The sequence below is a fragment of the Blastococcus sp. HT6-30 genome (genome assembly GCF_039729015.1).
Lineage (GTDB): Bacteria > Actinomycetota > Actinomycetes > Mycobacteriales > Geodermatophilaceae > Blastococcus.
Genome location: NZ_CP155792.1, coordinates 2,333,799 through 2,790,233 on the forward strand (window position 1 = coordinate 2,333,799; position 456,435 = coordinate 2,790,233).

A 456,435-nucleotide genomic window follows, 5' to 3' on the forward strand; every position below is an offset into this window, starting at 1 on the left:
GAGCCGGGTCAGTACAGCCGCTGTAACCGTTGATGGTGACGTCGTCGGCACGATCGGCCACGGACTGCTGTCACTGGTCGGAGTGGGGCGGCAGGACGACGCCGACCGAGCGGTGGCGCTGGCGCGCAAGATCCACGAGCTGCGCATCTTTCCCGGAGACTCGGGAGCGGTCTCCGCGGCCGACCTGGGCCTGCCGGTGCTGGTCGTGAGCCAGTTCACCCTCTACGCCGACACGCGCAAGGGCCGCCGTCCGTCGTGGCAGGACGCCGCCAACGGCGAGCTGGCCGAGCCGCTGGTCGAGGAGGTGGTGGCGGAACTGCGCCGACGCGGCGCCAGCGTGGCGACGGGGGTCTTCGGCGCGAGCATGCGGGTCGCGTCGGTCAACGAGGGCCCGATGACCCTCCTGCTGGAGACCTGACTGGCGGGCGCCCGTCGCGCAAACGACATGACTGGGAGTTCGGGCCCCGGGTATCCCGGGGTGACCGAAAGCACTACCTGCCGGTTTGCTGTGAACGGTGGCTTCGCGGAACACCGGACCCCTCAGCGGCCGTTGTGCAGGACGTACCACACCGGACAGAGAAGAGCGGGACCGGCCGGTGACCCCGTAGCCGTGGCCCCGCTCCACGCCTGGATGACCCCGCCGCACACCGACGCCCGGCGAGCGCATCCGAATCGAAGGCAAGGACGAAGACCCATCGTGACGCTGCTGCACTCCTCCCCCACCGACACCTTGGACGTGCGCGCCCCCCGACGGGAGCCCGACACGAGCGGCCTGGTCTCCACCGACCTCGTGCGCGTCTACCTCAACACCATCGGCAAGACCGCTCTGCTGACCGCGGAGCAGGAGGTGGAGCTGGCCAAGCGGATCGAGGCCGGTCTCTACGCCGAGCGACTGCTCGCCGAGCAGGACGGCCTCACGCCGGCCCGCAAGCGCGACTACAAGATCCTGGCGACCGACGGCAAGGCCGCCAAGGCGCACCTGCTGGAGGCCAACCTCCGGCTCGTCGTCTCCGTGGCCAAGCGCTACACCGGCCACGGCATGACGTTCCTGGACCTGATCCAGGAGGGCAACGTCGGCCTGATCCGTGCGGTCGAGAAGTTCGACTACACCAAGGGCTTCAAGTTCTCGACCTACGCCACCTGGTGGATCCGGCAGGCCATCACCCGGGCCATGGCCGACTCCGGGCGCACCATCCGGCTGCCCGTCCACCTGGCCGAGCAGGTCAACAAGGTGGTGCGCACCCGCCGGCGGATGCACCAGGAGCTCGAGCGGGAGCCGACCGCCGAGGAGCTGGGTCTGGAGCTGGACCTGTCCGAGGAGCGGATCACCGAGCTGCTCGAGTACAGCCGCGACCTGGTCAGCCTGGACCAGACCGTGGGCACCGACGAGGAGTCCCGGCTCGGTGACTTCATCGAGGACGCCGACGCCGCGGTCGCCGAGGACGCCGTCGCCTTCCAGATGATGAAGGGCGACGTCCGCACCGTCCTCTCCACGCTGGAGGACCGGGAGCGCGACGTGGTCGTGCTGCGGTTCGGCCTCGACGGCGGCCAGCCCCGCACCCTGGAGCAGATCGGCAAGCAGTTCGGTCTCTCCCGCGAGCGGGTTCGGCAGATCGAGCGCGAGACGATGGCCAAGCTGCGTGATCCGCAGCGCGCCGACGCCCTGCGCGACTACCTCGCCTGAGGCCGACAGCAGTACCGGGGGCCGGTCACCTGCGGGTGACCGGCCCTCGGCTGTTGAGCTAGACCGGGGAGCGCATGCGCCGCGGGCCGGGGTCGACGCGGGCCGTCGGCGGCCCGACCAGCGCGGCCCCGCCGGCGACGACCAGCGAGCGGCCGCCGTGCCACGGGTTGGCCGGGCCGACGATGACCGGCTCCAGCGTCAGCCGCAGCACCTCGGGCAGGTCGTCGGCCAGACGGGCCACGCGCAGCAGCAGGTCCTCCAGCGCGGCGAGGTCGACCGGCTCGGATCCCCGGTAGCCGTTCAGCAGCGGAAAGGCGCGCGGTGCTCGCACCAGCTCGGCGGCGTCCAGATCGGTCAGCGGCAGCGTGCGGAAGGCCCGGTCGCCGAGCAGGTCGGTGGCCACTCCCCCGAGGCCGAAGCTGACCAGCGCGCCGAACGACGGATCGTCGACGATCTCCACGACGGTGGCCACGCCCGGCGCCGCCATCTCCTGCACGATGACCGGGTCGCCGGACGGGATGGCCGCGAAGGCGATGCGCACCGCCTCGGCGTCGGCCAGGTCCAGCCGCACGCCGCCCAGGTCCGACCGGTGCCGCAGCCACGGAGCGGTCGACTTCAGCACCACCGGGTAGCCGATCGCCTCGGCCGCAGCGACCGCCGACTCGGCGTCGGTGACCCTGCGGGTGCCCAGCAGCGGCACGCCGTAGGCGGCGAGCAGGCCCATCAGCTCGTCGTCACTGAGCTCGCGGCCGCCCGGCGCCTCGGCGAGCGCCTCGTGCACGATCCGCCCGGCGGCGGCCTCGTCCACGTCGGGCAGCTCCGGCAGCTCACCGACCGGGCGACGGCGCCAGCGCGCGTACTCACTCGCCTTGGCCAGAGCGATCACCGCCCGCTCGGGCGTGCTGTAGGAGGGCACCGACCCGCGCAGCGGCATCCCGTGCTCGTCGCAGACGGCGAGCTCGGGCGGGATGCCCTCGGTGGAGAGGAAGCTGGCGACGATCGGCTTGTCCGAACCCGTCGACACCTCGCGCAGCGCGGGCCCGTACTCGTGGGAACCGGCCATCAGCGGGGGGAGGAAGACCGCGACGACGGCGTCGACGCCGTCGTCGTCCACCGCCGCCTGCAGCGCCGCCCGGAACTCCTCGGGCGTGCCCTGGACCCCGATGTCGACCGGCGCCTCGTGCGCGAGCTGCATGCCCTCCTCGAGGACGGCGTCGGCGACGAGCACCCCGATGGCAGTGGAGTTGCCCACGACCGCCACCCGGTCGCCGGCCGGCAGGGGCTGGTGGGCCAGCAGGGAGCCGACGTCGAAGAGCTGGGCGACGGTCTCGACCCGGATGACGCCGGCCGAGGCGAACAGCGCCGCCACCGACTGCTCGGGGACGGCCACCGAGGTGCCGGCCAGGCCCGGGGTCACCCCGACGTGCCGGCCGCTCTTGACCGCGACCACCGGCTTCGTGCGCCCGACGGTGCGCGCCAGCCGGGCGAACTTGCGCGGGTTGCCGAAGCTCTCCAGGTGCAGCAGCACCACCTCGGTGCCGGGATCGGTGGCCCAGTACTGCAGGAGGTCGTTGCCGCTGACGTCGGCGCGGTTGCCGGCGGAGACGAACGTCGACAGCCCGATGCCCCGGCTGCGCGCCCGCTCCAGCAGCGCGACGCCGAGCGCCCCCGACTGGGCGAAGAACCCCACCCGCCCGCGACCGGGCACCATCGGCGCCAGGCTGGCGTTCAACCGCACCTCCGGGGCGGTGTTGACCACGCCCAGGCAGTTGGGGCCGACGACCCGCATGCCCGAGGCCCGGGCCGCGGCGACCAGCTGCCGCTCGGCGGCGCGCCCCTCCGGACCCGCCTCGCCGAACCCCCCGGAGATGACGACCAGTCCGCGTACCCGCTTGCGGCGGCAGGCCTCCACCACCCCGGCGACCTCGTCGGCGGGGACGGCGAGGACCGCCAGGTCCACGTCGTCGGGGATGGACTCGATGTCGGCGTAGGCGGGGACGGCGCGCACGTGGCGTGCTCCGGGGTTCACCGGGTAGACCGGGCCCGCGAAGCCGTAGTCGAGCAGGTGCCGCAGCACCGCGTTGCCGATCTTGCCGTCGTCGTTGCTCGCGCCGACCACCGCCACGGACGACGGCGTGAGCAACCGGCCGATCGACCGGGACTCGCTGCGCTGCTCCCGCTCGTAGGCGACGGCGAGGGCGTCCTCGGTCTGCTCGATGGGAAACGTCAGGTGGACGACGCCGTCCTCGTAGCTGCGCTCGGCCTTGTAGCCCGCGTCGCGGAAGACGCGGACCATCTTGCTGTTCTGGGCGAGGACCTCGGCGACGAACCGCTTGATCCCCCGCTCCCGGCCGGCGGCGGCCAGGTGCTCGAGCAGCACCGACCCGAGGCCCCGGCCCTGGTGGGCGTCTTCGACGAGGAAGGCGACCTCGGCGTCGTCGGTGCCGGGATACCGGTCGTAGCGGCCCACGGCGATGATCTGGTCGCCCAGCAGCACCACGAAGGCCACGCGGTGGTCGTGGTCGACGTGGGTGAACCGGTGCAGGTCGCGGTCGGAGAGCCGCCTCATCGGCCCGAAGAACCGGTAGTAGCGCGTCTGGTCGCTGCTGCGGTCCATCAGGCCGTTGAGGCCCTCCGCGTCGTCCGGGCAGATCGGCCGCAGGTGCACCGTGCCGCCGTCGGCGGCGACGATGTCGGCCTCCCAGCCCGGCGGCGGGGCCGGGTTCTCCTGCGACTCGGTGCCGGTCGGCTCAGTCACGCGGGTCGTCCGGGTCCAGGCCGAAGTAGGGGAAGCTGGCCCGCCGGGTACGCATGATGGCCCGGTCGACGCGGGACTCGGTGAAGCTGTCCCAACGGGAGAAGCCGGTGTAGCCACCCTCGGTCATGTGGGTGGGCGGCCGGGCCCGCAGCCCGCGGCGGACGACGTCGTCGCGCCACGACTGGGGGATCTCGGTCGCCGGGTCCAGCGTGGCGCCGCTGACCTCGGCGATCAGGTGGGTCCACGCGCGCGGCACGCAGCGCACCAGGCCGTAGCCACCGCCGCCCAGGGCGATCCAGCGGCCGTCGCAGATCTGGTGGGCCAGCTCGTGCATGGCCTTGTAGCTGGCGCGCTGCCCGTCGACGGTGAGCGCGAGGTCGGCGAGGGGGTCCTCGTGGTGGGCGTCGCAGCCGCACTGGGTCACGATGATCTGCGGCTGGAAGGCCCTGAGGACGCTGGGCACGACGGCGGTGAAAGCCCGCAGCCAGGAGGAGTCGTCCGTGCCGTTGGGCAGGGCGAGGTTCACCGCGCTGCCCAGGGCCTTGTCGGGGTCACCGGTCTCCTCCGGGTAGCCGGTTCCCGGGAACAGGGTCAGCGGCGTCTGGTGGATGCTGACGGTGAGCACCCGGGGGTCGTCGTAGAAGGCGGCCTGCACGCCGTCGCCGTGGTGGACGTCGAGGTCGACGTAGGCGATCCGCTCGTACCCCTGCCCGAGCAGCCATGCGATCGCGACCGCGGCGTCGTTGAACACGCAGAAGCCCGAGGCGTTCCCGCGCATCGCGTGGTGCAGTCCGCCGGAGATGTTGACCGCGTGCTGCGCGGCGCCGCTGTGCACCTGCTGGGCCGCGAGCACGCTGCCGCCGGTGATGAGCGCCGCGGCGTCGTACATCCCGGGGAAGATCGGGTTGTCCGCCGTGCCCAGTCCGTGGCCCACGTCCGGGTTCCCCGGCGCCTGGCGCACCGCCTCCAGGTACAGCGGGTCGTGGACGAGGGTGAGCAGCTCCTCGTCGGCCGGTACGGGTTTCAGGACCTGCAGCTGGTCGGTGCCCAGCAGGCCGAGGCCGTCGGCCAGGCGCATGGTCAGGTCGAGCCGGACCGGGTGCAGCGGGTGATCACCGCCCATCGTGTAGCCGAGCAGCGCGTCGTCCCAGACGACGGCGACCGAGTCGCTCACGGACCCCTCCCCTCGCCGCGCCCGGCCCTGCCGGGCGCGCCTGCCTGCGCCGGACGCTACCGGGTCCGGCGCAGGCCGGTGCGTCGCCGAGACCACCCCGCAGGTGAGCCGGTCGCGGCCCTCCGTCCCCGTAGACTGGCCGCCGACACGGAGGAGTACCTGTGAACGACCTCATCGACACCACCGAGATGTACCTCCGGACGATCTTCGAGTTGGAGGAAGAGGGCATCGTCCCGCTCCGGGCCCGCATCGCCGAGCGCCTCCACCAGAGCGGCCCGACGGTCAGCCAGACGGTCGCCCGGATGGAGCGCGACGGCCTGCTCAGCGTCGAGGGCGACCGGCACCTGCAGCTGTCCGAGGAGGGCCGCCAGCTGGCCACCGCGGTGATGCGCAAGCACCGGCTGGCCGAGTGCCTGCTCGTCGACGTCATCGGCCTGGACTACGCCGACGTCCACGAGGAGGCGTGCCGCTGGGAGCACGTGATGAGCGAGGCGGTCGAGCGCCGCCTGCTGTCGCTGCTGGGCAATCCGACGGTGTCCCCGTTCGGCAACCCCATCCCGGGCCTGGAGGCGCTGCGCGGCGACGAGCCGCTCGGGGGCGGGACCGCCGCGGTGCTGGACGCGCTCACCCTGCTGTCCACGACGGCCACCGCCGAGGGGCGGCCGATCGTCGTCCGCCGGATCAGCGAGCAGCTGCAGGAGAACGCCGAACTGCTGCGCGCGCTGGCCGAGCACGGTGTGCGCCCGGGCGTGACGATGACCGCGCAGCTGGTGGAGGGCTCGGTCAGCCTGGACGGCTACGTGCTGCCGGTCGGCGTTGCCCAGCACATGTTCGTGAGCGCGGTCGACGAGGAGCTCACGCCCCTCGAGGCGGCCCCGCTCCTCTAGCGCGTCGCCGGACGGGCGCGCACCGTGTCCCCGGCAGGCCCCCGCGCGGCCGACGTCTTCGCCGCGGAGCTGCTGCCCCGGCCAGGCGGGGTCCTGCTGCACCGTCCCCGGGTCGGTCCGGGGTCTGCTCCCGGCGCCGTCGGTGCACCGGCCTCATTACGGTGGGGCCGGTCCCCGCTCCCCCGCGAGAGAAGGTCCCGGTGAGCTCGTCCGCTGCTGCCCCGTCCGACTCCTGCGACGAGGTCGCGCCCACGCCCTTCCACCGCCTGGCGGACTTCGTGGCGCTGCCCCGGATCGGCGGCCTGGCGCTGTCGCCCGACGGGACGCGGCTGGCCGTCTCGCTGCACACGCTCGACCCCGAGCGGAAGAAGTGGCAGTCGGCGCTCTGGGAGCTCGACCCGCAGGGCCGGCGACCCGCCCACCGGCTGACCCGGAGCGCGCCCGGGGAGTCCTCCCCCGCCTGGGCGCCCGACGGCTCGCTGCTGTTCACCTCGGCCCGGCCGGACCCCGGCGCGGCCCCGGGGGCGGAGCCGACGCCGGCGTTGTGGAGCCTGCCCGCCGGTGGCGGGGAGGCCCGGCCGGTGCTCGGGCGCCCCGGCGGCGTCAGCTCCTTCCTCGTGGCGGCCGACAGCGGGGACGTGGTGGTCGTCGCCGGCACGATGCCGGGCGGCTCGGACGCCGCGGCCGAGGAGGAGTTGCGCAAGCAGCGGGCCGACGCCGGGGTGTCGGCGATCCTGCACGAGGCCTATCCGGTGCGGTACTGGGACCACGACCTGGGACCGGCGGCCCCGCACGTGTTCTGGGCCGGCCGGCTGCCCGCCGAGGAGGAGCCGGCCGGCGGGGCGCCGGTCGAGCTGCGCGACCTGACCCCTGACGCTCTGCCGCCGAACGGCGCCGGCGACGAGATCGCCCTCTCCCCCGACGGTTCGGTGCTGGCCCGCGCCGAGGAGGTGCCCGACGGCCCGGCCGGCCGGCGCACCCGCCTGGTGCTCACCGACACCGGCTCCGGCGGGACGCGGGTGCTCGTCGACGACCCGCTGGCCGATATCCACTCCGCGGCGTTCTCCCCGGACGGTGCCCGCCTGGTCTGCGTGCGCGAGGCGATGTCGTCCTACGCCGAGCCGCCGGACTACACCCTGCTGCTGGTCGAGGTCGCCGACGGCACGGCCCGCGAGCTGACCCCGGACTTCGACCGCTGGCCCAGCGCACCGCAGTTCTCCGCCGACGGCGCCGCGGTGTACTTCCTCGCCGACGAGGACGGCCGGCACGCGTTGTTCCGGGTGCCGCTGGACGGCGGGGAGCCCGTCCGGCTGACCGGGGACGGCGCCTACAGCGACCTGCGAGTGGCCCGCGACGGCAGCGCCCTCTACGCGCTCCGCTCGTCCTACGGCTCCCCATCCGTGCCGGTCCGGCTGGACCCTGCGGCACCGGGGCAGGACCCGGAGCCGCTGCCCAATCCGGCGACCGTCGACCGGTTGCCCGGTTCCCTCCACGAGGTCGAGGCGACCGCGGCCGACGGCGCCCGCGTGCAGTCGTGGCTGGTGCTGCCCGATGGCGCGTCCGCAGACGCCCCGGCGCCGCTGGTGCTGTGGATCCACGGCGGCCCCCTGATGAGCTGGAACTCCTGGTCCTGGCGCTGGTGCCCGTGGGTGCTGGCCGCGCAGGGCTACGCGGTGCTCCTGCCCAACCCGGCGCTGTCCCAGGGGTTCGGCCTGGACTTCGTGCGCCGAGGCTGGGGCCAGTGGGGCGGCACGCCCTACACCGACCTCATGGCCGCGGTGGACGCTGCGGAGCAGCGCCCGGACATCGACGCCACCCGCACCGCGGCGATGGGCGGTTCGTTCGGCGGCTACATGGCCAACTGGGTGGCCACCCAGACCGACCGGTTCAAGGCGATCGTCACCCACGCCAGCCTGTGGAACCTCGAGGCGTTCACCGGCACCACCGACGCGGCCTACTACTGGGAGAAGGAGTGGGGCGACCCCGTCACCGAGCCGCGGCGGTACGAGCAGAACTCGCCGCACCGGTACGTGGACGCGATCCGCACGCCGATGCTGGTGATCCACGGGGACAAGGACTACCGGGTGCCGATCGGGGAGGCGCTCGCGCTCTGGTACGGGTTGCAGAAGCGGGGGGTGCCCTCGAAGTTCCTGTACTTCCCGGACGAGAACCACTGGGTGCTGACGCCGGGGAACAGCAGGATCTGGTACGAGACCGTGCTGGCGTTCCTCGCCGAGCACGTGCTGGACCAGGAGTGGCGGCGCCCCGAGCTGCTGTGACCCGTGCCCTCGTGACCGGCCGCCGCGACCGGTCACGCCGGGCGGGCCCGCGGCAGGCCGGGTGCGCCCGCCCGGACGATGAGCGTGCGCAGCTCTGCCGGGGGGAGGCAGGCGGCCAGCGCCTGGCTCAGCAGCCGGGCCAGGGAGTAGCCGGGGTCGCTGCGGAGCGCCCGGTCCAGGGCGACGTTGGCCAGGGCGCCGTCGCCGCGCAGCCAGGCGCTCACCGCCAGCAGGGTGGCCGGCGCTGCGTCGAGCGGGGCCGGCGCCCGCCGCGTGCAGTCGGTCCACAGCAGCTCGGCCGCCACGGCATCCTCCCCCAGCGCCAGCTGGAGGGCGCGGTCCCGCGCACCGACGTCCTGCAGGATCCGCAGGAGCCTGGCCAGCTCGTCGTCGTCCAGCGGACCGGCGCCCGCCGGTGCCCCCGGCCGGGACCGGGCCACCGCCCGCCGCACGACGGCGTCCGACGCGGCGGCCGGCGCCGCCTCCACCACCTGCTGGGAGCCGGCCGCGACGCGGGCGCAGGCGCGACGCACGCCGGCGACGGCTCCGGGCGGCGCGGTGAGACGCGCCGCCAGGGCCCGCCGGTCGGCGGCCACCACCTGCCCGGTGCTCACCGAGGCCACCGCCAGGACGCTCACCCCGCCCGGCAGTGGCGTGCCTGCCGAGGGGGCGCAGCACGGATGCGGGCAGTCGTAGGACCACCAGCGGCCACGGCGCACCAGCAGCACGTCCCGCACCGGGACGTCGACGGCGGCCAGCGCGAGGACCAGTTCGTGCACCAGCGACCGGTGCGGCAGGCCGCAACCCCGGGCCGGCCCCTCGTCCAGCTCGTCGGCGACCTCGGAGACCACGACGACCAGGGCGGCGGCCGGGTCGTCGGTGCGCAGGCCGCGGGCCAGGAGCCGCGCCGTCGCGGCGCCGTCCCCGGCCGTGGGGATGTCCCCCCGGACGGTGAGCCCGACCCGCCCCCCGGACGGCCCGCCCAGCCCGATCAGGACCAGCGACTCGCTGGGGTGGAAACCGAGCAGGTGCGGCAGCGCGGCGGCCACCTCGCCGGGGTCGGAGATGCGGACCTCGGGGCGGTCGGAGCGGCCGTGCGCGGAAGGGTCCATGCCCGGGAGCCTGGCGACGCGCACTCCCCCGGGGAACGGCTCGGCGCGACCTGTGGACGCGTGCACGGGCTGTGGACGCCGCCGGCAGGTCGGGCTCCTCCGTCTCCTCGGCCGAGGACGACGCGGCCGCCGACGAGGACGCGGCGGTCACCCGGTCGGAGGCGTCGTCGCCCCCCGCAGCCGACGACCAGGACGGTGGCCGGACCGGCCAGGAGCACGCCGCGGAGACGCTGCCGGCCGGCGACGCGGTACGCGGAGGACACGCCGACGAACCCAGTCGCCCGGCGCACGGGCGCGGAGCCCGCGCCGACACCTCAGACCCGGAACTGGACGGCGCTGCGGGCGGCCAGGATCGGCCGCACGTGCTCGGCGATGACCGCCAGGTGCACCGGGTCCTGCGCGTAGCGGTAGAAGGCCTCGACGTCCGGGAAGTCGGCGACGAGGACGGTGTCGGCGTTCCCGTCGACCAGACCGGCGTCGTCCGCGACGGTCAGCGAGGTCATGCCCCCGACCTCCCGGCGCAGACCGCGCAGCGCCTCGACGGTGGCGGCCCGCCGCTCCGGGTCGGCGCCCGGGGACCAGGTGAGAAGCACGACGTGACGGATCATGGGGGAACTGTCCCAGCTGCACCGCCCGGACGGCCGGGTGGCACCGCTACCGGCTGGTAGCCGGGAGCCCGAACCGGGTCGTTAGAGTCCGTTCCATGGGACGGTCGCTGCGCATCGCACTGCTGTCCTACCGGAGCAAGCCGCACAGCGGCGGCCAGGGCGTCTACGTCCGGGCGCTCTCCCGGGAGCTGACCGAACTCGGGCACCGCGTCGAGGTGCTCAGCGGGCAGCCCTACCCGGAGCTCGACGACGGCGTGCCGCTCACCCGGCTGCCCAGCCTCGACCTGTACCGGGAGCCCGATCCGTTCCGCACCCCGCGGCCCTCGGAGATCCGGGACTGGGTGGACGCCGCCGAGTGGGCGACCATGTGCACCGCCGGTTTCCCCGAGCCGCTGACCTTCACGCTGCGGGCCGCGCGCCACCTGCTCCCGCGCCGCGACGAGTTCGACGTGGTGCACGACAACCAGTCGCTGGGTTACGGGCTGCTGCGGCTGGTGCGCGCCGGGGTGCCGACCGTGGCGACGGTCCACCACCCGGTCGCCATCGACCGGGACCTGGAGCTGGCCGCCGCCCCGACCCTGCGCCGGCGGCTGACGCTGCGGCGCTGGTACGCCTTCACCGGCATGCAGGCCCGGGTCGTGCGGCAGCTCGACGGGGTCACCACCGTCTCGGAGAGCTCCCGGCGCGACATCGCCGCGCACATGGGCCTGGCACCCGACCGCATGGCGGTCATCCCGGTCGGCATCGACCCCCACCGCTTCGCCCCACCGCCGGCCGGGCGGGCACGCGACGCCGACTCGATCCTCGCCATCACCAGCGCCGACGTCCCGCTCAAGGGGCTGGTGCACCTGCTCGAGGCGGTGGCGAAGCTCCGCACCGAGCGGCCGGTCCGGCTCACCGTCGTCGGCGCCGCCCGGGCCGGCGGCCCCGCGGAGGCCGCGCTGGACAGGCTCGCCCTGCACGACGCCGTGCGGTTCACCGGCTCCGTGCCCGAGGCAGAGCTGATCCGTCTCCTGCAGACGGCGACGGTCGTGGCCATCCCCTCGCTCTACGAAGGGTTCTCGCTGCCCGCCGTCGAGGCGATGGCCTGCGCGACGCCCCTGGTCACCACCGACGCCGGCGCCCTGCCCGAGGTGGTCGGCACCGAGGCGGGGCTGCGGGTCCGCGCCGGGGACGTCGGAGAGCTCACCGCGGCGCTGCTGCTGGTCCTCGACTCGCCGTCGCTGGCCGAGCAGCTGGGCCGCGCCGGCCGTCGGCGGGTGCTCGACACCTACACCTGGCGGGCCACCGCCGAGCGCACCGCCGACTGGTACGCCGAGACCCTGGACCGCCGGACCACCGACCGCAAGGGGAGCGCGCAGTGCTGACCGTCGACTACGACCGTCTCGACCTGCGGCCGGGGATGACCGTCCTGGACCTGGGGTGCGGCGAGGGCCGGCACGCCTTCGAGGCCTACCGCCGCGGCGCGGAGGTCGTCGCCGTCGACTGGGGCGTGTCCGAGGTCGAGACGACGAAGCGCTGGCTCGGCGCGATCGCCGAGGCCGGCGAGGCCGGGCGGGCGGGCGACGGCGGGGGTGCCCGCTACGAGGTGGTGCGCGGCGACCTGCTGCACCTGCCCTTCCCCGACTCGAGCGTGGACCGGGTGATGGCCTCGGAGGTGCTCGAGCACATCCCCGACGACGCCACGGCGATGGCGGAGATCTTCCGTGTGCTCAAGCCCGGCGGCCGGGTCGCCGTCACCGTTCCCCGCTACGGGCCGGAGCGGGTCTGCTGGGCGCTGTCGGACGAATACCACGCCAACGAAGGCGGCCACATCCGGATCTACCGCGGCGACGTGCTCCGCGCCCGGCTGGCCACCGCCGGGCTGGTGCCCGGTGCCAGCCACCACGCCCACGCCCTGCACGCGCCCTACTGGTGGCTCAAGTGCGCCGTCGGCGTGGCGAAGGACTCCCGGCTGGTCCGGACCTACCACCGGCTGCTGGTCTGGGACCTCACCCGGCGTCCGTGGCTGACCCGCGCGGCCGAGCGGGTGCTCGACCCGCTGATCGGCAAGAGCCTCGTCGTCTACGCCGACAAGCCCGCCGAGCCGGGTGCCCCGGCCACGCGCACGTGGTGGACGGGGGCCGGGCGGTCCGACCGGGAGCGGTCCGCTGCCGCCGGCTGAGCGGCGCGGCGCGTGGCTGCCGGAGCTGCCCGGGGTGCTCCGCGCCGACCAGGTGCGGCAGACGGTGGCCTGGATCGCCGGGGAGCAGAGCCGCGACGGCGCGCTGCCCTGGTTCCGCGCCGGCCAGCTCGACCCGTGGGACTCGGTCGAGGCGGCGATGGCGCTGGACGTGGGCGGCGAGCACGCCCGGGCGACCGCGGCCTACCGATGGCTGGCCGCCCGGCAGCGCCGCGACGGCAGCTGGGCCGCCGAGTACCGGTCGGGCGCCGAGTCGGCCCCGGCCGCGGAGAGCAACCACGCCGGCTACCTCGCCGTCGGCGTGTGGCACTCCTGGCTGACCACCGGGGACGGCGCGCTCGTCGAGGAGCTGTGGCCGACCGTGCGCGCGGCGCTGGACCTGGTCACCCGCATGCAGCTGCCCGGCGGGGCGATCGGCTGGGCGCTGCGCCCGGACGGCACGCCCGACGACCTGGCCCTGCTCACCGGCAACGCGAGCCTGTTCCAGGCGCTGCGCTGCGGGCTGGCGCTGGCCGACCTGGTGGGCGAGGCCCAGCCGGACTGGGAGCTGGCCGTCGCCGACCTGGGCACCGCGCTGCGCCGCCGGCCGGACGCCTTCGCCGACCGGTCCAGGTACTCGATGGACTGGTACTACCCGGTCCTGGGCGGAGCGGTGATCGGCGAGGACGCCCGCGACCGGCTGGCCGGCGACTGGCCCCGGTTCGTCGTGCCGGGGCTGGGCATCCGCTGCGTGGCCGACCGGCCCTGGGTCACCGGCGCGGAGACGTGCGAACTGGCGCTGGCCCTGGTCGCCGCCGGGCAGCGCGACGCCGCGCTGGAACAGGTCGCGGCGATGCAGCACCTGCGGGACGTCGACGGCTCCTACTGGACCGGCTTCGTCTACCCCGACGACGCCCGGTGGCCGGTCGAGCGCACCACCTGGACGGCGGCCGCGGTGCTGCTGGCCGCCGACGCGCTCTCCGGGGCGTCACCGGCGAGCGAGCTGTTCGCCGATCCGGGTGCGCTCCCCGCCGCCGGAACGGTGGATTCCACTCCGGCGACCGATTGGCTGGCCGGAGGCGCGGGCACGGTGATCCCGTGACCGTTCCGCGCAGCGCCGGCCAGCCCCGCTCCCCCGCGCCCGACGTCACCGTGGTCGTCGCCAGCCGCAACCGCCGCGACGACCTGCTCGCCACTCTGCCCCGCCACGAGGCGCCGGTGCTGCTGGTCGACAACGCCTCCACCGACGACACCGTCGCGGCCGTGCGCGCGGCCCATCCCGAGGTGACCGTGCTGCCGCTGGACGCCAACGAGGGCGCGCACGGACGCACGCTCGGCGCCGCCCGGGCCGGCACCCCGTTCCTGGCCTTCGCCGACGACGACTCCTGGTGGGCGCCGGGCGACCTCGCCCGGGCCGTCGAGATCATGCGGGCCCACCCGCGGCTGGCGCTGATCAACGCCCGGATCCTCGTCGGGCCCGAGGAGCGGCTGGATCCGGTCTGCGCGGAGATGGCCGACAGCCCCCTGGGCACCCCGGCAGACCTGCCCGGGCCCGCGCTGCTGGGCTTCGTCGCCTGTGCCGCACTGGTGCGGACCGAGGCGTTCGAGGCGGTCGGCGGCTTCGACCCGGTGGTGCGGTTCCCCGGCGAGGAGGAGCGGGTGGCCCTGGACCTGGCCGCGGCCGGCTGGGGGCTGGCCTACGTTGACCAGGTGACCATCCACCACCACCCGTCGACGCGGCGGGAGGCCCCGGGACGGCGGCAGGCGGGCATCTGGCGCAGCCGGCTGCTGACCGCGCTCATGCGACTGCCGGCCGGTGACGTCGCCCGCACGGTGGGGCGCGCCGTGCGGGCCGGCCGGCCCGGCGTGGAAGGCGTCCTCCGCGCCCTGCCCGACATCCCCGCGGCGCTGCGCCGACGGCGGCCCCTGCCGGACCGGGTGCGCAGCGGGCTGCGGCTGCTGGCCGGTGAGCGGGCATGAGGAACGACACTTCTGCCCCCGACGGCGCATCGGTCGCCGGCGGGTCCCCGCACCAGGGTTCCGACCCCCGGGTCGCCGTCGTCGTCATCACCCACCAGCGCCGGGACGAGCTGCTGCTCGCCCTGGAGCGGCTCGTGGCGCTGCCCGAGCGGCCGCACGTGGTTGTCGTGGACAACGGGTCCACCGACGGGACAGCCGACGCCGTGCGCGAGCGGTTCCCGCAGGTCGAGCTGATCGCCAGCCCCGAGAACCTGGGCGCGGTGGGCCGCAACGTCGGCGTCGCCCGGCTCGGGACCCCGTACGTGGCGTTCTGCGACGACGACACGTGGTGGGACCCGGGGTCCTTGCGCACCGCCGCCGACACCCTCGACGAGCACCCCCGCCTGGCGGTGGTCACCGCCCGGATCCTCGTGGAACCGGGCGGCACCGAGGACCCGATCGTCGCCGAGTTGCGCGACTCCCCCGTCCGCGGCGCCGACTGGCTGCCCGGTCCGGCCCTCGGGTCGTTCCTGGCCGGCGCGTCCGTGCTCCGCCGCGAGGCCTTCGAGGAGGTCGGCGGCTTCTCCGAGCGGCTGTGGCTGGGCGGCGAGGAGGAGCTGATGGCCGGCGACCTGGCCGCCCGCGGGTGGGAGCTCTGCTATCTGCCGACCCTGACCGTCCACCACCAGGCGAGCACCGCCCGCGACCCGCACAAGCGGCGCGCCGACGGCATCCGGAACACCTTGTGGACGACGTGGCTGCGCCGCCCGTTCCGCCCGGCGCTGCGGCGCACCGTGCACCTGCTGCGCACCGTGCCGCGGGACCGGGTGACCGCCCGGGGCCTGGCCCAGGCGGTGCGCGGGCTTCCCTGGGTGCTGCGCGAGCGGCGGGTGCTCCCTCCGCACGCCGAGGCCCGGTTCGCCGCCCTGGAGGACGCGCAGAGGACGTCCAGCGCCCGCCAGTACGTCAGCTGATCGCCCGACCGGAGCCGCGGAGGCAGGTCACCGACGCGAATCGGCCGAAGGCTCCCTGCTTTCAACCCGCGCCCGGCTCGTAATTCTCTTCCGGGACAGGAAATGGGCGCCGAGAAGAACGATTGCGACGACGCTCACGACGATGGCCACAGTCGTCACCGACCACCCCTCGGCGGCGGCGTCGGCGTTGGCATCGGCGTCCGACAATGCCCCGCTTTCCTGCTCGTCCACGAGGAACTGCTCGTCCTGCAGAGCCTCCGCGAGTGCGACCAGCGCCTCCGTCCAGCTGCCGTCCACCACCTGCGGTTCCACCTGGCCGGTCACGACGTCGTCGACGTCGGCCACCGGCAGCGGGGAAGCGGGATCCACCCACCACTCGTACTCGGCGTCCTCCACCCCGATGGCGAACAGCATGTCCTCGGCCCCCAGTCCGGTGAGCGCCGCGGTCTCGTCGACCCAGGCGGCGCTGGTCGTGCCCTCGAAGTCGGAGACGAGCACGACGTACAGCTCGGGACCGCCCGCGTCGAGCAGCTCGGCCAGCGCCTGCTCGACCTGCGCTTCCTCGTCCTCCACCAGGACGTCCACCGCATCGTCGAGCTGGCCGCTGACTTCGGCGGGCGGCTCGGCCGATGCCGGTCCCGCGCCCACCAGGAACCCCAGCGCGGCGCCCAGGACGACGATGAAGCGGTACACACGCACCTCCTGCCGGCGGCCGGGCATGTCCCGGGCGTCGCGACAGCACTCTAGGCAGGCCCGCTAGGGCGACCACCGGACGACCGCTTCGCACCCCGGTGGCGAGCATCCGACCCGCCATTCACGTGCGCGGCAGGCACCGTGGCGACCCATTCGCGGATAGCTACCACGGACATTTCGCACCAGCCGGAGATGAATGCAGCAGTCCGCCCGATGTGGCCCATCCGCAGGTGTCTCATCGAATCGACGGGCGATGTCACGGATGTCCATGCGGCTGTGCTGATCGGATTCATTTCTGCACCGGCCGAAATGGGCGCACCGCAGGGCGTACAGCCGCTGCGACGGCAACCATCACGTCCAGTGACGGGTCGATCCAGTCCACCATGTGCAGGCCCCTGTACCGGCCGCGCGCCCGGCCGTCCGGCCCGACCTCCTCCTCCACCTCCGCCAGATCCACCTGCCGCAGGTCATCCAGGGTGGTCGCACCGATCTTGACCAGGCACTCCTTGCGCACCCAGTGCCGGAGGAAGGCCACCCGGCGATCCGGCGCCGCGAGCACCTGCCTCCGCTCGGCGACCGAGAGGGCCACCGGCATCGCCGCCAGGACGTCGCCGGACACGCTCTCGACGTCCACCGCGACGGCATCCCACCCGGCAGCGGCGGCGACCCCGTGCCGCGTGCGGGAAAGGCTCACGTGCACGCCGGGCAGCTCCCGCAGCCCCGGCCTGCCGTGCTCCCCGGAGCCGCAGTCGGGGCACCGTTGCTCCACCTGGAGCCTCTCCATCGGCCGCCCCGTCAGCTCGGCCGCACACCAGCGGATCAGCAGGTGAGCGGCCACGTAGGCATCCCGGTCAGCGGGATGGCGGAGCGCCGCGAGCCGCCGGTCCTCCGCCGCGGTGAGGAGTCCGCGGTCGAGCGCGGCCAGCACCCGGTCCGGGCCGACGGCGCAGGCGAGCGCGCGCGGGACGCCGTCCGCGAGCGGCGTCACGTCCTCCCCCACCACACCAGCCCCCACAGTCGTCAAGCACTCACCGTAATGACTATTGCACGCAATGCAGTGATATGAATGGCCCGATCAACGATCCGGCACGGCGACGATTATGGGGCATGTGCCATTACGCAGGGGAGTAGTTCAATCACGCTCTGCCGCACTTTACCTGCAACCCAGGTTAACAGGATTCCACCCGCCCATTGCCCTGCGATCCAGCTGCTACTTTCGCAGTTACTACCTGTGAATTCCGGGTGCGCGCCCTGAGAACGCCCGTGACCACGACGGAAAGCGAGATATGACTACACCGCGCCGAGAGTGGGACCTCCTGTCCACGATCCCCGGGTTCATGGACGAGCAGTCCACGGCGACGGCCGCGAGGTACCGCCTCGAGGACAACGTCATCGCACACCCGGGAGACCTCGGCGCCCAGTGCGCCCGGCTGAGCCAGTACTTCGAGCGCTCCTGCGACACCTCCCCCTCGGCGACGGCGCTGGAGTGCGACGGCGAGCGGCTCTCCTACGCGGACCTCGACCAGCGGGCGAACCGGCTGGCGAACTACCTGATCAGCATCGGCATCGGCGTCGGCTCCCGGGTGGGGATCCTCCTGGACCGCTCGGTGAACACCTACGCCACGCTGCTGGCCGTGACGAAGACGGAGGCCACCTTCGTCCCCGTCGACCCGGCGGCGCCGGCCGACCGGCTGGTTTTCATCGCCGAGGACGCCGACCTGGCGCTGATGGTCACGACCACGTCCTTCGGTGCCACCTCCGCGGGGCTGCCGTGCCCGGCGGTCTACCTCGACGAGCTGGGCGGTGAGCTCGCCGCCCAGTCGAGCCGCCGCCCCGACCGCCGCTCCGCCGGCGATCCGGTCTGCTATGTCATCTACACCTCGGGGTCCAGCGGGCGGCCCAAGGGCGTGGAGATCACCCAGTCCAGCATCTGCAACTTCATCGGGATCGTGCCGACGTTGTACGGCGTCGAACCCTCCGATCGCGTCTACCAGGGCATGACGATCGCCTTCGACTTCTCCATCGAGGAGATCTGGCCCACGTGGGCGGTCGGGGCGACGCTGGTGGCCGGGCCTACCGACGGCCGCCGGGTGGGGTCGGGTCTTGCCGACTTCCTGGAGGAGCAGGAGATCACGATGATCTACTGCGTCCCCACGGTCCTGGCGACGCTGGACCGTCTGCTGCCGCTGATCCGCACGGTGAACGTCGGCGGCGAGGCCTGCCCCCGCGAGCTGGTCGACCGATGGGGTCCCGGACGGCGCATCCTGAACACCTACGGCCCGACGGAGACCACGGTCACCTGCACCATGGCCGAGCTGCGGCCGGGCAAGCCGGTCACCATCGGGCGGCCGCTGCCCACCTACCGGATCAGCCTGCTGGACGAGCAGCGCGCCCCCGTCGCACCGGGCGAGGTGGGTGAGATCTGCGTCGGCGGCCCTGGTGTCGCCCGCGGGTACGTCAACCGCCCCGACCTCACCGCCGACCGGTTCATCCCCGACCCGCGGACCCCCGGTGAGCGCATCTACCGGACCGGAGACCTGGGCAGGTTCCTCCCCGACGGGGAGCTGGAGTACCTGGGTCGGGCCGACAGCGAGGTCAAGGTCCGCGGGCACCGCGTCGACCTCCAGGAGATCGAGAGCGTGCTGCAAGGGCACGACCGGGTCATCGCGGCCGTGGTCACGCTGCTGGAGTCCTCGGGGAACGGTGGCGAGCTCGCCGGATACGTCGTCCTCCGGCCGGACGCCACCGATACCGGTCTCGTCGACGAGCTGCACGACCAGCTGGAGCAGCGGCTGCCCGACTACATGGTCCCGGCCTACCTCGACGTGGTCGCCACGATCCCGATGCTACCCAGCGGCAAGGCCGATCGGAAGAGCCTGCCCAGCCCGCGTGGCCCGCGCCTCATGCGCACCAGCGGGGCATACGTCCCGCCGGCCGACGCCGTCGAGGCCTGGATCGCCGGCCTGTGGGAGGAGACCCTCCAGCTGCCGCCGGGATCGGTCTCCGTCGAGGCCGACTTCTTCGAGGCGCTGGGCGGGCACTCCCTCCTCGCGGCGACCATCGTCTCGAAGATGCGGGAGAGCGACCTGGCCTCCGGGCTGTCGATCCTGGAGCTGTACCGGCATCCGACCGTCCGGGCTCTCGCGGGGTTCCTGGAGGACGGCGTCGACGGCGGGGCCGCCGCCGAGCGGGCGATCCGGCCGGCCGCTCCCTCTCGGCGACGGGTCGCCGCGTTCGGCTCGGCACAGCTGAGCTGGCTGTACGCGATCGTCACCCTCCTCCTCCTGCCGGTGACCGCGCTGTACGTGCTGAACGACGGGGTTCCCTCGTTCGCGCTCGTCGTCCAGCTCGCCCTGCTGCTGCCGACGGCATACCTGGTCATCCGCTGGGGCCTGCCCCTGGCCGGCAGCCGGCTGCTGTCCCGCGGACTCGAGCCGGGCGACCACCCCCTGTGGGGGCAGGTCCATCTGCGCGTGTGGACGGTCCAGAAGCTGATGCAGATGTCCCCGCTGAACGTCCTGGCCGGGTCCCCCTGGGCGACGACCTACCTGCGCCTCGCAGGTGCCCGCGTGGAGGACGAGAGCCACATCAACACCGCGGACATCGGCCTGCCCGCCCACCTGAGCATCGGGCGGGGCGCGACCGTGGGATACGGCACCCAGCTGCACCCCTACCGCATCACCGACGGGGTGCTCACGATCCGTCCCATCGCGATCGGCGAGAACGCACTCATCGGCGCCCAGTGCCTGCTCGAGTGCGGCTCGACCGTCGGCGAGCAGGCCATCCTGCGGGACCAGTCATTCCTCGAGTCCGGCGCGTCCATCCCCGCCGGGGAGACCTGGTCGGGATCGGCGGCCCGGCCGATGCCGGACGCCATCGACCCGGTCGTCGAGGTCATGGCCGAGTGCGACGCCGCGCCGCGCACCTGGCCCCGCGAGCTGCTGGCCGGCTTCGCGGCAGGAATCCTGCTGCTCGAGCTGATGCCCTTCCTGATCATGCTCCCCGTCGTGGCGCTCGTCTGGTGGGCGCTGCTCACCTTCGGCCTCGGTGCCGGCCTGCTCGCCACCGCGCTGTCGGGACCGCTCTTCGTGGTCACCTCCTGCGGGCTCATCCTCGGGTTCCGGCGCCTGGCCCTGCCCGCGACCCCGCCGGGGATCCACCACCTGCGCTCGCAGCTGGGGCTGGAGAAGTGGCTCGGCGACAAGATGCAGGAACTCAGCCTCCTGCTGAACAACACCATGTACGCGACGCTCTACACCCCGATCTGGCTGCGGGCGCTCGGGGCGAAGGTCGGCGACGGAGCCGAGGTCGCCACCATCGCCAACATCGACCCGGACCTGCTCACGCTGGAGGACGGCAGCTTCGTCGCCGACATGGCCAGCGTCGGAAGCACCACCTACGCCAACGGGCACGTCGCGTTCCGGCCGACCGTCATCGGTTCCCGGGCCTTCGTGGGCAACGCCGCCTTCATCCCGTCCGGCACGCACCTGGGTGACGGATCGCTGATCGGCGTCCGTACCGTGCCGCCGTCGACAGAGGTCGAGGCGGGGAGCTCGTGGTTGGGCTCCCCGGCCTTCTTCCTCCCGCGACGGGAGATCTTCGACGAGTTCACCGAGGAGCAGACCTTCCGGCCCAGCCGGGCACGGGTCCGGGCGCGGTACGCGATCGAGTTCCTCCGGATCGTGCTGCCGAGCTCGCTGCTCGCCGTGGCGATGTTCGCGACGCTGTACGGCACGGCCCTGCTGGCCACGAACTACGGTGCCCTGGTCACCGTCTTCGGCGCGCCGCTGATCGCCCTGGCCTCCAGCGTCGGCGTCGTCGTGCTGGTGGCCGCGCTCAAGTGGCTCCTCGTCGGCCGGTACAAGCCGCGGGTGCGCCCGCTGTGGAGCGGCTTCGTGCGGCGCACCGAGTTCGTCACCGGCATCTACGAAGCGGCCGCGGTGCCGGCGCTGCTCACCTGGCTGACCGGCACTCCGCTGCTCGGCCCGGCGCTGCGTCTCTACGGGACCCAGGTCGGTCGTCGCTCGCTGATCGACACCACCTACCTCACCGAGTTCGACCTCGTCCGCCTCGGCGACGACGTGGCGGTCGGCGCCGGCGCGTCGTTGCAGACCCACCTGTTCGAGGACCGCGTCATGAAGATGGGCTACGTCACCCTCCGCGACCGGGCCAGCGTCGGCGCCAAGTCCGTGGTCCTCTACGACTCCGCCGTCGAGGAGGAGGCGACCCTCGAGCCGCTGTCCCTGGTCATGAAGGGCGAGTCGCTCCCGCCCGGCACCACCTGGTCGGGCATCCCGGCCCAGAAGGTCAGCCAGCCGATCGCCTGGCTGCCGGACGCGCAGCCGGTGCCCGCCGGTGCCACGACGTCCGGGGAGGCGCACCGATGACCGGTCCGCAGGGATGGCCGGACGAACGGTCCGGCCCCGCCGTGCCGGCCGGCGGCTCCACGGCGACCGGGATGGTGGAGCACGCCTGCGAGCCGGTGCCCTCCGGCGACGTGTCCGGCACGCCGGCCAGCTCCGGGGACGGGGCGCGGGGCACGTCCCGCCCTCGCCTGGTCGGGATCGACGCAGCCCGGGGCCTGGCGCTGCTCGGCATGATGGCGGTCCACACCATCGACGCCTACGACGACGACGGCACCCTGTCGTTGGCGTGGACCCTGTCCTCCGGGAAGTCCGCCGCGCTGTTCGCGCTCCTGGCCGGTGTCGGGGTGGCGTTCGCGAGCGGGGGCCGACGGCGGCCCACTGGGCGCAGGTGGACCGCGGATGCCGCGTCACTCGCCGTGCGCGCGCTCCTCATCGGCGCGGTCGGACTGGCGCTGGGCTTCGTGGTCCCCTCCGACTACGCCGCCGTGATCCTGGCCTACTACGCCCTGCTGTTCCTGTTCGCGATCCCGCTGCTGTCGCTGTCCATCCGGACCCTGGTCGTCCTGGCCGGGACCATCGCCGTGGTCATGCCGGTGCTCAGCCATCTCCTGCGGGCGCAGACGGGGTTGTCGAGCGACGGCGCGAACCCGACCTTCGCCGATCTGCTCGCTGACCCGCTGTCCCTGCTCGGGGAGCTCGCGCTCACCGGCGTCTACCCCGCGCTGCCGTGGCTGGCCTACCTCTGCGCCGGACTGGCCGTCGGCCGGTCGATGCTGTCCTCCCGGCGGACCGTCCTCGCCATCACGCTCGTCGGCGCCGGCCTCGTCGTGGGCGCCCGGACGGTCTCGTGGCTGTTGCTGGACGTGTTCGGCGGCCGGGCACAGCTGGAGACAGCGGCACGGGGATCGATGACCGCCGACGACATCGAGCGGGTTCTCTGGAGCGGCACAACGCCGGCCGACACCGGCTGGTGGCTGGCGACGATGGCACCGCACTCCAGCACGCCGCTGGACATCCTGAACACGATCGGCATCGGCCTGGTCGTGCTGGGCATCTGCATCCTCATCGGGCGCACCACCACCGCCCTGCTGCGGCCGCTCGCCGCCGCGGGGAGCATGACCCTGACGATCTACAGCCTGCACCTGCTCATGCTGAGCGCGCCCGGCTTCCCCGGGGGCGACCTGGACGGGCTGCTCCTGCAGCTCGCGGTTGTCGTGGCCTTCGCGCTGGTCTGGAGCCGGTTCCACGCCCGGGGACCGCTCGAGGAGCTGGTCGCGGAGGCGACCGGTGCCGTGCGCCGGACGGTGCTGTCGACGGGGAGGTCGAAGGACGCTGATGCCCGCGAGCGGGCCTGACGGACTGGCCCTGGTCTACCGCGGGCCTGCGTCCGTGCCCGGCTGTCCGGAGGCGGTCGCCGCCGCCCTGGCCCGGAGCCGGTGGGACCTCGACGTCCGGTTCGTGGGGCCGAAGGAGCAGCTGCCGCTCGAGCCGGACGTGCTCGCCCGGGCCCGGCTCTACGCCCAGCCCGGCGGCGGCGAGCTTCGCCGCGCATACCGGAAGCTGCGCCGATCCGCCGACGCCGTCCGGGACTTCGTCCGCTCCGGCGGGAGCTACCTCGGGTTCTGCCTCGGCGGATACCTCGCCGGCGAGACCCCTGGCTTCGGACTGCTGCCAGGGGACGCCGACCGCTTCATCTCCTCGCCGGGCGCACGTCCGGCGCACACCGGGGACAGCGTGCTCACCGTCACCTGGGGTGGCCGGCGGAGACGGGTCTTCTTCGAGGACGGCCCCTGGTTCGACCTCGACCCCGCCCGGGGACCGGCCGAGGTGCTCGCCACCTACGACAACGGGCTGGCCGCCGCGGTGGTCGCCCCCTTCGGACGGGGCACGGTGGGGGTCGTGGGCCCGCACCCGGAGGCTCCACCGGACTGGTACACCGACGCCGGACTGCCCGTGCCCGAGGACGTCAGGGCGGACCTGACCCAGGACCTCGTCGATCGGGTCCTGCAGCAGCGCCGCCCGGTCCGCCGGGCGGGCTGAACCCGGACAGCCGCGACGGGCGCCCCCTCCGTACCGGAGGGAACGCCCGTCGCCGGTCCAGCCGATCAGCGCGCGCTGCCTCAGCCGGCGTCGAGCATCCTCCCGACGGTCGGCCCCAGCCGGCCGTCCAGGGCGTGCCCCACGCCGGACGGGAACTCCGAGGAGGCGGTCACACCGCGGCCGGCGTACCAGTCGCGACCGGCCCGCGCACCCCAGGACGCGGTCAGCGGCACGGCGGTGTCGGCGGTGCCGGTGAACCAGTGGCCGCGGACGCCGGCCATGGAGGCCGCGGTGAGAGCGGTGCCACCGGCCGGCGGCCCGCCACCGCCGAACACGACCCAGCCGCCGCCGAGCCGCATCAGCTCGGGGTGCCGGGGCACCAGGAAACGGGTGATCTCCTGGGCGCCGGAGGAGAATCCGGCGAGCCACACCTCGCTGATCGGGTATTTACCGATCCCCTCCTCCTCGATCAGCTCGGCGAGGAAGTCCGCGTAGGCCGCGGTGTCGCCGGTGTGCCAGCACTCGCAGGACTGGTTCGGGCTCTCCACGGCCAGCGTGACCATGTTGCGCGCCTTGCCGTGGGCGACCAGTCCGGAGGACCCACCCAGCGCGTACGACGCGTTCGGGTTGTCGATCCCGTACTCCCCCGTGCCGTCGACGTACATCACCAGGCCCACCGGCTTGCCGGCGTCGATCCCGCCGGCGTAGCGCAGGTAGCGGCCGGTCTGGCCGTTGCCGGCCGTGAACGATGCACGCGGCTGGTCGCTGTAGGACCCCCCGGAGCCGCCGGTGCTGCCGCCGGACACCGCCGGAGCCGCCGCCGGGGACGCCGCCGCGACGGGGGCCGACTCCCCGACCGAGCTGCTCCGAGCGCCGCGGCCCGCGGTTCCGTGGCCCCGCCTGCCGGTCGCCGTCTCGGCCGCTGCCAGTGGCTGGCCGGTCGCGGCCACGGCCCGATCCGTGTCGGCCGGATGGGTGTCGGCGGGGTCCGTTCCGTCCTGCTCGGTCGCGGCCGGCTCGGTCGCAGCCGGCTCGGTCGCAGCCGGATCGGTCCTGTCCCCGGCCGGATCCGCCCCGGGCGCATCGGGTGCCACCGGGACGGGCGGCGTCTCGACGACGGTCTGCTCGCCGGCTTCGGTGGTCGGAACGGAGCCGGGGGCCTGAGCCGTCACTCCGGACCCCGAGTGGCCGGCGACGCCCTCGGTCGTCCCGGTCGCGGTGTCGGGGGCCGACGCGGACCGACCCAGCTCCTCCGGCACGCAGGCGGTGGTGAGGAGAGCCAGGGCGGTGGCCACGGCCAGCACGCCGGCGCGACGGCCGGCCGTGGTGAGAGATGTGCGCAAGGGAGTTCCTCCGGGGTGCCCGACGCGACGGCGACGGAGCGTTGCGGTGTGACCACTCGATGCAAACACACACTCCTCGCAACGGGAAGGTCACCCTCGGCTCACGCTTGTCCCTTCAGCCCCATCCGCCACACCCACCCCGGGAACCCTGCCGATGACGGATGGCCCGGTTTGGCGAGAGCTGTGCAGCCCGGTCGGTGAGAATGGGACGACGGATCGCGCCCACCGGGGCCGGCGGGGCTTCGAGAGCAGGATCGGCGAGATGCGCACGGTGCGGCGTTGGGGGATGCCACTCGGCGTCGGGCTGACCCTTCTCGTAGCGGGCTGCACGAACCCGCAACCGGCGCCCGCCCCGCCGCCGACTCCGACCGCGAGCCCGACCCCGGCCGAGCCCGAGCCCGAGCCGTGGGCTGACCGGCCGGTCGTCGACCTGCGCTTCGACGTCGCCGAGGACCTCGACACGGTGGCCGGCTGGGAACGCGTCCTGTTCATCCCCGACCTGCCGACCTGCGAGCTCGTCTTCCGGGCGTGGCCGAACAAGCCGGCCACCTCGGCGGCGGGCAACTCCCTGGTGGTCACCGAGGTCCGCCTCGAGGACCGAGCGGTCGGCTTCCGGGAGGTCGCCGCCGGGGCGCCCGCCGACGCACCGGCGGGCACGCTGGTCGAGATCCCGCTCGAGGAGTGCGTCGAGGCCGGCGAGGCGATCTCGGTGGAGCTCGAGTTCGAGCTGGAGCTGGGCGCGGACACGAATGAGCGGGTCGGCACGTCGAGCACCGAGGAGGCCGCCTGGTTCGCCACTGCCTTCCCGCTGCTGGCCTGGGAGCGGGGCCGGGGATGGGACCGCGGGCCCGCGGTCCCCGTGACCGGGGAGATGGCGGTGAGCGAGGACTTCGTTCTCTCGCTCGCGGTGGCCGCTCCCTCGGGCCTCGAGGTGCTGGCGACCGGCACGGCGATCGGCACGTCCGACGGCCCCGACGGGACGACGATCCATCGATTCGGGTCCCCGGCCGTTCGCGACGTCGCGGTGTCCGTCGGTCAGTTCGACGTCGCCGAGCGGGTGATGGCCGGGGTGCGCGTGCAGGTGGCCGCCGACGAGGGGGTCGAGGCCGCGGATCCGTCGGACTGGCTGGACCAGATCGAGGAGTCGATGAGGGACCTGATCGACCTGCTGGGTCCTTTTCCCTACCCCGACCTGTCGGTCACGGTCCTGTCGGCCCAGACCAGCGGCATCGAGTTCCCCGCGGCGATCCAGTTCGGCGACGTGGATCCGCAGGAACGGCGCGGGCTGGTCGCCCACGAGCTGGCACACATGTGGTTCTACGGCCGGGTCGGCAACGACCAGGGTGAACACCCCTGGCTCGACGAGTCGTTCGCGACGTTCGCCCAGATGGTGTCCGGGGGCGATGACCTCCCCGAGGCACCCGTCGCGCGGGACAGCGCTCCGCCGGTGGGTGGGCCGATGTCCTACTGGACGGAGTTCCGCCGGCCGAGCAGCGTCTACTACGAGACCGTCTACATCCGCGGCGGCGCCGCCCTGGTCGCCGCCCGTGAGCGGGTTGGCCGGGAAGACTTCGACGCCGCACTCGCCGACTACCTGCGCGAGAATGCCTACTCGATCGCGACTCCCCAGGACGTCGTGGACGCGTTCGCCGAGGTGCCCGAGGCCCTGGCTGTCCTGCGCGAGGTGGGCGCGCTCCCCTGACCCCTCACGGCAGGCAGGCGATGCCCGTCGCCGCGCGGCCGGATCCGTATGCACAGCCTCACCGCGCCTCGGGTCAGCGGGCGCAGGTCATGCAGGTGCGGGCGGTCGGCCGGGCGGCGAGGCGCTCGGGCGCGATGGGCCGCCCGCAGCTCTCGCACCGGCCGTAGGTGCCGGCTTCCACGGCCGTCACGGCGGCGTCGACGTCGGCCAGTCGCCGTCGCGCCTGCGCCAGCAGCGCGGCGAGCTGCTGGCGCTCGAACGCGATCGTCGCGCCCTCCGGGTCGTGCTCGTCGTCGGCGTTGGACGCCTGCGACGCCGCCACGATCGCATCGAACTCGCGGGTCAAAGCCTCGATCTGGGTCAGCGCCGCCGCGCGCTCGGCACCCAGCGGATCAGCGGTCACGGCGCAGCAGCCGCAGCGAGCCGGTGCCCGGGAGCTCGGTGAAGTCCCCGGACTCCAGCACCCGCGTGTAGACGCCGTAGGGGGCCTGCCCGCCGTCGGCCGGGTCGGGGAAGACGTCGTGGATCGCCAGCGTGCCGTGGACAGCGAGCTTCGTGACCCACGCGTCCTGGTCGCGGCGCGCGGACTCCTCGGTGTGGCTGCCGTCGAGGAAGAGCAGGGCGAGCGGGCTCGTCCACAGCGGCGCGAGCGTCTCGGAGCGGGTGACCACGGCGATCACGACGTCCTCGGCGCCGGCCTCGGCGATGGTGCGGCGGAACCGCGGCAGCGTGTCGATCCGGCCGACGGCGGGGTCGACCAGCGACGGGTCGTGGTACTCCCAGCCCGGCTGGTGCTCCTCCGATCCGCGGTGGTGGTCGACGGTGACCACCTGCCGGCCGGTCTCGCGCCCGGCGGCGGCCAGGTAGAGCGCGGACTTCCCCATCCAGCTGCCCACCTCGAGCAACGGCCCGGGGACGGCGACGGCGCGCGCGGCCTCGTACAGGGCGCGGCCCTCGTCGTCGGGCATGAAGCCCGGGGCGGCCGAGGCGGCGGCGAGCAGTGGCAGGACCCCGTCCTCCTTCCGCCTCGCACGCTCGGCGCGAGCCTCGGGACGGGGTCGGTCGATCGTCATCCGGAGAACCTAGCCCGCAGCGCGGTCAGCCTCCGCTCGGTGCCGGTGCCGCCCTGCGCGTCGGCGGCCTTCGCGAAGAAGGCGCCGGCGGCAGTCGTCACCGGCACGGCGAGGACCAGGGCGATGGCGCCGACGAACGTGCGGATGACCTCCTCGGCCAGCGCCACGGAGGTGATCGTCGTCCAGATCGGCTGCGCGTAGACCTCGATCAGCAGCAGGAGCGGCAGCGCGGCACCCGCGTAGGCGAAGACGATGGTGTAGACGGTCGAGGCGATGTGGTCGCGGCCCACCGCCATGCCCCGCCGGTACAGCTCCCGCCAGCTCATCGAGGGGTCGACCTCGTGCAGCTGCCAGATCGCCGACGCCTGGGTGATGGTCACGTCGTTGAGCACGCCGAGCCCCGCGACGACGATCCCCGCGAGCACCAGGCCCGAGAAGTCCAGCGTCGGGTCGTAGCCCTGCAGCGTCACCGTCTCCTCGCTGGTCACGCCGGTCAGCCGGGCCGTGGCGACGGCGAGGGAGCCCATCACCGCGACCAGCGTCAGGCCGAACAGCGTGCCGACCAGCGCCGTCGTCGTCCGGGCCGAGAAGCCGTGCGCCAGGTAGAGGACGACGAACATGATCGCGGCCGACCCGACCAGGGTGACCAGCACCGGTGACCCCTCACCGAGCAGCCCCGGCAGCACGAACCGGAGCAGCACGAAGAAGGCGAACGCGAGCCCCAGCAGCGCAGCCAGCCCCCGCAGTCGCGCGACGAGCCCGACGACCAGCGCGAACGCCAGGGCCAGGACGACGATGGGCGTGTCCCGCGCGAAGTCGTAGAAGGCGTACGCCGCCCCGCCCTCGGCGCCGGCGTCCCGGGTGAGGACCAGCACGTCGCCCTGCTCGACCCCGTTGGCCATGACCACGGGGTCCAGCTGGATCTGGACGAAGTCGCCGTCGCCCTCGCCGCCGAGGACCTCGACCACGGCGTCGCCGCAGGTGGCGGGCAGGTCCGGCGTGCCGCAGTCGACCGGCTCCAGGGAGGCGACCCGGCCATCGGGATAGGTGGTCCCCGGGGGCAGGGCCTGCTCGGCCGCCTGCTCCGCCCGCGTCGGCTCCCCTCCGGGCCAGAGGACGAGCAGGCCGATCACCGTGGCCAGGCCGACGGGCACCAGCAGCAGCAGCATGAGCCACACGGCCCGCCGCCGGCGCCCGAGCGCCTCCGCCGTGGGCGGCGGCGCGTCCGGGTCGTGGGCGTGGCTGTGGGAGTGGGGCGACGACACCCGGTCAGGCTAGGAGCCCGGACCTGTGCGGGCAGCACCCGACACCGGTCAGGAGTGCTCGGTCCCCCGCGACCGGGGCCCGCCGTCCGGAGTCGCCTCGGCCGACACCCGCCCGCCGGCGTCGACGATGGTGAACCGGTGCCAGAGCCCGGTGAGCTGCAGCGGGCGGGCCACCGACGCCGGCGGGTCGACCAGCACCGTCTCGATGGCCCGCGGCACCCCGAGCTTCTGCAGTTGCACGAGCACCGCCAGCCCGGCGGAGTTCATGAACGGGACCTCGCGGAGGTCCAGCTCGACCCGGCGCAGCGAGTGCTCGGTGAGCAGCAGGTCGGTCACGCAACGCACGAGCGGGCGGCGGGCGGCCTCGGTCAGCTCGCCGCCGACGGTCAGCCGGGCCGTCTCCCCCGCCACCGTGTGCGAGACGGAGGGCTCGGCGGCCGGGGCATCCTGGTGGGCGGGCTGCGGCGTGGCGCTGGTCGTCTCCTCCACGGGTCCGTCCTGCCCCGCGCGGCCCCGGTTCACGCACGGGACGGCGGAACTGCCGGCAGGACCCGCCGGGAACATTGTGCGGCCCGAGACGTTTATCAGTGTGCAAGGCCGAGGTAATCTCTGGTCGCCACTAGAGGTTCTACCTCGGGCAGCGAACACACGATCCACCGTCAAGGAGGTTCCAGCCATGATGCTGACCGCTTACGACCCGTTCGCCGCCACGTCCGCCGCCTTCCGGGCGCTGGACCAGCTCACCGGCCGCCCCGGCGCCGCCACCGCGCGGCCGCTCTCGGGCATGCCGATGGACGCCTACCGGGTCGGCGACAACTTCGTCGCCCACTTCGACCTGCCGGGCGTCGACCCGGGCTCGATCGACCTGTCGATCGAGGGCAACACCCTCACCGTCACCGCCGAGCGCTCGGTCCCCCAGTTGGAGAACGCGGAGTGGACGATCGCCGAGCGGCCGTTCGGCAGCTACACCCGCCAGCTGGTGCTCGGCCGCAGCCTCGACACCGACCGGCTGGAGGCCAGCTACCACGACGGCGTGCTGTCCATCAGCATCCCCGTCGCCGAGAAGGCCAAGGCCCGCAAGATCAACGTGACGCGGGCCGACACCCCGGCAGCCGTCGAGGGGCGCACCATCGAGGGCGAGCACCAGGCGGTCGAGAGCTGACCGCCGCCGAACCGGCAGCACGCAGGGGCCGGGCCCGCCCAGGGCCCGGCCCCTGCGCCGTCCGGCGCCTGCGACGGCGCCACGACAGGAAGGTCAGCGATGACGCCCGACCCCGCGGACCCGCTGAGCCGGCTCGATGATCCGGAGTACCCGGCGCTGACGATGAGCCAGGCCGCGGAGCTGCTCGGTGTCCAGGCCGCCTTCCTCCGCAGCCTCGACAGCTCCGGCGTCCTCCGGCCACACCGGTCCCCCGGCGGCCACCGCCGGTACTCGCGGCAGCAACTGGTGCTGGCCGCGCGGATGCGGGAGCTCCTCGACGACGGCCATCCGGTCGCGTCGGCCGAGGTCATCGTCGGACTGCAGGACGAGCTCGCGTCCGCGCGCGCGGACGTCGCCCGGCTCCGCGACCACGCCGGCGGACTTGACCACAAACCCTAGGGGGGTATGGTCGGCTGTCGACGCCGCACCCGCGGCGCCGACAGGAGGGACGACGTGGACACCACCGACAGCGGTTGCGACGCCCACGACCACGCGCACGGCTACATCCACCGCAAGGACGACTACCTCAAGCGCCTCCGGCGGATCGAGGGGCAGGCCCGCGGCCTGCAGCGCATGGTGGAGGACGAGAAGTACTGCATCGACATCCTCACCCAGGTCTCGGCCATGACGAAGGCGCTGCAGGCGGTCTCCCTCGGGCTGCTCGAGGAGCACCTGAGGCACTGCGTCGTCGACGCCGCCCGGGCCGGTGGCCGCGAGGCCGAGGAGAAGGTCCGCGAGGCCACCGACGCCATCGCCCGGCTCGTCCGCTCCTGACCGTCCGCACAGCCGAGAGGAATCTCCCGTGAGCACCACCGCCAGCTACACCGTCGTCGGCATGACCTGCGGCCACTGCGTCAACGCGGTGACCGAGGAGGTCTCCCAGGTGCCGGGCGTGACCGGCGTCGACGTCGACCTGCCCACCGGCGGCCTGACCGTCACCAGCGAGCAGCCGGTCGACGAGACCGCCGTCCGCGCCGCCGTCGAGGAAGCCGGATACGAGGTGAGCGGTCGCTGACGCGGCCGGCGCCATGAACACTCCCACGAAGATCGCCGCGTTCACCGTCGGCCTGATCGCCGTCTTCGGCGCCGCGGTCGGCGTGGGATCCGCGGTCGGCCCCGTCGGCCCGGCAGAGAACTCCTCCGGGACCGAGCACACCCCGGCCGGCGCCGGCCACGGGAGCGGCGGCCACGACGCCGCCGCCCCCGCACCGGCGGACCGGCCGGGCGGGCTCCAGGTGACCGAGGACGGCTACACCCTCGCCCTGGCCGACGACACCGTTCCGGCCGGATCCGCCACCCCGGTCGCGTTCACCGTCCAGGGACCCGACGGCTCCCCGGTGACCGCGTACGACACCGACCACGACGTCGACCTGCACCTCATCGCGGTCCGCCGAGACCTGCGCGGCTACCAGCACGTGCACCCCGATCTCGGGGACGACGGCGTCTGGCGCGCCCCGCTGACGCTGGAACCGGGCAGCTGGCGGCTGTTCGCCGACTTCACCGCCACGGCCGACGGCGAGAACCGCGTCCTCGGCGCGGACCTCGCGGTCCCCGGCGCCCACGACCCCGAGCCGCTGCCCGAACCGTCGGCCGTCGCCCAGGTGGCCGGCTACACCGTCGTCCTGACCGGCTCGCTGACCCCGGGCGAGGAGTCGGAGCTGACGCTGAGCGTGAGCCGCGACGGCGTCCCCGTCACCGACCTGCAGCCCTACCTCGGCGCCTACGGGCACCTGGTGGCGCTGCGCGACGGCGACCTCGCCTACCTCCACGTGCACCCCGCCGAGCACGACGGCACCCAGGCCGCCGCGGGGCCGCACGTCCCGTTCGTCACCACCGCCCCGTCGGCGGGCACCTACCGGCTTTTCCTGGACTTCCGGCACGGCGACGCCGTGCACACGGCCGCGTTCACGGTGGCCGCCGAGCACTCCCAGGAGCACTCCTCATGACCACCGCCTCCGGCAGCGCCACCAGCGACGTCGAGCTGCTCATCGGCGGCATGACCTGCGCGTCGTGCGCCGCCCGCGTCGAGAAGAAGCTGAACAAGCTCGAGGGCGTCACCGCCACGGTCAACTACGCCACCGAGAAGGCGAAGGTGAGCTACGCCGACGGCGTCAGCACCGACGACCTGATCGCCACGGTGGAGCGGACCGGCTACAGCGCCCGCCTGCCCGAGCCCCCGCGGCCCGAGCTCGCCGAGGAGGCCGAGGCGGACCCGGCCGATGCACCGGTGCGCGCGCTGCGGACCCGGCTGATCGTCTCGACCCTGCTCAGCGTGCCGGTGATCGCGCTGGCCATGGTGCCGGCGCTGCAGTTCGAGTACTGGCAGTGGCTGTCGCTGACCCTGGCCGCGCCGGTCGTCGTGTGGGGCGGCCTGCCGTTCCACCGGGCCGCCTGGACGAACCTGCGGCACGGCGCGGCGACGATGGACACGCTGGTCTCCCTCGGCACGCTGGCCGCCTTCGGCTGGTCGCTGTACGCGCTGTTCTGGGGCACCGCGGGGGTCCCCGGCATGACGCACCCGTTCGAGCTCACCATCGCCCGCACCGACGGCAGCGCGAACATCTACCTCGAGGCTGCGGCCGGGGTGACGACGTTCATCCTCGCCGGCCGCTGGTTCGAGGCCCGCTCCAAGCGGCGGGCGGGCGCGGCGCTGCGCGCACTGCTCGAGCTCGGCGCCAAGGACGTCACGGTCCTGCGCGGTGGCACGGAGCGGCGGATCCCCGTCGCCGAGCTGGCCGCCGGGGACCTCTTCGTCGTCCGGCCCGGGGAGAAGATCGCCGCGGACGGCGAGGTGACCGACGGCACCTCGGCGGTGGACGCCTCCATGCTGACCGGCGAGTCCGTGCCCGTGGAGGTGCGGCCCGGGGACGTGGTCACGGGAGGCACCGTCAACGCCGGCGGCCGGCTGGTCGTCCGCGCCACCCGGGTCGGGAGCGAGACCCAGCTGGCCCAGATGGCCCGGCTGGTCGAGGAGGCCCAGAACGGCAAGGCGGAGGTGCAGCGGCTCGCCGACCGGATCTCCGGCGTCTTCGTGCCCGTCGTCCTGGCCCTCACCGTGGCCACGCTCGGCTTCTGGATCGGGGCCGGCGCGGGGCTGCCGGCCGCGTTCACCGCGGCGGTCGCGGTGCTGATCATCGCCTGCCCCTGCGCGCTGGGCCTGGCCACGCCGACGGCGCTCATGGTCGGCACCGGCCGCGGCGCGCAGCTCGGCATCCTCATCAAGGGGCCCGAGGTGCTGGAGTCCACCCGCCGGGTGGACACCGTCGTCCTGGACAAGACCGGAACGGTCACGACCGGCCGCATGACGCTGCTCGATGTCGTCCCCGCCGAGGGCGAGGACGCCGACGCGGTGCTGCGGCTGGCCGGCGCGCTGGAGTCGGCGTCGGAGCACCCGATCGCGCAGGCCGTGGCCCGGGGCGCGACCGAGCGCACCGGCGCCCTGCCCGCCGTGGGCGACTTCGCCAACGTCGAGGGCCTCGGGGTCCAGGGCGTGGTCGAGGGCTCCGCCGTGGTCGTCGGCCGGCGACGGCTGCTGGCCGACTGGGCCATGCCGCTGCCCGCCGACCTGGACCGGGCCGTCACCGAGGCCGAGGGCGCGGGGCGCACCGCGATCGCGGTCGGCTGGGACGGCGCGGCCCGCGGGGTGCTCGTGGTCGCCGACGCGGTCAAGGACACCTCCGCCCGCGCGGTCGCCCAGCTGCGTGCCCTCGGGCTCACCCCGATCCTGCTGACCGGCGACAACGAGCAGGCCGCCCGGGCCGTCGCGGCGCAGGTGGGCATCGACGAGGTCATCGCCGAGGTGCTCCCCCAGGACAAGGTCGACGTCGTCCGGCGGCTGCAGGACGAGGGCCGGACGGTGGCCATGGTCGGCGACGGCGTGAACGACGCACCGGCGCTCGCCCAGGCCGACCTCGGGCTGGCGATGGGCACCGGCACCGACGTCGCGATCCAGGCCAGCGACCTCACCCTGGTGCGCGGCGACCTCCGGGTGGCCGCCGACGCGATCCGGCTGTCCCGCCGGACGCTGGGCACCATCAAGGGCAACCTGTTCTGGGCCTTCGCCTACAACGTGGCCGCGCTGCCGCTGGCCGCCGCCGGACTGCTCAACCCGATGATCGCGGGTGCGGCGATGGCGTTCAGCTCGGTGTTCGTGGTGTCCAACAGCCTGCGGCTGCGCGGGTTCGCCCCGCTTCCGGAGAACCGGGACGCGACCACGGCGGTGCCGTCCGATCCGGCGCCGCTCGAGGTGTCCGCCCGGGCCTGACCACTTCGCTCCGGACGGTCGGTCTCTGCTTCCCCTGGTAAGCAGAGACCGACCGTTCGCAGATGCACGGTGGTCCTCCGGAGGCGTCACGGTGAGTACTGAGCTCGACAACGGCAGGGGGCGCGTGGCCCGGCTCCTCTCGGCGGCCGGACTCGCCGCGGGCCTCCTCCTGCTGACCCGCCCGGAGGTCGTCGCCGCCGCGGTCGCGCCGGCGTTCCCGCGGGAACGCCTGTGGCTCGCGCGCGTCCTCGGTGCCCGGCTGGTCGCCCAGCACGCGCTCGTGCTCGCGGCCCCCACCGCGTCCGCCGTCCGGCTGGCGGCAGCCGTCGACGGCCTGCACGCGGCCAGCATGCTGCCGGTGCTGGGGCTCCCCCGCTATCGCCGGGCGGCGCTGATCAGCGGTGGGCTGGCCGCGGCGTCCGCACTCGCCGGCTGGTCTGCCGTCGGGTCACTGCGCCGTTAGCAGCAGCGCCTCGCCCACGTGGCTGCTGACTGCCAGGAACGGGTGCGCGTCCGCCGGCGGGGTCAGCCGTGCTGCTCGCGCAGCAGGTTCTTCTGCACCTTGCCGGTGGAGGTCTTCGGCAGATCTCCGCGGACGAAGCGCTTGGGCGTCTTGAAGGCGGCCAGCCGGGACCGGACGAACTCGGCCAGCTCCTGGTCGCTGACCTCGCCGCCCGCGCGCAGCGTTACGTACGCCACCGGCACCTCGCCCCACTTCTCGTGCGGCTCGGCGACCACGGCGGACTCGACGACGGCGGGGTGGGCGTCCAGGGCGCGCTCGATCTCCACCGAGGAGATGTTCTCGCCCCCGGAGATGATGATGTCCTTGCTGCGGTCCCGGATCTCCACGTAGCCGTCCGGGTGGACGACCGCGAGGTCACCGGTGCGGAACCACCCCCGCCCCCCGTCCGCGTCGGCGAGCGTGACCGCGGCGGTGGCCTCGTCGTCGCGGTAGTAGCCGAGCATCACGTCGTTGCCGCGGGCGACGATCTCCCCGACCGTCGTCGCGTCCCGCGGCACGTCGGCACCGCTGTCGTCCACGACCCGCAGCGGATCGGCGACCACGTTCCCCACACCCTGCCGGGCCTTGAGCTCCGCCTGCTGGTCGGCGCCCAGGTCGTCCCACTCCGGATGCCACTCGTTCAGCGCCAGCGGACCGTAGGTCTCGGTGAGCCCGTACAGGTGGGTGACGTTCATGTTCAGCGCCGACATGCGTGCCAGCAGGGTCGGTGTGGGCGGCGCTCCGCCGGTCTGGACCTCCACCCGGGGGTCCACCGGCCCCTCGGCCGCCTCGTCGGCGTTGAGGATCATCGTCAGCACGGTGGGCGCCGCGCTGAAGTGGGTGATGCCTTCGGTGCGCAGCAGCCGCCAGATGCGGGACGGCTCCACACGTGGCAGGCAGACGTGGGTGGCGCCGGCGGCCGAGACGGCCCACGGGAAGCACCAGCCGTTGCAGTGGAACATCGGCAGGGTCCAGAGGTACTGGCTGGTGGACCCGAGTCCGGTGTGCATGGCCATCGCCAGGGCCTGCAGGTAGGCCCCGCGGTGCGCGTACATCACCCCCTTCGGCCGTCCCGTGGTGCCGGACGTGTAGTTCAGGGCGAGCAACCCGGTCTCGTCCGCGCAGGGCAGCGCCAGCGCCTCACCGCCGGCCAGCAGCTGCTCGTACTCGCTGTCCGGGTTCCCGGCCAGCACCAGCGGGACGCCGGCCGCCGCGGCCACCTCGGTCGCGGTCGCGGCGAACTGCGGGTCGGCGACCAGGAGCGATGCCCCGGAGTGCTCCAGCACGTACCCGAGCTCAGCGGAGGAGAGCCGGGTGTTCAGCGGCACGATCACCGCGCCGGCCCACGGGATGCCGTTGTGCAGCTCCAGCATCGTGGCGCTGTTGGCGCAGAGGGCCGCCACCCGGTCGCCGGGCGCGATGCCGCGCGCGGCCAGCCCGCCGGCCAGCCGGCGGGACCGGTCGGCGAACTCGCGGTAGGTGAAGCGACGGTCCCCATCGATGATCGCGGTGCGATCGGGGAACACCCGCGCCGACCTCTCGAGGTACGCCGTGGGGCTGAGCTGACTGAACGTGAACGAGGCCATCCGGAACTCCTGGAGGTCGGCGCGAGCGGATCGTGCGGTGCTCTGGGTCCACCCTGCCCGGATCCGGCCCGACCGGCCCGGTGGGGAGCGGAACTCGCATCAGGGCGTCGCTCAACCCACCGCGGGCACCAGCAGCAGGGCGGTCGGCAGCAGGAGCAGCAGGACCGCGGCAGCGAGTGCAGCCCCGCGGGCGGCCGGTGGCAGCGGGTGGGCGGGCTCCAGCAGCCGCACGACGCGCGCCCGGACCCCGGCACCGGAGACCGCGAGGGCGCCGGTGGGCACTCCCTGGGCGCCCGGACCACCGGCCGCGGCGACGATCGCCTCGGCCAGGGTGCGCCTCGGATCGGCCCCGTGCAGCGAGGTCAGCGCGACGTCGTCGGCGCGCATCTCGACCAGCTCGCGGACCGCGCCGTACGCGCGCTCGGCCGCCGGCAGCACGGGCAACGCGGCCTTCCAGGCGACGAAGGGCAGCAGCAGCAGGTGGTGGCGCTCCCCCAGGTGCGCCCGCTCGTGCGCGACGACGGCGGCGAGCTGCTCGTCGTCCAGCTCGGCGACCATCCCGGAGGAGAGCACCAGCAGTGGCCGGGCACCCGGGATGCAGAAGGCCACCGGCGCCGGGTGCTCGAGCAGCCGGGCGTCCGGCTGCGGCGCCGGCTGCACCACCAGCTCGAGCAGCTCCCGGTGCCGCCGGCGGGTGCGGGTGATCCGGATCCAGGACAGCACCAGGACGCCGACCAGCTCCGAGGCCAGCACCACGGCGAGGGTGAGGGTGACCCAGTGGTCGCCGCGCACCGGCCCGTCGGCGGAGTGGCCGGCCAGGAGCGACCACGCCGCTTCCGGGAGCGAGTGACCCCACGGCGCCAGGCCGTGCACCAGCAGGGCGCCGATGATCGACAGCCCGCCGGCCAACCCGATCGCCTGCCAGCAGAGCAGCGCCACCAGCGGGTCCCGCCCCGGCCAGCGGGAGCGGGCGAGCAGCGCCGGCACCGGCCACGCGAGCAGCGCGGCCAGCACGGCGAGGGTGACGGCGGTGGCGGGGAGCACCGGTGGGTCAGCCGCGCGCGGCGTCGTCCGGGCCGGCTCCCGCGAGCAGTTCCCGGAGGATGCGCGCCTCGTCGGCGTCGACGCCCCCGACGAACCGCGCGAGCACCGCCTGGCGGTCGGCGGCCTGACCGAGCACCTCGCGCATCACCTGGGCGGCGTGCTCCTCGCGGCTGGACCGCGGGGAGAACCGGCGGGGCCGGCCCTCGTCGTGGACGACGAACCCCTTCTGCTCCAGCCGGGTCAGCACGGTGTGCACGGTGGTCAGCGCGAGCCCGCGGTCGGTCAGTTCGTCGCGCAGCCGGGTCGCGGCGACCGGGCCGTCGGCGGCCCACAGCCGCTCCATGACCGCGCGCTCCAGGTCTCCCAGCGACGCCATCGGCCCTCCTGTTCCACGGATCACACGACACTCTTCTACGCCTTGTAGAACTCGTCTTCTACCAGGCGTAGAAAGAATGTGCCGATCGTACGACGGTCGCCGCCGAGGACGAAGGAGCAGGCTCCGTGGACGTGCTGGACATCGCACGGTGGCAGTTCGGGATCACCACCGTCTACCACTTCCTGATGGTGCCGCTGACCATCGGCCTGGGGGTCCTGGTCGCGGTCATGCACACGATGTGGGTGCGGACGGACAAGCCCGAGTGGCTGCGCATGACCCGCTTCTGGGGCCGCATCTACCTGATCAACTTCGTGCTCGGCGTGGCCACCGGCCTGGTGCAGGAGTTCCAGTTCGGGCTGGCCTGGAGCGAGTACTCCCGCTTCGTCGGTGACGTCTTCGGCTCGCTGCTGGCGCTGGAGGCCCTGCTGGCCTTCTTCCTGGAGTCCACGTTCCTCGGGCTGTGGATCTTCGGCTGGGGCCGGATCCCCAAGAAGGTGCACCTGGCCGCGCTCTGGGCCGCTGTCATCGGCTCCGTCGTCAGCGCGTACTTCATCATCGCCGCGAACTCGTGGATGCAGCACCCGGTCGGCGTCGTCACCGACGACGCCACGGGCCGGCCCCTCCAGGTGGACTTCCTCGCCGTGCTGACCAACAACACCGCGCTCGCCGCGTTCAGCCACGCGATCGTCGCCGCGCTCATGGTCGCCGGCGCCCTGCTGGTCGGCATCGGGCTGTGGCACCTGCGGAAGCGGCACCTGGAGGGGCGCCCCGAGGACGTCGACTCCCGGGTCTGGCGCCGGTCGGTGCGGCTCGGCGGCGGGGTGTCGCTGGCCGCGTTCGTCCTCGTCGGCCTCACCGGCGACTGGCAGGGCAAGCTGATGTACGAGCAGCAGCCGCTGAAGATGAGCTCGGCGGAGGCGCTCTGCGAGACCGAGGCGCCGGCCTCCTTCTCGATTTTCGCCTGGGGCAAGCTCGGCTCCAACGAGTGCGACGACGTGCACTCGATCACCGTGCCCTACCTGCTCTCCTACCTGGCCCACGGCGACTTCTCCACCGCCGTCCCCGGGGTGAACGACCTGCAGGAGGCCTACTCCGAGGTCTACGGCGCCACCTACCCCGACGACCCGTCGTTCGGGAACAAGGCCGGTGAGCCGATCGACTACACCCCGGTGCTCTCGGTCACCTACTGGAGCTTCCGGTTGATGATCGGCATGGGCGCGGTGTCGGCCGGCGTCGCGGGCTACGCGCTGTGGGCCACCCGCCGCGGCCGGACGCCGACCTCGCGGATCGGCGTGCACGGCTCGCTGCTGGCGGTCGCCGCCCCGTTCGTCGCCAACGCGACCGGCTGGATCTTCACCGAGATGGGCCGCCAGCCCTTCGTCGTCCACCCGAACCCCGACGTCCCGGTCGACGAGCAGGTGTACTTCTTCACCGCCCAGGGGGTCTCCCCCGGCGTCACCGCCGCCGAGGTCTGGACCTCGCTCATCGGGCTGACGCTGGTCTACGGCGCGCTCGCCGTGGTGGAGCTGTGGCTGATCGGCCGCTTCGTCCGCCGGGGGGTCACCACCGGCGATCACACCCCCGCCCAGCCAGCCCCCGTCCCCGGCGAGACCGCCGAGGGCGGTTCCGACGACGTTCCCGGTGGCGCCGACGCCCCCCGCCGCAGCGACGACGACGTCCTCTCCTTCGCCTACTGAGATTCGGAGAAGCCATGGACCTGCAGACCGTCTGGTTCGCCGCCGTCGCCGTCCTCTGGACCGGCTTCCTGCTCCTCGAGGGCTTCGACTTCGGCGTCGCCGCCCTGCTGCCCGTGCTGGGCCGGCGCGCGCGCGACCGGCACCTGATGCTGCGCAGCATCGGCCCGCTGTGGGACGGCAACGAGGTGTGGCTGATCACCGCCGCCGGCGCGGTGTTCGCCGCCTTCCCCGGCTGGTACGCCTCCTGGCTGCCGGCCCTCTACCTGCCGTTCGTGCTGGTGCTCTTCGGACTGATCATCCGGGCCGTCGCCTTCGAGTGGCGGCACTCGCACCACACCGCCCAGTGGGACACCACCTGGACGCACGTGATCACCGCCGGGTCGCTGATCGCCGCCCTCGGTATCGGCGCCGCCCTCGGGGCCACCACGCTGGGGCTGCCCATCGACGGCGACGGCAACCGGGTCGGCGGCGCGTTCGCCGGAGTGGGCTGGCCGGCCCTTCTCGGGGCCGTGGCGGTGCTGGCGTTCGCCCTCGTCCACGGGGCGCTGTTCCTGGCGCTCAAGGTCGACGGCGACGTGCGGGACCGGGCACGGGCCTTCGCCGCCCGCTGGGCGCCGGTCGCGGCGCTGCCCCTGCTGGCGTGGGCCGGCCTGGTCCACCTGCGGTACGGCACTCCGGTCACCGGTGTGCTGTGGGCGGTCGCGGCGCTGGCCGTGCTCGTCGCCTGGGTGCGGATCCGGCTCGGTCGCGAGGGCCAGGCCTTCGCCGCCTGGGGTGCGATGCTCGTGGCCGCGGCCGCCACCGTCTTCGGCGCGGCCTATCCGGTCGTCGTCCCCTCGACGGTCGACCGCGCCTTCGACCTGACCATCGCCGACGCCTCGGTCAGCGACTACACCCTCACGGTGATGACCTGGGCCGCCGCGGTGGGCCTGCCGGTGGTGCTGGGCTACCAGGCGTGGACCTACTGGGTGTTCCGCAAGCGGCTGACCGCCGAGCCGGTGCACGAGGAGCCCAGCGACAGCGCTCCGGCCACGGTCTGACGGACAGGGGGACGACGATGTCCGCCGAGCCCGGGCGGGGTCCGCTGGGCGCGCTCGCCGGAGTGCCGGGGCTGACCGGCGCCCTGGTGCGTGCAGCCCTGGCCGCGCTGGTCCAGACCGCCGGGCTGGTGCTGCTCGCCGGCGGACTGGCCTCCGCGGTGGCCCGCGCGAGCGGGCTGGCCGACGGCGCGGCGACGGTCCCGCTGGTGCTCGCCGCGGCGGGCGTGGCGCTGCGCGCCGGGGCGGGCAGCACCGGCGAGGCCCTCGCGGCCCGCGACGCCCGCCGGGCCGAGGACCGGCTCCGCCGTGACCTGCTCGACCGGCTCGCGTCCTCCCCCGCCGCCGTGACCGCGGCCGGCGGCCCCGCCCCGGCCGCCGTGCTCGCCACCACCCGGCTGCACGACCTCGGGCCGGCGCTGGCCACCTACCTCCCGGCGCTCGCGCAGACGATCGTCGTCCCGCCGGCCCTGTTGCTGGTGCTGGCCTGGACCGACCTGCTCTCGGCGGTGCTGGTCGGCGTCACCCTGCCGCTGGTGCCGCTGTTCATGGTGCTGGTCGGCCGGCACACGCAGTCGGCGACGGCGGACTCCGCGCGGGCGCTGGACCGCATCGCCGCGCACGTCGCCGAGCTGGTGCGGGGCCTGCCCGTGCTCGTCGGGCTCGGCCGGGCCGCCGAGCAGACCGCGGCGCTGGCCGCGCTCGGCGAGGCGCACCGCGCCCGCACGCTGGCCACCCTGCGGATCGCCTTCCTCTCGGCGTTGGTCCTCGAGCTCATCGCCACCCTGTCGGTCGCCCTGGTGGCGGTCACCGTGGGCCTGCGGCTGATCGAGGGGCACCTCACCCTGGGCCTCGGGCTGACCGCGTTGCTGCTCGCCCCTGAGGCGTTCGCCCCGCTGCGCGCCCTTGGCGTGGCCCACCACGCGTCCGAGGACGCCGCGCTCGCCGCCGCCGAGGCGCGGGCCGTGCTCGCCGCGCCCCCCGGCTCCCCGCCGGCCACGGCCCCGGTCGACGACGACCCGCGTGGCGCCGACGTCGCCGTCACCGGGCTGACCGTCTCGTACCCGGGACGATCCACCGCCGCGCTGCCGCCGACCGACCTCGTCGTCCGCCCCGGGGAGCTGGTCGTGCTGCGCGGCCCCAGCGGCTCGGGCAAGTCGACGCTGCTGACGGCGCTCGCGGGCCTGACCGACCCGGGAGCCGTCGTCGGCGGCTCGGTGACCGGGGTGGGTGCCGTCGCGGTCGTGCCGCAGTTCCCGCGCACCACCGGGGCCACCGTCGCGGACGAGCTGCGCCGGCACGCGGCCCCGGAGCCCGGCCTCGACGAGATCACCGCCGAGGCCGTCGTCATCGAGGCGCTGGACCGGGTCGAGGCCGGGAGTCTCGCCGGGCGGGCCCCGGAGTCGCTGTCCCCGGGCGAGCTGCAGCGGGTGGCGCTCGCCCGGGCCCTGGTCCGGGTGCGTCGCGGCGCCCGCCTGCTGCTGCTCGACGAGCCCACCGCGCACCTGGACGGCGCCGCGCGCGGGCTGGTCGCCGGGGTCCTGGCGACCCTGCGGGGCACGGTCACCGTCCTGCTGGTCACCCACGATCCGGTACTCGCGGAGCTCGCCGCCCGCACCGTCGACCTCCCCGCCGCGCACCCGGCCGCCCCGGAGGCAGCCGTTCGTGCACGGACGGCGGTGTCCGGTGCTCCGGAGGCAACCGTCCGTGCACGAAGCGCGACCGGCGAGCGGCCGACGGACGACGACCGTGCGATCCGGCGTGCGCTGCGCCGGGCCGTGGCCGCCGGATCGCTGTCGTCGGCCGCGGGGGTCGCGCTCACCGCGGTCTCGGGCTGGCTCATCGTGCGCGCGGCGGAGATGCCGCCGGTGCTCACCCTGATGGTCGCCATCGTGGGCGTGCGCTTCTTCGGCCTGGGCCGGGCGCTGCTGCGCTGGCTGGAGCGCATGACCGCGCACGACGCCGCGCTGCGGCAGGCCGCCGCGCTGCGGGTGCGGGTCTGGCGGGCACTGGCCGCGCAGGGCGTGGCCGCCGACCGGACACCGGGCTCGGCGCTGGCCCGGATCGTCGGCGACGTGGGCGTGGTGCAGGACCTCACCGTCCGGGTGCGCCCGCCGCTGCTGGTGGCCGCCACCGTGCCCACGGCCACCGTCGCGGTGCTCGCGCTCGTCGATCCCGCTGCCGCCGGCGTGGTGGCCGCGGTGCTGGCCCTCACCGTCGGCGCCGTCCTCCTCGCGCACCGCGGGGTGGACGCCGGGGCGACCCGAGCGGAGAGCACGCTGCGGATCGCGGCGCTCCGGGAGACCAGCACCACCCTCGAGGGGCTGCCCGACCTGCGGGCGCACGGCCTGGCCGGCCGGGCCGCCACCCATCTCGCCGCGCTCGCCGCCCGGCAGGCCGCCACCGCCGGCACCCGCGACCGCGCCGCCGCCCTGGGCGACGGCCTGGTCGTCCTGGGCACCGGCCTCGCCGCCGTCCTCGGCACCGCCGCGGCCGCCGCCGGCGACCTCGCCGGCCCGGTGCTCGCCGTCGTCGCGCTGGCGCCGCTGGCCCTGGGAGAGCCGCTGACCGGGCTCGTCGCCGCCCTGCAGCGGCGGGGTGCGCTCGCCGACGCGCAGGCCCGCCTCAATGCCGTGCTCACCGCCCCGGTCGCCGCCGACCCCGCCGAGCCGCTGACCGCACCGGCCGGCATCTCCGCGCTGCGCACGGAGGGGCTCACCGCCGGCTGGCCCGGCGGTCCCGACGTGCTGCGCGGGGTGGACGCGCAGGCCCGGGCCGGCGACGGCTGGCTGGTCGTGCGCGGGCCCTCGGGCACGGGCAAGTCCACGTTCCTGGCGGTGCTCATGGCCGCGCTGCGGCCCCGCGGCGGGCGCTGCACCGTCGACGGCGTCCCCACCGACCGGCTGACCGGCGACGACCTGCGCGCCCGCACGGCCTGGCTGCCGCAGGAGGCGCACGTGTTCGCCTCCTCCATCCGGGCCAACCTGGCGGTGGCCGCCCCGCGGGGCGAGCTCGCCGGCCCGGCCGGGGAGGCGCGCATGCGCGCAGCCCTGACCGCGACCGGCCTCGCCGGGCTGCTCGCCACGCTGCCCGATGGGCTGGACACCCCCGTCGGCGCCGGTGGCACGGCGCTGTCCGGCGGCGAGCGACGGCGCCTCGCCGCCGCACGGGCGCTGCTGGCCGACCGGGACGTCGTCCTGCTCGACGAGCCGACCGCCCACCTCGACGCCCCGACCGCCGCCGGGCTGGTGCGCGACCTCCGCGCGGCGCTGGCCGGGCGCGTGGTCGTCTGCGTCACCCACGAGCAGCTCGAGCGCCCCGGCGACACGGTCCTGCACCTGGGCGAGCCGGCCGCCCGCGCGACCGCCTGAGGAGTGCCGCGGCCGGTCGTCGCTGCCCGCCGTGATAGCGGCGGCAGACCGTCCAGGGCCGGCGTCGGCACGGCGCTACGGTACGGAGATGCGCCCCTGGAAGCTGCTCGGCCTGGCCGGTCTCGCCGGAGTCGCGGCGGGGGGCGCCGTCCGGCTGCGCGACGAGCGGCAGCGCCGGGCGCACTCCCCCGACGACGTCCGCGCCCGGCTGCACGAGCGGCAGGCGGCGGCAGCGCAGCCGCCGGAGCCGGTCGTCCGCGCCACGCCCGCCGAGCTCACCGCCGGCCGCCGGCACCGGCTGGCCGGGCTGCTGCGGAACCGCTGACGACGCCGCGTCGCGCACGACCGGCATGACCCCGCAGGCCCGGGGTAGGGAGGTCGGACCACCGCCTCCCGAGGAGATCCCATGGCTCGCAACACCCTGTCCCGTTCACTGCACGACCTCGGCCTGTCCGCCTGGTTCGGAGGCACGCTGGCCAACGCGGTCGCCCTGAACGCCGCCGCCGGCGAGGCCGGGTCCGACTCCGCCACCGGCAGGGTCGCCAACGCCGGCTGGGACCGCTGGACGCCGGTCAACGCCGCCGCGATCGGCGTCCACCTGATCGGCAGCATCGGCCAGCTGCGCGCCAACAAGCAGCGGGTCGCGGCGCAGCAGGGCGTCGGCGGGATGTCGGCCCTCAAGACGCTGGTGACCGCGGCCGCCCTCGGCGCGACGGCCTACAGCCGGGTCCTCGGCCAGCGGGTCTCGGCCGCGGGCTCCGTGCCGTCGAAGTCGGGCACCCGGCCGAGCAAGCGGACCAAGGTGGCGCGGGCCGAGGTCGCCGCCGCCCAGCAGCAGCTGGACACCCTGCAGTGGGTCATCCCCGCCCTGACCGGCACGCTGGTCGCGATCAGCTCCTACGCCGGCGAGCAGCAGCGCCCGAGCGAGGTGGCCGCGGGCATCTCCGCCGGCTGACCCTCCGTGTGCTCCCCCGGCCGGCGCGGCACCCTGCCCGGCGCCGGCCGGGGTCGGCCCGCCGCTCAGCCGGCGCCGGACGGCAGCGCGGGGCCCTCGTCCTTGAGCGCCACGCCCGAGGCGCCGAGCACCCGCGCCGCCTCCAGCAGCCGCGCCACGAGATCGGCGGCCTGCGCGTAACCCAGCCCGTGCGGGGGCCGGACGTTGGAGACGCAGTTGCGCTCGGGGTCGACCCGGCCCGGTCGCGGGTCCCAGGTGAGGTAGACGCCGAGCGAGTCCGCCGAGGAGAGCCCCGGCCGTTCGCCGATCAGCACGAGCGCCACCCGTGCGCCGAGCGCCGCACCGATCTCGTCGCCGAGCGCCACCCGCGCCTGCGCGGCGAGGACCACCGGGGCCACCGACCAGTCGGCCAGCCGGTCCAGCAGCGCTGTCGTCAGGACGGCCCCGTGCTCGTGCACCGCCCGCGGCGAGAGGCCGTCGGCCAGCACGATGGCGACGTCGGCCTGTCGGCCTCCGGTCGCGGCAGCGACCAGCCCGGTGCCAGCCGCCGGCCGAGGTCGGGCCGCTGCAGGTACTGGGCCCGGTCGGCGGCCGCCGAGTGGGCCTCGAGAACCGGCAGCCCGTCGAGGGCCGCGCGCACGATGCCGGGGTCGAGGGCCGTGTGCACCGCATCGCGCGCCACCGCCTGCGCCCGCCGGAACTCCAGCTCCCGCGCGGTCGGCAACCCGTCTCCCGCCCGGCCGAGAGCCACCCGCGCCCGGGTCGCCGCCCGCAGCACCGCCCAGGGATCCGTGCCCGTCGGCCTCCCGCTGGGCCCCCGCACGGTCGGGCGGGCCCAGCCTGGCCCGGGCGCGGCCTCCGGGGAGTGTCCTGCGAGGGGACGGAACACGCTGTTCACACGCCCGCTTCAGATGCCGCGCCACCGCCCCTCGGTGGCGTTGCCGGCCGGCCGGGACCGGAACACGTTGCCCTCGGTGGGCTCCACCCGGTCGCCGGAGAGCGCGAGCCGCTGCAGCAGCGGCTCGACCAGCACGTCGTAGACACCGGGCAGCAGCCGGAAGCCGGCCGTGACGACGTGGTTGAGCACCCCGGCCTGCACGACCCGGCGCGGCCGGTCGAGGGTCGAGAGGATCCGGCGGGCCACCCGCTGCGGCGAGTACACCGGCGGCGGGGGCCGGCCGGTGCTGCCGGCCCACGACGCGCCCTGGTAGTAGATGGGCGTGTTCACCCCGCCGGGTTGGACGATCGAGACGGAGATCCCCGGCTCGTCCCGGGTCTCCTGCTGCAGCACCCGGGCCAGCGCCAGCTGGCCCCACTTGGCGACGGCGTAGGGACCCATGAGCGGTGTGGTCACGTTCCCGAGCAGCGAGTTGACGACGACGAGGTGCCCACCGCCCTGGCGCCGGAACACGGGCAGGACGTGGCGGGCCACCGTGGCGGTGCCGTGCAGCGCGGTGTCGACGACCCGCTCGTAGACCTGCTTGGGCACCTCCTCCATCCGGCCGTAGGCCATGACCTGGGCGGAGTGCACCACGACGTCGAGCCGGCCGAACTCGGCGACCGCGGCGGAGACGACCGCGGCGAAGGCGTCCTCGTCCAGGACGTCGGCCGGGCAGACGGTGACCGTCGCGGCGCCGGCCGCGCGCACCTCGGCGGCGGCGGCCTCCAGCGACTCCCGCCCGCGGGCGACGAGCGCCAGCCGGGCGCCCCGGCCGGCCAGCTGCACCGCCGTCGCCCGGCCGATGCCGCTGGATGCGCCGGTGATCAGCGCGGTGAGCGGGGACCCGTCGGAGTCGGGGATCGGCACGGGGACTCCTCGCCTGGAGCTACGGCCGGTGTCGGGACACCGGTTGTCCACGACCGACTACCCGTGCCCCCCGGCGGTCATGCGGTCGAGCTCCGCGAGCAGCCAGCCGGGCCCGGCGACGGCGACGCCGTCGGGCAGCCGGGCGCGCAGTCCCCGGTCGGCGGTGACGACGAGGACACCGACCCCACCGCCGGCCAGGCCGGTGACCGTCTCGGTGAGGGCGTCGTCGCCGCTACCGCCGGCCCGCACGACCGCCACGGCACCGGGCGCCGGAACGTCCCGGGCCGCTCCCTCGACGACGGCGATCACCCCGGTGCAGGCCAGCGGCCCACCGTCCGGGCCGGTCGTGTCGGCCTCGGGCAAAGCGGTCAGGCGGGCCAGCAGCCGGCTCGCCGCGCCGGCGCGGTCGCGCCACCACCCGTCGGGCCGGGAGCCGACCACGTTGGCGACGTCCACGACCAGCACCGTCACCTCGTCGCCTCCCGCTCCCCGCCCTCGACCGCGCGGTCTGCGACGCCGTCCGAACCGGGCCGCCGGCTCCTACCCTGCCGGCATGTGCCGCAACATCCGCCCGCTGGCGAACTTCGAGCCGCCCGCGGCCACCGACGAGATCCGGGCCGCCGCGCTGCAGTACGTGGCAAGACCAGCGGAACGGCGAAGCCGTCCCGGGCCAACACCGAGGTCTTCGACCGCGCCGTCGCGGAGATCGCCGCCGCCTCGGCCCGCCTCCTCGAGTCGCTGGTGACCACCGCGCCCCCACGCGACCGGGAGGTCGAGGCGGCCAGGGCCCGCGAGCGGGCAGCCCTGCGCCACCGCTCCTGACCGTGCCGGCCGGGGACCGCCGGTCTCCGCCTCTCCCGGCGAACGGCGCACGGCGCTGGTCGGCGAGGCCACGGCCGCGCTGGGCGTCCGACCGCGGTCAGTCCTCCGTCGCCGGGCCGACGTCGTGCGGGTCCGGCGTGCGGAAGGGCGGGTCGTCCGGCGGGTCGGCGTGCGCACCGCCGGCATCGGCCGGCGGGCGGTCGGTCTCCGCGGCGCGGTCGGGCTCCTCGCCCCCGACGCCGAACCCGTCGGCGGGCGCGGGTGCCCCCGCGCCTGGATCGGCCGCGGGGATGCCGTCGTCCGGACGGCCGAGGTTGGGTTCCAGGGGGCTCGACATCGACATGCCCCGCTCCCTACCCCGCCGGCGCGCCGTACTCCCCTGCCGCAGCCGGTCGTTCGCCGGGTCGACTCCCGGGCGCCGGACGGTGATCACCCCTCGGCTACAACTGCGGCATGACTCCCCCCGGCCCGACCCGTGCCGAGCCGCTGCTCCATCGCGCCCGGTTCGCCGACCTCACCCCCTTCGAGGTCTACGGGCTGTGCCGGCTGCGCGTCGACGTCTTCGTGGTCGAGCAGGAGTGCCCCTATCCGGAGCTCGACGGCCGGGACGTGGAGCCGGCGACCGAGCACCTGTGGCTGGAGGCCACCGACGGCGCCGTGCTGGCGACCATCCGGGTGCTCGACGACGGCGCGACGCGCGCCATCGGCCGGGTGGCCACCGCGGCCGGCGCCCGCGGCCGCGGGCTGGCCGCGCGGTTGATGGCGGAGGCGCTGGCGAGCTACGGCGACGGGCCGCTCACCCTCGGCGCCCAGGCGCACCTGCAGCACTGGTACGAGCGCTTCGGCTTCCGCCTCAGCGGACCGGGCTACGTCGAGGACGGCATTCCGCACGTGCCGATGCGGCGCGAACCGACCGGAGCCGGACCGCGCCCGGCGTGACCGGGTGCGGCCGGGTCGCGGGAACCCGATCAGGGTCGCCTAACCTGCACGGGTGGCGACGGTGACGGAGCGGCCGGCCGCGCCCAAGGTGGTCGCGCCGGTGCCCCGCTGGTCGCCCGCGGAGCTGCTGCCCGCAGTGCTGGTCACGGTTCTCGGCGGGTGGCTGCTGAGCGCCGGCCACGGGCTGTGGTTCGACGAGCTGTTCACCGCGGAGGTGGCCCGGCTGCCGTTGCGCGAGATCCTCACCGCGATCGCCAGCGGCGAGGGCACCGCCAGCTACCTGGCCGGCGTCCCGCCGTCGTACAACGCCCCCTACTACCTCGTCGTGCACGTGTGGATGTCCCTCCCGGGCCTCGGCGGGGACACCTCGCTGCGCGTGCTCTCGCTGCTGGCGACCGCGGGCGGGCTGACCCTGATCACCCGCGCCGTCACCCGCCTCTCCGGTCGGCCCACCGGAGTGCTGGCCGGGCTGGTGCTCGCGACCGCCCCGCTGGTGCTCGAGCAGTCGGTGGAGGCCCGCAGCTACGGGCTGGCCGTCCTGGCCACCGGCGCCGCGGCGCTCGGGCTGGTCCGCTGGCTCCAGGAGGCGCCACGGGGCCTGCTGCTGTTCGGCCTGGCGGGGGCGGGCATGGGTCTGGCCCATTGGTACGCCGTCACCGTGCTGGCCGCCTTCGTCGTGGCGGCGGTGCTGCTGCGACCGCGCCGCGCCCTCCCCGTCGTGGTCACCGGGGCGCTGGCCGCCCTGCCGGCCGCGGGCTTCGTGGCGCTGGCCGTGCTCAACGGAACGGGTGCACGCAACGCCGAGCACCTGCGCGACACCGACGGCCGGCTGGTCGCCCTCGCCGCGGAGGCCTGGGCCGGTGGGCGCACGCCGCTGCTCTGGCTCGGGATCGGGCTGGCGGTGGTCGGAGCCGTCCGCGCGACCGGCGTCCGGGTCGTCGGCGCCTGCTGGGTGCTGGTGCCGCTGGCGCTGCTCGTCCTGACCGAGCTGGTGCGCCCGGTGTTCCTGCCCCGGTACCTGCTGGCCGGCCTGCTGGGCCTGGGCGTGCTCGCAGCGGCCGGGGCCATGTCGCTGCCGCGGCCGGCGCGCGTCCCGGCGGCGGCGGTGCTGCTCGGCTGCTCGTTGCTCGCGTCCGCGCCGCTGGCCGACCGGGGCCCCCGCGAGCGGGCCGACGAGGTGGTGGCGTTGCTGGCCGACCTGCACCAGCGGGGGGAGCCGATCGTCGCCGCGGACCAGCGGTCGGCCACCGGTCTGGACCACTACGTGCGCACGCTCGCCGCCCAGCTGCGCCCCGACGTCGTCCTGCCGCCCGACGACGCCCCGGCCGGGGAGGACCGGGTGTGGCTGGTCCGGCGGCTCATCGACGGCCGCCCGGAGCCCACCGACGACGACGCGGTGCTGCAGGAGGCGGGCATGCGGATGAGCCGGCAGTACGACTTCCCGGCCGGCAAGACCGATCTCGTCGTCCAGCTCTGGGTCCGCTGAACGGTCCCGGTCAGCGGCGGGTGCGCACCGCCCAGGCCAGCGACCGGGCCGACTGCCGCACCCGGGCGCCGGCCGTCCACGCCGACCGGCCCACCGGACGCCGGGCGCGGGTCACCGGCACGCTGGTCACCGGCCGGCCGGATCGGCCGACGGCGAGCACCACGCTGGGCGCCCCGCGGTCGCGCACGCCGCTGAGGACGGCGGCGCGCACGACCGGTCCCAGGGCGAGGAACGCGCCGGCGTCGGGAGGGAGCCCGGTCAGGGTTCCGGCCACCCGCCGGTGCAGCGTGCCGGTGAGCCGGCGCAGCGGCGACTCGTAACGACCGCGCCGCCCGGCGAACACCGCCTCGACGTCGCCGCACGCCAGCCGGTCCAGCAGCAGCGGCACCGCCTCGGGCGGGTCCTGCAGGTCGGCGTCCAGGCACACCCAGACGTCGGCGTCCGCCTCGTCGGCCAACCCGCGGGCCAGGGCCGCGTGCTGCCCCCCGTTGACGGTCAGCACGGTGACCCCGATGCGGGGGTCGTCGTCGGCGAGGGCCGCCGCCACCGCCGCGCTGCCGTCCGGAGAGGCGTCGACCACCAGCCGCAGCCGCCACGAGCGGCCCACGAGCGCCGCGCCCAGCCGGCCGGCGAGCTCGGCGAGGGTCGCCTCGTTGCCGTACACCGGGACGACGACCGCGACCCGGGGCTCCCCCGCCGCGGGGACGCTCATCCCGCCGCCCAGGTGCGCGCCAGCCCCTCGGCGAGGTCGACCGTGGGCGCCCAGCCGAGCAGCTGCCGCGCCCGCGCGGGGTCGCACACCCAGTCGGCGGTGTCCCACCCCCGGCCGGGATGGGCGCCCGGAGCCGTCGCGATCGGCCGGCCCGTGGCCCGCTCGGCGGTCGCCACCAGCTCCTCCGTGCTCGTCTGCACACCGGTGCCGATGTTGAGGACCACCCCCGGCGGCAGCCGGTCGTCCACCGCGGCGCGCACGCAGGCGTCGACGACGTCGCCGACCCACACCCAGTCCCGCCTGCTCAGCCGTGCCGGCAGGGCGACGGTGCCGCCCTCGCGGGCCGCGGCCATCACCACCGGCACCAGCCGGGTGGGGTGGTCGCCGGGTCCGTACACCTGGAAGGCGCGCAGGACCGCGGCGCGCACACCGCGCTCGGCCGCGGCCGCCTGCAGCAGCAGCGAGCCCGCCGCCTTCGTCGCGCCGAAGAAGCCCCGCGGCTCCAGGGCCGCGTCCTCGGTCAGCGGCCGGGGTGCCGCCGCGTACTCGGTGGACGATCCCAGCCGCACCACGGCACGGCAGCGGTCGGGCAGTGCGTCCACCAGCCACGGCGTGGTGTTGACCGCCGTGGTCGCGGCCCGGTCCGCGGAGGTCGCCTTGGCGCGGCCCGCGGCGAGGGCGAACACGACGTCGGGGTCGGCGGCACGCACGGCGGCGGCCCCCGCACCGGGATCGGCCAGGTCCACGTCCCGGCGGGTGAGGCCGACGACGTGCCAGCCATCCCGCTCCAGCCGGTCCACCAGGTGCCGGCCGACGAAACCGCCGGCCCCGGTCACGAGCGCCCTCACGCCGGCTGCGGTACCGGTCCGGTCACGCCCGCGCGCGACCCCTCGACGGCCGCGGCGAAGGCCCGGCGCAGCTCGGCCGCCCGGGCCGGACCGGCCGCGCGCACGTCCGCCAGGGCCGCGAGCAGCCGGGGCACCTCCACGAACGGGTCGCGGCCGGCCATGTCGGCGGTGAAGGAGCGCCGCAGGAACGTGAACTCGGCGCCGGTACGGACCAGCTCGGCGGCGAGCAGGTCGCCCGGCACCGGGAACCCCCGCCCCGGAAGGGTCAGACCGCCGACCCCGAACGAGGTCCGCACCTGCGCGCGGACCGCGTCGACGGTGCCGTCCAGCAGGGGACGGAACAGCTCGGTGGACCCACGGTCGATGCGCAGGTCGTTGAGCCCGACGTAGATGCGGGACAGCGGCCGCTGCGCCAGCTCGGCCGCCCGGTCCACGGCGTCCTGGGTCTCCACCAGGATGCCCAGCCCGCAGCGGCCCGCGACCAGCTCCAGCGTCCGGTCGACCTCCTCGACCGTCCGCACCATGGGGAGCAGGATCTCGTCGGCGCCGCGCCCGACGGCCTCGGCGACCTCACCTGCGGTCCACGGCCCGTACCCGTTGATCCGGCAGACCAGCCACCCGGGGGTGGCGGCCCGCATCACGCTCAGGTCCTCGGGGGTGTCGGCGTTGATCTGGGTCCCCTCACCCGCCTGCCGCCGGTGCTTGCCGCGGCACTCCCAGTCGACGACGATCCCGGCCGCGCCGGCGGCGACCACGTCGCCGCCCCACTGCGGCTCGGTGGTGAAGAGGAAGAGGTCCATGCGGGTCAGCTTAGGCTCTCCTAACCCGATCTCCGCGCGCGGTCCGCGGTGCGCCGCGTCAGGCCGCCGGATCGGGGACGGCGGTGCGCGGAGCCGCCCCGGGAGCCGGGTAGGTCAGCGCGGCACCGGCCACCTCGATGGCGACCTCCTGCCCGACCGAGGGGAGGTCGGCGCCCTCCAGCCGGGCGGTCACGGTTCCGCCGTCGGGGAGGGTCAACCACACCCGGGAGTCGTGCCCGTAGAAGTCCACGTTGCGCACCCGCGCCCGCACGCCCGACGATGCGAAGGGCGCGCCGAGCCGGAGCTGCTCGGGCCGCAGCAGCACGCGGACGGGTCCGTCCACCGCCGGCTGCCCGACCGGGAGGACGCCGAGCGCGCAGTGCGCCCGGCCGTCGCGCAGCTCGCCGTCGAGGACGACCGACTCCCCGACGAACGCCGCCACGTCCAGGTCGGCGGGGCGCCGGTAGAGGGTGCGCGGGTCGGTGAGCTGGACCAGCCGCCCGCGGCGCAGCACGGCCACCTGGTCGGCCATCGACAGCGCCTCCGCCTGGTCGTGGGTCACCAGCACCGCGGTGGCCCCCGCCGCGGTCAGCGCCGCGGCGACGGCCTGCCGGGTGTCCTCGCGCAGGCCGGCGTCGAGGGAGGAGAACGGCTCGTCCAGCAGGACGAGGGAGGGGGCGGGCGCCAGTGCCCGCGCCAGCGCGACGCGCTGTTGCTGGCCCCCGGAGAGCTGGTGCGGCGACCGATCGGCCAGCTCGGCGTCCAGCCCCACGAGGCCGAGCAGCTCGCGCACCCGCCCGGTGTCCCGCCGGAGCCGTCGGGGCAGCCCGAACACGACGTTGCCGGCCACGGACAGGTGCGGGAACAGCCCGCCCTCCTGCGGCACGAACCCGATGCCGCGCCTGCGGGCGGGCACCCCGCGCCCCGCGCCGGTCACGATGCGGTCCCCCACCGCCACGGTGCCCGCGTCAGGGGTGTCGAAGCCGGCCACCAGCCGCAGCAGGGTCGTCTTGCCGCAGCCCGACGGGCCGAGCAGGGCGGTGAGGCTGCCGGCCGGCACGTGCAGGTCGACGCCGGTGAGGACGGGTGCGGGACCGAACGCCTTGCTCAGGCCGGTCACGGTCAGGGAGCTCATGGGATCAGACCTCGTCGGGTGTCGCGGGACAGCAGCACGGTGGCCGGCGCGGACAGCAGCACCATGACCAGCGCGTACGGAGCGGCGGCCCCGTACCGGAGGGCGCTGCTGGCCGACCAGAACGCCGTCGCCAGCGTCGTCGTCCCGGTGGGGGCCAGCAGCAGGGTGGCCGTCAGCTCGGTGACCACCGCGAGGAACACCAGCGCCGCGCCCGCGCCCAGACCCGGCGCGAGCAGGGGCAGGGTGACCCGGCGCAGCCGGTCGGCGCCGGAGGACCCCAGCGACGCGGCCACGTCGTCGTAGAGCGGCGGGGACTGCTCGACCGCCGCCCGCACCGTCACGATCGCCCGGGGCAGGAAGAGGATCGCGTAGCCGGCCAGGAGGACCGGCACGGTCTGGTACAGCCACGGCGCGCCCCGGATGCTGAGGGTGACCAGCGCCAGCGCGACGACGATGCCGGGGACCGCGCTGCCCAGGTAGGTGGCCCGCTCCAGCAGCGTCGCCACCCGGCTCCGGGCGCGGACGGCCAGCCAACCGGTGGGCAGCGCCATCGCGGTGGTGACCAGGGCCGCGACCGCCGCCAGGGCCAGGGTGCTGCCGGTGGTGGCGGCCAGGTCGCCCCAGGGGACACCGTCGGAGACGCCCGCCAGCATCCAGTACGTCACCCCGCCGAGCGGGACGAGCAGCGCGGCGCCCACCAGCGCAGCGAGGCCCAGCAGGGCCGGCACGGCGAGCCGGCCCAGCCGCACCGGGCGCACCGGCCGCGCGGCGCCACGACCGCTGCCCGCGTACCCGCGTGCACCGCGCAGCCGCAGCTCACCCAGCAGCAGCAGGAGGCAGAGCAGCACCAGGACGCCGGCGAGCGTCGTGGCGCCGGGCCCGTTGAACGTGGACCGGTACTGGTCGTAGATGGCGGTGGTGAAGGTCGGGTAGCGCAGCATCTGCAGGGCGCCGAACTCGGCGAGCAGGTGCAGCGCCACGAGCAGGCCGCCGCCCAGGAGCGCCACCCGCAACTGGGGCAGCTGCACCCGCCTGAACACCGCCCAGTCGGACAGGCCGAGCCCGCGGGCGGTGTCCTCCAGCGCCGGGTCCAGCCCCCGGAAGGCGGCGACCACCGGCAGGTAGACGAACGGGAAGTAGGACAGCGAGACCACCAGCAACGCGCCGGCGTAGGTGTCCAGCCCGGGCAGCAGCGAGACCCACGCGAAGCTGTTCACGAACGCCGGCACCGCCAGCGGCGCCACCAGCAGCACGTGCCAGAGCCGACGGCCGGGCACCGTCGAACGCTCGACCAGCCAGGCCGCGCCGACGCCGAGGACGGCGCAGACGGCGACGGTGCCCATCGCCAGCCGGCCGGTGTTCCAGAGCAGCTCGGCGACCCTCGGCCGCAGCACCAGGTCGCGGATGCCCGACCAGCCGAGCTCGGCGGTGTAGCCGGCGATGTAGGCCAGCGGTAGCAGCGCCAGCGCCGCGACGCAGACGGCCAGCGCCAGGGTGACCGGGGAGCGCCGCAGCCGTCCGCCGTCGCGCGCGGACGCGCGGGAACCCCGGGACGCCGGCCGGGCCGGCGTCCCGGGGCCCGGGTCCTGCAGAGCGGCAGCAGTCAGAGCAGGCCCACTTCCTGCATCAGGTCGGTGACCGCCGGGGCGTCGAGGCTGCCGGGGTCCAGCTCCGGTGCCTGGAGGTCTGCCAGCGGTGGCAGCGCGTCGGCCGACGCGACGCCGGTGCCGACGGCGTACTCGAGGGCGGTGCTCTCGGCCAGCCGCTCCTGCGCCGCGCGGGCGGTGAGGAAGGCGACCAGCTGCTGCGCCTGCTCGCGCTGGTCGGAGGAGGCGAGCACCCCGGCGCCGGAGACGCTGAGGAAGGCGCCCGGGTCCTGGTTGCCGAAGTAGTGCAGCGACGCGTCGTCGCCGATGAGCCCGCCCTCGGCCTGGTCGCGGTACCAGTAGTAGTGGTACATCACCCCGAGGTCGACCTCGCCCTCGTCGACGGCCTTCATCACCGCGGTGTTGCTGGCGTAGATCTCGGCGTTGCGCTCCAGGCCGGTCAGCCAGGCGCGGGTGGCCTCCTCCCCCTCCAGCGCGAGCACGGCGCTGACGATCGCCTGGAAGTCCGCTCCACCGGCGGCGATCCCGACCCGGCCCTCGTACTCCGGCTCGGCCAGCTCGAGGATCGAGGCGGGCAGCTGCTCCGCGGGCACCGCGTCCGGGTCGTAGGCCAGCACGGTGGAACGGGCGGCGAAACCGGTCCAGTTGCCCGACGACGGCCGGAACTGCTCGTCGACCTGGGCGAGGGTGTCCTCGTCCAGCGGCGCCAGCAGCCCCGCCCGGTCGACGACGTCGATCGCGGGGCTGTTCTCGGTGAGGAACACGTCGGCCGGTGAGGCCTCGCCCTCCTCGATGATCTGGTTGGCCAGCTCGGAGTCGTTGGCGTCTCGGAACTCCAGCTCGATGCCCGTCTCCTCCGTGAAGTCGGCCAGCATCGTGCGCACGAGGCTCTCGTGCTGCGCGCTGTACACGGTGAGCGTGTCGGAGTCGGAACCGCAGGCGGCCAGCGAGGCCGCGAGGGTGAGGGTGGAGACGACGCCGACGGTCGCACGCCCGAGCCTGGTCATGCATGTCCTCCTACGGATAGGCGAGGCATACCTAAGCATGCTCGATCTCGCCCCGGCCAGCCGCCTCCCGGCGGAGCCGGCTACGACGGAGGTCGTGACCGGTCCCGCCCCCGCGACGCAGCGGGACCACCGACGACGCCGCGATCTCCCCGCCCTCGCCCCTCCGCTGGCCGCCTGGCTGCGCGCGGCCGCCGACGGACCGGTGCCCCCGCCGCCCGTCGCGGTCGCCCGCCGGCTGGCCGACCGCCTGCCCTGACGCCGGCCCCCTGCACCAGCCGCTTGCCGACTCCGGCCGAGGGATCCTCCGGCCGGACTGGGTAGGCGTGGTGGATGCAGCGGCAACCCACGCCCGGCTCCGCGCCCGGCGATCGCCCCGAGGAGCTTCCGGAGGCCCCGGACGCACCCGAGAAGGAAGGGCTCGCCCGGCGGCTGGACAAGCCGATGGGGGCGCTCGGCCTGGTGTTCGTCCTCGTCGTCCTCGGGCAGTCGCTGGCCCGGGACCCGTGGCTGGTGACCACGCTGAGCGTCACGGGCTGGGTGCTCTGGGCCGTCTTCGTCGCCGAGTTCGCCCACCGGGCCATCACCGCCCGCGACAAGCGGCGGTTCTGGACCCGCAACTGGTGGCAGCTGGTCTTCCTCGCCATACCGTTCCTGCGGTTCGCCCGTGCGCTGACCCTGCTGCGGGCGGCCCGTGTCGGCGGGGTCGTCTCGGCCGCCGTCCGCGGGTCACGGTCGGCCGGCCGGCTGCTCAGCGGGCGGATCGGCTGGCTGGGCGCGGTGACCGTCGTGGTGGTGCTGGGGGTGAGCCAGCTGCTCTACGTGCTCGGCGCCTACGACTCCTACGTCACGGCTCTCTACGAGGCCGCGCTGGCCACCGTCAGCGGGCAGCCGCTGACGGCCGACGGCGGGCTCGCGCGGGTCCTCGACATCGTCCTCGCCGTCTACTCCGTGGTGGTGTTCGCCACGGTCGCCGGCGCGCTCGGCGCCTACTACCTCGACCGCCGCGAGGGCGAGCGCAGTGGCGCCGGGGATCGCGCCCCGGCCGGTGCGCCGGGCGCCTGAGCGCTCCGGACCGCCGCGCCGACCCCAGGTTCTCCGGCCGCCGGGCGTGCTCACCTCCCGGCAGGGGTAGGGGCGGGCGATGAGCGAGGATGTGCGCACGGGTGGGTTCGCCGAGCGACTGGGGGCCCGCCCCGAGTCGGCGCAGGACGGTTCGGCGCGGATGAGCTTCGAGGTGACCGAGGAGCACCTCAATCCGGCCGGCACGCTGCACGGCGGGGTGCTGGCCACGCTGGTCGACACGGCGATGGGGCTGGCGGTGCGCACCACCACCGGGGAGGGCGAGGTGCCCGCGACCAGCCAGCTCACGGTCACCTACCTGCGGCCGGGGAGGCCCGGCCCGCTGCAGGTGACGGCCCGGCAGCGCACCCGCGGGGAGCACCTGACGGTGTGCGAGGCCGACGTGGAGCAGGAGGGCAGGGCGCTCGCCCACGCCGTCGCGACGTTCGCGCTGCTGGCCCGCTGACGTCCGCCCTCCGGCCCCGCCGTCAGACCAGGGCCGGGGCCCGCTCCGCCAGGAGAGGGATGACGGCGCTGCTGGTGTCGTTGACGTTGTTGTCCTCGTCCCCGGTCTGGGCGACGACGAGGATGTAGGTGAAGATCGCCGCGAGGACCAGCAGGATCGCGAGCGGGATCAGGACGCGGCCGAGCCGGCGGCCCTTGGATGTGCCGTGCCCGTCGGCCGGGTCCTGCCTGCCGTCGTCGTGGGGGTGCGCCATCTGTGCGGCCTCCTGGGTCCTGAGCGGGAGGCGGCCGGATGACCGCCTTTCCGCTCCATGCCCCGGGGAGCCGCGGACCACGCCCCGATCCGGCGTCTGCGGGCGGCGCGGCAGGCCGACGGCCGGCTGGACCGGGACGCGGCCTGGCACCACCCCGAGCCGACGGACGCCGTCCGGGAGGTCACCCGGGCGGGTCGCCTCCTGGAGGGGCGTCGAGGTCCGCTGACCGCCGGCGGTCAGCGGCCCGGGCGGGTGCCGGCGAGCTCGCGGGCCGAGGCGGCGGCGTCGGCGTCGAGCTGGCGGGCGACGGACTCGGTGAACGCGTCCCAGGCCTGCTCCGGGCTGACGCCCAGGGCGGCGGCGATCTGCTCCCAGTCGGCGCCGCCGCGCAGCGCGGCACGGATGCCGACCAGCTGGCTGTCGTGCGCCTTCCGCGAGACGACCTCGCCGAGGGCCAGCAGCTCGAGCGACTCGTAGACGTCGAGCTGGGTACCGGTGTCGCGGAGGGAGGCCGCCCACGACTCGGCGTCGTCGTCGCGGACGATGTTGAGCGCAGTGTCGCCGTTGTCGCGGCGACTGAGGAAGTCCAGCCGGGTCGCGGCCGTCGTCAGCGAGAACTCCGTCTCGAGGGCCTCGGGTGTGATGCTCATGGGTACAAGCTTCCCCTTCGCCGTCGGCGTGCGAAACCCGCGGTCAGCGCGGTCTCGCGCACGCGGAGGGCCCGCACCCCCCGTGGGGATGCGGGCCCTCCGACTGCAGCGTGCTCCTGCGAGGCGGGTCCTGCGTCAGCTGTCGACGCCGACCGCTTCCTTGGCCAGGGCGGCCAGCTGGGTCTGCGCGGCGCTGGCCACGTTGGCCCGGGCCTTGTGCGTCTCCTCGTAGCGGATGATCACGTTGATGTCGTGCGGCGTCTTCAGCTGCTTGATCGCCTTGACGGCATCCTGGACCGACAGCGAGTCGTACCCCTTGATCGGCAGCTCGTCGGCGGTCACGTCCCCGAGCTCCTCACGGGCCTCGCGGGCGACGTGGGCGGCGTCCTTGTCGCCCTCGCGCTCGGCGATCCGCTCGGCGCGGCGCAGCGAAGCGGCGCGGCCGACCGTGAGGGTCTCGCGGACGGCGCCGGTGAGGGCGGAGGCGCGGTCACCCACGGCGGAGAACCGCTCGGAGGTCTCCTCGCCGGCGTGACGCACCGTGTCGACGGCGTTGTTCACCGTGTTGGCCCAGAACCGGACCGGCGCGTTGACCGCGCGGGCGACGCCACCGGCCACCTTCTGCACCGGGGTGGGCTGCAGGGCGGCGGGGCCGCCGAGGGCCTCCTCGGCGAGCACCACGGTGAGCCACTCGACGGTGGCCTTGTGGGCGCCGATCAGCTTCTCGGCCAGCTGCTGGGTCTTCGTCTGGCCGGCGGCCTCCGCGAGCACCTTGAGGTACGTGGCGCGGTCGAGCAGCTGGTGCTCGAGCTGCAGGTCGGTGAGGAGCGCCTCCTCGAGCGGGGCAGCCTGCTCGAAGGTCGCCTTGAGCACCGCCGAGAGCCGGCCGATGGCCGGGGTGACGACGTCCGGCACGCCACCGAGCGCACGCAGCTGCTCGGTGATCTCGATGGTGCGGGCGGCGGCGTTGTCGGCGTTCTCGGTGAGCTCCCGGCGCACGGCGTCGGTGCGGGCCTGGGAGATGCGGGTCCGTGCGACCTGCTCCTCGGTCTGCGTGAGCAGGACGAGGGCGCGCAACTGGTTGATCAGCTTGGTGTTGTCGGTCATGAGGGTTGCAGCTCCAGAGATCGAGGATGACCTGACGCTCTGGTACATGCCCCGCATCCCGGGGTGCTAACAACTGCAAGCAGATTGCTAGCAGTGAGCCTGGTCACCCCATCGGGTGACCAGGCCTGGGGGCGCGGCTCAGCCGGCCTCGGCCGGCACCCGCTCCGCCGCGTCCGCCCGCCGGGGGCGGACGTCGAAGCGCAGCACCGGCTGGGTCACGTCGTCGGTGACCTCGTACGGCGGGCGCGGGGCGAGCCGGACCGGGCGGGGCGGCAGCGGTGACGGCGGCATGGTCTTGCCGCAGCCGACGCAGTAACGGCCTCGCTGGTGCACGGCGCCGCAGTGCGCACAGTTCATGAGGACTCCTCGGGCTCGACCGACAGGGACGGTCGGACCCTGACAGCCGCGACCGGCGGTGCGCGCCCCCGTCGGACTGGAGTGACGAGCCGTTACGCGAACGTCATGAACCACACGGTTCCGTATCCGTCAGCGCCCGGTCCAGCGCGGCGCCCGCTTCTCCAGGCGGGCGGCGATCCCCTCCTTGCGGTCCTCGCTGAGGTAGGGGTTGGGGCCGACGTCGAGCCGCAGGCCCTGCCAGAGCGGCAGCTCCAGGGCCTTGACGGCGGTCTCCTTCATCCGGCGGACGGAGACGGGGGCGTTGGCGGCGATCCGGTCGGCCAGGCCGAGCGCCGTCGGCAGCACGTCCTCCGGGTCCACCAGCCGGTTGAGCAGCCCCCAGCGCTGGGCCTCGGCCGCGTCGATCGGATCGCCGGTGAAGAGCATCTCCAGGGCGATGCCCACCGGGATGCGCTTGGGCAGGACGACGGAGCCGAAGTTGGCCCCCATGCCGATCGCGGCCTCGGGCAGCGCGAAGTGGACCGCGGGCGAGGCGATCCGCAGGTCGCAGGCGAGCGCCAGCTCGAAGCCCCCCGCCACGGCCGGCCCGTTGAGCGCGGCGATCACCGGCACCGGCGTCTCGGTGACCACCTCGAACACCGCCCGGGCGGGCCGGTTCATCGGCGGGCGGAACCGCTCGCCGCGCTCGTCCGCCGCGCGGATCTCCTTGAGGTCGAACCCGGCGCAGAACGCCGGGCCGTTGCCCGTGAGCACCACGGCGCGGACGCCGTCCTCGACCACGCGCAGGAACTGCTCGACCAGGTCGGCCTGCACCTCGGTGGACAGGGCGTTGCGCCGCTCGGGCCGGTCGAGGGTGAGAAGCCGGACGTGCCCGCGGTCCTCGACGACCAGGCCGGACTCGTGCCGCTGCGCATCGCTCATGCCCGCACCTTGACCCGGCCGCCGTCCACGGGGCAAGCCGGCCGCGGAACCCGCGCGCGGAGCCGGGGCACGGCCCGCAGGGCCCGGTGCGGAGGCAGCCGGTGGATGCCCGCCCGCGGGGATCACGGCGGTGCCGTCGCCGGCTCCGGAGACGTCGGTCTCCGCTTCCTCCGCGAAGCAGAGACCGACTGTGCACAGGGACCGACCGCCCGGGGCGCGCCCATCGGCAGGACCCCAGCGTGCCGGCACCGGGATCGGCCGCCGGTTCTGCGCTCCCTGGCAACGATCGGCCGCACCCGTCACATCCGCCCCACCCGTCGGCGACCATGGGCGGACCAGTCCGTCCGACCCGGTAGACAGGTGGCATGGAGAGCACCGCCGACATCGAGCTCGGTGATGTCGTCGCGCCGTCGGCGGTCGTCTCCATCGACCTCACCTCCACCCCCGTGCTCAGCTACGCGCTGGCGCACAACCGGCTGCCGGTGGTCTCCCGGCTGGCGCTGACCGCCGACCGGACCCTGCGCGGGCTGACCGTCCGCCTGTCGGTGCGCGACGCCGAGGGCCCGATCGCCCAGGCCGTCGAGCTGCTGGCCGACGTCGACGAGGGCCGCACCACGGTGCTCACCGGCATCGGCCTGGTCATGGACCCCGCCGCGATGCTGCACGTCGAGGAGCAGCGGCCCGGTGTGGTCGACGTCGAGGTCGAACTCGACGGCGTGCTGCTCGGCGAGACCACCGCCCCGGTGCAGGTGCTCGCGGCCAACCAGTGGCTGGCCGCTCCGCTGCCGCTGGCGCTGGAGATGCTCGCCGCGCACGTCATGCCCAACCACCCGGCGATCACCGGGCTGGTCGCCGAGGCCGCCGAGCTGCTGGAGCAGCAGACCGGCAGCGGTGCGATGGTCGGCTACGCGGCCACCGCCGAGCGGGTGGACGAGGTCGTGCAGGCGCTCGCCGAGGCGCTCCGGCGCCGGGGGGTCCGGTACTCCGAGCCGCCGGCCAGCTGGTCCGACCTCGGCCAGCAGGTGCGCTCGCCCGGCGACGTCCTCACCTGGCGCGTGGCCACCCCGCTGGACACCGTCGTCGTCCTGGCCGCCGCGCTGGAGCAGGCCGGCATCCGCCCGCTGCTGTGGCTGGCCGACGGCCATGCATTCCTCGGGTACTGGCGGGAGGAGCGCAGCTCGGAGAGCGCCGCGACCACCGACGCCGCGCCGCTGGTCGACCTGGTCGACCTCGGCCTCGTCGGCCTGGTCGAGACGACGCTGCTCACCGCCTCCGGGCGCCCGGGCGAGGACCTCCACCGCGCCGCCTCCGCCGACTGGCTGGCCGGCGAGCTCGAGCGCATCCTCGGCGTCACCGACGTCCACCGCGCCCGGTGCGACGGCATCCTCCCGCTGCCCGCCCGCGCCCGGACGCCGGACGGGCTGCTGCAGATCGTGGAGTACCGGCCGGCTGAGCACAGCGCCCCGGCGTTCCCGGCCGGTCCGGCGCCGGCGCCGCAGTCGAACCGCCCCGAGGCGCCGCCGCGGGTGCAGCAGTGGAAGAACGCGCTGCTGGACCTGACCCTGCGGAACCGGCTGATCAACTACAGCCACCGCGCCGGGCTGCCCCTGACCGTGCCGGACACCGCGCTGCCGATCCTGGACAACTTCGTCCACGACGGAACCCCGCTGACCCTGCTGCCCGGTGACCAGCTGGCCGCCGTCCAGAAGGAGCGCGGGCTCACCACTGCCCGGGAGCTGCCCGCCGAGCAGCTGACCGAGCTGCTGGTGGAACGGCGGGAGGTGCACGCCGACGTCACCTCCGACGGCTACCTCTCCCGGCTGCGCAACCTCGCCTACCGCGCCAAGACGGTGCAGGAGGAGACCGGCGCCAACAACCTCTACCTGGCCCTGGGCTCGCTGGTGTGGGAGCTCGACGGACGGCCGCTGCGCTCGCCGTTGCTGCTGGTACCCGTCGTCCTCAGCCCGGTCGGGCGCACCGGCTCCTACCGGCTGGCGCTGGACGAGTCGGGGTCGAGCACCCCGAACTACTGCCTGCTGGAGAAGCTGCGCCAGGTGCACGGCCTGGTCGTCCCGGCGCTGAGCGACACCGCGGAGAGCACGCCGGAGCTGGAGCGGGCGCTGGAGGCCATGCGGGTCGGCCTCGTCGGCCACGGCCTGCCCTACCGGGTCGAGGCGACCGCGGACCTGGCGCTCCTGCAGTTCGCCAAGTACCGGCTGTGGAAGGACCTCGACGAGCACTGGGGCGACTTCGCGCGGAACCCGCTGGTGCACCACCTCGTGCACGAGCCGACCGAGCCCTTCCGGGACCCGGCCCGCGACTCCGGCGGGCACGTCGACCTCGACGAGCTGGCCGGCCGCCTGCCCGTGGCGGCCGACACCTCGCAGCTGCGGGCGATCGCGGAGGCGGGTGCCGGGCGCACCTTCGTGCTCGAGGGCCCGCCCGGCACCGGCAAGTCCCAGACGATCACCAACCTGCTCACCCGGGCGGTCGCCGACGGCAAGCGGGTGCTGTTCGTCGCCGAGAAGCGCGCGGCGCTGGACGTGGTCGCTCGGCGGCTGGACGCGGTCGGCATGGGCATGTTCGCCCTCGACCTGCACGACAAGGGGTCGCGCGCCCCCATGGTGCGGGCGCAGATCCGGCTCGCGCTGGAGCACGCGATCGCCGTCGACGCGGAGGGCCTGGCCGCCGACTCCGAGACGCTGCGCTCGGCCCGCCGCCAGCTGGCCCGCTACGCCGACCGCCTGCACGCCGAGAACGCCGCCGGCCTGTCGCTGTACAGCGCGCGCACCGCCGAGCTGACGGCCGGCACCGACGTCGAGCCGCTCCCGGTGCCGCTGCCGTTCGTCGCCAACGCCCCCGCCGAGGTGCTGACGGCCGTGCGGCGGGCGCTGGCCCTGCTGCCCGACATCGCCGACCTCACCCGCCCGTCGCCGCGGCACCCGTGGGCGTTCGTCGACTCGCCGGAGGTCGACCTGCCCGCGGCCCGCGAGGCGGCCTCCGCCGTCGACGCGGCGGTGCGCGAGCTGGCCTGCCTCCCCGAGCTGGGCGGGGTGCTCCGGCACGCGCGGACCCCGGAGGACCTCGACTCGCTCGTGCACCTGCTGTCCGGCCCCCCGGTGGGCCTCGACGTGCTGGACGAGACGTTCAGCGGCCGGTGGACGACGGCGACCGGCGCGGTCCTCGGCGAGGTCGCGGCGTTCACCGCCTTCCGGCACCCGGGGCTCGACGTCGCCACCCCCGACGTCGTCGGCCTGCCGCTGGCCGGGATCTACGTGTCCGCGCAGACGGCGGCCGCCTCGGGCTGGTGGGGGCGGCGCCGCCGGCTGACCGCCGTCCGGGACCAGCTGGCCGGCTGCCTGCGGCCGGGCGCGAAGGTCCGGCCCCGGGACGTCCCGCTGCTGGTGGAGAACCTGTGGCGGGTGCAGACGGCGGTCTCCGCCATCGCCGGCCGGGTGAACTCCGTGCCCGGCCTCTCCGCGCCCGAGAGCTGGAACCCGTTCACCGACCCCGGCCTGCTCGAGCGCGAGGTCGAGTGGCTGCGCCGCGCCGGCGCCGCCGTCGACGGGTCCTCGGCCTTCCACGTCGCGCTGCGCAAGCTGATCGTGGCCGGGATGCCGACGTCGGCCGGGACCGCTGCCGCCGTCGCCCGGCTGCGCGACGCGGTGACCTCGCTGCTGCAGGTCTGCCGCAGCTCCTCCGACCAGCTGTCGGCCTGGGCCGGGGACGACGGCTTCGTGCTCCGCTGGTCGATGACCCGCCCGGAGCGCGGGGTCGAGAACTCGGTGCTGATGTCGCTGCGCCGCTGGGTGTCCTTCCTCGACACGCTGGAGCCGCTGCGCTACGCGGGCCTGTTCGACGCCCGCACGCTGCTCATCACCGGTGCCGTCGCCGCCGACGACGCGGTGCGCGCGCTCGACCGCGGGCTGGCGTCGGCGTCGGTCGCCGAGCGGCTGGACGCCACCGGGCTGGACGGCTTCGACGAGCAGGCGCACGAGTCGGCGATCGCCCGGTTCACCGCCGCCTCCCGCGCGGTGCGCGAGCACCTGACGCAGGCGCTGCCGGCGGCGGTGCTGGGCTCGCGGCCGTTCGACGCGGCGATGGGCACCGGCCAGGTCGGCGCGCTGCAGCGGGAGCTGGCCAAGCAGCGCCGCGGGCTCGGCGTGCGGCAGCTCCTGGCGCAGTACGGGGACCTGATCACCGCGGTCATGCCGTGCGTGCTCGTGTCCCCCGACTCGGTGGCCCGGTTCTTCCCCGCGACGGCGGGCCAGTTCGACCTGGTGGTCTTCGACGAGGCGTCGCAGATCCGGGTGGCCGACGCCGTCGGTGCGCTGGGCCGGGCCCGCGCCGCCGTCGTCGTCGGTGACTCCAGGCAGATGCCGCCCACGTCGTTCCTGGAGCCGACCACGGCGAGCTGCGACGACTCGGTCGAGGTCGTCGAGACCGCCGTCGAGGACGAGGAGTCGATCCTCAGCGAGTGCGTGCAGGCGGGGGTGCCGCGGCACTGGCTGTCGTGGCACTACCGCAGCCAGGACGAGTCCCTCATCGCCTTCTCCAACGCCCAGTACTACGAGAACCGCCTCTCGTCGTTCCCGGCGCCGACGCACGGCCGGGCATCCGCGGAGCCGGACGGCCGCGGGGTGTCGCTGGTGCGGGTGCCCGGCACCTTCCACCGCTCCGGCGCCGGCCGGCTGCTGCGCACCAACCCGGTCGAGGCCAGCGCGATCGTCGCCGAGATCCGCCGGCGGTTCGACGCGGTCTCCAGGTGGGACGGCATGGGCGTCGTGCCCTCGATCGGCGTGGTCACCTTCAACGCCCAGCAGCGGTCCTACATCGAGGCGCTGCTGCGCGACGCCGACGACGACCGGCTCTCCGCGGCGCTGGACCGCACCGACGGCGAGGGCCTGTTCGTCAAGAACCTGGAGAACGTGCAGGGCGACGAGCGCGACGTCATCTTCTTCTCCACGGGCTTCTCCCCCGCCGCCGACGGCACGCTGCCGCTCAACTTCGGCCCGCTCAACCGCCAGGGCGGCGAGCGGCGGCTCAATGTCGCGATCACCCGCGCGCGGCGCCAGGTCGTCGTCTTCTCCTCGTTCGACCCGGCGCAGCTGCGGGCCGAGGAGACCTCCTCGGTCGGCATCAAGCACCTGCGCGCCTACCTCGACATGGCCGAGCAGGGCACCGACGTGCTCCCCCGCTCGCCGCGGTCGGCCGCCGTGGTCGACCGGCACCGGGAGGAGATCGCGGCGGCACTGCGCGAGCGCGGGCTGGTCGTACGCACCGAGGTCGGCCTCTCCGAGTTCCGGGTCGACCTGTCGGTGAGTCGACCCGGCGACCCGGAGACACCGCTGGTCGCCGTGCTGCTCGACGGACCGGCGTGGGCCCGCCGTGGCACGGTCGGCGACCGCGACGCGGTGCCGGTCGAGGCGCTCGGCGACATGCTGCGCTGGCCGGTCGTGGCGCGCGTCTGGCTGCCGACGTGGCTGGCCGGGCCGGCCGCCGTCGTCGACCGGCTGGTGGCCGCGGTGGACGCTGCTCCCGTGTCGTCGGCCCCGGTGCCCGAGCCGCTGCAGCTGCCGACGGCGGCCGTCGAGTCGTTCAAGGGCGTCGCGGCGCTGCGCTCGTCGGTGACGTCGATGGCCGTGCCCGCGCCCCCTGCCCGCCCGGCGCCGAAGGCCGCAACCGCGAAGAAGCCGGCCGGCTCGGTAGCGCTGGAGGGCGAGACGCCGTTCGTGCCGTGGATCCCGAAGACCGCCGGTGAGAAGTCGGTGCTCGACGGGCTGCCGGCGTCGAAGGCCGCGCGCGTGGTGCGCCGGGTGATGACCGCCGGGGTGAAGGCGGAGGGGCCGATCCACGTGGACCGGCTGGCCAAGCTGACCGTCGGCGCGTTCGGGCTCAACCGGGCGACCGAGGCGCGCAAGCAGGTGCTGCTGTCGCTGCTGCCGCCCTCGGCCGTCGACGGCGACCACCTGTGGCCCGAGGGCGTCGACCGCGCCACCTGGACCGGGTTCCGCCGGCAGGTGTCGAGCACCGACCGGCCGATCGAGCACGTGGCGCCGGAGGAGATCGCCAACGCGATGGCCGCGCTGTGCCGGGCCGCCGCGGGGATGCACCGCGACGAGCTGCTCACCGCCACCGCCACGGTGTTCGGCTACAAGCGCCGGGCCGCCTCGTCGATCCCGGTGCTGGAGAAGGCGCTGGCGTCCGCGCTCGACGCCGGCCGGCTCACCGAGAAATCGGGCGTGATCACCGGCTGAGCCCGCCGCCCGCTCGGCCGTCGCTGCTGCTCCGGCCGCGAGTGCGGAGTTGCTGTCGCCCACCGCGGCGGGTCCGCGCGTGTCGGCGGCAACGACTCCGCACTCGGGGAAGCTGCCCACCCGCACCCGCTCAGCCGACGGTGACCGACCCCGTCCGGTTGGGCACCAGCTCCACCCACGTCGTGCCGGGCGCGAGAGGAACCGGGCTGCCGTCGGGCGCGGTGAGGGCGACCGGCGCGTCGACCTGGCGCCCAGCGTCTTCCCACCGGTGGCGACCAGGGCCTCTCCCCCGCCGACCATCAGCGTCTCGGGCACCGGGTTGCCCGCCGCGTCCAGCGCGCTGGTGTTCACGACGTCGACCCGCAGGACGACGACGTTGGTCCCGCATCGGCGTGCCGTCGGCCTCCACCGCGGGCGTGCCGGCTCCGGCGCGCTGCCCACCGGAGAAGGCGAAGAGCCCGTGCAGCGGCGCGGCGATCGCCGGGTCCATGGGCCGCACCGAGCGCACCGGCCCGATCTCGCCGGGCACCGTGGAGTGGTAGACGGCGACGTAGCGGGTGATGCCGCCCTCGACGACCTCCTCCCAGACCATGTCGCGGCGCCGAGGCCGGTCTGGGGCCGGGCGGCGATGGAGTTCTCGATCTTCACCGCCAGCGCCGGCCGCCCGATGTCGGCGCCGGCGCTGTCCACGCCGGTCAGCGGCACGTGCTCGCTCTCGCGTCGGGGCCGGTGCGGGCTCCGGGCGGGGCCGCTTCCCCACGCTCGGGGAGCCGGAGAGTGCTGCCGCGCCGCCGCACCGGCGGGCTCTGCGTTCGTGCCCAGGCCGTTCCCCGGCGCTCAGGTGCGGGCGACCCCGACCAGGGTGACGTCGTCGGTGCGCGGCGGGTCGAGGATCCGCAGGACGGCGTCGAGCAGCGCCTGCGGCTCCACCGGCCCGCAGGCGACGGCGTTCCGCAGGTCCTCCAGCCCGGTGGCCAGGCCACCGGCGCCGCGCTCGACGACCCCGTCGCTGAACAGCAGCAGGCGGTCGTCGCCGGCGAGGGTCAGCCGCGTCTCGCGGTAGCCGGCGACATCGAGCAGGCCCAGCGCCGGCCCGCGCCCCTCGTGCAGGAAGCGGACGCCGTCGGCCGTGGCGTGCAGCACCGGCGGATGACCGGCGTTGGCGACGGCGACCTCGCCGGTCGCCGGGTCCAGCTCGACGACGACGGCGGTCGCGAGCTCACCGGGCAGCAGCGCCCCGATGACCTGGTTGAGGCCGTCGAGCGCGGCCGCCGGACCGCTCGCGCGCAGCAGGTGGGCGCGGAGCGCGTGCCGAAGCTGCGCGGTGATCGCGGCGGCAGCGAGGCCGTGGCCGGCGACGTCGCCGAGCACGAGCGACACCCGGCCACCGGGCAGCGGCACCAGGTCGTACCAGTCGCCGCCGACGACGTCGTGCTCGCTGGGCAGGTAGCGGGCGGCGAGGTCCACCCCCGGCACCTCCGGCAGCTCCTCGAGCAGCAGGGTGCGCTGGAGCGCGGTGACGAGGCGGTTGTCCTCGGTGGCGCGGCTGATGACCGTCTCGGTGAGCAGGGCGGCCAGGCCGCGGGCGGCGGCGACCTCGTGCTGGCGCCAGGGCTGCGAGGTCTCCCTGACCGTCTCGCTCCAGGCGGCGAAGGACCGGCGGGGGCTCAACCGCGGCCCGGCCTCGGTCTGCGCCGTCTTCGACGTGTACGGGTTGCCGCCCCAGGTGATCTCGCGCAGCGTCTCCGGCCGGAACCAGGCGACGAAGTCCTCGCTCCCGCCGGCCACCTCGGCGACGAGCACCCCGCTGGCGGTGGACGCGAGGTCGGCGCCCTCCGGCACGACCCGGCTGACCGCGTCGGTGACGGGAACGCCGGCGTCCAGCAGCGCACGGACGAGCGGAACGACGCGGTCGGCCGGCGGGGTGGTGCCCAGCAGGTGCAGCCGGCCGCCCAGCCGGACGGCGGCGCCGGCGGCGGGCAGCAGGTCCAGAGCGGTGGTCGCGCCCTCGGTGAGCGCAGCGGGCAGTGCCCGCGGGCTGCGGCCGACGGCGGCGGCGAGGTCGGCCTGCCGCTGGGCGACCGCCACGACCCCGCTCTGCTCGCCGGCGGACACCAGCGTGGGCAGCAGCAGCGAGGCGGTGCGGCCGAGGAACTCCGCGGCGGTGCGGTCGGGATGGGAGGGCCGGTGCGAGCCGGCGTAGTGGTGGCAGGCGACGAGTCCCCAGAGCCGCCCCCGGTCGATCAGCGAGATCGACATCGAGGCGACCACGCCCATGTTCGCCAGGTACTCCAGGTGCACCGGGGAGACGCTGCGCAGCATCGCGCCGGAGAGGTCCAGCGGGCGGCCGGTCGCCGGCGTCACCGGCGGCTCCAGGGGCACGCGCTGGTACCCGGCGTCGGGGATCAGCCGCATCCAGTTGGTGGTGTAGAGCGCCCGGGCCTGGGCCGGGATGTCGCTGGCCGGGTACCAGAGGCCGAGGAAGGGCTCCAGGTCCGAGCGCCGGTCCTCGGCGACGACCTCGCCGTTCCAGTCGGCGTCGAAGCGGTAGACCATCACCCGGTCGAAGCCGGTGAGCACCCGGACGTCGCGGGCCAGCACGCCGGTCAGCTGGTCGAGCGTGGCGGCGGTCGACATCCGCTGGAGCACCGCCGGCAGGCGGCGGTGCCACGCGGCCCCGGCCTCCCCGGCGCCGGGCACCGGCTCCCACTCGGTGATCAGCAGCCCGTCCGCCCGGTGCAGCGCGACGTCGACGTCGACGCCCGCCACCCGCATGCGCAGCGGGTTCACCTCGGCGAGGTCGCCGCCCAGACCCGCCCGGAGCCGTTCGGCGCCGCCCGGGTCGAGCAGGTCGTCCAGGGACGCGCCGGCCACCGGCCGGCCGAAGAGTGCCGCGGCGTTCGCCGACGCGACGACGACGGCGAGGTCGGGCTCGGAGACCGCCAGCAGCACGCCGTGCGGCTGGACCGCGCCCGGAACCGCGATCGGCTCGTCGGCGCACCGGCCGAGCGCCGCGTCGTCGACGGCGCTCGGCGGACCGGCCGGTCGGCTGGTCATCGCCGCGAGGTCACGTGGCGTCGCGGTCGGCGGTGACGCCGGGGATCTCGCCCGCGGAGTTCACGATGGAGACCACGGACTCGAGCTGCATCAGGTCGATCGGCAGCCGCACGGGCCGGTTGGTGCGCGGTGCGACGACGTGCAGCGTGGCGCCTGCCGCGACGGCCCAGCGGGCGACGGCGACGAGCGTGCGGGCGCCCGACGAGTCGAGGAACACGGTGGGCGTGAGGTCGACGACGACGGCCTCGGGCGAGGAGGCCAGCAGCGCCTCGGCGGCGTCGGTGAGCTGCGGCGCCGTGACGATGTCCAGCTCCCCTCGCACGGTGAGGGTCGGACGCCCGGCGACCGTCGAGAGCTCCACGTCGAAGAACACCGTCCACCTCCCTCGCTGCGTCGTCCCGGCGTCCGAGGGTAGGCCACCGGGAACCGCGAGAAGCGGCTGGTCACCCAGCCGCACCTGCAGCTGGGTGACCAGCGCTGCAAGCGCCTCAGCCCCGCACCGGGATCGGGTGCGGCGCCACCAGCTCGGCCAGCGCCTGCCCCCAGCGGCGGGCCCGGTCCTCCTCCCCCTCGGCCAGCGGACCGGCGACGTCGGTGACCAGGAAGTGCTCGGCCGGCGCGGCCAGCGTCGCCCCCAGCCGGCGCAGCAGCGTCTCCTCGGTCCGGGCGGCGGGGTCCAGCGCCGTTCCCAGCGCCGGGGAGTCCAGCCGGGTGTCGAAGGCGGCGGCGTCGATGCCACGGGGCAGCGTCACCGAGTCCAGCCACTCGTGCAGCCCGAACCCCAGGTCCGGGACGACGGCGAGGTGCCGCCGGACGGCGTCCCCGCGGATGGCCGGCCGGGCCATGCCGAGGGTGTGCGTGGGCCCGCCCACCACGAGCAGCCGCACGTCCGCCGACACCTGCGTGGGCGCCTCGCGCGCGCAGGCGACGTCGACGGGCATCCGGGTGCACAGCCCGTGCGCCACCGCCATCGCGATCCGCTTCGCGTCGCCGAGCACCGACTCGTAGACGACCAGGGCTCGGGCCATGGACCGCTCACCGCCTCGCGCTGTTCCGGGCCGAGCACGCTAGGGCTCGGCGAGCCGTCGTGGGGCAGATCACGGCGCGATCGACCACCTCCTCGTCCCCGGGCCGGCGGTGTCGTCGACGATGGGCAGCGTGAGCACCACGCGGCGCGACGACGCACTGACCGATGACGCCTTCACCGCGCAGGTGCGCGACGCCGTCCGCCGGCTCGACGGCGTCGCCGAGCGGACGCCGCTGCAGCGCAACGCCCGGCTCTCCGGGCTGACCGGCGCCGACGTGTGGCTCAAGCGGGAAGACCTCCAGGTCGGCCGCTCCTACAAGATCCGCGGCGCGTACACGACGATCAGCCGGCTGGACGACGACGCGCGCGCCGCCGGGGTGGTCTGCGCCAGCGCCGGAAACCACGGCCAGGGGGTCGCCTACGCCTGCCGCGCCCTGCAGGTGCACGGCCGGGTGTTCGTGCCGGGCACCACCCCGCGGCAGAAGCGCGAGCGGATCGCGGCCCTCGGCGGTGACATGGTCGAGCTCGTCGTCGTCGGTGACTCCTACGACGAGGCGGCCGCCGCGGCCGCGGAGTCGGCCCGCGTGACCGGCGCGACGCTCGTGCCGGCCTTCGACGCGCCGTCGACGGTGGCCGGGCAGGCGACGGTCGCCGTGGAGATCCTCGAGCAGCTCGGCTGCGCGCCCGACGTCGTCGTCCTGCCGGTGGGCGGCGGCGGCCTGCTGGCCGGCGCTGGGACCTGGCTGCGGATCCACTCCCCCACCACCCGGCTCGTCGGCGTCGAGCCGGCGGGTGCGGCGAACATGGCGGCCGCGCTGGCGGCCGGGGAGCCGGTGGAGCTGCCCGAGATCGACACGTTCGTCGACGGCGCGGCCGTGCGCCGGGCGGGCGCGGTCACCTATCCCCTGGTGCGCGACTCCGGCGCCGAGCTGGTCGCCGTGCCGGAGGGGCAGATCTGCACCGAGATGCTGGACCTCTACCAGGCCGACGGCGTCATCGCCGAGCCCGCGGGGGCGCTCGCGACGGCCGCGCTCAGCGGGGGGCTGGTGACCGTGCAGCCCGGGGAGACGGTGGTCTGCCTGCTCTCGGGTGGCAACAACGACGTCAGCCGGTACGCCGAGGTGGTCGAGCGCTCGCTGGTGCACCGCGGGCTCAAGCACTACTTCCTCGTGGAGTTCCCCCAGGAGCCCGGTGCACTGCGCCGGTTCCTCGACGAGGTGCTCGGCCCCGACGACGACATCGTGCTGTTCGAGTACGTCAAACGGGACAACCGCGAGACCGGCGCCGCGCTGACCGGGATCGAGCTCGGCCGCGCCGAGGGGCTGGCGGAGCTGCTGGCCCGGATCGAGGCCAGCCCGCTGCGCATCCAGCTGGTCGCCCCGGGGTCGACGGCCTACCGCTTCCTCGTCTAGCAGGCCGGCGCCCTGAGCTCCCTCCCGTACTGCGCTGCCGCCCGCCCGACCACCGGTTCGGCGTCAGCACCCGGGCCGGGCACCACTCCTACAGCCAGGCAGGCGGCGCCGGGACGTCACCGGCCAGCCCCGAGGCGTCGGAGCGGGTCAGCCACGCGGCCACCGCCGTCACCCGTCCCTCGATCCGCGGGCCGCCGCGCCCCCACGTCCGGTCGACATCGGTGGCGACGACGGTGACCTCCAACGCCTGGTCGCGGGCGGCGAACAGGCCGACGACGTCGTCGACGAGGGCGGTGCAGAAGTCGGCATCGAGGTCGGCGAACGAGAGCCCGGCGTCCAGGTCGATGCCGTGCACCCAGACCTCCTTGGCGCGCATCCACGGCACGGTGGACGCCGGAACCGTCACGCCCTGACCGTTGCGCACCTCCGCGGTCCAGGCCTCGACGGGCGTGGTCTCGACCGCCTGCGCCAGCCGGCCGCACGCGTCGACGTAGTCCGCACGCAGCTCCGCGGCCGGACGGGCGGCGGTGGCCTCGATGCTCGCGTCACGGACCGCACGCGACGGGTACATCGGCGTCTCGACGCCGGTGCGCGCCCAGGTCAGCAGGTTCACCAGTGCGTCGGCGTTGCGGGCCAGGTGGGCGATGACGTGGGCGCGGGACCAGCCGGGCAGCGCGGAGTCGCCGGCCAGCTCCTCGTCGGTCAGCCGGGCGACGAGGCCGGCGACGGCGAGCTCGCCGTCGGCCCACCACCGCTGGGAGGTCTCGAAGAAGGGGGTCGTCCGCTCGTCGGTCACGAGCGCCGAACCTAGCGAGGCGACGAGGCGAACAGGAACGGAGGCCGGCTGTTCACCGGAGCGACGTCCAACGCGCGACCACCCGGATCGCGTCGCCGAGCTCGTCGGGGTGGACCGTCGAGCGCGGAGGCGGCCGCCCCGGGGCCGGCGCCCGGACCCCCGCGGCGGAGCGGGGATCCGGGAACCGGCCCCGGCGGGCTCAGCCCGTGGGGCCGGTGGCGTCCGGCGTCCCGGCCGGCTTGTCGTCCGCGCCGCTGTCGGGCACCTGGGTCACGTCGTCGGACATGCCCCCGCCCTGCGCCGCCCGGGGCGACTGCGCGGGCGCTGCGGTCACCTGCCCGTCGTCCGGCCGCTCACCGGGGAGGTTCTCCTGGTCGTCGGGCCGCTCGTTCGCACCGCCGTAGGGACGGCCGGACATCGATCCCTCGGTCATCGCACTGCTCCCTCGCCGTCGGGTGTGGACGCCTGCACAGCTACCCCGGCGCCGCCGCCGTCCAACCGTCGGCGGGGTGCCTCAGGACGGGGTGATCACCCGGACCGGGGCGCCGGCCAGGAAGGCGGCGACGTCCTCGACGGCCTCGCGGTAGAAGAGCTCGTAGGTGCCGCGGGTGACGTAGCCCAGGTGCGGGGTGAGGACGGCGCGGCGCAGTTCGCGGAGCGGGGAGTCGCGCGGCAGCGGCTCGCTGTCGTAGACGTCGAGGCCCGCGCCGGCGATGGCGCCCCGGCGCAGCACGTCGACCAGGGCCACCTCGTCGACGATCGGGCCGCGGCTGGTGTTGACCAGCACGGCGGTGTGCTTCATCAGCGCGAGGTCGTCGGCGCCGATGAGCCCGCGGGTCCGCTTGGAGAGCAGGAGGTGGATCGTGGCGACGTCGGCGGTGGCGAACAGCTCGTCCTTGTCGACCCGGCGGGCACCGACCTCGGCGGCCCGCTCGTCGGTGAGGTTCTGGCTCCACGCGATCACGTCCATGCCGAAGGCCGCGCCGATGCGGGCCACCTGCGAGCCGATCCGGCCGAGTCCGATGACGCCGAGGGTCGCGCCGGCGAGGTCGCCGCCGATCGTGGTCTGCCAGCCGCCGGCACGCATCGCGGCGTCCTCCTGCGGCAGATGCCGCACGGTGGCGAGGATCAGTGCCCAGGTCAGCTCGACGGTGGCCGTGCCCGAGGCACCGGTGCCGCAGACGGTGACGCCGAGCTCGGCGGCCGCCTCGACGTCGATGGACTTGTTGCGCATGCCGGTGGTGACGAGCAGCCGCAGGTTCGGGAGCCGCTCGAGCACCTCCCGGCTGAACCGGGTCCGCTCGCGCATGGCGACGACGACCTCGAAGGGCGCCAACCGGGCGGCGATCGCGTCGGGGTCGGCGACGCTGTCGTGGAACTCGACGACCTCCGCCGGCTCCGGCAGCTGCGACCAGTCGGTGAACTCGGCCGCGACCGACTGGTAGTCGTCGAGGACGGCGATGCGAGGCATGCGTCCGGTCTACTACAGACCGGTCCCCGGCCGCTCGGGCCGGGGACGCGACGTCACGGGCGCTTGGTCCCGCTGCTGTTGCCCTTGTTGGTGAACTTGGAGACGGCGTCCTTGATCTTCCGCTGGTTCTGCGGCTTCCGGGCCTCGTCCATGACCTTCTTGGCCATGCCACCCTTGGCGATCTTGCTCATGATTCCCATGAGTGCTGAGTGCCCGTTCCGGGCCCGTCCACGCATGGGACGCCGCGGGTGTCCGCGAGCTTCATGCTGCGCGGTGCCCGCCGTCGTCCTCCGCGCCGTCGTGCTCCGCGTCGGGGCCGGCACCGGGGTCGCGGGCGAGCAGGTAGGTGGCCACGCCGAGCACGATCCCGGCGACCGCGGACAGCCCCACGATCAGCGGCGTGCTGATCTCGCCGAGCACGGCGGTGATCAGATCGCGGGAGCGGGACGTCGGGTCGGCGAGGACCACCCCGACGAAGACGGCGACCAGGACCCCGGCGCCGGCGGCGGCCACGTGGGCGAGCCGGCCGGTGAAGCCCATGCGGTCGCTGACGCTGCGGGCAGCCTTGACGATGCGCCCGGCGCGCAGGATGCGCAGCGCGCCGACGGTGCGCACCAGCCGCAGGATCTGCACGGGGCCCAGCGCGAAGACGACGGCGACGACCACCGCGACGGTCAGGGCGACCAGCCCCAGGTGCCCACGCAGCCAGGCGCGCTTGTTCTCGGCGACGACCAGCAGGATGACCGTCTCGGCGACCAGCACCAGCCCGCTGACGACGTCGATGACGTGCCCGGCGGTGCCCAGCGTGCCCTCGGCGACGGTCAGGAACATCGCCGGGATGGAGGCCAGCGCCGCGATCAGGACCGGGAGCGCCAGCCGCTCCTGCCAGTGTTCCTCGCGCGTCCTCACCGGCGCCCCCGCGGGCTCGGCTCCCGACGGCCGGGGAGCGGCCCCCGCCCGGGAGGCGGATGCCTCCTGCGCGGGGGCCGCTCCCCGGTTCTGCACGCTGCCGGCGGGGTCAGCGGACGGCGCCGCGGCCCTTGCCTGCGCCGCCGCCACCGCCCTTGTTCTGGAAGTCCGAGATGAACTTCTTGATCTTCGCCTGGTTCTCCGGCTTCTTGGCCTCCTGGAAGACCTTCGCCGCCACACCGGACGCGATGAGCTTGCGCATCATTCCCATGTTCGCCTCCTCGTCGTCGCCGACTCGAGCCGGCTCCTGATCAGGTTCCTCCGTGCCCCGCCGGGCGCCGCGCCAACCACGGCGCCGCCCTTCTCACCTCGTCGCGCGACTCACCAGGTGTCCACGTGCGGCCGGACGCGGCCGGGCGGGCGCGGCGTGACCGCCGCCTCGCGGGTCAGGGTGGTGATCCACCGGCGGGTGTCGGCGGGATCGATGACGTCGTCGATCTCCCAGTGGGCGGCGACGTTGAGGCCCCGGCCGTTCTCGTAGGCGGCGGCGACGGCGGCGTCGAAGGCGGCGGTCCGCGCGGCGTCGTCCTCGATGGCGGCCAGCTCCCGGCGCATGCCCAGACGCACCGCGCCCTCCAGGCCCATCGGACCGAACTCGCTGGTCGGCCAGCCTACGGCGAACCGCGGCACCTTGAGGCTCCCCCCGGCCATGGCCTGCGCGCCGAGGCCGTAGGCCTTGCGGACCACCACCGTGCCGATGGGCACCGAGAGGTTCGCGCCGATGACGAACAGCCGGGAGAAGTGCCGGACGGTGGCCGTCTTCTCCGACTCCGGGCCGACCATGAACCCCGGGGTGTCGCAGAGGAACACGACCGGCAGGCCGTGGGCGTCGCACAGCTGCAGGAACCGGGCGGCCTTGTCGGCGGCGTCGGAGTCGATGGCCCCGCCGAGGTGGGTGGGGACGTTGGCGACGACGCCGAGCGGCGCGCCCTCCACCCGCGCGAGCGCGGTGATCATGCCGGCGCCCCAGCCGTCGCGGAGCTCGAGCACCGAGGACTCGTCGGCCAGCGCGTGCAGCACGGCGTGCATGTCGTAGACCCGCTTGCGGTTCTCCGGCACCAGGTGGCGGAGGGCACGCTGGTCGGGCGCGGTCCAGTCGGCGACCGGCCCCTGGAAGTAGGAGAGGTACTGCCGCGCCGCGGCGACGGCGGCGGCGTCGTCGGCGACCCGGACGTCGACCACCCCGTTGGCGTGCTGGACGTCGATCGGGCCGATCTCCTCCGGCGTGACGACGCCGAGCCCACCGCCCTCGATCATCGCCGGGCCGCCCATGCCGATGTTCGCGTCCTCGGTGGCGATGACGACGTCGCAGGTGCCGAGCAGCGCCGCGTTGCCGGCGAAGCAGCGGCCGCTGGCGATGCCCACGGTCGGCACCAGCCCCGAGAGCTTGCCGAACAGGGTGAAGGCCATCGTGTCGAGCGCGGAGACGTGCGTGGAGTCGACGTCGCCGGGCCGCCCTCCCCCGCCCTCGGCGAAGAGCACGACGGGCAGCCGGCGCTTCTCGGCGAGCTCGAACAGCCGGTCCTTCTTGAGGTGCCCGCGCATGCCCTGGGTGCCGGCGAGCACGGTGTAGTCGTACGAGACGACGACCGCCGCACTTCTCTCCCGGCCCACCAGGTCGCCGTTGACGTCGGCCAGCCCGCCGACGACGCCGTCGGCGGGGGTGCGCTCCTGCAGCTCCGCCCGGCTGCGGCGGCGCTCCTGGGCGGCGAAGACCAGCGGTCCGTACTCGAGAAAGCTGCCCGGGTCGACGAGGTCGGCGAGGTTCTCCCGCGCGGTGCGCCGGCCCTGGGCGTGCCGCTTGGCCACGGCCTCCGCCCGGTGCGCGTCGAGGCCGGCCTCGTGGCGGCGGCGGACCTCGGCGAGGTCGGGGCGGTCGGCGTCGAGGTCCATCTCCTCGCGCTGCGCGTCCCCGCCGGACGCGGCGTGCTCGACCTCGGCGAGCAGCTCACCCTGGCGGACGGTCTCGCCGATCCGCACCGCGATCCGCCGGACGGTGCCACCGGCCGGCGGCGCGACGACGTGTTCCATCTTCATCGCCTCGAGGACGACGACCGCTCCTCCGGGCTCGACGGTCGTGCCCGGCCCGGCCTCGATCGCGACGACGGTGCCGGGCACGGGCGCCCGGAGCCCGTCGCCGGTCTCCCCGGCTTCCGCCGCGACGGCCGGCGCGAGGTCGGCGAGGTGGTCGTCGACGAAGGTGGTGGTCGCCTCGGTGATCTCCGGATGCGCCAGCAGGGCCCGGAGGACGCCGGTGTTCGTGGCGACGCCGCGGACGTCGACCTCGGCCAGCGCCCGGTGCAGGTGCGCCAGCGCCTCGGGGAGACCGCCCTGCCGCTCGTGCACCACCACCTTGGCGAGCAGGGAGTCGTAGCGGGGGCTGACCTCGGTGCCCGGCCGGGCCGCGGTGTCGACGCGCACGCCGGGGCCACCGGGCAGGGCCAGCGACGCGATCGCGCCCGCGGAGGGGACGACGACGCCGTCGGCGGTGAGCGTCTCGGCGTTGACCCGGGCCTGGACGGCGCACCCGACGGCGCGGGGCGGGCCGTCGGCCAGCCCGAGGTCGGCGAGCGTGGCGCCGGCGGCGACGCGCAGCTGCAGCCGCACGAGGTCCAGGCCGAGGGTCTCGTCGGTGACCGGGTGCTCGACCTGCAGCCGTGGGTTGCACTCGAGGAAGACGAACCGCTCGGGGTCGCCGGCCGGCACGAGGAACTCGACGGTGGCCAGCCCCCGGAGGCCGACCTGCCGGGCGAGCGCCGCCGCGGCGTCGTGCAGCCGCCTCCGGACCGCACCCGGCAGGTTCGGCGCGGGCGCGATCTCGACGACCTTCTGCCGGCGGCGCTGCAGGGAGCAGTCGCGGTCGCCCAGGACGACGACGTCGGCGACGGCGTCCCCGAGCACCTGCACCTCGACGTGCCGGGCGTCCTCGACCAGCTCCTCGGCCAGGAGCGCGTCGCTGCCGAAGGCGACCCGGGCCTCGCCGGAGACCGAGGCGACGGCGGCGGCGACGTCGTCGCCCCGGCGGAGGACGCGGGTGGCCCGTCCGCCGCCGCCGAACCGCGCCTTCAGCATCACCGCGCCGCTGGCCGCCACCAGCTCGGCCACCTGCTCCGCCGTGACGGCGTCGGCGGTGCCGCGCGGAACGGGAGCGCCGGCGGCCGTGGCGGCCGCCCGGGCGCGCACCTTGTCGCCGAGGACCTCCAGCACCGCGGCGCCCGGGCCGACGACGGTCAGCGGTCCGCCGCCGTCCTCGCAGGCCCGCGGCAGCGCCGGGTCCTCGGACAGGAAGCCGTAGCCGGGGTGGATGAGGTCGCAGCCGGTGGCGCGCGCGGCCCGGACGACCGCCGCGGCGTCGAGGTGCGCGGCCGGGCCGCTGCCGGGGAGGAGGTGCGCCTCGTCGGCCGCGGTGAGGTGCGCGGCGTCGGGTTCGTCGGCGGGCGCGACGGCGACCGACGTCATCCCCTCGGCCGCCGCCGCACGGGCGATCCGGACGGCGATCTCACCACGGTTGGCGATCAGCAGGCGGGCCACCCGGCGATGCTCGCACGGACCTCCGACGCGCTGTGGCGCCGGTCACCGCCCCGCCCGGGACGCTGCGCACGCGATCGTGGACGGCCAGTCGGGGCATGCTGACCATCGAAAAGTAAGCGCGCGATCGCTCTCCGTGCTGTCGGATGGACACGAGTCGCGACCGCCGTCGGGATCGGCGGAGGTCCGCTCGGCGAGTCGCGCTCCCGGCGGGGCCGGATGGCCCGCCACGGGAGGGCCCGGAGAGCCGCGTCCGGCCGCTTTGTGACCTTTCCGTGACCGACCTAGCGTCGTCGCGGTCCGCCCGGGGCCCCGTCGTCACCACACCCGGTGACACCCGCGCGGACACCGCCGAACCGGACGTCGGATCGCACCGCCGCCCGGACCGGGGACCCACCGCAGCACTGGGGTGAAGCGCGACCGGCCACGACCGGGAGCGCCGGGCGAGTTCCCCGCCCGAACCCGTCAGCTAACCCGGTAGGCGGTTGTCGGAGAACAGGAGAACCCGTCGTCCATGACGACCACCCGCACGTCCTCGACCACCCGCCGCTCCCTCCGCGGGGCGGCGCTCGCTCTCGTCACCGGCGCGGGGATCGCCCTCACCCCGCTGACCGCCTCGGCCTCAGCTCCCGCTCCCGCTCCCGCTCCGGTCGCGGCGACTCCGGTGGCCCTCGCCTCCGCCCCGGTGGCGGCGCCGGACCATGCCGCCCAGGTCGCGGTCGACACCGCGCTCGCCCAGGTGGGCAAGCCCTACGTCTGGGGCGGCACGGGCCCCGGCGGCTACGACTGCTCCGGCCTGACCTGGTCGGCCTACCAGGCCGCCGGCGTCGAGATCCCGCGGACCTCGCGGGCGCAGTCGACCGCGGGCGTTCCCGTGAGCCGCGCCGCCCTGCAGCCCGGTGACCTGATCTTCTTCTACGACCCGGTGGGCCACGTCGGCATGTACATCGGCGACGGGCTGATGGTGCACTCCTCGACCTTCGGCCAGCCGGTCGCGGTCGTGCCGGTCGACTCGATGTGGGGCTACAACACCGCCCGCCGGGTCGCCTGATCGGGACGCGCTCCGCGTCGATGCCCCCGGCTGCTCCCGCGGCCGGGGGCATCGCCGTCCGGGCGTCCTGACACCCCTCCGGGTTACCGTCCGTGCCCGACGACCGCCTGTGCAGGGAGAGCCGTGACCGACCACCTCCAGTCCCCTCCTCCGCACGGGTTCCTGCGGCCGGGCCTGTGGCTGGACCGGTTCGACTTCGCCAGCGGAATGCTGGTGCAGGCGCAGTGGGACGGCGGCATGCCCTACCAGCGGAGCGGCGAGGTGACCGGCGCCGTGGCGGACCCGCTGCCGCTGCTCCCCGACGGCGCGGTGCTGCGCCTGGACCGCAAGGACGGCAGCTCCCGCACGGTCGTCGCCGCCCTGCCGGGGCTGCTGGCGCGGCTGGAGGTGGCGAACCGGATGACGACGGTCGACGTCGTCGGTGCCGACCTGGCCGCCGTCGAGGCGCTGGTGGCGCAGGTCGTCACCGGCGCCGAGCAGGTCACGGCCGCACCGGAGGGCGAGGTGCAGATGGCTTTCTGGTCGGGCGGCTCGAACGGCGGGCTGGAGTCCTCGCGCCGGGTGACCGCACCCAGCTGGGCCGAGGCTGCGGTCAACTACCCGGAGCGGACGCGGCGGTCGCTGGCAGCCCTCATGACGGCCACCGACATGTCGGGGCGGGCCGGGCGCCTGGTGCTGTGGCACGGCGTCCCCGGAACGGGGAAGACGACGGCCGTGCGGGCCCTCGGCCGGGAGTGGTCGGACTGGTGCCGGGTGCACTACGTGATGGACCCCGAGCGGCTCTTCGCCGAGCCGCAGTACCTGCTGCAGGTGGCGGGGGTCGACGAGGACGAGGACGACGACGGCCGGTGGCGGCTGGTGGTGGCGGAGGACTGCGACGAGTACCTGCGCTCGGACGCCAAGGTGCGGGCCGGCGCATCGCTGGGCCGGCTGCTGAACCTCTGCGACGGCATCCTCGGCCACGGACTCCGGGTGCTGGTCCTGCTGACCACCAACGAGGACGTCGGCCGCCTGCACCCGGCGATCACCCGCCCCGGCCGGTGCCTGAGCCAGGTGGAGTTCGAGCTGCTGTCGCCGGACGAGGCGCAGGCGTGGCTGGGCGACGGCGCTCCCGCTCCCGAGCGCCCGATGACGCTGGCGGAGCTGTACGCCCGGCGCGAGGAGCGCGTGCACCCGACCGAGGCGCGGGCGGCGGAACCCGGCGGCTATCTCTGAGGGCGGCCGTCACACGGAGCGGAGGGTGGCCCGCTTGAGCCGCACGATCAGCCGCATCCCGCCCGACCGGGCCAGCTCCTGCTGCCGTGCGCGCAACTGATCGCCGAGCTCCTCGAGGCGCTCCTCTCCCAGGGCGTGCGACTGGGGGAACATCCGCTGCTCCTCCTCCATCGTGTGATGGCGCACCGTCTTCTCCAGCATGCGCACCTCGCCGGCGAACTCCGGATCGGTGACGTCCGTGCGCATGACGGTCGCGACCTGGTCGTCGATCTGCCGGTGCTCGGCGTGCGCGAGCGCCAGCAGCGGGGAGACGTCGGGTACGGCGGGGTAGAACAGCTCGTCCTCGATCTGGGCGTGGATCTCGATCTCGCGGAGGAACCGGTTCCGGAGCTCCTCCCGCCGGTCGGCCTGCGCCTCGGTGGTCTCCGCCAGCTCGCGGAGCAGCCCGCGCAGCACGTCGTGGTGTGCGATCAGCACCTCGTCGGCCTTCATCGGGACGCCTCCTCCTCCGTGGTGATCGCCGTCGGGCTGCGCCACCGGGCCCGCCGCCGCACCTCCACCGCGCCGTCGCTGATGCGGGTGTCGTAGCAGGGCAGCGGGGCCGTGGCCGGCCCCTGCGCCGGCTCCCCGGTGTCGAGGTCGAAGCGCGACCCGTGCCACGGGCAGACCAGCTCGTCGCGGTGCAGCCAGCCCTCCCCCATCGGACCGCCCATGTGCGGGCAGCGCCCGCTGACCGCCCGGACCGCGCCGTCGGTGCGGACGAGCACCACCGGAACGCCGTCGACGTCGGCGCCGAACGGCTCGCCGTCGGGGAGGTCGGCCAGGCGCGCGACCGGGGTGAAGGTGCGGGGCGACCGGCCGGCCGCGGAGTGGTCGACGCCGAGCCGGTGGCGGTAGGACAGGACGCCGCCCAGGTAACCGCTGGTGAGGACGACGGCGTAGCCGGCGGCGGCCGTCACCCGCGCCCGCACCGTGCGGCCGCGGCCCCGGTCGGCGAACGACCACGCGTAGAGGGCGAGCGCGGTGCTGTTGAGGGCCGCGTGCACGAGGCCGACCCGGCGGGCCTCGTCGTGGGCGTGCTGCCAGTCGGTCATCCCGCTCGCGGCGGCGCCCACCGCACCCGCGATCCCGAGGCCGACGACGGTGCGCGCCGCCTGCCCGGCGCCCGGACCGCCGCGGCCGGTGGCGTCGAGGCCGTCGAGCAGGGCGGCGGCGCTCCAGGACCCGATCGGCACGGTGACGAGGAAGGGGTGCAGGGGGTGCCCGAGCCAGACGCCGTGCAGGAGGTCCTGGAGCGGGCGGGCGTACCGACCCGCCAGCAGGAAGGTCAGCGAGATCCCGTGCTCGACCTGGTAGCCGGGCGCATCGAGCAGCTGCCACCGCTCGACCGTGCCGACCGCCCGCTCGAGCAGGGCCCGGACGCTCACCGGTGCACGTCTTCCGCCGCCATGCCCGAGGCCCTGCCCACCCCGGCACGGCGGAAAACAGGAGGTGGCGACGTCCTCGTGCCCGGGGCCGGGTGGTCGTAACGTCCGACGGCATGGCTGATCGAGAGTTCCGGACGGTGCTGGAGGGTGGCTCCTACTTCGAGGGGCCGCGGTGGCGCGACGGGCAGTGGTGGGTGTCGGACTTCTACCGGCACACCGTGAGCCGGGTGGCGGCCGAGGGTGGCGCGGAGACCGTCGTCCTCGAGGTGGAGAACCAGCCGTCGGGGCTGGGCTGGCTGCCCGACGGCTCGCTGCTGGTGGTGTCGATGAAGGACCACCGGCTGCTGCGGGTCGCCGACGGCGAGGTGTCGACGCACGCCGACCTCTCCGACGTCTGCACCGGCCTGCTCAACGACATGGTGGTCGACGCCTCGGGTCGCGCGTTCGTGGGCGACTTCGGCTTCGACCTGATGGGCGGCGGGGCGCCGGCGCCGGCCTCGCTCAAGCGGGTCGACCCCGACGGCACGGTGAGCGTGGTGGCCGAGGGGCTGCGCTTTCCGAACGGCTCGGTGATCACCCCGGACGGCGCGACGCTGATCGTCGGCGAGACGTGGGGCAACCGCCTCTCCGCCTTCGCCATCGGCTCCGACGGCTCGCTGGGCGAGCGGCGGGTGTGGGCGTCGCTGGGCGCCGAGCCGGTGGGCGGCTCGGTCGAGGAGCTGCTGGGGCAGGTCGTCGTCGCGCCGGACGGCTGCACGCTGGACGCCGACGGGCACGTCTGGGTCGCCGACGGCTTCGGCTCGCGGGTGCTCCGCCTCGCGCCCGGCGGGACGATCGTCGATGAGATCACCGCACCCGGCGGGATGGGCGTCTACGCCTGCGCGCTGGGCGGCGAGGACGGCCGCACGCTGCTGATGTGCTGCGCCCCGGACTTCCACGAGCACACGCGGGCGCCGGTGCGCGAGGCGGTGCTGGTGTCGACGCAGGTCGCCGTCCCGCACGCGGGCCTGCCGTGAGCGGCGAGAGGGCCGTCCGGGGGGGCTGACGGTGGGACGGCAGCCCAAGCCGGGCACCTACCCGCACGACTACACGGAGGGCGACGACCGCCGGTTCGGCGACAGCGGGGTGGGCGCGACCTTGCGCGTACTGCACGGCCCTGGGCGGGGCATGGGGAGCACGGAGGGCGTTCCCTGCGTCGTCGAGGTCCTGGCCGCGGACGGCGACGTGATCGACGAGGCGCGCGCCGGCGACGCGACCACGTCCTCGGAACGAAGCCCCGGGCCGTCGCGGAGCTCCGCGCGGCCGCGACCGAGGAGCTTGGCGTCGTAGAGGGCGCGGTCGGCGCTGCGCATCAGCTGGGAGGCGCTCTCCCCGTCGCCGTACTGCGCGACCCCGCAGGACAGCGAGATGTCGGGATGCAGTGCGCAGATCCTCCGTACGAGCGCGAGCGCGTCGGGGCCACGCATCCCCGGCAGGAGGAGGGAGAACTCGTCGCCGCCGTGCCGGGCGAGCACCGCGCCGGCCGGCAGCTGGGCGCGCCAGACGTCGGCGACCCGGCGCAGCACGCGGTCGCCGATCTCATGGCCGTGGGCGTCGTTGACCGACTTGAAGTGGTCGACGTCGATGAGGACGGCGGAGAGCGGCTCCCGCGTGCGGACGGACTCACTCATCAGCTCGAGCATCGCCGCGTCGAAGCCCCGGCGGTTGCGCAGGCCGGTCAGCGGATCACGGCTCGCGCCCGACGCCAGGACGACCAGGCGCCGGATGACGACGCCGAGCCCGACGAGCACGAGATCGAGCGCCAGTGCGGCGGTCAGCGCCACCCCTCCGGCGAGCAGGAGGGAGACGGTGATGCCGGTGACGGCGACCACCAGGTGCCCCAGCGCCTGACGTGCGGTGAAGAACAGGTGGGCGTCGACGACGACGAACGCGGTGAGGGCCGCGGCGGCCAGCGCGGTCACGGCGTCGGGGCTGACCAGCACCGTGGCGCAGATGAGCGCGGTGGCCGCGTCGACGAGGAGGTGGAAGACGTTCCTGGGCCACCGCGAACCCCACCGGCCGGCGACGACGGCCGCGGTCAGCGCGACGACCGCGAGGAGGAGCGGAGCCCACCGGTCGGCACGGGAGCCATGCCCGACGGTCATGACCAGCCCGGCCGCCCCGCCGAAGGCGTAGAAGGTAGCGAGCGTCTGCGCCATCACGCGCACCGTCGCCACCTCGGGCGCTCCGGACCGGCTCACCTCCTGGACCTCGGCCCGCCACCTCCCCTTCTTGACCTGTTCCGGCACCGCGCGGTCCGGGTCCACCCTGCCGGGTGAGGTCGTCCGCCGGCGCGGGGGTTTGATCGGAGGGGCGGTCGGAGCGGGTAGGGCTGCACCATGACCCCTCCCCCACCCGTCCTGCTGCTGGACGTCGACGGCGTGCTCAACGCCCTCCGCCGCGACCTGCCGGAGGGCTGGCGGCGCGGCACCTTCGCCGGCTACGTGCTGTCCTGGGACCCGACCGTCGTCGCCCGGCTCCGCGCGTGGCACGAGTCCGGGCAGGTGGAGCTCCAGTGGCTGACGACGTGGACCGAGCGGGCCGACCGGCTGCTCGCCGAGCCGATGGGCCTGCCGCGGGGACTGCGGACGCACAGCCGGGACGCGCTCCCCACCGGCTTCGGCGGCCGGCTCGGGGGGCTGTCCGGATGGTGGAAGCTGGCCGCCGCCCGGGCGGTCGCCGAGGCCGAACCCGGCCGGCGCATCGTGTGGATCGACGACGACCTCGCCGACCAGGCCGAGGACACCGGCGAGTGGCTGGCCGCGAGGGCGAACGTGCTGGTCGTCGCGCCGGACCTGATGGCCGGACTGACCCATGCCGAGCTCGACCGGGTCGAGGCCTGGCTCGGCGAGCCGGACCTTCCCGGCCGCGAGGACACCGGTGAGCACAGCCCGCCGCCGTACGATGAGCCGCCGACGCCGACCTGAGGGAGCACCGCCTCGTGGCCTCCGTCCCGCCGGACTCCCGCACGACCCGCTGGCTCCGCCGCCGGCCGACCGAGCCGCTGCCCCAGCAGGAGCCCGTGCGGCGTCCCCGGTTCGACCGTCCGCCGCCGGCGGGCAACGACTGGTACGGCGCCCCGCCGCCCGCCGGAGGGCCGTACGGACCTCCGGCGTACGGCCCTCCCCCGTACGGACCTCCGCCGTACGGGCCTCCGCCTCGGTGGCCCGGCGAGGAGTCCCGGCGTCCGTACCCGACGGCCCCGCCCGGGGGCCCGTTCCCGCCGGCGCCCCCCGAGCGCCCGCTTCCGCCGGAGCGTGGTCGCCGGGGCCGTCGTGGCCTCCGTGCCCGCGCGCCGCGGCGCCGCCGCCGGCTGCTGGGCCGCGTCGTCCGCGTGCTGGCGGTGCTCGGCATCGTCCAGGCCCTGGTGGTGCTGTCGCTGCGCTGGGTGGACCCGCCGACGACGGCCTTCATGCTGGCCAACCCCGACGGTGCCGTGCAGCAGTCGGTGCCGGTCGAGCACGTCTCGCGGAACGTCCTGGCCGCCGTCATCGCGCACGAGGACGCCGCGCTCCCCTACCGCGACGGAGCGTTCGAGTGGGATGCGCTGTGGAGCCGGGCGACGGCTCATCTCTCCGGCGACGAGGACCCGTCGGGGTCGACGATTCCGCAGCAGGTGGCCAAGAACCTGTTCCTCAACCAGGAGCTGAGCGCCTGGCGCAAGGCGGTCGAGGCCGCCCTGTCCGTGGAGCTCGCCGCCTTCGTCGACGACCGCCGGATGCTGGAGCTCTACGTCAACTACGCGCAGTTCGGGCCCACGATCTACGGCGTCTGCGCGGCCGGCTGGTACTACTTCGACTCGCCGCCGGCGGAGCTGTCGGCCGAGCAGGCCGTGATGCTGGTCGGCCTGCTGCCGTCCCCCGGGCACGTCCGCCGCGCGCCCGGCGGGGGCATGGACTTCCAGGTGGAGGACGGGCTGGGCTGGCTGTCCCGCTCGCACGTGCTCAACGCCCAGGCGCGGGTGCCCGCCCACCTCGACCGGCTGGGCTTCACCCCGGTCGAGGACGCCGGCGTCACGGGGCTGGCGTCGGAGCAGGAGCCCTCCGGCGACGACTGCTCCACGCCTCCGCAGGAGGTCACCGACCTGATCGCCGCGGAGGGCACCGCCTGACCCGGCACCGCTGACGGCGCCGCGAACCGGCCTTCCCATCTGCGGGCGCGGGGCGTCGGTCCGTCTGGCGGCGACTGCCCGGGCGTGGTGCCATCAGAACCGCCGAGCGGGGTCCACCACGCGAAGGCGTAGCCGGGGAACGGGGACCGCCATGATCATCCTGCACGCGAGCATCGCCATCCTGGGTGTTCTGCTGCTGATCATCGCGCTCAAGGTCGAGCCCGTCATCGCCCTGGTGCTGGGCTCGCTCTACCTCGGGATCGCGGGGGGCATCGGGCTGGCCGAGACGGTCGAGGTCATCGCCGTCGGGTTCGGCGAGATCATGGCCGAGGTCGGGCTGCTGATCGGCTTCGGCGTGCTGCTCGGGGCGCTGCTGTACGCGCTCGGCGCCCTGCAGAAGTTCGTCGCCCTCCTGCTCCGGCTGCTCGGGGCGAAGCGGCTGCCCTACGCGATGAGCGCCGCGCTGACCACGCTGTTCCCCTCCATCTACGTCGACGTCCAGCTGGTGCTGGCCTCGCCACTGGCCCGCTCGGCGGCCCCGCACATCGGCCGGGGCGGCCTCCCCCTGCTCGCCGGATCGCTCAGCGCGGGCATCCTCGTCGGCTACGTCTTCGTCGTCCCCGGGCTGGGAACCCTGTCGATCGCCGGCCTGCTCGACATCCCGCTCGGCACCATGCTGATCTTCGGCCTGATCGTCGGGCCGGTGACCGCGGTGGTCACCACGTTCCTGTTCAGCCTGGTCCTGCGGCGGGGCTTCTGGACGCCCGCGAACGACGAGCACGAGACGCAGGCGCTGCGCGACGCGGAGCAGGCGGCCGAGGAGCAGGACGAGGAGCACGCGGCCGCGATGCCGCCGCTGGGCATCTCACTGCTGCCGGTCATCGTGCCGCTGCTGCTCATCGCCAGCGGTGCGATCGCCTCGGCGGTCGAGGTGGACAACTCCGTCATCGCGTTCGTCAGCAACCCGGTGTTCGCGCTGTTCCTGGGCATGGTGGGCGCCTACGTGCTGGCCCGCCGGACCCTCGGCCGCGACCGCACCGACGACGCCGTGACCACCGGGCTGAGCACCACCGGCCAGATCCTGCTGATCACCGGCATCGGTGGATCGCTGGGCGCGGTCATCGGCGAGACGACGCTCGACCAGGTGCTCGGTGACCTGTTCTCCGCCTCGACCGGCACCTCGGTGATCCTCACCCTGCTGCTGGCCTGGCTGATCGCCGCGCTGCTGCACTTCGCGATCGGGTCGATCTCGGTCGCGGCGATCGCGGCCGCCGGCATCCTCGCGCCGGTGCTCGGCTCGCTGGACGTCGCGCCCGTCGTCGTCGGCCTCGCCATCGGCGCCGGCGCGCTGTTCGCGCTGCAGGTGAACAGCAACTTCTTCTGGATGTTCCAGAGCCTGCTGGGCATCTCGACCCAGGGCGCGCTGAAGGCGCTGACGTTCGTGACGGCGCTGGCCTCGGTCGTGGCGATGCCGATCATCGTCGCGCTCGGCTTCCTGGTACCCGCATGAGCGCGCCGTCCCCGCTGCTGGACGGGGTCCGCGTGCTGGACCTCTCCACGATGATCGCCGCCCCCACGGCGGCCACCATCCTGGGCGACTACGGCGCCGACGTCGTCAAGGTGGAGATGCCGGGCACCGGGGACTTCGTCCGCCGCTTCGGCCGGCAGGTGGATGGCCAGGGCCTGTACTGGAAGGCGCTGTCGCGGGGGAAGCGGTCGGTGGCGCTGGACCTGCGCCGGCCCGAGGGCCGCGAGCTGGTGCTGCGGTGGATCCGGTCGTTCGACGTCCTGGTGGAGAACTTCCGCCCGGGCACGCTGGAGCGCTGGGGGCTGGACCCGGAGGACCTGCGTGCGGCCAACCCGCGGCTGGTCGTGCTGCGGGTGACGGCGTACGGGCAGGACGGGCCGTACCGCGACCGGCCGGGCTTCGGCACGCTCGCCGAGGCGCTGGCCGGGCTGGCCTCGGTGTCCGGGTACGAGGACCGGCCGCCACTGCTGCCGGCCTATCCGCTGGCCGACATCATGGCCGGCAACCTCGGGGCGACCGCCGTCCTCGCCGCCCTCATGCGCCGGCAGGCGACCGGTACCGGCGACACCATCGACCTGGCGATCTACGAGGCGGCGCTGAAGCTGGTCGAGATCAACGTGCTGGAGTACCAGCAGACCGGTTCGGAGCACGGCCGCACCGGCAACCGGTACGGGCCGGCCGCGCCGCGCGGCAGCTACCAGTGCCGGGACGGGCTGTGGATCGCCCTGTCGGGCAGCACCCAGCCGATGGCGCAGCACGTGCTGCGGACCATCGGCGGCGACGCGCTGGCCGCGGACCCGCGGTTCGCCACCAACGCCGACCGCGTGCAGCACGTGCAGGAGCTCGACGACCTGATCGCCGCGTGGTGCCGGACCCGCGACCGCGACGACGCGATCGCCGACCTCACCGCGGGCGGCTGCGCGGTCGGGCCGCTGGAGAGCGTCGCGACGATGCTCGACAACCCGCAGGTGCGGCACCGGGGATCGATCGTCACCGTCGACGACCCGGACCTCGGACCGCTGGCGATGACCGGCGTCTACCCCTCGTTCCAGGACGGCGGCACGCGGATCGGCCGCCCCGGTCCGGCGGAGGTCGGCGCGGACACCGACGCGGTGCTCGCCGCCGACCTGGGGCTGGGCCCAGCGGAGCTCGCGGCGTTGCGCACCGCCGGGGTGACCGCCGGACCTGCCGCCGCGCCTCCGCCGGACCCGCAGGACGCGCTGTAAGTCTCGGGTGCGCCGGGGCTCAGCGGGCTCCGGCGTCCCCGGTCCGGGGCGGGGCGGGCATCGGACGCGGCTGCTGGAACCCGGCATCGAACCGCTGGGTCACCGCCAGCTCGCCGGTGTCGGGAGCGGCGTGCCGGCCGATCCGGGGCATCTTGAACTCGGCCGTCTCGTCGAGGAGGTGCTTGCTCACGGGACCGATCCTGCGTGGTGCCGCGCCCGGATCGCGGATCTCGACCGGCCTGTCGCCGGGTTCGCGTCGAAAGCCCAGGTCGGCTGTGACCAACGGGACGGCTGTGACGACGCCGCTCAGCCGGCGAGGTGCGCGACCAGCCGCTCGAGGAAGGGCAGCTGCGCCTTCACCAGCTTCGCGCGGGCGGTGTCGAGGTCGTACCAGGCGGCGCGGTCGATCTCGGGGAACTCCTGCACCCGCCCCGACCGCGGCGGCCACTCGAGGGCGAAGGTGTTGCTGGTGATGGTGCCGGCGTCCAGATCGCCCTCGGCCGCCCAGACGGCGAGCAGCTTGCGGCCCCTCACCTCACCCAGCGGGTGCAGGTGCGTCGCCGGCACGGGGTGGCCGAGCTCCTCGGCGAACTCCCGGCGCGCGGCGGCTTCGGCGTCCTCGTCCGCGTCGTGCTCCCCCTTGGGGATCGACCAGGCGCCGTCGTCCTTCCTCGCCCAGAACGGCCCACCCATATGGCCGAGCAGCACCTCGACCCGCCCGCCCGTGTGGCGGTACAGCAGGACGCCGGAGCTGCGGACGGGCGGCACCCGGCCAGCGTCGCAGGCGCTATCGCGATTCGGACGGGCGGGCGCCCGGGTCGACGCCGGGTGCGGCGAGTGGCTCGACGAGCTCGGACAGGGGAACCGGTCCGTCGTCCCCGTCGTACAGGTACTCCAGCCGGCCGTCGGTGAGCACCGGATGGCCGAGGATCAGCCGGATGCGGCGGGACGCGGCCATCGCGGAGGCCACGTCGGGATGGGCGGTGAGGTCGCGCAGGGTGGAGGCGGTGGCGTTCATCATGGTCAGTGAGCGGTCGCGGAACCCGCGGTACGCCTCGGCGACCGGCAGCCAGGCCACCCGGTCGGCCTCGCCGCCGACGTCCCGGGTTCGCTGACCGGCCGGGAGCGCGGCCAGGAAGAACCGGGTGTCGAACCGGCGGCTCTGCCACTCGGGCGTGATCCAGTGCGCCCAGGGGCGCAGCAGGTCGGCCCGCAGCAGGAGGTCGCGTGCGCGCAGGAAGTCGCTCAAGGCCAGCTCGCCCTCGATGAGCGCCAGCCGGTCGCGCTCCCACTCCTCCCCCGTCGTGTCGGCGACCAGCGTCCCGTTCCGGTACGCGGCGAGCAGCACGCCAGATTCTTCGAACGTCTCGCGGACGGCGGCCGCGACGAGCGCGGCGGCCAACTCGGGGTCGCAGGAGAAGGCCTCGGCCCACTCGGCGGGCGGCGGGCCGGCCCAGTGCTGGGCGGCCTCGCGGTCGCGGAGGTCAACCGAACCGCCCGGGAAGACGTGCATGCCGGCGGCGAAGGCCATGGCCGGACGGCGCCGGAGCAGGTAGACCTCCGGGCCGGCTGCACCGTCGCGGAGCAGGACGACGCTGGCGGCGTCCCGGGGCTCGACGACGTCGGTCTCCCCGCGCAGGTACCGCTCGACGAGCTCCATCCGATCGGCAGGCATGGCCGTCATGCTCGTTCAGCCCAGCAGCAGCCGCCAGGTGGCGTAGCCGTCGTCGGCAGCGTCGCCGAGCCGGCGCCACTCGGGAGCGTCCGGCTCCCGAGTGCCTCGTCGAGCCTCTGCAGCCGCTTGCGGTCGCTGCCGGCGAATCGGTCGCGCTCGGCGAGCGGATCGGGGATCAGGCCGGTCAGGAACGCGGCGTCGCCGCTGTGCCGCTCGCGGTCGCGGGTGTCGGTCGCCCAGGCTGCGGCCTTGAGCACCAGGGCGCCGAGCGGGTCCGGCACCGGGACGGCTGCCGTCCGCCTCCCCTTCGTCACGTGCACCGGCATCGCCCGGCGCAGAGCCTGGGTGCCGCCCTCGATGCGGATCGTGTCGCCACCGACCGTGCGCAGCCGCCGGCGCGGAGGGGTGTGGTCCGGAGCGAGGACGTCGGCGCGGGCCTGGTCCCGGGCCCGGACGAAGCGGTAGACCTTGCCGGCGGCGTCCGGCTGCGGTTCGAGGTCCAGCCCCCGCACCGCGCGCACGCACCGGGCCAGCCCGGCCGCGTCGGTGAGCAGGTCGGCGAGGACGTCGACGTCCTGGCTGGCCCGCGTCGTCACCCGCCCGGCGAGCAGGCCGTGCAGCATAACCATCTGCCCGCCGACGAGCACCCAGCCGGTGGGCGGCAGCTGCTCGGCGAGGTCGAGGACGAGATCCCAGAGGATGTCCAGCGGGCCGGCCAGCGGCGGCAGCTCGACCCGCGGCTCCGGTAGCCCTGCGGCGGTCACCGGGGAAGGTCGCCCAGCGCGGCGGCGAGCAGGTCGAGGCCGGCCCGCCGGGTGCGCACGTCGGGTGACTCGGCGAGGTCGACGGCGACGACCGCGCTCGGCATGTGAGTGCGGCCGGCCAGCTGCAGCTGCTCGTACCGAGGCACGCGCACGACCAGGTTCGCCTCCCCTCGCTCGGACAGCCCGAACTCCCGGCGCAGGTCGGCGAACGTGCCGGCGGTGCAGTACACCTCGGCCGCCGCCTCGGGGGCGACGATGTCGGCGCCGACGACGGCCGCCGCGGTCAGGCCGGAGGGGACGACGCCCTCTGCGGCGAGCAGCCGCTGCCGGTAGGCCGGCAGGACCCGCAGCTCGTGGCGCTCCGCCCGGTCGCGGGATGCGGCGACCAGCTGCTCGGCGTCATAGCCGCGCACCCGCGACAGCAGCCTCGAGCGGTCAGCGGGCGGCAGCCAGTCGGCGTGCTCCCCGGAGAGCTGCCACAGCGCGGCCCACGCCGTCCGCGGGGCCAGCGCCCGTCCGGCCGTGATCGGCAGGCGAGCGCGGCTCTCCACGGTGTCCTCGTCGAGCACGAGGGTGCGGCCGACCCGGCGAGCGGCCAGCTTCCCGGCCCGGATCAGCCTGCGGACCTGCTCCGGCTCGACGTCGAGACGCTCGGCGGCCTGGTCGACGGTGAGCATGCCGATCCCCTCGTTGGCACAAACGTGTATGTGACGCTCCCTATTGTGCCAACAGGCCGGGTCGACGCTGCCCGCGGCGCGCCGCTCAACTGGTGGCGACCGTCCCGGAGTTGGGGACCAACTCGACCCAGGTGGTCCCGGGCGCCAGCATCACGGATTCGCCGTCCGCGTCGGTCAGCACCACCCGCTCACCGACGGCCGGCTTGGACCAGGTCACCTCGATCGTGTGCCCGCCGGAGGCGACGAGGGCGAGCCCGCTGCCGGTCAGGATCGTCTCCGGAACGGGGTTGCCTGCCGGATCGCGGGCTTCCGTCTGGACGACGTCGACGCGGAGCACAACGACGTTGGTGGCGCCGATCCGCGCGCCGTCCGCCTCGACCGCCGGGGTGCTCCCCTCGGCGCGCAGCCAGCGACCGTCCGCGGCGCTCCAGGTCCACCGGGGACTGCTGATCCCCGACAGCGTGAGGTCCAGCGTGGTCGTCGGCTGCCCGGCGGCGACGGCGGTGGGCTGCTCCCCCGCTGCTGCGTGGTCGAACTGGGTGCCGGGTGAGGTGCGGTGGTCGGCGTCGGCCTGGTCGAGGAGCGTCTGCGGCACCGCGTGGACGTTGTGCGGGGCCGAGCGGGCCGTCGTCCGGAAGAAGCCGTCGGCCCCGGAGTCCTGACGGAGCACCTGCAGGCCAGCGTCCTGGGCGGCGGCGACGTAGGCCGGCACGCCGCCGGAGAACGCGAGCAGCCCGCCGAGCGGCGCGGCGATCGCGGGGTCCATCGGCCGGATCGACCGCACGGGGCCGATCTCGGGCGGAAGGGTGGAGTGGTAGACGGCGACGAAACGGGTGATGCCGCCCTCGACGACCTGCTCCCACACCATGTCCGCGGCGTTCAGCCCGGTCTGCGGGCGGGCGGCGACGGAGTTCTCGATCTTCACGGCGAGCGCCGGGCGGTCGGGGATCGTGTCGGCCGGCACGCCGGTCAGCGGCCAGGTGGGCGCGGACGGCGACGTGCCGGCGAGCACCGAGTCGAGGAGCGGCAGGGCCGACACGTGCGGCTTGACCGCCGGCCACACGACGACGCCGGCGACCGCCAGCACCGCAAGCAGGAGAAGCCGGCCGGCGCGCCGAGGCCCGGAACGCCGGCGACCTCTCGCGGTCTTCCGCTTCGCCGGCCCCGCTCGCCCACCGGAGCCCTTCCTGGGCCGGGAGCGCTTGGGAGACCCGCGGCCGGCCGTCGACCGGGAGCGCGGCCGCGGTGCGGTCGACGTGGGCACGGGGGCTCCCTGACTCGGTGACGTCTTGCCCCTGCTGTATCGGCACGGTCGGCCGGACGCAGGACCTAGTGAGAGCCGAGCCGCATACAGCAACTGGACCGGCTGCTTGTGGATCGGCCTCGCCGAGTCAGCTGCCGCCGCTCAGGTCGGCGTCGGGTTCTCGAACGGCTCGACCAGCCCGGAGAGCGGAGTCGGGCCGTCGGCCCCGTCGTACACGTACTCCAGCCGGCCGTCGGTGAGCACCGGACGTCCCAGGATCGGCCGGATGCGGCGCGGCTCCGCCATCGCGGACGCCACGTCCCGATGGGCGGTGAGGTCGCGCAGGGTCGACGCGGTGGCGTTCATCATGACCAGCGACCCGTCGCGGAACCCCCGGTACGCCTCGGCTACCGGCGTCCAGGCCACCCGGTCGGCCTCGCCGCCGACGTCCCGGGTGCGCTGGCCGGCCGGGAGCGCGGCGAGGAAGAACCGCGTGTCGAACCGGCGGGTCTGCCACTCGGGGGTGACCCAGTGCGCCCAGGGACGGAGCAGGTCGGCGCGCAGCAGCAGGGAGCGTGCTCTCAGGAAGTCGCTGAGCACCAGCGTCCCCTCGATGAGTGCCAGCCGGTCGCGCTCCCAGTCCTCCCCCGTCGTGTCGGTGACCAGGGTGCCGTCCCGGTGCGCGGCGAGCAGGACGCCGGACTCCTCGAACGTCTCGCGGACGGCCGCGGAGACGAGCGCGACCGCGAGCTCGGGATCGCAGGAGAACGCCGCGGCCCACTAGGCGGGTGGCGGGCCGGCCCAGTGCTCCGCGGCCTCCCGGTCGCGGGGGTCGACCGAGCCGCCCGGGAAGACGTGCATGCTGGCGGCGAAGGCCATGGCCGGACGGCGCCGGAGCAGGTAGACCTCCGGGCCGGCCGCACCGTCGCGGAGGAGGACCACGCTGGCGGCGTCGCGGGGCTCGACGACGTCGGTCTCCCCGCGCAGGTACCGCTCGGCGAGTTCGGTGCGATCGGCTGGCATGGCCTCATGCTCGCACCGGGGCGCGGCGTTGGCGCCGTGCCCCTGACCGCGGGCGCGCCGCAGGGCTCGCCGCCCGCCGCGGCGAGGCCCTAACGTCCCGAGGAGACCTCGTCCCGGTCAACGGAGGAGCAGGCATGCGCGCGGTGCAGTACCGGACCATCGGCGGCGAGCCCGAGGTGGTCGACGTCCCGACGCCGGAACCGGGACCGGGGCAGGTCCGGCTGCGGGTGACCGCCGCGGGGCTGTGCCACTCCGACGCGTTCGTCATGAGCCTGCCGGCGGAGCAGTACGCCTACGGCCTGCCGCTGACGCTCGGGCACGAGGGGGCCGGCGTCGTGGACGCGCTGGGTTCCGGCGTGACCGGCGTCGAGGTCGGCGAGCCGGTGGCGGTGTACGGGCCGTGGGGCTGCGGGCTGTGCCACGCGTGCGCGCGCGGCGCGGAGAACTACTGCCCGCGGGCGGCGGAGCTGGGCATCGCGCCGCCGGGGCTGGGCTCCCCCGGCGCGCTGGCCGAGTACCTGGTCGTGGACGACGTCCGGCACCTGGTGCCCCTCGGCGACCTGGACCCGGTGGCCACCGTGTCGCTCACCGACGCCGGGCTGACGCCGTACCACGCGATCGCCGCCAGCCTCGGTGCGCTGCCGGCCGGGAGCACCGCCGTGGTGATCGGCGCCGGCGGGCTCGGGCACGTGGGCATCCAGATCCTGCGGGCGATCACCGGGGCCACCGTCGTCGCGCTGGACATCAGCGAGCAGAAGCTCGAACTGGCCCGCGAGGTGGGCGCGCACCACGTGCTGCTGTCGGACGCGTCCGCCGTCGGGGAGATCCGGGCGCTCACCCGCGGGGTGGGCGCGCAGGTGGTGTTCGACATGGTCGGGGCCCCGCCGACCCTGGAGATCGCCCGGAAGTCGGTCGCGCTGGACGGCGTCATCCAGATCGTCGGGATCGGCGGCGGGCTGCTCCCCACCGGCTTCTTCTCGACGCCGATGGGTGCGTCGGTGCGGGCGCCGTACTGGGGCACGCGGTCGGAGCTGATGGAGGTGCTCGACCTGGCGCGGGCCGGCGCGGTCCACGTGGAGGTGGAGCGGTACACGCTGAACCAGGCGCCGGAGGCGTACCGGAAGCTGCACGAGGGCACGATCCGCGGCCGCGCCGTCGTCGTCCCCGGAGACTGACCTCCCGGCCGCCGGAGCCCCCGGTACGGCTACGCCGACGCCGCAGTGGCCTCGCGGTGACGCACGACCGCGGTCGGCGTGCCGGGCGGGAAGTACGCCTGACGGCGTCGCGCCAGACGGTCGAGTTCCCAGGTCCACGGGATGCGGTTCGCCTTGCGCGCGTTGTGCCGGCCGCACAGGACCTGGCCGTTGGCGAGGCTCGTCGCCCCGCCGCGGCAGTGCGGGTGCACGTGATCGGCCTGCAGTCTCGCTCCGTGGTCGGGCAGCGGCCGGACAGCCAGGAGTGGTGCTCACAGCGGCGACCGGCACGCGCCAGGAGGGTCGCCCGATCGGCGCCGACGAACAGCCGCTGCGGATCCCGTCCGCGCCGTCCGTGAAGTGCCGCCCGCGCCGCCTCGACCAGGCGCAGCAGGAGCAGGAAGGTGACGAACGCAGCCGCCCACGGATGCGCTACCGCCGTATCCAGGAGGGACGACAGCAGGTCACCCTGGACGTCGGGCAGATCCGTTTCCGCCGGATCGCCCTGCCCGGTCCCGAATGTTTCCTCCACGACCTGTTCATCGAAGTCCGCGCCGGCGACCTTGAGCCAGGAGAGGCCGATTCGCCCCAGCGGTGTACGCCGCTCCCCCGATTCGTCGGGGCCGAGGCGGACAGTTCCCATGGACGTGTGTGGCGATGACTGCAGGAGCGCGGAGACTTCGCGGACTGCACGGCGTCCGACGAACTCGGGCTCCCCACCGTGACCGGTGGGGAGCCCGAGCGCGGCTGAGCTCAGCTCACTGCAGGTCGACGGTCACTCCGCCGGAGAACGCCGAGTCGTGCAGCTCGATGGCGGTCGGCGTGGTGCCGGCCGGGACATCGAAGACGACCTTGCTGTTCAGCGTGTTGCCCGGGTTGATCTCCTCGTAGAGCGACGACGAGTCCTCGAGGTAGATGGCGGCCTCGCTGTCAGCCGAGAACTGCTGCCCCTCCGCGTTGAAGAGCTTGGCGTTGTCGCCGAAGAAGGACTGCGCCTCATTCCCGATGTTCGTGATGGTGACGTCGACGATGCAGAACTGACCCTGCGCCGTCGTGTTCATGTACTCGCTGCCGATCTCCGTAGCGCTGCAGTCCACGCCGTTCACGACGAAGTTGAACTTGCCGTCCGCAGCAGCCTCGCCGATGCCGGGGTTCCCCGCGTCTGCTTCGACGGCGTCTTCGGCGACCTCGCCGTTTGCCGGCGCGGCGGCGTCGCTTCCCGAGGCCTGACCAGCCGTGCCCGCTTCGTCCCCGCCGCCGAGGTTGGAGGCGATGGCGATCACCACGATGACAGCGAGGATGATGAACCAGACCCGCTTGTAGATCGGCTTCTTGGCCGCGGGCTGGGGCTGCTGGGGCATCTGCTCCGGCGCCGGTGCGTACGTCATGTTTTCCCCCGTAGTTCGGAAGTTGCTCTCGTTCCGAAACCTAAGCGAGGAGATACCGGCCGGGGCGCCTTGCAGTAGCCGAACAGCGCCTCGACTTCTGTCAGGTGACGACAGTTCCTGCCGCACCTGACTCGGCCGCCACAGTAGTGACGGACACGGACTCACAACTCTGCGAATTCGCCCGACGCCCCGGAGCGGAACTTGATGGGCCGTGGCTGCCGTGGTGCTGTCACGCACCACCAGAAGGCCGTCATGACGTTCCAGCTTCCCCGTTGCCTGCGCGAGGGCGACGACGCACTCGCCCTCGGGTACCTGCGGACCTACTACGGGCAGCCGTACACCGGCGCCTACTTCGACAGCTGGGCGGGTGACCGCAACGAGCCGGGCCGAATCACGGCCGATGACCTGATCGCGGTGAGCTTCCTGTCTGTGGTCGTCCCTCCGCTGGCGGCTCGGGCGCTGCTCGACACCCGCGCCGCCGAGTTCACCGCGCTGCTCGAGGCGATCGGGCCGGACAGGGACCTGGCGGACGAGACCGAGCCGATCGGCGACGACCACCCGGTTTCGGAGCTCTACCGGGCGGTCCGCGGGCTCCCCGGCGTGGGCCCGACCATCACCACCAAGCTGCTGGCGCGCAAGCGACCGCGGTTCCTCCCCATCTACGACTCCGTCGTCGCCCGGGTCAGCAGGATCGGCAACTTCCACTGGGAACCGCTCCGGCGCACGCTGCGCGAGGACGACCGCCAGGTCCACCTGCAGCTGCTGGACCTCCGCGACCGGGCCTCGGTGAACACGCCGATCTCGGCCCTCCGCGTCCTCGACGTGGTGACGTGGATGGAGGGCAAGGCAGCCGGCATCGAGCCGACCGCGCCCGAGGATGTGCTGGGTGCAGCGCTCACCGACCCCGGCGACGTCTGACCTGGCGGCAGACCGACGACGGGCGCAGCGGATACGCCGGTCGAGGGCCCACAGCGGCGCGTCGAGCACCTCGGCCGGCGCGACGTGGGCAGCGTCGTACGGGCCGACCCCGTGTGCACTTCCCACCCCCGGTCGGCCAGTGGCCCGAAGGAGGGAGCTCCTCAGCGGCAGCTCGACGAGGTCACGGTGGCCGGCGCGCCGACTCCGCGGTCACCCGCTGTCGGTGTCGCGCAGCTCGACGATCTCGTCACCGGACAGCCGGCTGCCGGTGGTGAGCACGCGGTGCTGCACGCGGTTCCACAGGGCCTCGGGACTGGGGCGCCGCGCGAGCGCCACCAGTTCTGCACGCAGGTACTCCTGCAGCGACTGACCGGCTCGGGCCGCACGCGTCACCAACTCGTCCGCGACGTCATCGGGAACGTCAGAGATCGTCATGGACACCGGCATGCAGGCAAGGTGAGGGCCGTCGCAGCAGCAATGCAGCTGATACGACGGAAGACGGTCCTCCTGACGATGGAAGACGCGCGCCGTGCCACGCCGCGGGGCGGCACAGCTCAGCGCCGCCCCGCGATGGTCCTCCTAGAACGGGGGGGGCGCGATCAAGCAGCCTCCGCCGGGAAGACGACGAGCGATCCGTCGCTGCTTCGCTCGATCTCGATCGCGACGTCAGCCTGGTGGGTCCCTATCCCGAGGCCGTCACCTAGAGCGCGAAGGCGATACGCGGTCGTGAGGAGACTGTCCACCTCCCCCTGGGTGTAGACGACGCTCAGGAACCCGCCGGAACGCTTCACTTCGCGAGTCGACAGCTGGTGAAGCACCGAGGTGATCCCGGACTCCAGTTCGTCGACGCGACGCTCATCGTCCTTCAAAGTGCGGACGAAGGTCTTGAAGGGGTGGTTGCCGCCTTCGAGTTGGGCATGCTCGACGGCCTGGAGGACCAGCACCCGGCGCTTTAGAGCAATCACCAGCCTCGCGAATTCGAGGTGCGCACGGAACGTGCCGCCGTCCTGGTCGATGCCGGGGAACGCCTTTGTGAGCGCGCTGACTTCGACCGGGCCATCCGGTAAGTCCGCCAACGCCTTCTGCCACTTCTCGAGCCGTCTGCGGGTCTGCTCCATCGACTTGCCAATCGCATGCACGGCGGAATCAAGGCCCAGAGACATGCCGAGGCGCCCCTGGTCCAGGAGGATCGAGGTGGCCTTGTCGATGGCGTCACGGCAGCCGTCGAGCTCGCTGCGCTCGGATTCGAGCTTGTCCTCGTGCAGCTGCTCGAGCAGGTCGGTGATCCGCTCGATCGACTCCTGACGCTGCTGGTCGGCATGCGCGCTGACGCCGACCGCGACGGCCATGAGGACGAGCGGCGCGGCCACTGTCAGTGCCCCGGCGCTCGCGGCCGCCACACCAGCGGTCGCAGCCGAGCCGCCCGCCGCTCCGGCAACTGCTGCCTTGCCCGCAACGGGGACGAAGGCGGCGTGCGTGGTGACTCCGGCGGAGTTGACGAGAGCGCTGCGAATGCCTCCCGAAACTCCCTTGGCTGCCATGGGCCGCACGAGCCCCTTGCCGACCTCTGCGGCGACCTTCGCCGGCACCACCATGCGGTAGAGCACCTCACCGCTCGAGGCCGCAGTCAGCGTCGGCGACGCTGACTTCCCCGTCTGCGTCACGAGCTGCGACAACTGCTTTGCGAGCGGACTCGCTGCGTGGAGCGCGATGCCGCCATTCCGCTCCCGTCGGGCCGAGATCGGATGCGCTTCCAGCGTCGCGATCGGAGCCGCGGCAAGAGTCGCCAGGGCCGTCCTCAGCTCCGTGAGACGCGCCGGCGTCATGGCCTCGTCGCCCAGCACATCGGGAACGCGCACGTCCTCGGTGGCGAGCGTCCACACCGGCACGGGGGCATTGCTCTCGACAGTCACGTACTCGTTCTCCCCAGGTTGGTCTTCCCAGCGCCGGCGACATCAGCGACAGCTGATGGCGACGTCCGTGCGCCCGATGGTCGTTCCGGTTGTCGGGTCTCTCCGTATATCGGCGGTTGTGCGAGATTCACCGCCCGCGCCCGTCTCTCTCTGCTCGACAGGCGCTGCGCCACGGCCTCGCCGCCGACGCGTCGGATCAGGTCCAGGTCCCCGCAGACGACGAGCAGGTCGCGGGCGCGGGACAGCGCGACGTAGAGCATCTCCCTGGCGCGGGCCTCGTCCCGGAAACCGTTGACGGCCAGCACGACAGCCGGCCGCTCCAGCCCCTTGAAGCCGAGAACGTGCCCGTAGAAGACGTCGTCGCCCTGCCAGTAGGTGGCCCAGTAGGCGTCCTGGCCCTCGGCCTGCCGTTCCACCTGCACCGGGTGGCGCCGGTGCGTGGTCAGCAGCGCCACCGACTCGGGCGGCCATCCCTCGTCCAGCAGCGCGTCGGCGATGTCGTCGGCCGCGCCGACGGCGTCCCCGGTCGGGCACTGGACGTACCGCACCGGCACACCGGAGGAACCACGGACCTTCATCTGCTCGGGCGCGAGGCTGGAGAAGGTGCCGGCGATCTGCTTGGTGTTGCGCAGGTTCTCGTTGAGCGGGATCGGCACCAGGTCGACGGTCGGCCGGCCCTGCCTGGCGAAGATGCGCTGCCCCTCGTCGGAGAAGACGTACAGCGAGCCCGTGTCGGGGTCGCGCAGCGCCGCCAGGACGGCGTCCCACCAGCTCTGGGCGAAGTCCTGCCCCTCGTCGATGACGATCGCGTCGAAGCGCTCACCTACTGGGAGCTCCGCCGCGAGCGACACCATCGCCGCAGGCAGGAACTCCTCCCAGTAGCCGCTGTCGTCGTCCGAGCCCGGCTCGACGCCCCAGCCGATGCCGAGGTTGTGGAAGGTGCCGACGTAGGCCGGCCGTTGCCGCTTCGGCAGCGTCTCGACGCGGCGCTTGAGGAACTCGGCCAGGCCCCGGGAGTAGCACATGACCGCGACCCGCTGCCCGTCAGCGGCGAGGCGGCGGGCCTTCTCGACGGCCAGCCAGGTCTTGCCGGAGCCGGCGCCGCCCCGGATCTCCACCCGGGAGAACGACGCCAGCAGGTCGAGGACCTTGGCCTGGTCCCGGGTGAGCAGGTCGCAAGCGGCCTCGCGCTCGGCGAGCTGCGCGAGCAGGTGCTGCTGCGGGATGAGCGTGCCGGCCAGGCAGTCGACGAGGGCCTCGACGTCCTCGGCGGTCGGCGGGTCGGGCTCGTCGCGGACCTTCTCCAGCGCGGCCCTGATTCGGGCGGCGGCGTGCGGGACGTCGGTCGCGTCGATCGCCATCCAGCGGGCGAGGCCGGGGGCCATGAAGTCCGGTGCCAGCGTGGTGGCCGGCAGCGCGACGAGGTGCGCGGACCTGGGCCGGCCGGCGGACCAGCGCGGGTGATCGGCGAGGTAACCGCACAGCAGGTACTTGCAGGCGACGGCCTGGTCGACCGGGTGGATGACGTGGTCGGTGCCGTCCCCGCCCTGCCGCCACTCCCCCCGCTGCAGCGTGACGTGGCCGCCCTTGACCTCGACGACGGCGACGCCTACGCCCGGCCAGGCGACGATGACGTCGGCCTCGCGGTCCTGCTGCCCGTCGCTCAGCCGGACGTTGCAGAAGACGGCGGCGTCGTCGGGCAGCTGGTCGCGCAGCGTCCGGACGAACAGCTCTTCGGAGGCGTGGGCGAACTGCGGGTCGTCGGGGAACAGGCGGGCGGTCACGTGCGCGCCCCGGTCACCGAGAGCGCCTCCCAGAACACCGCCTCGCTGATCACCCGGACGCCGAGCGCCCGCGCCTTGCTGGCCTTGCCCGACTGGGAGTGCGGGTCGGCGCACACGAGGACTCCGGTCTGTTTCGACACCGAGGACATCGGCCGCAGGCCGGCGTCCCGGGCGGCCTGCTCGAGTTCGTCGCGGGTGCGGCTCATGGCGCCGGTGAAGACGACCCGGTCGCCGGGCGAGAAGACTTCGGCCCGCCGGGGCAGCGAGACCTGCGCGCCGCTGCGGACGACCGACAGCGCCAGGTCGACGTCCTTGCTGCGCATGCCGAGAAGCGCCGCGACGCGCGCGAGGTCGGTCCGCTCCTCGTCGGTGACCACGCCGTCGGCGTACGCGGCGGTGGCCAGTGCCTCCAGGTAGACGCGGTGGGCGGCCGTCACGTGGTCCGGTCCGCAGCCGAGCTCGCCGGCCAGCGTGATCAGCTGGTCGGCCTCGGCGATGCTGACCAGCCGGTCCTCCAGCGCCTGGTCGAGCACGCTCAGGTACGGCGCCATGCTGGGCGGCGCGTCGTCCAGCGCGGGGAGGGCGGCGACGAGGCCGGCGAGGTAGCCGTCCCGTTCGCGGACGGCGGCGGTCGCGGCATCGCGGGGCAGCGTGCGGCAGGGCGGGCACGGGGTGTCGTCGGCGTGCGCGGTCGCGGCGGCGACCAGGTCGGTCCAGCCGCCGGCGAGGGCCTCGAAGCCGCGGTAGCTGCCGTCGTCGGCGAAGTCGACCCGGACCCCGGCCCCGGCCAGCGACCCGCCGCCGAGGTCGGAGGCGAGCATGGCGAGCATGAGCTCCGCGGTGGAGCGGGCGTCGTGGAGGGCTGCGTGGCCGTGCACGAGCGGGATGTCGAGGAAGCCGCAGAGCGCCTGGAGCGACCGGGTGCCCGAGCCGAAGAACAGCGGCGCCAGGCGCATCGTGCACAGCGTCGGCGGCAGGGCGGTCGGCAGTCCGGCGCGGGCGAACTCGCGGGCGAGGAAGCGCAGGTCGAACAGGGCGTTGTGCGCGACGAGCACCCGCCCGGCGAGCAGCGAGCGCAGGTGGGCCGCGACGTCGGCGAAGGCCGGTGCGTCGACGACGTCGCCGGCGCTGATGCCGTGCAGCCCGGTCGGGCCGACGTCGCGGCCCGGGTTGACCAGGGTCTCGAACTCGGCCTCGACCTCACCGCGGTCGTCGAGCAGGACGACGCCGATCTCCACGACCCGGTCGGTCCGTGGGGACAGACCGGTGGTCTCCACGTCGACGACGGCAACGGTCACGACGGCTCCTTCGCGCTCGCGGCCGGACGTCGACCGAGGGGTACGGGCACGGCGGACCATGGCACAGCGGAACGACGGATTCGGGAGTTTCGGGTGGAGCCGGTCCACTCGTGCCCCACCCACCCCAGGGCACCCGCGCGCGCCCCGGCTCGCTGAACGAGGCGATGTCGCAGGACATGCAGGTATCACGCGCGGTATCATCGGCCGCATGGCCATGACACTCCGCCTCGACGACCAGGAGACGGACGCCCTGCGCCGGCGGGCTGAACTGGAGGGGCGGTCGATGCAGGAGGTCGCGCGGCAGGCGGTGCGCGACTACATCGAGCGCACCAGCAAGCGTGAAGCCCTGGACCGGGTGCTCGACGCGGAGCTACCTCGCTACGCCGAAGCCCTGGAACGCCTCGGCCAGTGATCTACCTGGACCTCGACGACCTGCTGCACGTGGCGGCCCGCACCCTGGGTGAGGTGCAGGTGCGGGATGCCGGGCTGCTGGAATCCGCACTGGCGCGGCCGCGCGCCACCGCGTTCGGTGAGGACGCCTACCCTTCCCTGCACGAGAAGGTGGCGGCGCTGCTGCACTCGCTGGCCCGCTACCGGGGTCTCGGGGACGGCAACAAGCGCCTGGCGTTGGCGGGGACGATCGCCTTCTACGGTCTCAACGGCCTCCGGCTGACCCTGTCGAACGACGAGGCCTACGACCTGGTGATCGCGGTATCTGCGGGAGACCTCGACGAGGTTCAGCCGATCGCCGAGCCCCTGGCCGCAGGCACCGAGCGCTGGGCCTGACGCGCGGCGTCCCCGTGCACGGACGGCCCCCAGATCAGCCGGCCGACTGGTGGAATCGACGGAGGAGGTCGGCCGGTATCCGGCCGCGGTCACTGACGTCGATGCCCTGTGTCCGGGCCCAGGCACGGATCTCCGCCGGTGAGGCGGGCCGGGCGGGCACCGGCCGGCCCGGGGCGAAGGAGCTCTCGACGGCCTCGGTCGCACGCACCGCGCCCAGTTCGGCGAGGCAGGCACCGAGCCAGCGGTAGGTCCATTCCTGCGCCAGCGGCCGGGTCTCGCAGAAGACGACCGGCACCGAGGGGAAGCGCGCCTGGGCCTCGGCCAGCGCCTCGGCGACCCGGGCGCCGGGGGTGTGCGGCAGCTTGAACAGCCGGCTGTAGCGGTCCTCCACCACCACGGCGGCGCGCGGCAGCGCCGTCAGCTCGGCGAGGGCGTAGGTGAGCTTTCCCGACAGCAGACTGCCGGCGAGGTCCTCGAGGGTCTTCCTCTCGACGGCGGCGACCACGTTCCCGTCGAGCTCGACGGCGTAGTCCCCGGCGGCCAGCCGCCGCCGCCGGGTGGTGGCTTGCTGAGCACCGAACGCGTACGGGTACTTCTCGCCACTGTCGACCAGGATGTCGAGCACCTGGCCGTGGGCGCGGGCGGTGGGCAGGTGGACACCGGGGCGGGCCTGCTTCGTCGTCCGCGGCGACTGCCAGAAGATCATCTCGCGGCCGCGCCCCTGGGTGATGACCAGTTGCGAGCGGTTCTCGCGCGCGCGGGCGAGCACCAGGTCGATCGCGGGACCACGGCGGGAGCACGACCGGACGGCGTGCCGTTCCACGATCTCCGCGTCGTCCGGCCACGCCTCGGCCCGGTGGCAGTAGACCTTGGCCGTCCGCGGCCACGGCTCCTTGGCTTTGACGACGACGCCGGCCGGGCCGAGCGGGATGCGCACCAGGTACGGCAGCGTGGAGTCCGGGTCGGGGTTGCGCGCCACGAGCAGGTCGTCGACCACGGCTCCAGCCTGGCACGGCAGGTCGGTTCCTGGGCATCTCGACCGGTGAGCAGCGCGGTGCAGTGCGACATCGGCGGACGGCGGGGATCGGCCACACGTCCCCGATGCCGTCCCAGCAGGCCTCCCGCTGCCCCGACGCTGATCACCCGTGGGCGGGGCCCCAGCCGAGCGCGGGCCCGAGGCGGGTGGCGATGTCGGTGAGGATCTGCACGTAGTCGTCGTGCTCGAAGCTGAACGGCAGCGCGAAGACCACTTCTCGCACCTCGCGGAAGCCGGCGTGCGCGTAGAGCGCCTCGGCGATCTGCTCGGAGGTGCCGAGCAGATCGGGGCGAACAGCAGCCGACCGGGGCCCTGCGGGACGCCGACGCGCGACGAGCGGGCCTCGACGTAGGCGGCGTACCTGGCCCGCTGGTCGTCGGTGGCCGAGTCGGTGGGGATGACGACGAGGCCCTGCGAGGCGCGGGCGGCCTCCCCCGCCGGCGAGGCGGCGCGGAAGGCGCGGATCTGCCCGGCTTGGATCTCGGCGAAGTCGACGGAGCCCTCCTCCGCCTTCACCACGCTGCTGGTCAGGAAGTTCATGCCGTGCGCGCCCGCCCACTGCGCCGACCGCGTGCTGGCGCCGCCGTACCAGAGGCGGTGCTGCAGCCCGGGCGAGTGGGGCTCCACGCGGTCGGACCACTCCTCGATGCCCTCGCGGCCGCGGACGGTGCCGGCCTGCTCGCCGCGGATGAACCGGAGCAGCCGCTCGACGCGCTCGTAGCTGAGGTCCTCAGCGTCGGCGGTGTCCGGGTACAGCGACTCCTTGACGTCGTCCCAGCGCATCGGCGGGCCGACGCTGACGCCGGGGTTGAGCCGGCCGCCGGAGAGGATGTCGACGGTGGCGAGGTCCTCGGCCAGCCGCAGCGGGTTCTCCCAGCCGAGCGGGATGACGGCGGTGCCGAGCTCGATGCGGCTGGTGCGCTGCGTGGCGGCGGCGAGGACGGCGATCGGCGAGGAGATGCCGTACTGCAGGTGGCGGTGCCGGACGAAGGCGCTGTCGAAGCCCAGCTGCTCGCCGAGTGCGATGACCTCGAGGGTGGTCTCGTGACCGCGGCGGGGGTCGGCGGGGTCGAAGAGGCCGATCGTGAGGAAGCCGAGCTTCTCCAGCGGGGTTCCGGGGGCGGGCATGCTCGGCTCCTCAGGTCGACGTCGTCGTCCCATGATCACAGGGGAGCGCTGCCGGGCGGCTCGGGCGGGCGCCAGGCAGCGGGCTGGCGCGGGCGTCGTGCTTGATCCGAGGGGCTCGGCGTCACTCGCCCGCGTCGGCGAAGGCGGACACGCACCCCTCGCACGAGCCTTCGGAGGCGACGAACGACTCAGGTGCGGTAGCCCGGCGGCAGGTGCGGCACCAGCGGAAGGACCGGCGCCGGTGCGAGGCGATGGCCTCGGCCACCTCGGCGACGAGATGCGGCTGGTGCAGGACGTCGTCCCGGGTCAGGCGCGGCCCGTCACCCATCAGCGGGCCGGGGCGGTGCTCGCCCCATGACATGAGCGGCCGGGCGAGCACGAACCACGGGCCCTGCACGCCGACCGCGAGCTGCGCCGGCTCGCCGCTGACGAACCACCGCACGCCGTCCTGCCCGTCCGCCACGCCCTCCCGCCGCCATCCGGCGCCCAGCGCACGGACGAGCTCGGCGTGCCCCACATCCAGCAGCCCGGCCAGCGTCGCCTCGTCGGCGGTCGGGTCGGACTCGTTACCCCACGCCAGGTCGCAGCTGCGGCACACGAAGGCGGCCGTCTCCTCCGGCATGAGGCAGCCGCCGAGGGCAACCCGTCCGCTCTCCGCCTGCTCGAAGAGGTCGGCCCCTGGCGTCCCGTAGACCAGCGGAATCGAGTCTTCCCGCCCGCACCCGGGGCACACCCGACCTGCCTGCACACCGACCGATCCGCCCATGCCACTCCCTGCTCCGCGCCGTCCCCGTGACGGCAGGGGCGGACGATGGCAGGCGCCACCGACAGCGAGCGGCCACCCGGGCAGGCTTCCGCCGCAGCGCCACCCGTTCGGGCGACGGCACGTCCGCCCGATCCCCGGGTGACCGCCTCGGCCAGACTGCCGGTCATGGAGTTCGAGGCCTTCTACCTGCCGCTGGGCGACAACCGGTTCGCGCCCACCCGGGCAACCGAGAGCCCGTGGGACCACAGCGCCCAGCACGGCGGACCGCCGTCTGCGCTGCTGGCCCACCTCGCCGCCGACGCCGCTGGAGCAACCGGGGCGGGTTCCCGACCGGCGCGGATCAGCGTCGACTTTTTCGGCGCCATCCCCCGCCGAGAGCTCACCGTCGAGGTGTCCCCCGTCCGCCCGGGACGGCGGATCGACCTGACCGAGGCGGTGATGACCGTGGAGGGCCGCACCGTCGCCGTCGCGCGCGTGTGGTCGCTCGCCGTCGGGCCCACGCCGCCGGTGGTCACCGAGCTCAGCCCACCACCCGCCGTCCCCGACTCCTCGCCGCAGGAACTCTTCGGCCTGCCCGACTGGGGCTTCGGACAGGCCATCGACTGGCGCTACACCGCCGGGTCGCCGGAGGAGCCCGGGCCGGCCGACGTCTGGACTCGAGTGCGCCTCCCCCTGGTCGCCGGCCTGCCACTCACGGGTCTCGACCGCGCGCTCATCGCCGCCGACGCCGCCAACGGCATCTCCGTCGAGCTGCCCATCGACAGCTGGTGGTCCATCCCGCCGGGGATGACCACCCACCTGACCCGCGATCCGGACGGCGAGTGGGTGCACCTGGCCTGCCGCACGCAGATCGCCGCCGACGGCATCGGGCTGTGCCACGGCGAGCTGTCCGACGAGCGCGGCTCGATCGGCGAGGTCGCCCAGCCGCTGCTCGTGCAGGCCCGCTGACGGAGCCACGAGCCCCATCCGCGTCGCACGCCCGCGCGGCACCGCCGTCAGCGAGGATGCCTGGGTGACCCAGCGCATGCACCGCTCCCACCGCGTGGCCGGCGCGCTCGTCGGCTCCGCCGTCGGCGACGCCCTCGGCGCCCCGTTCGAGTTCGGCCCGCCCGGGCAGTTCTCCACCCGCTTCCCGGTGCCGGCGCGTGGCTCGAAGACGGAGATGTGCGGAGGCGGCTCGCTGAACTGGGAGCCGGGCGAGTTCACCGACGACACCCAGATGGCGCTGCTCGTGGCCACCTCGCTGGTGGAGCGCGGCGCACTCGACGAGGCCGACCTCTTCGACCGGTTCCGGACGTGGGCGGCGGCCGGGCCGCCGGACATCGGCAACCAGACCCGCGCCGTCCTCGGCTCCGGCCGGCCGTGGGACGTCGCCGCGGCCGAGCACTTCACCCGCTCCGGGCACGCGGCCGGCAACGGCTCATTGATGCGGACGACGCCGGCCGCCATCCGGTTCTCGCGTGACGGTCGTGAGGCGGCCATGGACGCCGCCCGCCGCATCTCGGCGCTGACCCACGGCGACCCGTCGGCCGGCGAGGGCTGCGCGATCTTCCACGAGCTGATGCGCGTGGCACTGGACGGCGGCGATCCGCTGGCGGCGATCCCGACGGCGCTTCAGGCGGTGCTGTCCGAGCACCGTGAGCGGTGGGCTGCGGTGCTGACCTCGGACTGGACGCCTGACCAGGCCACCGAGTCGAACGGCGCGGTGTGGCCGACGCTCGGCCAGGCGGTGTGGGCCCTCCGGCACGGGCGGGACTTCGCCGAGGTGCTGCGCCTGGTCATCGACCTCGGCGGGGACACCGACACGGTCGCGTGCGTCGCCGGCGGGCTGGCCGGGGCGGTCTTCGGGATGGGCGGCATCCCGAGCCGGTGGGCGTCGGTGGTACACGGCCAGGTGCCCGGCCACGGCGACAAGGTATGGCGCCTGCCCGACCTGCAGCAGCTCGCCGCCTCGCTCGACGGCGGCGTGCAGCAGAACTACGACCCAGGCGTCATCCCGCGGATCGGCCCGACCGAGGTCCTGCCCGGCATCTGGGCCGGCAACCTCGACGGCGCCCGGTACAGCGACGACGACTTCGCCGTCATCTCGCTGTGCCGGCTCGGCGAGCCGTTCCCGCACCCGGTGCACCGGATGGCCTACATCGCCGACAACGACCACAACGCCGACCTCGACGTCATGCTCGCCGACGTCCTGGACGACATGAAGGCACTGCGCCACGAGGGGCACCGACTGCTCGTGCACTGCCACGGCGGCGCCTCCCGGACGGGGCTGGTGCTGCGCGGCTGGCTCGTGCGCGAGAAGAGGATGTCGGTCGAGGAGGCGACGGCGCACGTCGCCGAACGCTGGCCACACCTCGGCCTGTGGAACGCCAGCTTCACTGCAGCGCTCGAACGCATAAGGCCCGGAGCTACCTGACCGCCGCAGAGCGGTCAGCACGTCGCCAGGCACCGAAGGGGCTCACGGCCGCCAGTCACGGCGCCGTGGCGAAGGCCCCGTCGCCAGCAGCGCGATTCTCTGCCGGGTCCAGGTCCAACGCCACGTTGTCCTCGAAGGTGCGAAGTTGCAGGTCGTCGAGGACATCGCCAGGCACCGGCTGCGCCGGGACGGGACTCCGCGAGGACGGCTCCGTGTGGACGCCTGCCGCGTCCACGTCCCGGGCCGTGACATCTCCAGCAAGCTGTTCGTCTCGCCACCGACGCATGCCTTCGGCGGTGACTTCCAGCTGGGCGTCGAGGACCAGACCAGTGGCCTTCGACTCGGCTTCCAGCGTCCGCGCCGCGCGGGCCTCCGCGGCAGCCAGGGCGGAGCGGGCCAGGGTTTCGGCCTCCTCGTACTCGGTCTGCATGCGCAGTCGCACACGTGACTCGGCCTTCTGCTCGTGCAGCACCAGCAGCCGGTCGTAGAGCGACGGCGGCGCGAGCGCGAGCATCGTCTTGAAGATGATCGGCAAGCACTCGATGGCCGTCATGAACAGGAAGAGCAGCAGGTGGGCGGTGGCCAGCATCGGGTCGTCGTCCTGGATGCGCTCCAACGCGCTGAGCCGGGCGAGGATGCCGTCGCTGTTGTCGACAGCGGCGTCGTGCGCCGTGATCTCGTCGCGCCGCGCATCCTCCGCGTCACGGACCTCCTGCTGCAGCGTCTCCAGCCGCTGGCTTTGGTCGATCGAGGTCTGCGCCTCCTGCGCCTCCAACTGCGCCCGCACCTGGGCTTGGGTGTCCCCGAGCTGCTGGGTCAGCGACTCCCGCTCGGCACCCAGCCGGTCCCGATCCGCCATCCTGGCCGCGGTGGCCGGGCCCATGCCTGCGTCGCCAGTACCGCAGGTGCCGTCGGCCTCGCACAGCAGCGCGGTGACGGCCGCGTTGTACTGGGTAGTGATGTCGTCCAGGCGAGCCTGCACGTCGGCGACGACGGGGTGCTGTGCGATGTCGTCCTCGGAGACGCCGTCCGCCAGATCAGCCTGGAGCTGCTCGATCTCCTGCTCCTTGGCCGGTATCTCGGAGTATCGGCTGTCCGCCTCCAGCTTCCGGTTGAACTCGTCCTCGTTCTCAGCCGCCATCACCCGGATCTCAGCGCTGATCTCCGAGCCGAACACGGCCAGCGTCAACGGCGTCGACACCACCGCGCCGATGAGGACCGCGAGGAGGACGCGAGGCAGCGCCATCCCGATGGTTCCCCACTTGGTCTCCAATCGCGGGGTCGAGACGACGAGCCAACGGTCCAGATTGAGGATCACGAGCCCCCAGGCCAGACCGCCGATGGCGGCAAGGTCGACAGGGACGTGCAGCGCCAGGTAGAGGGCGTACGTGGCCGACACCGCCGCGATGGCAGCGACGGAGACCAGTACGGCCCCCATGGCGACCTGCTTGGTGCGCTCCTTCGGCGCCTCCCGCAGGATGTCGCGGTTGGCGCCGGAGACCGTGAGCAGGCCCTCGCTGACAAATCGCCGGTTGACCCGGCGCGCTCCCCGACCGAGCCATGATCGCGCTCGCGCGAGCGCCGTCCGGATGGTCACTTGCCCTCCTCCCCCGTCGAGGGACGAGCCCGCCGGATGCCGTCGACCACCGAGGCCGGCATGGTGGCGAGGCGCGGAGGCGCGCCGATCAGCCGCGGCGGTGCGGCGAGGCTCGGGCGCACGCTGTCCTGCGTCTGCCAGAAGTCGTCGAGACGACGGGTCACCTGTGGCGCTGCCCCGACGTGGGCCGCGACATCCGCCCGCAGGGACACGATGGGCGGCGAGTCGACGGTGGGCAGGTCCAGCTGCGGCATCGACATCGCCACGACGGACGCGGTGGCCACCGGCGTCGACCCGTGGCGGTTGCTGCCGACGACCGGGATCCGGCGAGTGGTGTCGACCCGGACGAGCGCCTCACCGCAGGACGGGTTCCCGGGGCGACCGTCGATCTCAACGACCCGGGCGCCCTCGAAGCACCACGTCACGCTGACGTCCGAGCCGGGGCGCACGAGCGTGTGGCTGGTCGACAAGGCCCGCAGGACGGGCGCCCGCACGCCGTCCGGGTCGACGTCCAGGGGAACGCCGTGGCGGCACGTGATGGTCTTCGGCTCGTCCGCCAGCTCCGGCGCCTGCTCCCGCATGCCCTGCTGGGCGTCCGCCTCGCGCCAGTCGCGGAGCCACCGGTCCGTCCAGGGCAGGTCCAGCGAGCCGCCGGACGAGCCTCCGCCCGAGTTGGGCTTCCGGGCGGCGGGGACACGGTTTCGCCAGCCCTTGGCACGCAACCAGGCGAGGAGCAGGAGGACGACGAAGGACCACAGGAATGCCTCGGCCACGTCCTCGAGGAAGCCGATGACGCGATCGGCCTCGAGACTGCCACTCCACTCGGTGTTGTTGCTCAGCGCGACGACGCCTGCGAAGAGCATGACCAGCGCCCAGCCGATCACCAACGGATCACGGCGCAGTGGTTCCCGGAACATGTATCCCCCCGTATGCGGTCTTGCCGCACGTACATGCCGACCCGGCCCAAAGGGACGAATGCGGATATCAGCTCCGGATCTTGTTACCGTGCGTGGCCGCCGAGGTCACTAGTCGTCACTCGATGGTGCGATGGGGCCGTTCCTCCGGCCGAGGCAGCCGCACAGTCGATAATTGTCGGCGGGGGGGGGGCGCCGTCCGCCGTCGCGCCGAGACGCTGGAGCTGTGGCTGGGCGGCGAATATTCGGCCGCAGTAACCCGAGAGCCGGGCACGGACACGTTCGGGGTCGCCCGCCTCCGGGCGTTGGCACTGGGCTGCTACGCGAAGTGCGACGATCCGTACGCGGGGCGCGCAGTCATCCAGACGGCCTCCGCCCGAATGACCGTGCCAGCAGACGTGGCGTCGATTGTCACCCATTCGGGTCATCGCCGAGGTCGTGCAGCCCCCCTGTCGCACCGCTGTGGTGCCCTTCGAGTTCCGCGCACGGAGGAGGTCAGGTGGCCAGGTCGATCGGCGATTGGTATGCGGAGCACGCGCGCGACTTGCCCGATGACTCACCGGACGACGAGCTCGTCGAACGCCAAGCCCCGTGGGATCTCCAGTCTTCGCGGCTGTCGACGCCCCGATCAACTCGCCGCAACGCCGGGCTGACCGAAAGGTCGGCCTGGACGTCGAGGTCCCGCACCAGAAGCGGCCGAAACTCAGCCGCTGGCACCCTAACTGGGCGTGCGGACGCGGCGTCGGCTCGTGGTGCCGGGAGCCCGGTTTCGAAGGGTTTGCGCAAGAGGATCCTGGCCGCCGCACGTCTCAACGCCACAGCCGATGCCAAGAGCCTCGCAGCCTCGCTCACGAGGGCAGGCACCCCGGTCAGCCCGGCTCAGGTGAAAGCTGTCATCGGGAGGCCACTCCCCGCGGCCGGCAACCATGCCCACGCGCCGCAAGCGCGGCCGGTCACTCGAACGGTCGCTTCAGAGGTCCGGCGTGCCGCGCATGCGAAGCCGAGGATCGGCCACAAGAAGCTGGCCGCTCTGCTGCGGGCCCGAGGGATCGACGTCACCGAGGCTCAGGTGGCCCAGGTCCTCCGACGGCGTGAGACGCCCGCCGCAGGGGGCCGACCAGCAACGAGGCTCAGCCAGCCCGCCCTGGTAATCAAGGTAACCGCGGGCGCACAGACGAGCCGGACAGTGCACGAGACACCGCTGTGCCAGTCCTGTGGGGTGCGCCTGAGCATCTACGGCACCTGCCGCTGCTCGTGACAGCCCCCCGACGCCCGTTGGGCCATCGCGGGCGGTGATGCCCGGGTTTGCATATCCCCCTCCGTTTTCCGGGGCTCACCAGGCCGGCCGCGGCACCTGTACTAGGCACCCCGGGCGGGTGATGTCGACGGTGCAGATCTGGTCAGGACGTGGTCGAGTCGACGGGTCAATACACCGTCGAGTTCGGTCGAACCAGAAGCGTCAGAGGCGCCGTTCGATGAGTGATCGGCCAAGCGCACGAAGCGTCCTCTCCTGTCCTCACAGCCACGGTTCATGCGGCTACCCCCGAGCGTCCGGCCCAGCTCGGCGACCCTGGCAGCAAAGCGCACTGCTGGGCTCCCTCAAGAGGGACGGGCGACGAGCAAGGTCATCGACGCGAAGCCCAGGCCGACGAAGTGGGCGCCAAAGCGGTCGTCCAGATGCGAACGACCGCGGGCAGCTGGGCACCGTTCCGCACGTTGATGGCGCCGAGCCACCCGATGATCGCGAGCGCCTCAGCCTGGCTCCGACAGCTCACCGGGCGATCCGCGCGACAGGTCCGGTCGGCAGCTGGACTTGGCCTTTCTCCGACGCGGGCCGCGACGGCGTCAGGCCAAAGATCACCGGACCACAGGGCGCCAGTGGGCCGGATCCGGGGCTCCACGAATAATCGATCAGCACGAGGTTGCCGTGCCACCCGCCGACGAGAACGCTGTGCGGGTCGCGAGCGTCAATTGGGCCTCGGTACGCGGGTACTGCTCGACGAGACGCCACCGGCGAGGGCACCGGCTCGTCGCTCAACCAGAGAACGGGCGGCGCACCGCTCTGCGCCCACCGGTCAGCGATCCAGCGACCGGGACTCAGACGTGAGCCGGGTGGAACTGGACGATGCGGTCGGTGCTGTTGACGGACCGCCCATTCATGGCTCGCATCCGGGCCCCCGCATGCCTCGGCTGCTGCTAGCTCCATCCTGCCGCTGCCGCCGACGAAGCTACCGCACGCCCGCTCATTCGGTGGCCCTAAGAAGCCGGTCGTCATTACGCCCGGGCAACCAGCCAAACCGGCCCGCCTCACCCAGCCAGTTCCTTAACATCAACTCGACTGGCGATGCGTCTTGCTGGAGGAAGGGAAGGCCCCACTCAAGATCCTCGGGAAAGAGCTCCAATCGCGCGCTTTCCCAGCGAGTCGCCGCGTGTTGGTCCAGGGGCATCCTTACTGCCAGGACGTCCGCCCGCACTGTCGCTACGGCGGACAGTTTCTCCTCGTCGCCGAGGCCAGCAACGACAAGGCGCCAGGCGGGGTCAACCAGGCTCACCTCGTACTCGTTACGGCTGAGATAGACGACCAGGCGGCCGCGTCTGGTGGTGGCTTTCACTTCCAGGTGCCACGACCGCGGCCCATCTGAGACAACTATGTCGTAACCAAGACCGTCGTCCTCGAGAGACACATGGCTGGTGCAACCGGGCCACTGCCTCTCGAGCAGCTCAACGAGCAGCCGCTCCCCCGCGGCGCCGATGGTTGCCCGCCGCTCAAGGTCAACCTTTCGCTGCGCCTGCGACACAGCCAGGAACGCGTCATCCGCTGCGAGATCGAGACTGACGACCAAGGCTTGCGCGTCCTGCGGAAGCTCAGTTGCGTCGGCGATGAGGACGTCAGCGTCAGGAAGCCACGCCGGTCGCGCCCGCTCAAGACTCCGCTGAAACAAGAGCCGCATCACTTGACTGTGTGGCAGCCGCCGCATTCGAGGATTGAGAGCGAGGTTAGACCCATCCCGAACGACGCCACCGATGAGCTGTAGCCAGTCGAGTGCAGCGGCGTACTGAGTTGGGGTCAGATCCGCGTACGCTGCATCCGCCCTGATAATCGCCCAGGCCTGCGACAGCGAGGAGCGACCAAGCAACTGCCACCATCTGACAGCGGCACGGACGACGCCGTCAGGTGGAAGCGCGGACATTGAGGTGTTCGAGCAGCGCGCGGATATCCGCGACATCCATGCCGGCCGAAGCGCTGGGCGCTTCATCCAGGTCGGCGAGCGCGAGGACTGCGTCATCGTCCAGCACCGTGCCCAAGAAATGTACCTTGGCTGCGAGTCGCTGCTCGACCAGCTCGTCGATCGTTTCGTTGGCGACAAGCACGGTGATTGTCGTCATCACGTCCGGGGACAAGCCAAGACGGTGGATGCGGTCCAAGCTTTGAAGGAAGCGCCCCGCCGCAAAGTCCCGATCGACATAGACGGCGTCATGGCAGACGTGGTGAAGACTGATTCCCTCGCCGAGGGTGGCCGGATTCGAGAGCAGGACCATGCAGTCCGAATCCTCACGAAAACGCTGCAGCTGTTCCGGCCGATCATCGGAGCCGCCGTGCACTATCGACGGCTGAAATCTGTCCAGCAACCGCTCCAGGGACTTGAGGTTGCGAACAAAGGTCGACCAGACAAGCGTCTTGCGCCCGGCAGCTGCGTTCTCTGCCACGATGGCGAGTACCTCGCGGTACTTCGGCGACATCTCGTAGTGAGGAAGGTCCCGCATCAGCTCTCCGAGGGTGGAGTTCGCCGGCGGCTGCAGCGGTGGCACCCGATAAGGCAAGGGCTCGTGCGGGCTCGCCCCGGCGGCTAGCAGGGCCGGAGTCGTCGCGGCCATCATGAGGTACATGAGAACGCGGCCCAGCGCCTCGACGTCTGAGGGATCGCCACTCCAGCGGCCCGACATCTCGCCTCGCAGAGCGTCGTAAAGGTCCCGGTGCAGCGGGGGGAGTTTGAGCCTTCGGACGGTGGTCGTGACGGGCGGAAGCTGCAGCTCGCTCTTCGTGGTGCGCACGAACAGAGGTCTCAGCATTTTGCTGGCGGTTCGCAAGTCGTTGCCGGCGATCGCACGCGTAACAGCCGCCCGCCCTTGACCGGGCCAGACAAAGGAGAAGAGGTTCTCGAGGTCCTTCGATCCGTTCGGGGCAGGGGTCCCGCTGAGTATTAGCCGGGCGGTGGCATGGGGCCCAAGGGCAAGGCACGCGGCGCCCCAGGCCCCGGCGGGGCCCAGCTTCATGCGGTGCGCCTCGTCGAGGATCAGCATTGCTGGCCGCGCCTGAAGCCACTGAATCAAAGCTGGCCGCGCGTCAGGCAACCGCTCATAGTTCACCAGCAGGACATCCGCCCCTAAGACGCCTTCTTCGCCGTGCCGAGCGACGACTAGTGGCGCGTCGGGGAAGCACTCCACCGCCTCGAATTGCCAACTCTCGAAAGCAGACTTGGGGCACACCACGAGCAAGCGATCGACCTCCCCCCGTCGTCGGCGAGCGACGAATGCGGCAAGGCTTACGCGAGTCTTACCAGCGCCGGGAACGCTGAAATTGGCGCCGTGGCTAAGCTGAAGCAGGTTGGCCAGGTCTCGCTGCTGGAAATTAGTGAGCGATGCGCCCCAGGCAGTACCTAGATCGACCGGCTCCGCATGTTCACCGACGCGTTGGCGGTTTTTGAGCCGATCGTTGATGACCTCTGCGTCGACGACGTTCCCCTCGACCAGGGCAAGCAGCTCCGGCTGCCATTGGACATCGTCATCAGGCCACCGTGCCAGCTCCTGCAGATTGACCAGAAGATCATCCAGGTCCACGTCAAAGGCTTGGCTATGATCGCTGTGACTGCTGACGAAGCAGCTCCGCAACGCGCGCAGCGAGGCGACACTCTTCGAATCAGCCGAAACCTCGACACGGCCAGCCTGCGAGGAAAACCGCAGATTCAGCACCGGGTCAGTCAGTCATCCGCGGTAGCGACGCTTGCGCCCTCAGCCAGGCAACGCCCTCGCCCTGTCCCTCTGCCGCCGGGCCAATCATTCGCGCCAGCTGAGTCAGGTGCTTTCGCAGCTCGACCAGGCTGTCGTCAAGGTCCTCGGCCCTAAAGTCGCTGGTCGCTTTGGCTTGCGCCACGGCCTGCAGGAGCTGCCCGAGGTCTTCATTCGCGTCCGAAAGGCGATCCGCAGCTGCGAAGCGCCGCTTGATAACACGGCTCTGCTTGCCCGCCTTGTCCAGGGCCGGTTCCAGCGCCGCCGTGATTTCTTGCAGCTTTGCGTCGGCGCTCGCAACAGCCTGGGGAGAAGCGGACTGTGCCGAAACTTCGACGGCCTTCGCACGGAGGACTTCCGTGGTCAGCTCGCGGAGCTGCTCGACTCGCTGACTAGGCCCTGCGACCGAGATCTTAGTGCCGGGGATCTTCACTGCTGCAGCCGCGACCGTCTTCGCCGGCGGAAGCGCGTCCTTCATGAAGCGTTCCGCGAAGTCGGGCTCGATGAGCCTGAGGTCGGTCTTCGACTTCCCCAGCGCAAGAGCAAGGAGGCGCTGCTCTCGGAGAGCCTCTGCCTCCTCAGGTGACTTGGACTTCAGCGCAGAATACGCCCTGTGCAGCTCCTCAAGCTTTCCCTGATGCGTCTCAAAATCGACGAGCCGCATGGACAGCTTAGTGCCCGCCGCATCCTCGGACTGGCTCCGCTCGATGGCCTCCTGGATGAACTGGAGAATCCAGCGCGACCGCTCGAACGTTGACGCTTTGATACGGAAGTCGCGCTGGATCTCGGCGGGCGGCCGCGCCGCATTGACACGCTCATCGATCGCCAGCAGGAAGTTGACGAAAGAGTAGTCGCGCTTGTGATCTCTCCGTAGCTGAAGAGAAAGCTCTATCGACTCAAGGTCGTCAAGCCCTGCATCCGCGGGGAGAACCCCGACACGGATGTGCTCCTGGCCGAGCTCACGCAACGCTGCGCAACGAGTGTTGGCGTTGATAAGTACGCCCTCGCGCGTGATGATTCCCGGGTCATTCTGGCCGTGCTGACGAATGTCTTCCTTCAACGCTTCGAAAGATGGATCGGTCTTCTGGGGGTCAGTGGGATCCCCTTTGAGGAGATGACCGAGATAGTCCTGAGCGACCGGGCCGAAAGGATTTTCGTCCAGCTCCCGGTCTCTCTTTGGGTCGAGCGATCGCTGGGCGCGGATGCGATGAGTGGCCGGGTTATAGCTCAGAACGTTGACCGGCATAGTAATCACGGGAATCGAGCGCGGCTGCCCGCGCCATTCGATCGTCACCGACTCCTGCACGCCCTGCAGCTCTTCCAGGGCGCCGAGGCGCTTCTCGACGATCGCACGCACGTCGGCGGCGTTGGGCGGAACCAGCACGGTCATCTGCTCTCCATCGGTCAGGGCCTTGAGGCCTTCCTACACGGCAGGACAGCGGCGTCTAAGTAGGCGCACGGAGGTTCCCTCTTCGGGACTAGATCCGGCCAACCTTCGAGTGGCATCCCCGAACTTCTTCAGGTCGCAGCGCATGATCAGCCCCATGGAGCTGCCTGACTGGAGAACGTCGACCAAGGGGACGCGTGTGCGCGCAGCCCTGTGGCTTTGCACTGAGGTGAGGGAAGGAGGCACCTTCACTAAGGCGCAGCTGCGCGAGGCCTTCCCCGGTGTCGAGCAGATCGATCGCCGAATGCGCGACCTACGCGCCGAGGGGTGGGTCCTGGCGACCTACCGGGAAGATCGGTCTCTCAGCCAGGACGAGCTGCGGCTTGTCCAGGTTGGCGGTGCCGTATGGGATCCGAGCTACCGATCGAAGGTCCAGAACTCGGTCAGCGACAAGGAGCGGCAGCAGATCTTCGCTGCCGACGACTATATGTGCGTCTACTGTGGCGTTAGCGGTGGCGAGAGTTTCGTGGACGACCCGCTGCGCGCAGCCAAGTTGACGCTGTCGCGAGTCTCGTCCACGGACGGACAGACGACCCGGCTCGCCACCTGCTGCGACCGTTGCCATGTCGCTACCCGCGACGACGCTCCGGCCACCGACCTCAGTGCGGCGATTGAGGAGTTGTCCGATGAGCAGCGCACGCGCCTGCTGCACTGGATCCGCACAGGCAGTCGACCAGTTGCCCTGGAGGAACAGCTGTGGGCTAGGTACCGGCGCCTGCCCCATGCCGTGCGACTGGATGTCCGGCAGCAGCTCGAGTCCATGGGGTGAGGGTCTCGGACTGGCCAGTCACCCACCCGAAGTGGCGTCGGCCTTGCGCCTCCGGGGAATGACCGGCGCCGGGACTACGGGGTCGCTGGGTTCAGCGAGTCGCCAATAGCCGCCCGCGATCTCGGCTGCGTCGAAGTCATTGGACGGTTCGCACGGAACCACGCGCGCGGACACGAACTCGCCCTTCTGCGGTGTCGGCAGACCTAGGTCGCGGGCGACCACCGGGTCGTCCCCCTGATGTCCGAGGACCAAGATGCCTTCGGGTTGTAGATGCGTACGGGCGCCGCCGTTGCCGCGTGCCCGCTTCATGAAGTCGTCCTGCTGAGCGACGGTGGCGAGTTCGGCCCGTCGGATCACCCGTCGCTGGACGGAGCGGAAGAGCTCGTTAACTTTAGCCTGGCCATGCTGAGCACCGGACGAGGCCCGCGCGTGGAAAATGCGGTCCCGGGTGGAGTGGTCAAGCTCGAGAAAGAGGTTCGGCGCAAGGTATCCATGCTCCGACCACAGCCAGCGAACGCAGAGCCGGCCTGCCGCGGACAGCACGCCCTTCGCATCCCTGTTCCGACCGGGATTCATCAGGGCCTCATGAACGCGGACGAGCCCGGCCATCCAGCGACTGCTCGCGTCGTCGGCCGACACCACGAGCGCGAGGTGCCCGATGACCTCCGGGGGCAGCGTCCAGCCGCCCTCTCTCATGGAGTACTTGCAGTCGACCTGCACTCCTGCGATGCGGTAATCCGTGACGTCGCCGCCTCCGAACCGGAAGCGACGCTGCAGGTTGATCTCGACCAGCGTCCCCATGTGGGTCTTTTCGGTCTTGAAGAGCTGCTCGAAGCTCCAGCGACCAGTGTGCTGTCCGTCGTAGAGCTGGTCGAATGTATCCCTCAGAACCTCGGCCACCACGTCGCCGGTGGGGTCGAGGCGGAGCAGCTCGTCCTCGACGGCATCCAGCTCTCTGTCCTCACCGCGGCCCATTGCGTAGATCTGTTCATCCGGCACGACGACGGAACGTAGCCGGCCGCTAACCAGCCATCGGGACGATCACCCGTGAACTAGCAGCGCCGCCCGCGGGGTCCAGATGGGGGTCCTCGGTGAACACGACATGTCCCCCGTGAGGGCAGCTGGGCTCAGCTGATTCGCGACCGGCCCGCCCGATTGGCGAACACATCGTGCCGCTCATGGTCCGGCTGGCCGATGAACGCCTTGAACTCCCCGAGGCGGTACGCGGGTCCTGACTTCGTTTCCTTCATCTCGATGTCGAAATCCCGGCTCAAGTGTGCGATTCGCCGCTCAAGCTTGATGGCGTCGTAGGGCACCGTCAGTCGGCCAAGGATGGCGGACGGGGTGAGGAACTCTTCCGCCTCCTTGAGCACGCGATACACCGGATCGTGCAGGGTTGGGCTCGCGAGCTCTGGCATGTCATGGGGCTCGTCGGCGTGCTCTAGTGCCCGCATGATCGAGCGCCCGACCGCCTCTGCCAGCGGGGGCGGGAAAGCGTTCCCCACCTGGCGGTACTGAGCCGTTTTCCGCCCGGCCAGTCTCCAACCCCATGCGTCATCCCAGCCCTGCAGCCGGGCGACCATCTGAACCGTTAGCTTAGGAAGCTTGATGTCCGGATGCGGGTGGTCTGGCCCGGGAGCCTCATTCGCCACACCGAGTCCGTCCACGCCTAGCTCGCGCCAGGCCCGCTTAGCTCGCGTGGGCCCAAGGTCAGCGCCGCCGTGCTTCTTACTACCACCGACCAAGGTAGGAGCAATGTCGTTCGCCAGCTGCACCCAGGCATCGACGTGCGGCCATCCGTTCGCCCCCATCAGATCACGCAAGGTCTCGCCAACGGTCCGCTGAAGTGACGACTGCTCGGGCCACCTGAAGTAGCTGGCGTCCTCCTCCTTCAGGGCGACTAGGACGAAGCGCGGGCGCAGCTGAGCCACACCGAAGCTCGAGGCGTGGAGCAGGCGCCAATCGCCTACGTAGCCGGCCGAGGCCAAGCGGTCCAGGACGTGCTGCCGGTAGGCGGCGAACCGGGGCATGGACAGCCCCCGAACGTTCTCGAGCAGCAACGCACGCGGCTTCACCTCATTGATGCAAAGCTCGACGGCCCAGGCGAAGAGGTCGCGCTCATCGCTGGCCCCCAGCTGCTTGCCGGCGATGGAGAAGGGCGGGCAGGGGACTCCGCCCGCGAGCAACGCCACGCCCTCGTAGTCGGCGGGTGTCCATAGGTTGCGGTCCGCCACGTCTCCCTGGACGACCTTCCAGTCGGGTCGGTTCTGACGGAGGGTCTCGCAGGCGAAGCCATCCAGCTCGACCGCAAGGGCGTGTTCGAAGCCCGCGCGCTCGAGCCCGATCGCCTGCCCTCCGGCGCCAGCGCAGATCTCCACGACCTCGAACATCACGAACGCCCCCCCTGTACGTACACACACGATCGAAGGGAACGCGTGGGACATGAGGACCATCCTCCCCCACGAGCCCACGCCCTCCCAGTACCGACGTCATACCGTGTGCCAGTGACATCTCCAGACTCTGGAGCCACAGGTGGCAGGCGGCAGCCGGCACCCATCACTGCGGGACGCGCCCGGAACCTAGCAGCCATCCGTCGGACCAACACGAAGCCCGAGGTCGCACTGCGTTCCCTCCTGCACCGCCGCGGGCGACGGTTTCGCAAGGACTATCGACTGGACCTGCCGGACGCCCGGGTACGCCCCGACGTCGTCTTCACGAAGTCGCGCCTGGCCGTGTTCGTCGATGGTTGCTTCTGGCACGTCTGTCCGGAACACGGACGCCAGCCGACGCATAATGAGTGGTACTGGACACCCAAGCTGCGCCGCAATGTTGAGCGGGATCGACAGGCAGATGCGGCCCTAGCGGCGGCCGGTTGGCGCGTTGTCCGCCTATGGGAGCACGTCACGCCGGAAGCGGGCGCCGCCATCGTAGAGGCTGCTTTGGACCACGATCATGAACCGCCCCCTGAGGCAGCGGCGCCCACGGCAACCAGAAGCCAGTAGTCTGACCGCCGCCGATGTGGCACGGTGACTTGAGTCTCTTCTGGCGCGATCGCGGCTACAGGCGCCAGGGGCATCAAGGGCCGCCGTTCAGGCGGAGATCAACGCTGTTCATCGACGAATGTCCGGCCCCACTGTGAATGAGCAAGGTCTCGGCGTGTCAGGCGACGCATCAACGTTCTCCCAGGGGGCGGTGATTAAGCTGCTCGACTAGCGGCAGCCAGCGTTGCCGGGAGCTAGGGCGCCTCAGGCCTGATTGCTCACCATTGATCCGGGCAGCCGGCGTTAGGGGTGGTTATGCAGCCTGTCTTCGACGAGTTGCCGATCGACGACTTGCGGTTCGATGCCGACAATCCTCGAATGCCGACCCACCTGGACGGGAAGGACGTAACCGCCGTCTTGAGCTTCATGCTTGAGGACGCCGGCCTCCTCGATCTCATGCGTTCCATTTCCAGTCAAGGATTCTTTCCGGGGGAACCTCTACTAGTCAGTTCGGCCACTGAAGACACCTACACGGTTGTCGAGGGAAATCGGCGGCTCGCGGCGAGCATCCTCCTCAACAACCCTGATCTCGCACCTACGCGCAAGACCGCCGTCAAAGCAGTCGCCGAGTCAGGACAAGTCCCCGGAACCCTACCGGTTCTGATTTTTCCAGAGCGAGCCGACATCTTGAAGCATCTCGGGTATCGCCACGTTACCGGAATCAAGGAGTGGGACCCGCTGGCGAAGGCGCGGTTCCTACGCCAACGTTACGAGGGAGAGACCGGCTCGCCACAGGACAGGTTTAAGGCCCTGGCGAGGAGCATCGGAAGCCGTAGCGATTATGTTGCCCGCTTGCTCACAGCACTAGCGCTCTACAACAGAACTCAGGACAACGAATACTACGGTATCCGTGAATTAGGAGAAGACGACGTCGACTTTTCACTCTTCCCTTCGGCGCTCGCCTACAGCAACATCGTTGAGTTCCTTGGCTTAAGCTCTTCACGAGACATCGAGCTTAATGGGCTAGTGGACGACAGCTTGCGATCATTGGCCCGTTGGATATTTGAAGAGGGGCCGTCTGGCAGGACTATCCTCGGCGAGTCTAGGAACATCCGGATTCTGTCAGAGGTCGTGGCTTCACCCCGAGCGCTCGCAGCTTTAAAAGGCGGAGCGACCTTGGACGAGGCTTCGCGGATGGGCGGCGCAGCCTCGGAGGCATTCCGTGCGGCGGTGGGAATCAGTCGGGAGAACCTAGAACTCGCGGCCGAATACCTTCGCGACGCGGACGACTTGACTGAGGCCGACGTCGAGTCTGTGGACAGGGTGCGGCGCTTGAGCCTTGAGGTACGGAACGCCGTCCGAACCGTCGTCGAGGGCGACGAATAGTGGCGATCATTGGCGACCTCTCGAAAGATCCGGGATCACCACAGTTGCATCGATGGGCGGATTGGGCCGAACTGCTATGCCTTACGTCAGCCGAAGGACGCCTAAGCAGAAGCGATTTCTTGGGATACATGCGACGGGCACGCGACACGAAAACGGCAGCCGGCGCCGACGACGCGGAAATGCTCGAGGAAGCCGACAACATCGACACTGCCGACGGAGCCACCGAGTCGGACAATTATCACCGCAGAGCTGGCGACGTCTTCACCTATCTCAGTGCGCGAGCCGACGCTTTCGGATCTGCCTACCCGTACACGTTGGAAGGGACAACAGTCCTCACACTGAGGGATCCAAGCCCACATCGATCGCTCTACGTGTTCCTACTCGCGTGCGCGTCATTTCGGTATGTAACAGGCAAGCATTGGCAAAATGGCCTCGCTGCGCGCTTTGAAGGAATCTCCGTAGTCGCCCTTCGGAGAGCCCTTCCAGTGGAAGCGAGTGTCCATCTGTTCGGCATGAACTCTGAGCTGCGAAACGGTCGCTATTCAGGAAAGCTCGTCGACAAGTTGAAGTTGCTCGCATCCGATCTGGGCGAGAAGCATCAGATCGACGACGAGGACTTCGAGGACGAAGACCGGGGCGACCATGGCCTTGATGTCGTTGCCTGGCTCGAGCTCGGCGATAAGCTTGGAGGGCGGCCCATCTGGCTCGGACAGTGCGCATGCACACCGCGGTGGACGGTTAAGCAGTACTCCTCAAGCGTCGCAGCGATGCGCGGCGTTATGACTTTTGTCGCCCCCCCAATGAATATTTGTTTCATTCCGTTTGACTTTCGCCGCCCAGACGGATACTGGTTCAAGCGAGCAATCATCGGGGAGTCGATCGTCGTCGATAGGCGCCGCATGATGCACATGCTGGGGGCCGTAGGCGTTGGGGTGAGAGATGACTTATCGGACCTCGACTATCTCGTGCGCCCGGATCAGCTGGCAGAACTGCGAGGACTTGCGTTGTCGGACCTATAGAGCGCACGTCGCCAGAGCCTCGGATCGTCGGCGCAAAACGCCAGCGCACTACCAAGGACGTAACCAGACAAGCGACAGTGGACGTTAGTGCGCCGAACGGCGCATAGACCACATCTGCGCCGGGCGCTCGGACTGCATCGCGACGTCCCACGGGATCGCGCCGGTGACGGCCTCCTTGCGGAAGTTGCCGATCGCCAGCCGCGCCAGCTCGGGGTCGGCCGCCACGCGGCTGGCGAGCTCGATCGCCCGGTCCTCCACCGCGGCGTCGTCCGGCGCCTCCCAGGCGAGCCCGAGCTCCACGGCCTTCGCCGTTGATCTCCTCGCCGAATTGCGCCATCACCGCCGCCTCACGGCCGATCACCAGCGACAGAATGGCGAAGTGCCCACCGCCCGGGTGCACCCCGCGCTTGAGGAAGCGGCCAGCAGCCGCGGTCGCGAGCAATGATCTGCAGGTCCGTCGCCAGCAGCATGTCCATGCCGGCGCCCACCGCCGACCCCCGCACGGCCGCCACGGTGGGCACCTTGCATTGAGCCAGCCGGTAGAGCGAGTCGCAGATCGCGCCCATGCCCTCGTGAGCGTCCGGGGCCGCCGGGTCCTTGCCCACCGAGGTGAGCGTCGCGATCTCGCCGCCGGCGCAGAACGACTTGCCCCCCGCCCGGATGACGAGGGCCCCGATCTCCGGCTTGGCGTCCACCTCGTCGAGCGCCGCGATCAGCTCGTCGGCCATCCCGGCGTCAGCGCATTGCGCCGATCAGGGGCGTTGAGCGTCACGATCGGGACGCCGCTCGTCTACCTCGAGCTGAACCTCACCGGTACCGGCCACGAGCCCACCAATCTGGGCGAGCGGACCGGCCCCAGCGCCGAGCCGGACATCACCTGACCGGCATCACATCACGCGCCGGTACCAGCCCGCGCACCGCGGTCGGGATCAGACGACGGTCGCCGACTCCACCAGCCGGCACAGCGCGTTCACCCGCCGCAGTTGCTCCGGCGTCCGCACCGGCGCATCCAGCAGCAGCGGGCTCAGCACCACGACCGCCAGCGCTTGCGCCCGCGACACCGCCACGTTCAGCCGGTTCAGGTCGTACAGGAACGACACCCCGCGCGGCGCCTCGTCGGCACTGGTGCTCGTCATCGAGTACAGGACCACCGGCGCCTCCTGGCCCTGGAACTTGTCCACGGTGCCGACCCGCGCCCCATCCGGCAGCGCCGCCTTGATCAGCGCCACCTGGGCGTTGTAGGGCGCGACGACCAGCACGTCCGCCGGCCCGATCGGCGCCTCCTCCCCCAGGTGGTTCCGCCAAGTCGAGCCCTGTACCGACCGCCACAGCTCCGCGACGGCGGCGGCCTCCTGCTGGCACTTGTCCGCCGCCGTCAGCGCGTGCTCGACCGGGTGCACCCGCAACCCGCTGCCGGACAGCGCCCCCTCCCCCAGCACCGCCACCCGCTCCCGGCCGTCCGCCGCCTCCAGCCGGCCCTCGTAGGCCAGGTCGGAGACGAACGCCGTCAGCGACGGGTGCATCCGGTACGAGCGGTCGAGGAACACCCCGCGATCGGCAGGGATGGTCGCGTGCCCATCGAGCAGGTGCTCTAGCGCCGAGGCGCCCGACTCCCCCGGGTGCACCGCCTGCGTGGGCTGGGCCAGCTGCTGCGGGTCGCCCAGCAGCACCATCGACCGCGCACCCCGTGCCACGGCGACGGCGTTGGCCAGCGAGAACTGCCCGGCCTCGTCGACCACCAGCACGTCGACCGCCTCCGCCACATCGGCCCGGGTCCAAAACCACGCCGTCCCGCCGACCAGGTTCACGTCGCCGGCGAGCAGCTTTCGCGCCACCACCGCGTTGTCGTTCGACCAGGCCACGTCGCCGGAGCCGCAGTGCTGGCTCTCCTCGCACTTCTGCAGCGCCGGCCGCCCGACCGCCTTGAACAGGTTGCCGATGACCGCGTGGGACGTCGCCGTGACGCCGACCTTCTTCCCGGCGTCCAGCAGCTCCCGGATCAGCGCAGCGGCGGCCGTCGTCTTGCCGCTGCCCGGCGGTCCCTGGATCGCCAGCACCTCGCCGTCCAGCGCCAGGCCGAGCCGCACGATGGCGTCCGTCGTCGTCTCGCCCTCGCGCAGCCGCGTTCCCGCGGGAACGCGACGCTCGACCAGTGCCTGGCCGAGGCAGTCCCGCCCGGCGAGCACGTCCTCGCCGGTGTCGGCGATCGCCGCGCGTAGGCCGGCGGTGTTGAGCGGCCCACCGGGGCCGAGCCCGCGCGGCCGCGGCGGCTCGGCAGCCGTCGTCTTCAGCACCAGCCGCCCGGCCGCGGCGTCCACCCCGAACACCGTCCCGACCTTCTTGGCCGTGCCGACGTCCAGCGCGTCGTCGCCGGCGGAGAGCTTCGTGTCCTGCACCGGGAACGAGTACTCGTACAGCGAGCTCTTCTTCTCCGGGCCCAGGTATCCGACGAAGGCCGGCCCGCCCAGCGCCGTCCCGTCCCCCACCAGCTCCTCGGCGTCGAGGTCCTGCAGCCGGTAGACCTCCCACCACGCCGGCCGGTCCTCGCGGCGGTGCCAGCCGACGAGGTCGCCCAGCAGCTCGTGCCCGGCCGCGTGCAGCCGGTCGGTCAGCTCCTGCTCGGCGGCCTGCGCCTCGGTCACCCTCGCGTCCGGCGCCACCACCGCGACCTCCGGCCGCGGCAACGGCTTGTGCAGCGCCTCCAGCTCGGCGCGCTGCTGCTCCAGCCAGTCGTGCAGCTCACGGGTCGAGTCGACGTCGTCCTTGTTGTAGGCCTCGATGCCGTCCAGCCGCGCCTGGTCGCCGTCCTCCAGCCAGGCCTCGTACTCCAGGACGCTGCCCAGTGCGCTGGCCACCGCGCCGCCGTGCGAGCGCCCGTAGAAGGCCTCGACCTTCTTGATCGAGTACGACTCCTTGCTGATCCGCATCGACTGCCGGACGACGGGATAGAGGTCGATGAACCGCTCCTCGCGCAGCAGCTGGTCCAGCTCCGCCTCGCGGACGCCGTAGCCGCCGGTCAGCTTCTTGAGCGCGGTCACCTCGTAGGGCGCGTAGTGGTAGACGTGCATCGCCGGATCGGCCTGCACCGCCGAGACGATCCGGTCGACGAGGTCGGCGACCAGCTGCTTCTCCGCCGGGCGGTCGTGCGCCCACAGCGCGGTGAACCCGCCGGACCGGTCGCCGATGCCGGCGAGGTACTCGATGCCGGCGCCGTCCTCGAACCAGGGGTCGCCCTCGAAGTCGAGGTACAGATCGCCGGCGCTCGGCGGCGGCAGCCGGAGCAACCCCAGTCCGTCGACCGGGTCGAGCAGCGTCCGCGACGACTCCCCCGTCGTCCGCTCCTTAAGCTGCTCGGCCGCCTGCTGCTGCAGCCGGGAGCGCGCGTCGGCACCGATGCCCGACGCCGCGAGCTGCCCCGGTAACGCGGTGGCAAGCGCCGCCAACGTCGGAATCCCCACCGCGCGGAGGGCGTCGCGGTGGTCGCCGCGCATGAAGGCGACCAGTCCGAGGTCGTCGGCCTCCCGCAGCTCGGTCGTGCACTTCTCCGCCCAACGGCACTGGTCGCAGTAGCCGATCGGTGCCGGAGCGGTCGACGGCGGAGCGGCGGTGAAGGCCTCCAACCGGGCCCGCGCGCGGCGGGCGTACGCCGCGACGTCGATCAGTCGCCACGGGCGCGAGACGCCGTCGCCGGTGACGACGTGGATGCCGCCCGGGGCCACCCCCTGCAGCACGGTGAGCCGCTCGGCGTAGGTCGCCATCTGCAGCAGCGCGGCGACCTTCAGCTTGCGGGCGAGCTTGGTGTCGGCGATCTCGTAGGACCAGCCGCCGAAGGACGATGGCACCTCGACCCGCAGCAGGAAGTCGGCCTGGCCGCCCCAGGCACCGTCGAAGAAGGTCCCCTGGTAGACGACGTCGACGCCGCTGCGCATCGCCTCGACCGTCTCGGCCTCCGCCCGGCGGCGCCCGGCCGCGTCGAAGACGGTGTCGATTTCGGCGACCGTCTTCCCGGCGGCCCGCAGCGACTCCAGGTACTTCTGCTCGTGGGCCACGCCGCGGTCGAAGACCAGCTGCAGCTCGTCAGTCGTCTCGGCCTCCGGCGCTGCCCACTCCCCTGCGGCCACGCCGAGGTCCAGCCGGGTCAGGTGCCGGCACTCCTGGTGGTGTGTCAGATCAGTCGGGCTCAGCACCAACCGCCCGTCGAGTCGCTGCATCGCCCCAAGTCTCCAACCGCCGTTGTCGTCGGCAGACTGCCCCTGCCTCAGCGACAGGGATAACGGACGCCTACGACACGGATCCGAACCTGACGGCTTTGGCGCCCGCGACGTCACCCGTTCGAACAAGCGACGGCGCGATTCCCCCGCCGGGGCGGCTCCGCCCCGCGCCGGTCTTTTTGGCCAGGCCGCCTGCCTACAGGCTTTCGAAAAACTCGGGCAGCACCGTCACGTCATAGACCGTTCTCGGGACGCTTGAAACGCCGAGCCCGTACTTCTGCAGGAGGTCACACAGTCGGAGGCCGTCCACAAGGTCGACTGAAGGGGCGCCGTCCCGTGTGGCCTCGTCCTTGGCGCTGGCCGTGAAGGTGCCGGTGGTGATGAGCAGGCCCTTCTCGCCACGGCCGCTCATGGCACCGCGGAAGTCGCGGACGGCCGACGATCCGACGGAGCTCTGGTACCGCTTGCACTGGAAGTAGACGGTCCATGAGACCAACGACTGCCGATAGGTGCCAACGCCATCGATGCCGCCGTCGCCGCTCTTTCCGAGCACGTTGACGTTGGTGAAGCCCGCCTCTCTCATCAGCCGCTGCGCGAGACGTTCGAAGGCATCCGGCTCCATATTCTTCAGCACCTGGAGGAGCTGGTCGCGCCAGTTGCCGACGTCGTCGGCTTGGTCTTCATCGAACTCAGGATTGTCTAGGTCGGCATCGACGTCGCCGGTCCCGGAACCGGCTCCAGCCGCCTTCTTCGCGGCCCGATACGCCTTGAACAGCCGAGCGACCTCGTCGGCCGTTGCCACTCGCTGGCCGCGATCGGTTACCGACCAGACGCCGGTCCTGCTGTTGTCGAGCAGGCCGAGGAGCTTCAGTCGGGTACGGGCCCACGCGAGTCGGTACTCCAACTCCGTCCGCCCTTGTCCATGAGGGATGGACTGCTGCTCTTCGGATAGTTCCATCGACTTGACGACGGCCTCCGTGATCTCGGGGATCGTGGCGGAGCCACCAAGTCCCTTGACCGCCTCAAGCACAGGCCAGGTCAGTACACGCGTCGACGGAACGCTCGAGACCATCACGAGCAGCACCCTAGGAGCCAGCTAGAGGACTCACTCGCGGCTGGGGCCCCGACCATGGTGCTCGGCGACCGAGAAGCGGGCGATGTTGGCCTGCAACTTCGTGGCCGTAGCCTCGGAAAAGTCGACGCCTGCCACATCAGCCAGTCGCAAGAGGTACAGCAGCACGTCAGCCATCTCCTCCCCCAGCCGAGCATTCAGAGTCGGTTCCCGTGTGCGAGCGTCAAGGTCAGCCGCCGGGAGCCACTGCAGCAGTTCGGCCAGCTCACCCACCTCGCCCATCAGAGCAAGCGTTAAGGACTTCGGATCGTGGAAGCGTGCCCAGTCTCGCTCCTCGCTGAACTGGCGCATCGCCTCGGTGAGTCTGTGGATGTCCGACACGGCGCCAGTATCGATGCCCGCCGTCCTGGAACCGGCCCGTTACTGTCTCGGGAGCGGCTCGACAGGCTTCCGCACCCAGGACATGCCTCCACCCGCACGAATCGATTCGTGCTGCCTGGGGACTGTCCTTGCCACTGCTGCGCACCTCCGCCCGAGGTCTGGCCGACCTGTCGTCGGCCGGCCGCCTGAGCACCGTCCTCGCCGAGCAGATGTCCTTCCAGATGAAGCGTCGCGCCTCCGTTTCCGAGATGCGGTCCTGGAATTCCAGCCTCCGGGTGCTCGCCACCGACCTGCTCCAGGCGGGTCTGGAGAACGTCGAGGTGCTGCTGGAGTACCAGCTGCCCTTGAGCAGCAAGCGCATCGACGCCATCCTGGCCGGGCGCCATCCGCGGCGGGACGCCCCGTCGTACGTCGTGCTCGAGCTGAAGCAGTGGACGGACGCCGAGCTCTTCGAGGACGATGCCGAACTCGTCGTCCAGCCAACCTACGGACGCCGGCCGATCCTCCACCCGGTCGCGCAGGTGCGCGCGTACGGCGAGTACCTGCTGGACTTCGTCGCCTCCCTCCACGGGACGACGGACGTGCTGGCCGGCGCTGCGTACCTGCACAACGCGACGCACAACCAGGTCGGCGAGCTCTACAACTATCCGCAGGACGAGCTCGGCCGCCTGTTCACCCAGCAGAGCCGCGGGGAGTTCCTCGACTTCCTCCGCAGCCGGCTCGCGCCCAGCGACGGCAGCCACTACGCCGACCGCCTGCTGCACTCGACAATCGCCCCGAGCAAGCAGCTCATGCAGGTGGCGGCCGACGAGATCCAGCGCCGCGAGCAGTTCGTGCTGCTCGACGAGCAACGTGTGGCCTTCGACCTGGTCCTCCACGAGGTCGAGAAGGCCAGGCGAGGCGACCACAAGAGCGTCGTCGTCGTCAGCGGTGGTCCGGGCAGCGGGAAGAGCGTCATCGCCCTCTCGCTGCTCGGCGAGCTGAACCGGCGTGGCCGGACGGCCATCCATGCGACGGGATCACGCTCGTTCACCCAGACCTTGCGCAAGGTGGCCGGCAAGGGCTCCCGCCAGACCCAGTCGCTGTTCAAGTACTTCAACAGCTTCGTGGACGCCGACAAGAACGGCTTCGACGTCCTCATCGCCGACGAGGCTCACCGTCTCCGCGAAACCTCGGCGAACCGGTGGACGAAGGCGGAATTCCGCACCGGCAAGCGGCAGGTCGACGAGCTCATTGACGCGGCGCGCGTGCCTGTGCTCCTGCTCGACCAGAACCAGGTCGTGCGCCCCGGTGAGCTCGGCACCGTGCAGGACATCGAGAAGGCCGCCCGCGAGCGCGGGCTCGACGTGCACCACGTCGACCTGAGCGCCCAGTACCGGTGCGGCGGCTCGGAGGCCTACATCGACTGGGTCGAACGGCTCCTCGGATTGAGGCCGGGCGGGCCGGTCCCCTGGACCGGGGACGAGAACTTCGAGGTCCGCGTCGCGGCTTCCCCCTCGGCGATGGAGACGGAACTGCGGCGGTACCTGGACGAGAAGTACGGCGCGCGCATGGCCGCCGGCTACTGCTGGCCATGGAGTGACCCTCAGAAGGACGGGTCGCTCGTACCGGACGTGCGCATCGGGGACTGGCAGCGCCCGTGGAACCTCAAAGGCGAGCGATCAGTCGGCGGCGCGCCGCCGTCGGCTCTGTGGGCGAGCGATCCGGCCGGCTTTGGCCAGGTCGGCTGCGTCTACACCGCGCAGGGCTTCGAGTACGACTGGAACGGTGTCCTAATCGGTCCGGACCTCGTCTGGCGCACCGACCGCTGGGTCGCCGTCCGCTCGCACAACAAGGACCCCGACTTCCGCAACCGTTCGAAGGTGAGCGACCAGGAGTTCGACGTCCTAGTCCGCAACGTTTACAAGGTCCTCCTCAGCCGCGGGATGCGCGGCACGCTGCTCTTCTCCACCGACCCCGGGACCCAGGCGCTCCTCCAGCGACTGGTCCCGGCAACGGCCTGATCCGGCGGGTCGATCCGCGGCGAGCGACTGTCCGGCAGGGAGAGTGCTCGCATGCCATCGGCGAACCCGGCGCTGGACGAGGTCATGGGGCGGCTGGCGTCGCTCCGTCAGCACGAGCGGGACGGTCGTCGCTCTCCGCACAAGCCGCTACTGGTCCTGCTGGCTCTTGGTCGACTCGCGAACGAAGGATCCAGCATCGTCCCGTGGTCGGTCGCCGAGGAACGGCTCGCGGATCTGATCGCCGAGTTCGGGCCGCCGTCCGGGACAGGTCGCGCGCAGAGCGCCGCCTATCCGTTCACCCGCCTCCGCAGGGACGGCGTCTGGACCTTGGACAAGGACGTCCCGGACGACCGCGTGAGCCCGCTGCGCACCGGCGTCACCGGGCATTTGGAGGGCAGCCTCGAACGCCTGCTGCGTGAGCATCCCGCGCTGGTGTCGAGCGCCGCACGGAGCCTGGTGGACGCCCACTTCCCGTCCACGATCGCACCGGACGTGCTGCTCGCCGTCGGGCTGGATCCCGAGCTCGTCGACGACGACGCCGGCGGAGCGCCGCTACCGAAGAGCGAACGACGGCGCAGCCACACCTGGCCGGCAGCCGTCCTGGAGGCCTGGGACCGGCAATGCGCGTTCTGCGGCTTCGACGGCCAGGCGGGGGGCGTGCCGGTCGGGTTGGAGGCCGCCCACATCCGCTGGTTCAAGCTGGACGGCCCCGACTCGCTCGACAACGGGTTGGCCCTCTGCTCGCTGCACCACAAGCTGTTCGACCGCGGCATGCTGGGGCTGGACGACGACCTGGCGATCGTGGTGTCCCAGCGCTTCTCCGCTCGGACGGCGCACGGACGCGCGATCTACGACCTCCACGGCCAGCGGCTGTCCCCACGTCCCGGGACAACCTTGCCTGCTGAGAAGCACGTGGTGTGGCACCGGGAGCAGGTCTTCCACGGATCACCCCTGGTGGTCTGACCGCCGCGGTACCCACGCCGCTTGCACGGCTTCTGCCAGGCCGTCGTGCGACACCGCCTCGCCGGCCAGGGCCTCCACCCGAGACAGCGCCAGGCTCTTCTGGCCCGTCTCCTCAACGGTTCGGCGCGGCAGGACCCAGAACGTCCACTGCTCAAGGTCCAGCGGGTCGTACGAGGCGTGCTCCCGAGCGGTCACGAGGGCGAAGACGTAGACGTCGGCGTTGTACGTCGCGGAGTCCGCGTAACCCGCCGTCTCGTCCCAGGTGCGCCCGTTCAGCCCGCCGAACCGGATGGACGACGGCCGGGATTGCGCCCACGCCTGCACGTAGGCGCTCGACTTGACCTCCACCCGGATGCCGTTCGGCGTGACGACGTCGTAGGCATCCCACTCGATGCGTGGACTGCTTTCGGCGCCCAGTGCCTGCGCGACCAGGAACTCGGCGAGCATCGGACGGACCGTGTTGCCGCGCAGGTCCGACAGCGCCCAGGCCCAGAAGTCCCGCACCGTCCCCGTCGATCCCTGGATCGGTTCGTCGCCCCGCAGCAGCCGGGTGGGCGGTGGCTGGAGTCGGGGAACCTCGGACGTCACGGAGCCGGTACCTCGACGTCGACGACGTAGCCGTCGTGATCGCTCAGTCCCGTCGCGTCCAGGCGTCTGGCATCGCGGACCGTCCAGGACGTGGGCACGGCGATGTGGTCGATGCTGAGCAGCCCATCTAGCCGATGGGGCAGCTCAGCCGTGGGCACCTGCAGGCCCAGCAGATTGACAGCCGCACGGACGTGGGCGCGTCCGCCCTTCGATCCCGCGTATTCGTCGCCCGAGAGAGCGTGATTCCAGTCCCCGCCCCAGACCAGATCCTGATGAGGCAGCGCGCAGACGAGCTGTCTCACGGCATATCGAGTCCGCCCGGAGTGCAGGTTGCGCGGCGGTTCCGCACCGGGCCAGGTGGGTTCACCGCCGGAGTCTCTCCACGGCAAGATCGACGAGCAGTACGTGATGCCATCGATGACCGCAGCAGCACTGGCGACATGCGGGTCCGGTAGGGGCGTAAGCGGCGCTCGGCTGAAGACAGCCGCCCAGCTTCGGCGCGCAGCCATCCGCGCGTTTCCGCGGTGCATGCAGTAGTCGGGCAACTGGACCGTCTCGTTGACCTCCGTCAACAGCCAGACGTCGCAGTCAGCCGCCAGCAGGAACTCCTTCCACCCCGGCTTCAGCCAGCCCGCCATGTTCCAGGTTCCGATCCGCACGCTTCGACACTCACACGGAACACGCGCGGACCGCGGCAGGCCACGGCACGTCGGTGCGATTTTGCGTGTGGCGCTGCCCCGGTTCGCGACTTTGCCCCCTCCACCTTCACGCCATGACGGGCGAGGCAACTGGCACCAGCGCGCTGGTCGACCACATCGATACGACCCTCCTGCGGCACTGGACGCCTTGGCCGGGGGGCCGGCCCCATCCGTCAGAGGCCGCGCTGATCGACGCTGCCCTATCCATCCGGGCGGCGTACGGACGAGCGGCGGATGAGGGCCGAGCGGCGACCGGAGTCCATCGAAGTGTCGAGCGTTATCGGGCCGAGAACGCATCTCCGCTCGATGAACTCGAGCGGCTCACTCGCGCCGACGCCGGGCGCCTGGCAGAGCTGCTGGGGTATCAGTGAGAGGCGGCGCAACCCACGAAGGCGTCGGTCAGGTCCGCCTCGGCCGGCGCCGGGTCGTCATACGCTCACCCGGCCCGCTCGTCGCGCTGGTCGTCGTCCCCGCGCCGACGGAACGTCCGCCCGGCGATCCCGCTGGACAGCCGGCCCGTCACCGACTTGGCCCGATCGAACGTCTCGCCGCCCAGGCGCCGGGACACGTCGACGCCCTCCGCGCCGGTCTCGAGCATCCTGTCCCGGAACTCCGTGACCGCGGCCGTCCATGCCTTCGCCTCCACCGTCTGTCCACCGAACTCGATCCCAAGGCTTCCGCGGAAGTCGGCGACGGCGACGGCGACGTGTTCCCGGGACCGCACGATGGCCGGGGACTGGATCGGGTTCAGCAGCACCTTCGCGTTGGCCGTGCCAGCAGCCGCATCCATCCGGGCCACCAGTTCCTCGGTGCACTCCGAGATGGTCTCGAGGCGCTTGTGACGGACGGCCTTCAGTCCGAGGCGGTGCCCGTCCAGATCGTCCGGAGCCACCTCCAGGACGCGGTCGAGCTCGAGCACGGCGATGGCGTCCTGCAGCTGGAAGCATCGAGCGAGGACGGCGAGCCACTCCTGAGCCTTGGACTCGGCCTCCTTGGCCGACTTGGCCAGATCGGCGACGCTCGTCCCGCGCTCCAGCTTCTCCGCGAGCGCATCGAGCTGGCGCAGCGCGTAGGCCTGGGTCCGCGCGATCGTCGCCGACGAGGCCTGCACCTTCGACCACGTGACCTCGTTGACCCGGCCCCCGTGATCGCGGAGCGTCATGGCCTCGTCGATGTCGAAGCCCACCCCGATCATGTCCGCGATGACGGCGTCCTCGTGGGCGCGGAGCACGTCATCGAGCTTCCGGTCGATCGTGGCGAGGTACTCGGTGATCTCGTCCATGGTCTGCTTCATCGCGAGCTGCGCCATCATCCCCGCAGCACCGGTCAGCAGGGCCGGGTTCGGCGCGGCGGATCCGGCCCCCTTCACGGACTGGACGAACTTTCCGGCCTGGCCCACGGACTTGCCCTGCGTCACCGCACCAGTGCTGAGGCCCGATGTCGCACTCTTCTTCAGCCCCTGGACCAGGTGCGCCGACTCCTTGGTCAGTTGCACCCAGCGACCCGCCATGGCCTGGATCTCGGGAACCGCCTGTGCGACCTCTGCGCCGGTCCTGAAGACCGCTGCGAGACGAGGCAGGTCCAAGTCCTTCGACGCCAGTCGCTCGGCGGCGAGGAAGAGATCGACGGCAGTCGGACTGCCGATGACCGCCACGCCGTCGCCATCGCTGATCAGCTGAATGTCGGTGTCCATCGTCGACTCCTCGGGCGTAGGCAGGCCGCAGCAGCGGTTGCTACGTGGCAGGAAGGGCACCGCGCGGCGCCGTCACTCAGCCGCACAGGTTTCGTGTTGGACGGTAACCAGCCGGACCGGTTCCTCCGGGACGCGCGACGGTGTCCCGTACCGATGAGGCCATCACGCCACTCGCGTCCCGCCGTGCCCTGACGTCACGCGTCGGGCCTGCACCGGCGTCGCGTACCCGTCGGGCGGCCGCTCGCGCGTCGCGTCCATCTTCTCGCGGGCGATCCGACGCGTCCCTCGCCGCCGCTCGTCCGGTACCGATGCCGTCGATCCGTCGTCGGAATGAAGCAGGCCCGCGCGCGAACCCGTTGACAGCGGTCGGCACCCGAGCACGATGACCTGCGGCGACGCCGCCGGGGCGCCGCGCGCCTGTCCCCGGAAGGGAGGGCGTCATGCACGCCCGCAGCACCACGATCAATGCCGACCCGAACCGCCTGGACGCCGGCATCGCCGACGTCCGCGACGACGTCATGCCCGCCGTGAGCGACATGGACGGCTACGTCGGGCTCTCCATGCTCTGCGACCGGGGAACCGGCCGCTGCATCGTCACCACCGCCTGGCGAAGCGAGGAGGCGATGGCCGCCACCCGCGACGCGGTCCTCCGGATGCGCGAGCAGGCGGCAGAGCAGTTCGGCGCTCCCCCGCCCGAGGTGCGGGAGTGGAAGATCGCGGCGATGCACCGACTGCACCCCGCAGGCGACGAATCCCGCGCCCGGGTCACCTGGTCGCGCGTCGACCCGGCCAGCACCGACCGCGTGCTCGACGTCTTCCGCACCGACCTCGTCCCGCGGATGGACGAGATGCCCGGCTTCTGCAGCCTCAGCCTGCTGCTCGACCGGCAGACCGGCGACAACTCCCTCACCGCCGTCTACGCCGACCGCCGCTCCATGGAGGCCTCCCGCCAGCGGGCCACGTACATCCGCGACGAGTTCCGCCGCGGGCTGCACATGTCGGCCACCGACGTCGCCGAGTTCGACCTCGTCCTGCACCACCTGCGCGTCCCCGAACTGGTCTGAGAGCCCCGGCCGCCCGGAAGCGCGGCTCCTTCGGACATCCCGCTGCGCCGGCGACCAGGCTCCCCGCCCCGTCGGCGCGGCAGGTGGTGACCGCAGCACCGACGGGGTGCGACGCCCCTACGGTGGGGCATGACCTCGCCGGATCCCCTGCCGGCCGACCTGGTGCTCGAGGGCGGCGGCATCAAGGGCATCGCGCTCACCGGCGCCGCCGTCGAGCTGCTGGGCCGGTACCGGTTCGAGCGGGTGGCCGGCTCCTCGGCGGGCGCCGTCCTGGCTGCGTTCCTCGCCGCGGGCCTCTCCGCCGACGGGATCCGGGCCGCGGCGGCCCGGCTGGAGTACGACCGCATCCCGGACTCCTGGGCACCGGTGCCCCTGCTGGCGCCGGCGGCGGGGCTGCTGCTCCGGTCGGGACTGCACCCGGGCCGCTACATCACCGAGTGGGTGCGCCGGGAGCTGGCCGACCTCGGCATCGTCACCTTCGGGGACCTGCGGCGCGAGGACCCCGGCGACGACCCCGCGTTGGAACCGTGGCAGCGCTACCGCCTGGTGGTGACCGCGACCGACGTCACCCGGGGCCGGCTGCTACGGCTGCCGTGGGACTACCGCGAGTACGGCCTGGACCCCGACCGCCAGCCGGTTGCCGACGCCGTCCGTGCGTCTCTGGCGATCCCCTACTTCTTCGCACCCCGCAGCGTGCGGGACCCGCGCACCGGGCGGAGATCGACCCTGGTGGACGGCGGGGTGCTGTCCAACTTCCCGATCGAGATCTTCGACCGCACCGACGCGGCCACGCCGCGCTGGCCGACCTTCGGCGTGGGGGTGGGCGACACGCTCGCCGACGAGGACGTCTCGGTGTTCGGCGGCCGGCACCTGCTGCCGCCGCTGCGGCTGCTGGACTCCCTGGTCGCCACCGCGGTCACCGGGCGGGACCGCGCCTACCTGGCCGACCCCTGCGTGCGCCGCCGGGCCTTCGCGATCGGCACCACCGGCACCGGGCTCACCGAGTTCGACGTCGACGCGGCCGAGCGGGCCCGGCTGGTCGCGGCCGGCGAGCGGGCCGCTCGCGAGTTCCTGGTCGGCTGGGACTGGGGCGCCTACCTGCGCGACTGCCGCGGCGTCGCCCTCCCCCCGGCGCCGTCCGGTCCGCGGCCGGCGTAGCGGTCCCGCGAGGACGACCCGGCGGGCCATGGACGGGAGCACGGGGCGACGTCGGAGACGCCGGGTGGTCGATCGCGCAGGCGGCCGCGGCCGACCGGGATCAGGCCGCGTCGAGCCGGTAGAGGGCGGTGTGGTGCACCTGCAGCACCGGCTCGTCGCCGGCCAGCACCAGCGCGTCGTACCGGACCTCGTCGTGACGGCCGCGGCGGCCCACGCCGGTGACCCGCCCGTGCGCGGTCAGCTCCGCCGGCAGCCGGGCGGCGCTGAGGAAGCGGCAGTCGCTGGAGGTGTGGATCCACGGCCCCAGGGCGACGTTCTGCATGAGCAGCTCGTTGACCAGCCGCAGCAACAGCCCGGGATGGACCAGCGCCTCCTGCCGGTACAGGTCCAGGGGCTCGCCGATCGCATCCAGGTACCAGTCGTTGCGCTCCACGGTGCCCGCCTCCGAAACGCTGCCCAGCGGGCCGACGACCGGGTCGGCCACCGGCTCGGGTGGTGCGGCCACCTGCCGGTAGCCGGTGAGGTCAGGACGGTCCGCGCCGAGCCCGGCCGAGCCGACGCACCGCACCTCCCCGGACGGGTCGCTGACGGTGAGCCGGCCGTCCGCCGCCTCGACCAGCAGCTCGTCGCCGTCGTAGGTGGGCCGCCGGAAGCGCAGGTCGATCCGGCCCCGGGAGAGCCACTCGGCTCCCCAGACCGCCACCAGCGGCGTCGTCGTGCGGGCGAACAACTCGACGCCGGGCACCAGTGCGCCGGAGAAGCCGTACCGCCGCGCCACGTCGTCCTCGTGAATCTTGTTGGTCGACTCCTCGACGACGTGGGCCACGAAGCGGTGAGGTGCGGGAGCGGTCACGTCAGCGGATGCTGCCGTGCCGGTCCCCCGGTGTCGACACGGAGGCCGGCGACCGGGCGTGCCCGGCCACCGGGAAGGTCGACCCCACCCTCGTGCCCGTGTCCGTCGCCGACCCATTTGCAGGCTGCGTGCCGACTCCGACGGCGCCTGCGCACGCGCTCCGTCGAGGACACGCCGGCCTCGACCCGCTGGGTCGGCGCGGAACGGCGGTGGCGGGCTACGCCTGAGCCGACCGCCGCATCGACCACATCTGGGCCGGGCGCTCGGACTGCATGGCGACGTCCCACGGGATCGCGCCGGTGACGGCCTCCTTGCGGAAGTTGCTCACCGCGATCCGCGCCAGTTCGGGGTCGGCGGCGACGCGGGCCGCCAGTTCCCGGGCCCGGTCCTCGACCGCGGCGTCGTCCGGCGCGTCCCAGGCCAGTCCGAGCTCGACGGCCTTCGCCCCGTTGATCTCCTCGCCGAACAGCGCCATCGCCGCCGCTGCCTCGCGGCCGATCAGCCGGGACAGGATGACGAAGTGCCCGCCGCCCGGGTGCATCCCCCGCTTGAGGAAGCCGGCCAGCAGCCGGGCATCGCGCGCGATGATCCGCAGGTCGGTCGCCAGCAGCATGTTCATGCCGGCGCCCACCGCCGAGCCGCGCACCGCCGCCACCGTGGGCACCTTCACCTGGCCCAGCCGGTAGAAGGAGTCGTAGATCTTCCCCATGCCCTCGTAGGCGTCGGGCGCCGCCGGGTCCTTGCCGGCCGAGGTGAGCGTCGCGACGTCGCCGCCCGCGCAGAACGACTTGCCGACGCCACGGAGAACCAGCGCGCCGACCTCCGGCTTGGCGTCCACCTCGTCGAACGTGGCGATCAGCTCGTCGGCCATTCCGGGCGTCAGCGCGTTGCGCCGGTCGGGGGCGTTCAGCGTCACGATCGCGACGCCGCCGTCCACCTCGAGCTGAACCTCACCGGTACCGGCCACGAGCCCACCTTCCTGCCGAGCGGACCGGCCCCAGCGCCGACCCGGACATTCCCTGACAGGCATCACACCACGGGCCCGCACCGGCCCGCGCAGAGGCTCTTGGTGTCGATCGGCCCGCCGGGGCCGGGTCCGTGCGGCTGGGGCGGCTCGGTCGCCGTCGTCCTCAGCCAGCAGACGCCGGTGACACGACTCCGTGACGTGCGGGCCCGCACGCGCGGGCTCCACCCCGACGAGCGTCCTCGCGCCCGCTCCGGCCGTCCGCACGACACACCGGGGCGTCAGCCGCTCCGCGCGCGTCCCACCCCGAGCCCGGGTTACGTTGACGTGACGTAGATCGCACACCGCGCCGAGACAGAACTGGCAGGGCCCATGCTGTACACCGCGTACGAAGTGAACCGGCGGGCGGGAGCGCCCGTGGTGGCCGCGTCGCAGCTGACCGCCCGGGCGCTGGAGGCGCTGCCCGCCCCGCTGGGGCGGATGCCCGCGCTGCGCCACGTGCACGCGGCCTGCGACATCCTCGGCCACGCCCGGCCGACGCACGACCGCCCGGAGTTCGGCATCGACTCCGTCCTGGTCGACGGCGAGACGGTCGCCGTGCGCGAGCGCCCGACGCTGCGGACGCCCTTCGGCACCCTGCTGCACTTCGAGAAGCCCGCGGTTCCGGGCCAGCCACGGGTGCTCGTCGTCGGCCCCATGTCGGGGCACTTCACCACGCTGATCCGCCCGACGATCCGGACCCTGCTCTCCGACCACGACGTGCACGTCATCGACTGGCACAACGCCCGCGACATCCCGGTCGAGCACGGGGCGTTCGGGCTGGACGAGTACATCGAGCACGTCGTGGACGCCATCCGGTACCTCGGTCCGGACACCCACGTCGTCGCCGTCTGCCAGCCCGCGGTGCCCGTGCTGGCCGCGGTCGCGCTGCTCGCCGCCGCGGACGACCCCGCCCAGCCCCCGAGCATCACGCTCATGGCGGGCCCGGTCGACACCCGGGTGAACCCGAACCGGGTCAACACCGCGGCGACGACCAAGCCGCTGTCCTGGTTCGAGCGCCGCGTCGTCGACACGGTGCCGCGGGGGCACGCGGGCGCCGGGCGGCGGGTGTACCCGGGCGTCGTCCAGCTGACGGCGTTCATGTCGATGAACCCGAAGCGGCACCTGTCGGCCCACGCGCAGCTGTACCGCGACCTGGTCGCCGGCAACACGGAGCGGGCGGCCACCACGCGCGCCTTCTACGACGAGTACGGCGCGGTCATGGACGTGCCCGCGGAGTTCTACCTGGAGACGGTCGCCCGCATCTTCCAGGAACACCACCTCGCGACCGGCCGCCTCACCTGGCGGGGGCAGCGGGTCGATCCGGGCGCGATCCGCCGGACCGCCCTGCTCACCGTGGAGGGCGAGAACGACGACATCTGCTCCCCCGGGCAGACGCGCGCCGCCCACGACCTGTGCACCGGGATCCCGCGGGAGCGCAAGCAGCACCACCTGCAGCCCGGGGTCGGTCACTACGGCGTCTTCAGCGGCTCCCGCTGGGAGGGGGAGATATACCCCGTCGTCCGCGGCTTCATCGACCGCGCCTCGGAGCGGCTGTCCGCTCCGGCCTGAGCGCGTCGGGCGACGGCGGCTGACTCGCCGGACAGCCTGACCGTCGACAGCCCCGGCGGCGGCGAGGACACCTGGGTCGTGCCGGCGGCGGGCCGGCCGATGCGCGGATCCGCCGGTGAGCTGCGGTCCGCCGGCCCGACGGGCCCTCCCCTGAAACTCGTGCGCGAGGTCCTCACCGACCCGCCGGACAGCGGCGTGGGACCATCCGCCCGAGCACCGTGGGCGCCATGCTGCACGGGCCCGCCGCGCCCCGGACCATCCCGGACTCGAACGCTGTGGGCGCTTGCTCTCCGGGAGAGGTGTCGGCGGAACATGGAGGACTCGGCGCGGTGACTGCAGACCTCGCGACGGACGTGATGCCCGGCACGGAACCGGCCGACGGCTCGGCAGCCGGTGCCCGGATGTCGACGGGCACCGTCGAGGAGGCGGTGGCGCTCGCCGAGGGGCTCGTCGACGCCTGGGGCAGCTGGGGCCCCAACATGACGCCGGACGCCCGGCAGGTGGCCTTCATCAGCGACCGCTCGGGCAGTCCGCAGCTGTGGATCCAGGACGTCGTCCTCGACGGCGCGCAGCCGCCGGCCCGGCACGTGCCCCTGTCCGACGACCCGGTGGTCTCCGTGCGGTGGGCGGCCGACAGCCGCTGGCTGGCCTGCGAGGTCGCGACCGACGGTGGCGTCCGGACGGCGGTCTGGGTGGTCCGGCCCGACGGCTCCGACGCGCGCCGGATCGCCGGCGGCCCCGACGAGCACGCCGAGCTGGGCCCGTGGACCCGCAGCGGCCACCGCTTCGTGGTCACCTTCCCCGGCACGGCGGCCGGCACCCCCACCCGCGCCTACCTCGCCGACCCCTCCACCGGCCGGCTCGACCCGCTCGCAGACGGCGACCTCATCCACGTGCTGGACATCTCGCTGGAGGAGCGGTTCATCGTCCTCCGCGACGGAGAGCGGGGACAGGAGTACGTCAGCGTCGTCGACCGCCTCATGGACGAGGACTTCAGCGCGCTGCCGCAGGGCGCCACCGGGTCCACCGAGGTGGCGCTGATCCGGCCGGCCCCCGACGACCACGCCGGGCCGGTGTACGTCTACCTCGCCTCCGACGTGGGCCTGCCCCGCCGGCAGCTCATCGGGCTCCCGTTCGGCCCCAACGGCTGGCGCGGCGAGGCGCGGACGCTCGCGGCCCGGGAGGACGCCGAGCTGGAGTGCATCGACGCCGACGACGCCGGCCGGCTGCTGCTGCTGGTGTGGAACGTCGCCGGGCGCAGCGAGCTCGAGCTCCTGGACACCGCCACCGGGGGGCGCACCGCCATCTCGGGGCTCCCCGGGCTGGTCGCCGCCGACCCGGTCCTCAGCCGCGACGGCGCCAGCGTCGTGCTCGGCGTGCAGGGGCCCACCCGCCCGCGGGAGCTGTGGCACCTGGACACCACCACCCACGCCTGGACGCGGGTCACCTCCGCCCCGCCGCTGCCCCGGCGCCGGCTGGTCGTGCCGACCCTGGAGACGTTCCCCGGGCGCGACGGCCTGCCGCTGAGCGGCTGGCTCTACCGCGCTCCCGGCCGGCTCAACGGCCCCGGCCCGGTCGTGCTCTACCTCCACGGCGGGCCCGAGGACCAGGAGCGGCCCACCTTCGCACCGCAGCACCAGGCGCTGGCGGCCGCCGGCCTGAGCGTCTTCGCGCTCAACATCCGTGGCTCGTCGGGCTTCGGCCGGGAGTTCGTGCACGCCGACGACCTGCACGGCCGGTACGACGCGTTCGCCGACGTCCTGGCCGCCGCCGAGCACCTCGTGGAGGCCGGCATCGCCGAGCCCGGCCGGCTCGCGGTCACCGGCCGCTCCTACGGCGGCTACCTGACGCTCGCCTGCCTGGCCTTCTCCCCGGGGGTGTTCGCCGCCGGGGTGGACGTCTGCGGCATGTCCGACCTGGTCACCTTCTACCGCGACAGCGAGCCGTGGATCGCCGCGGCCGCGGTGACCAAGTACGGGCACCCGGAGCGTGACCGGGCGCTGCTCGAGGACATCTCTCCGCTCGCCTCGGCGGAGAGCATCGACGTCCCCCTGCTGGTCGTGCACGGCGAGCACGACACCAACGTGCCGATCGGTGAGGCCCACCAGATCGTCTCGGCGCTCCGGGAGCTGGGCCGGCCGGTGGAGTACCTGGAGCTGCCCGGCGAGGGGCACGTCTTCCGCCGCGCGTCCTCCCGGAAGGCGCTGGCCGCCGCGATCACCCGCTTCCTGCACGACCGGTTGCGGCTGGGCTGACCCCGTCCGCCGGGCCCGTCCGGCAGGACCACCGCCCGTCGCCCTCGCCTCACGCGCGGGCGCGGCGCGGCGCGCTGCCTACCACCGGCGCCGAGTTGATGAGGGAGTGCTCGAAGGCTGCGGCCGCATCAGCCGGTCGAGCCCGCGGTCGGAACGGTCCGGACGTTGAGCAGCAGTGTCGTCCCCGGGGAATCCCCGCCCACCACGGTGCCGAGCGCCTGGCCGCCGATCCAGCTCGCCACGGTGCACGGGCTCGCAGCCGGGTGCGTCTCCAGGTACAGCGCCGCTGCGCCGGCGACGTGCGGGGCGGCCATTGACGTCCCGTCGAGGCTGTGCACGCCACCGTCGAGCCAGGTCGAGGTGATGTCGACACCTGGCGCCACGACGTCCACGCACTCCCCGCGGTTGCTGAAGGTCGCCAGACCGTCCTCGACGTCACTGGCGGCGACGGTGACCGCGGTAGCCACCGAGCTCGGTGACGACCCACACGCATCCGCTTCGCTGTTGCCCGCCGCCACCGCGACGAACATGCCGGCGTCGACGAGCGCCGTGACGGCTTCGTCCAGTGCCGTGGACTTCGGGCCGCCGAGGCTGAGGTTGACCACCGACGGGCTGGAGGCGTTCTTCAGCACGTAGTCAAGGCCGGCGATCACGCCGCTGTAGGAGCCGGAGCCGTTGCAGTCCAGCACCCGGACGCTGCGCAGCTCCACCTGCTTGGCGACCCCGTGGACGGCCCCACCGATCGTCCCGGCCACGTGCGTGCCGTGGCCGTTGCAGTCCCCGCCCCTGGCCGGCTTGCCGCCGGCGTTGTCGTAGGCGAGCTGCGCTCGGCCACCGAAGTCCGGGTGAGCGATGGAGATCCCACTGTCGACCACGTACGCGGTGACCCCGATCCCGAGCCCGGGGTAGTCGAAGTGACCATCCAGCGCGGTGACGTCGTCCGCGTCGATCCGATCCAGGCCCCACAGGGTGCCGTCGAGCGGCAGCACCTGCACCCCGCTCGAGGGTTCCGGCTCTGTGGTGGGCTCGGGGTCGGGTGTCGGCTCGGGCTCGGGTGTCGGCTCGGGCTCGGGCGTCGGCTCCGTCGGCTTGCCGCCGCCGGGCTTGTCCGGCTTCGCCATCGGGCCCACGGTGGCGACCCGGTCGGGCTCCACCCCGCGCACCCACCCGTGACGCCGGAGTACGTTGACCTGCCCCGCGGTCAGGTCGGCCGCGAACCCGTCGAAGACCTCGTCGTAGACGAAACGGGGGGAGATCGACAGTCCGCGCGCGAGGCCACGCGCATCCGCACCGGGCTCGAGGCGGACGAGGTAGCTCTGCTGACTCGGCTGATCGTCCGGCGGCGCCGCCTGCGCGACTCCCGCGATCGCGCCGGTCAGCAACCCGGCGCTGAGCACGCCGGCAACCGCGGTCCTGGTACGTGGTCTCACGTCTCCCCCACTCCGGTCGATCGCAGCAGGGACCACCGCGAGTGACGGGAGCGTAACGGTGGGGCGCCATGCGGGCCGGTTGCGACACTTGCCGTTCCGCCCGCCGGTCACGAATCCTGGAACGCCTGCCGATGAGGGACGGCATGACCAACGAACCAGCCGTCACCGTCGAGGCCGCGCACGCTGCCGCGGCGGCCGCCATCGAGAAGCTGTACGGCGAGGCCATGAGCCACATCGACGCGGTGGTCCGCTCCATCGGCCTCCCGGCCGAGGAGTCGCCGGTCACGGCCGAGGAGCAGCCGGTCGAGCCGCAGGAGGACGACGCGACCGCCGAGCCGGCGACCGCGGAGCTCCCCCACCCGACGGAGTCGCCGGTGGCGGCTGCGGCCTGACCGGTGGTCCTCCGACCACCGTTCGACCCCCACTCCGGCCGAGCCATCCCGAGCGCGTCCGACCGCCGCCGGCTCGCCTCACCGGAGGACCTTCAGACGCCGAGGTGCGCCAGCGCCTGCAGCACCAGCGTCGCCTGCCCGTTCATCAGCTCGGCGAGCACGGCCGGGTGCCGGGCCTCCAGCGGCGAGAACCAGGTGAGCTCCAGCGCGTCCTGCTGCGGCGCGCAGTCCCCCTCCACCGGTACGACGTAGGCCAGCGAGACCGCGTGCTGCCGCGGGTCGTGGAACGGCGTCACGCCCGGCGTCGGGAAGTACTCGGCGACGGTGAACGGCTGCGGCGCCGGCGGCACCCGCGGCAGCGCCAGCGGGCCGAGATCCTTCTCCATGTGTCGCAGCAGCGCCGCCCGGATCCGCTCGTGGTACAGCACCCGCCCCGAGACCAGCGCTCGCTTGATCTGCCCGTCCTCGCCGGCCCGCAACAGCAGGCCGACGGCGATCACCGTGCCGTGGTCGTCCACCCGCACCGGCACCACGTCGACGTACACGATGGGCAGCCGCTCACGCGCGGCGTCCATCTCCTCGCGGGAGAGCATGCCGCCACCGGTCGCCGTCGTCACCTCGGTCATGGGAACTGTCTAGCCGATGCCGCCAGTCCCACGGCACCGGATCGGCCGAAAGACGGGGGTGGTCCCGGTCACGCCGGCAGCGGGGCGAGCGCCCCCTGCCTTCGCCGCCGGTGGACGGGCCGGGCGGGCACCGCTGCTGAGCGCGGCCGCCCCCCGCGGCAAACACCGGGTGACGACAGCGCGACCTGCCGCCGAACGGGAGACGACGTACCGTTCGGGGCGACCGTCGTCACACCGGGGGGACCATGCCACTGCTCAGCCCGATCACGTGGGCCGGCAGGGCGGCCCGGGGAGCCACGAGCGCCGCCGCGCTCGCCGCCGTTCCCGTGGTGTTCGGCGCCGGCCTGCTGGGCGGGACCGCCGCGGTCACCGCCCAGGCCGCGCGGGCAGGGATCCGGGGTTCGGTGCACCTCGCGCACGACGCCGCCGTCACCGGCACCCGCGCCGTCGGCACGCTGGTCACCGGCGCCGATCCGCTCCCCGGCGGCCACCTGCACGACGTCGTCGACGCCGCCCGCGGCATGCTCGAGCCGCCGCTGGCCCGCCGCACCCGGCGGGTGTGGGGCGACCGCGACCGCCTCCAGGTCGAGGTCGAGCAGCCCGCCGACGACGATCCGCCGGAGACCCGGCGGGCGCTGCTCAGCCACCTGGAGCGGCTCGAGGGCGTCGAGTGGGCGACGGTGAACGACGTCGTCGGCCGGGTGCTGGTCGCCGTCGACGAGCGCCGGGTCACCGTCGAGGACGTCGTCGGCGTGGTCACCGAGATCGAGCAGGCGCGCGGCGGAACGGGTGTCTTCCCGCAGCGCCCCGACCACCCGGCCGACCTCGAGCCGCTGCTGGCCGCCGTCCTCGCCGCCGCCGTCGACACCGCGGCGCTCGGCGTGGCCACCGCCGCGAAGTACCTGCCGATCCCCCCGGTGCACCGGCACGCCACCCTGCTCATGTCGCTGCTGGACACCCAGCAGTGGCTCAAGCGGGCACTGTCCGACCGCATCGGCCCGGTCGGCACCGACCTGGTCTTCGAGGGCACCGGCGCCCTGCTGCACTCCCTCACCCAGAGCCCCACCGTTCCGGCGCTCAACGCCGCGGCCGCGGCCCAGCGGGCGCTGGAGATGCGGGCCCGCCGCCAGGTCTGGCGCCGCCGCGAACGGGAGCTGTGCCGCCCCGAGCCGGACGACGACCGCGCGCCCGAGCCACCGCCCGGCCCGCGCCCCGGCACGGTGCCGCGCGGGCCGGTCGAGATCTACCGCGACCGCCTGGCCCCCACCGAGCTCGGCGCGGCCCTCGGCCTCCTGGCGCTCACCCGCCGCCCGGGCCGCTCGGCCGACCTGCTCAAGGCGCTCACCCCCAAGGCCGCCGTGCTCGGCCGCGAGTCCTTCGCCGCCACCCTCGACCTGCTGCTCTGCCGCCGCGGCATCCTCCCGATGGACGGCTCCGCCTACCGCCGCCTGGACCGGATCGACACCGTCGTCGTCGACGGCGCCGCCCTGTGCACCGGCCCGTCGGTGGTCGTCGAGGCGACCGCGGAGGCCGACGGGTGGGACGACGCCGCCGTCTGGTCCGCCGCCACCCGCCTGCTCACCGGCGACGCCGACGGGCTCCGGCTCGGCCCGCCCCGCAGTACCGGCCACGCCCCCGGCGGCGAGCTGCGCAGCCTCCTCCAGGGCCGCCGCCGGGTCGGCACCGTCACCGTCGCGCCGGAGCTGGACCCGCACGCCGAGGCGTTGCTCACCACGGCCGGCGAGGCCGGGCTGCGGCTGGTGCTCACCCCGCACGTCGGCGCCCGCGAGCTCGCCGGCCTCGCCGACGAGGTCGCCCCGGCCGGCGCGACGCTCGTCGACACCGTCCGGCAGCAGCAGACCGAGGAGCACTGCGTGCTCCTGGTCTCGGCCACCGACGGCCCGGCGCTGCTGGCCGCCGACGTCGCCGTCGCCCCGGTGCTCGACGGCCGGGCTCCGGCGTGGGGCGCCGACCTGGTCACCTCCCCCGGCCTGGCCGACGCCTGCCGGGTGGTCGCCGCCGTTCCCGCCGCAGCCGCGGTCAGCCGCCGCGCCGCCGGCGCCGCGCTCACCGGCAACGTGCTCGGCGCCCTGCTCGCCGCCGTCGGCAGCCCCCGCTACGGCCAGCGCCGCGCGACGACGCCGGGCAAGTGGGCGACCGTGTCCACGATGGTGACCGGGACGGTGGCCGCCGTCCGGGCCGCCCGCCGCCCCGTGCCGGCGGCCACCGCGCACACCCCGTGGCACGCGCTGGACCCCGACGACGTGCTGCGCCGGCTGGCCGACCTGCCGGGCGAGCCCGCGGCCCCACCCCGGCGGACGACGGCGCGCCGCATCGCCGCGCTGCCCGCCGTCCGGGGCCCGGCGCGGTTCGCCCGCACGGTCGCCGCCGAGCTCGCCGATCCGCTCACCCCGGTGCTGGCCACCGGGGCGGCGGCCACCGCGGTGCTCGGCGACGTCACCGACGCGGTGCTGGTCGGCAGCGTCACCGGCATCAACGCCGTCGTGAGCGGGCTGCAGCGGCTGCGCGCCGAGACCGCCCTGGAGACGCTGCTGCTCGAGCAGAGCCGCTGCGCGCGCCGCGAGACCGGCGGCGGTCAGGAGGAGGTGCCGGCCACCGCCCTGCGCGTCGGGGACGTCCTCCTGGTCGGGCCCGGCGACGTCGTCGCCGCCGACGCCCGGCTGCTGGAGGCCGAGGACCTCGAGGTCGACGAGTCCGACCTCACCGGCGAGTCGCTCTCGGTCGCGAAGTCGGTGGCGGCGACGCCGGGAGCCGAGGTCGGCGACCGCACCTGCATGCTCTTCGACGGCACCACGGTGCTGGCCGGCCGCGGCCGCGCCGTCGTCGTCGCCGTCGGGGAGGCGACGCAGGCCGGGCGGGCCGCGCGCGCCGCCGGGGGTGCCGCCCCGCCGGCCGGCGTCCAGGCCCGGCTGGCCGAGCTGACCCGCGCCGTCCTGCCGCTCACCCTCGCCGGCGGCGCGGCCGTCACCGCGCTGGGCGTGCTGTGGGGCCGTCCGCTGCGCGAGTCGGTGGCCGCGGGGGTGGCGATCGCGGTCGCCGCGGTGCCCGAGGGCCTGCCGCTGGTGGCGACGGTGGCCCAGCAGGCGGCGGCTCGGCGGCTGTCGCGGCGGGGCGCGGTGGTGCGCAGCGCGCGGGTGCTGGAGGCGCTCGGCCGGGTGGACACGGTGTGCTTCGACAAGACCGGCACGCTCACGGAGAACCGGCTGCGGGTGGCCCGGCTGCACCCGCTGGAGGGCACCGACGACGAGCTGCTCCGGCTGGCCGCCGCCGGCATGGGCAACGGCGACGACGGCGCGCACGAGACCGACCGGGCCGTGCTGGAGGCGGCCGGGCAGGCGTGGGACGCACCCCCCGACGCCGGGCTGCCCTTCGCCGCCGGTCGCGGGTTCTCCGCCGCCGTCCGGGAGGGCCGCCTGATCGTCAAGGGCGCCCCCGAGGTGGTGCTCCGCCGCTGCGCCGGCCCCCCTGACGTCCGCGACCGGATCCGGCAGCTGGCCGGCGAGGGGCTGCGGGTGCTCGCCGTCGCCGACCGCGCGGTCGACGGCACACCCGACGACCTCGACGAGGCCGCCGCGGACCTCACCCTGCGCGGCCTGGTCGGGCTGGCCGACACCCTGCGGAACTCCTCGGTACGCGCGGTCGAGCAGCTGCGGGCCGCCGGTGTCCGGGTGGTGGTCGCGACCGGGGACCACCCGCAGACCGCGAGCGCGATCGCCGCCGAGGCCGGGATCCCCGACGCCGACCGGGTGGTCACCGGCGCGCAGCTGGCCCGGGCGTCGGACACCGAGCGCGCCCGCATGGTCGCCGACACCGCGGTGTTCGCGCGGCTCTCCCCCGAGCAGAAGGTCACCCTGGTCTCGGCGTTGCGCCGGGCCGGGGCGACCCTGGCGATGACCGGCGACGGCGTGAACGACGCCGCGGCGATCCGGCTGGCCGACGTCGGCGTCGGCGTCGAGGGCGCCGAGTCACCGGCCGCCCGCACCGCCGCCGACCTGGTGCTCACCGACCTCGACCTCACCCGGCTGGTCGACGCCATCGCCGAGGGCCGCGCCATGTGGTCCCGGGTGCGCGACGCCGTGTCAGTCCTCGTCGGCGGCAACGCCGGCGAGGTGGCGTTCACCGTGCTCGGCACCGCCGTCGGCGGCCGGGCGCCGCTGGGCACCCGGCAGCTGCTGCTGGTCAACCTGCTCACCGACATGTTCCCCGCGCTGGCCGTCGCGGTCGCCGCACCCCGGCAGGTGCAGCCCGGGAACGACGACGGGCCGCTGGCCGGTCATCCGCTGGCGGCCGTGCTGCGGGCCGGCCCGCACCGCGGCTTCGCCCGGGAGGTCCGCCGCATGGTGCTCGTCCGGGGCGCGGCGACGACGGCCGGCGCCACCGGCGCCTGGGTAGCCGGCCGGCTGACCGGGCCGCTGCCCGGCCGCGCCAGCACCATGGGCCTGGCCGCGCTCATCGCCACCCAGCTCGCCCAGACCGCGTGGTCGGGACGCCGCAGTCCGCTGGTGCTGGTCACCGTGGCCGGCTCCCTCGCCGTCCTCGTGGCGATCGTGCAGACGCCGGGGGTGAGCCGGTTCTTCGGCTGCACGCCGCTGGACCCGGGTTCGTGGGCGATGGTGCTCGGCTCGGCCGCCGTCGGTGCCGCGGGCGCCGAGGTCGTCCCCGCGCTGATCGCCCGTCGGGCGCCGGCCGGTCGCTAGACCGGGACGCCGGCCGGGGCGAACCGGGCCACCAGCTCCGCGACCGGCTGCGGCCGGCCGTACAGGTAGCCCTGCGCGAACGGGCAGCCCAGCGTGGTCAGCACCCTCGCCTGCTCCTCGGTCTCCACGCCCTCGGCGATCAGCACCAGGTCCAGGGCGTCGGCCAGCGCCATGACGCTGCGCAGCAGCCGCGCCCGCCGGGTCGAGGTGGTGATCGAGGAGACGAAGGAGCCGTCGAGCTTGAGGTAGTCGGTGGGCAGCGTGTCCAGCCGGGCCAGCGCCGAGTAGCCGGTGCCGAAGTCGTCGATCGCCACCCGCAGCCCGTGCCCGCGCAGCGCGTGCAGGGCCGTCACGGAACGGGCCGACTCCGCCTCCACCAGGCTCTCGGTCACCTCCACCACCGTCTGCCCGGCCGGCCAGCCGGTCGCCGCCAGCGTGGCCAGCACCCGGTCGGGGAAGTGGGGGTCGTCCAGCTCCCGCCCCGACACGTTGACCGTGAGGAACAGCCTCCGCCCGGTCGTCTCGGACAGCGTGCGCGCGTCCCGGCACGCCGCCGTCCACACGAAGGCGCCGAGCGGCCCGACCAGGCCCTCCGCCTCGGCGACGGGTACGAACTCCGCCGGCGACACCGGCACCCGCTCGGGGTGGTGCCAGCCCACCAGGGCCTCGACGCCGGCGACGGCGCCGTCGGCCGGGGTGACGATCGGCTGGAGGTGCACCGACAGCCCGCCGACGCACCCGCCGGCGAGCGCGGCCGCGAGATCACGCGCCATCCGGGCTGGGCCCGCCGACGTCGAGCTCGCTGCGCCCGCGACCGAAGCTCTTCACCCGGTACAGCGCGGCGTCGGCCCGCCGCATCAGGTCGGCCGGTGAGCCGCTCGGCTCGAACTGGGCCACGCCCACCGACGTGCCGATCTCCGGCAGCGCCGCCCGCAGGCCCTCGGCGCAGGCCCGGCCGCGCTGGCCACCCGCCGCGCGAGGACACCGACCGCTCCGGCCGAACCGACGACGAGCAGCCCCAGGACGAGCGCCGGCCCGACGGCGACGTCGCCGCGCGGAACGACGACGACCGCCCCGATGACCAGCAGCTCGGTGAGGAACCCGAGCGCCCACAGCAGCGGGAAGAACAGGAACGCCTCCATCGACGCGCACGTCATCAGCGCCAGCACCGCCACCGCGCCGTGCGCGCTGGGCGAGGCCAACGCGACCAGGCCGATGCCGACGGCGCCGACGACCAGCAGCACCTGGAAGAAGATCCGCGGCACCCGGGAGCCCCACAGCATCACGGCCAGACCGACCAGCGCGGTGACCGGCCCCATGCCGACGACCGCCGGGTGCATGTCCCGGAGGCCGCCCGGCGTGCCGAGCACCAGGGCGACGGCAGCTAGACCCCCGGTGGCGGTGAGCAGCCCGGCGGTCCGGGCGACCATCCGCGGGGTGGCCACCTCGGGGGCCATCCGGCTGATCCGCATGGGGAAGACGTCGACCTCCGGTAGGCGGAACTTCAGCGGCCCCAGGCAGCAGGAAGCCGGGCGGCCAGAGCCGCCCGGCTTCCTCCTTCGATCTTCCCACCGCCGAGCCGTCCGGCAGCGCTGCGGCACCGGAGTTCGAGCAGATCCCAGCCGGGATCAGACCGTCGTCGGCGTCCGGTCGGCGGGGCGCCGGCGGACCGAGCGCACCGTGCGGACGGCGGCGCTGCGGGCCAGCTCGCGGATCGGGCCGGTGTCCCACATCTGCCGCGGCTCCTCGACGACGGCCGGCTCGGCCGGGGACTGCTCGACCTGCCGCTCGCGTTCCGCCCGGGCCGCGACCTCGGCCAGCGCCGCCCGGCGCCGCGTGAGGATCGCCTCCTTCTGCCGGTCGACGCGCTCCTTCTCGGCGAGCACCAGCAGCTCCTCCTTCGCCTGCGCCACCGTCCGCCGCGACTCCTGCGCCATCTCCTCGAGGTCGACGTCGCCGGAGTCGCGCAGCGCGGCCAGCCGGTCGTAGGCGGTGGGCGGGCTGAAGTTCAGCAGCAGCTTCATCAGCACCGGCAGCACCTCGACGCACATGAACAGCAGCGAGAGCATGAACTGCGCGGCGGCGAGGGTGCCGTTGCTGTCGCCCAACCGGTCCAGCGCCTCCAGCCGCAGCAGGATGCCGCCCGAGCCCTCGTTCTGGGCGTCGAAGGCGGCCTGCAGCCGGTCGAGCTCCGCAGTCAGCCGGGTGAGCTCCTCGCGGTCGCGGTCCAGGGAGCCCTCGGCCAGCGCGGCGCTGCGCCCCTCGGCCGCGGTCACTGCGGCGACGGCGGCATCCAGCTCCCCACGCGTCGCGTCGACCACCGCCTCCTGCGCGTCGGCCGCGGCGCGGGCCTGCAGGTAGGCCTGCCCCGTGCCGGCGTCACCGGTGCCGCAGGTGCCGTCGAGCTCGCACTGGGCCTTCGCGTCGAGCTCCCGCGACAGCGCCGTCGCCGCGTCGAGCGCCGTCTGCTTCTCGGCCGCCGTGCCGCGCACCACGGCGAGGCCGGCGTCGGCCGCTCCCCCGCTGGCGACGATCGCCTCCTGCGCGGCGATCCGCTCCTCCAGCGCGGGAAGCCCGGCGAACCGGGTGTCGGCCTCCAGGCTCTGCCGGTGCGCGTCGGCGGCCTCGGCCTGCATCGACACGATCTCCGCGTCGATCTCCTTGTGGAACACCTGCAGGGTCAGCGGCGTCGCGACGACGACGCCGAGCACCAGCGCGAGACCGACGCGGGGCACGGCCATCGCCAGGTTCCGCTTCAGCGACGCGTCGTGCGCCATCCCGACCAGCAGCATCCGGTCGAGGTTGACCACGACCGCGCCCCAGCCCAGGCCGACGAGCAGGGCCAGCGGCCACCACACGCCCAGCGCCATCGCGACGGCGAACGCGGCCGACACCGCGGCCAGCGCACCGGTGCTCAGCAGCACGCCACCCAGCGCCACGAACCGGGGACGTGCCCCGGGCGCGGCCGCCAGCACGTCCGGACGTGCGCCGGCCAGGACGGCCAGTCCGTCGCCGATCCAGCCGCGTCGTCGCTCGCTCATGCAGTGCCCCCCGGGCGGCGGGGATCTGGAGGACCGCCACCCACCACCCCTTATCGGCAGGCCCGGGAGGGCACCGGCACCGTGACCGATCTCGCTACCGGCGCCCGGGGTGTCGGGGGTCAGCCGACGTCGCCGGTGCCGTCGCCGCCGGAGCCACCGTCCACGCTGCCGGCGCCCCGGTCCTCGGTGTTGTCCTCCAGGCGGGTGTTCTCGTCCTCGTCGCTGCCGCCGGCGCCCTGGTCCTCCGTTCCGTCGTCGAGGACTGTGTTGTCGTCCTGGTCGATGCCGCCGGTGCCGCGGTCGACGCCGTCGGCGTCCTCCTCGCCGCCGTCGACGGGGTCGGGGCTGCCGACCTCCTCGTCCTCGAAGACGGCGGGGACGCCGCCCTCGTTGACGTCGACCTCGTCGTCGCCGCCGCAGCCGCTGAGCCCCAGGCCTGCGGCCAGCACGGCGCCGGCGACGATCCGTGTGCTCCTGCGCATGTCTCCTCCTCGACGGGTGTGTGCTAGCCCCATCGATGCCCGCACGGCGGGGAGGGCCGGGCCGACGGCGGCAGATGACACGGCTTCGACATGTACGCGGCCGCGGCCCGGCTCAGCGAGCGGCGCCACTCCTGGCCGCCGCCGTCCACCCCGGCTCCCGCCCGGTCCGGCCGAGCAACCGGTCGAACACCGGGGCGCCGGCGACGACCGGCGCCGGCTCCGCGGTCGTCGGGCCCAGGGCCACGGTCGTCGTCTCCATGCCACTCGGACCGCCCCGCCGTGTGGAAGTCATCGACCGGGGCAAGGAGCGGGGGTGAGCGATCCCTTCGACCTGCGCCGGTTCGTCGACGCGCAGGCCCACACCTACGACCAGGCGCTGGCCGAGCTGCGCGCCGGCGAGAAGCGCACGCACTGGATGTGGTTCGTCTTCCCGCAGATCGCCGGGCTCGGCCGCAGCGGCATGGCGCAGCGGTTCGCGCTCTCCGGGCTCGCGGAGGCCCGGGCCTACCTGGCGCACCCGGTACTGGGCCGCCGGCTGGTCGAGTGCGCCCGGGCGCTCACCGCGCTCGACACCGAGGACCCGGTACGGGTCATGGGGTCGGTCGACGCCCAGAAACTGCGCTCGTCGATGACGCTCTTCGCGCACGCCGCGCCCGACCAGCCGGTGTTCCGCGAGGTCCTCGACCACTACTTCGGGGGCGCCGAGGACGAGGCGACCACCAGCCGCCTCTGACGCGGGCGTGTGAGCCGGTGCCGCACCGGGCAGGCACCACCGGTGACCGAGACCAAGAGCGGCTCCGGCTACGTCGAGGCGGAGTACTCGCGCGACTCCCAGTACATCTCCGACCGCATCACCAGCGACGGCTCCGGCCGCTGGCCCGTGGAGCCCGGGCGCTACCGGCTGGTCGTCGCCCGGGCCTGCCCGTGGGCCAACCGCGCAGTCATCGTGCGGCGGCTGCTCGGGCTGGAGCCGGTCATCTCGATGGGCATGTGCGGCCCCACCCACGACGAGCGCAGCTGGACCTTCGACCTCGATCCGGGCGGCCGGGACCCGGTGCTGGGCTACGAGCGGCTGCAGGAGGCCTTTCTCGCCCGCGACCCGGAGTACCCGCGCGGCATCACGGTGCCCGCGATGGTCGACGTGCCGAGCGGCGCCGTCGTCACCAACGACTTCCCGCAGATGACGCTGGACTTCTCCACCCAGTGGACCGCCCACCACCGCGAGGGCGCCCCCGACCTCTACCCCGAGCCACTGCGGGACGAGATGGACGAGGTCATGGAGCGGATCTACACCGAAATCAACAACGGCGTGTACCGCTGCGGGTTCTCCGGCTCGCAGCGGGCCTACGACAAGGCCTACGACCGGCTGTTCACCGCGCTGGACTGGCTCAGCGAGCGCCTGGAGAACCGGCGCTTCCTGATGGGCGGGCAGATCACCGAGGCCGACGTCCGGCTGTTCACGACGCTGGCGCGGTTCGACACCGTCTACCACGGCCACTTCAAGTGCAACCGGCAGAAGCTGAGCGAGATGCCGGTGCTGTGGGCCTACGCGCGTGACCTGTTCCAGACCCCGGGGTTCGGCGACACGATCGACTTCCCGCAGATCAAGGAGCACTACTACGTCGTGCACGCCGACATCAACCCGACGCAGATCATCCCGCAGGGCCCCGACACCTCTGGCTGGCTGATGCCGCACAATCGCGAGCAGCTCGGCGACCGGCCGTTCGGCGACGGCACCCCGCCCGGGCCGGTCGCCCCCGGCGAGGAGGTCCCCGCCGACCACGGCCCCGGCGGCATCGGCCACCGCTGACCTGTGGACAACCCGGATCCGCGGCCCGGGACCTGACACGGTGACGGGCATGACGACGCCCCCGCTCGCCGACGCCCGTGTCCGCTCCGCCGACGACCTCACCGACTGCTGGTCCGCCGTGCTCGGCTCCGCCGAGTTCGGCACCCGCAGTCTGTGGCTGACCTGGTTCGCCACCGACGGCCGTCAGCTGCCGGTGGTGGTCCCCGTCGACGACCTGCCGCTCGCACCCGACCCCGCGCTGCTGGTCGGGCTGCGTGAGGTGCACAGGTCGGTCCTCGGCGACCAGCTCGGCGGAGCCGGTCACCTGGCCCTGGCGCTGTGCCGGCCCGGCGCGCCGCAGGTCACCGCGGACGACGACGCCTGGGCCGAGGCGCTGCGGTCGGTGCTGGACGACGACCCGGTGGCCGGCACCTGGAGCCTGCACGTCGCGGCGTCGGGAACCGTGGTGCCCCTGGTCGGGGCACCACCGGTCCGCAGCCGCTGAGCGCGCGGATCAGATGCGGTGGCGGGCGATCCACTGGGCGGCGATGACGTTGCGCTGGATCTCGTTCGTCCCCTCGCCGAGGATCATCAGCGGCGCGTCGCGGAAGTACCGCTCGACGTCGAACTCCTTCGAGTAGCCGTATCCGCCGTGCACCCGCATCGCGTCCAGCGCCACCTGCATCGCGGTCTCGGAGGCGAACAGCTTCGCCATCCCGGCCTCCAGGTCGGCCCGCACGCCGCCATCGAGCTTCTCGGCTGCGTCCGCGGTGAGCAGCCGGGCGGCCTGGACCTTCGTGGCCATGTCGGCGAGCAGGTTGCCCACCGACTGGTGCTTCCAGATCGGCGTGCCGAAGGACTCCCGCTCCTGGGCGTAGCGGGTCGCCGCGGCGAGCGCCGCCTGGGCGACCCCGACCGCCCGCGCGGCGACCTGGATCCGGCCGACCTCCAGGCCGCGCATCATCTGCGCCCAGCCCCGGCCGGGCTCGCCGCCGAGGACATTCGCGGCCGGAACCCGCATGGCGTCGAAGGTGAGCTCGCAGGCCTCGATGCCGCGGTAGCCCAGCTTGGGGATCTTCTCCGAGACCGTCAGCCCCGGACCGGGCTCGACGAGCAGCACGCTCATCCCGCTGTGCGCCGGCACGGCGTCGCGGTCGGTGCGGCACAGCAGCCCGAACAGGTGCGCGTGCTGGGCGTTGGAGATCCACGTCTTGCTGCCGGAGATCTCGTACTCGTCGCCCACCCGGTCGGCGTGCGTGCGCATCGCCTGCAGGTCGCTGCCGCCGCCGGGCTCGGTCAGCGCCATGGTGGCGCGCAGCCCGCCGTCGGCCATCCGGGGCAGGTAGCGCTGGCGCTGCTCCGGGGTGCCGACGGTGGCCAGCAGGTAGGCGATCACCGAGTGGCCGCCGATCGCCCCGGCGAGGCTCATCCACCCGCGGGCGAGCTCCTCGGTCACCCGCGCGAAGCAGGCGGTGCTGACCGCGCTGCCGCCGTGCTCCTCGGGCACCAGCAGGCCGAAGAAGCCCAGCCGCTTCATCTCCTCGATGAAGTCCTCGGGATAGTGGTCGGCCTCCTCGAACTCGGCGACGCGCGGACGCACCCGCCGGTCGACGAAGTCCGCGGTGAGCGCGACCATCTCCCGCTCGTGCTCCGGCAGCGCGGTCACGCCATCGCCTTTAGCTGCTCGATCGAGCGCAGCCGCTGCGCGTGGTCGGCGGCCAGCGGGGAGGCGTTGAGCGTGGTGACGCCGGCGTCGGCGAAGGCGGCGACCCGCTCGGCGACGTACCCGCGCGGGCCGACCAGCGAGATGCCCCGCACGAACTCCTCCGGCAGCGCGGCGGCGGCCTCGTCTTTGCGGCCGGCCAGGTAGAGGTCCTGCACCGTGGCGGCCTGCTCGGCGTACCCGTAGCGGCCGGCGAGGTCGTTGTAGAAGTTCCTGCCGCGGGCGCCCATGCCACCGACGTAGAGCGCCAGCTGCGCCCGCACCCGCTGCAGCGCGACGGCCTGCTCGTCGGCGTCCTCGCTGATCAGCAGCTGGGTGTCGGCGACGATCTGCAGCGGTCCGAGGTCGGCGTCCCGTCGCGCTCTTCCCTCGGCCAGGGCGGAGCCGAACGCTGTCGCACTGCCCTCGGGCAGGAAGAAGGCCGGCTGCCAGCCCTCGAAGAGCTCGGCGGCCAGCGCCACGTTCTTCGGGCCGATCGCGGCGAGCACCATGGGGATCCGGGGCCGCACTGGCTGGTTGATGAGCTTGAGCGGCTTGCCCAGCCCGCTGCCGCCGCGCTCGGGGGTGAGCGGCACGTCGACGTACCTGCCGTGGTGGTCCAGCCGCTCGCGCCGCCAGACGGCGCGGCACACGTCGACGACCTCCCGGGTCATCGCCAGCGGAGCGGTGTACGGAACGCCGTGGAAGCCCTCCACCACCTGCGGGCCCGACGCCCCGATGCCGAGGGTGAAGCGGCCGCCGGAGACGAAGTCGAGACCGGCGGCGGTCATCGCCAACAGTGCGGGGGTGCGCGAGTAGATGTTGAGGATGCCGGAGGCGATCTCCAGTGCGCTCGTGCGCGCGGCCAGGTAGCCGAGCTGGCTGACGGAGTCGAACGAGTAGGCCTCCGCCACGTAGACGACGTCGAGGCCCACGGCCTCGTACTCGGCGATGACGGCGGTGGTCCGGTCGAACCCCCCGCTGTAGGAGATGGGCATGCCGATGCGCACGGGTGCTCCTGTCGCCGGGAAAGCGGGTCACCCGCAAGGTAGGCGAGGCAGCGCTACCGCGGGACGGCGGCCCAGCCCTCGGACTCGCGCAGCGGCGTCTTCAGCACCTTGCCGCCTGCGTTGCGCGGCAGCGGACCGTCGAGGACCCGCACGAACTGCGGGCACTTGAAGTCGGCCAACCGCTCGCGGGCGAAGGAGGACAGGTCCGCGACCAGCTGACCGGCGTCCGTGCCCGGCCTCGGCAGGACGACGGCGCCGACCTTCTCCCCCATCACCGGGTCGGGAACGCCGACGACGGCGACCTCCAGGACGTCGGGGTGCTCGGCGAGGGCGTTCTCCACCTCGACGCTGTACACGTTCTCGCCGCCGCGGTTGATCATGTCCTTGGCGCGGTCGACGATCCGCACGATGCCGTCGGTGATCGTCGCGAGGTCACCGGTGTGCAGCCAGCCGTCGACGAAGGTCTCCGCCGTCCGCACCGGGTCGCCCCAGTACCCGGCGACGACGTTGGGGCCGCGCACCAGCAGCTCCCCCACTCCCGTTTCCGGGTCCGGCCCGTCGAGGCGGACCTCGTTCACCGGCGTCGGGAACCCGACGGCGTCGGCGTGGGTCTCGGCGTACTCGTGCGGGAGGAAGGTGGCCAGGGCCGAGGTCTCGCTGAGGCCGAAGCCGTTGCCGAGCCGGGCGTTCGGGAACGCCGTCCGCAGCCGGTGCACCAGCTCCGGGGCGATCGGCGCGCCGCCGTAGCTGAGGGTGCGCACGGTGGAGACGTCGGTGGTGGGCAGCGCCGGGTGGCGCAGCACCAGCTCGTAGATGGTCGGGACGCTGGTGAGCAGCGTGATGCCGTGCTCCGGGATGGCGGCCAGGAACGCGGTGGCGTCGAAGCGGGGCATGAGCACCGAGGTGCCGCCGAGGGCGATCTGGGTGAGGAACTGCGAGTTGCAGCCGGTGACGTGGAAGAGCGGCACCGAGATCAGCGTGGCGTGGGACACCTCCGGGTCGCGGCTGAGCTCGCGGCAGCGGAGAACCGACTCGATGTTGCTGAGGAAGTTCTCGTGCGTGGTCATGGCGCCCTTGGGGCGGCCGGTCGTGCCGCTCGTATAGAAGAGCGCGGCGACGTCGGTGTGCGCCGGGTCGGGGAGCTCCCCGGGCTCGCCGTCGGGCAGCGGCTCACCGGGGCGGACGACGTGGGCGGCGCCGCAGTCGGCGAGGATGAAGTCCGCCTCGGCCGGGGCCAGGCGGGTGTTCATGGGCACGACGACGGCGCCGGCGAGCTGGGCGCCCCAGAAGGCGAGCACCCAGTCGAGGCCGTTGGGCAGCTGGACGGCGACCCGGTCGCCGGTGGCGATGCCGGCGGCCCGGAGACCGCCGGCGACGCGCCGCGCCCGCTCCCACAACTGGCCGTAGGTGAGCTCGCCGCCGCCGAGCTCGACGATGGCGGTGCGGTCTGCGCGCGCCGCCGCCTGGGCCTGCAGGACACGGACGAGGTTGACGGGGAGGCCGGTGTAGCGGCGGATGCCGTCCGCGCCGACCTCGATGCCGCTGCTGTCGAAGGGGTGCTCCCCCACCGCCGCGTTGCCCGTGCTCATGCGTCCCCCCGTCCGGTCGTCCGACGCTCGGATTGTGCGCCGGTGAGCCAGGTCTCCTCCGAGGGGGCCGTCACCCGATCCGGCGGCACATGGCCGGTTGTCCACAGTTACGGAACCGGATTCGCCCGCACCCTGCGTAGTCTCCCGCTGTGCGTGATCTCCGCGGGAGCCTGGTCCGGACGACGGTCGCGGTGCTTCTCGGTTCTGCGGTGCTGACCGGGTGCGCGGAGAAGCAGGAGGCCAGCACCACCCTGCCGACCACCGAGGCCGCTCCGACCTCGGGCCCGCCCGCACTCGGGCCGGCCGACTTCCCGGTTCCCGACGAGGCCCGCACCAAGGACGCCGCCGGCGCAGAAGCCTTCTTGCACTACTGGATCGAACTGCTCAACCGCCAGCGAGCCATTCCGTCCGGAGACGCCCTCCGCGACCTGGGGCCAGAGTGTCAGGAATGCCTTCGTATCGCCCACGTCTACGACGAGGCCGCGGGTTCCGGTCGCCGCTTTCAAGGCGGCGACTTCAGCGTTGAGTCACTAGGCACGCCTGTCATCGAGGACGACGAAGCGGTCATCAACTTCTTCGCCGGACAGGAGGCGATTGCCCTTGTTGATTCGGCCGGCGCCACGGTCGAGAACCTGCCAACCGGTTCCCATCTGGGATCAGGCATGAGGCTTGCGTGGTCCCCGGACCAGCAGGGCTGGCTCGTAACCGGATTCGCTATCGGATGAAGCCTCCCTTCGTTCGGCTGATCGCCGCCCTTGCCCTCGCACTGGCGCTCATGCTGGCCAATCCAGCGGTGTCAGCCGGCTGCGGCCTTGATAGGTGCCCCACGACGGGACTCAATGACGGCGCTGCAGCCGTCGGCTGGCAGGAGGGAGCCGCCGTGGGCGCATTGGTGAGCGGCGGCGGCGACCGTCAAGTGAGGTACGCATGGCGGATCCGCACTCTCTGCATGATTTCGGACGAGACGCGAGGCGCCTGCACAGCGGCCGACTTCCGCGAGTGCCCCCAACAACCGGGTCGGGTCATCGGGTACTACGTCATTCAAGCTCGACCCGTTGTGTACGAGGACGCAGACGGCAATCTCGCGGTCGCGGAGGGTTCGCTGCCTACCGACGCACGCATTGGCGACCTCGTCGGCGACTGGAACACCGACCGGCAGGGCTGCATCGACATCACTCCGCTGAACCCGCCGCCGTCGCCGGGCGAGGTGTTCAGCTACTTCCAGCGCCTGCCGCTCCCGGAGCTCACCACCCGGCACCAGCCACCCGGCGACGGTCTGACCGGTCTCCCCGTCATCTTCTACACCGACTCGCCCACCACCCAGACCTTCACCGTCGGCATCCGCGGCTTCACCGTCGTCATCGAAGCCACCGCTGAGCAGTTCACCTGGCACACCGGCGACGCCGCCGGCTCGATCACCACCACCGACCCCGGCGCGCCCTATCCCGACCAGACCATCGAGCACTCCTACCGGTCCGGCACCTACACCGCTTCCCTCACCGTCACCTGGGGCGCCACGTTCAGCGTCGACGGCAGTGCGGAAGCCGACGTCCCCGGCACCACCACCACCAGCGGCCCACCCGTCACCTTCGACGTCCTCCAGGCCCGCACGGTCCTCACCAACCCCTACGACTGACCTGCGAAACTGTCGGTGGTCGGCTCTACGGTGCAGGTGTGTTCGTCGGCGAGCCACCCCGTGTGCCGGAGGACGGCGTGCCGATCCCGGAGCTGCCGGACGCCGTCGCACCCGGCCTGAGCGACCTCGAGCTGGTCGCCGACATCTGGGCCGCTGACGCACGCGAGGCCCGCCACGCCGCCGAGCGCGCCCAGGCGATCGCGGCCCTCGCCCGGCGCCGCTCCATCGAGCGTGACCGCGACTTCGGCCCGCTCGGCGGCCCGGGGCTCGACAGCCGGCTGCGGCGATCGCCGGTGCTCGCGCAGGTCAGCGAAACGTTCGTGTCCGAGCTGGCCCTGATCCGGGGCTGCACGGAGGCAGAGGCCGAGTCCCTCGCGGTTGAGTCGATCCTGCTGACCACCCTTCTCGTCGGCACGTGGAGCGCGCTCTACGCCGGCGAGATCGACGTGCGCAAGATGCGCGCCCTCGTCGACCTCCTCGGCACCGCCAAGCCCGCAGTCGTCGCGGAAGTGGAGCAACGGGTCCTGCCCCACACCGGCCGGCTCACCGTTCCGCAGCTGCGCCACCGGGTGCGTCGGGCTCTGGCCCGTCTCGATGCCGAAGCTCTGGACAGGCGCCGGGAGAAGGCGGCCCGGCGTGCCGACGTCACCACACGTCCCACCGGCGACGGCATGAGCCAGCTCCTCATCGACCTGCCGATCCACCAGGCCGCCGCCTGCGCCGACGCGGTCGACCAGTACGCGCAGATGCTTCGGGCCGACGGCGACCGACGACCCATCGGCGTCATCCGAGCGTCCGTCGCGGCTGACCTCATCCTCCGGCCCTGGGACACCTCACGCCCCGCAGTAACCGCCCAGCTCGTGGTGCATGCACCGTTGCGGTCGCTCCACGAGCCCGATCGGACGGGCGCGACGTCCCAGCCGGCCGCGGAGGTGGCCGGTGAGATCGTCACGGCCGCGCAGTGCCGGGAGCTGCTCCGCGAATTGGAGCTGCTCGGGGTCGGTGCCTCGCCCGCCGGTGGTTCCGTGCAGGTGGCCATCGGCGACCCGGTCCGGGGCCGGCTCCTCGCAGTCGCGACCCGCAACGAGCTGCGCCGCGCCGCCGGCAACCGTCGTCGGCGGACCCGGCGCCGCGGCTCGGTCCGGACGAGATCCCAAGCCACCACGAGCGACGACTCCGGCGGAGGCACCACTCCCGGGACGGGCACGGGCACGGGCACCGGCACGGACACCGGCACCGGCACCGGGCTCGACACCGGTGCCGGCCTCGGCCCACCGACTGCCACGGCCGCCTACCGACCGACTCCGTCTCAAAACCGCTTCGTCCGGGTCCGCGATCGGCACTGCCGCATGCCCGGCTGTCGTCGGCGCGCGGCGCGGTGCGACATCGACCACGGAGTCGCGCACGCCGACGGCGGACCGACCGCGTGCTGGAACCTCTGCTGTCTCTGCCGGCGCCACCACCGGATCAAGACCTTCGCCCGCGGGTGGCGCTTCGATCTGCTGGACGACAGCCGGCTCGTCGTCCGCACGCCGAGCGGTGTCTCGCGGGCGACCCGGCCCCCGGGCTGGTGCTACGACCCGGAGCCCGATCCGCCGTGGCTGGACGAGGAGCACCCACCGGACCAGCTGCGCTGCTGAACCTCGAACTCGGCGGAACCGGCGCGTCCGGAACCATTCCCAACCGCGACCGTCGCGAGGACAGTACGGAGAGCGGCGACGCCGTCCAGGGCTCGCCTGCTCGCGAGAGGAACCGTCGCATGTACGCGCGTTCGACCACGACCTCCGGCATTCCGGCCAACATCGACAAGGGCGTCGTCTACGTCCGCGACCGCGTCCTCCCCGCCGTCATGGGGATGGACGGCTTCATCGGTCTCTCCATGCTGGCCGACCGGCACTCCGGCCGCGGCATCGTCACCACCGCGTGGGAGGACAGCACCGCTCTGCACAACAGCGCCGACCAGGTGAAGGCGATGCGGGCCCGAGCCGCCGACATCCTCGGCGGCCCGGCCGTCGTGGAGGACTGGTCGATCGCCGTGCTGCACCGCTCGCACCACGCCCCCGAGGGCGCCTGCGCACGGGTCACCTGGACCCGTGGCCGACCCGAACGGCTGGAGCGGATGACGGATGCGTTCCGCATGAGCATCGTCCCGCGGCTGGAGGACATCCCCGGCTTCTGCTCGGTCAGCATGCTCGTCGACCCCGCCGAGGGCCGCGCGACGACCACCGTGACCTACGACAGCCGCGAGGCGATGCGCCAGGCGCTGGACCGCGCCACCGAGCTGCGCCAGGAGTTCACCCGGCACATGTCCGCCCAGGTGGTCGAGGTCGCCACCTTCGAGCTGGTCGTCGCCCGGCTCCAGGTGCCGGAGACGGTCTGACATGCGCCGGCACGCACCGGGGCGTCCGCCCCAGCCACCGCGCCGATTTCCCCTCCGCCACGCCCGGGCAGCCCGTCACCATGGCTGAACACGACGCCGTCGTCATCGGCAGCGGCATCAACGGCCTGGTCGCCGCCGCGCTGCTGGCCAAGGACGGCCGGGACGTCGGCGTCTACGAGCGCAACCCCCGGCTCGGTGGCGCCATCCGCACCGAGACCGACACCCCCGCCCCCGGGTGGACGACCGACCTGCTCTCCTGCTGGCACCCGCTCTTCGTGGGCGGCCCCGCCTACCCGCTGCTGCAGGACGACCTGGCCGCCCGGGGCCTCGTCTACCGCAACACCGACCTGCCGGCCGCGGCCGTGCTGGGCGACGGCTCCACCGCCGTACTGTCCACCGACGCCGACGCGACCGCCGCCGACTTCGACCGGCTCTCCCCTGGTGACGGCGACGCCTGGCGGGCCTTCCTGGAGGACTTCGGCAGCCGAGCCGGCATCGCCTTCGGTGCGCTGGGCACCGAGCTGCTCTCCCTCGACGGCCTCAAGCTCGCCGCCCGCGCCGCCTGGCAGCTCGGGCCCAGGGGGCTGCAGCAGTTCGGCGCCGAGGGGCTGGAGTCCGCACGGTCCTGGCTGAGCGGCACCTTCCGGTCGCCCGCCGTGCACGGCCTGCTCTCCCCGTGGGTCGGCCACGAGGGGCTCGGTCCCGACGACACCTTCAGCGGCTTCATCAACAAGGTGATCGCGCTGGCCCTCGTCCAGGGCGGCTGCCCCGTTCCCGAGGGTGGCGGGATCCGCCTGGTCGACGCGCTGTCCTCGATCATCACCGACGCCGGCGGCACCGTCCGCACCGGCGCCGAGGTCGTCGCCGTCCAGGTGACCGGTGGGCGGGCCCGGGGCGTCCGGCTGGCCGACGGCGAACGGATCGGTGCCCGGGAGGCCGTGTTCGCGAGCGTCACCCCGCAATCGCTCTACCTGGACCTGCTCGACGGCGTCGGCAGCGTCCCGGACCAGGTGCGCGACGCCGCCCGCAGCTACCGGTACGGCCGCGGCGACATGCAGATCCACCTGGCGCTGTCGGAGCCGGCGCGGTGGGCCGACGACGGCGACCGGCTCTCCCGCGCCGCCATCGTGCACGTCTCCGACGGCATGGACGCCGTCAGCCGCTCGGTCAACGAGGCCCAGCGCCACCTGCTGCCCGCCCGGCCCACGATCGTCGCCGGGCAGCCGGCCGCCCTCGACCCGACCCGGGTGCCGGACGGCGCCGGCGTGCTGTGGCTGCAGCTGCAGGAAACCCCCGGCCGCCCGCAGGGCGACGCCGCCGGGTCGATCGACGTCGGCGACGGCACCTGGACCGATGACCTGCGCGAGCGCTACGCCGACCGGGTCGTCGAGCAGCTCGGCCGGCACGTGACCAACCTCGACTCCGCGCTCGTGGCCCGCCGGGTGCTCTCCCCCGCCGACCTCGAGTCGTGGAACCGGAACCTGGTCGGCGGCGACCCCTACTCCGGCGCCTGCACCCTCGACCAGTTCCTCGTCTGGCGGCCCACGGCACGCACCAGCGGCCACCGCACCCCCGTGCCGGGTCTGTGGCACATCGGCGCCTCCACCCACCCAGGCCCGGGGCTGGGCGGGGGCAGCGGGTACCTCGCCGTGCAGCAGCTCGGCAAGCGGTCCCGCCGGCTCCTCAGCCGTCGCTGAGGACCACCGCCGCACGGCCGGGCGACCGACCGTGCGGCGGTAACTCGGTCAGCCGACCCGGGTCAGCGCCGGCCAGAGCCCGTCCGGCCCGTCGGCCAGCAGCCCCGACGCCAGCACCCGCGACCACACCAGCTCGCTGCCGGCCTCGTCCCGCCACGACCACAGCCGCCGGGTGAGGTGGTGCAGCTTGTGCTCCTGGGTGAAGCCGATCGCGCCGTGCACCTGGTGGGCCAGGCGCGCGACGACCTCGACCGCGGCACCGGCACGGACCTTCGCCGCCGCCGCGGCCAGGACGACGTTCTCCGCGCGGTCGAGCGCCTGGGTCGCGGCGTCGGTCAGCGCCGTCACCGCGGTCACCTCACCGGCCATCTCGGCCAGCTCCATCTGGATCGCCTGGAACTTGCCCAGCGGCCGGCCGAACTGGTGGCGCTCGCCGGCGTACTGCACGGTCCAGGCGAGCACCTGCTCCAGCGCGGCGGCCAGCTGCACCGCCCGCGCCAGCGCGTAGCGTGCCCGCACCTCGTCCGCCTGCGCCGGCGTGAGCAGCGCGCCGATGGCACCGACCTGGTCCAGCACCAGCGTCCCGCGCGGCTCGCCGGCCAGGTTGAAGGCGTCGGTCGCCGGCAGCGACGAGACGTCGACCAGCGCCAGCACCGATCCCTCCAGACCCGCCGGTGCCGGCGCCAGGACGACGACGGACGACGCCGCCCCCGCCCAGGGGACGTCGGGAACCGTGCCGGAGAGGGTGAACCGGCCGGGGCCGTCGCCGTCGTCGACCGGGTGCACGGTCACCGAGTCGGCGATCGCAAAGGTGGTCGCCTGCTCGGGCGAGGGCAGCTCGAGGTCCGCGGCCACCAGCGCCGGCCCGGCGACCAGCAGCTGCTCGGCCACCGGCACCGCCGCGGCACCGGCGGCCAGCGTCCGGACGATCGCCACCGCGTCGGCCAGCTCCCCGCCCGAGCCACCGGCCTCCTCGGGCAGCCCGACGCCGGTCAGCCCGGCCTCGGCGAGCGCCGTCCACAGCCCCTCGTCCCAGCGCCGGTCCGCGGTCAGCACGAACGGCTCGTGCGAGCCGAGGATGTCCCGGACGGTCTCGACCACCAGGTCCTGATCGGTCGCCATCAGCGCAGCCCCAGCCCTCGTGCCACGATCCCGCGCAGGATCTCGTTGGTACCGCCCCGCAGCGTGAAGCCCGGCTGGTGCAGCTGCGCCTCGGCCAGCGCCCGGGCCAGCGGATCGGGCGAGTCCAGCGACGGCGTCACGTCGACGACCTTCCGGATCTCCTCGATCACGTCGGCCTCGAACGTCGTCCCGACGTCCTTGACCAGCGCGGCCGGGATGTTGGGCAGCTCGCCCCGGTCCAGCGCCGCCGCGATGCGCAGCGACATCTGGCGCAGCGCCAGCACCCGCGCCGACAACCGCCCGAGGACGGCGAGCTGGGCGGGGTCACCCGTCTCGGCGACCCGGCGGCCGAACTCGGCGACCAGCGGGTACGTCGAGAGGAACCGCTCCGGGCCCGACCGCTCGAACGCGAGCTCGGCGGTCACCTGGTGCCAGCCGTTGCCCTCCTCGCCCAGCAGCATGTCGCCGGGGACGACGACGTCGTCGAACACGACCTCGTTGAAGTGGTGCCCGCCGTCGAGGATGCGGATCGGGTTGATCGTGATGCCGGGCAGCGACAGGTCGATCAGCAGCTGCGACATGCCGGCGTGCCGGTTCGCCGAGTCCGACGGGGAGGTCCGCACGAGCACGATCCCGTAGTGGGAGTGGTGCGCGTTCGACGTCCACACCTTCGCGCCGTTGACCACCCAGTCGCCGTCGCCGTTGCGGGTCGCCTTCGTGCGGATCGAGGCGAGGTCCGAACCCGAGTCCGGCTCGCTCATCCCGATGACGAAGTAGCACTCCCCCGCGACGATGCGCGGCAGGATCTCCTGCCGCTGCTTCTCCGTGCCGTAGGTGAGCAGGTTCGGCCCGGACTGCCGGTCGGCGATCCAGTGCGCGGCCACCGGGGCGCCCGCGGCGAGCAGCTCCTCGGTGACGGCGTAGCGCTCCATCGCCGAGCGCTCGTGGCCGCCGTACTTCTTCGGCCAGGTCATCCCGAGCCAGCCGCGCTCACCCAGCTTCTTCGAGAACTCCGGGTCGACACCGGACAGCCAGGTGTCCACGTGCGTGCGGAACGTGCCGGCGGCCAGCTCGGCGGCGAGGAACTCGCGCACCTCCGCCCGCACCTGCTCCGCCGCCTCGGACCGCGGAGCAGGTGCCAGTGTCAACGAGTTGCTCATGCGACTCCCCAGGTGTGGTCGTGCCCACTGCGGTTGTACAGGGCCGGGGAACCGCACCGCCCGCCGGGTGCCGGCGGACCAGGGACCGCGACGTGCTCGCGGCCGCCGTCGAGGTCTGGGCCGGCTGCGGCCACGGCCACACCCCGTGGACGTCGACCGCGGGCTCCTGCGGCCGGCTGGGGCTCAGCCCTCGCGCTCGTCTTCCGCGTCAGGTCCGCGGGTCAGCTGGCGCAGCTCGGTGACCACCTCGGTGGCCACCGTGCCCAGCGACGTCAGGGCGTCCGACACCAGCCGGCGCACCCCCGGCACGTCCAGGCCCATCGCCGCACCGATCCCGGAGCCGGTCTCCAGCCCGCCGAGCTCCCCGGTGGCCGGGGCCCGCTCGGCGAGCTCGGGCGACCAGCGCATCGCGTCGCCGGACAACGACCAGTCACCGGTCGCGCCGTCGATCGCGTCGGTGACCGGGTTCGTACGAGCCGACGAGTCCATGACCGCCTCCTGCCGGGGTCGGCTCCATGGTGACCCGAAACGGCAGCGGCCGGAAGCGGTCGCTGCGTCAGACGCGCGTCAGCGCCAGCATCGCGATGTCGTCGGCCCGGTGCACCCCGGTCAACTCGGCGAGCAGCCGGTCGCACAGCCCCTCCGGATCCGCCGTGCAGGCCCGCGCCGCCACGTCCCTCAGCCGTTCCAGCCCCGCGTCGATGTCGGCGCCGCGGCTCTCCACCAGCCCGTCGGTGAACAGCAGCAGCGTCGCGCCCACGGGCAGCACGCCGCTCCACTCCTGCGCCGGTGCGGGCGGCGCGCCCAGCATGCGGGTCGGCCGCACCGGCAGGTACTCCGCGGTGCCCGCCGTGCACAGCAGCGGCGGGAGGTGCCCGGCCGAGGCGATCCGCAGCTCACCGGTGGCCGGGTCCAGCGTCGCGAACAGCGTCGTCGCCATCCGCTGCAGCTCGAACAGCTCCCAGTTGTGCTGCAGCCGGTCGATCAGCACGGCGGGCGAGGGGCGGTCGGCCGACATCGCCCGGATCACGCTGCGCAGCTGCCCCATCGTCGCGGCGGCGGTGATGTCGTGGCCGACGACGTCGCCCACGACCAGACCGACCCGGTCGCCGGGCAGCCGGAGGACGTCGTAGAAGTCACCGCCGACGTCGACGCCCTGGGTCGCCGCGACGTAGCGCACCGCCGTCGACAGCGACGGCAGCCGCGGCGGCGACGGCGGCAGCAGGCTGGCCTGCAGCGTGTGGGACGTCCGCTCCTCGAACTCGAACCGCTGGGCCTTGTCGACCACCTGGGCGAGCTGCAGCGCGAGCTGCTCGGCGACGTCCACGTCCGCGGCGGTGAACGGCTTCCGGTGCCGGTCACCGGCGAACGTCACCACGCCCAGCCGGCGCCCCTCGACGACCATCGGCACGCTGACCAACCCGATGATCTCCAGCTGCCGCGCGACGTCCCGGTCCCTGCCGTCGGCGGGCACCGCCTCGAACAGGTCCCGGGCCTCCGCGACGTCGCGCACCCACTGCGTCCGGCCCTCGCGCAGCGCCCGGGCCGCCGGGTGCATCGGGGAGCGCGCCGGGACCTGGCCCTCCCGCACCCGGTCGAGCAGCGGCTGGCGGGAAGGGTCGCGGTGCCGCGCGACGGGGCGGGCCATGCCGTGCTCGGTCACCAGGTCGATCACGCAGACGTCGGCCAGCCCGGACACCACCAGCCCGGCCAGCCGTTCGACGGTCTCGGTGACGTCCGCCGCGTCGGCCATGAGCCGGGACGCCTCGAGCAGGAACGCCGACCGTTCCCCCTGCGAACGGGTCTGCTCGTACAGCCTCACCCGCTCCAGCGCCTGGCCGGCCTGCCGGCCCAGCGTCCACAGCAGGTCGACCTCGGCCGGGGTCAGCGGCTGGTGCTGCCCGGGCTCCTCCAGGCTGATCAGGTCGCCGCGGCCCGGCACGCCCCGCGCCAGCACCAGCACACCCAGCCGCTTGGAGTCCGCCGACACCGGCACGACCACCAGGTCGGTCAGCCCGTCGGCCGCCATCGCCGCCGCCAGCTCCGGTTGGTCGGCCCGCAGCCGGGGGTCGAGCACGATCGAGCGCAGCCCCTGGGCCAGCTCCAGCGCCAGCCGGCTGCCGGCCGCCTCGCGCAGCCGCCGCAGCAGCTCCAGCGACAGGCCCTCGGCCCGCACCGGACGCAGCGCGGGCAGCTCCCGCGGGTCGTCGGCCTCGCCGTCGACCATGACCAGCGCCGCACCGGCGGCCCGCATCGCCGCCCGGCCGCGCTGCACGATCACCGTCGCGACGTCCTCGGGGGTCATCGCGGCCGCCAGGTCGAACACCACCTTCTGCACCACCCGGGACCGGGTCTCCGACTCCTCGGCCAGCCGCTGCGCCGCCAGCAGCTCGCGCTCGTACCGGCGCCGCGCGGTCGCCTCGAACAGCGTCGCCCGCACCAGCAGCGGTGCCCCGTCGTCGTCCCGCACCTCGACGGCGTTGAGCAGGCACGGCAGCAGGGACCCGTCGATCCGGGTGATGTCCATCGCGATCTCGCGCACCGCGCCCTGCATGCGCAGCAGCGGAACCAGGTGCGTCTCGTAGAACACCCGCCCGCCGACGGTGAGCAGGTCGTGGATCCGGCTGCCGAGCAGGTCTTGCGGCAGCCGCCCGGTCCAGGCGCAGAACGTCCGGTTGGCCTTCACGATGCGGCCGTCGGGCAGCGTGGACAGGTAGCCCATCGGCGCGTTCTCGTAGAGGTCGGCCGGGTCCTCGTCGAGCAGGCGGTTCAGCCGGCTCGCCGGGTCGCGCGCGTCCTCGGGGCCGGTCATGCCCCACCGTCCCCGGCGGTCACGGCGTCAGGAACGCACGGATGGCGGCCGTCGTCTCCTCCGGCGCGGACAGCTGGGGCACGTGGCCGGTGGCCCGCAGGCGCACCAGCACGCTGCCGGCGATCGCGCGGTGCACGAACTCGCCGACCACGTCGGGCGCGATCGCGTCGGCGCTGCACTGGAGCACCAGCGTGGGGACGTCGATGCCGCAGAGGTCGGCGCGGTTGTCCGACAGGAAGGTGACCCGCGCGAACTGCCGCGCGATGTGCGGCGCGGTCCGGCAGAAGCTGTTCGTCAGCTCCTCGGCCAGCTCCGGTCGCTCCGGGTTGCCCATGATCACCGGCGCCATCTGCGTCGACCAGCCCAGGTGGTTGCTGTCCAGCGCTTCCAGCAGGCCCACGATGTCGCTGCGGCTGAACCCGCCGACGTAGTCCCCCTCGTCGATGTACCGCGGGCTCGGGCCCACCATCACCAGTGCGCCGAACAGCTCGGGCGCCCGGTGGTAGGCCAGCACCCCGATCATCGCGCTGACCGAGTGCCCCACGAAGACGACGTCGGAGAGTTCGAGCTCGCGGCAGATCTCGACGACGTCGGCCGCGTACCCCTCCAACGAGTTGTACTTCTCGGGGTCGTAGGCGGACAGGTCCGACTGCCCGGAACCGACGTGGTCGAACAGCACCACCCGGTGGTCGACGGCGAAGTCCGGGGCGACCAGGCGCCACATCGTCTGGTCGCAGCCGAAACCGTGGGCGAAGACGATCGGCCGCCCTGCCGGCGGCCCACTGAGGCTTACCCGGTTGCGTGCCACAACGCTGCCCACCCAGCCGACCGTAGCCGAACGAGCGCCCGGTGTCGCCGGCCCCCGCGCCGTGCGGAACCGCTTGGCGCAGAAAACGGTCCGGCGCGCGTCCCCGTCGGCGTTCCCCGCCGCGGCCGCCGTCCGTTCCCCGTTGTCCCCGTCCCGTCGCGCCGGCTCCCGGCCGGGGGCTCCGTCGCCGTCACGGCGCCCCGGCCGGGCGGCCACCTACCAGCGCGTGCTGCACCCACTGGCGCGCTGGGAGCTGCGCACCCTCGCCGACGTCGTCACGTGGGCGCCCGACGGCGAGTGCGCCCTGATCGGAGCGCCGCCCGAAGCCGACCGTCCCGCCGTCGCCGCCTGGACGACCGCCCCCGGGCTGCTCCTCCGGCGGCTCGGCGGCCGACGGTCAGTAGCGGGACGTGCCGCACTCGCGGCAGCGCTTGCGCGGGGTGACCGCCTGCCCGTGGCAGTTGTCGCAGACCCAGGTGGTCTGCTCCTTCGTCGTGGTCCGGTCCTTCGTCGCCGTGCTCATGGCCGCCCCCTCCGGAGTGTGTGTCCCCGACGGTAGGCAGCCGGAATGTCCGCGAGATGACGGCGGCGTTGACTTTGGGCGGAGGCTCACAGCCCGCCTGCCGTGCCCCCGGAAGCCGCGCGGACGATAGTTGTCCGCCGGAACTCACGACGGAAGCGATGGGCATTGACGACAGCTCGACAGGCGCCGACGCAGGACGCCGAACTCGCGGCGGAGCAGATCTACGTCACCGGCCTGCACCAGCGGCTCGACGAGGTGCGGGCGCGCACGGTCACCCGCCTCGAGGAGGCGCTGGCCACGGTGCCGCACAACCCGCAGGCGATCGGTGAGCGGGAGGCGGCGGTCGAGCTGCACTCCCAGCGGATCGTCGCCCTCGACGCCGCCGACAGCGGGCTGTGCTTCGGCCGGCTCGACCGGCACGACAGCGAGGTGGCGCGCTACATCGGCCGGATCGGGCTGAACGCCGACGACGGCCGCGAGGAGCCGCTGCTGGTCGACTGGCGCGCCCCGGCGGCCCAACCGTTCTACACCGCGACGCCGCTGCACGACCTCGGCGTCCGGCGCCGCCGGCACATCCGCACCCGCGGCCGCACGGTCGTGAGCCTGACCGACGAGACCCTCGACCTCACCGATCCCGACCTCGTCCAGCGCTCCGGGCTGGCCGGTGAGTCGGTGCTGCTGGCGGCGCTCAACGCCACCCGCACCGGCCGGATGAACGACATCGTCCGCACCATCCAGGCCGAGCAGGACCGGATCATCCGCGCCGACCACCGCGGGGTCCTCGTCGTGCAGGGCGGTCCCGGCACCGGCAAGACGGCCGTCGCCCTGCACCGCGCCGCGTACCTGCTCTACACCCACCGGGAGCGGCTGGCCCGCAGCGGCCTGCTGATCGTCGGCCCCTCCCCCACCTTCCTCACCTACATCGCCGACGTGCTGCCCTCCCTCGGCGAGACAGGCGTGGTGCTCACCGACCTCGGCGGGCTGCGGCCCGGACTGCAGGCGCACGCCGCCGAGCGCCCGGAGGTGGCCGTGGTCAAGGGCCGGCTGGCGATGGTGCAGGTCGTCACCGCCGCGGTGCGCGACCGGCAGGCCGTGCTCGACAGGCCGGCGGCACTGACGATCGACGGGACGCCGCTGCGCTTCACCAAGGCCGACGCCGCCCGCGCCCGCAGCCGCGCCCGGGCCGCCTCCCGGCTGCACAACGAGGCCCGGCCGGCGTTCGCGCACGCGGTGATCGACCTGATCGCCCGCAAGTACGCCGACAAGCTCGGCGAGAACGTGCTGGGCGGCGGCAACCTGCTCGAGGAGGGCGACGTCGCCGCGCTCCGCCGGGAGGTGGCCGCCGAGCCCGCCGTCCACTCGCTGATCGACCGGCTGTGGCCCCGGCTCACCGCCGAGCGGCTGCTGCGCGACCTGTTCTCCTCGCGCCAGCGGCTGGAGACGGCCACCCGAGGGTGGTCCGACGCCGACCGGGCGCTGCTGCTCCGGCCGCCGTCGGCCCCGTGGACCCCGGCCGACGTCCCGCTGCTGGAGGAGGCCGACGAGCTGCTCGGCGTCGACGACAGCGCCGACCGCACCGCCGCCCGCCGGGAGCGGCAGCGCCGGCTGCGGGACGCGCAGGAGACCCTCGACCTGCTGCACGGCTCCCGCTCCACCGACTGGGAGACCGAGGACGAGTCCGAGGAGCTCTCCGCCGGCGACCTGCTCGACGCGGAGGGTTTGGCGGAACGGCAGGAGGAGCGGGACAGCCGGTCGACGGCCCAGCGGGCCGCGGCCGACCGCACCTGGACCTACGGGCACGTGATCGTCGACGAGGCGCAGGAGCTCTCCGCCATGGCCTGGCGGGTGCTGCTGCGCCGCTGCCCCACCCGGTCGATGACGCTGGTCGGCGACGTGGCGCAGACCGGCTCGGCCGCCGGCGCCTCCAGCTGGGCGGAGGTGCTCGAGCCGGCGCCCGGCCCACGGGACATGCGCGGCTGGCGCATGGCGGAGCTGACCGTCAACTACCGCACGCCCGCGGAGATCATGGACGTCGCCGCGGAGGTCCTCGCCGCGGGCGGGGCGGCTGCGTCGGCGGCCCGGTCGGTGCGCACGACCGGCGAGCGGCCCTGGGCCCGCCAGGTGGCCGAGGAGAAGCTGGTCGCCGCGGTCGCCGGCGCGGCCGCCGAGCTCGACGCCGCGGAGGGCACCCTCGCCGTCGTCGTCCCCCGCAGCCGGCTCGACGCGGTCACCGAAGCCGTGCGGGCTGCCGTCCCCTCGGCCTCGGCCGACGGCGACCTGACCGCCGGGCCCGTGGTGCTCACCCCGGAAGGCAGCAAGGGCCTGGAGTTCGACTCGGTGCTCGTCGCCGACCCCGCCGGGATCCTCGCCGAGGGGGTCCGCGGGCACAACGACCTGTACGTGGCCCTCACCCGGGCCACCCAGCGGCTCGGGGTCGTCCACCCCGGCGAGCTGCCCCGGGAGCTCAAGGGGCTCGACCCGCGCTGACCCGGCCGGTCAGGTGGTTGTTCTCCGGGACGTCGGACTCTGCTTACAGGAGTGAGCAGAGTCCGACTGCGCTCGGAACGGGGTCAGGACCCGCCGCGGACGGTCAGCACGACGCCGCTGGCCGGCCGGGCCGGGATGCGATGCAGCGCGATGGTGAGGTCCTGCTCGGGCACCTCGTAGTCGAGCCGGGCCAGCTTTCCCGCGAGCGCCGCCAGCAGCGCGACGGTGATCTGCTCCCCCGGGCAGCGGTGTCCGGTGCGCGGGTCGCCACCGCCCTGGGGCACCAGCTCGAAGGCGCCGATGTCCCGGCCGAGGAACCGCTCCGGGCGGAAGGCGTACGGGTCGCCCCACAGCTCGGGGTCGTGGTTCTGCCCGTAGAGGTCGAGCAGCACCATGGCGTTCGCCGGGATCGTCAGCCCGTCGAACTCCACCTCGTGCGGTGCCCGGCCGCCGATGAACGGCGCGAACGGGTAGAACCGGCGCACCTCGTGCGCCCACGCCTCCGCGAAAGCCGGGTCCCCGCTCGCCAGCCGCTCGCGGTGCTCCGGCCAGCGCACGAGCGCGTGCCCGGAGAAGGCCAGGAACCAGGCGACCGCCGTCGTCGGCCGGATGACGTTCAGCAGCTCCACGGCGGCCACGTGCGGCGGCAGCTGCGTGCCGTCGGCGTCCCGGTGCCGCGACACGACGTCGACCGCCGAGCCCTCCGCGACGACGGCCTGGCCGCTGCGCACGTCGCAGACCAGCTGGGCCAGCCACTTCTCCCGGCGGCCGCGTGCCCGGCGGGCGCGGACGTGCCGCGGCCCGCCGGTGGCGAACCCGTCGACCATCGCGACGAGGTCGCGGGCCAGGCCGGCCACCTCGTCGTCGCGCACCGGGATCCCCGCCCACCGGGTCACCGAGCCGGCGATCACCCGGCTCGCCTCGTCGAGGACGACGATCCGCGGCCGGTGCGACCACGCGCGGGCCGCGTCCTCCCAGGCCGCGGTCGCCTGCTTCACCAGGGAGGCGATGCCGTCCTCCCGCATGAGCAGCGCGACGAACATCGCCTTGCGGACCCGGTGCATCTCGCCGTCCAGGTTGTGCACCGCCCCCTTGCCGAACAACGTGCCCTGCACCGGCTCGGGGATGGCGTGCGACCGGCGCACGTGGTCCTCGTCGTAGAGGAACCGCGCGGCGTCGGGACCCTGGATGCCGTAGGCCGGCATCCCGCCGAGCCGGGTGGCGACCGTGCGATTCCCCGCGCGCCGCCGCTCGTCGGGGAGCCACGCGTAACCCTTCGCGAGCAGCTTCAGGCCGTTCTCGAGTCGAGGCATGCGCGTCTGCCTGCCCAGCGGGCGCCCCGGGCAACCGTGCTCAGCCCGGCCGCTGCTCCTGCACCCGTTCGTCGCGGGGTCGGGTGGCGATGTCCGGCGGCGGGGCCTCGCCGTCGGCCGCGGAGCTGCCGTGGCCCAGCCGGCGCAGCAGGCCGGCGACCTCGAGCGCGGCCGTGGACGACGCGTCCTCCGGGAGCGCCTCCGCGACGCACCGCAGCGTGCCGGCGAGCGCCTGCTCCTCGTCGTTGAGCAGACCCCGGTAGGCCGGGTCCAACAGGTAGCCGGTGGGCGGCGTGGACAGGCAGCCGATGAGGTCCAGCAGCACCTCCAGCCGCCGCGCGGCCTCCGCCGGCTCGCCGTCGGCGGGGCACATCGCCACCGTCTCGACGTCCTGCTCCCACAGCCGGGCGCGGGCCACGTCCTCCCGCAGCGCCAGCACCGTGCCGGTGCGCCGGGCGGTGCCCGATCCCTGGGTCTTCAGCGCGGTGCGCACCTGGTGGGCGATCCGGATGAGGTCGTCGTCGAGCATCGAGGTGCCCACGAAGAGCACGTGCCGGGTGAGCAGCAGCGAGTGCAGCACCCCGGCCAGCGCCGCGCCCTGGTTGCCGAACTGCAGGTACTCCTCGCGGGTCAGCACGACGCTCTCCGGGTGCGCGGCGTCGCCGTGCAGCTTCAGCAGCCAGGGCGCTCCGGGGCGGGCCTCCTCGTACGGCAGCACCGTCACCTCCCGGCCGATGTCCGTGGCGGCCAGCTCGACCAGCGGGTCGTAGTTGGTGGTCACGAACTCCTGCACCGGAAGGCCGGCGATCAGCGCGTGCGCCAGCGCGTACGAGCCCGGCCCGAAGCGCTCGGCGACGAACGCCGCCATCTCCTCCGGCCCCAGCTCGCGGGACAGCAGCGCGGCGGAGTCCTGCGGCGGCAGCCGGGCCAGCCCCTCGCGCAGGCCGTCGTCCAGCCCCGAGCGGGTGGCCAGCTCGTCGACCAGCTGCGGCCAGGTCGGCAGCCCCGCCGCCGCGCCCACGCCGGCGCCGATGAACAGCGCCAGCTGGCCACGCCGCGCCCGCTCCCCCAGGTCCTCGGCCAGCTCCCGCAGGTTCCCGGGCAGGTTCCAGCCGCCCTCCTCCCCGCGGCGCACCCGCTGGGCGGCGGCCAGGTCGCTCGGCCCGCGCAGCACCAGCGCGACGTCGAACCCGTGCTCCTCGGCGGCCTCCCGCAACACCGGCAGGAGCTGCTGCAGCAGCGCCCCGCGCTGACCGGCGGCACCGCCCCAGCCGGTGCCCAGGGCCGGCAGCCCGACCAGCCGCCGCGCCCGCCCGTGCGCGGGCTCGGGCACCTCGCGCCGGGCCACGGCCGCCAGGGCCTCCCGGGCGCCGTCGAGCAGCCAGGGCAGCCCGCGCCCACCGTCGTCGACGGTGTCGACCAGCCAGGCCCGGCGGGAATCGCTCCCGGGAACCTCCAGCACCCGCTCGTCGCCGGACCACGACATGCCGATGCAGTCGCCCTCGGCCTGCCGGTCGGTGATCAGCTCGTCGGGGAAGAGCGGGGCCCAGCTGCGGGCCACCCGCAGGGAACGGTCGGTGGGCACCAGGACGTCGTCGCAGGACATCCGCGTGAGGTCGGCGCCGACGACGAAGACGTGTCCGCTCACGCGCTGCCCCTTACCCAGGGCTCCGCGGACATGCGCGATGCGCCGACCGGCGGGCGGTTCGCCGGCGGCGGGGTCAGGAACCGCAGCCGCCGGCGCCGCAGGCGCAGCCGCCACAGCCCGAGCGCACCGGCGCCGGGGCGGGAGCGGTGGCGACCGCGCGCAGGTTCACCGCGCCGATGAGCAGCGGGACGCCGAGGACGGCGACGGCCAGGGCGGCCACCACCGTCGCCACGCCGGCGGCACGGGCCCAGTCCTGCGCGAGGCCGGTGACCACCAGCAGCCCGGTGACCAGCACCGACCAGAGGAGCAGCGCCAGGCCGCCGCGCCGGGCGGTGCCCCCGCGGACCAGCAGCCCCGCCGCGGTGGCCAGCAGCAGCACCGGAACGCCCACGAGCAGCACCGTCGCCGCCAGCGACGCCGAGGCGGCCGCCACTCCCAGCCCGGCGGCACCCACCGCGACGGCTCCCGTGCCCAGCGACCGGGCCCGGCCGGCGAGCTCGCCGTCCACCGCCCCCGAACGCGCACCGCGCAGCAGAACGGCTCCGCGCACGGCGAGGAAGAGCCCGAGCGCACCGAGCAGCAGGCGGGCACCGGCCGCCTCCCACGCCACCGCGAGGACCGCGACGGCGACCATCCCGATGCCCAGGGCCAGCCACCGCGGCCACGTCCGCCGCGCCACCTCGGGGGTCGCCATGCCCACCGTGCCGGCCGAGAGGATTCCGGTTCCGTTCGCCACGGAGCCAGTGTCCCTCACCCGCGCCACCGCTCGGGGAGGCACCGGACCGGAGGTCGTGCCACGCTGATCATCTCCGCGCCCCACGCGGCCAGGACCGAGCTCAGGAAGGCACCGGAGATGAGCGTGCAGGGCAGCGCCCGGTCGGCCGCGGGTGCGGCAGGACGGGCCGGGAACAGCGACGGGCTCGAGCAGCTGGCCCGGGTCGGGTTGATCGCCTACGGGCTGGTGCACCTGCTCATCGCCTGGCTGGCGCTGCAGCTCGCGTGGGGCAGCGGCCAGGGCCAGGCCGACCAGTCGGGGGCCCTGGCGACGCTGGCCGGGCAGCCGCTGGGCACCCCGCTGCTGTGGGTGCTCGCCGTCGGGTTGCTCGCCCTGGCCGTCTGGCAGGCGGCCGAGGTCCTGCGGTGGCGACACGGCTGGTCGGCGTCCGGGAAGACCCGGACCAAGGCCCTGGAGAAGACGGCCAAGTCGGTGGCCAAGGCGGTCGTCTACATCGCGCTGGCGGTGCTGGCGATCCGGTACGCCACCGGGGGCGGGCAGTCCGGCGGCGGTTCCCAGCAGCAGGCCGCCGCCGGCGTCTTCGGCTGGCCCGCCGGCCGCTGGCTGGTCGGAGCCGCCGGGCTGGTCGTCGTCGGCGTCGGCGCCTACCACGTCTGGAAGGGCGTCACGAAGCGCTTCCTCAGGGAGATCGACCTCAGCGGCTGCTCCGCCACGGCCACCCGCCTGGTCACCCGGCTGGGGCAGGCGGGCTTCCCCGGCAAGGGCGTCGCCCTGGGTCTCGTCGGCGGTCTGCTGGTCTGGGCGGCGGTGACCTTCGACCCCGCCAAGGCCTCCGGTCTGGACGGCGCCCTGCACACCGTCCTCACCGCGCCCGCCGGGCCGGTGCTGCTGACGCTCATCGCCGTGGGCATCGCCGCCTTCGGTGCCTACTGCTTCGTCCGCGCCCGGTACCCCGAGCGCACGTGAGCCCGCCGGCACCCTCGGCCCGGTCCCTGGCACACCGGCTGCACGACCTCGTCGACCGCATCCGCCGGGTCACCGACTCCCCGGTGCTCACCCACCTCGCCCGCGCCGGCCTTCTCGCCTACGGGGTGATGCACCTGCTCATCGGCGTGCTGGCGCTGCGCATGGCGATGGGCCTGCGGGGAGCCGACGCCGACCAGACCGGCGCGCTGCTCACCGTCGCCGGGGGCCCCGGCGGGCGGCTGCTACTGGTCGCGATCGGCCTCGGCATGCTCTCGCTGGCCGTCTGGCAGGCCGCGGAGGTGCTGCTGTGGTGGCACGGGCTGCTGGACCCCGCCCACCGGGTGCACACCGCCGTCGTCTGCGCCAAGTGCCTGGCCAAGGGCGCCGTGTACGGGTTCCTGGGGCTCACCGCGCTGCTGTTCGCACTCGGCCTGGAGTACGAGGCCGACGAGCGGCTGCGCGACCTCACCGAGGAGACGCTGCTGATCCCCGGCGGGGCGCTGCTCGTCGGCGCCGTCGCCGCCGGGGTGGTCGCCGTCGGGATCTACACGTTCGTGCGGGGCTGCACCGGCGGCTTCATGCGCGACATCGACCTGCCCGCGGCCCCCGACCGCTGGGAGCCGGTGATCGAGGTGCTCGGACGGATCGGCTACCTGGCGAAGGGCATCGCCTTCGGGCTCGTCGGCGTCCTGCTGTGGCGCGCGGCCACCTCCTCCGACGTCTCCACCGCCACCGGCCTGAACGGCGCGATGACCGCGATCGCCGGGGTGGGCGCCGGGCCGTGGCTGCTGACCGGGGTCGCGGCCGGTTTCGGCGCGTTCGGGGTCTACGCCCTCGCCCGCGCGCGGTATCCCGACCGCGACCCGTCCAGCTAGGCCTTCGGGCCGCCGGCGACGTAGATGACCTGGCCGGAGACGAACCCGGCGCCCTCGCTGACGAAGAACGACACGGTGTGCGCGATGTCCTCCGGCTGGCCGGCACGCGCGACCGGGATCGCCGCCGCGCGCTTGGCCACGTAGGGCTCCCACTCCTCGCCGATCCGCTCGGCGGTCGCCTTCGTCATGTCGGTGGCGATGAACCCGGGTGCGATGCAGTTGGCCGTGACGCCGAACTTGCCCAGCTCGATGGCGAGGGTCTTGGTGAAGCCCTGCAGACCGGCCTTCGCGGTGGCGTAGTTGGCCTGCCCCCGGTTGCCCAGCGCCGAGGTGCTGGACAGGTTGACGATCCGGCCCCACTTCTGGTCGATCATGTGCTTCTGGGCGGCGCGGGTCATGAGGAACGAGCCGCGCAGGTGCACGTGCATGACGATGTCCCAGTCGGCGTCGCTCATCTTGAACAGCATGTTGTCGCGGGTGACCCCGGCGTTGTTCACCAGCACCACCGGCGGGCCCAGCTCCGCGGCGATCCGGTCGACGGCCGCCTGCACCTGCTCGGCGTCGCCGACGTCGGCCCCGACGGCCAGTGCGTGGCCGCCGGCGGACTCGATCGCCTCGACGGTGCCGCGGGCGTCGTCCTCCTTGAGATCGAGGACGGCGACGGCGAAGCCGTCGGCGGCCAGCCGCTGGGCGGTGGCGGCACCGATGCCGCGGGCGGCCCCGGTGACGATCGCGACGCGTGCAGTGGGCTCGGACATGCAGAACTCCTCGGATGGAAGGGGACGGGTGACCCCGTCCGGAGGCTCACCGCGAGCCTGCGAGCGGTGAGTGGGACGGGGTCCTTCTTCAGACCCGCTCGAACAGCGCGGCGAGGCCCTGGCCGCCGCCGATGCACATGGTCTCCAGCCCGTAACGGGCTCCGCGGCGGTCCATCTCGCGCAGCAGCGTGGCGAGGATGCGGCCACCGGTCGCGCCGACGGGGTGGCCCAGCGAGATGCCCGAGCCGTTCACGTTGGTCCGCTCCCAGTCGGAGTCGGTGAAGCCCCACTCCTTGGCGACGGCGAGCACCTGGCTGGCGAAGGCCTCGTTGAGCTCGATCAGGTCGACGTCGGCGAGCTTGACGTCGGCGAGCGCGAGCGCCTTCGCCGTCGCCGGGACGGGGCCGATGCCCATGGTCTTCGGCGGCACGCCGCCCACGCCGAAGGACACCAGGCGGGCCAGCGGGCGCAGACCCAGCTCGGCGGCCTTCTCCGGGTGGGTGACGATCGCGACGGCGGCGCCGTCGTTCTGGCCGGAGGCGTTGCCGGCGGTGACCGTGGCGTCGGGATCGTTCTTGCCCAGGATCGGGCGCAGCTTGGCGAGCGTCTCGACGTTCGAGTCGGGCCGGATGTGCTCGTCGCGGTCGACGACCGTCTCGCCCTTCCGGTGCTTGACCGTCACCGGCACGATCTCGTCGGCGAACCGGCCCTCGGCCGTGGCGGCGGCGGCGCGCTGGTGGCTGCGGACGGCGTACTCGTCCTGCTCCTGGCGGCCGATCGCGTACTCGCGACGAACGTTCTCCGCCGTCTCCAGCATGCCGCCGGGCACCGGGTGGTTCTGCCCGCCGGCGGTGACCCGGCCGCGGGCCAGCCCGTCCTCCAGCAGCACGCCGGGCCCGGGCTTCACGCCCCAGCGCATGGCGGTCGAGTAGAAGGGCGCGTTGCTCATGGACTCCGCGCCACCGGCCAGGACGACGTCGGAGGCACCGGACTGCACCTGCATGGCCGCGTAGATGACCGCCTGGAGCCCCGAACCGCACCGCCGGTCGACCTGCAGCCCGGACGCGGTCACCGGCAGGCCCGCGTCGAGGGCGGCGACCCGGCCGAGGGCCGGGGCGTCCATGGTCGGGTAGCAGTGGCCGAGCAGCACGTCGTCCACCGACTCCGGCGGCAGACCGGTGCGCTCCATCAGCGCCCGGATCACCGTGGCCGCGAGCTCCTGGACGGGGACGTCGCGCAGCGAGCCCCCGAACCCGCCGACCGGCGTCCGCAGGGGCTCGCAGATGACCGCATCTCGCACGTGGTCCTCCTCGTTCGTCCGCTCCAGGCGCACGGCCGGCGCCGGCGCAGCACCCCGAGTCTGCCCGCCGGACGCGCGTCCCGCGCCTCCGGCCCCCCGAGGGACGCCGGCGCGCCTGGGCGCGGAGAGCTCAGGAGGCGGTCGCGCCGACCTGCTCGCCGCCGAGCAGGTTCCACAGCCCGGTGATCTGCAGCGGCCGGATCACCGCGCGGGTGGCGGCCAGGACGCGGAGGCGGCCACCGGCGGCCAGCGCTCGCCGGTGCGCGGCAGCCAGGGCGCACAGCCCGGCGGAGTCGAGGAAGGTCACGGCGGTGAGGTCGACGACGACCTCCCGCGGCGCGGCGTCGACCAGCTGGTCGAGGACGGCGCGGACCTGCGGTGCGGAGGTGCAGTCGATCTCCCCGGCCGCGGTCAGCCGCGGCAGGGACGCGGTGCCGGAGATCTCCAGGGAGACCGGCGCGGTCGTGGGGACCTCGAAGCCGGCCGTCGCCGGGGCGGACGGGGTGGTCGATGGGTCGAGCGAGGATGCGGTCACGGGGTGCCTCTCGGGGCGGGTGCCGGACCAGTGGGCCTGCGCACGCGAACGACACGACGACCAGCACTGGCAGAACACGGCTGTGGTTGAACCGCTCGCCCGACCGTAGGGATCCGCGGCTCCGTACGCAAGGGTCACGGGCAGGCCCCCTCTCCGCCGCCACCTGCGACGGAGGACGGGTGGGGGATGTGACGAGCCTCCTCCGTCGCCCCCTCGACCCCGGCGGATACTGGCGGGCGTGACCGAGTCGCGCCCGTCGTCCCGACGTCCGTCCCCGCTGGTGCTGGTCGCCGTCGTCGTCGGCACGGCCGTCGCGGTCGGCGCATTCCTGCTGCTGGACCCGATCGTCGCCGCGGCCGTCGCCATCACGGCGGTCACGGCGGTGGGCGTGGTCGCCGCGGCCAGCAACTGGGACTCGCACGCGACCTTCGAGGAGCGCGAGCTGGCCCGGGCCCGGCGCCGCAAGGAGAAGTGGGAGCGCAACGCCGGCGCCCGCGCCAAGGACCGGGCCCGCTGGGAGGCCCACCAGGCCCGCAAGGCCCGGAAGGCCGCCGGCGCGACGGGCACTGACCGCTCCGGCCGCTGATCCGGCGGCCGCCCTTCCCGCACGGCTACGCCCCGGCCGCCATGTCCGCACCGCGCCGGCACCGACCGCGGCTCCTCAGCCCCCGACCGCGTCCTCGGCCGCCAGGTCGTCGGCGCGGTCGGGGTGCGCGAAGGCCTCGGCGAGCGCCTGGCGCACCGACCAGGCGCCCGCGCGCCAGGCCAGCGCACGGCCGAGGGCACCAGGTGTGCCGTCGACGTGGTCGGCGTCCTCCCCCGGCCACCACGCCACCGGTCGGCCGGCCACGGTCAGCGGCTCGTGCACGGCCACCTCGCCGTCGAGGCCGCTCCGGCCGAGCCGGGCGGCGGCCGTCGCGGCGCCGGGCACGTCCGCCCAGCGGAGCCGCCGCACCGGTTCGCTCGTGACCTCCGCCCGCACGAGCTCGGAGGCCAGCGGGAGGTCCAGCAGGTCGGCGACCGGCCCCGGCGCGCCGCCGGCCGGCACCACCGGCAGGTCCAGCAGCGGGATCAGGTGCGGCGCGTCCAGCACCACCCCCCGCGCGACCACCCGTCCCGGCGCGACCCGGACGCGCGCCGGGGGCTCCACGTCCAGCCCGTCCAGGACGGCCGCGAGCCGCGCGTAGACGGTGGCGAGCACGCCGGGTCGCACGGTGCGCGCCGGGTCGCCGAGCCGGGACAGCAGGTCGACGGCGGCGTCGGGGTCGGCGAGGACGTCGTCCAGCGACGCCGGCGGGCGCAGCAGCCCGAGCAGCGGCTCGGCCAGCGGCGCCGGCTCGTAGAGCCCGGCCAGCTCCGCGCTGCCCGGGTGCGCCAGCCGACCGGGGCGCCGACCCGCCACCACCGGATGGGTCAGCAGCCACCACCGCAGGTAGCCCGGCGCCGGCACCCCGCCGACGACGACGTCGGCCCACGCCTCGGCCGGCGCGGCGGCCAGCAGGGCCAGCGCTCCCGGCCAGTCGGCCACCAGCTCGAGATCCCGCACGGCCACCAGCGGCGGCCAGACCGGCGGAGGTCCGGATGGGAGCCGGTCCAGGACGGCGTCGGCCCACTCGTCGGCGCCGTCGACGTCGAGGTCGTCGGGGTCCTCGCCGCGCACCAGCGCGAAGCCGTCCAGCACGCCCACGGCGCGCAGCGCGTCGACGTCGGCGCCGGCCGCGAACCCCGGGTCGAGCAGGCCCAGCGCGCCCTCCTCGAGGACGGCGGCCAGCGGTGACCCCGGCAGCACCAGCTCACCCGCCGCGGCGAACCCGCCGTCGGCGTCGGGCAGGGCGAGCTCTGCCAGCCACGGCAGCTCCCGGGCGGCCCCGGGCGCGGCGGCGGCCAGCGCGAGCACCGCGTCGGCCAACTCCTCGGGGGCCGCAGCGAAGGCGTCCCGGTCCTCGGCGGCGTCCAGCGACTCCTCCACCGCGGCCCGCACCGCCGGGTCGCCCAGCACCGCCTCCGCCGTCGCCGGACGCGCGCCGAGCCGCTCCAGCAGCCGGCGCGCCGCGGGTGGCGCCACGGCCGCGGGAGCGGCCAGCCGCAGCGGCAGGGCACCCAGGCGCTGCACCGGGAGCCCGGGGTCGGGCAGCAGGACCCCGGCCGGACCGTGCGCGGTCCGCCCGTCGGCCAGCGGCACCGGCAGGGCGGCGAGCGCCTCGCGGTCGGCGTCGGCGAACGCGGCGTACAGCTCCGCCCACCAGCCCGGCGGGCGGTCCAGCCCGCGCACCGCTTCGACCACCTCGGCCGGCCCCGCCCGGCCGACCCCGAGCGCGACGAGCGCGGCGCGGCCGTCGCGGCGCGACCAGTCGGCCGGCAGCAGCCCCGGCAGCGCCCCGGTCAGCGCGGCCACCCGGGCCTCGTCGGCGTCGTCGAGGACGACCGCCCGGGCCGGGACCTGCCGCAGCTCCGGCTGCCCGGCGACCGGCAGCCACGCCCTCGTCCGCAGCCGGCCGAGCACCGCCGTCGCCAGGGCGGCGTCGAGCTCGGCGCCGGCCGACCCGATCCGCGGGACGAACGCCAGGAGCGCCGGATCGGCGGGGAGCAGACCGACGAGGTCGACGAGGGTCTCCGCGGCGGCCGCGACCAGGACGTCGGTGACCGGACCGGGTAGCACGTGCCGGCGGTCGGGGCCGAGCGGGAACGGCGCGATGAGGCGCAGCGGCAGCGCGAGGGGCTCGTCGCTGGGCGTCGGGGCGTGCACCACCTGGCGGCCGGGCAGCGGCAGCGGGCGGCCGGGGCACCCGTCCGCGGCGTCGTCCACGGGCACCGCGCAGGTGACCGTCCAGGCCCGGCGGTCGCGCTCCTCGACGGGACGGCCGGCCAGCAGGTGCTCCGGCAGCGTCCCCGACCGTTCCGCCACCGCCCAGCAGGTGACGGCGCCGTCCTCGGTCAGCCGCACCTCCGGCGGGGCTCCGCTGCGCGTGACCTCCCGGCGGACCCCGTCGACGAGCACCTCCAGCGCGCCCAGCCCGGGCAGGGCGAGCAGCAGCTCGGCCGAGAGGTCGCGCAGCGCGGCGGCGACCTCGTCGCACACCCCCGGGCGCAGCGGCAGCACCACCTCGGTGTCGAACCCCTCGGGCGGCTCGCCCCCCGCCGGCCAGGGCAGGCGCAGCACGGGCACCGCGCCGTCCCGGCGGGCCAGCTCACCGGCCAGGGGGCGCAGCGCGTCCACCTCGGTGCGGGTGCCCGCGGCGCTGAAGCGCACACCGCCGGTCCGGGACACCACCACCGGCTCGTCGCTCACCGCCAGCACGGCGGCGAACCCGACCCCGAAGCGGCCGACCGTGCCCGCCTCGTCCCGCTTCGCCGAGGCCCGCAGCGTGGCCAGGCCCAGCACCCCGGCGGCGTCCAGGGGTGCACCGGTGTTGGCCGCGCGCAGGGTGCCGGCGGCCAGCTCCAGCCGCAGCCGCCCCGGCCGGCCGGCCCGCACGGCGGCATCCGCGGCGTTCTGCGCCAGCTCCACGAGCACCCGATCGCGATAGCCGCCGCGGACCAGGTCCTCCTCGGCGTTGGCGTCCTCCCGGAAGCGCGCCGGCGACGCGGCCCACGCGTCGAGCACCCGGCGGCGGAGGTCGGCCGTGCCGAAGGGATCGCCGCCGGCGGTGCTGTCGGCCATGTGCCGGACCTTAGGGCCCGTCCCCGGGGCCGGCGCTCCTTCCGGGTGAGGCGAGGGTTCGAGCCGCCGGAGAACGGGCACGGTGCCGCCCAGGGACGGACCGGCGAGCGGTGCCGGCAGGGAGAGGCGGTCGTGGTGGCGCTCTGGCAGTCCGCGCGACCGCCGCACGCCTTCACCGAGGTCTGGTGCCAGCAGCTGAGCTCCCTCGGTGAGCTGGCCGGCCTGCGCGCCCGGCTGCGCGCCTCCATGACCGGCCGGCCCGCGGTGCTGCACCCCGAGCGCGACCACTGGTCCGAGCGCCTGGTGCTGATCGCCGACGAGCTCACCTCCAACGCGCTCCGCCACGGCGGCGCCCCGGTGGCGGCGGTCCTCGGCCGCGCCGGCGACGAGTGGCTGATCGCCGTCCGGGACTCGAAGGCCGACGTCGCGCCGACGCCGGCGCAGGGCCGCGACCCGGGGTTGGGTGGGTTCGGGCTCTACCTCGTCGCCGATCTCTCCGTGGCGCACGGCTGGTTCGCCGATCCGGGCACGAAGACGGCCTGGGCCGTCGTCGACGGCCGGGCCGGCACCGCCTGAACCCGTCCGGGCGACCCCCGGCCCGGTGTCTGTGACTCCCCGGTAACGTGCGTTCCCATGTCGCTCGCCGAGCAGATGGACACGGTCACCGACGCCGCGGTGGACCGGCATCCCACCGCCGAGACCTTCGAGTCGACGGCGCCGGCCACCGGTACGGTCGTCGGCGTCTTCCCCGTGCACGACGAGGCCGCCGTCGGCGAGACCGTCGCGCGGGCCCGGACCGCCGCCGCGCAGTGGGCCGCGCTCGGCTTCGGCGGCCGGAGGGAGCGGCTGACGGCCTACCGAGGCTATCTGGCCCGGCGCATGCACGAGCTCGCCGACCTGGTCCACCGGGAGAACGGCAAGCCGCACGCCGACGCCATCCTCGAGATCTCGCTGTCGGTGGACCACCTCGCCTGGGCGGCGAAGCACGCCCGCACGACCCTCGGGCCGCGCAAGGTCCCCTCCGGCATGCTCGCCGCCGACCACGCCTCGTACCTCGAGTACCAGCCGCTGGGCGTGGTCGGGGTCATCGGCCCGTGGAACTACCCGGTGTTCACGCCGATGGGCTCGATCGCCTACGCGCTGGCCGCCGGCAACGCCGTCGTCTTCAAGCCCTCGGAGTTCACCCCGGCCGTCGGCGCCTGGCTGGCCGTCGCCTGGCGGGCCGCCGTTCCCGACGTCGCCGACGCCTTCCAGGTCGTCACCGGCCTCGGCGCCACCGGCGCGGCGCTGTGCCGCGTGCCCGTGGACAAGATCGCCTTCACCGGGTCGGCGGCGACCGGCCGGAAGGTGATGGCCGCCTGCGCCGAGACCCTGACCCCGGTCCTCCTGGAGCTCGGGGGCAAGGACGCGATGATCGTCGACGACGACGCCGACGTGGCCGCCGCAGCCGACGCCGCGGTCTGGGGCGCGATGAGCAACGGCGGGCAGACCTGCATCGGCATCGAGCGGGTCTACGCCACGTCGGCGGTCTACGACCGGTTCGTCGCCGAGGTCACCGCCCAGGTGCAGAAGCTGCGCCCCGGCTCCGACGACGAGGCCACCTACGGCCCGATGACCATGCCGTCGCAGATCGACGTCGTCCGGCGGCACGTGGCCGATGCGACCGCGGCGGGCGCCCGGGTGGTCACCGGCGGCACCGACGACGACGCCTCTCCCGGCGAGGGCTACGTCGCCCCCACCGTGCTGCTCGACGTCCCCGAGACGTCGGCGGCGGTGCGCGAGGAGACCTTCGGGCCGACGCTGACCATCACGGAGGTGGCCGACGCCGAGGAGGCGCTCGAGCGGGCCAACGCGACCAGCTACGGGCTGGCCGGCGCCGTCTTCTCGACGTCCAGAGGCCGCGCCATGGACCTCGCCCGCCGCATGCGCAGCGGCATGACGTCGATCAACTCGGTGCTCACCTTCGCCTCGGTGCCCGCGCTGCCCTTCGGCGGCGTCGGCGAGTCCGGCTTCGGCCGCATCCACGGCGAGGACGGGCTCAAGGAGTTCACCCGCGCCAAGGCGATCACCCGCCGGCGCGTACCGCTGCCGGTCAACCTGATGAGCTTCGGCCGGCCGGCCAACGCCGCCGACGCCCTGGCCCGGGTCATGGGCATGGTCCACGGACGGCACCGGTGAGCGGAGGCACGGGCGTGCGCGAGCTGCGCGACGAGTACGACGTCGTCGTCGTGGGAGCGGGCTCGGCCGGGTGCGCGCTGGCCGGCCGGCTCAGCGAGGACCCGTCACTGCGGGTGCTGTTGCTGGAGGCCGGGGGCTCGGACAAGCTGCTCGAGGTGCAGATCCCGGCCGGGATGTACAAGATCTGGCGCACCCGCCGCGACTGGAACTACACGACCGACGAGCAGCCGGGCCTCGGCGGCCGGAAGCTGTTCTGGCCGCGCGGCAAGCTGCTCGGCGGCTCGTCGTCCATCAACGCGATGATCTACATCCGCGGGGCGGCCGCCGACTACGACGAGTGGGCCCGGCTGACCGGCGATCCGTCGTGGTCCTACGAGCAGGTGCTCCCGCTGTTCAGGCGCATGGAGGACAACTCCCGCGGCGCGGACGAGTGGCACGGGACCGGCGGTCCGCTGCGGGTCGAGGACCTCCGCTCCCCGCACGAGTGGACGACGGCCGTCGTCGAGTCCGCCGTGGCCACCGGCTACCCGCGCAACGACGACTTCAACGGCGCCGCCCAGGAGGGCGTCGGCCGGTACCAGGTGACCCAGAAGCGCGGCCGCCGCTGGTCCTCGGCCGACGCGTACCTGCACCCGGCGATGAAGCGGCCGAACCTCACCGTCCGCACCGGCGCGCTGACCACCCGGGTGCTGGTCCAGGGCGGCCGGGCCACCGGGGTGGAGTTCCGCTGCGCCGGGAAGCTGCACACCGTCCGGGCCGCGCGCGAGGTCGTCCTCTCCGGCGGTGCGGTGAACTCCCCGCAGCTGCTGCTGCTCTCCGGCATCGGCCCGGCCGACCACCTGCGCGAGGTCGGCGTCGACGTCGTCCACGACCTGCCGGGCGTCGGTGGCGGGCTGCAGGACCACCCCCTCGTCCCGGTCGTCTGGAACGTGCGGTCGGGGAGGTCGCTGACCCACGGGGACTCGCCGTCGGGCTACGCGCGCTGGTTCGGCGCCCGCCGGGGGCCGCTGACCTCCAACCTGGCCGAGGCCGGGCTGTTCACCCGGTCGGCCCCCGGCCTGCCCGAGCCCGACCTGCAGATGCACTTCCTGCCGGTGAAGTTCTGGAAGCAGGCGGAGGTCGACCCCGACGTCGACGCCTTCACCGCCGCCGTCGTGCTGGTGCACGTGCACTCGCGCGGCTCGGTGCGGCTGCGCTCGGCCGACCCCACGTGGGCGCCGGCCATCGACGCCGGCTACCTCACCGACGACCGCGACCTCGACGCGCTGGTCTCCGGCGTCGAGAAGGCCCGGGAGATCGCCGGCGCCGCGCCGCTGGCCGACGTGCTCGCCGACGAGTGGTCGCCGGGGGGCACCGTGCACGGCCGCGAGGCGCTGCGCCGGTCGGTCAGGGCAACCCTCGAGTCGCTGTACCACCCGGTGTCCTCCTGCCGGATGGGCACCGACGAGGAGGCCGTGGTCGACCCGCAGCTGCGGTTGCACGGCGTCGCGGGCCTGCGCGTCGTCGACGCCTCGGTCATGCCGACGCTCGTGCGGGGCAACACGAACGCGCCGACGATCATGATCGCCGAGCGCGCGGCCGACCTGATCCTGGACCGCACCCCCGCCGCGCAGCTGACCGCCGCCCGCTGACGCTCACGCGGTGCTGCGACCGACCTCGTAGAGGAACCGGCCGGCGCGCTCCTGCGCGTCGAGGTGGTCGGCGACGGCCCGGGCGACGTCCGGCTCCGCCGAGACCGCGACGAGGTGGGGCGAGTAGACGTCGAACCAGCAGCCGAACCGCTGGAGCTCGTCCTGCAGCTCCTGCACGCGCTCGTCCTGCGCCAGATCGGGCCAGTCGGGAAACCACACCCGGTAGGTGTGCCGGCCGGCGTCGCGCAGCGGGCGGACCGCGACCAGCGGGCCCTCGGCGGTCGCCACCACCTCCACCTCGTCGCCGAGGTTCAGGTCGTAGGCGAACACCGGCACCGCGGCGACGACGGCACGGCCCTCCCCCGACGGGTGCGCGCGCAGGCCCTCCCAGGCCGCCTCGCCCTCCCCGCCGGGATAGACGGCCACCCACACCGTCTGCGGAGCGGTCGCGGCCTCCGGGTGCACCTCGACGGCGCCGTTCCGCCGGCGCGTGACCCTGGCGGGGTGCTCCAGGTAGCTCGTGGACACCGGCCCAGCCTAGGGACGCACCACCCTCAGCCGTGGGCGGCGTCGGCCGCGGCTGCCTCCGGAGCGGTGGGCAGGCTGGTCCCCGGTCGCGGCGAGGGGTTCCGGCGGATCGAGATCGACGCCGCCGCCGCCAGCAGGCACAGCCCCCCGGCGAGGAACCACGCGAGGTCGTAGGAGCCGGTGACGTCGCGGATCACCCCGCCGCCGAACGCGGCGACCGCCGAACCGATCTGGTGGGAGGCGAACACCCAGCCGAAGACGACCGGGGCACGGGCCCCGAAGTGCTCTCGGCACAGCGCCAGCGTCGGCGGCACGGTGGCCACCCAGTCCAGCCCGTAGAAGACGACGAACGCGACCATGCTGACGTGGAGCTCGGGCCCGAACAGCGGCGGCAGCAGGAACAGCGAGAACCCGCGCAGCCCGTAGTAGGCCAGCAGCAGCACCCGCGGGTCGACCCGGTCGGTGAGCCAGCCGGAGAAGACGGTCCCGGCGATGTCGAAGACCCCGACGACCGCGAGCAGCCCGGCCGCCGTCGTCACCGGCATGCCGTGGTCGTGGGCCGCGGGGATGAAGTGCGGCTGCACCAGCCCGTTGGTCGACATGCCGCAGATGAAGAAGCCCAGCGCCAGCAGCCAGAACGGCCGGGCGCGCGCCGCCTCGCCGAGGCCCCGCAGCGCGACGCGCGCCGCTCCGGCCCGCACCGGCTCGGGGTCGTCGGCCGCCGTTCCGCCGTAGGGGGCGACGTCGAGGTCGCGGGGCCGGTCGCGCAGCAGCCAGGCCACCAGCGGGAGGACCGCCAGCGCGGCCGCCGTCGTCCCGAGGGAGGCCGCCCGCCAGCCCCAGGAGGAGTCGATCCAGGCCACCAGCGGGAGGAAGACCAGCTGCCCGGCCGCCCCGCCGGCGGTCAGCACGCCGGAGACGAGACCGCGCCGGGCCACGAACCACCGGCCGGTCACGGTGGCGACCAGCGACAGCGCCATCGAGCCGCTGCCCAGCCCGACGAGGACGCCCCACAGCAGGACCAACTGCCAGCTCGTCGTCATGAAGACGGACAGGCCGCTGCCGAGCGCGACCACCAGCAGCGCGCCCATCACGACGCGGCGGATGCCGAAGCGCTCCATCAGGGCCGCCGCGAAGGGCGCGGTCAGCCCGTACAGCGCCATGTTGACCGCGACCGCGGCCGAGATGGTGGAGACCGACCACCCGAACTCCGCCCGCAGGGGATCGACGAGCACGCCCGGCACCGCACGGAAGGCGGCGGCCCCGACCAGCGCCAGGAACGTCACGGCGGCCACCCACCACGCCGGGTGGACGCGGCGCACACGCGGCGCGGCGGAGACGATCACGGCGGACAGCATGGCTGACCGGCCGTCGACCGGACGAGCGGCCCGACGGCCGATCCGCCCACGCGCAGACGAGCGGCACCACGGCCTCGACGCGCCAGCACCTGCACGCGCCGTCGGGGCGCGCCGCTCGCCTTCCGCCGCACCGACCGAGAGCCGGTCGCTCACCCGATGTGACCTGACACTCCCTCCCGGTGGGACCACACGGCGGCCGGGTCTGGTTGAGTGGGGTGTACCGGCGCCGCCCTCGCTCATCCGGAGCGGCAGGAATCGACGTCGGGCTGAGGCTGCGCCACCTTGGTGCGCCCGGCTGACCGACGTCTCGCCGACGATGCGAGCCCGCCCTGCCTCCGTGCAGGTGCGCCGGCGCTCGCGCTCGCCGAGGTGGTGGTGCGGCCACTCGATCGTCGAAGGACTCCATTGACCTCCACCCAGAACACCCCCGCCGCCTCCGAGGGCGGCGCCCGCCGCCGTCGTGGTGGCCGTGGCCGCGGCACCCGCCCGGCCGGCGAGCAGAACCAGAACCGCCCGGCGGCCGCCGCCGTGCCCGCGCCCGTCGTCGTCCCCGTCGGGGCAGACGCCACCGTGCTGCCGACCGACTCCACCTTCGCCGACCTGGGCGTCCCCGCCCCGATGGTCGAGGTGCTCTCCGCCAGCGGCATCACCGCGCCGTTCCCCATCCAGGTCGCGACCCTGCCCGACAGCCTCGCCGGCCGGGACGTCCTCGGCCGGGGCCGCACGGGCTCGGGCAAGACCCTCGCCTTCTCCATCCCGCTGGTCGCCCGGCTCGCCGCCTCCGGCACCCGCCGGCAGGCCCGCAGGCCGCGCGCGCTGGTGCTGGTCCCGACCCGCGAGCTGGCCAACCAGGTCTTCGCCGTCGTCGACCCGCTCGCCCGGGCGCTCGGCATGTCGGCGACGACGATCTTCGGCGGCGTCGGCCAGAACCCGCAGGTGCAGGCGCTGGCCAAGGGCGTCGACATCGTCATCGCCTGCCCCGGCCGGCTCGAGGACCTGATCGGCCAGGGCCACGCCGACCTCGGCTCGATCGAGGTCACCATCCTCGACGAGGCCGACCACATGGCCGACCTGGGCTTCCTGCCCGGCGTCAAGCGGATCATGGACCGCACCCCGGAGGTCGGGCAGCGGATGCTGTTCTCCGCCACCCTCGACAACGGCGTCGACGTGCTGGTCAAGCGCTACCTGACGAACCCGACCACCCACTCGGTGGACCCGGCCGTCGCCCCGGTCAGCACCATGACCCACCACGTCTTCCGCGTGGACGCCGCGGACAAGGGCAGGGTCGTCCAGGAGCTGGCCTCGGGCCTGGGCCGCAGCGTGCTGTTCACCCGGACCAAGCACCAGGCCAAGAAGCTGGCCAAGCAGCTCACAGCAGCCGGTGTGCCGGCCGTGGACCTGCACGGCAACCTGAGCCAGAATGCCCGCGAGCGCAACCTCGAGGCGTTCAGCAGCGGTGCGTCCCGGGTCCTCTGCGCCACCGACATCGCCGCCCGCGGCATCCACGTCGACGACGTGGCGATCGTCGTGCACGTCGACCCGCCGACCGAGCACAAGGCCTACCTGCACCGCTCGGGCCGCACCGCCCGCGCCGGCGCCGAGGGTGCTGTCGTCACCATCGCCACGCCCGACCAGGCCGGCGAGGTCCGCACCCTGGCGCGGCAGGCCGGGATCACCCCCGAGGTGTCGGCCATCAAGCCCGGCGCCCGGGAGATCACCGCGCTGACCGGTCCGGCCGCTCCCTACGTCGAGCCGGCGCCGGTGGCGGAGCCCCAGCAGCAGGGCGGTGGCGGCGGTCGCCGTCGCAGCGGCGGTGGCTCGGGTCGCGACTCCTCCGGCGGCGCGGCGTCCTCGGGCGGCCGTAGCAGCTCGGGCAGCGGCGGCAAGTCCGGGGGCTCGGGTCGCGCGTCCGGCCCGGCGCGCACCCGCGCCGAGCTCGCGGCGCGCGCCGGCTCGTCGTCGGCCGCGTCGTTCAGCTCCCGGTCGCGCCGGGGCCGCTGACCCTTCCCGGGTCGACGGTTGGCCGGCGGGTCGATGGGCACAGCACTGCCCATCGGGTCCGTCGTCCCGCCCGCGCGGGCGAGGGAGAGCGCCCGCGCCGCCGCACCACACCCGGAGGAGGCCCCGTGTCCCGACCGCCCCGCCCCACGTCCCGCCGGCGCCGAGTCGCGACGGCCACCTGCGCCGTCGGGCTGGTCCTGCTGGCCGGCTGCGGGGGGAACGGCTCGTCGGAGGACGCCGTGGTGACCGACGCGGCGCAGACGCTGCCGACCCAGCCCGGCGACTCCGGGGGTGGCGGATCGGCCCCGGCGACCCCGACCGGGGTCGAGGGCGACGTCCTGACCGAGACGGTGACGCTCGAGGACGGGGGCATCATCATGCCCAGCCGGCTGGCGGCCGGCCCCTACGAGATCGAGGTGGTCAACGAGGGCGGGTTGGCGCACGACCTGACCGTCGAACGCGACGGGGAGCAGGTGGCGAGCACCGACCCGATCCAGGCGGGGCTGACCGGCACCCTCACCGTCACCCTGGAGCAGGGCCAGTACGTCTTCTACTCCGCCCAGCGCGACGACCGGGGGCAGGGCATCGAGGTCACCGTCCAGGTGGAGTGACCACGGGCCACCCCGGTCCGGCCCCGCGGGCCACCCGCCGAGCACACGGGTGGGGTGGCGGAACGTCTTCCGCCACCCCACCCGGCTCCCTGCACCCCACCGGCGGCCGAGGCCGCCGGAGTTCCTAGTTGCCGCTGGCGAACGCGGCGTCGAAGGCGGCCGACGGCGGGTCGAAGGCCAGCCGGCGGACGAACTCCAGGGCCTCCGGCGCACCGACCAGGCGGTCCATGCCGGCGTCCTCCCACTCCACCGAGATCGGCCCGGCGTAGCCGATGGTGTTGAGCATCCGGAAGCAGGCCTCCCACGGGACGTCGCCGTGCCCGGTGGAGACGAAGTCCCAGCCGCGCCGCGGATCCGCCCACGGCAGGTGCGAGCCCATCCGGCCGTTGCGCCCGTTGCCGACCTGCTTCTTCGCGTCCTTGCAGTCGACGTGGTAGATCCGGTCCTTGAAGTCCCAGAGGAAGCCCACCGGGTCGAGGTCCTGCCAGACGAAGTGCGACGGGTCCCAGTTCAGACCGAACGCCTCCCGGTGCCCGATCGCCTCCAGGGTGCGCACCGTCGTCCAGTAGTCGTAGGCGATCTCCGACGGGTGCACCTCGTGCGCGAACTTCACGCCGACCTCGTCGAAGACGTCGAGGATCGGGTTCCAGCGGTCGGCGAAGTCGCGGTAGCCGTCCTCGATCATCGACTCGGGGACCGGCGGGAACATCGCCACGGTCTTCCAGATCTTGCTGCCGGTGAAGCCGACGACGACGTCGACGCCGAGCTTCGCGGCCGCCCGGGCGGTCAGCTTCATCTCCTCCGCCGCGCGCTGCCGGACGCCCTCGGGGTCGCCGTCGCCCCAGACGCGGGGGTGCACCATGCCGCGGTGCCGCTCGTCGATCGGGTCGTCGCAGACCGCCTGGCCGTTGAGGTGGTTGGAGATCGCGAAGACCTTCAGGCCGTGCTTCTCCAGCAGCGCGAGGCGGTCGGCGACGTAGGAGTCGTCGTTCGCGGCGCGCTCGACGTCGAGGTGGTCGCCCCAGCAGGCGATCTCCAGGCCGTCGTAGCCCCATTCGGAGGCCAGCCGGCACATCTCCTCGAAGGGCAGATCGGCCCACTGGCCGGTGAAGAGGGTGACGGGACGGGGCATAAGGCGTCTCCTAGGTGAGGGTGCGTGGGCGGCCTCGTCCCGGGCACCGCCGCGCGCGTGCGAGCGGTGGGGAGGACGAGGTCCTCTCTCATGAGGGGATGTCGGTCCAGGCGGACGTGTTGGCGGCGCTGCGCTCGACGGCGTCGAGGACCCGCTGCACCTGCAGCCCGTCGGCGAACGACGGGGCCGGATCCTGCCCAGCCGCGATCGCGGTGACCAGGTCGACGACCTGGTGGGTGAACCCGTGCTCGTAGCCCAGCCCGTGCCCGGCCGGCCACCAGGCACCGACGTAGGGGTGCTCGGGCTCGGTGACGATGATCCGGCGGAAGCCCGCCGTCTCCGCCGGCTCGCTGCCGTCGAAGAACTGCAGGACGTTCATGTCCTCGAAGTCGAAGGCCAGGCTGCCGGCCGAGCCGTTGATCTCGATCCGGATGCCGTTCTTGCGGCCCAGGGCGAACCGGGTCGCCTCGAAGACGCCCAGGGCACCGCCGGTGAACCGCCCGAGGAAGACCGCGGCGTCGTCCACGGTCACCTGCCCGGTCCCCTCCCCGCCCACGCCGGACAGCGATCCGGACGCCGCGGGCAGCGGGCGCTCCTTCACGAAGGTCTCCAGCGTCGCGCTCACCCCGGTCAGCGCCTGGCCGGTGATGTACTGCGTCAGGTCGACGACGTGCGCGCCGATGTCGCCGAGCGCGCCGGAGCCGGCCTTGTCCTTCTCCAGCCGCCAGGACATGGGGGCGGACGGGTCGGCGATCCAGTCCTGCAGGTACTGCGCCCGGACGTGCCGGATCTCGCCGAGCCGGCCCTCGGCGACGAGCTTCCGCGCCAGGCCGATCGCGGGCACCCGCCGGTAGGTGAAGCCGACCATCGCCCGGACGCCGCGGGTGGCGGCCTTCGCCGCCGCCTCGGCCATCGCCTCGGCCTCCGCGACGGTGTTGGCCAGCGGCTTCTCGCAGAGGACGTGCTTGCCGGCCTCGAGCGCGGCGATAGCGATCTCGGCGTGGGTGTTCCCGGGCGTGCAGACGTCGACCAGGTCGACGTCCTCGCGCGCGATCACCGCGCGCCAGTCGGTCTCGGTGCTCGACCAGCCCAGCTTGCCGGCGGCCTCGCCGACCTTGGCGGCGTCCCGCCCGGCCAGCACGGTCAGCTCAGGCCGCAGCGGCAGGTCGAAGAAGTGGGGGGCGGTGCGCCACGCGTGCGAGTGCGCCGCGCCCATGAAGGCGTAGCCGATCAGGCCGACGCCGAGGGTGGGGGTCATCTGCTTCTCCCAGCGGGGGTGGGGCAGCGGGGGAACGCGCTCGCTCCCCCGCTGCTCCGGCGGATCAGGACTCGAACGCGCGGCCGATGTAGTCCTCGACGTTCTCGGCCGTGACGACCGGGGCGTTGAGCACGATCTCCCGCGGCACGTCGGGCGAGACCAGGTCCGACATCGACTTGTCCTGGGCGATCAGGCGGGCCAGGCGGATGCCGTCGGCGGCCTGGGTGTGCGGGTAGATGACGGTCGCCTGCAGCACCGAGTCACCGGACTGGATCTCCCGCATGGCGTTCGCCGAACCGGCGCCGCCGATCATGATGAACTCGTCGCGGCCGGCGTTCTGGATGGCGGCCAGCACGCCGACACCCTGGTCGTCGTCGTGGTTCCACAGGGCGTCGATCTGCGGTGCGGCCTGGAGCAGGTTGGCCGCGGCCTCCTCGCCGCCCTCCACCGTGAAGTCCGCTGCCACGCGGTTGTCGACGTCGAGCCCGCACTCGGCCAGCGCGTCGGCGAAGCCCTGGCTGCGGTCCTGGGTCAGCGGCAGGGAGTCGATGCCGGCGATCTCGGCGACGACCGCGTCGGGGTTGTCGCCCACCTGCTCGCAGATGTAGGTGCCGGCGGAGACACCCATGCCGTAGTTGTCGCCCAGGACGGTGGCGCGGGCGGCGAACGGGCTGTTGAACTCGCGGTCGACGTTGATGACCGGGATGCCGGCCTCCATGGCCTGCAGCGCTACCGGCGTCATCGCGGCGCCGTCGAAGGGCAGCAGCACGATCGCGTCGACGCCCTCGTTGATGAAGGTCTCCACCTGGCTGATCTGCGTGCTGACGTCGTTGGTGCCCTCGGCCATGATCAGGTCGATGTCCTCGAACTCGCCGGCCGCGTTCTGCGCCGCCTCCGAGATGCCGGCCATCCAGCCGTGGTCGGCGGCCGGCGCCGAGAAGCCGATGCGGACGGTCTCACCGGCCTCGTCGTTGGAGCTGGCCACGGTGCCGCCAGCGCCGCCACCGCCGCCGGAGCCGGTGCTCGCCGGCTCGTTGCTGGTGCAGCCGGCCACGAGGGCGCCGGCGCCGGCCAGGGCGACCGCGGTGGACATCAGGCGACGGTAGGGGCGCTGCCTCGCTGCAGACATGTATCTCTCCTCGGTGTGCCCGTCCGGCGGGTCGCCGGCGGTTGCTTGTGGGATGGGACGTCGGGTGGTCGGGATCAGGGGGTGGGGCCGGCACCGGGGCGGTCGCCGCCCGGCGCACCGGGGACGCTGGAGCCGCCCGACACCGCGCCGGCCGGGGTGCCGCCGGCGACCGGGCCGCCGGACGACGATTCGCCTCGGCCGGGGCGGAAGCGGGACAGCCAGCCGGGCCCGTCCCCGCGCCCCTCGGCCAGCCGCGTCTGCAGCAGGACGGCGAGCACGATGATCACGCCGCGCGCGACGGCCTGGACGGAGCTGGACAGGTTGTTGAGCGTGAAGACGTTGCCCAGCGTGGTGAAGATCAGCACGCCCAGGACGGTGCCGACGATCGTGCCGCGACCACCGGTGAGCAGAGTTCCGCCGATGACGACGGCGGCGATCACTTCGAGCTCGAGGAGCGTGCCGTGGGTCGAGCTGCCGGTCGTCGTCCGCGCCATGAGCATCACCGCGGCGATGCCGCAGGTGATCCCCGACAGCACGTACAGCTTGAGGGTGTGCCACTGCACGCGGATGCCGGCCAGCCGCGCGGCCTCGGCGTTGCCGCCGACGGCGAAGGTGTGCCGGCCGAACGTCGTCCGGTTGAGCAGCACCCAGCCGCCGATCGAGACCAGCGCCCAGATGACCACCAGGGTCGGCACGCCGAGGACGTCGCCGGTGAAGAAGTCGAGGAAGCCCTGGTTCTGCACGATCTGGGTCCGCCGATTGGCGATGATCTCGGCCAGGCCCCGGGCCGCAGCGAGCATGGCGAGGGTGGCGATGAAGGCGACGATCCGCCCGTAGGCGATGACGATGCCGTTGACCAACCCCGCCCCGGCGCCCACCGCGATCGCGGTGAGCACCATGACGATCCAGTGGAAATTTCCGGCCATCTGCTGGGTGGCCAGCGTCGTGGCCCACACCGAGCTGAGAGCGACCAGCGCGCCCACCGAGAGGTCGATGCCACCGCCGATGATCACGAACGTCATGCCGATGCTGACCACGCCGATGACGGCGGCCAGCCGCAGGATGGTCAGGACGTTGTCGATGTCCACGAACCGTTCCGGCGCGGTGACCGCGCCCACGATGCACAGCAGGGCCAGGGCCACGACGAGGCCGAGCTGGCGCCCCGCCGGCCCGGCCATGAGACCGGGACCCTTCCCGTTCGCGCCCGCGGGTGAGCGGTCCTTCGGCGGCGCGGGTGCGTCTGCGCCCCCGGTCGTCGCGGTGCTGCCGGTCATGCCACGTCCCCTTCGTGCGGCTGTGCGGTGGCCTGCTGCCGGTCACCGCGCTGGAGCGGGCCGACCGTTCCCTCCATGACGAGGTCGAGCACGGTGTGCTCGTCGAGCGCCTCGGCCGGTTGCTCGGCGACGACCGAGCCGTCGGAGATCACCAGCACCCGGTCGGCGAGGCCGAGGACCTCCGGGATCTCGCTGGAGACCACGACGACGGCGACCCCGCGGTCGGCCAGGTCGCGGATCAGCGCGTAGATCTCCGAGCGGGCACCGACGTCCACCCCGCGGGTCGGCTCGTCGAGGAGCAGCACCCGGCAGTCGCGCAGCAGCCAGCGGGCGAGCACGACCTTCTGCTGGTTGCCGCCGGACAGCGTCCGCACCTCGCGGGTGACGTCGGCGGGTCGGACGTCGAGGGCGCGGACCTGCTCGTCGGCGGCGTCCTTCTCGGCGCTGCCGGAGAGGAAGCCGCCGCGGGCGAAGCGGGCCAGGCTGGCGATGCTGATGTTGCGGTAGACGGCGTCGCCCAGCAGCAGCGCCTGGCTCTTGCGCTCCTCGGGGGCCAGCCCCACCCCGGCGGACACCGCGGCGGCGACGCTGCCCGGGCGCAGTCGCTGTCCGGCCACGGAGACGGTGCCGCCGGTGGCCCGGCGCGCGCCGTAGACGGTCTCGAGGATCTCCGACCGCCCGGATCCGACGAGGCCGGCCAGGCCGACCACCTCACCCGGCCGCACGTCGAACGACACGTTCCGGAACGTGCCGCGCAGGCTCAGGTCGCGCACCGAGAGCAGCGGCTCCGCCGCCGGAACCGTCCGGCGCTCGGGGAAGACGTACTCGATGTCGCGGCCGGTCATGAGCTCGATCACCTGGCGGGTGGAGGTGTCCCGCACGGGCAGCCCGGTGGCCACGGTGCGCCCGTCCTTGAGGACGGTGATCCGGTCGCCCACCTCGCGGATCTCCTCGAGGCGGTGGGAGATGTAGACGACCGCGACGCCGTCGCGGGTCAGGTCGCGGATGACCTCGAACAGGTGCTGGACCTCTTCGTTGTCGAGCACCGCCGAGGGCTCGTCCATGACGATCAGCTGGGCGTCCTGCGACAGCGCCCGGGCCATGCTGACCATCTGCTGCGCGGCCGCGGACAGCGAGCCGACCTCGGCGGTGGGAGGGATCTCCGGGTGGCCCAGCCGGGTCAGCAGCTGCGCGGCGGCCTCGTTGGCCGGGGCCGGACGGGTGAGGCCGAACCGCGAACGCTCACGGCCGAGGAAGATGTTGTCGGCCACGGTGAGGCCGGCCACCAGGTCGAGCTCCTGGTAGATGGTGGCGATGCCGTGCGACATCGCCGCCTGGGGGTTGGTCAGGGCGACGGGCTCGCCGCGCCACTCGATCCGGCCGCCGTCGGGCTGGTGCGCTCCCGCGAGCACCTTGATCAAGGTCGACTTCCCGGCGCCGTTCTGACCGAGCAGGCAGTGCACCTCGCCCGCCCGCACGTCGAGGTCGACGCCGTCGAGCGCGCGCACCCCCGGGAAGGTCTTGACGATCCCGTGCATCGCCAGCAGCGGCGCACCTACCGCGCCGACCTGCCCCACCGGTGCACCGGCCACTGCGCTCACCTCCGGCACTTTTGCTCACCGTTGACCATTAGTTGGTTGAGGCAGCAACATATGTGCCGCGTCACAAGGGGTCAAGGAGCCGGGCAGGGGTTACCGAACCGAGACCGAATCGGGTGACGCCCACCCGCGGTCACCTCGCGAGGGCCTGGACCGACTTCTCGTCGAGGAACTCCTCGATGGCCATGAGGGCCGCACCGACGCGCCCGGAGAGGTCGGGGGCCTCGCTCACCGTGATTTCCAAAGCGCGGGCGGCCAGCGGCATCGAGCGCTGGTAGACGGCCTCCCGGATGCCCGCGAGCAGCGGAACCCCGGCCTGGGCCACGCCACCGGTCATGACGATCCGGTGCGGGTTGAAGAAGTTGACCAGTGCGGCGAGCACCGTGCCGATCGTGCGCCCGGCGCCGCGGACCAGCTCGAGCGCCACCCCGTCCCCCTGGGCGGCCAGGCGCACGACCTCGCGGACCGTCTGCACCGGGAGCCCCGCGGCGACGGCGTCGCGCAGCAGCGCGCCACCACCGGCGATCGCCTCCAGGCAGTTCTCCTGGCCACACCGGCAGACGACGGTCCGCCCGTCCGGCTGGGCGACGTGGATGTGCCCGATGTCGCCGGCGCTGCCCTGCGCGCCCCGGTACACCCGCCCGTCGACGATCACGCCGCAGCCGATGCCGGTGCCGACCTTGACGACCAGCACGTCCTGCACCGAGCCGGCGACGCCGATCTCCCCCAGGGCCATGACGTTCACGTCGTTGTCGACGTAGACCGGGCACTCGTAGCGGCCGAAGGCACTGGGGATCGGGTGGTCGTGCCAGCCCGGCATGATCGGCGGGTGGGAGGGCCGCCCGGTCGAGAACTCGACCGGCCCCGGCACACCGACGCCCACGGCACACACGTCGGCCGCCGTGAAACCCACCTCGGCGAGCACCTGCTGGGCCAGCCGGTCGACCTCCGCCAGCACCCGCGCGGGTCCCTCGGCGATGTCGATGGGGTGACCGACGGTGCCCAGGATCTGGGCGGAGAGATCGGTGACCGCGACGTCGACGCTGGTCACCCCCAGGTCGACGGCGAGCACGCACCCGGCGCCGCTGTTGAACCGCAGCAGCGTCGGGGGGCGTCCGCCGGTGCTCCAGCCGCGCCCGCCCTCCTCGAGGAGGTTGGCCGCGATCAGCTGGTCGACGCGCGCGCTCACCGTGTTGCGGGAGGCGCCCGTCAGCGCGACCAGGTCCGCCCGACTGCGGGCCCGCCCGGTTCGCACATGACGCAGCAGGACGCCGGCAGACGCTGAGGTGGACGCCACGCCGCCATAGTGACACGCCGCACCCGCCACTCCCGTGGACGTGAGGTGGTCGGAACCGGTCGGCCACGGTTGGGCACCGATCGGCCAGGGCACTGGCCGGGCCATGCTGGTTGAGCACTTCACCAGCTCCGTCGACCAGAGAGGTGCCCCATGAGCCTGCCCATCACCCTGTCCGAGATCGCCCCCCGGATCTCCGCCGGCGCCTTCATCCTCAACAGCGGCCTCGGCAAGCGCGCCGCCGACGAGGAAGCCGCGGCCGGCATGCACGGTTTCGCCGCCGGCACCTACCCGTTCCTCGCGCAGCTGCAGCCGCAGCAGTTCGCGAAGGCGCTGTCCACCGCCGAGATCGCCATCGGTGCGGCGCTGCTGACGCCGTTCGTGCCCACCGCCGTCGCCGGCGCCGCGCTCACCGCCTTCTCCGGCGGGCTGCTCGGGCTCTACCTGAAGACGCCCGGCATGCGCAAGGAGGGCAGCCTCGCCCCCACCGAGCAGGGGCTGTCCATCGCCAAGGACAGCTGGCTGCTCGGCATCGGCATCGGCCTGCTGGTCCGCGGCACGGTCGACCGCGAGCCCCGCCGGGTCCGCAAGGCGGCGAAGACCCTGGACAAGGCGAACAAGCGGGCCGCCAAGGCCCGCAAGCGGCTCAGCGACTGACGACCTCCGGGGACTACTCCCCCGACAGGTGGACCAGGCCGACCAGCCGGCGCCGGCGCCCCTCGCCGGGCCGGTTGGCCAGCCGGGGGCCTGCGGGACCGCCCGCAGGTCAGCTCCCAGCTCTGCGCCGGCAGCCGGGGCGCGCCTCGCTGAACGCCGACGAGCGGGAGCTGCGGCACCCGGTGGATGCGCAGGTCCTCGACACGGTGGTCACATGGTGTGACCGGATGACTGCGACGATCGACGGCGCGACGGCGCACTGACCGCCGCATCGAAAGCCCTTCCGCCCGAGGTCGCCGGGCCCCGGGATCGCGATCCCACGAAGGCCGCCGGCCCGGCGGCCTGCCCGGAGGAGGTCGCCGTGCGCTCCTAGAACGACCGTTAAAGCGGTTCTGCGCCTGGCCGCCGCGATCACGGGGCTGGCCCTCGTCGTGACCGGTTGCGGCTCGGACGACGACGCCGCCGACACCGATGCCGCCGTCGCGACCGGGGCCGAGTCCGAGACGGGGACCGGGTCGTCGTCGCCCAGCTCCGCCGCCCCCTCGGCCTCATCCTTCGCGCCGGCCGGTGAGCAGGAGGCGGAGACCGTAGAAGCGCAGCTCGTCGACTTCGCCATCGAGCTCGACGAGGACACCTTCGCGGCCGGCACCTACGAGTTCGCGGTGGCGAACGAGGGCGACGCCAGCCACGACTTCGTGGTCGAGCGCGACGGCGAGGACGTCGCCGCCACGCAGGTGCTCCAGTCGGGTCAGTCGGTGACCCTCGAGCCCGGCATCTACGTCTTCTACTGCTCGGTCGGCAACCACCGGTCGATGGGCATGGAGGTCAGCGTGGAGGTCGCCTGATGACGACCACGACCGCCCGCGACCGGCGCTCCGACCTGCTGACCTGGATCCTGCACGTGGCCGGCGCGGCCCTGCTCGCCGCGATGGCCTGGATCCACCTGGACCTGTGGTTCGACGGCTACCGGACCATCGAGGTCATCGGACCGGGCTTCATGCTCAACGCCATTGCGGGCTTCGCGCTCGCGGTGGCGCTCCTGGTCGTGCCCCGGCGGCTGCTGTGGCCGGTCGCCGCCCTCGGGGCCCCGACCGTGTCCGGGTCCCTCGCCGCCCTGCTCCTGTCGACCACCGTGGGCCTGTTCGGCTTCGTCGAGAGCACGGCGGCGCCGCTGTGGTGGGAGACCTTCTGGATCGAGGCTGCGGCGGCCGTCGCCCTCGCGGTCCTCGCCCTCGTCGCCCGGCGACGCCCCGCCTGACCGGAGCGGGCGGGCAGGGGCACGCCCCGCCCGCCCGCTCCGGGCACTGTCAGCGGACGCCGAGCAGGTGCTCCATGGCCAGCTGGTCGAGCCGCTCGAACTGCAGACCGCGCTCGCCGAGCGCGACCGGGTCGTGCGCCTCGTTCCGCAGCGCGTCGAGGCTCTCGCCCTGACCCAGGGTCGGGACGGCGAGCTCCCCCACGCGCGCGGCCTCCAGCGCCTCGGCGACCTCCGGGTCGGCCCGGAACGCCTGCACCTTCTCCCGCAGGATCAGGTAGTTGCGCATGCAGGCGCGGGCGGTCTCCCAGACGCCGTCCATGTCCTCGGTCCGCGGCGGCTTGTAGTCGAAGTGCAGGTAGCCGTCGTACGCCTTGCCGGAGCCGGCACCCAGCAGGGTGTCGACGGTCCAGAAGGCGCCGCGCAGGTTGCCCGCACCGAAGCGCAGGTCCTGGTCGAAGCGCGGGCCGTGCTGGCCGTTGAGGTCGACGTGGAACAGCTTGTCGTGCCACAGCGCCTGGCCGATGCCGTGGGCGAAGTTCAGCCCGGCCATCTCCTCGTGCCCGACCTCGGGGTTGAGGCCGACGCGGTCGGGCTCCTCCAGCTCGTTGATGAAGGCGATCGCGTGCCCGATGGTCGGCAGCAGGATGTCGCCGCGCGGCTCGTTGGGCTTGGGCTCCAGCGCGAACCGGATGTCGTAGCCCTTCTCGCGCACGTAGGCGCAGAGGACGTCGAGCCCCTCCTTGTAGCGGTCGAGCGCGGCGGCGACGTCCTTGGTGCCCCCGGACTCCGCGCCCTCGCGGCCACCCCACAGCACGTAGGTCCTCGCGCCGAGCTCGGCGGCGAGGTCGATGTTGCGCAGCACCTTGGCGATCGCGTACCGGCGGACGGCGCGGTCGTTGGCGGTGAAGCCGCCGTCCTTGAAGACCGGGGCACCGAAGAGGTTGGTGGTCGCCATCTCGACGCCCACGCCGGTCTCGGCCAGCGCCTTCTTGAACCGCTCGAGGGTGGTGTCGCGGGTGGCGTCGTCGGGGACCAGGTCGTCGTCGTGGAACGTCACGGCGGCCGCGCCGAGCTCGGCGAGCCGGTGGACTGCCTCGACCGGGTCCAGCGGCGGGCGCACGGCGCCGCCGAAGACGTCGACGCCCTGCCAGCCCACGGTCCAGAGACCGAAGCTGAACTTGTCGTCCTTGGTGGGGGTGAATCGGTCGGTCATGCGGGGTTCTCCGTCCAGGTGGATCGATCGCGTGCACTGTTCTCGACGGCGCCGGGAACCCGCCGGTGGGCGGGCCCGTCGGCGGACGACGGGGTCTGCTGGCCGCCGGTCGCGACGGCGTTCACCCGGTCACCCGGCGCCCGCACCCGACGGTGCGAGCTCGGGCACGGGGACGAGCGTGGGGTCGTCGAGGACCGACTCGAGGGCGACGTGGGCGCCCCCGCGGACCGCGGCGGTGAAGCCGAGGGTGGAGAGCACGACCCGGGCCCCGGCTGTGCCGGGCGCCAGGACCCGGGCCTCGAGCTCGGCCAGGAGCGGCTCCATCAGGAACCGCCCGAGGACGGCGAAGTAACCGCCGAGGATGACCACCCCCGGGTTGAAGAGGTTGATGAGCACGGCCGCGCCCGTCCCGAGCGACCGGCCGACCTGCTCGAGCGCGGCGAGCGTCCGGGCGTCGCCGGCCTCGGCGCGGGCGGCCACCTCCGCCAGACGGGTCTCCAGGTCGCGCGCCGGGTCGCCGACCGGGTCGCCCGGGTCGGCGGCGGCACGCAGCAGCGCGGCCATCCCGACCACGGTCTCCCAGCAGCCCCGCCGCCCGCATCCGCAGACGACGTCGGGGTCGCCGAGCGAGGTGTGCCCCACCTCGCCGGAGAGCCCGCCGGCGCCGCGCAGCAGCCGGCCGGCGACGATCACGCCGCCGCCGACGCCGACCTCACCGGTCAGGTACACCAGATCAGGGCTGCGCGCCTCCGAGCCCAGGGCCCACTCGGCGATCGCGCAGAGGTTGGCGTCGTTCTCCACCCTGATCGGGAAGTCGACGTCCAGCCGGGCCCGCAGACCGTCGAGGACGGCCACGTCGTGCCAGCCGATGTTGGGCGCCAGCGTCACCACGCCGTCGGAGCTGCGGACCAGTCCGGCGACCGCCACGGTCAACCCGGCCGGCCGGGCACCCGCGGCGGCGGCCGCGACGACGGCGTCGGTCACCACGCCGGCCACCGCGTCGAGGGTGGCCTCGACACCCAGCGCGGGGATGTCCAGGGCGAGCCGCTGCTCCACCAGGACCTCGCCGCGCAGGTTCGGCACGACCACGGCCACGTAGTCGACGTTCAGCTCCACGCCGATGCCGCAGACGCAGCTGCCGTCCAGGTGCACGGTGAGCCCGGGCCGGCCCACCGAGCCCGCCCGGTCGACGTCGCCGGTGGTGACCAGCCGCCGCTCGGCGAGCTCGGCCACGAGGCTGGAGACCGTCGCCTTGTTCAGGCCGGTCTCCTGGGCGATCCGCGCACGGGACCGGGGCCCGTGGTCGCTCAGGTGGCGCAGGACCAGGCCGAGGTTGGTGCGCCGCACAGTGGCCTGGTCGGCCGGGGCGCGCCGCTCGGGGAACCCGTCGTACAGCGACGGCACCTCGCCCATGCGCACCTCCTCGGGGAGCACCTTCCCGGTATTCGTCGGATCAACAAACAAATTAGGGCTTCGGAGTCGGGCGGTCAAGACGGGCCGTGGCGCGCGTCACGGACGGGCGACCGGGGCGCCCTCCGCACCCTCCGCCGGGCCCGCCCGGGCGGAGCCGCCTAAGGTGCCTTTCCCATGACCTCCGTGTCCTCGCTCCGGCCCGCCGCGGCCCGTTCCCTCCCTGCTCCCGCCACGCCGGGCCGGGGGCCGGTCCGATGACCCTCGTCGCGGGCGTCGACACCTCGACGCAGGCCTGCAAGGTCGTCATCCGGAACGCCGCCACCGGAGAGCTCGTCCGGTCCGGCCGGGCGCCGCACCCACCGGGCACCGAGGTCGCCCCGCAGGCGTGGGAGGACGCGTTGCGCGCCGCCGCCGCCGAGGCGGGCGGGTTCGACGACGTGGCAGCACTGGCGGTCGGCGGCCAGCAGCACGGGATGGTCTGCCTGGACGAACAGGGCGAGGTGGTCCGCGACGCGCTGCTGTGGAACGACGTGCGGTCGGCCCCCGCGGCCGCGGACCTCGTGCGCGAGCTCGGCGGCGGCGACGAGGCCGCCGGCCGCCGGGCATGGGCCGACGCCGTGGGGCTGGTGCCGGTCGCCTCGTTCACCGCCACCAAGCTGCGCTGGCTGGCCGACGCCGAACCGGGCAACGCCGACCGCACCGCCGCCGTCTGCCTCCCGCACGACTGGCTCACCTGGCGGCTGTCGGCCGACCGCGACCTCGGCGCCCTGGTCACCGACCGCGGGGACGCCAGCGGGACCGCCTACTGGTCGGCGCGCACCGGCCAGTACCGCATGGACCTGCTCGAGCACGCCATGCGCGGCCGTCGCCCCGCCGTCCCGCGCGTGGCGGGCCCGGCCGAGCGGGTGGGCGCGCTGGCCGGCTCGGGCGCGGTCCTCGGCCCGGGCACCGGCGACAACGCGGCCGCCGCCCTCGGCCTGGCCGCCCGCCCCGGCGACGTCGTCGTCTCCGTCGGCACCTCGGGGGTGGTCTCGGCGGTGACCCCGACCGCGGTCGCCGACGTGACCGGCACGGTCGCCGGCTTCGCCGACGCCACCGGCAACCACCTGCCGCTGGTCGCGACGATGAACGCCGCCCGGGTGCTGGACGCCGCGGCGGCGCTGCTCGGCGTCGACCACGCCACCCTCTCGGAGCTCGCCCTGTCGGCCCCCTCGGGCGCCGACGGCCTGGTGCTCGTCCCCTACCTCGAGGGCGAGCGGACGCCGAACCTGCCCGACGCCACCGGCTCGGTGCACGGGCTCACCCTGCGCACCTCGACGCCGGCGCACTGGGCCCGGGCCGCGGTGGAAGGCCTGCTCTGCGGGCTGGCCGACGGCATCGAGGCCGTGGTCGCCCAGGGCGTGACGGTCGAGCGGGTGCTGCTGGTCGGGGGCGCCGCCCGCTCGGCCGCCGTCCAGCAGCTGGCGCCGGGGATCTTCGGCCGGCCCGTCCTCGTGCCGCCGCCCGGCGAGTACGTCGCCGACGGCGCGGCCCGTCAGGCCGCCTGGGTGCTCTCCGGCGCCGCCGCGGCGCCGGAGTGGCCGCAGCCCGGGCTGGCCGAGTTCGACGCACCGGCGGCCACGCACGTCCGCGAGCGCTACGCCGAGGTGCGCGGCCGCACCGACGGCCAGTAAGAGGGCCCCTCCGCAGGGGCCGCTCCGACCTCAGAACGAGCGAAGCAGGGCGGCGATCTCGGACGGGTGCGTCTGCACGGTCATGTGCGCCGCGCCCGGCAGCACGACGAGCCGGCCGCGCGGCGCGTCGGCGACCACCTGTGCCGCCCAGTCGGCCGGGCAGAGCGCGTCCCGGGCGCCCCGCACGACGACGACCGGCGCCCGCACCCGGGACAGCCGCGCACCGATCCGGTCGGGTGAGGCCCTCCGCCACAGCGCGGCCATCGCGCGGGGGCCGGTGTGCAGCCACTGGCGCAGGATCAGCGGCACCTGCCACCACGGCTCGGCCAGGGCCGTGCGCACCCATCGCCAGGCGAGCACCCGGAACCGGCGCATCCGCGGATCGGTCGTCGGGCCGCACAGCACGACCCCGACCACCCGGGGATCGGTGGCGGCGGCCGCCACCACCTGGCAGCCCTGCGAGTGCCCGACCAGGACGACCGGGCCGGCGGGCAGCGCCTCGACCAGGCGGGCGGCCAGGTCGTCGACGGAGGGGACCGACGCGGCCTCCCCCATCCCCGGCAGGACGACGACGGCCCCCGGAAGTTCCTGCCGCAACCTGCGCGAAGAACGTTCATCCAGCCCCAGACCGGGCACGTGCACGACGGAGACCGGAGACCGCACCCCGTCGGGTCTACCGGCCGCGCACCGGGTCTGCGAGCCGGCGCGCAGCCGTTGCGCCGGGTGTCATCCGCATCTCTCGGGGGCGCGCACGTTCGGCACCGACCCAAGTGGGAGGATGAATCATCATGACGACATCACCAGCGCAGGCGCCTGCCCCGACCGACTCCCCCGGCGGCCGGCCGCGCGTCGTCATCGTCGGCTCCGGCTTCGGCGGCCTGTTCGCCGCGCGGGCGCTGGGCAAGGCGCCGGTGGACATCACGCTCATCGGCAAGACCGCCCAGCACCTGTTCCAGCCGCTGCTCTACCAGGTGGCCACCGGAATCCTGTCCGAGGGCGAGATCGCGCCGGCCACCCGCGAGGTGCTGCGCCGGCAGAAGAACACCCGCGTGGTGCTCGGCGAGGTCACCGAGATCGACGTCGCCGCCCGCACCGTCTCCTCCGAGATCCTCGGCCGGAAGACGGTGTACCCCTACGACGAGCTCATCGTCGCCGCGGGCGCGGGGCAGTCGTACTTCGGCAACGACCAGTTCGCCGAGTTCGCGCCCGGCATGAAGAGCATCGACGACGCCCTCGAGCTGCGCGGCCGGATCTTCGGCGCCTTCGAGCTGGCCGAGATCGCCACGGACCCGGCCGAGGTCGACCGCCTGCTCACCTTCGTCGTCGTCGGGGCGGGCCCCACCGGCGTGGAGATGGCCGGCCAGATCGCCGAGCTGGCCCGCCGCACCCTGCGCCGTGACTTCCGCAACATCAACCCGACCGGCGCGCGCGTGATCCTGCTGGACGCCGCCCCCGCCGTCCTGCCGTCCTTCGGCAAGAAGCTCGGCGACCGCGCCCGGCGCCAGCTCAACGCCATCGGCGTCGACGTGCAGCTGGGCGCCATGGTCACCGGCGTGGACGCCGACGGCCTCGAGGTCAAGGACACCGACGGCCAGGTCCGCCGGATCCAGGCGGCCACCAAGATCTGGGCCGCCGGCGTGCAGGCCAGCGAACTGGGCCGGATGCTCGGCGAGCAGACCGGGGCGGAGGTCGATCGCGCGGGCCGCATCTCGGTGGAGCCCGACCTCACCCTCCCCGGGCACCCCGAGATCCACGTGGTCGGCGACATGATGGCGCTGGACAAGCTCCCCGGCGTCGCGCAGGTGGCCATCCAGGGCGGGCGCTACGCCGCCGAGGCCATCGAGCGGCGGATCGCCGGCAAGGCGCCGCAGCAGCCCTTCCGGTACTTCGACAAGGGCTCGATGGCGACCATCTCGCGGTTCTCCGCGGTGGCCGACATCGGGAAGTTCAAGTTCAGCGGGTTCATCGCCTGGGTGCTCTGGCTGGTCGTCCACCTGATGTACATCGTCGGGTTCAAGAGCCGCGTCACCACGGTGCTGCACTGGATGGTCAGCTTCCTCGGCCGGGGCCGATCCGAGCGGGTGGCCACCCAGCAGCAGGTCTACGGCCGCCTGGCGCTGGAGCAGCTCGGCCCCGGCTGGGAGGTCTCCAAGACCGGCGGGCCGAAGAACACCGACCCGGAGAACGAGGACGTCACCCAGCGCGAATCGGCCTGAGCGACGTCCACCGGCCGGGGGAACTTTCCCCCGGCCGGTGCATGTCCGGCCCGGGCCGGGTAGCTGCCCGCCGTGGCAGGACAACGAGGACAAGCCAGTGCAGCGCGGTCGCAGACGCCCCTGTGGTTGAGTCCGGCGATAGCCGCCGTGACCGCGGGCGCGGCAGGTTGGCTTCTCGGCATGGTGGAACCCCGCGGCGGGTTCCTCGCGGCCCTGTGGCCGGCCGACACCAGCGCCGCCGCGACGCTCCTGCAGCTGGTGGCCACGGCTGCGGTCACCATCACGACGCTGACCTTCAGCATCACCATCGTGGCGCTGCAACTGGCCTCCCAGCAGTTCTCGCCCCGGCTGCTGCGCGACTTCACCCGGGACGGCGTCACCAAGTCCGTCCTGTCCGTACTGACCGCGACCTTCGTCCTCGCGGTCGCCGGTCTGCGGGGCATCAACCAGGACGAGCCGGTGCCCACGCTGGTGTGCCTGGTCGCGGCGCTGCTCGGCCTCGCCTCCGTCGGCGCCCTGCTCGCCTTCATCAGCCACATGGTCCGCATGCTGCGGGTCGACACCATGATGACCCGGGTCCACGACGACGCCCGGCGGGCGATCGAGACCTTCTACGGTCCCTACACCGGTCACGGGCAGCGGTCCCCCGACGAGCTGGACCTCGAGACGAGCGCCGGGCGGCTGGTGAACGCGCCCCGCAGCGGTTTCGTCGAGGTGACCGACCCCGGCGCGCTGGTCGACGCGGCGCGCAGCCAGGACGCCGTCGTCCGGGTCGAGGTCCGCCCCGGCGACATGGTGACCGTCGGCACCCCTATCGCCACCGTCTGGGGCGGGAACGAGGACCTCGACGAGACCGTCCGCGCGGCGGTGGTGTTGAACAACGAGCGCACCATCGACCAGGACGCCGGCTTCGGCTTCCGCCAGCTCGAGGACATCGCGGTGAAGGCGATGTCCCCGAGCGTCAACGACCCGGTCACCGCCGCGACGGCGATCGGCCACATGGGCGACCTGCTCGTCCGGCTGAACGGCCGGCACCTCGGGCCCACGCTGCACGAGGACGAGGACGGCGTCGGCCGGGCGATCGTGCCCGACCGGGACATGCGCTACTACCTGGACCTCGCCTGCCACCAGGTGGCCCGGTTCGGCGGGAGCGAGCCCACGCTGGTCACCGCCCTGCTCCGGATGCTCCGGGATGTGGCGGTCTCCTGCCGGGACGACCAGCAGCGGGCCGAGGTCGCGCGCGCCGCCGACCTGGTCGCCGGGGAGCTGTCCCCGGAATGGGGCCCCACGGACACCGCCACCGTCCGTTCGCACCGCGACCAGGTGACCGCCGCCCTCGAGGGCCGGACCGTCGACGCCTTCGCCGACCGCGTCGGCGAGACCCGCTCCATCTGAGCGGGCGGGGTCACTCCGGGCCCAGCCACCACTCCAGGGCCGTGACCACGCCCTCGGGTCGGACGACGTGCCCACCGTCGAACTCGTCGTAGGCGACCTCGTAGCCTGCCGTTCCGAACGCGGCAGCCAGCCGCCGGCCGCAGCGTTCCACCGGCAGCACCCGGTCGCCGGTGCCGTGGGTGAGCCAGATCCGCGGGTGCCCGGTCCGGGCCGGCGGGGCGGCGAACCCGGGCGAGAAGCCGAGGAGCGCGTCGAACAGGTCGCCGTTGGCCGGCCCGAGGGACAGCGCGTAGGAGGCGCCGTCGGAGAAGCCGCCCACCGCGCAGCGGGAGACGCCGAGGTGTTCGGCTACCTGCGCCAGGGCGGCGTCGAGCACGGCGACGTCGCGGCCCGGGCGACCGGTGATCAGGTCCCACGTCGCCGCCCCCGAGCGGGGTGCCAGTACCGCCACTCCCCTCTCCGCCGCGGCCCGGCCCACCGCCGCGAGGCTCTGCTGCGGGTTCCCGCCGGCGCCGTGGAAGAACACGAGGAGCGGGCGCGGCCCGGGGTGACCCGGGGGTACGGCGAGCAGCACCTCCGCGCTCCCACCGAGGTCCAGGGCGTGCGTCCCGGCCGGCCAGGGCGGCCCCGGGGGCGCCGGCGACGGCCGGCTGGTGAGCCGCCCGTCGGCGGCCTGACCGGCGCTCATGCGCCGAACGCCGCAACGGGCAAGTGCTCGTCGGCGGGCTCCAGGTGCAGCGGCTGCAGGGGCGTGGTGTCCTCCAGGTGGAGGAACGCGTCGTACCGCTCCCCCAGGACCGTCGGCACGTAGTTGCCCCACGTCTCCCGCGACGTCCGGTAGACCACGCCGATCGCACGGTGGTCCAGCCGCCGGCGCAGCCACTCCGGTCGGTCCTCCCGTGGGAAGACGAACAGCGCGTCGGCGCCCACGGCCTCGTGGATGCGCGCCTCGACGCTGCCCGCCCTGGCCTCCGGCACGGCCATCCGCTCCATCTGCGCACCCCACTCCCGGCCGGCGATCACCCCGCCCCGGTAGCCCCCGAAGCCGACGAGGACGACGTCCTCGGTGCCGTGCCGCTCGCGCAGCAGCTGACCGACGTTGGTCATCCCGGCGCCGGCCATGTCGGTGGCCCGGGCGTCGCCGATGTGCGTGTTGTGCGCCCAGACGACGGCCTTGGGCCCCGCGTGGTCCAGCAGCCGGTCCAGGGTGTCCACCATGTGCTCGTCGCGGACGTTCCACGACTCCGCCGAGCCGCGGATCATCGCCCGGTAGTAGCGCTCTGCGTCGACCACGACGGCGGCGTTCTGCTCGGCGGAGAAGCGCGCGTCGGCGTCGATCGCGGCCTCCGCGCGGCCCCGCTGCTCGCAGAGCGAGCGGAGCAGGTCCACGGCCGCCTGCTCGCACGACGCGGGGGCGAACCGGCTGGCGAACGCGTACTCGGCCCCGTCCTCCCCGAACGGTTCGAAGCAGGCCAGGGCGCGCCTGGCCTGGTCGACGTGTCCGGGCTCGTGCTCGGCCATCCAGTCGAGCAACGCGTGCATCGAGTCCCAGAGGCTGTACACGTCGAACCCGTAGAAGCCGACCCGGCGCTCCTCGGGCAGCGCGGCGTTGTGCCCGCGCAGCCACCGGCAGAAGTCGACGACGTCGTCGTTGGCCCACATCCACGTCGGCCAGCGGGTGAACGCGTCGAGGGCGTCGCGCGGGTCCTCGTCGGCGCCCGGGCGCAGCCGCACGCTCCGGTCGATGCGGTAGCAGTCGGGCCAGTCGCCCTCGACCGCGACGAGGCCGAACCCCTTCTCCTCGATCAGCCGCCGGGTGAGTGCGGCCCGCCAGGCGTAGTACTCGTGCGTGCCGTGGCTGGCCTCGCCGATCGCCACGACGCGGGCGGCGCCGACGCGCTCGACGAGCGGGTCGAGGTCGGCCGGCGTTCGCAGCGGCCGGGCCAGCTCACGGATCTCCTCCACGGTCGGGTCAGCCATCGGTACTCCCCTCCCGCACGACCGCGGCCGCGACCTCCCGCAGGTCGCCGGTGCGCCGCCAGGTCGTGCGCTGACGCGTCGCCGACGTACCCCGGGCGACGAGCCGGTGCACCAGGTCGCGCACCTCGTCCTCCTCCCCGCGGTCGGCGAGGTCGTCGGCGAGCTCGGCCAGCAGTCCGTCGACGGCGTCCCGGGCCGGCACCAGAGTTCCGGCCACGGGGTCGAACAGCTGCCCGTCGAGCCCGTCCCTGGCCGCCCGCCAGCGCGCGGCCCGCAGCAGCTCCGTGCGCACGGGTGGCACCGGCTCGCCCCGCTGCGCCCGGCCGGCCAGCACCCGGACCAGCGAGGCCACCAGGGCGGCGTGCAGGACGGCGTCGTCCAGGTCGGTGCACACGTCGGCCAGCCGGAACTCCACCGTGGGCAGGTGCGACGACGGCCGGACGTCCCAGTACAGGTGCGACGCGTCGCCGATGACGCCGGCGTCCACCAGCCCGGTCACGACCTCCTGGAACCGCTCCGCCGAGCCCTGCGCCTCGGGGATCCCGGTGTGCGGCCACCGGCCCCACAGCAACGTCCGGTAGCTCTCGTAGCCGGTGTCGGCGCCGTCGTGCAACGGTGAGCTGCCGGTCATGGCCAGCAGCACCGGCAGGTAGGGTCGGACCCGGTCCAGCACGGCCACGGCAGTCTCGAGGTCGGGGACGCCCACGTGCACGTGGCAGCCGCAGATGTCCTGCCGGACCGCCAGCCCGGCCCACCGGCGCACCATCGCCTCGTAGCGGGGATCCGGGGTGACCACCTGCTCGCGCCACGAGGCGAACGGGTGGGTCGAGGCGGCGAGCAGGACCGCCCCGGCGCCGGCCGCCGCCGCCCGGGCCTCGGCACGGGTCCCCCTCAGCGCGGCCCGCACCTCGCCGAGCGTGCGGCAGACGCCCGTCGCCGTCTCCAGCTGGGTGGTGGTGATCTCGGGGTGCACCCGTTCGCCCAGCTCGTGGCGGACCGCTGCCGCGACGAGCTCGGGGCTGGGGGCGAGCGCGAGGGTCTCCGGATCGACGAGGTGGAACTCCTCCTCCACCCCGACCGTGGTGCCCACGGCGGCCGACAGGCGACCGGTGGACTCCACGCGCCCTCCTGTACGGGTCGCGGCGCGGGACGTCCGGCGCCGCCGCCGACCCGGGCCTGCCATCGGCTGCTTCCCCAGCCGCACCGCCACCGTACGGCCGCGACTCCCCGTCCGCAGCCGAGGGCGCGCCGCTCCCGCCGGGGGCCACCCGGAGTGGTGGGACCGGCCTCGCCGGGACTCCCGGCCGGCGCAGTGACCAGCGAGGATGTCCGGCAACGGGGGGAGGGCGCGGTGCAGAGCGGACGACGGACGCCCGCGGCGCTCCTGGCGGTGGTGTACGCCGTCAGCGGTGCGCTGTGCTGGGTGGGCGCTGCCGCGCCGATGGACGACGCCACGCCCGTCGGGCTGCTCCAGGTGCTGGGCGCCGTCGGGCTGGCCGCCGGTACGGGGCTGGCGGTGGCCGGCGCCCGGGCGCGCCCGTGGGTGCTGCACGTCGCGGTGACCCTGCTGTCGGTGCTCGTCGGCCTGCTGGCGTGGCGGTCGGCCACGGCCGTCGGCGTGGTCGGGCTGGGCCCGGCGATGATCGCCGTGGGCCTGTACGCCGCGCACTTCCTGTCACCTCCGGCCGCCCGGTGGCACGCCGCCCTGGTCGTCGTGGCCGGCAGCGCCGGCGCCTGGGCCGCGGCGCCGTCGGGCTTCCTGGCCGCCTGGCTGGCCGTCGCGGTGTCGGTCGCCGTGCTGACCGAGGCGCAGGTCCGGCTGGCCGAGAGGCTCCGGACGGCCGCCGGGACCGACCCGCTGACCGGAGTGGCGAACCGGCGGGCGTGGGAGGAGCACGCTGCCCAGCACCTGTCCCGTGCCGCCCGCAGCGGGGAGTTCCTGAGCTTCGCGATCCTGGACCTCGACGACTTCAAGGGCGTCAACGACCGGAACGGCCACCGCGCCGGTGACGACCTCCTGCGCAGCCTGACGGCGAGCTGGAGCCGCCGCTTGCGCCGAGCGGACCTGCTCGGCCGGTACGGGGGGGACGAGTTCGTGCTCTGCCTCCCGGCGACCGACGAGGCGGCGGCCCACGAGCTGCTGGGACAGCTGGACCACGCGGACTCCGCCACGTGGACGGCCGGGGTCGCCGTGGCCCGGCCGGGCGACGACCTGACCGCCGTGCTCGCCCGCGCCGACGAGCAGCTCTACCGGAGGAAGCGCAGCGGTCGCACCGGATGAGCGCCGCTCAGCCGCGGCGCCAGTCGTCGGTGTCGAGGTGCGAGCCGGCCATCGGCCCCATCTGGAGCATCCCGCCGTCGACGGCCCACGACGCCCCGGTGACGTAACCGGCCCCTGGAGAGGCGAGGAACGCGACCACGGCGGCGACCTCGCGGGCGTCGCCCGGGCGGCGCAGCGGGACGCCGGGCCGCTCGTGGCCGGGGGCGGTCGGGTCCTCGTCCTCCTGCCCGGTCATGGGTGTGGCGATCTCCCCGGGGGCGACGGCGTTGACGGTGATCCCGTGCTCCGCCAGCTCCAGCGCGGCCACCTTGGTGAGCAGGCCGAGACCACCCTTGGCCGCGCAGTAGCCGGCGGCCCCCACCCGCGGCGCGTGCTCGTGCACGCTGGTGATGTTCACGATCCGGCCGCCGTTCCCGGCGGCGACCATCCGCCGGGCAGCGCGCTGCAGGCACAGGAAGGCCCCGTCGAGGTCGGTGGCGAGCACCTCGCGCCAGGTGTCGAAGTCGAGCTCGAGCAGCGGGGTCCTGTGCCCGGTGCCGGCGTCGTTGACCAGGACGTCGACCCCGCCGAGGGCGTCGGCCAGCTCGTCCACGACGTCCGCGGCGGCGGGCAGCCGGGTCAGGTCGAGGTGCCGGACCTCGGCCCGCCGGCCCAGCGACCGCACCTCCGCCGCCGTCGCCCCGGCGGCCCGCTCGTCGCGGTACCAGGTGATGCCCAGGTCGCAGCCCTGCTCGGCGAGCGCGACGGCGACCGCCCGCCCGATGCCGGACTCCGACCCGGTGACGATCGCGACCCGCGAGGTGCTGCCGTCCATGACGGCACGCTAACGATCGTGCGACGGGCGCGCAGGTCCGGGCATCCCGGGCCGCAACCGGGTACGGGAGGCACATGGACCCAGCCCGCCGCCTCCTCGTCCGGCTCGTCCTCGCGCTGGCCGCCGTCCTGCTCGGCGCGACCGGGTGCGTCGTCGTCGACACCTCGCCCACGCGGACCGGCACGGCGCCCGAGCCGGACGAGCCGCCCTCGGCCGGCGACGCCGCGGACCCGGAGGAGCGGATCGCCCGGGAGATCTTCGACCGGGTGAACGACGAGCGCCGCGCCCGGGACCTGGAGCCGGTCGCGTGGAACGAGGAGCTGGCCGAGGTGGCCCGCGACTGGAGCGCCGCCATGGCCGAGCGCGGGGTGCTGGAGCACCAGGACGTGCGGGAGGTCCTCTCGCGGGAGGCGCTCTCCGGCTTCAGCGGGCTGGGCGAGAACATCTTCACCGCCTCGGGGCCGGTGCCGGCGGGCGTCGCCCACGTGGGCTGGATGCGGTCGGACGGCCACCGGGTGAACGTGCTCAACCCCGGGTGGAACCGCCTGGGGGTCGGGGTGTTCTGCGCGCCGGACGGGTCGGTCTGGGCGACCCAGGAGTTCGGGCGCACGGTGGACGCCGACCGGCCGCCGGTGGCCGAGGCGACGCCGTCGGTGGACCCGATCGCCCGGCCCGAGGAGGACGGCCCGTCCTGCTCGTGACGGCGGTCGCCCGCACGGACGACCTGGCTCAGCCCGAGGCGTCGCCCGCGAGCTGGGCCACCCGCCTCAGCGCGTGCTCGCGGGCGTCGGCCGCCTCCGCCGCGTCACGCTCTGCAGCGGACCGGCGTCGCTCCTCCCGCTTCAGCGCGGAGGTGGCGTCGGCGGCCGCGCGCTCGGCGTCGGCCAGCTGGTCGGCCAGCTCCTCCACCCGCGTCGCCAGCTCCGTGCGCCGGTCGGTGAGGTCCTCGACCAGCCGCCGGTGCTCCGCCAGCGCGCTCTCCGCCTCGTCCGCCGCCGCGGTCGCCTGCTCCGCGGCCGCCTGCGCCTCCGCGAGCTCCCGCTGCCGCCTCTCCTCGGCGGCGCGCAGCCGCTCCTCCTGCTCGCGGCGCCGGCGGTCGGCCGCCGACTCCTCGTCGGGCTTCTTCCGTGCCGTGCGCTTCCCGGGCGCCCGCTCGGGCTCGGCAGCCGGCTGGGGCGGCGGAACGAGGCGGAGCTCCGGGCGGCCGGCCAGCTGCCCCATGCCGTTGTAGGACATGGGAGCGGTCAGTCGCCCGGACAGCAGCGCCTTCCCCGCCTCGGGGTCGGACATCGCCGCCCGCAGCGTCTCCTCGACCTGGGTGGCGACCGCGGTGCTGACCGGGTGACCGCCTTCGTACGCCACCGCCCGCGCCTGCCGGGTGAGCGCGGTCAGCAGCCGGCGCCGCTGCACGTCGAGCGCCTTGAGGTCGTCCCCGGCCAGGTCGTCCTGCGCCTCGCGCAGCAGGTTGCCCAGGTCGACGAGGCCCTCGATCTCGGCGCGGTGCGCGCGCACCAGCAGGTTGCACACCCACGCCGGGGTGGAGGGCTTGGCCAGCGCCCCGATCTCCTTGGCCAGCGCCTTGTCGCCGTCGGCCCTGGCCTCGTCCTGGCGCTGCTTGCGCAGGGCGACGAACTCCTCGGGCGCGACCTCGTAGAGCTCGTCCGCCACCTGGTCGAGATCCACGCGCGAACACGATGCCAGAGGGTTCGACGATGTGTGCGCCGATGCGCAGCTCCGCACTCCCGAACTGGGCATCGGCGCACCCCGTCGGCGCTCAGCAGCAGGCGGCGAGGCGGGCGTCGGCGGAACCCTCGGGCGTGCAGCACGTGCCGTCACCGGCGACCGCCGAGAGCTCGGCGGCCGTCTGCCCCTCCAGGTCGGGGCGGGCGTCGGCCTTGACCGTGTAGACCTCCCACGGCTCGCCACCCGGCCCGGTCACCCAGACCTTGTCCTGGACGGCGTAGCAGCAGGTGGTGTTCTGCTCGGGGCGGGTCGCCAGCCCCGCCTCGGCCAGGCGGTCCGTCGCCGCGCCGACCTCGTCGGTCGAGCCGACCTCGACCCCCATGTGGTCCATGCGGGTCGCCTCGCCGGCCGCTCCCTCCAGCAGTACGAGCTTCAGCGGCGGCTCGGCGATGGCGAAGTTGGCGTAGCCCGGCCGGCGCTTGGCCGGAACGGCGTCGAAGAGCCGGGAGTAGAAGGCGATCGCCGCATCGAGGTCGGCGACGCGGAGGGCGAGCTGCACGCGGGACACGGGATCCTCCTGGAGGTCAAGGCATCGACGGGCGTCGATGCCTGAACGCAGAATGAACACCGGGCATCGACGGTTGTCAATACGATTCTCATCGTTACGATGGCGGTCGACGTCCGATGCGAGGGAGAACCGATGAGCGAGCCCGGCCTGGCGTGCTGCACGCCGCTGTCCGGAACGGCCATGTCCGCCGAGCAGGCCGAGCAGGTGGCCCCCCTGCTCAAGGCGCTGGCCGACCCCGTCCGCCTGCGGCTGGTCAGCCTCATCGCCTCCAGCGCGAGCGGCGAGGCCTGCGTCTGCGATCTCAACGACGCCTTCGAGCTCACCCAGGCGACCATCAGCCACCACCTCAAGGTGCTGCACTCCGCCGGGCTGCTGGACCGGGAGAAGCGGGGGGTCTGGGTGTACTACGCGGTCCGGCCGACCGCGTTCAGCGCCGTCGCCAGCCTGTTCGAGACCGGGCGGGTGCCCGCATGAGCGACGCCGTCCGCGAGACCGCGCGCACCGACGTCCCCGCCGACGCCCCGGTCCTGCAGAAACTGTCGCCCCTGGACCGGTTCCTCCCGGTCTGGATCATCGCCGCGATGGCGCTGGGGCTGGCCCTGGGCCGCTGGGTACCGGGGCTGGACGACGCCCTGTCGGCCGTGGAGGTGGGCGACGTCAGCCTGCCGATCGCGATCGGGCTGCTGCTGATGATGTACCCGGTGCTGGCCAAGGTCCGGTACTCCGAACTGGACCGGGTGACCGGCGATCGGAGGCTGCTGGGCGCGAGCCTGGCGCTCAACTGGCTGATCGGCCCGGCGCTGATGTTCGCCCTGGCCTGGCTGCTGCTGCCCGACCTGCCCGAGTACCGCACCGGCCTGATCATCGTCGGCCTGGCCCGCTGCATCGCCATGGTGCTCATCTGGAACGACCTGTCCTGCGGCGACCGCGAGGCCGGCGCGGTGCTGGTCGCGATCAACTCGGTGTTCCAGATCCTCGCGTTCGCCGTCCTGGGCTGGTTCTACCTGCAGGTGCTGCCCGGCTGGCTCGGGCTGACCACCACCTCCGCGGAGTTCAGCTTCTGGGCGATCGTCGTCTCGGTGCTGGTGTTCCTCGGCATCCCGCTGCTCGCCGGCTTCCTCACCCGCACGCTGGGCGAGCGACGCCGTGGCCGCGCCTGGTACGAGGCGCGGTTCCTGCCGCGGATCGGCCCGGTCGCCCTCTACGGGCTGCTGTTCACGATCGTCATGCTCTTCGCGCTTCAGGGTGATGCGATCACCTCCCAGCCCTGGGACGTCGCCCGGATCGCGCTGCCGCTGCTGGCCTACTTCGTGGTGATGTTCGGCGGCTCGTTCCTGCTCGGCATGCGGCTGCGGCTGGGCTACGCCAAGACCGCCACGCTCGCCTTCACCGCGGCCGGCAACAACTTCGAGCTCGCCATCGCCGTCGCCATCGGCACCTTCGGCGTCACCAGCGGCCAGGCGCTCGCCGGTGTCGTCGGCCCGCTGATCGAGGTGCCGGTCCTGGTGGCACTGGTCTACGTGTCCCTCTGGGCTGCACGCCGCTGGTTCCCCGGCGACCCCACCGTCCCGACCACGATCCGGAGCACCCGATGACCCCCAGCGTCCTGTTCGTCTGCGTGCACAACGCCGGCCGCTCCCAGATGGCCGCCGGCTGGCTGCGGCACCTGGCCGGTGACCGCGTCGAGGTGCGCTCCGCCGGGTCGCTGCCCGGCGACCAGGTCAACCCCGCCGCGGTCGAGGCCATGGCCGAGGTCGGCATCGACATCTCCGACCAGCGGCCGAAGGTGCTCACCACCGACGCCGTCGAGGCCTCCGACGTGGTCATCACCATGGGGTGCGGCGACGCCTGCCCGATCTTCCCCGGCAAGCGCTACCTCGACTGGCATCTGGAGGACCCGGCCGGCAAGGGCGTGGACTCCGTGCGCCCGATCCGCGACGACATCGAGGGCCGGATCCGCGGCCTGCTCGCCGAGCTCGGGGTCAGCTCTCCCGCCTGAGCGAGAAGAAGAACGGGTCGGGCAGGCCGCGCAGATCCATCAGGCCGAGCACCGTGCGGCTGTCCACCCGCCGGAAGACGTCGATGATCGGCAGCGCGTCGTAGACCATCGCGGCGGTGACCACCCCACGGTGCTCGACCGCCCGCAGCCGCGCCCTCGGCCGCGACGTGGTCAGCAGGGGGCGGACGGCGCGGAAGGCGACCTGCGCCGCCCGGGAGTGCGCGAGGCCGGGTCGGTCGCGCAGCACGGCGACCGGCACCAGTGCCGGGTCGACCGCGCGCGGGCCGGAGCGGGTGGTGAACAGCAGCGGGTGCACCGTCTCGGCGTCCACGAACTCCTTGCCGTACCAGCCGTAGCTCTCCAGCAGGCCGTCGAGCGGTGAGCCGGTGGGCAGGCCGCTCCCCCGCCACCGCCCGAGCATCTCCTCGGCGGGGACGGGGGGCAGGACGTCGAACCAGGCCAGCGCCTCGTCCCGGGGGACCCCGCCCGCGGCGCGCTCCAGCCACTGGTCGCTGCTCACGAACTCCAGGGTCACGCGACCGGGCGCTCGAAGGTCACCAGGATCCCGTCCACACCACCCGGGCCGATGCGCCCCTTCACCTCGACCGCGGTGATGGCCTTGAGCTGCCACCCCTGCCGGGCGTGCTCGTTGAGCACCTTCTCCAGCTTCCCGCCGGACATCTTGCCCCCGACCAGCCCCTCGCGGATCTCCTCGACCTTGTACTCGTAGCGCGCCGCAGCCATGTGCCGTCCGTCCTCCCCGGAAGTGGTCAGGCGCCCAGCCTGCCCGCTTCCCCCACCGGCCGTCGACCGGGACGGCGATCAGCTCTCCACGGCGGTCAGGGTGCGTTCCAGCTCGGGTGTGCTCCGCGGGACGTGCTGCGTGTTCCCGCCGCCGGTCCGCCGACCGGCGGCGACGAAGGGGCTGCGCATCGCCGCCGCGACGGCCTCGGGGTGGGCGCGGGCAGCGAGGATCCTCGCCCCGGTCACCGTCGGCTCGGGGGCGGTGAGCGGGGTGACCAGGGTGGCCGTCCAGCGGGCCGCACCGGCCCGGAAGGCGGTCGCCGACAGCGCGGCCAGCTCGGCCCACTGCCGCCCCACGAACTGCAGCGGTGCACGTCGTCGGCCCGGGAGCGCACGGTGGCGCGGAAGACGACGTGCCCGGCGCGGTCGGGCACCCGGACGGCCAGCTCCACCTCGTCGCCGACCGACGCGCCGGTCCCGTGGACGCGCACCTGCGCGCCACCCAGGGATACGTCGACCAGCCGGGCCGGCGCGCCGTCCACCACGGCGGGCAGTGCCGCGGGGAACCGGTGACCGTCGCGGCGTTCAGCCGCGAAGCGGGGGTCGCGGATCCGGCGGATCCCGGCCACGACGAACCCGAGGGTGGTCGCCACCCAGAACACCGGCACGAGGGTGGCGCCGCCCAGCCGGTGGGCGGTCGGCGTCCACCCGGCGACGCTCGCGAGCGTGTACAGCAGGCTGCCGGCCAGCACGCCGGCCAGCACCCAGAGCAGCGCGGGCACCCGGGCGCGGGTCCGGTCCTCGCCGGTCCGCCCCTTGGCGGTCACCGTGAACCGTCCGGCGCCCCGCAGCACCAGCGACAGGGTCGCGGCCAGGTTGGAGGGCAGGCGGACCACCTCGAACAGCGGCGCGAACCGCGCCGGGGCGAACCCGCGGGCCAGCAGCGCGAGCGCCACCTGCTGGAGCAGGAACGGCACACCCGCCATGACCGCGAACTGCAGCGGCGGCCCCTCGACCGGGAACAGCCCGGTGACCAGGGCCGTCACCGGGACCAGGGCCAGCCCCAGGGTGCGCCACGAGTCGAACCACGCCAGCAGCGAGTACAGGTAGGCCAGCCGCTGACGCAGGGTCAGCCCCGTGGCGGTGAGCGGGTTGTCGTGCCGCAGTACCTGCATCGCACCCCGGCCCACCGGCGACGCTGGGCGTAGAACGCGTCCGGACTGCCGGCCGCGAGACCGCGGGCGAGCACCTCGTTGTGGTAGGTGCTGCGCCAGCCGGCGCGGTGCAGCTTCATCGTGGTGTGCAGGTCCTCGGTGAGCGACTCCGTCGCCACCCCGCCGACCTCCCGCAGCGCACCGACGCGCAGGACCGCGTTGGTACCGCACCAGAAGGCGGCGCCGGCGTGGTGCTTGCCGGCCTGGATCACCCGGTAGAACAGCGACTCCTCGTGCAGGTCCACGCCCGGGCGCAGGTGCTCGAAGGAACTGGTGTTGTAGAAGTGCTGCGGCGTCTGCACCAGCGCCAGCCGCTCGTCGGCGAAGTAGGGCACCGTGCGGCTGAGGAAATCCGGATCCGGCACGTGGTCGGCGTCGAGGACGGCCACCAGATCGGTGCGCACCAGGGCCAGCGCGTGGTTGAGGTTGCCGGCCTTGGCGTGGTCGTGCTCGGGCCGGCTGACGTAGCGACGGCTGCCGGGCCGGGCCGGGGCGGGGGCACGGTCGCCGGCGCGACGTTCCAGGTCGTCATCACGAACAGCACCAGGGCGACGCCGCCGTAGAGCTCCAGCGCCAGGAAGGGCACGCCGATCCACAGCGCCGGGCCCTCGGGCGCAGTCGCGACCAGCCGCCAGGTCAGTACCCGGCGGTGGCCAGGACGGCGGCGACGGCGACGGTCCGGACGACGGCCAGCCGCAGCGCGCTCTCCGGCGCGGGGACGGCGTCCCGCGTTCCTGTGGGGCGGCCGAGGCCGGCCCGCTCGATGCTCATCCCGGATGCATCGACATCGCGGGCCGCCCCACACACCCCCCGGAGGGGTGAGACGCGATTCCCGGCCCCGCCCTGGTCAGGCGCCGGTGCGCGGGCCTTCCCACAGGTCGATGTCGCTGTCGACGGCGTGCTGGTCGATGGCGGCCAGCTCGTCGTCGGCGAACTCCAGCGTGGCCAGCGCCCCCACGTTCTGCTCCAGCTGACCGACGCTGCTGGCCCCCACCAGCACCGTGGTCACCCGCTCGTCCCGCAGCGCCCAGGCGAGCGCCATCTGGGCGAGGCTCTGACCGCGGCCCCGCGCGATCTCGTCCAGCGCGCGGACGTGGCCGAGCGCGTCCTCGGTCAGGAGGTCCGGGGACAGCGACTTGCCCTGGCTGGCCCGCGAGCCCTCCGGGACGCCGCCGAGGTACTTGTCGGTGAGCATCCCCTGCGCCAGCGGGGAGAACGCGATGCAGCCCGCGCCCACGTCGGCGAGGGTGTCCAGCAGCCCGTCGCGCTCGATCCAGCGGTTGAGCATGGAGTACGAGGGCTGGTGGATCAGCAGCGGCGTCCCCAGGTCGGCCAGGATCGCGGCCGCCCTCGCGGTGTCCTCGGGCGAGTAGGACGAGATGCCGGCGTACAGCGCCTTGCCCGAGCGGACCGCGGTGTCCAGCGCCCCCATCGTCTCCTCGAGCGGCGTGGCGGGGTCGGGCCGGTGGGAGTAGAAGATGTCGACGTACTCCAGGCCCATCCGGGTGAGCGACTGGTCCAGGCTCGACAGCAGGTACTTGCGCGAGCCACCGCCCTGGCCGTACGGGCCGGGCCACATGTCGTAGCCGGCCTTCGTGCTGATGACGAGCTCGTCGCGGTAGGGCCGGAGGTCGTCGGCCAGGTGCCGGCCGAAGTTGGTCTCCGCGCTGCCGTAGGGCGGCCCGTAGTTGTTCGCCAGGTCGATGTGCGTGATGCCGAGGTCGAAGGCCCGGCGGAGGATGTCCCGCTGCCGGTCGAGGGGGACGTCGTCCCCGAAGTTGTGCCAGAGGCCCAGGCTGATCACCGGCAGGTCCAGGCCGCTGCGCCCGGTGCGGCGGTAGGTCATGGAGTCGTAGCGGTCGTCGGCTGCGGAGTAGGGCATTGCCGCATCCTTTCCGACGACCGCGCCGTCCGCGACGGCCGGACCGGCGTTCCCGGGCCGAGCACCGCTCACGACCCGGCCGCGCCACCGGGTTCTAGGGTGGGAGCGCCCGCCCCGTCTCCCCCGGAGTTCGCCGTGCTGCTGCGCCTGATCGGACTCCTCCTGGTCGTGTGGCTCGTGCTCTCGATCATCGGCGCGGTGATCGAGGGGCTGTTCGAGCTGCTCCTCGTCGGCGTGGCCCTGTTCCTGGCCACCGCCGCCTACGGCTGGCTGAAGAAGGACGACCGGGGCTGACCCGCCTCGGGGCGCCGCTGCCGTTCCCGGTCACTCGCCGTCGGCGTCGCCGCCCGCTCCGTCGGCGAACGGCTGCCGGTCGGTGCTCCACCCGGTGCCCGGCGGCGGGCCGGGCGCCGGGTGCTCGGCGACCTGGTCGGCGCGCTCGACCCGGACGCCGGCCTCCAACTCGTCGAGGTCCACGGCGAAGCGGTTCTCGGTCATGGGTCGAGCCTGCTCCCCCGGCGCCGCGCCGTCCAGCCCCGGCGCCGCGTCCGGTCGCCCGCCGGCTCGCCCGTGGCGGACCCTGGCCCGAACTGGGCAGCCCACCGGGCTGTGGACTGCCCGCGGGCGCTCCCCGGCCGATGGAGAACGGGTGCGACGACTGCTGGCCCTGACCGTCACCGCCCTGCTCGGGGCCTCTGCCTGCGGCACCGCCGGGGGGAGCACCGGCAGCGCGGCCGACCCGGCGTGCGCGACGGCCGAGCTCGGCCGGCCGGGCGCCGGCGACGGGATCTACCTGGGGGTGAACCCCGACTGGGGCGCGCAGTCGCTGGCTGAGTACGCCGCGGCGCTGGGCTCGCGGCCCGCGGTCACCGTCTCGTTCACCGGCTTCCCCCTATCCCCCACCGACGCGCGCCACCTGGATGCCGCGGTCGAGCAGGTGCGGGCCGACGGCGGCCTGCTGCTGCTCACCCTGGAGCCGCACGAGGGCCTGGCCGCCGTCACCGACGACGTGGCCGCGGACCTGGCCGAGCGGCTGGCCGGCTACAACGGCCGCGGAGTGCCCGTCGTCGTCCGGTTCTCGGCGCCGCCGACGTGCCGCGCTGCGGAGCCTGACCCGACGTCGGGGGCCTCTGGCTCGGGTAGCCGGAGCGGATCAGGACGACGTCTCTGCGCGGACGGCCACGGCCCTGGTGCTCGGCCACGGCCGTCAGCTCGTCGGCGCCCACGGGCTCGTGCGCCCGGAGCCCCTCGATCCTGCGGCGCCGCGTAGGCCGCCGGGCGTGCGTTCTATGCTCAGCGGGTCGACGGGGGTGGTGTGGTCGGCCTCGTGGGTCATGTCGTCGGAGTCCCCTCCGATCGGTCGCGCAGCCATCCGGCTGCGATCCGTTCGGCGGTCGTCTCGAGCAGGTCGGTCGCGTGCCGCATGCTCCGCTCGAGATCGGGTTCGAGCTGGGCCAAGGTGTGGACGTCGTCGATCCCGAGGTGGCGCAACCGGTCGAGCGCGACGGTGCTGCGACCGGCCACGGCGACGACGCGGGCCCCGGCCCGTCCTGCAGCGGCGGCCACGCCGATCGGGCCCTTGCCGTGCAGGCTCTGCTCGTCCAGCGAGCCCTCGCCCACGATCACCAGATCGGCGCCGGCGAGAGTGCCGGAGAAACCGCTCAGGTCCAGTAGCGTGTCGATACCCGAACGCACCTCGGCCCCCAGGAGTGACGCGGCACCGAAGCCAAGACCGCCGGCAGCGCCCGCCCCCGGGAGGTCGCGCAGGTCGCGTCCGGTCGCGGCGGCCACCGCGTCCGCCCAGTGCCCCAGTGCCCGGTCGAGCAGCGCGACGGTCTCCGCGGTCGCGCCCTTCTGCGGGCCGTACACGGCCGCCGCCCCGGACGGTCCGGTCAGCGGGTTGTCGACGTCACAGGCCACCGTGACGGTCGCGCCGGCCAGGCGCGGGTCCAGGCCGTCGAGGTCGAGCCGAACGACGTCCGGCAGGTCGGCCCCGCCCCGGGGCCACAGCTGTCCGGACGCCGTCCACGTGCGAGCGCCCAGCGCGACCACCATGCCCGCCCCGCCGTCGGTCGTGGCGCTGCCTCCGACGGCGAGCACGATCCGGCGGGCTCCCCGGTCCAACGCGTCGCGGACGAGTTCCCCGACGCCGTAGGTGGAGGCCGTGCGCGCGGTGCGGTCGTCCGGCCCCCCCTCGGGCAGCCGGCCGAGGCCCGCGGCCGCGGCCATCTCCACCAGTGCGGTGTCTCCTCGCAGCGCATACGTCGCCGTGAGGGGCTTCCCCGTCGGGCCGCTCACCTCGCGCGACACGCGCCGGAACCCGTGCGCCAGGACCATCTCCACCGACCCCTCGCCGCCGTCGGCGATCGGGTGCTCCACCACCCGGACACCGGGCAGCCGGCGCCGGAGTCCGCGGGCCAGCGCGGCAGCGGCGCCGACGGCGTCGACGGATCCCTTGAACTTGTCAGGAGCCACCACGATCAGCGGGGAGATGGGGGGCCCGGAGCCGCTCGCCGACATCTTCGCCTCCCCGTGCGGGCTCCCGATTGACGCGGGATCGATTCCGGAGCACTCCCCCAACGTGACCGGATGTGCGCTGGTGATCGAGCTGGTGTTCCGCGATGCCGGCCTGCCCGGGGACGTCTTCCGCAGCATCGTGGTCGCGGAGGCCGACGTGCCGGAGGTGAGCCGGGCACTCATCGAGGACGACCGGCTCTGCGCGGTCAGCTTAACCGGTAGCGAACGGGCCGGCGCAGCGGTGGCCGCCACGGCCGGACGGGCGATCAAGAGAACCCTGCTGGGACTCGGAGGCTCGGACCCCTTCGTCGTCCTGGCCGACGCCGACCTCGACCTGGCCGTGGCCGGGGCCGTGCGGAGCCGCTTCATCAACACGGGGAGAGCTACCTCGCCGCGAAGCGCTGCCTGGTGCACCGGGACGTGGCCGACAAGTTCAGTCGGCCCTTCGCAGGAGCAGTGGCCGACCTCCGGCTCGGCGACCCGCGCGACGCACTGGATCAGCAGGTCCGCGCGTCGGCGCCAGCGTCTGGAGCAGCGACCTGGAGCACGCCCTGGCTGTGGGCCGGCGGATCACCTCCGGCGCGCTGTTCGTGAACACCGTGGTCGCCTCCGACCCCCGGCTGCCCTTCGGCGGGACGAAGCGCAGCGGCTACGGCCGGGAACTCGGCGAAGCGGGTGCCACCGAGTTCACCAACGCACGGACCTACGTCGTCGGTGCAGGGGTGCCGGACGGGCCCGCGACCGAGCGACTTCCCGGTCCCCCCGGTGCGTCCGGCCAGGAGAGGCCGGCTGGGCGATCGAGTCAGCCCGGTCTCGCGCCAGCCCGACCCGCACTCCGGCCCAGGCGACAGCCGCATCGCCGCGCACCGCACCCGGTCGCCGAGCAGGCATACCGCCAGCCCCCGACGAGCAACGACGAGCGCGCCGCCGCCTGGCACCACGACCTCATGGTCGAGGGCACCCGGATCCGCGGTAGCGGCAGCTCCGACCGCCTACGTCAGCTGCGGCCGGACCGCGAACGGGCCCCTGCCTCGTTCCCGACCTCGCCGATCAGCCGTGCGGTGATCGTGTGCGGTAGGGCGGCGATCCGCTGGATCAGTTCTTCGGAAGGCCGGCTGTCGAAGTCGGTGAGCACGTAGCCGAGCTGTCCGGTCGTCGAGAGAGCCTGCGCCTCGATGTTCAAACCCACCGCGCTGACGACGCTGTTCAGCTCCGCGAGGACCCCGGGCACGTTGTGGTGCAGGTAGCTCAGCCGCTGAGCGCTGGTCTGAGCCGGAAGCTGTACGCGCGGAAAGTTGACCGACAGGCTGGTGTCACCGGACCTGACGTAGTTGAGCAGCTTGCCCGCGACGAACCACCCGATCTCTTCCTGCGCTTCCTTGGTCGAGGCAGCGATGTGCGGCGTGAGGATGACGTTCTCGAGGCCGCGGAGCACTGACTCGAAGGAGTCGCCTTGAGCCTTCGGCTCGACGGGGAACACGTCCAGGGCCGCGCCGCCGAGGTGGCCGGCGAGGAGGTGGTCACGCAGTGCGGAGTCGTCGACGACCATGCCGCGTGAGGCGTTGATGAAGATCGCGCCGGGCTTCATCTTGGCCAGTTGCTGGTCGCCGAACATCCCGGCGTTGCCAGGGCGCCCGTCGACGTGAAGGCTGACCACGTCGGCTGTCTCGAGAAGCTGGTCGAGGCTCGACATGCGCCGAGCGTTGCCGTGGATGGGCCGATCAGCGATGTCGAAGAAGACGACTCGCATGCCGAGCGCCTCCGCCACGTTGGCGAGTTGAGTGCCGATGTTGCCGTAACCGACGATGCCGAGCGTCCTGCCTCGGACCTCGTAGCTCCCGCCGGCAGACTTGTCCCACACGCCGTTGTGCATCGCTTGGTTCTTCACCGTGAGTCGGCGTGACAGGGCGATGATCTCGCCGATGACGAGCTCCACCACGCTCCGGGAGTTGCTGTACGGCGCGTTGAACACTGGGACCGCGGTATCTGTGGCGGCCGCCAGGTCCACCTGGTTCGTCCCGATGCAGAAGCAACCGATGGCCGCGAGGTCGCCAGCCTTGGCGATGACCTCAGCGGTCACCGTCGTGTTGGACCGGATGCCGAGGAGGGTGACGCCTTGCAGCGCGTCGGCCAGGTCGTCCGGGGCCAGTGAGCCCGGTCGTTGCTCGACCTCGAAGCCGGCTCCCCGTAGCACCTCTACGGCGCTCGGGTGGATGTTCTCGAGCAGCAGCGCGCGGCCCAGCGTGCCGGTCATCGACCGACCACCGAGCACGTCGGCGCGATGGTGCTTTCCCTGCCCGTTGCTGGTCTGCGCGAACGGTGCTCGGCGACGCCATCTCGGTAGAGCGCGACGGCCTCGAGGGGGCGGATCGGCGTGTTGTGCGGTTCTACTCGGTGCACGTGGTTTCTCCTTCGCGCTGCCGGCGGGGCGGATGAATCAGGTCTGTGGAGTACGCGCTCGGCCGTTGGGCACCCGGTGCCGAAGTGGGACCGCTGGCCGTCGTCGGCGATCGCCATCTCTTCCAACCAGGCCTCCTACCGTTGCACGCGGTGACCATCGGTCCGGTCGCGGCTGCCGTCGGAGCACTCGCAGCCGGATCGTTCTCGCCCGACGCGGCGCGCCTTCCATGCATCGGTCGAAGGAACTGGTTGCAGCGGCCGAGACGCCACGCAGCGACACAACGAGTGGGACCACGCTGGACATTCCATTGAACGCTAGGGATCACGCCGGGTGAGGCCCGGCCCCGACTCGCAAGTGCGGGCCATGCCTCGGGCGGGAGTCGTGACGGGACCGAGCAAGCACCCCGTGATCAGGTGCCCGGCACGTCGACCACCACCCCGGCGTCGCTGGCCCTCTACACCTGCAGTGCCGGATGCGCATGTCCGCGCTGCGGTCACCGAGCCCGGCCCAGGGGCTGCGGACCACCGTGCCCGGGGTGGGCCGGACACGCACGCCCCGGTCGCCCCTCCTCGCACCCAGCCGGAGAGGAGTCGACGACCTACCCCCTTCATGCCGTGCCGCCCATGAGGTCAGCGAAGTCGGTGCAGCACGCCCGACGCAAGGAGCCTTGCCGCAACCTCTGCCGCTACAGCCGCAGCCTCCGCGCCTCGGCGAGTCGGACGCCCGGCACTGCTTCAGCCACGTAGGTCACGGCCGCCGCCACGGGGGATTCCGTGGCGGCGGCCGTGGCCACCTCCAGGTGTTGCAGCGATGCAGGTGTCACTCAGCGAGTGCGATCCTCGTCACCGCCGCGCGACACCGTCAGGTGTCACGTCCAGACTTTCTCCGGTGTCATCGGGAAGACGCCCGTCACTGTCCGACGACAGTCAGCTGCAGCCGCTGGTGGAGCCACAGCCCTCGCAGACGTAGCAGCTACCGGCCGGGCGCATCTTCGTGCCGCAGGTCATGCACAGCGGCGCGTCGGTGGCGGTCCCGGTGACCAACTCGAGGAGCTCGGCCGAGGAGTGGGCCTCCTTGACCGACTTCGGCCCCGCGGGGGTGACCTTCTCATCCACCTTGGACGTCTCGATCGGCGCGGAGCCACGCAGCTGCTCCAGGTCGACCTCCTCCTCCTGCACGGTGGCCGTCGACGCGGAGGTTCCGTAACCGGAGACCTGTGCGGCCCGCTCCTCGGCGGTGAAGATGCCCAGGCCGGCACGCTTGTCCACCGGCAGGTGGTCCAGCGCCAGACGACGGAAGATGTAGTCCATCACGGACTGGGCGATCCGGATGTCCGGGTCGTCGGTCATGCCGGCCGGCTCGAAGCGCATGTTGGTGAACTTGGAGATGTAGGTCTCCAGCGGGACACCGTGCTGCAGGGCCAGCGAGATGCCGATCGAGAAGGCGTCCATCACACCGGCGAGGGTCGAGCCCTGCTTGCCGAGCTTCAGGAACACCTCACCGAGGCTGCCGTCCTCGTACATGCCGGCGGTCATGTAGCCCTCGGCGCCGGCGACGCTGAACGAGGTGGTGACGCTCGTCCGCTTCTTCGGCAGCCGCTTGCGCACCGGGTGCGACAGCGCGCTGGGGGCCGACGCCTCGACCTTGGCCTCGGCCTTGGTGCCGTCGTTCTTGCCCTTGCCCCCGGACAGCGGCTGGCCGACCTTGCAGTTGTCGCGGTAGATGGCCAGTGCCTTGAGGCCCATCTTCCAGCCCTGGAAGTAGATCGTCTCGACGTCCTCGACGGTCGCCGTCTCGGGCATGTTGACCGTCTTGCTGATGGCGCCGGAGATGAACGGCTGGACGGCGGCCATCATGCGGACGTGGCCCATCGGGCTGATGGCCCGCTCCCCCATGGCGCAGTCGAACACCTCGTAGTGCTCCGGGCGCAGGCTCGGGGCGTCGACGACGTGGCCGTGCTCGGCGATGTACTCGACGATCGCCTCGATCTGCTCCTCCTGGTAGCCCAGGCTGCGCAGCGCCCGCGGCACCGTCTGGTTGACGATCTGCATGGAGCCGCCGCCGACCAGCTTCTTGAACTTGACCAGCGAGAAGTCCGGCTCGATGCCGGTCGTGTCGCAGTCCATCATGAAGCCGATGGTGCCGGTGGGGGCCAGCACCGAGGCCTGCGCGTTGCGCCAGCCGTTGTCGGCGCCGATCTCCAGGCACTCCTGCCACTGCTGGGTGGCGACCTTGAGCACGTCGGCGTCGTCGGCACCGACCGGGCGGATGGCGTCGTTGGCCGCGGCGTGCTTCCGCATGACCCGGGCATGGGCGTCGGCGTTGCGCGCGAAGCCCTCGTAGGCACCCACGATGCCGGCGAGCTCGGCCGAGCGCCGGTAGGCGGTGCCGGTCATCAGCGAGGTGATCGCCGCTGCCAGCGTCTGGCCACCGCGCGAGTCGTAGGCGTGGCCGGTCGCCATGAGCAAGGCGCCCAGGTTGGCGTAGCCGATGCCCAGCTGGCGGTAGGCGCGGGTCGTCTCACCGATCGGCTCGGTCGGGAAGTCCGCGAAGCAGATCGAGATGTCCATCGCGGTGATGACCAGCTCGACGGCCTTCACGAAGTTCTTGGCGTCGAACGTGCCGTCGTCCTTGAGGAACTTCATGAGGTTCAGCGACGCCAGGTTGCACGAGCTGTTGTCCAGGCTCATGTACTCCGAGCAGGGGTTGGACGCGTTGATGCGGCCGGTCTCGGGGTTGGTGTGCCAGTCGTTGATCGTGTCGTCGTACTGGATGCCCGGGTCGGCGCACTCCCAGGCGGCCTGGGTGACCTTGCGGAACAGCGACTTGGCGTCGACCGTCTCGATGACCGATCCGTCCAGGCGGGCGCGCAGACCGAACTCGTCGCCCTCCTCCACCGCGCGCATGAACTCGTCGGAGACACGGACGGAGTTGTTGGCGTTCTGGTACTGGACGCTGGTGATGTCCTTGCCGCCGAGATCCATGTCGTACCCGGCGTCGCGCAGCGCGCGGATCTTGTCCTCCTCGCGCGCCTTGGTCTCGATGAACTCCTCGATGTCGGGGTGGTCGATGTCGAGGACGACCATCTTGGCCGCGCGCCGGGTGGCGCCACCGGACTTGATGGTCCCGGCCGAGGCGTCGGCGCCGCGCATGAAGCTGACCGGGCCCGAGGCGGTGCCGCCGGAGGAGAGCAGCTCCTTGGAGGAGCGGATGCGGGAGAGGTTCAGGCCGGCACCGGAGCCGCCCTTGAAGATCAGGCCCTCCTCGCGGTACCAGTTCAGGATCGAGTCCATCTCGTCGTCGACGGCGAGGATGAAGCAGGCGCTGACCTGCTGCGGGGCGCTCGTGCCGACGTTGAACCAGACGGGCGAGTTGAAGCTGAAGTACTGGTGCAGCAGCATCCAGGTCAGCTCGTGCTCGAAGATCTCGGCGTCGCCCTCGGTGGCGAAGTAGCCGTGCTCGCGGCCGACCTCGGTGTAGGTGAGCACCACGCGGTCGATCAGCTGGCGCAGGCTGGCCTCCCGCTGGGAGGTGCCGACCGCGCCGCGGAAGTACTTCGTGGTGACGATGTTGGTGGCGTTGATGCTCCACTCGGCCGGGAACTCGACACCGCGCTGCTCGAAGTTGATCGAGCCGTCCCGCCAGTTGGTCATGACGACGTCGCGGCGCTCCCAGGTCACCTCGTCGTACGGGTGCACACCGGCGGTGGTGAAGACGCGCTTGATCTTGAGGCCCTTGCCCCGGCTGGGCGCCTTGGCGCCGCGGCGGGTGCGGGGACCGGCCACGCGGTCGTCGGTATCGGTCATGGTGTGTAGCTCTCCCTGGTCGTGTGTCGCGTGGTGCTTCGCGGGGCTGCGCGGTGGTGCTGCGCGGTGGCGGATCGGGGGCTGGGGAAGAGCCGCGATCGGTAACTGCTCGAACTGCTGTCTATCGGGTGGCACTGACGGGTTTCTCAGGTGCCGGCAGGGCTGCCGGAGGCGACCGGCTGCCCCCGGCCCCCACCCCGCCGGCGGACCGGCGGGTCCCCCTGCATGCCCGGCAGCGGCGGGGTACCCGCCGCCAGGTGCCGGGCACGCAGCTCGGTGATCTCCTTCTCGAAGTCCTCGAGCGAGGTGAAGGCCCGGTACACGCTGGCGAAGCGCAGGTAGGCGACCTCGTCGAGCTCGCGCAGCGGTCGCAGGATCGCCAGCCCGACCTCGTGGCTGGGCACCTCCGCCGCGCCGCTGGCGCGGATGGCGTCCTCCACCTGCTGGGCGAGCAGCTTGAGCTGGTCCTCGTCGACCGGACGGCCCTGGCAGGCCCGCCGGACGCCGGCGACCACCTTGCTGCGGTTGAAGGGCTCGCTCACGCCGTTGCGCTTGACGACGGCGAGCACCGCCTCCTCGACGGTGGTGAACCTCCGCCCGCACGCGGGGCAGGACCGGCGACGCCGGGTGGTGGCGCCCTCATCGGCCTCGCGCGAGTCGATCACCCGGCTGTCGGCGTTGTGGCAGAACGGGCATCGCACGGTGGTTCACCTCCTTCTTCCTGCACCCCCACCGGCCGGCTGTGGACCCTCTTGGGGACATCCGGTGGATGCGCCGGGGAGAACCTGAGGACCAGCCTGTGGACGGGCTTACAGCTCTGTAACTACTAGATGTAGGGGAACCCTAGGACGCGCCGCACAAGATGTGCAAGTGATCGTTTCCTCGGCGTGTTCCGCCCCGGCACTGCCGTGCGCACGCGGAACACCGGATCCCAGCAGTCACAGGACATGCCCGGCGTCTCGGACCAGCGGAAGGCTCGCGGTGGCGTCGGCACCGGCGGAGCGCCCGCCGCGAACTGCGGACACCGCCCGCGCCACGGCCACGCGCTGCGTCGCGCGAGATGCCGCGACGACGGCCGCAGCGGGTGCGGCGACAGGCGGCTCGGGCAGCCGCACGGTCGACAGCTCGCTCCACGCCGTCGCCTCGGCGCCGCCCACGACGACCCGCACGCACACCTGGCAGGTGCCCGAATCGTCATGCCGACAGCCCGGCAGCCCCTGCACACCAGGCACCGACCTGGTGGGCCTCGACGGCCTGGGGTCGGCAGGGCGGACACCGCGGCGCGGTTCTCCATGACGCTGGACTGCGACAGGCGGCGAGGGTGATGGCCAACACAGACGGCCGACGCTTCAACACGCACGGTCGAGGAGCTCGTCGGGCCGGGCTGGGCACCTCTTGCCGCGGCCGGCGGAGTCCACCGGGCTCGGGGGAGCTGACTCAGGGCAGCCGCAGGACCTGCCCCGGCAGGATCGCCGAGCCGTCGAGGCCGTTCAACAGCTGGATGCCGTCGACGACCTCCCGCACGTCCCGCCCACCCGCCGCTGCGCTCGCGATCGACCACAGCGTGTCCCCCGGCTCGACGATGACCCTCGTCGTCCCCATCAGCTCCAGGCCGGCACCGTCCCCGCCGAGCACCGCGGTCCCGAGCGCGACCACGCAGAGGACCAGCAGCAGCGCGAGGGCGGCCACGAGCCGGCGACCGCGAGCGGTCAGCCGGAGAGGTGGCAGCGCCGGCTTCCCCGGCCACCCTGCGGCATGCCCCAGGGCTACGGCGGGACGGGCGCCGCGCGCCGACCGGCCCGCGGCCCCACCTCCGGCCGCCGGTGCGACCGCGTAGGCGCGCGGGACCGGCGGCAGCACGCGCAGGTGCCGCTCCGGCCGCCGCTCGAGCCGCTCCCGCACCGCGCCGGGCATCTCTCCGCGCACCGTCGCTGCCGCACTGCCGGCCATGGCTTCCCGCTCCTCACCTGGCCGGATCCCCCCGGCCCGAACGCCTGTTCGATTCAAACGCTTGCCCGATGTCTACCGCACGGGTCCGACAGGAGCGACGCGACACGGCAACTTTCGAACACGTGTTTGAACTGACCGGCGATCGGCGCTACGGTCGCTACGACGACCAGGCTGATCAGCTGCGCGGGCAGCCGGCGAGGAGGAGACGTGACGAACTCGAGCGGGACGTCCGGCGGCCGACGCGGGAGCCGGAGCGCCGCCCCGGGGACGGCCGACGCCTCGGCGTCGGTGCGCGCCTTTCCGGACCGGACGGCCGACGGTGACGGACTCACCCAGCGGCAGCGCCGGGTGCTGGAGGTCATCCGCGACTCGATCGACCGTCGCGGCTACCCGCCCTCGGTGCGCGAGATCGGCGAGGCGGTCGGGTTGTCGTCGGCCTCCTCGGTCGCGCACCAGCTGTCGGTCCTCCAGAAGAAGGGCTGGCTGCGCCGCGACCCCAACCGGCCGCGCGCCCTCGACGTCCGGCTGCCCGGCGACGCAGGACGCGCCGCCGCCGTCGAGCCGCTCGTGGTCGGCGACGGCGAGCAGGCCTCTGCCCCGACGTACGTACCCCTGGTCGGGCGGATCGCCGCCGGTGGTCCCGTGCTCGCCGAGCAGGCGGTGGAGGACGTCTTCCCGCTCCCCCGCGAACTCGTCGGCGAGGGAACGGTGTTCATGCTCAAGGTGGTCGGTGACTCGATGGTCGAGGCGGCGATCTGCGACGGCGACTGGGTCGTCGTCCGCCAGCAGCCGACGGCCGAGAACGGGGAGATCGTGGCCGCCATGATCGACGGTGAAGCAACGGTGAAGACCTACAAGCGCCGCGACGGTCACGTGTGGCTCCTGCCGCAGAACCCCGCCTACGAGCCCATCCCCGGCGACGAGGCCACGATCCTCGGCCGGGTCGTGTCGGTCCTGCGCAGGGTCTGACCGTCAGGGACGACGACGCAGGCGGCTGCCCAGCCAGACCACGAGGGTGGCGACGGCGGCGGCGATCAACGCGGCCGCGACCGGTGAGCGGTCCGAGCGCACCAGCTCCTCGAAGCCCGGCAGCGGGTCCGCAACCGGTGCCGCCGTCGCCGCGGGCGGTGCGCCGGCCGGGAGGGGTACCACGGTGACCGCGCTGGGCAGCCCCTCGCTGGCGACCACCAGCGCGCGCGAGTCGGCGGTGAAGCTGACCGCCTCGCCCTGCGGTGACTCCGGCAGGGCCACCCGCACGGGCTCACCGGCCAGCGCGCCCGGGACGTCGGAGGCGGTCAGCGGCCACACGTAGGCGTCGGTGTAGGTGCGCAGCGCGACGGCGCTGCCGTCCGACGCGACCGCCCCACCGGTGATCATCAGCTGACCGGCCCGGCCGACCGGTCCGCCGGGGGTGCCGGTCAGCGTCACGTTCACGGTGGCGACCCGTTCCATGGGCGCCGTTCCGCCGTCGGCGAGGGCACCGGCCGGCCGGTACACACCGCTGGAGCCCAGGACCTCCTTGGTCACCACGTACGGGGTTCCGTCCGGGGTCACCAGCAGCGCTTCGGCGTCGTGCGCGCCGTCGGGATAGGTCAGCCGGTGCAGCGCGGTGCTGCCGTCGGGGCGGAGGACGTGCAGCGCGACGGTCGCGCGGTCGACGTTGTTGTCCCCGGTGTCGGCGATCCAGACGCCGCCGTCCGGTCCGACCGCCAGGTCCTCGGGGTCGTACGGGTCCACGGGGGCGGACTGGACGTCGATCACCGCGCACGCGTCGTCGAGCCCGTAGACGGCGACCTGGTCGCCGCCGTCGTTGAGCGCGAGCACCTGCTCGCCCACGGCGACGAGTCCCGAGACCTCGGCGAGGCGCGGATCGGTGATCGAGCACCGCACTGTGGGTGCTGCGCCCCCGGCCCCGGCGATCCCGGGGACACCGAGCAGGACGCCGGTCAGCGCGGTCGCCAGGACGAGCCGCCTCACGGCGCCGCTATCCGGTCCGGCCTGCTCGGGCACGGACGAAGCGTGACAGCACGAGCGCGTCCAGTGCATGAACCACGCCCAGCAGCACGATGCCCACAGCCGCTCCCACGACGGCGTCGGTGACCCAGTGGAAGTCCAGCGACACCATCGCCACACCGGTGGCGACCGGTCCGGCCACGCTCAGCCACCAGAACGTGCGCTGCACCGCCGACGGCAGTCCGTACTCGACCGCCTGCCACCGGGCGACGCCCCACATGAGCACGGCGTTGGCCACGTGCCCGGAGGGGAAGGAAGCGCCGTCGGGGTGGAAGTAGTACGACCCCGGAAAGGCCGGGGCGGTGCGACCGATGCCGTGCTTGATGGCGTAGACGCCGGCGGTGAGCACAGCGAGGGCGAGCGCGACCCGGGCGATCGGCAACCACGTCCGCCGCCGCCAGAAGAGGTAGCCGAGCAGACCGGCGAGCACCGCGAGGATGGTGACCCGCCCGCCGAGCTGGGTGACCAGCCAGACCACGGGGTAGCCCGCGGTGCCCCGCAGTCCCCAGTCACTGACGACCTCCGAGACCAGCAGGTCCAGCCGCTCCAGCGAGCCGTGGGTGAGCAGGTCGGCGGTCACGAGGACCGGGACGAGGACCGCCACGCCGACCAGCCACCACGGCGGCCGACCGGCCGAGACGACGGGCGCGGAACCGGGAAGACCGGTCTCCCGCACCGCGCCCCTCGCCACGCCGCAACCGTACCGGGCCGTGACCGGATCGTGATCGATGCGGCCGGAGGTCAGGCGACCGGAGCCCCGAACTCCTCGAGTGCGGCCGCGAGCGCTCCGTCCACCCGGGCGGTGAGCCGGGTGCCGCCGCCCTCGTGCTGCTCGCTGAGGACCTCGCCGTCCCGGTGCACGCGGGCCACCAGGTCACCCCGCTCGTAGGGCACCAGCACGTCGACGTCGACGTCCGGGTGCGGCAGACGCTCGGCGACGAGCCGGCGCAGGGTGTCCATGCCGGCCCCGGTCCGGGCGGAGACCCAGACGGCGCCCGGCAGGGCCTGGCGAAGGGCGAGGATGTCCTCCTCGCTCATCGCGTCGACCTTGTTGACGACGATGACCTCCGGGACCGCCGACGCGTCGATCTCGTTCAGCACGACGTGGACGGCGTCGATCTGGCCGAGCGGGTCGGGGTCGGAGCCGTCGACCACGTGCAGCAGCAGGTCGGCCGCGGCCACCTCTTCCAGGGTGGAGCGGAAGGCGTCCACCAGCTGGTGCGGCAGGTGGCGCACGAAGCCGACGGTGTCGGTGAGCGTGTACTCCCGGCCGTCCGGCGACTGCGCACGGCGGACCGTCGGGTCCAGGGTCGCGAACAGCGCGTTCTCGACGAGCACGCCGGCGCCGGTGAGCTGGTTGAGCAGGCTCGACTTACCGGCGTTGGTGTACCCGGCGATGGCCACGCTCGGAACGGCGTTGCGGCCGCGGCTGGACCGCTGGGTGGCCCGCGCGGTTGCCATGCCGGCGATCTCGCGGCGCAGCTTGCTCACCCGGGCGCGGATGCGCCGCCGGTCGGTCTCGATCTTCGTCTCGCCGGGACCACGGGTACCGATGCCGCCACCGCCGGCGACGCGACCACCGGCCTGACGGGAGAGCGACTCACCCCAGCCGCGCAGCCGCGGCAGCATGTACTGCATCTGCGCCAGCTCGACCTGGGCCTTGCCCTCCCGGCTGGTGGCGTGCTGGGCGAAGATGTCGAGGATCAGCGCCGTCCGGTCGACGACCTTGACCTTGAGGACCTTCTCCAGCTGGTTGAGCTGGCCGGGGGTGAGCTCACCGTCGCAGATCACGGTGTCGGCGCCGGTCGCGGCGACGATGTCGCGGATCTCGTTGGCCTTGCCCGAGCCGACGTAGGTGGCGGCGTCGGGCTTGTCGCGCCGCTGGCTGACCGCCTCGAGCACCTCGGAGCCCGCCGTCTCCGCCAGGGCGGCCAGCTCTGCCAGCGAGCGGTCGGCGTCGGCCTGCGTGCCCTCGGTCCAGACCCCGACGAGCACGACGCGCTCGAGTCGCAGCTGCCGGTACTCGACCTCGGTGACGTCGGCGAGCTCGGTGGAGAGCCCCGCGACACGGCGCAGCGCACCGCGCGCCTCCAGCGCGTAGGAGCCGGTGGTGTCGTCGGCCTCGTCCCGACGCCCGGCGGGCGCGGGGCGGGTGGTCCGGTCGGTCTGCTCGTCGACGGGCAGGGCATCGGGGGCGGTCGTCATCGTGTCCAGCGTGGCACGGTCCTGCGTGGAAAGCACCTGAGTTGTCATCGCCCGGTACAACGCATCGCCGCCCCCGATGCATCCCGACCGACGGCAGGGGTAGGGCCTGCCCGACGAACGTGACGCACGGAGGAGGAACCGATGAGCGAGAGCGGATCGAGCCGGCTGGGTTCGAACAGCGAGCTGGACGACCCGGGCCGGGACCCCAAGGGCATCGGCGGCCCTCCGCGCAACCCGATGGGCGCGGGAGCGGACCAGGACAGCGGCCGGGGCGAGCCACCCACCCCTCCGGCCACCGACGACGACGACGCGATGGTCCCCGTGCCACCCGACGACGACCGCCGCTGACGGGTCAGGCCCGGAGCCACTCCGGGCACAGCGCGCCGGCCGACACCAGGACCGCCGGCCCGCTGAGGACCGTCGTCCCGGGGGTCACCTGCACCGTCAGGCGCCCCCCGGGCACGTCGACGACGACGGTGCCCTCGGTCGCCCCCTCGGCCCGCAGCGCCGCGTACGCCGCGGCGCAGGCCCCGGTGCCGCAGGACCGGGTCTCCCCGACACCGCGCTCGGACACCCGCAGCCGGACGTGCGCGCCCGGCTCGACGACGTTGACCAGCTCCACGTTCACGCCGTCGGGGAAGATCCCGGCGTCGACCACCGGCGTGCCGGTGAGGTCGAGGGTGTCCACGGGGACATCGGTCAGGCAGGCCAGGTGGGGATTGCCCATGGAGACCGCCACCCCCGGGAAGACGCGACCGTCCAGCCGGGCCTCCCCCTCGCCGAACGGGCGCGCCGGCCCCATGTCCACCCAGTAGCCGCCGTCGGCGGCGGCGCCGACCCGGCGGGGCCCGCCGCGGGTACCGACCAGCAGCCCGTCGGCGCAGGCCATCCGGTCCACGAGCCCCTCGCCGGCCAGCGCGTGCAGGAACAGCCGGATGCCGTTGCCGCACATTTCCGCGTACGAGCCGTCGGCGTTGCGGTGATCCATGAACCACTCACACCGGCCGAGGTCGTCGCCCAGCACCGCCGCGGCGTCGGGTACGTGAGCGCTGCGCACCAGCCGCAGGACGCCGTCACCGCCGAGGCCGGCCCGCCGCTCGCAGAGGCGCTGCACCATGGCGGCGTCCAGCCGGTCCTCCGGCCACACCGTGCCGTCGGGGTCGGGCAGCAGCACGAAGTCGTTCTCGGTGCCGTGCCCGATCAGCACGCGGGGCGAGGAGGTCACGCGCCGATCGTAGGCGCGGTGATCACCGCGGTGGCGGCGTCGGCCAGGTCCGGGCGCGCGGCGTCCAACCACGTGGTCGTGGCGTCGCGGCGGAACCACGAGCGCTGCCGGCGGACGAACCGGCGGGTGGTGGTGACGGTGCGCTCGCGCGCCTCGTCGGCGGATAGCACGCCGTCGAACTGCGCCAGCACCTGGGCGTAGCCGAGGGCGCGGGAGGCCGTCGGCCCCTCGCGGAGCCCGTCGGCGGCCAGGGCCGCCACCTCCTCGACGAAGCCGGCGGCCCACATCCGGTCCACGCGGACCGCGACCCGCTCGTCCAGCTCAGCCGGCTCCCGGTCCAGGCCCAGGACGACCGCCGGGTAGTGCGGTCGCGGCTCGGGCAGCTCCGCCCGGAACGGGGCGCCGGTCAGCTCGATCACCTCCAGCGCGCGCACGATCCGGCGTCCGTTGCTGGGCAGCACGGCCGTCGCGGCCGCCGGGTCCAGCCCGGCCAGCCGGGCGTGCAGCGCCGCCGGGCCGACGGCGGCCAGCTCGGCCTCGAGCCGCGACCGGACCGCCGGGTCGGTACCGGGGAAGTCGAGCTCGTCCAGGACGGCGCGCACGTACAGCCCGGAGCCGCCGACGAGGAACGGCACGCTCCCCGTGGCGCGCAGCCGGTCGATCTCGGCCCGGGCGCGCTGCCGGTACTCGGCCACCGAGGCCGGCTCGCGCACGTGCCACAGGTCCAGCAGGTGGTGCGGCACTCCCCCGCGCTCGGCGACGTCGGGCTTCGCGGTGCCGATGTCCATGCCGCGGTAGAGCTGCATGGAGTCGGCGTTGACCACCTCTCCGCCCAGCCGCCGGGCCAGCGCCACGGCCAGCGCCGTCTTGCCGGTCGCGGTGGGCCCGACGACCGCCACCACGGGCGGCCCGCTCAGGGCCACTGGCTCGCTGGCGCGGGGCGCCCCGCTCCTCGCTCGGAAGTCCAGGCCGTCTCTGCGGTCGGTCCGCGCCCCGCCCGTTCCTCGCTGCGATGCTCGCTCCCCGCCGGCGGCCGCCTCGCTGCGATGCGCACGCCCCGGTCCGCTCACGCCACCACCCAGTCGGCGACGAGGTAGCCCACGCCGAACGGGGCCGCGTCGTGATGCAGCCGCGCCGTGACGTGCCGACCGGTGAAGGCCGCGCCGACCGCGCGCCAGGTCGGCACCCCGGCGGCCAGCAGCCGCTCGCCCTCCGCCGGGTCCAGCGCCGCCAGCGCCGCAGCGTCCCCGGCGCCCAGGGCGGCGGCGACGGCACCGTCGAACGGCTCCGCCGCCGGGTCCAGGTACCCCGGCGCCTTGACGGTGCGCCGGGCGGAGCCGTCGCCCATCGCCAGCACGCCCACCGGCGCCGGCAGGTCCTGCAGCAGCCGGCCGAGATCGGCCGGCCGCACGCCCACCCGGGTACCGGCGAACGCGACCTCGTCGAGCAGCCAGGCGCCCACCGTGTGCGCCAGCGGCAGCCGGCGGCCGCCGGGCCGCACCCGGCCGTCGAACGGCAGCCCGGCGTCGACGCCGTACCCGTGGAGGTCCCCGCCGTCCCCTGGGCCGAACCGCTCGCCCGGCGCCGGCCCGGCACCCACGACGACCACCACGTCGGGGGCGGTCGTGAGGAGCGCGGTCACCGCATCCACGCAGGCCGAGCGCAGGGCGCGGGTCACCGCCGCCGGGCGTCCCTCCACCGACGGCAGCAGCAGCGGGGGACACGGGCAGAAGGCGACGGCGGCCGACGCACGGGACGTCCGGGCGGGAAGGCCGCCGGGAGTGATGGTCACGGCAGCAGTGTCGCCGATGGGACGTGGAAGACTGCCGGACGTGTCGAGCACGGACGACCCCGGCAACGGGGTGCAGCAGGCCGCTCCGCCGATTGCGGAGACCCCAGAGACCACCGCCCCCGAGGCGGCGCAGGAGACCGGCAGCCCCGACGCGGGAACTCCCGCGGACGGCACGCCGGCCGCGCCCACCCCTGCGGACGCGGCGCTCCCCGAACCCACCGGCGAGCCGGAACCGGCAGCTGCTGCGCCGCCGGCCCCCGCGCCGGGACCGCCGGCGGCACCGGTGGAGATCGTGGTGAGCGACCCCGCGCAGTGGGGCCGCGTCGACGAGCAGGGCACCGTCTTCGTGCGCACCGCCGACGGCGAGCGCGAGGTCGGGTCGTGGCAGGCCGGCGAGGCAGAGGCGGGGCTGACCCACTACGGGCGGCGGTACGACGACCTCGCCACCGAGGTCTCCCTGCTCGAGGCCCGGCTCAAGGCCCACACCGGCAACCCCGCCGAGATCAGGGCCAAGGCACAGTCGCTGGCCGAGTCCATCCCGACCGCGGCCGCCGTCGGCGACCTCGAGGGGCTGGCCGCCCGCGCCCGCGCCATGGTGGAGACCGCCGAGTCCGCGGTCGCCGCGTACCGCGCCGAGAAGGCCGCCGCCCGCGCCGTCCAGGTGGCGCGCAAGGAGGCGCTCGCCGCCGAGGCCGAGCAGATCGCCGCCGAGTCGACGTCCTGGAAGGCCGCCGGTGACCGCCTCAAGGCGATCGTCGAGGAGTGGAAGACCATCCGCGGCATCGACCGCAAGACCGACGAGGCGCTGTGGTCGCGATTCGCGGCTGCCCGGGACGCGTTCGGCCGCCGGCGCGGCGCCCACTTCGCCCAGCTGGACGCCCAGCGCGGCGAGGCCCGCGCCGCCAAGCAGGAGCTGATCGCCGAGGCACAGCGGCTGTCGACGTCGACCGAGTGGGGGCCCACCAGTGCGGCCATGCGCTCGCTGATGGACCGCTGGAAGGCGGTGCCCCGCACCGGCCGCGATGGTGACGACGACCTGTGGAAGCAGTTCCGCGCCGCGCAGGACGTCTTCTTCAACGCCCGCGCCGAGCAGGACAAGGCGCGCGACGCCGAGCAGGTCGCCAACCAGCGCGCCAAGGAGGAGCTGCTGGCCGAGGCGGAGAAGCTCGACCCGTCCAGCGACCTGCGGGGCGCGCAGAACGCGCTGCGCAAGATCCAGGAGCGCTACGACGCGATCGGGCACGTGCCCCGGGCCGTGATGCGCTCGCTCGAGGACCGGATGCAGGCCGTCGAGCAGCGGGTCCGGGGAGCCGCCGACGCGGGCCGCGTCCGGACCGCCCCGGAGAACCCGATGATCACCTCGATGCGGGCCGCGGTCACCAAGGCCGAGGAGCAGCTGGCCAAGGCCGAGGCCGCGGGCGACCAGCGGCGGATCGCGGACGCGAAGGCCAACCTGGCCACCCGCCAGGAGTGGCTGGCCGAGGCGGAGAAGTCCGCCCGCCGGTAACAACCCCGGGCACAGGAGGCCGAGCGCACGGTCCGCCGGGCGATCCCGTGTGCACCGCCTCCTGTGCCCCGGCTCAGCAGCCGGTGGTCAGCGCCGGCAGCGGGTCCGGAACACCGACCCGGGGCATGCCCAGCGAGACCCCCGGCGTCGTCGGCCGGGTGCCGGCCTCCGCGGCGTCCCCGGCGCGCGTGCGCCGGTGCGAGAGCAGCGCGCCGTCGGCGACCAGGTGGTGCGGCGCGGCCTCGGTGACCACCGTCTCGACCACGTCGCCGGGACGGACGCCGTCCGCGGCCGTGAAGTGCACCAGCCGGCCGTCGCGAGCCCGGCCGGACAGCCGGCCGCGCTGGGCGTCCTTGCTCCCCTCCCCCGCCGCCACGAGCAGCTCGACCGTCCGACCGATCAGCTTCCGGTTCTCGTCCCAGCTGATCTGGTCCTGCAGCGCGGTGAGCCGCAGGTACCGCTCCTGGACGACGTCCTTGGGCAGCTGGCCGTCCATCTCCGCCGCCGGCGTTCCCGGCCGCTTGGAGTACTGGAAGGTGAAGGCGCTGGCGAAGCGGGCCTGCCGGACGACCTCCAGCGTCTGCTGGAACTCCTCCTCCGTCTCGCCGGGGAAGCCGACGATGATGTCGGTGGTGATCGCGGCGTCGGGCATCGCCGCCCGGACGCGGTCGATGATGCCGAGGTAGCGGTCCTGCCGGTAGCCGCGGCGCATCCGGCGGAGGACGCCGTCCGACCCGCTCTGCAGCGGCATGTGCAGCTGGTGGCAGACCGCCGGTGTCCCGGCCATCGCGTCGATGACGTCGTCGGTGAACTCGCGCGGATGCGGGCTGGTGAACCGGATCCGCTCGAGGCCGTCGATGCGGCCGGCCGCGCGGAGCAGGTCGGCGAAGGCGCCGCGGTCGCGGAACTCCACGCCGTAGGCGTTGACGTTCTGCCCGAGGAGGGTCACCTCGAGCACGCCCTGGTCGACCAGCGCCTGCACCTCGGCGAGGATCTCCCCGGGCCGGCGGTCCTTCTCCTTGCCGCGCAGCGCCGGCACGATGCAGAACGTGCAGGTGTTGTTGCACCCGACGCTGATCGACACCCAGCCCGAGTAGGCGGAGTCCCGCTTGGCCGGCAGCGTCGACGGGAAGACCTCGAGGGACTCGACGATCTCGACCTGCGCCTCGGCGTTGTGCCGCGCCCGGTCGAGCAGCGCCGGCAGCGACCCGACGTTGTGCGTGCCGAAGACGACGTCGACCCACGGGGCGCGCCGGACGATCTCGCCGCGGTCCTTCTGCGCCAGGCAGCCGCCGACGGCGATCTGCATGCCCGGGTGCGCGTCCTTCACCGGCCGCAGGTGCCCGAGGTTGCCGTACAGCCGGTTGTCCGCGTTCTCCCGGACCGCGCAGGTGTTCAGGACGACGACATCGGCGTCGTCGCCCTCGGCCGCGGCGGTGTAGCCGGCCTCCTCGAGCAGGCCGGAGAGGCGCTCGGAGTCGTGCACGTTCATCTGGCACCCGTACGTGCGCACGCGGTAGGTGCGCGCAGGTGCCTCCAGCTCGGTTCTCATGTCGACAGCGAGGGTACGGCGCAGCCTCGGCCGGCCCGCCCGTCCGGCCTGCCGGGCCGGTGACCGGCGCATGAGCGCCCCCGCTTCGTTACCCCTTCGTGATCGTCCCGATCACTCCGCGTGCACTTCGGGCCCTTAGGGTCCCCAAGATGACCAGCCGTTCGAACGGAGAGCCTCTCGTTCGCCTGTCCGGCGTCAACAAGTGGTTCGGCGAGCTGCACGTCCTGCAGGACATCGACCTGGACATCGCCCGGGGCGAGGTCGTCGTCGTCATCGGCCCGTCGGGCTCGGGGAAGTCGACGCTGTGCCGCGCGATCAACCGGCTCGAGCCCATCGAGAAGGGCGAGATCACGATCGACGGGGAGCGCTTGCCCGAGGAGGGCAAGGAGCTCGCCCGCCTGCGCGCCGACGTGGGCATGGTCTTCCAGAGCTTCAACCTCTTCGCGCACAAGACCGTGCTCGAGAACGTCACGCTCGGGCCGGTGAAGGTCCGCAAGCAACCCAAGGCCGACGTCGAGAAGCGGGCCCGGGAACTGCTCGACCGGGTGGGGGTCGGCACCCAGGCCGACAAGTACCCGGCGCAGCTCTCCGGTGGCCAGCAGCAACGCGTGGCGATCGCCCGGGCGCTGGCCATGGAGCCCAAGGTCATGCTCTTCGACGAGCCGACGTCGGCCCTGGACCCCGAGATGATCAACGAGGTCCTCGACGTCATGGTCGGTCTGGCGCGGGACGGCATGACGATGGTCGTCGTCACCCACGAGATGGGCTTCGCCCGCAAGGCGGCCAACCGGGTGGTGTTCATGGACGGCGGCCGGATCGTCGAGTCGGCCGAGCCGGAGACCTTCTTCACCGACCCGCGGTCCGACCGCGCCAAGGACTTCCTGTCCAAGATCCTCACCCACTGACCGCACGAGACCCCAAACGAGAGGACTCCAGCCATGACCTTTCGGCGCACCGCCCTGGTAGCCACCCTGTCCGTCGTCGCCCTCACTGCCGCCGCCTGCGGTGGCGGCTCCGAGGACGCCGCCACCGACGTGCCCGTCGCGGACGCCCCCGAGTTCCAGGAGGGCACGACGATGGCCGAGATCGCCGAGGGGGGCACGATCCGCGTCGGCACGAAGTTCGACCAGCCCGGCTTCGGGCTGGAGAACCTCAGCGGCGAGGTCGAGGGCTTCGACGTCGAGGTGGCCAAGATCATCGCCGGCGGGCTGGGGCTCACCCCCGAGGACATCGAGTGGGTGGAGACCCCGTCCGCGGTGCGGGAGGAGGTCCTCGAGGGCGACGAGGTCGACATGGTCGTCGCGACGTACACCATCAACGACCAGCGCAAGGAGCGCATCTCCTTCGCCGGGCCGTACTACGAGGCCGGGCAGCAGATCATGGTCGCCGCGGACAACGACACCATCACCGGGCCGGAGTCGTTCACCGAGAACCCGGACGCGACCGTCTGCTCGGTGACCGGCTCGACGCCGTCGGAGCAGATCCGCCCGTACCTCGCCAACGACTCCCAGCTGGTGCTGTTCGACGAGTACTCGCAGTGCGCGGACGCCCTGAGCAACGGCCAGGTGGACGCCGTGACGACCGACAACGTGATCCTGCTGGGCTTCGTCTCGGAGTCCGACGGCGAGTTCAAGCTGGTCGGCGAGCAGTTCACCGAGGAGCCGTACGGCATCGGCATCCAGAAGGGTGACGTGGCGTTCTGCGAGTTCATCCACGAGACGCTGCGCGAGAACGAGGACGCCTACGTCGAGGCCTGGGAGTCCACCGCGGGCCAGGTCGAGGGCACCGAGACCCCCGAGCTCCCCGAGTTCGACGAGTGCGCCTGACCGGCTGAGCACCTGATCGATCCGCGACCGGCCGGCCCCAGCGCCGGCCGGTCGCGGCCGATGCCGTCCGACCCGACCACCGCCGCAGCGAGGGAGAGCACGTGGGCCCGGTTCTCGAGAACCTCGACCTCTTCGTCCAGGGCTTCCTGACCTCGTTGAGCATCATCCTCTGGGCGCTCGTCGGCTCGTTGCTCCTGGGCGTCCTCATCGCCGCCTGCAGGGTGTCCCCCGTTCCGCCGCTGCGGGCGTTCGGCTCGTTCTGGGTGACGACCTTCCGCAACACACCGCTGTCGGTGGTCCTCTTCGCCTGCGCGTTCGGGCTGCCCGAGATCGGGATCAACCGCTCGTTCTTCTTCTTCGGCGTGCTGGGGCTGGTGCTCTACACGTCCGCGTTCGTCTGCGAGGCGGTGCGCTCGGGCATCAACTCCGTGCCCGCGGGCCAGGCGGAGGCCGCCCGATCGATCGGCTTGAACTTCGGCCAGGCGCTGCGGTACGTGGTCCTCCCCCAGGCCCTCCGCACCGTGATCCCGCCCCTCGGGAGCGTGGTCATCGCGATGTTCAAGAACTCCGCCGTGGTCGGGGCCTTCGGCGTCGGCGGCGACCTGTGGAGCACCGGTCAGACCCTGGTGAGCGCGCGCGGGTTCGAGACCCTGCCGATCTTCACCGGCGTCGCCATCGGGTTCCTCCTCATCACCCTGCCGGCGGGCGCCCTCCTGCAGGTCATCGAGCGGAAGGCGGCGATCGCCCGATGAGCCGGGAAGAAGCCGTCCTCTTCGACGCGCAGGGTCCGCGGGCACGACGCCGGACCACCATCGGCACCGCGGTCGCGGTGGTCGCCCTCCTGGGGCTGGCTTACGTGGTCGCGCGGCGGCTGGCGGACCGGGACCAGTTCTCGATGGAGAAGTGGGGCCCCCTGATCAACCCGGGCAACGAGAACTTCGGGGCCGTCTGGGGACTGTTCGGCGAGGGCATACGCAACACCATCATCGCGGCGGTGATCGCCATGACGCTGTCCATCGTCCTGGGCACGCTGATCGCCGTCGCCCGGCTGTCCCTGGGCCGGGCAGGGCGCATCCCGCTGGTCGGGCTCGTCGAGCTGTTCCGCGGCCTGCCCGTGGTGGTGCTCGTCTACTTCGGCGTCCGTGTGCTGCCCGACGTGGGCCTGGACCTGCGCGACTGGCCCGGCGGCCAGGTGCTCTGGGGTCTGATCATCGGCCTGACGGCCTACAACATGGTCATCTTCGCCGAAGTGGTCCGGGCGGGGGTGGCCTCGCTGCCCCGGGGGCAGCGCGAGGCGGCCCTGGCGACCGGGCTGACCAACGGGCAGACCATGCGGATCGTCCTGCTCCCCCAGGCGTTCCGGGTGATGCTGCCGGCGATCATCAGCCAGCTGGTCGTCGTCCTCAAGGACACGTCGCTCGTCACGTTCGTCGCCAACTACGACGAGCTGCTCAGCCAGGGCGAGAGCATCCGACGCAACCTCGACAACCCCATCCAGACCTTCGTGGTGGTCGCCCTGCTCTACATCGCGATCAACTACGCGCTGAGCCGGCTGGCCCAGTGGATCCAGGCCCGCCAGGCCCGCGGCTCCACAGCGAAGGCGACCGGCGGCGGCGACCTGGTGCCCGTGCGGGACGGCGCCTGAGGCGCGCGTGCCCATCCCGTGCGAACCACTCGTCCCACCCGGGCGCGCCGACTCCGAGTCGAGCGCAACCGTGGCGAGACTGGTGATCACGATGGAGACGATGCACGCGGTGGGGCCCCGCAACCTGCCCCCGGTCCCCCGGGCCGCCGGCGAGCGGATCCTCACCGCCCCGGTCGCCTCCCCGCCCGCGGCCGGGTCGGTTCCGCCGCTGGACGGCGGGCAGCAGTTCGTCGCGCGCCTGCGCTCCGCGGCCCCGGCCTTCGCCGAGGCCGCCGGTGCGGAGAGCGCCGTCGTCCGCGAGGTGGTTCCCCCGGCGCGGCACCGGCGCTCGCGCTGCCGGGTGGTCTTCCGCTACGCCGACGGCACCGAGGTGGACCTGACCTTCCTCGGCGAGCGGCGCCGCCCCGGTGCCGACGCGGAGGAGGGGCTCGACACCGAGATCGGCCGCTGGCTCTCCGACGGCCAGCTCCGGGAACCGGAGTGGCTGGTGCCCGATGCGGAGGCGCCGGACGGCACGGCGGTCGACGTGACCGCCTGGCTCGCGACGGGCTGACGCGGTGGAGGCGCCGCGGCGCCTTCAGGGCAGCGCGCTCTCCTCGTCGAACTCCGGGACGTCGTCGACGTCGCCATCGAGGTCCGCCTCGTCCAGCGCCTCCCGGACAACCGCCGCGGCGAGACCGCCGTTGTAGCCCTTGCGGGCGAGCATGCCGATCAGGCGGCGGGCGGCCGTGGCCCGGTCGAGCCGGCGCATGGCGGTCACCCGCCGCGCCACCAGCCGGCGGGCCGCCTCCCGCTCGTCGTCGTCGTCCACCGCCTCGACGGCCTCGGCGGCCGTCTCCGGATCGACGCCCTTGGCGCGCAGCTCCGCGGTCAGCGCCCGACGGGCCAGCCCCCGGCCGGCCTGCCGGTTGCTGACCCAGGCCCGGGCGAAGGACGCGTCGTCGATCAGGCCCACCTCGGTGAACCTGTCCAGCACGGCCTCGGCCGCGTCGTCCGGCACCCCGCGCTTGGCGAGCAGATCGGCGAGCTGCTGCCGCGTCTTCGGCGCACCGGTCAGCGCGCGGAGGCAGATGGCACGGGCGACCTGCTCAGGGTCGCCCGCGTCGTCCTCCGAGGAACCGGGGGCGACGTCCGGGGTCAGGGGATCGTCGCCGCCGGGAGCGCGGGACCACCGGCCGGCCCGGGAGCCCCCGGAGCCGCGCCGTCGGGTGGATGGCCTGTCGTCCACCGCCGGATCAGAAGCCCGGGGCGTCGACCGGCGCCGGAGCGTCCAGCGTCGGGCCGATGCCCAGCTTCTCCTTGACCCGCTTCTCGATCTCGTCGGCCAGGTCGGGGTTGTCCTTCAAGAAGTTGCGGACGTTCTCCTTGCCTTGACCCAGCTGGTCGCCCTCGTAGGTGTACCAAGCGCCGGACTTCTTCACGATGCCCTGCTCGACACCGGCGTCGACGATGCCGCCCTCGCGGCTGAAACCCTGACCCCAGAGGATGTCGAGCTCGGCCTGCTTGAACGGTGCGGCGACCTTGTTCTTGACGACCTTGATGCGGGTGCGGCTGCCGATCGCGTCGGTGCCCTGCTTGAGGGTCTCGATGCGGCGGACGTCGAGCCGGACCGACGAGTAGAACTTCAGCGCGCGACCACCGGTGGTGACCTCGGGCGAGCCGTAGACCACACCGACCTTCTCGCGCAGCTGGTTGATGAAGATCGCCGTCGTGCCCGAGTTGCTCAGCGCGCCGGTGATCTTCCGCAGCGCCTGGCTCATCAGGCGGGCCTGCAGACCCACGTGGCTGTCACCCATCTCGCCCTCGATCTCGGCGCGGGGCACGAGGGCCGCCACCGAGTCGATGACGATGATGTCCAGCGCGCCGGAGCGGATCAGCATGTCGGCGATCTCGAGCGCCTGCTCACCGGTGTCGGGCTGGCTGACCAGGAGCGCGTCGGTGTCCACGCCGATGGCGCGGGCATACTCCGGGTCGAGCGCGTGCTCGGCGTCGATGAAGGCGGCGATGCCGCCGTTGGCCTGGGCGTTGGCCACCGCGTGCAGGGCGACCGTGGTCTTACCGGAGGACTCCGGCCCGTAGACCTCGATGACCCGGCCGCGCGGGAGCCCGCCGATGCCCAGGGCGATGTCGAGGGCGATCGAGCCGGTCGGGATGACCTTGATCGCCACCTCGGGGCTGTCGCCCAGGCGCATGACCGAGCCCTTGCCGAACTGCTTGTCGATCTGGGCGAGGGCCATGTCGAGGGCCTTGTCGCGGTCGAGCGTTGCTGCCATGGTGCGTCACCTTCGGTTCGCGAGAAGCGGGTCGGGACCGACGCTAGGGCGAGGCACCGACAGTTTTCGGATTCCGGGCCGGCTGTGGAGGACCAGCCGCCCTGTGGACGACACAGTAGGCCGAACACCTGTTCGATCGCCAGGCCGACACGCCGGCCCGGTGTCGCGCCCGGGTCAGCGTTCCTTGACCGGCACGTCGAAGGCCTCGCAGACCGCGAGCCACACCTTCCGCACCGGGACGCCGGCCTCGATGGCGTCGGCCGCCGTGCGGCCGCCGAGGTCGGCGAAGACGTGGTCGCGCACGACGCTCTGGGCGCGCATGGCCCCGAACTGGTCATCGAGGCGGGACCAGAACTCCTGCAGGCGCACGCCCCGACGCTAACCCGCCGGCGCCCAGCGCCGCCGCATCCGCCCTAGGCTCGGGACCATGATTCCAGGCACGGGTTCGCAGACCCTCGACACCGTCGTCGAGATCGGCATCGTGCTGGCGATGGTCGTGCTGATCGTGTTGCTGATCAGGAGCTACCGCGGGCGCTGACCCTCGTGGTCAGCCACACGTGGGCCAGCGGGAGCACCAGCGCCGCCGAGACCCCCGACACCAGGCCGAAGCCGCCCCACGCGAGCAACGGACCGCCGACCACCCCGGCCAGCGCGGCGCCGAGCCCCATCAGCAGGTCGGTTCCGCCCTGCGCGGTCGGCCGCACGTCCGGGCCGACCGACGCGGTCACGAGGGCGGAGCCCGCGATGAGGCCGCAGGACCAGCCCAGGCCCAGCAGGAGGAGCCCGGCGCCCAGCTGCACCGAGTCGTCCGGCGCCGCCGTGCCCGCCACCGCCGCTGCGGCCAGGAGCAGCCCACCGCCGAGGGCCACGACCGCCGGGGCGCCGGCCCGGTCGGCGAGCATGCCGACCAGCGGGGAGAACAGGTACATGCCGGCCACGTGCACGCTGATCACCAGGCCGACGAGCCGGAGCACGGTTCCCTCGGCGCCACCGGCGTGCCCCATGTGCACCGGTGTCATCACCATGACGCCGACCATCACCGAGTGGGCGACCACGACGGAGGTGAGGCCCAGCCTCCCGGCCGGTGTCGCCCACACCGCCCGCAGCGCCGCGCCGGTGGCGCGCCGCGGGCGAGGGCCGCCACCGCCGCCGCCGAGCGTCCGTGAGAGCAGCAGCGGGTCGGGCCGCAGGAACAGCGGGATGGCCACCGCCACGAGCCCGAAGACGACCGCCGACACGACGAACACACCGCCGAGCGCCGGCAGCCCCAGGGCCGCCCCCAGCTCGGCGCCCGGTGCGGCGAGGTTGGGGCCGACGACGGAGCCGATGGTGGTCGCCCACACGACCAGGGACAGGGCACGCCCGCGGCGCTCGGGCGTGGCGAGGTCGGCGGCGGCGTAGCGCGACTGCAGACCGCACGCCGTGGCCGCCCCGAACAGGAACAGCCCCACGAGCAGCAGCCCCAGCGAGGAGGCCGCCGCGGCCAGCACGGTGACCACCGCGCCGACGACGCCGAGGGCGTAGCCGACGGCCAGCCCGGCCCGCCGGCCCGCGGTGTCGCTGATCCTGGCCAGGGGAACCGCCAGGACCGCGGCGCCGAGGACGCCGGCGGTCTGGCCGAGCCCTGCGGCGCTGTCGGTGCCCGCGACGTCACGGGCGAGCAGCCCGCCGGCGGTGATGCCGACGGTGACGCCCAGCCCGGCCAGGGCGACCCCACCGCTGAGCACACCGAGGGTGCGGCGCTGGACGCGTGCGACGCCGACCGCGACGTCCGGCGGCAGCGGTGTCACGTGCGCTCCTGTCTCCGGGGCAGATGGCTCCGCGGCCGACTGCCCTCGCCGGCCAGCGAAGTGTCGTACACGCCGGGGAGACTGAGCGCGTGCCCGCCCGTCCGATCCCCGAGCCCGGCGCCCTGGCCCGGTTCTCCGAGCCCACCAGGGCTTGGTTCACCGGCGCCTTCGAGCGGCCCACCGCCGCCCAGGACGGCGCCTGGCAGGCGATCAGCAGCGGCGAGCACGCGCTGGTGGTGGCTCCGACCGGCTCGGGCAAGACCCTCGCGGCGTTCCTCTGGTCGCTCGACCGGCTGGCCGCCACCCCGCCCACCGACGAGCGGACCCGGTGCCGGGTCCTCTACGTCTCGCCGCTCAAGGCACTGGCGGTCGACGTCGAGCGCAACCTACGCGCTCCGCTGGCCGGCATCGGCCAGGCGGCCGCGCGGCTGAGGCTGCCGCGGCCGGAGATCAAGGTCGGCATCCGTTCCGGCGACACCCCGGCCGACGAGCGGCGCGCGTTCGCCCGCCGTCCGCCGGACATCCTCATCACCACTCCCGAGTCGCTGTTCCTCCTGCTCACCAGCGCCGCCCGCGAGGCGCTGCGCGGGGTCGAGACGGTGATCGTCGACGAGGTGCACGCGGTCACCGACTCCAAGCGCGGCGCCCACCTCGCCGTCAGCCTCGACCGGCTCGACGAACTGCTCGAGCGGCCGGCGCAGCGCATCGGCCTGTCGGCCACCGTGCGCCCGATCGAGGAGGTCGCCACCTTCCTGGCCGGCGGCCGGCCGGTGCAGGTGGTGTCCCCCGGCTCGACCAAGCAGTGGGACCTCTCGGTCGTCGTGCCGATCGAGGACATGAGCGAGCTGGGCCAGCCGACCGGCGAGCTCGAGGGGTCGGCGGCCGGCCACCAGCCGCGCAACTCCATCTGGCCGGCGGTCGAGGAGCGGGTGCTCGACCTCGTGCAGGCCCACCGCAGCACGATCGTGTTCGCCAACTCGCGGCGCCTGGCCGAACGGCTGACCAGCCGGCTCAACGAGCTGGCCTACGAGCGCGCCACCGGTGAGACCGTGCCGCCGGGCACGAACGCGGCGGCGCTCATGGCGCAGGCCGGCTCCGGCGGTGGCGTGCCGGAGGGCGTGCAGCCGGTCGCGGCGGCCCACCACGGGTCGGTGTCCCGGGAGCAGCGGGCCGTCGTCGAGGAGGCGCTGAAGTCCGGCCGGCTCCCCGCCGTCGTCGCCACCTCGAGCCTGGAGCTGGGCATCGACATGGGCGCGGTCGACCTCGTCGTCCAGGTGGAGGCCCCGCCCACGGTCGCCAGCGGCCTGCAGCGGGTCGGCCGGGCCGGGCACCAGGTGGGCGCGGTCAGCCGCGGCGTGCTCTTCCCCAAGTTCCGCGGCGACCTCGTGCAGTGCGCGCTGGTCGCCGAGCGGATGAAGGCCGGCGCCATCGAGTCGATCCGCTACCTGCGCAACCCGCTCGACGTGCTCGCCCAGCAGATCGTCGCGGTCGTCTCCGAGCGGCCGCGCACCGTCGACGAAGTGGGGGCGCTGGTCCGCCGTTCGGCGGCCTTCGCCTCGCTGCCCGAGTCGGCGCTGCACGCCGTCCTCGACATGCTGGCCGGGCGCTACCCCTCCGACGCTTTCGCCGAGCTGCGCCCGCGCCTCACCTGGGACCGCGTCACCGACACCCTCACCGCGCGCGCCGGTGCCCAGCGGCTGGCGGTCACCAGCGGCGGCACGATCCCCGACCGCGGCCTGTTCGGCGTCTTCCTCGTCGGCGGGGAGGGCACCGGCGGGCGCCGGGTCGGAGAGCTGGACGAAGAGATGGTCTACGAGTCCCGGGTGGGCGACGTCTTCCTGCTCGGCTCGTCGTCGTGGCGGATCGAGGACATCACCCACGACCGGGTGCTGGTCACCCCGGCACCGGGGCAGGCCGGGAAGATGCCGTTCTGGCACGGCGACGCGCCCGGCCGCCCCCTGGAGCTCGGCCGGGCGCTGGGCGCCTTCCTCCGCGAGGTGGGCTCCGCGACGCCGGAGGCCGGCCTGGAGCGGGCCCGCGCGGCCGGGCTCGACGAGTTCGGGGCGGCCAACCTCGCCGCGTACCTGGCCGAGCAGAAGGCCGCGACCGGGCACCTGCCCGATGACCGCACCCTGCTGGTCGAGCGGTTCCGCGACGAGCTGGGCGACTGGCGGCTGGTCGTGCACTCCCCCTTCGGTGCGCAGGTGAACGCACCCTGGGCGCTGGTCCTCGCGGCCCGGCTGCGCGAGCGCTACGGCGTCGACGTGTCGGCCATGCACTCCGACGACGGCATCGTGCTGCGGCTGCCCGAGACCACCGGCGAGCCGCCCGAGGCCGACCTCGCCGTCCTCGATCCCGACGACGTCGAGCGCGAGGTGACCACGGAGGTGGGCAGCTCGGCGCTGTTCGCCAGCCGCTTCCGCGAGTGCGCCGCCCGTGCGCTGCTCCTGCCCCGGCGCGACCCGCGCCGCCGCACGCCGCTCTGGCAGCAGCGTCAGCGGGCGGCCCAGCTGCTCTCGGTGGCCAGCGAGTTCTCCTCCTTCCCGATCACCCTCGAAGCGGCCCGCGAGGTGCTCCAGGACGTCTACGACGTGCCGGGGCTGGTCGAGCTGATGCGTGACGTCCGTGCCCGGCGGGTGCGCGTGGTCGACGTCCAGACCGAGACGGCGTCGCCGTTCGCCCAGTCGCTGCTGTTCGGCTACGTCGGCCAGTTCCTCTACGAGGGCGACGCCCCGCTGGCCGAGCGCCGGGCGCAGGCGCTCGCGCTCGACACCGGCCTGCTCGCCGAGCTGCTCGGCCGCTCGGAGCTGCGCGAGTTGCTCGACGCCGAGGCGATGGCCGAGATCGAGGCGGAGCTGCAGCGGCTCCCCCAGCAGCGGCACCCGCGGGACGTCGACAGCGGCGGCGACCTGCTGCGCGTCGTCGGCGACCTCACCGCCGCCGAGGCCGGGCGGCGGGGTGTGCCGCAGGAGTGGCTGGACGAGCTCGTCGCGGGCCGCCGCGCGCTGCTGGTGCGCATCGCCGGTGAGGAGCGGTACGTCGCCATCGAGGACGCCGGCCGGCTTCGCGATGCCCTCGGCACCGCGCTGCCGGTCGGGGTCCCGGAGGTCTTCACCGAACCCGTCGCCGACCCCCTGGGCGACCTGATCGGCCGCTACGCCCGCACCCACGGGCCGTTCCAGCCCGGCGAGGTGGCCGCCCGGCTCGGGCTGGGCGTCGCCGTGGTGACGGCGACGGTCCAGCGGCTCACCGGCACCGGCCGGCTGGTCCCGGGTGAGTTCCGCCCCGGCGGGACCGGCCAGGAGTGGTGCGACGCCGACGTGCTCCGCTCGATCCGGCGGCGCAGCCTCGCCCGGCTGCGCCAGGAGGTGGAGCCGGTGCCGATCGGCACGCTGGCCCGGTTCACCCCGTCCTGGCAGTCGGTGGGCAGCCGGCTGCGCGGCGCCGACGGCGTCCTCGCCGTCGTGGAGCAGCTGGCCGGTGCCCTGGTGCCGGCCAGCGCCCTGGAGTCGCTGGTGCTGCCGGCCCGGGTGCGCGACTACTCCCCCGCCATGCTCGACGAGCTGACCAGCGCCGGTGAGGTGCTGTGGGCCGGTGCCGGCGGTCTCCCCGGCGGCGACGGGTGGATCAGCCTGGTCCCGGCCGATCTGGCGCCGCTGCTGCTGCCCGAGCAGCTGGAGGCCGCAGCCGAGGGGCAGCCGCTGCTGGACCTGCTCGCCGGCGGTCAGGCGATGTTCTTCCGTGGGCTCTCCGACGCCGTCGGCGCCTCCGACGACGGCGCGCTGGCCGACCTGGTCTGGGACCTGGTCTGGGCCGGGGCGCTCACCAACGACACGCTCGCGCCGCTGCGCACCCGGCTGGCCGGGGGCGGCACGCACCGCAAGCCGGCGGCGCCCCCGCGGGTGCGCCTGGACCGGGCCCGCGCCGGCCGCACCCGGCTGGGTCGCCCGGCCATGCCCAGCCGCACCGGCCCGCCCACCGTCGCCGGCCGGTGGTCCCGGCTGCCCGAGCGGGAGCCCAACGCCACCCGGAGGGGAACCGCGCGGGCCGAGGCCCTCCTGGAGCGGCACGGGGTCCTCACCCGCGGCGCGGTGATGGCCGAGCAGGTGACCGGGGGTTTCTCCGCCGTCTACCCGGTGCTGCGGGCGTTCGAGGACAACGGCCGGGCCCGGCGGGGCTACTTCGTGGAGACGCTGGGTGCAGCGCAGTTCGGCACGCCCGGCTCGGTCGACCGGTTGCGCAGCTTCGCCTCCCCCGACCGCGTGCCGGCGGGGGCCGTCGTCCTCGCGGCCACCGACCCGGCGAACGTCTATGGCGCGGCCCTGCCCTGGCCCGACCGCCCGGTCGCCGCCGACGGTGCGGCGGTGGACCTCGGTGAGGGCACCGGCCCGACGCGGAAGGCGGGGCACCGGGCCGGCCGGAAGGCGGGCGCGCTGGTCGTCCTCGTGGACGGCGAGCTGGTGCTCTACGTCGAGCGGGGTGGGAAGACGCTGCTGTCCTGGACCGAGGACGAGCAGGTGCTCAAGGAGGCGGCGACGGCGCTGTCGGGCGCGGTGTCCGCGGGAGCACTGGGCCGGATGGTGGTGCAGAAGGCCGACGGCGCCTCGGTGCACGAGTCCACGCCGCTGTCCCAGGCCCTCCAGGCCGCCGGCTTCGCCGCCACTCCCCGGGGGCTCCGGATCCGCGGCTGACGCCGGCCTGCGTCGGTCAGCGGCGGGAGCCCTGCAGCCAGCGACCGAGCCACCGACTCAGCCGCGGCATGAGCAGCCGCAGCGCCGTCACGACGTAGGCCGCCGACAGCAGCAACCGCAGGGGCCAGGGCCAGCCGTCCACCAGCGGAAGGGCGAGCACCTGGAAGCTCGAGGTGAACAGCAGGACGACGGCGACGGTCAGCAGCCAGCTGCGCCAGGCCGGCCCCGGTCTCGCAGGCACCGCGAAGAAGGTCTCCAGGCCGACGGCCCGGGAGATCCGCTCGTCCTCGACGAGCTGCTGGACCCGGTCCAGCGCTTCGCGCCGCTCGCCCGAGCGCTCCCAGCCGGCCAGTGACTCACCATCGCGGAACCGGTAGACCAGGTGGTACTCGTCGCTGGCCGGACCGGGCCGGAGCAGCGTCGAGCCGAGGTGCCCGGGGAACGAGGCGGCGAGCCGCTGGACGTCGGCGGCCCACCGCTCGAAGGCGTCTTGCCGCTCGGGCCGCACCACGCGCGCGACCGTGACCGTCACGGGCTCGGGGGCCGGGGCGGCGGGCGCGGCGCCACCGACGAGTCGGGTCCGGAAGCGTTCGGTGACCTGCACGCCGGGTGCAGCGCGCCCCGACGGCCACCGCTTCCCGCATGTCAGTGGCCTCACACCGTGGGAGCAGGGCCGCCCGCGAACAGGGATCATGGGACGCGTGCCCGAGGGAGACACCGTCTGGCTGGCGGCCGAGCGCATGCGCACGGCGCTGGCCGGAGCGACGCTGCGCCGCGGTGAGTTCCGGCTCCCCCAGCTGGCCGCCCTGGATCTCACCGGCGCAACCGTCACCGAGGTCGTGCCCCGCGGCAAGCACCTGCTGCTCCGGCTGGCCGACGGCCGCACGCTGCGCACCCACTTCCGGATGGACGGGAGCTGGCACATCTACCGTCCCGGGACCCGGTGGCGCGGAGGCCCCGCCCACGACGTCCGGATCGTCCTGGCCACCGACGAGTGGGAGTGCGTCGGCTACCGGTTGCACGACGTCGAGTTCGTGCCGACGTCGGAGGAGGACCGGCTCGTCGGGCACCTCGGCCCGGACATCCTCGGCCCGGACTGGGACCTGGAGGAGGCGTTGCGCCGGCTGCGGGGCCACCCCGACGAGCAGGTGGGCGTGGCGATCCTTGACCAGCGCAACCTCGCGGGGATCGGCAACCTCTACAAGGTGGAGTCGCTGTTCCTCGCCGGGGTGCACCCGTGGGCGCGCGTGGCCGACGTCGACGAGCGCCTGGCACCTTTGGTGGAGCGGGCGCAGCGGCTGATGCGCGCCAACCTCGGGCACCCGGAGCAGAGCACCACGGGCGATCTGCGCCGCGGTTCCGACCACTGGGTGTACGGGCGCACGGGCAAGCCGTGCCGGCGATGCCGGACACCGATCCTCATGGGTGACCAGGGGCCGCACCTGCAGGAGCGGGTGACCTGCTGGTGCCCGCGCTGCCAGGCGGCCCGGTCCCCCGTCGACCCGCAGGCGCGGACCGGGGAGCCCGGCCGGCCGCGCCCCGTCGCCACACCCCGCTGAGAACGGTCCTGCCCCCACCGTGCGCGCACGGTGGGGGCAGGACCGCCCTCGCTCAGCGGCTCGGCGGGAGCCTGCGGGGGACGGGCCTCCTGCTACTGCGCCTGGGGCCGGTCGGCCGACTGGGCCTGGCGCTGCTCGGCCGAGTCGGGAAGAGACGTGCCCTGCTCGATCGCGCCGGCGGCGGACGTGCCCTCGACGGCCGGTGCGTTCCCGCCCAAGGAGGCGCGGATCTGGTCCAGGCGGGAGGCGCCGGCGACGTCGAGCGTCGCCTTCTGCACCTCGAGCATCCGGCCCTCCACGGAGGTCTGCGCCAGCTCGGCCTGGCCGAGCGCGTTGGCGTACCGGGCCTCGATCTTGTCGCGGACCTCCGACAACGACGGCGTGTTGCCCGGCGCGGAGAGCTCGTTGACCTGGCGCAGGGAGTCGGCGACGTGCTCCTGCATCTTGGCCTGCTCGAGCTGGCTCATCAGCTTGGTCCGCTCGGCCAGCGTCGTCTGCAGCCGCATGCGGGACTGCTCCACGGCGCCACGGGCCTGCTCGGCGGCCTGCAGTGCCTCGTCGTGGCTGCGCTTGAGGTCCTCCATCGACTGCTCGGCGGCCACCAGCTGGGTGGCGAACGCCTGGGCGGCCTGCTCGTACTCGGCGGCCTTGGCCGCGTCCCCCTTGCCCCGCGTCTGGTCGGCGAGGACCAGTGCCTGACGGGCGGAGGCCTGCAGCTTCTCCACCTCGGACAGCTGCCGGTTGAGCCGCATCTCCAGCTGCCGCTGGTTGCCCAGGACGGCGGCGGCCTGGTTGGCCAGCGACTGGTGGCGCTGCTGCTCGGCCTCGATGGCCTGCGCGATCTGGATCTTCGGATCCGCCCGCTGGTCGATCTGGGCGTTGGCCGACGCGGTGAGGTACTTCCACAGCTTCACGAACGGATTGGGCATGGGGTCCTCCTGCTCCGGCGTGGAAGCCGGCCCGGCGATGCTCGTCACCCAGCATCGTCCCAGGTGATCACCGTCGGGAGCCAACGCGGGCGCGGCACCGGGCCGCGCGGCTAGGGTTTCCGACGTGCAGCCCGCCGGTCCGATCCTCTGCGTCCTCGGTGAGCTGGTCGTCGACCTGCTGCCCGTTCCCGAAACCGGCGCGGGCCCGGAGGGGACCGCGCCGCACTACGTCGCCCGGCCCGGCGGCAACGCCCTCAACGTCGCCGTCGCCGCCGGCCGGCTCGGCGCCCCCGTCCGGCTGCTGGCCCGGCTGGGCACCGGGCCGCTGGCCGGGCACCTGCGCCGGCACGCCGAGCTGTCCGGCGTGGACACCGCGGCCTTCGTCGAGGCCGCGGAGCCGGTCAGCGTGGCGGTCGTCGGCCTGGGTGGCGACGGCTCCCCCGACTACGGCTTCCACGTGCTGGGCGCCGCGGACTGGCAGTGGACCGACGACGAGCTGGCGCGGGCCCTCCCCGGTTCCGTGGGCGCCCTGCACGTGGGCTCGATCTCCAGTTGGACCGAGCCCGGCAGCGGCGCCATCGCCCGGTTGGTCGAGCGGCTCTCGGGGGAGGCGCTGATCAGCGTCGACCCGAACATCCGCCCGATGCTGGCCGAGGGCCCGGTCGGCGGCAGCCTCGGCAACGACCGGCCGTCGGTCACCCGGCGGTTGGACGAGCTGGTGTCCCGTGCGGACCTGGTGAAGGTCAGCGCCGAGGACCTCGCCTGGCTGGAGCCGGAGACCACGGACCTCGACGACGCGGCACACCGCTGGGCGCAGCGGGGCCCGGCCCTCGTCGTCCTGACCGACGGCGGCGCACCGCTGCGGATCGCGCGCCCCGGCCGGCCCGTGCTCCACCGGGAGAGCCCGCGCGTCGACGTCGTCGACACCGTCGGCGCCGGCGACTCGCTGGCGGCCGGCCTGCTCACCGGACTGCTGGCCACCGGCACCACCACCCGGCGTTCGCTGGCGGAGCTGCCCGACGAGGAGCTGCTGGCCCTGGTCGACGACGCGGCGCTGGTCGCGGCGCTGAACTGCACCCGCGTGGGCGCCGATCCCCCGACGCGCGACGAGCTGGCCGCCGCCCGGGACCGCCGGTGACCGGCGACGGTCTCCGTGTGGTCGGCTTCGAGGAGCTCTCCGCCGGGGCGCTGCGCGGCCGGCTGCTGGCCCGCCGCGCCGAGTTCTGGGCCGGGTCCCCGCTGGCCGACGACGCGGTGGTGGCCCTGCACGACCCGGTCTTCTTCCACCAGCTCGGCGGCTTCGGCGCCGCCGCGCTCACGCCTGAGGACGAGGACGCCGGCTACCTGCTGGGCGTGGTGAGCGCCGACCGGCTCGCCGTCGTCCAGGCCGTCGCCGTGCACCCCGGACGGCGGGGCAGCGGCGTCGCGACCCGGCTGCTCCAGCGGTTCACCGACCTCGCCGTCGGCGTCGGGGCGCGGGCCGTGCAGGCCGTGGCCCTTCCCGGTGACGCGGGCGCCGCTGCGCTGGCCGCGCGTCTCGGAGCCGCCGGAGCTCCGTCCCCGGGGCACGGCGGGCCCGGCGACGACCGGGTGGTCTTCACCCGCGGCCTTCCCGTGCGCTGAGCGGTTCAGCCCGCGGGCTGCAGGAGCTGCGCCACGAGCACGGCGTGCCGCCGCCGCTGCGTCGTCGGCCCGGGCTGGAGCACCACGCCCAGCAGCCACCGGGCAGCCAGTTCCGCGCCGTCGCCACCGACGTGCAGCGCAGCGGCCAGCCGCCCGGTGAGCTCCGCCCAGCCGCTGGCGTCGGGGGTCAGCAGCGCGATCAGGCCCTCCGGCTCGGTGGTCGCCATCCTGCGCAGCACCGGGTGGGTGGCGAGTTCGTCGGCGAGTGCGGCGAGGGCCACGGGAACGGGGAGGGCTTCGGCCAGGTCGGTGAGCCGCTGCAGCTCGGGGCCCAGCAGGGCACGCGCCACCTCGTCCTTGCTCCGGAAGTGGTTGTAGAGCGTGGCCTTGGCGACCCCCGCGGCGGCGGCCACCGACTGCATGGTGCTGCGGCGGGGACCGTGGTCGGCGAAGGCGCGGGCGGCACCGTCGAGCAGCCCCGCCCGGGTGCGGTTGACGACGCCCCGGGTGCGCCCGCCGGTGGTCAGGCGGCCAGCGAGACGGTGTCGCGCCGCCGGGCGGTGCGGCCCTGCTGCGCGGCGCCGACGAGCGCCAGCGCGGGCTCGGCGGCGGCATCGCCCCCCGCGGGGACGGCGGCGACCTCGCCGGAGGCGGCGATCGGGTGGACCCCACCGCCGGCGGCCGCGCCGCGCAGCTCGAGGCTCACCTCGGCGAGCAGGTCGGCCAGCTCCACCTCGAGGGCCTCGCAGATGGAGGCGAGCAGCTCGGAGGAGGCCTCCTTCTGCCCGCGCTCCACCTCGGAGAGGTAGCCCAGGCTGACCCGGGCGGCACCGGAGACGTCGCGCAACGTGCGGTGCTGACGCAGCCGGTGGCCGCGCAGCGTGTTCCCGAGCTGGGTGCGCAGCAGCATCATGGCCGTCTCCTGTCCTGCGAGCGGGGAAGCGGCGGTGCCGTCAGGCACCGTGCGCTCACGGTACGCGGCGCGTGCGCCGTCAGCCCACCGACGGGGCCGAGTCCGCTCATGGCGTAACGCCCGCTGCCGGGGTGTCGTTCCCGCTGGTGGGGTCGCGCAGCCGGTCCAGCAGGGCGGCGAACGCGCTGGCGACCGCGGCGCCGCGCACGGCCGCGCGGTCCCCGGGCAGGTCGAGCTCGGCCACGTCGGTGCGCTCGCCGTCGCTGAGCCCCAGGTAGACCCGCCCCGGGCGGTGCCCGTCCACCGGGTCGGGGCCGGCGACGCCGGTGAGGCCGACGCCCCAGCCGGCCGCGCACCGCTCGCGGATCCCCTCGGCGAGCGCGGCGGCCGTCTGCCGGCTGACCGGCCCGTGCGCGGCCAGCAGGTCGGCCGACACCCCGGCGAGGGCGGTCTTGAGGTCGGTGGCGTAGACGACGGCTCCCCCGCGCAGCGTGGCGCTCGCGCCCGGGACCGAGGCGAGGGTGGCGCAGAACAGGCCGGCGGTGAGCGACTCCGCCGCGGCGACGGTCACCCCGCGCGTCAGCAGCGCCCGGTGCACCTCGGCCGCGAGCGATTCGAGCGCGGTCCGGTCGGCCGGCGTGCTCATCGGTTCAGGCGGCGGTGTCGGTGCGGGTGCCGGTGCTCGGCCCCGCCGCCCGTCGCGCGGTGGCGGCCCGCATGGCGCGGGCGCTGGTCTGGCGGAGGGTGACCGCCCGGTAGACGTAGTCCAGCCCGGTGAGCACGGTCAGCACCACGGCGGCGGCCATCACCCACCAGCGGGTGGTGGCCAGGGCCCCGGTCAGCGGCAGGATGTACAGCGCGATCGCCAGCGACTGGAGCACGGTCTTGGCCTTGCCGCCCCGGCTGGCCGCGATGACGCCGTGCCGGATGACCCACAGCCGCAGCAGGGTCACCCCCACCTCGCGCACCAGGATCACCGCCGTCACCCACCACGGCAGCAGCGCCAGCACCGACAGCCCGATGAGCGCCGTGCCGGTGAGCGCCTTGTCGGCGATGGGGTCGGCGAGCGTGCCGAACTCGGTGACCTGACCGGTCCGCCGGGCGATCATCCCGTCGTAGCGGTCGGTGAGGATCGCCAGACCGAAGACCAGCGTCGCCCAGTAGCGGCTGGTGTCGTCGAGGCTGTCGTCCCGCAGCAGCAGGACGGCGAAGACGGGGACGACCGCCAGCCGCAGCACCGTGAGGGCATTGGGCAGGTTGACCAGCCGCACCGACCGCGGAGGCGTGGCTGCCGGGTCGGGGGCGGCGTCGGTCACCTGGGTCACCGCCCGGCCGCGGGGACGGCGGCCGCGGGGACGGCGGCGACCAGGTCGACGCCCTCGGTGCCGACCACCTGGGCGGTCACCAGCTGCCCGGCGACCGCACCGTCCGGGACGCCGGTCACCGTGGTGGTGCCGTCGGCGTCCGGGTCCTGGTGGCCGGCGTGCCCGCGCCAGGTGCCGGGGCCGTCGGTGGCGGAGAGGTCCTCGGTGAGCAGCACCTCGACCTGCTCGCCGATCCGGTCCTCGGCGCGCTGGGCCGTCAGCTCCTCGACCAGGTCGGTGATCCGCCGGACGCGTGCGTCGATCTCGGCCTGGTCCAGCTTTCCGTCCAGCCGCATCGCCTCGGTGCCCTCCTCGTCGGAGTAGCCGAACACACCGACCGCGTCGAGGCGGCCCTCGGTGAGGAAGCGCTCGAGCTCCGCGACGTCCTCCTCGGTCTCCCCCGGGAAGCCGAGGATGACGTTGGTGCGGAAACCGGCGCCGGGCGCCAGGCTACGGGCCCGCTCGATGGTGCGCAGGAAGTCGTCGGTGCCACCGAACCGGCGCATGCGCCTCAGCAGGGTCGGCGAGGAGTGCTGGAACGACAGGTCGAAGTACGGCGCGACGCCGCCGGTGCCGGCGATCACCTCCAGCAGACCCGGGCGCAGCTCGGCCGGCTGCAGGTAGGCCACCCGCACCCGGACGATGCCCTCGACCGCCGCCAGCTGGGGCAGCAGCTTCTCCAGGGACCGCAGGTCGCCGAGGTCCTTGCCGTAGGACGTCGAGTTCTCGCTGACCAGCACCAGCTCGGTGACGCCCTGGGAGGCCAGCCAGTGCGCCTCGGAGAGCACCTCGGCGGGCGGACGCGAGACGAACGCGCCGCGGAAGGTCGGGATGGCGCAGAACGCGCAGCGCCGGTCGCAGCCCGATGCGAGCTTCAGCGCCGCGGACGGACCCGAGGCGAGCCGGCGGCGGCGCAGCCAGTCGTGCCCGGGGAGAGCCGGCGCGGCGTCGTCCACCCGGCCGCCTGCGCCGGCGAGGACCGCCGACCGCTCGACCGGGCTGATCGGCAGCAGCGTGCGGCGGTCGCGCGGGGTGTGCGGCGCGAGGGGACGGCCGGCGAGGACGTCGTCGAGACGGTCCCCGATCGCCGAGTAGTCGTCGAAGCCCAGCACGGTGGCCTCCGGCAGCGCACCGGCGAGCTCGGAGCCGTAGCGCTCGGCCATGCAGCCGACGGCGACCACGGAGGCACCGGAGTCGGTCGCGGCGAGGATCGCGTCGACGGAGTCCTTCTTGGCGGTCTCGATGAACCCGCAGGTGTTGACCAGGACCGCGTCGGCACCTTCGGCGTCCTCGACGAGCTGGTAGCCCTCCGCGGCCAGCCGGCCGGCCAGCTCTTCCGAGTCGACCTCGTTGCGTGCGCAGCCGAGCGTCACCACGGCCACGGTCCGGGCAGAGCTGGGCGCGGCTGTCACCCGGCCATCGTAGGCGAAGGACCCTCGTGCCCCCCGACCCTCGCACGCTCGGGCCGGGACCCTGCACGAGGGCCGTTCCAGATCGTCACGTTCCGCCACGCAGGGTGAACAGCGTGGCCTCGAGCTCGTCGGGCTTGACCAGGACGTCGCGGGCCTTGGAGCCCTCGGAGGGGCCGACGATGCCTCGGCTCTCCATGAGATCCATGAGCCGCCCGGCCTTCGCGAACCCGACCCGTAGCTTGCGCTGCAGCATCGACGTCGACCCGAACTGGCTGGTGACGATCAGCTCGACCGCCTGCACCAGCAGGTCCAGGTCACCGCCGATGTCCTCGTCGATCTCCTTCTTCTCACCGGCGCTGCCCGCGGAGAAGACCTCCTCGCGGTACTCCGGCTCGGCCTGCCGCTTGGTGAACTCGACGACGGCCTCGATCTCGGCGTCGGTGACGAAGGCGCCCTGGACGCGCATCGGCTTGCCGGCGCCGATGGGCATGAACAGGGCGTCACCCATGCCGATGAGCTTCTCCGCGCCCGGCTGGTCGAGGATGACCCGGCTGTCGGTGAGGCTGGAGGTCGAGAAGGCCAGCCGCGACGGCACGTTCGCCTTGATCAGGCCGGTGACGACGTCGACCGAGGGGCGCTGCGTGGCCAGGATCAGGTGGATGCCGGCGGCACGGGCCTTCTGGGTGATCCGGACGATGTGCTCCTCGACGTCCCGCGGCGCGACCATCATCAGATCGGCGAGCTCGTCGACGATCGCCAGGATGTACGGGTAGGGCCGGTAGACCCGCTCGCTGCCGGGCGGCGCGGTGATCTCACCCTTCTCGACCTTGCGGTTGAAGTCGTCGATGTGCCGGACGCCGGTGGACTTCATGTCCTGGTAGCGCTGCTCCATCTCCTCGACCAGCCAGGCCAGCGCGGTGGCGGCCTTCTTGGGGTCGGTGATGATCGGCGTGATCAGGTGCGGGATGCCGTCGTAGGGCGTCAGCTCGACCATCTTCGGGTCGACCAGGATCATCCGGAGCTGGTCCGGCGTCGCCCGCAGCAGCAGCGAGGTCAGGATCGAGTTGACGCAGCTGGACTTGCCGGCACCGGTGGCACCGGCGACCAGCAGGTGCGGCATCTTCGCCAGGTTGGCGCAGACGAACCCGCCCTCGATGTCCTTGCCGAGGCCGACCAGCATCGGGTGCGGGTCCTGCTTGGCCGCCTGCGAGCGCAGCACGTCGCCGAGGCTGACCTTCTCGCGGTCGGTGTTGGGCACCTCGATGCCGACGGCGGACTTGCCGGGGATCGGCGCCAGGATGCGGATGTTGTCGTTGGCCACCGCGTAGGCCATGTTGCGGGTCAGCGCGGTGATCTTCTCGACCTTCACGCCCTGGCCGAGCTCGACCTCGTAGCGGGTGACCGTCGGGCCACGGGTGAAGCCGGTGACGGCGGCGTCGATGCTGAACTGCTCCAGGACACCGCTGATCGCGGCGATCGCGACGTCGTTGGCCTTCGAGCGGGCGCGCGGCGGGTCGCCGGGGCGCAGGGTCGACAGCGCCGGCAGCACGTAGTCGCCCTCGACCGGCTGGATCGACAGCTGCTCCGGCTCGGTGATCGGCGGGAGCTCCTCCGGCGGGGAGGTGCGGTCGACGACCGACGGCCGCGCGGCCGGCACCGGCGGCGGGGGCGCCAGCACGGTGTGCTCCGGGTCGGTGGTGCGGGTGGCCTCGGGGGCGTCGGCGTACGCGGCGTGGTCGATCGGGCCGGTGGTGAGCAGGTCCTCGGACACGGAACGTCGGCGCGACCGGCGGCTGACCGGCGCCTCCTCGGGCTCCTCGTCGTCGTGGTCGCCGTACCCGTCCTCGTCGTACTCGTCCCGGCCTAGCAGCCGGTCGGTGAACTCCCGCAGCCGCTCGGGGATCTGGTGCACCGGCGTGGCGGTGATGACCAGCAGCCCGAAGAAGGCCAGCAGCACGAGGAGGACGACGGTGACCACCGCGCCCACCCCGGCGGTCAGCGGCGTGCCGACGGCCCAGCCGACGAGTCCCCCGGAGCCGGGCCGGCCGGCCTGTGGATCGGCCGGCGTGCCGACGATGTGCGCGATGGCGAGCACGGAGGCGACCGTGCACAACCAGCCGATGACCAGGCGGCCACGCGCTTCGGGGCGGGGCCCGCGGCGCAGCAGTCGCAGGGCCGCGAAGAACAGGACGACGGGCAGCGCCATGACCAGGGAGCCGATGACCCAGCGCACCGCGTCGGTCAGCCCGGCACCGACCGGTCCGATGCCGTTGCCCCAGGCGGCGGCCCCCAGCACGATCGCGAGGCCGAGCACCGCCAGCCCGACCCCGTCGCGCCGGTGCTCCGGCGCGAGCGGCTCGGCCTCCTCGGGCCGGGCGACCGAGCGGGCGAGCCCGCCGGCGCCGCGGGCCAGCAGGTTCCAGCCGCCGCTGGCGATCCGCCACAGCGACGGACCCGACGACGGCTTCTTCTTGGCCGGCGGGCGCCGGCTGGGGGCCCGCTTGGCGGCGGGCCCCTTCTTGCTCGCCGCCGTCGAACCCGATCGGCTGCGGGTCGCGGCCGGCCGACGGTTCGACGTGGTGCGGGCAGGCATGCGTCAGACCGTAATCCCGAGGACGGTCCCGGCCGGGCAGGCCGGGCGTCGTGTCCCGCGCCCGCGGCCCATCTCATAACGTCACAGGCATGAGCACCCCGCTCCCCTCCGGCAGCTGGCCCACCCCCATCACCTCCGAGCTGGTGGTCCGCACCGCGGCAGCCCTGGGCGAGGTCCTCGTCGACGGCGACGACGTCTGGTGGTCCGAGGCGCGGCCCGACGAGGGCGGCCGGTCGGCGATCGTGCGGCGGTCCGGCGACGGCACGGTGGCCGACGCGCTGCCCGCCCCCTGGAACGCGCGGACCCGGGTGCACGAGTACGGCGGGGGCGCCTGGACCGTCTCGGGCGGCACGCTGTGGTTCACCCACTTCTCGGACCAGCGGCTGTACCGGCTGGACGCAGGGGCGGACGCCCCCGTCGCCGTCACCCCGGAGCCGGCGCTGCCCGCCGGGGTCCGGTACGCAGACCTGGAGGCCGGACCCGCGGGGCTGCTCGCGGTCCGGGAGACGCATGCCGCGTCGGGCGCCGCGGCCGACGTCGTCAACGAGATCGTCCGGATCGCGGCGGACGGCGACACCGAGGTGCTGGTCTCCGGGCCGGACTTCGTCTCCGACCCGCGCCGCTCCCCCGACGGGTCCGCGCTGGCCTGGCTGCAGTGGGACCACCCCGCCATGCCGTGGGACGCCGCGCAACTGGTGGTCCGCGACGCCACCGGCGCCGAGACGGTCGTCGCCGGCGGCCCGGGAGAGTCCGTGGTCCAGCCGGTGTGGGCGCCCGACGGCACCTTGTGGTTCCTCTGCGACCGCACCGACGTCTGGTCGCTGTACCGATGGCGTCCGAGGGGCGACACCGAGCTGGTCCTCGACGTGGGCACCGACATCGCGGGCCCGCAGTGGCGGTTCGGCGCCAGCCGGTTCGCCCTGCTCGACGACGGGCGGATCGTCCTGGCCTACGGCCGGGACGGGGTGGACCGGCTCGCCGTCCTCGCCGCCGACGGCGCGCCGCGCGAGCTGGACGTCCCCTACGCCTCGTTCGCGTACCTCCGCGCGCAGGGCACGTCGGTCGTGTGCGCGGCCGGCGGACCGGCGGCCGAGCCGGTGGTGCTGCGCGCCCCCACCGACGGCGGCGACGCCGAGGTGCTGCGCCCCGCGCGTGACCTCGGGCTGGACCCGGCGTGGTTCCCCCGGCCCGAGTTCCGCGCCTTCGCGACGCCCGACGACGGCACCGGCATCCCGGTGGCGCACGCCGTCGTCTACCCGCCGACGAACCCCGAGACGACCGCCCCCGACGGGGACCTGCCACCGCTGGTGGTCATGGTCCACGGCGGGCCGACGTCCAGCCACAGCCGCGTGCTGAACCTGGAGATCCAGTACTTGACCTCCCGCGGGTTCTGCGTGGCGCACGTCGACTACCGCGGCTCCACCGGCTACGGCCGCCGCTACCGCGACGCCCTGCAGGGGCGGTGGGGCGTGGTCGACCTCGACGACGTGGTCGCCTGCGCCCGCTCCCTCGCCGACGCCGGCCGGGTCGACCCGGCCCGCATGGCGATCCGCGGCGGCTCGGCCGGCGGGTACACCACCCTCGCCGCCCTGGCCATGCGCCCCGGCGTCTTCACCGCCGGCGCCAGCCACTTCGGAGTCGCCGACCTCGCCGCGCTCGCGGCCGAGACGCACAAGTTCGAGTCCCGCTACCTCGACGGACTGATCGCACCCTGGCCCGAGGGCGCCGCCGTCTACGCCGAGCGGTCGCCGGTCAACCACGTCGACACCCTCGACACCCCGCTGGCGGTCTTCCAGGGCGATGAGGACGCCGTCGTACCGCCGTCGCAGGCGGAGGCCATCGTGGCGGCCCTGCGGGCGAACGGCGTGCCGCACGCCTACCTGCTCTTCGCGGGTGAGCAGCACGGCTTCCGCAAGGCGGAGAACATCAGGGCGGCCCTGGACGGCGAGCTGTCCTTCTACGCCCAGGTGTGGGGCTTCGACCTGCCGGAGGACGAAGGGATCACGCCGATCGAGCTCATCCGGTAGGGGGCACTGTGCCTCGAGGGTGCGTTCCGGTGTTCAGAACGCGCCCTCGAGGCACATGCCCCGTGCTCGGCGAGCCGCTCGGAGCCGTCAGACCTCGAGCACCGTCGGGATGATCATCGGGCGGCGGCGGTGCTTGTCCGACACCCACTTGCCGACGGTGCGCCGGATGATCTGGGACAGCCGGTGTGCGTCGACGCCGTCGTCGGCCAGCGCCCGCTTGAGGTTGTCCTCGACCAGCGCCAGCACCTCGTCGAAGGCCGACGGGTCGTCGGAGAAGCCCTTGGTGGACAGGTGGACCGGCCGCACGATCGTCCTGGTGGACGGCTCGATCACCACGGTCAGCGACACGAAGCCCTCGTCGCCGAGGATGCGGCGGGCCTGCAGCGACTCCTCGCCGACGTCGCCGACGTTGAGCCCGTCGACGTAGACGTCACCGATCGGCACCGACCCGACGATCGAGGCCTTGCCGTCGACGAGGTCCACGACCACGCCGTCCTCGGCCAGGAGGATGCGGTCGGTGCTCATGCCCGTCTCCTGGGCGAGCTTGGCGTGCGCCCGCAGGTGCCGCCACTCGCCGTGCACCGGCATCAGGTAGTGCGGCTTGGCGACGTTGAGCAGCGTGCGCAGCTCGCCGGCCGGGGCGTGCCCGGAGACGTGCACGCGGGCGGTCTCCTTGTGCACGACCGTGGCGCCGAGCCGCGCCAGGCCGTTGATGACCTTGTAGACGGCGGTCTCGTTGCCCGGCACCAGCGAGGAGGCGAGGACGACGGTGTCACCGGCCTCGATGGTCACCTGGTGGTGGTCGCCGCGGGCCATGCGACCCAGCGCGGAGAGCGGCTCGCCCTGCGAGCCGGTGCTGACCAGGACGACCTGCTCGGGCGGCATCTTCGCCGCGTCGTCCAGGGAGACCATGAGGCCGGGTGCCACCCGCAGCAGTCCCAGGTCGCGGGCCACGCCCATGTTGCGGACCATCGAGCGGCCCACCAGCGCCACCTTGCGGCCGTGCTTGTCCGCGCAGTCGAGCACCTGCTGGATCCGGTGCACGTGGCTGGCGAAGCTGGAGACGATCAGCCGCTGCGAGGCGCGGGCGAAGACGTCGTCGAGCACCGGACCGATGCTGCGCTCGGGCGTGACGAAGCCGGGCACCTCGGCGTTGGTGGAGTCGGCCAGCAGCAGGTCGATGCCCTCGACGCCCAGCCGGGCGAACGCCCCCAGATCGGTGAGCACACCGTCCAGGGGCAGCTGGTCCATCTTGAAGTCGCCGGTGTGCACCAGCAGGCCCGCCGGGGTGTTCACGGCGACGGCGAGCGCGTCGGGGATCGAGTGGTTCACCGAGATGAACTCGCAGTGGAACGGCCCCGCCAGGTGGTCGTCGCCGGCGGCGACCTCGACCAGGGTCGCGTCCAGCCGGTGCTCGCGGAGCTTGGCCGCGACCAGCGCGAGGGTGAACCGCGAGCCGACCAGCGGGATGTCCTCGCGCAGCCGCAGCAGGTAGGGGATGGCCCCGATGTGGTCCTCGTGCCCGTGGGTGAGGACGACGGCGACGATGTCGTCGAGCCGGTGCTCGATGACGCCGAAATCGGGCAGGATGAGATCGACCCCCGGCTGCTCGGCCTCCGGGAAGAGGACGCCGCAGTCGATGACCAGCAGCTTTCCGTCGAACTCGAGCACGGCCATGTTGCGGCCGATCTCGCCGAGCCCGCCGAGGGCCATCACGCGCAGCCCGCCCTCGGGCAGCGCCGGGGGGGCCTTGAGATCGAGGTGCGGTTGGGTGACCTGACCACTCACAGGGTTACGCCTCCAGCGGCGAGGTCGTCGCGCAGCTGCGCGAACTGTTCGGGGGTGGCGTCGACCAGCGGTGGCCGGACCGGTCCGGCCGGCAGGCCGAGCGCGTTGAGCGCGGCCTTCACCGTGATGACGCCCTGGGTGCGGAAGATACCGGTGTAGACCGGCAGCAGGCTGTCGTTGATCTCGCGGGCCTTCACCAGGTCCCCGCCCTCGACAGCGGCGATCAGCTCGACCAGGCGGGGGCCGACGACGTGGCTGACGACGCTCACCATGCCGACGCCGCCCAGCGCGAGGATCGGCAGGTTCAGCATGTCCTCGCCGCTGTAGTAGGCGAGGTCGGTACGGGCCATCGTCCAGGCCATGGCGCCGAGGTCGGCCTTGGCGTCCTTCACCGCGACGATCCGCGGGTGCTCCGCCGCGCGCACCAGGGTCTCCACCTCGATGGGCGTGCCGGTGCGCACCGGGATGTCGTAGAGCATCACCGGGAGGTCGGTGCTGTCGGCCACCGAGGTGAAGTGGCGGAGCACGCCCGCCTGCGGAGGCCGGCTGTAGTACGGCGTCACGACCAGGAGGCCGTGGACGCCGAGCTCGGCCGCCGCCCGGGCCTTGTCGATCGAGTGGGCGGTGTCGTAGGTCCCGACGCCGGCGACGACCGTGGCGCGGTCGCCGACGGCGTCCAGCACCACCTCGAGGACGGCGCGCTGCTCGGCGTCGCTGATCGTCGGCGACTCACCCGTCGTACCGAACACGACCAGCCCGTCGTTGCCACCCCGGTCGACCAGGTGCGCGGCCAGCTCCTGGGCTCCGGCCAGGTCGATCGACCCGTCCTCGGCCAGCGGGGTGACCATCGCCGTGAGGAGGCGCCCGAACGGCCGGGCGGGGTCGGTGGTCATGAGGAGAATCTACCCAGCGGAGGGAACTGATTCCCTCACGTACTCCGACACCGCGAACCGCAGCCCGGACGACGACGTCGTCCACCCCTCGACCGGCGCCCGCGACACGCGGCGCCACCCGGGGCCGGGCGCCGGCGCCCAGGTGTCGCCCGCGACGTGGACGTCGACGTCGGTGATCACCAGCCGGTCGGCGTGCGGCAGGAAGGCGGCGTAGACCTCTCCCCCGCCGATCACCCAGCACGGGTGGTGTTCGGCGAGGACCGCCTCCACCGACGCGGCACGGTGCGCCCCGTCGGCCGACCACGCCGGGTCCGACGTCAGGACGACGTTGCGCCGGCCCGGCAGCGGGCGGAAGCGCTCGGGCAGCGACTCCCAGGTGCGCCGGCCCATCACGACGGTCGAGCCCGTCGTCAGCTGCCGGAACAGCGCGAGGTCCTCGGGCAGGTGCCACGGCAGGCCGCCGTCGGCCCCGATCACCCCGTCGCGGGCCTGCGCCCAGATGAGCGAGACGCTCACACCGCCACGGCTGCCCGGATCGCGGGGTGGTGTCGGTAGTCGCGCACGGAGAAGTGCTCGTAGGTGTAGTCGAACAGCGAGGGGGCCGCGGCCAGGTCCAGCGCCGGGAAGGGCAGCACCTCGCGGGAGAGCTGCTCGGTCACCTGCGCGACGTGGTTGTTGTAGATGTGGCAGTCGCCGCCCACCCAGACGAAGTCGCCGGGCGCCAGACCCACCTGGGCGGCGATCATCCGGGTGAGGAGGGCGTAGCTGGCGATGTTGAACGGCACGCCGAGGAACATGTCGGCGCTGCGCTGGTAGAGCTGGCAGGAGAGCTTGCCGTCGGCCACGTAGAACTGGAAGAAGGCGTGGCAGGGCGCCAGCGCCATGTCGGGCAGGGCGGCGACGTTCCAGGCCGAGACGATCATGCGGCGGCTGTCGGGGTCGGTGCGCAGCGTGTCCAGCAGCTGCGCGATCTGGTCGACGTGCCCGCCGTCGGGCGTCGGCCAGGACCGCCACTGCACGCCGTACACCGGGCCGAGCTCGCCCTCCGGGGACGCCCACTCGTTCCAGATCGTGACGCCGTTCTCCCGCAGCCAGCCGACGTTGCTGTCCCCGCGCAGGAACCACAGCAGCTCGACGGCGATCGACTTGAAGTGGACCTTCTTCGTCGTCACCAGGGGGAAGGTCTCCGACAGGTCGTACCGGAGCCGCTCGCCGAAGAGGCTGACGGTGCCGGTGCCCGTCCGGTCGTCCTTCGGCGTCCCCTGCTCCAGGATGCGCCGGAGGAGGTCCTCGTACTGGGTGTCGATCGGAGCTGCCACGGACCCGAGGGTACGGCGGACCGGGGACCGTTCCGGAAGCCCCGCGACGGCCGGTGCCAGAGGTGCGGCCGAGGCGCTCAGCCCTCGGTGACGAACGGGCTGGCGGCGACCTCGGTGCCGTCGGCCAGCGTGCTGATCCGGAAGTCGCCGAACACGTTGGGCGCGATCCGGTGCAGCTCGCGCAGGCAGGCGACCGCGAGCTCGCGGAGCTCGACGTCGGCGTGCTCGCTGGCCCGCATGGCGACGAAGTGGCGCCACGCGCGGTAGTTCCCGGTGACCACGATCCGCGTCTCGGTCGCGTTGGGCAGCACCGAGCGCGCGGCCTGGAGCGCCTGCCTGCGACGCAGGGTCGTGTGGGGGACGTCGGCGAGGCGCTCCGCCAGGCCCTGCAGCAGGTCGTCGTAGGCGGCGCGGGCGGCGTCGGTCGCCGAGACGAACCGGGCGTGCAGCTCCGGGTCCTCGGCGATGACGGCCGGCTCGACGACGGCGGCGTCGCGCTCCGGCACGTGGCGCTGGGACAGCTGGCTGTAGGAGAAGTGCCGGTGGCGGACCAGCTCGTGGGTGAGCGACCGGGAGACGCCGGACAGGTACATGCTCACCGTGCCGTGCTCGAGCACCGCCAGGTGCCCGACCTCGAGGATGTGCCGCAGGTAGCCGGCGTTGGTCGCCGTCGCCGGGTTGGGCTTTCCCCACGACTCGTAGCAGGCCCGGCCGGCGAACTCGGCGAGCGCCTGGCCACCGTCGGCGTCGGTCTCCCACGGCACGTCCGCCGGCGGGGTGAACTGCGTCTGCGCGATGACCTGGACTCGGAGCGGCACGACCGGGGGCACGCCTGGGAGCGTACGGCGGCCTCCGGGCGTCTCCCCGCCGCCGGACCGGCCGCCCGGCAGACTGGGCCGCGTGGACTGGCTGCGCGTGCTGCTCGCCGTCGCCGGTGGTCTCCTGCTGCTCTGGCTGCTGGCGCTGGCCCTGCTGTGGCGCGACCGCCCGGACGGGCTGACCGTGCGTGACTCGCTGCGCCTGCTGCCCGACCTCCTGCGGCTGGTGCGCCGCCTCGCGGCCGACCGGTCGCTCCCCCGCGCGGTGCGCGTGCGCCTGTGGCTGCTGCTCGCCTACCTGCTGTCGCCGGTGGACCTGGTGCCCGACGTCGTCCCGGTGCTCGGCTACGCCGACGACGTGGTCGTGACGGCGTGGGCGCTGCGCTCGGTGGTCCGCCGGGCCGGCGACGACGCGCTGGTGCGGCACTGGCCCGGGGAGGCGGCGGGGCTCGCCGTCGTCCGCCGGCTGGCCGGCCTCACCCCTCCGCCCTCACCGCCCGGGTGAGGTGCGGCGCGAGGTCGCCCCGGTCGGCGACGACGACGTCGCCGAGGCCCATCCAGTCCGCCATGAGGCGCAGCTCGGCGGCGAGCGCCTCCGCCACGATCCCGGGGTCGGCGTGCTCCTCGGCGTGCGCGGCCTGGACGCGCAGCACCCCGGTTCGCCGGTCCGCCTTCAGGTCCACCCGCGCCACCAGCCGGTCACCGAGCAGGAACGGCAGCACGTAGTAGCCGTGCACCCGCTTCGCCGCGGGCGTGTAGATCTCCAGCCGGTAGCGGAACCGGAAGATCCGCTCCACCCTCGGGCGCTCCCACACCAAGGAGTCGAACGGGCTCAGCAGGGCACGCGCCCGGATCCACCGGGGACGCCGGGCCGCCGGGTGCAGCCACGCGGGGCGCCCCCAGCCGGCCACCTCGACCGGCAGCAGCTCCCCGGCGTCGGCCAGCTCGATGATCGCGGCCCGGGCGTCGGCGGGGGTCAGCCGGAAGTAGTCGCGCAGATCGGTCTCGGTCGCCACCCCCAGCGCCCGGGCAGCGGTGCGGACCAGCTCGCGGACCGCGTCGGCGCGCGCCGGGGTGGGGGCGTGCAACACCTCGGCGGGCAGTACGCGCTCGGGCAGGTCGTAGACGCGTTCGAAGCCGGCGGTCCGCGCGGTGGCGGTGAGCGCGCCGGTGAAGAAGAGGTACTCCAGCGCGGCCTTGCCGGCGTGCCAGTTCCACATGCTGCCCGGGCGGTTCGGCCGCTCCCCCTGCAGGTGGCTTGCCTTGAGCGGGCCGTCGGTGCGGACCCGCTCCAGCAGCGAGGCCACGTACTCCGGCCGCTCGCGCTGGACCCGGATCATCGACCCCCACGCCTCCTGCTCGGCGGCGGCCATGCGCCAGCGCAGGAAGGGGTGCAGGTGGACCGGCAGGAAGGAGGCCTCGTGCGCCCAGTACTCGAACAGGTCGTGGCGCCGGTTGGACAGCGCGTCCAGAGCGGCCCGCGGATAGGGGCCCAGCCGGCTGAAGGCGGGCAGGTAGTGCGACCGGGACAGCACGTTCACCGAGTCGATCTGGACGACGCCGAGCCGATCGGTGAGCCGGCGCAGCTGCCGGATGCCCGCCGGTGCGGCCGGTCGGGGCACGGCGAACCCCTGGGCGGCCAGCGCGATGCGCCGGGCCAGCGCGGCCGGCAGCCGTTCGACGGGGCTCACGTCCGCCGATCCTCCCCGTCCGGTACGAAGCCCGCCGAGCCGGCCCGCGCGGCCTACGCTGCCCGGGTGACCTCGGATCTCCCCTTCCCACGACGCACGGGGTCCGCGGACGTCTCGGTGCGGGCGGCCCGGCCCGGCGACGCCGCCGCCATCGCGCGGGTCCAGGGCATCACCTGGCGCACGGCCTACCGCGCCGTGCTGCCCGCCGAGATCCTCGACGCCTGGGACGAGCCGGCCGTCGCCGCCTCGTGGCAGGCCGCGGTCACGTCGCCACCTTCCACGTCCCACCGGGTGCTGGTGGCCGTCGAGAAGGACGTCGTCGTGGGGTTCGCCGCGGTCGCCGTCGGCGCCGGCGTGGGTGAGGTGACCACCCTGCTCGTGGAGCCCCGTTGGGGCAGGCGCGGGCACGGCAGCCGGCTGCTCGCCGCCGCCACCGACCTGGCGGCCGCCGACGGCGCCCGACGCCTCGAGGTGTGGCTGGCGGAGTCCGACCGGGCGTCGGCGGACTTCTACGAGTCGGCCGGCTGGGCTCCCGACGGGTGGGCGCGGACGCTGGACACCGGAGACGCACCGCTGCGGGAACTGCGCTGGTACACCGTCCTGGACGACGAGGAGGGAAGCAGACCGTGAGCTTCGCCGGCTTCCCCGACGAGGGACTGGTCTTCTACGAGGGCCTCGAGGCGGACAACTCCAAGGTCTACTGGACGACGCACAAGGCCGACTACGACGCCTGCATCCGCATCCCGATGCAGGCGCTCGTCGACGAGCTCGCGCCCCAGTTCGGCGCGGGAAAGCTGTTCCGGCCGCACCGCGACGTGCGGTTCAGCCGCGACAAGACCCCCTACAAGACCCACCAGGGTGCGGTGGTGAACCCGGCGGGTCGGGGAGCGGGCGCCTGGTACGTGCAGGTCGACGCCGACGGGCTGATGGTCGCGGGCGGGTGCTGGCGGCTGGAGTCCGACCAGATCGCCCGCTACCGGCGGGCCGTCGCCGACCCCGTGCAGGGCCCCATGCTGGCGGCGGAGGTCGACCGTCTCGCGGCGTCGGGCTGGGAGATCGCCGGCGATCGGCTCGTCCGCGTGCCCGCCGGCTACTCCTCCGACGACGAGCGCATCGACCTGCTCAAGCACAAGGCGCTGCATGCCACCCGCCGGCGGACACCCGGGGACTGGCTGCACACCCGCGAGGCGCTGCAGCGCGTACAGCAGTCCTGGCGGGAGCTGGAGACGCTCAACGCCTGGCTGGCCCACAACGTCGGCGCCACCACGAAAGACCCGCGTCCCCACCGCTGACCGCGCGCCCCCGCCTGAGGCCGGGCGCGGCCGCGACGAGGCAGCGGGCAACGCACGAAGGGGCCCCAGCACGGATGCTGGGGCCCCTTCGGGAATGGTTGTCCGGCGGCGTCCTACTCTCCCACCCCGTCTCCAGGGCAGTACCATCGGCGCTGAAAGGCTTAGCTTCCGGGTTCGGAATGTGACCGGGCGTTTCCCTCTCGCCATGGCCGCCGTAACTCTGTGAACCTGTCGAACCAACTGGTTCGTGCGTTCAGAACCGCACAGTGGACGCGTAGCAAAATTTGTGACCCTGACCTGTCACAGACCCCGATGGATGCGGGTGTGTGTGGTCAAGCCCTCGGCCTGTTAGTACCGGTCAGCTCCACACCTTGCGGTGCTTCCACTTCCGGCCTATCAACCCGCTGGTCTGGGGGGGCCTTACCCGGTTGACCCGGTGAGAGACCTCATCTTGAAGCGAGCTTCCCGCTTAGATGCTTTCAGCGGTTATCCCTGCCGAACGTAGCTAACCAGCAGTGCACCTGGCGGTACAACTGGCACACCAGAGGTTCGTCCGTCCCGGTCCTCTCGTACTAGGGACAGCTCTTCTCAAGTCTCTTACGCGCGCGGCGGATAGGGACCGAACTGTCTCACGACGTTCTAAACCCAGCTCGCGTACCGCTTTAATGGGCGAACAGCCCAACCCTTGGGACCTACTCCAGCCCCAGGATGCGACGAGCCGACATCGAGGTGCCAAACCATCCCGTCGATATGGACTCTTGGGGAAGATCAGCCTGTTATCCCCGGGGTACCTTTTATCCGTTGAGCGACACCGCTTCCACATGCCGGTGCCGGGTCACTAGTCCCAGCTTTCGCTCCTGCTCGACCCGTCGGTCTCGCAGTCAAGCTCCCTTGTGCACTTGCACTCGACACCTGATTGCCAACCAGGCTGAGGGAACCTTTGGGCGCCTCCGTTACATTTTGGGAGGCAACCGCCCCAGTTAAACTACCCACCTGACACTGTTCCTGATCCGGATCACGGACCGAGGTTAGACATCCAATTCGACCAGAGTGGTATTTCAACGGCGACTCCACGAACACTGGCGTGCCCGCTTCGCAGTCTCCCACCTATCCTACACAAGCCGAACCGAACACCAATATCAAGCTATAGTAAAGGTCCCGGGGTCTTTCCGTCCTGCCGCGCGTAACGAGCATCTTTACTCGTAGTGCAATTTCGCCGAGCCTGTGGTTGAGACAGCTGAGAAGTCGTTACGCCATTCGTGCAGGTCGGAACTTACCCGACAAGGAATTTCGCTACCTTAGGATGGTTATAGTTACCACCGCCGTTTACTGGCGCTTGAGTTCTGAGCTTCGCACACCGAAGTGCACTAACCCGTCCCCTTAACGTTCCAGCACCGGGCAGGCGTCAGTCCGTATACATCGTCTTACGACTTCGCACGGACCTGTGTTTTTAGTAAACAGTCGCTTCTCACTGGTCTCTGCGGCCACCCACCGCTGCCCACCGCAAGGATGTTGACAGTAGATGGCCCCCTTCTCCCGAAGTTACGGGGGCATTTTGCCGAGTTCCTTAACCACAGTTCGCTCGATCGCCTCGGTATTCTCTACCTGACCACCTGAGTTGGTTTGGGGTACGGGCCGCTCGGAACTCGCTAGAGGCTTTTCTCGGCAGCATAGGATCATCCAATTCGCCTCATTCGGCTATGCGTCGGGCCTCACCCTGTGTGCGACGCGGATTTACCTACGTCACGGGCCACACCCTTGCACCGGTACTACCACTCACCGGTAGGACTACCTTCCTGCGTCACCCCATCGCTTGCCTACTACCAGTCCGGGTCCCCAGCTCCACCGGATTACCCACAAGTGGGCGCACCGGCTTCGGTGGGTTAGCATCGCTGGGTTCAGCATGGGCGTTCCTTCGCGGGTACGGGAATATCAACCCGTTGTCCATCGACTACGCCTGTCGGCCTCGCCTTAGGTCCCGACTCACCCTGGGCGGATTAGCCTGGCCCAGGAACCCTTGGTCTTCCGGCGGGGAGGTTCTCACTCCCCTCTCGCTACTCATGCCTGCATTCTCACTCGTGTGGCGTCCACGGCTGGATCACTCCGCCGCTTCCACCGCCACACGACGCTCCCCTACCCATCCACACACCTGGCTTTAAGCACCCCGAAAGGCACCAGCGGGCGAACGTGTGAATGCCACGGCTTCGGCGGTGTGCTTGAGCCCCGCTACATTGTCGGCGCGGAACCACTTGACCAGTGAGCTATTACGCACTCTTTCAAGGGTGGCTGCTTCTAAGCCAACCTCCTGGTTGTCTCTGCGATCCCACATCCTTTTCCACTTAGCACACGCTTAGGGGCCTTAGCCGATGATCTGGGCTGTTTCCCTCTCGACTACGAACCTTATCGCCCGCAGTCTCACTGCCACGCTCTCACTTACCGGCATTCGGAGTTTGGTTGACGTCAGTAACCTTGTGGGGCCCATCGGCCATCCAGTGCTCTACCTCCGGCAAGAAACACGTGACGCTGCACCTAAATGCATTTCGGGGAGAACCAGCTATCACCGAGTTTGATTGGCCTTTCACCCCTACCCACAGCTCATCCCCCAGGTTTTCAACCCTGGTGGGTTCGGTCCTCCACGCGGTCTTACCCGCGCTTCAACCTGGCCATGGGTAGATCACTCGGCTTCGGGTCTAGAGCACGCGACTCAAACCGCCCTGTTCGGACTCGCTTTCGCTACGGCTTCCCCACACGGGTTAACCTCGCCACGTACCGCTAACTCGCAGGCTCATTCTTCAAAAGGCACGCAATCACCCCAGCCCCGAAAGGCTTGAAGCTCTCACGGCTTGTAGGCACACGGTTTCAGGTACTATTTCACTCCCCTCCCGGGGTACTTTTCACCTTTCCCTCACGGTACTTGTCCGCTATCGGTCACCAGGGAGTATTCAGGCTTAGCGGGTGGTCCCGCCAGATTCACACCGAATTTCACGGGCTCGGTGCTACTTGGGAAACAAGCTCGGGAGAGACTGAGTTTTCGTGTACGGGGCTATCACCCTCTACGGCGACCCCTTCCAGAGGCCTTCCACTAACACAAGTCCTTTATGACTCCCTGCACCCCCGGCAGAGGATGCTGAACTGTCCCACGACCCCGACCACACAACGCCCTACTATCACATGCGATCGGTTTAGCCTCTTCCGCTTTCGCTCGCCACTACTCACGGAATCACTGTTGTTTTCTCTTCCTGTGGGTACTGAGATGTTTCACTTCCCCACGTTCCTCCACACGCCCTATGTGTTCAGGCGCGGGTCACACCACATGACTGGTGCGGGGTTCCCCCATTCGGAAATCCTCGGATCAACGCTCGGTTGACAGCTCCCCGAGGCTTATCGCAGCCTCCTACGTCCTTCATCGGCTCCTGGTGCCCAGGCATCCACCGTGTGCCCTTAACAACTTGGCCACACAAAAATCCCGCCCCACACCCCCGGAAGGAAATGATGAGACGGGCCTACAAACTCGAAACTCTGCTAATCAGAGTCAGAAGATGCTCGCGTCCACTGTGCAGTTCTCAACGTACGACCAGCCACCCCCACACCATCCCCGCCAGACCCACCCACCCCACACAAGGGACACGGTGACGGTACGAGAACCAGGAGGCCCTGACACGAAGAAACGGACCAACCCGCTCCCTCAGGACCCAACAGCGTGCCTACGACCAACCCACCCCTCCCACCCCGTTCCCCACACCCACCCCATCCCGAAGGACAGAGCAGACGCCGTACTAGGAGCAGCAGCAGCTGCCTACCGAACTGGTCAGCGTTCCCCTCGAGCACCACCCCAGGAACTGTGCAGCCCACCGGTAGTGGCGGACCGTCATGCCCTGAGCGCGGCTCTGGACCACCCCACAGGGACGCGGCCAGTGCTCCTTAGAAAGGAGGTGATCCAGCCGCACCTTCCGGTACGGCTACCTTGTTACGACTTCGTCCCAATCGCCGATCCCGCCTTCGACGGCTCCCTCCACAAGGGTTGGGCCACCGGCTTCGGGCGTTACCGACTTTCGTGACGTGACGGGCGGTGTGTACAAGGCCCGGGAACGTATTCACCGCAGCGTTGCTGATCTGCGATTACTAGCGACTCCAACTTCATGAGGTCGAGTTGCAGACCCCAATCCGAACTGAGACCGGCTTTTTGGGATTCGCTCCACCTTACGGTATCGCAGCCCTTTGTACCGGCCATTGTAGCATGTTTGCAGCCCTAGACATAAGGGGGGGGGCATGATGATTTGACGTCATCCCCACCTTCCTCCGAGTTGACCCCGGCAGTCTCCTATGAGTCCCCACCATCACGTGCTGGCAACATAGAACGAGGGTTGCGCTCGTTGCGGGACTTAACCCAACATCTCACGACACGAGCTGACGACAACCATGCACCACCTGTGCACGGCCCTTACGGACCCACCATCTCTGGAGGATTTCCGTGCATGTCAAGCCTAGGTAAGGTTCTTCGCGTTGCATCGAATTAAGCAACATGCTCCGCCGCTTGTGCGGGCCCCCGTCAATTCCTTTGAGTTTTAGCCTTGCGGCCGTACTCCCCAGGCGGGGCGCTTAATGCGTTAGCTGCGGCACGGAGACCGTGGAATGGCCCCCACACCTAGCGCCCAACGTTTACGGCGTGGACTACCAGGGTATCTAATCCTGTTCGCTCCCCACGCTTTCGCTCCTCAGCGTCAGTTTCGGCCCAGAGACCCGCCTTCGCCACCGGTGTTCCTCCTGATATCTGCGCATTTCACCGCTACACCAGGAATTCCAGTCTCCCCTGCCGAACTCAAGTCCGCCCGTATCGACTGCAGGCCTGAGGTTGAGCCTCAGGTTTTCACAGCCGACGCGACGAACCGCCTACGAGCTCTTTACGCCCAATAATTCCGGACAACGCTTGCACCCTACGTATTACCGCGGCTGCTGGCACGTAGTTGGCCGGTGCTTCTTCTGCAGGTACCGTCACTCTCGCTTCGTCCCTGCTGAAAGAGGTTTACAACCCGAAGGCCGTCATCCCCCACGCGGCGTCGCTGCGTCAGGCTTCCGCCCATTGCGCAATATTCCCCACTGCTGCCTCCCGTAGGAGTCTGGGCCGTGTCTCAGTCCCAGTGTGGCCGGTCACCCTCTCAGGCTGGCTACCCGTCGTCGCCTTGGTAGGCCACTACCCCACCAACAAGCTGATAGGCCGCGGGCCCATCCCCAGCCGATAAATCTTTCCACCACCAGACCATGCGGCCAGCGGTCATATCCGGTATTAGCCCCAATTTCTTGGAGTTATCCCAGAGCCAGGGGCAGGTTGCCCACGTGTTACTCACCCGTTCGCCACTGATCCCCGCAAGCGGAGTTCACCGTTCGACTTGCATGTGTTAAGCACGCCGCCAGCGTTCGTCCTGAGCCAGGATCAAACTCTCCGTAGATGATCTGATCGCAGCTGAGAACCGAGAGCTGACACTCTCGATATCAATCAACCAAAGGAATCCCAGCCGGCCCGAAGACCGGCACGGGGTATTACTTGGCACTGACTTTCGGCACGCTGTTGAGTTCTCAAGGAGCGGACGCGCAGACACTCGACCCTTCCGGGCCTCGTCCCTGGCTGGATGTCCAACTCTACGCCGGTTTCCAGCAGCCCGTCGAGCGGGGGCTGGTCCGGCGGCCCTTCCGGCCGCGCGGCGCAAAAAGAAAGTTACACGCCCCCACCAGCCCCGTGCAACCCGACCCCCGGTGACGCCCGACACGTCCCCGCCGCCCGCCCGACACCCGTCGTTCACACAGCCGGGAGCGGGTGGTCAGAGGCCCAGGAAGCTGTCGATGCCGACGGTCAGACCCGGGCGTAAGCCGATCTCCCGGACCGCCAGGAGGACACCGGGCATGAACGAGGCCCGGTCGTAGGAGTCGTGCCGCAGGGTCAGCGTCTCCCCGCGGCGCCCAGCAGCACCTCCTGGTGGGCGACCAGGCCGGTGAGCCGGACGGCGTGCACGGGAACGCCCTCGACGTCGGCCCCCGGGCACCCGGGAGCTCGTCGGAGGTCGCGTCGGGCGCGGGCGGCAGGCCTGCCGCCCGCCGGGCGGCCGCCACCAGGCGGGCCGTGCGCACCGCGGTCCCCGACGGTGCGTCCACCTTGTCCGGGTGGTGCAGCTCCACCACCTCCACCGAGGGGAAGAAGCGGGCCGCCTCCTGGGCGAAGCGCATCAACAGGATGGCGCCGATGCCGAAGTTGGGGGCGATGACCACCCCGAGGTCGGGCTTGGGCTCGAGCCACTCGGCCACGGTGGCCAGCCGGGCCTCGTCGAACCCGGTGGTGCCGACCACGCAGTGGATGTTGTTGTCGATGCAGAACCGGATGTTGTCCATGACGACGTCCGGGCGGGTGAAGTCGACGACCACCTGAGCGCCGGCTGTCGGCCACGTTGAACAGCCAGTCGCCGTCGTCGACCATGGCCACGAGCTCCAGGTCGTCGGCGTCGCTCACCGCCTTGACCACCTCGGTCCCCATCCGTCCGCGGGCACCGAGCACGCCCACGGGGATCAGCGAGGACTCGGGGTCGGTGGAGCCGGGCTGCAGGTGGGGGCGCTGGTGGTCACGCGGTCAGGTTTCCCGGCCGACGGCCACGATGCAAGACAGCCCCACGGATCAACGTGCCCGGCGGGCGCCCCAGGCCCAGAGCACCAGGCCGACCGCGACGCCGGCGAGGTCGGCGGCGCCGTCGGCCACCGACGCCGAGCGCGCGAGCGGCGTCAGCCCCTGGACCAGCTCGCTGCCCACCGCGTAGAGCGCGAGCGCCACGGCGAGCAGCGTCCGGGCGACGCCACCACCGACCCGTGAGCGCCAGACCGGCGAAGACCAGCAGGTGGACGACCTTGTCGACGCCCGGTGGCGCCGAGGGCACGCCCGACCCGGGGGCGAACAGCACCACGAGTGACACCGCGAGGGCGACGGCGAACACGGCCCGGGCCAACGCCCCGCCCACCGTGTGCCCCCGCCCCTCAGAGCCGGTCGAGGTCGGACTCACGATAGGGGCCGACGACGGCCAGGCAGGTCTCCTGGCCGAACAGCTCCGCCGCGACCGACCGGACCTGCCCCTCGTCCACACCGTCGATGCGCGCCAGCACGTCGCGCACCGGCACGTACTCGCCGTAGGACAGCTCGCTCTTCCCGAGGCGGCTCATGCGGGAGCCGGTGTCCTCCAGCCCGAGCACCAGCCCACCCCGCAGCTGGCCCCGCGCCCGGGCGACCTCCTCGGCGGTGAGCCCGTCGGCCGCCACCCGGCCCAGCTCCTCCCGGACCAGCCGCAGCACCTCGGGCACCCGCTTCTTGGAGCAACCGGCGTAGACGGAGAAGGCCCCAATACCGGCGTAGTGGGTGAGCGCCGAGCCGACGCTGTACACGAGCCCCGCTTTTCGCGGATCTCCTGGAACAGCCGCGAGCTCATGCCGCCACCGACGGCCGCGTCGAGGACGGCGGCCGCGTAACGGCGCTCGTCCTGCCGCCCCATCGCCGGCGTGCCGAGCAGCAGGTGCGTCTGCTCGGTCCGGCGGGGGATGAGCCCGACGGGCCGCGCGGGGCGCACGAGGTCGACGTCCCCGTGCGCAGCGGCGCGCGCCGCGCCGGGCTTAGCCAGCCGCTCGCCGAATGCGGCGGTGACCAGTTCGAGCACCCGCTGGTGGTCCACCCGGTAAGCGGCGGTGACGACGATCGAGGGCATCGCGTACCGGGAGCGGTACCAGCCGTCGACGTCGTCGCGCGTGAGCCCCTCGATGGACTCGATAGTGCCGAGGACCGAGCGGCCGAGCGAGGTGTCGCCGTACAGGGTCTCGGCGAACAGGTCGTGCACGGCGTCGGAGGGCTCGTCGTCGCGCATGGCGATCTCCTCGAGCACCACCGTGCGCTCCGCCTCCAGGTCCGCCGCGGTGTTGGTCGCGTCGGTGACCAGGTCGGCCAGGAGGGTCACCGCGAGGGGCAGGTCGCTGGCGAGCACGTTCGCGTAGTAGCAGGTGTGCTCCTTGGCGGTGAAGGCGTTCATCTCACCGCCGACGGCGTCCATGGCCGTCGCGATATCGAGCGCGCCGCGCGACGTCGTCCCCTTGAACAGCAGGTGCTCGAGGAAGTGCGACGAGTTACCACGGCCGGCGTCTCGTCCCGCGAGCCCACGCCCACCCAGATGCCGAGGGTTGCCGACAGCACACCCGGCATCGTCTCGGTGAGCACCCGCAGGCCCCCGGGGAGCTCGGTGCGTTCCACCCGGCCCCGACCTCGTCGAGGTCGAGCAGCGCGGTCGTCCCTACGGGAACCGGGGCGGGTGCGTCAGCACCCGCCCCGGCCCGGATCAGATCAGTCGTGGTCACTCACCCGCAGGAGCGGCCTCGGCCGGAGCCTCGGCGGGCGTGTCGGCACCCTCGGCGGCGACCGGCGCGAGGCTGATCTTTCCGCGGGCGTCGATGTCGGTGATCTCCACCTGCAGCTTGTCGCCGACGTTGGCCACGTCCTCGACCTTGCCGATGCGCTTTCCGCCACCGAGCTTGCTGATGTGCACCAGCCCGTCCTTGCCCGGCAGCAGGGAGACGAAGGCGCCGAACGGCGTGGTCTTGACGACCGTGCCGAGGAAGCGCTCGCCGACCTTCGGCATCTGCGGGTTGGCGATGGCGTTGATCCGGTCGACCGCGGCCTGGGCCGAGGGGCCGTCGGAGGCACCGACGTAGATCGTGCCGTCGTCCTCGATGGTGATGTCCGCGCCGGTCTCGTCCTGGATCGCGTTGATCATCTGACCCTTGGGGCCGATGACCGCGCCGATCTTGTCGACCGGGATGCGCACCGTGGTCACCCGCGGGGCGTAGGGGCTCATCTCGTCCGGGCCGTCGATGGCCTCGCCCATGACGTCGAGGATGTGCAGCCGGGCCGCGCGGGCCTGGGTCAGCGCACCGGCGAGGACGTCGGAGGGGATGCCGTCGAGCTTCGTGTCCAGCTGGAGGGCCGTGACGAAGTCCTTGGTGCCGGCGACCTTGAAGTCCATGTCACCGAAGGCGTCCTCGGCACCGAGGATGTCGGTCAGCGCGACGTACTCGGTCTTGCCGTCGACCTCGTCGGAGACCAGGCCCATGGCGATGCCGGCGACCGGCGCCCTCAGGGGCACACCTGCGTTGAGCAGGGCCAGCGTCGAGGCGCAGACCGAACCCATCGAGGTGGAGCCGTTGGAGCCCAGCGCCTCGGACACCTGCCGGATCGCGTAGGGGAACTCCTCGCGGTCGGGCAGCACCGGGAGCAGCGCCCGCTCGGCGAGCGCGCCGTGGCCGATCTCGCGTCGCTTGGGCGAGCCCACGCGACCGGTCTCGCCCGTGGAGTACGGCGGGAAGTTGTAGTTGTGCATGTAGCGCTTGCGGCTGACCGGCGAGAGGGTGTCGAGCTGCTGCTCCATGCGGAGCATGTTGAGCGTGGTGACACCGAGGATCTGGGTCTCGCCACGCTCGAACAGCGCCGAGCCGTGCACCCGCGGGATGACCTCGACTTCGGCCGAGAGCGGCCGGATGTCGGTGAGGCCACGGCCGTCGATGCGGACCTTGTCGCGCAGGATCCGCTGGCGGACGACCTTCTTGGTCAGTGCGCGGAAGGCGCCGGAGATCTCCTTCTCGCGGCCCTCGAACTGACCGGCGAGCGCGGCCTTGACCTCGTCCTTGAGCGCGTCGGTGGCCTCCTCGCGCTCCTGCTTGCCGGCGATCTGCTGGACCTGGGCGAGCTTGTCGCCGGCCTGCGCCTCGACGGCGGCGTAGACGTCGTCCTGGTAGTCGAGGAAGCGCGGGAACTCGGCGACCGGCTTGGCGGCCTTCTCGGCAACGGCGGCCTGCGCCTCGCACAGCGCCTTGATGAAGGGCTTGGCCGCCTCGAGGCCCTGGGCCACGATCTCCTCGGTCGGGGCGGGTGCGCCGCCGGCGACCAGCGAGATGGTCTTCTCGGTGGCCTCGGCCTCGACCATCATGATCGCGACATCGCCGTCGGGCAGGACCCGGCCGGCCACGACCATGTCGAAGACGGCGTCCTCGAGCTCGGTCTGCGTCGGGAAACCGACCCACTGGCCGTTGATCAGCGCCACCCGGGTGCCGCCGACGGGGCCGGAGAACGGCAGGCCGGACAGCTGGGTGGACGCGGAGGCGCCGTTGATGGCGAGCACGTCGTAGAGGTGCTCGGGGTCCAGCGACAGGACGGTGATGACGACCTGGACCTCGTTGCGCAGGCCCTTGGCGAAGGTCGGGCGCAGCGGGCGGTCGATCAGGCGGCAGGTGAGGATCGCGTCCTCGGACGGCCGGCCCTCGCGGCGGAAGAACGAGCCGGGGATGCGCCCGGCGGCGTACATCCGCTCCTCGACGTCGACCGTCAGGGGGAAGAAGTCGAACTGCTCCTTGGGCTGGCGGCCGGCCGTGGTGGCCGACAACAGCATGGTGTCGCCCATGGTGACGACGACGGAGCCGGCGGCCTGGCGGGCGAGCCGGCCGGTCTCGAAGGTGATCGAACGGCTGCCGAAGCTGCCGTTGTCGATCACCGCGGTGGCGGTGGTGACCCCGTCCTCGGGGTCGAACTCGGCAGCGATGCTGCCCTGCGTGGTGGGTGCGGACATCAGTCCTTCTCTCTTCGTCGCATACCGCGACGTTCCTCTTGCGGCCCTTCGCGCCGACCTGCGTCCGGGGGCGACCGGTCTTCGATCGAAGCCCTCGGGCGGTGCTGTTCCCCCGCGGGGAGGAAGCGATGCGTCCCGGGGGCCACTACCGAGGACCGGCCCTTCGCGGGGGCGGTCGGCCGGGGCCTGGAGACTCGGACGGCGGGTGCCGTACGAGAGAGGGGACCGTCCCGGATCGATCCGGGAGCGGTCCCCTCGACGTGCTAGCGGCGCAGGCCGAGCCGCTCGATCAGCGAGCGGTACCGGTTGATGTCGGTCTTCGCCAGGTAGTTCAGCAGCCGGCGACGCCGGCCGACCAGCAGGAGCAGGCCCCGCCGGCTGTGGTGGTCGTGCTTGTGCGCCTTCAGGTGCTCGGTGAGGCCGCTGATCCGGCGGGTCAGCATGGCGACCTGCACCTCGGGCGAACCGGTGTCCTTCTCGACCGTCGCGTACTCGGTCATGATCTGCTGCTTCGTCGCGCTGTCGAGCGCCATGGTTCGCCTCCTGGGCGGGTTCCGTGTGGCCCCCGGTCTGACTCACGAGGGCAGGCTTCACACAGCCGTGCACGCACGGCCCCCACGAGACTACCAGCGGCGGTCAGATCCCCAGCACGGTGCGGGTGTCGGCGACGTCCTGGGCCATCGCGGCGAGCAGCCCCTCGACGTCGGCGAACGCGGCCATCGGCCGCAGCCGCTGGGCGAACTCCACGCCCACGTGCTCGCCGTAGAGATCGCCGTCGTAGTCGAGGACGAAGGCCTCCACCGTGCGCCGGCTGCCCTGGAAGGTGGGGTTGGTCCCCACCGAGACGGCGGCCGGGAAACGGTCCCGGCTGGCGCCGCTGCGCGGATCACGGGTGACCAGGTGCCCGGCGTAGACGCCGTCGGCCGGGATGGCCGTGTACGCGGGGGTCTCCACGTTGGCCGTCGGGTAGCCGAGGTCCCGGCCCCGGCGGTCGCCGCGCACGACGACGCCGTCGACCCGGTGCGGCCGGCCGAGGGCGCGGGCCGCGGGCACCATGTCCCCCGCTGCGACGCAGGCACGGATATAGGTCGAGGAGATGGTCACCTCGCCGTCCTCGGAGGAGTCGTTCGCCAGCGGCACGCCCTCGACGGCGAACCCGAACCGGCGCCCCTCCGCGGTGAGGCTCTGCACCGTGCCCGAGGCGCGGTGGCCGTAGGTGAAGTTCTCCCCCACCACCACCTGCGCCGCGTGCAGCCGCTCGACGAGCACCGTGTGGGTGAAGGTCTCCGGCGGCAGCCTCATGAAGTCGGTGGTGAACGGCAGCACGCACATGGCGTCCACCCCGAGCTCGGCGACCAGCTCGGCCTTGCGGTCGAGCGAGGTGAGGATCGCCGGGTGCGAGCCCGGGCGCACCACCTCGGCCGGGTGCGGGTCGAAGGTCAGCAGCAGGCACGGGCGGCGCATCGCCCGGGCCCGCGCCACCGCGGCGCCGATCAGCTTCTGGTGCCCGCGGTGCACGCCGTCGTACATGCCGACGGTGACCACGGTGCGGCCGAGGTCTCCCGGGGTGGCCTCCAGCCCCCGCCAGCGCAGCACGCGACCCGCTCCCGGCCCGGTCAGGAGACCCGGTGCAGCCAGCCGTGGGTGTCGGCCACCCGCCCGTGCTGGATGTCGAGCAGCGTCTCGCGCAACCGCATGGTGAGCGGGCCGGGGGCGCCGTCGCCGATGGTGAAGTCGCCGGTGCGGGCCTTGACCTCGCCGACGGGCGTGATGACCGCGGCGGTGCCGCAGGCGAAGGTCTCGGTGATCGAGCCGTCGGCGACGCCGCTGCGCCACTCCTCGAGGCTGACCTTCCGCTCGGTCACCCGGTGCCCGGCGTCGCGGGCGAGGGTGATGAGGGAGTCGCGGGTGATGCCCGGCAGCAGGGTGCCGGACAGCTCCGGGGTGACCAGCTCGGCGTCGTCGCCGGAGCCGCGGACGAAGAACAGGTTCATCCCGCCGAGCTCCTCGATGTACTTCTTCTCCACGGCGTCGAGGTAGACGACCTGGTCGCAGCCGAGGGCGCTGGCCTGCTGCTGCGGCAGCAGGCTCGCGGCGTAGTTGCCGGCGCACTTGACGTCGCCGGTACCGCCCGGCGCCGCCCGGACGTAGTCCTCGGAGACGTAGACCGACACGGGCTGGACACCGCGCGGGAAGTACGCCCCGGCCGGGCTGGCGATGATCAGGAACAGGTACTCGTGCGCCGGGCGGACACCGAGGAAGGACTCCACTGCGAGCTGGTAGGGCCGCAGGTACAACGTCTGGTCCGGGCCGGTCGGGACCCAGTCGCGGTCGGCGGAGACCAGCGCGTCGACGCCGGCGAGGAAGGCTCCCTCCGGCACGGGCGGCATGGCCAGCCGCTCGGCGCTGCGGACGAAGCGTGCGGCGTTGGCCTCGGGGCGGAAGGTGGCGACGCTGCCGTCGGGCTGGGCGTAGGCCTTGAGCCCCTCGAAGATCGACTGCGCGTAGTGCAGCGCGGCGGCGCCCGGGTCCAGCTGGAGCGGGGCGTACCGGGTGAGCCGGGCGTCGTACCAGCCCCGACCGGCCTCGTAGCGGGCCACGAACATCGAGTCGGTGAAGTAGCGGCCGAACCCGGGGTCGGCCAGCAGACCCTCCCGCTCGGCGGAGGGGCGGCGCATCACGTCCTCCACGACCACCGGCACACCCTCGACGAACATCCGGGACGTGGTTCGGCTGTCGGAGAGCGTGTCGGTCATGGCTCCTACCTGGGCGTGCTGTGACGAGGCGCCGGTCCAGCGGCACGCTGGGTCGGCACCGGCCCCACGGTGTGCGGGACCGGCGCCGTCACAGTAACCCCGGTCAGACCTGGTTCCCCTGGTTGGCCTTCGGCCCGGCGTACTCGAGCACCTCGTAGGTCCACACGTGGGCCGAGTGCGGGGCGGCCGAGGCGAGGGTGTCGCCGCCCCCGTCGTGGGCGCGGTCGAACTCCTGGCTGGACTGCCAGGACTCGTAGGCCTCCTGGCTGCTCCACCGGGTGTAGACCAGGTACTGGTCGGTGCCCTCCACCGGGCGGAGGAGCTCGAACCACTCGAAGCCGGGGGTGCTCTCGACGGCCCCGGCGCGCCCGCGGAAGCGCTCCTCGAACCGCTCCTGCTTGTCCTTCGGCACGGTGATCGCGTTGATCTTCACGACGCTCATGGCCCTCACCTTCCCGGGCCGCCCGGCGGTCAACCGCCGGTGCGCTCGCCGGTCGCGGTCACCTGGGTGGGAAGCCGACCACCACGCGCGCGGTGCGACCGGCGTCGGCGACCAGCGCGGCGAGCCGGCCGTCGGGGCCGACGGCGGCGTGCAGCCCCGCGGCCCCGGTCGCCGCGATGCGCTGGCCGTAGCGCAGCGCCCGCGCCTCCTCGGCCGTGAGCTCCCGGGCGGGGAAGACGAGCAGGGCGGCCTCGGTCAGCCCCAGGGACCCCGCTCCCCCACCGGCGAGCAGCGAGGCCGCGCTGTCCTCCACGCTGCCCGCCTGCGCCACCGCGAACGGGCCGGAGGCGGTGCGGCGGAGGGCGGTGAGGTGCCCGCCCACGCCGAGGACGGCGCCGGCGTCGCGGGCGATGGCCCGGATGTAGGTGCCGGCGGTGCAGTCGACGGTGACCTCGACGTCGACCAGCTCCGGGGCCGGCCGGGTGATGCGGTGCACCTCCAGCCGGTGCACGGTCACCGAGCGCGGCGCGAGCTCCACCGTCTCCCCCGCCCGCACCCGGTCGTAGGAGCGGCGGCCGTCCACCTTCACCGCGCTGACCGCCGAGGGCACCTGCTGCAGCGGGCCGGTCTGCCCGGCCAGCGCGGTACGCACCGCGTCGTCGTCCAGGTGGGCGGCCGAGGTGGTGGTCAGGACCTCCCCCTCCCGGTCGTCGGTGACCGTGGCCTGACCGAGGCGGATCGTGGCCGCGTAGGTCTTGTCGTGCCCGCCGACGTGACCGAGCAGGCGGGTGGCCGCGCCGACGCCGAGGACCAGCAGGCCGGTCGCCATCGGGTCGAGCGTGCCCGCGTGCCCCACCTTGCGCACCGACAACGCCCGCCGCGCCCGGGCGACCAGGTCGTGGGAGGTCATGCCGCCGGGCTTGTCGACCAGCAGGAGGCCGGGAGGCACGTCGGCATCGGGTCGGCGGGGGCTCACGCCCTCACACTCTCAGGCGCCCCCAGCCAGCGGTCACCCGCCATCCGGACGAGGACCGCGACCAGCCGCAGCCCGATGAACAGGGTGAGCCCCGTCCAGATCCCGGCCAGCCCGAGGTCCAGCGGGCCGGCCAGCAGGGACAGCGGCAGGAACCCCGCGAGCGCGGCGGCAATGGTGGTCGTCCGCAGGTAGCCGACGTCGCCGGCGCCCATCAGCACGCCGTCCAGGGCGAAGACCAGCCCGGCCAGCGGCTGGAAGCCGGCCAGGAACCACCAGACGACGGCGGCCTGCGCGAGCACCTCCGGGTCGTCGGTGAACAGCGGCGGCAGCACCTCGCGCAGCGCCAGCAGGACGACGGCCACGAGGCAGCCGGTGGCCAGCCCCCACCCCGCGACCCGCCGGGCGGTCGCGCGGGCCTCGTCGGGACGCCCGCCCCCGAGCGCGTGGCCGACGAGGGTCTGGGCGGCGATGGCGTACGCGTCGAGGACCAGCGCCAGGAAGAAGAAGAACTGCAGGGCGATCTGGTGGGCGCCGAGCGCGGCGGTGCCGGTCCGCGCGGCGGCACCCGCGGCGACGAGGAAGGACAGCTGCAGGACCGACGCGCGGAGCAGCAGATCGCGGCCGATGACCAGCTGCCGCGCGATGGCGCGGGGCCGGGCCCGCCAGGCGGCGCCCTCCCGGAGCAGCGCCCGGACGAACAGGACCGCGGTCAGCGCCTGCCCGGTCACGTTCGCCACGGCGGAGCCGGCCAGCCCGAGCCCGGCCGGGTGCACCAGCAGCGGGCACAGGACGAGGCTGAGGAGGCTGCCGGCGACGACGTAGCGCACCGGCCGGCGGAGCTCCTGCACGCCGCGCAGCCAACCGTTCCCGGCGAGGGACACCAGCAGCAGCGGAGCGCCCAGCGAGGCGATCCGCAGCCAGCCCTCACCCGCCTCGGCGACGGGCCCCGCGCCCCCGGCCAGGGCGCGGGTGAGCGGGCCGGCCAGCAGCTGGAACAGCAGGAGCACCAGCACCCCCAGGACGACGGCGAGCCACGTCGCCTGCACGCCCTCCTCGACCGCACCGGCGCGGTCGCCGGCGCCGGCCCGGCGGGCGGCCCGCGCGGTGGTGCCGTAGGCCAGGAAGTTCAGCAGCGCCGCCGCCCAGGCCAGCAGCCCGCCACCGACGGCGAGACCACCGAGCGCCACGGTGCCGAGGTTCCCGACGACCGCGGTGTCGACCAGCAGGTACATCGGCTCGGCCGCCAGCACGACCAGGGCCGGAAGGGCCAACCCGACGATCGACGGCCCGCGGAGCGGGGGCCGGGGGCCATCCGATCCGGATGCCGGATCCGGCTCAGCGGCGATCGGGGACGACTCCTGGCCGCGGTGCGGTCCGGAGGACCGCGGGGTCATGGTCGGCCGGGGGCGGACATCTCACGGAGCGCGGCGCGCAGGGTGGAGATGGTGGTCTCACGGTCGGCGACGGAGGTGTAGCCGGCGGCCGCGCGGTGCCCACCCCCGCCGAGGGCCATGGCCACCCGGGCCACGTCGGTGGCCCCGCGCGACCGCAGGGAGACCGACCACGAGCCGTCGTCCTGGCCCTTCAGCACGCACGCCACGTCGGCCTCCTGCGCCGAGCGGACGACGTCGACGAGCGCCTCCAGCTGCTCCCCGGGCAGGCCGTGCTCGGCCGCCTCGGCGGTGCTGGACCAGGTCCAGACGAGCCCGGCGCCGACCTGGGTCTCCAGGACGGCGCGGCCGGTGACGACCGACAGGAGCCCCAGCCAGCCGAAGGGCGCGGTGTCGAACAGGCGGCGGCTGATGGCCGCGTGGTCGATCCCGGTCCTCAGCAGGCGGGCCGCCAGCTCGTGCGTCTCGGGTCGGGTGCTGCCGAAGCGGAAGGACCCGGTGTCGGCGGCGAGGCCCGCGTAGAGGCAGGTGGCCAGCTGGGCGTCCAGGGCCACGCCGACGCCGTCGAGGAGGTCGGTCACCAGCGTCACCGTCGCCGGCGCCGTGGGGTCGACCAGCCGGACCCGGCCGAAGCCGGGGTTGCTGGCGTGGTGGTCGACGACGACGGACGTGCCGGCCCGGTCCAGCAGGGGAGCGAGCTCACCGAGCCGCCCCGGGGAGGCCGCGTCGAGGCTGACGAAGACGTCCGGCGACGACGGCACCGAGCCCGAGGGCACCAGGCCCTCCGCCCCCGGGATCCAGCCGAGCGAGGCCGGAAGGGTGAACGGGCCGGGGAAGGTGGCCAGCACGCGGGCGCCACGGCGTCGCATCCCTTCGGCGAGCGCCAGGGTGCTGCCGAGCGCGTCGGCGTCGGGCTGGACGTGGCCGGAGAGGACCACGGTGGCCCGCGCCTGCGCGGCCTCGGCCAGTACCGCGGCAGCCGTGCGGGCGGCGCCCGCCAGGTCGCCGGCCGTGCTGCTGCCCGACGGGATCGCGCGCGTCACGCGCCGGGGTCGGGGTCGGCCATGCGGCCGCCCTGCTGCTCGGTGATGTCCCCGCCGCCCACCGGGTAGCCGGGACCGCCGTCGTCGGGCTCGTCCTCGGCGATGCTCGGCACCTCACCGATCTCACCGTGCTTGCCACCATCGGTGGGGTCACCGGCGTCGGGCACGGGTACGCCACCGAGGACGGATCTGCCCTGGCCCTCGTCGGGCTCGTACGGATCCGGGTCGTTCTCGGTCACAGCGCGCTCCTCGTCTCGACGGCGGCGTCCTCGCCCTCGTCATCTGCAGTTCCGGAGCCGGCCGGATCGCCGGTGGCGTCCTCGTCGAGGTCGTGGTCCTCGTCGTCCTCCGCGGGCTTCCGGTAGGGGTCGGGCTCGCCGGCGTAGCTGGCGCCCTCCCGGGCACGGGCGAGTTCGGCGTCGGCGTGCCGGGCGCGCTCGAGGGCCTCCTCGAGCTCCCGGGCCGTGTCGGGGACGATGTCGGCCACGAAGGTCAGCGACGGGACGAACTTGATGCCCGTCTGCCGGCCGACCGTGGACCGCAGCACCCCGGTGGCGCTGGTGAGCGCCTTGGCCGAGTCGGCGATCTGCGTCTCGTCGCCGTAGACGGTGTAGAACACCGTGGCCTCGCGGAGGTCACTGGTGACCCGGGTGTCGGTGACGGTCACCATGCCCAGGCGGGGGTCCTTGATCTGGGACTCGATCGCGGCGGACACGATCTGTCGGATGCGCACGGCCAGCTTGCGTGCGCGGGCCGGGTCGGCCATCGGACCTCCAGGGATCAGGGCGTCGACGACGCCAGGTGGACAACGGTTCCGCCCCGGGTACCGCACCGAGCTCGCGAGGGTGGGGAGGACGGGGCCCTCTTACGAGCCGTGAGGGCGACGGGGTCATTGGTCGGTGTCGCTGAACAGCTGCCGGTGCGTCGACAGCAGCGTCACCTCCGGCCGCTCGGCCAGCAACCGCTCGCAGGCGTCCAGGACGTCGGTGACCTGGTGGGCCTCCCCCGCCACGGTGGCGACGGCGACCTGCGCACGGCGGTGCAGGTCCTGGTCGCCCACCTCCGCGGCGGCCACGGCGAAGCGGCGCCGCAGCTCGGCCACGATCGGCCGGACCACGGCGCGCTTCCCCTTGAGCGAGTGGACGTCGCCCAGCAGGAGGTCGGCGGTGAGCGTGCCAGTGAACACGCTCACCGCCTCCCTCGTCACCTGCTGGATGGCCCCGTCCAGAGGCTCACGCCGAGCTCGCGAGGCGTGAGGAGGACGGGGTCCTGTTTCAGTCGCGCGGCTTCTCGCGCATCTCGAAGGTCTCGATCACGTCGTCGACCTTGATGTCGTTGAACGACCCCAGGCCGATACCGCACTCGTAGCCCTCGCGGACCTCGGTCGCGTCGTCCTTGAACCGGCGGAGGGACTCCACCGACAGGTTGTCGGCGACCACGGCACCGTCGCGGACCAAACGGGCCTTCGAGTTGCGGACGATCGTGCCGCTGCGGACCAGCGAACCGGCGACGTTGCCGATCTTCGGCACCCGGAAGACCTCGCGGACCTCCGCCGTGCCGAGCTGGACCTCCTCGTAGACCGGCTTGAGCATCCCCTTGAGCGCGGCCTCGATCTCGTCGATCGCCTGGTAGATGACCGTGTAGTACCGGACGTCCACCCCTTCGCGGTTGGCGAGCTCGGTGGCCTGGCCCTCGGCCCGGACGTTGAAGCCCAGGACGATGACGTCGTCGGCCAGCGCGAGGTCGATGTCGCTCTTGGTGATCCCACCGACGCCGCGGTGGATGACCCGCAGCGAGATCTCGTCGTCGACCTCGATCTTCATCAGCGCCTCTTCGAGAGCCTCGACGGTGCCCGAGTTGTCGCCCTTGATGATCAGGTTGAGCTGACGGTTCTCCTTGAGCGCCGCGTCGAGGTCCTCCAGGCTGATCCGCTTGCGCATGGAGGCGTTCTGCGCGTTGCGGATGCGGGCCTGACGGCGGTCGGCGATCTGCCGGGCGACGCGGTCCTCGTCGACGACGAGGAACGTGTCACCGGCGCGGGGCACCGAGGTGAGACCCACGACCTGCACGGGGCGGGCCGGCAGGGCCTCCTTGAGCTTGTTGCCGTGCTCGTCGAGCAGCGACCGGACGCGACCGTAGGCGTCGCCGGCCACGATCGAGTCGCCCTGGCGCAGCGTGCCGCGCTGGACGAGCACCGTGGCGACGGGGCCGCGGCCCTTGTCCAGCTTGCCCTCGATGACCACACCCTGCGGGTCCTGCTCGGTGTTCGCGCGCAGGTCCAGCGAGGCGTCGGCGGTCAGCAGGATCGCCGCGAGCAGGTCGTCGAGACCCTGCCGGGTGATCGCCGAGACGTCGACGAACATGGTCTCGCCGCCGTACTCCTCGGCGACCAGGCCGTACTCGGTGAGCTGCTGGCGGATCTTGGCGGGGTTGGCCCCCTCCTTGTCCACCTTGTTGACCGCGACCACGATCGGCACCTCGGCGGCCTGGGCGTGGTTGAGCGCCTCCACCGTCTGCGGCATGACGCCGTCGTCGGCCGCGACCACCAGGACGACGATGTCGGTGACCTTCGCCCCACGGGCACGCATCGCGGTGAACGACTCGTGACCCGGGGTGTCGATGAAGGTGACCGGCCGCTCGTTGCCGTCGAGCTCGGTGACGATCTGGTAGGCGCCGATGTGCTGGGTGATGCCGCCGGCCTCGCGGGCCACCACGTTGGCGTGGCGCAGGGCGTCGAGCAGCTTGGTCTTCCCGTGGTCGACGTGACCCATGACGGTCACCACCGGCGGACGGGCGGACCAGTCCTCCTCGTCACCCTCCTCGTCACCGAAGGTGAGGTCGAAGGTCTCGAGCAGCTCGCGGTCCTCGTCCTCGGGGCTGACGACCTGGATGTTCCAGCCGATCTCGGCACCGAGCAGCTGCAGCGTCTCCTCGTTGACCGACTGTGTCGCGGTGACCATCTCGCCCAGGTGGAACAGGGCGGTGACGAGCGCGGCCGGCTGGGCGTTGATGCGCTCGGCCAGGTCGGTCAGGGAGGCGCCGCGGGGCAGCCGGACGGTCTGCCCGTTGCCGCGCGGCAGGCTGACGCCGCCCATGCTGGGCGCCGCCATGGAGTCGAACTCCTGGCGCCGCTGCTTCTTGCTCTTGCGGCCGCGGACCGGACCCCGGCCACCGGGACGCCCGAAGGCACCGGCCGTACCGGCACCCGAGCCGCCACGACCGCGGCCACGGCCACCGCCGCCGCCACGGAAGCCACCACCGGCGGGCGCGCCGGCACCGGGGGCACCGCCGCCGCCACCGGGACGGAAGCCACCGCCACCGCCGGGACCGCCCGGACGGCCACGGCCACCGGGCGCGCCGGGACGACCGCCACCGGCCGGCCGCGGCGGCATCATGCCGGGCGACGGGCGCTGCGGCATCATGCCCGGGTTCGGGCGCGGACCGCCGGGACCGGCCGCGGGACGCGGGCCGCCGGCACCAGGGCCGGGACGCGGGCCACCGGGCCCCGGACGGGGACCACCGGCACCGGGCGCCGGACGCGGACCGCCGGCACCGGGCGCCGGACGCGGACCGCCGGCCGCGGGGCCGGGACGCGGGCCACCGGCCGCGGGGGCCGGACGCGGGCCACCGGCCGCAGGGGCCGGACGGGGAGCGCTGCTGAAGGGGTTGTTACCCGGTCGCGGGGCGGGCCGGGGGCCGGGACGCGGACCACCGGGTGCGGAACCGCCGGCCGGGCCCGGGCGGGGAGCTCCCGGACGCGGAGCCGACGGCTGCTGCGGCGGAGCCGCCGGAGCCGGGGCCTGCGCCGCCGGGGCCTGGGGAGCCGGGGCCTGGGGAGCCGGGGCCTGGGCCGGCGGCTGCGGAGCGGGCGCCGCGGGACGCGGACCCGGGCGCGGGCCGGGGGTGGCCGGGCGTGCCGGTGCGGACGCGGCCGGCGCCTGCGCAGCGGGAGCCTGCGGACCAGGCGCCGCGGCGGGAGCGGCGGGAGCGGCGGGAGCCGCAGGCGTGACCGGCCTGGCAGCCGGTGCACTCGGGCGCGGGGCTGCCGCGCCGTTGCCGCCACCGGTGGCGGCGCCGAGCGCCTCGCGGAGCCGCCGGGCCACGGGGGCCTCGACGGTCGAGGACGCGGACTTCACGAACTCGCCCTGCTCCTTGAGCTTGGCGAGCACGGTCTTGCTGTCGACACCGAACTCCTTGGCGAGTTCGTGTACGCGGGCTTTGCCTGGCACGGGTCTCCTCTTGGTGAGGCCGGCGGCTTGCCCGCTCGACCTCGTCGTTAGTGGCGCATGGTCATCGTGAGAACTTCACGGCTGAGTCATCCGACGGTGTCCTGTCGACGTGCGGACCGGCCTGGTGCCGGCCCGACTGGGTACTTCTGTCGCCCTCTCCCGGCCCGGTCCCGGTGGCCTCCGAGGAGACACCCAGGACGTGGGCCCGGAGCGGACCGACCTCCACGGGGGCGCTGGTGCGCAGCGCCCGCGGGAAGGCCCGGCGTCGCTCCGCCGCGCGCAAGCACTCCGCCGTCGGGTGCAGCGATGCACCTCGACCGGGGAGACGCCGCCGCGGATCGGGGACGAGGTCCCCGGCCACGACGACGACGCGCAGCAGGTCGTCGACCGGCGCCCGCTTCCGGCACCCCACACAGGTGCGGACCGGATTCGGCGTTTCGGCCACCTCCAACTCTAGCGCGTGGCCGGTCCGCGTTGTTCCGCGCGGCGCGGGGCCGAGCGGGAATCCCCTGCCGGGGGCTGCGACCGGGCCCCGGGTGCTCCGCCGCGTCCCCCGCCCGGGTGAGGCGGCAGGCCCGAGCGCAGCGGCGGGCGGCCCACTCCCGGGGAGGGGGTGGCGTCGGCGTCGTCCGCCTGGGCGTCGCTGCGGATGTCGATCCGGCAACCGGTCAGCCGGGCGGCGAGGCGGGCGTTCTGGCCCTCCTTGCCGATGGCGAGCGACAGCTGGTAGTCGGGGACGACGACCCGCACGGCCTTCGCCTGCGGGTCGACGAGCCGGGCGCTGCTCACCCGGGCCGGGCTCAGCGCGGAGGCGACGAACGACGCCGGGTCCTCCGACCAGTCGACGATGTCGATCTTCTCGCCGTGCAGCTCGCTCATCACGTTCCGGACCCGCTGCCCCATCGGGCCGATGCAGGATCCCTTGGCGTTGAGCCCCGGCACCGACGTGCGGACGGCGATCTTCGATCGGTGCCCCGCCTCGCGGGCGACGGCGACGATCTCGACGCTGCCGTCGGCGATCTCCGGCACCTCGAGCGCGAAGAGCTTGCGGACCAGGTTCGGGTGGGTGCGCGACACAGTCACCTGCGGGCCACGGAAGGTGCGGGACACCGCCACCACGTACGCCTTGATCCGGCTGCCGTGGGTGTAGGTCTCCCCCGGCACCTGCTCGGCGGACGGCAGCACGGCCTCGACCTTGCCGATGTCGATCATCACGATGCCGCTGGCGTTGCGCCGCTGGTCGGCCTGCACGATGCCGCTGACGATGTCGCCTTCCTTGCCGGCGTACTCGCCGAACGTCTGCTCGTGCTCGGCGTCGCGCAGCCGCTGCACGATGACCTGCTTGGCGGTGCTGGCCGCGATGCGGCCGAAGTCCGAGGGGGTGTCGTCCCACTCGCGGACGACCTCGCCGTCGGGCCCGAGCTCCTGGGCGAGGACGGCGACCTCGCCGCTCTTGCGGTCCACGTGCACGCGCACGTGCTTGGCCGCGCCCTCGGCGTGCCGGTAGGCGGTCACCAGGGCCGTCTCCAGGGCCTCGATCACCGTGTCGACCGGGATGCCCTTCTCCCGCTCCACCGCCTTGAGCGCGGTGACGTCGATGTTCACTCGTCTCCTCCGTCGTCGTCCGCGAGCTCGGCCCCGTCCAGGCCCTCGAGCTCGTCGGCGTCGTCCTGCGCGATGTCGTCCGCGGTGTCGTCGTGCGCGCCGTCGTCGACGGCGTCGGGGCGGGCGAACTCCACCTGCACGCGCCCCGCGCCGAGCTCCGCCCACGGCACCTGCCGCGGCTGCGGCGGGCGCTTCTTCGCCCCGGGCTTCCCCTTCGCCTCGACGGCCAGCGTCACGCCGTCGCCGTCGACCGAGGTGATCCGGCCGGTCAGCTGCTCGGCCGCCCCGGCCGGCCCCACCGCGACGGCCACGAGCCGCCCGGTGTTCCGGCGCCAGTGGCGGTGCTCGGTCAGCGGCCGGTCGATCCCCGGGCTGGTGACCTCGAGCACGTAGGGCGTGCGCCCCATCCCGTCGTCGTTGGTGTCGAGGACCTCGGAGACGGCGCGGCTGACCTCGGCGATGTCGTCCAGCGTGACGCCCTCGTCGCGGTCGACGACCACGCGGACGACGCTCCGCCGGCCGGCGGGGGTGACCAGGAGATCCTCGAGGTCGTACCCGGCCGCGGTGACGACGGGCCGGATCCAGCCGGTCAGCCGCTCGGTGGCGGGGTCGCTCCGGGTTCCGCGAGAGGCGGACACGCTTGCCTCCTCAGGCTCGGTCGGCCGCACGTTGCCGTGCGCACACCCCTGCGCCCGGCGCGGTGGACCTGCGTCGCTGGCCGGGCCGGTGTCCGGGGGAAGTGCCCAGGCTACCGCTCGCCGGGCACCTCCGGCCCGGCGCGGGGCCACCGGTGCACCGGCCGCGGCCGCTGGCACGGACGGGACCGGGCAGGGGTGCGGTGACCGCCCGGGGTTCCCGGCACGCCCGGCCGGCCGCACGACCGGCTGCCGACGTCCCCGGCTGAGAGGATGGCAGCGATGCCTCCCACCCCTTTCCCCGTGTCGCGAGCGTTCAGCCGCAGGACGCTGCTGGGGGTCTGCACAGCGGGTCTCGCCGTCGCGGCCGCCGGGTGCACCTGGTCGCCCGCGGTGGACGAGCGGGACACCGTGACCAGCGCGCAGGCCGAGGAGCTCACCGCCCAGGTCGCGGTGCAGGAGACCCTCGTCCGGGCCTACGAGCTGGCGTTCGCCGCCGACCCGGCGCTGGCCGCGGCCGTCGCGGACATGGCGGCCCAGGCCGACGAGCAGCTCGAGCGGCTCCGCGGCGCCGCGCCCGGCAGCACCCCGTCGGCCACCGCGCCGCCTGGCCTCCCGCCGGCGGGCCAGGGGCAGGCCTGGCTGCGGACGCAGGTCGCCGTCGCCGCGGCCTCCCACGCCGCCGCCGCGCTGGGGCAGTCCGGTGGGCGCGCTGCCCTCCTGGGCTCCATCGCCGCGGGCCTGCGCGGCCACGACGCACGACTGGCATGACGGAGAGCGGCCATGGCTGACGACGAGACGACCGACACCGCGGGCGAGATCGCGGCCCTCGACACCGCGCTGGCCGCCGAGCACGCGGCGGTGTGGGGGTACGGCGTGGTCGGAGCCGCACTGCCGGCCGGCCAGCGGGCGGCCGCGGTCGCCGCCGAGAACGCCCACCGCGACGTCCGTGACCAGCTGATCGCGCTGCTGGGCCAGCGCGGTGCGGAGCCGGCGCAGCCCGAGGCGGGCTACGCGCTGCCGTTCCCGATCCTGTCGGCGGTCGACGCCGCGGCCCTGGCCGCCGTCCTGGAGGACGGCGTCGCAGCGGCGTGGGTGCGGGTGCTCCACCGGGCCGTGGAGCGCCCCACCCGTGCGCTGGCCATGGACGTGCTCGGCGCCGCGGAGGTGCGGGCGGTCGGCTGGCGCGCAGCGGCTGGGCTGCCCCAGGTCACCCGGGCGTTCCCCGGTCTCCCGCTGAGCTGAGCGAGGACCTCGTCCAGGGCCCCGCTCAGCCGCCGAGCGACCCCAGGAAGGCGTCGGTCACCGCGACCGCGGCGCTGCTGGACTGCCCGCCCTCGACCAGCACGGCGAAGGCGACGTCGCCCACCGGCCCGCCGAGCTGGTAGCCCATGAACCAGCCGTGCGAGTCCGGCGGCGTGTTCGTGCCGTACTCCGCGGTCCCCGTCTTCCCGTAGACCTCACCGCGGTCGGCGAGCGCCTGGGCGGTGCCCGACAGCACGACCTGGCGCATCATCGGCCGCAGCGCGTCCAGCACCCCGGCCGCCGGCCCCGCCGGCATGGATCCCGCCGCCTCGGCACCCACCACCTCCACCGGGGCCGCCGGCGTCCCGCCGGCGATGCCCGCGGCGACGAGCGCCAGCTGGGCCGGGCTCATGAGCACCTGCCCCTGCCCGATGGCGTTGGCCGCCTTCGTCGTCCCGGTGCTGTCGCGCGGGACGCTGCCGCCGAAGACGTCCACCGGCAGGTCCCAGTCGGTGCCGACGCCGTAGGCCGCCGCCGCCTCGGCCAGCGCCGCGTCCGGCAGGTCCATCCCCTGCTGGATGAAGGTGGTGTTGCACGACTGCGCGAAGGCCTCGGTGAACGGAACGGTGCCGAGGTCGAACTGGTCCTGGTTCTCGAACTCGCGGCCCTCGACGGTCGTCGTGCCCGGGCAGGCCACCGGGGTCGACGGGGTGAGGGCGCCGGCGGACAGCAGCGCGGTCGCCGTCACCGTCTTCATGCTCGAGCCGGGTGGGTACTGGCCGCGCAGGGCGTTGCCCGGGTCCGCGACCTCGTTCGAGGCCACCGCGAGGATCTCGCCGGTGCCGGGGCGGACGGCCACCAGGTGGGCGGGCCGGGACTCCCCCGCCACGGCGGTGTCCGCGGCCCCCTGGATCGCCGGCACCACCGGCGTCTGCACCGGCTGCCCGGCGACGGGGGCCACCGACGCGAGCTCCCGGCCGGCGTCGCCGGTCGCCTCGTCGGTGCTGGCCACCGAGACGGTGTACCCGGCGGTGCCGGCGAGCTGCTCCTGGTAGGCGCGCTGCAGGCCGGACAGGCCCAGCTGGTCACCGGCGGCGTACCGCGGCTCGCCGTCCTCGGCGGACTCCGCGATGATCTCTGCGGTCGCCGTCCCGACCCGCCCCAGCAGTGCCTCCGCGAAGCGGGCGCTCGGCGCCAGCAGCCGGGTGTCGGTGGGGAAGACCGCGCCGGGCAGGTCGAACACCTGCGCGCGGATCTCCTCGAAGTCGGGCCGGCGCAAGGTGATCACCGGGACGAACTGGCCGGCCGGGGCGGCCTGCACGTCGGCGGCGATCTCCTGCGGATCGATCCCGGTGGCCGCGCCGAGAGCTGACGCCAGCGCCGTCAGGTCGGTGACCCGGGCGGGGTCGACGCCCACGTTCACCACCTCGGTCGGGGTGAACAACGGGGCGCCCGAGGCGTCGGTGATCGGGGCGCGATCGGGCAGGGCGCGCTCGAGCTCGAGGTGCTGCCCCTCCCCCAGCTCCGGGTGGACCATCGCCGGCTCGGCGAGGACCTCCCAGGTGTCGTCGCCCTCCTGCAGCCGCAGGGTGCCGCCGTAGCTCCACTCGGGCGCCGCCTCCAGGTCCCAGGTCGCGGTCCAGCCGACCGTGGCGGCGCCGTCGTCGACGGTGACCTCGCCGACCTCGGCGGTCAGCTGGGCGCCGGGCAGGTCACCGGCCGTCTGCTCGAGCAGGGCGGTGGCGGCCGCGGGGTCGGTGGTCGCACCGGCCGCCGCGGCGGTGTCGCCGGCGACCCAGTCGTCGAGGAACGCCTCCGCGGCCGCACGCACGTCGTCCTCGCTGCTGCCCGAGCAGCCGGCCAGCACCGGGGCGGCCAGCAGGAACGTGATCAGCAGGGGTGGGGTGGGGCAGCTTCGCACCGGACCAGCCTGTCATGCGACGGCCCACTGCAGGTTTCCGCGCCCAGCCTGCGAGGCGGGGGCAGAGGGGCCCTCCGTCAGAACAGCACGCTGGCGTACTCGCCCACCTCGGAGAAACCCACGCGCCGGTACGCGGCCCGGGCGCGGGTGTTGTAGTCGTTGACGTACAGGCTCACCACCGGGGCGATGACCGCGCGGGCGTACTCGACGACAGCGGCGGTGCAGGCGGTGCCGACGCCCTGCCCGCGCAGCGGAGGTGCGACCCAGACACCCTGGACCTGGCACGCGGCACGGCACACCGCACCGATCTCGGCCTTGAACAGGACCCTGCCGTCCTCGATCCACGCCAGCGACTGACCGGCCCGCACGAGCTCGTCCACCCGGGCCCGGTAGCCGGCGCCCCCGTCGGTCCGGAGGGGGCTGACCCCGACCTCCTCGGTGAACATCGCGACGGCGGCCGGCAGCAGGACGTCCAACTGGTCCGGGCGCACCGGCCGCACCCGCGGTTCGGGGGCGACGGCGGGCGGACCGTCGATCGCCATCAACGGCTGCCGGGGCCGGTGGTCGCGGGCGGGCCCCCACACCGGGGCGAGGAGCTCCCACATCGGCCCCACGGCGGCCGACGGGCCCACGATCGTGGAGCAGCGGCGACCGGCCCGGCGGGCCCGCTCGGCGAAGGCGACCGCGGCGGCGCGCTCGGTCCCCGGCCGGGCGAACGGGATGAGGTTGGCGCCGGCCAGGCACACCGCGTCGAGCTCCCGGCCGGTGCCGATGCCCCAGAGCGGGGCCCCCAGGGCGAGCGGCGCCGTCCCCGCGACCTCGACCCGGCCGGCGATGACGCAGGCGGCGACGGGATCGGTTGCCAGCAGCCGCTGCACGGCCGGCTCGTCGGCCCCGTCGAGGACGCGGGCGGCAGGCGTACGGAGCATGGGTCAGCTGACGGTGACGACCGGCGGCCCGGAGGGCTCGCCGGCGTCGACGTGCTCACCGGCGATGCGCATGGCCTCCTCGATGAGGGTCTCGACGATCTGCGACTCGGGGACGGTCTTGACGACCTCGCCCTTGACGAAGATCTGGCCTTTGCCGTTGCCGGAGGCGACCCCGAGGTCGGCCTCGCGCGCCTCGCCGGGGCCGTTGACGACACAGCCCATGACGGCGACCCGCAGCGGCACCTCCATGCCCTCCAGGCCGGCGGTGACCTCGTTCGCCAGTTTGTAGACGTCGACCTGGGCGCGACCGCAGGACGGGCAGCTGACGATCTCCAGCCCGCGCTGCTTGAGGTTCAGCGACTCCAGGATCTGGTTGCCGACCTTGACCTCCTCGGCCGGCGGCGCGGAGAGCGAGACGCGGATCGTGTCGCCGATCCCCTGGCTCAGCAGCGCACCGAAGGCGACGGCGGACTTGATCGTGCCCTGGAATGCCGGCCCCGCCTCGGTGACGCCCAGGTGCAGCGGGTAGTCGCACTGCGCGGCCAGCAACTCGTAGGCGCGGACCATGACCACCGGGTCGTTGTGCTTGACCGAGATCTTGATGTCGCGGAAGTCGTGCTCCTCGAACAGCGAGCACTCCCACAGGGCCGACTCGACCAGCGCCTCGGGCGTGGCCTTGCCGTACTTGGCGAGCAGCCGCTTGTCGAGTGACCCCGCGTTGACGCCGATCCGGATCGGGGTGCCGGCGTCCTTGGCCGCCTTGGCGATCTCGCCGACCTTGTCGTCGAACTTCTTGATGTTGCCCGGGTTCACCCGGACCGCGGCGCAGCCGGCGTCGATCGCGGCGAAGACGTAGCGCGGCTGGAAGTGGATGTCGGCGATCACCGGGATCTGCGACTTCTTCGCGATGATCGGCAGCGCCTCGGCGTCGTCGGTGTCGGGCACGGCGACGCGCACGACCTGGCAGCCCGACGCCGTCAGCTCGGCGATCTGCTGGAGCGTGGCGTTGATGTCGGCGGTCTTGGTGGTGCACATCGACTGCACGCTGACCGGGAAGTCGCTGCCGACGCCGACACCGCCCACGTCCAGCTGTCGGGTCTTGCGCCGGGGCGCGAGGACGGGCGGGGGCGCAGCGGGCATGCCGAGGCCGACGGGGATCGCCATGCCGCCCAGTATCCCCCGCTGCCGCGTCCGCGCCGGTGAACCGGTTGTGACGTGCACGTCCGGGGACGCCGGTCCGGTCCAGGAGCTCACCGCGAGGTTGCGCGCGGGAAGGAGGACGGGGTCCTTGCTCAGCCCAGGCGGACGGGGTTGACGACGTCGGCGATGAGCAGCAGCAGCGACAGCCCCAGGAACAACCCGGCGACGGCGTAGGCGACGGGCATGAGCCGGGCGATGTCGAAGGGGCCGGGGTCGGGCCGCCCGCGCAGTCGCGCCACCGTGGACCGCACCTTCTCGTAGAGGGCCCCGGCGACGTGCCCACCGTCCAGCGGGTAGATCGGCAGCAGGTTGAACAGGAAGAGCACCAGGTTCATACCGGCCAGCAGCTGGATGAAGTAGCCGATCTTCTGGCCGGCCGAGAAATCCTCGAAGGCGAAGACCTCGCCGGAGATCCGGCTGACCCCCACCACACCGATGGGGCCGAGCGGATCCCGCTCCTCGCCGAGGAAGGCGGCGCGGAAGAGCTGGGGCACCCGCTCGGGGATCTCCAGCAGCCGGTCCACCGACCGCACCAGGATGTCGCCGAAGTGCCCCGGGACCTCGGTCAGCGACTGGCGCACCTCGCGCGTGGCCGGGCTGATGCCGACGAAACCGACGGTCTGCGTCGCCTCGCCGTCCGCGTCGGTGTAGACGGTGTTCTCGATCGGGGTGACCGTCAGGTCCCGTCGCTCCCCGTCGCGCTCGACGGTGAAGACGATGGGCTCGCCGGCGCTGGCCTGGATCGTCTCCTGCACCTGCTCCCAGCCCACGTCGGTCTCCCGGGGAACCGGCTCGCCGTCGAGGGCGACCACCGTGTCGCCCGGCTGCAGGCCGGCCCGGACGGCAGGGCTGCGCGGCGGCAGGGCGCAGCCGGCGGCACCGGCCTCGCACCGCTCGCCCTCGGGCGTGATCGGGATCGAGCACGGCTCCTCGGCCCGGGCGGTCGCCGCGCCGGCGGGAAGCACGCACTCGGGGACCTCGGCGATGCGGGTGGTGATCTCCGGAATGCCGAAGCCGGTCAGCACGATCGTGAAGAAGACGACCGCCAGGACCAGGTTGTGGAAGGGCCCGGCGAACATCACGATGACGCGCTGCCACCAGGGCTTCTTGTAGAAGACCCGGTCCCGGTCGCTGGGCAGCACGTCGTTGAGCGCCTGCCCGCGCACCTCGGCGATGAAGCTGCGCATGCGGGTGGCGCGCTTGCTCTCGCCCTCCTCGGCCGGCGGGATCATGCCGACGATGCGGATGTAGCCGCCGAGCGGGATGGCCTTGACGCCGTACTCGGTCTCGCCGCGACGGCGGGAGAACACGGTGGGGCCGAAGCCGACCATGAACTGCGGCACGCGCATGCCGAACTTCCGCGCCCACCAGAAGTGGCCCGCCTCGTGGAAGGCGATGGAGAACATCAGGCCCAGGGCGAAGAGGACGATGCCCAGGACCGTCAGCAGGATCCCGCTCAGCTCAGCCTCCGGCGATGACGCCCCGGGCGTGCTCCCGGGCCCACTTCTCCGCCGCCAGCACGTCCTCGACGCAGGTGGGGGCGCCGAGGTCCGGCGCGTCGTCGAGCGTACGCGCGACGAGCTGGACGATTCCTGGGAACGAGAGGCGACCCGCCGTGAAGGCGGCGACCGCCTCCTCGTTGGCGGCGTTGTACATGGCCGGCACCATCCCACCGGCTTCCCCGGCCGCGCGGGCCAGCCGCACGGCGGGGAACGCGTCGGAGTCCAGCGGCAGGAACTCCCAGGTGCTCGCCGTCGACCAGTCCAGGGCCGGCTGCACGTACGGGAGCCGGTCGGGCCACGCCAGGCCGAGGGCGATCGGCAGCCGCATGTCCGGCGGGCTGGCCTGCGCGATCGTCGCGCCGTCGGCGAAGGTGACCATGGAGTGCACGATCGACTGCGGGTGCACCACGACGTCGATGTCGGCGTAGGGAACGCCGAACAGCAGGTGCGCCTCGATCAGCTCCAGCCCCTTGTTGACCAGGGTGGCGGAGTTGATGGTCACGACCGGGCCCATCGCCCAGGTCGGATGGGCCAGCGCCTGGTCGACCGTGACCTCCGCCAGCTCCGCCGCCGTCCGGCCCCGGAACGGCCCCCCGCTCGCGGTGAGCACGAGCCGGGCGACCTCGTCGCGGGCTCCGCCGCGCAGGCACTGGGCCAGCGCGGAGTGCTCGGAGTCCACGGGCACCAGCTGGCCCGGCCGGGCCGCGGCGAGCACGAGCTCCCCGCCGGCGACCAGCGACTCCTTGTTGGCCAGCGCCACCGTGCGGCCGGCCCGCAGCGCCGAGAGGGTCGGGCCCAGGCCGATCGAGCCGGTGATCCCGTTGAGGACGACGTCGGCGGGGCGTGCGGCCAGCTCCTCGGCCGCGCGCGGGCCGGCCAGGATCTCCGGCAGCGAGTACTCCCCCTTCGCCCAGCCGCGCTGGGAGGCCGCGGCGTAGAAGGCCAGCTGCAGGTCCTGGGCAGCGGTGGCCCGGGCGACGGCGACGGTGCGCACGCCGAGCGCCAGCGCCTGCTCGGCGAGCAGGGCGACGTTCCCGCCGCCGGCGGCCAGGCCGGTGATGCGCAGCCGGCCGGGGTTCTGCGCCGCGACCGCGAGCGCCTGCCGGCCGATGGAACCGGTCGAGCCGAGGACGGTGACCTGACGCGGGGTGCTCACCCCGGCATCCTCCCCGACCCGCCGGGCCGGACCACCTCGGGCGGTGTCATCGGCCGGCTGCTGCCAGAATGGCGGCGTGACCGAGGCATTCCACTCCCCGTCGACCCAGCGGGTCAACCAGCCCGGACGAGAAGAGGGCGTCGTCCGCGCCGGTGAGCACCCCGTCGAGCACGAGCAGCCCGAGGACTGGGGCTGGCACGGGGAGACCGGCTCGTGGGGCCAGATCGGCGGCTGGATCGCCGTGGCGATCCTGCTGCTCTTCATGGTCGGCACCCACGAGGGCCGGGTCGAGGACCTCTGGGTCCTGGGCATCGCCGGGACCATGGCGCTGATCCTCATCTGGGACCTCCGCCGGAAGAAGACCGCCTGGCGCCGCTGAGCACCGCATGCACCGAGGCCCCGCGTCCCCGTTCCCGGGAATGCGGGGCCTCGTCGTTCCCGGGATCGCGGCTCAGCTGACCGAGACGCCGATCGCCGCGCCGATCAGGTAGGTGATCCCGGCCGCGGCCGCGCCGAGGAGCAGCTGCCGCAGGCCCGAGTACCACCAGGGGCGCGGGGTGAAGCGGGAGGACAGCGCTCCGGCCACCAGCAGCCCGAGTCCACCGCAGAGCAGCGCGACCCACAGCAGGGGGACGCCGAAGAAGTAGGGCAGCAGCGGGAGCACCGCGCCGGTGGCGAAGGTCAGGAAGGACGACACCGCCGCCACCCGCGGCGACGGCCGGTCGTCGGTGCTCACGCCCAGCTCGGCGAGCACGTGCAGCCGCAGCGCCGTCTCCGGGTCGGCCGAGAGCTGGACGGCGACCTGCCGGGCGAGCCGGGCGTCGACGCCGCGGTCCTGCAGCATCGCGGTGAGCTCGGCCAGCTCGCCCACCGGGTTGCGCTCGAGCTCGCGGCGCTCCTTCTCGATCTCGAGGTCCAGCTGCTCGTTCTGGGTCCTCACCGAGGTGTACTCACCCAGCGCCATCGACACCGCACCGGCGACCAGGCTGGCCACCCCGGCCAGCACGATGGCGCGCGGCGCGGCGCCACCGCCGCCCACGCCGGCGACCAGCGCGGTGTTGGTGACCAGGCCGTCCATGGCGCCGAAGACGGCGGCCCGCAGCCAGCCGCCGCTGACGTCGGCGTGGCTGTGCTCGTGGGCCTCGCCCCCCGGCGGGGCCGCGGGGCTCACTCCCCGTCCGCCTCGGAACCCCGGGAGACGGGCGCCTCGACGCTGGGGGTGGGCAGCGCCACCGCCGGCACGCCGTCGACCTGATCGGCGGCGGCGAGCTGGCCGCAGGCGCCGTCGATGTCCTGACCGCGGGTGTCGCGCACCGTCGTCGCCACGCCCGCGGCCCGCAGGCGGGCGACGAACTCGCGCTGCGCGGGGAGCGGGCTGGCGTCCCAGGGGCTCCCCGGGGTCGGGTTCAGCGGGATGAGGTTCACGTGCGCGAGCTTTCCGGCCAGCAGCTTGCCGAGCAGGTCGGCCCGGAACGGCTGGTCGTTGACGTCGCGGATGAGGGCGTACTCCACCGAGTACCGCCGCCCGGTCCGCTGGGCGTAGGCGTCCGCGGCGTCGATGACCTCACCCACCTTCCAGCGGGTGTTGATCGGCACCAGGGTGTCGCGCAGCTCGTCGTCGGGCGCGTGCAGGCTGACGGCGAGGGTGACGTTGCGCCCCTCCTCGGTCAGCCGGCGGATGGCCGGCACCAGGCCGACGGTGGAGACCGTCACCGACCGCTGCGACAGCCCCAGCCCGTAGGGGGAGGTGCCGAGGAGGGCCTCGAGGGTCTTGCGGACTCGGGCGTAGTTGGCCAACGGCTCCCCCATGCCCATGAAGACGACGTTGGACAGCCGGCCCGGTCCCCCGGCGACCTCGCCGTTCGCCATCGCCGCGGCGGCGGCCACCGCCTGGCCGATGATCTCGGCGGCGGACAGGTTGCGGGTCAGCCCGGCCTGGCCGGTGGCGCAGAAGGGGCAGGCCATGCCACACCCGGCCTGGCTGGAGATGCAGACGGTGGCCCGGTCGGGGTAGCGCATGAGCACGCTCTCCACGAGCGCGCCGTCGTGCAGGCGCCACAGCGTCTTGCGGGTGCGCCCGTCGTCGGCCGTCTGGTGCCGCACGGGGGTGAGCAGCGCGGGCAGCAGCGCCTCGCGGAGCGGTTCGCGGGCGGCGGCCGGGATGTCGGTCATGAGCGCGGGATCGGTGACCCCGCGGTAGTAGTGCCGGGCCAGCTGGTCGGCGCGGAAGGCCGGCTGGCCCAGCTCGGCGACCGCCGCGCGGGCCTCGTCGCGGGTGAGGTCGGCGAGGTGGCGGGGCGGCTTGCCGCGGCGGGGGGCGTCGAAGACCAGGGGCAGGGCAGTCATGGCGTCCTCCATGGTCCCACCTCTGCGCGCCCGGTCGCGGTCCGGAGACCGAACTCACGCGGGCGGGGCCGATCCCTGGCAGTGTCTGGGGCATGAGCCGACTGGACGACGTCGACCTGAGCCTCCGCCTGGACAAGAAGGAGGCCAAGAAGCAGCTGGCCGCCGCGCAGGAGCGGCTGGTCCACCTGCGGCTGCTGCTGGGCGGGCAGATCGGCCCGGGCGAGCTCGGCCCGCCGCTGCTGGTCGTTTTCGAGGGCTGGGACGCGTCGGGCAAGGGTGGCGCGATCCAGCGGCTGGTCGGCGAGCTGGACCCCCGCCACGTCCGGGTCGCCCAGTTCGCCGCCCCCACCAGCGACGAGAAGCGGCACCACTTCCTGTGGCGCTTCTGGCCGGTGCTCCCCGGCTGGGGCGGCATGGCCGTGCTCGACCGGTCCTGGTACGGCCGGGTACTGGTCGAGCGGGTGGAGGGCTTCGCCCCCGAGGAGGCCTGGCGGCGCGCGTACCAGGAGATCGTCGACCTGGAGACCTCGCTGGCCGCCGAGGGAACGGTGCTGGTGAAGTTCTGGATGCACGTCTCCCCCGAGGAGCAGCTGCACCGCTTCGAGTCCCGTCGGGCGAACCCGTACAAGGCGTGGAAGCTCACCGACGAGGACTGGCGCAACCGGGAGAAGCGCGGGGAGTACGAGGCGGCGGTCGAGGAGATGCTCGAGCGCACCTCCACCCCGGTCGCCCCCTGGCACGTGATCCCCGCCGAGGACAAGCGGTGGGCGCGGGTGGCCGTCGTCCGCACGGTGTGCGAGGCGGTCGAGGCGGCGCTGCACGCGCGGGGCATCGACCCCGACCCGCCGCTGGCCGGCGACTGACGGGGGCGGACCGGCCCGACCGCTCACGCCCCGGCCGTCGTCGACGCGCTCGCCCGCTACCCGGCCGGACCACCCGGTGGCGGCCGCGTCGGAGAGCTGCTCAGAGGGCTTGACCAGGGCCTCCCCGGCCGGCCCTGACCTCCCCGTCGGAGGGCACCGGGGCCGCGTGCTGCCGGATCCAGGCGTGCATGGCGATGCCGGCGGCGACGCCGGCGTTGATCGAGCGGGTCGAGCCGAACTGGGCGATCGACACGGTCGTCTCCGCTCCGGCGCGGGCCTCCGGCGTCAGCCCGGGCCCCTCCTGGCCGAAGAGGAGCACGCAGCGCTCCGGCAGGGCGGCCGTCTCGATGGGCACCGCGCCGGGCCCGTTGTCGACGGCGACGACGGCGAGGCCCTCCCCGGCCGCGTGCGCGAGCAGGCCGCCGACGTCGGCGTGGTGGCGCAGGTGCTGGTAGCGGTCGGTGACCATCGCCCCCCGCCGGTTCCACCGCCGCCGGCCGACGACGTGCACCTCGGCGGCGAGGAAGGCGTTGGCGGTGCGCACCACCGTGCCGATGTTGAGGTCGTGCCCGAAGTTCTCGATGGCGACGTGGAACGGGTGCCGACGCCGGTCCAGGTCGGCGACGATCGCCTCGACGGTCCAGTAGCGGTACCGGTCGACGACGTTGCGCCGGTCGCCCTCGGCCAGCAGCTGCCGGTCGAGGCGCGGGTCGTCCGGCCACGGCCCCTCCCAGGGCCCGACGCCGACCGTCGTCCCCCAGTCGCTCGGGCCCGCCGGGACGTCGTCGCTCACGCCGGGAATGGTTCCAGCCCGTCGCCGAGCCACTCCAGCCGGCCGCGTGGCGGGCCGCCCTGCGGGACGGGGGCATCCGACCGGACGCGGACGGCATGGTGCACCTGTCGACGCCGGAGCAGGTCCACCTGCCCGCGGGCCGGCTCTTCCCCGGCCGCCGCGACCTCGCGCTGCTCGTCGTCGACCCGGCCCGGCTCCCCGACCCGGTGCGGTTCGAGCCCGGGCGCCCCGACGACCCGGAGGGCGCGCTGTTCCCGCACCTGTACGGCCCGCTACCGGCGAGCGCGGTCGTCGCCGTCGTGCCCTACCGCCCGCCGGCGCCGCTCCGGCTGCCGGCCCCCGGCGACGCGCTCGCCCGGGCGCTGGCGTTGTGCACCTCCGTCCCCGTCCGCCGGGCGGTCGGCGTGGGCGACGTGCCCGGCGGCGTGGCGGTGCTCGACCCCGGCGTCCCGCACTCCCGGGACAACAACCGGCTCGTGCTCACCGAGCCGGTGGACGCCGCGGCCGTCGAGGCGGCGGCCGCGGAGGTGGGCGGCATCGCCGGGTGGCCGTACCTGGCGGCGCTGCTGGCGTGGCCCGGCGCGGCGACGGTCGCCGCCACGCTGGCCGGCAGCGGCTGGGCCGTCGAGGAGCTGGTGCTCATGGCCCGCAGCACCGACGTGCCGGTGCCGGGTTCCGGTGCGCGCGCCGAGGTGGTCGACCAGCGTGAGCTGCACGACCTGTGGGAGCGCTCCTGGCGGGGCGGGCTCGCCTCGCCCGGCGACCGGCTGGAGGCGGCGGTGGCCCAGTTGATCGGCCGCGAGGAGCTCAACGACCGCGTGGTCACCGTCACCGACGTCGTCGTGCGGGAGGAGGGCCGCGTCGTGGCCGCCGGCCAGCTGCGGGTCGACGGCGCCACCGCCGCGGTGGAGTCGGTGCTGACCGATCCGGCCGCCCGCGGGCGCGGGTACGCCGATGCGGTGCTGGCCAGGATCCTGGAGCTGGCCACCGACGCCGGCTGCGACCTGGTGGTGCTCGAGGCCGCGGGAGGCGACTGGCCCCGGCACTGGTACGCCCGGCACGGGTTCGAGGAGATCGGCAGCACCTGGACGGTGGACCGCCCCGCGTGACCTATGCCGGCGCGAGCGCCGTCAGCAGCAGGTAGGCCGCGGCCGCCGACGGCAGCAGCGAGTCGAGCCGGTCCATGATCCCGCCGTGACCCGGCAGCAGGTCGCCCATGTCCTTGATGCCGAGGTCGCGCTTGATCAGCGACTCGGCGAGGTCGCCCACCGTCGCGGACACGGCGAGCACCGCACCGAAGACCAGCCCGGCCCACCACGGGGCGTCGAGGCCGAGGAGGAGGATCGGGGTGGCGACGAGCATGCAGGTGACGATCGAGCCGGCCATGCCCTCCCACGACTTCTTCGGGCTGATCGAGGGCGCCATCGAGTGCTTGCCGAACAGGACCCCCGCGGCGTAGCCGCCGACGTCGCTGGCCACGACGGTGGCGATGAACGCCAGCACCCGCGTCGCACCGTCGTCGGGCACGAGCAGCAGAACCGCGAAGCCGGCCAGCAGCGGGACGTAGAGCGCGACCAGGACCCCGGCGGCGGCGTCCCTGCGGTAGCCGACCGGCCCTCCGGCCAGCCGCCAGAGCAGCACGGCGACCGCGGTGAGGAGGAATCCGGTGAGCAGCCCCGTGGGGCCGCGGGTCCAGGCGAGGACCTCCATCGCGAAGGCACCGACCAGCGAGGGCACCAGCGGGGCGGAGAACCCGCCCTTCCGCAGCGCCCGCGTCAGCTCCACGACGGCCACGAGGATGGCTGCGACGAGCACGCCGAGGAACGCGGGGCGCCAGACGAACAGCGACGCCAGGACGATGCCGACCAGCCCGAGGCCGACGCCGATCGCCGCCTGCAGGTTCCGCCCCGCGCGGCTCACCGGCTGTTCCGTGGTGGGCAGGTGCGCGAGCTCCTCGGGCAGCGGCATGGCCGTCGCCGTGGGGACGTCGTCGGCCGAGGGTGGAGGCGCCGGGTCCTGGGGAACCGGGACCGGAGGGCGCGGGGGCAGCGGCGGGAGCGGTCGCGACGCCGCACGCGGCACCGGACCGGTGTCGTCGCTCCGCCGGTCCGCACCCGGCGCCCGGGTGCCGAACCGCGGAGACGGTTCGGCACCCCGGTGCAGGGAGTGCGGGCGGTCGGCGGAGGGAGGCGTCATGGGCGTGTGGCCGCGACGAGGTCAGACCTCGAGCAGCTCGCTCTCCTTGTTCTTGACCGCGTCGTCGATGCCCTGGGTGTGCTTGGCGGTGAGGTCGTCGAGCTCCTTCTCCGCGCGGCGCACCTCGTCCTCGCCCGCCTCGCCGTCCTTGACGATGCGGTCGAGCTCCTCCTTGGCACGCCGGCGGATGTTGCGGATCGCGACCTTGGCGTCCTCGCCCTTGCTGCGGGCCTGCTTCACCAGGTCGCGGCGGCGCTCCTCGGTGAGCTGCGGGAACACCACGCGCAGGATCTGGCCGTCGTTGGTCGGGTTGACGCCGAGGTCGCTGTCGCGGACGGCCTTCTCGATGGCCGTCAGCTGAGACATGTCGTAGGGCTTGATGACCGCCATGCGCGCCTCGGGCACGGTGATCGACGCCATCTGCGGCACCGGGGTGTACGCCCCGTAGTAGTCGACCATGATCTTGCTGAACATCGAGGGAGCGGCCCGGCCGGTGCGCACCGAGCCCAGGTCCTCGCGCGCCACCGAGAGGGCCTTGTCCATCCGTTCCTCGGCGTCGAGCAGGGTGTCGTCGATCACGGGTAGTCCCTCCTGCGGCCTGCCCCCCACGGTGGGGAGCTCGTCGGGCCGTCGTCCTCGTGGTTGCGCCGGCGGCCGGCCGGTCAGGCCGGCTGACTGATCAGCGTGCCGATCCTCTCACCTGCGGTGGCGCGGGCGATGTTGCCGTCGCGCAGCAGGTCGAACACGACGATCGGCATCTGGTTGTCCATGCAGAGGCTGATCGCCGTCGCGTCGGCCACCTTCAGCTGCTTGGACAGCACGGTGCCGTAGTCGAGGCCGTCGTACATGACGGCGTCGGGGTTGGTGCGCGGGTCGTCGTCGTAGACGCCGTCGACGCCGTTCTTGCCCATGAGGAGCACCTGGCACTCGATCTCCAGGGCACGCTGCGCGGCGACGGTGTCGGTGGAGAAGTAGGGCATCCCGGCGCCGGCGCCGAAGATGACCAGCCGCCCCTTCTCCAGGTGCCGGATGGCCTTGCGCGGGATGTAGGGCTCGGCGACCTGCCCCATGGTGATGGCCGACTGGACCCGGGTCTGCAGACCGGCCTTCTCGCAGAAGTCCTGCAGCGCCAGGCAGTTCATGACCGTGCCCAGCATGCCCATGTAGTCGGCCTTCGTGCGGTCCATGCCCGCCTGGGAGAGCTCCGCGCCGCGGAAGAAGTTGCCCCCGCCCATGACGACGGCGATCTGCGTGCCCCGCGACACGACCTCGGCGAGCTGCTCCGCGATGCCCTTGACGATGTCGGCGTCGACACCGACCTTGCCTCCGCCGAAGGACTCACCGGAGAGCTTGAGCAGCACGCGCTGGTACCCGCTCCCGTCGGCCGGCTGGAAGGCGGTGGGGGCGGACAGCGGCGTGGTGGTGTCGGTCAACGATTCATCCCTGGAGTGGTGTCGATGGGTGCTGTCGGTGGAGTGATCCTGCCGCATCCCGGTGCCCGGCTCCTGCCGAGCGCGGCCCGCGGACGGAGCCGGACAGACGACCGGCCCCGTCCCACGAGGGGAACGGGGCCGGTCATCGGTACCGGATGCGGCTCAGGCCTGGCCGACCTCGAAGCGCGCGAAGCGCTCGACGGTCATGCCCGCCTCGTCGACGATCTGCTTGACCGTGCGCTTGGGCTCGGTGATCGACGGCTGCTCGAGCAGGACGAAGTCCTTGTAGTAGGCGTTCACCCGGCCTTCGACGATCTTGGTGATCGCCTGCTCGGGCTTGCCCTCCTCCTTGGCGGTCTGCTCGGCCACGCGGCGCTCGGTCTCGACCGCCTCGGCCGGGACCTCGTCACGGGTGAGGTAGCGCGGCCGCGCGGCGGCGATGTGCATCGCCAGGCTGCGGGCGGCGTCCTCGCTGCCACCGGAGTACTGCACGGCGACGCCGATGGCCGGGGGCAGGTCGGTGGCCCGCTTGTGCAGGTAGGTGGCGGTGGTGCCCTCGAAGGCGGCGAAGCGGGACAGCACCAGCTTCTCGCCGATGCGGGCCGACTCCGCCTCGATCAGGGCGGCGACGGTCTGACCGTCGACCTCGGTGCCCAGCAGGCCCTCGGCGTCGGCCGGCTTGTTGTCCAGGCCGATCTCGAGCAGCCGCTCGGCGAGCTGCACGAAGTCGGCGTTCTTGGCGACGAAGTCGGTCTCGCAGTCCAGCTCGAGCAGCGCGCCGTCCTTGCTCACGACCACGCCGTTGGTCGTCGAGCGCTCCAGGCGCTTGCCGACGTCCTTCGCGCCCTTGACCCGCAGCAGCTCGACGGCCTTGTCGTAGTCGCCGTCGGCCTCGGTCAGGGCCTTCTTGCAGTCCATCATGCCGGCGCCGGTGGCGTCGCGGAGACGCTTGACGTCGGCTGCGGTGAAGGCAGGCATGTCTTTTCCTCTTGGTCTGTCGGTGGTGCGATCAGCGAAGGTCTGGCGGTGGCGCCGTCCCGCCCGCCACCGGGCGGGACGGCGCTCGACCGTCAGGACTCGAGGGTCTCCTTGCCACCAGTGGTGGCGGGCACGCCCTCGACCGGGGCGACCTCGTTCGCGGTGACCGCCGGCGGCTCGGCCGGGGTCTCGGGCAGCGGCGTGGCAGCGGCCTGCTCGTCGGCGGTGCCGCCGGTCAGCAGCTCGCGCTCCCAGTCGGCCAGGGGCTCGCCCGCGGCCACGGCCGGCTCGCCGCCGTCCTCCCGACCGGCGTTCGCCTGTGCGGCCGACCGGGCCATGAGCCCCTCGGCGACGGCGTCCGCGACGACCCGGGTCAGCACGGTGATGCTGCGGATCGCGTCGTCGTTGCCCGGGATCTTGTAGTCGACCTCGTCGGGGTCGCAGTTGGTGTCGAGGATCGCGACGACCGGGATGTTGAGCTTCCGGGCCTCACCGACGGCGATGTGCTCCTTCTTGGTGTCCACGATCCAGATGGCGCTGGGCACCTTCTGCATGTCGCGGATACCGCCGAGGCTGCGGTCGAGCTTGGCCTTCTCGCGGCTGAGGACCAGCTGCTCCTTCTTGGACAGGCTGACCAGCACGCCGGTCTGCTCCATGTCCTCGATCTCCTTGAGCCGCTGGAGACGCTTGTGCACGGTCTGGAAGTTGGTGAGCATGCCGCCGAGCCAGCGCTGGTTGACGTAGGGCATGCCCACGCGCTGCGCCTGCTCGGCGACGACCTCCTGCGCCTGGCGCTTGGTGCCGACGAACAGGATCGAACCGCCGTGCGCGACCGTCTGCTTGACGAACTCGTAGGCGTTGTCGATGTACCCGAGCGTCTGCTGCAGGTCGATGATGTAGATGCCGTTGCGCTCGGTGAAGATGAAGCGCTTCATCTTCGGGTTCCAGCGACGGGTCTGGTGCCCGAAGTGCACGCCGCTGTCGAGCAGCTGCTTCATGCTGACGACTGCCATATCGCAGCCTCTCTGCGTCTGCGCGCGGCCGCAGGGCCGCGCTGATTCCGGTTGTCGCGGGCTCCGGTTGGCGCCCGCCCTGGCGTCCAGCGGCACCACTCCCCCGGCTGGGCCGGGACCGAGGTGGCGACTGCCCCGCCGATCGGCGGGAAGAGGACGCGCGAAGTCGACCCGTCGGAACGGGCCGCACCGGACAGCATACGCGACGCCCGCCGGGGCTTTTCCCCAGTCACCGGGCCTGTCCACCGACCCGGTCCACCCCTCCCGTGACGGGTCCGGCCCCCGCAGGGTCGTCGCATGAGGTCCGGGGTCGCGGTCGTGCTCGCGCTGGTCGCCGTCACCGTGCTGGCCCCGGCCGGGGCGACGGCCGGACCGGCACCGCCGGCCGCCTCCGCGGGCGGCACCGCCGCCTGGGTCGCGCCGCTGCCCGGTGAGCCGGTGGTGGGCCGGCCGTTCGAGCAGCCACCGCGCCGCTACGGGCCCGGGCACCGGGGCGTCGACCTCGTCGGGGCACCCGGCTCCCCCGTCCTCGCGGCCGGCGACGGGGTCGTCGTCTTCGCCGGGATGGTGGCCGGCCGGCCGGTGGTGAGCGTCGGCCACGCGGGCGGCCTGCGGACGACGTACGAGCCGGTGGAGCGCACGGTCGGCGCGGGGGCGCGGGTGACCCGCGGCTCGGCGATCGGAACGCTGGCGCCCGGGCACGACCGGTGCCCGGCAGCCGCCTGCCTGCACTGGGGGCTGCGCCGGGGGGCGGACTACCTCGATCCGCTGGCGCTGCTGCGCCCGCCGCGGCTCCGCCTGCTGCCACTGGGCCGGATCAGGCCAGGTGCTCGATGAAGTGCACGTCGCCCGCAGTCATCACGCGATGTCGGCGAGCTTGGTGCGCAGGTGCAGGACGGCCTTGGTGTGCAGCTGGCAGATCCGGCTCTCCGTGACGCCGAGGACGCGGCCGATGTCGGCGAGCGTGAGCCCCTCGAAGTAGTAGAGGGAGACGACGACCTTCTCCCGCTCGGGCAGCTGTTCGACGGCGCGGGCCAGCAGCTGCCGGGCCTCGCCGTGCTCTGCCATCGCCTGCGGGTCCAGCGCGCTGGGGTCCCGCAGCGTGTCGCCCAGGCGGGGTGAGCCGCCGTCGTCGTCGGTGAGCAGCTCGTCGAGGGCGACGACGTTGACCAGGGAGAGCTGGCCGAGGAACTTCCGGATGTCCTCGACGTCCATGTCCATGGCGTCGGCGACCTCCTCGTCCGACGGCGTCCGGTGGAGCTTGCTCTCCAGCTCGGCGACGGTGCGCTCGAACTGGCGGGCCTTGACCCGCACCGACCGCGGGATCCAGTCGGTGTTGCGGAGCTCGTCGATGATGGCGCCGCGGATCCGCGACATCGCGTAGCTCTCGAACTTGACCTCGCGGGTCGGCTCGAAGCGCGTGATCGCGTCGATGAGCCCGAACGTGCCGTAGGAGATGAGGTCGGCCTGCTCGACGTGGGCGGGCAGACCGCTGCCGACCCGGCCGGCGACGTACTTGACCAGGGGCGCGTAGTGGAGGATCAGCCGGTCCCGCAGGGCGGGGTCCCGGTCCTCCGCGTAGCGCGCCCACAGGTCTGTCAGCAGGGCGTCGGCGTCCTCGCCGGGCTCGTCGATGCGGCGGATGGTTGCCTCAGACACGGTCGCGCTCCTCGGTCGTGCTGCGCGGGCACCGTCCGTGGTCCCGCGTGGTCATGACTGCCGCCGTCCGCTCCGCGATCCGGCCGCCGGCCTCAGGCACGGGGATGCGCCTGGGCATGGACAGCACGGAGCCGTTCGACCGTCACGTGCGTGTAGATCTGCGTCGTGGCGAGGCTAGCGTGGCCGAGCAGCTCCTGGACGGAACGCAGGTCCGCGCCGCCCTCGAGCACATGCGTGGCGGCGGAGTGCCGCAAGCCGTGCGGACCGATGTCCGGCGCCCCCGGGACGCCGGCGGTCGCGGCGTGCACGGTGCGGCGGGCCTCCCGGGCGTCCAGCCGGCGGCCGCGCAGCCCGAGCAGGAGCGCCGGCCCGGAGTCCGGCGTGGCCAGGGCAGGTCGGCCGCGGGTGAGCCAGGCGTCCAGCGCGCGCTCGGCCGGCAGGCCGTAGGGCACGCTGCGCTCCTTGCGCCCCTTGCCGAGCACCCGCAGCAGCCGGCGGCCGCGGTCGACGTCGTCGACGTCCAGCCCGACGAGCTCGCTCACCCGGATGCCGCTGGCGTAGAGCAGCTCCAGGACGACGGCGTCGCGCAGCCGGACCGGCGACTCCTCGCCGGCGGCGGTCTCGACCAGTGCGCGTGCCTGCTCGGGCGCCAGCACGTCGGGAAGGGTCCGGTGGGCCTTGGGGCTCACCAGTCGCTGTCCCACGTCCTCGGGGGTGAGTGCGGCGCGGCGCAGCCAGGCGGTGAACGACCGTGCCGCCGAGGCGTGCCGTGCGGTGGTCGAGCGGCCGTGCCCCCGGGTGCGGCCCTGCGCGAGCCAGCTCCGGAGAGTGGCGAGGTCGAGGTCGTGCGGCTGCGTCCCGCTGCGCCGGGCGAGGTGGTCCAGCAGCCGGGCGACGTCCCCGACGTAGCTGCGGACCGTGTTGGCCGACAGGTCGCGCTGCGCGCTGAGGTGCTCCTCGTAGCCGGCCAGCGCCTCGGCCAGCGCCGGTGGCAGCCCGGCGCGGATCTCTGCGGTGCTGGGCGTCGCCACGGGGGCACGGTCCGTCGGCGCCCCGCGCCGGTCAAGCCGCCGCGCCGGGGCGCTCCGGCGGTGGGGACAACCGCCAGCCGGTGCCCGTCCACTGGACCAGGTCGGCCAGTTCCAGCGACGGCAGCACCTTGAGCACCTCCAGGACGTCGCACCCGGCGACGCTCGCCAACCGCTCGGGGCTGGCCCCGATGCGCACCGGGCAGGCGTCCAGCACCCGGGCAGCGATGTCGGAGAGGCCGTCCCGCGGGGATGTCGGCCGTTCCACGGCCGGCGCCAGGTCGGTGCCGATGCCCCCGACCGCCTCGATGACCTGCGCCGCCGAGGTGACCAGGACCGCCCCCGCCTCCTGGTCGCGCAACAGCTCGTGGCAGCCCACCGAGAGGGCCGAGGTGACCGGACCCGGAACCACCATCAGGGGCCGGTCGAGCCGCCGCGCACGCTGGGCGGTCGCGTGCGCGCCGGATCGGGCCGCCGCCTCGACGACCACCGTGCCCCGGGTGAGCCCGGCGATCAGGCGGTTCCGCACGAGGAACCGGTGCCGCAGCGGCGCGCAGCCGGGCGGCCACTCGCTCACCAGCAGCCCGGACTCGGCGATCCTGGCGAAGAGCGCGCCGTGCGCGGCGGGGTAGACCCGGTCGACGCCACAGGCCAGCACCGCGATGGTCGGCGCCTCGGCGGCGAGGGCGCCGCGGTGGGCGGCGGCGTCGATGCCGTAGGCCCCGCCCGAGACCACCGTCCAGCCCCGTTCGCCCAGCTGGTGACCGAGCTCGGCGGCGACGTGCTCGCCGTAGGCCGAGGAGGCCCGGGAGCCGACGACCGCCACCGAGCGGTCGGTCACCGCGTCCAGCCGGGCCGGGCCGCGGACCCACAGCGCCAGCGGCGGAACCGGCGCCCGGGTGCGGTCGGACTGGTCCCGGTGGTGGAGCGGCTCCCCCGCCACCGCGACGGTCAGCGCGTGCAGCGGCCAGGCCGGCCACTCGTCGTCCTCGGGGACCACGAGCCGCGCCTGGCACCGTCCGGCGCGCCGCAGATCGGCCAGGGTGGCGTCCTCGTGCGCCCGTGCGCCGACCAGCGACCGGATCCGCTCCGGGGCGGCGCCGGCCCTCAGCCGCCGCACGGCGTCCACCGGACCCACGTCCTCGACGTAGCGCCAGAGGTCGATCGTGCCCGGCTCGACCGCCCGGCTCAGCCAGGCCCGCGCACGGCGCACGCCCGGGTGCACCTCCCCGGGCAGGGCTGCTGAGCCGGCCGCCTCCTCGAGGTCCTCGTCCAGGTTCACGCCGCGCTCCGCTGCAGCCGCATGCCCAGGGCCTCGGCCACCTCGTCGGGTCCCGGCACCGTCCGCCCGGCCAGGTCGGCCAGCGTCCAGGCGACACGGACGACCCGGTCGAACCCCCGGACCGACAGCGACCCGCGCTCCAGGGCCCGCTCGGCCAGCCGCAGCGACGCCCGCGGGACCGCGAACCGCTCGCGCAGCATCCGCCCGGGCACCTGGCTGTTCAGCCCGAGGCCCGTGCCGGCCAGCCGCTCCTCCGCCGCCAGCCGCGCCCGGCGGACCCGCTCGGCGACGACCGCCGTCGACTCCGGTGCACCCAGCCCGTCGAGCCAGGCGGCCCGGGTGACCGGCGGCAGCTCCACCCGCAGGTCGACGCGATCCAGCAGCGGACCGGACAGCCGCGACTGGTAGCGCCGCCGCTCCAGCGGGCTGCAGGTGCAGGCGGTGTCGCCGGCGGCGCTCGCACACGGGCACGGGTTGGCCGCCAGGACCAGTTGCGCCCGGCAGGGGAAGGTGGCCGAGCCGGCGGCCCGGTGGATGGTCACCTGCCCGCGCTCCAGCGGCTGGCGCAGCGTGTCGAGGACCGCCCGCGGGAACTCCGGCGCCTCGTCCACGAACAGCACGCCGCGGTGTGCCCGGCACAGGGCGCCCGGCCGGATCTGCCCCGAGCCGCCGCCGATCAGCGCGGCCATCGTCGCCGAGTGGTGCGGGGCCTCGAAGGTGGGCCGGGTGACCAGCGGGGCGTCCGGCGGGAGGGTGCCGGCGATCGAGTGGATGGCCGTCACCTCGAGCGCCGCCTGCTCGTCGAGCTCGGGCAGCAGGCCGGGCAGCCGTTCGGCGAGCATCGTCTTCCCGGCACCCGGCGGCCCGCCGAGGAAGAGGTGGTGTCCACCGGCGGCGGCGACCTCCACCGCGCGCCGGCCCGCGGCCTGGCCGACGACGTCGCCGAGGTCGGGCACGGGCGGCTGGACGGGCGACGGGCCGCGCTCGTGCGGCCGCAGGACCGTCTCCCCGCGCAGGTGCCCGACCAGCTGCGCGAGGCCCTCGACCGCCAGCACCTCGATCCGCTCGACCAGGGCCGCCTCGGCTGCGTTCGCGGCCGGTACGACCACCTGGCGGTGCCCAGCCTGCGCGGCGGCGAGCACGGCGGGCAGCACGCCGCGGATCGCCCGCACCGACCCGTCGAGCCCGAGCTCGCCCAGCAGCACCAGCCGGTCGACCGCGCGGCGGCGCACCGCGCCGGCGGCCGCGAGGACCGCCGCGGCCAGGGCCAGGTCGAAGCCGCTGCCCTGCTTCGGCATCGACGCCGGGGAGAGCCCGATGGTGATCCGCCGGGCCGGGAACTCCCCGCCGGCGTTGACCACCGCAGCCCGCACCCGGTCCACCGACTGCCGCACCACGGCGTCGGGCAGGCCGACCAGGACCACCCCGGGCAGCCCCGCCGCGATGTCGACCTCCACCTCGACCATCGCCCCCTGCACCCCGGCGAGGCCGACCGACCAGGTGCGCGCCAGCGTCACGGGAACGCCGCCCGCAGGTGCGTCACCAGGGCCGGACGCTGCGGGTGCACGAGGACGCCCACGACGTCGAACCGGATCTCGGGCGCGTGCTCGTCGTGCGCGGCAAGCCACCGCCGGGCCAGCACGCGCAGCCGCCGCTGCTTGGCCGGCGTCACCGCCTCGACGGGATGGCCGTAGCCGGTGCCTCTCCGGGTCTTCACCTCGCAGAAGACCAGGGCGTCCCGGTCACGGGCGACGACGTCGAGCTCGCCTTCCCGGCAGCGCCAGTTGCGGTCGAGGACGCACAGCCCGGCGTCGGTCAGGTAGGCGACGGCGATCTCCTCGCCGCGGGCACCGAGATCAAGAGGAGGCACTCCCCGACCGTGCCGCGCTGCCGCGACCGGGCCCAGCGCCGGCGCTCATCTGTGGACGGCGCCGGGGCCTGTGGACGAGCTACGGCAGGCGCGGGCCGTCCGGCAGCTCGAGGTCGGGCTTGTCGAGCTCCTCCACGTTGACGTCCTTGAACGTCAGCACCCGCACGTTCCGCACGAAGCGGGCGGGCCGGTACATGTCCCACACCCAGGCGTCGGAGAGCTTGAGCTCGAAGTAGATCTCCCCGCCGGCCTCCCGGACCTGCAGGTCGACGGAGTTGGCCAGGTAGAACCGGCGCTCGGTCTCCACCACGTAGGTGAACTGGCGGACGATGTCCCGGTACTCGCGATAGAGCTGAAGCTCCATCTCGGTCTCGTACTTCTCGAGATCTTCGGTGCTCATGGACGCTGCTCCGCAGAGGAACCGGACGCCTGTGGCGACCCTCGAAGGTCCTCGGTGCTCGGAAGGGCTCGGGACGCAGGACGCATGGCCCCATCATCGACCATGACCCCGGAACCGGTGCGGTGGGCCGTCCGGGCGGCGTGCGCGTCGCGCGCCCGGGCCACGTTCACGTACCGCATACGGTGCTCCGGGCAGGGGCCGTGCCGCTCCAGCGCCGCGGTGTGCACGTCGGTTATGTAGCCCTTGTGGCCGGCGAAGTCGTACTCCGGCCAGCGCGCGTGCAGGTCCAGCATGATCCGGTCCCGGGTCACCTTCGCCAGCACGGAGGCGGCGGCGACGCAGGCGGCCACCCGGTCGCCCTTCCAGACGGCCAGCCCGGGCCGGGCGAGCCCGGGGACCGGGAAGCCGTCGGTGAGCACGTAGTCGGGGCCGGGTTCGAGCATCGAGACGGCGCGGCGCAGCGCCTCGATGTTGGTGACGTGCATGCCCCGCTCGTCGAGGTCCTCGACCGGCAGGACGACGACCGACCACGCCACCGCGCGGTCGACGACCTCCTCGTAGACCCGCTCGCGGGTGGCGGAGCTGAGCAGCTTGGAGTCGGCCAGGCCGGGCACCCGCCCGCGTCGTCCGGACGGCAGGACGCACGCGGCGGCGACCAGCGGCCCCGCACAGGCGCCCCGGCCGGCCTCGTCGGCGCCGGCGATCGCCTCGAAGCCGCGTCGGCGCAGCACGCGCTCCATGTCCCAGAGCGCGTCGGGCCGGTCGTCGGCGACCGTGCGCCGGGCACGGACGGCCGGCGCCGAGCTGGAGTGGGTGGGACGAGCAGCCATCGCGGCACGACAGTACGACCACGCCGCGACACCGCGACCGACCCCCGGACACACCGCGGGCCGGCCCCCACGAGGGGCCGGCCCGCAGGCGCCGCGGAGCAGCGGTGGATCAGATGTCGGCGGTCACGTCCGGCCCGGTGGCCTGCAGCGCGTGCGCGCCGCAGGTGCAGCCCGGAGTGCGCGACGAGAGCACGAGGGAGACGGCGTGCGCCCGATCGCGGGCACCGAGCTTGCGCAGGATGGCCTTGATGTGCGACTTCACGGTGTCCTCGCTGATGAACAGGTTCCGACCGATCTGCCGGTTCGACTGCCCCTGCAGGAGCTCGTCGAGCACGTCCTGCTCGCGCCGGGTCAGCGGCACCTCGGGGGTGAACGGCTTGGCCGCGGGCACGGCCGACGGCTCGACGCGGCGGATCTGCGGGTCGACGACGACGCGGCCGGCGCGGGCGGCCAGGATCGCCCAACCGAGCAGCGTCGGCGACGTGTTGACCATCAGGTAGCCGCGGATGCCGGCGGCCAGGGCCTCGTTGACCACAGCGGGGTCCTCGGAGGTCGCCAGAGCGATGATCGCCACGCGGGGGAACCGCCGCCGCAGGTCGCGGCAGGCCGCCAGGGTCGCGGCGCGGCCGGGGCCGAGCTCCACCACGACGGCGTCGGGGCGGGCGGTCTCGGCCAGCGCGAGCGCGCGGCGCAGTTCGCCGGGGGTGCCCACCGACTGCATGCCGGCGGTCTCGTTGATCATGCTCACCAGCCCCCGGCGCAGGACGGGCGCGTCGGCGAGGAGGAGCACGCGGGTGACTCCGCGGGCCGTGCTCGCCAAGGGTGCAGACACAAGGAACTCCGTTTCACTTTCCGGGAACGTGCAATGTCCCCATCGGAAGGGTGAAACGGTTGCTTGAATGCTTCTCCGACATTTGCTGCGGCGATTACCCGCACTCATCGTCCGTTCCCGATGAGTCACACGGGTAACAGCACGACCATCACGGCTCGGCGCGCGCACCCCTGGTCCGGCGTCGCCGCCACGCCGTCACCGGCGCCGCTCCCGCCAGGCCGACCGCGTACGGCAGGACGGCGACGGCGCCCACCGGGCTCGCCCCGTCGCCGGCCGGCACCGCGGGAACCGCCGCGGCCGCCTCGGTGCCCTGGATGTCGGGTGAGTCCAGCAGGCCGAACCGGCTCAGCGGCCAGACGATGACCGCCGCCTTGCCGATGACGTCGTCGACGGCGATGGTGCCCGCGTACTTGTCCCCCACGTGCGACCGCGAGTCCGCCGACGCCGATCGGTGGTCGCCCATGACCCACAGCCGCCCGTCGGGCACGGTCACCGGGCCGAACACGCGGCTCTCGATCGGGCTGTCCTCGAAGATGTAGGGCTCCTCGAGCGGTTCGCCGTCCACGGTGACGCGACCCTCGGTATCGCAGCACTGCACCGTCTGGCCCCCGGTGGCGACCACTCGCTTGACGAAGTCGTCCTCGCTCGGCGGGGCGACCCCGATCGCGCGCCCCAGCCACAGCAGCGCCCCGGTGAACCAGTTGTCCGGCTCGTCGACCGAGATCTCCGGTGTCCAGGTGTCCGGCCCCCGGAAGACCACGATGTCGCCGGGCTCGGGCTCGCCGAACCAGTAGGGGATCTTGTTGACCAGCACCCGGTCACCGGTGCAGCCGGTACAGCCGTGCAGCGTCTGCTCCATCGACCCGGACGGGATGAAGAAGGCCTGCACGAAGAAGCTCTTGACGACCAGCGCCAGCACGAAGGCGATCAGCAGCAGGACGGGCAGCTCGCGCAGCAGGGAGCCCTTCTTCGCCTCCTCGTGGCGGCTGCGCCGGCTGTGGCGGGCGGCCGGCGGCCGGCCGGTTCCGCCGGCGGGCGTCTCGTCGGGGCCGTCCGGTTCCCACGGAACGACATCGGCGGGCCCCCCGGGCCGGTCGCTGCTCATCGGAGCCAGCGTACGGCGCGGGGGACCCGCCGAGATCCAGCCGGTCGGGCCGGCTGTCAGGCGTGTCCGCGTGGGGAGGTCAGCGCGAGACGGTTTCGCGCTTCTCCTTGATCTTGGCGGCCTTGCCGCGCAGCTCGCGGAGGTAGTACAGCTTGGCGCGGCGCACGTCACCGCGGGTGATGACCTCGATCTTCTCGACGACCGGGGTGTGCACCGGGAAGGTGCGCTCCACGCCGACGCCGAAGCTCACCTTGCGCACGGTGAAGGTCTCGCGGATGCCACCACCCTGACGGCGGATGACGACGCCCTGGAAGACCTGGATGCGGGAGCGGTTGCCCTCGATGACGCGGACGTGCACCTTGACGGTGTCACCCGGGCGGAACGAGGGGATGTCGTCGCGCAGCGAGTCGGCGTCGAGTGCGTCCAGGGTGTTCATCTCGGCAGTCCTCAGTCTCAGATGGCTCGTTCTCGGTTCGGACAGCGGAACGCCCCGGCTGTCCGTTCCGGGGTGCTGCGGCTCCGGTGCGGAGCTCCCGACAGCCCGGCCGTCGGTCAGCAGCGACTCTCTACTGTGCCACATCCTCAGACGACGACGCGCGGGGACCCCGTCCACGGGCCGCCGGACAGCTCGGCGAGCAGGGCCGGCAGGTCGGCCGGCACGAGGTCCACGGCGCCCGCGGCGAGCTCCTCCGGTGACCACCACCGGTGCGGCTCGTCGGCCAGCAGCTCCAGCTCGGTGAGCGCCCCGGGCACCACGTCGTGGACGACGTCCCGGAGCACGAAGTAGGTCTCGCGGGTGTCGTAGACCCGGCCACCGAACGGGCCGACGTGGCGGCGCAGCCAGACCGGCCCCTCCAGCGCGGCCGGGTCGACGTGCAACCCGATCTCCTCGGCGAGCTCCCGCACGGCGGCCTCGCGCAGCGTCTCGCCGGCCTCCACACCCCCGCCGGGCGTGTACCAGAACAGCACCTCGCCGGGCGGCATGGCGGGATCGGGGAGACGGGCGCCCATCAACAGCACCCGGCCGGCAGGCTGGAGGACGATGACGCGCGCCGTCGTCCGGACGATCGCTCGCCCACCCACCCGACGCTCACTCACCGGCCAGCGCCGCCCGTTCGGCGCCGGTGAGCGCGTCGTCCGGCAGCGCGGCCAGCAGGTCGGGACGGCGGTCCGCGGTGCGGCGCAGCGACTCCGCCCGCCGCCAGCGGGCGATGCCCGCGTGGTCGCCGGACAGCAGGACGTCGGGCACCTCGTGCCCCCGCCAGCTCGCCGGCCGGGTGTAGGACGGGCCCTCCAGCAGGCCGTCGGCGTGCGAGTCGAACTCGGCGGACTCCCGGTTGCCCAGCACGCCGGGGATGAGCCGGGTGACCGCCTCGGTCATCACCAGCACCGCGGACTCCCCGCCGGCGAGCACGTAGTCACCGATCGACACCTCGGAGACCGGGCCGGCGTCGGCCGCCCAGTCGGCGACCCGCTGGTCGATGCCCTCGTAGCGTCCGCAGGCGAAGACCAGCCCGGGTTCGGTGGCCCACTCCGCGGCCGTGGCGTGGGTGAAGGGCCGGCCGGCGGGGGTCGGCACGACGAGCCGGGTGCCGGGCGGGCGGACGGCGTCCAGCGCCCTCCCCCACGGCTCGGGCTTCATGACCATGCCGGGGCCGCCCCCGTAGGGCGCGTCGTCCACGGTGCGGTGCACGTCGTCGGTCCACTGCCGCAGGTCGTGCACGCCGACGCTCACCAGGCCGCGCTCGATGGCCTTGCCGAGCAGCGACTGGCGCAGCGGCGCGAGGTACTCGGGGAAGATCGTGACCACGTCGATGCGGAACGCCGGACTCACAGGTCGAGCAGCCCCTCGGGCGGGTCCACCACCAGGAAGCCGCCGGCGACGTCCACGGTGGGCACGATCGCCGAGACGAAGGGGATCAGCGCCTCCCCGCCCTCGGCGCGCCGCAGGACGAGCAGGTCCTGCGCCTCGTGCCGGACCGCCGCGACCTCGCCGAGGACCGACTCGTCGGGCAGCCGGGCGGTCAGTCCGACCAGCTGGTGGTCGTAGTACGAGTCGGGCTCCTCGATCTCCGGCAGGTCCGCGATCGGGACGAGCAGGAGCGTGTTGCGCAGCTCGTCCACGGCTTCGCGGACGTCGTAGACCGCGCCCGCGGCGTCGGCGAGCTGCAGCAGCAGGGTGCCGCTGTGCCACCGCTTGTCGACGACGGTCAGCGGCCCGCGCTCCGGCGGGTCGGTGGCGAGCACCGCGCCGGGGGCGAAGCGGAGGTCGGGGTCGTCGGTGCGGACCTCGACGGTGACCAGACCACGGACACCGTGGGGCCGGCCGATGCGGCCGACCACCACGGTGTCGGTGGGTTCGTTCGGTGTGCTCAAAGAGCTCGTGCTCAGCGCCCGTCGGTGTCGACGACGTCGACCCGCAGGCCCCGTCCGCCGACCCCGGTCATGACCTGGCGCAGCGCCTTGGCCGTGCGCCCGCCCCGGCCGATGACCTTGCCGAGGTCGTCGGGGTGGACCCGGATCTCGAGGGTCTTGCCGCGACGGTTGGTGAGCAGGTCGACGGTGACGTCGTCGGGGTTGTCGACGATGCCCTTGACCAGGTGCTCGAGCGCTTCTTCGAGCACGACTTACTCGGCCGGCGTCTCGGCCGGAGCAGCGTCGGCCGCGGGGGCCTCGGCGGCGTCGGCCTTGGGAGCGGCCTTCTTCTTCGGGGTGGTGGCGCCGGCGGCCGGCTCGTCCATGCCCGAGCGGACAGCGGCCTCGTAGAGAGCCTTCTTGTCCGGCTTGGGCTCGGCGACCTTCATGGGGGCCGGGGCCGGCTCGCCCTTGAACTTCTGCCAGTCGCCGGTGACCCGGAAGATGGCGGCGACGGCCTCGGTCGGCTGCGCGCCGACGCCCAGCCAGTACTGCGCGCGCTCGCTGTCGACCTCGATGAAGGAGGGGTCCTCCTTCGGGTGGTACTTGCCGATCGTCTCGATCGAGCGCCCGTCGCGCTTCGTGCGGGCGTCGGCGACGACGATGCGGTAGTACGGCGCGCGCATCTTGCCCAGGCGCATGAGCTTGATCTTGGTGGCCACGGTGGGTGGTGTTCTCCTCGAACGCGTTTCGGTGCTCGCCGGAACGACGTGTGGGGTTACGCCGGGGCGGAGCCAGGGACACGGGCGGGAACGGTGAGAGGGCCGCTACCGCCGTGTTCGACCGTTCATTGTGCCAGAAGGTGCGCCGGCGCCGCCCAGCCCCGTCCGGAGGCTCGCGCCGAGCGTGCGAGGCGGCAGGAGGACGGGTCCCCCTGCTACTTCCCGACGGCCGCGAGGATGCAGGCTGCAGCCCCGTCGACCGGGATCTCCTCGCGCTCACCGGTCCTGCGGTCGCGCAGCTCCAGGACGCCCTCGGCCAGGCCGCGGCCGACGGTGACGATCGTCGGCATGCCGAGCAGCTCCGCGTCCTTGAACTTCACGCCCGGGGAGACCTTCGGGCGGTCGTCGTAGAGCACGGTGAGCCCGGCGGCTACCAGCTCCTGCGCCAGCGTCCCGGCGGCCTCGAAGATCCCGGGGTCCTTGCCGGTGGCGACGACGTGCACGTCGGCCGGGGCGACCTCGCGGGGCCAGACCAGGCCCAGCTCGTCGTGGGTGGACTCGGCGATCGCGGCGACCGCGCGGGAGACGCCGATCCCGTAGGAGCCCATCGTGACGGTGACCAGCTTGCCGTTCTCGTCGAGCACCTGGAGGCCGAGGGCGGCGGCGTACTTGCGGCCCAGCTGGAAGATGTGACCCATCTCCACGCCGCGGGCGAGCTCCAGCGGCCCGGAGCCGTCGGGCGCCGGGTCGCCGGCAAGCACCTCGGCGGCCTCGATGACGCCGTCCCAGGTGAAGTCCCGGCCGGCGACGAGGTCGAACACGTGCTTGCCCGGCTGGTTGGCGCCGGTGATCCAGCGGGTTCCGGACACCACGCGCGGGTCGACCAGGTACCGGATCCCCGACTCGCTGTCCGCGCCGAGCACCTGCGGGCCGATGTAGCCCTTGACCAGTGCGGGGTGCTCGTCGAACTCGGCGAACGGCTCGACCTCGGCGGGGGCGACCTGCGCCTCCAGGCGCTTGGCGTCGACCTCGCGGTTGCCGGGGAGGCCGACGGCCAGCGGCTCGCGGGTGCCGTCGGGGTGGACCAGCGTGACGACGACGTTCTTCAGCGTCGACGCGGCGGTGTAGCCGGCGTCGGGGAACATCTGCTGCGCGACGGCGACGAGCGTCTCGATGGTCGGCGTGTCGGGGGTGTCCTCGACGTGCGCCTCGGGCAGACCGTCGAGCGGAACCTCGTCGGGAACGACGGTGGTGACCGCCTCGACGTTGGCCGCGTAGCCGCCGGGTGAGCGGACGAAGGTGTCCTCGCCGATCGCCGTGGGGTGCAGGAACTCCTCGCTCTTCGAGCCGCCCATGGCCCCCGACATCGCCGAGACGATGGCGTACTCGAGGCCCAGCCGGTCGAAGATGCGGATGTAGGCATCGCGGTGCGCGGCGTAGCTCTTGTCCAGCCCGGCGTCGTCGACGTCGAAGGAGTAGCTGTCCTTCATCGTGAACTCGCGGCCGCGCAGCAGACCGGCGCGGGGGCGTGCCTCGTCCCGGAACTTGGTCTGGATCTGGTACAGCGACAGCGGCAGGTCCTTGTACGACGAGTACAGGTCCTTCACCAGGAGCGTGAACATCTCCTCGTGCGTGGGGCCGAGCAGGTGGTCGATGCCGCGGCGGTCCTTGAGCCGGAACAGGTTGTCGCCGTACTCGGTCCAGCGGCCGGTGGCCTCGTAGGGCTCCTTGGGCAGCAGCGAGGGGAAGTGCACCTCCTGCGCGCCCATCGCGTCCATCTCCTCGCGGACGATGCACTCGACGTTGCGGAACACGCGGAAGCCCAGCGGCAGCCAGCTGAACCCACCGGGTGCGGCCCGCCGGATGTAGCCGGCACGCACGAGCAGGCGGTGGCTCGGTACCTCGGCGTCGGCCGGGTCGTCCCGAAGGGTCCGCAGGAACAGGGAGGACATCCGCAACAGCACAGGAGAAGTCTCCCAGGCCCGGCGAGGTGATCTCACCGCCGGGCCCGAGAGCCGTGCCGCGGGACGGCGGCGGTGCACTGGTCACGGTCGCCGACGAGGGGCCGGGCCTGGACGCGACGGCGCTCGAGCCGGGGCGTCGGGCATGAGCTCGCCCGGATCGATCACCCGCAGCGGCCGCGCCGTGGCTACGATCGGCCAGGTCAGAGGCGCGTCCACGACCCCGTCGCGGGGCCGACCCCGGAAGCGAGGCATCCGTGGGCCGAGACGGCAGCCGGCAGGGCGGCGCCGACCGACCGCTGCCCGCACGCCTCGACCCGCGCGCCGGCGGGCGGCCGCCTTCCCGTGCGCGTGCGGACTCCGCCGGGCCGCCACCGCTGGGCCGCCGCCGTCGCCTCGTGGTCGCGAGCCGAATCGTCGCCGGGCTCCTCTCGGTGCTGCTGCTCGCCGGCTCGGGCTGGGGCTGGTACCTCGGCCAGGTCGCCGACGCGACGGTGAACCGGACCGACGCCATCCCCGCCGACGGCAACGAGGACAGCGGGGACGTCGGCGAGGCGATGAACCTGCTGCTGGTCGGCAACGACAGCCGCAGCAACCTGACCGACGAGCAGCTGGCGGAGTTCAACGCCGGCACCGACTCCGGGGTCAACACCGACACGATGATCCTGGCGCACGTGCCCGCCGACGGGTCCCGGGCATCGTTCGTCTCCTTCCCGCGCGACTCGTGGGTCGAGATCCCCGGCTACGGCTGGGACAAGCTCAACGCCGCGTACGCCTACGGCTACGCCGATGCCGGGAGCGCCGACCAGAGCGGGCGCCAGGCCGCCGGGGCCCGGCTGCTGGTCCGGACCATCAACCGGCTCACCGGGCTGCAGATCGACCACTACGCCGAGGTGGATCTGCTCGGCTTCTTCGAGCTCAGCTCGGTCGTGGGCGGCGTCGAGGTGAACCTGTGCACCGCGGTGGACGACCGCGAGTGGTCCGGGGCCTTCTTCCCGGCCGGACCGCAGACCATCAGCGGCGCGGACGCGCTGAGGTTCGTCCGCCAGCGGCACGGGCTGCCCGGGGGCGACTTCGACCGCATCGTCCGCCAGCAGGTCTTCATCGCCGGCGTCCTGCGCAAGATGCTCTCCGAGGACGTGCTGCTCGATCTCGGCAAGCAGCGGGAGCTGGTCCAGGCCGCCGCGGAGTCGCTCACCGTGGACGAGGACCTGGACCTGCTCCAGCTCGCCGAGCAGATGCAGTCGGTGACCACGGGCAGCATCGAGTTCCAGACCGTGCCGAACCTCGGGGTCGATCGGGAAGGTGACAAGTCGATCGTCCGGCTCGAGGAGGAGGAGACGCTGCGCCGGTTCTTCGCGGAGCTGTCGGCCGAACCCGAGGAGCCCGCATCCGAGGACGCCGCCCCGCCGGAGACCGTCGACCCCTCGGAGGTCTCCGTGGCCGTCTTCAACGGCTCCGGGGCCAGTGGGCTGGCCGCCCAGGCGGAGACCGAGCTCGACGCCGAGGGGTTCACCGTGGTCTCCACCGGCAACGCGGACTCCTCCGACTACCTGCAGACGGTGGTCCGGCACGCCGCGGGCGACGAGACCCTCGCCGCCACGGTCGCCGCCGCCGTCCCCGGCGCCGTCACCGAGGTCGTCGACGGCGCCACGCCGGGCACCGTGCAGCTCGTCCTGGGCACGGACTTCAACGGCGTCGGGGAGGCCACCGACGTCCAGCCGCCGGCGGAAGCTGGTGCGGGCGAGGACGCCCGCACCGCCGCCGACACCGGCTGCATCAACTGACGCCTGCCGCTCTCGGCCGGCGGACGATCAGCTGACGAGGCGGCCGCCGAGGATCGTTCGCTGCGGTCGCTGCAACGAGTCGAGGTCGGCGCGCGGGTCGGTCTCGTAGACCACGACGTCGGCCCTCGCCCCCTCCTCGATGCCGCGCAGCCCGAGCCACTCGCGCGCCTGCCACGAGCCCGCCGCCAGCGCCGCCTCGGCCGGGATGCCGGCGCCGCGCAGTGCGCGGATCTCGTCGGCGATGACCCCGTGGTCGATGCCGCCGCCCGCGTCGGTGCCGGCGAACACCGGAACGCCCGCCTCGTAGGCGGCCCGCACCACCGCACCGGAGTTCGCGTACAGCCGCCGCATCGTGCTGGCGTAGCTGGGGAACTTCTTCTCCCCCGCCGCCGCGAACCCGGGGAAGTTCTCCACGTTCACCAGCGTCGGGACGACGGCGGTGCCGCGCCGGGCCATCTCGCCGATGAGCTCCTCGGTCAGCCCGGTGCCGTGCTCGATGCAGTCGATCCCGGCCTCGATCAGCGCCGGCAGCGCATCGGTGCCGAAGGTGTGCGCGGTGACCCGGGCGCCCTCCTCGTGCGCGGCCATGATCGCCGCGGCGAGGACGTCGGCCGGCCACTCCGGCGCCAGGTCGCCGACGGACCGGTCGATCCAGTCGCCGACCAGCTTCACCCAGCCGTCGCCACGGCGGGCCTGGATACGCGTCTGCGCCACCAGGTCGTCGGGCTCGATCTCGATGCCGAGCCCGGGGATGTACCGGCGGGTCCGGGCGATGTGCCGCCCGGCCCGGATGATCGTCGGCAGCTCCGGGTCCCCGTCCAGCTCCCGGGTGTCCACCGGTGAGCCGCAGTCGCGCAGCGCCAGCACCCCGGCGTCCCGCTCCACGAGCGCCTGGGTGCGCGCGGCGGCGAGGTCCTCGACGTGGCCGCCGCCGCGGGCGATGCCGACGTGGCAGTGCGCGTCGACCAGGCCGGGCAGCAGCCAGCCACCCCGGCTGACCGTCTCCGCGCCCGGGACCGGCTCGAAGGTGAACCGCCCGTCGCGCACCCAGACGTCGCGGTGCTCCCCCTCGGGCAGCACCACACCGGACAGGTGCAGCGCTGCCCCCACCGATGCGGGGGCGGTCACCGGCCCGGCCGCTCGTCCTTGAACTGGTCGAAGTTGAGCTTGGTGAGGTCGGGCATGCCCTGGCCGGGGGGCAGCCCCGGCATCCCGCCCCCACCGAAGGGGTTCGCCCCGCCGGGGAAGCCCGCACCGGGCGGCAGCCCGGGGGCGCCCACGGGACGGCGGGCCGGGCCACCCTTCCCCTTGCCCTTCTTCCCCTTGCCCTTCTTCGACTGCGCCTGCATCTGCCGGCCGCGCGCCTTCTTCGACATCGGGCCCATGCCGGGCAGCCCCATGCTGCCGGCCATCTGGCCCATCATCTTCTGGGCCTGGGCGAACCGCTCCAGCAGGCCGTTGACCTCGGTGACCGTCACGCCCGAGCCGTTGGCGATGCGCACCCGGCGGGACGAGTTGATGATCTTCGAGTTGACCCGCTCCTCGGGCGTCATCGACTGGATGATCGCCGCCGTGCGGTCGAGGTCCCGGTCGTCGACCTGCTTGAGCTGTTCCTTCATCTGGCCCGCGCCCGGGAGCATGCCGAGCAGGTTGGCGATCGGCCCCATCTTGCGGATCGCCATCATCTGCTCGAGGAAGTCCTCGAGGGTGAAGCCCTCGCGGGAGGCGAGCTTGCCCGCCATCCGCTCGGCCTGCTCGGCGTCGAACGTCCGCTCGGCCTGCTCGATCAGCGTCAGCATGTCGCCCATGCCGAGGATGCGCGAGGCCATCCGCTCGGGGTGGAAGACGTCGAAGTCGCTGAGCTTCTCGCCGGTGGAGGCGAACATGATCGGCTGGCCGGTCACGTACCGCACCGACAGCGCGGCACCACCGCGGGCGTCACCGTCGAGCTTGGTCAGGACGACCCCGCTGAACCCGACGCCCTCCTGGAAGGCCTGCGCGGTGGTGACGGCGTCCTGGCCGATCATCGCGTCGACGACGAAGAGGGTCTCGTCGGGCGTGACGGCGTCGCGGATGTCGGCGGCCTGCTGCATCAGCTCGGCATCGATGCCCAGCCGGCCGGCGGTGTCGACGACGACGACGTCGTGCATGGTGCGGCGGGCGTGCTCGATCGAGTCGCGGGCCACCTGCACCGGGTCGCCGACGCCGTTGCCCGGCTCCGGCGCGAAGACGTCGACCCCGGCCTGACCGGCCACGATCGACAGCTGGTTCACCGCGTTCGGGCGCTGCAGGTCGGCGGCCACCAGCAGCGGCGTGTGCCCCTGCGACTTCAGCCAGCGCCCCAGCTTGCCGGCGAGGGTGGTCTTACCGGCACCCTGCAGACCGGCCAGCATGATCACCGTCGGCGACTGCTTGGCCAGCCGGATGCGGCGGGTCTCGCCGCCGAGGATCTGGATGAGCTCCTCGTTGACGATCTTGACGACCTGCTGCGCCGGGTTCAGCGCCTGCGAGACCTCCGCGCCCCGGGCGCGCTCCTTGACGGCGGCGATGAAGGCTCGCACCGCCGGCAGCGCGACGTCGGCCTCCAGCAGCGCGATGCGGATCTCGCGCGCGGTCGCGTCGATGTCGGCGTCGGAGAGCCGACCCTTGCCCCGGAGGCCGGTGAAGACCTTGTCGAGGCGGTCGGAAAGGGTCTCGAACACAGCACGTCCTCAGGAGTCACGGGCGCGGGCTCGCCGCACCACCTGATCCCCAGCGTATCGAGTGGCGAGGAAGGGGCGGTTCTCCCGGAGGGTCCCGCCGCGAGCCTGCGAGCGATGCAGGGTGGGAGTGCCCTTCCTCAGGCTGCGCGGCCGAGCCGGGCAGCCGCGGGCACCACGGCGGCGTCCCCGGCGACCAGCGCGGCGCCGCAGTCGGCACAGGCCCACTCGGGGCACTCGCCGCCGTCCTCGGTGTGCCCGTCGACGCAGGGCGGCTGCACGAAGTCCCGGTCCTCCCCGCAGGCGGGGCAGGGCCACTGGCGGCTGTCCACGACGAACTCCTCTCGGTAGGTGGGACCGGTCCGTCCCGGTCCGCCTCGCGACGGTCGCACGCACCACTGACAGGACCGAGGACCTCAGGACGGCGTGTCGGGGCCCACCGCCACCGCGGGCCCGCGCGTCGCCGCCACCAGCGCCGCATCCACCCGCTCCCGCTGTTGCGGGTCGACCGGCAAGCCGGACGGGTTGCACACGTAGAAGCAGTCGACCGCGTCACCGCCGAGCGTCTCGATGCGGGCGGAGGTCACGTCCAGCCCCTCGCTCGCGATCGCCGCCGTGAGCCGGTAGAGCAGCCCGGCCCGGTCCCCGGCCCGCACCTCGACGATCCCGGTCGCTCGGCCGCTGACCTCGTGGTTGTGCCAGGAGATGCGCGGTGGCGCGGACCGCGCCTCCTCGCGGTAGTCGACCTCCCGCTGCCGCAGCCGCTCGGGGAGCGACAGCGTCCCCTCCAGCGCCGCCCGCACCCCGTCGGCGAGGATCTCCGGCACCGGCGCGCGGCCGAACCGCGGCCGCACCGCGAACACCCCGGTGCCGTAGCCGTCGGCCACCGTCATCTTCGCCGCTCGCACGTCGAGCTGGTTGAGCGCCAGCACGCCGGCGCAGGTGCTGAGCAACCCCGGCTGGTCGGGGGCGCCGATGGTCACCTGCTGGCCGTCGGCCACCTCCTCGATCCCGACGGTCACCGACCGGGTGACACCGGTGATGTCGGGGGCGGACGTGGTCACCTGTGCCGAGGTGGGGTGGAGCACGGGGTCGGGTTCGGCCAGCTGCGGGCCGCCCAGGGCGGCCTGCACCCGGGCGACCAGCGCCGCGACCAGGTGCGCCTTCCACGGCGACCACGCCGAGGCGCTGGTGGCGGCGCCGTCGGCCTGCGCCAGGGCGTGCAGCAGCTGCAGCACCGTGGCGTCGTGCCCGATGGTGGCCGCGACCCGCTCGATGGTCGCGGGATCGTCGATGTCGCGCCGGGTCGCCGTCGCGGGCAGCAGCAGGTGGTGGCGCACCAGCGTGCCGAGCACGGCGACGTCGGGCTCGGAGAAGCCCATGCGGGCGCCGATCTCCGCGGCGATCGGTTCCCCGACCACGCTGTGGTCCCCCTGCCACCCCTTCCCGATGTCGTGCAGCAGGGCCGCGACCAGCAGGAGGTCGGGCCGGTCGACGTCACGGGTCAGCTCGCTGGCCGCGGCCGCGGCCTCGATCAGGTGGCGGTCGACCGTGTAACGGTGCCACGGGTGGCGCTGCGGCAGCGACCGGATCCGGTCCCACTCGGGCAGCAGCCGGGAGAGCAGGCCCTCCTGGTCCAGCTGCTCCAGCACCGGGACCGCCGACCGTCCGCTGGCCAGGATCCGCAGGAACGACCAGCGCGCCTCCGGCGGCCACGGCTCGGGCAACGACGGGCTGTGCACCGCGAGCACCTTGAGGGTGTACGGGGAGAGCAGCAGGTCCGCGCGGGCCGCCGCGGCGGCGGCCCGCAGCACCAGCCCGGGGTCGGTGGCGGGGTGGGCGTCGCGGGCGAGCACCACCTCGTCGCCCTGCCGGACGACGCCCTCGGCCAGCGGCTCGCGGCGCACCCGGCGGTACCGCCCGCGCGGTCGGCGGACCAGCGCGGCCTCCACCCGGCGCCAGGTCTCGTCGGCGACGAAGCTCAGCCGCCGTCCGGCCAGGCTCACCTCACGCAGCAGGACGTCCTCGTCGGCCAGCCCCAGGGTCGCGGCGATCGCGCGCTGCTCCTGGCGCACGAGGACGTCCGACGCCCGCCCGGACCGGCGGCGCAGCTCGTCGCGCACGTCGAGCAGGAAGGCGTAGGCCTGCTCGACCTCGGCGGTGGGTTCGTCGGCGAGCTGCGCCGCGGCCGCTGCCCGGAGCACCTGGCCCTCGCGCAGCCCGCCGTATGCCTCCTTGAGGTCGGGCTCGAGCAGGAACGCCAGCTCCCCCAGCCGGCGGGCCCGCTCCCGGCGCAGGTCGCGCAGCTGCGGCATCAGCCGCGAGGCGTGCTGCCGCCAGCTGGCGAGCGCCGCCGTCCGCAGCCGGGCGGCCAGCTCCGCGTCCCCGGCCACCAGCCGGGCGTCGAGCAGACCGAGCCCGGCCTTGACGTCGGTGGAGGAGACGGTGACCGCCTCGGCCACCGACCGGACCGAGTGGTCCAGGCGCAGGCCGGCGTCCCAGACCGGGTACCAGAGGGCATCGGCGACGGCGGCGATCTCCGGCCGGTCCTCGTGCACCAGGACCAGGTCCAGGTCACCGTGCGGCGGGAGCTCCCGGCGGCCGAGGCTGCCGACGGCGACCAGCGCGAGGCCGTCGGTGCCCGTCCGGGGCGGCGGCCCACCACGCCGGGACCGGGGCGGCGGCGTTCCGGCGACGGCGTCGCCGAGCAGCCCGGTGAGCCACCCGTCCAGGGCCTCGACCCGCTCCGCGCGGCCGAGCCCCGGCAACGCCTCGGTGTCCAGCACGACTCCCCCTCGGTACGGCCCGGATGAAAGGCGTCGGCCGGGGTGGCGGGCGATCCCACCACCCCGGCCGACGGGTGCGCTACGCGCGAGTTGCCACATCGCTCCGGTCAGAGCGCGTCGTCGCCGCGCTCGCCGGTGCGGACCCGGACGATCTCGTCGACCGAGGTCACCCAGACCTTGCCGTCGCCGATCTGGCCGGTGGAGGCGGACTCCACGACGGCGTCCACGACCCGGGCGGCGTCGAGCTCGCTGACGACCACCTCGATGCGGACCTTCGGCACGAAGTCCACCTGGTACTCCGCCCCGCGGTAGACCTCGGTGTGACCCCGCTGACGGCCGAAGCCCTGGACCTCGCTGACGGTGAGCCCGGCGATGCCGATCAGCTCGAGCGCGTTCTTGACGTCGTCGAGCTTGAACGGCTTGACGATCGCGGTGACCAGCTTCATGCCAGCGTCCTCTCGGTGTTGCGGGCCTCGGCACGCGCCTGGCCGGCCAGTGGGGCGGTGGAACCGCTGCCGCCGAGGGAAGCGAAGTCGTAGCCCGACTCGGCGTGCACGACGTTGTCGATGCCGGTGACCTCGTCGTCCTCGGTGAGGCGGAAGCCCATCGTCTTCTGGATGACGAGCCCGATGACCAGCGTAAGGACGAAGGAGAAGGCGAGGACGGCCACCGCCCCCACGACCTGGCGCCAGAGCTGGTCGACGCTGCCGCCGTAGAAGAGGCTCTCGACACCAGCGGGGGCGTCGGGGTCGGCGAAGAAGCCGATGGCGATGGTGCCCCACAGGCCGCCGACCAGGTGGACGCCGACGACGTCGAGCGAGTCGTCGTAGCCCAGCTTGTACTTCAGGCCCACGGCCAGGGCGCAGAGCGCACCGGCGATCGCGCCGATGATGATGGCGCCGATCGGGGAGACCGCGGAGCAGGCCGGCGTGATCGCGACCAGGCCGGCGACGACACCGGAGGCGGCGCCCAGCGAGGTCGAGTGACCGTCGCGGATCTTCTCCACCACGAGCCAGCCGAGCGTCGCCGCGCCGGTGGCCACCAGCGTGTTCACCCACACCACCGAGGCGGTGTTGTCGGCGGCCAGCGCGGAGCCGGCGTTGAAGCCGAACCAGCCGAACCACAGCAGCCCGGCGCCGATCATGACCAGCGGCAGGTTGTGCGGGCGCATCGCCTCACGGCCGAAGCCGCGCCGCTTGCCCAGCACCAGGGCGAGCGCCAGGCCCGCCGCACCGGCGTTGATGTGCACGGCGGTGCCGCCGGCGAAGTCGATCGCGGCCAGGTCGTTGGCGATCCAGCCGCCGACCACGTCGTCGCCGTCGAAGGCGAAGACCCAGTGCGCCACCGGGAAGTAGACGACGGTCGCCCAGATGCCGGCGAAGACCATCCAGGCACCGAACTTCGCGCGATCGGCGATGGCACCGGAGATCAGCGCCACGGTGAGGATGGCGAAGGCGGACTGGAAGCCGACGAAGGCCATGGTCGGGAGCGCCGCGTCGGTGTCCTCCATGAGGCCGTTCAGCCCGAAGAACTCGAAGGGGCTGCCCAGGAGGCCGCCGCCGATGTCGTCCCCGAAGGCGATCGAGTAGCCCCAGAGCACCCACAGCACGCTGATCAGCGCCAGCGCCCCGAAGCTCATCATCATCATGTTCAGGACGCTCTTGGCGCGGACCATGCCGCCGTAGAACAGCGCGAGGCCTGGGGTCATCAGCAGCACGAGCGACGCACTGGTGAGGATCCAGGCGGTATTGCCGGTGTCGAGCACGGCAACCTCCTGTGTCGGGTCGTCGGCCGGGCGGCCGTATCGGTGGGGCCCCGCCCTGGGTGCGGGAGGGGCGATGCGGCGTTCACCGTGCCCGGCCGTTGTTTCCGGCGACGTCGGCATCGCGTTTCCGGGTCGTGAACTCCGCACCGCGTGTCCGACCTTTTCGTTGCAGGCGTGTTGCGGCGGCTCGGGACGGGGCGCCGATGACTCCGTCCGGACGTCGGCGGGTCGCTAATTGCAAACTCTGTGCAATAAGGTCGACCCCGTGCACGTCCCCGATGGCTTCCTCGACGTCCCCACCTCCGTGGCCACCGGCGCGCTCGCCGCCGGGACGGTCGCGCTGGCCCTCCGCAGGACCCGCGCCGAGCTCGACGACCGCACCGCCCCGCTCGCCGGGCTCACCGCGGCTTTCGTCTTCGCGGGCCAGATGATCAACTTCCCCGTCGCCGCCGGCACCAGCGGCCACCTCATCGGCGCCGTGCTCACCGCTGTCCTGGTCGGCCCGTGGACGGCCGTGCTCTGCATGACGGCGGTGCTGCTCGTGCAGGCCGTGTTGTTCGCCGACGGCGGGCTGACCGCCCTGGGCACCAACGTCACGCTGATGGGCCTGCTCGCCGTGGTGGTCGGCTACGGGGTGTTCCGGGGGCTGGCGGCGGTGCTCCCCCGCACCCGCACCGGCGTGCTGGCCGCGTCCGGCGCGGCCGCCTTCCTCTCGGTGCCCGCAGCCGCCCTGACGTTCGTCGGGCTGTTCGCCCTGGGCGGCACGGTCGACCTGCCGCTCGGCACCGTCGCATCGGCGATGACCGGCGTGCACCTGCTCATCGGCATCGGCGAGGCCGCCATCACGGTGGCGGTGGTCGGTGCGGTGCTCGCCGTCCGGCCCGACCTGGTGCACGGGGCGCGCGGCCTGCGCACCGCCACCGTGCTCGAGGATCGCCGTCCGGCGGGCGCGGAGGTGGCCCGGTGAACCGCCGGGGTCGCAGCCTCTGGATCGCCGGGCTGGTCGCCGCCCTGGTCGTCGCGGGGATCGGAAGCTGGTACGCCAGCGCCTCCCCCGACGGCCTCGAGTGGGCCGCCGAGCAGTCCGGCTTCGCGCACACCGCCGAGGAGAGCGCCACGGCGGGCTCCCCGTTCGCCGACTACCTGGTCGACGGCGAGGAGAACCGGCTCTCGGCCGGCACCGCCGGGGTCGTGGGTGTCCTGCTCACCCTTGGCCTCGCCGGCGGCGTGACCTGGCTGCTCCGCCGCCGTGGCGCCGCCTCCGGCCGGAACTGACGTGGGAGCGGGCCACGGCGGCACCCTGACCGCCCGCTACCTGCCGGGCAGCACCGTCGTCCACCGCCTCCAGCCGCACGTCAAGCTCGTCGCGGTGCTGGCGTTCGCCGTCGTCGTCGTCGCCACCCCGGTCCACGCCCCGTGGGCCCCGGCCGCCTACGCCGGGTACCTGCTCGCCGTCCTGGGCACCGCCGCGCTGGCGGGGGTGGGTCCCGGCCGGCTGCTGCGGGGGCTGGTCGTCGAGGTGCCGTTCGTGGCGTTCGCCCTCCTGATGCCGTTCGTCGCCCGCGGGCCCCGCGTCGAGGTGCTCGGGCTCTCCCTCTCCGGGACCGGCCTGGCGGCCGGTGGCGGGCTGCTGGCCAAGGCGACGCTGTCGGTCCTGGCCGCCACCGTCCTCGCCGCGACGACGGAACCCCGGGCGCTGCTCCGCGGGCTGGAGCGGCTGCGGCTGCCGCAGGTGCTCGTGCAGATCCTGATGTTCATGATCCGCTACGCCGACGTCGTGGGCGGCGAACTGCACCGCATGCGGGTGGCCCGGGAGTCCCGTGGCTTCACCGGCGGCGGGCTCCGCGGGCTGCGGGTGCTCGGCGCCACCGCCGGCGCCCTGTTCGTCCGGTCCTACGAGCGGGGCGAGCGGGTGCACCTGGCGATGCTCAGCCGCGGCTACCGCGGCACCGTGCCGGCCGGACCGTCGGCCGCGGTCGCGCCGCGGGAGTGGGCGCTCGGGCTCGGCCTGCCCCTGGTGGCGGCCGCGGTGCTGCTCGCGGGGATGCTGCTGGGGTGAGCGCACCTCCGCCGTCCCTGCTGGTCGAGGACCTCGCCTTCGCCTACCCCGACGGGCACCAGGCGTTGTTCGGCGTGGACCTGCGGGTGGAGCGCGGCGAGCGGGTCGCTCTGCTGGGCCCCAACGGTGCGGGCAAGACGACGCTGGTGCAGCACCTCAACGGCATCCTGCGGGCCGGCCGCGGGCAGGTGACCGTCGCCGGCCTGCCCGTGCAGAAGAAGACCCTCCAGGAGATCCGCCGCCGGGTCGGCGTGGTGTTCCAGGACCCCGACGACCAGCTCTTCATGCCGACCGTCGGCGAGGACGTGGCGTTCGGCCCGCGCAACCTCGGCCTGCCCGAGGAGGAGGTGGCCGCCCGCGTGGCCGCCGCGCTGGAGACGGTGCGCATGGGCGACACCACCGACCGCCCCCCGCACCACCTGTCCTTCGGGCAGCGCCGCCGGGTCGCCGTCGCCACGGTGCTGGCGATGCAGCCGGAGATCGTCGTCCTCGACGAGCCGTCCTCGAACCTGGACCCGGCCGGCCGCCGCGAGCTGGCCGAGGTGCTCGCCGACCTCCCGGTCACCCTGCTGATGGTCACCCACGACCTGCCCTACGCCGCCCAGCTGTGCGCCCGGTCGGTGATCCTCGACGGCGGCACCGTGGTGGCCGACGGCCCGACGGGCGAGCTGCTCACCGACGCCCCGCTCCTGGCCGCGCACCGGCTCGAGCTCCCGTACGGCTTCACGCCGGCCGGCTGAGCCGGCGGACGCGCCGCCTGCTCAGACCTCGCCGACGAGCCCCTCGGCGAACGCCCGCGGCTCGAAGGGCGCGAGGTCGTCGGGGCCCTCGCCGAGACCGATGAGCTTGACCGGGATCCCGAGCTCCTGCTGCACGCGGACGACGATGCCGCCCTTCGCGGTGCCGTCCAGCTTGGTCAGCACCACGCCGGTGACGGTCACGGCCTCGGTGAACACCCGCGCCTGGACGACGCCGTTCTGCCCGGTGGTGGCGTCGAGGACCAGCAGCACCTCGGTGACCGGCGCCTGCTTCTCCACGACCCGCTTGACCTTGCCCAGCTCGTCCATCAGCCCCGACTTGGTGTGCAGCCGCCCCGCGGTGTCCACCACGACGGTGTCCACCTCCGCTTCGACGCCGGTACGGACCGCCTCGAAGGCGACGGCTGCGGGGTCGCCGCCCTCCCGGCCGCGGACGGTGAGCACGCCCACGCGCTCGCCCCAGGTCTCCAGCTGGTCGGCGGCCGCGGCGCGGAAGGTGTCCGCGGCGCCGAGGAGGACGCTCCTGCCGTCACCGACGAGCACGCGGGCGAGCTTGCCGACGGTGGTGGTCTTGCCGGCGCCGTTCACCCCGACGACCAGCACCACACCCGGCCGCCCCTCGTGGCGGGCGGTGCCGAGGGATCGGTCGAGGTCGGGACCCAGCACGGCCGTCAGCTCGCGCACCAGCAGCTCGCGCAGGTCCGCCCCCGAGGCGGTCGCCAGCACCATCGACTGGGTGCGCAGCCGTTCCACGATCTGGGTGGTGGCCGCCACGCCGACGTCGGCGGCGAGCAGGGTCTCCTCGATCTCCTCCCAGTCGTCCTCGGTCAGCTTCTCCCGGGCCAGGACGGTGAGCAGGCCGCGGCCCAGCGAGGACTGCGAGCGGGCGAGCCGGGAGCGCAGCCGCACCAGCCGGCCGGCCGAGGGCAGCGGTGTGTCGAAGACCAGGCCCGGCTCGGGCTCGGCCGGGGGCAGCTCGACGGCCGGCGGCGCATCCGGGGAGACCGCGTCGGGCTGTGCGACGTCGGGCAGGCCGAGGCCGGAGGCGGTGGCACCGGTCGGCCGCCGCTCGTCGGCCGGCGGCGCGGGCGGCCGTGGCCGGGTCAGCGTCGTGCCGCTGACGGCGTCGTCGTCGAGGCGCGTGGTCCGCCGGCCACGGCCGACGAGGAGGCTGACCCCGGTGATCAGGGCGACCAGCAGGATCGCGATGGCGATCAGCACGAATTCCATGCCCGCGAGTCTTCCAGCCGCGTCCCGGTCGTGGCGGCGGGGACACCGGCTGACGAGCGCGGCGGCCGTGGGCCAGGCTGTGCCCATGCCACCCGCTGCCGACAGCGCTCCTACCCTCGTGCTGGGGCCGCTCCTGCGGCACGTCGACCCCGTGTCGGCCACCGTCTGGGTCGAGACCGACCGCCCCTGCGAGGTCGCCGTCCTCGGCCGGAGCGCGCGCACCTTCTGCGTCGGCGTCCACCACTACGCGCTGGTCGTCGTGGAGGACCTCGAGCCCGGAAGCACCACGCCGTACGAGGTCCGCCTGGACGACGTCCGGGTGTGGCCGCCCGAGGACTCGGCGTTCCCGGCCAGCCGGATCCGGACGCCGGGCGGTCCGGGTGCGTTCCGGCTGGCCTTCGGCTCCTGCCGCTACGCCAGCCCCGGCACCGTCGCGGCCTCGGAGGGCATCCCGCCGGACGCCCTGGACCTCTACGCCGACCAGGTGGCGGCCCTGCCGGAGGACCGCTGGCCCGACGCGCTGGTCCTGCTGGGCGACCAGGTGTACGCCGACGAGCTGAGCGAGCACACCAGGTCGCTGCTGCACCGCCGGCATGACGGGCGCACCGGGCACCGGTCCCCGGACGACGAGATCGTGGACTTCGAGGAGTACACCCGGCTGTACTACGAGTCCTGGCAGGACCCCCGGGTGCGGTGGCTGCTGTCGACCATCCCGTCGTCCATGATCTTCGACGACCACGAGATGATCGACGACTGGAACACCTCGGCGGCCTGGCGGGCCACGGCCTCCCAGCAGCCCTGGTGGCACGGGCGGATCACCGGCGGCCTGGTCAGCTACTGGGTGTACCAGCACCTGGGCAACCTCAGCCCGCGGGAGCTGGCCGAGAGCAAGGCCTGGCAGGCGATCCAGGGGCTGGGCGCGGACGACCCCGCGCGGGACGCCGAGCCGGTGCTGCGCGAGATGGCCGAGCTGGCCGACGCCGAACCGGCGACGATCCGGTGGAGCTTCGTGCGGCACTGGGGCGACGTGCGGCTGATCATGGTCGACAGCCGGGCGGGCCGGGTCCTGGAGGAGCAGCACCGCCGGATGCTCGACGAGGACGAGTTCGCCTGGGTCGAGGCCGCGATGCGCCGCGCCGTGGACGAGGGCGTGGAGCACCTCATCGTCGGCACCTCGCTGCCCTGGCTGCTGCCGCACGCGATCCACAACCTGGAGCGGTGGAACGAGACGCTCAACGTGCGGCACCACGGCCGCTGGCGTGGCCGGATCGCCGAGGCGATCCGGCAGGCGGCCGACCTGGAGCACTGGTCGGCCTTCAGCCACTCCTTCGAGCGGCTGGGCGCGGCGCTGACCGCCGTCGCCCGCGGGGACCACGGCCGGGCTCCCGCCACGGCGCTGGTCCTCTCCGGCGACGTCCACCACGCCTACGCCGCCGAGCTGGTGCGTCCCGGCGGGCTCCGGGCCCGGGTGCACCAGCTGACCGTCTCCCCGCTGCACAACCAGGCGCCGCACCCGATCCGCGTCGGCTTCCGGGTCGGCTGGAGCCGGGCGGCGCGCCGGTGGACCGAGCGCCTGGCGCGGCTGGTCCGGGCCGAGCCCACCAGCCTGGACTGGGACAAGAACGCCGGACCCTTCTTCGGCAACCAGATCGGCGAGCTCGTGCTGGACGGCCGGGAGGCCCGGTTCCTGCTGTCGGTGTCGGAGCGGGGCGACGAGCACCTGCGGCAGGTGCTCGACGAGCCGCTGTCCGGCGGGTGACAGGCTGGACGCATGACTGGTGTGCACGGGGTGCGGCCCGCCCCGGGTCCCGACCAGCCCCCGATCCCGGTACGGCTGGCCACCTTCAACACCCACCACGGCGTGGGCGACGACGCGCGGCACGACCTGCCGCGGCTGGCCAAGCTGCTGGCCTCGGTGGACGCCGACGTCATCTGCCTGCAGGAGGTGGACCGCCACTTCGGCGAGCGCAGCGAGGACGTCGACCAGGCGTTGCTGCTCTCCCGGGCGCTGGACATGCAACTGGCCTGGGGTCCGGCGATCGACGAGGGCCGCCCCGGCGACCGGCCGCCCCGCCAGTACGGCAACGCGCTCCTCTCGCGGTTGCCCATCCTGATCAGCGACGTCCACCGGCTGCCCGGTTCCGGTGAGCCGCGCAGCGCGCTGCGGACGATGGTCGAGCTCGACGGCGGCGCGCTGTGGATCACCGCCACGCACCTGACCACCCGGTCGGCCGGGGAACGGGCCACGCAGGTCGCCTCTCTGGCCGGCCTGCACACCGAGTCGATGGAGACCGGCGTCCTGGTCGGTGACTTCAACGCCGAGCCCGACGCTCCGGAGCTCGACGTGCTACGGCAGCGCTTCACCGACGCCTGGCGGCTGGCCCGGGCCCGCGACGACCAGGCGGGCTGGAGGATCTGGCAGAAGGACGCCGGCAGGACCCACCCGGCCCGGTCGCCGCACCGGCGCATCGACCAGGTGTGGGTGTCCTCCGGGGTGGCCGTGGCCGGGGCCTACGTGCTCGACGCCGAGGGCGCCTCGGACCACCTCCCGGTCGTCGTCGACCTGGAGATCCGCAGCGGGGTCTAGGCGGACTCGGCCTCGCGGAGCCGCTGGCTGATGACGCCGGTGATGCCGTCGCCGCGCATGCTGACGCCGTAGAGGGCGTCGGCGATCTCCATCGTCCGCTTCTGGTGGGTGATGATGATCAGCTGCGAGGTGGCGCGGAGCTGCTCCACGAGCACCAGCAGCCGGCCGAGGTTGACGTCGTCCAGCGCCGCCTCCACCTCGTCGAGCACGTAGAACGGCGAGGGGCGGGCGCGGAAGATCGCCACCAGCAGCGCGACCGCCGTCAGCGACCGCTCCCCGCCGGAGAGCAGCGACAGCCGTTTCACCTTCTTGCCGGGCGGGCGCGCCTCCACCTCCACGCCGGTGGTCAGCATGTTCTCCGGGTCGGTGAGCACCAGGCGGCCCGAGCCCCCGGGGAAGAGGGTGGCGAAGACCTGCTCGAACTCGCGGGCGACGTCGGCGAAGGCCGCGGCGAAGACGTCGTGGATGCGCCCGTCGACCTCCCGGACGACGGTCAGCAAGTCCTTGCGGGTGTTCTTGAGGTCCTCCAGCTGGGTGGCGAGGAAGGTGTGCCGCTCCTCCAGGGCGGCGAACTCCTCCAGGGCCAGCGGGTTGACCTTGCCGAGGGTGGTGAGGTCCCGCTCGGCGCGGGCGACCCGCCGCTCCTGCACCGCCCGGTCGTAGGGCTGCGGCTCGGGCACCGGCTGCCCGGCGGCCTCCGCCTCGGCGACCAGCTGGGGCGCCGGGGGCACCGGCGTCGCGGGGCCGTACTCCCCCACCAGCGTCGGCAGGTCGACGCCGAACTCCTCGGCGGCACGGCTCTCCAGCGACTCGATGCGGTACCGCTGCTCGGTGCGGGCCACCTCGTCGCGGTGCACCTCTTCGGTGAGCCGGTCGAGCTCCGCGGTGGCCGCACGCACCCGGCCGCGCACCTCCAGCAGCTCCGCCTCCGCCGAGCTCCGGGCCGCGGCGAGGGCGTCCCGCTCGGCCGCGGCGCGGGACAGCGATGCCCCGAGGGCGGCCAGCGCGGCCTCGGCGTCCCGTCGCACGCGGGCGGCCACGGCCGCGCCGCGCTCCCGCGCGATCCGCGCCGCGGCGGCCCGCTCCCGGGCCGCCCGCTCCTGCCGGGCCTGGCGGCGCAGCGACTCCGCACGCCCCTGCAGCGCCCGCGCCCGCTCCTCGGCGGTGCGCACGGCCAGCCGGGCCTCGGTCTCGGCCTGCCGGGCGGCGGCCACCTCGGCTCGCAGCCGGTCGCGGTCCTCGGTGGGCGGCTCGTCCTCGACCGGAGCGGCCTGGGCTTCGGCGAGCCGGCCCTCCAGCGTCGACAGCGCGGTCGCGGCCCGCTCCAGCGACTCCTCGGCCCGCACCCGGGCGGCCGCGTGCCGCTCGGCCTCGGCGGCGGCCGAGCGCGCCGCGGCGCCCAGCTCGGCCAGGGCGGCGGCCTCGGCGGAGCGGCTGCGGTCGGCGGCCTGCCGGGCGGCCAGGGCGGTGTCGACGTCGGCGGAGCGCTCCTGCGCCGTGCGCCGGGCCTCGGCCAGCTCGTCGGCGAGCTGCGCGGCGTGCGCGGTGGCGGCGGCCAGCTCGGCGGCGGCCTCGTCGACCCGCGCGCGCAGCTCCAGGTTCGAGGGCGCGTCGGCCTGCCCACCGAGCGCCCAGTCGGCGCCGAGGAGGTCGCCGATCGCGGTGACGGCGCGCACCCGGGGGTGCGTGCGGACCAGCCGGACGGCGGCGTCCAGGTCGGCGACGAGGGCGACCCGCTCCAGAGCCCGCGCGAGGGCCGGCCGCAGCGGCCCGGGTGCCCGCACCACGTCCAGGGCCCAGCGGGCGCCGTCGGGGAGCTCGGGCCAGCCGTCCCGCGGGACCGGCGGCAGCCCACCGGTGACCAGCAGGCCGGCGCGGCCCCCGCCGCTGCCGCTCAGGTGCGCCAGCGCCGCGGCGGCCTCGGCCACGCCCGACACGACGACGGCGTCGGCCATGCCCCCGAGCGCGGCGGCCAGGGCGACCTCGTCGCCGGGCGTGACGGTCAGCTGTTCGGGCAGCGGGCCGACCACGCCGGCCAGCCCGGCGCCGAGCACCGCGGCCGCACCGTCGGCCGGGGTCAGCCCGAGAGCGAGGGCGTCCCGGCGGGCCTGCCACGAGGCGCGGTCGCGCTCCGCGGCCCGCTCGGCCTCGGCCAGCTCGGTCACCCGGCGGGCGGCCGCGGCGTGGGCGGCCACGGCGTCCTCGTGCGCCGCGACGAGCGCGACGTCGGTGTCCTCCTGCTCGGCGACCTGACCCCGGCGGTCGGCCAGCCGCTCGGCGGCGACCTCCGCACGGCCGGCGGCCTCGGCCGCGGCGGAGGCGAGCCGGTCGATCTCGGCCTGCCCGGCGCCCACCCGCGAGCGCGCCGCGGCGACCTCACCGGACAGGCGGGCCAGGCTCTCCCGGCGGTCGGCCAGCGCGCGGGCCGCCGCGACCCAGGCCTTCTCCGCCTCGGCCAGCGATCGCTCGAGGTCGGTGCGGCCGGCCACCACCCGGGCCAGCCGTTCGCGTTCCGCAGCCAACCCGGCGGCGAGCTCGGCCTCGGTCGTCGCGACGCGCTCGGCCTCGGCGTCGAGCTGCTCGGGATCGCGGCCGCTCGCCGCCGCCGGCGCGGCCGCGGAGAGGTGGCGGTGCCGCTCGGCGGCCAGCTGGGAGGCGCTGCGGAAGCGCTCCCCGAGGGCGGAGAGCCGGTACCAGGTGTCCGACGCCGCCTGGAGCCGCGGGGCGCCGGCGGCGAGCCCGCTCTCCAGCTCGGACTCCCGGCGGGAGACGACGGCGAGGTCGCGCTCCACCACGGCGCGGCGCTCGCGGGCCGCCGTCTCGTCGGCGACGTCCCGGTCCAGCGCGTCGCGGAGCTGCACGAGGTCGTCGGCGAGCAGCCGGAGGCGGGCGTCGCGGAGGTCGGCCTGGACCCCGGCCGCGCGGCGGGCCACCTCGGCCTGCCGGCCCAGTGGCTTGAGCTGACGGCGGAGCTCCGCGGTGAGGTCGGCCAGCCGGTCGAGGTTGGCCTGCATCCCGTCGAGCTTGCGGAGCGCCTTCTCCTTGCGCTTGCGGTGCTTGAGGACGCCGGCGGCCTCCTCGACGAAGGCGCGCCGGTCCTCCGGGCGGCCGGAGAGGACGGCGTCGAGCTGGCCCTGGCCGACGATGACGTGCATCTCCCGGCCGATGCCGGAGTCGCTCAGCAGCTCCTGGACGTCGAGCAGGCGCACCTTGTCGCCGTTGATCTCGTACTCGCTCTCCCCGGAGCGGTACATGCGGCGGGTGATCGACACCTCGGTGTACTCGATCGGCAGCGCGCCGTCGGAGTTGTCGATGGTCAGGGTGACCTCGGCCCGGCCGAGGGCGGGGCGGCCGGCGGTGCCGGCGAAGATGACGTCCTCCATCTTGCCGCCGCGCAGGCTCTTCGCCCCCTGCTCGCCGAGGACCCAGGAGATGGCGTCGACGACGTTGGACTTGCCCGACCCGTTGGGGCCGACGACGGCGGTGATCCCGGGCTCGAGCCGTAGCGTGGTGGCGGACGCGAAGGACTTGAAGCCCTTCAGCGTGAGGCTCGACAGGTGCACGGGAAGAGGACTCTAGCGCCGGAACGGCGCGGTCAGGTGTCCCGCGGGGCGGCTGGTACGCGAGTGACGGTCAGCAGGACACCACCGCCGGCCCGTCCAGGGCGCCGCCGCCCCGAGCGTGCGGGGAGCGAAGGATGCGGTCCGTTCTCAGGCGAGCGCGGGCTCGGCGTTGTCGCCGGCCATGGAGAGCAGCTCGTGGGCGATGGCGGCGTCCCGCTGGGCGCGCAGCTCGGCCAGCTCGAGCTCCAGCCGGCGGACCTTGGCGCGGAGGACCGCGTTCTCCTCGACTACCCGGAGCTCCGCGGGGGTGACGATCGAACCGAACAGGGCCTTGGCCATGGCTGTGACGGCCTTTCGAAGCGAGAGGGGTGACCGGCGCCCCGGAGACCGGTCGGCGCGGGTCGGGTCATCCCAGGGTGACACCCGCCGATCCCCAGGTCAACGGCGGCCACGCGGGGCTCAGGTGTCCGGGTGGTGTCGTCTTCGTCACGTCCGGGTGACGGCTCAGGCCTTCCGTCGCGCCCGGGGGCGGGGCTGGCAGACCGGGCAGCTGTAGCTGGAGCGGTTCATGAACTGCTCCCGGACGACGGCCGTGCCGCACCGCGGGCAGGGCCGGTCCTCCTGCCCGTAGACGGCCAGGTGACGCGAGAAATAGCCGCTCTGCCCGTTCACGTCGACGTAGAGGGAGTCGAACGACGTCCCGCCCTGCGCCAGCGACTCCCCGAGGACGTCCCGGACACCCTCCAGCAGCGCGGCGACCTGCGGGCGGGTGAGCCTGTCGGTGGGCCGGGCGCCGTGCAGCCGGGCGCGCCAGAGCGCCTCGTCGGCGTAGATGTTGCCGACCCCGCCGATGAGGGTCTGGTCCAGCAGCGCGCGCTTGACCTCCGTGCGGCGCCGGCGGAGCGCCGCGGTGAAGCCGTCGACGTCGAACGCCGGGTCCAGGGGGTCGATGGCGATGTGGGCGAGCCGGCCCGGCAGGTCGTCCCCTGCCGGCCCACCCGCCCCACCGCCCCGCGCGCACTCCTCCACCGCGAGTCCGCCGAAGGTCCGCTGGTCCACGAAGCGCAGCTCGCGGCCGCCGTCGGTGAAGGTGAACCGGGCCCGCAGGTGCGGCTCGTCGGGGGCGGAGCGCTTCTCGACCAGGAGCTGCCCGCTCATGCCCAGGTGCCCGACCATGGCACGGCCCGACGGCGTGCCGTCGGGCTCGGCGAGCGGCAGCCAGAGGTACTTCCCCCGCCGGTGCGCAGCGGTGAAGGTGCGCCCGGTGACCGCCTGCACGAAGTGGTCGGCGCCCTCGAGGTGCCGCCGCACCGCTCGGGGGTGGTGCACCTCGACGGTCTCCACCGTCCGGCCGGCGGCCCACTGCTCCAGGCCCCGGCGCACCACCTCGACCTCGGGCAGCTCCGGCACGGGACTACTCCTCCGACAGGGCGCGCCAGGCGACCTCGGCGGCCTCCTGCTCGGCGGCCTTCTTGGTGCGGCCGGTCCCGGTGCCCCGGACGATGCCGGCGAGCAGCACGGCCGCGCTGAAGGTCTTGGCGTGGTCGGGGCCCTCGTCGTCGACCCGGTAGAGCGGCGCACCGAGCCCCCGGGCGGCGCCGAGCTCCTGCAGGCTGGTCTTCCAGTCCAGGCCGGCGCCGCGGGTGGCCGACTCGACCAGCAGCGGGTCGAACAGCCGGTGCACGACCGCAGAGGCGGTGTCCAGGCCACAGCCCAGGTGGATCGCGCCGATGAGCGCCTCCAGGGCGTCGGCGAGGATCGAGTCCTTCTCCCGGCCGCCGGTGGTCTCCTCACCGCGGCCCAGCAACAGGTGCGGGCCGAGCCCGCCGTCGCCCAGCCGCCGGGCGACCTGGGCCAGCGACGTCATGTTGACCACCGAGGCACGCAGCTTGGCCAGCTGACCCTCGGGCAGGTCGGGCTGGCTGCGGTAGAGCTCGTCGGTGACGACCAGGCCGAGCACCGAGTCGCCCAGGAACTCCAGGCGCTCGTTGGTCGGCAGGCCGCCGTTCTCGTACGCGAAGGATCGGTGGGTGAGCACCAGGGGCAGCAGCCCGTCGGGCAGTTCGACGCCCAGGGCGTCTTTCAGCCAGGCGGCGGCCCGCTCGGCATGCTCCTCTCCACCGGGAGAGGCCGGGGGACGGCCGTCGGCGGCACCCTCGGGAGGGTGCTCGGCGGCCGTCGTCCCCACGGCGGTCACGTCCGGTCGGTCAGACCGAGAGGACCTGGCGACCGTCGTACTGGCCGCAGGTCGGGCAGGCCTGGTGCGGGGGCTTGAGCTCGCCGCAGGCACGGTTCGGGCACGGCGACAGGGTCGGCGCGGTGGCCTTCCACTGCGACCGGCGCATGCGGGTGTTGGCGCGCGACATCTTCCGCTTCGGAACGGCCACGATCAGTTCTCCTCTGGGGTGGTGGATTCGCCGGGGGTGCCCGGCGAGGAAGCGAAACGCTCCGCGAGGGCGGCCCACCGGGGGTCGGTCACCTCGTGGGTGTGGTCCTCCGGCAGGTCGTCGATGCGCCGGCCGCAGTCGACGCACAGGCCGCCGCAGTCCGGCGAGCAGACCGGCGACAACGGGAGGCTCAGCACGATGGTGTCCCGTGCCAGGGGCTCGAGGTCGAGGAAGTCGCCCTCGACCCGGCGCACCTCGTCCTCCTCGCTGGTGGCCTCGGTGGTGCTGCCCGCGTAGGCGTAGAGCTCCTGGACGTCGAGGGTCAGGGTGTCCTCGATCGGCTCGAGGCAGCGGGCGCAGGAACCGACGACGGGGACCTCGAGGTCCCCGCTGACCAGCACGCCCTCCATGACCGACTCCAGCCGCAGCCGCAGGTGGACGTCGGCGTTCCCGGGGACGCGGATCAGCTCCAGGCCCCAGCCCTCGGGAGCGGGCGCGGTGCGGTCCAGTTCGTGCATGGAGCCCGCGCGACGACCCAGTTCCCGGAGGTCGAACTTCCAGGGGTTGGCCGAGGGACGCCGGTCCTCGGGGGACGCGGCGCCGGAGCTGTTCGGGGAAGCGGCAGGCATGTCAGTACTCGCGGTCGGGAGCGGGAGGGGTGGCCGGCCGGGGCGGGAAGCCACCGGCGGTCGGACCAGGGGCCGAGACTACCCGATCCTCCGCCGGCACCCACCGTGCGGAAGGTCTCAGGGCTCCCGCAGGGTGCTGCGGGCCTTGCCCACCGAGCGCAGCATGCGCTCCAGCGTCGCGCCGAACTCGGCCAGCCGGGTGTCGACGTACTCGTCGACCTCCGCCCGCATCCGGGCGACCTCGGCGTGGGACTGCTCACCGAGCTCGTCGGCACGGGCGACGGCGGTGCGGTAGACCTCGGTCTCGGTGATCAGCCGCTCGTGCTCGGCCTGCGCCTCGTCGATCAGCGCGGCCCGGTGCTGCCGGCCTTCGTCGATCAGCGCCTCCGCCTCGGCCTCGGCCTCGAGCAGGATCTGCTCGGCGTCCGCCTGCGCGGCGGCGAGCAGCTCGTCGCGCTGCCGCCGGGCGGTGCCGATGATCTCGTCGCGCTGGCGGCGGGCCTGGCCGAGCAGCTGCTCGCTGTCCGCCCGGGTGCGGCCGGTGAGGCGCTCGGCCTCGGCCTGCGCCTGCTGCAGGATCTCGGTGCGCTGCTCGACGATCGCGCCGGCGGCCTGCACGTCCTCGGGCAGGGACTCCCGCAGGTCGTCGAGCAGGTCGAGCACGTGGTCGCGCGGCACCATGCAGGAGTTCGACATCGGCACGCTGCGAGCGTTCTCGATGACCGTCGTCAGCTCGTCGACGGTCTCGTACAGGCGGTAGACGACCTCGGTCGTGGCCCCGCGGGGCGGCCCGCCGCGGGGCGGCCGGGTCACGCCTCCCCCCGCCGGGCGTGCCCGGCCAGCCGGTCGTGGACCGCCTTGGGCACCAGCCGGGAGACGTCCCCGCCGAAGGTGGCGATCTGCTTGACCAGGCTGGAGGACAGGTGGCCGACCTGCGGGGCCGTGGGCACGAACAGGGTCTCGATGGCGGCCAGCTCGCGGTTCATCTGCGCCATCTGCAGCTCGTACTCGAAGTCGCTGACCGCGCGGAGCCCCTTGACGATCACCGGGATCCCGTGGGTGCGGCAGTAGTCGACCAGCAGTCCCTGGAAGCTGTCGACGGTGACGTTGGGGAGATCGGCCACGGCCTCCCGGAGGAGCTCCATGCGCTCCTCGACGGGAAACAGCCCCGCCTTCCCCGGGTTGACGAGCACGGCCACGACCAGCTCGTCGTAGAGCCCGGCGGCCCGGGTGATGACGTCGACGTGCCCGTTGGTGACCGGGTCGAAGGAACCAGGACAGACGGCACGCCTCACGGACGCCGACCGTACCGGAGCACGGCCTCGCCGTAGCGCCGCTCGCGCAGACCTTCCAGGGGTGTCGGCCACTCCCACCCCTGCTCGCGGCTCGACCGCTCCACCACGACGACACCTCCAGGGGCCAGCCAGTCCCGCGCCACCAGCGCCCGCAGCACGTCGCGCACCTCGTCGGTGGGGACGGCGTAGGGCGGGTCGGCGAGCACGACGTCGAAGGCCTGCGGTGCCGGACCGGCCACGACGGCGGGCACCGAACCGGCGACGACGCGCCCCCCGGGCAGGCCGACGGTGGCGAGGTTGGCCCGCAGGACGGGCAGCACCGCCCGGCCGGACTCCACGAAGACCACGGTGCCCGCCCCCCGGGACAGGGCCTCCAGGCCGAGCGCCCCGGACCCGGCGTACAGGTCGAGCACCGCCGCGCCGTCGAGGTCGACCAGTGGACCGAGGGAGTTGAACAGCGCGCCGCGGGCCTTGTCCCCGGTCGGGCGGACACCGGCCGGGGGCACCGTGAGCCGCCGCCCCTTGGCCACGCCGGCGATCACCCTGGTCACGTCAGCGGCTCCGTCCCGAGGCTCGCCCCGAGCGCGCGAGGGGTGCGGAGGACGGGGTCCTTCCTCACGCCTTCTCGAGCCACTCGGCGCGCTCGTCGCTGGCGAGCGCGGCCACCTCCGCCGCGAGCCCCGGGTGGTCGGCGAGCCCGCGCTCGGTGGCCAGCAGTGCGGTGGCCTCGCCGCGGGCCTCGGCGATGAGCTCCTCGTCCTCCAGGAGGGACAGCAGCTTGATGCCCGAGCGCCGACCGGACTGCGCCGCGCCCAGGACGTCGCCCTCGCGCCGGGTCTCGAGGTCGAGCCGGGCGAGCTCGAAGCCGTCGGACGTGGCGGCGACGGCGGCCAGCCGCTGACCCGTCGGGGACGACGACGGAGCGTCGGTGACCAGCAGGCAGAGACCCGGGTGCTTGCCGCGGGCCACCCGGCCGCGCAGCTGGTGCAGCTGGCTGACGCCGAACCGGTCGGCGTCCATGACCACCATCACGGTGGCGTTGGGCACGTCGACGCCCACCTCGACGACCGTGGTGGCGACCAGCACGTCGGTCGCACCCGTGGCGAAGGCGCGCATCACGCCGTCCTTCTCCTCGGGCGTCATCCGGCCGTGCAGGACGTCGAGCCGCAGCCCCGCCAGCGGGCCGCTGCGCAGCGCCTCGGCGACGTCCAGCACGGCCAGCGGGGGCCGGCGGTCGCCGCGGCCCTCGTCGTCGGGGGGTGCGCCGTCGGCGTCCTCCGGCTCGTCGTCGGCGCCGGCGACGTCGCCGATGCGCGGGCAGACCACGTAGGCCTGCCGGCCGGCGGCGATCTCCTCGCGCAGCCGGGCCCAGGCGCGGTCGATCCAGCCGGGTTTCTCCACGACCGGGACCACGGAGCTGGACACGCCCCCGCGGCCGCTGGGCAGCTGCCGGAGGGTGGAGATCTCCAGGTCGCCGTAGACGGTCATGGCCACGGTGCGCGGAATCGGGGTGGCGGTCATGACCAGCACGTGCGGTGGACGGCTGCCCTTGGCCCGCAGCGCGTCCCGCTGCTCCACGCCGAAGCGGTGCTGCTCGTCGACGACGACGAGGCCCAGGTCGGCGAAGTCGACCCCCTCCTGCAGCAGCGCGTGGGTGCCGATGACGATGCCCGCGCGTCCCTCGGCCACCTCGGCGCGGGCCTGGCGGCGGGGGGCGGCCTTGAGCGAGCCCGTGAGCAGGGTGACCCGGGTGCCGGCGGGGTCGCCGTCGAGCTCGCCGGCGCGGCCGAGCGGGCCGAGCAGCGCACGGATGCCACGGGCGTGCTGGGCGGCGAGCACCTCGGTCGGCGCGAGGAGCGCGGCCTGTCCCCCGGCGTCGACCACCTGGGCCATGGCCCGCAGCGCGACGACGGTCTTCCCCGAGCCCACCTCCCCCTGGAGGAGCCGGTGCATCGGCTTGTCCCGGTCGAGTTCGGCGGCCAGCTCCTCGCCGACGGCGCGCTGGCCGTCGGTCAGGGCGAACGGCAGGGCGGCGTCGACGGCGTCGAGCAGGCCGCCGGGCCTCCGGGGACGGGCGGTGCCCGGCTCCAGGGCCGCGGCCCGGCGGCGGGCGGCCAGCGTGAGCTGGAGGGTGAGCGCCTCGTCCCACTTCAGCCGGCGCTCGGCCCGCTCGACGTCCTGGCTGGTGGTGGGCCGGTGGATGTCGAGCAGGGCAGCAGGCAGGGAGAGCAGGCCGTGCCGGGTCCGGATCTCCTCGGGCAGCGGATCGGTGACCAGGTCCGCGAGGTTGCCGGCGCCGCCCAGCAGCAGTTTCACCGACTTCTGGATGACCCAGCTCGAGACGTCCTTGCTGGCCGGGTAGATGGGCACCAGCTCGCGCGCCCAGTCATCGTCGTCATCATCGCCGCTGAGCAGGTGCATGTCGGGGTGGGTGAACTGCAGCTTGCCCTGGTAGGTGCCGACGGTGCCGGCGAACATGCCCCAGACCCCGGGGGCCAGCCGCGCGTGCCGATGGCTGAAGAACACCAGCTTCATCGTGCCGGCGCCGTCGCCGACGGTGACCTCGGTGATCATGCCGCGGCGCTGCCGCATCGGCCGGGTGCTCACGGTCCTGACCTGGGCGAGCACCGTGACCCGGTCCCCGGGCTGGAGGTCGTCCAGCCGGGCCATCTCCCCCCGGCGCGCGTAGCGGCGGGGGTAGTGCCGCAGCAGGTGGCGGACCGTGTGCAGGCCGAGCTGGTCGGCCATGCCGGTGGCCGTCTTCGGGCCGAGCACCCGCGCCAGGGGCGTCTCCAGCGTCACGGCCACGGTCACTCCACCCCGATCTGCAACGGGAGCGAGCTCGGGCCGCCGCCGTAGCGGACGACCTCGATGGTCGGGTGGGCCGACGACAGGTGGCCGCACACGGCGTCGCCGAGCGCCTCGTCCGAGCCGACGACGAGCGTGGCCATCTCCCCACCGGCGGAGAGCAGCCGGTCCAGGAGGTCGCAGGCGACGGCGGCGAGCTCCGCGCCGATGACGACGACGTCGCCCTCCGCGGAGCCGAGCACGTCGCCGGGATGGCAGCGGCCAGCGGAGGTGAGCGCCTCCTGGTCGGCGACGGTCACCTCGGCCCAGCGGGTCGCGGCGGCCGCCTCGGCCATGGCGATGACGTCGTCGCCGAAACGCCGCTCCGGGTCGGCGACGGCCACGGCGGCCAACCCCTGGACCGGGGAGCGGGTCGGCACGACGCCGACCTCGCGACCGGCCTGGCGCGCCCGGGTGGCGGCCCGGGAGGCCGCCGGCAGCAGCCCCGCGTCGTTCGGCAGGACGGCCACCTCCTGCCCGCCGGAGGCGACGATCTCGCCGAACAGGTCGTCCTCGGTCACGCCGTCGGCGCCGCAGACGACGACCCGGACACCCTCCGTGTGGAAGAGCTCGGCGAGCCCGTCGCTGTGCACGGCGGCGACCACCGAACGGCGGCCGGGCACCGGTGCGGCCGGGCGCACCGGCGCGAGCGGGGTGACCGAGATGCGGTGCGGGCGACCTGCCTCGATGCCCGCCTCGATCGCCGCGCCGACGTCGGAGACGTGCACGTGGACGTTCCACTCGCGGCCGGTCGGGGTGTCCACGCCGACGACGACGAGGCTGTCCCCCAGCGCGGCCAGCCGCTCGTGCAGGCGGGCGACGGAGCTCTCGTCGGCGTCGGCCAGCAGGTACTGGACCTCGCTGCCGGGGCCGGGCGGCGGCTGGTGCGGCGCGTGCTCGGAACCGTGCCGCCGGCGGTGCCGGTCGGGACCGTCCAGGGCGGGCCGGGCCGGGTGGACGCCGGTGACGGTGCGGACGAGGGCGTCGAGGACCAGGGAGAGCCCGGCGCCACCGGCGTCGACGACGCCGGCCTCGCGGAGGGCGGCCAGCTGACCGGGCGTGCGCTCCAGGGCGGCGCGGGCGCCGTCGGCGGCGGCGAGCACGACGTCGGCGAGGCCGGTACGGCCCTCGTCGACCGCGGCGACGGCCGCCTCCCCGCTCGCCCGGGCGACGGTGAGGAATGTGCCCTCCTCCGGGTCGGCGACGGCGGTGTAGGCGCTCTCGGCGGCCTTGCGCAGCGCGGCGGCGAAGGCGGGCCCGTCGGCCGGGGGCTGGTGGGCCAGCTGGTCGGCCAGGCCGCGCAGGAGCTGGGCCAGGATCGTGCCGGAGTTGCCGCGCGCGGCGAGGACCGCACCGCGGGCCAGGACGGCCCACGGGGGCTCACCGCTCCCGGCCGAGTCGAGCGCGGCGAGGGCGCCCTCAGCGGTGTGCAGCAGGTTGGTGCCGGTGTCCCCGTCGGGCACCGGGAAGACGTTCAGGTCGTCGAGCCGGCCCCGGAAGTCGGACAGCGTCTCGACCGCGGCCCGGCACCACTGACCGACCGCGGCGTCGTCCAGCGCCGGCAGCACGGGGAGGAGGCTACCCATCCCTCCCGACGGAGCCCGCCGTCGCGAGCCCCGCCGGTCCTCGCGGAGGCCTCTCCGGAGGGCACCGCGACGTCCGGCGCGAAGAGCGGTTAGACTGCTGGACGGTCTTGATGCGGGTGCTGCCTTGCCCCGCCGTCTGTGAACGATTCTTTCTGGGAGTGATCCACCGTGGCTGCCGTGTGCGATGTGTGTGGCAAGGGCCCCGGTTTCGGTATGTCGGTGTCGCACTCGCACCGCCGCACGCCGCGCCGTTGGAACCCGAACATCCAGTCCGTGCGGGCGCTGATCGCCCCCGGCAACCGTCGCCGGATCAACGCGTGCACCTCGTGCATCCGCGCCGGCAAGGTCGCCCGCGCCTGAACCAGGGGGCCGTAGCCCCTCAGCTGGACACCCGGAGAACCCCGGAGGTCACCGACCTCCGGGGTTCTTCGCGCGCCCGGACGCCGGCGTCACCGCCCGAGGCCGCGTCCCCTCGCCGCCGTCACCACGATGTCGACGACCGTGTCCAGCGGCAGCGCGGTGGTGTCCACCACCACGTGGTAGTGGCCGGCCGCGGCCGGGTCGCACCGGTAGAAGTGCCGCACGTACGCCTCTCGAGCCCGGTCGTTCGCCGCCATCTCGCGCGCGATCTCGTGCCGGGGCCGCCCCGACCGCGCCACCGCGGCCGCCAGCCGCCGGTCGGCAGGACCGTCGAGCCGGACGTGCAGTGCGTCGGTCCGGTTCCGCAGCACCATCGCCCCCGCCCGGCCGAGCACCACCCCGCCGTCCCCCGCCGCGATCTCGCCCAGGATGCGCTCGGTCTGCTCCCGGTAGGCCCGGGCGTCGGGCAGCGTCGTCCCCGGCACCACGGCGCCCACGGGATCGGGCATGGTCCCCAGCGACGCCACCAGCCGCCAGAGCCCGCGGACGACGGTCTCGTCGTTGGCCTCGGCCTCCTCCACCGGAACGCCGAGCCGGCCGGCCACCTGCGCCGGGATCGCCCGGTCGTGGAACGGCAGGCCCAGCCGCGCGGCCACCGCCGGCCCCACCTCCGCGCCCGCGGCGCCGTAGGGTGCCGAGATCGTCACGACGCCCACGTCGATTCCTCCTCGCTCCCGAGCGGAGCCAGATCCTTGCCGAGGAACACCGCATCCGGCGAGCAGGCGTACACCCCGTACCCCTGGACGGGGACGTAGCCGAGCTCCCGGTACAGGGCGACCGCCTCCGGCTGCTTCCGGCCGGTGTTCAGCACCGCCGACCGGTGGCCGGCCAGCGCGGCGGTGGACTCCAGCTCCGCCATGAGCACCTGCGCCAGCCCCCGCCGGCGGAAGGCCGGCGCCACGTACACGCGCTTGATCTCGACACCTCCGGGCGGGTAGGCCCGCCACGCACCGCACCCCGCCGCCTCCCCGGCCACCTCCGCGACCAGGAACAGCCCGGCCGGCGGCAGGAACTCCGCCGGGTCGACGACGGCCGCGTCCCGGCCGCCGTACCGCGCCACGTACTCCTGCTGGACCGCCTCGACCATCTGCTGCGCCAACGGGTCGTCGTAGGGCAGGGGGCGCAGGCGCGCCACCGACCCGTCCCGCAGCACCCGCTCAGCCGAAGTGGACATGCCCCGCCATCTCCGCTCCCGCCGTCCGCAGCGCCTCCGCTGCGGCCTCACCGTCGACCCGGACCCCGGGGCCCGGCTTCCCCTGGCGCACCACCCCGATCGCCGTCCACCCCTCCGGCAGCGCCGCCTTCCGCGGGAACGTGGCCAGCAGGGCGTGGTCCTCGCCGCCGCTGAGCACCCACGCCATCGGGTCCACGCCCAGCGCCGAGCCCACCTGCTGCAGCGGGCCGACCGGCTCCAGGCACGCCCGCACCAGGGCGGCGCGGTCGAGGTCGAGCACCACGCCGCTGGCGGTCGCGATGTGCCCGGCGTCGGCCACCAGCCCGTCGCTCACGTCGCACATCGCGGTCGCCCCGGCGTCGGCCGCCGCCGGCCCCGCCGCGTAGGGCGGGGTGGGCCGCCGGTGCGCGTTCACCACGGCCAGCGGGCTGGTGAAGCCCCGGCGGAGCACCGCCAACCCCGCCGCCGACCAGCCCAGCCGGCCGGCGAGCGCCACGACGTGCCCGGGCCGGGCCCCGGAGCGCAGCACCGGCGCCCGGCCGCCCAGGTCACCGAGGGCGGTGACCGACAGGACGACCCCGGCGCTGTCGGGCGCGGCGGCCACGGTGTCGCCTCCGACCACCGCGGCCCCCTGCGGAGCGCACTCGTCGGCCAGCCCCGTCGCGACGCCCTCCAGCCAGCTCGTGGGCGTGTCCGCCGGGCAGGCCAGCCCCACGACCAGCGCCGTCGTGCGGCCACCCATCGCGGCGACGTCGGCCAGGTTCGCGGCGGCGGCCTTGTGCCCGACGTCCTCGGCCGAGGACCAGTTCCGCCGGAAGTGCCGGCCCTCGACGAGGACGTCGGTGGTCACGACGACGCGCTGGTCGGGCGTGCGCACCACGGCGGCGTCGTCCCCGGGCCCGACGACGGCGGCCGCCGCGGTGCCCGACCGGGCGAGCACGCGGCTGATCACCCCGAACTCGCCGACCACCCGCACGGTGTCGGCCGGATCGCCGCGCGGGACCAGCGGGCGGGGTCGGCTCATCGGTGCTCTCCAGTCGCTGCGGTAGGTTGCCGACGAGTCCGCCACCCGGCGGGGACGACGTCTCGGCACTGTTGCCGGAGGAAGGATCTCCCGTGGTCCACGCCTACATCCTCATCCAGACCGAGGTCGGCAAGGCCGCCCAGGTCGCCTCGACCATCAGCGAGATCAGCGGAGTCACCAAGGCCGAGGACGTCACCGGCCCGTACGACGTCATCGTCCGCGCCGAGGCCGACACCGTCGACGAGCTGGGCCGGCTCGTGGTCGCCCGCGTGCAGTCGGTCGACGGGATCACCCGGACGCTGACCTGCCCCGTCGTCAACATCTGAGCGGTCGCCCCGTGGACCCGCTGCGCCGGGCCGCGATCCTGATCACGGCGATCACGCTCCCGGTGGTGATCGCGCTGGTCGTCCTCGTCAACGTGCGCGGCGCCGACGACCCGACCGCCGGTCAGGACCTCCCGGCCGACATCGAGGGCGCGGCCCCGGTGCGTCCGGAGGACCTCCCGGTCCTGGAGCTGGCGACCCCGCCGGTCACGCCGGAGGCCGAGGCGTCCTGCCCCGACCTCATGGGCAACCTGCCGCTGGAGCTCGCCGGCGAGCCGTCCCGCCGCGTGCGGTCGGAGACCCCGTTCGTCTATGCCTGGGGCGAGCCGCCCGTCGTCCTCACGTGCGGGGTGGAGCGCCCCGCCGGCTGGACCGTGGGCGCCTCGGCCATCCAGATCAACGGCGTGCAGTGGCACGTCGACACCAGCGACCCCGACAGCACGGTGTGGACGGCGGTCGACCGGCCGGTCTACGTCGAGATGCGCCTGCCCGCCGGGGTCGACAGCGCCCCCGTCACCGCCCTCACCGTGCCGCTGGCCGAGGCGCTCCCCTACCAGGAACCCACGCCCGGCCCCTGAGGCCGCAGGAGCGCTCACGCGGGCGGCAGCAGCGCCAGCTGCTCCTCCAGCACGGCGCCGACCTCCCGGACCGCGTCCTCGGCCGTCGCGGCCACCGCGGTCACGGACACGCTGAAGACGCCGTGCCAGCACCACGCGAAGGCGGCCGGGTCCGCCAGCCCGGCCTCCGGCACGGGCGTGTCCACGGTGAGCAGCCGGCAGTTGGCGGGCAGCTCGGGCGGGTCCACGCTCAGCACCCCGCCGTAGAGCTCGGCGTCGTTGCGCGCCAGGTCCTCGGCGTAGGCGCCGGCGCCGGCGCGCTGGTGGAACTGGTCCACGAACACCCCGGTGATGGGCCCGGACTCGTGCCCCCAGAAGCGTTCCCAGCCGAACCGGTAGCCATAGCTGTCCAGCACCGCCAGCTCCCGCTCCGGGTCGGGCGCGTAGGCGGCGACGTCCTCCAGCTGCTTGGCCCCGGCCGGCGGCTCCACCTCGTCGTCGGGCAGCCGGGGCAGCCCGGAGGGCACCTCGCCGACGACCAGCTGCTCCAGCTCCGCCGCCGAGCCGGGCCGGTCCGAGGGCGGCACGGGCGTCGGGACGCCGTCGACCGCCCGCCCGCACCCGGTCAGCAGCGACAGGGCGACGAGCAGCCCGGGGGCGAGCCGGGCACGGGCGGCGGCCGCGCCGCCGGGGGCCGGCCGCCCCGCGGTCACCGGCCCGGCCGCGTGCCGTCGACCAGCGCCCCGCTCACCAGGCGGTCCACCAACTCGGCGAAGTCCACGCCGGTGGCGGCCCACATGCGGGCGAACATGGAGATCGGCGTGAAGCCGGGCATCGTGTTGACCTCGTTGATCACCAGCCGGTCCTCGCCGTCGGGCCCGGTGCCCAGGAAGAAGTCGACGCGGGCCAGCCCCCGGCAGTCCAGCGCCAGGTAGGCCCGGCGGGCGGCGTCCTGCACGGCGGCGATCCGCTCGGGGGTCAGGTCGGCCGGGATGTCGAACTCGGCGGCGTCGTCGAGGTACTTCGCCGCGAAGTCGTACCAGTCGACGCCGGGCCGCAGCCGGATCTCGGCCGGGAGGCTCGCCTCGGGCAGGCCGGAGCCGCGGGCGGCGAGCACGCCGCACTCGATCTCCCGGCCGGGCACGGCGGCCTCCACGATGACCTTCGGGTCGACCGCGGCGGCCGCGGCGACGGCGGCCGGGAACTGCGCCCAGTCGGTCACCCTGGTGATGCCGATGCTCGACCCGGCGCGGGCCGGCTTCACGAAGACCGGCAGGCCCAGGCGCTCGCGCGCCGCCTCGTCGAGGACCGCGGGGTCGGCGCACACGGCACCGTGCTCGTCGCGCAGCACGACGTGGTCGCCCTGCGGCAACCCCGCGGCCGCCAGCAGCTTCTTGGTGAACTCCTTGTCCATGGAGGCGGCGCTGGCGAACACCCCCGAGCCGACGTAGGGCAGCCCGGTCATCTCCAGCAGGCCCTGGACGGTGCCGTCCTCCCCGAAGGTCCCGTGCAGGACGGGGAAGACGACGTCGACCTCGGTGAGCGCCCGCCCGGTGCCGTCGCCGGGCTCGAGCACGGCCAGGCCCCGCGCCTCCGGGTCGCCGACCAGCGAGACCGCCCTGCCGCCGGTGACCTCGGGCAGCGCGCCCTCGGTGATCTCGAGCCGCTGGTCGGGGTCCGGCAGCACCCAGCGGCCGTCCCGGGCGATGCCGACGGGCACGACCTCGTACCGGCCAGGGTCGAGGGCGGCCATCACGCTGCCGGCCGAGACGCAGGAGATCGCGTGCTCCTCGCTGCGCCCCCCGAAGACGACCGCCACACGCACCCTGCCCGCCTGTCCGCTCATTGCGGGGACCCTAACCGAGGCCGGTCGGCGAGCCCCGCCGCGACGTCGGTGCAGGCGTCGGTCCGCCGGGGCGAGCGGGGTGTGGCAGCCTCGTCGCCGTGCACGACGACCCAGCCCACCAGACCGCACCCGGGGCGGTGCGCACCGCCGACGGGCCCGGGTACTCCCGAGGACTGCGCCTGGCCGGCGCCGCGGTGCACCTGTACACCGCCAGCGGTTCGGTGCTCGGCCTGCTCATCGTCCTGGCCGCCTTCGACGGCGCCGTGGAGACCGCCCTCTGGCTGATCCTCGCGACGCTGTTCATCGACGGCACGGACGGGATGCTGGCCCGCCGCGCACGGGTCAAGCAGACGATCCCCTGGTTCGACGGCGCCCGGATGGACGACGTCGTCGACTACCTGACCTACGTCTTCGCCCCCGTCGTGCTGCTCTGGACGACCGACCGGTTGCCGGGCGGCGCCCCCGGCTGGGTCCTGGCCGCGCTGCCCCTGCTCGCCTCCTGCTACCAGTTCTGCCGGGTGGACGCGAAGACCGAGGACCACTACTTCCTCGGTTTCCCCAGCTACTGGAACGTGGTGGCCTTCTACGCGATCATCCTCGACGTCGGCACCACCGGGGTCGGCCTCGCGCTCGCTGTCCTGACGGTGCTGGTCTTCGTGCCGGTGAAGTACGTCTACCCGTCGCGCACCAAGCTGCTGCGGGGCGTGAACGTGGGGCTGGCGACGGTCTGGCTGGTGGCCTTCGCGGTGCTGATCGTCCAGTACCCCGACCCGCACCCGCTGGTGGTCGCGCTGAGCCTGGCCTATCTCGCCTACTACTTCGGCGTGAGCATCTGGCTCACCGTGGCCGGTAGCCGCCGCCGGCCGGCGTCAGCCGAGGGCGTCGAGCGCGCGGGATAGGTCGGCGACCAGGTCGGCGGTGTCCTCGATGCCGCAGGACAGCCGCACGAAGCCTCCGGGGACGGCGTCCCCGCCCCACTGCGCCCGCCGGTCGATCGTGCTGTGCACACCGCCGAAGCTGGTCGCCGCCGCCCACAGCCGACTCGCGCCCAGCAGCCGGGCGACGGCGGCCTCGTCGGGCAGCTCCGCGGACACCACGCCGTTGGGTCGCAGCATCTGGCGCGCGGCCAGCGCGAAGGACGGGTCGCCCGCGCGCCACGGCCAGCGCACGTCCCTGACGGCGGGGTGCCCTGCCAGCAGGTCCGCCACCGCCGCCGCGTTCGTCGCCTGACGGGCCAGCCGCAGGTCCAGCGTGCTCATCGAGCGGTGGCCCAGCCACGCCTCGAACGGCCCCGGCGTGCTGCCCGTCCGGTCCCGGAAGCCCTTCACCGCCGCGTAGAGGTCGTCGTCGGTGACCGTCACGTGCCCGAGCAGCACGTCGCTGTGCCCGGTGAGCGCCTTGGTGTCGCTGCCGACGGTGAGGTCCGCGCCGAGCGCGAGGGGGCGCTGGCCGAGCGGGGTGGCGGTGGTGTTGTCGACGGCGACCAGCGCGCCGGTGGCGTGCGCGGCCTCCGCCACCGCGGCGATGTCGCAGACGTCGAGCTGTGGGTTGCTCGGCGTCTCCAGGAGCACCATGCGAGCGCCGGCGAGCCCGCCGTCGGCTGCGAACCGGCCGATCTCCGGCGTCGGCACGTACTGCACCTCGATGCCGAAGCGGGCCAGCTCCTCGGCCGCGAGCAGCCGGGTCGTGTAGTAGCCGTCCGAGGGCAGCACGATCCGGTTCCCGCTGCGGGCGCACGCCAGGACGGCCGCCGTCAGCGCCGCCATCCCGGTGGCGAAGGACAGGCAGCGGCCGCCGTCGAGCTCGCCGACGGCGTCCTCGAACACGCGCAGCGTCGGCTGCTCGGTGCGCGCGTAGGCGTCGGCGCCCCCGGCCCGGGGTGGCTGGTCGCCGAGCTGGAAGGGCGCCGCGAACACCGGGGAGGGCCGCAGCGGGGCACCCGGCACCGCGGCGCCCTCCCCCGCGCGCACCGACCGGGTGCCGTCGCCGTAGCCGCTGGGGCCATCCGGTCCCCTCACTCCGGCTTCGCCTCCCGCGACATGATCTCCCGCACCATCTGCTCCGGCGCCTCGCCCTCGTGGCACACCCGCACGACCGCCTCCGTGATCGGCACGTCGATGCCGTGCGCCCGGGCCAGGTCGAGCACCGACCGGCAGCTCTTCACGCCCTCGGCGGTCTGCCGGGTGCTCCGCTGCACCTCCTCGACGCTCATGCCGCGGCCGAGCTTCTCGCCGAAGGTGCGGTTGCGCGACAGCGGGGAGCTGCAGGTGGCCACCAGGTCGCCGAGCCCCGCCAGCCCCGCGAACGTGGTCAGCTCGGCGCCCAGCACCAGGCCCAGTCGGGCGGTCTCGGCCAGGCCCCGGGTGATCAGCGAGGCCCGGGTGTTGTCCCCGAATCCCAGCCCCTCGGTGATGCCGCAGGCGAGGGCGATGACGTTCTTCACCGCCCCGCCGAGCTCGCAGCCCACGACGTCGGGGTTGGTGTACGGCCGGAAGTACCGGGTGTGGCACGCCGCCTGCAGCACCGCTGCGCGATCGGCGTTCGAGCACGCGATCACCGTGGCGGCGGGCTGCTCCTCGGCGATCTCGCGCGCCAGGTTGGGGCCGGAGAGGGCGGCCACCCGCGACGGGCCGGCACCGGTGACCTCGCAGATGACCTCGCTCATGCGCTTGGTGCTGCCGAGCTCGATGCCCTTCATCAGCGACAACAGGGTCGCGTCGGGCGGCAGCAGCTCCCGCCAGTCCCCGAGGTTGCCGCGCAGCGACTGCGACGGCACGGCCAGCACGACGACGTCGGCGTCCAGCAGCGCCTCGGCGGGGTCCGCGGTCGCCCGCAGCCGCTCGGGCAGCCGCACGCCCGGCAGGTAGTCGGCGTTCTCGCGCTCGTCGGTGATGGCCTTGGCCAGCTCCGGGCGCCGTGCGTGCAGCACGACGTCGCACCCGGCATCGGCGAGCACCTTGGCGAACGTCGTCCCCCAGGAGCCGGCGCCGAGCACCGCGGCGCGGGTCACGCCGCGCTCCCCGCGATGCCGTCCGGGCGCGAGCGGCCCGGGCCCGGGTGGAAGGTGAGCGGGGGTTGTTCGTTCCGCAGCTCGCCGAGCTGGTCGCGCACCCTCGACATCATCAGATCGGTCGTCTCCCGCAGCAGGTCGGCGTTCAGCGGACGGCCCGCCCGCACCTCGGCCCGCACGGCCGAGAGGTCGATCGGCTCGCCGACGAGGTAGTCGGCGGGCGTGCGCAGCCGCAGGTGCAGCTTCTTGGCGTGGTAGTCGTGCACCCGCTGCGGCCCCCACTGCGCCACCGGGACGACGACGGCCTCGGTGGTCAGCGCCAGCTGCGCCGCGCCCGTACGGGCCTGCATCGGCCACCACCCCGGGTCGCGGGTGACCGAGCCCTCCGGGTAGATCACGACGATGCTGCCCGCCGCGAGGTCGGCCCGCGCCGCGTCCAGCGATCCGCGCGCCGCAGTCGAGTACCGGGCCACCGGGATCTGACCGGCCGCCCGCAGGATCGTCCCGGCCAGCCCCTTGAACACCGCCTCCTTGGCTAGGAAGTGCGGAATGCGGCCCTGGTCGAAGACCAGGCGGGCGCAGGCCAGCGGGTCGAGCACCGAGACGTGGTTGGCGACCAGCAGCACCGGCCCCCGGACCGGGATGCGGTCGGCGTGCCGGTAGCGCAGCCGGAAGATCAGCGACGACACCGGGTAGATCACCACGATGCACAGCCACAGGGCGAACGAGATGCGGCCCCGGGTGCGCCACCTGCTGGGCCGACCGGCCCGGTGGGCCTCGACCGCGGCCGACCCGCCCGCGTGCGCTCCGCGCGAGGACGTCTCCTCCGTCACCGCCCCCCCCTCCCTCCGCTGTGAGCCAGCCCATGATCGACCCGGGCCGCCCATCGCGGTCCACCGGGTCCCGGCCTCCGGCCGCCGCGGCCACCGTGTGCTCACATTGTGGCCGTGTCCAGCTGGTCGGTCGTGGTCCCGGCGAAGCGGCTCGCCGTGGCCAAGACCCGGCTGCGGCCGCTCACCGGCGAGCCCGGCGGCGACCACGGGGCGCTGGTCCTGGCACTGCTCGCCGACACGGTCGCGGCGGCCCTGGCCTGCCCGCGGGTGGGGTCGGTGGTCGTCGTCACCGACGATCCGGCCGCCGCGCAGCTGGTGCGCGCCCTGGGGGCCGGCACCGTGGCCGACGAACCGGATCGGGGGCTGAACCCCGCGCTCGAGCACGGGGCGCGGCACGCCGGCGGGGACCGCGTGGCCGCGCTCTCCTCCGACCTGCCCGCCCTGCGGTCCGGGGAGCTGGCCGCGGCGCTCACCGCGGCGGAGATGGCCCCGCGCTGCTTCGTCGCCGACGCCCAGGGCACCGGCACCACCCTGCTGACCGCCGCCGGGGTGCCCCTGCACCCCCGGTTCGGGCGCGGGTCGGCGCAGGCGCACCGGAAGGACGGCGCGGCACCGCTCAGCGGCGCCTGGCCGGGCCTGCTGCGCGACGTCGACACGCCCGACGACCTCCGCACGGCCCTCGCTCTCGGGGCGGGCGCCCGCACGACCGAGCTGGTGCGGAGGTCGTCCCGTCTCGCCGACCGGCTGGGTACGGCACGATGAGGCCGTGCCTTCCCAGAGCGCGTCCCGGACCAGTGCCCTGCCCGCCGACCGGTACCTGAACCGAGAGCTGTCCTGGCTGGACTTCAACTCCCGCGTCCTGGAGCTGGCGGAGGACGACTCGCTCCCGCTGCTGGAGCGGGTCAAGTTCCTCGCCATCTTCGCCAGCAACCTCGACGAGTTCTACATGGTGCGCATCGCCGGGCTGAAGCGCCGGCGGAGCACCGGCCTCACGGTCCGCTCGCCCGACGGGCTGACCATCCGCGAGCAGCTGGAGCGGGTGACCACCCGCACCCAGGAGCTGGTGCAGCGGCACTCCGACGTCTTCAACAAGGACGTGCTGCCCCGCCTCGAGGAGACCGGCATCCGGATCGTCCACTGGGAGGACCTGGAGGAGGACGCGATGCGCCGGCTCCGGGACTACTTCCGCGACCAGGTCTTCCCGGTGCTCACCCCGCTCGCCGTCGACCCGGCTCACCCGTTCCCCTACATCAGCGGCCTGTCGCTGAACCTCGCGGTGTCGGTGCAGGACCCCGACTCCAACACCCCCCGCTTTGCGCGGCTGAAGGTGCCCAACAACGTGCCGCGGTTCGTGCCGGTCGCCTCGCAGGACGACACGGTGATCTTCCTGCCGCTCGAGGACCTCATCGCCGCGCACCTCCCCCAGCTCTTCCCGGGGCTCGACGTGCTCGACCACCACTTCTTCCGCGTCACCCGCAACGCCGACGTCGAGGTCGAGGAGGACCGCGACGAGGACCTGCTGCAGGCTCTGGAGCGCGAGCTGGCCCGGCGCCGGTTCGGGCCCGCGGTGCGCCTGGAGGTCGCCGAGCCGATGGACCCGCGGATCCTCGAGGTCCTCATCTCCGAGCTCGAGGTCTCCCCCGCGGACGTCGTCCACGTGCCCGGGCTGCTCGACCTCGCCTCGCTCATGGCGCTCTACGACCTCGACCGGCCGGAGCTCAAGGACGAGCCGTTCGTCCCCGCCACGCACCCGCGCCTGTCCGAGGGCGAGACGCCCAAGAGCGTCTTCGCGACCCTCCGCGAGGGCGACGTGCTGGTCCACCACCCGTACCACTCGTTCGCCACCAGCGTGCAGCGGTTCATCGAGCAGGCCGCCGCCGACCCGAACGTGCTCGCCATCAAGCAGACGCTGTACCGCACGTCCGGGGACTCCCCGATCGTCAACGCGCTGATCGAGGCCGCCGAGGCCGGCAAGCAGGTCGTGGTCCTCGTCGAGATCAAGGCCCGGTTCGACGAGGAGGCCAACATCAGCTGGGCCCGCTCGCTGGAGCGGGCCGGGTGCCACGTCGTCTACGGGCTGGTGGGGCTGAAGACGCACTGCAAGACGGCGCTGGTGGTCCGCCGGGAGCAGGGCATGATCCGGCGGTACTGCCACATCGGTACGGGCAACTACAACCCGAAGACCGCCCGGATCTACGAGGACTTCGGCATCCTCACCGCCGACCCCCGGGTGGGCGCCGACCTGACCGACCTGTTCAACGTGCTCACCGGCTACTCGCGGCAGACCAACTACCGCACGCTCATGGTGGCCCCGCACGGCATCCGCAACGGCCTGGTCGAGAAGATCCGCCGCGAGGCCCGGCACGCCGGCGACGGGCGCCCCTCGGGCATCCGCATCAAGGCGAACTCGGTCGTCGACGAGCGCCTCATCGACGCCCTCTACGAGGCCTCGCGGGCCGGTGTGCCGGTGGAGCTCTTCGTCCGCGGCATCTGCGCCCTGCGCCCGGGCGTCCCCGGGCTGTCGGAGACCATCCGGGTGCGCTCGATCGTCGGGCGGTTCCTCGAGCACTCCCGGGTGATCTCGTTCCTCAACGGCGGCGAGCCGGAGTGGTGGATCGGCAGCGCCGACCTCATGCACCGCAACCTCGATCGCCGGGTCGAGGTGCTGCTCCGGGTCTGCGACGAGGCGGCCCGCAGGCAGCTGGAGGAGACGCTCAGCCCGGCCATGGAGCCGGGCGTGCGGTCCTGGGAGCTGCGCAGCGACGGGCAGTGGGACCGGCTGGAGGGGCGGGACTACCAGGCAGAGCTGATGCACCGGATCCATGAGCTCGCCGGCTGAGCCGCGGCCCGTCGCGGCCGCCGGCGGGGTCGTGTGGCGGCCGGCCGGCGACGACGGCGTCGAGATCGCCGTCGTCCACCGTCCCCGCTACGACGACTGGTCGCTGCCCAAGGGCAAGCTCGACGCCGGTGAGCACGCACTGGCCGCGGCGTGCCGCGAGGTGGTCGAGGAGACCGGCCTGCGCATCCTCGCCGGACGCCGCGGGCCGACGACGCAGTACGCCGCCGGCGGCGTGCCCAAGCACGTGGACTACTGGCTCATGCGCTGCGCGGGCGGCTCCTTCCGCGCCAACGACGAGGTGGACGAGCTGCGCTGGCTCGCCCCCGCCGACGCCGCCGAGCTGGTCACCCACGACCACGACCGGCTGGTGATCGCCGACGCCGCCCGCACCGACGTGCCGCGCGAGGTGAGCCTGCTCCTGGTCCGCCACGGCCGCGCCGGGAGCAAGCAGGATTTCGACGGCCCGGACGAGCTGCGCCCGCTGGACGACCGGGGGCGGCGGCAGGCGCAGCAGCTGGCCGAGGCGCTGCCCCTCTTCGGCCCCGCGGCGATCGCCTCGGCGCCGCCGCTGCGCTGCCGCTCGACCGTGGATCCCCTCGCGCAGCTGTTGGGCCTGGACGTGCCCGTCCGGCCCGAGTTGGGCGAGGAGGGCTTCGCGGACGACCCGCAGGCCGCGCTCGCCGCGGTGGAGCAGCTGCTCGTCCCCCGGGCCGACGGCGGTGTCACCGTGCTGTGCAGCCAGGGCGGGGTGATCCCGTCGGTGCTCCAGGCGCTCGGGGTGCACGGCCACGGCGTCCGCGGTCTGCTCCCGCCGGCCGCCAAGGGCAGCGTGTGGGCCCTCGGCGGCCGGCCGGGAGCGCTGGTCGCGGACTACTACCGCAACTTCGAGCCCGACCCGGACGCCCCGCTGCCTCAGCGGGCGGGCAGCGCCGTCGGGAGCCAGGCCGGGCGCGCCGCCTCGTAGCTCTCGATGTCGTCGAGGTGCCGCTCGGTGAGGCCGACGTCGTCGAGCCCCTCCAGCAGCCGCCACCGGGTGTAGTCGTCGATCTCGAACGGGACCGCCCGCTCCGCACCCGCTCGCGCCGACCCCCAGGTGACCTGCTTGGCCTGCAGATCGACCGTCACCGGCGTGGCCGGGTCGGCCTCGATCGCCGTCCACAGCGCCTCGACGTCGGCCTGCGGCAGCACCACCGTCAGCAGCCCGGACTTGGTCGAGTTGTTGCGGAAGATGTCGGCGAACCGGGAGCTGATGACGACGCGGAAGCCGCCGTCGAGCAGCGCCCAGTTGGCGTGCTCGCGGGAGGAGCCGGTGCCGAAGTCGGGGCCAGCCACCAGGATCGAAGCGTCGGCGTACTCCGGCTGGTTGAGCACGAAGTCCGGCTCGTTGGTGCGCCAGGCGATGAAGAGCCCGTCCTCGAAGCCGGTGCGGGTGATCCGCTTGAGGTACTCGGCCGGGATGATCTGGTCGGTGTCGACGGCGCTGCGGCGCAGGGGCGCGGCGGTCCCGGTGTGGGTGGTGAAGGCGTCCACGGCTCAGGCTCCGATCAGGTCGGCGGGGGCGGTGAGGCGGCCGGTCAGCGCGGTGGCGGCGGCCACGGACGGCGACACCAGGTGGGTGCGACCGCCCTTGCCCTGGCGGCCCTGGAAGTTGCGGTTGCTGGTCGACGCCGACCGCTCGCCGGGCTTGAGCTGGTCGGGGTTCATGCCCAGGCACATCGAGCACCCCGCACCCCGCCACTCGGCGCCGGCCTCGGTGAAGACCTTGTCCAGGCCCTCCGCCTCGGCCTGCAGCTTCACGCCCACCGAGCCGGGGACCACGAGCATGCGCGTGCCCGGGTCGATCTTCTTGCCCTGCAGGAACGCCGCGGCGGTGCGCAGGTCCTCGATCCGGCCGTTGGTGCAGGAGCCCAGGAAGACGGTGTCGACTTCGATCTCGCGCAGCGGGGTGCCGGGGGTCAGGCCCATGTAGGCCAGCGCCTGCTCGGCGGCCCGCCGCTCGCCGTCGTCGTCGAACTGGCCCGGGTCGGGCACCACGCCGTCGATCGGCAGGCCCTGGCCCGGGTTGGTGCCCCAGGTGACGAACGGGGTCAGCGTCGAGGCGTCGAGGGTCACCTCGCGGTCGAACACCGCGCCGTCGTCGGTGCGCAACGTGCGCCAGTGCTCGACGGCGGCGTCCCAGTCCGCGCCCCGGGGGGCGTGCGGGCGCCTCTGCAGGAAGTCGACGGTGGTCTGGTCGGGAGCGATGAGCCCCGCCTTCGCGCCGGCCTCGATCGACATGTTGCAGATGGTCATCCGGGCCTCCATCGACAGACCCTCGATGGCGCTGCCGCAGTACTCGATGACGTGCCCGGCCGCACCGTTGGTACCGATCTGGGCGATGACGGCGAGGATGATGTCCTTCGCCGAGACGCCGGGAGCCAGCTCGCCCTCGACGGTGACCGACATCTGCTTCGGGCGGTACTGCGGAAGGGTCTGGGTGGCCAGCACGTGCTCGACCTCGCTGGTGCCGATGCCGAACGCCAGTGCCCCGAAGGCCCCGTGGGTGGAGGTGTGGCTGTCGCCGCAGACGATGGTCATGCCCGGCTGGGTCAGTCCCAGCTGCGGGCCGATCACGTGGACGATGCCCTGGTCGCGGTCGCCCATCGGGGCCAGCCGGATGCCGAACTCGGCGGCGTTGCGCCGCAGCGCGTCGACCTGCGCCCGGCTCACCGGGTCGGCGATGGGGCTGAGGATGTCCAGCGTCGGGACGTTGTGGTCCTCGGTCGCCATGGTGAGGTCGGGGCGGCGGACCGTGCGCCCAGCGGCCCGGAGGCCGTCGAAGGCCTGCGGGCTGGTGACCTCGTGGACGAGGTGCAGGTCGATGTAGAGCAGGTCGGGCTCGCCCGCGGTGCTGCGCACGACGTGGGCGTCGTAGACCTTCTCGGCCAGGGTCTTCGGCACGGTCTCGTCCCCTTCGGGTGACTGGTCGATCCCGGAGTGACTGTCTCACTCTGCGGGATGCGAGTATTGCTGTGTGGGACAGCCTAACCCGGTCGCGGTGCTGGACAAAGCAGTGTCGATCCTGCACGCCGTGGCGCAGGAGCCGGCGACCCTCGCCGAGCTGGTGACGCGCACCGGCCTGCCCCGGGCCACCGCCCACCGGCTCGCCGTCGCCCTGGAGGGTCACCGCCTCGTGCGGCGCACCGATGCCGGCAGCTGGGCCCCCGGCCCGGCGCTGGCAGAGCTGGGCCGCGGCACGGCCGACGTCGGGGAGATCGCGTCCCGCCACCTGGCCACCCTCCGCGACGCCACCGGCGAGAGCGCGCAATTCTACGTGCGCGACGGCGCCACCCGCGTGTGCGTCGCCGCGGCGGAGCGCACCAGCGGCCTGCGCGACACCGTCCCGGTCGGCGCGCGGCTGCCGATGACCGCGGGTTCCGCCGCACACGCCCTGCTGGCGTTCATGCCCGCCGACGAGGTGACCCGGCTGCTGCCCTCGGCGAGCTTCACCGCCCGCACGCTGCTGGACGTCCGCAGGCGCGGCTGGGCGCACAGCGTCGCCGAGCGGGAGGCCGGCGTGGCGTCGCTGTCGGCGCCGGTGCGCGACGGCACCGGCAGCGTCCTGGGCGCCGTCTCGATCTCCGGTCCGGTGGAGCGGCTGGGGAGGCGCCCCAGCCCGGAGATCATCGGCGCCGTGCTCGACGCCGCGGCAGCGATTTCCCGCGCCGCCCGCTGAGGCGGGGTACGCCCCGCTCGTCGTCGGGCGCCGGGGCCTCCACCACCGCCGGGCGCAACCGCGTCCAGACGGCGAAGGCCACCGCGACGGCGACCATGGCCAGGCCCGCCCAGAGGTCGGCGTTCGACCCGTCGGGCTCTGCCGGCGCCTCCTCGGGGCCGTCGAGCAACCCGACGATCAGCAGGACGACCCCGTAGAAGCCGATCAGCTCGGCGATGACGTCGCGGACGTCGAACGCGCCCGCCCCTCTTCTCGGGTGGTGCGCCATCAGGTCAGCCGGCGGGCGCCGGGGGACGGGATGACGACGAAGGTGCGCGGCGCGGGATGCCCCTCGTGCGCGAAGCGGTCGGCCACCGACGCCCGGACGGTGTCGACGCCCCCGCTGTCGACCAGGGCGACGACGCTGCCGCCGAAACCGCCCCCGACCATGCGGGCCCCGTGGGCGCCGCCGGCCGACGCGGCCTCCACGCAGGCGTCGATCAGCGGCACGGAGACCTCGAAGTCGTCACGCAGCGACGCGTGGCCCGCGGTGAGCAGCGGCCCGATCGCCCGCGGATCGGCGTCGCCGCGCAGCGCGGCCACGACCTCGAGCACGCGGGCGTCCTCGGTGACCACATGCCGGGCGCGCCGCAGCAGCAGGTCGCCCTCGAGGCTGCCGTCGGCCAGGGGAGCCAGCGCGGGGACGTCGTCGACCTCGCGCAGCAGCGCGACCCCGAGCCGCCGGGCGGCCTCCTCGCACTCCCGGCGCCGGTCGGCGTAGCCGCCCTCGGTGTGGTCGTGCGTGGTGCCCGTATCGACGACGAGCAGGGCGAGGCCCGCCGCGGCGAGGTCCAGTGGCACCTGCTCGCGAGTGCCGTCGCGGGTGTCGAGGAAGAGCGCGTGGCCGGCCGTGCAGAGGATCGACGCCGACTGGTCGAGGACGCCGGTCGGTGCACCGGCGAAGTCGTTCTCCGCCCGGCGGGCGAGGTCGATCAGCGCGTCGGCGTCCAGGTCGAGGTCGAGCAGGTCGCGGACGCCCAGCGCCACCGAGCAGGACAGGGCTGCGGAGGATGACAGCCCCGCGCCGGACGGCACGTCGCCGTCGACCAGGACGCTGAGCCCGCCCGGGACCCGCCCGGCCAGCGCGTGCACGACCCCGGCGGGGTAGGCCGCCCAGCCGCCCGGCCAGCCGGGGCGCAGGTCGGCGACGGGGACCACGGCCTCCTGTTCCGGGCGCTGTGCGGAGGCGAGCACCAGGAGCCCGTCGTCGCGCCGCGCCATCGCCGCGCGGGTGGTGTGCGGCAGCGCCACGGGCAGCACGTACCCGCCGTTGTAGTCGGTGTGCTCGCCGATGACGTTCACCCGGCCCGGTGCCGCCCAGATCCCGTCGGCCTGCCGCCCGAAGCGCTCGGCGAACGCGGCGGCGGCCCGTGCGGCGGCGTCCCCGTCTCCCGTCACGGGAGGACCACCGCGCGCAGCTGCTCGGCGACGTCCTCGGGGTTCGTGTCGGTGATAAACGCGCCCATGCCCGACTCGGAGCCGGCCAGGTACTTGAGCAGGCCCGGCGCGCGGCGCAGCGAGAACAACTGCAGGTGCAGCCACCAGTCGTCCCGCCCGTCGGTCACCGGCGCCTGGTTCCAGGAGGCGATGTAGGGCATCGGGGTGTCGAAGAGGTGCGCGAACCGGCCCAGGACGTCGAGGTACACCTCTACGAAGGCGTTCCGCTCGGCCCCGGTGAGGGCGGGCAGGGCGGGGACCCTGCGGGTGGGGAACAGCTGCACCTCGTAGGGCCACCGGGCGGCCGCGGGCACGAACGCCGTCCAGTGCTCATTGGCCGCGACCACCCGCGAACCGGACCGCTCGGCGGTGACCACGTCGGCGAAGAGGCCGCCCCCGGTCTCCTCCCGGTGCCGGCGCACGGAGGCCAGCATCTTCTCGACGCGCGGCGGGACGAACGGGTATGCGTAGATCTGGCCGTGCGGGTGGGAGAGCGTCACGCCGATCTCCTCGCCGTGGTTCTCGAAGCAGAACACCTGCCGGACGCCCGGGAGCGCGGAGAGCGCCGCGGTGCGCTCGGCCCAGACATCGACCACCAGCCGCGCACGCTCCGCCCCCAGCCGGGCGAAGTCGCGGTCGTGGTCGCTGGTGAAGCAGACGACCTCGCAGCGGCCGAAGCCGGGCCGCAGCTCCGCCAGCGGGTTGCCCCGCACCGCGGGGGCGACGTCGCGCGCGACGTCGGTCGCCAGGGACGGGAACCGGTTCTCGAAGACGACCACCTGGTAGTCGCCCTCGGGGATCTCGGTCGGCCGGCCCGGCCGGGAGGGGCAGAGCGGGCACTGGTCGGCCGGGGGCAGGAAGGTGCGGGTCTGCCGGTGGGCGGCGACGACGACCCACTCGGCCAGCAGGGGGTCGAACCTCAGCTGGGAGCGGGTGACCACGGCGGGGAGGTCACGGGTGTCGACCGCCTCCCGCGGAGCCGGGTCCCGGTCGTCGTCGAAGTAGAGGATCTCCCGGCCGTCGGCCAGATGACGGCTGGTGCGGATCACCGCGCGACCACCTTCCCGCCGTCACGGTGCGTGACCGGCAGTGCGACCGTATGCCCGAGAGCGATCACGTTGCCACCGGAGACGATGCGAGCTCCGATACGCCCGAACGGGTGTCCCGGCCCACTGCCGGCCCGGAACGGCGAGAGCCCCCGACCGGGTGGTCGGGGGCTCTCGGTCGCGTAGCCCCGAAGGGATTCGAACCCTCGCTACCGCCGTGAGAGGGCGGCGTCCTGGGCCGCTAGACGACGGGGCCGTGTGCGGGAGCCATCCTGCCATGCCGTGGCCCGGGCCTTGCAGGGGGCCCGGAACGGCGAGAGCCCCCGACCGGGTGGTCGGGGGCTCTCGGTCGCGTAGCCCCGAAGGGATTCGAACCCTCGCTACCGCCGTGAGAGGGCGGCGTCCTGGGCCGCTAGACGACGGGGCCGTGCTGGGTGGTGCAAGAGGAACCAGGCTTCCTCGCTGGGGTACCAGGACTCGAACCTAGACTAACGGAACCAGAAACCGTCGGGCTGCCAATTACCCCATACCCCATGGGTAGCACCTCGCGGCGCCGCAGATGACTGTACCCGACGCCCGGGAACCGGGTCACACCACCCCCGGTCGGCGGGGTCAGCGCACCGGGGCGGGGCCCGCCACGGGCGGGATCCGGAGGTCCAGCGCGGGGGTGCGAGTCTCCAGGTCGGCCCGCCGCCGCCACCGGGCGACGAGCGCGACGTAGCCACCGAAGGCGGCCAGGCCCAGCGCCACCGAGACGGCCGCCAGCCCGGGAGGCACGGCCGCCGTGGCCACCCCCTCCCCCAGCAGCGCTGCCAGCACGAACAGCACCACGTTGTTCACCGCGTGCAGCACGATCGCCGCCTCCAGCCCGCCGGTCAGCCACACCACCGCCGAGGCCGCCAGGGCGAACAGGAAGCGGTCGAGGAACGTGAGCAGGTCCGGCGGCAGGTGGGCGAGCGAGAACAGCGTCGCGGTGACCAGGGCGGCTCCCACGGCACCGGCGTGCGGGCTGCGGATCCAACCGGCGATCGCCTGGCTGAGGTAGCCGCGGAACAGGTACTCCTCGGCCGCGGACTGCAGCGGCGTGGTGAGCAGGACCACGACGAGCAGCCACCCCCACGAGCGCACCGGCCCCTCGACGTCGGCGTCGCCCACGGTGAAGGCCAGCAGCACCGACAGGACGATGGCGACGCCGAGCGTGGCGAGGGCGAGCAGCGTCAGGCGGGGCAGCAGCCGCCAGCGGATCCGCGCGAGCACCGACGACGACCACCCCGTGCGCATGCCGTGGGCCACGGCCCACGCCAGCCAGACGACCGGGATCGCCACGATCAGGGTGAGATTGGTGACCAGCAGCGTGCCCGGATCGGTGAGCTGGAGCAGGGCCAGGTCGGGGCTGACGCCGGTGAGGATGCCGACCACGGCGAGCACCGCGCTGCCCACCAGGAACACGACCCCGAGGAGCAGCAGACCCAGCAGTGGCCGCCACCACGCCCAGTCGCGGGTGCGCATGACGTGCAGGTAGGGCTGCGGCTCGTCGTGCGGCGGCGCATCCGGGGGCACCGCCCACCCCGCCGGGGGGTACGGCGGCGGAGGTGGCCCCCAGCCCGGCGGAGGTGGCCCCCAGCCCCGCGGCGGCCCGTAGGGCTGGACCCACGGGGGCATCGGGAACTGCCCCGGCGCGGGGCGCAGGGTCGGCGGTGGCCCGGTGTACGGCTCCTCGGCCGTCCGGCCACCATTCCCCGGCGACGTCATCCCGCGGTGGCGGCGACCGCGCGGGCCGCGGCGAGCCGGTCGAGCGTCCGTTCGCGGCCGAGCAGCTCCATCGACTCGTACAGCGGCGGGGACACCGTGCGCCCGCTGACCGCGACCCGGACCGGGCCGAAGGCCTGCCGCGGCTTGCGGCCGAGCCCCTCGACCAGCGCGTCCTTCAGCGCCTGCTCGATGGCCGGGGTGGTCCACTCCGGCAGTGCACCCAGCGCCGTGGTCGCAGCGTCCAGCACCTCGACCGCCGGTTCCCCGGCCAGCTGCTTCTCGGCCGCCGCCGGCTCGATGGTCACCTCGTCGACGAAGAGGAAGCCCAGCAGCCCGACCGCCTCCGACAGCACGATCATGCGTTCCTGCGCCATCGGCGCGATGGCCCGCAGCACGGCGTCCTGCTCGGCGGTGGGCGGCTCGCTCACCAGGCCTGCCCCGGCGAGGTAGGGGATCACGCGGGCGGTGAACTCCTCCACCGGGAGGGCGCGCAGGTGCGTGGCGTTGATCGCCTCGGCCTTCTTCAGGTCGAAGCGCGCCGGGTTGGCACTGACCCGGGAGACGTCGAAGGCCTCGACCAGCTCCGCGGTGGAGAAGATGTCCCGGTCCTCGGCGATCGACCAGCCCAGCAGCGCCAGGTAGTTGGCGAAGCCCTCGGGCAGGAAGCCGCGCTCGCGGTACACGTCGAGGTTGGACTGCGGATCGCGCTTGGAGAGCTTCTTGTTGCCCTCGCCCGTCACGTACGGCAGGTGGCCGAACCGGGGAGTGCCCGAGGCGACGCCGACGTCGGCCAGCGCCCCGTAGAGGGCCAGCTGCCGCGGCGTGGAGGGCAGCAGGTCCTCACCGCGCAGGACGTCGGTGATGCCCATCAGCGCGTCGTCGACCGGGTTGACGAACGGGTAGAGCGGAGCCCCGTTGCCGCGGACGAGCACGAAGTCGGGCACCGACCCGGCGGCGAAGCGCACCTCCCCCCGGACGAGGTCGTCCCACACCAGGTCCTCGTCCGGCATCCGCAGCCGGAGCACCGGCTGCCGCCCCTCGTCCCGGAAGGCGGACTTCTGGGCGTCGGTGAGGAACCGGTCGTGGTTGTCGTAGCCGAGCTTCGGGTCCTGGCCCGCCGCCCGCCGCCGGGCGTCGACCTCCTCGTTGGTCGAGAAGGACTCGTAGGCGTGCCCCGCCTCGAGCAGCTTCGCCGCCACCTCGCGGTAGACGTCGTGTCGCTCCGACTGGCGGTACGGGCCGTTCGGGCCACCCACCTCGGGGCCCTCGTCCCACTCGAGCCCGAGCCACCGCAGGCAGTCGAGCAGGTGGCGATAGGACTCCTCGGAGTCGCGGGCGGCGTCGGTGTCCTCGATGCGGAGGACGAACGTGCCGCCGGAGTGCCGGGCGTGCGCCCAGTTGAACAGAGCCGTGCGCATCAGGCCGACGTGCACCATGCCCGTCGGTGACGGGCAGAAGCGCGTGCGGACCGTCGTCGGCTGCGTCACCGGGCGCCGCCGGCCGTCGAGACGGAGTCGGCCGCGGAGACGGAGTTCGTCAGCGTGCCGAGGCCCTGGATGGTGCAGGCCACCGTCTGGCCGGGGCGGATCGGGCCGACGCCCGACGGGGTGCCGGTGAGCACGACGTCGCCGGGGAGCAGGGTCATCACCCGGGAGATGTAGGAGATCAGCAACGGGATGCCGAAGAGCAGCTGGCTGGTGCGGCCGCTCTGGCGGCGCTCGCCGTCGACGTCGCAGGTGACCTCCAGGTCGGCGGCGTCGAGGCCGATGCCGGACAGGTCGGTCTCGATCCACGGCCCCAGCGGGCAGAAGGAGTCGAAGCCCTTCGCGCGGGTCCACTGCCCGTCGCTCCGCTGCATGTCCCGCTCGGTCACGTCGTTGCCGATCGTGTAGCCGAAGACGCTGCTCAGCGCCTGCTCCGGCGTCACGTTGCGGGCGCCCCGGGCGCCGATGACGACGGCGAGCTCGGCCTCGTGGTGCACGTTGGTGCTGCCCGGCGGGATCCGGATGGCGTCGCCGGGGCCGATGACCGACGTCGAGGGCTTGAGGAACAGCAGCGGCTCCGTGGGAGCGTCGCCGGTGTTCATCTCCTTGACGTGGTCGGCGTAGTTCTTCCCGACGCACACCACCTTGCTCGGCAAGATCGGCGAGAGCAGCCGGATGTCGGCCTGCGCGTAGCGCGTGCCGGTGAAGGAGATCTGGCCGAAGGGGTGGCCCTCGATCTGGGCGACCTGGCCGTCGCCGTCGAGGACGCCGAAGGACATGCCCCGGGGGGAGGCGAAACGGACGATGCGCACGACCCGAGGTTAGTCGGCTCTCCGGTCGGCGGCCCCGGCGCGCCTCGGGCTCACTGCACTCGTGGCCCGCCGCTCCCCCCACTCGTCGTGGACAGCCGCGATTCCGAGGCGCTGGCCGCCTCCCGGGCGGGCGGTGCTCGGCCACCGGGTCCTCGGCGACGAGCACGGCGCAGCGAGATCGGCCCGGCCGAGGGCTTCGCCGGCCCGGCGCCGATCAGTCCGGCGACCAGGGCCGCCACGTGCTCGCCGATCCCGAGGGCAACGAGTCCCGCCCGCTGAGCAGCCAGCCCGACCCGCTGCAGCAGGGGCTGCCGGTGCCCCGCGCCCCGCGGACGTAGCTCCAGGAAGTCGGGGTCTGCTTACCGTCGTAAGCAGAACCCGACTGTGCGCGGGAAGGCCCCCGCCGGCGAGGGCGCCTGCCCTGCGTCACCGGTTCGGGCCCGGCAGGGACGACGGAGCGGCTCGGTGGAGCAGGGGACGGCGATTGGCCGCGGGGTCGGCCGGAGGCCGACAATGTCACCGTGATCCTCATCGTCGTGAAGTTCCCCGTCCGTCCCGAGCGCGCCGACGAGTGGACCGGGCTGGCCGCCGACTACGCCCGCGCGGTCAACGGCGAGGAGGGCTCGCTGTTCTTCGAGTGGTCGCGGAGCCTGGAGGAGCCGAACACCTACGTCTGCGTCGAGGGCTTCCGGGACGCCGCCGCCGGCGCGGCGCACGTGGCCACCGACGCCTTCACCCGCTTCGTCGAGCAGGCGCCGGACCTCGTGTCGGCGCAGCCGCAGATCATCTACGTCGACGCCCCCGACGTCGCCGGCTGGGGCCCGATGGGGGAGATCCAGCCGCGCTGACCCGCCGGTGTTGTCCTTCCTGCTGCTGTCCACCCGACCGGAGGACACGGCCGCCGACGAGGAGCTCGCCTCGTTCCTCCGGTTCACCGCCCTGCCCGCGGAGCGGCTGCAGCGGATTCGGCTGGAGGCGGGCCCGCTGCCGTCGCTGGATCTCGACGCCTACGCCGGGGTGTTCCTCGGTGGCGGGCCGTTCAACTCCAGCGACGAGCCGGACGCGAAGTCCCCCGTCCAGGTGCGGGTCGAGCGGGAGGTCGGCGCCCTCCTGGACGAGGTGGTGGCGCGCGACCTGCCGTTCTTCGGCGCCTGCTACGGCATCGGCACGCTCGGCACCCGGCAGGGCGGCGTCGCGGACCGGACCTACGGCGAGCCGGTGTCGGCGGTCGAGGTGGCGCTGACGCCGGAGGGCCGCGCCGACCCCCTGCTGGCCGGGGTGCCCGACCGGTTCCAGGCCTTCGTGGGGCACGAGGAGGCCTGCCGGGTGCTGCCGCCGGGCGCGGTGCTGCTGGCGTCGTAGGCGAGCTGCCCCGTGCAGATGTTCAGGGTGAAGGAGAACGTCTACGCCACCCAGTTCCACCCGGAGCTCGACGTCCCCGGGATCGTGCAGCGGGTGCGCATCTACCAGCACGCCGGCTACTTCGCGCCGTCGGAGATCGAGGCGGTCATCGCGCGGCTGACGCCGGCGGTCCTGACCCACCCCGGGCGCCTGCTGGCGAACTTCGTCGCCCGCTACGGCTGAGGGCGGCGCAGCACGGCGTAGGTGAGCGCGTCGACCAGCGCATGCCAGGACGCCTCGACGATGTTGGCGTGGACCCCGACGGTGGTCCACTCCCCCACCCCGTCAGTGGTGTCGATGAGCACCCGGGTGGTGGCGCTCGTGCCGCCCCTCCAGCCCAGGATGCGGACCTTGTAGTCGGCCAGGGCGACGTCGGCCAGCTGCGGGTAGCGGTGCACCAGCGCCTGCCGCAGCGCGTTGTCCAGGGCGTTGACCGGGCCGTTGCCCTCACCGGTGCTGATGATGCGCTGGCCGTCGACGTGCACCTTGACGGTCGCCTCGCTGACGACGACGCCGTTGCCCCAGTGCTCGACGGAGGTCCTGTAGCTCTCCAGCTCGAACAGCGGGGGCGGCGCCCCGGGCAGCTGCGAGCGGAGCAGCAGCTCGAAGGAGGCGTCGGCGGCCTCGAAGGACCACCCGTCGGCCTCGAGCACCTTCACCTGGTCGACCACCCGGCCGACGGCGTCGGACTCGCCGGTGAGGTCCACGCCCAGCTCGCGGCCCTTCAGCTCGACCGACGCCCGGCCCGCCATCTCGGTGACCAGGATGCGCATGCCGTTGCCCACGACCGACGGGTCGAGGTGGTTGTAGAGCTCGGGGCTCACCTTGATCGCGCTGGCGTGCAGCCCGGCCTTGTGCGCGAACGCCGAGGCGCCGACGAACGGCTGGTGGTCGTCGGGGGCGATGTTGGCCAGCTCGGCGATCGCGTGGCTGACCCGCTGCAGCTCCAGCAGGCACTCGGCCGGCACGGCGGGGATGCCCATCTTGGTGACCAGGTTCCCGATGAGCGCGAAGGTGTCCGCGTTGCCGGCGCGCTCGCCGTAGCCGTTCGCCGTCCCCTGGACGTGCGTGACGCCGGCCTCGACCGCCGCGAGGGTGTTGGCCACCGCGCAGCCGGTGTCGTCCTGGCAGTGGATGCCCAGCCGGCCGTCCACCCGCGCCCGCACCTCGGTCACGATCCGGCCCACGCCCATGGGCAGCATGCCCCCGTTCGTGTCGCACAGGACGCCGACCTCGGCACCGGCGTCGAACGCCGCCTGCAGTACGCGCACCCCGTAGTCCCGGTCGGCGGCGTACCCGTCGAAGAAGTGCTCGCAGTCGAGGAACACCCGCCGGCCGTGGGCGACGAAGAAGGCGACGCTGTCGGCGACCATCGCCAGGTTCTCCTCCAGCGTGGTGCGCAGCGCCTCCCGCACGTGCCGCACGTCGGACTTCGCGACCAGGCAGACCACCGGCGTCTGCGCGTCGAGCAGGGCTCGGACCTGCAGGTCGTCGGCCACGGCGACGCCGGCCTTGCGGGTCGAGCCGAACGCCACCAGCTGCGCGTTCTTCAACTGCAGCTCGGTCCGCGCGCGGGCGAAGAACTCGGTGTCCTTGGGCAGCGCGCCCGGCCACCCGCCCTCGATGTAGCCGACGCCGATCTCGTCCAGCAGCCGGGCCACCGCGAGCTTGTCGGCGACCGAGTAGCTGACCCCCTCGCGCTGGGCGCCGTCGCGCAGCGTGGTGTCGAAGACGTGGAAGTCGGTGTCGGTGGTGGTCACGGTGTCTCCCGGGGGATGGCAAGGGGCCGAACACGAAAAAGACCCCCCGGGTACGGGAGGTCTGCGCGCAGTCGGGGAGGTGACTGCGCGCTAGGCGATGATCGTGCCGCTGGTGTGCATCGGCACCATGAAAGCACGGTGGGCGCGGTGCACGTCACCCCCGTCCGGGAACGGGGCTGCAGCCCGACGACGCCGGCGGCCCGGTGTGCCCCGTGCCGCACACCGGCGTGCCCCTGGCCGGGGCCCACGGGGTGACGTGCTGGCAGCCCCCTCGCCGCAGGGCTTCCTCAGCCGCCGGCGAGGGCCGCGAGCCGGTCGCCGACGTCGGTGGTGCGGATCGCCGCCCGCGGGTCCCGCGTGGACAGGTCGAACGCGACGGCGGCGTCGACCTTGCGCGCCTGCTCGGTGCGGCCGAGGTGGTCCAGGAGCAGGCCGACCGACAGCACCGTGGCCGTGGGGTCGGCGATGCCCTGGCCGGCGATGTCGGGGGCCGATCCGTGCACCGGCTCGAACATGCTCGGGTTGGTCCCCGAGGCGTCGAGGTTGCCGCTCGCTGCGAGGCCGATGCCACCGGTCACCGCGGCGGCGACGTCGGTGACGATGTCGCCGAAGAGGTTGTCGGTGACGATGACGTCGTAGCGACCCGGGTCGGTGATGAAGAACATCGAGGCGGCGTCGACGTGCTGGTAGGCGACGGTGACCTCCGGGAACTCGACCGACACCTCCTCCACGATCCGCGACCAGAGACCACCGGCGTGGGTGAGCACGTTGGTCTTGTGGATCAGCGTCAGGTGCTTGCGCGGGCGCGCCACCGCTCGCTCGAACCCGTAGCGGACGACGCGCTCGACGCCGAAGGCGGTGTTGAGGCTGACCTCGGTCGCGACCTCCTGGGGGGTGTCCTTGCGGAGCACGCCGCCGTTGCCGACGTAGGGACCCTCGGTGCCCTCACGGACGCAGAGCATGTCGATCGAGCCGGGCGACGCCAGCGGGCTGCCCACACCGTCGAAGAGCTTCGCCGGACGCAGATTCACGTGGTGGTCGAGCTCGAAGCGCAGCCGTAGCAGCAGCCCGCGCTCCAGGATGCCCGGCGGCACGCTCGGGTCCCCGATCGCGCCCAGCAGGATCGCATCGTGCTGGCGGAGCTCGTCGAGAACCGTGTCCGGCAGCAGCTCGCCGGTCCGCTGCCACCGCGCGGCACCGAGGTCGTACGGGGTCGTCTCCAGATCGGGCGCGACCGCGCGGAGGACCTTGAGCCCCTCCGCCACGACCTCGGGGCCGATGCCGTCTCCAGGGATCACTGCCAGGCGCATGGGAAGGAACCCTAGGTCAGAGCGTCGTGAGGTCGGCGGCCCGGGCTGCCCGGGCACCGATGCGCCCGGCGATCTCCTCGAGCAGCTCCGGCCCGACCGGGGTGTCGACGGTGACCGCCATGAGCGCCTCGCCGCCCTCGTCGGCCCGGCTCACCTGGGCACCGGCGATGTTGACCCGGGCCTCCCCGAGCGCGGCGCCGACGGCGCCCACGACGCCCGGGCGGTCGGCGTAGACGAAGAAGAGCAGGTACCCCGAGGCGGCCAGGTCGATCTCGAAGCCGTCGGCCTCGGTGAGCCGGGGCAGCTGGTTCCTGCCGAACAGCGTGCCGGCGACGGCGACCTGCGTGCCGTCGGCCATCGCGCCGCACACCCGGACGTAGTCGGGGTAGGTCGGGCTCTCGGGGTCGCTGGTCAGGTCGATCTCCAGACCCCGCTGCTCGGCGAACAGCGGCGCGTTGACGTAGGTGACCTGCTCCTCCACGACGTCGGAGAAGACGTCCTCGAGGCGCGAGGGAGAGCACGGAAAGGTCAAACTCGGCGAGCTTGCCCCGCACCTCGACCGTAACCGCCGGGCCAGCCCGCCGGCGACGGAGATGAACACCCGGCCGAGCTTCTCGGCCAGGGGCAGGCCCGGGCGCACGTCCTGCGCGACCACGCACCCGCCTGGACGTCGGCCCCGTCGACATGACGGATCCCGACCCCGGTCCCGAGCACCTCCAGCACACTGGAGGCGAGCTCTTCGGCGATCAGGACGACGGCGCGATCGAGGTCGGGTCGTGGTCGGGTGCCACTGGCTGGGGACTTTCCCGCGGACGGGACCCGCTCCCCGGGTCCTTGCCCCCGTGTGGGGCCACCGACATCCTGACCCCCGAGAGCCGGGACGCCCCGGCACCGACGGAGGAGAACAGTGAGCCAGTCCGACGACCAGGGTCGTTCCGAGTCAAGCCCGTACGGTCCCGGGAGCGGGCAGGAGCACGACGGGCCCTCCTACGGGCAGGGGAACCCGCCGCAGTACGGGCAGCCGCAGTACGGCCAGCCCCCGTACGGCCAGCCGCCGTACGGCCAGCCGCAGTACGGCCAGCCCCCGTACGGGCAGCAGGCCTACGGCCAGCAGTACGGCGACCAGGGCTACGGGCAGCAGTACGGGACGCCGGCGCCCTACGCCCAGCAGTACGGCCAGTACGGCGCCACCGGCGTCCCGGCCAAGCCGGGGGGCGTCGTCACCGCCGCCGTGCTCGGGTTCGTCTACGGCGCCCTGGGCCTGCTGGTGAGCTTCTTCACGATCGTCCTGGGCGTCGCCGCGAGCGGCGCCGGCACCGGGCTGGACGAGGAGATCCCGGGCCTCGGGCCCGTCGCCGGTGCCCTCGGCGGCGTGCTGCTCATCGTCGGCCTGCTGGCGCTGGTCTGGACGGTGGTGATGGTCTGGGGCTCGGTCTGGGCCCTGAGTGGTCGCAGCCGCGTTCTCCTGCTGGTCGGCGGCTCCATCGCGCTCGTCTTCACGGCCATCGGCTTCCTGGGCAGCCTGGCCGAGGGCACCGCCGGTGATCTCGTTATCAGCCTGCTCTTCTTCCTCGCCGCCCTGGCGATCGTGGTGCTGCTCTCGATGAAGCCGGCCACGCAGTTCTTCGCCGCGCACCGGTTCCGGCGCACGGGTCGCTGAACCGGGTGGCGGCGGCGGGGTGCCGGCGGCCGCGGACGCCGCCGGCCCCGGGCCGGTGCAACCGTCCCTACGATCGGTGACCAGGGAGCCACGTCGGCCCCCCTGACCAGGAGGACGCTGCGATGTCCAGCCCCACCGGTTCCGACCCCGACTACCCCCAGGGCGGTGGGCCGCAGGGCCAGCCGGGCTGGGGGCCGCCGCCCGGCCAGCAGCCGCCGCCCGGCTACGGCCAGCCGCCCCAGGGCTACGGCCATGGCTACAACCAGTCGCCTCAGGGCTACGGCCAGGGCTACGGCCAGGGTCCCGGCGGCTACCCCGCCGCCCCTCCCGGCTATGGCGGGCCTCCGCCGGACCAGCGGCCGGGACAGGTGACCGCCGCGGCGGTCATCGGCATCATCATCGGCGGGCTCGGCACCCTGTTCGGGTTGATCGGGCTCTTCGCGCTCGGGCTGATCTTCGACGCCAGCGCCATCCTGGGCCTGCTGTACCTGCTCTCGCTCGCGACCTCGGTCGTGATGCTGATCGGCGCCACCCAGACCATCCAGGGGAAGTCGCCCCGGCTGCTGCTGCTCGGCAGCTACGCCACGATCGGCGTGCAACTGCTGTACACCATCGTCGCCGTCGTCTACGGCGAGGCGTGGTTCTCGGGGCTGCTGTCGTTCGTACTGCCGATCCTCATCGTGTTCCTGCTCGTGCAGCCGCGCTCCAGGCAGTACTTCGCCGCCCGCGGCGTCAGCTACTGACCCTCGGCCCCGACGCACGACGGCCCCCGCTGCCCTGAGGGCGGCGGGGGCCGGGTGCCTATGGAGCGGCCCACCCTCCAGGGACCCGCGCCGAGCCTGCGAGCCGTGGGGGGAAGGGTGGCCTCGCTCAGCTGCGGGCAGCGGTCCCGGTGTAGTCGTCGGACGCGGACACCCAGCTCATCAGTCCGCGCAGCTTGCGCCCGGTCTCCTCGATCGGGTGCGCCTCGGCGGCGGCCCGCTTCGCCTTGAAGTCCGGCGCGCCGGCGTCCTGGTCGGCGATGAACGCCGCGGCCCAGGAGCCGTCCTTGATCGCCGCCAGCACGTCCTGCATCGACTCCTTGACGCGGGCGTCGATGACCTTCGGGCCGGAGGTGTAGTCGCCGTACTCGGCGGTGTCGGACACCGACCAGCGCTGCTTGGCGATGCCGCCCTCGTACATGAGGTCGACGATCAGCTTCAGCTCGTGCAGGCACTCGAAGTAGGCGACCTCGGGCTGGTAACCGGCCTCGGTCAGCGTCTCGAACCCGGCGGTGATCAGCGCGCTCGCGCCACCGCAGAGGACGGCCTGCTCACCGAACAGGTCGGTCTCGGTCTCCTCGGCGAAGGTCGTCTTGATGACGCCGGCGCGGGTGCCACCGATGGCGGCCGCGTAGGAGAGGGCCAGCTGCAGCGCGGACCCGGAGGCGTCCTGCTCCACGGCGACCAGGCAGGGCACGCCCTTGCCGTTCTCGAACTCGCGGCGGACGAGGTGACCGGGGCCCTTGGGGGCGACCATCGCCACGTCCACACCGGCCGGGGGCTTGATGTAGCCGAACCGGATGTTGAAGCCGTGACCGAAGAAGAGGGCGTCGCCGTCCTGCAGGTTCGGCTCCACGGAGTCCGCGTACAGCGTCCGCTGCACGTGGTCCGGAGCCAGGATCATGATCAGGTCGGCCTCGGCGGACGCCTCGGCCGGCGTGACGACGCGCAGGCCCTCGGCCTCGGCCTTGGCGCGGCTCTTGGAGCCCTCGGGCAGGCCGACGCGCACGTCGACGCCGGAGTCGCGCAGCGACAGCGCGTGGGCGTGGCCCTGGCTGCCGTAGCCCAGGACGGCGACGGTGCGCCCCTGGATGATCGAGAGGTCGGCGTCGTCGTCGTAGAAGATCTCGGCGGCCATGCTGTGTGCGGTTCCCTTCGGTTGGTGGTTCGACGTCTCAGGCTGCGGGATCAGGCAGTGTCGATGGCGCGACTCCGCGCCCTGGTCCGCTCCCCGCTCGTTGCTCGCTGCGATGCTCCCAGGGCTGTCGTCACGCGGTGCGCTCGACCGGGCGCAACGTACCGGCGCCGGACATCGCCCGCGGGCCCCGGCCCAGCGCGACGGTGCCCGACTGGGCCATCTCCTTGATGCCGAGCGGTGCGAGCACCGCCAGCAGCGCCTGCAGCTTCTCCGGCGTGCCGGTGGCCTCGAGGGTCACCGTGTCGGGGTTGACGTCGATGACGCGGGCCCGGAACAGCTCGGCGGTCTGCAGCACCTGGGTGCGCTCGGCGAGGGGTGCGCGCACCTTGACCAGCAGCAGCTCGCGCTGGACGGCGGCGCCGCCATCCAGCTCGACGATCTTGATGATCTCGATCAGCTTGTTGAGCTGCTTGGTGATCTGCTCCAGCGGCTGGCTCTCCGCGTCGACGACGATGGTCATGCGCGACAGGTCGGGGTTCTCGGTCGGCCCGACGGCGAGGGACTCGATGTTGAAGCCGCGGCGGCTGAACAGCGCCGAGACGCGGGCCAGGACACCGGACTTGTTCTCGACGAGGACCGACAGGGTGTGACGGGACATGGGTGCGCTCCTCAGACCTGGCCGTCGCCGAAGACCGGGCGCAGGTCGCGCGCGGCCAGGATCGCGTCGTTGCTGGCGCCGGCGGCGACCATCGGCCACACCTGGGCGTCGGCGCCGACGACGAAGTCGATGACCACCGGCGCGTCGTTGATCGCCATGGCCTTCTCGATGACGGCGTCGACGTCGTCCTTGCTCTCGCACCGCAACCCGACGCAGCCCAGCGCCTCCGCCAGCGCGACGAAGTCGGGGATGCGCACCGGCTTGGGCGAGCCGTCGGGGTTGCGCGCGTGCAGCCTGGTGTTGGAGTAGCGGCCCTCGTAGAACAGGGTCTGCCACTGCCGGACCATGCCGAGGTTGCCGTTGTTGATGACGGCGACCTTCACCGGGATGCCCTCGATGGCGCAGGTGGCGAGCTCCTGGTTGGTCATCTGGAAGCAGCCGTCGCCGTCGATGGCCCACACGGTGGTGTCGGGGCAGCCGTACTTGGCGCCCATCGCCGCCGGCACGGAGTAGCCCATCGTGCCCAGGCCGCCGCTGTTGAGCCAGGTGCCCGGCTTCTCGTACCTGATGAACTGGGCCGCCCACATCTGGTGCTGGCCGACGCCGGAGGTGTAGATGGCGTCGGGGCCGGCGATCGCACCCAGCCGCTCGATGACGTACTGCGGCGACAGCGCGCCGTCCTCGGGCCAGTCGTAGCCGAGCGGGTAGCGCTCGCGCCAGTCGTCGAGCTGCGCCCACCACGCCGCCAGGTCCGGCGTGCGACCCGCCTCGTGCTCGGCGCGGAGGGCCTCGACCAGCTGCGCGATGGTCTCCTTGGCGTCGCCGACGATCGGCACGTCGGCTCTGCGGTTCTTGCCGATCTCGGCGGGGTCGATGTCGGCGTGGACGACCAGGGCGTCGGGCGCGAAGCTGGACAGCTCGCCGGTCACCCGGTCGTCGAACCGCGCGCCCAGCGCGACGATCAGGTCGGACTTCTGCAGCGCGGTCACCGCCGCGACGGTGCCGTGCATGCCGGGCATGCCCAGGTGCTGCGGGTTGCTGTCGGGGAACGCGCCCCGGGCCATGAGCGTGGTGACCACCGGCGCGCCGGTCAGCTCGGCGAGCTCGGCGAGCTGGTCGGTGGCCCGCGCCTTGAGCACGCCGCCGCCGACGTAGAGGACCGGGCGACGAGCGGCGGCGATGAGGGTGGCGGCCTCGCGGACCTGCTTGCCGTGCGGCCGCGTCGTCGGCTTGTAGCCGGGCAGGTCGAGCCGCGGCGGCCAGGAGAAGTCCGTCGTGGCCTGCAGGACGTCCTTGGGGATGTCGACCAGGACCGGACCGGGGCGGCCGGTGGACGCCAGGTGGAAGGCCTCGGCGATCCGCTGCGGGATCTCCTCGGCCGACGTCACCAGGAAGTTGTGCTTGGTGACCGGCATCGTGATGCCGCGGATGTCCGCCTCCTGGAAGGCGTCGGTGCCGATGGCCGCGCTCGGCACCTGGCCGGTGATGGCCACGATGGGAACCGAGTCCATGTAGGCGTCGGCCAGCGGGGTGACCAGGTTGGTGGCGCCCGGGCCGGAGGTGGCCATGCAGACACCGACCCGCCCGGTGGCCTGCGCGTACCCGGTGGCGGCGTGTCCCGCGCCCTGTTCGTGCCGGACCAGGACGTGGTGCACGCGGGAGTCGAACAGCGGGTCGTAGGCCGGGAGGATCGCGCCGCCCGGGATGCCGAAGACCACGTCGACGCCGACCGCCTCGAGCGAGCGGACGAGGCTCTGCGCACCGGTGATGCCGGTGGCCGGCTCGGCAGCGGCATCGGCGACCGACCGGGCCGTCGTCTCGACGCCGGTGAGCGCCGCGGCGGCTTCGCGGGTGGCGACCTCGGAGTGCGGGGCCTCGTGCGGGGTGGTGGTGGTCATCGCGCGGATCTCCTGTGCCTTGCGGCGTGGTACGGGCTGGTGCGACGGGCGACGCGCTCGCTGTGCGGCAGGTCACGGCCAACAAAAAACCCCTCGTGCCACGGGCACGAAGGGTCAGCGCGTCGGTCGGTGACCGGACGCGCTACGCGAGTACGAGGACGCCGCGGGTGCGGGCGTCGGCGAGCATGCTGGTGCGAGGCACGGTCACACTGTGCGCTCCACCCCGGCCCGGCGTCAACCGTCGCGTCCCACGATGTGGACACCGACGTCCAGATTCGGTGCCGTCGGGGCGGGCCACGGAGACGCGTCGCACGTCCCAGCCGTCGGCCAGGAGCCCGGCCGCCTGCTCCGTGGCCACTCCGAGCACCCAGGGCCAGGGCGTGGCGGACCCGGCACTCACACACCTCCCGGGTGCCGGGTTCCGCGGTGGGACCGGCGGTCCGGCGACCGGCCGGGGCCGCCGTGTCACCCCATGGGGGTCAGCCGCAGATCGCTCCCTGGGCCGCCGAGCCGACGAGCTTGGCGTACTTGCCGAGCACGCCGGTGGTGTAGCGGGGCGGGAGCGGCTCCCAGCCGTCGGCCCGGCGGGCCAGCTCGTCGGCGTCGACGAGCAGGTCCAACGTCCGGTGGACCAGGTCCAGCCGGATCCGGTCGCCGTCGCGCACGAACGCGATCGGCCCGCCGTCGGCGGCCTCGGGCGCGACGTGACCGATGCACAGGCCGGTGGTGCCGCCGGAGAACCGGCCGTCGGTCAGCAGCAGGACGTCCTTGCCCAGTCCGGCGCCCTTGATCGCACCGGTGACGGCGAGCATCTCCCGCATGCCCGGACCGCCCCGGGGGCCCTCGTAGCGGATGACCACGACGTCGCCGGGCTCGAGCGTGCCCTCGGTGACGGCGTCCATCGCGCCCTGCTCGCCGTCGAAGACCCGTGCGGTGCCCTCGAAGACGTCCGCGTCGAAGCCCGCCGACTTCACGACCGCACCCTCCGGGGACAGCGAGCCGCGGAGGATCGTCAGGCCGCCGGTCGTGTGGATCGGGTCGTTCATCGCGTGGACGATCGTGCCGTCGATGTCGGGCGGCGCGATGTCGGCGAGGTTCTCCGCCATCGTCTTCCCGGTCACGGTCAGCGTGTCGCCGTTGAGCAGCCCGGCGTCCAGCAGCGCGCGGAGCACGACCGGAACGCCGCCGACGCGGTCGATGTCGGTCATGACGAAGCGACCGAAGGGCTTGACGTCGGCCAGGTGCGGGGTGCGGTCGCCGATCCGGTTGAAGTCGTCCAGCGTCAGCTCGACCTGCGCCTCGTGCGCGATCGCCAGCAGGTGCAGCACGGCGTTGGTGGAGCCACCGAGCGCCATGACGACGGTGATCGCGTTCTCGAACGCCTCCTTCGTCATGATCTGGCGTGCGGTGATCCCCTTGCGGAGCAGGTTGACCACGGCCTCGCCGGAGGCGACCGCGTAGGCGTCGCGCCGGCTGTCGGGCGCGGGCGGGGCGGCGCTGCCGGGCAGCGCCATGCCGAGCGCCTCCGCCACGCTGGCCATGGTGTTGGCGGTGTACATGCCGCCGCAGGACCCCTGCCCGGGGCAGGCTGCCTTCTCGATCTCGACCAGCTCCTCGCGGGTGATCAGCCCGCGGGCGCAGGCACCCACGCCCTCGAAGACGTCGATGATCGTGAGGTCCCGGTCGCCGAGCTTCCCCGGCAGCGTGGAGCCGGAGTACAGGAACACGCTGGCCAGGTCCAGCCGCGCCGCGGCCATGAGCATCCCCGGCAGCGACTTGTCGCAGCCGGCGAGGAGCACCGAGCCGTCCAGACGCTCGGCGAACATGACCGTCTCGACCGAGTCGGCGATGACCTCGCGGGACACCAGCGACGCGCGCATCCCCTCGTGCCCCATGGAGATGCCGTCGGAGACCGAGATCGTGCCGAACTCCAGCGGGTAGCCGCCGGCCGCGTGCACGCCCTCCTTGGCCCGCTTGGCCAGCCGGTCCAGGGACAGGTTGCAGGGGGTGATCTCGTTCCAGGACGAGGCGACGCCGATCTGCGGCTTGGCGAAGTCCTCGTCGCCCATGCCGACGGCGCGGAGCATGGCCCGCGCGGGCGCCTTGGCGTCCCCGTCGGTCACCTCGTAGCTGCGCGGCTTCAACGGGCTGTGGGTCTGGCTCGCGGACTCGTTGCCGGGGATGAGGTCCTCACCGATCGTCACGAGCGGCGATGGTATGCCTGCGCCCCGCCCGGCGGACCGGCCCGGGGTGGGATCATGGCCGTTCGTGACCCCTCCCGCGCGGTTCCGGATGGAGCGCAACGCGCTGCTGCCCCTCGTCGTGCTGGCCTTCTGCATCCTCCCGACGGCGGCGGTCGCCTGGTGGACGCCGGTCCTGCTGCTCGTGCCCGCGGCGATCGCCGTAGCGGTGCTGCGTCGGGGCGTCGACGTCACCGACGACGGCATCACCGCGCGCGCCGTCCTCGGGTCGCGGACGGTGACCTGGACGGAGCTGGCCGGCATCCGCGTCGGCGCCCGCGGCGACCTCTGGCTGGTCACCGCCGCCGCCACCGAGGTCCGGCTGCCGGTGCTGCGGACCCACGACCTGCCCCGGCTGGCCGCGGTCTCCGGCGGACGCCTGGAGATCCCCGTCGCCCCGGCCGGATCCCGCCCGCCGGCTCAGTAGGCGTCGACGACGTTGACCAGCGGCTCGCCGGCGAGGATCCGGCGGAGTTGGTCGGTGACGGCGGCGGCCGCCCGCGCGTTGGTCTCGGGCACCGCGCCGCCGACGTGCGGGGTGAGCAGCAGCCCGGGCGCGGACCACAGCGGGTGCCCCGCGGGCAGCGGCTCGGGGTCGGTCACGTCCACCGCCGCGCGCAACCGGCCGCTGGCCAGCTCGGCCACGAGGGCGTCGGTGTCGACGACGACGCCCCGGGCGGCGTTGACCAGCAGCGCCCCGTCGGCCATCGCGGCGAGGAACTCCGCGTCGACCATGCCCCGGGTCTCCGGCGTCACCGGGACGATGAGGACCACGACGTCGGCGTGCGGGAGCAGGTCGGGGAGCTCGTCGATGGCGCGGACCCCCTCGCGGGCGGTGCGCGCGACGTAGGTCAGCTGGACGTCGAACCCGGCGAGCATGCGGCCGATGGCCCGGCCGATGTCCCCGGCGCCGATCACCAGCACGCGGGCCCCGACCAGCGACCGGTGCGTGGTGAACGACCAGCGGCCGGCGTCCTGCTCGCGCACGAAGAAGGGGATTCCCCGCTGGGCCGCGAGCGTCGCCGCGACCGCCCACTCCGCGGTCGAGGGGGTGTGCGCACCCCGGGCGTTGCACAGGACCACGCCCTCGGGCAGCCGGCCGGCGAAGTTCTCCGCACCCGCGCTCAGCAGCTGCACCAGACGCAGCTCGGGCAGCGCGGCGAAGAACGCGTCGTCGGGCAGCGTGGCGCCACCGGAACGCGGCACCCACACGCGCGCGAGCGCGGCCTCACCGGCCGGCGGGCCATCGGCGGGGTCGAGCCGGTGCGCCCGGATCCGGGGCGACACCTCCTCGACGGCGGCTCCGATGGCGCGGGAGGGCACCAGCACGTGCAGCGTCTCGTCCGCCGCCAGCTCCAGGGTCGTCACGGGCACCACGCTAGCCAGCCCGCGTGCCGCGGACGACCGGCCGGGCGCACGTACCCTGGGCCCGGTGAGGCCGACGAGGGCGCTGCGCGCGTCGCGGGTGGTCGCCGCCCTGCTCACCGGGGTGCTGCTGACCGGCTGCGGCGGTGGCGGCTACGAGCCCGCCGGCCCCTTCCGCCCGCTGCCCGAGGGGCCGCCACCGCAGGTCGGGCCGCCCTCGGCCACGCTCCCCCCGCCGGGCGAGCCGGCGCAGCCCGGCGGCGAGGAGGAGGCCGGTGACCCGAACGTCGTCGCCTCGGGGCTCAGCGTGCCCACCGGCCTGGTGCTGCTGCCCGACGGCTCGGCGATCGTCGGCGAACGGGACACCGGCCGCCTGCTCCAGGTGTTTCCCGACCGGTCCCCGGCCGAGGAGCTCATGACCGTCCCGGGCATCGACACGACCGGGGACGGCGGGCTGCTGGGGCTCACGCTCTCCCCCACCTTCCCCGAGGACGGGCTGCTGTTCGCCTACGTCTCCACCGCCACCGACAACCGGGTCGTCCGCTTTCCGATCGGCGGCACGCCCAACCCGGTGTTCACCGGCATCCCGCGCGGCGAGGTGGGCAACGGCGGCGGGCTGCTCACCGGGGCCGACGGCCACCTCTACGTCGGCACGGGCGACGCCGGGGACCCGGCGCTGGCCGCCGACCCCGCGTCGCTCGCGGGCAAGGTGCTGCGGATCGACGTCTTCGGCCGGCCCGTGGGCGGCGCCGGCCCGGTGTTCAGCCGTGGCCACCGCGACGTCACCGCGCTCTGCCAGGACGCGGAACTCCTCTACGCCACCGACGAGGCACGCGAGGGGCCCGACGAGTTCGACGTCGTCCGCGAGGGCGGGGACGGTGCCCCACTGCTGGCGGTCCCGCCCGAGGAGGGTGGGCTGGGTGGCTGCGCCGTCGCCAACGGCACCGTGTTCCTCGGCGCACTCGACGGCCAGCGGGTGCACGTCATCACCCTCGACGCCGACGGCGCGCCCGTCGACGGCGCCGCCGACGAGGTGCTCGGCGGCCGCTACGGGCGGCTGCGCACCGTCGTCCTCGACGCCCAGGGCGCGCTCTGGGTCACGACGTCCAACCGCGACGGCATCGGGACGCCGGCCGAGGACGACGACAAGGTCCTGCGCATCCGCCCACCCGGCGGCCAGCCGGACTCCCCGCTGTGACACCGCGGTCCTCCGGACCGCACCGCGGCCAGGTGCCGTCCCCCTGACGTGGTGAGCCCCGCAGTCGCGCCTGCACGGACCCCTCCGGGGCCCATTCGGCGCGACCGATCAACTGCTGACCAGCCGCTCCTCGAGCATCCGCTTCACGGTTGCGGCGTCAGCCTTGCCGCGAGTGGTCTTCATGACCGCGCCGACCAGCGCCCCGATCGCCTGCAGCTTTCCGCCGCGCACCTTGTCGGCGACGTCGGGATTGCCCTCGATCGCCGCCTCCACAGCAGCCACCAGCTCGTCGGACTCCCCCATGACCGCCAGCCCGCGCGCCTCGACGACCGCGGCGGGGTCGCCCTCGCCCGCGAGGACGCCGTCCAGCGCCTGCCGGGCCAGCTGGTCGTTGATCGTGCCGGCGGAGACCAGGCCGATCAGCTCGGCGACCTGCGCCGGCGTCACGGCCAGCTGGCCGAGCTCGATCCCGGCGTCGTTGGCCCGGCGGGCCAGCTCACCGAGCCACCACTTCCGCGCGTCGCCGGGCGAGGCGCCGGCGGCCACCGTGTCGCTGACCAGCTCCACCGCGCCGGCGTTGACCAGCCAGCCCATCTCCGTCGGCGAGATGCCCCACTCGTCGGAGAGCCGGGCGCGGCGGGCGGCGGGCAGCTCGGGCAGGCCGGCCCGCAGCTTCGCCACCCACTCCTCGTCGGGGGCGATGGGCACCAGGTCGGGCTCGGGGAAGTACCGGTAGTCGGTGGCCTCCTCCTTGCTCCGTCCCGCCGACGTGCTGCCGGTGTCCTCGTGGAAGTGGCGGGTCTCCTGCACGACCCGCCCACCGGCGTCCAGGACAGCGGCCTGGCGGCGCATCTCGAAGCGCACCGACCGCTCCACCGAACGCAGCGAGTTCACGTTCTTGGTCTCCGTGCGGGTGCCCCACTCGAGGCTTCCGATCGGCGCGAGCGAGGTGTTGACGTCGCAGCGCAGGTTGCCCTGCTCCATGCGCACCTCGGAGACGCCGAGGGCGAGCAGGATCTCGCGCAGCTCGGTGACGTAGGCCTTGGCCACCTCGGGCGCCTTGGCCCCGGCCCCGGGGATGGGGCGGGTGACGATCTCCACCAGCGGGATGCCGGCGCGGTTGTAGTCGACCAGCGAGTGGTCCGCGCCGTGGATGCGCCCGGTCGAGCCGCCGACGTGCAGGTTCTTGCCGGTGTCCTCCTCCAGGTGCACGCGCTCGATCTCGACGCGATAGGTCTCGCCGTCGACCTCGACGTCGAGGTGCCCGGCCGTGCACAGGGGCTCGTCGTACTGGCTGGTCTGGAAGCCCTTGGGGATGTCCGGGTAGAAGTAGTTCTTCCGGGCGAACCGCGACCAGGTCGCGATCCGGCAGCCCAGGGCCAGCCCGATGCGGATGGTGGCCTCGATGGCGGCGGCGTTGGCCGCGGGCAGCGAACCGGGCAGCCCCAGGCAGACCGGGCAGGTCTGCGTGTTGGGCTCGGCGCCGAAGGTGGTCGCGCAGCCGCAGAACATCTTCGACGCGGTGCCCAGCTCGACGTGGGTCTCCAGCCCGATCACCGGTTCGTAGCGGGTGAGGAGCTCGTCGAACGCGACCAGGGTGTTGGTGCTCATGAGGGGTTGTTCTCCTTCGGGCCGGCGGGGCCGGGAGGCTGCGTGCGCCCGGTGATCCACGCGCCGACCCCGGTCAGGACGCCGAGGACGATGAAGAAGGCGAAGACGGCCTCGCCGGTGGTCAGCCAGAGCACCAGGCCGGCGAGGACGACGAACGCCGTGAGCCCCCACGCGGCCTTCATGACGCCGTTCACGCCGCCCCCTGCGGAGCCGTGCGGCCGAGCTCGTCGAGCAACCGGTGGCCCCGGGCGGCGTCCTGCGCGGCCTCCAGGGCGGCGGCGACGCGGTAGCAGCGGTCGTCGGCCAGCGCGGGAGCCATGATCTGGAAGCCGACCGGCAGGCCCTCGGAGAGCCCGCAGGGCACCGAGATCGCGGGCACGCCGGCCAGGCTCGCCGGCAGCGTGCACAGGTCGGCGGCGTACATGGCGATCGGGTCGTCGACGCGGGTGCCGATCGGGAAGGCCACCGTGGGGGTGGTGGGGCTGACCAGCACGTCGACGTCCGCGTAGGCGGCGGTGAAGTCGCGCGTGATGAGCGTGCGCACCTTCTGCGCCTGGCCGTAGTAGGCGTCGTAGTAGCCGGCCGACAGCGCGTAGGTGCCGAGGATGATCCGGCGCTTCACCTCGGGCCCGAAGCCCTGCTCGCGGGTCAGCGCCATGACCTCGTCGAGGTCCCGGCTGCCGTCGTCGCCCACGCGCAGGCCGTAGCGCACGCCGTCGAAGCGGGCGAGGTTGGACGACGCCTCGCTGGGGGCGATCAGGTAGTAGGCCGGCAGCGCCAGGTCGAACGCCGGGCAGGAGACCTCCCGCACGTCCGCGCCCATGCTCTCCAGCAGCGCCACCGCCTCGCGGACGCGGTCGAGCACGCCGCTCTCGTAGCCGTCGGCGTGCCCCTCGCCGCCCAGCTCGCGGACGACGCCGACCCTCAGCCCGGCCAGCTCCCCCTCGGCCCCGCGGCGGGCGGCCTCGGCCAGCACGGGGACGGGGCAGTCGATGCTGGTGGAGTCGTAGGTGTCGTGACCGGCGACCGCCTCGTGCAGGAGCGCCGCGTCGAGGACCGTGCGGGTCATCGGACCCGCCTGGTCGAGGCTGGAGGAGAACGCGACCAGCCCGTAGCGGGAGACCGAGCCGTAGGTCGGCTTGTGCCCCACCAGCCCGGTGAGCGCGGCCGGCTGGCGGATCGAGCCGCCGGTGTCGGTGCCGATCGACCAGGGGGCCAGCCCACCGGCGACCGCGGCCGAGGAGCCGCCCGAGGAGCCACCCGGGATGCGGCTGTGGTCCCAGGGGTTGCGGGTCACCTGGTAGGCGGAGTTCTCCGTGGAGGACCCCATCGCGAACTCGTCCATGTTGGTCTTGCCCAGCAGGACGGTGCCCGCGGCCTTGAGCTTGGCGGCCAGCGTGGCGTCGTAGGGCGGGCGCCAGCCCGCGAGGATCTTCGATCCGCTCGTGGTGGGGACGCCCTCGGTGACGACGACGTCCTTGAGCGCCAGCGGGACGCCGGCCAGCGGGCCCAGCTCCTCGCCGGCCGCGCGGGCGGCGTCGACGGCCTCGGCGGAGGCCAGCGCCGCCTCCGCGTCGACGTGCAGGTAGGCGCCGAGCGCGCCGTCCTCGGCCGCGATGCGGTCGAGGTAGGCGCGAGTGACCTCGGCGGAGCTCAGGTCACCGGACTGCAGGGCGCTGCTGAGGTCGGCGGCGCTGGTGGTGGTCAGGTCGGCGCTCATGCCTCCTCCCCCAGGATGCGCGGCACGCGGAACCGGTCGTCCTCCGCCGCGGGAGCACCGGCGAGGACGACGTCGCGGGGCAGGCTGGGGCGGGCGACGTCCGGCCGCATGACGTTGGTCATCGGCACCGCGTGCGTGGTGGGCGCCACGTCGGCGACGTCGGCCTTGCCGACCTGCGCGACGGCGTCCAGCACGGAGGCGAGCTGACCGGCGAAGAGGTCCAGCTCCTGGTCGCTCACCGCCAGGCGGGACAGGTGCGCCAGGTGCGCCACCTCGTCGCGGGTCAGTCGGCCCTTCGGGGAGGGGGTGCTCATGCTGCGGCGGAACTCCACTTCGGCGATGCCCGTCGGCCCGCTCTCGGCCCGGGGCGTGACCTGGACACTCTACGTGGGGGCGTCGGGGCGCTGGTCAGCGTGAGAGGCTTCCCCCCGATCGCGATCGACGGAGATCGGCCGAACCGGCGAGGACTCCCCCGGAGGAACCGTGTCCTATCTCCTGCGTCTGGTGCTGCCCGACCGCCCCGGCGTGCTCGGCGCGGTGGCCACCGCGCTGGGTGCCGCCGGCATCGACATCGTGTCCCTGGACGTGCTCGAGCGGGGGCACGGGATCGCCGTCGACGACGTGGTGGTGGACGTTCCCGGCGACCGGCTGCCCGACAGCCTGATCACCGTCGCCCAGGGGGTGCCGGGCGTGCAGGTGGAGTCGCTGCGGCCGTTCGCGGGGCCGCTGGACACCCACCGCGAGCTGGACCTGCTCGACGCGCTGGCCCGCGGCGGGGACGGCGCGGCCGCCGCGCTGCTGGCCGCGGAGCTGCCCCGGGTGTTCCACAGCGGGTGGGCGGTGATCCTCGACGGCGCCGGCCAGCCCGCCCCCCTGGAGCCCTCGGCGGTGGTGGCGGGGTCGGAGGCGGCACCCGGGTTCGCCGGCCTCACGCTGCCGTGGCTACCGCTCTCCGGGCCGGTGCTGCTGCCCAGCGACGACTCGTGGCTGCCCGAGCGCTGGCAGGAGATGGCCATCGAGATGATGGCCGCTCCCTACGGCGCCGGGACCCGGGCCGTCGTGGTCGGCCGCTCGGGCGGCCCGGCGTTCCGCCGCTCGGAGCTGCTCCGGCTGGCCCACCTGACCGGCATCGCGGCCACGGTCACCCACCTGCCGCCCGCCTAGCGCGACCGCCCCGGGCCCGTCACCCGTCGGTGCCGTCGCCGATCGTCGCGACCTCGCGGGCGGCGTCCGGGCCGTCGTCCAGCAGCACCCGGAAGCCGTCGTCGTCGAGGATCGGCGCCTTGACCTGGACCGCCTTGTCGTACTTGCTGCCGGGATCGGCGCCGACGACGACGAAGCCCGTTCTCTTCGACACCGAACCGGTGACCTTGCCCCCGCGCTCCTGGATCGCCGCGATCGCCTGGTCGCGGCTGAAGTCGCGCAGCGAACCGGTGACCACGACCGTGACGCCGGTGAGCGGCCCCGGCGGGGCGTCCTCGGCGGCGTCGGCCATGCGGACGCCCGCCTGGCGCCACTTCTCCACGACGGCGCAGTGCCAGTCGACGGCGAACCAGTCGCGCACCGAGCGCGCGATCGTGGGCCCGACGCCGTCCGCGGCCGCCAGCTCCTCCTCGCTCGCCGCCATGATGCGATCCATCGAGCGGAAGTCGCGGGCCAGCGCCTGGGCGGCGGTCGGGCCGACGTGCCGGATGGAGAGCGCCACCAGGACCCGCCACAGCGGGACGTCCTTGCGCGTCTGCAGGTTGGCGAGCAGCTTGGCCCCGTTGGCCGACAGCGCCCCGTTCTTCCTCGTGAAGAACGGGGAGCGCTGCAGCTGCTCCCCGTCGAGGAAGAAGATGTCACCCTCGTCCTGCAGCAGGTGGCTCTGCAGGAGTGCGATCGCCGCCTCGTACCCCAGGTTCTCGATGTCGAAGGCGCCGCGGCCGGCCACGTGGAAGACCCGCTCCCGCAGCTGGGCGGGGCAGGACCGGGCGTTCGGGCAGCGGATGTCGGCGTCGCCCTCCCTCTCCGGCCGCAGCTCGGTCCCGCACTCGGGGCAGTGCGTGGGCATGACGAACTCGCGCTCGTCGCCCGTGCGCGCCGCCACCACCGGGCCGAGCACCTCGGGGATGACGTCGCCGGCCTTGCGGATGACGACGGTGTCGCCGATCAGGACGCCCTTGCGCACGACCTCCGAGGCGTTGTGCAGCGTCGCCAGCTGCACGGTCGAGCCGGCCACCTTGACCGGCTCCATGAACGCGAACGGCGTGACCCGGCCGGTGCGGCCGACGTTGACCCGGATGTCCCGGAGCTTCGTCATCGCCTCCTCCGGCGGGTACTTGAACGCGATCGCCCACCGGGGCGCGCGGGAGGTGGAGCCCAGCCGACGTTGCAGCGCCACCTGGTCGACCTTCACCACGACGCCGTCGATCTCGTGCGCGACCGAGTGCCGCTGCTCGCGGTAGCGCTCGATGTAGGCCCACACGCCCTCGAGGTCCTCGACCACCTCGTACCGGTCGCTGACCGGCAGGCCGAGGGCGCGCAGCCGGTCGTAGGCCGCCGACTGCCGGTCGGGGTCGAAGCCCGTCCGAGCGCCGAGCCCGTGCACCACCAGGCTCAGCGGCCGGGACGCGGTGACCTTCGGGTCCTTCTGCCGGAGGGACCCGGCAGCGGCGTTGCGCGGGTTGGCGAACGGCGGCCGGCCCTGCTCCACCATCGTGGCGTTGACCTCGGCGAAGGCGGCGACCGGGAAGTAGATCTCGCCGCGGACCTCGAGCAGCTCGGGGACGTCGGGGCCGGTGAGCTGCTCCGGGACGTCGTCCATCGTGCGGACGTTGGCGGTGACGTCCTCGCCGGTGGTCCCGTCGCCGCGGGTGGCGGCCCGCACCAGCCGCCCCTTCTCGTACACCAGGTCGACGGCGACGCCGTCGACCTTCAGCTCGCACAGGTAGCTCGCCCCCGCGGCGCCCTCCCGCTCGGCGCGGGTGGCCCAGGCGGCGAGCTCGTCGCTGCTGAACGCGTTGTCCAGGCTCTGCATGCGCTCCAGGTGCTGCACCGGGGCGAAGGTGGCCGTGAACCCGCCGTTGACCTTCTGGCTGGGCGAGTCGGGGGTGACCAGGGCGGGGTGCGCGGCCTCCAGCGCCTCGAGCTCGCCCATCAGCTCGTCGTACTGACCGTCGCTGATCAGCGGCTCGTCGCGCACGTAGTAGGCGAACGCGTACCGGTCCAGCTCCTCGGACAGGTCGCGGTGGCGCGTGCGCGCCTCGTCGGGGACCTCGGTGAGGTCCGCGCGGTCGCCCACCGGGGTAACGGAGGGCTCGACGAGGTCGGCGGCGTCGGTGCTCACGGACGAACGGTATCCGGCGGGTCCGACGGTCAACCGGCGCTCACCCGGTCGCGCGCGGAGGGCCCGGCGGAGTCACTCCGGCAGCAGGTATCTCGCGGCCTCGCGGACCTGCGCCATGGCCGCGCGGGCGTACGACGGGGTGGCGCCGGCCAGCCCGCACGCCGGCGTCAGCGTCACCGCCGCCGCCAGGTCGTCAGCCGGGAAGCCGAGCTCGCGCCACCACGCCTGGACCCGGGTCGCCGTCGCCTTCGCCGCCGGCAGGGGCGCGTCGGTGCCGGGGACGACGCCGGGCAGCAGGTGCACGCCGGCCTCGATCGCGGTGCCGACCGCATCGAGGTCCTGCACCAGGCCGAGGTCGAAGGAGAGACCCGCGGCGCCGGCGGCGCGGAACAGGTCCAACGGCACCCGGGGCGCGCAGCAGTGCACGACCACCGGCCCCGGCAGCGCCCGGACCACGGCGGCCAGCTCCTGCTCGACCACGTCGGCGGCGACCGCGGGCAGCTTGCCGAACCCGCTGGCGGTGGGCAGCCCGCCCTGCACGACGGCGGGCACCGACGGCTCATCGAGCTGCACCACCACCTCCGCGCCGGGCACGCGGGCCTGCACCGCGGCCACGTGCGCGGCGAGGCCTTCCGCCAGCGACTGGCCCAGGTCGCGGCGGGCGCCGGCGTCGACCACGGCGCGGTCGCCGCGGGTGCGCTCCAGCCCGGCGGCCAGCGTCCACGGCCCGGCGGCCTGCACCTTGAGCGGCCCGGTCCAGGTCGCGGCCACGTCGTGCAGCGCGTCGAGGTCGCGGGCGAGGAACTCCTCGGCCCGGCGCTGGTCCGCTCCCGGTCGGGCCACCAGCCGCCAGCCGGCCGGGGTCAGGTCCACCGCGAGGTCGACCAGCAGCGCGGCGGACCGGCCGAGCATGTCCGAGCCGGCGCCCCGGCCGGGCAGCTCGGGCAGGTGGGCGAACTCCGGCAGCTCGCCGGCGACCAGCCGTACCGCCTCGGCGGGGTCGGCGCCGGGCAGGGAGCCGACACCGGTGGCCGGCCCCCACGACACCGGCGCCGTCGCCGGGTCCGTGCTCTCGCTCGATGCAGCCATGACCGCGACGCTAGCCCGCGCCTCAGGACGCCGGGCAGCCACTCCCGGACGGGTCAGCAGGAGAGCCGCTCCGACGAGGCGACCACCTGCGCGGGAGCCGGAGGGTCCACCGGCGAACGGGTCGCCAGGTACTCGACCAGCGCCTCCGGGAGCTCCGGCCCCTCGAGCGCGTCGGTGCCCGAGGTGAAGGGCCCGTACCCGTCGCTGCCCGCGCGCAGGTGGGAGGTCAGGGCGATCCGGTAGGCCCCCGCCGGGTCGACCCGCTGCCCGGCCAGCACGAGCGAGCACGGGTCGACGCGGTCGCCCACCGGTCGCCCCGGGTCGTAGCTGTAGGAGACATCGCCGGACACCTCGAGCGGGAAGGCGCCGAATGCGCCGTCCGCGGTGAACTGCTCCTCCAGCGCCTGCCGCACCGCCACCCCGGAGAGGGTCACGACGTCGACGGTGTACGGGATCGACGTCACGGCGTAGACGTGCCGGCGGCGCACCTCCCCGCCGGCGCCGCCGGGGACGACCAGGTCGGCGCGGAGGCTGCCGCTGCTCGTGAACGCGGCGAGCGGTGGGGGCCCCGGCACCCCGTCGGCCGCGGCCGCCAGCATCGCGTTCGCGACGAGGACGCCCAGGGACGACGACGGGGCAGGTCCGCGCCGGACGTCCCCGGTGAGCACGGCAACCGGGCTGTCGGCACCGCTCTCCGCCGCCCGGCCGGCCCAGTAGTCCACTATCCGCGCCATCTCCGGCTCCGGCTCGGCACGGACGACCGGTACGGCAGCCGACGTCACGGTCTCGCGCCGCACGTCCCCCTCGGCACCGACGACGAACCGGAGGTCGACGACCCCGGTCCCGTGCGCGCCCGCCTGCACGACCGGTCGCGGAACGCCGGCCGGGTCCGGCAGCCGGCAGTCGTAGGCGACGTGGGTGTGGGCGCTGATGACGACGTCCACCGCCGGCGTCACCGCCGCGTTGATCTCCTCGAGGGCGGTGCCGGCGAGCCCGCCGGCGCACTCGTCGTACCGCCCCTCCTGGGCTCCGCCCTCGTGGACCAGCAGCACGATCGCCTCGACCCCGCGGTCCTGCAGCTCTCCGGCGTAGCGGTTCACCGCCTCGGCCTCGTCCCCGAACCGGTACCCGGCGATCCCGGCCGGCAGCACCATGTTCGGGGTGTCGGCGGTGGCGACGCCCACGATGCCGACCTCGACGCCGCCGGAGATCTGCACCACGGCGTAGGGCGGCAGGATCGGCGCACCGGTCCCCGTGTCGACGACGTTCGCCGCCAGGTAGCCGAAGCCGGCGCCGTCGAAGATGGCGCCCGTGCTGTCGGAGAAGCACCCGGTCTCGTCCACCTGGACCCCGGCGCACGCATCCACGTCGTCGGAGTGCGCGCCGTCGCCCGCGCCGGACAACCGCAGCAGCTCGGCGACCCCTCGGTCGAACTCGTGGTTGCCGACCGCGGAGAAGTCCAGCCCCAGCGCGTCGAGCACCTCGACGGTCGGCTCGTCGCGGAAGGCCCCGGACACGAACGGCGAGGCACCGACGAGGTCGCCCGCGGCGACCAGGAGCGAGTCCTCCGGGGGGCCCCCGAAGTCCGCGCGCAGCTGCTGGACCGTCGCCGCCAGGTGCGCGGCCCCGCCGACGAGCTGAGGGCCGTCGTCCTCGGTGCCGGGCTGCCCGTCGGCGCCCGCACCCGGCGTGCCCGTCTCGAGCGTCCCGGCCGCGCCCCGGGGCGGTCGCAGCTGCCCGTGGAAGTCGTTGAGGGCCAGCAGCTGGACCTGGGTGTCGGTGACCGGGTCCGGGAGCTGCTCGGCCCCGGGCGCGGCATCGCTCTCGGGCGTGACCGCGGCACCCTGGCAGGCGGTCAGGAGCAGCAGTACTGCGAGGGGCAGCGCGGAAGCGAGGCGCTGTCGGGACACGGGTCCTCCGAGGGGGTCGGGACGAGGTCGGCCCACTCGACCACGGTCCGCACCCGGCCGCAGCTGCGGTGCGGTGTCAGACCGGCGCGTCGGCGGCGATCTTCGCCGCGCGTTTCCCTGCGCTTCGGACGACGGCCTGCCCCAGTACCCGGTCACCGCGCTCGGCGTCGGGCTCGTAGAGCACCGCCGACTGCCCGGCGGCCACGCCGCGCTGCTGCTCGCCGAGCTCGATGCGCAGCCCGCCGTCGTCGCCGGCGGCCACCGCGCAGGGCACCGGGGTGCCGTGGGCCCGCAGCTGCACCTCGGCGCGGAACGGCAGCGCCGGGGCGGCCCCGGTCCAGGTGGGCGCCGCCGTCCCGACGACGTCGACCCCGGCGAGGTCGGCGGTGCCGACGGTGACCGTGCGGGTGACCGGTTCGATGCCGAGCACGTACCGCGGACGGGAGTCGCCGGCGCTCACGCCGAGCCCGCGTCGCTGACCGACCGTGAAGCCGTAGGTGCCGTCGTGCTCGCCGACGGTCGCCCCGGTGGCGGCGTCGACCACCGGGCCGGGGCGGCTGCCCAGCCGGCGGGCCAGGAAGCCGCGGGTGTCGCCGTCGGGGATGAAGCAGATGTCGTGGGAGTCGGCCTTGGTGGCGACGGCGAAGCCGCGCTCGGCCGCGATCTCCCGCACCCGCTCCTTCGTCATACCGCCGAGGGGGAACACCGCGGCGGCCAGCTGCTCCGCGGTGAGCACCCCGAGGACGTAGGACTGGTCCTTGGCGGCGTCCACGGACCGCCGCAGCGCGCCGTCGGCCAGCCGTGCGTGGTGCCCGGTGACCACCGCGTCGAAGCCGAGCGCCTGCGCCCGCTCCAGGACCGCCGAGAACTTGATCTTCTCGTTGCACCGCAGGCACGGGTTCGGCGTGCGGCCCGCGGCGTACTCCGCCACGAAGTCGTCGACGACGTCCTCGGTGAAGCGCTCGGCGAGGTCCCAGACGTAGAACGGGATGCCGAGCTCGTCGGCCACCCGCCGGGCGTCGTGGGAGTCCTCGACGCTGCAGCACCCGCGGGAGCCGCTGCGCAGCGTCTGGCGCTGCTGGGACAGCGCCAGGTGCACCCCGGTCACGTCGTGGCCGGCGTCGACCGCCAGCGCGGCGGCGACGGCGGAGTCCACTCCCCCGCTCATGGCGGCCAGGACCCGCACGGTCAGCGCCGTCCCATGCCGGCGCGGCGGGCGCGCTCCACGACGGGGGAGATCACCTCGAGCACGGCGTCGACGTCGGCATCGGTGCTCGTGTGCCCCAGGCTGAACCGCAGCGAGCTGCGGGCCCGGTCGGGCTCGGCGCCGACCGCCAGCAGCACGTGGCTCGGCCGGGCCACCCCGGCACTGCACGCCGAGCCCGTCGAGCACTCGATCCCCCGGGCGTCGAGCAGCATGAGCAGCGCGTCGCCCTCCGCGCCGGGGAAGGACAGGTGCGCGTTGCCGGGCAGCCGGCCCGGGCCGGAGCGCACCACGTCGTCCAGCGCTGCGCCGTTGAGCTGGGCGTCGGGCACCTGCCCGACGACGCCGGCGACGAGCCGGTCGCGCAGCCGGGACAGCTCGGCGGCCCGCTCCACCCGGGCCTCGACCGCGGTGGCCGCGGCCACCGCCAGCCCGACGATCGCGGCGACGTCGAGGGTGCCGGAGCGGACGTCGCGCTCCTGGCCGCCCCCGTGCAGCAGCGGGGTGCACTCGGCGTCCCGGCGCAGCAGCAGCGCCCCGGCGCCCATCGGGCCGCCGAGCTTGTGCGCGGTCATGGTCAGGGCGTCCGCGCCGGTGGCGCCGAAGTCGACCAGCACCTGCCCGACGGCCTGCACGGCGTCGGTGTGCAGCGGCACGCCCACGTCGTGGGCGGTGGCGGCGAGGGCGGGGATGTCGCTGACCGTGCCGATCTCGTTGTTGGCCCACATCACGCTCGCCACGGCGACGTCGGCGCCGTCGCCCAGCGCCTCGGCCAGCGCTGCGGGCGTCACCCGGCCGGAGGGCTCGACCGGCAGCCAGGTGACCTCGGCGCCCTCGTGCTTGGCCAGCCACTCCACGCTGTCGAGGACGGCGTGGTGCTCGGCCGGGCTCACCACGATCCGGCGACGGCGGGAGTCGGCCGCCCGCCGGGCCCAGAACAGCCCCTTGACGGCGAGGTTGTCGCTCTCGGTGCCGCCGCCGGTGAACAGCACCTCCGACGGCCGGGCGCCCAGCGCCTCGGCCAGCCGCTCACGGGCCTGCTCGGCGGCCCGCCGGGCGGCGCGGCCGCTGGCGTGCAGCGACGAGGCGTTGCCGACGCGGCCGAGCTGCTCGGTCATCGCGGCCAGCACCTCGGGCAGCATCGGCGTGGTCGCCGCGTGGTCGAGATACGTCACCCCGGCCTCCTCGCTGGCGCTCGTCGGCCACGTGACCGTCATGCTCGCTCCCTCGGCGACCGTGCTACCGCGGTCACCGACGCCAGGGTAGTCGCGCCCGTCGGAGCCCCCTGGTCCGGCGGGACGGTGCGGCCGGCCACCCGCGCACCGAGGAACGAGAGCACCAGGCCGATCGTCGTTCGCCGGTGGTGGGCGTCCCAGATGGTCGCCTCGGCCGTCCCGTCCACGTCCCGCCCAACCCCGCGCCGCTGCCCGTGCTTCCCGACCGCAGGCAGACGCCGAGCGCCGGCCCCCGACGGGGACCGGCGCTCGGGTCACGTGCTCGCCCCGTCCCGGGCCCCACCCTGAGCCTGGGAGGGGTGGGGAGGACGGGGTCCTTCTCCTACTTGCGCGCGTTGATCTGCTCCGTGGCGGCGGGGACGACCGTGTTGAGGTCGCCGACGACACCGAAGTCGGCCAGCTCGAAGATCGGGGCCTCGGGGTCCTTGTTGATGGCCACGATGGTCTTCGAGGTCTGCATGCCGGCGCGGTGCTGGATCGCCCCGGAGATGCCGACGGCCACGTACAGCTGCGGCGAGACGGTCTTGCCGGTCTGCCCGACCTGGAAGCTGTGCGGGTAGAAGCCGGAGTCGACCGCGGCACGGGAGGCGCCGACGGCACCGCCGAGCGAGTCGGCCAGGCCCTCGATGATCGCGAAGTTCTCGGCGCTGGCCACGCCGCGACCACCGGAGACGACGATCGAGGCCTCGGTGAGCTCGGGGCGGTTGCTCTTCTGCTCCACGACGCGCTCGACGACCCGGACCTGCTTCGCGGCGTCGCTGATCGACACCGGCACGGGCTGCTCGGCGCCGGCGGCCGGAGCCGGCTCGGGGGTGACCGAGTTGCCCCGCAGGGTGTAGATCGGCGTGCCGACGGTGACCTGCGAGTGGACGATCGTCGCGCCGGCGAACGCCGCCTGGGTGGCGGTGCCGTCGGGGGCGATCTCGGTGACGTCGGTCAGGAAGCCGCTGCCGGTCTTGATGGCCAGGCGGGCGGCGATCTCCTTGCCCTCGGGCGAGGAGGGGATGACGACGGCGGCGGGCGACTTCTCGCTCACCAGCTGCGCCAGCACCTCGGCCTTGGGGGCCACCAGGTAGGCGTCGACGTCCTCGGACTCGGCGACGTAGACGGTCGCGGCGCCGTACTCCGCGAGGGTGTCCTTCACGCCGGCGGCCGTGCCCGGCGCGCCGAGCACGACGGCCGACGGCTCACCGAGCGCACGCGCCGCGGTCAGGGCTTCCAGGGTGGTCTTGCGGACTCCGCCGCCGGCCGGGTTGAGCTCGGCCAGGACCAGGACCTCTGCCATGGGGTGTTCTCCTCTTCCTTCGATCCGGGCCGGTCAGACGATCTTCTGGCTGGCGAGGAAGTCGACGAACTTCTGCGCGCCGTCGCCCTCGTCGGTCACCTTGACGCCCTCGCCCTTCGGCGGGCGGCCGGCGAAGTCGAGCACCTTGCTGGTGGCGCTGGCCAGACCCACGCTGCCGGCGTCGAGGCCGAGGTCGGCCAGCGACTTGGTCTCCACCGGCTTCTTCTTGGCGGCCATGATCCCCTTGAAGGAGGGGTAGCGCGGCTCGTTGATCGTGTCCCAGGTCGAGATGATCGCCGGGAGGGGCGCCTCGAGGGCCCAGAAGCCGCCGTCGGTCTGCCGCTCCACCTTCGCGGTGCCGCCGTCGATGGTGACCTTGCGGGCACCGGACAGCTGCGGGATGCCCAGCCGCTCGGACAGCAGCGCCGGCATCACGCTCATCTGGCTGTCGGTCGCCTCGGCGCCGCAGAGGACCAGGTCGTACTCGAGCTGCTGGAGGGCCGCGGCCAGGACGGCGCTGGTCTGCACGGCGTCGGAGCCGTGGATCGCCTCGTCGCTGACGTGGACGGCCTTGTCGGCGCCCATGGACAGCGCCTTGCGGATGGCGTCGGTGGCGGAGTCGGGGCCGACGGTCAGCACGGTGACCTCCCCGCCCTGCGCCTCCTTGATGGTGAGCGCCTCCTCGATGGCGTACTCGTCCATCTCGTTGATGACGTTGTCGGCGGACGCACGGGCGACGGTGTTGTCGGCCGGGTCCAGCTTGCGCTCACTTCCCGAGTCCGGGACCTGCTTGACTAGAACGACGATGTTCATCGCGCTGAACCTTCCTCAGGACGCGTTCAGGATGCGGGCACGGGGGCCCGCCTGGCTCCGATCATGGAGGCTACTGCGGAGTAATGCCGCCGCGGCAGGAGGGGCCGGTGAGGCACATCACGCCGACGGGTCCGGTGACACCGCCCACGTCCCGGTCGCCGCGAAACCCCGGAGGGTCTCGGTGTGCGGGGCGAGGTCGAGCCCCTGCGCGGCGACCCACTCGTCGGAGTAGTAGGTGCGGGCGTACCGCTCGCCGCCGTCGCACAGCAGGGTGACCACGCTGCCCCGGCGGCCCTGCGCGACCATCTCCGCGACCAGGCCGAACGCGCCCCACAGGTTGGTGCCCGTGGACCCGCCCGCCCGGCGGCCGGTCGCCCGCTCCAGGTGCCGCATCGCCGCCAGCGACGCGGCGTCGGGCACCCCGATCATCCGGTCGACGATGGTCGGCACGAACGAGGGCTCCACCCGGGGCCGTCCGATGCCCTCGATCCGCGAGGGCCTACCGGTGGTCCAGCCGGGGTCACCGGCCGTGTACCCGGGCAGGAACGCCGAGTTCTCCGGATCGACGACGGCGAGCCGGGTCCGGTGCCGCCGGTAGCGCAGGTACCGGCCGATGGTCGCGCTGGTGCCGCCGGTGCCGGCGCCGACCACCACCCACTCCGGCACCGGGTGCCGCTCGGCGACGAGCTGCTCGAAGATCGACTCGGCGATGTTGTTGTTGCCCCGCCAGTCGGTCGCCCGCTCGGCGAAGGTGAACTGGTCGAGGTAGTGACCGCCGCACTCCGTGGCCAGCCGGCGGGCCTCCTCGTACATGTCGGGCGCGCGGTCGACGAAGTGGCACACGCCCCCGTGGAACTGGATCAGCGCGATCTTCTCCGGGCTGGTCGACCGCGGCATGACCGCGACGAACGACAGCCCCAGCATCCGGGCGAAGTACGCCTCGCTCACCGCCGTCGACCCGCTGGAGGCCTCCACGACGGTGCTCCCCTCGGTGATCTGCCCCGAGCACAGCCCGTAGAGGAACAGCGACCGGGCCAGCCGGTGCTTGAGGCTGCCGGTCGGGTGGGTCGACTCGTCCTTGAGGTAGAGGTCGACGCCCCACTCCGGGGGCAGCGGGTAGACCAGCAGGTGGGTGTCGGCGCTCCGGCGCGCGTCGGCCTCGACGGCGGCGACCGCGCGGTCCACCCACGCCCGGCCGCCGGGGTCGGAGTGGTCGACGTCCATGCGGTGCCCGGTCACGCGGGCTCGGCCGGCGCGACCAGCACGGGCCGGTCGGCAGGGGTCACCGTGACGGCGGTCCCGGGGGTCAGCAGCTGGCTGTCGGCGCTGGCGACGTCGATGCGCACCTCCACGCCGTCGGGCAGCGCGACGAGCACGCGGGTGGATGCGCCGGAGAAGGTGCGGGTCACCACGCGCCCGGATCCCGCCGGGTCGGCGGAGACCAGCAGCGACTCCGGCCGCACCAGCGCGACCACCGGGCCGCCGGAGGGCGTGGCCCCGGTCACCGGGCGCCGGACGCCGAGCAGCTGCGCCTCGCCGCCGGTGAGGACCGCCGGCAGCCGGTTCATCGTGCCCACGAACTCGGCGACGAACGCCGTCGCCGGGCGCTCGTACAGCTCGTCGGGCGAAGCCACCTGCTCGAGCCGGCCGGCGCGCATCACGCCCACCCGGTCGGCGACCGAGAGCGCCTCGGCCTGGTCGTGGGTGACGAAGACGGTGGTGATGCCCAGCTCCAGCTGGATCCGGCGGATCTCCTCCCGCAGCTGCACGCGCACCTGCGCATCGAGCGCCGAGAGCGGCTCGTCCAGCAGCAGCACCTGCGGCGCGACGGCCAGCGCACGGGCCAGGGCGACCCGCTGCTGCTGGCCGCCGGACAGCTGGTGCGGGTACCGGTCGCCGCGGTCGCCGAGCCCGACGAGGTCCAGCAGCTCGGCCGCCCGGCCCGACCGCTCGGACCTCGCCCGGCGGCGCACCCGGAGGCCGAACGCGACGTTCTCGGCGACGGTCAGGTTGGGGAACAGGCTGTAGGCCTGGAACACCATGCCCATGTCGCGCTTGCTCGGCGGGGTCCCGGTGATGTCCCGCTCCCCCACCAGCACGCGGCCGCCGTCGGGGCGGTCGAAGCCGGCGATCGCCCGCAGCGCCGTGGTCTTCCCGCAGCCGGAGGGACCCAGCAGGGCCAGCAGCTCGCCCCCGGCGATGTCGAGGTCGAGGCCGTCGAGGGCCACCACCGAGCCGTAGCGTCGGGTCAGCCGCTCCAGCCGCACCGGCGTGCCGGGCCGTCCGCGCAGGTCCGCGGGGGCGCCGGGAGACCGGTCGGTGGTGGTCCCGGGCAGCGAGGTCATGCGGACTCCTTCGGGCCACGCCGGCGGTCCAGCGCGGAGATCAGCAGCAGCAGCATCCAGGTCATCGCGAGGGAGAGCACCGACACCGCCACCGACAGCTGCGGCTGGGAGCCGGAGATGCGCACGATCCAGGTGGGGAACGTCTCGAAGCCGAGGATGTTGGCGATCGTGAACTCGCCCAGCACGAGGGCGAGGGTGAGGAAGGCGGCGTTCAGCACCGACGTGCGCAGCACCGGGAGCACGACCGAGACCAGCACCCGGGGCCAGCTGGCGCCCAGGCTGCGCGCGGCCTCGGTGAGCGTGGGCAGGTCGGCGCCGCGGACGCCGGCGTCGAGCGCCCGGTAGACGAAGGGCAGCGCGAGCACGACGTAGACGAAGACCAGGATCCACGGCAGCGCGGGCTCCTGGAGGGCGAAGAACGCCTCGGCCAGCGGGGTGCCGAGGAAGTGGTCCGGGGCCCAGGCCAGCACGCTGCGCACGCCGACGACCAACGCGATGGGCGGCAGCACCAGCGGCATCAAGGTGAGCAGCTCGACCGTCGTCCGCAGCCGGGGCAGCCGCAGGGTGACCAGCACGATCGTCGGCACCATGAGCAGCAGCGCGATGGCGACGGTGAGCCCGCCCAGCGCGAGGGAGCGGGTGAACGCCTCGGCGAAGCCGGGCGCCCCGGGGATCTCCGCGTAGTGCTCGGCGGTGAACCCGCCCTGGCCGCGGTCGCGCGCGGTGAACCAGACCGAGGCGGCGATCGGGACGAGGAAGTACAGGCCCAGCAGGGCGAGCACGGCGAGGCGCCAGGCACCGCTGCGGCGGCGTCCGGGCCGCCGCGGCTCCGGGGGCTCGACGCCCCCGGCGCCGGCGACGTTCTCCGCGAGCGCGGTCATGCCAGCCACCGCTGGGTTCGCCGCTGCACCCAGGCGTAGAAGATCATCACCAGGCCGACGACCACGACCATGCCGAGCGCGAGCGCCTTGCCGAGGCTCTCCGCCCCGACGACGACGTTGCTCGACAGCGCGTCGGCGATCTGCAGGGTGACCAGCGGGACGCTGCTGCCGACCAGCGCCTTGGCGGTCGCGTACGCGGCGAAGGCCGAGGCGAACAGCAGCATCGTCGCGCCGAGCACGGGGGGCGCCAGCACGGGACCCCCGACGTACCGCCAGTACTGCCAGCCGCTGGCGCCCAGGTTGTCCGCGGCCTCCCGCCACTGCGGCCGCAGGGCCTCCAGGGCCGGGATGATGATGAGCACCATCAGCGGGATCAGGAAGTACAGGTAGACCAGCGCCAGCCCGGTCATCGAGTACAGCGAGAACCCGCCCAGCCCGATGCCGAAGGTGTCCTGGAGCAGCGCGGTGACCACGCCGGCGTTGCCGATGGTGGCCAGGAAGGCGAAGGCGAGCGGGATGCCGCCGAAGTTGGCCAGCACCCCGGAGGCGGTGAGGACCAGACGGCGCAGCAGCCGGCCGCGGCGGGACCGCAGGATGGCCACGGCCAGCGCCAGGCCCAGGACGGCGCCGAGCACCGCGGTGATCAGCGACAGCTGGAGGCTGCCCAGGTAGGCCCGCCGGTAGGCGCCGTCGGTGACCGCGGTGATGGAGTCGGTCGACCACGTCTCCTCGAACGTCACCGGATCGGTCGCCCGGAACGCCTCGACGGCGAGCACGCCGATGGGCAGCAGCAGGAAGACGGCGACGTAGAGCAGGAACGGGAGGGTCCCGAGGACGGTCAGCGCGCCACCGCGCCGGCCCCTGCGACGAGGGGCCGGCGCGGTGCGCTCCGGTGCGGTCGTACTCAGCCGGAGATCTCCGCGTTCCAGCGCTCCGCCACGACCTGCTGGGCGGCGCTCTCCTGCTCCTGGGTCGGGAAGTCGGCCGTGCCCTCGACCTCGGGCAGCGCCGACAGCGCGTCGGCGTCGGCCGTACCCGCCTCCTCCATCGCGGGCAGGCGGACCGGGCGGGCACCACCGTTGAGCCAGATGTTCTGGCCCTCGTCGCTGTAGAGGAACTCCTCCCAGAGCCGGGCGGCAGCCGGGTGCGGCGCGAACTTGCTGATCGCCTGGCTGTAGTAGCTGCCGAACAAGCCGTCGGTAGGCACGTTCACCTCCCACTCGACCCCCTCCTCGGCGAAGGTGTCGGTGAAGGACGCGTTGAGGTAGTCCCAGTCGATCGAGATCGGCGTCTCGCCGCTCTGGATGGTGGCCGGGGTGATCTCGACCGGGTTGAAGTTGCCGACGTCCTTGATCTGCTTGAAGAAGTCGACGCCCGGGCCGATGTCGTCGAGGCTGCCCCCGTTGGCCAGGGCGGCCGCCCAGACGCCCCCGAAGGCCGCGGCGGCCTGCGTGGGGTTGCCGTTGAGCGCGACCTGGCCGGCGTACTGCGGATCGAGCAGGTCGGCGAAGGTGGTCGGGCACTCGGCGACGACCGAGGCGTTGCACCCGATCGAGATGTAGCCACCGTAGTCGTTGACCCAGTGGCCGTCGGCGTCCTTCTGGTCCTCGGGGATGTCGGCCCAGGTCTGCACCTGGTATGGCGCGAGCAGGTCCTGACCCTGCGCCTGACGGGCGAAGGCGGTGCCGAGGTCGAGGACGTCGGGCGCGCGGTCCTGGCCGCGCTGGCTGGTCACCGCGTTGAGCTCGTCCTGGCTGGACCCGTCGGGGCTGGCGCTGTTGATCTCGATGTCGTACTTCTCGCTGAAGGTCTCCAGCATCTCGCCGTAGTTGGCCCAGTCCGGCGGCAGCGCGATGACGTTGAGCTCACCCTCGGCCTGCGCGGCCTCGACGAGCGCGTCCATCCCGCCGCCTTCCTCCACCGAGGTGGCGGTGGCCCAGTCCGAGCCGCTCCCGCCGGAACCGCCGTCGTCCGAGCCGCAGGCGGTCAGGGTGAGTCCCGCCGTCACGACCGCGACCGCGGTCCGCAGGGTGCTTCGTCGCACGTGTCCTCCAGGTGTGGGGCCGCGCCCGCCCGGGGTCCGGTTGACCCCGGCCGTGCGGCCTCGGGGATTGTCGCCGACGCGGTAGGGCTCTGGCAGTGACGCGAGGCGACCGTTACGCGACCGTTGGGCCACGGACCGCCCGGTTCAGCGACCGGTGAAGGTGGCCTTGCCCGGCCCGTTCTCGAGGAACGACCGCATGCCGGTGTCCTGGTCCTCGGTGTCGAACAGCTCGGCGAACAGTCGGCTCTCCAGCGCCAGGCCCTCGTCGATCGGCAGGTCGAGCCCCTCGTCGATCGCGCGCTTGGCCGCGGCCAGCGCGAGCGGCGGGCCGGCGGCGAGCTTGCGGGCCATCACCAGCGCCGTCCCGTACACCTCGGCGTCCGGGACGACGGCGTCGGCCAGGCCCATCTCCAGCGCCTCTTCCGCACCCACGTGCCGGCCGGTGAAGACGAGGTCCTTGGCCCGCGCCGGGCCGACCAGGCGGGCCAACCGCTGGGTGCCGCCCGCGCCGGGGATCACGCCGAGCAGGATCTCCGGTTGGCCGATCTTGGCGCCGGCGCCGAGGACCCGGAAATCGGCGCACAGCGCCAGCTCGTAGCCGCCACCGAGGGCGTAGCCGGTGACCGCGGCGATGACCGGCTTCGGGATGCGGGCGACGGCGCGGAAGGAGTCCTGCAGCTCCCGGCCCCAGGCGGTCATGCCCGCGCCGTCGAGCTGCGACATCGCCTTGATGTCGGCGCCGGCGGCGAAGACCCGCTCCCCGCCGTAGACGACGACGGCGCGCACGTCGTCGCGGCGGCCGGCCTCCGTCGCCGCGGCGCGGACCTCCATGTGCAGCTGCTCGTCGATGGCGTTCATCTTCGGCCGGTCGAGCCGGATCGTGCCGACTCCGTCCTCGACCTGCAGGGTCACGAACTCGGGCTCGGCCATGTGCGGTTCCTCCAGGTGGCGGACGAGGTCGTCACAGGCACCCTAGCCAGCCGGTGCCGGCCCGCTCACCGGGCGCGGCGGGCGGTGTACCGGCCGTCGGTGCGGGTCAGCGACAGGCGGACGCCGAAGGTGTCCGACAGGTGCTCCGCGGTCAGCACGTCGTCGGCGGCCCCGGTGGCCACCACCTCGCCGTCGCGCAGCAGCAGCGCGTGGGTGTAGCCGGGCGGGATCTCCTCGACGTGGTGGGTGACGAGCACCTGGGCCGGCGCGTAGTGGTACCTCACGAGGTCCGACAGCCGGGCGACGAGGTCCTCCCGGCCGCCCAGGTCCAGGCCGGCACCGGGCTCGTCGAGCAGCAGCAGCTCCGGGTCGGGCATCAGGGCCCGGGCGATCTGGGCCCGCTTGCGCTCACCCTCGCTCAACGTGCCGAACGGACGGTGGGCGAACTGGGCGACGCCCCACTGCTCCATGAGCATCCCGGCCCGGGTCAGGTCGTGGACGTCGTAGCGCTCCCGCCACCGGCCCACGACGGCGTACCCGGCCGAGACGACGATGTCGCCGGTGCGCTCCGACGGCTCGATCCGCTGGGCGAGCGAGGCGCTGGTCAGGCCGATCCGCGGCCGCAGCTCGAAGACGTCGACCGCGCCGAGGGTCTCCCCCAGCAGCCGCACCTCCCCCCGGGTGGGGTGCATCTGGGCCGCCGCGAGCTGCATCAGCGTGGTCTTCCCCGCCCCGTTGGGTCCGAGCACGACCCAACGGTGGTCGGCCTCGACCGCCCAGTCGACGCCGCGGAGCAGGTGGTTCTGCCCCCGGACGACGTCGACACCGGTCATGCGGACGACCGCCCCCTCGGGGGCGCCAGGGTTCGACACGTCCCCCATCCAACCAACCTTTCCCGCCGCCGGTGCGCCCGCTCCGGTCACGGAGACGGCACGATCACCCCGGTGACCCACTCCTCCCCCGCCGGATCCCCGGTCCCGGCCGTGCTCCCCGGCACGCCCGCTCCCCTCGGAGCGGCGTGGGACGGCCGCGGAACGAACTTCGCGCTGTGGTCGGCCGGGGCCTCCGCGGTCGACCTGTGCCTGTTCGACCCCGACGGCGCCGAGCGCCGGTACCGGCTCGAGGAGACCACCCACCAGGTGTGGCACGGCCGGCTGCCCGGGACCGGCCCCGGCCAGCGCTACGGCTACCGGGTGCACGGCGGCTACGACCCCTTCTCCGGGCTCCGCCACAACCCGGCGAAACTCCTGCTCGACCCCTACGCCCGCGCGGTCGACGGCGAGCTGCGGCTGGACGGCGCGCTGTTCGGCCACCCCGTCGACGCGGTGGACTCCGCCGTCCCCGACGGCCGCGACTCCGCGCCGTACGTGCCCCGCAGCGTGGTGGTGCACGACCCGTTCCCGTGGGACGGTGACCGCCCGCTGCGCCGGTCGTGGTCGGACACCGTGATCTACGAGGTGCACGTCAAGGGCGCCACCGCCACGCACCCCGGCGTCCCGCTCCACCTGCGCGGCACCTACGCGGGCCTGGCGCACCCGGCGTTCGTCGAGCACCTGCTCGCGCTCGGGGTCACCGCGGTCGAGCTGCTGCCCGTGCACCACTTCGTCAGCGAGCCGCACCTGCTGCGCCGCGGGCTGACGAACTACTGGGGCTACAACACGCTCGGCTACTTCGCCCCGCACGCCGCCTACAGCTCGGCGGGCAGCGGCGGCGGGCAGGTGACCGAGTTCAAGACGATGGTCCGGGAACTGCACGCCGCGGGCATCGAGGTGATCCTCGACGTCGTCTACAACCACACCGCCGAGGGCGACCACACCGGTCCGACGCTGTGCTTCAAGGGCATCGACAACGCCGGCTACTACCGCCTCGACGGCGACAACCCCGCCCGGTACACCGACTACACCGGCTGCGGGAACACCCTCGACGTGCGCCGGCCGGCGGTGCTCGGGCTGCTCATGGACTCGCTGCGCTACTGGGTCACCGAGATGCACGTCGACGGCTTCCGTTTCGACCTCGCCTCGGCGCTGGCCCGCTCGATGCATGACGTCGACCGGCTGTCGGCCTTCTTCGACGTCGTGCACCAGGACCCGGTGGTCAGCCAGGTCAAGCTGATCGCCGAGCCCTGGGACGTCGGGCCGAACGGCTACCAGGTGGGCAACTTCCCGCCCCCGTGGACCGAGTGGAACGGCAAGTACCGCGACACCGTGCGCGACGTGTGGTCCGGTGCGCACGTGGGGGTGCGCGACCTCGCCTACCGGCTGACCGGTTCGTCGGACCTGTACCGCTCCGACGGCCGCCGTCCGTTCGCCAGCATCAACTTCGTCACCGCGCACGACGGGTTCCCGCTGGCCGACCTGGTGGCCTACGAGCACAAGCGCAACGAGGCCAACGGCGAGGGCAACCGGGACGGCGAGAGCCACAACCGGAACTGGAACTGCGGGGTCGAGGGCCCCACCGACGACCCTGCCGTGCTCGCCCTCCGCGCTCGCCAGGCGCGGAACCTGCTCGCCACCCTGCTGCTGTCCACCGGGGTGCCCATGCTCACCGCCGGCGACGAGCTGGGCCGCACGCAGCGGGGCAACAACAACGCCTACTGCCAGGACAACGAGCTGTCGTGGCTGGACTGGTCCGCGGTCGACGACGACCTGCTCGCCTTCACCACCCGGCTGGTGCGGCTGCGGCGTGGAGCTCCCGTGCTGCGCCAGGAGGCCTTCTTCGAAGGCCACGAGCTGCCGGGCACGGGCGGTACCCGGGACCTGGCCTGGTTCGCCCCCGGCGGTGGCCAGCTCACCACCGCCGAGTGGTTCGACACCGGCCTGCAGACGGTCGGCATGTACCTCGACGGCCGTGGCATCCGGCATCGCGACGAGCACGGCCACCCGGTGGTCGACGACTCCTACCTGGTGCAGCTGCACGCCGGCCCGGACCCGGTGACCGTCACGCTGCCCGGACCGCCGTGGGCCGACGGCTACGAGCTGGCGCTCTCCACGGAGTACGCCCGCGGAACCCCGCCGGAGCCGACCTTCGTGGCACCCGGGCCGCTCGAGGTGCCCGGCCGCTGCGTCTGGCTGCTCCGGGTGGAACGCCGACCCTGAGACGGCGAGTGCGCAGTTGCTGCGGCCGACTCACGCGGACACGCCGCCGGCAGCGGCGACGACTGCCCACTCGGCGAGCCGCTCGCGGTGCCCGGACGCGCCAGAGCCCCGGTCCTGGCGGGCGGACCGGGGCTCTGGCGCGACGCAGCTGCTGGTTACTCCTCGGGCTGCTCGAACGTGATGACCGTCCAGCCGAGCAGCAGTCGGTCCCCGTCGGAGAGCGGGTGGGCCACCCCCGGTTCCAACTGGGTCCACTCGGTCGCCTCCGGGCCGGCGACGTGAGTGCCGTTGAGCGAGCCCAGGTCGACCAGCGAGACCTCGCGGCCGGAGCGGGTGAGCGCGGCGTGCGCCGAGGAGAGCACGTTCTGGGTGTCGGCGATCGGCACCGCCCGGGCCGACCCGCTGGCCACCATCTCGTGGTTGTCGGGGCGCCGGCCGAGGACGAGGTCCTCGTCGACCGTGACGACCAGGCCGTCGTCGAAGCGCAGGATCGGCGCGGCGTCGGACGGGTCGGGCCGCCAGAACGCCGTCTGCTCGCCGGACTCCGGGTGCTCCGCGGAGGCGGCGGAGGACGCCCGGCTCGAACCGAAGCCGCCGGACTCGGGACCCGCGAACGACGACGCCGGCGCCGCGGCGGTCGCCGGGGCAGCTGCCTCCGCCGGCGCGGGGCCGGCCAGGTGCAGCGTGGCGCCGCCGCCGGGCACGGTGCCCTCGACGAGGTCGTAGCTCACGCCCGGCGGGGTGCGGGGGGCCGACTGGCCGGGCCCGACGTACAGCGACTGCCCCAGCGGGAAGCCGGCGGCGAGCGTGCCGCCGTCGACCGACGAGCCGGAGACGGGGACGCCGTCGACGGCCGGCTGGCCCTTGCCCGCCCACAGCGCGACACCGGTGCCGGCATCGGTGGTGAGGACGAGCGCGAACGAGGCGCTCCCGGAGGCGAGCGAGCTCACCTGACCGGCGACGGCGGCCAGGACGCGATCGGCGCCGGGGCCCGACACGCCCAGGCAGGCGTGCAGAGCCGAGACCAGAGCGGGCGAGCCGGGAGCGTCGACCCACAGCAGGCCGCCGCCACGGCGGGCGACGACGGCATCTCCGGGGAGGACTTCACAGCGGTCGGGCATGGCGTCCAGCCTAGTGATGCACAGCCGGTCTGGCCTGCGCGCAGGAAACCGCCACGCCGGGGCATCAGGACGTCACGTGTGGTCACTGTGACCGCCGTGGTCCGAGTGTCCGCTGTGCTGCCGTCAGGCGGTGCTCACCACGCCGAGCTCCGCGGGGTCCGCCAGGTACCGGGAATGCGGGAGGACCCGCACGGTGTAACCGAACGCCCCCGTCCGCTCGAGCGGGACCGTGGCCGTGAACCAGTGCCGGGAGCCGTCGGTGTGCTCGTGGCCCATGGGCACCGTCGTCACCTCGTGCAGCCCGTCGGCGTCGTCCACCCGGCCGTAGGCGGCCTGGACCTCCACGTCCGACGGCGTCAGCCCCGGCAGCTCGACCTCGGCTCTCAGCGCCAGGCTCGACCCGATCTCCGGGGTGTCCCCAGCGCCGGTCGCCTCGACGTGGGCGACCCGCACGTCGTGCCAGTGGGACAGCAGGTGGGACCGCCACGAGGCCTCGCTGCGCGCCGGCGCGTAGCCGTCCGTGGCCATCGCGCGGGCCGACCCCGCGGCGGGGACGTAGAGCGCCCGGACGTAGTCGCGGACCATCCGGGTGGCCAGCACCTTGGGGCCGGTCTCGCGCAGCGTGTGCCGCACCATCTCCACCCAGCGGCCGGGGATGCCGTCGCGGTCGGTCTCGTAGAACCGCGGCAGCACCTGGTTCTCGAGCAGCTCGTAGATCGCCCGGGCCTCGACCTCGTCGCGGCGGTCGGGGTCGGCCACGCCGTCGGCCGTGGGGATGGCCCAGCCGTTCTGGCCGTCGAACCACTCGTCCCACCAGCCGTCGCGGATCGACAGGTTCAGCCCGCCGTTCAGCGCCGCCTTCATCCCGGAGGTGCCGCAGGCCTCCAGCGGGCGCAGCGGGTTGTTCAGCCAGACGTCGCAGCCCCAGTACAGGTAGCGGGCCATGCCGATGTCGTAGCCGGGGAGGAACGCGATGCGGTGCCGGATCTCCGGGTCGTCGGCGAAGGCGACCATCTGCTGGATGAGCCTCTTGCCGCCGTCGTCGGCGGGGTGGCTCTTGCCGGCGATGACCAGCTGGACCGGCCGCTCGGGGTCCAGCAGCAGCGCCTTCAACCGCTCCGGATCGCGCAGCATGAGGGTGAGCCGCTTGTAGGACGGCACCCGCCGGGCGAAGCCGATGGTCAGCACGTCGGGGTCGAAGGCGCCGTCGGTCCAGCCGACCTCCGCCTCGGTGGCCCCGCGCGACAGCGCGGTCTCCCGGATGCGCCGGCGCACCTCGTCGACCAGGCGCCCCCGCAGCAGGCGCCGGGTACCCCACAGCTCGGCGGCCGGGATCCGGTCGACCCCGTCGAAGTGGACGTCGCCCTCGACGTCGACCGTGTCGCCCTGGCTCGAGGTCTGGGTGCCCATCTCGACCAGCTCCCGCGCGGTCCACGTGGGGGCGTGCACACCGTTGGTGATCGACCCGATCGGCACGTCCCGCTCGTCGAAGCCGGGCCACAGGTCGTTGAACATCCCGCGGCTGACGTGCCCGTGCAGCATGCTGACGCCGTTGGCGCGCTGGCCCAACCGCAGCCCCATGTGCGCCATGTTGAACTTCGCCGGATCCTCCTCGGCCCCGAGCGGCAGCAGCTGGTCCATGGGTACGCCGAACCCGGTGAAGTAGCGCTCGATGAGGGCCTTCGGGAACCGGTCGATGCCCGCCGGCACCGGCGTGTGCGTGGTGAACACGGTGCCCGCACGGACGGCCTGCAGTGCCTCGGCGAAGGTCAGGCCGTGCGCCTCGGTCAGCTCGCGGATGCGCTCGACGCCCTGGAAGCCGGCGTGGCCCTCGTTGGCGTGGAACACCTCCGGCTGCGGGGTGCCGGTCAGCGAGCAGTACGCGCGCAGCGCCCGCACCCCGCCGATGCCCAGCAGCATCTCCTGGCGGAGGCGGTGGTCCTCGTCCCCGCCGTAGAGCCGGTCGGTGACCCCGCGCTCGATGGGGGTGTTCTCCTCGATGTCGCTGTCGAGGAGCAGCAGCGGGACGCGGCCGACCTGCGCCCGCCAGACGTGCGCGTGCAGGGTGCGACCCTCGGGCAGCGGCACGTTGATGACGGCGGCCGAGCCATCGGCCTGGCGCAGCAGCTTGATCGGCAGGCCGTGCGGGTCCAGCGAGGGGTAGTGCTCCAGCTGCCACCCGTCGGCCGACAGGCCCTGGCTGAAGTAGCCCGCCCGGTAGAGCAGACCCACGCCGATCAGCGGGACGCCGAGGTCGGAGGCGGCCTTGAGGTGGTCGCCGGCCAGGATGCCCAGACCGCCGGAGTACTGCGGCAGCACCTCGCTGATGCCGAACTCGGCCGAGAAGTAGGCGATCGTCGCGGGCGCCTCCGCCCCGAGCGACTGGCACCAGCGCGGGGTGGCGAGGTACTCCTCCAGGTCGTCGACGGCGTCGGTCAGCCGGCGCACGAAGCGTCGGTCCTTGGCCAGCGCCGCCAGCCGCTCGGCCGACACCTCGCCGAGCGCGCGGACCGGATCACCGCCGCAGCGCTGCCACAGGTCGGGGTCCAGGGCCTCGAAGAGGTCCCGGGTCTCGGCGTGCCACGACCAGCGCAGGTTGCTGACCAACTGGGACAGCGGCAGGAGCGGCTCGGGCAGAGCGGCACGGACGGTGAACCGACGGAGAGCTCGCACCGGGCGAGCCTAACGAGTTCCGGGCCCGCCGGCAGGCTTCCCGCGAGGACCTGCCCGGGAGGGGCCCCACCCCTTCCGCCGCCCCGACGGGAGGGGTGGATGCGCGGCCGAGATGCTGGTGGGGCGGCACCTCGATAGCGTGGCCGGGATGAATGGCCGCGCTGACCTCCGCCTCGGCATCACCGATGTCGCCCCCGTCGTGTCCTGCGGGTCCTTCTCGGCCCGCGCGGTCGTCGGCGAACACCTGCCGATCACCGCGACCGTCTTCCGCGAGGGCCACGACGCCGTCGCGGCCGACGTCGTGTGGACCCCGCCCGACGGGGACGACGCGGCCGCACCCTTCCTCCGCATGGCGAAGCTCCCCCCGGAGCCCGACCGCTGGATCGCCGGCGTCGTGCCCGACCGGGAGGGCCGGTGGACCTTCCGCGTCGAGGCGTGGAGCGACCCGCTCACGACGTGGAAGCACGCCGTCGAGGTCAAGGTCGAGGCCGGCCAGGGGCCCGAGGAGCTCGCCAACGACCTCGAGGAGGGCGCGCGCCTTCTCGACCGCGTCGTCGCCGAGGCCGACGGCGAGTGGCGCGACCGCATCGCCGCCGCTGCCGGCTCGCTGCGCGACACCTCGCAGGAGCTGACCGTCCGCATCGCCCCCGCGCTCGCGTCGGGCCTGCAGCGGTACCTGCACGAGCACCCGGTGCGCGAGCTGGTCACCCGATCCCCCGAGTACGAGGTGTGGGTCGACCGCAAGGAGGCCCTCTACGGGTCCTGGTACGAGTTCTTCCCGCGCTCGGAGGGCCCCGTCGTCGGCGGGCGGCCCACGCACGGCACCTTCACCACCGCCGCCGACCGGCTGCCGGCGATCGCCGAGATGGGTTTCGACGTCGTCTACCTGCCCCCGATCCACCCGATCGGGAAGGTGAACCGCAAGGGCCCGAACTCCAGCCAGTTCCCCGGCGGCAACCCCTCCGACGTCGGACCCGACGAGGTCGGCTCGCCCTGGGCGATCGGCAGCGACGAGGGGGGGCACGACGCCGTGCACCCGCAGCTGGGCACGATGGACGACTTCAAGGCCTTCGTGGCGCGCACCCGCGAGCTCGGCATGGAGGTCGCGCTGGACCTCGCGCTGCAGGCCGCGCCGGACCACCCGTGGGTCGCCGAGCACCCCGAGTGGTTCACCACCAAGCCCGACGGCACGATCGCCTACGCGGAGAACCCGCCGAAGAAGTACCAGGACATCTACCCGATCAACTTCGACAACGACCCCGAGGGCCTCTACGCCGAGGTGCTGCGGGTCGTGCGCGTGTGGATGGACGCCGGCGTGCGCATCTTCCGCGTCGACAACCCGCACACCAAGCCGCTGAACTTCTGGCACTGGCTGATCTGGGAGGTCAAGAAGACCGATCCGGACGTGCTGTTCCTGGCCGAGGCGTTCACCCGGCCGGCGATGATGCACCAGCTGGCCCGGATCGGGTTCACGCAGTCCTACACCTACTTCACCTGGCGCACCGAGCGGCAGGAGCTGGAGGAGTACGGCCAGGAGCTGGCCGCGAACTGCCACTACATGCGGCCCAACTTCTTCGTGAACACCCCGGACATCCTCCACGAGTCGCTGCAGTTCGGCGGCCCGCCGATGTTCAAGATCAGGGCCGTGCTCGCCTCGATGCTCAGCCCCACCTGGGGCGTCTACTCCGGCTTCGAGCTCTTCGAGCACGTGGCCGTGAAGCCGGGCAGCGAGGAGTACCTCGACAGCGAGAAGTACAAGCTGCGCCCGCGCGACTGGGCGGGCGCGGAGGCGTCGGGCCGGAGCCTCGCGCCGTACCTGCGCCGGCTCAACGAGGTGCGGCGGGCCCATCCCGCGCTGCAGCAGCTGCGCACCCTGCGGTTCCACCAGGTCGACAACCCCAACCTGCTGTGCTTCTCCAAGACCGACCCCGGCTCGGACGACGCCGTCCTCGTCGTCGTGAACCTGTCCAGCCGGGACACCCAGATCGGCACGACGGCACTGGACCTGCCGACCCTGGGCCTGGACTGGCACGAGCGTTTCGCGGTCACCGACGAGCTCACCGGCGCCCGGTACGACTGGGGTCAGTTCAACTACGTGGAGCTCGACCCCTACCGGGAGCCGGCCCACGTCTTCGCCGTCACCTTCCCGCGTCCCGTGCAGTTCCCGCCGCCGGTCGAGTAACCGGCCCTTTCCGACCGCACCTCCGACCCGAACGAGGCATTGGCGTCGATGAGCGTTCCCGTCCCCGACTCCCGCAGCAACCACTCCCCGCTCCCACCACCGGGCACCGACCCGGAGTGGTACAAGCGCGCGGTCTTCTACGAGGTCCTCGTCCGGGGCTTCGCCGACAGCAACGCCGACGGCATCGGCGACCTGCGCGGCATGATCGACAAGCTGGACTACCTCCAGTGGCTCGGCGTCGACTGCCTGTGGCTGCCGCCGTTCTTCGCCTCGCCACTGCGCGACGGCGGCTACGACGTCAGCGACTACACCGCCGTCCTGCCGGAGTTCGGCGACATCGAGGACTTCCGCGAGTTCCTCGAGGCCGCCCACGCCCGCGGCATGCGGGTGATCATCGACTTCGTCATGAACCACACCTCGGACCAGCACCCCTGGTTCCAGGCCAGCCGCAGCGACCCCGAGGGCCCCTACGGGGACTTCTACGTGTGGGCCGACGACGACACCGGCTACGCCGACGCACGGATCATCTTCGTCGACACGGAGAGCTCCAACTGGACCTTCGACCCGGTGCGCAAGCAGTACTTCTGGCACCGGTTCTTCTCCCACCAGCCCGACCTGAACTTCGAGAACCCGAAGGTCCAGGAGGCGATCATCGACGCCCTCCGGTTCTGGCTGGACCTGGGCATCGACGGCTTCCGGCTCGACGCCGTGCCCTACCTCTTCGAGGAGGAGGGCACCAACTGCGAGAACCTGCCACGCACGCACGAGCTCCTCAAGGAAGTGCGCAAGGTCGTCGACGCCGACTACCCCGACCGGGTGCTGCTGTGCGAGGCCAACCAGTGGCCGGCCGACGTCGTCGAGTACTTCGGCGAGAACGGCGACGAGTGCCAGATGGCGTTCCACTTCCCGGTCATGCCGCGCCTGTTCATGGCGGTGCGCCGGGAACAGCGCTTCCCGATCTCGGAGATCATGGCCCAGACGCCGGACATCCCCGACAACTGCCAGTGGGGCGTCTTCCTCCGCAACCACGACGAGCTGACCCTCGAGATGGTCACCGACGAGGAGCGCGACTACATGTGGGGCGAGTACGCGAAGGACCCCCGCATGAAGGCCAACATCGGGATCCGCCGCCGGCTGGCCCCGCTCCTGGACAACGACGTCAACACCCTCGAGCTGTTCAACGCCCTGCTGCTGTCGCTGCCCGGCTCGCCGGTCCTGTACTACGGCGACGAGATCGGCATGGGGGACAACATCTGGCTCGGTGACCGCGACGCCGTCCGGACCCCCATGCAGTGGACGCCCGACCGCAACGGCGGGTTCTCCAGCGCCGACCCCCAGCGCATGTACCTGCCGCTGAACGGAGACCCCGTCTACGGCTACCAGGTCACCAACGTGGAGTCGCAGCTGCGCAACACCAACTCGTTGCTGCAGTGGGTCCGCCGGATGATCCAGGTCCGTGGCCAGCACCCCACGTTCGGACTCGGCAGCTACGCCGAGATCGGGTCGCGCAACCCCACCGTGCTGTCGTTCGTCCGCGAGTTCGGCGACGACGTCGTGCTCTGCGTCAACAACCTGTCACGGTTTCCGCAGCCGGTGGAGCTGGACCTGCGGCGGTTCGAGGGTTACACCCCCGTCGAGCTCACCGGCCGGGTGGAGTTCCCGCAGATCGGCGTCCTGCCCTACATGCTCACCCTCGCCGGCCACGGCTTCTACTGGTTCGAGCTGTCCAAGCCCACCGAGCCGGTTCCCGACGAGCACGAGGACTGGGCCAGCGCCACGTCGAGCGCCGTCGCCGACTCGCTGCTGGCCGCCGGTGTGGTGAGCGACGCCGACGAGACCCCGTCCGACGAGTCCGGAGACGCCCGATGAGCGCACTGGCCGAGCTGTTCCGTGAGTGGATCCCGCAGCAGCGGTGGTTCGGCGGCAAGGGCCGCGAATGGGCCGGTGTCACCGAGGAAGGCTTCTTCCTCGACCGCGGGAACCCGGTGCTCTCGGTGCACCGGGTGACCATCGAGTACACCGACGGCGCCCGCGACACCTACCTCGTCCCGCTGTCCTGGCGTGACCAGCAGTCCGAGGACCTGGAGACGGCACTCATCGGTTCGGTCGCCAACGAGGGGAACCAGACGTTCGCCTACGACGCGATGCGCGACCGGGAGGCCACGGCCCCCTGGCTGATCCACCTGGCCCAGGGCTCGTCGGTCGGCCCGATGCGCTTCTCCCCCGCGGACGAGGGGAACATCCCCGACGGCCTGCCCGGCGACATCATCTCGACCGAGCAGAGCAACACCTCTCTCGTCTACGGCCAGGAAGCGATCTTCAAGCTGTTCCGCCGGCTGGAGCCGGGGTTGAACCCCGACGTCGAGATCCACGGCGCCCTGCGCCGGACGGACAACGAGCACATCGCCCCGCTGCTGGGTCACGTCGAGATCGACGACCCCACCGGCGGGGAACCGGCCACGGTGGCCATGCTGCAGACGTTCGTGCCGAACGCCAGCGACGGCTGGCGCCTGGCGACCGCGAGCGTCCGGGACCTGTACGCCGAAGGCGACCTGCACGCCGACGAGGTGGGCGGTGACTTCGCGGCCGACAGCGAGCGGCTGGGCGCGGCCACGGCGTCCGTGCACGCCGACATGGCGGCGGTCCTGCCGACGGAGGAGGCCACCTCGGAGTGGTTCGCCACCGTGTCCCGGCAGATGTCCGATCGGCTGGACGCGGCCATCGAGATCGTGCCCCAGCTGGCGGAGCACGCCGATGCGCTCCGCGAGGTGTACGCCGGCATCGTCGGCGCCGAGGAGCGGGTGGTCCGCCAGCGGGTGCACGGGGACCTGCACCTCGGCCAGGTCCTGCGCACCGCGACCGGCTGGATCATCCTCGACTTCGAGGGCGAGCCGGCCCGACCGCTCGCGTCCCGCCGGGAGCTGGACAGCCCGCTGCGGGATGTCGCCGGCATGCTGCGCAGCTTCGACTACGCCGCCCGGCACCTGCTCGTCGAGCAGCCCGAGGACTCGCAGCGCGAGTACCGCGCCCAGGAGTGGGCGGCGCGCAACCGGGCCGCCTTCTGCGTCGGCTACTCCGAGGCCAGCGGGCTGGACCCGTGCGGGGAGTCACCACTCCTTCGGGCGTTCGAGGCCGACAAGGCGGTTTACGAGTGCGTCTACGAGGCGAGGAACCGTCCGCACTGGCTCATGATCCCGCTCCAGTCGATCGCCCGGCTCGCCGGTCGCGACTGAGCTCCCGAACCGACGGACCAGAGCACCGAGAACGGACGAGGACGGCGAGACGATGACGACCGACGACCGAGGCGAGAGCCACGTGGCCGGCAAGGACGATCTGCAGCGCGCCGTGGAAGAGAGGGTGGCCGAGGCCGAGGCCAACGGCGCCGGCCCGGTGGTCAACGCCGAGCCGGTGAAGAAGGCGACCCGGCGCACCGCCGCGAAGAAGACGGCCGCCGATGCGGGCACGACCGACGCCGCGGACGCACCGCCGGCCAAGAAGGCGGCGGCCAAGAAGGCGCCCGCGAAGAAGTCTCCGGCGAAGCGGGCCCCGGCCCGGAACGCGGCGGCCTCGGACACCCCCGTGACCGCCGCGAAGCGGTCGACGGCGAAGAAGTCCGCAGCCGCTCCCACGGCCACCGAGGCCACCCCGGAACCCGGCGGCGACGACACCGAGACCACGGTCAACCCGGTGGTGTCCCCCGCGCCCGTCGCCCAGCCCGGCTCCCCGTCCGGCGCACCGGCCGGGCAGCCGGAGGCGCCCGACCCCGACCCGGCCACGCCGCCCACCCCCCAGGCGCCCGCCCAGGCCTCCGGGCTGTCCGGCGGCACCACCGCCGGTGCGGCCGAGGACGTCACGATCCAGACCTTCACCGACGAGGACCTGCGGGCGATCGTCGAGGGCTGGTCCCGCGATCCGCACCGCATCCTCGGCGCCCACCGCACCGAGAGCGGCTGGGCGGTGCGCACGCTGCGTCCGGACGCCGTCGCCGTCGCCGTCCTGGACGAGGACGGCAGCCGCTACGACGCCGTCCGACTGCACGGCGGGGAGATCTACGAAGCGCGCCTCCCCCGCCAGCCCGGCGACTACCGCATCGAGGTGGTCTACGGGGACGGCTCGGGCGGCACCACCACGCACACCGTCGACGACCCCTTCCGCTGGCTGCCCACGCTCGGCCCGCTCGACGAGCACCTCATCCGCGAGGGCCGGCACGAACGCCTCTGGGAGGTGCTCGGCGCACACGTCCGGCGCTACGAGACACCCCGCGGCTCGGTGGAGGGCGTCTCCTTCGCCGTCTGGGCGCCCAACGCCCGCGGCGTCAAGGTGACCGGCGACTTCGACTACTGGCAGGCCCGCGCGTACCCGATGCGGCACCTGGGGTCCTCCGGCGTCTGGGAGATCTTCATCCCCGGTGTGCAGGCCGGTGTCCGGTACCGCTACCACGTCCTCGGCGCCGACGGCACGTGGCGGGAGAAGTCCGACCCGCTGGCGTTCGCCACCGAGGTGCCACCGCTGAACGCCTCCGTGGTCACCGAGTCCTCCTACCAGTGGAAGGATGACGCCTGGCTGGCCACCCGCGCCGAGGCGGGGTGGCACCAGCGGCCCATGAGCATCTACGAGGTGCACGCCGGGTCCTGGCGCCAGGGGCTCTCCTACCGGGAGCTCGCCGACGAGCTCGTCGACTACGTCGTCTCCGCCGGCTTCACCCACATCGAGTTCATGCCGCTGGCCGAGCACCCCTTCGGCGGCTCCTGGGGCTACCAGGTCACCTCCTACTACGCCCCCACCTCGCGCTTCGGCAGCCCGGACGACCTGCGGTACCTGATCGACCGCGCCCACCAGGCCGGGATCGGCGTCATCGTCGACTGGGTGCCCGCGCACTTCCCCAAGGACGAGTGGGCGCTGGCCCGCTTCGACGGAACGCCGCTGTACGAGCACGGCGACCCGCGCCGGGGCGAGCAGCTGGACTGGGGCACCTACGTCTTCGACTTCGGCCGGTCCGAGGTCCGCAACTTCCTGGTCGCCAACGCGCTGTTCTGGGCCAAGGAGTTCCACGTCGACGGCATCCGCGTCGACGCCGTGGCCTCGATGCTCTACCTGGACTACTCCCGCGACGAGTGGCTGCCGAACAAGTACGGCGGCCGGGAGAACCTGGAGGCGGTGGCCTTCCTGCAGGAGTTCAACGCCACCGTCTACCGCGAGGTCCCCGGCGTGGTCACGATCGCCGAGGAGTCCACCGCCTGGCCGGGCGTCACCCGGCCCACGCACCTCGGCGGCCTGGGCTTCGGCTTCAAGTGGAACATGGGCTGGATGCACGACTCGCTGGCCTACGCCGAGCGGGAGCCGGTCTACCGCAGCTACCACCACGGCCAGCTCACGTTCTCGATGCACTACGCCTACAGCGAGAACTACGTCCTGCCGATCAGCCACGACGAGGTCGTCTACGGCAAGGGCTCCATGTTGCGGAAGATGCCCGGCGACCGGTGGCAGCAGCTGGCGAACCTGCGCGCCTACCTGGCGTACATGTGGGCCCACCCCGGAAAGCAGCTGCTGTTCATGGGTTCGGAGTTCGCGCAGGACTCCGAGTGGGCCGAGAGCCGCTCGCTCGACTGGTGGCACCTCGACGACCCGGCGCACCGCGGCGTCCTGCAGCTGGTGACCGATCTCAACGGGCGCTACAGGGAGTTCGACGCCCTGTGGTCCCTCGACGTCGATCCCACCGGCTTCCAGTGGATCGACGCCAACGACGCCTCGGGGAACGTGCTGTCGTTCCTCCGCTACGGAGCCGCACCGCAGGCGGCGGCGAGCACCGCCGCCGACGCCGAGGCGGTCGGCGCGGCCGGCGCCGTCGAGCCGGCCGCGCCGCAGGGGTCGGCGCTGGCCTGCGTCGTCAACTTCTCCGGCAGCCCCCACCACGAGTACCGGATCGGCCTGCCCCGGCCCGGGCAGTGGCGGGAGGTCCTCAACTCCGACGCCGAGGGCTACGGCGGCTCGGGGGTCGGCAACTACGGCGGTGTGGAGGCGGTGGCCGAGCCGTGGCACGGTCAGCCGTACTCGGCGACCATCTCCGCTCCGCCCCTCGGCACCGTCTGGTTCCTGCACGAGGACTGATCGCCCGTCGCCTCCTCCGGCCGCGCCGCTCCGGTTCGGCCGGAGTGCCGCCGGTCGTCCGGTGCACCAGGCATGCTGTGCGGCGCGCGCCCGGCCGGGTGGGCACCTGCCGGGCACGTGGAGGAAGCGCCGGGATGAGGCCGCTGCTGCACCGGATGACCCCCGTGGTCGTCGCGGGACTGGTGCTCACCGGCTGCGCCACCGGCACGGTCCGCGGCCAGGCCTCCCCCGGGCCCGGTGAGCCGGTCGACGTCCCCGCCCAGCACTTGCCCGTCACCGGGGTCAGCGAGGACCCCATCGACCAGTTCGCCCGGAACGCGCTGGCCGACCTGGAGGCGTTCTGGACGCAGGCCTATCCGGCGCACTTCGGCGGGGAGTACACCCCGCTGGCGGGCTACTTCTCGGTGGACTCCGCAGACCTCGACGAGAGCGCCTACCCGGAGACCGGCATCGGCTGCGAGGACTCGTCCACCCCACCCGAGGACGTGGCCGGAAACGCCTTCTACGACCCCGTCTGCGACGTCATCGCCTACGACCGCTCGCTGCTGCAGGAGCTCTCCGACGACCACGGCCGCCTTCTCGTCCCCGTGGTCATGGCCCACGAGTTCGGGCACGCCATGCAGGGCCGCTTCGGCTTCGCCGCGTCCGGCCGCAGCATCCAGGACGAGACCCAGGCCGACTGCCTGGCCGGGGCGTGGACGCGCTGGGTCGCCGACGGCGGGTCCCGCCACCTGTCCCTGCGCGAACCCGAGCTCGACGACGTCGTCCGCGGGTTCCTGCTGCTGCGCGACGACGTCGGCAGCGACCCCGACGACGTCGAGGCGCACGGCTCCTACTTCGACCGGGTCTCGGCGTTCTACGACGGCTTCGACACCGGCCTGGCCACCTGCCGCGACGCCTTCGGCGAGGACCGGCTGTTCACCGCGGCCGAGTTCCAGCCGACCGACCTCGACCAGGGCAACGCCGCATTCGACGACATCGTGACGTGGGTGGGGACGACGCTGCCCGCCTTCTGGGGCGAGGTCTTCCCCGATGCGCTGGGCAGCGAGTTCGACGCCCCCGAGGTCGCCGGCTTCCAGGGGGATGCGCCCGACTGCGCGGGGCTCGAGGACCGCGACCTGGGCTACTGCCGGGACGACCGGACCGTCTACATCGACGAGAGCGAGCTCGCGGTGCCCGCCTACGACGAGATCGGCGACTTCGCGCTGGCCACCGCCATGGCGCTGCCCTACGCCCTGGCGGTGCGCGACCAAGCCGGCCTGTCGGTCGACGACGGCGCGGCGATGTGGTCGGCGGTCTGCCTCACCGGCTGGTACGAGGCCCAGTGGTACGACGACGCCTTCGGCGAGCTGCTCGAGGCCGAGATCAGCCCCGGCGACCTGGACGAGGCCGTGCAGTTCCTGCTGCAGTACGGCGTCGACGACCGGGTCTTCCCGGACGTCGACACGTCGGGCTTCGAGCTGGTGGGCGCCTTCCGGACCGGCTTCCTCGACGGCGGAGAGGCCTGCGAGCTCGGCGGCTGACCCGCGCGGCGTTTGCGACCGCCCGGCGACGGTGATCCAGACAGCATGCCTCGGCGACGCGGGACCCGTCTGCTGGCCGCCCTCGTCGCGGTGCTGGCCACCGGCGTCCTGACCGGCTGCGGCGTCGTGGTGCTGGAACCGCCGCGCTCGTCCGGGCCGGGCCCGGAGACGGTCCCGGGCGGGAACTCCCCCGTCGTCGGCGCCACGGCGGAGGAGGTCGACGTGCTCGCCTCCGACGCGCTCGCCGACCTGGAGGTCTTCTGGGCCGGGGAGCTCCCCGAGGTGTTCGGCACCGCGTTCCAGCCGTTGCAGGGTGGCTACTTCAGCGTCGATCCCGGCGACCTCGACCCCCGGCAGTACCCGGACGGCGTCGGCTGCGGCGCCGACCCCCGGGAGGTGGAGGACAACGCCTTCTACTGCCTGGACGGGCAGCGACCGAACTCCGACTCGATCACCTACGACCGCGCCTTCCTCGCCGAGCTCGCCTCCGGGTACGGCCGATTCCTGCCCGCGCTGGTGATGGCGCACGAGTTCGGGCACGCGGTGCAGGGCCGGGTCGGTGCCCCCTCGGCCTCGATCGCCATCGAGACGCAGGCGGACTGCCTCGCCGGCGCGTGGACCGCCTGGGTCGCCGCCGGGAACGCCGAGCGCTCGGAGATGGAGGAGGCCGATCTCGACGACCTGCTGCGCGGCTACTTCCTGCTCCGCGACCCGGTGGGCACGGGCACTGCGCAGCAGTCCGCCCACGGCTCCTACTTCGACCGCGTCTCCGCCTTCCAGGAGGGCTTCGACGCCGGGGCGGTCGCCTGCCGCGACGAGTTCGGGCCCGAGCGGGTGTTCACCCAGAGCCAGTTCACCCGGGACGACGACTTCCGCCGGCAGGGCAACCTGCCCTACGACCAGCTGGTCAGCCTGGTCGACAGCGCCCTGCCGGCGTTCTGGGAGCGGGTGTTCGCCGAGGACTTCGGCGGGCGGTTCGACGCTCCCCCGCTCGAGCCCTTCGCCGGCCGTGCGCCCGGCTGTGCACCGGCCGACCGCGACCTCGTCTACTGCGCCGACGGCAACGTGGTCGGCTTCGACGAGGGCCTCACCAGGGAGGCGTACCGGCTGGGCGACTTCGCCGTCGCGACGGCGATCTCCATCCCCTATGCGCTGGGCGCCCGCGACCAGCTGGGCCTGGACCCGGCCGATCCGGATGCGATCCGTTCGGCGGTGTGCCTCACCGGCTGGTTCAGTGCGGAGGTCAACCGGGGCGCGGTGCCGGGGACGGAGGTCTCACCCGGGGACATCGACGAGAGCGTGCTCTTCCTGCTCACCTACGGCGTCGAGGAGCAGGTCCTGGGCGCCGCCCAGCTGTCGGGCTTCCAGCTGGTGGACGTCTTCCGGGGAGGATTCGTGGAGGGCGCCGCCGCCTGCGACGTCGCGGCCTAGAACAGCGCGGCGGTGAGCTGGCGCCGGGCCTGGTTCACCCGCGGGTCCTGGTCGCCCACCACGGCGAACAGCTCCACCAGGTGCCTGCGCGCCGCGTCCCGGTCCTCACCGGCGGTGCGCCGGACCACGTCGAGCAGCCGGTCGAAGGCCGCCTCGATGTTGCCCGTGCCGAGCAGGAAGTCCGCGGCGCGGGTCTGCGCGGCGACGTCGTCCGGAGCAGCGTCGGCGGCGGCCAGCGCGTCGGGGCCGGCCTCCTCGGCCCGCCGGAAGAGCTGCACCTGGCGCAGCGCCAGCGCCGCGTCGGCGTGGTCGGGCTCCTCGGCGAGGATGGCCTGGTAGGCGGCTTCGGCGGCGGCCAGGTCACCGCGCTCGAGCGCGGCCTCGGCGGCGTCCAGGCGCGGGTCCTCCGACTCCTCCTCCGGCGCCGCACCGGGAACGGCCCCGCCGGTGGTCGCCTGCACCAGCTCGCTGACGAACTGGCGCGCCTGCTCCTCGGGGATCGCACCGGTGAACTCGGCGACGAGCTGCCCCTGCCAGACCGCCTTGACGGCGGGGATGCCCTGCACCCGCAGCCCCTGGGCCAGCGCCGGGTTGGCCTCGACGTCGACCTTGGCGAGCACCCAGGAGCCGCCGCCCTCGACGGCGAGCGCCTCGAGCACCGGGGAGAGCTGCTTGCACGGCCCGCACCACTCTGCCCACAGGTCCAGCACCACCGGCACCTGGAACGACCGGTCGAGGACCTCGGCCTGGAAGGTCGCCTCGGTGACGTCGACGACGGCGCCCCCCGGCGCACCGGCCGGTGCTGCGGCGCTCGGCGGCGGGGCCGCCTGCGCCCGGGCGGCCGCCTCGGACCGCGCCTTGACCGCGGCGAGGTCGACCGCACCGGCCATCGCGGCCGCCATCTGGGCCTGCTGGGCCTGCGTGCGCGGGTCGGGACGTCCTGGACGGGTCGGCTGCATGTACCTATTGTCTCCCTACCGGTCGACACCGCAGCCAGGGGCCGTCGCGGCCTGGGTCGAGCACATCCGTTGCGCCACCCGGGGAGCCTCCGGGCGCCGCGACGAGGCCCGCTCAGAACCGCGCGGGCTCGGTGTAGCCGCCCCATTCGGTGCGCAGCGCGTCGCAGATCTCCCCGAGGGAGGCTTCGGCCCGCGCGGCGTCGAGCATCGCCGGCACCATGTTCGCGTCCGTGCGGGCGACCTCGACCATCCGCTCGACCGCGGCGCGGGCGGCGGCGTCGTCCCGCTGCTGCCGACGGCCCGCGAGCTCGGCCTTCTGGTCGATCTCGACCTGGTGGCTGACCCGCAGGATCTCCAGCTTGTCGTGGGCGTCCACCGAACCGACCAGCGTGTTGACGCCGACGACCTTCTTGTCGCCCTTCTCCAGGGCCCGCTGGTACGCGAACGCGGCCTCGGCGATCTCCCCGGTGAACCACCCGTCCTCGATGCCCCGCAGGACCCCGGAGGTCATCGTGCCGTCGGTGCCCATGTCGCGGATGCGGGCGAAGATCTCCTCGGCCTGCCGCTCGATGTCGTCGGTGAGCGCCTCGACGTACCACGACCCGCCTAGCGGGTCCGCGACGTTGACCACCCCGGTCTCCTCGGCGATGACCTGCTGGGTGCGCAGGGCGATCTGCGCCGCCTTCGCGCTCGGCAGCGCGAGCACCTCGTCGAGGGCATTCGTGTGCAGGCTCTGGGTGCCGCCGAGCACGGCGGCCAGCGCCTCCACCGCGGTCCGGGTGATGTTGTTGTCCGGCTGCTGGGCGGTGAGCGACACCCCCGCCGTCTGGGTGTGGAAGCGCAGCTGCTGCGCCTTCTCCGTCGTCGCCCCGTACACGTCGCGCAGCCAGCGGGCCCAGATCCGGCGCGCGGCACGGAACTTCGCGATCTCCTCGAAGAAGTCGATGTGCGCGTCGAAGAAGAAGGACAGCCCGGGTGCGAACTGCTCGATGTCCAGGCCGCGGGAGAGGCCCAGCTCCACGTAGGCGAAGCCGTCGGCCAGCGTGTACGCCAGCTCCTGCGCGGCGGTCGAGCCCGCCTCGCGGATGTGGTAGCCCGAGACGCTGATCGGCTTGTACGCCGGGACGTGCTCGGCGCAGTACTCCATGAGGTCGCCGATCAGGCGCAGGTGCGGCTCGGGCGGGAAGAGCCACTCCTTCTGCGCGATGTACTCCTTGAAGATGTCGGTCTGCAGCGTGCCGTTGAGGCGGCCGATGTCGGCGCCCTGGCGCTCGGCGGCGGCCAGGTACATGCAGAACACCGGGACGGCGGGGCCGCTGATGGTCATCGACGTCGTCGTCGCCTCGAGGTCGATGCCGTCGAAGAGCTCATCCATGTCCACCGCGGAGTCGATGGCGACGCCGCAGTGCCCGACCTCGCCGAGGCTGCGGGGATCGTCGGAGTCGCGGCCCATGAGGGTGGGCATGTCGAACGCGACCGACAGCCCGCCGCCGCCCTCGGCCAGGATCATCTTGTAGCGCTCGTTGGTCTGCTTCGCGTTGCCGAAGCCCGCGAACTGGCGGATCGTCCACGCCCGCCCGCGGTAGCCGGTGGCGTGCAACCCCCGGGTGAAGGGGAACTCCCCCGGGTAGCCGATGCGCTCGAAGTTCTCGACGGCGCTCTCGTCGGCCGGGCCGTACACCGGATCGACCTCGACGCCCGAGAGGGTGGTGAAGTCGGCGTTCCGCACCCGCCCCGCCGCGAGCGCCGCCTCGTACCGCTGCTGCCACCGCTGCCGCGCGTCCTGGGACATGACCAGATGCTAGGACGTCCAACTATCGTGTGTCGACCGTCACCCGGCTCGATCTCCGGCGACGTCCCCGGCGCCCAGCCGCACCTTCCGCAGCGTGCCGAACAGCTGCTCCCGCTCCGCCTCGGAGAGCTCGGCCAGCCCGAACTCCACGGCCGTGAGCGCCGTGGTCGCCACCTCGACCACCGCGCGCCCGCGGTCGGTGATCGCCGCCAGCACCCCGCGGCCGTCGGCCGGGTTCGGCCGCCGGTCCACGTAGCCCGCGGCCACCAGGCGGTCGATCGCGTTGGTGACGCTGGTCGGGTGCACCATCAGCCGGCTGCCGATGACCTTCAGCGGGAGCTCGCCGCTGCGGCTGAAGGTGAGCAGCACGAGCACCTCGTACCGGGCGAAGGTCAGCCCGTGCGGCCTGAGCACCTCGTCGAAGCGGGCGAGCAGGATCTGCTGCACCCGGAAGACCGACGTCGCCGCGCGCATGGCCGACGCCGGGCCGAAGCGCTGCTCCCACGTCTCCCCGGCCCGCTCGATCGGGTCGAAGGGCAACCCCAGCGGTCGGACCATGAGCGGCACGCTACCGGGCCACTTCGCCGTGCCGAGATGGCCAGCGGACCGGTATCACCCGTCGGCGAAGGTGGTTCCCAGCCCATCTCGGCGCGGATCTGTGGACGACGACCGGGCAGCCCCCCGCGGTAGGCCAGGGTCCGGTCGTGCCCAGACCTCCGGTGCGTCCACCCCCGTCTCCAGGCCATCGTCTTCCGTGGCTCCGCCGCGGTGCGCGCCGGGCTGCTGACCCGGCACCAGGTGCAGAGCTCGGCGTGGCGGCGGGTCTTCCCCGACGTCTACGCCTGCGCGTCGCTCGACCTCACCCATGAGCTCCGCGCTGGAGCCGCCACGAGACTCCTCGTCCCCGGCGCGGTGGCCTGCGGGCGAACCGCAGCGGTGCTGTGGGGAGTCGGCCTCGCCACGCCCGACGACGACGACGAGTGCACCATTCCCCGGAGCTCGGGGGTCGGTCCTGTCGCCGGCATCCGCGTGAACCGGCGTGCGCTGCACCCCGACGACGTCACCGAACGCACGGCGTGCCCCTCGGCGGCGGCCCGGGTCAGCGGAGGGTGGGGCGCAGCGGCGGGAGGTGCCGGATGCCGAACACCTCGCGCAGCGCGACCTGGGCGGCGTTGTCCCCGCACGCGCCGTGCACGGCGGGACCGGGCGGGGTCGCCGCCGAGGCGAGGTAGACGCCAGACACCGGCGTCTTGTACGTGTTCCACCGGGGCACCGGACGGGCCAGCATCTGCCGCAGCGTCGCCTGGCCGTTGGAGATGTCCCCACCGGGGTAGCTGGGGTTCCACTCCTCCATCGCCACCGCGTTCTTCGTGTACCGCTCGAGCACCGTGTCGCGGAATCCGGGGGCGAAGCGCTCGATCTGCCGCTCGATGGCGTCGGTCATGTCGACGTCGGCACCGTGCGGCACGTGGACGTAGGCCCAGAGGATGTGCCCGCCTTCCGGTGCGCGGGTGGGATCGGGCACCGTGGGCTGCACTGCGAGCACGTACGGACGGTCGGGAATCTCCCCGCGGTTGGGGGCACGCTCACCGGCGATGGTCTCGTCCAGGTTGCCGGCGACGTGGACGGTGCCGGCCCGTCGGACATCGGGGTTGGTCCACGGCACCGGTTCGGACAGGATCCAGTCGATCTTGAAGACGCCCGCGCCGTGGCGGTACCGGGACACCCAGCGGCGGTAGCCTTCGTGCACCCGGTCGCCGGCCATCGCGACGAAGGCCCGCGGGGTGGTGTCGAGCAGCACGGCCGGGACGCCGTCGAACTCGCGCAGGTCGGTGACGTGGTGGCCGGTGACCACCTCGCCGCCCTGCTCCTCGAGCGCGGTCACCATCGCGTCGGCGAGCCGCTGCGACCCGCCCTCGATCAGCGGCCACCCGACGTGGTGGGACAACATCGTGAGCAGCATGCCCAGCGCGGAGGTCAGCGGCTGGCTGAGGTCGAGCATGCCGTGCGCGGCCGCGCCCCCGAGCAGCGCCCGGGCCTCCTCGCTGTCGAAGTGCCGCTGCGCCAGCCAGCGCACGTTGGGCAGGCCGGCGAGGCCGAACGTGGCGATCTGCGGCACGCTGCGCGTCGGCAGCCGCCGCAGCCGGCTGGTCAGGAAGAAGTCGACGACGTCGGTCCCGTGCTCCACCAGCGGCCCGAACAGCCGGCGGTAGGCGTCCGCGTCCGCGCCCAGCCCCACCGCCGTCTCCTCCAGTGACCGGACCGACACCGCCGCGCGCCCGCCGTCGAGCGGATGCGCGAAGTTGATCTCCGGGTGCACCAGGCGCACACCGCGGCTCTCCGGGTCGAACTCCCGGAAGAACGGCGCCGCGGCGGCCATCGGCTGCACGATCGAGCAGACGTCGTGGTGGTAGCCCGGGCGCATGAGCTCCTCGGTGCGCAGGCCGCCGCCGGGGCGCTCCGCCGCTTCCACCACCTGCACGCGCAGGCCCGCGGCGGACAGGCGCAGCGCCGCCGCCAGCCCGTTGGGTCCCGCTCCGACGACGACAGCGTCCGCCTTGCCGTTCAATGCCGCAGCCCGTTCACCCGTCCATCCTGGCCGCACCTGGCGCGACCTGCCCGATCAACGCCTACAACTGGCCGAGCAGCTCGTCGGCGGCGCGGTAGGGATCGGTCCCGCCGTCGACCACCTTGTCGGCGAGCGCGCCCAGCGCGGCCGATCCGCGCACGTCGCCCATCCGCTCCCGCAACGTCCCCAGTGCGATCGCCTCGATCTCGCGGGCGGCCCGCTCGCTGCGACGACGGTGGCCCTCACCGGAGGACTCCAGCCACTGCCGGTGCTCCTCGATCCTCGCCAGCACGTCGTCGATCCCGTTGTCGGTGTCCCGGGCGGCGACCGTGCGGCAGATGGGCGGCCGCCACTGGCCGGCCTCGGAGTGCCGGCCGCCGAGGGAGAGCATGTAGCGCAGGTCGCGCACGGTCTGGTCCGCGCCGTCCCGATCGGCCTTGTTGACGACGAAGACGTCGGCGACCTCGAGGATCCCGGCCTTCGCCGCCTGGATGCCGTCGCCCATCCCGGGGGCGACGAGGACCAGCGTGGTGTCGGCGAGCGAGGCGATCTCCAGCTCCGACTGCCCGACGCCGACGGTCTCGATCAGCACCACGTCGCAGCCGGCGGCGTCGAGCACGCGCAACGCCTGCGGGGTGGCCCACGAGAGCCCGCCGAGGTGACCGCGGGAGGCCATGGAGCGGATGAAGACGCCGCCGTCCCCGGCGTGGTCCTGCATCCGGACCCGGTCCCCGAGCAGGGCGCCACCGGAGAACGGCGACGACGGGTCGACCGCGAGCACCCCGACCCGCTTGCCCGCCTGCCGCAGTGCCCGCACCAGCGCCGTCGTCGAGGTGGACTTGCCCACCCCCGGGGAGCCGGTCAGCCCGATCACCTGGGCGTGGCCGGTGTGCGGGGACAGCGCCGCGGCGACCTCGCGCAGGGCGGGGCTGGCGTCCTCCACCAGGGAGATCAGCCGCGCCACCGAGCGCGCGTCGCCCTCCCGCGCGCGCTCCACCAGCGTCGGGACGTCGACCGAACGCCGGGAGCGGCGGGTGGGTCGGGGCCCGGAGGGGACGGGGGTGGACGCCTGGACCGCAGTCCCCTCCGGGGGCCCGCTCACGCCTTCGCGGGGACGTGCAGGATCAGCGCGTCGCCCTGACCGCCGCCACCGCACAGCGCGGCGGCGCCGATACCGCCACCCCGACGGCGCAGCTCGAGCGCCAGGTCCAGCACGATCCGGGCGCCGCTCATGCCGACCGGGTGCCCCAGGGCGATGGCGCCACCGTTGGGGTTCACCTTCTCCGGGTCGATCCCGAGCTCACGGGTGGACACGATGCCCACGGCGGCGAAGGCCTCGTTCAGCTCCACCAGGTCGAGTGACTGCGGGTCGATGCCCTCCCGCTCGCAGGCCTTCTGGATCGCCCGCGACGGCTGGCTCTGCAGCGTGGCGTCGGGCCCGGCGACGACGCCGTGCGCACCGATCTCGGCGAGCACGGTGCAGCCGAGCTCGGCGGCCTTCTCGGCGCTCATGACGACGACCGCGCAGGCGCCGTCGGAGATCTGCGAGGCGCTGCCGGCGGTGATCGTCCCGTCCTTGGCGAACGCCGGCTTCAGCTTGGAGAGGCTCTCCGCGGTGGTGTCGGGGCGGATGCCCTCGTCCTCGCGGAACTCGATCGGGTCGCCCTTGCGCTGCGGGATGAGGACCGGGGTGATCTCCTCGTCGAAGATCCCGTCCTTGGCGGCGCGCGCGGCCTTCTGGTGGCTGGCGGCGGCGAACTCGTCCTGCTCCTCGCGCGTCAGGTCGTAGCGGCTGTTGGCCTGCTCGGTGAGCACGCCCATGGCCACCTGGTCGAAGGTGTCCGAGAGGCCGTCGTGCGCCATCGAGTCGATGAGCTTGGTGTCGCCGTACTTCGTGCCGGTGCGCGAGCCGGCGAGCAGGTGCGGCGCCTGGGTCATGGACTCCATGCCACCGGCGACGACGACGTCGAACTCCCCGGCGCGGATCAACTGGTCGGCCAGCGCGATCGCGTCGAGGCCGGAGAGGCAGACCTTGTTGAGCGTGAAGGACGGCACCGACATGGGGATGCCGCCGGCGACCGCGGCCGGGCGGGCCGGGTTCTGGCCGGCGCCGGCCTGGATGACCTGGCCCATGATCACGTAGTCGACCTGGTCGCCGGAGATGCCGGCGCGCTCGAGGGCGGCCTTGATGGCGACGCCGCCGAGGTCGGCCGCGGAGAAGTCCTTGAGGGAGCCGAGCAGCCGCCCCATCGGGGTGCGGGCGCCGCTGACGATGACCGAGCGGGACATGCTGCCTCCAGTGCCGGGCCGCCGCCGGTGGCGACCACGTTGTCGGGACGCACCGCGGTCGACCGCGACCGGGCAGGTCACGACCAGGGGCGGCGCCGGGCCTTCCCGGAAGGATAGGACGGCACTCCGACGCGCGGCAGGGCGACATCTATGGTGGGCGTCACGGCCCTGGGGTGACCCCGGCCACCCCGACCTGTCGTCTCAGACGTCTTGGCGGCATCATGCCCGCGTGACCACCAACGACGCCCATCGCACCAGCACTCCCGCCGGGCTGCCCGCGGGGCTGTTCACCACCATCGACCACGTCGGCATCGCCGTCCCCGACCTGGACGAGGCCATCGCCTTCTACGCGCAGGCCTTCGGCGTGCAGTCGGTGCACGAGGAGACCAACGAGGAGCAGGGCGTCCGCGAGGCGATGCTCGCCGTCGGCACCGGCGACACCCGGATCCAGCTGCTCGCGCCGCTCACCCCGGAGTCGACGATCGCCAAGTTCATCGGCCGCTCCGGGCCCGGCCTGCAGCAGCTGGCCTTCCGGGTCGACGACGTCGAGGCGGTCAGCGCGACGCTGCGCGAGCGCGGCCTGCGCCTGCTCTACGACGTCCCCAAGCGCGGGACGTCGGACAGCCGGGTGAACTTCATCCACCCGAAGGACGCCGGCGGCGTCCTGGTGGAGCTCGTCGAGCCCGCCGCCGCCCCCGCCCACTGACCGGCCGCACCTCCGCTGTTACCCACCGGTAACCTCTGCGCACCCGCACCGCCCTCCGAGCCGGCCGACGACGGCCACCGATGACCCGGGAGTACGCGTGAACGAGATCAGGGACGCCATCCTCGCCGACCAGCTGGACGCGCTGGGGAGTCTGGCAGTGCCGGAGTCCTACCGCGCCGTGCTCGTCCGCAAGGACGAGCAGGACATGTTCGTGGGCCTGTCCACGAAGGACAAGGACCCCCGCAAGTCGCTGCACGTCGAGGAGGTCGCGACCCCCGAGCTCGGCCCGGGCGAGGCGATCGTCGCCGTCATGGCGTCCTCGGTGAACTACAACACCGTGTGGACGTCGATCTTCGAGCCGGTCTCGACGTTCGGCTTCCTGGAGCGCTACGGCCGGGTGTCCGAGCTCACCAAGCGGCACGACCTGCCCTACCACGTCGTCGGCTCCGACCTGGCCGGCGTCGTGCTGCGCGTGGGCCCGGGCGTCAACAAGTGGAAGGCGGGCGACGAGGTCGTGGCGCACTGCCTCTCGGTGGAGCTCGAGGACCCGGCCGGCCACGACGACACGATGATGGACCCCCAGCAGCGCATCTGGGGCTTCGAGACCAACTTCGGCGGGCTCGCCGAGCTCGCGCTGGTCAAGAGCAACCAGCTCATGCCCAAGCCGGCCCACCTGTCCTGGGAGGAGGCGGCCAGCCCCGGGCTGGTCAACTCCACCGCCTACCGCCAGCTGGTGAGCAGGAACGGTGCCGCCATGAAGCAGGGCGACACCGTGCTGATCTGGGGCGCCTCCGGCGGTCTGGGCTCCTACGCCACCCAGATGGCGCTCAACGGCGGTGCGATCCCGGTGTGCGTCGTGAGCAACCCGGAGAAGGCCGAGATCGTCCGCAAGATGGGCGCCGAGCTGGTCATCGACCGTTCCGCGGAGGGCTACCAGTTCTGGAAGGACGAGACCACCCAGGACCCCAAGGAGTGGCAGCGCCTGGGCAAGAAGATCCGTGAGCTGACCGGCGGCGACGACGTCGACATCGTCTTCGAGCACCCCGGCCGGGAGACGTTCGGCGCCAGCGTCTACGTCGCCAAGAAGGGCGGCACGATCGTCACCTGCGCCTCCACCACCGGCTACATGCACGAGTACGACAACCGCTACCTCTGGATGAACCTCAAGCGGATCGTCAGCTCGCACTTCGCCAACTACAAGGAGGCGTGGGAGGCCAACCGGCTCATCGACAAGGGGCTTATCCACCCGACGCTCTCCAAGGTCTACCCGATGGCTGACGTCGGCCAGGCCGCCCTCGACGTCCACCGCAACGCCCACCAGGGCAAGGTCGGCGTCCTGACCCTCGCCCCCGAGGAGGGCCTGGGCGTGAAGAACGCCGAGAAGCGCGCCAAGCACCTCGAGGCCATCAACCGCTTCCGCGGGCTCTGACAGAGGCCCCCTCACCTTTCGCACGCTCGGGGCGAGTCCCCGGACCGGGCCACCCCGGGGCCGGACCGCAGTCGCGGTCCGGCCCCGGGCGCATGTCCGGCGCGTGGCGCCAGGGGCCTCCGGGGCGCCTGGGATTGGACTCCGCGGGACCGGTGACGGGCCCTTCCCCTTCTGCGAGGATGGACGTATGAGCGACCCCCGCCACGATCTGCCGATGCACGAGGCCCAGCACTCGTTCGACGTGGTGCTGCGGGGGTACGACCGCGGCCAGGTCGCCGAGACGATCGAGCGGCTGGAGGCCGACTTCCGCATCGCGCTGGCCGACCGTGATGCCGCCGCCGCCCGGACGGCGGACCTGGCCGGCCAGCTGTCGGCCCTGCACGGCGAGATCGAGTCGCTGCGCCGCAAGGCCGCGACGGCGTCGGCGCCCACGTTCGAGAACATCAGCGAGCGCATCCAGCACATGCTGCAGCTCGCCGAGGAGGAGGCGGGCGAGATCCGCCGCGCCGCCGAGAACGACGCGATGGCCGTCCGCGAGCAGACCGCCGCCGAGGAGCGGGCGCTGCTCGAGCGCCACGCCGCCGGGCAGGCCGAGGTCGAGCGCATGATCGCCGAGGCCCGGCACAGCGCCGAGCAGATCGCGCAGAAGGCCCAGATCCGGGCCGACGAGCTGGTCGCCAAGGCGCAGGAGCGGGTGGCCCGGCTCGACGCCGAGTCGCAGGCCCGCCGCGCCAAGGTCGAGGAGGACTTCGAGATCGCGCAGCGCGCCCGCCGCGCGGAGGCCGCCCGGGCCGAGGAGGATCGCGAGCGCGTCTCGGTCCAGGCCGCGCGCCAGCGGATCGCCGGGGCCGAGCAGCACGCGGCCCAGCTGGTCGCCGATGCCGAGGCCCGCGCCGAGGCGATCCGCGAGGTCCGCGACGAGCTGACCAGCCGGCTGGTCCAGGCCCGCCGGCTGCTGGACGACCTGCCCGACCTCGGTGACCGCCCCCAGCAGTCCCGCGACCACGCCGGCACCGGGCGGCGCCCCCAGCCGGCCGCGCCCGCCGCGCGGGAGACCTCGCCGGAGCAGCAGGTCCCCCAGCGGCCCGCCGCGCAGCAGCCCGCTTCCGCGGCGCCGGCCTCGCCCAGCCCGGGCCCCCAGCCGGCCCCCGCGGGTCAGCCGGCGCCCGCTGCTCAGTCGCCGGCACCGGTCGCCCGGCCGCAGACCGCCCAGCAGCCGGCCGTCCAGGTCACCCGTGGGGAGGGCGAGGCCGCCGCGGCCCGCCAGCCCACGCGCACCGACCCGGTGACCGCCACGTTCCCCGCCGCCCACCGCTCCGGGGAGACCACCACCCGGCAGCTGCCCATGCCGCCGCGGCCCGCGCCCACCGGCGCCACCACGGCTCCCCAGCCGGCCACCACCCAGTCGATCGACGAGCCGGTCGGCCAGGGGCGCTCCTGAACTCCACGCGCCACCTCGCGACAGCCCGCGTCCGACCAGGGCGCGGGCTGTCGGCCGTCCTGGCCCTCGTGCTCGTCGTGTTCGGCGCCGTCCTCGGCATCCCGGGCCGCGCCCTGGCCGAGGAGCCGGCGGCCGGGCTGCTGCGGGTCGCGCACCTGTCCCCCGACAGCCCGGCGGTGGACGTCTCCCTGACCGCTGCCGCACCGGCCGGGGAGGTGCTCACCGAACCGGGTCCCGTCGTGGCGGCGGGGCTCCGGTACGGCGACGTAGGCAGCTACGCGGAGCTGCCGCCCGGTGCGTACGCGGTCAGCGTCCGCGCTGCCGGCGCCCCGGACACCGCGCCACCGGCGCTCTCCGCCCGCGTCGAGGTGGCCGCCGGTCAGGCGTCGACCGTGGCGCTCGCCGGGTCCTTCGCCCGGCTGTCGCTGGCGTCCTTCCCCGACGACCTGAGCGCCCCTCCCCCGGGCACCGCGCGGGTCCGGGTGCTCGCCGCGGCCGCCTCGCTGCCCTCGATCGACGTGGTGCTGGACGACGGCTCGCCGCTCGCTGCGGATCTGCGCTTCCCAGGTGCCGGGCCGCCGGTCACGGTGCCCGGCGGGGGGTACCGGGTCGGGATGCCCGGCGCGGACACGGCCGTCGCGCTGGATCTGCCGGCCGGCTCCGTCCGCACGCTGCTGGCCCTCGACCGGCCCGGCGGCGGTATCGAGCTGCGCACGGTCGTGGACGCCACCGGGCCGGCGACGCCCCCTGCGGGCGGCGTCGAGGCCGGTGGCGGACCGGGACCCGCCGTGAGCTGGCTGCCGCACGTTCTCGCCGTCCTGGCCGCCGCGGCACCGGATCCGGCTCCGGTGCAGGCAGCCGCCCCGGTGCGGCTGCGGGTGCCGGCCGCCGGCATCGACACCGCCGTCGTCGGCGCCGGGCTGGACGGCGACGGCGCGCTCGTCCCACCGGCGGACCCGGCGCTGACCGGCTGGTTCACCGGCGGCCCGCTCCCGGGCGCGCCCGGCCCGGCGGTCCTCACCGGCCACGTGGACTGGGCCGGTCGCCCGGGCGCCCTCGGCGGTCTCGCGGAGGTCGCCCCTGGCGACGAGGTCCGGGTGGAGCGGGCCGACGGCACGACGGCCCGGTTCCGGGTGACCGCCGTCGACCGTTACGCCAAGACGGGCTTCCCCGGGTCCGTGGTCTACGCCCCCACCACGGGGGCCGAGCTCCGGCTCATCACCTGCGGTGGGCCGTTCGCCGCCGAGCGGGGCAGCTACCGCGACAACGTGGTGGTGTCCGCGGAGCTCGTGACCTGAGGGAACGGCCATCCGCCGAGGGCCTGACGCGAGCCCGCGGGGGTGGCGGGAGTGCTCGGTCCCTCGTCAGCGTCGCCGGGCGCGCGAGCGCCAGCAGGCGGTGTGCCAGTGCCGCCGCAGGTCCGCGGCGGAGTCGACGTCCCAGGCGTCGAGGTCGGAGTCCCGGGCGTAGGCGGGCCAGCTGACCACGTGCGGCGTCCCGGGGCGGATCTCCTGGTCGCAGCCGGGGCAGCGGTAGGTCTTGCCCGTGGCCGCCCCGGTGATCGCCCGGACGACCCAGTCGCCGTCGGACGCCTCCTCGACCTGCTCGGGACGACGGACCGGGTCGCGCCCCGAGGAACGCGACCCGGTCCGTGGACGGCGACGGGGCACCCGTCAGCGGCTGACGTAGTCCCGGAAACCACGACCGGTCTTCCGGCCGAGGTAACCGGCGGTGACCAGGTGCTCGAGCAGCGGCGCCGGCGCGAACCCCGGCTCGCGGAACTCGGTGTAGAGCTCCTTCTCGATCGCCAGCGAGACGTCCAGGCCGACGACGTCGAGCAGCTCGAAGGGCCCCATGGGGTAGCCGCAGCCGACCTTCATCGCGGCGTCGATGTCGTCGGCCGTGGCGTAGTGCGCCTCCAGCATCTTCACCGCGTCGTTCAGGTACGGGAAGAGCAGGGCGTTCACGATGAACCCGGCCCGGTCGGTGCAGGAGACCGCGCGCTTCCCCAGCTGCTCCGACACCGCGTGGATGGTCGCCGCGACGTCCGGGGCGGTGGAGATGGTCGAGACGACCTCCACCAGCTTCATGACCTGCGCGGGGTTGAAGAAGTGCATGCCCACCACGTCGGCCGGGCGGCCGCTGGCCTTGGCGCACTCGATGACCGGCAGGCTCGACGTCGTCGTGGCCAGCACGGCCCCCGGCTTGGCGATCTCGCCCAGGTTGGCGAACAGCGCCTCCTTGACCGGCAGCGACTCGACGACGGCCTCGATGACCAGGTCGCGGTCGGCGAGGTCGTCCAGCGACGTGGTGCCGGTGACCCGGCCCAGGATCTCGTCCCTGGCGTTCTCCTCGAGCCGGCCGCGGACGACCTGCTTGTCCAGCGACTTGGTGACCGCCGTGGTGACGGCCTCGACCTTCTCGGCGGAACGGGCCACGAAGACGACGTCGTAGCCACCCTTGGCGACGACCTCGATGATCCCGGTGGCCATGGTCCCGGAGCCGACGACGCCCACGGTCCGCACCGGCCGGGCTCCCTCGGCCGCGCCGCCGGGGGTGGGGGTCGCCTCGTCGGCGACCACCTCCGCGGAGCCGGCCGCGGCGTAGGTGTAGAACCCCCGGCCGACCTTCCGGCCCAGCAGGCCCGCGGTCATCATCTGCTTGATGATCGGGCTCGGCGCGTGCAGCCGGTCGCGCGACTGCTTGTACATCGTGTCCAGGATCTCGTAGGCGGTGTCGATGCCGATGAGGTCCATGAGCGCCAGCGGGCCCATGGGCAGGCCGCAGCCCAGGCGCATCGCCGCGTCGATGTCCTCGCGGCTGGCGTACCGGTTCTCGTACATCGAGACGGCGTGGTTGAGGTAGCCGAACAGCAGCGCGTTGGCGATGAAGCCCGCCTTGTCGCCGATCGTGACGTCGACCTTGCCGAGTCGTTCGGCCAGCGCCTCGACGTCCTCGACCACCGAGGGCTCGGTGACGACGGTGCGCACCACCTCGACCAGCTTCATGACCGGCGCCGGGTTGAAGAAGTGCATCCCGATGACCTTGCTCGGCCGTCCGGTGACGACCGACAGCTCGGTGACCGAGAGGCTCGAGGTGTTCGTCGCCAGGATGGTGTCCGGCGGGCAGATCTTGTCCAGCTTCGCGAAGAGGTCGGCCTTGAGCTCCATCCGCTCGGGCACCGCCTCGACGACCAGCTCGACGTCGCCCAGGTCCTCCAGCGAGGTGGAAAAGCGGATGCGCTCGAAGATGGCGTCGCGCTCGGCGGCATCGAGCTTGCCGCGGGCGACGGCCCGGTCGGTGGACTGCTCGACGTGGCTCCGGCCCCGGGCCAGCGCCTCCTCGCTGATCTCCACGGCGGTGACCGACAGGCCCGCCCGTGCGAACACCTCGGTGATGCCGGCACCCATGGTGCCCAGCCCCACGACGCCGACCTCGTTCAGTTCCCTGGGCACGTTGCCATCTCCTCCCACCGCCGGTGATCGCGGGCAGTCTCTCACCCGCCGCCCGCGGGAGGACGGGGTCTCCTCAGAAGAGCCGCTGGGTGGGGTCGTCGGTGCCCTTGAGGACGGCGTAGTCGACGGTGAGGCAGTCGATGCCGCGGTCCTGGGCGAGCACCCGGGCCTGCGGCTTGATCTCCTGCGCGGCGAAGACGCCCTTGACCGGGGCGAGCAGCGGATCCCGGTTGAGCAGCTCGAGATAGCGGGTCAGCTGCTCCACGCCGTCGATCTCGCCGCGCCGCTTGATCTCCACCGCCACCACCGCGCCGGAGGCGTCGCGGCAGAGCAGGTCCACCGGCCCGATCGCCGTCGGGTACTCCCGGCGCACCAGCGACCAGCCGGCCCCGAAGGTCTCGACGTGCAGCGCGAGCAACCGCTGCAGCTCCGCCTCGACGCCGTCCTTCTGCAGGCCCGGGTCCGTGCCGAGCTCCTGCGCGTGGTCGTGCAGGACCTCCTCGATGCTGACGATCAGCTGCTCACCGGCCTTGTTGGTGACCGTCCACGTGCCCGAGCCGTCGGTCAGGTCCTCCTCCAGCCGGCAGGGCGGGCTCATCCAGTTCAGCGGCTTGTACGCGCGGTCGTCGGCGTGCACCGACACCGACCCGTCGGCCTTGACCAGCAGGAGGCGGGTCGCCAGGGGCAGGTGGGCGGTGAGCCGACCGACGTAGTCGACGGAGCAGCGGGCGATGACCAGGCGCACGGGCGCCGACGCTACCGGCCGGATGCCCGGACGCCATCGCGGGGACGTGCGGGCAGGGCGGTCCGGCCCGGCAGGGCATGACCTGGGCGATGGTCGCGTTCGCGGAACCGAGCCGGGAGCACCGCTGGTGGGCGTCGATCGGAGTGCGCTGCCCGCCCGCGGGCTGCGCCACGGGCAGGGGCCACCTGTTCGACCGGCCCCGCCCGGCGGTGCACGTCCTGCAGGCGGGCTACCGGACCGGACGGAACCTGGCCGGCCGGACCGCCGTCATACCCGTATGCCCGTTCGCCCGCTGCGCGCCGTGCCCCTCCTGGCCCTGCTCCCGCTGCTGAGCGCCTGCGCCACGGGCGCCGGCGGCGGCTCCGCCGAGCCGGCGGAGCCGTCACCCCCGCCGGCGGACCCGGCCGTCGTCCTGCAGGTCAGCGAGGTCGGCGGCTTCACCACCCCGGCGATGCTCGCCGGCCGGCTGCCGACCGCGACGGTGTACGCCGACGGCCGGCTCATCACCGACGGCCCCGTGATCGCCATCTGGCCGGCGCCCGCGTTGCCGAACCTGCAGCTCCACCAGCTCGACGACGGCGGGGTGCGCGACCTCGTCGACCGGGCGCTGGCTGCCGGCGTCGCGGAGACCGGGGACCTCGGCAGCCCCCCGCTCGCCGACGTGACGAGCACGCGGTTCGCCGTCCGCACCGGCGGGGAGCTGGTCACCCGCGAGGTCTACGCCCTGGGGGTGGGCTCGGCGCCCGGACGGGAGCTCGAGACCGGTATCACCGAGGAGCAGGCGGCCGCGCGGGCGCGGCTGTCCGAGCTGGTCGACGTGCTGCGGAACCCGGCCGACGCCCTGGGCACCGACCGGGTCACCGGGCCGGAGCCGTACCGACCGGAGGCGGTGGCCGCGCTGGTGACGCCGTACGTCGACGTGGAGCCGGCCCAGCCGGAGCAACCGTGGCCCGGTCCGGAGCTGCCCGGCGAGCCGGTCGCCCCGGGGGTCACCTGCGTGACGGCGGACGGGGAGGCGGCGCAGGCGGTCCTGGACGCCGCGGCGTCGGCGTCGGCGGCCACCCCGTGGACCTCGCCCG

The 456,435-nt window shown here is 73.7% G+C and carries 420 protein-coding genes, 3 tRNA genes, 3 rRNA genes, 5 pseudogenes and 1 riboswitch (2 of these 432 running past the window's edge); of the genes and pseudogenes, 149 read left to right on the plus strand and 282 right to left on the minus strand.

The annotated features are described in order from the left end of the window. On the plus strand, window positions 1-418 hold the 3' portion of the coding sequence (gene dtd, locus ABC795_RS11270; protein ID WP_347057278.1) for a D-aminoacyl-tRNA deacylase. Its footprint begins 14 nt before the window's first position; 418 of the gene's 432 nt are visible here — the last part of the coding sequence; its start codon lies off the left edge, out of view; it ends in the stop codon at window positions 416-418. Between the two features lie 279 nt (window positions 419-697). Beyond that, window positions 698-1,684 (plus strand): RNA polymerase sigma factor SigB, encoded by a 987-nt coding sequence (sigB, locus tag ABC795_RS11275; protein WP_347057279.1) that lies wholly within the window; start codon window positions 698-700, stop codon window positions 1,682-1,684. 58 nt (window positions 1,685-1,742) lie between these two features. Here sigB and ABC795_RS11280 read toward each other — a convergent pair whose 3' ends face one another. Further along, entirely contained in the window at window positions 1,743-4,442 is a 2,700-nt protein-coding gene (locus ABC795_RS11280) for a bifunctional GNAT family N-acetyltransferase/acetate--CoA ligase family protein (protein ID WP_347057280.1), read from the minus strand. Further along, on the minus strand, window positions 4,435-5,616 hold the full coding sequence (locus ABC795_RS11285; protein ID WP_347057281.1) for an acetoin utilization protein AcuC: 1,182 nt from the start codon (window positions 5,614-5,616) through the stop codon (window positions 4,435-4,437). Before ABC795_RS11285 ends, ABC795_RS11280 begins: the two co-directional genes overlap by 8 nt. A 161-nt stretch (window positions 5,617-5,777) precedes the next feature. Here ABC795_RS11285 and ABC795_RS11290 point away from each other — a divergent pair, with 161 nt between their 5' ends. After that, window positions 5,778-6,503, plus strand: a complete 726-nt coding sequence (locus tag ABC795_RS11290) for a metal-dependent transcriptional regulator (protein ID WP_347057282.1) — start codon at window positions 5,778-5,780, stop codon at window positions 6,501-6,503. Between the two features lie 200 nt (window positions 6,504-6,703). Then, entirely contained in the window at window positions 6,704-8,782 is a 2,079-nt protein-coding gene (locus ABC795_RS11295; protein ID WP_347057283.1) for a S9 family peptidase, read from the plus strand. A gap of 32 nt (window positions 8,783-8,814) precedes the next feature. Here the strand turns inward: ABC795_RS11295 and ABC795_RS11300 are convergent, their stop codons facing one another. Next, entirely contained in the window at window positions 8,815-9,894 is a 1,080-nt protein-coding gene (locus tag ABC795_RS11300) for a DUF4192 domain-containing protein (RefSeq protein WP_347057284.1), read from the minus strand. A 314-nt stretch (window positions 9,895-10,208) separates the two neighbouring features. Next, complete coding sequence (locus ABC795_RS11305; protein WP_347057285.1) at window positions 10,209-10,502, minus strand: Dabb family protein; 294 nt, start codon at window positions 10,500-10,502, stop codon at window positions 10,209-10,211. A gap of 95 nt (window positions 10,503-10,597) precedes the next feature. On the opposite strand from ABC795_RS11305, the gene ABC795_RS11310 reads away from it, so the two are divergent. Genes ABC795_RS11310 through ABC795_RS11330 form a run of 5 tightly spaced genes read left to right on the plus strand, consistent with a single transcriptional unit; the run spans window position 10,598 to window position 15,596 of the window. After that, complete coding sequence (locus ABC795_RS11310; RefSeq protein WP_347057286.1) at window positions 10,598-11,869, plus strand: glycosyltransferase family 4 protein; 1,272 nt, start codon at window positions 10,598-10,600, stop codon at window positions 11,867-11,869. Continuing rightward, window positions 11,863-12,666: a class I SAM-dependent methyltransferase gene (locus ABC795_RS11315; RefSeq protein ID WP_347057287.1), complete on the plus strand. Its 804-nt coding sequence runs from the start codon at window positions 11,863-11,865 to the stop codon at window positions 12,664-12,666. The genes ABC795_RS11310 and ABC795_RS11315 overlap by 7 nt, the downstream gene beginning before the upstream one ends. A gap of 34 nt (window positions 12,667-12,700) precedes the next feature. After that, window positions 12,701-13,765 carry a prenyltransferase gene (locus tag ABC795_RS11320; protein ID WP_347057288.1) on the plus strand — a complete coding sequence of 355 codons (1,065 nt, stop codon included), beginning with the start codon at window positions 12,701-12,703 and terminating at the stop codon, window positions 13,763-13,765. Then, window positions 13,762-14,643 carry a glycosyltransferase gene (locus tag ABC795_RS11325; RefSeq protein ID WP_347057289.1) on the plus strand — a complete coding sequence of 294 codons (882 nt, stop codon included), beginning with the start codon at window positions 13,762-13,764 and terminating at the stop codon, window positions 14,641-14,643. Before ABC795_RS11320 ends, ABC795_RS11325 begins: the two co-directional genes overlap by 4 nt. After that, complete coding sequence (locus tag ABC795_RS11330; RefSeq protein WP_347057290.1) at window positions 14,640-15,596, plus strand: glycosyltransferase; 957 nt, start codon at window positions 14,640-14,642, stop codon at window positions 15,594-15,596. Before ABC795_RS11325 ends, ABC795_RS11330 begins: the two co-directional genes overlap by 4 nt. A gap of 27 nt (window positions 15,597-15,623) precedes the next feature. Here the strand turns inward: ABC795_RS11330 and ABC795_RS11335 are convergent, their stop codons facing one another. Next, window positions 15,624-16,289 carry a TPM domain-containing protein gene (locus ABC795_RS11335; protein ID WP_347057291.1) on the minus strand — a complete coding sequence of 222 codons (666 nt, stop codon included), beginning with the start codon at window positions 16,287-16,289 and terminating at the stop codon, window positions 15,624-15,626. Between the two features lie 289 nt (window positions 16,290-16,578). Next, on the minus strand, window positions 16,579-17,304 hold the full coding sequence (locus tag ABC795_RS11340) for a 4'-phosphopantetheinyl transferase superfamily protein (protein ID WP_347060713.1): 726 nt from the start codon (window positions 17,302-17,304) through the stop codon (window positions 16,579-16,581). A gap of 322 nt (window positions 17,305-17,626) precedes the next feature. On the opposite strand from ABC795_RS11340, the gene ABC795_RS11345 reads away from it, so the two are divergent. The 3 genes from ABC795_RS11345 to ABC795_RS11355 are packed head-to-tail and all read left to right on the plus strand — an operon-like array spanning window position 17,627 to window position 23,695. After that, a complete protein-coding gene (locus tag ABC795_RS11345) occupies window positions 17,627-21,676 on the plus strand; it encodes a Pls/PosA family non-ribosomal peptide synthetase (RefSeq protein ID WP_347057292.1) in 4,050 nt (1,349 codons plus the stop codon). Next, a complete protein-coding gene (locus ABC795_RS11350) occupies window positions 21,673-23,010 on the plus strand; it encodes a heparan-alpha-glucosaminide N-acetyltransferase domain-containing protein (protein ID WP_347057293.1) in 1,338 nt (445 codons plus the stop codon). The genes ABC795_RS11345 and ABC795_RS11350 overlap by 4 nt, the downstream gene beginning before the upstream one ends. Next, window positions 22,991-23,695, plus strand: coding sequence for a BPL-N domain-containing protein (locus ABC795_RS11355; protein WP_347057294.1), 705 nt, complete (start codon window positions 22,991-22,993; stop codon window positions 23,693-23,695). The genes ABC795_RS11350 and ABC795_RS11355 overlap by 20 nt, the downstream gene beginning before the upstream one ends. 80 nt (window positions 23,696-23,775) lie before the next feature. On the opposite strand, the gene ABC795_RS11360 is transcribed toward ABC795_RS11355, so the two are convergent. Further along, complete coding sequence (locus tag ABC795_RS11360; RefSeq protein ID WP_347057295.1) at window positions 23,776-25,038, minus strand: hypothetical protein; 1,263 nt, start codon at window positions 25,036-25,038, stop codon at window positions 23,776-23,778. Between the two features lie 262 nt (window positions 25,039-25,300). Between ABC795_RS11360 and ABC795_RS11365 the strand changes: the two genes are divergently transcribed. Next, on the plus strand, window positions 25,301-26,740 hold the full coding sequence (locus ABC795_RS11365; protein WP_347057296.1) for a M1 family aminopeptidase: 1,440 nt from the start codon (window positions 25,301-25,303) through the stop codon (window positions 26,738-26,740). Window positions 26,741-26,813: 73 nt separating this feature from the next. On the opposite strand, the gene ABC795_RS11370 is transcribed toward ABC795_RS11365, so the two are convergent. From ABC795_RS11370 to ABC795_RS11385, 4 genes are read right to left on the minus strand one after another with little or no spacing between them, the layout of a single operon-like run. Beyond that, a complete protein-coding gene (locus ABC795_RS11370) occupies window positions 26,814-27,143 on the minus strand; it encodes a TraR/DksA C4-type zinc finger protein (protein WP_347057297.1) in 330 nt (109 codons plus the stop codon). Next, window positions 27,133-27,813 (minus strand): class I SAM-dependent methyltransferase, encoded by a 681-nt coding sequence (locus tag ABC795_RS11375; protein WP_347057298.1) that lies wholly within the window; start codon window positions 27,811-27,813, stop codon window positions 27,133-27,135. Before ABC795_RS11375 ends, ABC795_RS11370 begins: the two co-directional genes overlap by 11 nt. Beyond that, the gene (locus tag ABC795_RS11380; RefSeq protein ID WP_347057299.1) at window positions 27,810-29,078 is read right to left on the minus strand and encodes a YibE/F family protein; all 1,269 of its coding nucleotides are present in this window, start codon (window positions 29,076-29,078) and stop codon (window positions 27,810-27,812) included. The genes ABC795_RS11375 and ABC795_RS11380 overlap by 4 nt, the downstream gene beginning before the upstream one ends. A gap of 48 nt (window positions 29,079-29,126) precedes the next feature. Further along, window positions 29,127-29,567, minus strand: coding sequence for an STAS domain-containing protein (locus tag ABC795_RS11385; protein WP_347057300.1), 441 nt, complete (start codon window positions 29,565-29,567; stop codon window positions 29,127-29,129). Window positions 29,568-29,754: 187 nt separating this feature from the next. Between ABC795_RS11385 and ABC795_RS11390 the strand changes: the two genes are divergently transcribed. From ABC795_RS11390 to ABC795_RS11420, 7 genes are all read left to right on the plus strand, one after another. Beyond that, the gene (locus ABC795_RS11390; RefSeq protein ID WP_347057301.1) at window positions 29,755-30,240 is read left to right on the plus strand and encodes an Hsp20/alpha crystallin family protein; all 486 of its coding nucleotides are present in this window, start codon (window positions 29,755-29,757) and stop codon (window positions 30,238-30,240) included. A 99-nt stretch (window positions 30,241-30,339) separates the two neighbouring features. Then, window positions 30,340-30,678, plus strand: a complete 339-nt coding sequence (locus tag ABC795_RS11395) for a MerR family transcriptional regulator (RefSeq protein WP_347057302.1) — start codon at window positions 30,340-30,342, stop codon at window positions 30,676-30,678. Between the two features lie 105 nt (window positions 30,679-30,783). Further along, a complete protein-coding gene (locus ABC795_RS11400; RefSeq protein WP_347060714.1) occupies window positions 30,784-31,053 on the plus strand; it encodes a metal-sensitive transcriptional regulator in 270 nt (89 codons plus the stop codon). 28 nt (window positions 31,054-31,081) lie between these two features. Further along, complete coding sequence (locus ABC795_RS11405) at window positions 31,082-31,294, plus strand: heavy-metal-associated domain-containing protein (RefSeq protein WP_347057303.1); 213 nt, start codon at window positions 31,082-31,084, stop codon at window positions 31,292-31,294. A gap of 13 nt (window positions 31,295-31,307) precedes the next feature. Then, complete coding sequence (locus ABC795_RS11410) at window positions 31,308-32,225, plus strand: hypothetical protein (protein ID WP_347057304.1); 918 nt, start codon at window positions 31,308-31,310, stop codon at window positions 32,223-32,225. Beyond that, a complete protein-coding gene (locus tag ABC795_RS11415; protein WP_347057305.1) occupies window positions 32,222-34,543 on the plus strand; it encodes a heavy metal translocating P-type ATPase in 2,322 nt (773 codons plus the stop codon). The genes ABC795_RS11410 and ABC795_RS11415 overlap by 4 nt, the downstream gene beginning before the upstream one ends. A gap of 91 nt (window positions 34,544-34,634) precedes the next feature. After that, the gene (locus ABC795_RS11420; RefSeq protein WP_347057306.1) at window positions 34,635-35,006 is read left to right on the plus strand and encodes a hypothetical protein; all 372 of its coding nucleotides are present in this window, start codon (window positions 34,635-34,637) and stop codon (window positions 35,004-35,006) included. A 62-nt stretch (window positions 35,007-35,068) separates the two neighbouring features. Here the strand turns inward: ABC795_RS11420 and ABC795_RS11425 are convergent, their stop codons facing one another. The 3 genes from ABC795_RS11425 to ABC795_RS11435 form a co-directional block, all read right to left on the minus strand. Next, window positions 35,069-36,631: an acyl--CoA ligase family protein gene (locus tag ABC795_RS11425; RefSeq protein ID WP_347057307.1), complete on the minus strand. Its 1,563-nt coding sequence runs from the start codon at window positions 36,629-36,631 to the stop codon at window positions 35,069-35,071. Between the two features lie 111 nt (window positions 36,632-36,742). Beyond that, window positions 36,743-37,675 (minus strand): M56 family metallopeptidase, encoded by a 933-nt coding sequence (locus ABC795_RS11430; protein WP_347057308.1) that lies wholly within the window; start codon window positions 37,673-37,675, stop codon window positions 36,743-36,745. Window positions 37,676-37,682: 7 nt separating this feature from the next. Beyond that, a complete protein-coding gene (locus ABC795_RS11435; RefSeq protein ID WP_347057309.1) occupies window positions 37,683-38,051 on the minus strand; it encodes a BlaI/MecI/CopY family transcriptional regulator in 369 nt (122 codons plus the stop codon). A gap of 125 nt (window positions 38,052-38,176) precedes the next feature. Between ABC795_RS11435 and ABC795_RS11440 the strand changes: the two genes are divergently transcribed. The 5 genes from ABC795_RS11440 to ABC795_RS11460 all read left to right on the plus strand — a co-directional run bounded on the left by ABC795_RS11440 (window position 38,177) and on the right by ABC795_RS11460 (window position 45,111). After that, window positions 38,177-39,748, plus strand: coding sequence for a cytochrome ubiquinol oxidase subunit I (locus ABC795_RS11440; RefSeq protein WP_347057310.1), 1,572 nt, complete (start codon window positions 38,177-38,179; stop codon window positions 39,746-39,748). Between the two features lie 14 nt (window positions 39,749-39,762). Continuing rightward, the gene (gene cydB, locus ABC795_RS11445) at window positions 39,763-40,788 is read left to right on the plus strand and encodes a cytochrome d ubiquinol oxidase subunit II (RefSeq protein WP_347057311.1); all 1,026 of its coding nucleotides are present in this window, start codon (window positions 39,763-39,765) and stop codon (window positions 40,786-40,788) included. Window positions 40,789-40,805: 17 nt separating this feature from the next. Beyond that, window positions 40,806-44,156: a thiol reductant ABC exporter subunit CydC gene (gene cydC, locus ABC795_RS11450; protein WP_347057312.1), complete on the plus strand. Its 3,351-nt coding sequence runs from the start codon at window positions 40,806-40,808 to the stop codon at window positions 44,154-44,156. 88 nt (window positions 44,157-44,244) lie between these two features. Continuing rightward, complete coding sequence (locus tag ABC795_RS11455; RefSeq protein WP_347057313.1) at window positions 44,245-44,481, plus strand: hypothetical protein; 237 nt, start codon at window positions 44,245-44,247, stop codon at window positions 44,479-44,481. An 81-nt stretch (window positions 44,482-44,562) separates the two neighbouring features. Continuing rightward, window positions 44,563-45,111 (plus strand): hypothetical protein, encoded by a 549-nt coding sequence (locus ABC795_RS11460; protein WP_347057314.1) that lies wholly within the window; start codon window positions 44,563-44,565, stop codon window positions 45,109-45,111. Between the two features lie 65 nt (window positions 45,112-45,176). Here the strand turns inward: ABC795_RS11460 and ABC795_RS11465 are convergent, their stop codons facing one another. The 4 genes from ABC795_RS11465 to ABC795_RS11480 all read right to left on the minus strand — a co-directional run bounded on the left by ABC795_RS11465 (window position 45,177) and on the right by ABC795_RS11480 (window position 47,389). Continuing rightward, window positions 45,177-45,599: an ethanolamine ammonia-lyase light chain EutC gene (locus ABC795_RS11465; protein ID WP_347057315.1), complete on the minus strand. Its 423-nt coding sequence runs from the start codon at window positions 45,597-45,599 to the stop codon at window positions 45,177-45,179. Further along, window positions 45,545-45,889 (minus strand): ethanolamine ammonia-lyase light chain EutC, encoded by a 345-nt coding sequence (locus ABC795_RS11470; RefSeq protein WP_347057316.1) that lies wholly within the window; start codon window positions 45,887-45,889, stop codon window positions 45,545-45,547. The genes ABC795_RS11465 and ABC795_RS11470 overlap by 55 nt, the downstream gene beginning before the upstream one ends. A 129-nt stretch (window positions 45,890-46,018) precedes the next feature. Next, the gene (locus ABC795_RS11475; RefSeq protein ID WP_347057317.1) at window positions 46,019-46,918 is read right to left on the minus strand and encodes an SDR family NAD(P)-dependent oxidoreductase; all 900 of its coding nucleotides are present in this window, start codon (window positions 46,916-46,918) and stop codon (window positions 46,019-46,021) included. Between the two features lie 57 nt (window positions 46,919-46,975). Beyond that, on the minus strand, window positions 46,976-47,389 hold the full coding sequence (locus tag ABC795_RS11480) for a hypothetical protein (protein ID WP_347057318.1): 414 nt from the start codon (window positions 47,387-47,389) through the stop codon (window positions 46,976-46,978). Window positions 47,390-47,471: 82 nt separating this feature from the next. Here ABC795_RS11480 and ABC795_RS11485 point away from each other — a divergent pair, with 82 nt between their 5' ends. Continuing rightward, entirely contained in the window at window positions 47,472-47,663 is a 192-nt protein-coding gene (locus tag ABC795_RS11485) for a DUF2277 family protein (protein ID WP_347057319.1), read from the plus strand. Next, a pseudogene (locus tag ABC795_RS11490) lies at window positions 47,618-47,740 on the plus strand (DUF2277 family protein); the annotation flags it as partial. The gene ABC795_RS11485 and the pseudogene ABC795_RS11490, both read left to right, overlap by 46 nt. A gap of 97 nt (window positions 47,741-47,837) precedes the next feature. Here ABC795_RS11490 and ABC795_RS11495 read toward each other — a convergent pair. Next, window positions 47,838-48,083, minus strand: a complete 246-nt coding sequence (locus ABC795_RS11495) for a hypothetical protein (protein WP_347057320.1) — start codon at window positions 48,081-48,083, stop codon at window positions 47,838-47,840. A 110-nt stretch (window positions 48,084-48,193) separates the two neighbouring features. Between ABC795_RS11495 and ABC795_RS11500 the strand changes: the two genes are divergently transcribed. After that, window positions 48,194-48,679 carry a GNAT family N-acetyltransferase gene (locus ABC795_RS11500; RefSeq protein WP_347057321.1) on the plus strand — a complete coding sequence of 162 codons (486 nt, stop codon included), beginning with the start codon at window positions 48,194-48,196 and terminating at the stop codon, window positions 48,677-48,679. 52 nt (window positions 48,680-48,731) lie between these two features. After that, window positions 48,732-50,165 carry a glycosyltransferase family 39 protein gene (locus ABC795_RS11505; protein WP_347057322.1) on the plus strand — a complete coding sequence of 478 codons (1,434 nt, stop codon included), beginning with the start codon at window positions 48,732-48,734 and terminating at the stop codon, window positions 50,163-50,165. Window positions 50,166-50,175: 10 nt separating this feature from the next. Here the strand turns inward: ABC795_RS11505 and ABC795_RS11510 are convergent, their stop codons facing one another. The 6 genes from ABC795_RS11510 to ABC795_RS11535 all read right to left on the minus strand — a co-directional run bounded on the left by ABC795_RS11510 (window position 50,176) and on the right by ABC795_RS11535 (window position 56,274). Further along, window positions 50,176-50,877 carry a glycosyltransferase gene (locus tag ABC795_RS11510; RefSeq protein WP_347057323.1) on the minus strand — a complete coding sequence of 234 codons (702 nt, stop codon included), beginning with the start codon at window positions 50,875-50,877 and terminating at the stop codon, window positions 50,176-50,178. After that, the gene (locus ABC795_RS11515) at window positions 50,874-51,725 is read right to left on the minus strand and encodes an NAD(P)-dependent oxidoreductase (protein WP_347057324.1); all 852 of its coding nucleotides are present in this window, start codon (window positions 51,723-51,725) and stop codon (window positions 50,874-50,876) included. The genes ABC795_RS11510 and ABC795_RS11515 overlap by 4 nt, the downstream gene beginning before the upstream one ends. Continuing rightward, entirely contained in the window at window positions 51,722-52,525 is an 804-nt protein-coding gene (locus tag ABC795_RS11520; RefSeq protein ID WP_347057325.1) for an aldolase, read from the minus strand. Before ABC795_RS11520 ends, ABC795_RS11515 begins: the two co-directional genes overlap by 4 nt. A gap of 58 nt (window positions 52,526-52,583) precedes the next feature. Continuing rightward, on the minus strand, window positions 52,584-53,660 hold the full coding sequence (locus ABC795_RS11525; RefSeq protein ID WP_347057326.1) for an ABC transporter ATP-binding protein: 1,077 nt from the start codon (window positions 53,658-53,660) through the stop codon (window positions 52,584-52,586). Continuing rightward, on the minus strand, window positions 53,657-55,054 hold the full coding sequence (locus ABC795_RS11530) for an iron ABC transporter permease (protein ID WP_347057327.1): 1,398 nt from the start codon (window positions 55,052-55,054) through the stop codon (window positions 53,657-53,659). Before ABC795_RS11530 ends, ABC795_RS11525 begins: the two co-directional genes overlap by 4 nt. 209 nt (window positions 55,055-55,263) lie before the next feature. Beyond that, a complete protein-coding gene (locus tag ABC795_RS11535; protein WP_347057328.1) occupies window positions 55,264-56,274 on the minus strand; it encodes an iron ABC transporter substrate-binding protein in 1,011 nt (336 codons plus the stop codon). A gap of 94 nt (window positions 56,275-56,368) precedes the next feature. Between ABC795_RS11535 and ABC795_RS11540 the strand changes: the two genes are divergently transcribed. From ABC795_RS11540 to ABC795_RS11550, 3 genes are all read left to right on the plus strand, one after another. Beyond that, a complete protein-coding gene (locus tag ABC795_RS11540; RefSeq protein ID WP_347057329.1) occupies window positions 56,369-56,530 on the plus strand; it encodes a hypothetical protein in 162 nt (53 codons plus the stop codon). Window positions 56,531-56,604: 74 nt separating this feature from the next. Further along, window positions 56,605-57,336 (plus strand): hypothetical protein, encoded by a 732-nt coding sequence (locus ABC795_RS11545; RefSeq protein WP_347057330.1) that lies wholly within the window; start codon window positions 56,605-56,607, stop codon window positions 57,334-57,336. 79 nt (window positions 57,337-57,415) lie between these two features. Continuing rightward, on the plus strand, window positions 57,416-57,799 hold the full coding sequence (locus ABC795_RS11550; protein WP_347057331.1) for a PaaI family thioesterase: 384 nt from the start codon (window positions 57,416-57,418) through the stop codon (window positions 57,797-57,799). A gap of 22 nt (window positions 57,800-57,821) precedes the next feature. Here ABC795_RS11550 and ABC795_RS11555 read toward each other — a convergent pair whose 3' ends face one another. The 5 genes from ABC795_RS11555 to ABC795_RS11575 all read right to left on the minus strand — a co-directional run bounded on the left by ABC795_RS11555 (window position 57,822) and on the right by ABC795_RS11575 (window position 61,087). Next, window positions 57,822-58,052 carry a hypothetical protein gene (locus ABC795_RS11555; RefSeq protein ID WP_347057332.1) on the minus strand — a complete coding sequence of 77 codons (231 nt, stop codon included), beginning with the start codon at window positions 58,050-58,052 and terminating at the stop codon, window positions 57,822-57,824. Between the two features lie 236 nt (window positions 58,053-58,288). Then, window positions 58,289-58,702, minus strand: coding sequence for a hypothetical protein (locus ABC795_RS11560; RefSeq protein WP_347057333.1), 414 nt, complete (start codon window positions 58,700-58,702; stop codon window positions 58,289-58,291). 135 nt (window positions 58,703-58,837) lie between these two features. After that, window positions 58,838-59,809 carry a ferritin-like domain-containing protein gene (locus ABC795_RS11565; RefSeq protein WP_347057334.1) on the minus strand — a complete coding sequence of 324 codons (972 nt, stop codon included), beginning with the start codon at window positions 59,807-59,809 and terminating at the stop codon, window positions 58,838-58,840. A 138-nt stretch (window positions 59,810-59,947) separates the two neighbouring features. Continuing rightward, a complete protein-coding gene (locus ABC795_RS11570; protein WP_347057335.1) occupies window positions 59,948-60,166 on the minus strand; it encodes a hypothetical protein in 219 nt (72 codons plus the stop codon). 129 nt (window positions 60,167-60,295) lie between these two features. Continuing rightward, complete coding sequence (locus tag ABC795_RS11575) at window positions 60,296-61,087, minus strand: enoyl-CoA hydratase/isomerase family protein (protein ID WP_347057336.1); 792 nt, start codon at window positions 61,085-61,087, stop codon at window positions 60,296-60,298. 365 nt (window positions 61,088-61,452) lie between these two features. Here ABC795_RS11575 and ABC795_RS11580 point away from each other — a divergent pair, with 365 nt between their 5' ends. Then, window positions 61,453-67,344 carry a DUF4011 domain-containing protein gene (locus ABC795_RS11580; protein ID WP_347057337.1) on the plus strand — a complete coding sequence of 1,964 codons (5,892 nt, stop codon included), beginning with the start codon at window positions 61,453-61,455 and terminating at the stop codon, window positions 67,342-67,344. A 130-nt stretch (window positions 67,345-67,474) separates the two neighbouring features. On the opposite strand, the gene ABC795_RS11585 is transcribed toward ABC795_RS11580, so the two are convergent. The 4 genes from ABC795_RS11585 to ABC795_RS11600 form a co-directional block, all read right to left on the minus strand. Beyond that, window positions 67,475-67,936, minus strand: coding sequence for a DUF3048 domain-containing protein (locus ABC795_RS11585; protein ID WP_347057338.1), 462 nt, complete (start codon window positions 67,934-67,936; stop codon window positions 67,475-67,477). A gap of 245 nt (window positions 67,937-68,181) precedes the next feature. After that, on the minus strand, window positions 68,182-70,401 hold the full coding sequence (locus tag ABC795_RS11590) for a SpoIIE family protein phosphatase (RefSeq protein WP_347057339.1): 2,220 nt from the start codon (window positions 70,399-70,401) through the stop codon (window positions 68,182-68,184). Between the two features lie 10 nt (window positions 70,402-70,411). Next, entirely contained in the window at window positions 70,412-70,774 is a 363-nt protein-coding gene (locus ABC795_RS11595; protein WP_347057340.1) for an STAS domain-containing protein, read from the minus strand. A gap of 115 nt (window positions 70,775-70,889) precedes the next feature. After that, entirely contained in the window at window positions 70,890-71,429 is a 540-nt protein-coding gene (locus tag ABC795_RS11600) for a hypothetical protein (protein ID WP_347057341.1), read from the minus strand. A 130-nt stretch (window positions 71,430-71,559) separates the two neighbouring features. Here ABC795_RS11600 and ilvA point away from each other — a divergent pair, with 130 nt between their 5' ends. Next, window positions 71,560-72,840, plus strand: coding sequence for a threonine ammonia-lyase IlvA (gene ilvA / locus ABC795_RS11605; RefSeq protein ID WP_347057342.1), 1,281 nt, complete (start codon window positions 71,560-71,562; stop codon window positions 72,838-72,840). 88 nt (window positions 72,841-72,928) lie between these two features. Here the strand turns inward: ilvA and ABC795_RS11610 are convergent, their stop codons facing one another. The 7 genes from ABC795_RS11610 to ABC795_RS11640 form a co-directional block, all read right to left on the minus strand. Continuing rightward, window positions 72,929-73,636: a maleylpyruvate isomerase family mycothiol-dependent enzyme gene (locus ABC795_RS11610; RefSeq protein ID WP_347057343.1), complete on the minus strand. Its 708-nt coding sequence runs from the start codon at window positions 73,634-73,636 to the stop codon at window positions 72,929-72,931. Between the two features lie 199 nt (window positions 73,637-73,835). After that, the gene (locus tag ABC795_RS11615; RefSeq protein WP_347057344.1) at window positions 73,836-74,069 is read right to left on the minus strand and encodes a hypothetical protein; all 234 of its coding nucleotides are present in this window, start codon (window positions 74,067-74,069) and stop codon (window positions 73,836-73,838) included. A gap of 81 nt (window positions 74,070-74,150) precedes the next feature. Further along, window positions 74,151-75,107 (minus strand): D-2-hydroxyacid dehydrogenase family protein, encoded by a 957-nt coding sequence (locus ABC795_RS11620; RefSeq protein WP_347057345.1) that lies wholly within the window; start codon window positions 75,105-75,107, stop codon window positions 74,151-74,153. A 53-nt stretch (window positions 75,108-75,160) separates the two neighbouring features. Further along, window positions 75,161-75,298, minus strand: a complete 138-nt coding sequence (locus ABC795_RS11625) for a hypothetical protein (RefSeq protein ID WP_347057346.1) — start codon at window positions 75,296-75,298, stop codon at window positions 75,161-75,163. Between the two features lie 70 nt (window positions 75,299-75,368). After that, entirely contained in the window at window positions 75,369-76,016 is a 648-nt protein-coding gene (locus tag ABC795_RS11630; RefSeq protein ID WP_347057347.1) for a hypothetical protein, read from the minus strand. A 109-nt stretch (window positions 76,017-76,125) separates the two neighbouring features. Continuing rightward, window positions 76,126-76,287: a hypothetical protein gene (locus tag ABC795_RS11635; protein ID WP_347057348.1), complete on the minus strand. Its 162-nt coding sequence runs from the start codon at window positions 76,285-76,287 to the stop codon at window positions 76,126-76,128. 110 nt (window positions 76,288-76,397) lie between these two features. Next, a complete protein-coding gene (locus ABC795_RS11640; protein WP_347057349.1) occupies window positions 76,398-79,607 on the minus strand; it encodes a carboxyl transferase domain-containing protein in 3,210 nt (1,069 codons plus the stop codon). Window positions 79,608-79,943: 336 nt separating this feature from the next. Next, window positions 79,944-80,103: riboswitch (cyclic di-AMP (ydaO/yuaA leader) on the plus strand. 15 nt (window positions 80,104-80,118) lie between these two features. On the opposite strand from ABC795_RS11640, the gene ABC795_RS11645 reads away from it, so the two are divergent. Beyond that, a complete protein-coding gene (locus ABC795_RS11645) occupies window positions 80,119-80,655 on the plus strand; it encodes an NlpC/P60 family protein (protein WP_347057350.1) in 537 nt (178 codons plus the stop codon). 123 nt (window positions 80,656-80,778) lie between these two features. Beyond that, entirely contained in the window at window positions 80,779-81,870 is a 1,092-nt protein-coding gene (locus ABC795_RS11650) for a DUF5925 domain-containing protein (RefSeq protein ID WP_347057351.1), read from the plus strand. A gap of 9 nt (window positions 81,871-81,879) precedes the next feature. On the opposite strand, the gene ABC795_RS11655 is transcribed toward ABC795_RS11650, so the two are convergent. Continuing rightward, window positions 81,880-82,362 (minus strand): hemerythrin domain-containing protein, encoded by a 483-nt coding sequence (locus ABC795_RS11655; RefSeq protein ID WP_347057352.1) that lies wholly within the window; start codon window positions 82,360-82,362, stop codon window positions 81,880-81,882. Then, complete coding sequence (locus ABC795_RS11660) at window positions 82,359-83,297, minus strand: Rieske 2Fe-2S domain-containing protein (RefSeq protein ID WP_347057353.1); 939 nt, start codon at window positions 83,295-83,297, stop codon at window positions 82,359-82,361. The genes ABC795_RS11655 and ABC795_RS11660 overlap by 4 nt, the downstream gene beginning before the upstream one ends. Window positions 83,298-83,410: 113 nt before the next feature. Here ABC795_RS11660 and ABC795_RS11665 point away from each other — a divergent pair, with 113 nt between their 5' ends. Continuing rightward, window positions 83,411-84,313, plus strand: coding sequence for an SMP-30/gluconolactonase/LRE family protein (locus ABC795_RS11665; RefSeq protein WP_347057354.1), 903 nt, complete (start codon window positions 83,411-83,413; stop codon window positions 84,311-84,313). Between the two features lie 69 nt (window positions 84,314-84,382). Here the strand turns inward: ABC795_RS11665 and ABC795_RS11670 are convergent, their stop codons facing one another. Then, the gene (locus tag ABC795_RS11670) at window positions 84,383-85,585 is read right to left on the minus strand and encodes a GGDEF domain-containing protein (protein WP_347057355.1); all 1,203 of its coding nucleotides are present in this window, start codon (window positions 85,583-85,585) and stop codon (window positions 84,383-84,385) included. Window positions 85,586-85,675: 90 nt separating this feature from the next. Between ABC795_RS11670 and ABC795_RS11675 the strand changes: the two genes are divergently transcribed. The 4 genes from ABC795_RS11675 to ABC795_RS11690 all read left to right on the plus strand — a co-directional run bounded on the left by ABC795_RS11675 (window position 85,676) and on the right by ABC795_RS11690 (window position 90,201). Beyond that, window positions 85,676-86,263, plus strand: a complete 588-nt coding sequence (locus ABC795_RS11675; protein ID WP_347057356.1) for an HAD domain-containing protein — start codon at window positions 85,676-85,678, stop codon at window positions 86,261-86,263. Window positions 86,264-86,670: 407 nt separating this feature from the next. Beyond that, window positions 86,671-87,447, plus strand: a complete 777-nt coding sequence (locus ABC795_RS11680; protein WP_347057357.1) for a biosynthetic peptidoglycan transglycosylase — start codon at window positions 86,671-86,673, stop codon at window positions 87,445-87,447. A 151-nt stretch (window positions 87,448-87,598) separates the two neighbouring features. After that, window positions 87,599-88,957: a GntP family permease gene (locus ABC795_RS11685; RefSeq protein WP_347057358.1), complete on the plus strand. Its 1,359-nt coding sequence runs from the start codon at window positions 87,599-87,601 to the stop codon at window positions 88,955-88,957. Continuing rightward, complete coding sequence (locus ABC795_RS11690) at window positions 88,954-90,201, plus strand: CoA transferase (RefSeq protein ID WP_347057359.1); 1,248 nt, start codon at window positions 88,954-88,956, stop codon at window positions 90,199-90,201. The genes ABC795_RS11685 and ABC795_RS11690 overlap by 4 nt, the downstream gene beginning before the upstream one ends. A gap of 19 nt (window positions 90,202-90,220) precedes the next feature. Here ABC795_RS11690 and ABC795_RS11695 read toward each other — a convergent pair whose 3' ends face one another. The 8 genes from ABC795_RS11695 to ABC795_RS11730 form a co-directional block, all read right to left on the minus strand. After that, a complete protein-coding gene (locus tag ABC795_RS11695) occupies window positions 90,221-90,391 on the minus strand; it encodes a hypothetical protein (protein WP_347057360.1) in 171 nt (56 codons plus the stop codon). 116 nt (window positions 90,392-90,507) lie between these two features. After that, window positions 90,508-90,969 (minus strand): NUDIX domain-containing protein, encoded by a 462-nt coding sequence (locus tag ABC795_RS11700; protein ID WP_347057361.1) that lies wholly within the window; start codon window positions 90,967-90,969, stop codon window positions 90,508-90,510. Window positions 90,970-90,988: 19 nt separating this feature from the next. Next, window positions 90,989-91,876, minus strand: coding sequence for an NUDIX hydrolase (locus tag ABC795_RS11705; RefSeq protein WP_347057362.1), 888 nt, complete (start codon window positions 91,874-91,876; stop codon window positions 90,989-90,991). Between the two features lie 5 nt (window positions 91,877-91,881). Continuing rightward, a complete protein-coding gene (locus ABC795_RS11710; protein WP_347057363.1) occupies window positions 91,882-92,640 on the minus strand; it encodes a hypothetical protein in 759 nt (252 codons plus the stop codon). Next, window positions 92,637-93,317 carry a helix-turn-helix domain-containing protein gene (locus tag ABC795_RS11715; RefSeq protein WP_347057364.1) on the minus strand — a complete coding sequence of 227 codons (681 nt, stop codon included), beginning with the start codon at window positions 93,315-93,317 and terminating at the stop codon, window positions 92,637-92,639. The genes ABC795_RS11710 and ABC795_RS11715 overlap by 4 nt, the downstream gene beginning before the upstream one ends. 85 nt (window positions 93,318-93,402) lie before the next feature. Further along, window positions 93,403-94,404: a DUF3048 domain-containing protein gene (locus tag ABC795_RS11720; protein WP_347057365.1), complete on the minus strand. Its 1,002-nt coding sequence runs from the start codon at window positions 94,402-94,404 to the stop codon at window positions 93,403-93,405. Between the two features lie 318 nt (window positions 94,405-94,722). After that, a complete protein-coding gene (locus ABC795_RS11725; RefSeq protein WP_347057366.1) occupies window positions 94,723-95,160 on the minus strand; it encodes a hypothetical protein in 438 nt (145 codons plus the stop codon). Between the two features lie 180 nt (window positions 95,161-95,340). Next, entirely contained in the window at window positions 95,341-95,583 is a 243-nt protein-coding gene (locus tag ABC795_RS11730) for a hypothetical protein (protein WP_347057367.1), read from the minus strand. 134 nt (window positions 95,584-95,717) lie between these two features. Here ABC795_RS11730 and ABC795_RS11735 point away from each other — a divergent pair, with 134 nt between their 5' ends. Continuing rightward, entirely contained in the window at window positions 95,718-96,758 is a 1,041-nt protein-coding gene (locus ABC795_RS11735; RefSeq protein ID WP_347057368.1) for an NAD(P)-dependent alcohol dehydrogenase, read from the plus strand. A gap of 286 nt (window positions 96,759-97,044) precedes the next feature. After that, window positions 97,045-97,437, plus strand: a complete 393-nt coding sequence (locus ABC795_RS11740; protein WP_347057369.1) for a hypothetical protein — start codon at window positions 97,045-97,047, stop codon at window positions 97,435-97,437. A gap of 97 nt (window positions 97,438-97,534) precedes the next feature. On the opposite strand, the gene ABC795_RS11745 is transcribed toward ABC795_RS11740, so the two are convergent. Beyond that, on the minus strand, window positions 97,535-98,164 hold the full coding sequence (locus tag ABC795_RS11745; RefSeq protein WP_347057370.1) for a DUF4352 domain-containing protein: 630 nt from the start codon (window positions 98,162-98,164) through the stop codon (window positions 97,535-97,537). A 252-nt stretch (window positions 98,165-98,416) separates the two neighbouring features. Here ABC795_RS11745 and ABC795_RS11750 point away from each other — a divergent pair, with 252 nt between their 5' ends. Beyond that, window positions 98,417-99,082: a DUF6308 family protein gene (locus ABC795_RS11750; protein ID WP_347057371.1), complete on the plus strand. Its 666-nt coding sequence runs from the start codon at window positions 98,417-98,419 to the stop codon at window positions 99,080-99,082. Between the two features lie 210 nt (window positions 99,083-99,292). Here ABC795_RS11750 and ABC795_RS11755 read toward each other — a convergent pair whose 3' ends face one another. From ABC795_RS11755 to ABC795_RS11770, 4 genes are all read right to left on the minus strand, one after another. After that, window positions 99,293-99,517, minus strand: a complete 225-nt coding sequence (locus tag ABC795_RS11755) for a hypothetical protein (protein ID WP_347057372.1) — start codon at window positions 99,515-99,517, stop codon at window positions 99,293-99,295. Between the two features lie 164 nt (window positions 99,518-99,681). Beyond that, on the minus strand, window positions 99,682-100,995 hold the full coding sequence (locus ABC795_RS11760) for a hypothetical protein (protein WP_347057373.1): 1,314 nt from the start codon (window positions 100,993-100,995) through the stop codon (window positions 99,682-99,684). After that, the gene (locus tag ABC795_RS11765; protein WP_347057374.1) at window positions 100,992-102,779 is read right to left on the minus strand and encodes an NERD domain-containing protein/DEAD/DEAH box helicase; all 1,788 of its coding nucleotides are present in this window, start codon (window positions 102,777-102,779) and stop codon (window positions 100,992-100,994) included. The genes ABC795_RS11760 and ABC795_RS11765 overlap by 4 nt, the downstream gene beginning before the upstream one ends. Beyond that, window positions 102,776-104,077, minus strand: coding sequence for an exonuclease domain-containing protein (locus ABC795_RS11770; RefSeq protein WP_347057375.1), 1,302 nt, complete (start codon window positions 104,075-104,077; stop codon window positions 102,776-102,778). Before ABC795_RS11770 ends, ABC795_RS11765 begins: the two co-directional genes overlap by 4 nt. A 208-nt stretch (window positions 104,078-104,285) precedes the next feature. Between ABC795_RS11770 and ABC795_RS11775 the strand changes: the two genes are divergently transcribed. Continuing rightward, window positions 104,286-104,489 (plus strand): ribbon-helix-helix protein, CopG family, encoded by a 204-nt coding sequence (locus tag ABC795_RS11775; protein WP_347057376.1) that lies wholly within the window; start codon window positions 104,286-104,288, stop codon window positions 104,487-104,489. Further along, on the plus strand, window positions 104,486-104,863 hold the full coding sequence (locus ABC795_RS11780) for a Fic family protein (protein WP_347057377.1): 378 nt from the start codon (window positions 104,486-104,488) through the stop codon (window positions 104,861-104,863). The genes ABC795_RS11775 and ABC795_RS11780 overlap by 4 nt, the downstream gene beginning before the upstream one ends. Before the next feature lie 34 nt (window positions 104,864-104,897). On the opposite strand, the gene ABC795_RS11785 is transcribed toward ABC795_RS11780, so the two are convergent. Next, window positions 104,898-107,027 (minus strand): LLM class flavin-dependent oxidoreductase, encoded by a 2,130-nt coding sequence (locus tag ABC795_RS11785; protein ID WP_347057378.1) that lies wholly within the window; start codon window positions 107,025-107,027, stop codon window positions 104,898-104,900. A 121-nt stretch (window positions 107,028-107,148) separates the two neighbouring features. After that, a complete protein-coding gene (locus tag ABC795_RS11790; protein WP_347057379.1) occupies window positions 107,149-107,793 on the minus strand; it encodes a hypothetical protein in 645 nt (214 codons plus the stop codon). A 165-nt stretch (window positions 107,794-107,958) separates the two neighbouring features. Here ABC795_RS11790 and ABC795_RS11795 point away from each other — a divergent pair, with 165 nt between their 5' ends. Beyond that, window positions 107,959-108,741, plus strand: a complete 783-nt coding sequence (locus ABC795_RS11795; protein ID WP_347057380.1) for a thioesterase family protein — start codon at window positions 107,959-107,961, stop codon at window positions 108,739-108,741. A 64-nt stretch (window positions 108,742-108,805) separates the two neighbouring features. After that, window positions 108,806-110,209, plus strand: coding sequence for an ADP-ribosylglycohydrolase family protein (locus tag ABC795_RS11800; protein ID WP_347057381.1), 1,404 nt, complete (start codon window positions 108,806-108,808; stop codon window positions 110,207-110,209). A 55-nt stretch (window positions 110,210-110,264) separates the two neighbouring features. On the opposite strand, the gene ABC795_RS11805 is transcribed toward ABC795_RS11800, so the two are convergent. From ABC795_RS11805 to ABC795_RS11825, 5 genes are all read right to left on the minus strand, one after another. Continuing rightward, a complete protein-coding gene (locus ABC795_RS11805) occupies window positions 110,265-111,806 on the minus strand; it encodes a DUF4407 domain-containing protein (protein ID WP_347057382.1) in 1,542 nt (513 codons plus the stop codon). Further along, window positions 111,803-112,723, minus strand: coding sequence for a hypothetical protein (locus ABC795_RS11810; protein WP_347057383.1), 921 nt, complete (start codon window positions 112,721-112,723; stop codon window positions 111,803-111,805). The genes ABC795_RS11805 and ABC795_RS11810 overlap by 4 nt, the downstream gene beginning before the upstream one ends. A gap of 2,240 nt (window positions 112,724-114,963) precedes the next feature. Further along, window positions 114,964-115,671 carry a DUF3883 domain-containing protein gene (locus tag ABC795_RS11815; protein WP_347057384.1) on the minus strand — a complete coding sequence of 236 codons (708 nt, stop codon included), beginning with the start codon at window positions 115,669-115,671 and terminating at the stop codon, window positions 114,964-114,966. Window positions 115,672-115,891: 220 nt separating this feature from the next. After that, window positions 115,892-117,691 (minus strand): DEAD/DEAH box helicase, encoded by a 1,800-nt coding sequence (locus tag ABC795_RS11820; protein ID WP_347057385.1) that lies wholly within the window; start codon window positions 117,689-117,691, stop codon window positions 115,892-115,894. A 4-nt stretch (window positions 117,692-117,695) separates the two neighbouring features. Beyond that, on the minus strand, window positions 117,696-119,117 hold the full coding sequence (locus ABC795_RS11825; protein WP_347057386.1) for a transcriptional regulator: 1,422 nt from the start codon (window positions 119,115-119,117) through the stop codon (window positions 117,696-117,698). Between the two features lie 154 nt (window positions 119,118-119,271). On the opposite strand from ABC795_RS11825, the gene ABC795_RS11830 reads away from it, so the two are divergent. Continuing rightward, window positions 119,272-119,943, plus strand: a complete 672-nt coding sequence (locus ABC795_RS11830) for a hypothetical protein (RefSeq protein WP_347057387.1) — start codon at window positions 119,272-119,274, stop codon at window positions 119,941-119,943. An 18-nt stretch (window positions 119,944-119,961) separates the two neighbouring features. Here ABC795_RS11830 and ABC795_RS11835 read toward each other — a convergent pair whose 3' ends face one another. Then, entirely contained in the window at window positions 119,962-120,942 is a 981-nt protein-coding gene (locus ABC795_RS11835) for a NaeI family type II restriction endonuclease (RefSeq protein ID WP_347057388.1), read from the minus strand. Window positions 120,943-121,070: 128 nt separating this feature from the next. Continuing rightward, entirely contained in the window at window positions 121,071-122,333 is a 1,263-nt protein-coding gene (dcm, locus tag ABC795_RS11840; RefSeq protein WP_347060715.1) for a DNA (cytosine-5-)-methyltransferase, read from the minus strand. Between the two features lie 114 nt (window positions 122,334-122,447). Between dcm and ABC795_RS11845 the strand changes: the two genes are divergently transcribed. The 3 genes from ABC795_RS11845 (at window position 122,448) to ABC795_RS11855 (ending at window position 125,329) form a co-directional block, all read left to right on the plus strand. Beyond that, complete coding sequence (locus ABC795_RS11845) at window positions 122,448-122,945, plus strand: very short patch repair endonuclease (protein ID WP_347057389.1); 498 nt, start codon at window positions 122,448-122,450, stop codon at window positions 122,943-122,945. Between the two features lie 294 nt (window positions 122,946-123,239). Next, a complete protein-coding gene (locus tag ABC795_RS11850) occupies window positions 123,240-124,310 on the plus strand; it encodes a ParB/Srx family N-terminal domain-containing protein (protein WP_347057390.1) in 1,071 nt (356 codons plus the stop codon). Between the two features lie 128 nt (window positions 124,311-124,438). Beyond that, window positions 124,439-125,329 carry a hypothetical protein gene (locus ABC795_RS11855; RefSeq protein WP_347057391.1) on the plus strand — a complete coding sequence of 297 codons (891 nt, stop codon included), beginning with the start codon at window positions 124,439-124,441 and terminating at the stop codon, window positions 125,327-125,329. Window positions 125,330-125,413: 84 nt separating this feature from the next. On the opposite strand, the gene ABC795_RS11860 is transcribed toward ABC795_RS11855, so the two are convergent. From ABC795_RS11860 to ABC795_RS11880, 5 genes are all read right to left on the minus strand, one after another. After that, window positions 125,414-125,629 (minus strand): hypothetical protein, encoded by a 216-nt coding sequence (locus ABC795_RS11860; protein WP_347057392.1) that lies wholly within the window; start codon window positions 125,627-125,629, stop codon window positions 125,414-125,416. Between the two features lie 47 nt (window positions 125,630-125,676). Next, on the minus strand, window positions 125,677-126,057 hold the full coding sequence (locus ABC795_RS11865) for an enoyl-CoA hydratase/isomerase family protein (RefSeq protein ID WP_347057393.1): 381 nt from the start codon (window positions 126,055-126,057) through the stop codon (window positions 125,677-125,679). A 201-nt stretch (window positions 126,058-126,258) separates the two neighbouring features. Beyond that, window positions 126,259-129,540 (minus strand): TM0106 family RecB-like putative nuclease, encoded by a 3,282-nt coding sequence (locus tag ABC795_RS11870; protein WP_347057394.1) that lies wholly within the window; start codon window positions 129,538-129,540, stop codon window positions 126,259-126,261. Between the two features lie 196 nt (window positions 129,541-129,736). Next, on the minus strand, window positions 129,737-130,612 hold the full coding sequence (locus ABC795_RS11875; RefSeq protein WP_347060716.1) for a restriction endonuclease: 876 nt from the start codon (window positions 130,610-130,612) through the stop codon (window positions 129,737-129,739). Window positions 130,613-130,645: 33 nt separating this feature from the next. Continuing rightward, window positions 130,646-130,993, minus strand: coding sequence for a nucleotide pyrophosphohydrolase (locus ABC795_RS11880; RefSeq protein ID WP_347057395.1), 348 nt, complete (start codon window positions 130,991-130,993; stop codon window positions 130,646-130,648). Between the two features lie 128 nt (window positions 130,994-131,121). Here ABC795_RS11880 and ABC795_RS11885 point away from each other — a divergent pair, with 128 nt between their 5' ends. Together ABC795_RS11885 and ABC795_RS11890 are read left to right on the plus strand one after the other, a co-directional pair. Next, on the plus strand, window positions 131,122-132,996 hold the full coding sequence (locus tag ABC795_RS11885; protein WP_347057396.1) for a DUF2075 domain-containing protein: 1,875 nt from the start codon (window positions 131,122-131,124) through the stop codon (window positions 132,994-132,996). Between the two features lie 51 nt (window positions 132,997-133,047). Next, window positions 133,048-133,959 carry a phosphorothioated DNA-binding restriction endonuclease gene (locus tag ABC795_RS11890; protein WP_347057397.1) on the plus strand — a complete coding sequence of 304 codons (912 nt, stop codon included), beginning with the start codon at window positions 133,048-133,050 and terminating at the stop codon, window positions 133,957-133,959. Here the strand turns inward: ABC795_RS11890 and ABC795_RS11895 are convergent. Further along, the gene (locus ABC795_RS11895; protein ID WP_347057398.1) at window positions 133,942-134,547 is read right to left on the minus strand and encodes a hypothetical protein; all 606 of its coding nucleotides are present in this window, start codon (window positions 134,545-134,547) and stop codon (window positions 133,942-133,944) included. The genes ABC795_RS11890 and ABC795_RS11895 overlap by 18 nt on opposite strands. Then, window positions 134,544-135,206, minus strand: a complete 663-nt coding sequence (locus ABC795_RS11900) for an endonuclease/exonuclease/phosphatase family protein (RefSeq protein WP_347057399.1) — start codon at window positions 135,204-135,206, stop codon at window positions 134,544-134,546. The genes ABC795_RS11895 and ABC795_RS11900 overlap by 4 nt, the downstream gene beginning before the upstream one ends. Window positions 135,207-135,319: 113 nt before the next feature. Between ABC795_RS11900 and ABC795_RS11905 the strand changes: the two genes are divergently transcribed. Further along, window positions 135,320-135,616 (plus strand): hypothetical protein, encoded by a 297-nt coding sequence (locus ABC795_RS11905; RefSeq protein ID WP_347057400.1) that lies wholly within the window; start codon window positions 135,320-135,322, stop codon window positions 135,614-135,616. 65 nt (window positions 135,617-135,681) lie between these two features. Here ABC795_RS11905 and ABC795_RS11910 read toward each other — a convergent pair whose 3' ends face one another. Further along, the gene (locus ABC795_RS11910) at window positions 135,682-136,938 is read right to left on the minus strand and encodes a hypothetical protein (RefSeq protein WP_347057401.1); all 1,257 of its coding nucleotides are present in this window, start codon (window positions 136,936-136,938) and stop codon (window positions 135,682-135,684) included. Window positions 136,939-137,378: 440 nt separating this feature from the next. On the opposite strand from ABC795_RS11910, the gene ABC795_RS11915 reads away from it, so the two are divergent. Further along, window positions 137,379-138,002, plus strand: a complete 624-nt coding sequence (locus tag ABC795_RS11915) for a hypothetical protein (protein ID WP_347057402.1) — start codon at window positions 137,379-137,381, stop codon at window positions 138,000-138,002. A gap of 129 nt (window positions 138,003-138,131) precedes the next feature. Beyond that, window positions 138,132-139,160: a patatin-like phospholipase family protein gene (locus ABC795_RS11920; protein ID WP_347057403.1), complete on the plus strand. Its 1,029-nt coding sequence runs from the start codon at window positions 138,132-138,134 to the stop codon at window positions 139,158-139,160. 100 nt (window positions 139,161-139,260) lie between these two features. On the opposite strand, the gene ABC795_RS11925 is transcribed toward ABC795_RS11920, so the two are convergent. Further along, window positions 139,261-140,013, minus strand: coding sequence for a hypothetical protein (locus ABC795_RS11925; protein ID WP_347057404.1), 753 nt, complete (start codon window positions 140,011-140,013; stop codon window positions 139,261-139,263). A gap of 217 nt (window positions 140,014-140,230) precedes the next feature. Beyond that, the gene (locus tag ABC795_RS11930; protein WP_347057405.1) at window positions 140,231-140,980 is read right to left on the minus strand and encodes an enoyl-CoA hydratase/isomerase family protein; all 750 of its coding nucleotides are present in this window, start codon (window positions 140,978-140,980) and stop codon (window positions 140,231-140,233) included. 369 nt (window positions 140,981-141,349) lie between these two features. Between ABC795_RS11930 and phaZ the strand changes: the two genes are divergently transcribed. Beyond that, a complete protein-coding gene (gene phaZ, locus ABC795_RS11935; RefSeq protein ID WP_347057406.1) occupies window positions 141,350-142,588 on the plus strand; it encodes a polyhydroxyalkanoate depolymerase in 1,239 nt (412 codons plus the stop codon). 329 nt (window positions 142,589-142,917) lie between these two features. Continuing rightward, the gene (locus ABC795_RS11940; protein ID WP_347057407.1) at window positions 142,918-144,843 is read left to right on the plus strand and encodes a S9 family peptidase; all 1,926 of its coding nucleotides are present in this window, start codon (window positions 142,918-142,920) and stop codon (window positions 144,841-144,843) included. A gap of 128 nt (window positions 144,844-144,971) precedes the next feature. On the opposite strand, the gene ABC795_RS11945 is transcribed toward ABC795_RS11940, so the two are convergent. After that, entirely contained in the window at window positions 144,972-146,240 is a 1,269-nt protein-coding gene (locus ABC795_RS11945) for a S8 family peptidase (protein ID WP_347057408.1), read from the minus strand. A gap of 176 nt (window positions 146,241-146,416) precedes the next feature. On the opposite strand from ABC795_RS11945, the gene ABC795_RS11950 reads away from it, so the two are divergent. Then, window positions 146,417-146,665, plus strand: a complete 249-nt coding sequence (locus ABC795_RS11950; RefSeq protein WP_347057409.1) for a hypothetical protein — start codon at window positions 146,417-146,419, stop codon at window positions 146,663-146,665. Window positions 146,666-146,757: 92 nt separating this feature from the next. Here ABC795_RS11950 and ABC795_RS11955 read toward each other — a convergent pair whose 3' ends face one another. Beyond that, the gene (locus ABC795_RS11955; protein ID WP_347057410.1) at window positions 146,758-147,291 is read right to left on the minus strand and encodes a DUF4916 domain-containing protein; all 534 of its coding nucleotides are present in this window, start codon (window positions 147,289-147,291) and stop codon (window positions 146,758-146,760) included. Window positions 147,292-147,536: 245 nt separating this feature from the next. Between ABC795_RS11955 and ABC795_RS11960 the strand changes: the two genes are divergently transcribed. Next, window positions 147,537-152,009 carry a cation-translocating P-type ATPase gene (locus tag ABC795_RS11960; protein ID WP_347057411.1) on the plus strand — a complete coding sequence of 1,491 codons (4,473 nt, stop codon included), beginning with the start codon at window positions 147,537-147,539 and terminating at the stop codon, window positions 152,007-152,009. Here the strand turns inward: ABC795_RS11960 and ABC795_RS11965 are convergent. The 5 genes from ABC795_RS11965 to ABC795_RS11985 all read right to left on the minus strand — a co-directional run bounded on the left by ABC795_RS11965 (window position 152,006) and on the right by ABC795_RS11985 (window position 155,791). Beyond that, the gene (locus ABC795_RS11965; protein ID WP_347057412.1) at window positions 152,006-152,782 is read right to left on the minus strand and encodes an EAL domain-containing protein; all 777 of its coding nucleotides are present in this window, start codon (window positions 152,780-152,782) and stop codon (window positions 152,006-152,008) included. The genes ABC795_RS11960 and ABC795_RS11965 overlap by 4 nt on opposite strands. A gap of 84 nt (window positions 152,783-152,866) precedes the next feature. Continuing rightward, complete coding sequence (locus tag ABC795_RS11970; RefSeq protein WP_347057413.1) at window positions 152,867-153,481, minus strand: hypothetical protein; 615 nt, start codon at window positions 153,479-153,481, stop codon at window positions 152,867-152,869. A gap of 156 nt (window positions 153,482-153,637) precedes the next feature. Continuing rightward, window positions 153,638-155,050 carry a DUF4407 domain-containing protein gene (locus tag ABC795_RS11975; protein ID WP_347057414.1) on the minus strand — a complete coding sequence of 471 codons (1,413 nt, stop codon included), beginning with the start codon at window positions 155,048-155,050 and terminating at the stop codon, window positions 153,638-153,640. Between the two features lie 119 nt (window positions 155,051-155,169). Continuing rightward, entirely contained in the window at window positions 155,170-155,532 is a 363-nt protein-coding gene (locus tag ABC795_RS11980) for a hypothetical protein (RefSeq protein ID WP_347057415.1), read from the minus strand. A 112-nt stretch (window positions 155,533-155,644) separates the two neighbouring features. After that, window positions 155,645-155,791, minus strand: a complete 147-nt coding sequence (locus ABC795_RS11985) for a hypothetical protein (RefSeq protein ID WP_347057416.1) — start codon at window positions 155,789-155,791, stop codon at window positions 155,645-155,647. 54 nt (window positions 155,792-155,845) lie between these two features. Here ABC795_RS11985 and ABC795_RS11990 point away from each other — a divergent pair, with 54 nt between their 5' ends. Genes ABC795_RS11990 through ABC795_RS12000 form a run of 3 tightly spaced genes read left to right on the plus strand, consistent with a single transcriptional unit; the run spans window position 155,846 to window position 157,826 of the window. Further along, a complete protein-coding gene (locus ABC795_RS11990) occupies window positions 155,846-156,265 on the plus strand; it encodes a DUF1810 domain-containing protein (protein WP_347057417.1) in 420 nt (139 codons plus the stop codon). A gap of 42 nt (window positions 156,266-156,307) precedes the next feature. Next, entirely contained in the window at window positions 156,308-157,342 is a 1,035-nt protein-coding gene (locus ABC795_RS11995) for a glutathione S-transferase C-terminal domain-containing protein (RefSeq protein WP_347057418.1), read from the plus strand. Between the two features lie 49 nt (window positions 157,343-157,391). Continuing rightward, the gene (locus tag ABC795_RS12000) at window positions 157,392-157,826 is read left to right on the plus strand and encodes a hypothetical protein (RefSeq protein WP_347057419.1); all 435 of its coding nucleotides are present in this window, start codon (window positions 157,392-157,394) and stop codon (window positions 157,824-157,826) included. A gap of 9 nt (window positions 157,827-157,835) precedes the next feature. Here the strand turns inward: ABC795_RS12000 and ABC795_RS12005 are convergent, their stop codons facing one another. From ABC795_RS12005 to ABC795_RS12015, 3 genes are read right to left on the minus strand one after another with little or no spacing between them, the layout of a single operon-like run. Continuing rightward, window positions 157,836-158,987 (minus strand): acyl-CoA dehydrogenase family protein, encoded by a 1,152-nt coding sequence (locus ABC795_RS12005; RefSeq protein ID WP_347057420.1) that lies wholly within the window; start codon window positions 158,985-158,987, stop codon window positions 157,836-157,838. After that, a complete protein-coding gene (locus ABC795_RS12010; RefSeq protein WP_347057421.1) occupies window positions 158,984-160,033 on the minus strand; it encodes an LLM class F420-dependent oxidoreductase in 1,050 nt (349 codons plus the stop codon). Before ABC795_RS12010 ends, ABC795_RS12005 begins: the two co-directional genes overlap by 4 nt. Before the next feature lie 53 nt (window positions 160,034-160,086). After that, window positions 160,087-161,622, minus strand: coding sequence for an AMP-binding protein (locus ABC795_RS12015; RefSeq protein ID WP_347057422.1), 1,536 nt, complete (start codon window positions 161,620-161,622; stop codon window positions 160,087-160,089). Between the two features lie 149 nt (window positions 161,623-161,771). Here ABC795_RS12015 and ABC795_RS12020 point away from each other — a divergent pair, with 149 nt between their 5' ends. From ABC795_RS12020 to ABC795_RS12040, 5 genes are all read left to right on the plus strand, one after another. Next, entirely contained in the window at window positions 161,772-162,347 is a 576-nt protein-coding gene (locus ABC795_RS12020; protein ID WP_347057423.1) for a hypothetical protein, read from the plus strand. Continuing rightward, entirely contained in the window at window positions 162,344-163,258 is a 915-nt protein-coding gene (locus tag ABC795_RS12025; protein WP_347057424.1) for a hypothetical protein, read from the plus strand. Before ABC795_RS12020 ends, ABC795_RS12025 begins: the two co-directional genes overlap by 4 nt. Before the next feature lie 38 nt (window positions 163,259-163,296). Further along, window positions 163,297-164,898 (plus strand): DUF222 domain-containing protein, encoded by a 1,602-nt coding sequence (locus ABC795_RS12030; RefSeq protein WP_347057425.1) that lies wholly within the window; start codon window positions 163,297-163,299, stop codon window positions 164,896-164,898. 119 nt (window positions 164,899-165,017) lie between these two features. Continuing rightward, window positions 165,018-165,638: a hypothetical protein gene (locus ABC795_RS12035; protein WP_347057426.1), complete on the plus strand. Its 621-nt coding sequence runs from the start codon at window positions 165,018-165,020 to the stop codon at window positions 165,636-165,638. 80 nt (window positions 165,639-165,718) lie between these two features. Next, window positions 165,719-167,335, plus strand: coding sequence for an NAD(P)/FAD-dependent oxidoreductase (locus tag ABC795_RS12040; protein ID WP_347057427.1), 1,617 nt, complete (start codon window positions 165,719-165,721; stop codon window positions 167,333-167,335). Between the two features lie 48 nt (window positions 167,336-167,383). Here ABC795_RS12040 and ABC795_RS12045 read toward each other — a convergent pair whose 3' ends face one another. From ABC795_RS12045 to ABC795_RS12070, 6 genes are all read right to left on the minus strand, one after another. Continuing rightward, window positions 167,384-168,457, minus strand: a complete 1,074-nt coding sequence (locus ABC795_RS12045; protein ID WP_347057428.1) for an acyl-CoA dehydrogenase family protein — start codon at window positions 168,455-168,457, stop codon at window positions 167,384-167,386. Further along, entirely contained in the window at window positions 168,457-169,617 is a 1,161-nt protein-coding gene (locus ABC795_RS12050; protein WP_347057429.1) for an acyl-CoA dehydrogenase family protein, read from the minus strand. Before ABC795_RS12050 ends, ABC795_RS12045 begins: the two co-directional genes overlap by 1 nt. A gap of 183 nt (window positions 169,618-169,800) precedes the next feature. Next, a complete protein-coding gene (locus ABC795_RS12055; RefSeq protein ID WP_347057430.1) occupies window positions 169,801-170,106 on the minus strand; it encodes a hypothetical protein in 306 nt (101 codons plus the stop codon). 67 nt (window positions 170,107-170,173) lie between these two features. Next, window positions 170,174-172,429 (minus strand): SpoIIE family protein phosphatase, encoded by a 2,256-nt coding sequence (locus ABC795_RS12060; RefSeq protein WP_347057431.1) that lies wholly within the window; start codon window positions 172,427-172,429, stop codon window positions 170,174-170,176. A gap of 19 nt (window positions 172,430-172,448) precedes the next feature. Continuing rightward, window positions 172,449-173,249, minus strand: coding sequence for an alpha/beta hydrolase (locus ABC795_RS12065; RefSeq protein WP_347057432.1), 801 nt, complete (start codon window positions 173,247-173,249; stop codon window positions 172,449-172,451). 385 nt (window positions 173,250-173,634) lie between these two features. Beyond that, on the minus strand, window positions 173,635-173,760 hold the full coding sequence (locus ABC795_RS12070) for a hypothetical protein (RefSeq protein ID WP_347057433.1): 126 nt from the start codon (window positions 173,758-173,760) through the stop codon (window positions 173,635-173,637). Window positions 173,761-173,925: 165 nt separating this feature from the next. On the opposite strand from ABC795_RS12070, the gene ABC795_RS12075 reads away from it, so the two are divergent. Then, a complete protein-coding gene (locus ABC795_RS12075) occupies window positions 173,926-176,247 on the plus strand; it encodes a helicase (RefSeq protein ID WP_347057434.1) in 2,322 nt (773 codons plus the stop codon). An 83-nt stretch (window positions 176,248-176,330) separates the two neighbouring features. On the opposite strand, the gene ABC795_RS12080 is transcribed toward ABC795_RS12075, so the two are convergent. The 3 genes from ABC795_RS12080 to ABC795_RS12090 form a co-directional block, all read right to left on the minus strand. Beyond that, window positions 176,331-177,560, minus strand: coding sequence for a cytochrome P450 (locus ABC795_RS12080; protein ID WP_347057435.1), 1,230 nt, complete (start codon window positions 177,558-177,560; stop codon window positions 176,331-176,333). A 40-nt stretch (window positions 177,561-177,600) separates the two neighbouring features. Beyond that, on the minus strand, window positions 177,601-179,208 hold the full coding sequence (locus ABC795_RS12085; protein ID WP_347057436.1) for an SIR2 family protein: 1,608 nt from the start codon (window positions 179,206-179,208) through the stop codon (window positions 177,601-177,603). A 73-nt stretch (window positions 179,209-179,281) separates the two neighbouring features. Next, entirely contained in the window at window positions 179,282-179,944 is a 663-nt protein-coding gene (locus ABC795_RS12090) for a hypothetical protein (RefSeq protein WP_347057437.1), read from the minus strand. Between the two features lie 117 nt (window positions 179,945-180,061). Here ABC795_RS12090 and ABC795_RS12095 point away from each other — a divergent pair, with 117 nt between their 5' ends. Together ABC795_RS12095 and ABC795_RS12100 are read left to right on the plus strand one after the other, a co-directional pair. Continuing rightward, window positions 180,062-180,910, plus strand: a complete 849-nt coding sequence (locus ABC795_RS12095; RefSeq protein WP_347057438.1) for a DUF1206 domain-containing protein — start codon at window positions 180,062-180,064, stop codon at window positions 180,908-180,910. Continuing rightward, the gene (locus ABC795_RS12100) at window positions 180,907-181,785 is read left to right on the plus strand and encodes a DUF1206 domain-containing protein (RefSeq protein WP_347057439.1); all 879 of its coding nucleotides are present in this window, start codon (window positions 180,907-180,909) and stop codon (window positions 181,783-181,785) included. Before ABC795_RS12095 ends, ABC795_RS12100 begins: the two co-directional genes overlap by 4 nt. Here ABC795_RS12100 and fabG read toward each other — a convergent pair. The 3 genes from fabG to ABC795_RS12115 form a co-directional block, all read right to left on the minus strand. Continuing rightward, window positions 181,782-182,543, minus strand: coding sequence for a 3-oxoacyl-ACP reductase FabG (fabG, locus tag ABC795_RS12105; protein WP_347057440.1), 762 nt, complete (start codon window positions 182,541-182,543; stop codon window positions 181,782-181,784). The genes ABC795_RS12100 and fabG overlap by 4 nt on opposite strands. Window positions 182,544-182,631: 88 nt before the next feature. Beyond that, complete coding sequence (locus ABC795_RS12110) at window positions 182,632-183,843, minus strand: acetyl-CoA C-acetyltransferase (protein WP_347057441.1); 1,212 nt, start codon at window positions 183,841-183,843, stop codon at window positions 182,632-182,634. Window positions 183,844-183,973: 130 nt separating this feature from the next. Continuing rightward, window positions 183,974-184,378 (minus strand): STAS domain-containing protein, encoded by a 405-nt coding sequence (locus ABC795_RS12115; protein ID WP_347057442.1) that lies wholly within the window; start codon window positions 184,376-184,378, stop codon window positions 183,974-183,976. A gap of 238 nt (window positions 184,379-184,616) precedes the next feature. Here ABC795_RS12115 and ABC795_RS12120 point away from each other — a divergent pair, with 238 nt between their 5' ends. Continuing rightward, a complete protein-coding gene (locus ABC795_RS12120; protein ID WP_347057443.1) occupies window positions 184,617-184,964 on the plus strand; it encodes a hypothetical protein in 348 nt (115 codons plus the stop codon). 75 nt (window positions 184,965-185,039) lie between these two features. Here ABC795_RS12120 and ABC795_RS12125 read toward each other — a convergent pair whose 3' ends face one another. Then, a complete protein-coding gene (locus ABC795_RS12125) occupies window positions 185,040-188,039 on the minus strand; it encodes a hypothetical protein (RefSeq protein ID WP_347057444.1) in 3,000 nt (999 codons plus the stop codon). A 135-nt stretch (window positions 188,040-188,174) separates the two neighbouring features. Here ABC795_RS12125 and ABC795_RS12130 point away from each other — a divergent pair, with 135 nt between their 5' ends. The 3 genes from ABC795_RS12130 to ABC795_RS12140 are packed head-to-tail and all read left to right on the plus strand — an operon-like array spanning window position 188,175 to window position 191,848. Continuing rightward, window positions 188,175-188,615, plus strand: coding sequence for an ATP-binding protein (locus ABC795_RS12130; protein ID WP_347057445.1), 441 nt, complete (start codon window positions 188,175-188,177; stop codon window positions 188,613-188,615). Between the two features lie 57 nt (window positions 188,616-188,672). Further along, complete coding sequence (locus tag ABC795_RS12135) at window positions 188,673-190,217, plus strand: aldehyde dehydrogenase family protein (RefSeq protein WP_347057446.1); 1,545 nt, start codon at window positions 188,673-188,675, stop codon at window positions 190,215-190,217. After that, window positions 190,214-191,848, plus strand: coding sequence for a GMC family oxidoreductase N-terminal domain-containing protein (locus tag ABC795_RS12140; RefSeq protein WP_347057447.1), 1,635 nt, complete (start codon window positions 190,214-190,216; stop codon window positions 191,846-191,848). The genes ABC795_RS12135 and ABC795_RS12140 overlap by 4 nt, the downstream gene beginning before the upstream one ends. A gap of 3 nt (window positions 191,849-191,851) precedes the next feature. On the opposite strand, the gene ABC795_RS12145 is transcribed toward ABC795_RS12140, so the two are convergent. Next, complete coding sequence (locus tag ABC795_RS12145) at window positions 191,852-192,376, minus strand: DUF4265 domain-containing protein (protein ID WP_347057448.1); 525 nt, start codon at window positions 192,374-192,376, stop codon at window positions 191,852-191,854. A gap of 26 nt (window positions 192,377-192,402) precedes the next feature. Continuing rightward, the gene (locus ABC795_RS12150) at window positions 192,403-193,722 is read right to left on the minus strand and encodes an MFS transporter (RefSeq protein WP_347057449.1); all 1,320 of its coding nucleotides are present in this window, start codon (window positions 193,720-193,722) and stop codon (window positions 192,403-192,405) included. A 417-nt stretch (window positions 193,723-194,139) separates the two neighbouring features. Here ABC795_RS12150 and ABC795_RS12155 point away from each other — a divergent pair, with 417 nt between their 5' ends. Together ABC795_RS12155 and ABC795_RS12160 are read left to right on the plus strand one after the other, a co-directional pair. Then, window positions 194,140-195,735 carry a DEAD/DEAH box helicase gene (locus tag ABC795_RS12155; protein ID WP_347057450.1) on the plus strand — a complete coding sequence of 532 codons (1,596 nt, stop codon included), beginning with the start codon at window positions 194,140-194,142 and terminating at the stop codon, window positions 195,733-195,735. A 125-nt stretch (window positions 195,736-195,860) separates the two neighbouring features. Further along, window positions 195,861-196,346 (plus strand): hypothetical protein, encoded by a 486-nt coding sequence (locus tag ABC795_RS12160; RefSeq protein WP_347057451.1) that lies wholly within the window; start codon window positions 195,861-195,863, stop codon window positions 196,344-196,346. Between the two features lie 124 nt (window positions 196,347-196,470). Here the strand turns inward: ABC795_RS12160 and ABC795_RS12165 are convergent, their stop codons facing one another. The 6 genes from ABC795_RS12165 to ABC795_RS12190 form a co-directional block, all read right to left on the minus strand. Next, window positions 196,471-197,478, minus strand: coding sequence for a sugar phosphate isomerase/epimerase family protein (locus ABC795_RS12165; RefSeq protein ID WP_347057452.1), 1,008 nt, complete (start codon window positions 197,476-197,478; stop codon window positions 196,471-196,473). Between the two features lie 88 nt (window positions 197,479-197,566). Further along, a complete protein-coding gene (locus ABC795_RS12170; protein WP_347057453.1) occupies window positions 197,567-198,736 on the minus strand; it encodes a Gfo/Idh/MocA family oxidoreductase in 1,170 nt (389 codons plus the stop codon). Between the two features lie 64 nt (window positions 198,737-198,800). Continuing rightward, window positions 198,801-199,829, minus strand: coding sequence for a substrate-binding domain-containing protein (locus ABC795_RS12175; protein ID WP_347057454.1), 1,029 nt, complete (start codon window positions 199,827-199,829; stop codon window positions 198,801-198,803). 110 nt (window positions 199,830-199,939) lie between these two features. Further along, window positions 199,940-201,139 (minus strand): ABC transporter permease, encoded by a 1,200-nt coding sequence (locus ABC795_RS12180; RefSeq protein ID WP_347057455.1) that lies wholly within the window; start codon window positions 201,137-201,139, stop codon window positions 199,940-199,942. Continuing rightward, window positions 201,136-202,740, minus strand: a complete 1,605-nt coding sequence (locus ABC795_RS12185; protein WP_347057456.1) for a sugar ABC transporter ATP-binding protein — start codon at window positions 202,738-202,740, stop codon at window positions 201,136-201,138. The genes ABC795_RS12180 and ABC795_RS12185 overlap by 4 nt, the downstream gene beginning before the upstream one ends. Before the next feature lie 130 nt (window positions 202,741-202,870). Continuing rightward, window positions 202,871-204,034 carry an ROK family protein gene (locus tag ABC795_RS12190; protein ID WP_347057457.1) on the minus strand — a complete coding sequence of 388 codons (1,164 nt, stop codon included), beginning with the start codon at window positions 204,032-204,034 and terminating at the stop codon, window positions 202,871-202,873. Between the two features lie 150 nt (window positions 204,035-204,184). Between ABC795_RS12190 and ABC795_RS12195 the strand changes: the two genes are divergently transcribed. The 3 genes from ABC795_RS12195 to ABC795_RS12205 all read left to right on the plus strand — a co-directional run bounded on the left by ABC795_RS12195 (window position 204,185) and on the right by ABC795_RS12205 (window position 205,946). Further along, on the plus strand, window positions 204,185-204,688 hold the full coding sequence (locus ABC795_RS12195; protein ID WP_347057458.1) for a hypothetical protein: 504 nt from the start codon (window positions 204,185-204,187) through the stop codon (window positions 204,686-204,688). A gap of 431 nt (window positions 204,689-205,119) precedes the next feature. Further along, window positions 205,120-205,533, plus strand: coding sequence for a hypothetical protein (locus ABC795_RS12200; RefSeq protein ID WP_347057459.1), 414 nt, complete (start codon window positions 205,120-205,122; stop codon window positions 205,531-205,533). Continuing rightward, the gene (locus tag ABC795_RS12205) at window positions 205,533-205,946 is read left to right on the plus strand and encodes a hypothetical protein (protein ID WP_347057460.1); all 414 of its coding nucleotides are present in this window, start codon (window positions 205,533-205,535) and stop codon (window positions 205,944-205,946) included. The genes ABC795_RS12200 and ABC795_RS12205 overlap by 1 nt, the downstream gene beginning before the upstream one ends. 49 nt (window positions 205,947-205,995) lie before the next feature. Here ABC795_RS12205 and xylA read toward each other — a convergent pair whose 3' ends face one another. After that, the gene (gene xylA, locus ABC795_RS12210) at window positions 205,996-207,159 is read right to left on the minus strand and encodes a xylose isomerase (protein WP_347057461.1); all 1,164 of its coding nucleotides are present in this window, start codon (window positions 207,157-207,159) and stop codon (window positions 205,996-205,998) included. Between the two features lie 129 nt (window positions 207,160-207,288). Beyond that, window positions 207,289-208,572, minus strand: coding sequence for an ROK family transcriptional regulator (locus tag ABC795_RS12215; RefSeq protein WP_347057462.1), 1,284 nt, complete (start codon window positions 208,570-208,572; stop codon window positions 207,289-207,291). A gap of 254 nt (window positions 208,573-208,826) precedes the next feature. Between ABC795_RS12215 and ABC795_RS12220 the strand changes: the two genes are divergently transcribed. Next, window positions 208,827-210,245 carry an FGGY-family carbohydrate kinase gene (locus ABC795_RS12220; protein ID WP_347057463.1) on the plus strand — a complete coding sequence of 473 codons (1,419 nt, stop codon included), beginning with the start codon at window positions 208,827-208,829 and terminating at the stop codon, window positions 210,243-210,245. Window positions 210,246-210,275: 30 nt separating this feature from the next. On the opposite strand, the gene ABC795_RS12225 is transcribed toward ABC795_RS12220, so the two are convergent. Beyond that, window positions 210,276-210,908, minus strand: a complete 633-nt coding sequence (locus ABC795_RS12225) for an alpha/beta hydrolase (RefSeq protein WP_347057464.1) — start codon at window positions 210,906-210,908, stop codon at window positions 210,276-210,278. Between the two features lie 125 nt (window positions 210,909-211,033). On the opposite strand from ABC795_RS12225, the gene ABC795_RS12230 reads away from it, so the two are divergent. Both ABC795_RS12230 and ABC795_RS12235 read left to right on the plus strand, forming a co-directional pair. After that, complete coding sequence (locus tag ABC795_RS12230) at window positions 211,034-212,461, plus strand: NAD(P)/FAD-dependent oxidoreductase (RefSeq protein ID WP_347057465.1); 1,428 nt, start codon at window positions 211,034-211,036, stop codon at window positions 212,459-212,461. A gap of 72 nt (window positions 212,462-212,533) precedes the next feature. After that, window positions 212,534-213,856, plus strand: a complete 1,323-nt coding sequence (locus tag ABC795_RS12235; RefSeq protein WP_347057466.1) for a DUF2254 domain-containing protein — start codon at window positions 212,534-212,536, stop codon at window positions 213,854-213,856. Window positions 213,857-213,866: 10 nt separating this feature from the next. Here the strand turns inward: ABC795_RS12235 and ABC795_RS12240 are convergent, their stop codons facing one another. The 3 genes from ABC795_RS12240 to ABC795_RS12250 are packed head-to-tail and all read right to left on the minus strand — an operon-like array spanning window position 213,867 to window position 216,956. Then, the gene (locus ABC795_RS12240) at window positions 213,867-214,544 is read right to left on the minus strand and encodes a phospholipase (RefSeq protein WP_347057467.1); all 678 of its coding nucleotides are present in this window, start codon (window positions 214,542-214,544) and stop codon (window positions 213,867-213,869) included. Further along, complete coding sequence (locus ABC795_RS12245) at window positions 214,541-215,836, minus strand: erythromycin esterase family protein (protein ID WP_347057468.1); 1,296 nt, start codon at window positions 215,834-215,836, stop codon at window positions 214,541-214,543. Before ABC795_RS12245 ends, ABC795_RS12240 begins: the two co-directional genes overlap by 4 nt. Beyond that, the gene (locus ABC795_RS12250) at window positions 215,829-216,956 is read right to left on the minus strand and encodes a glutamate--cysteine ligase (protein WP_347057469.1); all 1,128 of its coding nucleotides are present in this window, start codon (window positions 216,954-216,956) and stop codon (window positions 215,829-215,831) included. The genes ABC795_RS12245 and ABC795_RS12250 overlap by 8 nt, the downstream gene beginning before the upstream one ends. A 231-nt stretch (window positions 216,957-217,187) precedes the next feature. Between ABC795_RS12250 and ABC795_RS12255 the strand changes: the two genes are divergently transcribed. Next, window positions 217,188-218,117: a GGDEF domain-containing protein gene (locus ABC795_RS12255; RefSeq protein ID WP_347057470.1), complete on the plus strand. Its 930-nt coding sequence runs from the start codon at window positions 217,188-217,190 to the stop codon at window positions 218,115-218,117. Between the two features lie 7 nt (window positions 218,118-218,124). Here ABC795_RS12255 and ABC795_RS12260 read toward each other — a convergent pair whose 3' ends face one another. Continuing rightward, window positions 218,125-218,931: an SDR family oxidoreductase gene (locus ABC795_RS12260; protein ID WP_347057471.1), complete on the minus strand. Its 807-nt coding sequence runs from the start codon at window positions 218,929-218,931 to the stop codon at window positions 218,125-218,127. A 74-nt stretch (window positions 218,932-219,005) separates the two neighbouring features. On the opposite strand from ABC795_RS12260, the gene ABC795_RS12265 reads away from it, so the two are divergent. Continuing rightward, a complete protein-coding gene (locus ABC795_RS12265) occupies window positions 219,006-219,632 on the plus strand; it encodes a CAP domain-containing protein (RefSeq protein ID WP_347057472.1) in 627 nt (208 codons plus the stop codon). 28 nt (window positions 219,633-219,660) lie between these two features. Here ABC795_RS12265 and ABC795_RS12270 read toward each other — a convergent pair whose 3' ends face one another. Further along, complete coding sequence (locus ABC795_RS12270; protein ID WP_347057473.1) at window positions 219,661-220,614, minus strand: hypothetical protein; 954 nt, start codon at window positions 220,612-220,614, stop codon at window positions 219,661-219,663. Between the two features lie 91 nt (window positions 220,615-220,705). Continuing rightward, window positions 220,706-221,182 carry an ArsI/CadI family heavy metal resistance metalloenzyme gene (locus tag ABC795_RS12275; protein ID WP_347057474.1) on the minus strand — a complete coding sequence of 159 codons (477 nt, stop codon included), beginning with the start codon at window positions 221,180-221,182 and terminating at the stop codon, window positions 220,706-220,708. A gap of 132 nt (window positions 221,183-221,314) precedes the next feature. Between ABC795_RS12275 and ABC795_RS12280 the strand changes: the two genes are divergently transcribed. From ABC795_RS12280 to ABC795_RS12290, 3 genes are read left to right on the plus strand one after another with little or no spacing between them, the layout of a single operon-like run. Further along, the gene (locus ABC795_RS12280) at window positions 221,315-221,656 is read left to right on the plus strand and encodes a metalloregulator ArsR/SmtB family transcription factor (protein ID WP_347057475.1); all 342 of its coding nucleotides are present in this window, start codon (window positions 221,315-221,317) and stop codon (window positions 221,654-221,656) included. Beyond that, window positions 221,653-222,777: an ACR3 family arsenite efflux transporter gene (gene arsB, locus ABC795_RS12285; RefSeq protein ID WP_347057476.1), complete on the plus strand. Its 1,125-nt coding sequence runs from the start codon at window positions 221,653-221,655 to the stop codon at window positions 222,775-222,777. The genes ABC795_RS12280 and arsB overlap by 4 nt, the downstream gene beginning before the upstream one ends. Next, window positions 222,774-223,181, plus strand: a complete 408-nt coding sequence (locus tag ABC795_RS12290; protein ID WP_347057477.1) for an arsenate reductase ArsC — start codon at window positions 222,774-222,776, stop codon at window positions 223,179-223,181. The genes arsB and ABC795_RS12290 overlap by 4 nt, the downstream gene beginning before the upstream one ends. Here ABC795_RS12290 and ABC795_RS12295 read toward each other — a convergent pair. From ABC795_RS12295 to mgrA, 7 genes are all read right to left on the minus strand, one after another. Continuing rightward, complete coding sequence (locus ABC795_RS12295; protein ID WP_347057478.1) at window positions 223,165-223,701, minus strand: DUF4334 domain-containing protein; 537 nt, start codon at window positions 223,699-223,701, stop codon at window positions 223,165-223,167. The genes ABC795_RS12290 and ABC795_RS12295 overlap by 17 nt on opposite strands. Before the next feature lie 11 nt (window positions 223,702-223,712). After that, the gene (locus ABC795_RS12300) at window positions 223,713-223,925 is read right to left on the minus strand and encodes a DUF4177 domain-containing protein (protein ID WP_347057479.1); all 213 of its coding nucleotides are present in this window, start codon (window positions 223,923-223,925) and stop codon (window positions 223,713-223,715) included. A gap of 78 nt (window positions 223,926-224,003) precedes the next feature. Further along, window positions 224,004-224,171 (minus strand): hypothetical protein, encoded by a 168-nt coding sequence (locus tag ABC795_RS12305; RefSeq protein WP_347057480.1) that lies wholly within the window; start codon window positions 224,169-224,171, stop codon window positions 224,004-224,006. Next, the gene (locus tag ABC795_RS12310; protein WP_347057481.1) at window positions 224,168-225,100 is read right to left on the minus strand and encodes a PilZ domain-containing protein; all 933 of its coding nucleotides are present in this window, start codon (window positions 225,098-225,100) and stop codon (window positions 224,168-224,170) included. The genes ABC795_RS12305 and ABC795_RS12310 overlap by 4 nt, the downstream gene beginning before the upstream one ends. Then, window positions 225,055-225,735, minus strand: coding sequence for a glycosyltransferase (locus tag ABC795_RS12315; protein ID WP_347057482.1), 681 nt, complete (start codon window positions 225,733-225,735; stop codon window positions 225,055-225,057). The genes ABC795_RS12310 and ABC795_RS12315 overlap by 46 nt, the downstream gene beginning before the upstream one ends. Before the next feature lie 40 nt (window positions 225,736-225,775). After that, window positions 225,776-225,910, minus strand: a complete 135-nt coding sequence (locus ABC795_RS12320; protein WP_347057483.1) for a hypothetical protein — start codon at window positions 225,908-225,910, stop codon at window positions 225,776-225,778. Between the two features lie 76 nt (window positions 225,911-225,986). After that, complete coding sequence (gene mgrA, locus ABC795_RS12325) at window positions 225,987-227,021, minus strand: L-glyceraldehyde 3-phosphate reductase (protein WP_347057484.1); 1,035 nt, start codon at window positions 227,019-227,021, stop codon at window positions 225,987-225,989. A gap of 99 nt (window positions 227,022-227,120) precedes the next feature. On the opposite strand from mgrA, the gene ABC795_RS12330 reads away from it, so the two are divergent. Next, complete coding sequence (locus tag ABC795_RS12330; protein WP_347057485.1) at window positions 227,121-227,315, plus strand: hypothetical protein; 195 nt, start codon at window positions 227,121-227,123, stop codon at window positions 227,313-227,315. Window positions 227,316-227,345: 30 nt separating this feature from the next. Here ABC795_RS12330 and ABC795_RS12335 read toward each other — a convergent pair whose 3' ends face one another. Then, the gene (locus tag ABC795_RS12335) at window positions 227,346-227,519 is read right to left on the minus strand and encodes a hypothetical protein (RefSeq protein WP_347057486.1); all 174 of its coding nucleotides are present in this window, start codon (window positions 227,517-227,519) and stop codon (window positions 227,346-227,348) included. 151 nt (window positions 227,520-227,670) lie between these two features. Here ABC795_RS12335 and ABC795_RS12340 point away from each other — a divergent pair, with 151 nt between their 5' ends. Next, window positions 227,671-228,291: a hypothetical protein gene (locus ABC795_RS12340; RefSeq protein WP_347057487.1), complete on the plus strand. Its 621-nt coding sequence runs from the start codon at window positions 227,671-227,673 to the stop codon at window positions 228,289-228,291. Between the two features lie 62 nt (window positions 228,292-228,353). On the opposite strand, the gene ABC795_RS12345 is transcribed toward ABC795_RS12340, so the two are convergent. After that, window positions 228,354-229,541, minus strand: a complete 1,188-nt coding sequence (locus ABC795_RS12345; protein WP_347057488.1) for a glycerate kinase — start codon at window positions 229,539-229,541, stop codon at window positions 228,354-228,356. 554 nt (window positions 229,542-230,095) lie between these two features. Here ABC795_RS12345 and ABC795_RS12350 point away from each other — a divergent pair. Next, window positions 230,096-230,182 (plus strand): annotated as a pseudogene (locus tag ABC795_RS12350) (hypothetical protein); the annotation flags it as partial. A gap of 353 nt (window positions 230,183-230,535) precedes the next feature. Here ABC795_RS12350 and serA read toward each other — a convergent pair. From serA to ABC795_RS12375, 5 genes are all read right to left on the minus strand, one after another. Beyond that, entirely contained in the window at window positions 230,536-231,792 is a 1,257-nt protein-coding gene (gene serA / locus ABC795_RS12355) for a phosphoglycerate dehydrogenase (protein WP_347057489.1), read from the minus strand. A gap of 1,073 nt (window positions 231,793-232,865) precedes the next feature. Then, on the minus strand, window positions 232,866-235,745 hold the full coding sequence (locus tag ABC795_RS12360; protein ID WP_347057490.1) for a vitamin B12-dependent ribonucleotide reductase: 2,880 nt from the start codon (window positions 235,743-235,745) through the stop codon (window positions 232,866-232,868). Between the two features lie 146 nt (window positions 235,746-235,891). After that, window positions 235,892-236,446: a transcriptional regulator NrdR gene (nrdR, locus tag ABC795_RS12365; RefSeq protein WP_347057491.1), complete on the minus strand. Its 555-nt coding sequence runs from the start codon at window positions 236,444-236,446 to the stop codon at window positions 235,892-235,894. Window positions 236,447-236,683: 237 nt separating this feature from the next. Beyond that, entirely contained in the window at window positions 236,684-236,968 is a 285-nt protein-coding gene (locus ABC795_RS12370) for a hypothetical protein (RefSeq protein ID WP_347057492.1), read from the minus strand. Window positions 236,969-237,182: 214 nt separating this feature from the next. Next, window positions 237,183-237,695 (minus strand): LysM peptidoglycan-binding domain-containing protein, encoded by a 513-nt coding sequence (locus tag ABC795_RS12375; RefSeq protein WP_347057493.1) that lies wholly within the window; start codon window positions 237,693-237,695, stop codon window positions 237,183-237,185. Window positions 237,696-237,902: 207 nt separating this feature from the next. Here ABC795_RS12375 and lexA point away from each other — a divergent pair, with 207 nt between their 5' ends. Next, complete coding sequence (gene lexA, locus ABC795_RS12380; RefSeq protein WP_347057494.1) at window positions 237,903-238,664, plus strand: transcriptional repressor LexA; 762 nt, start codon at window positions 237,903-237,905, stop codon at window positions 238,662-238,664. A gap of 3 nt (window positions 238,665-238,667) precedes the next feature. Here lexA and ABC795_RS12385 read toward each other — a convergent pair whose 3' ends face one another. Genes ABC795_RS12385 through hflX form a run of 3 tightly spaced genes read right to left on the minus strand, consistent with a single transcriptional unit; the run spans window position 238,668 to window position 241,913 of the window. Then, window positions 238,668-239,672: a hypothetical protein gene (locus ABC795_RS12385; RefSeq protein ID WP_347057495.1), complete on the minus strand. Its 1,005-nt coding sequence runs from the start codon at window positions 239,670-239,672 to the stop codon at window positions 238,668-238,670. Between the two features lie 7 nt (window positions 239,673-239,679). Further along, window positions 239,680-240,399 carry a phosphatase PAP2 family protein gene (locus tag ABC795_RS12390; protein WP_347057496.1) on the minus strand — a complete coding sequence of 240 codons (720 nt, stop codon included), beginning with the start codon at window positions 240,397-240,399 and terminating at the stop codon, window positions 239,680-239,682. Between the two features lie 50 nt (window positions 240,400-240,449). Next, window positions 240,450-241,913 (minus strand): GTPase HflX, encoded by a 1,464-nt coding sequence (gene hflX / locus ABC795_RS12395; RefSeq protein WP_347057497.1) that lies wholly within the window; start codon window positions 241,911-241,913, stop codon window positions 240,450-240,452. A gap of 141 nt (window positions 241,914-242,054) precedes the next feature. Between hflX and ABC795_RS12400 the strand changes: the two genes are divergently transcribed. Further along, window positions 242,055-242,261, plus strand: a complete 207-nt coding sequence (locus ABC795_RS12400) for a hypothetical protein (protein WP_347057498.1) — start codon at window positions 242,055-242,057, stop codon at window positions 242,259-242,261. Between the two features lie 4 nt (window positions 242,262-242,265). Here the strand turns inward: ABC795_RS12400 and dapF are convergent, their stop codons facing one another. From dapF to ABC795_RS12415, 3 genes are all read right to left on the minus strand, one after another. Then, on the minus strand, window positions 242,266-243,138 hold the full coding sequence (gene dapF, locus ABC795_RS12405; RefSeq protein WP_347057499.1) for a diaminopimelate epimerase: 873 nt from the start codon (window positions 243,136-243,138) through the stop codon (window positions 242,266-242,268). After that, window positions 243,135-244,055 carry a tRNA (adenosine(37)-N6)-dimethylallyltransferase MiaA gene (gene miaA / locus ABC795_RS12410; RefSeq protein ID WP_347060717.1) on the minus strand — a complete coding sequence of 307 codons (921 nt, stop codon included), beginning with the start codon at window positions 244,053-244,055 and terminating at the stop codon, window positions 243,135-243,137. The genes dapF and miaA overlap by 4 nt, the downstream gene beginning before the upstream one ends. A gap of 149 nt (window positions 244,056-244,204) precedes the next feature. Further along, window positions 244,205-244,930, minus strand: a complete 726-nt coding sequence (locus ABC795_RS12415; protein WP_347057500.1) for a hypothetical protein — start codon at window positions 244,928-244,930, stop codon at window positions 244,205-244,207. A gap of 40 nt (window positions 244,931-244,970) precedes the next feature. Between ABC795_RS12415 and ABC795_RS12420 the strand changes: the two genes are divergently transcribed. After that, window positions 244,971-246,437 (plus strand): DUF349 domain-containing protein, encoded by a 1,467-nt coding sequence (locus ABC795_RS12420; RefSeq protein ID WP_347057501.1) that lies wholly within the window; start codon window positions 244,971-244,973, stop codon window positions 246,435-246,437. A 73-nt stretch (window positions 246,438-246,510) separates the two neighbouring features. On the opposite strand, the gene miaB is transcribed toward ABC795_RS12420, so the two are convergent. Beyond that, window positions 246,511-247,989, minus strand: coding sequence for a tRNA (N6-isopentenyl adenosine(37)-C2)-methylthiotransferase MiaB (miaB, locus tag ABC795_RS12425; RefSeq protein WP_347057502.1), 1,479 nt, complete (start codon window positions 247,987-247,989; stop codon window positions 246,511-246,513). Between the two features lie 149 nt (window positions 247,990-248,138). Between miaB and ABC795_RS12430 the strand changes: the two genes are divergently transcribed. From ABC795_RS12430 to ABC795_RS12450, 5 genes are all read left to right on the plus strand, one after another. After that, the gene (locus tag ABC795_RS12430) at window positions 248,139-248,894 is read left to right on the plus strand and encodes an amino acid ABC transporter ATP-binding protein (RefSeq protein ID WP_347057503.1); all 756 of its coding nucleotides are present in this window, start codon (window positions 248,139-248,141) and stop codon (window positions 248,892-248,894) included. 33 nt (window positions 248,895-248,927) lie between these two features. Next, window positions 248,928-249,815, plus strand: coding sequence for a glutamate ABC transporter substrate-binding protein (locus ABC795_RS12435; RefSeq protein WP_347057504.1), 888 nt, complete (start codon window positions 248,928-248,930; stop codon window positions 249,813-249,815). A 101-nt stretch (window positions 249,816-249,916) separates the two neighbouring features. Next, a complete protein-coding gene (locus tag ABC795_RS12440; protein ID WP_347057505.1) occupies window positions 249,917-250,567 on the plus strand; it encodes an amino acid ABC transporter permease in 651 nt (216 codons plus the stop codon). Next, window positions 250,564-251,460 carry an amino acid ABC transporter permease gene (locus ABC795_RS12445; RefSeq protein WP_347057506.1) on the plus strand — a complete coding sequence of 299 codons (897 nt, stop codon included), beginning with the start codon at window positions 250,564-250,566 and terminating at the stop codon, window positions 251,458-251,460. Before ABC795_RS12440 ends, ABC795_RS12445 begins: the two co-directional genes overlap by 4 nt. Window positions 251,461-251,530: 70 nt before the next feature. Continuing rightward, window positions 251,531-252,013 (plus strand): hypothetical protein, encoded by a 483-nt coding sequence (locus tag ABC795_RS12450; RefSeq protein ID WP_347057507.1) that lies wholly within the window; start codon window positions 251,531-251,533, stop codon window positions 252,011-252,013. 24 nt (window positions 252,014-252,037) lie between these two features. On the opposite strand, the gene ABC795_RS12455 is transcribed toward ABC795_RS12450, so the two are convergent. From ABC795_RS12455 to ABC795_RS12470, 4 genes are all read right to left on the minus strand, one after another. Further along, entirely contained in the window at window positions 252,038-252,688 is a 651-nt protein-coding gene (locus tag ABC795_RS12455; protein WP_347057508.1) for a regulatory protein RecX, read from the minus strand. A gap of 7 nt (window positions 252,689-252,695) precedes the next feature. Beyond that, window positions 252,696-253,733 (minus strand): recombinase RecA, encoded by a 1,038-nt coding sequence (recA, locus tag ABC795_RS12460; RefSeq protein ID WP_347057509.1) that lies wholly within the window; start codon window positions 253,731-253,733, stop codon window positions 252,696-252,698. 174 nt (window positions 253,734-253,907) lie between these two features. Next, window positions 253,908-254,102, minus strand: coding sequence for a DUF3046 domain-containing protein (locus ABC795_RS12465; protein ID WP_347057510.1), 195 nt, complete (start codon window positions 254,100-254,102; stop codon window positions 253,908-253,910). A gap of 146 nt (window positions 254,103-254,248) precedes the next feature. Next, on the minus strand, window positions 254,249-255,523 hold the full coding sequence (locus ABC795_RS12470; protein WP_347057511.1) for an MFS transporter: 1,275 nt from the start codon (window positions 255,521-255,523) through the stop codon (window positions 254,249-254,251). Window positions 255,524-255,612: 89 nt separating this feature from the next. Here ABC795_RS12470 and ABC795_RS12475 point away from each other — a divergent pair, with 89 nt between their 5' ends. Beyond that, window positions 255,613-260,214 carry an ATP-dependent helicase gene (locus tag ABC795_RS12475; protein ID WP_347057512.1) on the plus strand — a complete coding sequence of 1,534 codons (4,602 nt, stop codon included), beginning with the start codon at window positions 255,613-255,615 and terminating at the stop codon, window positions 260,212-260,214. A gap of 16 nt (window positions 260,215-260,230) precedes the next feature. Here the strand turns inward: ABC795_RS12475 and ABC795_RS12480 are convergent, their stop codons facing one another. Continuing rightward, window positions 260,231-260,818 (minus strand): antibiotic biosynthesis monooxygenase, encoded by a 588-nt coding sequence (locus tag ABC795_RS12480; protein WP_347057513.1) that lies wholly within the window; start codon window positions 260,816-260,818, stop codon window positions 260,231-260,233. Window positions 260,819-260,915: 97 nt separating this feature from the next. On the opposite strand from ABC795_RS12480, the gene ABC795_RS12485 reads away from it, so the two are divergent. Further along, on the plus strand, window positions 260,916-261,773 hold the full coding sequence (locus ABC795_RS12485; protein ID WP_347057514.1) for a DNA-formamidopyrimidine glycosylase family protein: 858 nt from the start codon (window positions 260,916-260,918) through the stop codon (window positions 261,771-261,773). Between the two features lie 92 nt (window positions 261,774-261,865). On the opposite strand, the gene ABC795_RS12490 is transcribed toward ABC795_RS12485, so the two are convergent. Further along, complete coding sequence (locus ABC795_RS12490) at window positions 261,866-262,702, minus strand: PspA/IM30 family protein (protein WP_347057515.1); 837 nt, start codon at window positions 262,700-262,702, stop codon at window positions 261,866-261,868. A gap of 124 nt (window positions 262,703-262,826) precedes the next feature. On the opposite strand from ABC795_RS12490, the gene ABC795_RS12495 reads away from it, so the two are divergent. Continuing rightward, entirely contained in the window at window positions 262,827-263,840 is a 1,014-nt protein-coding gene (locus tag ABC795_RS12495) for a PfkB family carbohydrate kinase (protein WP_347057516.1), read from the plus strand. A 17-nt stretch (window positions 263,841-263,857) separates the two neighbouring features. Beyond that, window positions 263,858-264,325, plus strand: a complete 468-nt coding sequence (locus ABC795_RS12500; protein ID WP_347057517.1) for a GNAT family N-acetyltransferase — start codon at window positions 263,858-263,860, stop codon at window positions 264,323-264,325. Window positions 264,326-264,330: 5 nt separating this feature from the next. Here ABC795_RS12500 and ABC795_RS12505 read toward each other — a convergent pair whose 3' ends face one another. The 6 genes from ABC795_RS12505 to ABC795_RS12530 form a co-directional block, all read right to left on the minus strand. After that, entirely contained in the window at window positions 264,331-264,852 is a 522-nt protein-coding gene (locus tag ABC795_RS12505; protein ID WP_347060718.1) for a helix-turn-helix domain-containing protein, read from the minus strand. Beyond that, window positions 264,849-265,238 carry a helix-turn-helix transcriptional regulator gene (locus ABC795_RS12510; protein WP_347057518.1) on the minus strand — a complete coding sequence of 130 codons (390 nt, stop codon included), beginning with the start codon at window positions 265,236-265,238 and terminating at the stop codon, window positions 264,849-264,851. The genes ABC795_RS12505 and ABC795_RS12510 overlap by 4 nt, the downstream gene beginning before the upstream one ends. A gap of 106 nt (window positions 265,239-265,344) precedes the next feature. Continuing rightward, on the minus strand, window positions 265,345-265,884 hold the full coding sequence (locus ABC795_RS12515; RefSeq protein ID WP_347057519.1) for a nicotinamide-nucleotide amidohydrolase family protein: 540 nt from the start codon (window positions 265,882-265,884) through the stop codon (window positions 265,345-265,347). A gap of 4 nt (window positions 265,885-265,888) precedes the next feature. Then, window positions 265,889-266,554 carry a CDP-diacylglycerol--glycerol-3-phosphate 3-phosphatidyltransferase gene (gene pgsA / locus ABC795_RS12520; protein ID WP_347057520.1) on the minus strand — a complete coding sequence of 222 codons (666 nt, stop codon included), beginning with the start codon at window positions 266,552-266,554 and terminating at the stop codon, window positions 265,889-265,891. Window positions 266,555-266,559: 5 nt separating this feature from the next. Continuing rightward, the gene (gene rimO, locus ABC795_RS12525) at window positions 266,560-268,014 is read right to left on the minus strand and encodes a 30S ribosomal protein S12 methylthiotransferase RimO (RefSeq protein WP_347057521.1); all 1,455 of its coding nucleotides are present in this window, start codon (window positions 268,012-268,014) and stop codon (window positions 266,560-266,562) included. Window positions 268,015-268,099: 85 nt separating this feature from the next. Continuing rightward, entirely contained in the window at window positions 268,100-270,607 is a 2,508-nt protein-coding gene (locus tag ABC795_RS12530) for a DNA translocase FtsK 4TM domain-containing protein (RefSeq protein WP_347057522.1), read from the minus strand. 89 nt (window positions 270,608-270,696) lie between these two features. On the opposite strand from ABC795_RS12530, the gene ABC795_RS12535 reads away from it, so the two are divergent. Beyond that, window positions 270,697-272,634 carry a S9 family peptidase gene (locus ABC795_RS12535; RefSeq protein ID WP_347057523.1) on the plus strand — a complete coding sequence of 646 codons (1,938 nt, stop codon included), beginning with the start codon at window positions 270,697-270,699 and terminating at the stop codon, window positions 272,632-272,634. 87 nt (window positions 272,635-272,721) lie between these two features. On the opposite strand, the gene ABC795_RS12540 is transcribed toward ABC795_RS12535, so the two are convergent. The 5 genes from ABC795_RS12540 to thyX form a co-directional block, all read right to left on the minus strand. Then, window positions 272,722-274,422, minus strand: a complete 1,701-nt coding sequence (locus tag ABC795_RS12540) for a ribonuclease J (protein ID WP_347057524.1) — start codon at window positions 274,420-274,422, stop codon at window positions 272,722-272,724. Further along, window positions 274,419-275,315, minus strand: coding sequence for a 4-hydroxy-tetrahydrodipicolinate synthase (gene dapA / locus ABC795_RS12545; protein WP_347057525.1), 897 nt, complete (start codon window positions 275,313-275,315; stop codon window positions 274,419-274,421). The genes ABC795_RS12540 and dapA overlap by 4 nt, the downstream gene beginning before the upstream one ends. A gap of 9 nt (window positions 275,316-275,324) precedes the next feature. Then, complete coding sequence (locus ABC795_RS12550; protein WP_347057526.1) at window positions 275,325-275,831, minus strand: dihydrofolate reductase; 507 nt, start codon at window positions 275,829-275,831, stop codon at window positions 275,325-275,327. After that, on the minus strand, window positions 275,828-276,634 hold the full coding sequence (locus ABC795_RS12555) for a thymidylate synthase (RefSeq protein ID WP_347057527.1): 807 nt from the start codon (window positions 276,632-276,634) through the stop codon (window positions 275,828-275,830). The genes ABC795_RS12550 and ABC795_RS12555 overlap by 4 nt, the downstream gene beginning before the upstream one ends. 77 nt (window positions 276,635-276,711) lie before the next feature. Then, window positions 276,712-277,464: an FAD-dependent thymidylate synthase gene (thyX, locus tag ABC795_RS12560; RefSeq protein ID WP_347057528.1), complete on the minus strand. Its 753-nt coding sequence runs from the start codon at window positions 277,462-277,464 to the stop codon at window positions 276,712-276,714. A gap of 70 nt (window positions 277,465-277,534) precedes the next feature. Between thyX and ABC795_RS12565 the strand changes: the two genes are divergently transcribed. Further along, window positions 277,535-277,957, plus strand: coding sequence for a DUF1232 domain-containing protein (locus ABC795_RS12565; protein WP_347057529.1), 423 nt, complete (start codon window positions 277,535-277,537; stop codon window positions 277,955-277,957). Here ABC795_RS12565 and ABC795_RS12570 read toward each other — a convergent pair. Continuing rightward, a complete protein-coding gene (locus tag ABC795_RS12570; protein ID WP_347057530.1) occupies window positions 277,929-279,143 on the minus strand; it encodes a crosslink repair DNA glycosylase YcaQ family protein in 1,215 nt (404 codons plus the stop codon). The genes ABC795_RS12565 and ABC795_RS12570 overlap by 29 nt on opposite strands. 66 nt (window positions 279,144-279,209) lie before the next feature. On the opposite strand from ABC795_RS12570, the gene ABC795_RS12575 reads away from it, so the two are divergent. After that, window positions 279,210-279,773, plus strand: coding sequence for a GNAT family N-acetyltransferase (locus ABC795_RS12575; protein ID WP_347057531.1), 564 nt, complete (start codon window positions 279,210-279,212; stop codon window positions 279,771-279,773). After that, a complete protein-coding gene (locus ABC795_RS12580; protein ID WP_347057532.1) occupies window positions 279,770-280,435 on the plus strand; it encodes a DUF2461 domain-containing protein in 666 nt (221 codons plus the stop codon). The genes ABC795_RS12575 and ABC795_RS12580 overlap by 4 nt, the downstream gene beginning before the upstream one ends. A 100-nt stretch (window positions 280,436-280,535) precedes the next feature. On the opposite strand, the gene rrf is transcribed toward ABC795_RS12580, so the two are convergent. The 24 genes and pseudogenes from rrf to rimP all read right to left on the minus strand — a co-directional run bounded on the left by rrf (window position 280,536) and on the right by rimP (window position 304,149). Continuing rightward, a 5S ribosomal RNA gene (gene rrf / locus ABC795_RS12585) occupies window positions 280,536-280,652 on the minus strand. Between the two features lie 111 nt (window positions 280,653-280,763). Then, window positions 280,764-283,890 (minus strand): 23S ribosomal RNA (locus ABC795_RS12590). A gap of 470 nt (window positions 283,891-284,360) precedes the next feature. After that, window positions 284,361-285,882: ribosomal RNA gene (locus ABC795_RS12595) — 16S ribosomal RNA — on the minus strand. Together the 16S, 23S and 5S rRNA genes form the textbook arrangement of a ribosomal RNA operon. 190 nt (window positions 285,883-286,072) lie before the next feature. Then, window positions 286,073-286,816, minus strand: coding sequence for a dihydrodipicolinate reductase C-terminal domain-containing protein (locus ABC795_RS12600; RefSeq protein ID WP_347060719.1), 744 nt, complete (start codon window positions 286,814-286,816; stop codon window positions 286,073-286,075). Window positions 286,817-287,096: 280 nt separating this feature from the next. After that, entirely contained in the window at window positions 287,097-287,249 is a 153-nt protein-coding gene (locus ABC795_RS12605; RefSeq protein ID WP_347057533.1) for a hypothetical protein, read from the minus strand. A 200-nt stretch (window positions 287,250-287,449) separates the two neighbouring features. Further along, complete coding sequence (locus tag ABC795_RS12610) at window positions 287,450-287,632, minus strand: hypothetical protein (protein ID WP_347060749.1); 183 nt, start codon at window positions 287,630-287,632, stop codon at window positions 287,450-287,452. A gap of 102 nt (window positions 287,633-287,734) precedes the next feature. Next, window positions 287,735-287,851: pseudogene (locus ABC795_RS12615) on the minus strand (hypothetical protein); the annotation flags it as partial. 53 nt (window positions 287,852-287,904) lie between these two features. After that, window positions 287,905-288,624 (minus strand): annotated as a pseudogene (locus ABC795_RS12620) (pitrilysin family protein); the annotation flags it as partial. A 180-nt stretch (window positions 288,625-288,804) separates the two neighbouring features. Then, window positions 288,805-291,069, minus strand: coding sequence for a polyribonucleotide nucleotidyltransferase (locus ABC795_RS12625; protein ID WP_347057534.1), 2,265 nt, complete (start codon window positions 291,067-291,069; stop codon window positions 288,805-288,807). A gap of 263 nt (window positions 291,070-291,332) precedes the next feature. Then, window positions 291,333-291,602, minus strand: coding sequence for a 30S ribosomal protein S15 (gene rpsO / locus ABC795_RS12630; RefSeq protein ID WP_347057535.1), 270 nt, complete (start codon window positions 291,600-291,602; stop codon window positions 291,333-291,335). A gap of 103 nt (window positions 291,603-291,705) precedes the next feature. Beyond that, window positions 291,706-292,665, minus strand: coding sequence for a bifunctional riboflavin kinase/FAD synthetase (locus ABC795_RS12635; protein ID WP_347057536.1), 960 nt, complete (start codon window positions 292,663-292,665; stop codon window positions 291,706-291,708). 20 nt (window positions 292,666-292,685) lie between these two features. After that, window positions 292,686-293,825, minus strand: coding sequence for a branched-chain amino acid aminotransferase (locus tag ABC795_RS12640; protein WP_347057537.1), 1,140 nt, complete (start codon window positions 293,823-293,825; stop codon window positions 292,686-292,688). Window positions 293,826-293,928: 103 nt separating this feature from the next. Beyond that, window positions 293,929-294,267: an antibiotic biosynthesis monooxygenase gene (locus ABC795_RS12645; RefSeq protein ID WP_347057538.1), complete on the minus strand. Its 339-nt coding sequence runs from the start codon at window positions 294,265-294,267 to the stop codon at window positions 293,929-293,931. Between the two features lie 58 nt (window positions 294,268-294,325). After that, window positions 294,326-295,243, minus strand: coding sequence for a tRNA pseudouridine(55) synthase TruB (truB, locus tag ABC795_RS12650; protein WP_347057539.1), 918 nt, complete (start codon window positions 295,241-295,243; stop codon window positions 294,326-294,328). Then, a complete protein-coding gene (locus tag ABC795_RS12655; RefSeq protein ID WP_347057540.1) occupies window positions 295,240-296,514 on the minus strand; it encodes an MATE family efflux transporter in 1,275 nt (424 codons plus the stop codon). The genes truB and ABC795_RS12655 overlap by 4 nt, the downstream gene beginning before the upstream one ends. 119 nt (window positions 296,515-296,633) lie before the next feature. Further along, entirely contained in the window at window positions 296,634-297,677 is a 1,044-nt protein-coding gene (locus ABC795_RS12660; RefSeq protein WP_347057541.1) for a bifunctional oligoribonuclease/PAP phosphatase NrnA, read from the minus strand. Beyond that, window positions 297,674-297,916, minus strand: a complete 243-nt coding sequence (locus ABC795_RS12665) for a hypothetical protein (protein ID WP_347057542.1) — start codon at window positions 297,914-297,916, stop codon at window positions 297,674-297,676. The genes ABC795_RS12660 and ABC795_RS12665 overlap by 4 nt, the downstream gene beginning before the upstream one ends. Next, a complete protein-coding gene (gene rbfA / locus ABC795_RS12670) occupies window positions 297,913-298,443 on the minus strand; it encodes a 30S ribosome-binding factor RbfA (protein ID WP_347057543.1) in 531 nt (176 codons plus the stop codon). The genes ABC795_RS12665 and rbfA overlap by 4 nt, the downstream gene beginning before the upstream one ends. 123 nt (window positions 298,444-298,566) lie before the next feature. Continuing rightward, window positions 298,567-298,869, minus strand: a complete 303-nt coding sequence (locus ABC795_RS12675) for a DUF503 domain-containing protein (RefSeq protein ID WP_347057544.1) — start codon at window positions 298,867-298,869, stop codon at window positions 298,567-298,569. A gap of 82 nt (window positions 298,870-298,951) precedes the next feature. Beyond that, on the minus strand, window positions 298,952-300,787 hold the full coding sequence (infB, locus tag ABC795_RS12680) for a translation initiation factor IF-2 (protein ID WP_347060720.1): 1,836 nt from the start codon (window positions 300,785-300,787) through the stop codon (window positions 298,952-298,954). Between the two features lie 975 nt (window positions 300,788-301,762). Further along, window positions 301,763-301,906, minus strand: a pseudogene (locus ABC795_RS12685) (translation initiation factor IF-2 N-terminal domain-containing protein); the annotation flags it as partial. Between the two features lie 61 nt (window positions 301,907-301,967). Then, window positions 301,968-302,351 (minus strand): YlxR family protein, encoded by a 384-nt coding sequence (locus tag ABC795_RS12690; protein ID WP_347057545.1) that lies wholly within the window; start codon window positions 302,349-302,351, stop codon window positions 301,968-301,970. An 8-nt stretch (window positions 302,352-302,359) separates the two neighbouring features. Beyond that, entirely contained in the window at window positions 302,360-303,511 is a 1,152-nt protein-coding gene (nusA, locus tag ABC795_RS12695; protein ID WP_347057546.1) for a transcription termination factor NusA, read from the minus strand. Beyond that, window positions 303,508-304,149, minus strand: coding sequence for a ribosome maturation factor RimP (rimP, locus tag ABC795_RS12700; RefSeq protein ID WP_347057547.1), 642 nt, complete (start codon window positions 304,147-304,149; stop codon window positions 303,508-303,510). Before rimP ends, nusA begins: the two co-directional genes overlap by 4 nt. A gap of 279 nt (window positions 304,150-304,428) precedes the next feature. On the opposite strand from rimP, the gene ABC795_RS12705 reads away from it, so the two are divergent. Both ABC795_RS12705 and ABC795_RS12710 read left to right on the plus strand, forming a co-directional pair. Next, the gene (locus ABC795_RS12705; protein WP_347057548.1) at window positions 304,429-304,917 is read left to right on the plus strand and encodes a hypothetical protein; all 489 of its coding nucleotides are present in this window, start codon (window positions 304,429-304,431) and stop codon (window positions 304,915-304,917) included. A 12-nt stretch (window positions 304,918-304,929) separates the two neighbouring features. Then, window positions 304,930-305,391, plus strand: coding sequence for a ferritin-like domain-containing protein (locus ABC795_RS12710; protein WP_347057549.1), 462 nt, complete (start codon window positions 304,930-304,932; stop codon window positions 305,389-305,391). 25 nt (window positions 305,392-305,416) lie between these two features. Here ABC795_RS12710 and ABC795_RS12715 read toward each other — a convergent pair whose 3' ends face one another. From ABC795_RS12715 to dxr, 5 genes are all read right to left on the minus strand, one after another. After that, window positions 305,417-307,312, minus strand: coding sequence for a penicillin-binding transpeptidase domain-containing protein (locus ABC795_RS12715; RefSeq protein ID WP_347057550.1), 1,896 nt, complete (start codon window positions 307,310-307,312; stop codon window positions 305,417-305,419). Window positions 307,313-307,389: 77 nt separating this feature from the next. Next, window positions 307,390-308,241 (minus strand): GNAT family N-acetyltransferase, encoded by an 852-nt coding sequence (locus ABC795_RS12720; RefSeq protein ID WP_347057551.1) that lies wholly within the window; start codon window positions 308,239-308,241, stop codon window positions 307,390-307,392. A 3-nt stretch (window positions 308,242-308,244) separates the two neighbouring features. Beyond that, window positions 308,245-309,405, minus strand: a complete 1,161-nt coding sequence (gene ispG / locus ABC795_RS12725; RefSeq protein WP_347057552.1) for a flavodoxin-dependent (E)-4-hydroxy-3-methylbut-2-enyl-diphosphate synthase — start codon at window positions 309,403-309,405, stop codon at window positions 308,245-308,247. Window positions 309,406-309,533: 128 nt separating this feature from the next. Further along, window positions 309,534-310,901, minus strand: a complete 1,368-nt coding sequence (locus ABC795_RS12730; RefSeq protein ID WP_347060721.1) for a site-2 protease family protein — start codon at window positions 310,899-310,901, stop codon at window positions 309,534-309,536. Window position 310,902: 1 nt separating this feature from the next. Further along, window positions 310,903-312,099, minus strand: coding sequence for a 1-deoxy-D-xylulose-5-phosphate reductoisomerase (gene dxr / locus ABC795_RS12735; RefSeq protein WP_347057553.1), 1,197 nt, complete (start codon window positions 312,097-312,099; stop codon window positions 310,903-310,905). Window positions 312,100-312,175: 76 nt separating this feature from the next. Between dxr and ABC795_RS12740 the strand changes: the two genes are divergently transcribed. After that, complete coding sequence (locus tag ABC795_RS12740; RefSeq protein ID WP_347057554.1) at window positions 312,176-312,478, plus strand: DUF2631 domain-containing protein; 303 nt, start codon at window positions 312,176-312,178, stop codon at window positions 312,476-312,478. Between the two features lie 72 nt (window positions 312,479-312,550). Here ABC795_RS12740 and ABC795_RS12745 read toward each other — a convergent pair whose 3' ends face one another. Both ABC795_RS12745 and rlmN read right to left on the minus strand, forming a co-directional pair. Further along, the gene (locus ABC795_RS12745; RefSeq protein WP_347057555.1) at window positions 312,551-313,270 is read right to left on the minus strand and encodes a VIT1/CCC1 transporter family protein; all 720 of its coding nucleotides are present in this window, start codon (window positions 313,268-313,270) and stop codon (window positions 312,551-312,553) included. Continuing rightward, a complete protein-coding gene (gene rlmN / locus ABC795_RS12750) occupies window positions 313,267-314,445 on the minus strand; it encodes a 23S rRNA (adenine(2503)-C(2))-methyltransferase RlmN (RefSeq protein ID WP_347057556.1) in 1,179 nt (392 codons plus the stop codon). The genes ABC795_RS12745 and rlmN overlap by 4 nt, the downstream gene beginning before the upstream one ends. 92 nt (window positions 314,446-314,537) lie before the next feature. On the opposite strand from rlmN, the gene ABC795_RS12755 reads away from it, so the two are divergent. Beyond that, window positions 314,538-315,308: a UDP-galactose-lipid carrier transferase gene (locus tag ABC795_RS12755; protein WP_347057557.1), complete on the plus strand. Its 771-nt coding sequence runs from the start codon at window positions 314,538-314,540 to the stop codon at window positions 315,306-315,308. Window positions 315,309-315,408: 100 nt separating this feature from the next. Here the strand turns inward: ABC795_RS12755 and ABC795_RS12760 are convergent, their stop codons facing one another. Beyond that, window positions 315,409-316,101, minus strand: a complete 693-nt coding sequence (locus ABC795_RS12760) for an RNA methyltransferase (protein WP_347057559.1) — start codon at window positions 316,099-316,101, stop codon at window positions 315,409-315,411. Window positions 316,102-316,196: 95 nt separating this feature from the next. Here ABC795_RS12760 and ABC795_RS12765 point away from each other — a divergent pair, with 95 nt between their 5' ends. Then, entirely contained in the window at window positions 316,197-317,210 is a 1,014-nt protein-coding gene (locus ABC795_RS12765) for a GNAT family N-acetyltransferase (RefSeq protein ID WP_347057560.1), read from the plus strand. Window position 317,211: 1 nt separating this feature from the next. Here the strand turns inward: ABC795_RS12765 and ABC795_RS12770 are convergent, their stop codons facing one another. The 5 genes from ABC795_RS12770 to rpsB all read right to left on the minus strand — a co-directional run bounded on the left by ABC795_RS12770 (window position 317,212) and on the right by rpsB (window position 321,721). Further along, complete coding sequence (locus tag ABC795_RS12770) at window positions 317,212-318,069, minus strand: phosphatidate cytidylyltransferase (protein WP_347057561.1); 858 nt, start codon at window positions 318,067-318,069, stop codon at window positions 317,212-317,214. 249 nt (window positions 318,070-318,318) lie between these two features. After that, window positions 318,319-318,876, minus strand: a complete 558-nt coding sequence (frr, locus tag ABC795_RS12775) for a ribosome recycling factor (RefSeq protein ID WP_347057562.1) — start codon at window positions 318,874-318,876, stop codon at window positions 318,319-318,321. 83 nt (window positions 318,877-318,959) lie between these two features. After that, entirely contained in the window at window positions 318,960-319,709 is a 750-nt protein-coding gene (gene pyrH / locus ABC795_RS12780) for a UMP kinase (protein WP_347060722.1), read from the minus strand. Between the two features lie 183 nt (window positions 319,710-319,892). Then, on the minus strand, window positions 319,893-320,708 hold the full coding sequence (gene tsf / locus ABC795_RS12785; protein WP_347057563.1) for a translation elongation factor Ts: 816 nt from the start codon (window positions 320,706-320,708) through the stop codon (window positions 319,893-319,895). 92 nt (window positions 320,709-320,800) lie between these two features. Continuing rightward, window positions 320,801-321,721 carry a 30S ribosomal protein S2 gene (gene rpsB, locus ABC795_RS12790; protein WP_347057564.1) on the minus strand — a complete coding sequence of 307 codons (921 nt, stop codon included), beginning with the start codon at window positions 321,719-321,721 and terminating at the stop codon, window positions 320,801-320,803. A gap of 297 nt (window positions 321,722-322,018) precedes the next feature. Here rpsB and ABC795_RS12795 point away from each other — a divergent pair, with 297 nt between their 5' ends. Beyond that, complete coding sequence (locus tag ABC795_RS12795; protein WP_347057565.1) at window positions 322,019-322,558, plus strand: M23 family metallopeptidase; 540 nt, start codon at window positions 322,019-322,021, stop codon at window positions 322,556-322,558. Window positions 322,559-322,579: 21 nt separating this feature from the next. On the opposite strand, the gene whiG is transcribed toward ABC795_RS12795, so the two are convergent. From whiG to ABC795_RS12875, 16 genes are all read right to left on the minus strand, one after another. Further along, window positions 322,580-323,380, minus strand: coding sequence for an RNA polymerase sigma factor WhiG (whiG, locus tag ABC795_RS12800; protein WP_347057566.1), 801 nt, complete (start codon window positions 323,378-323,380; stop codon window positions 322,580-322,582). Window positions 323,381-323,472: 92 nt separating this feature from the next. Further along, window positions 323,473-324,411: a tyrosine recombinase XerC gene (locus tag ABC795_RS12805; protein ID WP_347057567.1), complete on the minus strand. Its 939-nt coding sequence runs from the start codon at window positions 324,409-324,411 to the stop codon at window positions 323,473-323,475. A 31-nt stretch (window positions 324,412-324,442) separates the two neighbouring features. Further along, complete coding sequence (gene dprA, locus ABC795_RS12810) at window positions 324,443-325,690, minus strand: DNA-processing protein DprA (protein WP_347057568.1); 1,248 nt, start codon at window positions 325,688-325,690, stop codon at window positions 324,443-324,445. Beyond that, a complete protein-coding gene (locus tag ABC795_RS12815) occupies window positions 325,687-327,207 on the minus strand; it encodes a YifB family Mg chelatase-like AAA ATPase (protein WP_347057569.1) in 1,521 nt (506 codons plus the stop codon). Before ABC795_RS12815 ends, dprA begins: the two co-directional genes overlap by 4 nt. After that, complete coding sequence (locus ABC795_RS12820; RefSeq protein ID WP_347057570.1) at window positions 327,204-327,560, minus strand: YraN family protein; 357 nt, start codon at window positions 327,558-327,560, stop codon at window positions 327,204-327,206. Before ABC795_RS12820 ends, ABC795_RS12815 begins: the two co-directional genes overlap by 4 nt. A gap of 79 nt (window positions 327,561-327,639) precedes the next feature. Continuing rightward, window positions 327,640-327,960 (minus strand): DUF2469 domain-containing protein, encoded by a 321-nt coding sequence (locus ABC795_RS12825; RefSeq protein WP_347057571.1) that lies wholly within the window; start codon window positions 327,958-327,960, stop codon window positions 327,640-327,642. Continuing rightward, window positions 327,957-328,790, minus strand: coding sequence for a ribonuclease HII (locus tag ABC795_RS12830; protein WP_347057572.1), 834 nt, complete (start codon window positions 328,788-328,790; stop codon window positions 327,957-327,959). The genes ABC795_RS12825 and ABC795_RS12830 overlap by 4 nt, the downstream gene beginning before the upstream one ends. A gap of 109 nt (window positions 328,791-328,899) precedes the next feature. Then, the gene (locus ABC795_RS12835; RefSeq protein ID WP_347057573.1) at window positions 328,900-329,622 is read right to left on the minus strand and encodes a response regulator transcription factor; all 723 of its coding nucleotides are present in this window, start codon (window positions 329,620-329,622) and stop codon (window positions 328,900-328,902) included. 148 nt (window positions 329,623-329,770) lie between these two features. Further along, window positions 329,771-330,727 (minus strand): signal peptidase I, encoded by a 957-nt coding sequence (gene lepB / locus ABC795_RS12840; protein ID WP_347057574.1) that lies wholly within the window; start codon window positions 330,725-330,727, stop codon window positions 329,771-329,773. Window positions 330,728-330,806: 79 nt separating this feature from the next. Further along, window positions 330,807-331,163, minus strand: coding sequence for a 50S ribosomal protein L19 (gene rplS, locus ABC795_RS12845; protein WP_347057575.1), 357 nt, complete (start codon window positions 331,161-331,163; stop codon window positions 330,807-330,809). A 146-nt stretch (window positions 331,164-331,309) separates the two neighbouring features. Continuing rightward, on the minus strand, window positions 331,310-331,810 hold the full coding sequence (locus ABC795_RS12850) for an NUDIX domain-containing protein (protein WP_347057576.1): 501 nt from the start codon (window positions 331,808-331,810) through the stop codon (window positions 331,310-331,312). Window positions 331,811-331,817: 7 nt separating this feature from the next. Beyond that, window positions 331,818-332,561, minus strand: a complete 744-nt coding sequence (gene trmD / locus ABC795_RS12855) for a tRNA (guanosine(37)-N1)-methyltransferase TrmD (protein ID WP_347057577.1) — start codon at window positions 332,559-332,561, stop codon at window positions 331,818-331,820. Further along, window positions 332,558-333,103 (minus strand): ribosome maturation factor RimM, encoded by a 546-nt coding sequence (gene rimM / locus ABC795_RS12860; protein WP_347057578.1) that lies wholly within the window; start codon window positions 333,101-333,103, stop codon window positions 332,558-332,560. Before rimM ends, trmD begins: the two co-directional genes overlap by 4 nt. 11 nt (window positions 333,104-333,114) lie before the next feature. Continuing rightward, window positions 333,115-333,351, minus strand: a complete 237-nt coding sequence (locus ABC795_RS12865) for an RNA-binding protein (protein WP_113799223.1) — start codon at window positions 333,349-333,351, stop codon at window positions 333,115-333,117. Between the two features lie 3 nt (window positions 333,352-333,354). After that, entirely contained in the window at window positions 333,355-333,804 is a 450-nt protein-coding gene (rpsP, locus tag ABC795_RS12870) for a 30S ribosomal protein S16 (RefSeq protein ID WP_347057579.1), read from the minus strand. A 215-nt stretch (window positions 333,805-334,019) separates the two neighbouring features. Then, window positions 334,020-335,756 (minus strand): proline--tRNA ligase, encoded by a 1,737-nt coding sequence (locus ABC795_RS12875; RefSeq protein WP_347057580.1) that lies wholly within the window; start codon window positions 335,754-335,756, stop codon window positions 334,020-334,022. A 407-nt stretch (window positions 335,757-336,163) separates the two neighbouring features. Here ABC795_RS12875 and ABC795_RS12880 point away from each other — a divergent pair, with 407 nt between their 5' ends. Then, entirely contained in the window at window positions 336,164-337,552 is a 1,389-nt protein-coding gene (locus ABC795_RS12880) for an LCP family protein (RefSeq protein WP_347057581.1), read from the plus strand. A 27-nt stretch (window positions 337,553-337,579) separates the two neighbouring features. Here ABC795_RS12880 and ABC795_RS12885 read toward each other — a convergent pair whose 3' ends face one another. The 6 genes from ABC795_RS12885 to ABC795_RS12910 all read right to left on the minus strand — a co-directional run bounded on the left by ABC795_RS12885 (window position 337,580) and on the right by ABC795_RS12910 (window position 344,802). After that, window positions 337,580-338,680 carry an amidohydrolase family protein gene (locus ABC795_RS12885; RefSeq protein ID WP_347057582.1) on the minus strand — a complete coding sequence of 367 codons (1,101 nt, stop codon included), beginning with the start codon at window positions 338,678-338,680 and terminating at the stop codon, window positions 337,580-337,582. After that, window positions 338,677-340,254 (minus strand): signal recognition particle protein, encoded by a 1,578-nt coding sequence (gene ffh / locus ABC795_RS12890; protein WP_347057583.1) that lies wholly within the window; start codon window positions 340,252-340,254, stop codon window positions 338,677-338,679. Before ffh ends, ABC795_RS12885 begins: the two co-directional genes overlap by 4 nt. A 137-nt stretch (window positions 340,255-340,391) precedes the next feature. Beyond that, a complete protein-coding gene (locus tag ABC795_RS12895; protein ID WP_347057584.1) occupies window positions 340,392-340,583 on the minus strand; it encodes a hypothetical protein in 192 nt (63 codons plus the stop codon). Between the two features lie 84 nt (window positions 340,584-340,667). Further along, the gene (locus ABC795_RS12900) at window positions 340,668-343,037 is read right to left on the minus strand and encodes a [protein-PII] uridylyltransferase (protein ID WP_347057585.1); all 2,370 of its coding nucleotides are present in this window, start codon (window positions 343,035-343,037) and stop codon (window positions 340,668-340,670) included. A 107-nt stretch (window positions 343,038-343,144) separates the two neighbouring features. Further along, on the minus strand, window positions 343,145-343,483 hold the full coding sequence (locus ABC795_RS12905; protein WP_347057586.1) for a P-II family nitrogen regulator: 339 nt from the start codon (window positions 343,481-343,483) through the stop codon (window positions 343,145-343,147). After that, window positions 343,480-344,802, minus strand: coding sequence for an ammonium transporter (locus tag ABC795_RS12910; RefSeq protein WP_347057587.1), 1,323 nt, complete (start codon window positions 344,800-344,802; stop codon window positions 343,480-343,482). The genes ABC795_RS12905 and ABC795_RS12910 overlap by 4 nt, the downstream gene beginning before the upstream one ends. A 265-nt stretch (window positions 344,803-345,067) precedes the next feature. Here ABC795_RS12910 and ABC795_RS12915 point away from each other — a divergent pair, with 265 nt between their 5' ends. The 4 genes from ABC795_RS12915 to ABC795_RS12930 are packed head-to-tail and all read left to right on the plus strand — an operon-like array spanning window position 345,068 to window position 347,601. Beyond that, a complete protein-coding gene (locus tag ABC795_RS12915) occupies window positions 345,068-345,769 on the plus strand; it encodes an energy-coupling factor ABC transporter permease (protein ID WP_347057588.1) in 702 nt (233 codons plus the stop codon). After that, complete coding sequence (locus ABC795_RS12920) at window positions 345,766-346,077, plus strand: PDGLE domain-containing protein (protein ID WP_347057589.1); 312 nt, start codon at window positions 345,766-345,768, stop codon at window positions 346,075-346,077. Before ABC795_RS12915 ends, ABC795_RS12920 begins: the two co-directional genes overlap by 4 nt. 1 nt (window position 346,078) lies before the next feature. Further along, window positions 346,079-346,861: a cobalt ECF transporter T component CbiQ gene (gene cbiQ, locus ABC795_RS12925; protein WP_347057590.1), complete on the plus strand. Its 783-nt coding sequence runs from the start codon at window positions 346,079-346,081 to the stop codon at window positions 346,859-346,861. Beyond that, complete coding sequence (locus tag ABC795_RS12930; protein ID WP_347057591.1) at window positions 346,858-347,601, plus strand: ABC transporter ATP-binding protein; 744 nt, start codon at window positions 346,858-346,860, stop codon at window positions 347,599-347,601. The genes cbiQ and ABC795_RS12930 overlap by 4 nt, the downstream gene beginning before the upstream one ends. Window positions 347,602-347,622: 21 nt before the next feature. Here ABC795_RS12930 and ftsY read toward each other — a convergent pair whose 3' ends face one another. Further along, on the minus strand, window positions 347,623-348,849 hold the full coding sequence (gene ftsY, locus ABC795_RS12935) for a signal recognition particle-docking protein FtsY (RefSeq protein ID WP_347057592.1): 1,227 nt from the start codon (window positions 348,847-348,849) through the stop codon (window positions 347,623-347,625). Between the two features lie 85 nt (window positions 348,850-348,934). Between ftsY and ABC795_RS12940 the strand changes: the two genes are divergently transcribed. Together ABC795_RS12940 and ABC795_RS12945 are read left to right on the plus strand one after the other, a co-directional pair. Beyond that, window positions 348,935-350,608, plus strand: coding sequence for an alkaline phosphatase D family protein (locus tag ABC795_RS12940; protein ID WP_347057593.1), 1,674 nt, complete (start codon window positions 348,935-348,937; stop codon window positions 350,606-350,608). A gap of 12 nt (window positions 350,609-350,620) precedes the next feature. Beyond that, entirely contained in the window at window positions 350,621-351,436 is an 816-nt protein-coding gene (locus tag ABC795_RS12945) for an endonuclease/exonuclease/phosphatase family protein (RefSeq protein WP_347057594.1), read from the plus strand. Here ABC795_RS12945 and smc read toward each other — a convergent pair. From smc to ABC795_RS13000, 11 genes are all read right to left on the minus strand, one after another. Further along, a complete protein-coding gene (gene smc / locus ABC795_RS12950) occupies window positions 351,433-354,999 on the minus strand; it encodes a chromosome segregation protein SMC (protein ID WP_347057595.1) in 3,567 nt (1,188 codons plus the stop codon). The genes ABC795_RS12945 and smc overlap by 4 nt on opposite strands. A 147-nt stretch (window positions 355,000-355,146) precedes the next feature. After that, window positions 355,147-355,338, minus strand: coding sequence for a hypothetical protein (locus ABC795_RS12955; RefSeq protein ID WP_347057597.1), 192 nt, complete (start codon window positions 355,336-355,338; stop codon window positions 355,147-355,149). Window positions 355,339-355,503: 165 nt separating this feature from the next. Then, window positions 355,504-356,409: a bifunctional DNA-formamidopyrimidine glycosylase/DNA-(apurinic or apyrimidinic site) lyase gene (gene mutM, locus ABC795_RS12960; RefSeq protein ID WP_347057598.1), complete on the minus strand. Its 906-nt coding sequence runs from the start codon at window positions 356,407-356,409 to the stop codon at window positions 355,504-355,506. A 4-nt stretch (window positions 356,410-356,413) separates the two neighbouring features. Then, window positions 356,414-357,196 carry a ribonuclease III gene (gene rnc / locus ABC795_RS12965; RefSeq protein ID WP_347057599.1) on the minus strand — a complete coding sequence of 261 codons (783 nt, stop codon included), beginning with the start codon at window positions 357,194-357,196 and terminating at the stop codon, window positions 356,414-356,416. Between the two features lie 10 nt (window positions 357,197-357,206). Continuing rightward, window positions 357,207-357,386, minus strand: a complete 180-nt coding sequence (gene rpmF / locus ABC795_RS12970) for a 50S ribosomal protein L32 (RefSeq protein ID WP_014377519.1) — start codon at window positions 357,384-357,386, stop codon at window positions 357,207-357,209. A 2-nt stretch (window positions 357,387-357,388) separates the two neighbouring features. Continuing rightward, the gene (locus ABC795_RS12975) at window positions 357,389-358,015 is read right to left on the minus strand and encodes a DUF177 domain-containing protein (protein ID WP_347057600.1); all 627 of its coding nucleotides are present in this window, start codon (window positions 358,013-358,015) and stop codon (window positions 357,389-357,391) included. Between the two features lie 117 nt (window positions 358,016-358,132). Further along, on the minus strand, window positions 358,133-358,828 hold the full coding sequence (locus ABC795_RS12980) for a hypothetical protein (protein ID WP_347057601.1): 696 nt from the start codon (window positions 358,826-358,828) through the stop codon (window positions 358,133-358,135). Further along, entirely contained in the window at window positions 358,825-359,310 is a 486-nt protein-coding gene (gene coaD, locus ABC795_RS12985; protein WP_347057602.1) for a pantetheine-phosphate adenylyltransferase, read from the minus strand. Before coaD ends, ABC795_RS12980 begins: the two co-directional genes overlap by 4 nt. After that, on the minus strand, window positions 359,307-359,861 hold the full coding sequence (gene rsmD, locus ABC795_RS12990; RefSeq protein WP_347057603.1) for a 16S rRNA (guanine(966)-N(2))-methyltransferase RsmD: 555 nt from the start codon (window positions 359,859-359,861) through the stop codon (window positions 359,307-359,309). Before rsmD ends, coaD begins: the two co-directional genes overlap by 4 nt. 64 nt (window positions 359,862-359,925) lie before the next feature. Continuing rightward, entirely contained in the window at window positions 359,926-362,118 is a 2,193-nt protein-coding gene (gene recG / locus ABC795_RS12995) for an ATP-dependent DNA helicase RecG (RefSeq protein WP_347057604.1), read from the minus strand. Between the two features lie 2 nt (window positions 362,119-362,120). Next, on the minus strand, window positions 362,121-363,725 hold the full coding sequence (locus ABC795_RS13000) for a DAK2 domain-containing protein (protein ID WP_347057605.1): 1,605 nt from the start codon (window positions 363,723-363,725) through the stop codon (window positions 362,121-362,123). 186 nt (window positions 363,726-363,911) lie between these two features. Between ABC795_RS13000 and rpmB the strand changes: the two genes are divergently transcribed. Beyond that, window positions 363,912-364,103: a 50S ribosomal protein L28 gene (rpmB, locus tag ABC795_RS13005; RefSeq protein WP_305999814.1), complete on the plus strand. Its 192-nt coding sequence runs from the start codon at window positions 363,912-363,914 to the stop codon at window positions 364,101-364,103. Window positions 364,104-364,192: 89 nt separating this feature from the next. Here rpmB and ABC795_RS13010 read toward each other — a convergent pair whose 3' ends face one another. Genes ABC795_RS13010 through ABC795_RS13020 form a run of 3 tightly spaced genes read right to left on the minus strand, consistent with a single transcriptional unit; the run spans window position 364,193 to window position 366,361 of the window. Further along, window positions 364,193-364,810, minus strand: coding sequence for a cytidylate kinase-like family protein (locus ABC795_RS13010; RefSeq protein ID WP_347057606.1), 618 nt, complete (start codon window positions 364,808-364,810; stop codon window positions 364,193-364,195). After that, complete coding sequence (locus tag ABC795_RS13015; RefSeq protein ID WP_347057607.1) at window positions 364,807-365,337, minus strand: GNAT family N-acetyltransferase; 531 nt, start codon at window positions 365,335-365,337, stop codon at window positions 364,807-364,809. The genes ABC795_RS13010 and ABC795_RS13015 overlap by 4 nt, the downstream gene beginning before the upstream one ends. After that, complete coding sequence (locus ABC795_RS13020; RefSeq protein ID WP_347057608.1) at window positions 365,321-366,361, minus strand: thiamine-phosphate kinase; 1,041 nt, start codon at window positions 366,359-366,361, stop codon at window positions 365,321-365,323. Before ABC795_RS13020 ends, ABC795_RS13015 begins: the two co-directional genes overlap by 17 nt. Window positions 366,362-366,453: 92 nt before the next feature. On the opposite strand from ABC795_RS13020, the gene ABC795_RS13025 reads away from it, so the two are divergent. Both ABC795_RS13025 and ABC795_RS13030 read left to right on the plus strand, forming a co-directional pair. Next, on the plus strand, window positions 366,454-366,687 hold the full coding sequence (locus ABC795_RS13025; protein WP_224500414.1) for an Lrp/AsnC ligand binding domain-containing protein: 234 nt from the start codon (window positions 366,454-366,456) through the stop codon (window positions 366,685-366,687). 11 nt (window positions 366,688-366,698) lie between these two features. Continuing rightward, a complete protein-coding gene (locus ABC795_RS13030) occupies window positions 366,699-367,262 on the plus strand; it encodes a DUF3515 domain-containing protein (RefSeq protein WP_347057609.1) in 564 nt (187 codons plus the stop codon). A 14-nt stretch (window positions 367,263-367,276) separates the two neighbouring features. Here the strand turns inward: ABC795_RS13030 and ABC795_RS13035 are convergent, their stop codons facing one another. Both ABC795_RS13035 and ABC795_RS13040 read right to left on the minus strand, forming a co-directional pair. Beyond that, entirely contained in the window at window positions 367,277-367,954 is a 678-nt protein-coding gene (locus tag ABC795_RS13035) for a hypothetical protein (protein ID WP_347057610.1), read from the minus strand. Further along, the gene (locus ABC795_RS13040) at window positions 367,951-369,087 is read right to left on the minus strand and encodes a D-alanine--D-alanine ligase family protein (protein ID WP_347057611.1); all 1,137 of its coding nucleotides are present in this window, start codon (window positions 369,085-369,087) and stop codon (window positions 367,951-367,953) included. The genes ABC795_RS13035 and ABC795_RS13040 overlap by 4 nt, the downstream gene beginning before the upstream one ends. Before the next feature lie 98 nt (window positions 369,088-369,185). Between ABC795_RS13040 and ABC795_RS13045 the strand changes: the two genes are divergently transcribed. After that, window positions 369,186-369,986: a CDP-alcohol phosphatidyltransferase family protein gene (locus tag ABC795_RS13045; RefSeq protein ID WP_347057612.1), complete on the plus strand. Its 801-nt coding sequence runs from the start codon at window positions 369,186-369,188 to the stop codon at window positions 369,984-369,986. On the opposite strand, the gene ABC795_RS13050 is transcribed toward ABC795_RS13045, so the two are convergent. Genes ABC795_RS13050 through ABC795_RS13060 form a run of 3 tightly spaced genes read right to left on the minus strand, consistent with a single transcriptional unit; the run spans window position 369,957 to window position 372,930 of the window. Next, complete coding sequence (locus ABC795_RS13050) at window positions 369,957-371,105, minus strand: cystathionine gamma-lyase (protein WP_347057613.1); 1,149 nt, start codon at window positions 371,103-371,105, stop codon at window positions 369,957-369,959. The two genes, ABC795_RS13045 and ABC795_RS13050, sit on opposite strands and share 30 nt — an antisense overlap. Further along, entirely contained in the window at window positions 371,102-372,097 is a 996-nt protein-coding gene (locus tag ABC795_RS13055) for an NAD(P)H-dependent glycerol-3-phosphate dehydrogenase (RefSeq protein WP_347057614.1), read from the minus strand. The genes ABC795_RS13050 and ABC795_RS13055 overlap by 4 nt, the downstream gene beginning before the upstream one ends. Further along, the gene (locus ABC795_RS13060; protein ID WP_347057615.1) at window positions 372,094-372,930 is read right to left on the minus strand and encodes a lysophospholipid acyltransferase family protein; all 837 of its coding nucleotides are present in this window, start codon (window positions 372,928-372,930) and stop codon (window positions 372,094-372,096) included. The genes ABC795_RS13055 and ABC795_RS13060 overlap by 4 nt, the downstream gene beginning before the upstream one ends. 114 nt (window positions 372,931-373,044) lie before the next feature. Between ABC795_RS13060 and cofC the strand changes: the two genes are divergently transcribed. The 3 genes from cofC to ABC795_RS13075 are packed head-to-tail and all read left to right on the plus strand — an operon-like array spanning window position 373,045 to window position 376,733. Next, entirely contained in the window at window positions 373,045-373,692 is a 648-nt protein-coding gene (gene cofC / locus ABC795_RS13065) for a 2-phospho-L-lactate guanylyltransferase (protein WP_347057616.1), read from the plus strand. A gap of 4 nt (window positions 373,693-373,696) precedes the next feature. Beyond that, window positions 373,697-375,769 (plus strand): RNA degradosome polyphosphate kinase, encoded by a 2,073-nt coding sequence (locus ABC795_RS13070; RefSeq protein WP_347057617.1) that lies wholly within the window; start codon window positions 373,697-373,699, stop codon window positions 375,767-375,769. Beyond that, window positions 375,753-376,733 carry a bifunctional NUDIX hydrolase/histidine phosphatase family protein gene (locus tag ABC795_RS13075; RefSeq protein ID WP_347057618.1) on the plus strand — a complete coding sequence of 327 codons (981 nt, stop codon included), beginning with the start codon at window positions 375,753-375,755 and terminating at the stop codon, window positions 376,731-376,733. The genes ABC795_RS13070 and ABC795_RS13075 overlap by 17 nt, the downstream gene beginning before the upstream one ends. Here the strand turns inward: ABC795_RS13075 and leuD are convergent. Continuing rightward, on the minus strand, window positions 376,682-377,299 hold the full coding sequence (gene leuD, locus ABC795_RS13080) for a 3-isopropylmalate dehydratase small subunit (RefSeq protein WP_347057619.1): 618 nt from the start codon (window positions 377,297-377,299) through the stop codon (window positions 376,682-376,684). The two genes, ABC795_RS13075 and leuD, sit on opposite strands and share 52 nt — an antisense overlap. 3 nt (window positions 377,300-377,302) lie before the next feature. Then, complete coding sequence (gene leuC, locus ABC795_RS13085; protein ID WP_347057620.1) at window positions 377,303-378,709, minus strand: 3-isopropylmalate dehydratase large subunit; 1,407 nt, start codon at window positions 378,707-378,709, stop codon at window positions 377,303-377,305. A gap of 73 nt (window positions 378,710-378,782) precedes the next feature. Between leuC and ABC795_RS13090 the strand changes: the two genes are divergently transcribed. Further along, window positions 378,783-379,484, plus strand: a complete 702-nt coding sequence (locus tag ABC795_RS13090) for an IclR family transcriptional regulator (protein WP_347057621.1) — start codon at window positions 378,783-378,785, stop codon at window positions 379,482-379,484. Here the strand turns inward: ABC795_RS13090 and ABC795_RS13095 are convergent. The 9 genes from ABC795_RS13095 to ABC795_RS13135 form a co-directional block, all read right to left on the minus strand. Beyond that, the gene (locus ABC795_RS13095) at window positions 379,432-379,752 is read right to left on the minus strand and encodes a hypothetical protein (RefSeq protein ID WP_347057622.1); all 321 of its coding nucleotides are present in this window, start codon (window positions 379,750-379,752) and stop codon (window positions 379,432-379,434) included. The two genes, ABC795_RS13090 and ABC795_RS13095, sit on opposite strands and share 53 nt — an antisense overlap. After that, complete coding sequence (gene galK / locus ABC795_RS13100) at window positions 379,752-380,921, minus strand: galactokinase (protein ID WP_347057623.1); 1,170 nt, start codon at window positions 380,919-380,921, stop codon at window positions 379,752-379,754. Before galK ends, ABC795_RS13095 begins: the two co-directional genes overlap by 1 nt. After that, window positions 380,918-382,009, minus strand: a complete 1,092-nt coding sequence (gene galT / locus ABC795_RS13105) for a galactose-1-phosphate uridylyltransferase (protein WP_347057624.1) — start codon at window positions 382,007-382,009, stop codon at window positions 380,918-380,920. Before galT ends, galK begins: the two co-directional genes overlap by 4 nt. Window positions 382,010-382,189: 180 nt before the next feature. Next, window positions 382,190-382,262, minus strand: a tRNA-Glu gene (locus ABC795_RS13110). Window positions 382,263-382,360: 98 nt separating this feature from the next. After that, a tRNA-Glu gene (locus tag ABC795_RS13115) sits at window positions 382,361-382,433 on the minus strand. Between the two features lie 35 nt (window positions 382,434-382,468). After that, window positions 382,469-382,540: transfer RNA gene (locus ABC795_RS13120), tRNA-Gln, on the minus strand. A gap of 78 nt (window positions 382,541-382,618) precedes the next feature. Then, window positions 382,619-383,566 (minus strand): CPBP family intramembrane glutamic endopeptidase, encoded by a 948-nt coding sequence (locus tag ABC795_RS13125; RefSeq protein ID WP_347057625.1) that lies wholly within the window; start codon window positions 383,564-383,566, stop codon window positions 382,619-382,621. Between the two features lie 188 nt (window positions 383,567-383,754). Beyond that, window positions 383,755-385,245, minus strand: a complete 1,491-nt coding sequence (gene gltX, locus ABC795_RS13130; protein ID WP_347057626.1) for a glutamate--tRNA ligase — start codon at window positions 385,243-385,245, stop codon at window positions 383,755-383,757. Then, window positions 385,242-386,054: a fumarylacetoacetate hydrolase family protein gene (locus ABC795_RS13135; RefSeq protein ID WP_347057627.1), complete on the minus strand. Its 813-nt coding sequence runs from the start codon at window positions 386,052-386,054 to the stop codon at window positions 385,242-385,244. The genes gltX and ABC795_RS13135 overlap by 4 nt, the downstream gene beginning before the upstream one ends. A 521-nt stretch (window positions 386,055-386,575) precedes the next feature. Here ABC795_RS13135 and ABC795_RS13140 point away from each other — a divergent pair. From ABC795_RS13140 to ABC795_RS13150, 3 genes are read left to right on the plus strand one after another with little or no spacing between them, the layout of a single operon-like run. Then, on the plus strand, window positions 386,576-386,902 hold the full coding sequence (locus ABC795_RS13140) for a putative quinol monooxygenase (protein WP_347057628.1): 327 nt from the start codon (window positions 386,576-386,578) through the stop codon (window positions 386,900-386,902). Between the two features lie 7 nt (window positions 386,903-386,909). Next, a complete protein-coding gene (locus ABC795_RS13145; RefSeq protein WP_347057629.1) occupies window positions 386,910-387,416 on the plus strand; it encodes a hypothetical protein in 507 nt (168 codons plus the stop codon). Between the two features lie 12 nt (window positions 387,417-387,428). Continuing rightward, entirely contained in the window at window positions 387,429-387,638 is a 210-nt protein-coding gene (locus tag ABC795_RS13150; RefSeq protein ID WP_347057630.1) for a hypothetical protein, read from the plus strand. Here ABC795_RS13150 and cimA read toward each other — a convergent pair. The 3 genes from cimA to ABC795_RS13165 form a co-directional block, all read right to left on the minus strand. Next, entirely contained in the window at window positions 387,629-389,215 is a 1,587-nt protein-coding gene (cimA, locus tag ABC795_RS13155) for a citramalate synthase (protein WP_347057631.1), read from the minus strand. The two genes, ABC795_RS13150 and cimA, sit on opposite strands and share 10 nt — an antisense overlap. 287 nt (window positions 389,216-389,502) lie before the next feature. Further along, window positions 389,503-390,525, minus strand: a complete 1,023-nt coding sequence (locus ABC795_RS13160) for a 3-isopropylmalate dehydrogenase (protein ID WP_347057632.1) — start codon at window positions 390,523-390,525, stop codon at window positions 389,503-389,505. 16 nt (window positions 390,526-390,541) lie between these two features. After that, window positions 390,542-391,180, minus strand: a complete 639-nt coding sequence (locus ABC795_RS13165) for an ACT domain-containing protein (protein WP_347057633.1) — start codon at window positions 391,178-391,180, stop codon at window positions 390,542-390,544. Window positions 391,181-391,432: 252 nt separating this feature from the next. Between ABC795_RS13165 and ABC795_RS13170 the strand changes: the two genes are divergently transcribed. Both ABC795_RS13170 and ABC795_RS13175 read left to right on the plus strand, forming a co-directional pair. Next, complete coding sequence (locus ABC795_RS13170; protein ID WP_347057634.1) at window positions 391,433-392,185, plus strand: hypothetical protein; 753 nt, start codon at window positions 391,433-391,435, stop codon at window positions 392,183-392,185. 122 nt (window positions 392,186-392,307) lie between these two features. Beyond that, window positions 392,308-392,928 carry a hypothetical protein gene (locus ABC795_RS13175; protein WP_347057636.1) on the plus strand — a complete coding sequence of 207 codons (621 nt, stop codon included), beginning with the start codon at window positions 392,308-392,310 and terminating at the stop codon, window positions 392,926-392,928. Window positions 392,929-393,055: 127 nt separating this feature from the next. Here the strand turns inward: ABC795_RS13175 and ilvC are convergent, their stop codons facing one another. The 4 genes from ilvC to ilvD all read right to left on the minus strand — a co-directional run bounded on the left by ilvC (window position 393,056) and on the right by ilvD (window position 398,844). Further along, a complete protein-coding gene (ilvC, locus tag ABC795_RS13180; protein ID WP_347057637.1) occupies window positions 393,056-394,084 on the minus strand; it encodes a ketol-acid reductoisomerase in 1,029 nt (342 codons plus the stop codon). Between the two features lie 130 nt (window positions 394,085-394,214). After that, a complete protein-coding gene (gene ilvN / locus ABC795_RS13185; protein WP_347057638.1) occupies window positions 394,215-394,742 on the minus strand; it encodes an acetolactate synthase small subunit in 528 nt (175 codons plus the stop codon). Between the two features lie 11 nt (window positions 394,743-394,753). Beyond that, on the minus strand, window positions 394,754-396,640 hold the full coding sequence (locus ABC795_RS13190; RefSeq protein ID WP_347057639.1) for an acetolactate synthase large subunit: 1,887 nt from the start codon (window positions 396,638-396,640) through the stop codon (window positions 394,754-394,756). 479 nt (window positions 396,641-397,119) lie between these two features. Further along, on the minus strand, window positions 397,120-398,844 hold the full coding sequence (gene ilvD / locus ABC795_RS13195) for a dihydroxy-acid dehydratase (protein WP_347057640.1): 1,725 nt from the start codon (window positions 398,842-398,844) through the stop codon (window positions 397,120-397,122). A 64-nt stretch (window positions 398,845-398,908) separates the two neighbouring features. Between ilvD and ABC795_RS13200 the strand changes: the two genes are divergently transcribed. After that, entirely contained in the window at window positions 398,909-399,307 is a 399-nt protein-coding gene (locus tag ABC795_RS13200; RefSeq protein WP_347057641.1) for a PH domain-containing protein, read from the plus strand. Here the strand turns inward: ABC795_RS13200 and ABC795_RS13205 are convergent. After that, a complete protein-coding gene (locus ABC795_RS13205) occupies window positions 399,301-400,248 on the minus strand; it encodes a 2-hydroxyacid dehydrogenase (protein ID WP_347057642.1) in 948 nt (315 codons plus the stop codon). The two genes, ABC795_RS13200 and ABC795_RS13205, sit on opposite strands and share 7 nt — an antisense overlap. Window positions 400,249-400,312: 64 nt before the next feature. On the opposite strand from ABC795_RS13205, the gene ABC795_RS13210 reads away from it, so the two are divergent. Further along, on the plus strand, window positions 400,313-401,443 hold the full coding sequence (locus ABC795_RS13210) for a PQQ-dependent sugar dehydrogenase (protein ID WP_347057643.1): 1,131 nt from the start codon (window positions 400,313-400,315) through the stop codon (window positions 401,441-401,443). Between the two features lie 108 nt (window positions 401,444-401,551). On the opposite strand, the gene gatB is transcribed toward ABC795_RS13210, so the two are convergent. Genes gatB through gatC form a run of 4 tightly spaced genes read right to left on the minus strand, consistent with a single transcriptional unit; the run spans window position 401,552 to window position 405,088 of the window. Continuing rightward, window positions 401,552-403,054 (minus strand): Asp-tRNA(Asn)/Glu-tRNA(Gln) amidotransferase subunit GatB, encoded by a 1,503-nt coding sequence (gene gatB / locus ABC795_RS13215; RefSeq protein ID WP_347057644.1) that lies wholly within the window; start codon window positions 403,052-403,054, stop codon window positions 401,552-401,554. Next, window positions 403,051-403,248: a hypothetical protein gene (locus ABC795_RS13220; RefSeq protein WP_347057645.1), complete on the minus strand. Its 198-nt coding sequence runs from the start codon at window positions 403,246-403,248 to the stop codon at window positions 403,051-403,053. The genes gatB and ABC795_RS13220 overlap by 4 nt, the downstream gene beginning before the upstream one ends. Then, the gene (gatA, locus tag ABC795_RS13225) at window positions 403,245-404,774 is read right to left on the minus strand and encodes an Asp-tRNA(Asn)/Glu-tRNA(Gln) amidotransferase subunit GatA (RefSeq protein ID WP_347057646.1); all 1,530 of its coding nucleotides are present in this window, start codon (window positions 404,772-404,774) and stop codon (window positions 403,245-403,247) included. The genes ABC795_RS13220 and gatA overlap by 4 nt, the downstream gene beginning before the upstream one ends. Beyond that, on the minus strand, window positions 404,771-405,088 hold the full coding sequence (gatC, locus tag ABC795_RS13230; protein ID WP_347057647.1) for an Asp-tRNA(Asn)/Glu-tRNA(Gln) amidotransferase subunit GatC: 318 nt from the start codon (window positions 405,086-405,088) through the stop codon (window positions 404,771-404,773). The genes gatA and gatC overlap by 4 nt, the downstream gene beginning before the upstream one ends. Before the next feature lie 169 nt (window positions 405,089-405,257). Between gatC and ABC795_RS13235 the strand changes: the two genes are divergently transcribed. Then, window positions 405,258-405,938, plus strand: a complete 681-nt coding sequence (locus ABC795_RS13235) for an ACT domain-containing protein (protein ID WP_347057648.1) — start codon at window positions 405,258-405,260, stop codon at window positions 405,936-405,938. A gap of 19 nt (window positions 405,939-405,957) precedes the next feature. Here ABC795_RS13235 and ligA read toward each other — a convergent pair whose 3' ends face one another. The 14 genes from ligA to ABC795_RS13305 all read right to left on the minus strand — a co-directional run bounded on the left by ligA (window position 405,958) and on the right by ABC795_RS13305 (window position 422,719). Then, window positions 405,958-408,102, minus strand: a complete 2,145-nt coding sequence (gene ligA, locus ABC795_RS13240; RefSeq protein ID WP_347057649.1) for an NAD-dependent DNA ligase LigA — start codon at window positions 408,100-408,102, stop codon at window positions 405,958-405,960. Between the two features lie 72 nt (window positions 408,103-408,174). Beyond that, window positions 408,175-409,191, minus strand: coding sequence for a methionine synthase (locus tag ABC795_RS13245; protein ID WP_347057650.1), 1,017 nt, complete (start codon window positions 409,189-409,191; stop codon window positions 408,175-408,177). A gap of 53 nt (window positions 409,192-409,244) precedes the next feature. Continuing rightward, a complete protein-coding gene (locus tag ABC795_RS13250) occupies window positions 409,245-411,101 on the minus strand; it encodes a bifunctional metallophosphatase/5'-nucleotidase (RefSeq protein ID WP_347057651.1) in 1,857 nt (618 codons plus the stop codon). Between the two features lie 76 nt (window positions 411,102-411,177). Next, complete coding sequence (gene mnmA / locus ABC795_RS13255; protein ID WP_347057652.1) at window positions 411,178-412,287, minus strand: tRNA 2-thiouridine(34) synthase MnmA; 1,110 nt, start codon at window positions 412,285-412,287, stop codon at window positions 411,178-411,180. Between the two features lie 2 nt (window positions 412,288-412,289). Continuing rightward, a complete protein-coding gene (locus tag ABC795_RS13260; protein WP_347057653.1) occupies window positions 412,290-413,522 on the minus strand; it encodes a cysteine desulfurase family protein in 1,233 nt (410 codons plus the stop codon). Between the two features lie 340 nt (window positions 413,523-413,862). After that, complete coding sequence (locus ABC795_RS13265) at window positions 413,863-414,825, minus strand: electron transfer flavoprotein subunit alpha/FixB family protein (RefSeq protein WP_347057654.1); 963 nt, start codon at window positions 414,823-414,825, stop codon at window positions 413,863-413,865. Window positions 414,826-414,858: 33 nt separating this feature from the next. Continuing rightward, a complete protein-coding gene (locus ABC795_RS13270) occupies window positions 414,859-415,638 on the minus strand; it encodes an electron transfer flavoprotein subunit beta/FixA family protein (protein WP_347057655.1) in 780 nt (259 codons plus the stop codon). Window positions 415,639-415,755: 117 nt separating this feature from the next. Further along, window positions 415,756-416,877, minus strand: a complete 1,122-nt coding sequence (locus tag ABC795_RS13275; protein WP_347057656.1) for a PLP-dependent cysteine synthase family protein — start codon at window positions 416,875-416,877, stop codon at window positions 415,756-415,758. Next, entirely contained in the window at window positions 416,874-417,983 is a 1,110-nt protein-coding gene (locus ABC795_RS13280) for an ABC transporter ATP-binding protein (RefSeq protein WP_347057657.1), read from the minus strand. The genes ABC795_RS13275 and ABC795_RS13280 overlap by 4 nt, the downstream gene beginning before the upstream one ends. Next, window positions 417,980-418,864 carry an ABC transporter permease gene (locus tag ABC795_RS13285; protein ID WP_347057658.1) on the minus strand — a complete coding sequence of 295 codons (885 nt, stop codon included), beginning with the start codon at window positions 418,862-418,864 and terminating at the stop codon, window positions 417,980-417,982. The genes ABC795_RS13280 and ABC795_RS13285 overlap by 4 nt, the downstream gene beginning before the upstream one ends. Beyond that, window positions 418,861-419,640, minus strand: a complete 780-nt coding sequence (locus tag ABC795_RS13290; RefSeq protein ID WP_347057660.1) for an ABC transporter permease subunit — start codon at window positions 419,638-419,640, stop codon at window positions 418,861-418,863. The genes ABC795_RS13285 and ABC795_RS13290 overlap by 4 nt, the downstream gene beginning before the upstream one ends. Before the next feature lie 128 nt (window positions 419,641-419,768). Beyond that, complete coding sequence (locus ABC795_RS13295) at window positions 419,769-420,908, minus strand: extracellular solute-binding protein (RefSeq protein ID WP_347057661.1); 1,140 nt, start codon at window positions 420,906-420,908, stop codon at window positions 419,769-419,771. 144 nt (window positions 420,909-421,052) lie between these two features. After that, window positions 421,053-421,838: an enoyl-CoA hydratase-related protein gene (locus ABC795_RS13300; RefSeq protein WP_347057662.1), complete on the minus strand. Its 786-nt coding sequence runs from the start codon at window positions 421,836-421,838 to the stop codon at window positions 421,053-421,055. Between the two features lie 65 nt (window positions 421,839-421,903). Continuing rightward, complete coding sequence (locus tag ABC795_RS13305; protein WP_347057663.1) at window positions 421,904-422,719, minus strand: ABC transporter ATP-binding protein; 816 nt, start codon at window positions 422,717-422,719, stop codon at window positions 421,904-421,906. Window positions 422,720-422,782: 63 nt separating this feature from the next. Here ABC795_RS13305 and glgX point away from each other — a divergent pair, with 63 nt between their 5' ends. Then, window positions 422,783-424,933 carry a glycogen debranching protein GlgX gene (glgX, locus tag ABC795_RS13310; protein WP_347057664.1) on the plus strand — a complete coding sequence of 717 codons (2,151 nt, stop codon included), beginning with the start codon at window positions 422,783-422,785 and terminating at the stop codon, window positions 424,931-424,933. Window positions 424,934-425,088: 155 nt separating this feature from the next. Here glgX and ABC795_RS13315 read toward each other — a convergent pair whose 3' ends face one another. Further along, on the minus strand, window positions 425,089-426,054 hold the full coding sequence (locus ABC795_RS13315; RefSeq protein WP_347057665.1) for an FHA domain-containing protein: 966 nt from the start codon (window positions 426,052-426,054) through the stop codon (window positions 425,089-425,091). 123 nt (window positions 426,055-426,177) lie between these two features. Then, window positions 426,178-428,727, minus strand: a complete 2,550-nt coding sequence (glgP, locus tag ABC795_RS13320) for an alpha-glucan family phosphorylase (RefSeq protein WP_347057666.1) — start codon at window positions 428,725-428,727, stop codon at window positions 426,178-426,180. 148 nt (window positions 428,728-428,875) lie between these two features. On the opposite strand from glgP, the gene ABC795_RS13325 reads away from it, so the two are divergent. The 6 genes from ABC795_RS13325 (at window position 428,876) to ABC795_RS13350 (ending at window position 439,971) form a co-directional block, all read left to right on the plus strand. After that, window positions 428,876-430,909 (plus strand): alpha-1,4-glucan--maltose-1-phosphate maltosyltransferase, encoded by a 2,034-nt coding sequence (locus tag ABC795_RS13325; RefSeq protein ID WP_347057667.1) that lies wholly within the window; start codon window positions 428,876-428,878, stop codon window positions 430,907-430,909. A gap of 48 nt (window positions 430,910-430,957) precedes the next feature. Further along, on the plus strand, window positions 430,958-432,778 hold the full coding sequence (gene treS, locus ABC795_RS13330; RefSeq protein ID WP_347057668.1) for a maltose alpha-D-glucosyltransferase: 1,821 nt from the start codon (window positions 430,958-430,960) through the stop codon (window positions 432,776-432,778). Beyond that, complete coding sequence (locus ABC795_RS13335) at window positions 432,775-434,142, plus strand: hypothetical protein (RefSeq protein WP_347057669.1); 1,368 nt, start codon at window positions 432,775-432,777, stop codon at window positions 434,140-434,142. Before treS ends, ABC795_RS13335 begins: the two co-directional genes overlap by 4 nt. Before the next feature lie 52 nt (window positions 434,143-434,194). Then, the gene (gene glgB, locus ABC795_RS13340; RefSeq protein WP_347057671.1) at window positions 434,195-437,017 is read left to right on the plus strand and encodes a 1,4-alpha-glucan branching protein GlgB; all 2,823 of its coding nucleotides are present in this window, start codon (window positions 434,195-434,197) and stop codon (window positions 437,015-437,017) included. 134 nt (window positions 437,018-437,151) lie between these two features. Further along, on the plus strand, window positions 437,152-438,540 hold the full coding sequence (locus ABC795_RS13345) for a neutral zinc metallopeptidase (RefSeq protein ID WP_347057672.1): 1,389 nt from the start codon (window positions 437,152-437,154) through the stop codon (window positions 438,538-438,540). Window positions 438,541-438,585: 45 nt separating this feature from the next. Further along, window positions 438,586-439,971 (plus strand): neutral zinc metallopeptidase, encoded by a 1,386-nt coding sequence (locus ABC795_RS13350; RefSeq protein ID WP_347057674.1) that lies wholly within the window; start codon window positions 438,586-438,588, stop codon window positions 439,969-439,971. On the opposite strand, the gene ABC795_RS13355 is transcribed toward ABC795_RS13350, so the two are convergent. The 6 genes from ABC795_RS13355 to ABC795_RS13380 form a co-directional block, all read right to left on the minus strand. Continuing rightward, the gene (locus ABC795_RS13355; protein WP_347057675.1) at window positions 439,968-440,930 is read right to left on the minus strand and encodes a tetratricopeptide repeat protein; all 963 of its coding nucleotides are present in this window, start codon (window positions 440,928-440,930) and stop codon (window positions 439,968-439,970) included. The two genes, ABC795_RS13350 and ABC795_RS13355, sit on opposite strands and share 4 nt — an antisense overlap. A 112-nt stretch (window positions 440,931-441,042) precedes the next feature. Continuing rightward, window positions 441,043-442,722, minus strand: coding sequence for a methylmalonyl-CoA mutase family protein (locus ABC795_RS13360; RefSeq protein ID WP_347057677.1), 1,680 nt, complete (start codon window positions 442,720-442,722; stop codon window positions 441,043-441,045). A 39-nt stretch (window positions 442,723-442,761) separates the two neighbouring features. After that, window positions 442,762-443,280: a MarR family transcriptional regulator gene (locus ABC795_RS13365; protein WP_347057678.1), complete on the minus strand. Its 519-nt coding sequence runs from the start codon at window positions 443,278-443,280 to the stop codon at window positions 442,762-442,764. 541 nt (window positions 443,281-443,821) lie between these two features. Then, complete coding sequence (locus ABC795_RS13370) at window positions 443,822-445,291, minus strand: NAD(P)/FAD-dependent oxidoreductase (RefSeq protein ID WP_347057680.1); 1,470 nt, start codon at window positions 445,289-445,291, stop codon at window positions 443,822-443,824. A 61-nt stretch (window positions 445,292-445,352) separates the two neighbouring features. Then, window positions 445,353-446,393 (minus strand): methylmalonyl Co-A mutase-associated GTPase MeaB, encoded by a 1,041-nt coding sequence (gene meaB, locus ABC795_RS13375; RefSeq protein ID WP_347057682.1) that lies wholly within the window; start codon window positions 446,391-446,393, stop codon window positions 445,353-445,355. Then, a complete protein-coding gene (locus ABC795_RS13380) occupies window positions 446,390-447,580 on the minus strand; it encodes an acetyl-CoA C-acetyltransferase (RefSeq protein ID WP_347057683.1) in 1,191 nt (396 codons plus the stop codon). The genes meaB and ABC795_RS13380 overlap by 4 nt, the downstream gene beginning before the upstream one ends. 229 nt (window positions 447,581-447,809) lie before the next feature. Between ABC795_RS13380 and mce the strand changes: the two genes are divergently transcribed. From mce to ABC795_RS13400, 4 genes are all read left to right on the plus strand, one after another. Then, the gene (gene mce / locus ABC795_RS13385; protein WP_347057684.1) at window positions 447,810-448,286 is read left to right on the plus strand and encodes a methylmalonyl-CoA epimerase; all 477 of its coding nucleotides are present in this window, start codon (window positions 447,810-447,812) and stop codon (window positions 448,284-448,286) included. Window positions 448,287-448,383: 97 nt separating this feature from the next. After that, entirely contained in the window at window positions 448,384-449,715 is a 1,332-nt protein-coding gene (gene ccrA, locus ABC795_RS13390) for a crotonyl-CoA carboxylase/reductase (RefSeq protein ID WP_347057685.1), read from the plus strand. A 187-nt stretch (window positions 449,716-449,902) separates the two neighbouring features. After that, window positions 449,903-451,156 (plus strand): hypothetical protein, encoded by a 1,254-nt coding sequence (locus tag ABC795_RS13395; RefSeq protein ID WP_347057686.1) that lies wholly within the window; start codon window positions 449,903-449,905, stop codon window positions 451,154-451,156. A gap of 68 nt (window positions 451,157-451,224) precedes the next feature. Then, window positions 451,225-452,454, plus strand: a complete 1,230-nt coding sequence (locus tag ABC795_RS13400; protein WP_347057687.1) for a class F sortase — start codon at window positions 451,225-451,227, stop codon at window positions 452,452-452,454. Between the two features lie 66 nt (window positions 452,455-452,520). Here ABC795_RS13400 and ABC795_RS13405 read toward each other — a convergent pair whose 3' ends face one another. From ABC795_RS13405 to nucS, 3 genes are all read right to left on the minus strand, one after another. Continuing rightward, window positions 452,521-452,826, minus strand: coding sequence for a hypothetical protein (locus tag ABC795_RS13405; RefSeq protein ID WP_347057688.1), 306 nt, complete (start codon window positions 452,824-452,826; stop codon window positions 452,521-452,523). 3 nt (window positions 452,827-452,829) lie between these two features. After that, the gene (locus ABC795_RS13410) at window positions 452,830-454,611 is read right to left on the minus strand and encodes a 3-hydroxybutyryl-CoA dehydrogenase (RefSeq protein ID WP_347057689.1); all 1,782 of its coding nucleotides are present in this window, start codon (window positions 454,609-454,611) and stop codon (window positions 452,830-452,832) included. 73 nt (window positions 454,612-454,684) lie between these two features. Beyond that, window positions 454,685-455,356: an endonuclease NucS gene (gene nucS / locus ABC795_RS13415; protein ID WP_347057690.1), complete on the minus strand. Its 672-nt coding sequence runs from the start codon at window positions 455,354-455,356 to the stop codon at window positions 454,685-454,687. A 277-nt stretch (window positions 455,357-455,633) separates the two neighbouring features. Between nucS and ABC795_RS13420 the strand changes: the two genes are divergently transcribed. Beyond that, on the plus strand, window positions 455,634-456,435 hold the 5' portion of the coding sequence (locus tag ABC795_RS13420) for a hypothetical protein (protein WP_347057691.1). Its footprint extends 77 nt past the window's final position; the window shows 802 of its 879 coding nt (coding positions 1-802); the start codon lies at window positions 455,634-455,636; the stop codon falls past the right edge of the window.

Bases quoted from the DNA above. Each gene is read 5' to 3' on its own strand.
- ABC795_RS11300 (WP_347057284.1), bottom strand. From the start codon at position 9,894: ATGGACCCTTCCGCGCACGGCCGCTCCGACCGCCCCGAGGTCCGCATC.
- ABC795_RS11305 (WP_347057285.1), bottom strand. From the start codon at position 10,502: ATGATCCGTCACGTCGTGCTTCTCACCTGGTCCCCGGGCGCCGACCCG.
- ABC795_RS11310 (WP_347057286.1), top strand. From the start codon at position 10,598: ATGGGACGGTCGCTGCGCATCGCACTGCTGTCCTACCGGAGCAAGCCG.
- ABC795_RS11330 (WP_347057290.1), top strand. From the start codon at position 14,640: ATGAGGAACGACACTTCTGCCCCCGACGGCGCATCGGTCGCCGGCGGG.
- ABC795_RS11345 (WP_347057292.1), top strand. From the start codon at position 17,627: ATGGACGAGCAGTCCACGGCGACGGCCGCGAGGTACCGCCTCGAGGAC.
- ABC795_RS11350 (WP_347057293.1), top strand. From the start codon at position 21,673: ATGACCGGTCCGCAGGGATGGCCGGACGAACGGTCCGGCCCCGCCGTG.
- ABC795_RS11355 (WP_347057294.1), top strand. From the start codon at position 22,991: ATGCCCGCGAGCGGGCCTGACGGACTGGCCCTGGTCTACCGCGGGCCT.
- ABC795_RS11365 (WP_347057296.1), top strand. From the start codon at position 25,301: ATGCGCACGGTGCGGCGTTGGGGGATGCCACTCGGCGTCGGGCTGACC.
- ABC795_RS11375 (WP_347057298.1), bottom strand. From the start codon at position 27,813: ATGACGATCGACCGACCCCGTCCCGAGGCTCGCGCCGAGCGTGCGAGG.
- ABC795_RS11390 (WP_347057301.1), top strand. From the start codon at position 29,755: ATGATGCTGACCGCTTACGACCCGTTCGCCGCCACGTCCGCCGCCTTC.
- ABC795_RS11395 (WP_347057302.1), top strand. From the start codon at position 30,340: ATGACGCCCGACCCCGCGGACCCGCTGAGCCGGCTCGATGATCCGGAG.
- ABC795_RS11410 (WP_347057304.1), top strand. From the start codon at position 31,308: ATGAACACTCCCACGAAGATCGCCGCGTTCACCGTCGGCCTGATCGCC.
- ABC795_RS11415 (WP_347057305.1), top strand. From the start codon at position 32,222: ATGACCACCGCCTCCGGCAGCGCCACCAGCGACGTCGAGCTGCTCATC.
- ABC795_RS11425 (WP_347057307.1), bottom strand. From the start codon at position 36,631: ATGGCCTCGTTCACGTTCAGTCAGCTCAGCCCCACGGCGTACCTCGAG.
- ABC795_RS11435 (WP_347057309.1), bottom strand. From the start codon at position 38,051: ATGGCGTCGCTGGGAGACCTGGAGCGCGCGGTCATGGAGCGGCTGTGG.
- cydB (WP_347057311.1), top strand. From the start codon at position 39,763: ATGGACCTGCAGACCGTCTGGTTCGCCGCCGTCGCCGTCCTCTGGACC.
- cydC (WP_347057312.1), top strand. From the start codon at position 40,806: ATGTCCGCCGAGCCCGGGCGGGGTCCGCTGGGCGCGCTCGCCGGAGTG.
- ABC795_RS11455 (WP_347057313.1), top strand. From the start codon at position 44,245: ATGCGCCCCTGGAAGCTGCTCGGCCTGGCCGGTCTCGCCGGAGTCGCG.
- ABC795_RS11460 (WP_347057314.1), top strand. From the start codon at position 44,563: ATGGCTCGCAACACCCTGTCCCGTTCACTGCACGACCTCGGCCTGTCC.
- ABC795_RS11485 (WP_347057319.1), top strand. From the start codon at position 47,472: ATGTGCCGCAACATCCGCCCGCTGGCGAACTTCGAGCCGCCCGCGGCC.
- ABC795_RS11495 (WP_347057320.1), bottom strand. From the start codon at position 48,083: ATGTCGATGTCGAGCCCCCTGGAACCCAACCTCGGCCGTCCGGACGAC.
- ABC795_RS11500 (WP_347057321.1), top strand. From the start codon at position 48,194: ATGACTCCCCCCGGCCCGACCCGTGCCGAGCCGCTGCTCCATCGCGCC.
- ABC795_RS11510 (WP_347057323.1), bottom strand. From the start codon at position 50,877: ATGAGCGTCCCCGCGGCGGGGGAGCCCCGGGTCGCGGTCGTCGTCCCG.
- ABC795_RS11520 (WP_347057325.1), bottom strand. From the start codon at position 52,525: ATGGACCTCTTCCTCTTCACCACCGAGCCGCAGTGGGGCGGCGACGTG.
- ABC795_RS11525 (WP_347057326.1), bottom strand. From the start codon at position 53,660: ATGAGCTCCCTGACCGTGACCGGCCTGAGCAAGGCGTTCGGTCCCGCA.
- ABC795_RS11535 (WP_347057328.1), bottom strand. From the start codon at position 56,274: ATGACCAGGCTCGGGCGTGCGACCGTCGGCGTCGTCTCCACCCTCACC.
- ABC795_RS11545 (WP_347057330.1), top strand. From the start codon at position 56,605: ATGCAGCGGCAACCCACGCCCGGCTCCGCGCCCGGCGATCGCCCCGAG.
- ABC795_RS11550 (WP_347057331.1), top strand. From the start codon at position 57,416: ATGAGCGAGGATGTGCGCACGGGTGGGTTCGCCGAGCGACTGGGGGCC.
- ABC795_RS11555 (WP_347057332.1), bottom strand. From the start codon at position 58,052: ATGGCGCACCCCCACGACGACGGCAGGCAGGACCCGGCCGACGGGCAC.
- ABC795_RS11560 (WP_347057333.1), bottom strand. From the start codon at position 58,702: ATGAGCATCACACCCGAGGCCCTCGAGACGGAGTTCTCGCTGACGACG.
- ABC795_RS11565 (WP_347057334.1), bottom strand. From the start codon at position 59,809: ATGACCGACAACACCAAGCTGATCAACCAGTTGCGCGCCCTCGTCCTG.
- ABC795_RS11570 (WP_347057335.1), bottom strand. From the start codon at position 60,166: ATGAACTGTGCGCACTGCGGCGCCGTGCACCAGCGAGGCCGTTACTGC.
- ABC795_RS11575 (WP_347057336.1), bottom strand. From the start codon at position 61,087: ATGAGCGATGCGCAGCGGCACGAGTCCGGCCTGGTCGTCGAGGACCGC.
- ABC795_RS11580 (WP_347057337.1), top strand. From the start codon at position 61,453: ATGGAGAGCACCGCCGACATCGAGCTCGGTGATGTCGTCGCGCCGTCG.
- ABC795_RS11585 (WP_347057338.1), bottom strand. From the start codon at position 67,936: ATGGTCTGGGAGGAGGTCGTCGAGGGCGGCATCACCCGCTACGTCGCC.
- ABC795_RS11590 (WP_347057339.1), bottom strand. From the start codon at position 70,401: ATGACCAGCCGACCGGCCGGTCCGCCGAGCGCCGTCGACGACGCGGCG.
- ABC795_RS11600 (WP_347057341.1), bottom strand. From the start codon at position 71,429: ATGGCCCGAGCCCTGGTCGTCTACGAGTCGGTGCTCGGCGACGCGAAG.
- ABC795_RS11615 (WP_347057344.1), bottom strand. From the start codon at position 74,069: ATGACCGAGGGATCGATGTCCGGCCGTCCCTACGGCGGTGCGAACGAG.
- ABC795_RS11620 (WP_347057345.1), bottom strand. From the start codon at position 75,107: ATGCCTCGCATCGCCGTCCTCGACGACTACCAGTCGGTCGCGGCCGAG.
- ABC795_RS11625 (WP_347057346.1), bottom strand. From the start codon at position 75,298: ATGAGCAAGATCGCCAAGGGTGGCATGGCCAAGAAGGTCATGGACGAG.
- ABC795_RS11635 (WP_347057348.1), bottom strand. From the start codon at position 76,287: ATGGGAATGATGCGCAAGCTCATCGCGTCCGGTGTGGCGGCGAAGGTC.
- ABC795_RS11645 (WP_347057350.1), top strand. From the start codon at position 80,119: ATGACGACCACCCGCACGTCCTCGACCACCCGCCGCTCCCTCCGCGGG.
- ABC795_RS11655 (WP_347057352.1), bottom strand. From the start codon at position 82,362: ATGAAGGCCGACGAGGTGCTGATCGCACACCACGACGTGCTGCGCGGG.
- ABC795_RS11665 (WP_347057354.1), top strand. From the start codon at position 83,411: ATGGCTGATCGAGAGTTCCGGACGGTGCTGGAGGGTGGCTCCTACTTC.
- ABC795_RS11675 (WP_347057356.1), top strand. From the start codon at position 85,676: ATGACCCCTCCCCCACCCGTCCTGCTGCTGGACGTCGACGGCGTGCTC.
- ABC795_RS11685 (WP_347057358.1), top strand. From the start codon at position 87,599: ATGATCATCCTGCACGCGAGCATCGCCATCCTGGGTGTTCTGCTGCTG.
- ABC795_RS11690 (WP_347057359.1), top strand. From the start codon at position 88,954: ATGAGCGCGCCGTCCCCGCTGCTGGACGGGGTCCGCGTGCTGGACCTC.
- ABC795_RS11705 (WP_347057362.1), bottom strand. From the start codon at position 91,876: ATGCCTGCCGATCGGATGGAGCTCGTCGAGCGGTACCTGCGCGGGGAG.
- ABC795_RS11715 (WP_347057364.1), bottom strand. From the start codon at position 93,317: ATGCTCACCGTCGACCAGGCCGCCGAGCGTCTCGACGTCGAGCCGGAG.
- ABC795_RS11730 (WP_347057367.1), bottom strand. From the start codon at position 95,583: ATGCCAGCCGATCGCACCGAACTCGCCGAGCGGTACCTGCGCGGGGAG.
- ABC795_RS11735 (WP_347057368.1), top strand. From the start codon at position 95,718: ATGCGCGCGGTGCAGTACCGGACCATCGGCGGCGAGCCCGAGGTGGTC.
- ABC795_RS11745 (WP_347057370.1), bottom strand. From the start codon at position 98,164: ATGACGTACGCACCGGCGCCGGAGCAGATGCCCCAGCAGCCCCAGCCC.
- ABC795_RS11750 (WP_347057371.1), top strand. From the start codon at position 98,417: ATGACGTTCCAGCTTCCCCGTTGCCTGCGCGAGGGCGACGACGCACTC.
- ABC795_RS11755 (WP_347057372.1), bottom strand. From the start codon at position 99,517: ATGACGATCTCTGACGTTCCCGATGACGTCGCGGACGAGTTGGTGACG.
- ABC795_RS11775 (WP_347057376.1), top strand. From the start codon at position 104,286: ATGGCCATGACACTCCGCCTCGACGACCAGGAGACGGACGCCCTGCGC.
- ABC795_RS11785 (WP_347057378.1), bottom strand. From the start codon at position 107,027: ATGCCCGCCCCCGGAACCCCGCTGGAGAAGCTCGGCTTCCTCACGATC.
- ABC795_RS11790 (WP_347057379.1), bottom strand. From the start codon at position 107,793: ATGGGCGGATCGGTCGGTGTGCAGGCAGGTCGGGTGTGCCCCGGGTGC.
- ABC795_RS11795 (WP_347057380.1), top strand. From the start codon at position 107,959: ATGGAGTTCGAGGCCTTCTACCTGCCGCTGGGCGACAACCGGTTCGCG.
- ABC795_RS11810 (WP_347057383.1), bottom strand. From the start codon at position 112,723: ATGTTCCGGGAACCACTGCGCCGTGATCCGTTGGTGATCGGCTGGGCG.
- ABC795_RS11815 (WP_347057384.1), bottom strand. From the start codon at position 115,671: ATGCGGCTCTTGTTTCAGCGGAGTCTTGAGCGGGCGCGACCGGCGTGG.
- ABC795_RS11825 (WP_347057386.1), bottom strand. From the start codon at position 119,117: ATGACCGTGCTGGTTCCGCCCAACGCCGCCGACGTGCGTGCGATCGTC.
- ABC795_RS11830 (WP_347057387.1), top strand. From the start codon at position 119,272: ATGGAGCTGCCTGACTGGAGAACGTCGACCAAGGGGACGCGTGTGCGC.
- dcm (WP_347060715.1), bottom strand. From the start codon at position 122,333: ATGTTCGAGGTCGTGGAGATCTGCGCTGGCGCCGGAGGGCAGGCGATC.
- ABC795_RS11850 (WP_347057390.1), top strand. From the start codon at position 123,240: ATGCAGCCTGTCTTCGACGAGTTGCCGATCGACGACTTGCGGTTCGAT.
- ABC795_RS11855 (WP_347057391.1), top strand. From the start codon at position 124,439: ATGCGACGGGCACGCGACACGAAAACGGCAGCCGGCGCCGACGACGCG.
- ABC795_RS11865 (WP_347057393.1), bottom strand. From the start codon at position 126,057: ATGGCCGACGAGCTGATCGCGGCGCTCGACGAGGTGGACGCCAAGCCG.
- ABC795_RS11870 (WP_347057394.1), bottom strand. From the start codon at position 129,540: ATGCAGCGACTCGACGGGCGGTTGGTGCTGAGCCCGACTGATCTGACA.
- ABC795_RS11875 (WP_347060716.1), bottom strand. From the start codon at position 130,612: ATGGTCTCGAGCGTTCCGTCGACGCGTGTACTGACCTGGCCTGTGCTT.
- ABC795_RS11890 (WP_347057397.1), top strand. From the start codon at position 133,048: ATGCCATCGGCGAACCCGGCGCTGGACGAGGTCATGGGGCGGCTGGCG.
- ABC795_RS11905 (WP_347057400.1), top strand. From the start codon at position 135,320: ATGACGGGCGAGGCAACTGGCACCAGCGCGCTGGTCGACCACATCGAT.
- ABC795_RS11910 (WP_347057401.1), bottom strand. From the start codon at position 136,938: ATGGACACCGACATTCAGCTGATCAGCGATGGCGACGGCGTGGCGGTC.
- ABC795_RS11915 (WP_347057402.1), top strand. From the start codon at position 137,379: ATGCACGCCCGCAGCACCACGATCAATGCCGACCCGAACCGCCTGGAC.
- ABC795_RS11920 (WP_347057403.1), top strand. From the start codon at position 138,132: ATGACCTCGCCGGATCCCCTGCCGGCCGACCTGGTGCTCGAGGGCGGC.
- phaZ (WP_347057406.1), top strand. From the start codon at position 141,350: ATGCTGTACACCGCGTACGAAGTGAACCGGCGGGCGGGAGCGCCCGTG.
- ABC795_RS11950 (WP_347057409.1), top strand. From the start codon at position 146,417: ATGACCAACGAACCAGCCGTCACCGTCGAGGCCGCGCACGCTGCCGCG.
- ABC795_RS11955 (WP_347057410.1), bottom strand. From the start codon at position 147,291: ATGACCGAGGTGACGACGGCGACCGGTGGCGGCATGCTCTCCCGCGAG.
- ABC795_RS11960 (WP_347057411.1), top strand. From the start codon at position 147,537: ATGCCACTGCTCAGCCCGATCACGTGGGCCGGCAGGGCGGCCCGGGGA.
- ABC795_RS11965 (WP_347057412.1), bottom strand. From the start codon at position 152,782: ATGGCGCGTGATCTCGCGGCCGCGCTCGCCGGCGGGTGCGTCGGCGGG.
- ABC795_RS11970 (WP_347057413.1), bottom strand. From the start codon at position 153,481: ATGCGGATCAGCCGGATGGCCCCCGAGGTGGCCACCCCGCGGATGGTC.
- ABC795_RS11975 (WP_347057414.1), bottom strand. From the start codon at position 155,050: ATGAGCGAGCGACGACGCGGCTGGATCGGCGACGGACTGGCCGTCCTG.
- ABC795_RS11980 (WP_347057415.1), bottom strand. From the start codon at position 155,532: ATGCGCAGGAGCACACGGATCGTCGCCGGCGCCGTGCTGGCCGCAGGC.
- ABC795_RS11985 (WP_347057416.1), bottom strand. From the start codon at position 155,791: ATGGAGACGACGACCGTGGCCCTGGGCCCGACGACCGCGGAGCCGGCG.
- ABC795_RS12000 (WP_347057419.1), top strand. From the start codon at position 157,392: ATGACGACGCCCCCGCTCGCCGACGCCCGTGTCCGCTCCGCCGACGAC.
- ABC795_RS12015 (WP_347057422.1), bottom strand. From the start codon at position 161,622: ATGAGCACGGGCAACGCGGCGGTGGGGGAGCACCCCTTCGACAGCAGC.
- ABC795_RS12025 (WP_347057424.1), top strand. From the start codon at position 162,344: ATGAAGCCTCCCTTCGTTCGGCTGATCGCCGCCCTTGCCCTCGCACTG.
- ABC795_RS12035 (WP_347057426.1), top strand. From the start codon at position 165,018: ATGTACGCGCGTTCGACCACGACCTCCGGCATTCCGGCCAACATCGAC.
- ABC795_RS12040 (WP_347057427.1), top strand. From the start codon at position 165,719: ATGGCTGAACACGACGCCGTCGTCATCGGCAGCGGCATCAACGGCCTG.
- ABC795_RS12045 (WP_347057428.1), bottom strand. From the start codon at position 168,457: ATGGCGACCGATCAGGACCTGGTGGTCGAGACCGTCCGGGACATCCTC.
- ABC795_RS12050 (WP_347057429.1), bottom strand. From the start codon at position 169,617: ATGAGCAACTCGTTGACACTGGCACCTGCTCCGCGGTCCGAGGCGGCG.
- ABC795_RS12055 (WP_347057430.1), bottom strand. From the start codon at position 170,106: ATGGACTCGTCGGCTCGTACGAACCCGGTCACCGACGCGATCGACGGC.
- ABC795_RS12060 (WP_347057431.1), bottom strand. From the start codon at position 172,429: ATGACCGGCCCCGAGGACGCGCGCGACCCGGCGAGCCGGCTGAACCGC.
- ABC795_RS12070 (WP_347057433.1), bottom strand. From the start codon at position 173,760: ATGAGCACGGCGACGAAGGACCGGACCACGACGAAGGAGCAGACCACC.
- ABC795_RS12080 (WP_347057435.1), bottom strand. From the start codon at position 177,560: ATGCCTCGACTCGAGAACGGCCTGAAGCTGCTCGCGAAGGGTTACGCG.
- ABC795_RS12095 (WP_347057438.1), top strand. From the start codon at position 180,062: ATGAGCGTGCAGGGCAGCGCCCGGTCGGCCGCGGGTGCGGCAGGACGG.
- fabG (WP_347057440.1), bottom strand. From the start codon at position 182,543: ATGTCCGAGCCCACTGCACGCGTCGCGATCGTCACCGGGGCCGCCCGC.
- ABC795_RS12125 (WP_347057444.1), bottom strand. From the start codon at position 188,039: ATGGCCGACAGCACCGCCGGCGGCGATCCCTTCGGCACGGCCGACCTC.
- ABC795_RS12135 (WP_347057446.1), top strand. From the start codon at position 188,673: ATGTCGCTCGCCGAGCAGATGGACACGGTCACCGACGCCGCGGTGGAC.
- ABC795_RS12165 (WP_347057452.1), bottom strand. From the start codon at position 197,478: ATGCCCCGTCCCGTCACCCTCTTCACCGGCCAGTGGGCCGATCTGCCC.
- ABC795_RS12170 (WP_347057453.1), bottom strand. From the start codon at position 198,736: ATGACCCCCACCCTCGGCGTCGGCCTGATCGGCTACGCCTTCATGGGC.
- ABC795_RS12175 (WP_347057454.1), bottom strand. From the start codon at position 199,829: ATGTCCACCGCGGTCGCCCTGGCCGGCGCCGGCGCCCTCGTGGCCGGC.
- ABC795_RS12180 (WP_347057455.1), bottom strand. From the start codon at position 201,139: ATGACCGGCAGCACCGCGACGACCGGGGGCGCAGACGCACCCGCGCCG.
- ABC795_RS12195 (WP_347057458.1), top strand. From the start codon at position 204,185: ATGAGCCTGCCCATCACCCTGTCCGAGATCGCCCCCCGGATCTCCGCC.
- ABC795_RS12205 (WP_347057460.1), top strand. From the start codon at position 205,533: ATGACGACCACGACCGCCCGCGACCGGCGCTCCGACCTGCTGACCTGG.
- xylA (WP_347057461.1), bottom strand. From the start codon at position 207,159: ATGACCGACCGATTCACCCCCACCAAGGACGACAAGTTCAGCTTCGGT.
- ABC795_RS12215 (WP_347057462.1), bottom strand. From the start codon at position 208,572: ATGGGCGAGGTGCCGTCGCTGTACGACGGGTTCCCCGAGCGGCGCGCC.
- ABC795_RS12220 (WP_347057463.1), top strand. From the start codon at position 208,827: ATGACCCTCGTCGCGGGCGTCGACACCTCGACGCAGGCCTGCAAGGTC.
- ABC795_RS12230 (WP_347057465.1), top strand. From the start codon at position 211,034: ATGACGACATCACCAGCGCAGGCGCCTGCCCCGACCGACTCCCCCGGC.
- ABC795_RS12240 (WP_347057467.1), bottom strand. From the start codon at position 214,544: ATGAGCGCCGGTCAGGCCGCCGACGGGCGGCTCACCAGCCGGCCGTCG.
- ABC795_RS12245 (WP_347057468.1), bottom strand. From the start codon at position 215,836: ATGGCTGACCCGACCGTGGAGGAGATCCGTGAGCTGGCCCGGCCGCTG.
- ABC795_RS12260 (WP_347057471.1), bottom strand. From the start codon at position 218,931: ATGGACGGCAGCACCTCGCGGGTCGCGATCGTCACCGGGTCGGAGTCC.
- ABC795_RS12265 (WP_347057472.1), top strand. From the start codon at position 219,006: ATGGACCCAGCCCGCCGCCTCCTCGTCCGGCTCGTCCTCGCGCTGGCC.
- ABC795_RS12280 (WP_347057475.1), top strand. From the start codon at position 221,315: ATGAGCGAGCCCGGCCTGGCGTGCTGCACGCCGCTGTCCGGAACGGCC.
- arsB (WP_347057476.1), top strand. From the start codon at position 221,653: ATGAGCGACGCCGTCCGCGAGACCGCGCGCACCGACGTCCCCGCCGAC.
- ABC795_RS12290 (WP_347057477.1), top strand. From the start codon at position 222,774: ATGACCCCCAGCGTCCTGTTCGTCTGCGTGCACAACGCCGGCCGCTCC.
- ABC795_RS12300 (WP_347057479.1), bottom strand. From the start codon at position 223,925: ATGGCTGCGGCGCGCTACGAGTACAAGGTCGAGGAGATCCGCGAGGGG.
- ABC795_RS12310 (WP_347057481.1), bottom strand. From the start codon at position 225,100: ATGCAGGTACTGCGGCACGACAACCCGCTCACCGCCACGGGGCTGACC.
- ABC795_RS12320 (WP_347057483.1), bottom strand. From the start codon at position 225,910: ATGAGCATCGAGCGGGCCGGCCTCGGCCGCCCCACAGGAACGCGGGAC.
- mgrA (WP_347057484.1), bottom strand. From the start codon at position 227,021: ATGCCCTACTCCGCAGCCGACGACCGCTACGACTCCATGACCTACCGC.
- ABC795_RS12335 (WP_347057486.1), bottom strand. From the start codon at position 227,519: ATGACCGAGAACCGCTTCGCCGTGGACCTCGACGAGTTGGAGGCCGGC.
- ABC795_RS12345 (WP_347057488.1), bottom strand. From the start codon at position 229,541: ATGTCGGCGAGCGGCTCCGGGCCCCCCATCTCCCCGCTGATCGTGGTG.
- serA (WP_347057489.1), bottom strand. From the start codon at position 231,792: ATGACCGGCACGCTGGGCCGCGCGCTGCTGCTCGAGAACATCCACCCG.
- ABC795_RS12360 (WP_347057490.1), bottom strand. From the start codon at position 235,745: ATGACCGATACCGACGACCGCGTGGCCGGTCCCCGCACCCGCCGCGGC.
- ABC795_RS12375 (WP_347057493.1), bottom strand. From the start codon at position 237,695: ATGGCCGGCAGTGCGGCAGCGACGGTGCGCGGAGAGATGCCCGGCGCG.
- hflX (WP_347057497.1), bottom strand. From the start codon at position 241,913: ATGACGACCGCCCCCGATGCCCTGCCCGTCGACGAGCAGACCGACCGG.
- ABC795_RS12400 (WP_347057498.1), top strand. From the start codon at position 242,055: ATGAGCGAGAGCGGATCGAGCCGGCTGGGTTCGAACAGCGAGCTGGAC.
- miaB (WP_347057502.1), bottom strand. From the start codon at position 247,989: ATGAGAACCGAGCTGGAGGCACCTGCGCGCACCTACCGCGTGCGCACG.
- ABC795_RS12430 (WP_347057503.1), top strand. From the start codon at position 248,139: ATGACCAGCCGTTCGAACGGAGAGCCTCTCGTTCGCCTGTCCGGCGTC.
- ABC795_RS12435 (WP_347057504.1), top strand. From the start codon at position 248,928: ATGACCTTTCGGCGCACCGCCCTGGTAGCCACCCTGTCCGTCGTCGCC.
- ABC795_RS12445 (WP_347057506.1), top strand. From the start codon at position 250,564: ATGAGCCGGGAAGAAGCCGTCCTCTTCGACGCGCAGGGTCCGCGGGCA.
- recA (WP_347057509.1), bottom strand. From the start codon at position 253,733: ATGGCAGCAACGCTCGACCGCGACAAGGCCCTCGACATGGCCCTCGCC.
- ABC795_RS12490 (WP_347057515.1), bottom strand. From the start codon at position 262,702: ATGCCCAATCCGTTCGTGAAGCTGTGGAAGTACCTCACCGCGTCGGCC.
- ABC795_RS12510 (WP_347057518.1), bottom strand. From the start codon at position 265,238: ATGATGCTGCTGCGCACCCAGCTCGGGAACACGCTGCGCGGCCACCGG.
- ABC795_RS12515 (WP_347057519.1), bottom strand. From the start codon at position 265,884: ATGAGCACGCCGGCCGACCGGACCGCGCTCGAATCGCTCGCGGCCGAG.
- ABC795_RS12530 (WP_347057522.1), bottom strand. From the start codon at position 270,607: ATGCCTGCCCGCACCACGTCGAACCGTCGGCCGGCCGCGACCCGCAGC.
- ABC795_RS12535 (WP_347057523.1), top strand. From the start codon at position 270,697: ATGAGCACCCCGCTCCCCTCCGGCAGCTGGCCCACCCCCATCACCTCC.
- dapA (WP_347057525.1), bottom strand. From the start codon at position 275,315: ATGACCACCGACCCCGCCCGGCCGTTCGGGCGCCTCCTCACGGCGATG.
- ABC795_RS12600 (WP_347060719.1), bottom strand. From the start codon at position 286,816: ATGGACAACATCCGGTTCTGCATCGACAACAACATCCACTGCGTGGTC.
- ABC795_RS12610 (WP_347060749.1), bottom strand. From the start codon at position 287,632: ATGAGCCGCCTCGGGAAGAGCGAGCTGTCCTACGGCGAGTACGTGCCG.
- ABC795_RS12625 (WP_347057534.1), bottom strand. From the start codon at position 291,069: ATGTCCGCACCCACCACGCAGGGCAGCATCGCTGCCGAGTTCGACCCC.
- rpsO (WP_347057535.1), bottom strand. From the start codon at position 291,602: ATGGCGCTCGACAGCGCGACGAAGCAGCAGATCATGACCGAGTACGCG.
- ABC795_RS12640 (WP_347057537.1), bottom strand. From the start codon at position 293,825: ATGACCGACACGCTCTCCGACAGCCGAACCACGTCCCGGATGTTCGTC.
- ABC795_RS12645 (WP_347057538.1), bottom strand. From the start codon at position 294,267: ATGAGCGTCGTGAAGATCAACGCGATCACCGTGCCGAAGGACAAGCAG.
- rbfA (WP_347057543.1), bottom strand. From the start codon at position 298,443: ATGGCCGACCCGGCCCGCGCACGCAAGCTGGCCGTGCGCATCCGACAG.
- infB (WP_347060720.1), bottom strand. From the start codon at position 300,787: ATGGCGGCGCCCAGCATGGGCGGCGTCAGCCTGCCGCGCGGCAACGGG.
- ABC795_RS12705 (WP_347057548.1), top strand. From the start codon at position 304,429: ATGCCTCCCACCCCTTTCCCCGTGTCGCGAGCGTTCAGCCGCAGGACG.
- ABC795_RS12710 (WP_347057549.1), top strand. From the start codon at position 304,930: ATGGCTGACGACGAGACGACCGACACCGCGGGCGAGATCGCGGCCCTC.
- ABC795_RS12720 (WP_347057551.1), bottom strand. From the start codon at position 308,241: ATGCTCCGTACGCCTGCCGCCCGCGTCCTCGACGGGGCCGACGAGCCG.
- ispG (WP_347057552.1), bottom strand. From the start codon at position 309,405: ATGGCGATCCCCGTCGGCCTCGGCATGCCCGCTGCGCCCCCGCCCGTC.
- rlmN (WP_347057556.1), bottom strand. From the start codon at position 314,445: ATGACTGCCCTGCCCCTGGTCTTCGACGCCCCCCGCCGCGGCAAGCCG.
- ABC795_RS12755 (WP_347057557.1), top strand. From the start codon at position 314,538: ATGAGCCGACTGGACGACGTCGACCTGAGCCTCCGCCTGGACAAGAAG.
- ABC795_RS12765 (WP_347057560.1), top strand. From the start codon at position 316,197: ATGGTGCACCTGTCGACGCCGGAGCAGGTCCACCTGCCCGCGGGCCGG.
- ABC795_RS12770 (WP_347057561.1), bottom strand. From the start codon at position 318,069: ATGCCGCTGCCCGAGGAGCTCGCGCACCTGCCCACCACGGAACAGCCG.
- tsf (WP_347057563.1), bottom strand. From the start codon at position 320,708: ATGCCTGCCTTCACCGCAGCCGACGTCAAGCGTCTCCGCGACGCCACC.
- rpsB (WP_347057564.1), bottom strand. From the start codon at position 321,721: ATGGCAGTCGTCAGCATGAAGCAGCTGCTCGACAGCGGCGTGCACTTC.
- ABC795_RS12795 (WP_347057565.1), top strand. From the start codon at position 322,019: ATGAGGTCCGGGGTCGCGGTCGTGCTCGCGCTGGTCGCCGTCACCGTG.
- ABC795_RS12825 (WP_347057571.1), bottom strand. From the start codon at position 327,960: ATGAGCACCGAAGATCTCGAGAAGTACGAGACCGAGATGGAGCTTCAG.
- ABC795_RS12830 (WP_347057572.1), bottom strand. From the start codon at position 328,790: ATGGCTGCTCGTCCCACCCACTCCAGCTCGGCGCCGGCCGTCCGTGCC.
- lepB (WP_347057574.1), bottom strand. From the start codon at position 330,727: ATGAGCAGCGACCGGCCCGGGGGGCCCGCCGATGTCGTTCCGTGGGAA.
- rplS (WP_347057575.1), bottom strand. From the start codon at position 331,163: ATGAACACCCTGGACGCACTCGACGCCGACTCGCTGCGCGACGACATC.
- ABC795_RS12875 (WP_347057580.1), bottom strand. From the start codon at position 335,756: ATGTCCTCCCTGTTCCTGCGGACCCTTCGGGACGACCCGGCCGACGCC.
- ABC795_RS12905 (WP_347057586.1), bottom strand. From the start codon at position 343,483: ATGAAGCTGGTCACCGCGATCGTCAAGCCGTTCAAGCTCGACGACGTC.
- ftsY (WP_347057592.1), bottom strand. From the start codon at position 348,849: ATGGAATTCGTGCTGATCGCCATCGCGATCCTGCTGGTCGCCCTGATC.
- ABC795_RS12940 (WP_347057593.1), top strand. From the start codon at position 348,935: ATGCCACCCGCTGCCGACAGCGCTCCTACCCTCGTGCTGGGGCCGCTC.
- ABC795_RS12945 (WP_347057594.1), top strand. From the start codon at position 350,621: ATGACTGGTGTGCACGGGGTGCGGCCCGCCCCGGGTCCCGACCAGCCC.
- ABC795_RS12955 (WP_347057597.1), bottom strand. From the start codon at position 355,338: ATGGCCAAGGCCCTGTTCGGTTCGATCGTCACCCCCGCGGAGCTCCGG.
- ABC795_RS12975 (WP_347057600.1), bottom strand. From the start codon at position 358,015: ATGCCTGCCGCTTCCCCGAACAGCTCCGGCGCCGCGTCCCCCGAGGAC.
- ABC795_RS13015 (WP_347057607.1), bottom strand. From the start codon at position 365,337: ATGTCCACTTCGGCTGAGCGGGTGCTGCGGGACGGGTCGGTGGCGCGC.
- ABC795_RS13020 (WP_347057608.1), bottom strand. From the start codon at position 366,361: ATGAGCCGACCCCGCCCGCTGGTCCCGCGCGGCGATCCGGCCGACACC.
- ABC795_RS13040 (WP_347057611.1), bottom strand. From the start codon at position 369,087: ATGAGCGGACAGGCGGGCAGGGTGCGTGTGGCGGTCGTCTTCGGGGGG.
- ABC795_RS13075 (WP_347057618.1), top strand. From the start codon at position 375,753: ATGAGCTCGCCGGCTGAGCCGCGGCCCGTCGCGGCCGCCGGCGGGGTC.
- ABC795_RS13095 (WP_347057622.1), bottom strand. From the start codon at position 379,752: ATGGCGCACCACCCGAGAAGAGGGGCGGGCGCGTTCGACGTCCGCGAC.
- ABC795_RS13160 (WP_347057632.1), bottom strand. From the start codon at position 390,525: ATGCGCCTGGCAGTGATCCCTGGAGACGGCATCGGCCCCGAGGTCGTG.
- ABC795_RS13175 (WP_347057636.1), top strand. From the start codon at position 392,308: ATGTCCAGCCCCACCGGTTCCGACCCCGACTACCCCCAGGGCGGTGGG.
- ilvC (WP_347057637.1), bottom strand. From the start codon at position 394,084: ATGGCCGCCGAGATCTTCTACGACGACGACGCCGACCTCTCGATCATC.
- ilvN (WP_347057638.1), bottom strand. From the start codon at position 394,742: ATGTCCCGTCACACCCTGTCGGTCCTCGTCGAGAACAAGTCCGGTGTC.
- ABC795_RS13190 (WP_347057639.1), bottom strand. From the start codon at position 396,640: ATGACCACCACCACCCCGCACGAGGCCCCGCACTCCGAGGTCGCCACC.
- gatB (WP_347057644.1), bottom strand. From the start codon at position 403,054: ATGAGCACCAACACCCTGGTCGCGTTCGACGAGCTCCTCACCCGCTAC.
- gatA (WP_347057646.1), bottom strand. From the start codon at position 404,774: ATGAGCGCCGACCTGACCACCACCAGCGCCGCCGACCTCAGCAGCGCC.
- gatC (WP_347057647.1), bottom strand. From the start codon at position 405,088: ATGAGCACCCCCTCCCCGAAGGGCCGACTGACCCGCGACGAGGTGGCG.
- ABC795_RS13245 (WP_347057650.1), bottom strand. From the start codon at position 409,191: ATGGCTGCATCGAGCGAGAGCACGGACCCGGCGACGGCGCCGGTGTCG.
- ABC795_RS13260 (WP_347057653.1), bottom strand. From the start codon at position 413,522: ATGACGGTCACGTGGCCGACGAGCGCCAGCGAGGAGGCCGGGGTGACG.
- ABC795_RS13265 (WP_347057654.1), bottom strand. From the start codon at position 414,825: ATGGCAGAGGTCCTGGTCCTGGCCGAGCTCAACCCGGCCGGCGGCGGA.
- ABC795_RS13270 (WP_347057655.1), bottom strand. From the start codon at position 415,638: ATGAACATCGTCGTTCTAGTCAAGCAGGTCCCGGACTCGGGAAGTGAG.
- ABC795_RS13280 (WP_347057657.1), bottom strand. From the start codon at position 417,983: ATGACCTCGCTGCCCGGGACCACCACCGACCGGTCTCCCGGCGCCCCC.
- ABC795_RS13285 (WP_347057658.1), bottom strand. From the start codon at position 418,864: ATGACCGCGCTCGCGGAGAACGTCGCCGGCGCCGGGGGCGTCGAGCCC.
- ABC795_RS13300 (WP_347057662.1), bottom strand. From the start codon at position 421,838: ATGGCCGAGCCCGAGTTCGTGACCCTGCAGGTCGAGGACGGAGTCGGC.
- ABC795_RS13305 (WP_347057663.1), bottom strand. From the start codon at position 422,719: ATGGGGGACGTGTCGAACCCTGGCGCCCCCGAGGGGGCGGTCGTCCGC.
- ABC795_RS13315 (WP_347057665.1), bottom strand. From the start codon at position 426,054: ATGCCCGACCGCTGTGAAGTCCTCCCCGGAGATGCCGTCGTCGCCCGC.
- ABC795_RS13325 (WP_347057667.1), top strand. From the start codon at position 428,876: ATGAATGGCCGCGCTGACCTCCGCCTCGGCATCACCGATGTCGCCCCC.
- treS (WP_347057668.1), top strand. From the start codon at position 430,958: ATGAGCGTTCCCGTCCCCGACTCCCGCAGCAACCACTCCCCGCTCCCA.
- ABC795_RS13335 (WP_347057669.1), top strand. From the start codon at position 432,775: ATGAGCGCACTGGCCGAGCTGTTCCGTGAGTGGATCCCGCAGCAGCGG.
- glgB (WP_347057671.1), top strand. From the start codon at position 434,195: ATGACGACCGACGACCGAGGCGAGAGCCACGTGGCCGGCAAGGACGAT.
- ABC795_RS13345 (WP_347057672.1), top strand. From the start codon at position 437,152: ATGAGGCCGCTGCTGCACCGGATGACCCCCGTGGTCGTCGCGGGACTG.
- ABC795_RS13350 (WP_347057674.1), top strand. From the start codon at position 438,586: ATGCCTCGGCGACGCGGGACCCGTCTGCTGGCCGCCCTCGTCGCGGTG.
- ABC795_RS13355 (WP_347057675.1), bottom strand. From the start codon at position 440,930: ATGCAGCCGACCCGTCCAGGACGTCCCGACCCGCGCACGCAGGCCCAG.
- ABC795_RS13360 (WP_347057677.1), bottom strand. From the start codon at position 442,722: ATGTCCCAGGACGCGCGGCAGCGGTGGCAGCAGCGGTACGAGGCGGCG.
- ABC795_RS13365 (WP_347057678.1), bottom strand. From the start codon at position 443,280: ATGGTCCGACCGCTGGGGTTGCCCTTCGACCCGATCGAGCGGGCCGGG.
- ABC795_RS13380 (WP_347057683.1), bottom strand. From the start codon at position 447,580: ATGTCCCGCTCGGTCATCGTCAGCGGCGCCCGCACCCCGATGGGGCGG.
- ABC795_RS13395 (WP_347057686.1), top strand. From the start codon at position 449,903: ATGAGCGACCCCCGCCACGATCTGCCGATGCACGAGGCCCAGCACTCG.